The 461373-nt window shown below is 67.8% G+C and carries 392 protein-coding genes, 6 tRNA genes, 1 other RNA gene and 1 pseudogene (1 of these 400 only partly in view); 189 read left to right on the top strand and 211 right to left on the bottom strand.

Features of this window, described 5'->3' with window-relative positions; genetic code table 11:
• The 4 genes from carB to EPA99_RS05270 all read right to left on the bottom strand — a co-directional run.
• Positions 1–205 carry the beginning of a carbamoyl-phosphate synthase large subunit gene (gene carB, locus EPA99_RS05285; protein WP_129470146.1) on the bottom strand. 3038 nt of this gene lie to the left of the window's left edge, so only the first 205 of its 3243 coding nucleotides appear in the window; the start codon lies at positions 203–205; its stop codon lies off the left edge, out of view.
• Between the two features lies 1 nt (position 206).
• Positions 207–1355 carry a glutamine-hydrolyzing carbamoyl-phosphate synthase small subunit gene (gene carA, locus EPA99_RS05280; RefSeq protein WP_129470145.1) on the bottom strand — a complete coding sequence of 383 codons (1149 nt, stop codon included), beginning with the start codon at positions 1353–1355 and terminating at the stop codon, positions 207–209.
• A 221-nt stretch (positions 1356–1576) separates the two neighbouring features.
• A complete protein-coding gene (dapB, locus tag EPA99_RS05275; RefSeq protein WP_129470144.1) occupies positions 1577–2302 on the bottom strand; it encodes a 4-hydroxy-tetrahydrodipicolinate reductase in 726 nt (241 codons plus the stop codon).
• On the bottom strand, positions 2299–3498 hold the full coding sequence (locus EPA99_RS05270) for an aminotransferase-like domain-containing protein (protein WP_129470143.1): 1200 nt from the start codon (positions 3496–3498) through the stop codon (positions 2299–2301). The genes dapB and EPA99_RS05270 overlap by 4 nt, the downstream gene beginning before the upstream one ends.
• 89 nt (positions 3499–3587) lie before the next feature.
• On the opposite strand from EPA99_RS05270, the gene EPA99_RS05265 reads away from it, so the two are divergent.
• Both EPA99_RS05265 and EPA99_RS05260 read left to right on the top strand, forming a co-directional pair.
• Positions 3588–3914 (top strand): DUF485 domain-containing protein, encoded by a 327-nt coding sequence (locus tag EPA99_RS05265; protein WP_425479164.1) that lies wholly within the window; start codon positions 3588–3590, stop codon positions 3912–3914.
• Positions 3911–5569: a cation acetate symporter gene (locus tag EPA99_RS05260; RefSeq protein WP_129470142.1), complete on the top strand. Its 1659-nt coding sequence runs from the start codon at positions 3911–3913 to the stop codon at positions 5567–5569. Before EPA99_RS05265 ends, EPA99_RS05260 begins: the two co-directional genes overlap by 4 nt.
• A gap of 72 nt (positions 5570–5641) precedes the next feature.
• Here EPA99_RS05260 and EPA99_RS05255 read toward each other — a convergent pair whose 3' ends face one another.
• The 6 genes from EPA99_RS05255 to hrcA form a co-directional block, all read right to left on the bottom strand.
• A complete protein-coding gene (locus EPA99_RS05255) occupies positions 5642–6001 on the bottom strand; it encodes a DUF1428 domain-containing protein (protein WP_129470141.1) in 360 nt (119 codons plus the stop codon).
• Between the two features lie 436 nt (positions 6002–6437).
• Positions 6438–7553: a prephenate dehydrogenase gene (locus EPA99_RS05250; RefSeq protein ID WP_129470140.1), complete on the bottom strand. Its 1116-nt coding sequence runs from the start codon at positions 7551–7553 to the stop codon at positions 6438–6440.
• A 298-nt stretch (positions 7554–7851) separates the two neighbouring features.
• Positions 7852–8985: a molecular chaperone DnaJ gene (gene dnaJ / locus EPA99_RS05245; RefSeq protein WP_129470139.1), complete on the bottom strand. Its 1134-nt coding sequence runs from the start codon at positions 8983–8985 to the stop codon at positions 7852–7854.
• A gap of 159 nt (positions 8986–9144) precedes the next feature.
• Complete coding sequence (gene dnaK / locus EPA99_RS05240; RefSeq protein WP_129470138.1) at positions 9145–11067, bottom strand: molecular chaperone DnaK; 1923 nt, start codon at positions 11065–11067, stop codon at positions 9145–9147.
• Positions 11068–11206: 139 nt separating this feature from the next.
• The gene (gene grpE, locus EPA99_RS05235) at positions 11207–11743 is read right to left on the bottom strand and encodes a nucleotide exchange factor GrpE (RefSeq protein WP_129470137.1); all 537 of its coding nucleotides are present in this window, start codon (positions 11741–11743) and stop codon (positions 11207–11209) included.
• 85 nt (positions 11744–11828) lie between these two features.
• On the bottom strand, positions 11829–12872 hold the full coding sequence (gene hrcA / locus EPA99_RS05230) for a heat-inducible transcriptional repressor HrcA (protein ID WP_129470136.1): 1044 nt from the start codon (positions 12870–12872) through the stop codon (positions 11829–11831).
• 95 nt (positions 12873–12967) lie between these two features.
• Here hrcA and recN point away from each other — a divergent pair, with 95 nt between their 5' ends.
• Entirely contained in the window at positions 12968–14635 is a 1668-nt protein-coding gene (gene recN, locus EPA99_RS05225) for a DNA repair protein RecN (RefSeq protein ID WP_129470135.1), read from the top strand.
• A 76-nt stretch (positions 14636–14711) separates the two neighbouring features.
• Here recN and fur read toward each other — a convergent pair whose 3' ends face one another.
• A complete protein-coding gene (gene fur, locus EPA99_RS05220; RefSeq protein WP_164978567.1) occupies positions 14712–15116 on the bottom strand; it encodes a ferric iron uptake transcriptional regulator in 405 nt (134 codons plus the stop codon).
• A 105-nt stretch (positions 15117–15221) separates the two neighbouring features.
• Here fur and EPA99_RS05215 point away from each other — a divergent pair, with 105 nt between their 5' ends.
• Positions 15222–15614: an outer membrane protein assembly factor BamE gene (locus tag EPA99_RS05215; protein ID WP_129470133.1), complete on the top strand. Its 393-nt coding sequence runs from the start codon at positions 15222–15224 to the stop codon at positions 15612–15614.
• 163 nt (positions 15615–15777) lie between these two features.
• Here the strand turns inward: EPA99_RS05215 and EPA99_RS05210 are convergent, their stop codons facing one another.
• Complete coding sequence (locus tag EPA99_RS05210; protein WP_129470132.1) at positions 15778–16044, bottom strand: RnfH family protein; 267 nt, start codon at positions 16042–16044, stop codon at positions 15778–15780.
• A 2-nt stretch (positions 16045–16046) separates the two neighbouring features.
• Positions 16047–16475, bottom strand: coding sequence for a type II toxin-antitoxin system RatA family toxin (locus EPA99_RS05205; RefSeq protein WP_129470131.1), 429 nt, complete (start codon positions 16473–16475; stop codon positions 16047–16049).
• Between the two features lie 56 nt (positions 16476–16531).
• Here EPA99_RS05205 and smpB point away from each other — a divergent pair, with 56 nt between their 5' ends.
• Entirely contained in the window at positions 16532–17026 is a 495-nt protein-coding gene (gene smpB, locus EPA99_RS05200) for an SsrA-binding protein SmpB (protein WP_129470130.1), read from the top strand.
• Between the two features lie 413 nt (positions 17027–17439).
• On the opposite strand, the gene EPA99_RS05195 is transcribed toward smpB, so the two are convergent.
• Entirely contained in the window at positions 17440–19899 is a 2460-nt protein-coding gene (locus tag EPA99_RS05195) for a S8 family serine peptidase (protein ID WP_129470129.1), read from the bottom strand.
• A 156-nt stretch (positions 19900–20055) separates the two neighbouring features.
• Between EPA99_RS05195 and ssrA the strand changes: the two genes are divergently transcribed.
• Positions 20056–20456, top strand: a transfer-messenger RNA (tmRNA) gene (gene ssrA / locus EPA99_RS05190).
• Between the two features lie 60 nt (positions 20457–20516).
• Here the strand turns inward: ssrA and EPA99_RS05185 are convergent.
• The 13 genes from EPA99_RS05185 to EPA99_RS05125 all read right to left on the bottom strand — a co-directional run bounded on the left by EPA99_RS05185 (position 20517) and on the right by EPA99_RS05125 (position 37000).
• On the bottom strand, positions 20517–21209 hold the full coding sequence (locus tag EPA99_RS05185; RefSeq protein WP_129470128.1) for a YiaD family glycine zipper/OmpA-like lipoprotein: 693 nt from the start codon (positions 21207–21209) through the stop codon (positions 20517–20519).
• A 125-nt stretch (positions 21210–21334) separates the two neighbouring features.
• The gene (locus EPA99_RS05180) at positions 21335–22753 is read right to left on the bottom strand and encodes a cryptochrome/photolyase family protein (RefSeq protein ID WP_129470127.1); all 1419 of its coding nucleotides are present in this window, start codon (positions 22751–22753) and stop codon (positions 21335–21337) included.
• Positions 22754–23113: 360 nt separating this feature from the next.
• Entirely contained in the window at positions 23114–23326 is a 213-nt protein-coding gene (locus EPA99_RS05175) for a hypothetical protein (RefSeq protein WP_129470126.1), read from the bottom strand.
• A 143-nt stretch (positions 23327–23469) separates the two neighbouring features.
• The gene (locus EPA99_RS05170) at positions 23470–24876 is read right to left on the bottom strand and encodes a replicative DNA helicase (protein WP_129470125.1); all 1407 of its coding nucleotides are present in this window, start codon (positions 24874–24876) and stop codon (positions 23470–23472) included.
• Between the two features lie 339 nt (positions 24877–25215).
• On the bottom strand, positions 25216–25665 hold the full coding sequence (rplI, locus tag EPA99_RS05165; protein ID WP_129470124.1) for a 50S ribosomal protein L9: 450 nt from the start codon (positions 25663–25665) through the stop codon (positions 25216–25218).
• Between the two features lie 165 nt (positions 25666–25830).
• Positions 25831–26061, bottom strand: coding sequence for a 30S ribosomal protein S18 (gene rpsR / locus EPA99_RS05160; RefSeq protein WP_129470123.1), 231 nt, complete (start codon positions 26059–26061; stop codon positions 25831–25833).
• Positions 26062–26072: 11 nt separating this feature from the next.
• Positions 26073–26501, bottom strand: coding sequence for a 30S ribosomal protein S6 (rpsF, locus tag EPA99_RS05155; protein WP_129470122.1), 429 nt, complete (start codon positions 26499–26501; stop codon positions 26073–26075).
• A gap of 198 nt (positions 26502–26699) precedes the next feature.
• Entirely contained in the window at positions 26700–28493 is a 1794-nt protein-coding gene (locus tag EPA99_RS05150) for a DUF885 domain-containing protein (protein ID WP_129470121.1), read from the bottom strand.
• A 265-nt stretch (positions 28494–28758) separates the two neighbouring features.
• A complete protein-coding gene (locus EPA99_RS05145; RefSeq protein WP_129470120.1) occupies positions 28759–29202 on the bottom strand; it encodes a hypothetical protein in 444 nt (147 codons plus the stop codon).
• Positions 29203–29337: 135 nt separating this feature from the next.
• Positions 29338–29874, bottom strand: a complete 537-nt coding sequence (locus tag EPA99_RS05140) for an Imm57 family immunity protein (RefSeq protein ID WP_129470119.1) — start codon at positions 29872–29874, stop codon at positions 29338–29340.
• A gap of 33 nt (positions 29875–29907) precedes the next feature.
• Positions 29908–30924, bottom strand: coding sequence for an IS30 family transposase (locus EPA99_RS05135; protein ID WP_129470118.1), 1017 nt, complete (start codon positions 30922–30924; stop codon positions 29908–29910).
• Positions 30925–31663: 739 nt separating this feature from the next.
• On the bottom strand, positions 31664–36040 hold the full coding sequence (locus EPA99_RS05130) for an RHS repeat-associated core domain-containing protein (RefSeq protein ID WP_164978566.1): 4377 nt from the start codon (positions 36038–36040) through the stop codon (positions 31664–31666).
• A 606-nt stretch (positions 36041–36646) separates the two neighbouring features.
• Positions 36647–37000, bottom strand: a complete 354-nt coding sequence (locus EPA99_RS05125; RefSeq protein WP_129470116.1) for a HesB/IscA family protein — start codon at positions 36998–37000, stop codon at positions 36647–36649.
• Between the two features lie 115 nt (positions 37001–37115).
• Between EPA99_RS05125 and asnS the strand changes: the two genes are divergently transcribed.
• The 12 genes from asnS (at position 37116) to EPA99_RS05065 (ending at position 49730) form a co-directional block, all read left to right on the top strand.
• Positions 37116–38516 carry an asparagine--tRNA ligase gene (gene asnS / locus EPA99_RS05120; protein WP_129470115.1) on the top strand — a complete coding sequence of 467 codons (1401 nt, stop codon included), beginning with the start codon at positions 37116–37118 and terminating at the stop codon, positions 38514–38516.
• 111 nt (positions 38517–38627) lie between these two features.
• On the top strand, positions 38628–38930 hold the full coding sequence (locus EPA99_RS05115; protein ID WP_129470114.1) for a hypothetical protein: 303 nt from the start codon (positions 38628–38630) through the stop codon (positions 38928–38930).
• Positions 38930–39235 carry a hypothetical protein gene (locus tag EPA99_RS05110; RefSeq protein ID WP_129470113.1) on the top strand — a complete coding sequence of 102 codons (306 nt, stop codon included), beginning with the start codon at positions 38930–38932 and terminating at the stop codon, positions 39233–39235. The genes EPA99_RS05115 and EPA99_RS05110 overlap by 1 nt, the downstream gene beginning before the upstream one ends.
• A gap of 7 nt (positions 39236–39242) precedes the next feature.
• The gene (locus EPA99_RS05105) at positions 39243–39866 is read left to right on the top strand and encodes an FMN-binding negative transcriptional regulator (protein ID WP_129470112.1); all 624 of its coding nucleotides are present in this window, start codon (positions 39243–39245) and stop codon (positions 39864–39866) included.
• 107 nt (positions 39867–39973) lie between these two features.
• Positions 39974–40762 carry an SDR family oxidoreductase gene (locus tag EPA99_RS05100; RefSeq protein ID WP_129470111.1) on the top strand — a complete coding sequence of 263 codons (789 nt, stop codon included), beginning with the start codon at positions 39974–39976 and terminating at the stop codon, positions 40760–40762.
• A 24-nt stretch (positions 40763–40786) separates the two neighbouring features.
• A complete protein-coding gene (locus EPA99_RS05095) occupies positions 40787–42121 on the top strand; it encodes a hypothetical protein (RefSeq protein ID WP_129470110.1) in 1335 nt (444 codons plus the stop codon).
• Between the two features lie 12 nt (positions 42122–42133).
• Positions 42134–42946, top strand: a complete 813-nt coding sequence (gene nei, locus EPA99_RS05090) for an endonuclease VIII (RefSeq protein ID WP_129470109.1) — start codon at positions 42134–42136, stop codon at positions 42944–42946.
• 405 nt (positions 42947–43351) lie between these two features.
• Positions 43352–44011 (top strand): carbonate dehydratase, encoded by a 660-nt coding sequence (gene can, locus EPA99_RS05085; RefSeq protein WP_129470108.1) that lies wholly within the window; start codon positions 43352–43354, stop codon positions 44009–44011.
• A 14-nt stretch (positions 44012–44025) separates the two neighbouring features.
• A complete protein-coding gene (locus EPA99_RS05080) occupies positions 44026–44556 on the top strand; it encodes a 3-hydroxyanthranilate 3,4-dioxygenase (RefSeq protein WP_129470107.1) in 531 nt (176 codons plus the stop codon).
• A 303-nt stretch (positions 44557–44859) separates the two neighbouring features.
• Complete coding sequence (locus tag EPA99_RS05075; protein WP_129470106.1) at positions 44860–46986, top strand: FUSC family protein; 2127 nt, start codon at positions 44860–44862, stop codon at positions 46984–46986.
• A gap of 52 nt (positions 46987–47038) precedes the next feature.
• Entirely contained in the window at positions 47039–48313 is a 1275-nt protein-coding gene (gene kynU / locus EPA99_RS05070) for a kynureninase (protein ID WP_129470105.1), read from the top strand.
• A gap of 43 nt (positions 48314–48356) precedes the next feature.
• Positions 48357–49730 (top strand): FAD-dependent oxidoreductase, encoded by a 1374-nt coding sequence (locus EPA99_RS05065; RefSeq protein WP_241688267.1) that lies wholly within the window; start codon positions 48357–48359, stop codon positions 49728–49730.
• 16 nt (positions 49731–49746) lie between these two features.
• Here the strand turns inward: EPA99_RS05065 and EPA99_RS05060 are convergent, their stop codons facing one another.
• The gene (locus EPA99_RS05060) at positions 49747–50733 is read right to left on the bottom strand and encodes a LacI family DNA-binding transcriptional regulator (protein ID WP_129470104.1); all 987 of its coding nucleotides are present in this window, start codon (positions 50731–50733) and stop codon (positions 49747–49749) included.
• A gap of 154 nt (positions 50734–50887) precedes the next feature.
• On the opposite strand from EPA99_RS05060, the gene ptsP reads away from it, so the two are divergent.
• The 7 genes from ptsP (at position 50888) to EPA99_RS05025 (ending at position 60222) form a co-directional block, all read left to right on the top strand.
• Positions 50888–53395 carry a phosphoenolpyruvate--protein phosphotransferase gene (ptsP, locus tag EPA99_RS05055; protein WP_129470103.1) on the top strand — a complete coding sequence of 836 codons (2508 nt, stop codon included), beginning with the start codon at positions 50888–50890 and terminating at the stop codon, positions 53393–53395.
• On the top strand, positions 53392–54339 hold the full coding sequence (pfkB, locus tag EPA99_RS05050; protein ID WP_129470102.1) for a 1-phosphofructokinase: 948 nt from the start codon (positions 53392–53394) through the stop codon (positions 54337–54339). Before ptsP ends, pfkB begins: the two co-directional genes overlap by 4 nt.
• Before the next feature lie 42 nt (positions 54340–54381).
• Positions 54382–56085: a PTS fructose transporter subunit IIC gene (locus EPA99_RS05045; RefSeq protein WP_129470101.1), complete on the top strand. Its 1704-nt coding sequence runs from the start codon at positions 54382–54384 to the stop codon at positions 56083–56085.
• A gap of 93 nt (positions 56086–56178) precedes the next feature.
• Positions 56179–57423: a carbohydrate porin gene (locus tag EPA99_RS05040; protein ID WP_129470100.1), complete on the top strand. Its 1245-nt coding sequence runs from the start codon at positions 56179–56181 to the stop codon at positions 57421–57423.
• 69 nt (positions 57424–57492) lie between these two features.
• Complete coding sequence (gene sbcB / locus EPA99_RS05035) at positions 57493–58935, top strand: exodeoxyribonuclease I (protein ID WP_129470099.1); 1443 nt, start codon at positions 57493–57495, stop codon at positions 58933–58935.
• Positions 58936–58967: 32 nt separating this feature from the next.
• Positions 58968–59654, top strand: a complete 687-nt coding sequence (locus EPA99_RS05030) for a DUF2461 domain-containing protein (protein ID WP_129470098.1) — start codon at positions 58968–58970, stop codon at positions 59652–59654.
• 7 nt (positions 59655–59661) lie between these two features.
• A complete protein-coding gene (locus EPA99_RS05025; RefSeq protein WP_129470097.1) occupies positions 59662–60222 on the top strand; it encodes a DUF2939 domain-containing protein in 561 nt (186 codons plus the stop codon).
• Between the two features lie 176 nt (positions 60223–60398).
• On the opposite strand, the gene EPA99_RS05020 is transcribed toward EPA99_RS05025, so the two are convergent.
• From EPA99_RS05020 to EPA99_RS05010, 3 genes are all read right to left on the bottom strand, one after another.
• Positions 60399–61370 (bottom strand): 5'-nucleotidase, encoded by a 972-nt coding sequence (locus tag EPA99_RS05020; RefSeq protein ID WP_129470096.1) that lies wholly within the window; start codon positions 61368–61370, stop codon positions 60399–60401.
• Positions 61371–61487: 117 nt separating this feature from the next.
• Complete coding sequence (locus EPA99_RS05015; protein WP_129470095.1) at positions 61488–62255, bottom strand: NAD kinase; 768 nt, start codon at positions 62253–62255, stop codon at positions 61488–61490.
• A 90-nt stretch (positions 62256–62345) separates the two neighbouring features.
• The gene (locus EPA99_RS05010; protein WP_129470094.1) at positions 62346–67406 is read right to left on the bottom strand and encodes an NAD-glutamate dehydrogenase; all 5061 of its coding nucleotides are present in this window, start codon (positions 67404–67406) and stop codon (positions 62346–62348) included.
• 300 nt (positions 67407–67706) lie between these two features.
• On the opposite strand from EPA99_RS05010, the gene EPA99_RS05005 reads away from it, so the two are divergent.
• The 3 genes from EPA99_RS05005 to EPA99_RS04995 all read left to right on the top strand — a co-directional run bounded on the left by EPA99_RS05005 (position 67707) and on the right by EPA99_RS04995 (position 72852).
• Positions 67707–68312 carry a TetR/AcrR family transcriptional regulator gene (locus EPA99_RS05005; RefSeq protein ID WP_129470093.1) on the top strand — a complete coding sequence of 202 codons (606 nt, stop codon included), beginning with the start codon at positions 67707–67709 and terminating at the stop codon, positions 68310–68312.
• Positions 68313–68373: 61 nt separating this feature from the next.
• Positions 68374–69654, top strand: coding sequence for an efflux RND transporter periplasmic adaptor subunit (locus EPA99_RS05000; protein WP_129470092.1), 1281 nt, complete (start codon positions 68374–68376; stop codon positions 69652–69654).
• 12 nt (positions 69655–69666) lie between these two features.
• Complete coding sequence (locus EPA99_RS04995; protein WP_129470091.1) at positions 69667–72852, top strand: multidrug efflux RND transporter permease subunit; 3186 nt, start codon at positions 69667–69669, stop codon at positions 72850–72852.
• 602 nt (positions 72853–73454) lie between these two features.
• On the opposite strand, the gene EPA99_RS04990 is transcribed toward EPA99_RS04995, so the two are convergent.
• Positions 73455–75233, bottom strand: a complete 1779-nt coding sequence (locus EPA99_RS04990; protein ID WP_129470090.1) for an endonuclease — start codon at positions 75231–75233, stop codon at positions 73455–73457.
• A gap of 274 nt (positions 75234–75507) precedes the next feature.
• Complete coding sequence (locus tag EPA99_RS04985) at positions 75508–76656, bottom strand: acyl-CoA dehydrogenase family protein (RefSeq protein ID WP_129470089.1); 1149 nt, start codon at positions 76654–76656, stop codon at positions 75508–75510.
• A gap of 123 nt (positions 76657–76779) precedes the next feature.
• Here EPA99_RS04985 and EPA99_RS04980 point away from each other — a divergent pair, with 123 nt between their 5' ends.
• The 3 genes from EPA99_RS04980 (at position 76780) to metH (ending at position 81847) form a co-directional block, all read left to right on the top strand.
• Positions 76780–77784 carry an ArsR/SmtB family transcription factor gene (locus EPA99_RS04980; RefSeq protein WP_129470088.1) on the top strand — a complete coding sequence of 335 codons (1005 nt, stop codon included), beginning with the start codon at positions 76780–76782 and terminating at the stop codon, positions 77782–77784.
• Entirely contained in the window at positions 77781–78938 is a 1158-nt protein-coding gene (locus EPA99_RS04975; protein ID WP_129470087.1) for a homocysteine S-methyltransferase family protein, read from the top strand. Before EPA99_RS04980 ends, EPA99_RS04975 begins: the two co-directional genes overlap by 4 nt.
• Positions 78939–79060: 122 nt before the next feature.
• The gene (gene metH / locus EPA99_RS04970) at positions 79061–81847 is read left to right on the top strand and encodes a methionine synthase (protein ID WP_164978565.1); all 2787 of its coding nucleotides are present in this window, start codon (positions 79061–79063) and stop codon (positions 81845–81847) included.
• Positions 81848–82354: 507 nt separating this feature from the next.
• Here the strand turns inward: metH and EPA99_RS04965 are convergent.
• The 5 genes from EPA99_RS04965 to EPA99_RS04945 all read right to left on the bottom strand — a co-directional run bounded on the left by EPA99_RS04965 (position 82355) and on the right by EPA99_RS04945 (position 85742).
• The gene (locus EPA99_RS04965) at positions 82355–83119 is read right to left on the bottom strand and encodes a transporter (RefSeq protein ID WP_206733691.1); all 765 of its coding nucleotides are present in this window, start codon (positions 83117–83119) and stop codon (positions 82355–82357) included.
• A 4-nt stretch (positions 83120–83123) separates the two neighbouring features.
• Positions 83124–83783 carry a DUF2058 domain-containing protein gene (locus EPA99_RS04960; protein ID WP_129470085.1) on the bottom strand — a complete coding sequence of 220 codons (660 nt, stop codon included), beginning with the start codon at positions 83781–83783 and terminating at the stop codon, positions 83124–83126.
• A 9-nt stretch (positions 83784–83792) separates the two neighbouring features.
• Positions 83793–84044 carry a SlyX family protein gene (locus EPA99_RS04955; RefSeq protein WP_129470084.1) on the bottom strand — a complete coding sequence of 84 codons (252 nt, stop codon included), beginning with the start codon at positions 84042–84044 and terminating at the stop codon, positions 83793–83795.
• Between the two features lie 138 nt (positions 84045–84182).
• On the bottom strand, positions 84183–85115 hold the full coding sequence (gene bamJ, locus EPA99_RS04950; RefSeq protein WP_425479161.1) for a BamJ family beta-barrel-assembly machinery protein: 933 nt from the start codon (positions 85113–85115) through the stop codon (positions 84183–84185).
• A 69-nt stretch (positions 85116–85184) separates the two neighbouring features.
• Positions 85185–85742 (bottom strand): glutathione peroxidase, encoded by a 558-nt coding sequence (locus EPA99_RS04945; protein WP_129470082.1) that lies wholly within the window; start codon positions 85740–85742, stop codon positions 85185–85187.
• A 137-nt stretch (positions 85743–85879) separates the two neighbouring features.
• Here EPA99_RS04945 and EPA99_RS04940 point away from each other — a divergent pair, with 137 nt between their 5' ends.
• From EPA99_RS04940 to EPA99_RS04905, 8 genes are all read left to right on the top strand, one after another.
• Positions 85880–86125, top strand: a complete 246-nt coding sequence (locus EPA99_RS04940; protein WP_129470081.1) for a hypothetical protein — start codon at positions 85880–85882, stop codon at positions 86123–86125.
• Positions 86126–86130: 5 nt separating this feature from the next.
• Positions 86131–86496 carry a GntR family transcriptional regulator gene (locus tag EPA99_RS04935; RefSeq protein ID WP_129470397.1) on the top strand — a complete coding sequence of 122 codons (366 nt, stop codon included), beginning with the start codon at positions 86131–86133 and terminating at the stop codon, positions 86494–86496.
• Entirely contained in the window at positions 86493–87353 is an 861-nt protein-coding gene (locus tag EPA99_RS04930) for an ABC transporter ATP-binding protein (RefSeq protein ID WP_129470080.1), read from the top strand. The genes EPA99_RS04935 and EPA99_RS04930 overlap by 4 nt, the downstream gene beginning before the upstream one ends.
• A complete protein-coding gene (locus EPA99_RS04925; RefSeq protein ID WP_129470079.1) occupies positions 87350–88342 on the top strand; it encodes an ABC transporter permease in 993 nt (330 codons plus the stop codon). The genes EPA99_RS04930 and EPA99_RS04925 overlap by 4 nt, the downstream gene beginning before the upstream one ends.
• A gap of 76 nt (positions 88343–88418) precedes the next feature.
• Positions 88419–89252, top strand: a complete 834-nt coding sequence (locus tag EPA99_RS04920) for a DUF4097 family beta strand repeat-containing protein (protein ID WP_129470078.1) — start codon at positions 88419–88421, stop codon at positions 89250–89252.
• Positions 89253–89292: 40 nt separating this feature from the next.
• The gene (locus EPA99_RS04915; RefSeq protein ID WP_129470077.1) at positions 89293–89934 is read left to right on the top strand and encodes a YggN family protein; all 642 of its coding nucleotides are present in this window, start codon (positions 89293–89295) and stop codon (positions 89932–89934) included.
• Between the two features lie 162 nt (positions 89935–90096).
• A complete protein-coding gene (locus tag EPA99_RS04910; RefSeq protein WP_129470076.1) occupies positions 90097–91395 on the top strand; it encodes a metallophosphoesterase in 1299 nt (432 codons plus the stop codon).
• Positions 91396–91470: 75 nt separating this feature from the next.
• Positions 91471–91896: a hypothetical protein gene (locus EPA99_RS04905; protein WP_129470075.1), complete on the top strand. Its 426-nt coding sequence runs from the start codon at positions 91471–91473 to the stop codon at positions 91894–91896.
• A 273-nt stretch (positions 91897–92169) separates the two neighbouring features.
• On the opposite strand, the gene EPA99_RS04900 is transcribed toward EPA99_RS04905, so the two are convergent.
• Entirely contained in the window at positions 92170–93618 is a 1449-nt protein-coding gene (locus EPA99_RS04900; RefSeq protein ID WP_129470074.1) for a class II fumarate hydratase, read from the bottom strand.
• A 211-nt stretch (positions 93619–93829) separates the two neighbouring features.
• Here EPA99_RS04900 and purB point away from each other — a divergent pair, with 211 nt between their 5' ends.
• From purB to pilH, 11 genes are all read left to right on the top strand, one after another.
• Positions 93830–95197, top strand: a complete 1368-nt coding sequence (gene purB, locus EPA99_RS04895; RefSeq protein ID WP_129470073.1) for an adenylosuccinate lyase — start codon at positions 93830–93832, stop codon at positions 95195–95197.
• 61 nt (positions 95198–95258) lie between these two features.
• Positions 95259–95657 carry a VOC family protein gene (locus EPA99_RS04890; protein ID WP_129470072.1) on the top strand — a complete coding sequence of 133 codons (399 nt, stop codon included), beginning with the start codon at positions 95259–95261 and terminating at the stop codon, positions 95655–95657.
• Positions 95658–95734: 77 nt separating this feature from the next.
• On the top strand, positions 95735–96085 hold the full coding sequence (locus tag EPA99_RS04885; protein WP_129470071.1) for a DUF2834 domain-containing protein: 351 nt from the start codon (positions 95735–95737) through the stop codon (positions 96083–96085).
• Between the two features lie 15 nt (positions 96086–96100).
• Positions 96101–97357: a cupin domain-containing protein gene (locus EPA99_RS04880; protein ID WP_129470070.1), complete on the top strand. Its 1257-nt coding sequence runs from the start codon at positions 96101–96103 to the stop codon at positions 97355–97357.
• Positions 97344–98252, top strand: a complete 909-nt coding sequence (locus EPA99_RS19055) for a GNAT family N-acetyltransferase (RefSeq protein ID WP_164978564.1) — start codon at positions 97344–97346, stop codon at positions 98250–98252. Before EPA99_RS04880 ends, EPA99_RS19055 begins: the two co-directional genes overlap by 14 nt.
• A 186-nt stretch (positions 98253–98438) precedes the next feature.
• Positions 98439–101273, top strand: coding sequence for a 2-oxoglutarate dehydrogenase E1 component (locus EPA99_RS04870; RefSeq protein ID WP_129470068.1), 2835 nt, complete (start codon positions 98439–98441; stop codon positions 101271–101273).
• Positions 101274–101330: 57 nt separating this feature from the next.
• A complete protein-coding gene (gene sucB / locus EPA99_RS04865; RefSeq protein WP_129470067.1) occupies positions 101331–102545 on the top strand; it encodes a dihydrolipoyllysine-residue succinyltransferase in 1215 nt (404 codons plus the stop codon).
• A 120-nt stretch (positions 102546–102665) separates the two neighbouring features.
• On the top strand, positions 102666–104102 hold the full coding sequence (gene lpdA, locus EPA99_RS04860) for a dihydrolipoyl dehydrogenase (protein WP_129470066.1): 1437 nt from the start codon (positions 102666–102668) through the stop codon (positions 104100–104102).
• A 169-nt stretch (positions 104103–104271) separates the two neighbouring features.
• Positions 104272–104865, top strand: coding sequence for an LOG family protein (locus EPA99_RS04855; protein ID WP_129470065.1), 594 nt, complete (start codon positions 104272–104274; stop codon positions 104863–104865).
• A gap of 238 nt (positions 104866–105103) precedes the next feature.
• Entirely contained in the window at positions 105104–106105 is a 1002-nt protein-coding gene (locus tag EPA99_RS04850) for a YhdH/YhfP family quinone oxidoreductase (protein WP_129470064.1), read from the top strand.
• A 93-nt stretch (positions 106106–106198) separates the two neighbouring features.
• Complete coding sequence (gene pilH, locus EPA99_RS04845; protein WP_129470063.1) at positions 106199–106588, top strand: twitching motility response regulator PilH; 390 nt, start codon at positions 106199–106201, stop codon at positions 106586–106588.
• A gap of 212 nt (positions 106589–106800) precedes the next feature.
• Here pilH and EPA99_RS04840 read toward each other — a convergent pair whose 3' ends face one another.
• Both EPA99_RS04840 and EPA99_RS04835 read right to left on the bottom strand, forming a co-directional pair.
• Positions 106801–107706, bottom strand: coding sequence for a DnaJ C-terminal domain-containing protein (locus EPA99_RS04840; protein WP_129470396.1), 906 nt, complete (start codon positions 107704–107706; stop codon positions 106801–106803).
• Between the two features lie 104 nt (positions 107707–107810).
• A complete protein-coding gene (locus EPA99_RS04835; protein ID WP_129470062.1) occupies positions 107811–108251 on the bottom strand; it encodes an Hsp20/alpha crystallin family protein in 441 nt (146 codons plus the stop codon).
• Between the two features lie 134 nt (positions 108252–108385).
• On the opposite strand from EPA99_RS04835, the gene EPA99_RS04830 reads away from it, so the two are divergent.
• Positions 108386–108868 carry a peroxiredoxin gene (locus tag EPA99_RS04830; RefSeq protein ID WP_129470061.1) on the top strand — a complete coding sequence of 161 codons (483 nt, stop codon included), beginning with the start codon at positions 108386–108388 and terminating at the stop codon, positions 108866–108868.
• A 127-nt stretch (positions 108869–108995) separates the two neighbouring features.
• Positions 108996–109559 (top strand): ferritin-like domain-containing protein, encoded by a 564-nt coding sequence (locus tag EPA99_RS04825; protein ID WP_129470060.1) that lies wholly within the window; start codon positions 108996–108998, stop codon positions 109557–109559.
• Positions 109560–109730: 171 nt separating this feature from the next.
• On the opposite strand, the gene pbpC is transcribed toward EPA99_RS04825, so the two are convergent.
• From pbpC to EPA99_RS04740, 17 genes are all read right to left on the bottom strand, one after another.
• Positions 109731–112100, bottom strand: a complete 2370-nt coding sequence (pbpC, locus tag EPA99_RS04820) for a penicillin-binding protein 1C (RefSeq protein WP_129470059.1) — start codon at positions 112098–112100, stop codon at positions 109731–109733.
• Between the two features lie 30 nt (positions 112101–112130).
• Positions 112131–112685 (bottom strand): sensor histidine kinase, encoded by a 555-nt coding sequence (locus EPA99_RS18805; RefSeq protein ID WP_206733707.1) that lies wholly within the window; start codon positions 112683–112685, stop codon positions 112131–112133.
• Positions 112686–113476: 791 nt separating this feature from the next.
• Complete coding sequence (locus EPA99_RS04810) at positions 113477–114865, bottom strand: sigma-54-dependent transcriptional regulator (protein ID WP_129470057.1); 1389 nt, start codon at positions 114863–114865, stop codon at positions 113477–113479.
• A complete protein-coding gene (gene vapC / locus EPA99_RS04805; RefSeq protein WP_241688266.1) occupies positions 114862–115272 on the bottom strand; it encodes a type II toxin-antitoxin system tRNA(fMet)-specific endonuclease VapC in 411 nt (136 codons plus the stop codon). Before vapC ends, EPA99_RS04810 begins: the two co-directional genes overlap by 4 nt.
• A complete protein-coding gene (locus tag EPA99_RS04800) occupies positions 115269–115505 on the bottom strand; it encodes an antitoxin (protein WP_129470056.1) in 237 nt (78 codons plus the stop codon). The genes vapC and EPA99_RS04800 overlap by 4 nt, the downstream gene beginning before the upstream one ends.
• Before the next feature lie 79 nt (positions 115506–115584).
• Entirely contained in the window at positions 115585–118023 is a 2439-nt protein-coding gene (locus EPA99_RS04795; RefSeq protein WP_129470055.1) for an ADOP family duplicated permease, read from the bottom strand.
• Complete coding sequence (locus EPA99_RS04790; RefSeq protein WP_129470054.1) at positions 118020–118787, bottom strand: ABC transporter ATP-binding protein; 768 nt, start codon at positions 118785–118787, stop codon at positions 118020–118022. The genes EPA99_RS04795 and EPA99_RS04790 overlap by 4 nt, the downstream gene beginning before the upstream one ends.
• Positions 118788–118837: 50 nt before the next feature.
• Positions 118838–120091 carry an efflux RND transporter periplasmic adaptor subunit gene (locus tag EPA99_RS04785; RefSeq protein ID WP_129470053.1) on the bottom strand — a complete coding sequence of 418 codons (1254 nt, stop codon included), beginning with the start codon at positions 120089–120091 and terminating at the stop codon, positions 118838–118840.
• A 141-nt stretch (positions 120092–120232) separates the two neighbouring features.
• Positions 120233–125110, bottom strand: a complete 4878-nt coding sequence (locus EPA99_RS04780; RefSeq protein ID WP_241688287.1) for an alpha-2-macroglobulin family protein — start codon at positions 125108–125110, stop codon at positions 120233–120235.
• 708 nt (positions 125111–125818) lie between these two features.
• Entirely contained in the window at positions 125819–128530 is a 2712-nt protein-coding gene (gene gyrA / locus EPA99_RS04775; protein WP_129470051.1) for a DNA gyrase subunit A, read from the bottom strand.
• A gap of 406 nt (positions 128531–128936) precedes the next feature.
• On the bottom strand, positions 128937–129992 hold the full coding sequence (gene mtnA / locus EPA99_RS04770) for an S-methyl-5-thioribose-1-phosphate isomerase (protein ID WP_129470050.1): 1056 nt from the start codon (positions 129990–129992) through the stop codon (positions 128937–128939).
• Positions 129993–130159: 167 nt separating this feature from the next.
• Positions 130160–130681 (bottom strand): DUF3011 domain-containing protein, encoded by a 522-nt coding sequence (locus tag EPA99_RS04765; RefSeq protein ID WP_129470049.1) that lies wholly within the window; start codon positions 130679–130681, stop codon positions 130160–130162.
• 191 nt (positions 130682–130872) lie between these two features.
• Entirely contained in the window at positions 130873–131859 is a 987-nt protein-coding gene (gene epmA / locus EPA99_RS04760) for an EF-P lysine aminoacylase EpmA (RefSeq protein WP_129470048.1), read from the bottom strand.
• Entirely contained in the window at positions 131856–134207 is a 2352-nt protein-coding gene (ligA, locus tag EPA99_RS04755) for an NAD-dependent DNA ligase LigA (RefSeq protein WP_129470047.1), read from the bottom strand. The genes epmA and ligA overlap by 4 nt, the downstream gene beginning before the upstream one ends.
• A 537-nt stretch (positions 134208–134744) precedes the next feature.
• Positions 134745–135464, bottom strand: coding sequence for a cell division protein ZipA (gene zipA, locus EPA99_RS04750; RefSeq protein WP_129470046.1), 720 nt, complete (start codon positions 135462–135464; stop codon positions 134745–134747).
• A 41-nt stretch (positions 135465–135505) separates the two neighbouring features.
• A complete protein-coding gene (smc, locus tag EPA99_RS04745; RefSeq protein WP_129470045.1) occupies positions 135506–139024 on the bottom strand; it encodes a chromosome segregation protein SMC in 3519 nt (1172 codons plus the stop codon).
• Between the two features lie 194 nt (positions 139025–139218).
• A complete protein-coding gene (locus EPA99_RS04740; protein WP_129470044.1) occupies positions 139219–140328 on the bottom strand; it encodes an ABC transporter ATP-binding protein in 1110 nt (369 codons plus the stop codon).
• 336 nt (positions 140329–140664) lie between these two features.
• Between EPA99_RS04740 and glk the strand changes: the two genes are divergently transcribed.
• From glk to eda, 3 genes are all read left to right on the top strand, one after another.
• Positions 140665–141705: a glucokinase gene (glk, locus tag EPA99_RS04735; protein WP_425479159.1), complete on the top strand. Its 1041-nt coding sequence runs from the start codon at positions 140665–140667 to the stop codon at positions 141703–141705.
• A gap of 166 nt (positions 141706–141871) precedes the next feature.
• Positions 141872–143782 carry a phosphogluconate dehydratase gene (edd, locus tag EPA99_RS04730; protein ID WP_129470043.1) on the top strand — a complete coding sequence of 637 codons (1911 nt, stop codon included), beginning with the start codon at positions 141872–141874 and terminating at the stop codon, positions 143780–143782.
• 185 nt (positions 143783–143967) lie between these two features.
• A complete protein-coding gene (gene eda, locus EPA99_RS04725; protein WP_129470042.1) occupies positions 143968–144627 on the top strand; it encodes a bifunctional 4-hydroxy-2-oxoglutarate aldolase/2-dehydro-3-deoxy-phosphogluconate aldolase in 660 nt (219 codons plus the stop codon).
• Between the two features lie 217 nt (positions 144628–144844).
• Here eda and EPA99_RS04720 read toward each other — a convergent pair whose 3' ends face one another.
• From EPA99_RS04720 to EPA99_RS04645, 16 genes are all read right to left on the bottom strand, one after another.
• Complete coding sequence (locus EPA99_RS04720) at positions 144845–146890, bottom strand: TonB-dependent receptor (protein ID WP_129470041.1); 2046 nt, start codon at positions 146888–146890, stop codon at positions 144845–144847.
• 86 nt (positions 146891–146976) lie between these two features.
• Complete coding sequence (locus tag EPA99_RS04715) at positions 146977–148254, bottom strand: DUF3526 domain-containing protein (RefSeq protein WP_129470040.1); 1278 nt, start codon at positions 148252–148254, stop codon at positions 146977–146979.
• The gene (locus tag EPA99_RS04710) at positions 148254–149690 is read right to left on the bottom strand and encodes an ABC transporter permease (RefSeq protein ID WP_129470039.1); all 1437 of its coding nucleotides are present in this window, start codon (positions 149688–149690) and stop codon (positions 148254–148256) included. The genes EPA99_RS04715 and EPA99_RS04710 overlap by 1 nt, the downstream gene beginning before the upstream one ends.
• Positions 149687–150421, bottom strand: a complete 735-nt coding sequence (locus EPA99_RS04705; protein WP_129470038.1) for an ABC transporter ATP-binding protein — start codon at positions 150419–150421, stop codon at positions 149687–149689. Before EPA99_RS04705 ends, EPA99_RS04710 begins: the two co-directional genes overlap by 4 nt.
• A gap of 283 nt (positions 150422–150704) precedes the next feature.
• Entirely contained in the window at positions 150705–153908 is a 3204-nt protein-coding gene (locus EPA99_RS04700; RefSeq protein ID WP_129470037.1) for a discoidin domain-containing protein, read from the bottom strand.
• A 90-nt stretch (positions 153909–153998) separates the two neighbouring features.
• Complete coding sequence (locus EPA99_RS04695; RefSeq protein ID WP_241688285.1) at positions 153999–156965, bottom strand: TonB-dependent receptor; 2967 nt, start codon at positions 156963–156965, stop codon at positions 153999–154001.
• Between the two features lie 426 nt (positions 156966–157391).
• Positions 157392–158228: a carbohydrate ABC transporter permease gene (locus EPA99_RS04690; protein WP_129470036.1), complete on the bottom strand. Its 837-nt coding sequence runs from the start codon at positions 158226–158228 to the stop codon at positions 157392–157394.
• Positions 158229–158322: 94 nt separating this feature from the next.
• A complete protein-coding gene (locus EPA99_RS04685) occupies positions 158323–159207 on the bottom strand; it encodes a carbohydrate ABC transporter permease (RefSeq protein ID WP_129470035.1) in 885 nt (294 codons plus the stop codon).
• Complete coding sequence (locus EPA99_RS04680; RefSeq protein WP_129470034.1) at positions 159204–160526, bottom strand: sugar ABC transporter substrate-binding protein; 1323 nt, start codon at positions 160524–160526, stop codon at positions 159204–159206. Before EPA99_RS04680 ends, EPA99_RS04685 begins: the two co-directional genes overlap by 4 nt.
• Before the next feature lie 7 nt (positions 160527–160533).
• Positions 160534–162153, bottom strand: coding sequence for a glucoamylase family protein (locus EPA99_RS04675; RefSeq protein ID WP_241688284.1), 1620 nt, complete (start codon positions 162151–162153; stop codon positions 160534–160536).
• 184 nt (positions 162154–162337) lie between these two features.
• Positions 162338–165349 (bottom strand): TonB-dependent receptor, encoded by a 3012-nt coding sequence (locus EPA99_RS04670; RefSeq protein WP_129470032.1) that lies wholly within the window; start codon positions 165347–165349, stop codon positions 162338–162340.
• 423 nt (positions 165350–165772) lie between these two features.
• Complete coding sequence (locus EPA99_RS04665) at positions 165773–167293, bottom strand: tryptophan halogenase family protein (protein WP_277751640.1); 1521 nt, start codon at positions 167291–167293, stop codon at positions 165773–165775.
• A gap of 96 nt (positions 167294–167389) precedes the next feature.
• Positions 167390–170446, bottom strand: a complete 3057-nt coding sequence (locus tag EPA99_RS04660) for a TonB-dependent receptor domain-containing protein (protein WP_129470031.1) — start codon at positions 170444–170446, stop codon at positions 167390–167392.
• A gap of 114 nt (positions 170447–170560) precedes the next feature.
• Positions 170561–171598: a LacI family DNA-binding transcriptional regulator gene (locus tag EPA99_RS04655; RefSeq protein WP_129470030.1), complete on the bottom strand. Its 1038-nt coding sequence runs from the start codon at positions 171596–171598 to the stop codon at positions 170561–170563.
• A 179-nt stretch (positions 171599–171777) separates the two neighbouring features.
• Positions 171778–172044, bottom strand: coding sequence for a BolA family protein (locus tag EPA99_RS04650; protein ID WP_129470029.1), 267 nt, complete (start codon positions 172042–172044; stop codon positions 171778–171780).
• Complete coding sequence (locus EPA99_RS04645) at positions 172041–172340, bottom strand: YciI family protein (RefSeq protein WP_129470028.1); 300 nt, start codon at positions 172338–172340, stop codon at positions 172041–172043. Before EPA99_RS04645 ends, EPA99_RS04650 begins: the two co-directional genes overlap by 4 nt.
• Positions 172341–172675: 335 nt before the next feature.
• Here EPA99_RS04645 and EPA99_RS04640 point away from each other — a divergent pair, with 335 nt between their 5' ends.
• From EPA99_RS04640 to EPA99_RS04625, 4 genes and pseudogenes are all read left to right on the top strand, one after another.
• On the top strand, positions 172676–173587 hold the full coding sequence (locus EPA99_RS04640; RefSeq protein ID WP_129470027.1) for a segregation and condensation protein A: 912 nt from the start codon (positions 172676–172678) through the stop codon (positions 173585–173587).
• A gap of 60 nt (positions 173588–173647) precedes the next feature.
• Positions 173648–174233 (top strand): annotated as a pseudogene (scpB, locus tag EPA99_RS04635) (SMC-Scp complex subunit ScpB); the annotation flags it as partial.
• 283 nt (positions 174234–174516) lie between these two features.
• Entirely contained in the window at positions 174517–176070 is a 1554-nt protein-coding gene (locus EPA99_RS04630; RefSeq protein ID WP_129470025.1) for a pseudouridine synthase, read from the top strand.
• A 131-nt stretch (positions 176071–176201) separates the two neighbouring features.
• Positions 176202–176981: a ferredoxin--NADP reductase gene (locus tag EPA99_RS04625; RefSeq protein WP_129470024.1), complete on the top strand. Its 780-nt coding sequence runs from the start codon at positions 176202–176204 to the stop codon at positions 176979–176981.
• Between the two features lie 75 nt (positions 176982–177056).
• Here the strand turns inward: EPA99_RS04625 and EPA99_RS04620 are convergent, their stop codons facing one another.
• A complete protein-coding gene (locus EPA99_RS04620; RefSeq protein WP_129470023.1) occupies positions 177057–177539 on the bottom strand; it encodes a glutathione peroxidase in 483 nt (160 codons plus the stop codon).
• A gap of 152 nt (positions 177540–177691) precedes the next feature.
• Between EPA99_RS04620 and EPA99_RS04615 the strand changes: the two genes are divergently transcribed.
• Positions 177692–179869 carry a M3 family metallopeptidase gene (locus EPA99_RS04615; RefSeq protein WP_164978563.1) on the top strand — a complete coding sequence of 726 codons (2178 nt, stop codon included), beginning with the start codon at positions 177692–177694 and terminating at the stop codon, positions 179867–179869.
• Positions 179870–179950: 81 nt separating this feature from the next.
• On the opposite strand, the gene EPA99_RS04610 is transcribed toward EPA99_RS04615, so the two are convergent.
• From EPA99_RS04610 to EPA99_RS04600, 3 genes are all read right to left on the bottom strand, one after another.
• On the bottom strand, positions 179951–180352 hold the full coding sequence (locus EPA99_RS04610; protein ID WP_129470022.1) for a hypothetical protein: 402 nt from the start codon (positions 180350–180352) through the stop codon (positions 179951–179953).
• An 88-nt stretch (positions 180353–180440) separates the two neighbouring features.
• Positions 180441–181334 (bottom strand): RsiV family protein, encoded by an 894-nt coding sequence (locus EPA99_RS04605; RefSeq protein ID WP_129470021.1) that lies wholly within the window; start codon positions 181332–181334, stop codon positions 180441–180443.
• The gene (locus EPA99_RS04600; RefSeq protein ID WP_129470020.1) at positions 181334–181633 is read right to left on the bottom strand and encodes a GNAT family N-acetyltransferase; all 300 of its coding nucleotides are present in this window, start codon (positions 181631–181633) and stop codon (positions 181334–181336) included. Before EPA99_RS04600 ends, EPA99_RS04605 begins: the two co-directional genes overlap by 1 nt.
• A 202-nt stretch (positions 181634–181835) precedes the next feature.
• Between EPA99_RS04600 and EPA99_RS04595 the strand changes: the two genes are divergently transcribed.
• Positions 181836–182027 (top strand): hypothetical protein, encoded by a 192-nt coding sequence (locus EPA99_RS04595; RefSeq protein WP_129470019.1) that lies wholly within the window; start codon positions 181836–181838, stop codon positions 182025–182027.
• Positions 182028–182113: 86 nt separating this feature from the next.
• On the opposite strand, the gene EPA99_RS04590 is transcribed toward EPA99_RS04595, so the two are convergent.
• Both EPA99_RS04590 and EPA99_RS04585 read right to left on the bottom strand, forming a co-directional pair.
• Complete coding sequence (locus tag EPA99_RS04590) at positions 182114–182824, bottom strand: hypothetical protein (RefSeq protein ID WP_206733690.1); 711 nt, start codon at positions 182822–182824, stop codon at positions 182114–182116.
• Between the two features lie 76 nt (positions 182825–182900).
• A complete protein-coding gene (locus EPA99_RS04585) occupies positions 182901–183509 on the bottom strand; it encodes a rhomboid family intramembrane serine protease (RefSeq protein WP_206733705.1) in 609 nt (202 codons plus the stop codon).
• Positions 183510–184153: 644 nt separating this feature from the next.
• On the opposite strand from EPA99_RS04585, the gene EPA99_RS04580 reads away from it, so the two are divergent.
• Together EPA99_RS04580 and dbpA are read left to right on the top strand one after the other, a co-directional pair.
• A complete protein-coding gene (locus EPA99_RS04580; protein WP_129470017.1) occupies positions 184154–184597 on the top strand; it encodes a barstar family protein in 444 nt (147 codons plus the stop codon).
• A 38-nt stretch (positions 184598–184635) separates the two neighbouring features.
• Positions 184636–186006, top strand: a complete 1371-nt coding sequence (gene dbpA / locus EPA99_RS04575; RefSeq protein ID WP_129470016.1) for an ATP-dependent RNA helicase DbpA — start codon at positions 184636–184638, stop codon at positions 186004–186006.
• A 190-nt stretch (positions 186007–186196) separates the two neighbouring features.
• Here dbpA and EPA99_RS04570 read toward each other — a convergent pair whose 3' ends face one another.
• From EPA99_RS04570 to EPA99_RS04560, 3 genes are all read right to left on the bottom strand, one after another.
• The gene (locus tag EPA99_RS04570) at positions 186197–186733 is read right to left on the bottom strand and encodes an adenine phosphoribosyltransferase (protein ID WP_129470015.1); all 537 of its coding nucleotides are present in this window, start codon (positions 186731–186733) and stop codon (positions 186197–186199) included.
• Between the two features lie 90 nt (positions 186734–186823).
• Positions 186824–188392, bottom strand: coding sequence for a protein adenylyltransferase SelO (locus tag EPA99_RS04565; protein ID WP_129470014.1), 1569 nt, complete (start codon positions 188390–188392; stop codon positions 186824–186826).
• A 142-nt stretch (positions 188393–188534) separates the two neighbouring features.
• Entirely contained in the window at positions 188535–188744 is a 210-nt protein-coding gene (locus EPA99_RS04560; RefSeq protein ID WP_129470013.1) for a cold-shock protein, read from the bottom strand.
• A 276-nt stretch (positions 188745–189020) separates the two neighbouring features.
• Here EPA99_RS04560 and EPA99_RS04555 point away from each other — a divergent pair, with 276 nt between their 5' ends.
• Positions 189021–189512, top strand: a complete 492-nt coding sequence (locus EPA99_RS04555) for a YaiI/YqxD family protein (RefSeq protein ID WP_129470012.1) — start codon at positions 189021–189023, stop codon at positions 189510–189512.
• Complete coding sequence (locus EPA99_RS04550) at positions 189509–190696, top strand: BaiN/RdsA family NAD(P)/FAD-dependent oxidoreductase (protein ID WP_129470011.1); 1188 nt, start codon at positions 189509–189511, stop codon at positions 190694–190696. Before EPA99_RS04555 ends, EPA99_RS04550 begins: the two co-directional genes overlap by 4 nt.
• A 226-nt stretch (positions 190697–190922) precedes the next feature.
• Here the strand turns inward: EPA99_RS04550 and EPA99_RS04545 are convergent, their stop codons facing one another.
• From EPA99_RS04545 to EPA99_RS04535, 3 genes are all read right to left on the bottom strand, one after another.
• Positions 190923–191915: an LLM class flavin-dependent oxidoreductase gene (locus EPA99_RS04545; RefSeq protein WP_129470010.1), complete on the bottom strand. Its 993-nt coding sequence runs from the start codon at positions 191913–191915 to the stop codon at positions 190923–190925.
• Between the two features lie 137 nt (positions 191916–192052).
• Complete coding sequence (locus EPA99_RS04540) at positions 192053–192724, bottom strand: glutathione S-transferase family protein (RefSeq protein ID WP_129470009.1); 672 nt, start codon at positions 192722–192724, stop codon at positions 192053–192055.
• A complete protein-coding gene (locus tag EPA99_RS04535; protein WP_129470008.1) occupies positions 192721–193476 on the bottom strand; it encodes a sulfurtransferase in 756 nt (251 codons plus the stop codon). Before EPA99_RS04535 ends, EPA99_RS04540 begins: the two co-directional genes overlap by 4 nt.
• Before the next feature lie 282 nt (positions 193477–193758).
• On the opposite strand from EPA99_RS04535, the gene EPA99_RS04530 reads away from it, so the two are divergent.
• The gene (locus tag EPA99_RS04530) at positions 193759–194208 is read left to right on the top strand and encodes an SRPBCC family protein (protein WP_129470007.1); all 450 of its coding nucleotides are present in this window, start codon (positions 193759–193761) and stop codon (positions 194206–194208) included.
• A gap of 91 nt (positions 194209–194299) precedes the next feature.
• Here the strand turns inward: EPA99_RS04530 and EPA99_RS04525 are convergent, their stop codons facing one another.
• Complete coding sequence (locus tag EPA99_RS04525; RefSeq protein WP_129470006.1) at positions 194300–194665, bottom strand: DUF6164 family protein; 366 nt, start codon at positions 194663–194665, stop codon at positions 194300–194302.
• A 61-nt stretch (positions 194666–194726) separates the two neighbouring features.
• Between EPA99_RS04525 and EPA99_RS04520 the strand changes: the two genes are divergently transcribed.
• The gene (locus tag EPA99_RS04520; RefSeq protein ID WP_129470005.1) at positions 194727–195161 is read left to right on the top strand and encodes an FKBP-type peptidyl-prolyl cis-trans isomerase; all 435 of its coding nucleotides are present in this window, start codon (positions 194727–194729) and stop codon (positions 195159–195161) included.
• A 124-nt stretch (positions 195162–195285) separates the two neighbouring features.
• Here EPA99_RS04520 and EPA99_RS04515 read toward each other — a convergent pair whose 3' ends face one another.
• Complete coding sequence (locus tag EPA99_RS04515) at positions 195286–195627, bottom strand: hypothetical protein (RefSeq protein ID WP_129470004.1); 342 nt, start codon at positions 195625–195627, stop codon at positions 195286–195288.
• Between the two features lie 14 nt (positions 195628–195641).
• A complete protein-coding gene (locus tag EPA99_RS04510) occupies positions 195642–197249 on the bottom strand; it encodes a serine hydrolase (protein WP_129470003.1) in 1608 nt (535 codons plus the stop codon).
• A gap of 105 nt (positions 197250–197354) precedes the next feature.
• Here EPA99_RS04510 and EPA99_RS04505 point away from each other — a divergent pair, with 105 nt between their 5' ends.
• Positions 197355–198611 (top strand): TIGR03862 family flavoprotein, encoded by a 1257-nt coding sequence (locus tag EPA99_RS04505; protein WP_129470002.1) that lies wholly within the window; start codon positions 197355–197357, stop codon positions 198609–198611.
• A 320-nt stretch (positions 198612–198931) separates the two neighbouring features.
• Here EPA99_RS04505 and EPA99_RS18645 read toward each other — a convergent pair whose 3' ends face one another.
• From EPA99_RS18645 to EPA99_RS04475, 7 genes are all read right to left on the bottom strand, one after another.
• Positions 198932–199084 (bottom strand): hypothetical protein, encoded by a 153-nt coding sequence (locus EPA99_RS18645; RefSeq protein ID WP_164978562.1) that lies wholly within the window; start codon positions 199082–199084, stop codon positions 198932–198934.
• Positions 199081–199293 (bottom strand): hypothetical protein, encoded by a 213-nt coding sequence (locus EPA99_RS04500; protein ID WP_129470001.1) that lies wholly within the window; start codon positions 199291–199293, stop codon positions 199081–199083. Before EPA99_RS04500 ends, EPA99_RS18645 begins: the two co-directional genes overlap by 4 nt.
• A 244-nt stretch (positions 199294–199537) precedes the next feature.
• On the bottom strand, positions 199538–201403 hold the full coding sequence (locus tag EPA99_RS04495) for a GGDEF domain-containing protein (RefSeq protein ID WP_164978561.1): 1866 nt from the start codon (positions 201401–201403) through the stop codon (positions 199538–199540).
• Entirely contained in the window at positions 201360–201629 is a 270-nt protein-coding gene (locus tag EPA99_RS04490; protein WP_129469999.1) for a hypothetical protein, read from the bottom strand. Before EPA99_RS04490 ends, EPA99_RS04495 begins: the two co-directional genes overlap by 44 nt.
• A 22-nt stretch (positions 201630–201651) precedes the next feature.
• Positions 201652–202437, bottom strand: coding sequence for an SAM-dependent methyltransferase (locus EPA99_RS04485; protein ID WP_129469998.1), 786 nt, complete (start codon positions 202435–202437; stop codon positions 201652–201654).
• Between the two features lie 41 nt (positions 202438–202478).
• On the bottom strand, positions 202479–203012 hold the full coding sequence (locus tag EPA99_RS04480; protein WP_129469997.1) for a GNAT family N-acetyltransferase: 534 nt from the start codon (positions 203010–203012) through the stop codon (positions 202479–202481).
• Between the two features lie 73 nt (positions 203013–203085).
• Complete coding sequence (locus EPA99_RS04475) at positions 203086–203688, bottom strand: HD domain-containing protein (protein WP_129469996.1); 603 nt, start codon at positions 203686–203688, stop codon at positions 203086–203088.
• Between the two features lie 91 nt (positions 203689–203779).
• Between EPA99_RS04475 and EPA99_RS04470 the strand changes: the two genes are divergently transcribed.
• From EPA99_RS04470 to EPA99_RS04455, 4 genes are all read left to right on the top strand, one after another.
• Positions 203780–204583, top strand: coding sequence for an NRDE family protein (locus EPA99_RS04470; RefSeq protein ID WP_129469995.1), 804 nt, complete (start codon positions 203780–203782; stop codon positions 204581–204583).
• Positions 204584–205077: 494 nt separating this feature from the next.
• Positions 205078–206298: an acyltransferase family protein gene (locus EPA99_RS04465; RefSeq protein WP_129469994.1), complete on the top strand. Its 1221-nt coding sequence runs from the start codon at positions 205078–205080 to the stop codon at positions 206296–206298.
• Between the two features lie 21 nt (positions 206299–206319).
• On the top strand, positions 206320–206970 hold the full coding sequence (locus tag EPA99_RS04460; RefSeq protein ID WP_129469993.1) for a hypothetical protein: 651 nt from the start codon (positions 206320–206322) through the stop codon (positions 206968–206970).
• Positions 206971–206974: 4 nt separating this feature from the next.
• On the top strand, positions 206975–207277 hold the full coding sequence (locus EPA99_RS04455; RefSeq protein ID WP_129469992.1) for a winged helix-turn-helix domain-containing protein: 303 nt from the start codon (positions 206975–206977) through the stop codon (positions 207275–207277).
• A 486-nt stretch (positions 207278–207763) separates the two neighbouring features.
• Here the strand turns inward: EPA99_RS04455 and EPA99_RS04450 are convergent, their stop codons facing one another.
• From EPA99_RS04450 to EPA99_RS04435, 4 genes are all read right to left on the bottom strand, one after another.
• Positions 207764–209902: a phosphocholine-specific phospholipase C gene (locus EPA99_RS04450; protein ID WP_129469991.1), complete on the bottom strand. Its 2139-nt coding sequence runs from the start codon at positions 209900–209902 to the stop codon at positions 207764–207766.
• A 37-nt stretch (positions 209903–209939) separates the two neighbouring features.
• Positions 209940–212333 (bottom strand): TonB-dependent receptor domain-containing protein, encoded by a 2394-nt coding sequence (locus tag EPA99_RS04445; protein WP_129469990.1) that lies wholly within the window; start codon positions 212331–212333, stop codon positions 209940–209942.
• A 137-nt stretch (positions 212334–212470) separates the two neighbouring features.
• The gene (locus tag EPA99_RS04440; protein ID WP_129469989.1) at positions 212471–213031 is read right to left on the bottom strand and encodes a 2'-5' RNA ligase family protein; all 561 of its coding nucleotides are present in this window, start codon (positions 213029–213031) and stop codon (positions 212471–212473) included.
• Between the two features lie 9 nt (positions 213032–213040).
• A complete protein-coding gene (locus EPA99_RS04435; protein ID WP_129469988.1) occupies positions 213041–213382 on the bottom strand; it encodes a RidA family protein in 342 nt (113 codons plus the stop codon).
• Between the two features lie 192 nt (positions 213383–213574).
• Between EPA99_RS04435 and EPA99_RS04430 the strand changes: the two genes are divergently transcribed.
• Positions 213575–214669, top strand: coding sequence for an alkene reductase (locus tag EPA99_RS04430; protein ID WP_129469987.1), 1095 nt, complete (start codon positions 213575–213577; stop codon positions 214667–214669).
• 147 nt (positions 214670–214816) lie between these two features.
• Here the strand turns inward: EPA99_RS04430 and EPA99_RS04425 are convergent, their stop codons facing one another.
• The gene (locus tag EPA99_RS04425; protein WP_129469986.1) at positions 214817–215578 is read right to left on the bottom strand and encodes an SDR family NAD(P)-dependent oxidoreductase; all 762 of its coding nucleotides are present in this window, start codon (positions 215576–215578) and stop codon (positions 214817–214819) included.
• Between the two features lie 111 nt (positions 215579–215689).
• Between EPA99_RS04425 and EPA99_RS04420 the strand changes: the two genes are divergently transcribed.
• Complete coding sequence (locus tag EPA99_RS04420) at positions 215690–216604, top strand: LysR family transcriptional regulator (protein WP_129469985.1); 915 nt, start codon at positions 215690–215692, stop codon at positions 216602–216604.
• 10 nt (positions 216605–216614) lie between these two features.
• Here the strand turns inward: EPA99_RS04420 and EPA99_RS04415 are convergent, their stop codons facing one another.
• Complete coding sequence (locus EPA99_RS04415; protein ID WP_129469984.1) at positions 216615–216953, bottom strand: zinc ribbon domain-containing protein YjdM; 339 nt, start codon at positions 216951–216953, stop codon at positions 216615–216617.
• Between the two features lie 117 nt (positions 216954–217070).
• Here EPA99_RS04415 and EPA99_RS04410 point away from each other — a divergent pair, with 117 nt between their 5' ends.
• The 4 genes from EPA99_RS04410 (at position 217071) to EPA99_RS04395 (ending at position 219810) form a co-directional block, all read left to right on the top strand.
• Positions 217071–217622 carry a YaeQ family protein gene (locus tag EPA99_RS04410; protein ID WP_129469983.1) on the top strand — a complete coding sequence of 184 codons (552 nt, stop codon included), beginning with the start codon at positions 217071–217073 and terminating at the stop codon, positions 217620–217622.
• A gap of 182 nt (positions 217623–217804) precedes the next feature.
• Positions 217805–218275 (top strand): FKBP-type peptidyl-prolyl cis-trans isomerase, encoded by a 471-nt coding sequence (locus EPA99_RS04405; protein WP_129469982.1) that lies wholly within the window; start codon positions 217805–217807, stop codon positions 218273–218275.
• A gap of 145 nt (positions 218276–218420) precedes the next feature.
• Positions 218421–218939 (top strand): DUF1993 domain-containing protein, encoded by a 519-nt coding sequence (locus tag EPA99_RS04400; RefSeq protein ID WP_129469981.1) that lies wholly within the window; start codon positions 218421–218423, stop codon positions 218937–218939.
• Positions 218940–219222: 283 nt separating this feature from the next.
• Positions 219223–219810, top strand: coding sequence for a mechanosensitive ion channel family protein (locus EPA99_RS04395; RefSeq protein WP_241688265.1), 588 nt, complete (start codon positions 219223–219225; stop codon positions 219808–219810).
• A gap of 26 nt (positions 219811–219836) precedes the next feature.
• On the opposite strand, the gene EPA99_RS04390 is transcribed toward EPA99_RS04395, so the two are convergent.
• Complete coding sequence (locus tag EPA99_RS04390; RefSeq protein WP_129469980.1) at positions 219837–220106, bottom strand: DksA/TraR family C4-type zinc finger protein; 270 nt, start codon at positions 220104–220106, stop codon at positions 219837–219839.
• 146 nt (positions 220107–220252) lie between these two features.
• Between EPA99_RS04390 and EPA99_RS04385 the strand changes: the two genes are divergently transcribed.
• The 4 genes from EPA99_RS04385 to EPA99_RS04370 all read left to right on the top strand — a co-directional run bounded on the left by EPA99_RS04385 (position 220253) and on the right by EPA99_RS04370 (position 221678).
• Complete coding sequence (locus EPA99_RS04385) at positions 220253–220600, top strand: DUF6152 family protein (RefSeq protein WP_129469979.1); 348 nt, start codon at positions 220253–220255, stop codon at positions 220598–220600.
• A gap of 17 nt (positions 220601–220617) precedes the next feature.
• The gene (locus tag EPA99_RS04380; protein ID WP_164978560.1) at positions 220618–221097 is read left to right on the top strand and encodes a hypothetical protein; all 480 of its coding nucleotides are present in this window, start codon (positions 220618–220620) and stop codon (positions 221095–221097) included.
• 79 nt (positions 221098–221176) lie between these two features.
• Entirely contained in the window at positions 221177–221374 is a 198-nt protein-coding gene (locus tag EPA99_RS04375; protein WP_129469978.1) for a hypothetical protein, read from the top strand.
• 58 nt (positions 221375–221432) lie between these two features.
• Entirely contained in the window at positions 221433–221678 is a 246-nt protein-coding gene (locus tag EPA99_RS04370) for a DUF2789 domain-containing protein (RefSeq protein ID WP_129469976.1), read from the top strand.
• A gap of 193 nt (positions 221679–221871) precedes the next feature.
• On the opposite strand, the gene EPA99_RS04365 is transcribed toward EPA99_RS04370, so the two are convergent.
• Positions 221872–223605, bottom strand: a complete 1734-nt coding sequence (locus EPA99_RS04365; protein ID WP_129469974.1) for a M1 family metallopeptidase — start codon at positions 223603–223605, stop codon at positions 221872–221874.
• Positions 223606–223803: 198 nt separating this feature from the next.
• On the opposite strand from EPA99_RS04365, the gene EPA99_RS04360 reads away from it, so the two are divergent.
• On the top strand, positions 223804–225180 hold the full coding sequence (locus EPA99_RS04360) for a M28 family metallopeptidase (RefSeq protein ID WP_129469973.1): 1377 nt from the start codon (positions 223804–223806) through the stop codon (positions 225178–225180).
• On the opposite strand, the gene EPA99_RS04355 is transcribed toward EPA99_RS04360, so the two are convergent.
• On the bottom strand, positions 225174–226298 hold the full coding sequence (locus EPA99_RS04355; RefSeq protein ID WP_129469972.1) for an HDOD domain-containing protein: 1125 nt from the start codon (positions 226296–226298) through the stop codon (positions 225174–225176). The two genes, EPA99_RS04360 and EPA99_RS04355, sit on opposite strands and share 7 nt — an antisense overlap.
• 136 nt (positions 226299–226434) lie before the next feature.
• Here EPA99_RS04355 and EPA99_RS04350 point away from each other — a divergent pair, with 136 nt between their 5' ends.
• The 3 genes from EPA99_RS04350 to EPA99_RS04340 all read left to right on the top strand — a co-directional run bounded on the left by EPA99_RS04350 (position 226435) and on the right by EPA99_RS04340 (position 229471).
• Complete coding sequence (locus EPA99_RS04350) at positions 226435–227379, top strand: DMT family transporter (RefSeq protein WP_129470388.1); 945 nt, start codon at positions 226435–226437, stop codon at positions 227377–227379.
• The gene (locus tag EPA99_RS04345; RefSeq protein WP_129469971.1) at positions 227372–227887 is read left to right on the top strand and encodes a YgjP-like metallopeptidase domain-containing protein; all 516 of its coding nucleotides are present in this window, start codon (positions 227372–227374) and stop codon (positions 227885–227887) included. Before EPA99_RS04350 ends, EPA99_RS04345 begins: the two co-directional genes overlap by 8 nt.
• 225 nt (positions 227888–228112) lie before the next feature.
• Positions 228113–229471: a glycoside hydrolase family 16 protein gene (locus EPA99_RS04340; protein WP_129469970.1), complete on the top strand. Its 1359-nt coding sequence runs from the start codon at positions 228113–228115 to the stop codon at positions 229469–229471.
• Between the two features lie 190 nt (positions 229472–229661).
• On the opposite strand, the gene EPA99_RS04335 is transcribed toward EPA99_RS04340, so the two are convergent.
• Both EPA99_RS04335 and EPA99_RS04330 read right to left on the bottom strand, forming a co-directional pair.
• Positions 229662–232736: an efflux RND transporter permease subunit gene (locus EPA99_RS04335; protein ID WP_129469969.1), complete on the bottom strand. Its 3075-nt coding sequence runs from the start codon at positions 232734–232736 to the stop codon at positions 229662–229664.
• Positions 232733–233803, bottom strand: a complete 1071-nt coding sequence (locus EPA99_RS04330; protein ID WP_241688264.1) for an efflux RND transporter periplasmic adaptor subunit — start codon at positions 233801–233803, stop codon at positions 232733–232735. Before EPA99_RS04330 ends, EPA99_RS04335 begins: the two co-directional genes overlap by 4 nt.
• Positions 233804–234573: 770 nt before the next feature.
• Here EPA99_RS04330 and EPA99_RS04325 point away from each other — a divergent pair.
• Positions 234574–235674, top strand: a complete 1101-nt coding sequence (locus EPA99_RS04325; RefSeq protein ID WP_129469967.1) for a Glu/Leu/Phe/Val family dehydrogenase — start codon at positions 234574–234576, stop codon at positions 235672–235674.
• Between the two features lie 66 nt (positions 235675–235740).
• Positions 235741–236898, top strand: coding sequence for an isovaleryl-CoA dehydrogenase (locus tag EPA99_RS04320; RefSeq protein ID WP_129469965.1), 1158 nt, complete (start codon positions 235741–235743; stop codon positions 236896–236898).
• Between the two features lie 67 nt (positions 236899–236965).
• On the opposite strand, the gene EPA99_RS04315 is transcribed toward EPA99_RS04320, so the two are convergent.
• Entirely contained in the window at positions 236966–239857 is a 2892-nt protein-coding gene (locus EPA99_RS04315; RefSeq protein WP_241688263.1) for a S8 family serine peptidase, read from the bottom strand.
• A gap of 161 nt (positions 239858–240018) precedes the next feature.
• Here EPA99_RS04315 and EPA99_RS04310 point away from each other — a divergent pair, with 161 nt between their 5' ends.
• The 7 genes from EPA99_RS04310 (at position 240019) to EPA99_RS04280 (ending at position 246839) form a co-directional block, all read left to right on the top strand.
• Entirely contained in the window at positions 240019–241194 is a 1176-nt protein-coding gene (locus tag EPA99_RS04310) for a thiolase family protein (RefSeq protein ID WP_129469964.1), read from the top strand.
• 121 nt (positions 241195–241315) lie between these two features.
• Positions 241316–241654, top strand: coding sequence for a hypothetical protein (locus EPA99_RS04305; protein WP_129469963.1), 339 nt, complete (start codon positions 241316–241318; stop codon positions 241652–241654).
• Between the two features lie 194 nt (positions 241655–241848).
• Entirely contained in the window at positions 241849–242190 is a 342-nt protein-coding gene (locus tag EPA99_RS04300; protein ID WP_129469962.1) for a hypothetical protein, read from the top strand.
• A 435-nt stretch (positions 242191–242625) separates the two neighbouring features.
• Positions 242626–243168 carry a bactofilin family protein gene (locus EPA99_RS04295; RefSeq protein ID WP_129469961.1) on the top strand — a complete coding sequence of 181 codons (543 nt, stop codon included), beginning with the start codon at positions 242626–242628 and terminating at the stop codon, positions 243166–243168.
• Positions 243165–243542, top strand: a complete 378-nt coding sequence (locus EPA99_RS04290) for a hypothetical protein (RefSeq protein ID WP_129469960.1) — start codon at positions 243165–243167, stop codon at positions 243540–243542. The genes EPA99_RS04295 and EPA99_RS04290 overlap by 4 nt, the downstream gene beginning before the upstream one ends.
• Positions 243543–243699: 157 nt before the next feature.
• Positions 243700–245394, top strand: coding sequence for a molecular chaperone HscC (locus EPA99_RS04285; protein WP_129469958.1), 1695 nt, complete (start codon positions 243700–243702; stop codon positions 245392–245394).
• Positions 245388–246839: a J domain-containing protein gene (locus tag EPA99_RS04280; RefSeq protein WP_129469957.1), complete on the top strand. Its 1452-nt coding sequence runs from the start codon at positions 245388–245390 to the stop codon at positions 246837–246839. Before EPA99_RS04285 ends, EPA99_RS04280 begins: the two co-directional genes overlap by 7 nt.
• Before the next feature lie 12 nt (positions 246840–246851).
• On the opposite strand, the gene EPA99_RS04275 is transcribed toward EPA99_RS04280, so the two are convergent.
• Genes EPA99_RS04275 through EPA99_RS04265 form a run of 3 tightly spaced genes read right to left on the bottom strand, consistent with a single transcriptional unit; the run spans position 246852 to position 249190 of the window.
• The gene (locus tag EPA99_RS04275; protein WP_129469956.1) at positions 246852–247088 is read right to left on the bottom strand and encodes a DUF6587 family protein; all 237 of its coding nucleotides are present in this window, start codon (positions 247086–247088) and stop codon (positions 246852–246854) included.
• A 3-nt stretch (positions 247089–247091) separates the two neighbouring features.
• Positions 247092–248948, bottom strand: coding sequence for a ferrous iron transporter B (feoB, locus tag EPA99_RS04270; protein ID WP_129469955.1), 1857 nt, complete (start codon positions 248946–248948; stop codon positions 247092–247094).
• A complete protein-coding gene (locus EPA99_RS04265) occupies positions 248945–249190 on the bottom strand; it encodes a FeoA family protein (protein WP_206733686.1) in 246 nt (81 codons plus the stop codon). The genes feoB and EPA99_RS04265 overlap by 4 nt, the downstream gene beginning before the upstream one ends.
• Before the next feature lie 108 nt (positions 249191–249298).
• Here EPA99_RS04265 and EPA99_RS19140 point away from each other — a divergent pair, with 108 nt between their 5' ends.
• The 4 genes from EPA99_RS19140 (at position 249299) to yeiP (ending at position 253918) form a co-directional block, all read left to right on the top strand.
• Positions 249299–249847, top strand: a complete 549-nt coding sequence (locus EPA99_RS19140; RefSeq protein WP_129469954.1) for a beta/alpha barrel domain-containing protein — start codon at positions 249299–249301, stop codon at positions 249845–249847.
• Complete coding sequence (locus EPA99_RS04255; RefSeq protein ID WP_129469953.1) at positions 249844–252402, top strand: sensor domain-containing protein; 2559 nt, start codon at positions 249844–249846, stop codon at positions 252400–252402. Before EPA99_RS19140 ends, EPA99_RS04255 begins: the two co-directional genes overlap by 4 nt.
• 55 nt (positions 252403–252457) lie before the next feature.
• Positions 252458–253228 (top strand): SDR family NAD(P)-dependent oxidoreductase, encoded by a 771-nt coding sequence (locus EPA99_RS04250; RefSeq protein ID WP_129469952.1) that lies wholly within the window; start codon positions 252458–252460, stop codon positions 253226–253228.
• A gap of 123 nt (positions 253229–253351) precedes the next feature.
• On the top strand, positions 253352–253918 hold the full coding sequence (gene yeiP, locus EPA99_RS04245) for an elongation factor P-like protein YeiP (protein WP_129469951.1): 567 nt from the start codon (positions 253352–253354) through the stop codon (positions 253916–253918).
• A 90-nt stretch (positions 253919–254008) separates the two neighbouring features.
• On the opposite strand, the gene EPA99_RS04240 is transcribed toward yeiP, so the two are convergent.
• The 3 genes from EPA99_RS04240 to EPA99_RS04230 all read right to left on the bottom strand — a co-directional run bounded on the left by EPA99_RS04240 (position 254009) and on the right by EPA99_RS04230 (position 257675).
• A complete protein-coding gene (locus EPA99_RS04240; RefSeq protein ID WP_129469950.1) occupies positions 254009–255883 on the bottom strand; it encodes a DUF7844 domain-containing protein in 1875 nt (624 codons plus the stop codon).
• On the bottom strand, positions 255883–256203 hold the full coding sequence (locus EPA99_RS04235) for a DUF2388 domain-containing protein (protein ID WP_129469949.1): 321 nt from the start codon (positions 256201–256203) through the stop codon (positions 255883–255885). Before EPA99_RS04235 ends, EPA99_RS04240 begins: the two co-directional genes overlap by 1 nt.
• Positions 256204–256286: 83 nt before the next feature.
• Positions 256287–257675 (bottom strand): FAD-binding oxidoreductase, encoded by a 1389-nt coding sequence (locus EPA99_RS04230; protein ID WP_129469948.1) that lies wholly within the window; start codon positions 257673–257675, stop codon positions 256287–256289.
• Between the two features lie 145 nt (positions 257676–257820).
• Between EPA99_RS04230 and serA the strand changes: the two genes are divergently transcribed.
• Positions 257821–259059, top strand: a complete 1239-nt coding sequence (serA, locus tag EPA99_RS04225; RefSeq protein ID WP_129469947.1) for a phosphoglycerate dehydrogenase — start codon at positions 257821–257823, stop codon at positions 259057–259059.
• Between the two features lie 322 nt (positions 259060–259381).
• Here the strand turns inward: serA and EPA99_RS04220 are convergent, their stop codons facing one another.
• Positions 259382–259972 (bottom strand): NUDIX hydrolase, encoded by a 591-nt coding sequence (locus EPA99_RS04220; protein WP_129469946.1) that lies wholly within the window; start codon positions 259970–259972, stop codon positions 259382–259384.
• Between the two features lie 146 nt (positions 259973–260118).
• Here EPA99_RS04220 and EPA99_RS04215 point away from each other — a divergent pair, with 146 nt between their 5' ends.
• The 5 genes from EPA99_RS04215 to mtnC all read left to right on the top strand — a co-directional run bounded on the left by EPA99_RS04215 (position 260119) and on the right by mtnC (position 265139).
• Positions 260119–261594 carry an amino acid permease gene (locus EPA99_RS04215; RefSeq protein WP_129469945.1) on the top strand — a complete coding sequence of 492 codons (1476 nt, stop codon included), beginning with the start codon at positions 260119–260121 and terminating at the stop codon, positions 261592–261594.
• Between the two features lie 79 nt (positions 261595–261673).
• Positions 261674–263104 carry an amino acid permease gene (locus EPA99_RS04210; protein ID WP_129469944.1) on the top strand — a complete coding sequence of 477 codons (1431 nt, stop codon included), beginning with the start codon at positions 261674–261676 and terminating at the stop codon, positions 263102–263104.
• A 34-nt stretch (positions 263105–263138) separates the two neighbouring features.
• Positions 263139–263780 (top strand): methylthioribulose 1-phosphate dehydratase, encoded by a 642-nt coding sequence (locus EPA99_RS04205; protein WP_129469943.1) that lies wholly within the window; start codon positions 263139–263141, stop codon positions 263778–263780.
• A gap of 97 nt (positions 263781–263877) precedes the next feature.
• On the top strand, positions 263878–264435 hold the full coding sequence (locus tag EPA99_RS04200; protein WP_129469942.1) for a 1,2-dihydroxy-3-keto-5-methylthiopentene dioxygenase: 558 nt from the start codon (positions 263878–263880) through the stop codon (positions 264433–264435).
• On the top strand, positions 264435–265139 hold the full coding sequence (mtnC, locus tag EPA99_RS04195; protein ID WP_129469941.1) for an acireductone synthase: 705 nt from the start codon (positions 264435–264437) through the stop codon (positions 265137–265139). Before EPA99_RS04200 ends, mtnC begins: the two co-directional genes overlap by 1 nt.
• 471 nt (positions 265140–265610) lie before the next feature.
• On the opposite strand, the gene EPA99_RS04190 is transcribed toward mtnC, so the two are convergent.
• The 10 genes from EPA99_RS04190 to EPA99_RS04145 all read right to left on the bottom strand — a co-directional run bounded on the left by EPA99_RS04190 (position 265611) and on the right by EPA99_RS04145 (position 274433).
• Entirely contained in the window at positions 265611–266495 is an 885-nt protein-coding gene (locus EPA99_RS04190; RefSeq protein WP_129469940.1) for a cupin-like domain-containing protein, read from the bottom strand.
• A gap of 405 nt (positions 266496–266900) precedes the next feature.
• The gene (gene hisIE / locus EPA99_RS04185; RefSeq protein WP_129469939.1) at positions 266901–267539 is read right to left on the bottom strand and encodes a bifunctional phosphoribosyl-AMP cyclohydrolase/phosphoribosyl-ATP diphosphatase HisIE; all 639 of its coding nucleotides are present in this window, start codon (positions 267537–267539) and stop codon (positions 266901–266903) included.
• A complete protein-coding gene (gene hisF, locus EPA99_RS04180; RefSeq protein ID WP_129469938.1) occupies positions 267529–268305 on the bottom strand; it encodes an imidazole glycerol phosphate synthase subunit HisF in 777 nt (258 codons plus the stop codon). The genes hisIE and hisF overlap by 11 nt, the downstream gene beginning before the upstream one ends.
• Positions 268299–269057: a 1-(5-phosphoribosyl)-5-[(5-phosphoribosylamino)methylideneamino]imidazole-4-carboxamide isomerase gene (hisA, locus tag EPA99_RS04175; protein WP_129469937.1), complete on the bottom strand. Its 759-nt coding sequence runs from the start codon at positions 269055–269057 to the stop codon at positions 268299–268301. Before hisA ends, hisF begins: the two co-directional genes overlap by 7 nt.
• A gap of 23 nt (positions 269058–269080) precedes the next feature.
• Positions 269081–269683, bottom strand: coding sequence for an imidazole glycerol phosphate synthase subunit HisH (gene hisH, locus EPA99_RS04170; RefSeq protein WP_164978559.1), 603 nt, complete (start codon positions 269681–269683; stop codon positions 269081–269083).
• A complete protein-coding gene (gene hisB / locus EPA99_RS04165; protein WP_129469936.1) occupies positions 269680–270759 on the bottom strand; it encodes a bifunctional histidinol-phosphatase/imidazoleglycerol-phosphate dehydratase HisB in 1080 nt (359 codons plus the stop codon). The genes hisH and hisB overlap by 4 nt, the downstream gene beginning before the upstream one ends.
• Entirely contained in the window at positions 270756–271859 is a 1104-nt protein-coding gene (gene hisC / locus EPA99_RS04160; RefSeq protein ID WP_129469935.1) for a histidinol-phosphate transaminase, read from the bottom strand. Before hisC ends, hisB begins: the two co-directional genes overlap by 4 nt.
• Positions 271856–273187 (bottom strand): histidinol dehydrogenase, encoded by a 1332-nt coding sequence (gene hisD, locus EPA99_RS04155; protein ID WP_129469934.1) that lies wholly within the window; start codon positions 273185–273187, stop codon positions 271856–271858. Before hisD ends, hisC begins: the two co-directional genes overlap by 4 nt.
• Positions 273184–274098: an ATP phosphoribosyltransferase gene (gene hisG, locus EPA99_RS04150; RefSeq protein WP_129469933.1), complete on the bottom strand. Its 915-nt coding sequence runs from the start codon at positions 274096–274098 to the stop codon at positions 273184–273186. Before hisG ends, hisD begins: the two co-directional genes overlap by 4 nt.
• A gap of 11 nt (positions 274099–274109) precedes the next feature.
• Entirely contained in the window at positions 274110–274433 is a 324-nt protein-coding gene (locus EPA99_RS04145) for a YerC/YecD family TrpR-related protein (RefSeq protein ID WP_129469932.1), read from the bottom strand.
• 148 nt (positions 274434–274581) lie between these two features.
• Between EPA99_RS04145 and EPA99_RS04140 the strand changes: the two genes are divergently transcribed.
• Entirely contained in the window at positions 274582–275847 is a 1266-nt protein-coding gene (locus tag EPA99_RS04140) for a hypothetical protein (RefSeq protein WP_129469931.1), read from the top strand.
• Between the two features lie 783 nt (positions 275848–276630).
• Here the strand turns inward: EPA99_RS04140 and hisS are convergent.
• Positions 276631–278013 carry a histidine--tRNA ligase gene (gene hisS, locus EPA99_RS04135; protein WP_129469930.1) on the bottom strand — a complete coding sequence of 461 codons (1383 nt, stop codon included), beginning with the start codon at positions 278011–278013 and terminating at the stop codon, positions 276631–276633.
• Between the two features lie 152 nt (positions 278014–278165).
• Between hisS and EPA99_RS04130 the strand changes: the two genes are divergently transcribed.
• Positions 278166–278242, top strand: a tRNA-Pro gene (locus EPA99_RS04130).
• A gap of 102 nt (positions 278243–278344) precedes the next feature.
• Positions 278345–279610: an MFS transporter gene (locus EPA99_RS04125; RefSeq protein ID WP_129469929.1), complete on the top strand. Its 1266-nt coding sequence runs from the start codon at positions 278345–278347 to the stop codon at positions 279608–279610.
• Between the two features lie 59 nt (positions 279611–279669).
• Here EPA99_RS04125 and EPA99_RS04120 read toward each other — a convergent pair whose 3' ends face one another.
• The 13 genes from EPA99_RS04120 to EPA99_RS04060 form a co-directional block, all read right to left on the bottom strand.
• On the bottom strand, positions 279670–281541 hold the full coding sequence (locus tag EPA99_RS04120) for a CocE/NonD family hydrolase (RefSeq protein ID WP_129470384.1): 1872 nt from the start codon (positions 281539–281541) through the stop codon (positions 279670–279672).
• A 164-nt stretch (positions 281542–281705) separates the two neighbouring features.
• On the bottom strand, positions 281706–282971 hold the full coding sequence (locus EPA99_RS04115) for a glutamate-5-semialdehyde dehydrogenase (RefSeq protein WP_129469928.1): 1266 nt from the start codon (positions 282969–282971) through the stop codon (positions 281706–281708).
• Positions 282972–283104: 133 nt separating this feature from the next.
• On the bottom strand, positions 283105–284262 hold the full coding sequence (gene proB, locus EPA99_RS04110; RefSeq protein ID WP_129469927.1) for a glutamate 5-kinase: 1158 nt from the start codon (positions 284260–284262) through the stop codon (positions 283105–283107).
• A gap of 25 nt (positions 284263–284287) precedes the next feature.
• On the bottom strand, positions 284288–284545 hold the full coding sequence (locus EPA99_RS04105; RefSeq protein WP_129469926.1) for a YciI family protein: 258 nt from the start codon (positions 284543–284545) through the stop codon (positions 284288–284290).
• A gap of 185 nt (positions 284546–284730) precedes the next feature.
• The gene (gene argH, locus EPA99_RS04100; protein WP_129469925.1) at positions 284731–286029 is read right to left on the bottom strand and encodes an argininosuccinate lyase; all 1299 of its coding nucleotides are present in this window, start codon (positions 286027–286029) and stop codon (positions 284731–284733) included.
• Between the two features lie 112 nt (positions 286030–286141).
• A complete protein-coding gene (gene argC, locus EPA99_RS04095; protein ID WP_129469924.1) occupies positions 286142–287095 on the bottom strand; it encodes an N-acetyl-gamma-glutamyl-phosphate reductase in 954 nt (317 codons plus the stop codon).
• On the bottom strand, positions 287092–287700 hold the full coding sequence (locus EPA99_RS04090) for a GNAT family N-acetyltransferase (protein WP_129469923.1): 609 nt from the start codon (positions 287698–287700) through the stop codon (positions 287092–287094). The genes argC and EPA99_RS04090 overlap by 4 nt, the downstream gene beginning before the upstream one ends.
• 1 nt (position 287701) lies before the next feature.
• Complete coding sequence (locus EPA99_RS04085; RefSeq protein WP_241688282.1) at positions 287702–288967, bottom strand: acetylglutamate kinase; 1266 nt, start codon at positions 288965–288967, stop codon at positions 287702–287704.
• 117 nt (positions 288968–289084) lie between these two features.
• The gene (locus EPA99_RS04080) at positions 289085–290179 is read right to left on the bottom strand and encodes an acetylornithine deacetylase (protein ID WP_129469921.1); all 1095 of its coding nucleotides are present in this window, start codon (positions 290177–290179) and stop codon (positions 289085–289087) included.
• A 78-nt stretch (positions 290180–290257) separates the two neighbouring features.
• Positions 290258–290713, bottom strand: coding sequence for a GNAT family N-acetyltransferase (locus EPA99_RS04075; RefSeq protein WP_129469920.1), 456 nt, complete (start codon positions 290711–290713; stop codon positions 290258–290260).
• 316 nt (positions 290714–291029) lie between these two features.
• Positions 291030–292235 carry an argininosuccinate synthase gene (locus EPA99_RS04070; protein WP_129469919.1) on the bottom strand — a complete coding sequence of 402 codons (1206 nt, stop codon included), beginning with the start codon at positions 292233–292235 and terminating at the stop codon, positions 291030–291032.
• Positions 292236–292351: 116 nt separating this feature from the next.
• The gene (locus EPA99_RS04065) at positions 292352–293356 is read right to left on the bottom strand and encodes an N-acetylornithine carbamoyltransferase (protein WP_129469918.1); all 1005 of its coding nucleotides are present in this window, start codon (positions 293354–293356) and stop codon (positions 292352–292354) included.
• Between the two features lie 304 nt (positions 293357–293660).
• Complete coding sequence (locus tag EPA99_RS04060) at positions 293661–294170, bottom strand: hypothetical protein (protein WP_241688281.1); 510 nt, start codon at positions 294168–294170, stop codon at positions 293661–293663.
• A gap of 166 nt (positions 294171–294336) precedes the next feature.
• Here EPA99_RS04060 and cysS point away from each other — a divergent pair, with 166 nt between their 5' ends.
• From cysS to EPA99_RS04045, 3 genes are all read left to right on the top strand, one after another.
• Complete coding sequence (gene cysS / locus EPA99_RS04055) at positions 294337–295704, top strand: cysteine--tRNA ligase (RefSeq protein ID WP_129469916.1); 1368 nt, start codon at positions 294337–294339, stop codon at positions 295702–295704.
• Between the two features lie 152 nt (positions 295705–295856).
• Positions 295857–296297: a SufE family protein gene (locus tag EPA99_RS04050; RefSeq protein WP_129469915.1), complete on the top strand. Its 441-nt coding sequence runs from the start codon at positions 295857–295859 to the stop codon at positions 296295–296297.
• Positions 296294–297547, top strand: a complete 1254-nt coding sequence (locus tag EPA99_RS04045; RefSeq protein WP_129469914.1) for an MFS transporter — start codon at positions 296294–296296, stop codon at positions 297545–297547. The genes EPA99_RS04050 and EPA99_RS04045 overlap by 4 nt, the downstream gene beginning before the upstream one ends.
• 129 nt (positions 297548–297676) lie before the next feature.
• Here EPA99_RS04045 and dksA read toward each other — a convergent pair whose 3' ends face one another.
• Entirely contained in the window at positions 297677–298702 is a 1026-nt protein-coding gene (gene dksA / locus EPA99_RS04040) for an RNA polymerase-binding protein DksA (protein WP_129469913.1), read from the bottom strand.
• 109 nt (positions 298703–298811) lie between these two features.
• On the opposite strand from dksA, the gene yidD reads away from it, so the two are divergent.
• The 6 genes from yidD to eutC all read left to right on the top strand — a co-directional run bounded on the left by yidD (position 298812) and on the right by eutC (position 305433).
• Complete coding sequence (yidD, locus tag EPA99_RS04035; RefSeq protein ID WP_129469912.1) at positions 298812–299069, top strand: membrane protein insertion efficiency factor YidD; 258 nt, start codon at positions 298812–298814, stop codon at positions 299067–299069.
• Positions 299069–300421 carry a dihydroorotase gene (locus EPA99_RS04030; protein WP_129469911.1) on the top strand — a complete coding sequence of 451 codons (1353 nt, stop codon included), beginning with the start codon at positions 299069–299071 and terminating at the stop codon, positions 300419–300421. Before yidD ends, EPA99_RS04030 begins: the two co-directional genes overlap by 1 nt.
• The gene (locus EPA99_RS04025) at positions 300418–301293 is read left to right on the top strand and encodes a M23 family metallopeptidase (protein WP_164978557.1); all 876 of its coding nucleotides are present in this window, start codon (positions 300418–300420) and stop codon (positions 301291–301293) included. The genes EPA99_RS04030 and EPA99_RS04025 overlap by 4 nt, the downstream gene beginning before the upstream one ends.
• Before the next feature lie 561 nt (positions 301294–301854).
• Positions 301855–303219 (top strand): ethanolamine permease, encoded by a 1365-nt coding sequence (eat, locus tag EPA99_RS04020; protein ID WP_129469910.1) that lies wholly within the window; start codon positions 301855–301857, stop codon positions 303217–303219.
• A gap of 1 nt (position 303220) precedes the next feature.
• Entirely contained in the window at positions 303221–304615 is a 1395-nt protein-coding gene (locus EPA99_RS04015; protein ID WP_129469909.1) for an ethanolamine ammonia-lyase subunit EutB, read from the top strand.
• The gene (gene eutC, locus EPA99_RS04010; RefSeq protein WP_129469908.1) at positions 304612–305433 is read left to right on the top strand and encodes an ethanolamine ammonia-lyase subunit EutC; all 822 of its coding nucleotides are present in this window, start codon (positions 304612–304614) and stop codon (positions 305431–305433) included. The genes EPA99_RS04015 and eutC overlap by 4 nt, the downstream gene beginning before the upstream one ends.
• A gap of 2 nt (positions 305434–305435) precedes the next feature.
• Here eutC and EPA99_RS04005 read toward each other — a convergent pair whose 3' ends face one another.
• The 7 genes from EPA99_RS04005 to efp form a co-directional block, all read right to left on the bottom strand.
• Positions 305436–306398, bottom strand: a complete 963-nt coding sequence (locus EPA99_RS04005) for a hypothetical protein (RefSeq protein ID WP_241688262.1) — start codon at positions 306396–306398, stop codon at positions 305436–305438.
• Positions 306395–307993 (bottom strand): GGDEF domain-containing protein, encoded by a 1599-nt coding sequence (locus EPA99_RS04000; protein WP_164978556.1) that lies wholly within the window; start codon positions 307991–307993, stop codon positions 306395–306397. Before EPA99_RS04000 ends, EPA99_RS04005 begins: the two co-directional genes overlap by 4 nt.
• A gap of 182 nt (positions 307994–308175) precedes the next feature.
• Positions 308176–308871: a squalene/phytoene synthase family protein gene (locus EPA99_RS03995; protein WP_129469906.1), complete on the bottom strand. Its 696-nt coding sequence runs from the start codon at positions 308869–308871 to the stop codon at positions 308176–308178.
• Entirely contained in the window at positions 308868–309572 is a 705-nt protein-coding gene (locus tag EPA99_RS03990; protein ID WP_129469905.1) for a phosphoglycolate phosphatase, read from the bottom strand. Before EPA99_RS03990 ends, EPA99_RS03995 begins: the two co-directional genes overlap by 4 nt.
• Positions 309565–310290, bottom strand: coding sequence for a bifunctional 2-polyprenyl-6-hydroxyphenol methylase/3-demethylubiquinol 3-O-methyltransferase UbiG (gene ubiG, locus EPA99_RS03985; RefSeq protein ID WP_129469904.1), 726 nt, complete (start codon positions 310288–310290; stop codon positions 309565–309567). The genes EPA99_RS03990 and ubiG overlap by 8 nt, the downstream gene beginning before the upstream one ends.
• 42 nt (positions 310291–310332) lie before the next feature.
• Positions 310333–311676 carry a TRZ/ATZ family hydrolase gene (locus EPA99_RS03980; RefSeq protein WP_129469903.1) on the bottom strand — a complete coding sequence of 448 codons (1344 nt, stop codon included), beginning with the start codon at positions 311674–311676 and terminating at the stop codon, positions 310333–310335.
• A gap of 223 nt (positions 311677–311899) precedes the next feature.
• Entirely contained in the window at positions 311900–312466 is a 567-nt protein-coding gene (efp, locus tag EPA99_RS03975; protein WP_129469902.1) for an elongation factor P, read from the bottom strand.
• A gap of 103 nt (positions 312467–312569) precedes the next feature.
• Between efp and epmB the strand changes: the two genes are divergently transcribed.
• Together epmB and EPA99_RS03965 are read left to right on the top strand one after the other, a co-directional pair.
• Positions 312570–313592 carry an EF-P beta-lysylation protein EpmB gene (epmB, locus tag EPA99_RS03970; protein ID WP_129469901.1) on the top strand — a complete coding sequence of 341 codons (1023 nt, stop codon included), beginning with the start codon at positions 312570–312572 and terminating at the stop codon, positions 313590–313592.
• A 118-nt stretch (positions 313593–313710) separates the two neighbouring features.
• A complete protein-coding gene (locus tag EPA99_RS03965) occupies positions 313711–315783 on the top strand; it encodes an EAL domain-containing response regulator (protein ID WP_129469900.1) in 2073 nt (690 codons plus the stop codon).
• A gap of 437 nt (positions 315784–316220) precedes the next feature.
• Here the strand turns inward: EPA99_RS03965 and htpX are convergent, their stop codons facing one another.
• On the bottom strand, positions 316221–317093 hold the full coding sequence (htpX, locus tag EPA99_RS03960) for a protease HtpX (protein ID WP_129469899.1): 873 nt from the start codon (positions 317091–317093) through the stop codon (positions 316221–316223).
• A gap of 116 nt (positions 317094–317209) precedes the next feature.
• On the opposite strand from htpX, the gene gluQRS reads away from it, so the two are divergent.
• From gluQRS to EPA99_RS03940, 4 genes are all read left to right on the top strand, one after another.
• Positions 317210–318112 (top strand): tRNA glutamyl-Q(34) synthetase GluQRS, encoded by a 903-nt coding sequence (gene gluQRS, locus EPA99_RS03955; RefSeq protein ID WP_129470381.1) that lies wholly within the window; start codon positions 317210–317212, stop codon positions 318110–318112.
• 35 nt (positions 318113–318147) lie between these two features.
• The gene (phbB, locus tag EPA99_RS03950; protein WP_129469898.1) at positions 318148–318888 is read left to right on the top strand and encodes an acetoacetyl-CoA reductase; all 741 of its coding nucleotides are present in this window, start codon (positions 318148–318150) and stop codon (positions 318886–318888) included.
• 141 nt (positions 318889–319029) lie between these two features.
• Entirely contained in the window at positions 319030–319551 is a 522-nt protein-coding gene (phaR, locus tag EPA99_RS03945; RefSeq protein WP_129469897.1) for a polyhydroxyalkanoate synthesis repressor PhaR, read from the top strand.
• Positions 319552–319629: 78 nt separating this feature from the next.
• A complete protein-coding gene (locus tag EPA99_RS03940; protein WP_129469896.1) occupies positions 319630–320349 on the top strand; it encodes a 3-oxoacyl-ACP reductase in 720 nt (239 codons plus the stop codon).
• 8 nt (positions 320350–320357) lie between these two features.
• Here the strand turns inward: EPA99_RS03940 and EPA99_RS03935 are convergent, their stop codons facing one another.
• Together EPA99_RS03935 and EPA99_RS03930 are read right to left on the bottom strand one after the other, a co-directional pair.
• On the bottom strand, positions 320358–321287 hold the full coding sequence (locus tag EPA99_RS03935; RefSeq protein WP_129469895.1) for a M48 family metallopeptidase: 930 nt from the start codon (positions 321285–321287) through the stop codon (positions 320358–320360).
• A 21-nt stretch (positions 321288–321308) separates the two neighbouring features.
• Positions 321309–323183: a formylglycine-generating enzyme family protein gene (locus EPA99_RS03930; protein ID WP_206733685.1), complete on the bottom strand. Its 1875-nt coding sequence runs from the start codon at positions 323181–323183 to the stop codon at positions 321309–321311.
• Positions 323184–323256: 73 nt separating this feature from the next.
• On the opposite strand from EPA99_RS03930, the gene rnd reads away from it, so the two are divergent.
• Both rnd and EPA99_RS03920 read left to right on the top strand, forming a co-directional pair.
• Positions 323257–324333, top strand: a complete 1077-nt coding sequence (rnd, locus tag EPA99_RS03925) for a ribonuclease D (RefSeq protein WP_129469894.1) — start codon at positions 323257–323259, stop codon at positions 324331–324333.
• A 42-nt stretch (positions 324334–324375) separates the two neighbouring features.
• Positions 324376–324451, top strand: a tRNA-Ala gene (locus EPA99_RS03920).
• A gap of 377 nt (positions 324452–324828) precedes the next feature.
• On the opposite strand, the gene EPA99_RS03915 is transcribed toward EPA99_RS03920, so the two are convergent.
• Positions 324829–325446 carry a BLUF domain-containing protein gene (locus EPA99_RS03915; protein WP_129469893.1) on the bottom strand — a complete coding sequence of 206 codons (618 nt, stop codon included), beginning with the start codon at positions 325444–325446 and terminating at the stop codon, positions 324829–324831.
• Between the two features lie 41 nt (positions 325447–325487).
• Here EPA99_RS03915 and EPA99_RS03910 point away from each other — a divergent pair, with 41 nt between their 5' ends.
• Positions 325488–326075: a cysteine dioxygenase family protein gene (locus EPA99_RS03910; protein ID WP_129469892.1), complete on the top strand. Its 588-nt coding sequence runs from the start codon at positions 325488–325490 to the stop codon at positions 326073–326075.
• A 40-nt stretch (positions 326076–326115) separates the two neighbouring features.
• Positions 326116–327177 (top strand): LysR substrate-binding domain-containing protein, encoded by a 1062-nt coding sequence (locus tag EPA99_RS03905; RefSeq protein WP_129469891.1) that lies wholly within the window; start codon positions 326116–326118, stop codon positions 327175–327177.
• Here the strand turns inward: EPA99_RS03905 and EPA99_RS03900 are convergent.
• The 3 genes from EPA99_RS03900 to EPA99_RS03890 are packed head-to-tail and all read right to left on the bottom strand — an operon-like array spanning position 327116 to position 330277.
• Positions 327116–328180: an ABC transporter substrate-binding protein gene (locus EPA99_RS03900; protein WP_129470379.1), complete on the bottom strand. Its 1065-nt coding sequence runs from the start codon at positions 328178–328180 to the stop codon at positions 327116–327118. The genes EPA99_RS03905 and EPA99_RS03900 overlap by 62 nt on opposite strands.
• 29 nt (positions 328181–328209) lie before the next feature.
• Positions 328210–329598 carry a sensor histidine kinase gene (locus EPA99_RS03895; protein ID WP_129469890.1) on the bottom strand — a complete coding sequence of 463 codons (1389 nt, stop codon included), beginning with the start codon at positions 329596–329598 and terminating at the stop codon, positions 328210–328212.
• Positions 329591–330277 (bottom strand): response regulator transcription factor, encoded by a 687-nt coding sequence (locus EPA99_RS03890; RefSeq protein WP_129469889.1) that lies wholly within the window; start codon positions 330275–330277, stop codon positions 329591–329593. Before EPA99_RS03890 ends, EPA99_RS03895 begins: the two co-directional genes overlap by 8 nt.
• A 244-nt stretch (positions 330278–330521) precedes the next feature.
• Between EPA99_RS03890 and EPA99_RS03885 the strand changes: the two genes are divergently transcribed.
• Both EPA99_RS03885 and EPA99_RS03880 read left to right on the top strand, forming a co-directional pair.
• Positions 330522–331853: a CitMHS family transporter gene (locus EPA99_RS03885; RefSeq protein ID WP_129469888.1), complete on the top strand. Its 1332-nt coding sequence runs from the start codon at positions 330522–330524 to the stop codon at positions 331851–331853.
• Between the two features lie 169 nt (positions 331854–332022).
• Positions 332023–333495, top strand: a complete 1473-nt coding sequence (locus tag EPA99_RS03880; protein ID WP_164978555.1) for an OprO/OprP family phosphate-selective porin — start codon at positions 332023–332025, stop codon at positions 333493–333495.
• Between the two features lie 643 nt (positions 333496–334138).
• Here EPA99_RS03880 and EPA99_RS03875 read toward each other — a convergent pair.
• Positions 334139–336838 (bottom strand): TonB-dependent receptor, encoded by a 2700-nt coding sequence (locus EPA99_RS03875; protein WP_129469886.1) that lies wholly within the window; start codon positions 336836–336838, stop codon positions 334139–334141.
• Between the two features lie 227 nt (positions 336839–337065).
• Between EPA99_RS03875 and EPA99_RS03870 the strand changes: the two genes are divergently transcribed.
• Positions 337066–338793 carry an alpha-amylase family glycosyl hydrolase gene (locus EPA99_RS03870; RefSeq protein WP_164978554.1) on the top strand — a complete coding sequence of 576 codons (1728 nt, stop codon included), beginning with the start codon at positions 337066–337068 and terminating at the stop codon, positions 338791–338793.
• A gap of 273 nt (positions 338794–339066) precedes the next feature.
• Here the strand turns inward: EPA99_RS03870 and EPA99_RS03865 are convergent, their stop codons facing one another.
• The gene (locus EPA99_RS03865; protein ID WP_129469884.1) at positions 339067–340677 is read right to left on the bottom strand and encodes an alpha-glucosidase family protein; all 1611 of its coding nucleotides are present in this window, start codon (positions 340675–340677) and stop codon (positions 339067–339069) included.
• Between the two features lie 368 nt (positions 340678–341045).
• Here EPA99_RS03865 and EPA99_RS03860 point away from each other — a divergent pair, with 368 nt between their 5' ends.
• Both EPA99_RS03860 and EPA99_RS03855 read left to right on the top strand, forming a co-directional pair.
• Positions 341046–342530 (top strand): MFS transporter, encoded by a 1485-nt coding sequence (locus EPA99_RS03860; protein ID WP_129469883.1) that lies wholly within the window; start codon positions 341046–341048, stop codon positions 342528–342530.
• A gap of 47 nt (positions 342531–342577) precedes the next feature.
• A complete protein-coding gene (locus tag EPA99_RS03855) occupies positions 342578–344227 on the top strand; it encodes an alpha-amylase family glycosyl hydrolase (protein WP_425479170.1) in 1650 nt (549 codons plus the stop codon).
• A gap of 178 nt (positions 344228–344405) precedes the next feature.
• On the opposite strand, the gene EPA99_RS03850 is transcribed toward EPA99_RS03855, so the two are convergent.
• The 5 genes from EPA99_RS03850 to EPA99_RS03830 all read right to left on the bottom strand — a co-directional run bounded on the left by EPA99_RS03850 (position 344406) and on the right by EPA99_RS03830 (position 350941).
• The gene (locus EPA99_RS03850) at positions 344406–345455 is read right to left on the bottom strand and encodes a LacI family DNA-binding transcriptional regulator (RefSeq protein WP_129470377.1); all 1050 of its coding nucleotides are present in this window, start codon (positions 345453–345455) and stop codon (positions 344406–344408) included.
• A 91-nt stretch (positions 345456–345546) separates the two neighbouring features.
• A complete protein-coding gene (gene thrC, locus EPA99_RS03845; RefSeq protein WP_129469882.1) occupies positions 345547–346839 on the bottom strand; it encodes a threonine synthase in 1293 nt (430 codons plus the stop codon).
• Positions 346840–346883: 44 nt separating this feature from the next.
• A complete protein-coding gene (locus tag EPA99_RS03840; protein ID WP_129469881.1) occupies positions 346884–347849 on the bottom strand; it encodes a homoserine kinase in 966 nt (321 codons plus the stop codon).
• Positions 347850–347958: 109 nt separating this feature from the next.
• On the bottom strand, positions 347959–350472 hold the full coding sequence (gene thrA, locus EPA99_RS03835) for a bifunctional aspartate kinase/homoserine dehydrogenase I (protein ID WP_129469880.1): 2514 nt from the start codon (positions 350470–350472) through the stop codon (positions 347959–347961).
• Between the two features lie 392 nt (positions 350473–350864).
• Positions 350865–350941: transfer RNA gene (locus EPA99_RS03830), tRNA-Arg, on the bottom strand.
• Positions 350942–351420: 479 nt separating this feature from the next.
• Between EPA99_RS03830 and EPA99_RS03825 the strand changes: the two genes are divergently transcribed.
• The 18 genes from EPA99_RS03825 to EPA99_RS03745 all read left to right on the top strand — a co-directional run bounded on the left by EPA99_RS03825 (position 351421) and on the right by EPA99_RS03745 (position 370120).
• Positions 351421–352731, top strand: coding sequence for a GTP-binding protein (locus EPA99_RS03825; RefSeq protein ID WP_129469879.1), 1311 nt, complete (start codon positions 351421–351423; stop codon positions 352729–352731).
• 8 nt (positions 352732–352739) lie between these two features.
• A complete protein-coding gene (gene folE2 / locus EPA99_RS03820; RefSeq protein ID WP_164978553.1) occupies positions 352740–353654 on the top strand; it encodes a GTP cyclohydrolase FolE2 in 915 nt (304 codons plus the stop codon).
• Positions 353651–354724 (top strand): CobW family GTP-binding protein, encoded by a 1074-nt coding sequence (locus EPA99_RS03815; protein ID WP_129469877.1) that lies wholly within the window; start codon positions 353651–353653, stop codon positions 354722–354724. Before folE2 ends, EPA99_RS03815 begins: the two co-directional genes overlap by 4 nt.
• A gap of 97 nt (positions 354725–354821) precedes the next feature.
• Entirely contained in the window at positions 354822–355529 is a 708-nt protein-coding gene (locus tag EPA99_RS03810; RefSeq protein ID WP_129469876.1) for a superoxide dismutase, read from the top strand.
• A 518-nt stretch (positions 355530–356047) separates the two neighbouring features.
• Positions 356048–357580, top strand: a complete 1533-nt coding sequence (amaB, locus tag EPA99_RS03805) for an L-piperidine-6-carboxylate dehydrogenase (RefSeq protein WP_129469875.1) — start codon at positions 356048–356050, stop codon at positions 357578–357580.
• A 19-nt stretch (positions 357581–357599) separates the two neighbouring features.
• On the top strand, positions 357600–358376 hold the full coding sequence (locus EPA99_RS03800) for a class I SAM-dependent methyltransferase (protein WP_129469874.1): 777 nt from the start codon (positions 357600–357602) through the stop codon (positions 358374–358376).
• Between the two features lie 9 nt (positions 358377–358385).
• Positions 358386–358667, top strand: coding sequence for a DUF4190 domain-containing protein (locus tag EPA99_RS03795; RefSeq protein WP_129469873.1), 282 nt, complete (start codon positions 358386–358388; stop codon positions 358665–358667).
• A gap of 2 nt (positions 358668–358669) precedes the next feature.
• Complete coding sequence (locus tag EPA99_RS03790; protein WP_129470375.1) at positions 358670–359728, top strand: quinone-dependent dihydroorotate dehydrogenase; 1059 nt, start codon at positions 358670–358672, stop codon at positions 359726–359728.
• On the top strand, positions 359725–360765 hold the full coding sequence (gene murB / locus EPA99_RS03785) for a UDP-N-acetylmuramate dehydrogenase (protein WP_129469872.1): 1041 nt from the start codon (positions 359725–359727) through the stop codon (positions 360763–360765). Before EPA99_RS03790 ends, murB begins: the two co-directional genes overlap by 4 nt.
• A 32-nt stretch (positions 360766–360797) precedes the next feature.
• Positions 360798–361667 (top strand): DMT family transporter, encoded by an 870-nt coding sequence (locus EPA99_RS03780; RefSeq protein ID WP_129470376.1) that lies wholly within the window; start codon positions 360798–360800, stop codon positions 361665–361667.
• A gap of 202 nt (positions 361668–361869) precedes the next feature.
• Positions 361870–362931 carry a TPM domain-containing protein gene (locus EPA99_RS03775; RefSeq protein WP_129469871.1) on the top strand — a complete coding sequence of 354 codons (1062 nt, stop codon included), beginning with the start codon at positions 361870–361872 and terminating at the stop codon, positions 362929–362931.
• Positions 362932–363016: 85 nt separating this feature from the next.
• On the top strand, positions 363017–363706 hold the full coding sequence (locus EPA99_RS03770) for an aspartate/glutamate racemase family protein (RefSeq protein ID WP_129469870.1): 690 nt from the start codon (positions 363017–363019) through the stop codon (positions 363704–363706).
• Between the two features lie 355 nt (positions 363707–364061).
• Entirely contained in the window at positions 364062–365366 is a 1305-nt protein-coding gene (locus EPA99_RS03765) for a serine hydrolase domain-containing protein (protein WP_164978552.1), read from the top strand.
• Between the two features lie 251 nt (positions 365367–365617).
• Complete coding sequence (locus EPA99_RS03760) at positions 365618–366604, top strand: Gfo/Idh/MocA family protein (protein WP_129469868.1); 987 nt, start codon at positions 365618–365620, stop codon at positions 366602–366604.
• 209 nt (positions 366605–366813) lie between these two features.
• A complete protein-coding gene (locus EPA99_RS03755; protein ID WP_129469867.1) occupies positions 366814–367443 on the top strand; it encodes a GntR family transcriptional regulator in 630 nt (209 codons plus the stop codon).
• 111 nt (positions 367444–367554) lie between these two features.
• A complete protein-coding gene (locus EPA99_RS18640) occupies positions 367555–367725 on the top strand; it encodes a hypothetical protein (protein ID WP_164978551.1) in 171 nt (56 codons plus the stop codon).
• A gap of 47 nt (positions 367726–367772) precedes the next feature.
• The gene (locus EPA99_RS03750) at positions 367773–368378 is read left to right on the top strand and encodes a lasso peptide biosynthesis B2 protein (RefSeq protein ID WP_129469866.1); all 606 of its coding nucleotides are present in this window, start codon (positions 367773–367775) and stop codon (positions 368376–368378) included.
• Positions 368378–370120, top strand: a complete 1743-nt coding sequence (locus EPA99_RS03745) for an asparagine synthase-related protein (protein ID WP_129469865.1) — start codon at positions 368378–368380, stop codon at positions 370118–370120. Before EPA99_RS03750 ends, EPA99_RS03745 begins: the two co-directional genes overlap by 1 nt.
• On the opposite strand, the gene EPA99_RS03740 is transcribed toward EPA99_RS03745, so the two are convergent.
• Together EPA99_RS03740 and EPA99_RS03735 are read right to left on the bottom strand one after the other, a co-directional pair.
• Positions 370117–372192: an Atxe2 family lasso peptide isopeptidase gene (locus EPA99_RS03740; protein WP_129469864.1), complete on the bottom strand. Its 2076-nt coding sequence runs from the start codon at positions 372190–372192 to the stop codon at positions 370117–370119. The two genes, EPA99_RS03745 and EPA99_RS03740, sit on opposite strands and share 4 nt — an antisense overlap.
• Positions 372193–372303: 111 nt before the next feature.
• Entirely contained in the window at positions 372304–374691 is a 2388-nt protein-coding gene (locus tag EPA99_RS03735) for a TonB-dependent receptor plug domain-containing protein (protein WP_241688260.1), read from the bottom strand.
• A gap of 358 nt (positions 374692–375049) precedes the next feature.
• Between EPA99_RS03735 and EPA99_RS03730 the strand changes: the two genes are divergently transcribed.
• Positions 375050–375349 (top strand): helix-turn-helix domain-containing protein, encoded by a 300-nt coding sequence (locus EPA99_RS03730; RefSeq protein WP_129469862.1) that lies wholly within the window; start codon positions 375050–375052, stop codon positions 375347–375349.
• 309 nt (positions 375350–375658) lie between these two features.
• Positions 375659–376606 (top strand): class I SAM-dependent methyltransferase, encoded by a 948-nt coding sequence (locus EPA99_RS03725; protein ID WP_129469861.1) that lies wholly within the window; start codon positions 375659–375661, stop codon positions 376604–376606.
• Between the two features lie 283 nt (positions 376607–376889).
• Here the strand turns inward: EPA99_RS03725 and EPA99_RS03720 are convergent, their stop codons facing one another.
• From EPA99_RS03720 to EPA99_RS03660, 13 genes are all read right to left on the bottom strand, one after another.
• Positions 376890–377567, bottom strand: coding sequence for an SGNH/GDSL hydrolase family protein (locus EPA99_RS03720; protein WP_129469860.1), 678 nt, complete (start codon positions 377565–377567; stop codon positions 376890–376892).
• Positions 377568–377806: 239 nt separating this feature from the next.
• A tRNA-Cys gene (locus tag EPA99_RS03715) sits at positions 377807–377880 on the bottom strand.
• Between the two features lie 101 nt (positions 377881–377981).
• Positions 377982–378057: transfer RNA gene (locus EPA99_RS03710), tRNA-Gly, on the bottom strand.
• Positions 378048–378692: a CDP-diacylglycerol--glycerol-3-phosphate 3-phosphatidyltransferase gene (gene pgsA, locus EPA99_RS03705; protein ID WP_129469859.1), complete on the bottom strand. Its 645-nt coding sequence runs from the start codon at positions 378690–378692 to the stop codon at positions 378048–378050. Before pgsA ends, EPA99_RS03710 begins: the two co-directional genes overlap by 10 nt.
• 9 nt (positions 378693–378701) lie before the next feature.
• Positions 378702–380561: an excinuclease ABC subunit UvrC gene (uvrC, locus tag EPA99_RS03700; protein ID WP_129469858.1), complete on the bottom strand. Its 1860-nt coding sequence runs from the start codon at positions 380559–380561 to the stop codon at positions 378702–378704.
• Positions 380558–381973 (bottom strand): hypothetical protein, encoded by a 1416-nt coding sequence (locus EPA99_RS03695; RefSeq protein ID WP_129469857.1) that lies wholly within the window; start codon positions 381971–381973, stop codon positions 380558–380560. Before EPA99_RS03695 ends, uvrC begins: the two co-directional genes overlap by 4 nt.
• 20 nt (positions 381974–381993) lie before the next feature.
• The gene (locus EPA99_RS03690; protein ID WP_129469856.1) at positions 381994–382464 is read right to left on the bottom strand and encodes a low molecular weight protein-tyrosine-phosphatase; all 471 of its coding nucleotides are present in this window, start codon (positions 382462–382464) and stop codon (positions 381994–381996) included.
• Complete coding sequence (gene kdsB / locus EPA99_RS03685; RefSeq protein ID WP_425479158.1) at positions 382461–383264, bottom strand: 3-deoxy-manno-octulosonate cytidylyltransferase; 804 nt, start codon at positions 383262–383264, stop codon at positions 382461–382463. The genes EPA99_RS03690 and kdsB overlap by 4 nt, the downstream gene beginning before the upstream one ends.
• 115 nt (positions 383265–383379) lie before the next feature.
• Entirely contained in the window at positions 383380–384369 is a 990-nt protein-coding gene (lpxK, locus tag EPA99_RS03680) for a tetraacyldisaccharide 4'-kinase (protein WP_129469855.1), read from the bottom strand.
• Positions 384369–386126: a lipid A export permease/ATP-binding protein MsbA gene (gene msbA / locus EPA99_RS03675; RefSeq protein WP_241688259.1), complete on the bottom strand. Its 1758-nt coding sequence runs from the start codon at positions 386124–386126 to the stop codon at positions 384369–384371. The genes lpxK and msbA overlap by 1 nt, the downstream gene beginning before the upstream one ends.
• Positions 386123–386560, bottom strand: coding sequence for an ExbD/TolR family protein (locus EPA99_RS03670; protein ID WP_129469854.1), 438 nt, complete (start codon positions 386558–386560; stop codon positions 386123–386125). The genes msbA and EPA99_RS03670 overlap by 4 nt, the downstream gene beginning before the upstream one ends.
• Positions 386561–386570: 10 nt before the next feature.
• The gene (locus EPA99_RS03665; protein WP_129469853.1) at positions 386571–387239 is read right to left on the bottom strand and encodes a MotA/TolQ/ExbB proton channel family protein; all 669 of its coding nucleotides are present in this window, start codon (positions 387237–387239) and stop codon (positions 386571–386573) included.
• A gap of 2 nt (positions 387240–387241) precedes the next feature.
• Complete coding sequence (locus EPA99_RS03660) at positions 387242–389551, bottom strand: DNA internalization-related competence protein ComEC/Rec2 (protein WP_241688258.1); 2310 nt, start codon at positions 389549–389551, stop codon at positions 387242–387244.
• Between the two features lie 260 nt (positions 389552–389811).
• Between EPA99_RS03660 and EPA99_RS03655 the strand changes: the two genes are divergently transcribed.
• Positions 389812–390258, top strand: a complete 447-nt coding sequence (locus EPA99_RS03655) for a GNAT family N-acetyltransferase (RefSeq protein WP_129469851.1) — start codon at positions 389812–389814, stop codon at positions 390256–390258.
• 9 nt (positions 390259–390267) lie between these two features.
• Here the strand turns inward: EPA99_RS03655 and lolD are convergent, their stop codons facing one another.
• The 8 genes from lolD to EPA99_RS03610 form a co-directional block, all read right to left on the bottom strand.
• Positions 390268–390987, bottom strand: coding sequence for a lipoprotein-releasing ABC transporter ATP-binding protein LolD (gene lolD, locus EPA99_RS03650; protein ID WP_425479157.1), 720 nt, complete (start codon positions 390985–390987; stop codon positions 390268–390270).
• On the bottom strand, positions 390980–392227 hold the full coding sequence (locus tag EPA99_RS03645; RefSeq protein WP_129469849.1) for a lipoprotein-releasing ABC transporter permease subunit: 1248 nt from the start codon (positions 392225–392227) through the stop codon (positions 390980–390982). The genes lolD and EPA99_RS03645 overlap by 8 nt, the downstream gene beginning before the upstream one ends.
• A 409-nt stretch (positions 392228–392636) precedes the next feature.
• Positions 392637–392897, bottom strand: a complete 261-nt coding sequence (locus EPA99_RS03635; RefSeq protein ID WP_129470372.1) for an FAD assembly factor SdhE — start codon at positions 392895–392897, stop codon at positions 392637–392639.
• Positions 392898–393079: 182 nt separating this feature from the next.
• Positions 393080–393862: a succinate dehydrogenase iron-sulfur subunit gene (locus EPA99_RS03630; RefSeq protein ID WP_129469847.1), complete on the bottom strand. Its 783-nt coding sequence runs from the start codon at positions 393860–393862 to the stop codon at positions 393080–393082.
• A 106-nt stretch (positions 393863–393968) separates the two neighbouring features.
• The gene (gene sdhA / locus EPA99_RS03625; protein WP_129469846.1) at positions 393969–395759 is read right to left on the bottom strand and encodes a succinate dehydrogenase flavoprotein subunit; all 1791 of its coding nucleotides are present in this window, start codon (positions 395757–395759) and stop codon (positions 393969–393971) included.
• Positions 395760–395796: 37 nt separating this feature from the next.
• Positions 395797–396183 (bottom strand): succinate dehydrogenase, hydrophobic membrane anchor protein, encoded by a 387-nt coding sequence (gene sdhD / locus EPA99_RS03620; RefSeq protein ID WP_129469845.1) that lies wholly within the window; start codon positions 396181–396183, stop codon positions 395797–395799.
• The gene (gene sdhC, locus EPA99_RS03615; RefSeq protein ID WP_129469844.1) at positions 396180–396575 is read right to left on the bottom strand and encodes a succinate dehydrogenase, cytochrome b556 subunit; all 396 of its coding nucleotides are present in this window, start codon (positions 396573–396575) and stop codon (positions 396180–396182) included. Before sdhC ends, sdhD begins: the two co-directional genes overlap by 4 nt.
• A gap of 60 nt (positions 396576–396635) precedes the next feature.
• Positions 396636–396788 (bottom strand): DUF1674 domain-containing protein, encoded by a 153-nt coding sequence (locus EPA99_RS03610; protein ID WP_129469843.1) that lies wholly within the window; start codon positions 396786–396788, stop codon positions 396636–396638.
• 107 nt (positions 396789–396895) lie between these two features.
• On the opposite strand from EPA99_RS03610, the gene ygfZ reads away from it, so the two are divergent.
• Positions 396896–397705 (top strand): CAF17-like 4Fe-4S cluster assembly/insertion protein YgfZ, encoded by an 810-nt coding sequence (ygfZ, locus tag EPA99_RS03605; protein ID WP_164978550.1) that lies wholly within the window; start codon positions 396896–396898, stop codon positions 397703–397705.
• Between the two features lie 40 nt (positions 397706–397745).
• Here ygfZ and EPA99_RS03600 read toward each other — a convergent pair whose 3' ends face one another.
• Together EPA99_RS03600 and EPA99_RS03595 are read right to left on the bottom strand one after the other, a co-directional pair.
• Positions 397746–398291 (bottom strand): GNAT family N-acetyltransferase, encoded by a 546-nt coding sequence (locus EPA99_RS03600; RefSeq protein WP_129469841.1) that lies wholly within the window; start codon positions 398289–398291, stop codon positions 397746–397748.
• A gap of 164 nt (positions 398292–398455) precedes the next feature.
• Positions 398456–399250, bottom strand: coding sequence for a glycine zipper 2TM domain-containing protein (locus tag EPA99_RS03595; RefSeq protein ID WP_129469840.1), 795 nt, complete (start codon positions 399248–399250; stop codon positions 398456–398458).
• 191 nt (positions 399251–399441) lie between these two features.
• Here EPA99_RS03595 and EPA99_RS03590 point away from each other — a divergent pair, with 191 nt between their 5' ends.
• Together EPA99_RS03590 and EPA99_RS03585 are read left to right on the top strand one after the other, a co-directional pair.
• Complete coding sequence (locus tag EPA99_RS03590) at positions 399442–399642, top strand: DUF6116 family protein (RefSeq protein WP_425479169.1); 201 nt, start codon at positions 399442–399444, stop codon at positions 399640–399642.
• Between the two features lie 2 nt (positions 399643–399644).
• Positions 399645–400412 (top strand): TatD family hydrolase, encoded by a 768-nt coding sequence (locus EPA99_RS03585; RefSeq protein ID WP_129469839.1) that lies wholly within the window; start codon positions 399645–399647, stop codon positions 400410–400412.
• 6 nt (positions 400413–400418) lie between these two features.
• On the opposite strand, the gene EPA99_RS03580 is transcribed toward EPA99_RS03585, so the two are convergent.
• A complete protein-coding gene (locus EPA99_RS03580; protein ID WP_129469838.1) occupies positions 400419–401252 on the bottom strand; it encodes a tRNA threonylcarbamoyladenosine dehydratase in 834 nt (277 codons plus the stop codon).
• 90 nt (positions 401253–401342) lie between these two features.
• Between EPA99_RS03580 and EPA99_RS03575 the strand changes: the two genes are divergently transcribed.
• Together EPA99_RS03575 and EPA99_RS03570 are read left to right on the top strand one after the other, a co-directional pair.
• Positions 401343–401759 carry a hypothetical protein gene (locus EPA99_RS03575; RefSeq protein ID WP_129469837.1) on the top strand — a complete coding sequence of 139 codons (417 nt, stop codon included), beginning with the start codon at positions 401343–401345 and terminating at the stop codon, positions 401757–401759.
• 145 nt (positions 401760–401904) lie between these two features.
• Positions 401905–402372 carry a glycine zipper 2TM domain-containing protein gene (locus tag EPA99_RS03570; protein WP_129469836.1) on the top strand — a complete coding sequence of 156 codons (468 nt, stop codon included), beginning with the start codon at positions 401905–401907 and terminating at the stop codon, positions 402370–402372.
• A 107-nt stretch (positions 402373–402479) separates the two neighbouring features.
• Here EPA99_RS03570 and EPA99_RS03565 read toward each other — a convergent pair whose 3' ends face one another.
• On the bottom strand, positions 402480–402689 hold the full coding sequence (locus EPA99_RS03565; protein WP_129469835.1) for a cold-shock protein: 210 nt from the start codon (positions 402687–402689) through the stop codon (positions 402480–402482).
• Positions 402690–402911: 222 nt separating this feature from the next.
• Here EPA99_RS03565 and EPA99_RS03560 point away from each other — a divergent pair, with 222 nt between their 5' ends.
• The 5 genes from EPA99_RS03560 to EPA99_RS03540 all read left to right on the top strand — a co-directional run bounded on the left by EPA99_RS03560 (position 402912) and on the right by EPA99_RS03540 (position 407451).
• Positions 402912–403397 carry a DUF456 domain-containing protein gene (locus tag EPA99_RS03560; RefSeq protein ID WP_129469834.1) on the top strand — a complete coding sequence of 162 codons (486 nt, stop codon included), beginning with the start codon at positions 402912–402914 and terminating at the stop codon, positions 403395–403397.
• A gap of 79 nt (positions 403398–403476) precedes the next feature.
• Positions 403477–404742 carry a phospholipase D-like domain-containing protein gene (locus EPA99_RS03555; protein ID WP_164978549.1) on the top strand — a complete coding sequence of 422 codons (1266 nt, stop codon included), beginning with the start codon at positions 403477–403479 and terminating at the stop codon, positions 404740–404742.
• Positions 404739–405881 (top strand): phospholipase A, encoded by a 1143-nt coding sequence (locus EPA99_RS03550; RefSeq protein ID WP_129469833.1) that lies wholly within the window; start codon positions 404739–404741, stop codon positions 405879–405881. Before EPA99_RS03555 ends, EPA99_RS03550 begins: the two co-directional genes overlap by 4 nt.
• Entirely contained in the window at positions 405881–406249 is a 369-nt protein-coding gene (gene arsC / locus EPA99_RS03545; RefSeq protein ID WP_129469832.1) for an arsenate reductase (glutaredoxin), read from the top strand. The genes EPA99_RS03550 and arsC overlap by 1 nt, the downstream gene beginning before the upstream one ends.
• Positions 406250–406323: 74 nt before the next feature.
• The gene (locus EPA99_RS03540; protein ID WP_129469831.1) at positions 406324–407451 is read left to right on the top strand and encodes a sterol desaturase family protein; all 1128 of its coding nucleotides are present in this window, start codon (positions 406324–406326) and stop codon (positions 407449–407451) included.
• Positions 407452–407606: 155 nt separating this feature from the next.
• Here EPA99_RS03540 and EPA99_RS03535 read toward each other — a convergent pair whose 3' ends face one another.
• Positions 407607–408242 (bottom strand): glutathione S-transferase family protein, encoded by a 636-nt coding sequence (locus tag EPA99_RS03535; RefSeq protein WP_129469830.1) that lies wholly within the window; start codon positions 408240–408242, stop codon positions 407607–407609.
• A 590-nt stretch (positions 408243–408832) separates the two neighbouring features.
• The gene (locus EPA99_RS03530) at positions 408833–410398 is read right to left on the bottom strand and encodes a fumarate hydratase (protein WP_129469829.1); all 1566 of its coding nucleotides are present in this window, start codon (positions 410396–410398) and stop codon (positions 408833–408835) included.
• 105 nt (positions 410399–410503) lie between these two features.
• Here EPA99_RS03530 and EPA99_RS03525 point away from each other — a divergent pair, with 105 nt between their 5' ends.
• The 5 genes from EPA99_RS03525 to EPA99_RS03505 all read left to right on the top strand — a co-directional run bounded on the left by EPA99_RS03525 (position 410504) and on the right by EPA99_RS03505 (position 414649).
• Complete coding sequence (locus EPA99_RS03525; RefSeq protein WP_129469828.1) at positions 410504–411391, top strand: RNA polymerase sigma-70 factor; 888 nt, start codon at positions 410504–410506, stop codon at positions 411389–411391.
• A gap of 47 nt (positions 411392–411438) precedes the next feature.
• Positions 411439–411879 carry a carboxymuconolactone decarboxylase family protein gene (locus EPA99_RS03520; protein WP_129470369.1) on the top strand — a complete coding sequence of 147 codons (441 nt, stop codon included), beginning with the start codon at positions 411439–411441 and terminating at the stop codon, positions 411877–411879.
• A gap of 64 nt (positions 411880–411943) precedes the next feature.
• Positions 411944–413806, top strand: coding sequence for an ABC transporter ATP-binding protein (locus EPA99_RS03515; RefSeq protein WP_129469827.1), 1863 nt, complete (start codon positions 411944–411946; stop codon positions 413804–413806).
• Positions 413803–414225: a hypothetical protein gene (locus EPA99_RS18880; RefSeq protein WP_241688257.1), complete on the top strand. Its 423-nt coding sequence runs from the start codon at positions 413803–413805 to the stop codon at positions 414223–414225. The genes EPA99_RS03515 and EPA99_RS18880 overlap by 4 nt, the downstream gene beginning before the upstream one ends.
• 46 nt (positions 414226–414271) lie before the next feature.
• The gene (locus tag EPA99_RS03505; protein ID WP_206733684.1) at positions 414272–414649 is read left to right on the top strand and encodes a ribosomal maturation YjgA family protein; all 378 of its coding nucleotides are present in this window, start codon (positions 414272–414274) and stop codon (positions 414647–414649) included.
• A 150-nt stretch (positions 414650–414799) separates the two neighbouring features.
• Here EPA99_RS03505 and EPA99_RS03500 read toward each other — a convergent pair whose 3' ends face one another.
• The 4 genes from EPA99_RS03500 to EPA99_RS03485 form a co-directional block, all read right to left on the bottom strand.
• Positions 414800–416284, bottom strand: coding sequence for a hypothetical protein (locus EPA99_RS03500; RefSeq protein ID WP_129469825.1), 1485 nt, complete (start codon positions 416282–416284; stop codon positions 414800–414802).
• A gap of 229 nt (positions 416285–416513) precedes the next feature.
• Positions 416514–417923, bottom strand: coding sequence for an oxygen-independent coproporphyrinogen III oxidase (hemN, locus tag EPA99_RS03495; RefSeq protein WP_129469824.1), 1410 nt, complete (start codon positions 417921–417923; stop codon positions 416514–416516).
• Between the two features lie 125 nt (positions 417924–418048).
• Entirely contained in the window at positions 418049–418846 is a 798-nt protein-coding gene (locus tag EPA99_RS03490) for an amidohydrolase (RefSeq protein ID WP_129469823.1), read from the bottom strand.
• Positions 418847–418880: 34 nt separating this feature from the next.
• Positions 418881–420032: a pyridoxal phosphate-dependent aminotransferase gene (locus EPA99_RS03485; protein WP_129469822.1), complete on the bottom strand. Its 1152-nt coding sequence runs from the start codon at positions 420030–420032 to the stop codon at positions 418881–418883.
• Positions 420033–420129: 97 nt separating this feature from the next.
• Here EPA99_RS03485 and ccmA point away from each other — a divergent pair, with 97 nt between their 5' ends.
• The 13 genes from ccmA (at position 420130) to EPA99_RS03415 (ending at position 430368) form a co-directional block, all read left to right on the top strand.
• Positions 420130–420795, top strand: a complete 666-nt coding sequence (gene ccmA, locus EPA99_RS03480) for a heme ABC exporter ATP-binding protein CcmA (protein WP_425479156.1) — start codon at positions 420130–420132, stop codon at positions 420793–420795.
• A complete protein-coding gene (ccmB, locus tag EPA99_RS03475) occupies positions 420792–421475 on the top strand; it encodes a heme exporter protein CcmB (protein ID WP_129469820.1) in 684 nt (227 codons plus the stop codon). The genes ccmA and ccmB overlap by 4 nt, the downstream gene beginning before the upstream one ends.
• Positions 421476–421610: 135 nt before the next feature.
• Positions 421611–422069 carry an azurin gene (azu, locus tag EPA99_RS03470; RefSeq protein WP_129469819.1) on the top strand — a complete coding sequence of 153 codons (459 nt, stop codon included), beginning with the start codon at positions 421611–421613 and terminating at the stop codon, positions 422067–422069.
• A gap of 176 nt (positions 422070–422245) precedes the next feature.
• Positions 422246–423004, top strand: a complete 759-nt coding sequence (gene ccmC, locus EPA99_RS03465) for a heme ABC transporter permease CcmC (protein ID WP_129469818.1) — start codon at positions 422246–422248, stop codon at positions 423002–423004.
• Positions 423001–423177, top strand: coding sequence for a heme exporter protein CcmD (gene ccmD / locus EPA99_RS03460; protein ID WP_129469817.1), 177 nt, complete (start codon positions 423001–423003; stop codon positions 423175–423177). Before ccmC ends, ccmD begins: the two co-directional genes overlap by 4 nt.
• On the top strand, positions 423174–423623 hold the full coding sequence (gene ccmE / locus EPA99_RS03455) for a cytochrome c maturation protein CcmE (RefSeq protein WP_129469816.1): 450 nt from the start codon (positions 423174–423176) through the stop codon (positions 423621–423623). The genes ccmD and ccmE overlap by 4 nt, the downstream gene beginning before the upstream one ends.
• A 324-nt stretch (positions 423624–423947) precedes the next feature.
• Complete coding sequence (locus EPA99_RS03445) at positions 423948–425867, top strand: heme lyase CcmF/NrfE family subunit (RefSeq protein ID WP_129469815.1); 1920 nt, start codon at positions 423948–423950, stop codon at positions 425865–425867.
• Complete coding sequence (locus EPA99_RS03440) at positions 425864–426436, top strand: DsbE family thiol:disulfide interchange protein (RefSeq protein WP_129469814.1); 573 nt, start codon at positions 425864–425866, stop codon at positions 426434–426436. Before EPA99_RS03445 ends, EPA99_RS03440 begins: the two co-directional genes overlap by 4 nt.
• Positions 426437–426441: 5 nt before the next feature.
• Positions 426442–426876 (top strand): cytochrome c-type biogenesis protein, encoded by a 435-nt coding sequence (locus EPA99_RS03435; protein ID WP_425479168.1) that lies wholly within the window; start codon positions 426442–426444, stop codon positions 426874–426876.
• The gene (locus EPA99_RS03430) at positions 426876–427886 is read left to right on the top strand and encodes a tetratricopeptide repeat protein (RefSeq protein ID WP_129469812.1); all 1011 of its coding nucleotides are present in this window, start codon (positions 426876–426878) and stop codon (positions 427884–427886) included. Before EPA99_RS03435 ends, EPA99_RS03430 begins: the two co-directional genes overlap by 1 nt.
• Before the next feature lie 237 nt (positions 427887–428123).
• On the top strand, positions 428124–429236 hold the full coding sequence (gene metX, locus EPA99_RS03425) for a homoserine O-acetyltransferase MetX (protein WP_129469811.1): 1113 nt from the start codon (positions 428124–428126) through the stop codon (positions 429234–429236).
• A 24-nt stretch (positions 429237–429260) separates the two neighbouring features.
• Positions 429261–429707, top strand: a complete 447-nt coding sequence (locus tag EPA99_RS03420; RefSeq protein WP_129469810.1) for a DUF4262 domain-containing protein — start codon at positions 429261–429263, stop codon at positions 429705–429707.
• A gap of 76 nt (positions 429708–429783) precedes the next feature.
• Positions 429784–430368: a cysteine dioxygenase family protein gene (locus EPA99_RS03415; protein WP_241688256.1), complete on the top strand. Its 585-nt coding sequence runs from the start codon at positions 429784–429786 to the stop codon at positions 430366–430368.
• A 49-nt stretch (positions 430369–430417) separates the two neighbouring features.
• Here EPA99_RS03415 and EPA99_RS03410 read toward each other — a convergent pair whose 3' ends face one another.
• Complete coding sequence (locus EPA99_RS03410; RefSeq protein ID WP_129469808.1) at positions 430418–430822, bottom strand: hypothetical protein; 405 nt, start codon at positions 430820–430822, stop codon at positions 430418–430420.
• Positions 430823–430842: 20 nt separating this feature from the next.
• Positions 430843–433398: a glycoside hydrolase family 3 protein gene (locus tag EPA99_RS03405; protein WP_425479155.1), complete on the bottom strand. Its 2556-nt coding sequence runs from the start codon at positions 433396–433398 to the stop codon at positions 430843–430845.
• A 164-nt stretch (positions 433399–433562) separates the two neighbouring features.
• On the opposite strand from EPA99_RS03405, the gene EPA99_RS03400 reads away from it, so the two are divergent.
• The 3 genes from EPA99_RS03400 to EPA99_RS03390 all read left to right on the top strand — a co-directional run bounded on the left by EPA99_RS03400 (position 433563) and on the right by EPA99_RS03390 (position 435817).
• Positions 433563–434573: a LacI family DNA-binding transcriptional regulator gene (locus EPA99_RS03400; protein ID WP_129469807.1), complete on the top strand. Its 1011-nt coding sequence runs from the start codon at positions 433563–433565 to the stop codon at positions 434571–434573.
• A 328-nt stretch (positions 434574–434901) separates the two neighbouring features.
• Positions 434902–434987: transfer RNA gene (locus EPA99_RS03395), tRNA-Leu, on the top strand.
• A gap of 197 nt (positions 434988–435184) precedes the next feature.
• On the top strand, positions 435185–435817 hold the full coding sequence (locus EPA99_RS03390) for a TetR/AcrR family transcriptional regulator (protein WP_129469806.1): 633 nt from the start codon (positions 435185–435187) through the stop codon (positions 435815–435817).
• Positions 435818–435877: 60 nt separating this feature from the next.
• On the opposite strand, the gene EPA99_RS03385 is transcribed toward EPA99_RS03390, so the two are convergent.
• The 6 genes from EPA99_RS03385 to EPA99_RS03360 all read right to left on the bottom strand — a co-directional run bounded on the left by EPA99_RS03385 (position 435878) and on the right by EPA99_RS03360 (position 441640).
• Positions 435878–436306 (bottom strand): hypothetical protein, encoded by a 429-nt coding sequence (locus EPA99_RS03385; RefSeq protein WP_129469805.1) that lies wholly within the window; start codon positions 436304–436306, stop codon positions 435878–435880.
• Positions 436307–436342: 36 nt separating this feature from the next.
• A complete protein-coding gene (locus EPA99_RS03380) occupies positions 436343–436543 on the bottom strand; it encodes a PspC domain-containing protein (RefSeq protein ID WP_129469804.1) in 201 nt (66 codons plus the stop codon).
• Positions 436544–436626: 83 nt separating this feature from the next.
• Positions 436627–437697 carry a class III poly(R)-hydroxyalkanoic acid synthase subunit PhaC gene (locus EPA99_RS03375; RefSeq protein WP_129469803.1) on the bottom strand — a complete coding sequence of 357 codons (1071 nt, stop codon included), beginning with the start codon at positions 437695–437697 and terminating at the stop codon, positions 436627–436629.
• On the bottom strand, positions 437697–439001 hold the full coding sequence (gene phaE / locus EPA99_RS03370) for a class III poly(R)-hydroxyalkanoic acid synthase subunit PhaE (protein ID WP_129469802.1): 1305 nt from the start codon (positions 438999–439001) through the stop codon (positions 437697–437699). Before phaE ends, EPA99_RS03375 begins: the two co-directional genes overlap by 1 nt.
• A gap of 115 nt (positions 439002–439116) precedes the next feature.
• Positions 439117–439731 (bottom strand): CDP-alcohol phosphatidyltransferase family protein, encoded by a 615-nt coding sequence (locus tag EPA99_RS03365; RefSeq protein WP_129469801.1) that lies wholly within the window; start codon positions 439729–439731, stop codon positions 439117–439119.
• Positions 439732–439816: 85 nt separating this feature from the next.
• On the bottom strand, positions 439817–441640 hold the full coding sequence (locus EPA99_RS03360) for a D-(-)-3-hydroxybutyrate oligomer hydrolase (protein ID WP_241688254.1): 1824 nt from the start codon (positions 441638–441640) through the stop codon (positions 439817–439819).
• Between the two features lie 133 nt (positions 441641–441773).
• Between EPA99_RS03360 and EPA99_RS03355 the strand changes: the two genes are divergently transcribed.
• Both EPA99_RS03355 and EPA99_RS03350 read left to right on the top strand, forming a co-directional pair.
• Complete coding sequence (locus tag EPA99_RS03355; RefSeq protein WP_129469800.1) at positions 441774–442532, top strand: 3-hydroxybutyrate dehydrogenase; 759 nt, start codon at positions 441774–441776, stop codon at positions 442530–442532.
• A gap of 21 nt (positions 442533–442553) precedes the next feature.
• Positions 442554–443225: a response regulator transcription factor gene (locus tag EPA99_RS03350; protein ID WP_129469799.1), complete on the top strand. Its 672-nt coding sequence runs from the start codon at positions 442554–442556 to the stop codon at positions 443223–443225.
• Between the two features lie 290 nt (positions 443226–443515).
• On the opposite strand, the gene EPA99_RS03345 is transcribed toward EPA99_RS03350, so the two are convergent.
• The 3 genes from EPA99_RS03345 to EPA99_RS03335 all read right to left on the bottom strand — a co-directional run bounded on the left by EPA99_RS03345 (position 443516) and on the right by EPA99_RS03335 (position 449699).
• Entirely contained in the window at positions 443516–444004 is a 489-nt protein-coding gene (locus tag EPA99_RS03345) for an NUDIX hydrolase (RefSeq protein WP_129469798.1), read from the bottom strand.
• 31 nt (positions 444005–444035) lie between these two features.
• On the bottom strand, positions 444036–447413 hold the full coding sequence (locus tag EPA99_RS03340) for a hybrid sensor histidine kinase/response regulator (protein WP_129469797.1): 3378 nt from the start codon (positions 447411–447413) through the stop codon (positions 444036–444038).
• A 78-nt stretch (positions 447414–447491) separates the two neighbouring features.
• The gene (locus EPA99_RS03335; RefSeq protein WP_129469796.1) at positions 447492–449699 is read right to left on the bottom strand and encodes a TonB-dependent receptor; all 2208 of its coding nucleotides are present in this window, start codon (positions 449697–449699) and stop codon (positions 447492–447494) included.
• Positions 449700–449865: 166 nt separating this feature from the next.
• On the opposite strand from EPA99_RS03335, the gene EPA99_RS03330 reads away from it, so the two are divergent.
• Complete coding sequence (locus tag EPA99_RS03330) at positions 449866–451269, top strand: GntP family permease (protein ID WP_129469795.1); 1404 nt, start codon at positions 449866–449868, stop codon at positions 451267–451269.
• On the opposite strand, the gene EPA99_RS03325 is transcribed toward EPA99_RS03330, so the two are convergent.
• Positions 451248–452582, bottom strand: a complete 1335-nt coding sequence (locus tag EPA99_RS03325) for a hypothetical protein (RefSeq protein ID WP_129469794.1) — start codon at positions 452580–452582, stop codon at positions 451248–451250. The genes EPA99_RS03330 and EPA99_RS03325 overlap by 22 nt on opposite strands.
• A 56-nt stretch (positions 452583–452638) precedes the next feature.
• Between EPA99_RS03325 and EPA99_RS03320 the strand changes: the two genes are divergently transcribed.
• Entirely contained in the window at positions 452639–453412 is a 774-nt protein-coding gene (locus tag EPA99_RS03320; protein WP_338325374.1) for a response regulator, read from the top strand.
• A 119-nt stretch (positions 453413–453531) separates the two neighbouring features.
• Positions 453532–454758 carry a sensor histidine kinase gene (locus EPA99_RS03315; protein ID WP_164978548.1) on the top strand — a complete coding sequence of 409 codons (1227 nt, stop codon included), beginning with the start codon at positions 453532–453534 and terminating at the stop codon, positions 454756–454758.
• A 249-nt stretch (positions 454759–455007) separates the two neighbouring features.
• On the opposite strand, the gene pnp is transcribed toward EPA99_RS03315, so the two are convergent.
• The 5 genes from pnp to infB form a co-directional block, all read right to left on the bottom strand.
• Positions 455008–457116, bottom strand: a complete 2109-nt coding sequence (pnp, locus tag EPA99_RS03310) for a polyribonucleotide nucleotidyltransferase (protein ID WP_129469792.1) — start codon at positions 457114–457116, stop codon at positions 455008–455010.
• Between the two features lie 158 nt (positions 457117–457274).
• A complete protein-coding gene (gene rpsO, locus EPA99_RS03305) occupies positions 457275–457535 on the bottom strand; it encodes a 30S ribosomal protein S15 (RefSeq protein ID WP_129469791.1) in 261 nt (86 codons plus the stop codon).
• Between the two features lie 179 nt (positions 457536–457714).
• Complete coding sequence (gene truB, locus EPA99_RS03300) at positions 457715–458656, bottom strand: tRNA pseudouridine(55) synthase TruB (protein WP_129469790.1); 942 nt, start codon at positions 458654–458656, stop codon at positions 457715–457717.
• 104 nt (positions 458657–458760) lie between these two features.
• Positions 458761–459159 carry a 30S ribosome-binding factor RbfA gene (gene rbfA, locus EPA99_RS03295; protein ID WP_129469789.1) on the bottom strand — a complete coding sequence of 133 codons (399 nt, stop codon included), beginning with the start codon at positions 459157–459159 and terminating at the stop codon, positions 458761–458763.
• 121 nt (positions 459160–459280) lie between these two features.
• Positions 459281–461373 (bottom strand): translation initiation factor IF-2 (infB, locus tag EPA99_RS03290; RefSeq protein ID WP_164978547.1); only part of this gene is annotated, 2093 nt, incomplete at its 5' end.

Genomic DNA, 461373 nt, shown 5'->3' with positions numbered 1-461373 from the left:
TCGGCTCGATGTAGACCGCATCGGCCATTTCCGGGTCGGTCATGATCGTGGCCGGGTTGCTGTTGACCAGCACCACGCGGTAACCCTCGTCGCGCAAGGCCTTGCACGCCTGCGCGCCGGAGTAGTCGAACTCGCAGGCCTGGCCGATGACGATCGGGCCGGCGCCGATGATGAGGATGGTCTTGAGGTCAGTGCGCTTTGGCATGTCAGTTCTTCTCGGCGTTCTGGGTCGACATCAGCGCAACGAAGCGGTCGAACAGGGGGGAGACATCGTGCGGGCCAGGCGAGGCTTCCGGGTGGCCCTGGAAGGAGAACGCCGGCGCATCGGTCAGGGCGATGCCCTGGTTGGTGCCGTCGAACAGCGAACGGTGGGTCACGCGCACGTTGGCCGGCAGCGAGGCTTCATCGACCGCGAAGCCGTGGTTCTGCGAGGTGATCATCACCCGGCCACCGTCCAGGTCCTGCACCGGGTGGTTGGCGCCGTGGTGGCCATGGCCCATCTTCACCGTCCGGGCGCCGCTGGCCAGGGCCAGCAGCTGGTGGCCCAGGCAGATGCCGAAGGTCGGGATCTGCCTGTCCAGGAACTGCTTGATCGCGGCGATGGCGTAGTCGCAAGGCTCCGGGTCGCCCGGGCCATTGGACAGGAACACGCCATCGGGATGCATCGCCAGCACCTCGGCGGCAGGCGTCTGCGCCGGCACCACAGTCACATCGCAGCCGCGCTCGGCCAGCATGCGCAGGATGTTGAGCTTCACGCCGTAGTCGTAGGCCACCACCTTGTACTTCGGCGCGGCTTCCACGAAAGCGTTGCGGTCCAGGTCCAGCTGGCCCTCGGTCCAGCGGTAGCTCGATTCGGTGCTCACCACCTTGGCCAGGTCCATGCCCTTCAGCCCAGGGAACTTGCGCGCCGCCTCCAGAGCCTGCTCGACATCGAGCTTTTCCCCGGGCGCGGCCGCCATCAGCGCACCGTTCTGCGCGCCTTTCTCGCGCAGGATGCGCGTCAGCTTGCGGGTGTCGATGCCGGCGATGGCCACCACACCGCGCTTGACCAGCCATTCCGGCAGCGACTCCTGGCTGCGCCAGTTGCTGGGACGACGCGGCACGTCGCGCACGATCAGCCCGGCGGACCAGATCTTGCGGGCTTCGTCATCGATCTCGGTGCACCCGGTGTTGCCGATGTGCGGATAGGTCAGCGTGACCATCTGGCGGGCGTAAGAGGGGTCGGTGAGGACCTCCTGGTAGCCGGTCATCGCGGTATTGAACACCACCTCGCCTACGGAAAGGCCTGCGGCGCCGATCGATTCGCCTTCGAATACGGTTCCGTCTTCGAGAACGAGGATGGCTGCTTGGGTCACGGAAGTCTCGCTTTAACTAGTTCGGAGGGACTCCGACCGCTGCGTTCTGGCTGAAACCAGGTTGCAGCAAAGCGCGGACGCGGTGCGGGACCGGTCCGACGATCAGGTTCGGGCAGGCGAGAATTGTAGCGATTCAGGCGCCTGGCTGCCAGCCTTGTCCTGTGGCGATTCAGGCAGATGACGCCGTACCGCGGCGCATGTGACGCCGATTCCGGCGCGCTTCAGTCCAGCAGATCCTTGACCCGGTACAGGCCCGGAGCGCGCGAGGCCAGGCGGCGCGCGGCATGCAGCGCGCCTCGGGCGAAGATGTCGCGGTTGGTGGCGCGATGGACCAGCTCCACGCGCTCGCCCATGCCGGTGAACTGCACCAGGTGTTCACCGACGATATCGCCGGCGCGCAGACTGGCATAGCGCGGCTGCGCCCCGCCATGCTCGGCCGCCTGCCCCAGCGTGAGCGCGGTGCCCGAGGGCGCATCTTTCTTGTGGATGTGGTGCGATTCGACGATGTCGCACTCCCATTGCGACAGCAGCGCCGAGGCGCGCTGCACCAGGTCTTCCAGCACCGCCACTCCCAGGCTGAAGTTGGAGGCCCACAGCACGGGGATGCGCTGTGCTGCCTGCTGCATGGCCTGGCGCTGGCTCTCGTGCAGGCCAGTGGTGCCCGACACCAGGGGTTTGCCGCGCGCCAGGCATACCTCCAGCATCGGCGAGAAGCCTTCGGGCAGGCTGAAGTCGATGGCCACGTCGAAGGCCGGCACCGCGGCCAGCTCCTTGGCCCCGAAGTACGGCACGTTGCCGACCACGCGCTGGGCAGGGGTGCGACCGGTGACCGCGCCGACGATCGCCAGGCCGGGGTGCTCCGAGGCGAGCCGGAGCAAGGCCTGGCCCATGCGACCGGAGGCCCCGTGGATCAGCACCCGGGTTGGCGCCCCATCTGCCGCGCTCATGCGGCCACCTGCAGGGCCGCGATCTCGGCCTTGACCAGGTTGCCCAGCACTTCCATGCCTGCATCGATCTTCTCGGCGGGCACGGTGACGAAGGACAGCCGCAGCGTGTTGCGCATCGGGTTGCCGGCGAAGAACGGCGCGCCGGGCACGAAGGCCACATTCTGCGCGATCGCCTTGAGCAGCAGTTCGCCCGTATCGATGCCTTCAGGCAGCGTGACCCAGATGAACATGCCGCCTTCGGGGCGGTCCCACTTGGCCTCCGCGGGGAAGTGCTTTTCCAGCGCCGCCATCATCAGCGCGCACTGGCGCGCGTAGAGATCGCGGATCACCGGGATGTGCTGGTCCAGGAAACCGTCCTGGATCACCGCGTGCACCATGCGCTGGCTGAAGGACGGCGTGTGCAGATCCGAGGCCTGCTTGGCCTGCACCAGCTTGGCGAACAAGGGCTCCGGCGCCACCACGTAGCCCAGCCGCAGGCCCGGCGCCAGCACCTTGGAGAACGAGCCCATGTAAACGCCGCCCTCGGGATTGAACGACAGCAGGCTCGGCAGCGGCGCGCCGCTGTAGTACAGCTCGCCGTACGGGTCGTCCTCCACCACCGGCACCCCTGCGCCAGCGGCCCGTTCAACCAGCGCCTTGCGACGTTCCAGCGGCAGCCGGCGCCCGGTGGGATTCTGGAAATTCGGCAGGCAGTACATGAAGCGCGCGCCATCGAGGGTGTCCGCATCCAGCGCATCGGTCTGGATGCCCTGCCCGTCAGAGGCCATCGGCACGAAGTTGGGCTGGAACAGCGAGAACGCCTGCAGCGCGCCGAGATAGCTGGGCGTTTCCACCAGCACCTTGCTGCCCTCGTCGATCAGGGCCTTGCCCAACAGGTCCAGGCCCTGCTGGGAACCGGTGGTGATCAGCACCCGGCCCGGGCTGACCTCGGCGCCATTGCGCGTCAGGTGCGCGGCGACCCACTCGCGCAGCGGCAGGAAGCCTTCGGTCGGGCCGTACTGCAGGGCCGCGTGCGGGGCATCGGTCAGCACCCTGTTGGAGGCCTCGCGCATGCGCTCCACCGGAAAGGTCGCTGGCGAGGGCAGGCCGCCGGCGAAGGAGACCACCTCCGGGCGCTCGGTGACCTTGAGGATCTCGCGAATGGCCGAACTGGTCAGGGCGAGGGCGCGCTTGGACAGGGTGATGTGGGTGGTCATTCGACCATTGTAGAACGCGGCCCAATTCGCGCCAAAGGTCGCATGGAGAGGCTTGCGGCAGTGCGTCATGCTGCCGCCACCACGTCGTGATGCAGGAACTGAAAGTGGACGACCTGACCTATCGCAAGATCCAGCAAAGCCCCCGTTTCCAGCAGCTCGTGCGCAAGCGCTCGCGCTTTGCCTGGGCGCTGTCGGTGCTGATGCTGGCGATCTACCTGGCCTTCATCCTGGCCATCGCCTTCGAGCCGCAATGGCTGGGAACGCCCATCGGCAGCGGCACCATCATCACCTGGGGCATCCCGGTGGGCGTGGGCATCATCGTGGCGGCCTTCGTGCTGACCGGTGTGTACGTCTGGCGGGCTAATGGCGAGTTCGACCGCATGACCGCCGAACTGTTGAAGGAGCTGGAGGCATGAAGCTGCGCCTGTTGCTGGTCCTGCTGGCCAGCCTGCTCCCCACCCTCGCCTACGCCGCCGACGCCATCACCGGCGAGGTGAAGCAACAGCCGTTGAACGTGGCGGCCATCGTCATGTTCGTGGCCTTCGTGCTGTTCACTTTGGGCATCACCTACTGGGCCGCGCGCCGCAGCAAGTCGGCCTCGGACTACTACGCGGCCGGCGGCAAGATCACCGGCTTCCAGAACGGCCTGGCCATCGCGGGCGACTTCATGTCGGCGGCCTCGTTCCTGGGTATCTCCGCACTGGTGTTCACCAGCGGCTATGACGGGCTGATCTATTCGATCGGCTTTCTGGTCGGTTGGCCGGTGATCCTGTTCCTGATCGCCGAACGCCTGCGCAACCTGGGCAAGTACACCTTCGCCGACGTGGCCTCCTATCGTCTGGGACAGCGGCAGATCCGCCTGCTCTCGGCCAGCGGCGCGCTGGTGGTGGTGGCGCTGTACCTGATCGCGCAGATGGTCGGTGCCGGCAAGCTGATCCAGCTGCTGTTCGGCCTAAACTACCACGTGGCCGTGGTGCTGGTCGGCATCCTGATGGTGCTGTATGTCCTGTTTGGCGGCATGCTGGCCACCACCTGGGTGCAGATCATCAAGGCGGTGCTGCTGCTGGGCGGCGCCAGCTTCATGGCCTTCATGGTGATGAAGCACGCGGGCTTCTCCTTCGAGACGTTGTTCACCGAGTCAGCCAAGGCCCACGCCAAGGGCCGGGCGATCATGGCCCCCGGCGCGCTGGTCTCCGACCCGGTCTCGGCGATCTCGCTGGGCCTGGCGCTGATGTTCGGCACCGCCGGCCTGCCCCACATCCTGATGCGCTTCTTCACCGTGGGCGATGCCAAGGAAGCGCGCAAGTCGGTCTTCTACGCCACCGGCTTCATCGGCTACTTCTACGTTCTGACCTTCATCATCGGCTTCGGGGCGATCCTGCTGGTCAGCACCAACCCGGCCTTCAAGGATGCCGACGGCCTGCTGCTGGGCGGCAACAACATGGCCGCCATCCACCTGGCCGATGCGGTCGGCGGCAGCATCTTCCTGGGCTTCATCTCGGCGGTGGCCTTCGCTACCATCCTGGCCGTGGTGGCCGGCCTGACTCTGGCCGGCGCTTCGGCGGTCTCGCACGACCTCTACGCCAGCGTGATCAAGCACGGCAAGGCCAACGAGAAGGACGAGATCCGCGTCTCCAAGATCACCACGGTGATTCTGGGCGTGGTCGCCATCGGGCTTGGCATCGTGTTCGAGAAGCAGAACATCGCCTTCATGGTGGGCCTGGCCTTCTCCATCGCGGCCAGCTGCAACTTTCCGGTGCTGTTCCTGTCGATGTTCTGGAGCAAGCTCACCACCCGCGGCGCCATGCTGGGCGGCTGGCTGGGGCTGGGAACGGCGGTGGTGCTGATGATCCTGGGCCCGACCATCTGGGTGCAGATCCTGGGACACGACAAGCCGATTTACCCCTATGAGTACCCGGCCCTGTTCTCGATGATCGCCGCCTTCGTCGGCATCTGGTTCTTCTCGATCACCGACACCTCCGCGCGCGGCGCCGCCGAGCGCGAACGCTTCGGCCCGCAGTTCGTACGCTCGCAGACCGGCATCGGCATCAGCGCCGCCGCCGAGCACTGAGGGTCGGCCTGCACGTTCGACCCGACAGCCCGGCACTTGCCGGGCTGTCGCGTTTCCAAAGCGCCCAGGCTGCTACTTCTCCAGCACCACCAGCGGTGCGAAGCCGCCGAAGATCATGCGCTTGCCGTCGAAGGGCATCGGGTTGACCTCAGGATCCAGGCGAGGGTCTTCCATCATCTTCTTCATGCCGGCATCGCGGGTGGCCTTGTCCGGCCACTCGATCCAGGAGAACACCACCGTCTCATCCTCGGTGGCCTGGACGGCACGCCGGAAATCGGTCTGCTGGCCCTCCGGGACGTCGTCGCCCCAGCACTCGTAGACCCGGATCGCCCCGTAATCCATGAAGACCGCATCGCCGGCGCGGGCGTGGTCGATGAACTTCTGCTTGTTGGCGGTGGGCACGGCAATGACGAATCCATCCACGTAGGACATGAGCGACTCCTCGACTCGGAAGATAGGAATGCAGTGGGGACGGTCATCGTCCCTGCCACATCCTTTGCGACGAGTGAGCATGGCCCGGATCGACACCGGCGCCGGCCCGGCGATCAAAAAAGTTGGGCCTGGCGAACGACCGGCGGTCCACATTCCCATGCACCCGGATCCAGCGAGCGCCCGGGCGCCTGGCGAAATTCTCACCAATCCCGGCCAAACCCTGACGGCGCCTGCCCGCGCGCGGGTTGTCCACAGGGGTATCCCAGCGGTCATCCACAGGCCGTGTGAATAGCCGCGAGTTCCCGCTGGCGCAGCTCACAACCGTGATGCCGGTGCCTGGACAAAAAATCGCCACCCAGCGGAAAGCCTTGCCAGCCAAGTCTCACGCCGGCTTGTCCACAGGCGTATCCCACTGATCATCCACACCCTGTGTGGACTAATCGCGCAGCACCCGACCCACGCCGGAAGCATCGACCGCCTCGGCCGCCGCGCGCAGCGCCTGCGCATCGGTCCGGCTGTCGAATCCGAAGCGGAAATGCACTTCGCCGGCAGGCGTGCGCAGCGAATGCAACGAGGCAATGCTGACGCCTTGCTGCTCGAACACATGCAGCAGCGCCCGCAGCGACCCGGGTTGGTCGTGCGGCAGGTGCACGCTCAAGGTCAGGGTCTCGGCCAGGTCGGCCAGCAGGTAACCGATGCGCTCGAACTTGTAGTTGCCGTCGGCCAGCGCCGCCTCCCCCACCGAGGCGCGATTGTCCAGCAGCACCGTATCGCGAAAACGCGCACGCGCTGCGTCGTCGCCCTGCTGGACCGTGTCGCGCATGGCCGACAGGCTGGACACCAGCGCATCCAGGACCGCCGGCACGTGCGGATTGCCGAACTGAATGTCCTCGTAGATCGCCGGATTCATCGACAGGATGCGCGAGAGGATCGCCCCATCCATCTCGAAGGACGCCGAGCGAAACGGCATCAGCGCCTGGAGCCCACCGACACGGTCGGCGTACTGGCGCAGCACGTCGGCCTGGGCCAGATGCGTGGCATGCACCATGGCCTGCACCAGCGCCATGATCTGGTCATGGTGTTCCGGCGTGGTGCGCACGCATTCGGCTTCCAGCGCGGCCAGCAGGCTGGCCACCCAATCGCGCCAGGTCTCCAACCGGGCTTCGCAGACCACGGCGACGCGGCCCTTGAGCGTGGGCGACTTGGGCGGCGCGGTCATCGGATGCAGGCCGACCACTTCCGCGCTGGACTCCAGCAGTGCCCGCACCGGTCCGGACTTGATCGAGGTCAGGTCCATCCACAGCTTGCCGGTCTCGGCACCGGCGGCCTGGGCCACGTAGCCCCGGATCAGGCCTTCGGTCAGGCGAATGGGCGCGCTGAAGATCAGCACGTCGCTGGCGGCGATCAGCTCGGCCTCGCTCGGCGATGTCGGATCGGCCGGATCGCGGCCGATGACCTCAAGACCCATCCGCTCGGTGAGGAAACGATGCAACCAGCGCCCGTAAGCGCCCTGGCTGCCGACGATGCCCACCACGGGCGAAGGCTTGTGCATGCACGTCACGTCAGTTGATCCAGGCGGCATTGTAGGCATCAGTGCTTGCCGCCAGCGACCCGAGCCCATCGGGCGATGCCCTTCGATGCCCGAAACTGCGCCCTGCCTACGCGGGCGCACCGCGCACTCGGCGCGCGTGAAACACCGCCGATCCAGCTCCAACGCGCTGCCGCAGCTGAAGGTCCTGGCCTGGTCTTGAAGGCCGCACCGACGCACCCGCTCCAAGCGCACGCCTGGGCGCGCATGAAAAAGGCGACCGGATCACCGGTCGCCTTATCCAATGCCCTGTGCGAGCGGCTCAGGAGGTCATGCGATCCCAGAACCCCTTGACCCCATCGAGGAAGGTCGCCGACTTGGGCGAATGCTTGCGAGCATCCTCGCCACTGAAGGTCGCCTCGAACTTCTCCAGCAGCTCGCGCTGCTCCTGGGTCAGGTTGACCGGAGTTTCCACCAGCACCTTGCAGAACAGATCGCCCTCGCTCCGGCTGCGCACCGACTTGACGCCCTTGCCGCGCAGGCGGAACAGCTTGCCGGTCTGGGTCTCCGAGGGAATGCGGATCTCCGCCTCGCCGTTCAGGGTCGGCACGCGGATGGTGTCGCCCAGCGCGGCCTGCGAGATGCGGATCGGGACCTCGCAATGCAGGTCGTCGCCATCGCGCTGGAAGATCTCGTGCTCGCGCACCCGCACTTCCACGTACAGGTCGCCCGGCGGGGTTCCGGCCGGGCCGGCCTCGCCTTCGCCGGACAGGCGGATACGGTCGCCGTTGTCCACGCCAGCGGGAATCTTGACCGACAGCACCTTCTCTTCCTCCACACGACCGGCGCCACGGCAAGTCCTGCAGGGATTGGTGATGATCTGACCGCGACCGCCGCAGTGCGGACAGGCCTGCTGCATGGTGAAGATGCCACGCTGCATGCGCACCTGGCCGCGGCCGCCGCAGGTCGAGCAGGTCTCGACCTTGCCGTCTTCCGAACCGCTGCCGCGACATGGCGAGCATTCGGCCAGGGTCGGGATCTCGATGCGCTTGTCGGCACCGGCCACGGCCTCTTCCAGGTCCAGCTCCATCACGTAGCCGATGTCCGCGCCACGTCGCGCCGCACGGCCACCGCCGGCGCCACCGCCGAAGATGTTGCCGAAGATGTCCCCGAAGATGTCGCTCATGTCCGGGCCGCCGGGGCCGCCCGGGCCGCCGCCGCCCATGCCGTGCTCGAACGCGGCATGGCCATGCTGGTCGTAGATGCGACGCTTGCCGCCGTCGGACAGGACCTCGTAGGCCTCCTTGCATTCCTTGAAGGCCGCCTCGGCCGCCGCATCGCCCGGATTGCGGTCGGGGTGATGCTTCATCGCACAGCGGCGATACGCCTTCTTCAGCTCTTCGTCGCTGGCATTGCGGGACACGCCCAGGACTTCGTAGTAATCGCGCTTGCTCATAGGGCGGGGACTGGGGATTCGATAGTCGGGATTCGTTCAACGCAAAAGCGGAGAGCCTGAGCCCTTCCGCTTTTGCACGGTGAATGGATTGGAAGCCGGAGCCGGGCGTCGTTGCGGCCAGGCCCAACGACTCCCCAATCCAAACTCCCAAATCCCGCCTTACTTCTTGTCGTCCTTGACCTCAGTGAACTCGGCATCGACCACGTCGTCGGCCGCGCCGCGCGCCTGCTGCGCACCGGCATCGCCGGCGCCGCCCTGCTCGCTGGCCGCCGCGGCGGCGTACAGCGACTGTCCGGCTTCTTCCAGCACCTTGGACTTGGCTTCGATCTGGGCTTTGTCGTCGCCCTTCATCGCCGTCTCCAGATCCGCCAGCGCCGACTCGACCTTGCCGATCACATCGCCGCCCACCTTGCTGCCGTGTTCGGTGATGGCCGTGCGGGTGGCGTGGATCAGGCCATCGGCCTGGTTGCGGGCCTGCACCAGCTCGTGGAACTTCTTGTCCTCCTCGCGGTTGGCCTCGGCGTCGGCGACCATCCGGGCGATCTCATCGTCCGACAGGCCCGAGCCGGCCTTGATCTCCACCTTCTGTTCCTTGTTGGTCTTCTTGTCCTTGGCCGACACGTGCAGGATGCCGTTGGCGTCGATGTCGAAGGACACCTCCACCTGCGGCATGCCGCGCGGGGCCGGCTCGATGCCGGACAGGTCGAACTTGGCCAGCGACTTGTTGAAGCGGGCCTGCTCGCGCTCACCCTGCAGCACGTGCACGGTCACGGCCGACTGGTTGTCCTCGGCGGTGGAGAACACCTGCGAGGCCTTGGTCGGGATGGTGGTGTTCTTCTCGATGATCTTGGTGAACACGCCGCCCATGGTCTCGATGCCCAGCGACAGGGGGGTCACGTCCAGCAGCAGCACATCCTTGACGTCGCCACCCAGCACGCCGCCCTGGATCGCCGCGCCCAGCGCCACGGCCTCGTCCGGATTGACGTCCTTGCGCGGCTCCTTGCCGAAGAACTCGGTCACCGCCTGCTGCACCTTGGGCATGCGGGTCTGGCCGCCGACCAGGATCACCTCGGTGATGTCGCTGGCGCGCACGCCGGCATCGTTCAGCGCAATGCGGCAGGGCTCGATCGACTTCTTGATCAGGTCCTCCACCAGCGCTTCCAGCTTGGCGCGGGTCAGCTTGATGTTCAGGTGCTTCGGGCCGGAGGCGTCGGCGGTGACGTACGGCAGGTTCACCTCGGTCTGCTGGCTGGAGGACAGCTCGATCTTGGCGCGCTCGGCCGCATCCTTCAGGCGCTGCAGCGCCAGCGGATCCTTGCGCAGGTCGATGCCCTGGTCCTTGTTGAACTCATCCACCAGGTAGTCGATGACGCGCTTGTCGAAGTCCTCGCCACCCAGGAAGGTGTCGCCGTTGGTGGCCAGCACCTCGAACTGCTTCTCGCCGTCGACTTCGGCGATCTCGATGATCGACACGTCGAAGGTACCGCCGCCCAGGTCGTACACGGCGATCTTGCGGTCGCCGGCGCCAGACTTGTCCAGGCCATAGGCCAGGGCCGCGGCGGTGGGCTCGTTGATGATGCGCTTGACGTCCAGGCCGGCGATGCGGCCGGCGTCCTTGGTGGCCTGGCGCTGGCTGTCGTTGAAGTAGGCCGGCACGGTGATGACCGCCTCGGTGACCTTCTCGCCCAGGAAGTCCTCGGCGGTCTTCTTCATCTTCTCCAGCACGCGCGCGGAGATTTCCTGCGGCGCCATCTTCTTGCCGTCGGCGGTGGACACCCAGGCGTCGCCGTTATCGTGCGCGGCGATGCTGTACGGGACCAGGTCCAGGTCCTTCTGCACTTCGGCGTCGGTGAACTTGCGACCGATCAAGCGCTTGACCGCGTAGAAGGTGTTCTTGGGGTTGGTCACGGCCTGGCGCTTGGCCGAGGCGCCCACCAGGACTTCGCCGTCCTTGGTGTAGGCGATGATCGAAGGCGTGGTGCGGTCGCCCTCGGAGTTCTCGATGACGCGGGCCTTGCCGCCGTCCATGATCGCCACGCACGAATTGGTCGTGCCCAGGTCGATGCCGATGATCTTGCCCATGGTGCTTGCTCCGTCTCTAAAGCGAATGTCTGTCGGGATGAACCGGCCGTCGGCCGGCTCGATGGTCCAGATATAGGGATGTGATGCCGGGCTTCAAGCGCCCGTGGAACACAAATTTCCAGCGGCCGCCCAGGGCGGCTCAGTCCTGCCGGGCGACCACGACCAGCGCCGGCCGCAGCAGGCGGTCGTTGAGCAGGTAGCCCTTCTGGAACACCGTCACCACGCTGCCCGGGGCCACGCCCTCGCCCTCGGCCTCGGCCTGGCTGATGGCCTGGTGGTGTTCGGGGTTGAACGGCTGGCCCACCGGGTCCAGCAGCTTCAGGCCGTTGTCGTCGGCGACCTTGAGCAGCTGCTTCTGGGTCAGCTCCAGGCCTTCGCGCAAGGGGCTGGGCTCGGCGCCGGCGGCGGTCAGGCCCGCATCCAGGCTGTCGAACACCGGCAGCAGCTGGCCCAGCAGCTTCTCGTTGGCGAACTTGCGGGCGTTTTCCACGTCCCGGGCCACGCGCTTGCGCTGGTTGTCCAGGTCGGCACGCTCCAACAGCGCGCTGGCCCGCAGCTGCTCCAGCTCGGCCTTCAGCGTCTCGATCTCCGCCTGCAGCAGGGCTTCGGTGTCCTGGTGCCCCTCGGCGGACGCCGGGGCCTGGTGGGTCTGTTCGTTATGGTCGTGCGAGGTCATGAATCGGTCCGTCGCGGCCAGGTGCGGCCGCCTGATGCCCACCTATGGGGGCATCGGCCGGCCTTTCAAGCGTCTGTGGCCACGCTTACTCCTGCGCCGGGTCGATCGCCGCACCGAGCACGTCCGCGGCGGCCTGCACGATCGGGATCACCCGGTCGTAGGCCATGCGGGTCGGTCCGATCACCCCCAGCACACCCACCACCTGGCCGCCGGCGCGGTAGGGCGCGGTCACCACCGACACGCCCGAGCGCGGGGCCAGACCGGTTTCCTCGCCGATGAAGATGCGCACGCCAGGGGCATCGATGGTGCGCTCCAGCAGCTGCAGGATCTCGCGCTTGCGGGCGAAGGTCTCGAACAGCTCGCGCAGGCGGTCCAGGTCGGACAGGTCCTGCACGCCCATCAGCCGGGTCTGGCCGGCCAGCACCATGTCATCGCCCGAGGGCACCAGCGCGTGTTCGGCCAGCTCCATGGTCTGGGCCAGCAGCGCCTCCATCTCGGTCTGCGCGCTGCGCAGCTCGCGCAGCAGCGCGTGGCGGATCTCGGCCACCGGGCGGCCGGCGAAATGCGCGTTGAGATAGTTCGCCGCCCGCTCCAGCTCGCCCGGGTCGAACACCCGGCGTGGCTCGAACACCCGGTTCTGCACCTCGTGATCGGCGAACACCAGGATCGCCATCACCCGGCGCCCGTCCAGCGGCACGAAGTCGATGTGGCGGAAGGCGAACTGCTCGCGCTTGGGCGCGCCGACCACCCCGACGAAATGGGTCATGGCCGAGAGCAGCTCGGAGGCATTGCCCAGCAGCGACTGGGTGCCCACGCCCGCGGGCAGCTCGGACCGCAGCCGCTTGACCTCGGCATCGCCCAGCGGCTTGAGCTGCAGCAGGCTGTCCACGAACATCCGGTAGCCCTGCTGGGTGGGCACGCGACCGGCCGAAGTGTGCGGCGAGGTCACCAGCCCGGCATCCTCCAGGTCCGCCAGGATGTTGCGGATGGTCGCGGCGCTGACTTCCAGCCCGGCGTGCCGGGCCAGGGTCTGCGACCCGACCGGCTCGCCGTCCTGGATGTAGCGCCCGATCAGCGTGCGCAGCAGCTGCCGGGATCGGGGCGGGAGATCGAGCGGGTCGGCGGCCATGGCCGATAGATAGTCGCCGCCGGCCGGCAATGCAAGCCGCTGTTCGCCCGTCTCCGGTCTCAGTCCTTGCGCCGCATCCCTCTACAATCCGCACCATGCTGACCCATCTCTCGCTCAAGGACTTCGCCGTCGCCCGTGCCACCGAACTGGAGTTCGGCCCCGGCATGACTGTCATTTCCGGCGAAACCGGCGCCGGCAAGTCGCTGCTGGTCGATGCCCTGGGTTTCCTGTCCGGGCTGCGCGCCGATTCGGGCGTGGTGCGCCATGGCAGCGACCGCGCCGAGCTATCGGCCGAGTTCGACCTGAGTGGCCAGGCCGCCGCGGCCGCCTGGCTGCGCGAGCGCGAGCTGGACGATGCCGGCCAGTGTCAGCTGCGTCGGGTGATCCGCGCCGATGGCGGCTCGCGCGCCTGGATCAACGGCCGCAGCGTCACCCTGGGACAGCTGGGCGAGCTGGCCGGGCACCTGGTGGAGATCCACGGCCAGCACGAGCACCAGGCGCTGATGTCGCGGGCCCGCCAGCTGGACCTGCTGGACGCCTACGCCGGCAACGAGGCCGAGCGCAAGGCCGTGCGCCAGGCCGCCGGCCGCTGGCAGGCCCTGCTGGCCGAGCGCGACCTGCTGAGCGCCCAGGGCGATGTCTCCGACCGCATCAACTATCTGCAGCACCAACTGGGCGAGCTGGAGCAGGAATCGCTGGCCCCGGAGGCCATCGCCGCCCTGGACACCCACCATCGTCGCCAGGCCCATGCCACCGCGCTGATCCAGGGCTGCGATGCGGCCCTGGGGACGCTGGCGGGCGAGGACGGCCCTTCGCTGACCAGCCAGCTGCAGCAGGCCCGCTCCACCCTGGCCCGCCTGGCCGAGCACGAGCCGCGGCTGCGCGAGGTCGACGGCCTGCTGGACAGTGCCCTGATTCAACTGGACGAGGCCGAAGCCCTGCTCGCCCAGGTCCGCGACGACCTGGAAGCCGATCCTGAGCAGTTCGAGCAGCTTGAGCGCAAGCTGGCGCGCATCCACGACCTGGCCCGCAAGCATCGGGTGGTCCCGGACGAGCTGGCCGGGCGTCGCGATGCCATCGCCGCGGAACTGGAAGGCCTCAAGGGCGCCGGTGAGCGCCTGCTCTCGCTCAACGCCGAGATCGAGCAGGCGCGCCAGGCCTGGCGGGTGGCCTCGGACAAGCTGGGCCGCAGCCGCGCCAAGGCCGCCAAGACCTTGTCCAAGGCGGTGACCGCGGTGATCGGCGAGCTGGGCATGTCCGGCGGCGTGTTCGAGATCGGCCTGGAGCCGCAGGAGGAAGAACGCCCGGACCCCAACGGCGGCGAGCGCACCGAATTCCTGGTCTCGGCCAATGCCGGCCAGCCGCCTCGGCCACTGCGCAAGGTGGCCTCGGGTGGCGAGCTTTCGCGCATTTCACTGGCCATCGAGGTCTCGGCGCTGGATTCGGACGCGGTGCCGACCATGGTGTTCGACGAGGTCGACTCGGGCATCGGGGGCGCCGTGGCCGATATCGTCGGCAAGAAGCTGCGTGCGCTCGGCGCGCGCCGACAGGTGCTGTGCGTGACCCACCAGCCGCAGGTCGCCGCCCAGGGCCACGCCCACTACCGCGTCAGCAAGGCGCCAGTGGAGGGCATGACCCAGTCCTCGGTCGAGTCGCTGGACGCGGGCGCACGCCAGGAAGAGCTGGCGCGCATGCTGGGCGGGGTGGAAGTCAGCGACGAGGCCCGGGCCGCCGCCCTCAAGCTGCTGCAGTCGGCTAGCTGAGCCGGCTGTCCAGCACCTGCGCAACGTCAACGGGCCGGCACAGGCCTACCCGTCCGTAAACGCTTGCAGGCTTGGCTTAGCGGCGCTTTTTGCGCACGTAGAGCACCAGCGAGTGCTCCTCGATCTCGTAGCCGTGCTCGGCCGCGATCTTGTGCTGCAACTGCTCGATCTCCTCGCTGGAGAACTCGATGACCTTGCCGGTGTCGATGTCGACCATATGGTCGTGATGCTCGCCGCGGTCCAGCTCGTAGACGGCCTGGCCGCCCTCGAAATTGTGCTTGAGCACGATGCCGGCCGCTTCGAACTGAGTCAGCACGCGGTAGACGGTGGCCAAGCCGATTTCATCGCCATGCTGGATCAGATGACGGTAGATGTCCTCTGCGGTCATGTGCCGCGCCTTGGCCTGCTCCAGCAGTTCAAGGATGCGCATCCGCGGGTGGGTGACCTTCAGCCCCACCTTGCGCAGATCGTGTGATTCCATGGCGTCTCCGTTTATTGGCGGTTTAGCGCCAGCTGCCTGAAAACGGGTGGCGGCGATAACGGGAGTGTATCATCGCCCGGTCTATTGCCCGACCCTTCCCGATCCATGCGCAATCTCCTGCTGCTCGCCGCCCTCTCCGTTTCCGTCAGTGGCTGCGGCATCATCTACAAGCAGCCGATCTACCAGGGCAACCTGATCGAGAAGAAGAACGTGGACCAGCTGGCCGTCGGCCAGAACCGCCAGCAGGTGATGGCGCTGCTGGGCACGCCCTCGGTCGCCGACCCGTTCCACGCCGATCGCTGGGACTACACCGCCACCCAGCGCACCGATCGCGTGGGCCACACCGAGATCAAGAACTTCACCGTGTTCTTCGAGAACGATGCGGTGGCGCGCTGGGAAGGCGACTACTTCCCCGAAAACAACTCGCAGCTGGCCAGGGACGTGCGCAAGTTCGGCCCGAACCTGGCCAAGGACAAGAAGAAGAAAGGCGGCCGCTGACAGCGGTCGAGCCGCACAGCGGCGAACAGCCCGCCTGCGCAGCCTCTCCGACGCTGTGCTTTTATAGCCAGTCGCGCTACGGTCCACACCAGCTTTCAATCTTCTAGCATTGCAGGCGTGCCTGGATGCGTTGTGCTGCAGGCAATCCAACCAGCGTGATGCCCTAGCCTGCCTTGGACCGGCGCTCGGCGCGGCGACGACGCGCGTCCTTCGGGTCGGCCTGCAGCGGCCGCAGCAGCTCCACGCGGTCGCCATCCTGCACGGGGGTGTCCAGGCTGGCCACGGTGCCGAACACCGCATAGGCGCACACACTTTCGACCTGCCGCATGCCGGCCGCATCCAACGCGTCGGCCACGCGGCTGTCGCCTGGGAGCTCGACCCGCACCGACTCAAAGCGCCCGGGCCAGGCCATGAGCACCTCCACGCGCATCGTCAGAGGCCGCGGTCGGCCACGCGGATGAAGTCATCGACCATGCGGTCGGCCAGGCCCTTGAAGCCCACGCGCATCGCCGGCGCCAGCAGGCGGTTGCTGGGCTCGAACTCCAGCGTCAGGGTGACCTTGCAGGCGCTCTCATCGAGCGATTGGAATTCCCAGCGGCCATGCAACTTGCGGAACGGCCCATCGCGCAGCTGCATGTCGATCCGCGAGGGACGCTCCAGCGCGTTCTCGGTGGTGAACCAGGTGCGCAGCGCGCCCAGGCCCAGGTCCAGGCGCGCCAGCATGCGGTCCTCACCCGATTCGATCACCTGGGCCTGGTCGCACCAGTCGAAGCGCCGCGGATAGGCGGACACGTCGTTGACCAGGTCGAACATATAGCTGGCGGGATGGGCGACCAGGGCGCTGCGGCGGATCGTGTGCATCGGGACTCGTGGTTGTCGGGCTCGCATGCATCCGGGCCATCGGCGACAATGTGCGGATGGCCAAGAAACCCTCCAAGGATAAAGCAAACAGCACCGGGACCATCGCGCTGAACAAACGCGCGCGTCACGAGTACCACCTGGAGGAGCGCATGGAGGCCGGGCTGGCGCTGCAGGGCTGGGAGCTGAAGTCCATCCGCGCCGGCCGCGCCAACATCGGCGAAAGCTATGCGGTGGTGCGCCAGGGCGAGCTGTACCTGTTCGGTGCCCAGTTCACGCCGCTGATCCAGGCCTCCACCCACGTGGTGGCCGACGATCGCCGCACCCGCAAGCTGCTGTTGCACCGTCGCGAGATCGACGTGCTGATCGGCAAGGTCGAGCGCGACGGCTACACCCTCATCCCCACCGCGATGTACTGGAAGGGCAACAAGGTCAAGCTGGAACTGGCCCTGGCCAAAGGCAAGCAGACCCACGACAAGCGCGATGCGGCCAAGGAGCGCGACTGGCAGCGCGACAAGCAGCGGGTGATGCGGCAGCATAATCGCGATGCTTGAGGGCCAGGAGTGAGTGGAGAGGAGTGAGGAGTGAGTGAAGGCGGTGGGCGCGCGCTTCGACGTCCGCTCGCAAAAGTAACCCGTGAAAGCTGATTGTGGGAAAACTCTCTCGAAATCCCGCTGTGGGAGCGGCTTCAGCCGCGAAGTGGCCTGCCCCTGAGACCCGGAAGCAGGAGGGGCAAGCCCTTCGCGGCTGAAGCCGCTCTCACAGGTTCAAGGCTGATCCTGGGACGGTTTCTGCAGGCGCTCAGACACCTGCTCTGCTGAGCTCGATGCCGACATCAGCACATCACTTGCACCGCGGCCCGCGCCAGCAAGCATGTGAACCGAATCGAGCCAGCGCTGCCAGAGCATGAGTTCCGCCCCGCTCCGGCCTTTGCTCACTCCTCACTCCTCTCCACTCACTCCTCACCCTAAGTCGCCGCCAGCATCTTCACCAGGTTCGGAATGCCGCAGCCCTGCATGTAGCGGTCGCGACCGATGTCCGTGCAGTGCTCCAGCAGCAGCTGCTTCATGCGGTCCGGGGAGCCGACGAACTCGCGCCGCACCGACAGGAACGCCGCCAGCAGTCCGGACACGTGCGGGGCGGCCATGCTGGTGCCGCTCATTTCCACCATCCAGGTCGCCGGGTCGCGCACGCGGTAGCCATGGTGGGCCGAGACGATCTTCTCGCCCGGGGCGACCACGTCCGGCTTGCGGCGGCCATCGACCGTCGGCCCACGCGAGGAGAAATACGACACGCCGTAGGTGTGCGGGTTGGACTTGTGCACCGAGCCCACGGCGATGGCCTCCTCCAGGTTGGCTGGGTCGCCGATGGTCAGATCCATGTTGGCCGGATAGGCCTGGCCATCGCCCTGCATCAGCCAGGCCACCCCTTCGTTGCCCGCGGCCAGCACCACCGCCACGCCCTGCCGCCACAGCCGGCGTAGTTCGTTGCACAGCGGGGTGAAGCCGCAGCCATAGCTTTCCGGATCGAACGCGCCGCCCAGGCTGAGGTTGAGGCCATGGATCACCAGCTGGCCCGAGCGCTCGTTGAGCTCGGAGACCTGCTGCAGCGCCTTGATGATCCACGCATCCTGGCCGTAGCCGGCATCGTCCAGCACCTTGAAGCCGTACAAGGTGGCATCGGGCGCGACCGCGGTGTATTGCAGGCGTTGGCCGCGCTCGCCGCCCGGCAGCGGCGCATTGCAGCGCCCGGCGATGATGCCCGCCACGTGCGTGCCATGGCCGTTGCGGTCCAGCCGCGCGAAGGCATCGCCGTCGGCGCGGGTCAGCTTCCTGGGCCGGCCGCGCACGGTGCAATCCCACTGCATCGCGACCTGGTCGCGCACGTTGCGCTCAAAGAAATGCGGATGCCCGGCAGCGATGCCCGTATCCAGCACCGCCCATCCGATCCGTTCGCCCAGGGCCCGGTAGGCGACCTGCGCCGCGTCGGCCTGGATCACGCTGCGCGACTGATGCAGCAGCGCCCGCTTGCCCGCATTGCGCCACATGCGCTTGAAATGCAGGCTGCGGTAGACATCGCGCAGCGACTCGATCTCAAATCGCGTCAGCCGTGCCGCCACGAAGCGCTGCAGGCCGTCTTCCAGGCCGATGGCGTCATCCAGCGCCTCCCCGCCCAGGCCGGTCTGGGCGGCGGCCAGCGTCCGGATGTGGGCGATCAGATCGGCCTTGGCCTCGCCGACGCTGGTCATGCCAGCGGGCAAGGTATCCAGCTCCACCAGCACCTGGTGGCGGAAATCGGCGTGCTGCGACTCCATCTGGTCGGACAGGTCCTTGATCAGCACCGGGCTGGACACCGGCTGGTCGAACCCCACCCCCACCGCCGCCCGCACCTCCGCGCGCACCACCGGCAAGGACAGGTAACCCGAGCCCGAATGGGGGTTGCGCGGCCCGTCCGGGTTGATGCCCGGCCCCTTGTGATTGACGAAGCGGCCGGCGGCGCCTTCGATGTCATCGCTCAGATCCGCATCCAGCGCGACCGGGTCGCGGGTGTCGGCCACGTTGACCCAGCGCTCCACGCAGGCCGGGAACGGCAGCTTCTTCCGCTTGGTCCACTGGTTGAACATGCTGCGCACGCTGGGCAGGCCCAGCGGGGAGCCGATGGTGACCAGCAGGCTGACCTTGCAGCGGGCCGGGTCGAGCTTGCGCAGCACCTCGTAGGCGATCATCGAGCCCTGGCTATGCGCCACCACGACGAACGGACCGCCGCCGGATTCCAGGCGCTCGCGCAGGCTGCGCTCCATCGCCTCGCGCCGCTCCGGCACGAAGAACAGGTCATGCACGTCCTGCAGGAGCGCCGCCGACACCAGTCGCAGCAGCAGCTCGTTGATGCCGGTAAACAGGCCTTGCGCGCTGGGGCCCACACCCGCCGGCGCCTGCGCCTGCAGCTCGCGCAGCATCTGCTCCAGCATGGCCTTTTCGCGGGCCGACTCGGCCAAGGCATCGACCAGCTCCCCCAGGTCACGCCGTTCCGGCATCACCCCCAGGGCGCTGAGGATGCGCTGCTCGGCCTGGTTCACGCTGGGGCCCTCGTCGCGATCGGCGCAGGTGGCTGGCTCCGGTGTCGGATAGCGCGTCCGGTTGACCCAGTAGGCCAGGCGCGTGCGCTCGCCCATCGAGCGCCCGAACAACGCCTTGTCCCACTGGCAGCGCAGCACGTCGGCGCTAGGCTTGTTGCCGATGCCATGGATGTACACCACGGTCTTGGCCTGCCCCTGCGCGGCGGCCAGGTAGCCGGTCCGGGCCAGGGCGTCGGGGTCGTCGTTGCTGGCGGCCGCCGCTGGCGCCTTCTTGCGCGTGACCGTCTTGCCGGCGGTGGGCGTCTTGCCCGTGGCCGCCCCTGCCTTGGGTGCGTTCTTCTTGCCTGCCATGCTCCAGCCTCTCCATGGGTGGATCTGCAAGGCCCAACGCAGTCCCCTGCTGTGGTGGGCCAATGAAGCCATGGTAACCAGCGCCAGTCGCAAAACTTGTGACCCGCCCTGCCCGCCCCTACACTTGCCCGGGTCGGACAATGTCCGACTCCTATCGGGGGTGCACTGGCTTCGACGGGGGTCGCGAAATTACCTGGCGCATGCCGAGGGGGTAGCTTTCCTCGTTAATCCAGCTGCAAACTTCTAGTTGCCAACGACGACAACTACGGTTCGGACTTCGCTCTCGCCGCCTAAACAGCAGTGTTGAGTTGTAGTTCTACAGCCGCCTAAGGCGAACCCCCGAAACCACTTGTGCCCGTGCTCGTGGATGTAGGGTCATTATCACGGAACCGGCGTTGATGGCTGCCTGTCAGTCAGCGCTTAACCAAAACAGGCTGGTCCTGGGGTGCGCTTTGCCCACCGTGCTGCCACAGGACGAGACTCAACGGTGAGATAAGCATGTAGTGCCGGGGATGGAGTGCCTTCGGACGGGGGTTCAATTCCCCCCACCTCCACCATCTCAAGCAAAAAAGCCGAAGCGATCGCTTCGGCTTTTTTGTGCCCGCCGTACGGCCGGCTCAGTATTGCGAGGCGGTCTGCTGCACCGGCGCCAGGCGGATCTCGACGCGGCGGTTGGCGGCGCGTCCCTGTTCGGTGTCGTTGCTGGCGATGGGATAGCGCTTGCCCATGCCGACGATCTCGAAGCGCTCGCGCATCAGGCCCTGGCCAATCAGGTAGCTGCCCACGGCGTTGGCGCGCTGTTCGGACAGGCGCTGGTTGACCGCATCGCTGCCGACGCTGTCGGTGTGGCCGGTCACTTCCACCACGGTCTGGTTGTATTCCTTGAGCGTGGCGGCCACGTTGTTCAGGGCCGGATAGAACTGCGGCTTCAGATCTGCCTTGCCGAAATCGAAGGTGACCCCGTCCGGCAGGTTGAGCTTGATGACGTCGCCATCACGGCTGACGTCGATGCCGGTGCCGGCGGTCTGGCGACGCAGCTGCGCTTCCTGGCGATCCTGGTAGGCACCGATGGCGCCACCGGCCAGGCCGCCCACGCCGGCACCGACCATGGCGCGCTGACGGCGCTCGGTCGCATTGCCGCCGCTGAGCAGACCGGCCACCACGCCAATGCCGGCGCCGATCAGGGCGCCATTGCGGGTCCTGTTGGGGTCGTCCGGTGCATTGGTCTGGCCGGTGTAGGTGGCGCACCCGGACAGGCCGAGGGTGACCGTGAGCAGGCTCAGGGTGGCGGTGGTGGCAAGTTTCTTCATGGCGTCTCCTCGTCGTGCGTGGCCATTGGGTGTGTGGCAAAAACGTTAACGTGCCGCGCCGCAACGCAGGCTAAGCAGGCGTGAACACGGCTGATGCGACGCAGCGCGGTTCAGCGAGCGGCAGCTCATCCCTTGCTTGCCGCATACGCGGCCAACGCGTCTTCGCGCCCCTGCGCCAGATCGACGATGGGCTGGCGTGGATAGTCGGGCGCCAGGCGCTGGAGCAGGTCCGGCTTCTCCCACGGCGCAAAGCGCGCCGGCAACGGCAGCTTGGCCAGTTCCGTGACCCATTGCGCGATGTAGCGACCCTCGGGGTCGAACTTCTGTGCCTGGGTCACCGGGTTGAACACACGGAAGTACGGCGAGGCATCGGCACCGGTGCCGGCCACCCATTGCCAGCCCAGGGTGTTGTTGGCCAGGTCGGCATCGACCAGCGTGTCCCAGAACCATTGGGCGCCCTGCAGCCAGTGCACGCGCAGGTGCTTGGTCAGGTAACTGGCCACGATCATGCGCACGCGGTTGTGCATCACCCCGGTGGTCCAGAGCTCGCGCATGCCGGCATCGACGATCGGCACCCCGGTCAGGCCGCGCTGCCAGGCGTGAAGCTTCGAGGGCGAGGCCTTGGCCCAGTTGAAGTGCTCGAAGCGCGGGTTGAGGTTGTGTTCCACCGTATGCGGAAAGTGATGCAGCAGGTGGTAGGCGAAGTCGCGCCAGACCAGCTGGCGGATGTAGGCGTCGATCTGCGCGGCCAGCTTGGCGCTGCGTCGCGCCTCCAGCGCCTGGACCACGCGCCAGGGCGCGATCTCGCCGAAATGCAGGTGCGGGGACAGGCGAGAAGTGCCGACCCGGTCCGGGCGATCGCGCTGCTCGACATAGCCGTGTAGCGCGCCGTCGAGAAAGACCTCCAGCGCTTCCATGGCACCGGCCTCTCCGGGTTGCCGGGCCTCCCAGAAGCCGGCGTCCCAGCCCAGTGCCGGGGCGAGCCCCAGCTGCGCCAGCGTCTGGCTCTCCAGCGAATCGGGCACGCTCGGGAGCGAGGCTGGCGCATCGCCGGTCGCAGGGAGCTTGAGCTGCGCCATTGCCGCGCGATAGAACGGGGTGAACACCTTGTAGGGCCCGCCGCTCTTGGTCCGCAGGTCCCAGGGCTCGCTCAACAGGGCGCCATTGCAGCTCTGCACGTGCAGGCCCTGTTCCTTGAGCGACTGCTTGATCGCCGCATCGCGTGGCTGCGTGGCCGGCTCGTACTTGCGGTTCCAGTACACGGCTTGCGCCCCGCTCTGCGCGATCAACGCCTGCAGGACCTTGTCGCTGTCGCCCTGCCGCAGGATCAGGCGCGACCCGCGCTGGGCCAGGTCCTCACCCAGGGCCTGGAGCGAGCGGTGCAGCCAGGCGTTGCTGGCCGCTCCCCTGCGCCAGCGGCCTTCTTCGTGCGGAGCATGGATGTAGACCGGCAAGGGGTCGTAGCCGGCTTCCACCGCCGCCAGCAGTGCCGGGTTGTCGGCCAGGCGGAAGTCGTTGCGGAACCACACAAGGGCGAGCGGCATGCGGCATCAGGTCGGGGAATCGGACGGCGCATGATGCCCAAGCTCCGTGCGATGGGCAGTGAACTTCGCTAGCGGCCCGCCGCTGCCCGCGCCAGGCGGGGGTGGTCCGTACCTCCTGCAGTCCCGTCATGCACCGCGGGTCTGGCGCACTGCGCCTGGTCGGCAGGCGGGGACGAAGCGGATGGCTGGATTTGACCGGCGCACCACTGCGACGCGGTCTCGGTGAACCCGACGGGCGCTTCGACCGCGCTGCCTGCGTCCGGGTGACCGGAGGCTGCGGCACCGGCCAACACCCCCGAGACCGTCACGACCATCAATGGCACGTAGATCACCGCCAGGCTGGCCCTGGGCAGCAACATCTCAGGCCACCGCCGGGCGGGCGCCCAGCAAGCGCGCGGGCAGCATCAGCAGCGCCCGCACGAAGGCGAACAGCGCCGAGCAGGCAACGCCCACCAGCCGCAGTGGCAGGCTGAGCACCCACAGCAATGGCCAGGCCAGTAGGGCGAGCACGGCCAGCGGCCAGCACAGCACGAACAGCAGGCACCACACCCCGAGCGCAAGCAAGGTCTTCATGTCCCACTCCGCAGGCGGCCAGTCGCCGCCGGGCGAGCGTGGGCCTGAGGCGCCGCGCCCTGCAACGGCCAGGCGACGGAGCGCCGGCCGCTGCGACGAAACCGAGGATTCCGGGGCTGGAGCCGGGGCGCCCCGCCCTGCCGTTACTCGAAGGACCCGACCGAATCGTGGGCCAGATTGTCGAAACGGGTGTACTCGCCGAAGAACTTGAGCTTGCACGAGCCGGTCGGGCCGCCACGGTGCTTGCCGATGATGATCTCGGCCAGGCCCTTGTCCGGGGAGTTTTCCTTGTTGTAGTAGTCGTCGCGATAGATGAACACGATCATGTCCGCGTCCTGCTCGATCGCGCCCGATTCGCGCAGGTCGGCCATCACCGGGCGCTTGTCGGTGCGCGTTTCCAGCGAGCGGTTGAGCTGGGACAGCGCGATCACCGGCACGCTCAGCTCCTTGGCCAGGCCCTTGAGCGAGCGCGAGATCTCCGAGATTTCCGTGGCGCGGTTCTCGCTGTTGCCGGGCACGCTCATCAGCTGCAGGTAGTCGATCACCACCAGGCCCAGGTCGTGCTCGCGCTTGAGACGGCGACATTTGGCGCGCAGCACGTCAGGCGACAGGCCGGGCGTGTCGTCGATGAAGATCTTGGTTTCCTTCAGCATCGAGATGGCGCTGGTGACGCGGCTCCAGTCCTCGTCCTCAAGCTGGCCGTTGCGCAGGCGCTGGGCATTGATGCGGCCGTTGGAGGAGATCAGGCGCATGGCCAGCTGCGCGGCGGACATTTCCATCGAGAACACCGCGCAGGCCTTCTTCGACTTGATCGCCGCGTACTCGGCGATGTTCAGCGCGAAGGTGGTCTTGCCCATGGCAGGACGCGCCGCCAGGATGATCAGATCGGTCGGCTGCAGGCCGGCGGTCATGTTGTCGAATTCGGTATAGCCGGTGGGCAGGCCGGTGATGTTGCCGCCGTTGTTGTAGCGGTCCTGCAGCGCGGAGAACGCGTCCTTCAGGGCGTTGGGCATGGCCACGAAGTCGGTGCGGCCGCGCGCGCCTTCCTCGGCGATCGCGAAGACCTTCTGTTCGGCCTCGGCCAGCAGCTCGGCGCTGCCACGGCCCTCAGGCACGAAGCCGCGGTTGACGATGCCGGTGCCGACATCGATCAGCTGCCGCATGACCGCCTTCTCGCGCACGATCTCGGCGTAGGCGTTGATGTTGGCGGCCGAGGGCGTGGAGGTGGCCAGCTCGATCAGGTAGGCGCCATTGGCGACCTGTTCGGACTGACCCTGCGAATCGAACCACTCGCCCAGGGTCACCGCGTCGTAGGGGCGGCTCTTTTCGGCCAGCTCGCAGATGGCACGATAAATCAGCTGGTGGTCGCGACGGTAGAAATCGCGGTCGGTCAGCTTGTCGGCAACCCGGTCGTAGGCTTCCGGCGCCAGCATCAGGCCGCCCAGCACCGCCTGTTCGGCCTCGGTCGAATGCGGCGGCACGCGCAGCTGTTCGATGCGGGCGTCGCTGGGGTCGTTGCGGATGCTGTTACTGCTGCTGCGCGCGGCCATGGGAGCGTGTGGAGTTCCTGAAGGGACTTCGGAAGACGAAGCGGAGCCGGGGCGATGCCGGTCGGCCATGGTAGTGGCCCGCGGACCGAAAGGGCTGCAGACAACTCTGTGGATAAGCCGGGATAACCGGTGGGCATCTCAGGGAGCGAGACGGCGGGAACGAGCGCAGGAACGAGTGGAGAGGAACGAGGAACGAGTGCGAGGAGCCAGTCAGGCGCGAGCTCCGGCTTTCACTCGTTCCTCGTTCCTCGTTCCTCGTTCCTCGTTTCTAGCTCCATGCTTCCAAAACAGAACGGGCGCCTTGCGGCGCCCGTCCCCTTCGCTGCCTGGGCAGGAAGATCAGCCTTCGGCCTGGACCACGACCTTGATCGTGGTTTCGACGTCGGCGTGCAGCTTGGCGACCACTTCGTACTCGCCGATGTTGCGCAGCGCGCCTTCCGGCATGACCACTTCGCTCTTCTCAAGCGGCAGGCCGGCGGCGGTGAAGGCATCGGCGATGTCGCGCGGGCCGACCGAACCGAACAGCTTGCCTTCGGTGGAAGCGTTGGCGGTGACGGTCACGCTGGCGCCTTCCAGCTTGGCGCGGCGGGCTTCGGCTTCGTCATGGATCGACTTGGCCTTGGCTTCGTACTCGGCGCGCTTGGCTTCGAACTCGGCGACGTTGGCGGCGGTGGCCGGCACGGCCTTGCCCTGCGGCACCAGGAAATTGCGGCCGTAGCCCGGCTTGACGTTGACCTGGTCGCCCAGGACACCGAGGTTGGTCACTTTCTGCAGGAGAATCAGCTTCATTTGCTTGGTTCCGTATTCGTTAGCGGCACATGGCGTGACGCAACTGTTGCTGTCCGAATGGACGGGATGGAGCGAGAAACGAGTGGAGAGGAACGAGAAACGAGTGAAGATCCCCCCTCCTCGTTCCTCGTTCCTAGCGGCAAAGCCGCTACTCGTTCCTGCTACTTAGACGTCGTGGTTGTCCGTGTACGGGATCAGGGCCAGGAAGCGGGCGCGCTTGACGGCGGTCTGCAGCTGGCGCTGGTAACGGGACTTGGTACCGGTCACGCGGCTCGGCACGATCTTGCCGGTCTCGGTCAGGTACTGGCGCAGGGTGTTGAGATCCTTGTAGTCGATCTCCTTGACACCTTCAGCGGTGAACTTGCAGAACTTGCGACGGCGGAAGAACTTGGACATGAGGAGGTTCCTTAGGCGGCTTCGGCGTTGTCGGAGGCGTCGCTGTTGTCAGCGCCGGTGTCCGAGGAATCGTCGTCGCGACGGCGACGCTCGCCGCGCTCGGGCTTGTCGTTCTTCTCGTCCTTGCTCTTCATGATGATCGACATCTCGGTGTCGGCCTCATCGCGCTTCATGATCAGGTGACGCAGGATGGCGTCGTTGAAGCGGAAGGTCTCGGTCAGCTCGCTCAGGCCGGCCTGGTCCACTTCCACGTTCATCAGGATGTAGTGGGCCTTGACCAGGTTCTGGATCGGATAGGCCAGCTGGCGGCGGCCCCAGTCTTCCAGACGGTGCACCGTGCCGTTGTGGCTCTCGACGATGCCCTTGTAGCGCTCGACCATCGCCGGCACCTGCTCGCTCTGGTCCGGATGGACCAGGAACACGATTTCGTAGTGACGCATAGTGTTTCCCTTTCGGATGAAGGCCAGCGCAGGCGCGCTGGCCGGACAGCCCCCCGACTTCCGACACGGATGCGGTGGGGCAAGGTTCCCGCCACGGACAGGCGCAGGAAGCCGCAAATTATGTCAGCTCAGGGGCTTGCGCGCAATGCGGGCAGATCCAGCCGCATCCGCGCCCTGTTCAGCCGCCCGGATGCGCCCTCATGAGGGGCGCGGGGCGGCCTTCTGGCGGGCGATCCAGGCATCGATGTGCTTTTCCAGCGCCTGAAGCGGCACCGACCCGGTTTCCAGCACCGCATCGTTGTAGTCGCGCAGGTCGAAGCGCTCGCCCAGCGCCTGCCGGGCCTTGTCGCGCAGGGCCGAGATCCTCAGCTGGCCGATCTTGTAGGCCAGCGCCTGTCCCGGCCAGGCGATGTAGCGGTCGATCTCGTTGACGATGTCCTGGTCGGTCTTGGCGGCATTGTCCTTGAAGTAGGCAATGGCCCGATCGCGGCTCCAGCCCTTGGCGTGCATGCCGGTGTCCACCACCAGACGCACGGCGCGCCACATCTCGTAAGTCAGCTGGCCGAAGCGGTCGTAGGGGTCCTCGTACAGGCCCATCGGGTAGCCCAATTGTTCGGCGTACAGGCCCCAGCCCTCGCCGTAGGCCACGAAGTAGGCGGTGCGGCGGAACATCGGCGCATCCGGCATCTCCAGCCCGCGGGCGAACTGGAAGTGATGGCCCGGCACGGCCTCATGCAGGCTCAGGGCCATCATTTCCCAGGTCGGGCGCACCTGCGGCTTGTAGAGGTTGACGTAATAGAAGCCGGCGCGGCTGCCGTCGCTGGCCCCGGGCATGTAGTAGGCGGTGGTGGTGTCGGGGGCCACGTTGTCGGGAATGGCGCGCACGCCATAGGGCTGGCGCGGGATGGTGCGGAAGACCTTCACCAGCTCCGGGTCGATGCGCTTGGCCACGGCCTGGTAGCGCTCCAGCAGATCGGCCGGGGTCTTCTCGAAGAACTTCGGGTCGCTGCGCAGATACGCGAAGAATTCAGGCAGGCTGCCGCTGAAACCGGCCTGGGTCTTGACCTTCTCCATCTCCGCGCGGATGCGCGCGACTTCCTTCAGGCCGATCTGGTGGATCTGCTCGGCCGACAGGTCGGTGGTGGTGTAGTAGCCCGCCAGGAAGTCGTAGAACGCCTTGCCGTCCGGCAGACTGGTGACGGCGATGTTCGCGCGGGTCTTGGGCAGGTATTCGGCTTCGAAGTAGGTCTTGAAGCTGCGGAAGGCCGGCACCACGGCCTCGCTGATGGCCGCCTTTGCCTGTTCACGCAGACGCGCCTGCTCAGCCACCGGGATGCTCTCCGGGAATCGCTGGAACGGCCGGTAGAACGGGCTCTTGGTGGCATCGTCCACGACCTGCGCTGCAAGCTGCGCCGGCACGCGTTCCATCAGGACCTTGGGCGGCAGGTTGCCGGCCTTGATCCCCTCGCCCATCAGCGCGGTGGTCTGCGCCAGCACGGTGGGCACCGCGCGCAGGCGCTTGATCCAGTCCTGGTAGTCCTTGACCGTGGCGAAAGGCAACACCTCGGCGATGCCATCCATGGTCTGCGGGCCGCCCTGGTGGCCGATCGGTTGCAGGTGCTCGTTGAAGCGCTGACGCTCCACCGAACGCTCCAGCTGCCACAGCGCGGTGTCGTAATCGAGCTGATCCATCGGCGACAGCGCGGCGCGATCGAAGCCCTTGAGCTCGGCCAGGGCCTTGCGATCCCCTGACTGCCGCGTGGCGATGGCCTGAAGGCTGATGTCGGTCCAGCGGTCGTTGAAGCGCGCATCGCCCTGATAGCTGGCGTTCTCAGGATTCTCCTGCAGCCCGCGCTCCCATTCACGCGCGAAGAAGGCCTGCAGGTCGGCATTGCGCGCGGGCGCCGCTGAAATACCCGACTGTGCTTGCGCCTGCTGCGCCGCAGGGGCGCACAGCGCCGCCAGAAGTCCCGCCAGGATCCATCGCCGCATCGCCCTACCCCATCGTTCAGAGCCGGGCAGATTAACGCGTTTGCCGGGCACGCAGCCGGCGGGCGTTGGCTCAGGCCACGTCGCGATCCGTGGTGTACCTGTCTACCGCAGGGCTGATATTCAATTTCCAGCTAACAAAAATGCCCGGAAGTTAACAGATGGACTCGGCTTACGATGAGCACAGAAATGCTCCGATTCAACTGCCCCGCAGGATCAAAGGGAATCTGTCGCCAATAATTTTCGCAAGTCAGATGACGTAGTCATTTCACTCCCTCAATGATGTAATAGCTCTTTTCAGCCGAGAACAGAGTTTCTTGCCCGACTTCGGGCATCGCGACAAGTTTTCTTGGATCTTCCTGGCATCGTTCTGAGGTAACGTCTCATCAATATGAGAGACAACGAAATCCTCAAATCGCGGCGATCCACGGGTCAGCAGAACGAGCTCGTCAAACTCTTCCCACTGGTTTGCGAGCAGCGATCCAACGGAGTAGCTGTACCCCTCTCTGATAGCGCCATCGTCACAATGGAAGAATCTTTCATACGACTGATAGACGGCCTCCCAGTGGCGCACACTACTTGCTTCTTGCTCCGCAGCAAAAGCTTCTTGGATGGAGCAAGGGCGCACGTCCACATGAGCGTTGCCAAATGTTAAAGCTACTGTAGCTGCAACCCACTCCCACCTCTTAGTTCGCGAACAGAAAATCCTCATGCGTGCACTCCTTGTCCGACATGGCTTGCGCGATGCGACTCTTTATCTTCGCCGCAAGTGTTGACCCCCCCAGATCGGCGGAAGTGCGCTCCGCCCCAAAACACCACCTCCTTCATCACAGGAAGAGGCTTTTGTTCAGTCACAGCCTGCCCCCGACTTCGCTATGGCCTTGATATCCCGTAAAACATTGGCAATTTCGCTTGGTGTCCTGCAAATCTCCTCAACAGAAACATCGTATCTTGCTTGCGCCCTCTTCTTGAAAGCCGACAGCTCTTCGCGACACTGTGCCGCCAACTTGTTGGCATCAACCGATGCAACCTGATTGATGACCGCATTTCCGCGAAAACTCACGTAGCATTTGAAGTCGCTCGATAGGCCGGCATCCATTTTGAATCGAGCAAGTTCTAGAAGCTTCCTAGGAGCAGCCATGCTTCTGCTACCGCCGATCAGAGAAAGACCTAGCTCCGCCTTGTCCACACCGGTACACGCGTACAAGTTCTGAGCGCAGAGATATTCATTCCCAGAGCTTCTATGGGAAACCAATGACGCCAAGATCGACTGCTCAGCGCCTTCCATGTCCCTGGCTAGTCTATTATTCAGCTCACCACCATGCGCGGGAATTAAAAAGAACATAAGAGAAAAGAATAAGATTATTAGAATAAAATTTTTCATGACTTCAACTAAAACAAGAAGGGCTCGGCGGTCTCAACTTGCAAGCGCAACACTTGCATTGAACTTTGCGAATTCCTCTTCCAACGCTTGATTCGGGGTCTTCCAGCCAAGCGTTTGTCGTGGGCGTGCGTTCATCAAGTCAGCCACGTTGTTGAGGTTTTCCTGGCTGGCCTTGGTCAGGTCCGCACCTTTGGGCATGAACTGGCGCAGCAGGCCATTGGTGTTTTCGTTACTGCCGCGTTGCCAAGGTGCATGTGGATCGGCGAACCATAGATCAATGTTCAGCCGACGCATGAGCTCTTTGTAGCAGGTCATCTCTGTGCCGCGGTCGTAGGTCAGGCTGCCAAGCAGAAAGTGAGGCAGCTTCTTCATTTGCCGGGTAAAGCCTTCCAGTGCATCTTCGGCAGTGCAGCCATCCATCTTGCACAGCAGGACAAAGCGCGTCCTGCGCTCCACCAGCGTACCCACGCAGGAGCGGTTGAATGCGCCTTTTATCAGGTCGCCTTCCCAATACCCTGGAATCAAGCGTTCGGCCACCTCCTCGGGCCGGTGGATGATGCGAAGCTCCTCGGGCACCCAGCTGCGTTTGGCGGCAGTGGTGCGGCGCAGACCACGCGTCGGCTTGTGCCGGCGCAACGCGTCCACGAGTTCCTTCTTCAAGCCACCGCATGGATGTGCGTAGATGGCGGCGTAGATCGTCTCGTGACTCACGCGTTGGCTCGGGTCGTCCGGGTGCAGGCCTCGAAGCTTGGCAGCAATCTGCTGAGGCGACCAGCGATAGAAGACCAGGTCGTCACGAATACTCTGGAAAAGAGCACTTCCTTCCACGATCTTGCGCCTGCGAACGCTCCGCTTTCGATGCAACTGATAACGCTGTCCTGCCAGCTTGGCAATGTATCTCGGCTCCTTCTGCCGGCCCAGCTCGCGCGACACAGTGCAAGCGCTGCGGCTAAGGCGCCTCGCAATGGAGCGGATGCTTGCACCGTTGCTGATCTCGATCTGCAGCACGGCACGTTCCTCGGAACTCAAATGACTGTAGTACTTTCCCATGCGAGCACCCTACGTGGTTGTGGGGTGTTGCACTTGGAAGTTGAGTCTAAGAAGTGACCAGCGCAGATTGCAACCAAGGGAACGACGCTGGTTTCTGAAATCAATGCGCGCGAAGTTTTTCTCTGCGAGCCCTTTTCAGGCCGCAATCGCCCGGATGAGCGGATTCCTTCCGCACCGTGGACGCAACTTTCCTGCCGTAGGCTGCAGTCGCTTGCGCACCATCCACAGGTTGGACAGCGCGAACAGCAGTTTAAATGGCCGGTGTTCTTGGAGCGCTTCGTCGTGTACATATTCGATACCGTCGCGCGCGCATCAATAATCAGGCCGCTAGATAAGACGTCCCGTCAGTGAGGGGGACGCTTCCCTTCATCGCTGGGTTTCGGAACACTCTCGACGAGTGTCCCAAGATCGAACCTCCTGCTGTACGAACTGCCGCTACTGACGGTGACCTCATTCGAGCGGAACTTAAGGCCGTCGTCGCATTCGGCCACAAAGTAGTAGGGCTTCGGCTCCGGACCAGCAACAACCATCATGGTCGTTGAAAAGTCAGGGGCAACGTCCCGTGTACTCCCCTGCTCGCCGGTCCTGGCGGAGACCATGTCAAGCCGACACTGCTTCTCCGACTTCTCCGTCGCACGAGATACCGGTACTGATCCGGACACACGAATGATCATGTCACCACCGAAGGCAGTACAACCCGCGACTATCGACGCACTCAGGAAGATTGGAAGTAAATTCTTCACTTGCTGCACTCCTCCTTCTTCTGCTGTAGGCAATCTTGAAGCGCCTGGGCTTGGTTTTTGGCAAACGAATTCGCCGCATCTTCAAAGCGGTTACCGTCCGCCCAGGAGCCAGAGCGTGAAACCTCGGCCAAGTAACCCCGCCGTGTCAGGTCACCCGTGTTCCACTGTCGAAGCACATGGTAGTATTCATGCAAAACCAGCTCATGATCGGCAAAGAACTCATCCGTAGACAAATTAGGCGGCAGCCTGATCGAGTTCCTACGCGTGGTAACGAAGTCGTTCTTGACGAAGGTCTTATTTCTGACGTTCACGCCTGCGACCGACTGGCCAAAGATCAGCTCCAAGCAGTCCGCCACCCCGCCCGACGCGCGCGCTAACCCAAGAGGATCGGTGTGGCTGATCGGATTACCGCCAACATAGGCGTACGTATTCAACCCGCCATCCAATCCTATTAGGTCGCTCTGGGCGTAAGACCCCATTCTCGCATCATAGTAGCGATTTACGTTGTACCAAAGATTCGTCTCCTGATCGTAATACTGCCCAGGAAATCCAACGTTCAATCCACCAATACTGTCCTGGGTAACGCCACGCCCGAACGCCAAATTGGTCGCGCGCCAAACAACGGCTTTTCCTGTGTTGGTCGCCACTTCGGGCCGGCCCAGATGATCGCCATGCACGTAGTACATTGCACCGCTGCGTACCAGCCCCACCAGCTCGCCGTTGAACCATAGATAGTTGGTCCACACGTCCCCATTATCCTTGTGCTCGGCCAGCAGCTTGCTGTCGGGCCCATAGACGTAACGGTAGTAGCCATGGCTCGGCGCCGATTTCCACACGCGCTCGTTGAAGGCGTTGTAGGAGTAAGCGTTGGTTCCTGCTGGTAACGTTACCGCGGTGTTCTCTGGCTCCAAGAAGCTCGTCGCCGCGTTGCGGCTGACTGTCGCCAACCTGTTGAAGCCGTCATAGCTGAAACTTCCAGTGGAGCCATTGAAGCTTTGGGTAGCGCGATTACCCAGACTGTCATAGCTATAGAAGTGCGGCCCCATCGACAGGACGCGATTACTGTTGGCATCTATGGACAGCGCCTCATCGAAGCTCCACGTGTGATGGAATTTGTTCCCGTTGGCATCCCAGTAGAATGCCTGATATCCCAGTGGTCCATTCTGCTGGGTCAGGCGGTCCAATGCATCGTAGGCGTAGTCCTGGGTTCCATTGGCGTTGACGTTGTTGGTGATCTGCGTAATGCGATCGCTGGTGTCGTAGCCGTACTGCATTCTTTGGAGATACGTCCCAGCATTGGCTGTGCTCAATTCGGTTAGACGCAGATCACCGGCGGTGTAGCCTTGGTCGTAGTTGTAGACGCGACTGAGTCCGTTGCCGTACATCATGGACATCGCCGGACCGAAGGGTCGATAGTTGATACTTGAGATCACGCTAATGACCGTGCCATTGATGTTGACTGTCATGGTCGTCGGCTGCCCCCTGGTGTAGCCGTATCCCACCGCCACGCCATTAGGATATGTGATCCCCGTCAGCTGTCCGAATGCGTCGTAAGAGTAGGAAGTGCTATAGCTGGATTGCGCACCGTTACCCGTAGCGACTTCCGTCCGCTGCTTCAGTCTGCCGTCCTTTTCATAGGCGAAGCTGGTAGTACTCCCTCCTGGAGACGACGTCGCGCAAAGGCGACCCAGTCCATTGGTGCAGCTGTCGTAGCCATATCCCAGCGTTTGACCGCCAGCCGTCATGGCGGACAGGCGCCCCATGCCATCGTAAGAATATGTCGTCATTGCGCCATCATTGCGTATCATTGCGGTCCGCAGGCCCGACGCATCGTAACCATACGAAGTCGACCCCGTGTCCGGGCTGATCACCGCACGCAGCAAGCCCAGGCCGTCATAGGTGTAGGTTGTCGTCTTACCTCGCGGATCGGTCACGCTGATCAATTGGTTGAGCGCGTCGTAGCCGTAGCGGGTTATGCCCCCGAGCGGATCGGTGGACTGCACTAGATTGCCGTTTCGATCGTAGGTGTATGCGGTGACTGCATTGGCGGACGATGTGATGCTGTCGACCCTGCCATCAGCGTTGTAGTGGTAACGAACATTCTGACCATTGTTCCCCCGTCGAGCGGCGAGGAATCCACCCGCGTCATAATCCATGAACGTTTTAGCGATGTAGCTGGTCGAGTTAGTAACGGTTGTACTCGACCCTGCCTGGAGCGTTGTTGTGAGGGCCAGATGCTGCTGCTGGCTAACTGCATTGCTCAAGAGGTCGTAGTTGAAGGCCAGCTCACTCGCGTAATCCTCTGTTTTCTCGTTGTAACCACCGTGCCCATTCGACACTTGGGAGAAAACACTTTTCTCAAACCTGCTTATCCGAACGATTCGGTCAAACGCATCATAGGCATAATAGTTTGAATCCCCATTTGGCAGAGAAACCTGACTCAGGTTGCCGCGGGCATTGTAAACCCTGGAAATGTTAACTGAACTACCGTTGTAGTTACGAACCTCGATCAGTGGATCGCCCAATGCGTTGTAGGTGTAGCTGGCGGTTTCGCCGTTGGCACCCGTCACTGTTCCGGGACGCCCCAAGTTGGTATATCCGCTCATGCTGACGGTGTGGCCGAAACCGTTGGTGATCGAGGTCTGGTTACCGCTGGCATCGTATTGATAGGTGGTCCGATCGCCAGTGCCGGCGATGGGTCCATCGACTTGCATGGTCTGAATCAGACCCGAAGAGTAAATGGAATAGCTGTAACTTGTCGTCAGCGCCTGGTTGGCTGTGCCGAACGCGCTGCGGTTGTACATCGTGACGGACTTTAAGAGGCGTGCCGCTGGGTCTCCATCCGCAAAGTAGTCGTAGGCGATCTCGCGGAGTGGCTGGTTGAACGCGGTTCCGTAACTCTTGACGGATAGGAGCCGGCTCTTGTGGCTGGAGTCCCATGTCAGCACCGTGATCTGCTGCTGATCTGTTTCGCCGTTTGCACCTATACCGGAGACCTTCTGAGTGAGGCGACCGTCTGCATCGAAGACGTATGATGTCTTTGACCCGCTGGCATTTTGTTCGAGGGTCACATTGCCACTGGTATCGAAGGCAAGATACCTGATGCCTGACGAGCATGTATTGGTCTGCGGACGTTCGACCGCAGCAACCCGCTTGATCCCATTAACCGTGACCAGATCGTAGCGCGAGGTTTGCCCCAGAGCATTGGTGACGTCGGTGTAGTCAGCGCCATAGGAGAACGTGCTGCGCTCCACACCGCCTTCCAGCCCCGACCATGCCACGCGCCCGTCAGGCTGATAGGCGAAGCGGCTATAGCGCGTGCCGTTGATTGCCACACCCGTCAAGCCGCCGGACTGTGCGCTGTCTTCGTAAAAGTAAGTTCGCGTCCCAAGGCTGTCCGGACGCGCCGCGCTGCTGAGATAGCCGCTGCTATTGTAGGCATACGTGTACACCTTGCCATTGGGCGCGGTGATCTTGGAAATCTTGCCGTTCGACCACGTCAGAGAGATCGCGCGTCCGGAAGTATGACTCACCGTCGCCAACTGATTGCTGGCGTTGTACGAGTAGGTCAATCCAACGTTGCGCTCATCACGGATCGTCAGTGGACGTCCGTTGGCGTTGTAGGTTTCTTGGTCCCCATCCTTCGTGATCAATACCCAGCTCGCCCCGCTCTGACTAAGTACGGCGCCGCCAGCGTTGCGCCAGACCCCCGCGCCGTCCTTCGTGAAAACAGTGGCGAACCCGCTGGTCCGGTTTGCGTAGATCTTGGTGAGCGCTTGCCCGCCAGTATTGCAGGTGGCGATTGAGTACAGGTTGCCGTGGCATTGGTTGCCGTTGTAATCGAAGCTCAACGTGTACTCGATACTGGAGGCCCATCTGTTTCCGAATATCCCGGCCCTGTTGAGGGATTTGTTGTAGTACCGGCCAATCATCAGTGGCGTTCCACTGTACGGCGGCAACATGAAGTCGAGCTCGGAAAGCACCTTGTTTCCCGTTGCTATCTCCACCGGATGATCAGTGGCTTCCTTTTTCTCAACGCCATCGCAGGGATCAACCTGCGCCTTGGTGGTTTTGTTGGAGATCTCCGAGTCAGTCTTGCCTCGGCTGCCTGTGACTTGTACCGAATCCAAGTCTCTCACCGCGCTGTCGGAACGACGTGGCGCATAATCTCCCGGCTCTGCAACCCATTCGCAGCGCTCTCTCGGCGCTGTCACGGTGCATCCACCGGTGGTGCATTGGGCATCGGATGAGCCAACGCTCGTACAGGCCATGATCATGGCCTGTCCATTGAAGGAGGTTAGAAGAAGAAGCAGCCCCGGAAACAGCATGCGCCAACGAGACCCGACGCGAAGCGCCGGGACAAGACGTCCCATATTCCACATTGTTCTTCCCCGGTGATCGGGCGACGACACTGGTCTGTCGCTCGCGATAAATGACAATTACGTCAGGTTCCACGCACTGTCAAGAAGGGACTTAACAATCAGACGAACGGTCAATGGCGCACATTCCCTTTTGCGATTGCACCACACTTTGACGCTCTTGAGGTCGGAAAGGTCTTGCTGGGTTTGCTGGTGGACGACGTCATTTGCCTTACACGCCCTGCAACCTGAAGTTGGATTTCGGAGGTACAAGGATGCGCTTTGATACCGCCGCGTTATCCGGCCTCACAGCGCTGGCTGGCCCAGGCTACGTTGTATGCCCACAATCCTCATGCGCGGACAGTCAGGAGTCGCGAGTTCTGCCAGCGATCTGGCCGCGCAGCCAAAGTCGCGGCTAACCAGTCGCTTGTGATAGATCGGGCTTCAGCGGCGCGGCTCGGTGCCACTACTGCCACTCAGTAGCCCGGTGTGGCGACCAGTCGGAGCGGATCAGCTGACGCGGCAAGCTACCTGTCTATGGCCCACGGCTGGGTGAGACGTCGCTCCACACCTGCGAGCGTCGTCGGTCGACACTCTTTCGCAGTTCAAATAAGCAAGGAGTCACTCGACAGCCGTAGACCGGTGCGAATCGTCAGTGGTGAAGCTCTCGCCGCAACCGCATTCGGCCGCGGCGTTGGGGTTGGCGAAGACGAAGACCTCGCTCAGGCCCTGCTTGGCGAAGTCGATGCGGGTGCCATCGACCAGCGGCAGGCTGTCGGCATCGACGTAGATGCGCACGCCGTCCTGCTCGAACACGGTGTCGCCCTCGCGCTGTTCGCGCGCCAGGTCGGTGACATGGCCCCAGCCCGAGCAACCGGTGCGGGTCACGCCGAAGCGCAGCCCCAGCACGCCGGGCGACTGGCTGACGAAGCGCTGGACGCGCGCGAAGGCGGCGGGGGCAAGGGTGACAGCCATGGGGTGGTTCCTCGAGTAGCCAGCGAATTATACCGGCCAGGGCGCCCGCGGCCCTGTCGCTTCGGTAAACTCTGCGTTCCCCTTCGATAGTGTCAGCAGGCCGAGGATTCAAGAGATGACGGTGGTAAGCGTCGAGCATGCGCTGGCGGGCAGGATCCCGGTCGGCGGCGAGGTGACCGTGCAGGGCTGGGTGCGCACGCGGCGCGATTCCAAGGCGGGGCTGTCCTTCGTCAATGTCAGCGATGGCTCGTGCTTCGCTCCGATCCAGGTGGTGGTGCCCAGCAGCCTGTCCAACTACGAGGCCGAGGTGAAGCGGCTGACGGCCGGCTGCGCGGTGATCGCCCGCGGCACCCTGGCCGAATCGCAGGGCCAGGGCCAGAGCTTCGAGATCCAGGCCGCCTCGGTGGAGGTCGTGGGCTGGGTCGAGGATCCGGAAACCTATCCGATCCAGCCCAAGGCGCATTCGCTGGAGTTCCTGCGTGAAGTGGCGCACCTGCGCCCGCGCACCAACCTGTTCGGCGCGGTGACCCGCATCCGCAACTGCCTGGCCCAGGCGGTGCACCGGTTCTTCCACCAGAACGGTTTCAACTGGATCTCCACGCCCATCGTGACCACTTCCGATGCGGAGGGCGCCGGCCAGATGTTCCGGGTCTCCACGCTGGACATGGCCAACCTGCCACGCGATGCCAAGGGCAATGTCGACTTCTCCCGCGACTTCTTCGGCAAGGAGACCTTCCTGACCGTGTCCGGCCAGCTCAACGTGGAGGCCTACTGCCTGGCGCTGAGCAAGGTCTACACCTTCGGCCCGACCTTCCGCGCCGAGAACTCCAACACCACCCGGCACCTGGCCGAGTTCTGGATGATCGAGCCGGAGATCGCCTTCGCCGACCTGGCCGAGGACGCGCGCCTGGCCGAGGAATTCCTGAAGTACCTGTTCAAGGCGGTGCTGGACGAGCGCATGGACGACCTGGCCTTCATCGCCGAGCGCGTGGACAAACAGGCCATCACCAAGCTGGAAGCCTTCATCAACTCGCCGTTCGAGCGCATCGACTACAGCGATGCCATCGGCCTGCTGCAGAAGTCCGGCAAGAAGTTCGACTTCCCGGTCGAGTGGGGCCTGGACCTGCAGACCGAGCACGAGCGCTGGCTGACCGAGGAGCACGTCGGCCGCCCGGTGGTGGTGACCAACTACCCCGAGCACATCAAGGCCTTCTACATGCGCCTGAACGATGACGGCAAGACCGTGGCGGCCATGGACGTGCTGGCGCCGGGTATTGGCGAGATCATCGGCGGCAGCCAGCGCGAGGAGCGCCTGGACGTGCTGGACGCGCGCATGGCGCAGTTCGGCCTGGATGCCTCGCACTATGGCTGGTACCGCGATTTCCGCCGCTACGGCACGGTGCCGCATGCCGGCTTCGGCTTGGGGTTCGAGCGCCTGGTGGTCTACGTGTGCGGGCTGAGCAACATCCGCGACGCGATCCCCTACCCGCGCGCGCCGGGCCACGCAGAGTTCTAAGAGCGAGCAACGAGTGAATAGGAACGAGCAACGAGTGCAGAACCAACGGCTCCCTACACATATCCGAAGGTCACTCTCGTTCCTCGTTCCTCTGCGCTCGTTCCTCGTCGCATGATTCTGTTCTTCGCCCTGCTGTTCGTGGCCACGGCGATCGCCGGCTTCTGCGCCTTCGTGATCTTCTGGCCGCTGACCCTGGTGCACGTGCGCGACCGGCATCCGGCCATCACCGCGCAGCTCGGCGCCGGTGCCTTCCTCAAACCGGCTGCCCTGGGATGGTTGTTGCGCGGCGGCTACCGCAGCGTGCGCGATACCTCGCTGAGCGGCCTGGCCACGCCGGCGCGCATCTCGCTGCTGGTGATCTTTGGCGGACTGGCCATGGCCGGCCTGCTGTGGCTGTTTTCGGAGTTGATGTGATGCCTGATTTCCAAGACCAATGGTGGGTGGCCAGCCTGGGCCGCATGCTGATCTGGGCGCGCCTGCGCATCAAGGCGGCGGGCACCGCCGAGGTGCTGGACAGCGATGGCAACACGCTGGCCTACGACAGCGAGGACAGCGCGCGCGCGGCGTTGTTCGATGCCGACTTCGTCGCCTTCGACGGGCTGGACGAGGAAGATGCGCTGGTCCGTGGCTTTTCGCTGCACGAGATCGCCCCGCCCAAGGCGGCGCACGATGAGGACCTCAAGCCGCTGATGACCCAGTCGATGGGCGGCAGGGCCTAGGCGCACCATGTATCGACCGGCGGCGTTCAAGCTGGACGATCTGTCGGCGCTGGACGAGCTGATCGCGCGCGACGCCTTCATCACGCTGGTCACCACTGCCGAAGATGGCACGCCCGAGGTCGGTCACCTGCCGGTGCGCTACACCCGGCACGATCATGACATCGTGCTGGAAGGCCACTGGGCACGCCCCAATCCGCAGGCGCGGCATGTTGGCGCCGCGCTGGCCATCGTGCATGGCCCGCATGCCTACGTGACGCCGTCGGCGTATCCAGACAAGGAAGCGGCCGCGCGCGTGCCGACCTGGAACTACGCGGTGGCGCACCTGCATGGCCGACTCGAATCCTTCAGCGATTCCAAGGCCTTGGCTGGGCTCGTCGATCGGCTCAGCCAGCACTTCGAAGCGCAGGTTGGCAGCGACTGGCGCTTCGAGCACGGCGATCCCAGGCTGGTGCGCCAGTTGGCCGGCATCGTCGGCTTCCGGCTGCGGGTGGAACGCGTGGAGCTGAAGTTCAAGCTCAGCCAGAACCACCCTGCGGCCAATGTCGCCGCTGTCGCCGACGAGCTGGATGCCCGTGGAGAGCCGATGGCCGGCGAGATCGCGCGGATGATGCGCGGGCATCTGCCGCGTTGAGCCCGGTGCAGCCGTGCACCTTGCGTGGGGCATCACGCGAGATGGTGTCCAATCCCCGGCAAGCGCCGTGCAAGGCGCTCCCTTCTTGAGACGCTGAGCGAACGCCCATGGATCTGAATCTTTCCGGCCGACATGCGCTGGTCTTCGGCGCCTCCGAAGGCATCGGCCAGGCCAGCGCGTTGGAACTGGCCCTGCTGGGCGCGGATGTCACCGTGGTGGCGCGGCGCCGCGCCACCCTGGAATCGGTGGTTGCCGACCTGCCGCAGGTCGCCGCGGGCCAGCGCCACGGGTACCGCGTGGCCGACGACGCGCAGCCGCAGGCGCTGGAGGCGATGCTGACCGAGCTCGTGGCCGAGCGCCCGGTCCAGGTGCTGGTCAACAACAGTGGCGGCCCGCCCGGCGGGCGCGCCATCGAGGCCGATGCGAACGCATTTCTGGCGGCGTTCCAGCAGCACCTGCTGGCCAACCACGCGCGCCTGCAAGCGGTGCTGCCGGGGATGCGCGCCGGTGGCTGGGGCCGCGTCGTCAACATCGTCAGCACCTCGGTGTACGAGCCCATCCCCAATCTGGGCGTGTCCAACACCACGCGCGGGGCGGTGGCCAGCTGGGCCAAGACGCTTTCGCGCGAGCTGGGGCCCGAGGGCATCACCGTCAACAACGTCCTGCCTGGCTACACCCGCACCGCGCGCCTGGATCACATCATCAAGGACCGCATGGCCGCCAACGGCGGCAGCGAGGACGAGGCGCTGGCCGCCATCGCCTCCGGGGTGCCGGTCCGCCGCGTGGCCCAGGCCAGCGAGGTCGCCGCCGCCGTGGCGTTCCTGGCCAGCCCCGCTGCCGGTTACATCACCGGCGTCAGCCTGGCCGTGGATGGCGGGCGCATGCAGTCCATCTAGTTTGTCCTCAAGCGAAGGAACCGCATGACGTCTCAAACCGTTTGGCTAACGACAGACCTGAGAACAGTTTTTCTGGGTCTTGCACTGCTTACAAACCTCTGGGTGCTGCTGCCATCGGCACAGGCGCAAGAGCGCCCTGATGCCGTACAACAAGCGATGATGGCAATGACCGCATCGCATGGTCAACGAACTGCGCTCCCCTTAGTGACCGTGCTTGAGCGATTGCGGGCGACCAATGGCATTGACGAATCAAGCGTCGCTTTCATTTCGCAGCTTGAAGCGACCGGTCTAGCCGAGCTGGGCGAGTACGAACCAGCGCTCGAACGATTCCCCGAAAAACTGCTGCCGCTCTTGCGGACGCAGAACGCGCCTGGTCCCGGCTACACGCCACGCAGCGCGGCAGAAACCATCGCGAGACTCGCCGAAGGTCGGCGGATCGTCGTCATCAACGAAGCGCATCATGCCCCGCAGACCCGCACCCTGCTCGTTGAGCTACTGCCACTGCTGCGAGGCGAGGGCTTTACCGACTATGCCGCGGAGGCGCTCTCAGAGCATGCGGAAAAAATCGGACCACGCGGCTACGCGGAGCACGATGATGGTCTCTACTCGAGAGAGGCAGTATTCGGCCAAGTCTTGAGCACTGCCGCTCAACTTGGATTCCGCATTCAGAACTATGAGTACCAGGGCAAGCAGCGCACACAGCAGGATCGAGAGACTGGCCAGGCCAGAAATCTCGCGCGACTGCTACGTGAGCGGCCCGATGCTAGGTTCATCGTACATGCGGGCTACTCGCACGCCATTGAGCGCGCGCTACCCAATTACACGCCGATGGCCGCAGAGCTGAAAAGGTTGACGGGTCTGGACCCACTGACGGTAGATCAAACCTTCCTGCGGCCGCTGCGACCTGCCACTGACGAAGAAGCCATCTACCGCCAATTGCTTGAAAGACTCCCCGGGGATACCGCGACCGCATCGGTCTTCGTGTCTGAGGACGGGGCAGTCTGGAGCTATCAGCCGGATGGCTTCGACGTCACCGTGGTTCTGCCCGACCCACCGGCGCTCCATGGACGACCCGGCTGGCTGTGGCAACCGGCCTTGAAACGCCACCATGCACCTGTGGATCGCAAGCTCTGTGCGAACACTTGGCCCTGTGCCGTCATTTCGCGGCGCGCAAACCGGCCTGAGAATGCCGTGGCTGCCGATGGTGTCGTGCTACGTGAGCCCGACGCCTGTATCGTGCTTGCGCTTCCTGCCGGCCGCTTCACGCTGGTTGCGACTGACGCACAGGATCGCGTGCTGGGAATGCAAGAAATAACCGTCCCAGCATCCCCCAATGATGGCCCGCAACCCGTTCGATAATGAGACCCACCCATGCCGGAAGGTCCTGAAATCCGTCGCGCCGCCGACAAGCTGTTCGCGGCGGTCGGCAGTGCGCCGCTGGCGTCGGTCTGGTTCGGCCTGCCCGCGCTCAAGGGCAAGGAGAAGCTGCTCAGGGGTCACTGCATCACGGCCATCGACACGCATGGCAAGGCGATGCTGACGCGGTTCGACCACGGCTGGACGCTGTACTCGCACAACCAGCTCTATGGGGTGTGGATGGTGGCCGCGGCTGGCACGCGCCCCGAGACCACCCGCAGCCTGCGGGTGGCGCTGGAGACGCAGGACCAGGCGATCCTGCTGTATTCGGCCTCGGATATCGCCTTGTGGAAGACCGAGGAGCTGGTCCGGCACCCGTTCCTGTCCAAGCTCGGGCCGGATGTGCTGGACAAGCGCCTGACCGCCGCGGCAGTGGCCAGGCGGCTGCAGGAGCCGCGCTTTGGCCGAATGTCGCTGGCGGCGCTGCTGCTGGACCAGGGCTTCCTGGCGGGCATGGGCAACTATCTGCGCTCGGAGGTGCTGTTCGAGGCCGGCATTGCGCCCTTGCGCGGCGCGGCCAGCCTGACGCCGGACGAGCGCAAGCTGCTGGCCAAGGCGCTGCTGGACGTGCCCCGCCGCAGCTATCGCAGCCGCGGCATCCGCAAGGCCGAGGGCATGCGCGCCGAGTACATCACCGATACGCCGGAGGGCTTTGCCTTCAAGGTGTTCGACCGCCAGGGCCTGCCGTGTCCGGATTGCGGGACGCCCATTCGTCGGCGGGAGTTGGCGGGGCGGCGCCTGTACGACTGCCCGGCTTGCCAGAAGTGACGTCGGCAGTTGCGGTCTAGAGTGTCTGGACAGCACGTCGACGGCCCCTTCGCCGATGAATCGGCTCCCACGACGGCACTCGCCGTTCGATCGTCCGGATTGCTCCACCGTGGCGTAGGGCGGATCGCGATCCGCCATCGTGGAGCCCAGCATGCCCATGACGTCACCTCACGCGACAGGCGCGTCCCTAGTGTCCCATCTGTTCAGCGCGTTCCAGCATGGCGTTGGCGGATCACGATCCGCCCTACGGATGAGCGCGCTGCCTCGGGAAGGCGTCTTCGCCGATGAATCGGCTTTCACATTGGCCTCTGAGGCAAAGGCGCCTTGCTGGCTGGCAAGGTGACGGCGCTCACACGCATCGCGGGTATCCTTGCAGACCCACCTCCGGCCCCTGAAGACCCTGCCATGTCAGACCTGGACACCCTGCTCCGCAACAACCGCGAATGGTCCGAGCGGATCAGCCGCGAAGACCCGGACTTCTTCGAGCGCCTCTCACGCCAGCAATCGCCGCGCTATCTGTGGATCGGCTGCTCGGATTCGCGGGTGCCGGCCAACCAGATCCTGGGCCTGGATCCGGGTGAGGTCTTTGTCCACCGCAACGTGGCCAACCTGGTCCAGCACACCGACCTGAATTGCCTGTCGGCCGTGCAGTTCTCGGTGGACGTGCTCAAGGTGGAGCACATCCTCATCGTGGGCCACTACGGCTGCGGCGGTTTGCACGCCGGGCTGACCGGCAAGCGCGTGGGGCTGACCGACAACTGGCTGGGCCAGGTCGGCGACATCGTGCAGAAGCATGCCGACTTGCTGGATGCGCTACCGGACGAAGCGGCCCGCCACGCGCGCCTGTGCGAGATCAATGCGATCGAGCAGGTGGTCAACCTGTGCCAGAGCACGGTGATCCGCGATGCCTGGGCGCGTGGGCAGTCCCTGAGCGTGCATGGCTGGTGCTACAGCCTGTTCGATGGCCGCGTGCGCCAGCTGGGCATGGATGTGGACAGCTTCGAGTCACTGAGGCCGACCTACCAGCGCGCCCTGCAGACCACGCCGTACATGGCCGACGTTTGAGCGCGGACCTGGCGATGCTGCCCTCCCCCCTCAACCTGCAGGCCTGGATCGAGGAACACCGGCACCTGCTCAAGCCGCCGGTCGGCAACAAGGTCGTCTACGCGGACGACTTCATCGTGATGGTGGTCGGTGGGCCGAATGCGCGCACCGACTACCACCACGACGAGGGCGCCGAATGGTTCTATCAGCTGGAAGGCGAGATGGTCCTGCGCATCCAGGAAGACGGCAAGGTGCGCGACATCCCCATCCGTGCCGGCGAGATCTTCCTGCTGCCGCCGCGGGTGCCGCATTCCCCGCAGCGCATGCCCGACTCGGTGGGGTTGGTGATCGAACGCCGCCGCCTGCCGCACGAGCAGGACGGCCTGATGTGGTTCTGCGAGCGCTGCAACCACAAGCTCTACGAAGAGTACTTCCCGCTGCGCAACATCGAGACCGACTTCCCGCCGGTGTTCGACCGCTTCTACGCCTCGCGCGAGCACCGCACCTGCGACGCCTGCGGCCATTTCAATCCGGCGCCTGCGCGTTACGTCATGCCTGACACATGAGGAGTGAGTGGTGGGGCGAGGAGTGAGGAGTGAGCGAAACAGCTGAGGCGGCGGGCGTTTTGCTTTCGCTTTTGCTCTTACTCACTCCTCACTCCTCGCTTCACCACTCACTCCTCGCTCAACCATGTCCCCGCTCCTGCGCAGCCTGATCCACATACCTGAGGAGTGAGTGGGGGAGCGAGGTGAGGAGTGAGCGAAACAGCTGACGCGGCGGGCGCTTTGCTTTCGCCTCGGCGCTTACTCACTCCTCACTCCTCGCTTCACCACTCACTCCTCGCTTCACCACTCACTCCTCGCCCCACCATGTCCCCGCTCCTGCGCAGCCTGATCCACCTCAAGCCCCGCGATATCCCGGTGCGGGTGGCGCTGCGCAACTCCTTCGCGGTGTTCGCCGCGCTTGCCGGCGGGGTGTGGGCCGATGCGCCGGTCATCGGCCTGGGTCTGGCGATCGGCGCGCTGCAGACCATGTTCGCCGACCAGCCCGGCGCCTATGCCCTGCGCATGCGGCGTATGCTGCTGGCGGCGGCCATTGCCGGTCTGTCGGCGATGATCGGCGTGCTGGTCGGGCCGCATTCGGTGCTGGTCGTGCTGGCCGTGTTCGTGTTCGGCTTCGCCGGAGGGCTGGTGGTGGCGCTGGGGCCGCTGGCGGCCCGCAATGGCCTGGCCAGCATGCTGCTCGTGCTGGTCTCGGCCAATCTGGGCCTACCTCAGGACCAGGCCCTGGGCGTGGGCCTGTTGATCTTCGGCGGCGGCCTGCTGCAGATGCTGATGGCCCTGGCCGCCTGGCCGCTGCAGCGCTATCGCCCCGAGCGCTTCGCCGTAGCCACCATCCTGCAGCAGCTGGCCATCACCGCACGCACCCGGCCTGACCCCAGCCAGCCCTCGCCCACCCTGCAGGCTGCGCAGGACACCCTGGTGCTGCTGCATGGCCAGCACCACACGCGCGGCCAGGCGCTGCAGTCCTTCCGCATCATGGCCGAGGTCTGCGAGCGCGTGCGCGTGGACGTGCTGGCGCTGGCCGACATCCACGCCCGCCTGGAAGACGCACAGGCACGCACGCTGATCGAAACGCTGCTCAAGCAGGCGGCGCTGGTGCTGGACCATCTGGCCTCGGCCATGCGCGAGGCCAGCGCGCCGGTGGCCGCGCAGGTCGACGTCACCGCGCTGCAGGCCTTGGCCGACCAGCTCGATGGCGTGAAAAGCGAGGTCAGCGGCACGCGCGAACAGCGCCTGCTGCGGCTGGGGGCCGGCCGCGCCGCCGGGCTGGCCGGCCAGCTGCGCGCCCTGGTCCGCAATGGCTACTGGGCCAGCAGCCAGGGGCAGATCCAGGCCCAGCAGGCCGAGGCGCGGCTGCCGCCGGCCCTGCGCCCCAGCTCGCCCTGGCTGACGCTGCAGGCCAATCTCACGCTGTCCTCGGTGGCCTTTCGCCATGCCCTGCGCTGCGGCACCGCGCTGGTGGCGGCGCTGCTGCTGGAGCGCGGCCTTGCCTTGCCGCATGGGGCGTGGATCCCGATGACCACCGCCATCGTGCTCAAGCCCGACTTCGGCGGCACGCTCAGTTTCGGCGCTGGGCGCGTGCTGGGCACCCTGGCCGGGCTGCTGGTGGGCACCGCGCTGATCCACTACGCGATGGACGGCACCGTGGTGCGCTTGCTGCTGCTGTGGCTGTTCTGCTTCGGCTTCCGCCTGACCGCGCAGATGAACTACGGGCTGGGCGTGGCGCTGCTGACCGGCATGCTGGTGATGCTGCTGTCCTTCGAGGGCCAGGACCCGGGCCAGGCCCTGAGCGCGCGGGTGACCGCCACCCTGATCGGCAGCGCGCTAGCCATGACCGTCTACGCGCTGTGGCCGACCTGGGAAGGCCGCCGCGGCCGCGCCGCCTTCGCCAAGCTGCTGGAGGCCGACCAGCGCCACCTGAGCGCGCTGCTGGATGGCCGCGTGGACGTGCTGGACGAGACCCGCAGCGCCGCGCGTGCGGCCCGGACCAACGTGCAGGCCTCCATCGACCGCATGCGCGCCGAGCCGCGTCGCGGCGGCAACCGTGACGAGGCCCAGCTGGCGCAATCGCTGCTGGCCAACGCCACCCGGCTCATGCGCGCGCCGCTGACGCTGGAGGCGCAGCTGCGCGAGGGTGCGCAACTGGCCGCCTCCCCCGAGCTGTCGGCCTTCGCCCAGGCCGTGGACGACACCCTGTCTGCGCAGGTGCGCTACCTGCGCCAGGGCGGCAAGGCCTCGGCCATCCCCGCGGCGCGCCCCTTCGAGCGCAAGCTGGCCGAGGCCCTGGCTCACGAGCACGCGCTTTCTTTCGCGCTGCTCGATGCCTGCGATCGCATCGCCGACAGCCTGGATACGCTGACCCACCTGCTGCGCCGCGATGCCGGCGATGCCAAGCGCGCGCCGGTCCGGGCCGGCGAGTCGCCCGCCAGTTAGACTCGCCAACATCGCCCGCTACCGGCGCTAGCCGTTCCTGATCAGGTCGCTCATGTCCAATCCGTTGTCCCGCACCCATGTCATCGCCCTGGACGCCGCCGACCCGCTGCGCGCGTTCCGCAACGAGTTCCTGATCCCGCGCTGGCGCAATGGCGAGCAGATCTACTTCTGCGGCAACTCACTGGGCCTGCAGCCGCGGGGCGCGCGCGCGGCGGTGGAACAGGTGCTGGACAAGTGGGCGCACGAGGCGGTGGAAGGCCACTTCACCGGGCAGGGCCAGTGGATGACCTACCATGAGCAGCTGCGCGAGCCGCTGGCGCGCATCGTCGGCGCCCTGCCCTCCGAGGTGGTGGCGATGAACACCCTCACCGCCAACCTGCACTTCATGATGGTGAGCTTCTACCGCCCCACCGCGCAGCGCCCGGCGATCCTGATGGAGGCCGGCGCATTCCCCTCGGACCGCCATGCGGTGGAATCGCAGATCCGCTTCCACGGCCTGGACCCGGCCACCGACCTGATCGAGCTGGAACCGGACGAGGCCGAGGGCACGCTGTCGATGGAGGCCATCGCGCGGGCCATCGCCACCCATGGCCCGCGCCTGGCGCTGGTGCTGTGGCCGGGCGTGCAGTACCGCACCGGACAGGCCTTCGACCTGAAGGAAATCGCGCGCCTGGCGCATGCGGCCGGTGCGCAGGTGGGCTTCGACCTGGCCCATGCGGTGGGCAACCTGCCGCTGCAGCTGCACGACAGCGACGCCGATTTTGCGGTGTGGTGCCACTACAAGTACCTCAACGCCGGTCCCGGCGCGGTGGCCGGTGCTTTCGTGCACGCGCGCCACGCCCACAGCGACCGCCCGCGCTTCGCCGGCTGGTGGGGGCACGAGAAGCAGAGCCGGTTCCTGATGGCGCCCGAGTTCGTGCCCACCCCCGGGGCCGAGGGCTGGCAGTTGAGCAACCCGCCGGTGCTGGCGATGGCGCCGCTGGTTGCCTCGCTGGAACTGTTCGACCGCGCTGGCGGCATGGCCGCGCTGCGGGCCAAGTCCGAGAAGCTCACCGCGCTGCTGGAAGAGCTGATCGAGTCGCGCCTGCTGGACACGCTGGAGATCATCACCCCGGCCGAACCGGAACGTCGCGGCTGCCAGCTCTCGCTGCGCGTGGCCGGTGGCCGCGAGCGCGGCCGGGCGTTGTTCGACTACCTGGTCTCGGTGGGTATCACCGGCGACTGGCGCGAGCCTGACGTGATCCGCATCTCGCCCATCCCGCTCTACAACCGCTACATGGACGTGTACCGCTTCGTCGAGGAAGTCGAGGCCTGGGCCGGCGTCTGAGCCGCCCGTAGCCTGCGCACCGCCGCACCCCACTGGATCGTCATTGAACGCAGACACCTTTTCTCCCCGCACCATCACCCTGATCGGCGCGGGCCTGGCCGGCTCGCTGCTGGCCATCCTGCTGTCCCAGCGCGGCTGGCAGGTCACCGTGCACGAACGCCGCGGCGATCCGCGCATCAAGGGCTACGAGTCCGGGCGCTCGATCAACCTGGCCCTGGCCGAGCGCGGCCGCCACGCGCTGCGCCAGGCCGGCGCCGAAGAGGCGGTGATGGCGCGCGCGGTGATGATGCGCGGGCGCATGGTCCACCCCATCCAGGGGCAGCCGCAGCTGCAGCGCTACGGGCGCGACGACAGCGAGGTGATCTGGTCCATCCACCGGGCCGATCTCAATATCGCCCTGCTCGACCTGGCCGAGCAGGCCGGTGCCCGGATTCATTTCTACCGGCGCCTGCACACGGTCGATTTCCCGGCCGGCTATGCGCGCTTCATCGACGACCGCGACGACTCGCCGCACGACATCCGCTTCGACACGCTGATCGGCGCCGACGGTGCCGGTTCGGCGCTGCGCGCGGCGATGGACCGCGCCAGCCCGCTCGGCGCGCGCACCGAGTTCCTGGACCACTCCTACAAGGAGCTGGAAATCCCGCCGACCCAGGCGGGCGGCTTCCGCATCGAGGCCAATGCGCTGCATATCTGGCCGCGCGGCGACTACATGTGCATCGCCCTGCCCAATGCCGAGGGCACCTTCACCGTGACCCTGTTCCTGCCCAACCAGGGCCCGACCAGCTTTGCCACGGTGGCCAGCGGCGCGCAGGCACGGGCGCTGTTCGAGCGCGACTTCCCCGACGCCTTGCCGCTGATCCCGGACCTGGTGCAGGACTGGGAGGCCCATCCGCCCGGGCTGCTGGGCACGCTGTACCTGGACCGCTGGCACCTGGGCGGGCGCGCGGTACTGCTGGGGGATGCGGCGCACGCCATGGTGCCCTTCCACGGCCAGGGCATGAACTGCGCGTTCGAGGACTGCGTGGCGCTGGCCGAGCAGCTGGACCAGGCCGAGTCGCTGGCGCAGGCCTACGCGGCCTTCGAGGCGCAGCGCAAGCCCAACGCCTCGGCCATCCAGGCCATGGCGCTGGAGAACTACATCGAGATGCGCGACCGCGTGGACGATGCGGACTTCCTGCTGCAGCGCCAGCTCGAACAGGCGCTGCAGCAGCGCCATCCGGAGCGCTTCGTCCCGCACTACACCATGGTCACCTTCATGCGCATCCCTTACGCGGTGGCGCTGGAACGCAGCGAGCTGCAGCGGCAGCTGCTGATCGAGGCCACGGCCGGGCGCAGCGCGCTGGACCAGCTGGACTGGGACTGGCTGGACGCGCAGGTGCAGGCGCGCCTGGATGTCCTGAGCGAAGTCGCCTGAAGATCCGCCGCCCGGCTCATCGCGCCGGGCGGGTCGAGCCGCGCAGCACGCAGCGGGCGGACATCACCAGCCTGCGCACTGGCAGCTCCGGCGACTTCATCCGCTCCAGCAGCAGCGACATGGCGGCCCGTCCCATCTCTTCCACGGGTTGTTCCACCACGCTGATGCCGGGCTCGACCAGCTCGGTCCAACGCTCGTTGTCGAAGCCGGCCAGGGCCAGCTGGTCTGGGATGGACAGCCCCGCGGCGCGTGCGGCCTTCAGCGCGCCCATCAGCAGCAGATTATTGCTGGTCACCAGGGCCTGCGGCCGGTCCGCCCTGGCCAGCCAGGGGCCGGTGGCGGCGATGGCGGCCTCGGCGGTGGGCTCGACTTCCCGATAGTCCGGCGCCAGGCCGTGCGCCTGCATCGCCGCCAGGTAACCGTCGCGGCGTTCGGTCGCGGTGGTGCTGGTGCTGCCGAACAGTCCGCCGATGCGGCGATAGCCCTGCGCCAGCAGATGCGTTACCAGCTCGGTCATGGCGGCGCGGTTGTCGATCACCACGCTGTCGTGCCGTCCCGCGGCCGGGGCGCGATCGACCAGCACGGTCGGTGCATCCCACTGCATGCGTTCCAGCCGGCCCACCGTGGTGCGGGTCGGCGCGAAGATCAGGCCGCTGATGCGCTCCTCCTGCATCATCTGCAGATACAGCGCCTCGCGCGCCGGATCCTCGTCGGTGTTGCACAGCATGACCCGCAGCTCCTGCTGGTAGGCCACCGCCTCCACCGCGCCGATCAGGGCGGTGAAGAAGGGGTTGCGGATGTCGGCCACGATCACCGCGATGATGCCGCTGCGCTGGGAGCGCAGGCGCCGCGCCTGCAGGTTGGGTCGGTAGCCGGTCTGGGAGATGGCCGCCTCGACCCGCGCGCGCACCTCGGCGCTGACCGCGCCGCCGGCAACCACGCGCGAGACCGTGGACTTGGAGACGCCGGCCACCCGGGCCACGTCGTTGATGCTGATGCTCACTGGGATCGATTTCCTTTTTCCGTTGCCCTGACTTGCCTGCGTGGCGAAGCCTGAGGGTACCGCGCAGCAGGGTTGGGGCTTTTGTGCACTGCACATTGCGTTTTTGTGTGGGAACGTTCCCAATTGCGCTCCAGCTGATTCGCTTGGAGTTCCTGTGTCGCAACAACTCTCCCCCGCGGCGGTCGCGCCGGAACTCATACGGCTGGATGCCAAGGCGCGCGACAAGGCCGATGCCATCGCCCAGGTGGCGCAGTTGCTCACCGCCGGCGGCTGCGTCGCCCCCGGCTATCAGGCCAGCATGTCCCGCCGCGAGGAGCTGGCCAACACCTTCCTGGGACATGGCGTGGCCATCCCCCACGGCCTGGGCGAGGACCGCCACCTGGTCCGTCGCGATGGCATTGCCGTGCTGCAGCTGCCCCAGGGCGTGGAGTGGAACCCGGGCCAGGTCACCCACCTGGTGGTGGGCATCGCCGCCCAGTCCGACACCCATATCACCCTGCTGCGGCGCCTGACCCGCCTGATCCAGGACCAGGCAACGCTGCAGCGTCTGTTCACCACCGGCCAGGCGGAGCAGATCGTCGCTGCGTTGTCCGGCGACACCGCCAGCCAGCCCGCCGCGCCGGCCAGCGATCTGGCCCACGGCTTCAGCTGGACCATCGCCTACCCCAGCGGGCTGCACGCGCGTCCGGCCACCCGCTGGGCCGAAGCCGCGCGTCGTTTCGTCGCGCGCCTGCAGGTCCGTGCCGGGGATCAGGCCGCCGATGCCAAGAGCCTGGTGGCGTTGCTGCAGCTGGGCCTGCGGCAAGGCGATGAGATCGTGGTCTCGGCCGAAGGCCAGGACGCCGAGGCCGCCCTGGCCGCCCTGCGCAAGGCCATGGACGGACTGATCCTTCAGGAAAAGGCCGACGCCGAACGCGCGGCCCAGCGCCGCGCCGCGCCGGTCAACGGCTGGACCCCGCCCGAGGCGCAGGCGGCCATCGTCGGCATCGGCGCCAGCCCGGGCCTGGCCATCGCTAAGGTGCACGTGCTGGCCGGCGCTCAGACCGAGGTGGCCGACCGGCCCACACCGCTGGGGGAAGGCGGCGCGCAACTGCACCAGGCCCTCAGCCGCACCCGCCAGCAGCTGCGGGCGCTGGAGGACGACACCCAGCGCCGGCTCGGCGCGGCGGACGCGGCGATCTTCAAGGCCCAGGGCGCACTGCTGGACGATACCGACCTGATCACCCGCGCCTGCCAGCTGATGGTCGAAGGCCACGGCGTGGCCTGGTCCTGGCATCAGGCCATCGAACAGACCGCTTCGGGCCTGGCGGCACTGGGCAACCCGGTGCTGGCCGGACGCGCGGCGGATCTGCGCGATGTCGGCCGGCGCGTGCTGGCCCAGCTCGACCCCAGCGCCGCCGGCGGCGGCCTGGCCGAGCTGCCCGACTATCCCTGCATCCTGCTGGCCGCCGACCTCTCGCCCTCGGACACGGCCAACCTGGATCCGCAACGCGTGCTGGGCCTGGCCACGGCGCAAGGCGGACCCACCTCGCATACGGCCATCCTCTCGCGCACGCTCGGGCTACCGGCGCTGGTGGCCGGCGGCGCCGACCTGCTGGCGGTGGCCCCGGGCACCGAGGCCATCCTGGATGGCAACAGCGGGCGCCTGTACCTGTCGCCGTCGGCCAACGACCTGGCCGCCGCGCGCGCCTGGATCGACGAACAGCGCCAGGTGCGTGAGCGCGAAGCCCAGCAACGGGCGCAGCCGGCCCAGACCACCGACGGCCATCGCATCGACATCGGCGCCAACGTCAACCTGCCCGACCAGGTGCCGCTGGCGCTGGAGCAAGGCGCCGAGGGCGTGGGCCTGATGCGCACCGAGTTCCTGTTCCTGGAGCGCAGCAGCACGCCGGACGAGGAGGAGCAGTTCCAGACCTATGTGGCCATGGCCGCCGCGCTGGACGGCCGCGCGCTGATCGTGCGGGCGCTGGACATCGGCGGCGACAAGCAGGTGGCGCACCTGGAGCTGCCGCACGAGGAGAATCCGTTCCTGGGCGTGCGCGGCGCGCGCCTGCTGCTGCGCCGTCCGGACCTGCTGGAACCGCAGCTGCGCGCGCTGTATCGCGCCGCCAGGCAGGGGGCGCGCCTGTCGATCATGTTCCCCATGATCACCTCGGTGCCCGAGTTGATCGCCCTGCGCGGCATCTGCGAGCGCCTGCGCGAGGAACTGGACGCCCCGCAGGTGCCGATCGGCATCATGATCGAGGTGCCCGCCGCCGCCGCCCAGGCCGACCTGCTGGCCCAGCACGCCGACTTTTTCTCCATCGGCACCAACGACCTGACCCAGTACGTGCTGGCGATCGACCGCCAGAACCCCGAGCTGGCCGCCGAGGCCGACAGCCTGCATCCGGCGGTGCTGCGCGCCATCCACAGCACGGTCCAGGGCGCCCGCGCCCATGGACGCTGGGTCGGCGTCTGCGGCGGCCTGGCCGGCGATCCATTCGGCGCCTGCCTGCTGGCCGGCCTGGGCGTGGACGAGCTCTCGATGACGCCCAACGACATTCCGGCGGTCAAGGCGCGCCTGCGGGCGGCCGCGCTGGTCGAGCTGCAGGCGCTGGCGCAACAGGCGCTGGCCTGCGCCGATGCCGGCCAGGTGCGTGGCCTGGACGGAGCCGGCGCATGAGTGCGCGCGTGCTGACCGTCACGCTCAATCCGGCGATCGACCAGACCGTGCGCCTGGACACGCTGGAACCGGGCCAGGTGCACCGCGCCGGGCGCAGCCGCGAGGATGCCGGCGGCAAGGGCATCAACGTGGCCGCCTGCCTGGCCGACTGGGGCGTGGCGACCACGGCCCTGGGGGTCATCGGGGCGGACAACGCCGCGGTCTTCCGCAGCCTGTTCGAGCAGCGCGGCATTGCCGACAGCTGCCTGCGCGTGCCCGGTTCGACCCGCACCAACGTCAAGCTGGTCGAACGCGATGGGCGGACCACCGACATCAACCTGCCCGGCCTGTGCCTGGACCCCGGCATTCTGGGCGCCGTCGCCGCGCGGCTGGAGGCGCTGCTGACCCCGCAGATGCCGGTGGTCCTGTCCGGCAGCCTGCCCGCTGGCCTGCCGCATGCGGCCTGGGCACGACTGCAGGCCCAGGCACAGAGCGCGGGCGCCCGCGTGGTGCTGGACAGCAGCGGCCCGGCGCTGGCGGCGGCGCTGGAAAGCCAAACCCCGCCGTTCGCGGTCAAGCCCAACCGCCACGAGCTGGAGGCCTGGACTGGCCATGCCCTGGACGACCGCGACGCATTGCTGGCCGCAGGCCGCGCGCTGCTGGCGCGCGGGGTGTCGCTGGTGGTGGTGTCCATGGGCAGCGACGGCGCGCTGTTCCTGGACCACAGCGGCGCCCTGCTCGCCCGGCCACCACGGCTGGAAGGCGGCAGCTCGGTCGGCGCGGGCGACGCCATGGTGGCCGGCATCGCCGCGGCGCTGCTGGAGCCGGCCTTCGACCTGGGCGGCTGCGCGCGCCTGGCCACCGCCTTTTCCATGAGCCGTCTGCACAGCGGCGATGCGCGTCGGCTGGATCCGGCCCAGGTCCGCGATTGGGCCGGGCAGGTCCACATCGACCCCCTCGGCTGAGCGCATCCCCGCCGGCACCCCAGATTCCCAGGAGTTTTCCGCATGCAAGCTTCCATCGTGGTCATCGCTGCCGGCCCGCGCAGCACCGAAGCGGTCCTGGCCGCCGAGGCGCTGCGCCGCGCCGCGCGCCAGGGCGGCGTTGAACTGGCCATCGAGATCCGCAGCGATCAGGGCATCACCGGCGCCCTGGATGCGGCGCACTGCGCGCAGGCCAGCAGCGTGCTGCTGGTGGGCGATGGCGATGGCGAGCGCGGCCGCTTCGGCCAGGCGGCACTCACCGCGGTGCAACTGGACGCGGTGCTACGCGATCCAGAGGGCGTGCTGGCCGACTGGATCGGCGCGGGCAAGGGCGAAGCGGTGGCTGCGGGCGGCAAGCGCATCGTGGCCATCACCTCCTGCCCGACCGGCATCGCCCATACCTTCATGGCCGCCGAGGGCCTGCAACAGGCCGCCGCGGCGCTGGGCCACCACCTGCGCGTGGAGACCCAGGGCTCGGTCGGCGCACAGGACACCCTCAGCGCGGAAGAAATCGCCCAGGCCGACGTGGTCCTGGTGGCTGCCGACCGCGAGGTGGAGCTGTCGCGCTTCGGCGGCAAGCGCGTGTACAAGAGCGGCACCAAGCCTGCGATCAACGATGGCCAGGCGCTGATTCGCAAGGCCCTGGCCGAGGCCAGCGTGCAGGCCGGCGGCGACCAACCGGCCACGCCCAGCGAGAAGCCCAAGGCCGCCGGGCCCTACAAGCACCTGATGACCGGCGTGTCGTTCATGCTGCCCTTCGTCACCGCCGGCGGCCTGCTGATCGCCCTGGCCTTCGCCATCGGCGGCATCTACGCCGGCGACGATGCCAGCAGCGGCACGCTGGCCTGGAGCCTGCTGCAGATCGGGGCCAAGGGCGGCTTCCTGCTGATGGTGCCGGCGCTGGCCGGCTACATCGCCTACTCCATCGCCGACCGCCCCGGCATCGCCCCGGGCATGATCGGCGGCGTGGTCGCGGCCAACATGGGCGCCGGCTTCATCGGCGGCATCCTGGCCGGCTTCGTCGCTGGCTACGGCGTGGCCTGGATCAACCGCTTCCTGCGCCTGCCGCGCAGCCTGCAGGGGCTCAAGCCGGTGCTCATCCTGCCGGTGCTGGGCACGCTGCTGGTCGGCCTGCTGATGATGTACGTGATCGGCACGCCGGTGGCGCAGCTGCTGGCCTGGCTCACCGAGTGGCTGCGCGGCATGCAGGGCACCAGCGCGATCGTGCTGGGCCTGCTGCTGGGCGGGATGATGGCGGTGGACATGGGCGGGCCGGTCAACAAGGCCTCCTATGCGTTCTCCACCGCGCTGATTTCCAGCCAGGTCTACACGCCCATGGCGGCGACCATGATCGGCGGCATGACCCCGCCGCTGGGCATCGCCCTGGCGACCTGGCTGTTCCGCAGCCGCTTCACCGCCGAGGAGCGCGGCACCGCCGGCGCGGCCGGGGTGCTGGGCCTGGCCTTCGTCACCGAAGGCGCCATTCCCTATGCCGCGCGCGACCCGCTGCGCACCATCCCGGCACTGGTGCTGGGCTCGGCCGTGGCCGGGGCGATCTCGATGGCGGCCGGCGCCGAACTGAAGGTGCCTCATGGCGGCGTGTTCGTCCTGCCGATCCCCAACGCGGTGACCCACCTGGGGACCTACCTGCTGGCCCTGGTGGTGGGCGTGGCGGTCACCGCCGTGGCGCTGGGACTGTTCAAGAAGCCGGTCGCGGCCAAGGGCTGAGCCCCACGCCAAACCGCTGTGTATCGACTGCCTCGCGCGGCGTTGCACCGCCGCGCGCCTCCTTCCCTCGCTTTGATGCCAGGAACCCGACGCATGTCCCGCTCACGCCTTCGCCCCCTGTCCGCAGCGCTCGCCCTGCTCCTGGCACCGCTGGCCCATGCCCAGCAGGTCATCACGCCCAAGCTGTCCTACACCGGTGAGGCCGCCGCAATGCTGGGCGGCGGGCAGGATTCCGGCAGCGCCTACGCAGGCCAGGCCCTGATCGGGATGGACCTGCACCTGGACCAGGCGGTCGGCTGGCCAGGGGCCACGCTCAAGGCCTACGTCATCAACCGGCATGGCACCAATCTGGTCAACAGCAGCCTGGGCAACAGCACCTCGGTGCAGGAGATCTACGGCGGCCAGGGCACGCGCCTGGCCAACCTGACCCTGGAGCAGTCCCTGCTCGATGGGCGCCTGGTGCTGGAGGCCGGCCGCAGCATCGCCAACATCCACTTCCTGGGTTCGGACCTGTGCCAGTTCTTCCAGGGCAACTCCGCCTGCGGCAACCCGACCTATGTGTTCCGCACCAGCAGCTTCACCTGGTGGCCGGTGTCCAGCTGGATGGCCGACGCCAAGGCCTGGGTGACGCCGCAGCTCTACGTGCACGTGGGCGCCTACCAGGTCGATCCCAGCCAGGCGATGGACGGCGAGCATGGCCTGCGCTGGAGCACCAGCCAGGCCACCGGCTGGATCGTGCCCTACGCCATCGGCTGGCAGAGCGCGGCCGGTGCGCGGCACAAGGCCATGTACGAGCTGGGCGGCTGGCAGGACAACGCGCCCTACCGCGATCCGTTGGTGGATGCCGACGGGACCCCGGCCGCGCTGAGCGGGCTGGACTACGCCGGCCGGCATGGTCGCTCTGGCGCGTATGCGCGCTTCGAGCAACAGGTCAGCGGGCCTGACGCCTCGCACGGCCTGACCCTGTTCGGCGCGGTGCTCAAGGGCACCTCCGGCCAGTTGATCGAGCACTGGTTCGCCCAGGCCGGGCTGGTGCAGAAGGGCACCTTCGCCAGCCGCCCGCAGGACGACCTGGCGCTGGTGGTCACCCGCCAGCAGTACAGCGACGATGCCCTGGAGAACCTGCGCCTGACCCGCGCCGTGGCCGGTGGCACGGGCACGCCACCCAGCGGCCAGACCATGATGGAGTTGAGCTACGGCTTTGCGGTCAATTCGCACCTGCGCATCGCCCCCAGCCTGCACTACGTGATGCATCCGGATCAGTTCAACGCGCCGGCCCGTGCGGTGGACCTGCCCAATGCCTGGGTCGCCGGCCTGAGGTTCGATCTCAACCTCTGAGCGCGCCGCGGCCTGCCGCCAGCGCGCACTGGCGGCATACTGTGTGGCCAATCGCCACGTCATGTTTCGATGGCTGAGAGCTTTTTCTTCTACGACCTGGAAACCTTCGGCCAGGATCCGCGCCGCACGCGCATCGCCCAGTTCGCCGGCCAGCGCACCGATGCGGCGCTCAATCCCATCGAGGAACCGGTCACCTTCTACGTGCGCCCGGCCGATGACCTGCTGCCTTCGCCCGTGGCCACGCTGATCACCGGCATCACCCCGCAGCAGGCCCTGGCCGAGGGCGTGCGCGAGTGCGAGGCGATGGCCCGCATCTGCGAGGAGATGGCGCGGCCGCAGACCTGCACGCTGGGCTGGAACACCCTGCGCTTCGACGACGAGTTCGTGCGCCACGGCCTGTTCCGCAACTTCTTCGACCCTTACGAGCGCGAATGGCGCAGCGGCAACTGCCGCTGGGACCTGCTGGACGTGGCGCGGCTGTTCCACGCCCTGCGCCCGCAAGGCGTGCAGTGGCCGCAGCGCGAGGACGGCAAGGGCACCTCGTTCAAGCTCGAACACCTGGCGCTGGCCAACGAGGTGCGTGTCGGTGAGGCGCACGAGGCCATGTCCGACGTACGCGCCACCCTGGGCATCGCCCAGGCCATGCGCAGGGCGCAGCCGCGGCTGTGGGACTACGCGCTGCAGCTGCGCAACAAGCGCTTTGCCGCCTCGCTGCTGGACTGCGTGGCGATGACGCCGGTGCTGCACGTCTCCCAGCGCTACCCCGCCACCCGCCTGTGCGCCGCGCCGGTGCTGCCGCTGGCGCGTCATCCGCGCATCGACAGCCGCGTGATCGTGATGGACCTGGATGGCGACGTGGACGCCTTGCTGGAGCTGGATGCGCAGGACATCGCCGACCGCCTCTACACGCCATCAGCCGACCTGCCCGAGGGCGTGCGCCGCGTGGCGCTGAAAGAAGTCCACACCAATCGATGCCCGGCGATCGTGCCGTGGCACTACCTGCGCGAGGACGACCTGCAGCGCCTGCAGATCGACCCGCAGGCCGTCGCGCACCAGGCCGAGCGCCTCCGACCGCACGCGGCGCAGATCGCCGAGAAGGTGCGTCAGGTCTATGCCAGCGAGCGCGCCAGGGAGCACCCGGATGCGGACGCCTCACTCTACGACGGCTTCATCGGCGATGGCGACAAGCGCCGCCTGGCCGAGGTGCGGGCCACGCCGCCGCAGGCCCTGGGCGCCCGCGCCTTTGGCTTCAGCGATCCGCGCCTGGACGAGCTGCTGTTCCGCTATCGCGCGCGCAACTGGCCGCAGACCCTGTCCCAGCCCGAGCAGGAGCGCTGGGACGGCTACCGCCGCCGTCGCCTGGGGGGCGACCCTGCGCTGTCCGAATACGGCTTTGAAAGCTATGCGGCCGAGCTTGCCGCTTTACGGGCCGCCAACGCCGGCGATGGTAACAAGCAGGCCCTGCTGGACCGTCTGCAGGACTGGGGCCGGCAGCTGCAGGCCTCCCTGTAGACGGCCCTGGCGCACCTTCGTTCCGGACCCCGATGACCCGCTATTTCACTGACGCCAGCCTCAAGTTCCTGCGCGGCCTGGCCAAGCACAACGACAAGGCCTGGTTTGCCGCGCACCGGGCCGACTACGAGGCGCACGTGCGCCAGCCCTTCAACCAGCTGCTGACCGACCTGCAACCGGACCTGGCCAAGGTCAGCCCGCACTTCCGCTCCGACCCCAAGCCGGTCGGCGGCTCGCTGTTCCGCATCTATCGCGATGCGCGCTTCTCCAACGACAAGTCGCCGTACAAGTCCTGGCAGGGCGCAAGGCTTTATCACGAGCGCCGCCGCGAGGTGCCCGCCCCATCGTTCTACCTGCACCTGCAGCCGGGGCAGAGCTTCGTCGGCGCCGGCGTCTGGCACCCGGAGCCCGACACGCTGCGCCGCATCCGGCAGTTCATCTTCGACAACCCCGCCAGCTGGAAGAAAGCCGCCCATGGCGCCGCCTTTCGCCGGCGTTTCGATTTCGAGGAAGACGAGATGCTGACCCGCCCGCCGCGCGGTTTCCCGCCGGAGTTCGAGTTCATCGACGACCTCAAGCATCGCAACTTCGTGTTCTGGCGCGGCCTGGACGACATGACCGTCACCGGCCCGGGGCTGCGCAAGACCCTGGCTTCGGACCTGCAGGCGCTGGGGCCATTCGTGGACTATCTGTGCGCGAGTCTGGAGCTGGAGTTCTAGCGGCGTCATGAGGAAGTGGATTGCCCTCGCGCTGATCCTGCTGCTCGCCTTGGGCAGCTATGTCGCAGCCGGGCCGTACCTGGCCATCCGCGGCATCCATCGCGCGCTCCAGGCGCAGGACGTGTCCGCCCTTTCGGACCATGTCGATTTCGCGGCACTGCGCCTGAGTTTTCGCGCGCAGCTGGAAGACGCACTGGCACGCCGGGCCGGCGCGGACATGCAGTCCAGCCTGCTGGGTCAGTTCGGACTCTCGCTCGGCAACCGTGTGCTCGGCCTGGGCGTGGATGCGATGGTGACCCCGGTCGGCGTGGCCGCGATGCTGCAAGGGCGTTCGGTGTGGAAGCGCGCACTGGGGGACACCGCGAATGGCGACACCTATGGTCCCCCTGCCCCGGCCGAGCCGCTCAGGCAGGCCGAGCATCGCTATGAATCGTTATCGCGTTTCACCGCGACGACCCGCACCGATGCCGGCGAGCCGATCACCTTCGTGTTCGAGCGGCGCGGGCTGGTTTGGAAGTTGACGGATATCCGGCTGCCTTTGGGGCGAGGAGTGAGCGCAGAGGAGTGAGGAGTGAGCAAAGGCGGAGTGTCGGCGATGCGATGCTTTCCTAAGATCGGCTAGTACAGCATCCCTCGGGTCATGACGGAGAAATCCACGCGTGCGCTTACCGCATGTTCAAAGCCCCGAGGCGGCCCCACTCACTTCTCACTCCTCTTCACTAACTCCTCGCCTCCCCCCCCCACTCACTCCTCATTCGCCACGCCATGCGGCACATGCCCGGCCAGGCTCTGATGCGCATGGGCGCTGTCGATGTTGTGCTGGGAGTCGTCGAAGAAGATGTCCGCGCCGAAGGCGGCCAGGAACGGGCCCTTGTGGCGACCGCCCAGGAACAGGGCCTCGTCCAGGCGTACGCCCCACTCGCGCAGGGTACGGATCACGCGCTCATGGGCCGGGGCCGAGCGGGCGGTGACCAGCGCGGTGCGGATGGGGGCGCTTTCGCCTGGCGGGAACGCGGCCTGTAGCTGGTGCAGGGCCGAGAGGAAGTTGCGGAACGGGCCACCGGAGAGCGGCGCGCGCGCGTTCTCCTGCTCGTGCCGCCCGAAGGCTTCCACGCCCTGCTCGCGCGAGATGCGCTCGCTCTCATCGCCGAAGATCACCGCGTCGCCATCGAAGGCGATGCGCAGCTGCGAGCGACCCGACGCGCCAGCGCCATCGCCGCTGGCCGCCTCCTCGCGCATGGCGATGGCCGCCTCGGCCTGCTCGCCCGCCGGCTTAGGCAGGATGGTCGCCGCGGCGATGCCGTGCAGCAGCGCGCTGCGCACCGAATCGGGATTGGCCGACAGGAACAGGTCGGTGCCGAAGGGCTTCACGTAGGGCCAGGTGGCCTCGCCCGCGGTGAAGGTGGCCCGCACGATGCCCAGCCCGTAGTGCTGGATCGAATTGAAGATGCGCAGGCCGGTATCGGCCGAGTTGCGCGACAGCAGGATCACCTCCACCCGCGGCGTGTCCTCGGGGGCGCCGGCATTGAGCGCCAGCAGCTTGCGCACCACCGGGAAGGCCACGCCCGGGGCCAGCACATCGTCCTCGTGCTCGCGCTGGTAGCGGGCGTAGGCCTCCAGCCCCTCGCGTTGCCACAAGGCGTGGCTCTCTTCCAGGTCGAACAGGGCGCGCGAGGTGACGGCGACGGTCAGCAGGCGTGGGGTGTTGTCGGGCATGTCGGGGGAGGGAGAGCGAGGGAGAGCGAGGAACGAGTGGAGGGGAACGAGGAACGAGAGGTTGCCGGGCGGGCCTGCGGGACGACGCGAACCGGGCGTGGCGCGCGCGCTGCGGGTTCAGACCGTGAACTGCTCGCTGAGGATGCGCTCTTCCAGGTTGTGCTCCGGGTCGAACAACAGGCTGACGGTGCGGTCGCGCGATTCGTGAATGGTCACTTCCAGCACGTTGCGGGTCTCGTGCGAATCGGCGGTCACGCTGACCGGGCGCTTGTACGGATCGAGCACCTTGAAGCACACCTCGGTGTCGGCCTTGAGGATGGCTCCGCGCCAACGGCGCGGACGGAACGGCGCGATCGGCGTCAGCGCGATGGTGTGCGAGCCCAGCGGCAGGATCGGCCCATGCGCGGAGAAGTTGTAGGCGGTGCTGCCGGCCGGGGTGGCGACCAGCACGCCGTCGCCGATCAGCTCCTCCACGCGGGTGCGGCCGTTGAGATCGATGCTCAGGTGCGCGGCCTGGCGCGTCTGGCGCAGCAGCGAAACCTCGTTGTAGGCCAGCGAGCCAGTGGTCGCACCGGACTCGGTCAGCACCCGCATTTCCAATGGACGCAAGGTGGCAGGCTCGGCTGTCGCCAGGCGTTCAAGCAGGCCCTCGCCGCGATGGTGATTCATCAGGAATCCCACCGTGCCCAGCTTCATGCCGTACACGGGGCGGCCCAGGGCGCCATGGCGATGCAGGGTCTGCAGCATGAAGCCATCGCCGCCCAGCGGGCAGATGACGTCGGCGTCTTCGGGCAGGTGGTTGCCATGTTCGGCGACCAGCTCGGACAACGCCTGCTGTGCGGCGGGTGCGGGACTGGCAAGGAAGGCGATGCGCGGCTGGCTCATGGCGTGAGGATACTCTGCCCGGGCGATCGCGACGGCGGAAAAGAGAACGGCCGCTTGCGCGGCCGTTCCTGCGTCATCCCCGAGGCCGGATCAGCCCTGCGCTGCCAGCTGGGACAGGCGCTGGACCGCGACCGAAGCGGTCGGATAGTCCAGGGTCTTCTGCGCGGCCAGCTCGTTGAGCATGGCCAGGGTGAAGCGCAGCGCCACGCTGTCGCGCGCCAGCCAGTGCGCCACCTTGGCCTCGGCGGTGATGCCGGGCATGGCCAATGCTTGCGCCGTCAGCGTGCGGTGCTGGGTGGAGAGCTCATCGCGCAACACGCCACGGGCCACCGCATGCCAACGGCCGTCGACCTTGAGCCCATCGACCTGCTGGAACAGCCACGGCAGGTGCAAGGCCTCGCCCAGGCGGTAGTGCACCTTGGCCACGTCCACGGTCTTGAGCTTGTGCGACAGCGCCACTTCCACGATGTCCGTGGAAGGCTCCAGGTACGGCAGCGCGGCCAGCTGCACGGCCAGCGGACCGGTCACGCCCTTGGCGTTCCAGTCGCGCAGGCTGGCCTCGTAGGCCGGGCGCAGCGAATCGGGCAGCACGCCATCGGCGGCACGGATATCGTCGAACCCGGCCTTGTAGCGCTCCACCGCTGTGGCGATGCCCGGGATCGCGCCCTGGCGGTTAAGCAGCCAGCGCGTGAAGGAACGCTGCAGCTGCCAGATCACCTGCAGCGCATCGATCTGCGTGGCTTCCTCGACCTTGCCGTCCAGCGCGTCGATCTGCGTCCACAGCGCCCGCGCATCCAGCGTTTCGCGGGTGATGGTGTAGGCCTTGGCCACCTCGGCCGGGCTACGGCCGGTGTCTTCCTGCATGCGCAGCAGGAAGGTCGCGCCCATGCGGTTGATGGTGGAGTTGGTCACCGCCGTGGCGATGATCTCGCGCTTGAGGCGGTGCTTTTCCATGTCCGCGGCGTACTTCTTCTGCAGCGGCGCGGGGAAGTAGCGCTGCAGTTCCTTAGACAGGTACGGGTCTTCGGGGATATCCGATTCCAGCAACTGGCCGAAGGCCACCAGCTTGGCGTAGGACAGCAGCACCGACAGCTCCGGACGGGTCAGGCCCTGGCCGCGCGCCTTGCGTTCGGCGAACTCGGCGTCGCTGGGCAGGAACTCGATCTGACGGTCCAGCAGGCCCTGGCTCTCCAGCACCTGGATGAAGTGCTGCTTGGAGCCGATGCGGCTGACGCTCATCCGCTCCATCAGGCTCAGCGCCTGGTTCTGGCGGTAGTTGTCGTTGAGCACCAGCTGGCCGACCTCGTCGGTCATCGAGGCCAGCAGCTTATTGCGCGCGTCCATGCCCAGCTTCTTGGCCTGCACCGCGGCGTTGAGCAGGATCTTGATGTTGACCTCGTGGTCGGAGGTATCCACGCCAGCGGAGTTGTCGATGAAGTCGGTGTTGAGCAGCACGCCGTGCTGGGAGGCTTCGATGCGGCCCAGCTGGGTCAGGCCCAGGTTGCCGCCCTCGCCCACCACCTTGCAGCGCAGCTCACGGCCGTTGACGCGCAGCGCGTTGTTGGCGCGGTCACCGACATCGGCGTGGGTCTCGGCCGAGGACTTGACGTAGGTACCGATGCCGCCGTTCCACAGCAGGTCCACCGGCGCCTTGAGGATGGCGCTCATCAGCTCGGTGGGCGAAAGCGTCTTGACCGTGGCCGGCAGGTCCAGCACCTCGCGCACCTGCGGGGTGATCTCGATGGATTTCAGGCTGCGCGCATGCACGCCGCCGCCCTTGGAGATCAGGCTGGCGTCGTAGTCGGCCCAACTCGAACGCGGCAGCTTGAACATGCGCTCGCGCTCGGCGAAGGAGCGGGCCGCATCCGGCGCCGGATCCAGGAAGATGTGCCGGTGGTCGAAGGCCGCGACCAGGCGGATGTGCGGCGAGAGCAGCATGCCGTTGCCGAACACGTCGCCGGACATGTCACCCACGCCGACCACGGTGAAGTCCTCGGACTGGGTATCGCGGCCCAATGCGCGGAAGTGGCGCTTGACCGACTCCCACGCGCCCTTGGCGGTGATGCCCATGCCCTTGTGGTCGTAACCGACCGACCCGCCCGAGGCGAAGGCATCGCCCAGCCAGAAGCCATGGTCGATGGCCAGGCCGTTGGCGATGTCGGAGAACGTCGCCGTGCCCTTGTCCGCGGCCACCACCAGGTAGGGGTCGTCGTTGTCGTGGCGCACCACGTTGGCCGGCGGCACGATCTTGCCGTCGACGATGTTGTCGGTGATGTCCAGCAGGCCCTGGATGAACATCTTGTAGCAGGCGATGCCCTCGGCCATCACCGCATCGCGCTCGGCGCTGGCCGGGGGCTGCTTGACGTAGAAGCCGCCCTTGGCGCCGACCGGCACGATGACGGTGTTCTTCACCATCTGCGCCTTGACCAGCCCCAGCACCTCGGTGCGGAAATCCTCGCGGCGGTCGGACCAGCGCAGGCCGCCGCGGGCCACCGGCCCGAAGCGCAGGTGCACGCCTTCCACGCGCGGGCCGTAGACGAAGATCTCGCGGTACGGGCGCGGCTTGGGCAGGTCTGGGACCTGGGTGGGATCGAACTTGAAGGACACCGTGTGCGCCGGGAGACCGGCGGCATTGCGCTGGTAATAGCTGGTGCGCAGGGTGGCCTCGATCACCGCGGTGTAGCTGCGCAGGATGCGGTCGTCGTCCAGGCTGGACACGCCATCGAGCAGGCGCGTCAGCGCGCCATGGGTGGCTTCCATGCGCTCGTCGCGGGTGCCCGCACGGGCGGTCAGCAGCTTGCCCACCGCCTTGGTCGCGACCTCATCGGCACCGGCAAGCGTCTCCAGCTGCTGTTGCAGCTGTTCCTGGGAGGCCTTGAACTGCGCGTCGGTCTTGCGGCCGTTGGCCGGATTGAAGCGCGATTCGAACAGCTCCACCAGCAGGCGCGCCAGCAACGGGTAGCGGTTGAGCGTGTCTTCCACGTAGGTCTGTGAGAACGGCACGCCGGTCTGCATCAGGTACTTGCAGTAGCCACGCAACAGCGCGACCTGGCGCCAGTCCAAATGACCGCTCAGCACCAGGCGGTTGAAGCGGTCGTTTTCGGCATCGCCACGCCACACCCGCGCGAAGGCTTCCTCGAAAGCCGCATGCCGGTCCTCGACGTCGATCTGGCCGGCAATGGCCTCGACCTCGAACTCCTGCAGGTACACGGTGCTGCCGTCCACTTCCAGGCGGAAGGGGTGCTCGGAGATGACGCGCAGGCCCATGTTCTCCATGACCGGCAGCACGTCGGACAGGGGAATATCGCGCTGCCAGGTGTAGAGATTCAGGCGCAGCATGCCCTCGCCGGCCCGGCTGTGCTGGGCACGGTAGAGGGTAACGCGCACGTCCTGCTCACCGGTCAGCGAGGCCAGCTTCTCCACGTCGTTGGCCGCATTGTCCGGCGTGACGTGTTCCAGGTAGCTCACCGGCAGGGCGCGGCCCAAACCGTTGGCCAGGGTCAGGCCCCGGGCCTCGCCATGGCGGGCGACCAGGCGCTCGCGCAGGTCGTCATGCCAGTTGCGCAGCAGGTGCCCCAGCCGCGCCTCCAGCTCGGCGCTGTCCACGCTGATCTGCTCGCCGGCCTTGGGACGCACGGTCAGGTGCACCTGCGCCAGCGGCGATTCGCCCAGCTGCACGCTGGCATCGACGAACTCGCCGTGCAGCGCCTCGCGCATCAGCGCCTCGATGCGCAGGCGCAAGTCGGTGTTGAAGCGATCGCGCGGGACGTAAACCAGCGCCGAGAAGAACCGGCCATAGCGGTCGCGGCGCAGGAACAGCTTGCTGCGTACGCGCTCCTGCAGGCCCAGGATGCCCATCGCGGTGCGGTACAGCTCGTCGTTGCTGGACTGGAACAGCTCCTCACGCGGCAACGTCTCCAGGATATGGCGCAGGGCCTTGCCGCTGTGGCTGTTGGGCGACAGGCCCGACTGGCGCATCACGTACTCGTGGCGCTCGCGCACGATCGGGATTTCCCACGGCCGGCGGTTGTAGGCGCTGGAGGTGTACAGGCCCAGGAAGCGCTGCTCGGCCACGATCTCGCCCGCGGCGTTGAACTCGGGCACGCCGATGTAGTCCATGTAGCCCTTGCGGTGCACCGAGGAGCGCGCATTGGTCTTGGTCAGGATCAGCGCTTCCGACCCGCCCTCCCAGCGCAGGCCATTGGCCGCCAGTGAACTCACCGGGCGCGCACCCGGCAGGTCGCGTGTGCGCATCAGGCCCAGGCTGGAACCTTCCACCGGCACCAGCACCTTCTCGCTGCCCTGCTTGACCACCTTGTACTCGCGGTAGCCGAAGAAGGTGAAGTGGTCGTTGGCGGCCCAGCGCAGGAACTCCTGCGCCTCGCGGCGCCCGGCATCGGTGACCGGCATGCGGCGGGTGGCCAGGTCGTCGGACACGGCCAGCATCTTCTCGCGCATGCTGCTCCAGTCGCGCACCATGCCGCGGACCTCGTCCAGGGTGTCGCGGATGCGCTGGGCGATGCGTGGCATCTCATCCGGCGGCTGGCGGTCCACTTCCAGCACCATCAGCGACTCGGCCTTGCCCTCGCCCACGGCGGTCAGCTTGCCGGCCTTGTCGCGGCTGAAACGGATCACCGGATGGCCCAGCACGTGCACGCCCACGCCCAGCGACGCCAGGGTCATGCTCACCGAGTCCACCAGGAACGGCATGTCGTCGTTGACGATCTGGATCACCGAGTGCGGCGACTCCCAGCCATTGGCCTTCTCGGTGGCGTTGAACACGCGCACGCTGGCCTTGTCCGGCTTGCGCACGCGCGCGAACTCCAGCATGTCCGCCGACATCGCCGCCCAGCCCTCGGGGCTGTGGTTGGGGAACTCGTCGTCCTCCATCCGCTTGTAGAACGCTTCGGCAAAGGCCAGTGCCTCATCGCGCTTGCCGGCAGCGGTTCGGGCGCGGATGGCCTGGAAGATCGGCTCCAGCGAGAACGGCGAACCGCCTCCCTGGCCGGCATTGCCCGCACTGGCGCCGGCCGGTGTACCGGCGGCCTTGCTGCTGCGGGAAGACGTGGATCTGGTGACGGCGGACTTGGCTTTTTCAACCAGGGTGGCGGTTTTTGAAGCTGCGGATTTCGTTTTCCGTACCGAGTTCATTGCAGGCCGTTGCTCGAAGAGAAGTACAAAGTGCGCAAATTGTAACGAGCGTAAGTTTTCTGCCTGTGTTGCACAGCCGCAATTCCACGATGCCGCTTCATCCGGGGTTGCAGGCGCCTGTGGTGTGGCACACGTTGCTCTACAGCGAAGCCACCACGTCACCCCTCTTCCAGCACGAAGCGAATGTAAGGACCGCGTGAACAAGTCGCCACCCTTCACGCTTTGTGCACGAAATTTCCGCAAATTCAAGCCCTTACCCCGCTGTTCAAATTCTAAACTGGACGGTATAGTCCACCGCCCATGGATCCCTCCTCCGCCACGATCGGCAGCGGCGACGTCCGCCGTCAGCGCGTCTATCAGGCCGTGCGCGATCTGCTTGCCGAGCAGGGATTGCGCATCAGCATGGACGCGGTGGCGCAGCGTGCCGGCTGCTCCAAGCAGACGCTGTATGCGCACTTCGGCAGCAAGCAGGAGCTGCTCAAGGGCGTGGTGCACGACAACCTGGCGCAGGCCTCGGCCGAGCTGCGCGAAGCCGATTCACTGCCGCAGACGCTGCAGCGTTTTGCGCAGCACCACCTGGAGCGCCTGGCCGATCCCCTGATCGTGGCCAGCAGCCAGCTGGTGGTGGCCGAAGCAAGGCACTTCCCCGACGAGGCGCGCGCGCTGTTTCGTGAAGGCGCCGAGTCGCTGCTGGACCAGCTGGCGCAGCGCCTGGGCACGGCCATGGAGCGCGGCGAGCTCAGGCATGACGATCCGCACTTCGCCGCCGAGCTGCTGCTCAGCATGATTGCCGGCCTGGATTTCGAGCGACAGCGTTTTGCCGTGCCGGCCCGCGATGCCGACGCGCGACGCCACTGGGCCGATCGCGTGGTCCAGGCCTTTCTCCGCATGTACACCCCTTCGTGACGACGCCCAGCGCGTTTCGCCCCGCCTCCCATCCAAACCAGATTTCTCCCGGAGTTTCTCCATGACCACCCACCTCCGCTCCCTGACCCTCGCGTCCGCCGTGCTGGTCGCCCTGGCCGCCTGCGGCAAGCAGGAACAGCAACCGCAGATGCCGCCGCCGGAAGTGGGCGTGATCACCGCCCAGCCGCAGACCGTGCCGCTGGTGCGCGACCTGGTGGGCCGTCTGACCCCGTATCGCAGCGCCGACGTGCGCGCGCGCGTGCCGGGCTGGGTGCTCAAGCGCACCTACAAAGAAGGCACCCAGGTCAAGCAGGGCGACGTGCTGTTCCAGCTGGACCCGGCGCCGATGCAGGCCGAGCTGCGCCAGGCCCAGGGCCAGCTGGCCTCGGCCGAAGCCACCGCCAAGAACGCCAAGGTGGTGGCCGAGCGCGCCCGCAGCCTGGCTCCGCAGCAGTACGTCTCGCGCGCCGACATCGACCAGGCCGAAGCCAACGAGCGTAGCGCCGCGGCCGCGGTGCAGCAGGCCCGTGGCGCGGTGGAAAACGCCCGCATCAACCTGAGCTTCACCTCGGTCATCGCCCCCATCAGCGGCCGCGCCGGCCAGCAGCGGGTGACCGAAGGTGCGCTGGTCGGCCAGGGCGAGACCACCCTGCTCACCACCGTGGACCAGACCGATCCGCTGTACGTGAACTTCCAGATGAGCGCCGAGGAACTGCAGTCGCTGCGCGCCGCGCAAGGCGCTGGCGGGGTGAGCCTGTCCGATACGCAGGACGCCTCGGTCAAGGTGATCATGCAGAACGGCAAGGCTTACCCGCAGGCCGGCACGCTGGACTTCTCCGACGTGGTCGTGGACCAGGCCACCGGCGCGATCTCGCTGCGCGCCACCGTGCCCAACCCCGAGACCGTGCTGCTGCCCGGCACCTTCGTCACCGTCGAGGCCAACCTGGGCACGCGCAGCAATGTGTTCCTGATCCCGCAGGCGGCCATCCAGCGCGACACCAATGGCGCCTATGCGCTGGTGGTGGGCGCGGACAACAAGGTGGTGCGCAAGGAAGTGCAGATCGAGAACCGCGCCCTGGACGGCAAGTGGATCGTCACCGGCGGACTGGCCGCGGGCGACAAGGTGATCGGCGCGGGCTTGCAGAAGACCAAGGAGGGCGGCGAGGTCAAGCCGATCCCCTACGAGCAGGCGCTGGCGCAGCAGCAACAGCAACAGCAGGGCAAGGCCCCGGCGGGCGCCGCGCCCGGTGGCGCGGCCAAGCCGGCGCAGGGCCAGGCCGCACCGCAGGGCGAGCGCAAGGACGAGCCCTCGCAGGCGCCGGCCTCGGGCCAGGCCCAATAAGGAATCACCGCCATGCCAAAGTTTTTCATCAACCACCCGGTCTTCGCCTGGGTCACGGCGATCCTGATCTCGCTTGCCGGCGTGATCGCGCTGCTGAACCTGGGCGTGGAGTCCTATCCCAACATCGCCCCGCCCCAGGTCACCGTGCAGGCGACCTTCCCGGGCGCCGATGCCACCACCACCGAGCAATCGGTGACCCAGGTCATCGAGCAGAACCTGACCGGCATCGACAACCTGCTGTATTTCAGCTCCAGCTCCAGCTCCTCCGGCCGGGCCACCATCACCCTGACCTTCCAGACCGGCACCGACCCTGACATCGCCCAGGTGCAGGTGCAGAACAAGGTCTCCCTGGCGCAGCCGCGCCTGCCCAGTGAGGTGACCGCGCAGGGCGTGGTGGTGGCCAAGGCCAACGCCGGCTTCCTGATGGTCGTGGGCGTGACCTCCGAAAACCCGCGCATCGATCGCAACCAGATCAACAACCTGATTGCCTCGCAGGTGCTGGACCAGATCTCGCGCGTGTCCGGCGTGGGCAGCACCCAGCACTTCGGTTCCGAGTACGCCATGAACATCTGGCTGGACCCGGCCAAGCTGCAGGGCTACAACATGTCCGCCAGCCAGGTCATGTCGGCCATCCGCGCGCAGAACGTGCAGTTCGCCGCCGGTGCGCTGGGCTCGGACCCGGCGCCCGAGGGCCAGTCCTTCACCGCCACGGTCTCGGCCGAAGGCCGCTTCACCCAGCCTGAGCAGTTCGAGGAGATCATCCTGCGCGGCAACGCCAACGGCGGCACCGTGCGCCTGAAGGACGTGGCGCGCGTGTCCTTCGGCGCGCAGAACTGGGGCTTTGACACCAAGTACAACGGCACCCCGATGGGCGCCTTCGCCATCCAGCTGCTGCCCGGCGCCAACGCGCTGAGCGTGTACGAGGCGGTCAACGCCAAGATGGACGAGCTGGCGCGCACCTTCCCGCCGGGGGTGAAGTGGTTCGCCCCGTACGAGACCACCACGTTTGTGAAGATCTCCATCGAGGAAGTGGTGCACACGCTGGTGGAGGCCATCGTCCTGGTCTTCCTGGTGATGCTGATCTTCCTGCAGAACTTCCGCGCCACCATCATCCCCACCCTGGTCATCCCGGTGGCGCTGCTGGGCACCTTCCTGGGCCTGAGCTTCATCGGCTTCACCGTCAACCAGCTGACCATGTTCGCCCTGGTGCTGGCCATCGGCATCGTGGTGGACGATGCCATCGTGGTGATCGAGAACGTCGAGCGCATCATGGCGGAAGAGAAACTGCCGCCACGCGAGGCCACGCTCAAGGCCATGGAGCAGATCACCGGCGCGGTGGTGGCCATCACCGTGGTCCTGGCGGCAGTGTTCATCCCCTCGGCCCTGCAGGGCGGCGCCTCGGGTGAGATCTACAAGCAGTTCGCCCTGACCATCGCCATCTCCATGGGCTTCTCGGCGTTCCTGGCGCTGGGCTTCACCCCTTCCCTGTGCGCCAGCTTCCTCAAGCAGCACGAGCACGACAGCCACGAGAAGCCGAAGAACATCGTCTTCCGCACCTTCGAGAAGTACTACGGCAAGGTCGAGCGCTCCTACGTGGGTGTAATAGGCAAGCAGGTGCGCCACGCGCCGCGCTGGATGCTGCTGTTCGTGATCATGGTGGTGCTGACGGGCTTCCTGTTCAGCCGCATGCCCACCAGCTTCATCCCGGAAGAGGACCAGGGCTATGCGCTGGCCATCGTGCAGGCCCCGCCGGGGACGCCGATGCAGCAGACCAACAAGGTCATGGACCAGATCCGCAGCCAGCTGAGCCAGATCCCCGCCTTCCAGGGCATGCTGCAGATCACCGGCTTCAGCTTCCTGGGCCAGGGCGAAAACGTGGGCATGGCCTTCATCAAGCTCAAGCCCTGGGCCGACCGCGACATGGGCGTGGAGGACTTCATCAAGAATGCCAATGGCGCCCTGTTCGGCATCAAGGGCGCGCAGATCTTCGTGGTGAACCTGCCGACCATCCAGGGCCTGGGCCAGTTCGGCGGCTTCGACATGTGGCTGCAGGACCGCACCGGCGCCGGCCAGGATGCCTTGATGGCCGCGCGCAACCAGTTGCTGGGGATCGCGTCGCAGAACAAGCAGCTGACCCAGGTGCGGCCGAACATGCTGGAGAACGCGCCGCAGCTGCAGCTGAAGGTCGACCGCGTGCAGGCCGAGTCCATGGGTCTGTCGGTCACCGACGTCTACACCTCGATCCAGCTGATGCTGGCGCCGGTGTACGTCAACGACTTCTTCTACGGCGGCCGCATCAAGCGCGTGAACATGCGCGCCGATGCGCCCTTCCGCACCGGGCCTGAGTCCCTGGACCAGTTCTTCGTGCCCAGCAGCCTGCAGCAGGACGCCAACGGCAACCCGGCGATGATCCCGCTCTCGGCCGTGGTATCCACCAAGTGGAACTCGTTGCCGCCCTCGCTGGCCCGTTACAACGGCTATTCGGCGGTCAACATCAACGGTGCGCCCGCGCCGGGCACGTCCTCGGGCCAGGCCATGACCATCATGGAAGACATCGTCAACGACCAGCTGCCGGATAACTTCGGCTTCGACTGGTCGGGCATGAGCTACCAGGAAATCCTGGCCGGCAACAGCGCCACGATGCTGCTGGTGTTGTCGCTGGTGGTGGTGTTCCTGTGCCTGGCCGCGCTGTACGAAAGCTGGTCGATCCCGGTCGCCGTGCTGCTGGTGGTGCCCCTGGGCATGCTGGGCGCGCTGGCGTTCTCGATGCTGCGCGGGTTGTCCAACGACATCTTCTTCAAGATCGGCCTGATCACGGTGATCGGCCTGGCGGCCAAGAACGCGATCCTGATCGTGGAGTTCGCGGTGATGGAACGCGCGCAAGGCAAGACCCTGCACGATGCCATCGTCAGCGCCGCGCACCTGCGCATGCGGCCAATCCTGATGACCTCCTTTGCCTTCATCATGGGCGTGGTGCCGATGGCCATCTCCAGCGGTGCCGGCGCCAACGCCCGCCATGCGATCTCCACCGGCGTCATCGGCGGCATGCTGTTCGCCACGATCTTCGGCCTGCTGCTGATCCCGATCTTCTTCGTCGTGGTCCGCCGCCTGCTGGGCGACAAGATGGACGAGCAATCCAAGGAGTACCTGGAGCAGCACAAGCGCGACGGCGATCAGGGCACGACGCCTGCGCACTGAGTCTTCGAGTCGTTGAAAGCGAGAAGCCCCGGCAGCGATGCCGGGGCTTTTTCGTTGGTTTTCGCGGGAATGAAGGGACGTGAACCGTCTGTGCCGCACCCGCGACGCCCACCCAGGCCAAGAGCCGCGGCGGTTGAACTTGGACTTCCTCAACCGAAGTCCTCCCACAACAAAGCCGTAGGGTGGATGACGATGTTTCATCCACCATCGCCAGGCGACGCATGAAGCGAAGATGGCGCCCTGCCATCCACCGCCGCAGGTCTGCCTGCGCGCGGGTACGCCTGCTCAAATAGAGCGCATGAGCCTCACACGGCGCTTCGTGGTCCAGCCGCTGCGGGCGACTTGGTGGACAAGCTTCGCGTTGTCCACCCTACCCGGTCGGACGGGCGGCGCTCCTCCATCCACCGTCGCCACGACGGATGATCCGGACGTCGTGACGTGCCAGCCTCAGCCACAGCCCACCAGGCGCCTCCAGGCCGGGCAAGATTCCCTGGCCGAGGGAAACTCGGCGACCGGCCTGGCCTCGCCGCTGCTCCCAACCGAAGCAAAAACGCCCACACGCCGACCCTCGATCGAAATCGATCGAGGGTCGGGCGATGCCCTCACTGCGCCAGCTGGCAGCTCGCCGGCTTGCTCGAATTGAACAGCGCCGCACTCGCCCATTCCGGGTGGTCGATGAAGGGATTGCGGTTGCCCTGGAAGCTGTAGATGACCTCGTTGCGGGCCTGCTCGGCCGCATCGGGCGGATCGGCCTGGTGCCAGGCCAGCAGGGTCGACAGCAGGCCCATGTAGGCCGGCGAACTGCTGGTCTTCTGGATCAGGTTGCGGTTGTCGGTCAGCTCCAGGTCTGGCTCGGACTGCCCGTTGTTGGGGTCCACGCCGCCTTCGTAGCGGATTGCCATGTACATCACCGCGCGCGCAAGGTCGCCCTTGCGGCGGCTCCAGACCTCGAACGAGCCCTGGTTGCCGTCCGGCCCCTTCACCCAGTTGGAATTGCCCGGATAGCTCCCGCTGCCACCGCCGCCGTTGCCGGCCTCGGTCGCCCGCTCGCTGCAACCGCTGCTGGCCGAGCACGCCGCGTAAGGCTTGTTGCCGCGGTCGCTGTTGTAGGCCGCATCGGTCAGATACAGCATGTGGGTGTCGGTGTAGGGCGCATAGGGATAGCCGCGATCGCCTGAGGCGCTGGGGAAGCCCAGCGAGTTGGGCCAGCTGTGCTCGCGGTTGTAGGTCAGGCCGCTGCCCGTGCCGGCCCGATCCGAGCCCTTGGCATAGCTGCGGTTGCGGTAGGCATCGAGCACGCGTCCGGCGTTGTTGGGATCCTCGTCGGCGATCTCCAGGATGGTCCAGGTGCTGGTGCCACTGCCGCTGTAGGGGTAGGCGGTATGGCCACGGATGGTCTGGTGCAGCGAGCAGCGCAGCTGCGGCGCACTGCTGGTATTGACCTTGGCGTAGTAGCCGCTGGTGCCACCGCCGCTGCCGCTGGCCACCTGGAAAGAGATGCTGCGGTCGGCAGCCGGATGCAGGCCCTGCTGGTCGGTGATGGCATCGGCATCGATGCTGAGGGTGCAGGCCTCGCCTGCCTGCAGCGCACTGGCGGTCTCCAGGGTGAAGGCCGTGCCGCTGCCCGCATGGGTCAGGGCGATGCTGCCGCTGGCCTGGCATTGCAGCGCGAAAGCGCCGCTGCCGGCGGTGACCTGCTCGCTGAAGGACACCGCCAGGTCGCCCGCGGCCGGGAAGTCGTTGGCGCCATCGGTGGGCGTGGTCGAGACGATCGTCGGCGCCGTGCCGCCATCGCCACCTCCACCGCCGGTGAAGCTCTGCCCTGCATTGCAGCTGCCGAAGCTGCTCGAGGAGGAGCCTGCCCAGGTGAAGGCCGACGCGCTGGCCCCGCTGCCCTTGCGCTGCAGCGAGGTGCCCGGCGCGGTGCTGTTGGTCTCCGAGACCTGCAGATTGCGGCTGGTGCGACCGGCGGCCGGGCCGTCGGAGGCCGTGATCTGGCCTTCGTAGCTGATGAACTCCACCACCTGGCCGGCGCCATCGACCAGGGCGATGCCGTCGCTGGGCCCGTTCTGGATGCCGTTGCTGGGATAGCTCACCACCGCCATCCGCACGCTGCTTCCGCAGCTCACCAGGGAACCGGCGGGCACCGACGTCGTGGAATAAGCCTTGGCGGCCGATGGCGCGCTGCTGCCGTTGTAGAGCACCAGCTTGTAGCCGGACAGGCTTTCGCCAGCGGTGGCCACGATCTCCACGCGCTCGCCGGTGTCGCCGGCGGCGGTGGAATCGTCGTAGTGCAGCTCGTTGATGAAGACCTCGGCGTGGACCACGCCGGGGCACGCCAGGGCCAGGGCAACGCCCAGGGAAAGACCACGATGGGCCATGACAACTCCTTCTGCTCGGGGGAGTGCCGAATCTAGCCGCCGCATGTGGTCATTCGTACGACACTCCCGCACCCCAGCGCTTACAACTGTGAAAGGGGTCACGCAGATGGCCGCGCCGAGCGCCGCGGGCGTCGCCCCATCCGCGGATCGAGTCGCTGCCATCGGGCCGCAGGCGTCCGCAGGCCCGTGGTTGGTGCAATGCGGCCGGCCCGTCGATCACCATGCGAGGTCCCAGCACATCGCTCGACGGCGACGTGCTGGCGCGCGGGGTCGGTTAGCGCAGCCCGGTCTCGGCGCGGGCGATCACCAGTCGCTGGATCTCGGAGGTGCCCTCGTAGATCTCGGTGATCTTGGCGTCGCGGAAGTACCGCTCCAGCGGCATCTCCTTGGAGTAACCCATGCCGCCGTGGATCTGCACAGCCTGGTGGGTGATCCACATCGCCGCCTCCGAGGCGGTGAGCTTGGCGATGGCCGCCTCGCTGCTGAAGGGCTTGCTCTGCTGCTTGAGCCAGGCCGCGCGCAAGGTCAGCAACAGCGAAGCCTCCAGCTTGCATTTCATGTCGGCGATCTTGGCCTGGGTCATCTGGAAGGTGCCGATGGGCGCACCGAAGGCCTTGCGCTCCCTGACGTACTCCAGCGTCCTCTCGTAGGCCGCGCGCGCGATGCCAATGGCCTGCGAGGCGATGCCGATGCGCCCGGCGTCCAGCACGCCCATGGCGATCTTGAAGCCCTCGCCTTCCTTGCCCAGCACCTCATCCGGCTGGGCCACGTAGTCGTTGAACTCGATCTCGCAGGTGGCCGAGGCGCGGATGCCCAGCTTGGGCTCGGTCTTGCCACGGCCGAAGCCCGGCTTGTCGGTGTCGACCATGAAGGCGGTGATGCCCTTGGCGCCCTTGCCCGGCTCGGTCATGGCGAACAGCACCACGTACTTGGCCACCGGGCCGGAGGTGATCCAGCTCTTCTTGCCGTTGATCACGAAGCTGCCATCGGCCTGCTTGACCGCGCGGCAGCGCATGGCCGTGGCATCGGATCCGGACTGCGGCTCGGTCAGCGCGAAGGCGCCGATGGCCTGGCCCTCGGCGATGGGCCGCACGTACTTCTGCTTCTGCGCCTCGGTGCCGAACTTGAGCAAGCCATTGGTGTACAGCGAATTGTTGACCGACATGATGGTCGAATGCGCCGCGTCGCCGGCCGCCACCTCGATCATCGCCAGCACGTAGGCCTGCGCGTCCATCCCGGCGCCGCCGTACTCTTCGGGGGTCTCGATGCCCATCAGGCCGTTCTCACCCAGCAGGCGGATGTTCTCCACCGGAAATTCGCCGACCTTGTCGAAATGCTCGGCGCTGGGCGCGATCTTTTCCTGGGCGATACGGCGGGCGACGTCCTGGATCATCAGCTGTTCTTCGGTGTAAGCAAACTCCACGTCCTTCCCTCCACAGGTTGCGATGCGGCCAATTCTAGCGAAGCCACCATTCGCTGGCGTATGCAGTTGACCAAAGACGGAGCGGGGACGAAAATATCTCCATATCGCGATATAGAGATATTTATGGATCTGGAAGCCTGGTCGGCGCGCCTGAAAGTCTTCGCCGACGCCACCCGGGTGCGCCTGCTGGCCCTGCTGGCCAGCGAGGAGCTCACCGTGGCCGAGCTGTCGGCCATCACCCGCCTGGCGCAGCCGCGCGTGTCCACCCATCTGGCCAAGCTCAAGGACGCCGGCCTGGTGCGCGACCGCCGTGCCGGCGTGTCGGCCTACTACCGCTTCGACGAGGACAACCTGGACCTGGCCCAGCGCGAGCTCTGGCGCAGCCTGCGCGACGGCAGCGACGACCCGCTGCTGCGCCAGGACGCCGAGCGTACCGCCGAAGTCCTGGCCGCGCGCGCGGCTACCCAGAACTGGGCCGACAGCGTGGCCGGCGACATGGAGCGGCATTATTCGCCTGGCCGCACCTGGGAGGCGCTGGCGCGCACCGCGCTGCCCCTGCTGCACACCGGCGACGTGCTGGACATCGCTTCGGGCGATGGCGTGCTGGCCGAACTGCTCTCCCCGCACTCGCACCGCTATGTCTGCGTGGACACCAGTGCGCGCGTGGTCGCGGCGGCCGGCGAGCGCCTGCGCCGCTTCCCCAACGTCGAAGTGCGCGAAGGCGACATGCACGCCCTGCCCTTCGAGGACGGCACCTTCGACCTGGTCGTGCTGATGCACGCCCTGACCTATTCCGACCAACCCGCCAAGGCCGTGGCCGAGGCCGCACGCGTGCTGCGCCCCGGCGGCAAGCTGCTGCTGTCCAGCCTGAACAAGCATGAGCACCAGTCGGTGGTGAACGCCTACGGCCACGTCAACCTGGGTTTCAGCGAGCAGGAACTGCTGCGCTTTGCCGAGGAGGCCGGCCTGCAGATCGCCAATACGCAGGTGGTCACGCGCGAGCGCCGGCCGCCGCATTTCGAGGTGATCTCGCTCACCTGCACCAAGCCTGGGGAGCCGGGACTGGGGACCGGGGACCCGGGACCCGGGAAAGCAAAAGCAAACGCGACACCTGGAGCACGCCCATGAACGCTTCCGCCGTTTCCCCGGCCCCCGGTCCCGGCGCATTGCCCTGGCACAACCCCCACCGCACCCAGCTGCTGCTGGACGCGCTGGCCAGCCGCATCCTGATCATCGATGGCGCCATGGGCACCATGATCCAGCGGCACAGGCTGGAAGAGACCGACTACCGCGGCGAGCGCTTCGCTGGTGGCTTCGATGCCCAGCATGTGGTCGAGGGCCATGTGCATGGTCCTGGCTGCGACCACGGTCATGACCTGAAGGGCAACAACGACCTGCTGCTGCTCAGCAATCCGCAGGTGATCGCCGGCGTGCACACGGCCTACCTGGAGGCCGGCGCGGACCTGGTGGAAACCAACACCTTCAACGCGACCTCGGTCAGCCAGGCCGACTATCACCTGGAGCACCTGGTCTACGAGTTGAACCGCGAAGGCGCCCGCATCGCCCGCGCCTGCTGCGATGCCATCGAGGCCACCACGCCGGACAAGCCGCGCTTCGTCATCGGCGTGCTCGGCCCCACCAGCCGCACCGCCTCCATCAGCCCGGACGTCAACGACCCCGGCTTTCGCAACACCAGTTTCGATGCGCTGCGCGAGACCTATCGCGAGGCGGTGGAAGGCCTGATCGACGGCGGCGCCGACACGCTCATGGTCGAGACCATCTTCGACACGCTCAACGCCAAGGCCGCGCTGTTCGCCATCGAAGAAGTCTTCGACGCGCGTGGCGCGCGGCTGCCGGTGATGATCTCCGGCACCATCACCGATGCCTCAGGGCGCACGCTGTCCGGGCAGACCGCCGAGGCGTTCTATACCTCGCTGATGCATGCGCGCCCGCTGTCGATCGGCCTGAACTGCGCGCTGGGCGCGCGCGACCTGCGCCCGCACATCGAGACGCTGTCCAACGTGGCCGACTGCTACATCAGCGCCCACCCCAACGCCGGCCTGCCCAACGCCTTCGGCGAGTACGACGAGACGCCGGAGGAAATGGCCGAGACCTTGCACGAGTTCGCCACCGCCGGCTTGCTCAACCTGGTGGGCGGCTGCTGCGGCAGCTCGCCGGAACACATCCGCGCCATCGCCCAGGCCGTGGCCGGACTGGCGCCGCGTGCGCTGCGAGAGGAACGAGTGGAGAGGAACGAGGAACGAGAGACCACCGAAGCCTAGTCCGCTCTTCGCCCGCCTTCACTCGTTTCTCGTTTCTCGTTTCTCGTTCCTCGTTCCTCGTTTCTCGTTCCTCGTTCCTCGTTTCTCGTTACTCGCTCCTCGCCTTCCCAATCCCCGAGCCCATGCCCATCCCGCCCTCGCCCCGCTACACCCGCCTGTCCGGCCTGGAGCCGCTGGTCATCACGCCGCAGCTGCTGTTCGTCAACGTGGGTGAGCGCACCAACGTCACCGGCAGCGCGCAGTTCCGCAAGATGATCAAGGAAGAGCGCTACGAGGAGGCCGTGGAGGTCGCCCGCCAGCAGGTCGAGAACGGCGCGCAGATCCTGGACGTCAACATGGACGAGGGCCTGATCGACTCGGAGAAGGCGATGGTGCGCTTTCTCAACCTGATCGCGTCCGAGCCGGACATCGCCCGCATCCCGGTGATGGTGGACAGCTCCAAGTGGAGCGTGATCGAGGCCGGCCTGCAGTGCCTGCAGGGCAAGGGCGTGGTCAACTCGATCTCGCTCAAGGAAGGCGAGGCGCAGTTCATCGAGCACGCCCGCAAGGTGCTGCGCTACGGCGCGGCCGCGGTGGTGATGGCCTTCGACGAGACCGGCCAGGCCGACACCTGCGCGCGCAAGGTGGAGATCTGCACCCGCGCCTACCGCATCCTCACCGAGCAGGTCGGCTTCCCGCCCGAAGACATCATCTTCGACCCCAACATCTTCGCCGTGGCCACCGGCATCGAGGAGCACGACAACTACGCGGTGGACTTCATCCAGGCCACGCGCATCATCAAGGACACCCTGCCGCACTGCCATGTCTCCGGCGGCGTGTCCAACGTGTCCTTCTCCTTCCGCGGCAACGAGACCGTGCGCGCGGCGATCCATTCGGTGTTCCTGTACCACGCCATCAAGGCCGGCATGGACATGGGCATCGTCAACGCCGGCGCGCTGCCGATCTACGACGACCTGGACCCGGAGCTGCGCGAGCGCGTGGAGGACGTGATCCTCAACCGCCGCAAGGACGGCACCGAGCGCCTGCTGGACATCGCGGAGCGGTACAAGGGCAAGAAGGGCGAGAAGAAGGTCGAGGACCTTGCCTGGCGCGAGAAGTCGGTGCGCGAGCGCCTGGCCCACGCCCTGGTCAACGGCATCGATGCCTACGTGGAGACCGATACCGAGGAGGCCCGCACCCAGGCCACCCGCCCCCTGGACGTGATCGAGGGTCCGCTGATGGACGGCATGAACGTGGTCGGCGACCTGTTCGGCGCCGGCAAGATGTTCCTGCCGCAGGTGGTCAAGTCCGCACGGGTGATGAAGAAGGCCGTGGCCTACCTGCTGCCCTACATCGAAGAGGAAAAGCTGCGCACCGGCGATGTCGGCAAGTCCAACGGCAAGATCATCATGGCCACGGTCAAGGGCGACGTGCACGACATCGGCAAGAACATCGTCGGCGTGGTCCTGGCCTGCAACAACTTCGAGGTGGTCGACCTGGGGGTCATGGTGCCCACGCAGACCATCCTGGACCGCGCCCGCGCCGAGCAGGCCGACATCATCGGCCTGTCCGGGCTGATCACCCCCTCGCTGGAGGAGATGACCCACGTCGCCCGCGAGATGCAGCGCCAGGGCTTCCAGATGCCACTGATGATCGGCGGGGCCACCACCTCGCGCGCGCATACCGCGCTGAAGATCGACCCGCACTACAGCGCGCCGACGATCTGGGTCAAGGACGCCTCGCGCGCGGTCGGCGTGGCCCAGTCGCTGATCTCGCGCGACATGCGCAGCGCCTTCGTCGCCGCCAACGACGCCGACTACGCCGAGATCCGCGCTCGCCACAAGAACCGCGGCGACGCCAAGCGCCTGGTGACCCTGGGCAAGGCACGCGGGCAGAAGTTCGACGGCGGCTGGGAGCACTACACCCCGCCCGCGCCGAACACCCCCGGCCTCACCGTCCTGGACGACTATCCGCTGGCCGAGCTGGTGGACTACGTCGACTGGACGCCGTTCTTCAACGCCTGGGAGCTGTTCGGCAAGTACCCGGCCATCCTGACCGACGCGGTGGTCGGCGCGCAGGCCAGCGAGCTGTTCCGCGATGCGCAGGCGATGCTCAGGCAGATCGTCGAGGAGAAATGGCTGACCGCCAAGGCCGTGTTCGGGCTGTGGCCGGCCAATAGCGTGGGGGATGATGTGGAGATCATGTGGAGCCGGGACCGGGGACCGGGGACCGGGGACCCGGGAACAGCAAGCCCAAGTGCAGCGCCTGCTTCCGCCCCTGATTCTCCCGGGTCCCCGGTCCCCGGTCCCCGGTCCCGGCTCCACTTCCTGCGCCAGCAGGTCGACAAGCCGGCCGATCGGCCGAACTTCTGTCTGGCCGATTTCATCGCGCCGAAGGACAGCGGCAAGCAGGACTGGATCGGCGCGTTCGCGGTCACCGCCGGCATCGGCATCGATGCGCACGTGGCGCGTTTCGAGGCCGCGCACGACGACTACAACGCGATCCTGCTCAAGGCGTTGGCCGATCGCCTGGCCGAGGCCCTGGCCGAGCGCCTGCACCAGCGCGTGCGCACCGAGTTCTGGGGCTACGAGGCGGCCGAGGCGTTGGACAACGAGGCGCTGATCGCCGAGAAGTACCGCGGCATCCGTCCGGCGCCCGGCTATCCGGCCTGTCCCGAGCATAGCGAGAAAGGCCTGCTGTTCGACCTGCTCGACGCGCCCGGCAACGCCGGCATGACCCTGACCGAGAGCTTCGCCATGCTGCCGACCGCGGCAGTGTCCGGCTACTACTTCAGCCACCCCAAGTCGCAGTACTTCGTGATCGGCCGCGTGTCCAAGGAACAGGCACTGGACTACGCCAGGCGCAAGGGCGTGGAGCTGGCGCAGGTCGAGCGCTGGCTGGCCTCGAATCTGGATTACGACCCCGAGTAGCGGGCGCCCGCGCGTCCGCGTGCGCGTGCGCGTGCGGCACGGTGCATGTCGGCCTGATGGGCACCACGAACCACCTTGGCTTCATGCTGTCGGAGGCCGCCCTAGCTGGCCTTTGGCCTTGCGGCGAAGCGACATCTCCGGCAAGCCCCCCGGCTGGAGCGGCCCCCCGACTTCGCCACGATCGATCCGTGTGCGCATTCGCCCCGTGGGAACAGCTCGCTGTGGAAGCGGCTCGCTGTGAGAGCGGCTCGCTGTGAGAGCGGCTTCAGCCGCGAAGGGGCGTTCCCCGGGGCAAGCCTCTTCGCGGCTGCAGCCGCTCCCACAAGGTCCCTTGGGTCTGGAGACTCCCCGATGCCATGGGTGAGATGACGAGCGAGGCGAGGATCGCCCGTCACACGCGGCGCCAACCGATCCCCGCCTCAGGACCGGATGCGCGTACGCCGGTCCACCGACAGCGGCGGCTGGATCACGCCCGCCCGCGGCAAGCGCGTCGGCTAGCCAAGCCGATCAGAGAAAGCCGAACGCGATGCCGACCCCGCCCTGCCAGTCGGACGCGTCATGACCGATGCCACGCAGCAGCGAGCAATCCAGCTGCACGTGTTCGCCCAACATCCAGGCAACGCCCGCGCCGACGCCTTGCGTGCTCTCCTCACCGTGGCCCACGCCGGCTTCCACATAGGCCTGCCAGGCCTGATGCGACACGAAGGTGTAGTTGGCCGCCAGGGTCCAGCTGTCGCCGGCATCGGCGTGGCTGACATCGGCATACACGGCCAGCGCGCGGTCCTGCGGCAGTTCCCAGGACAAGGTGGTCGCCAGGGTCTGCAGGTGATCGCCACTGCCGTAAGGTTCGCGCCCGGTCGGCACCGAAGCGGTGGCCAGCACTGCCCAGGCGAAGTCGTCGCTGCGCGAGGGCAGCGCCACCTTCACCCCAATGGCGGCATCGCCGGCGCCGTGCCCGCGCTGCGGCTCAGCGCCGCTGTCGCGCAGCCAGACCTGGCTGTCGTTGGACAGCTGCAGTTCCACGCGCTCGGCCAGGCCAAAACGCAGCACGGTGTCGGCCACGTACTCGCGGCTGATCGTGCCCTGGCTGCGGTCGAAACTGACGCTCGGCAGGCCCTGTTCCCAGGCAAAACCGCCTGCGGGCAGGGTCGAGGCGGCAAAGGGAATGCCCGGGCGATCGAAGGAGAGCTCATCGTCGGCCCACGCGCTCGATGCCAGGCCAAGCAACAGCATGCCGGCCGGCAAGCGCCTGATAATCGAAGCGGTCCTCATCGCCTCACCACACCAGATCGTCCGGCACCTGGTACTGCGGGTCGGCATACGGGTCCGCCTCGGCAGGCGCGTTGGGATCGACCTTGAGCGCCACGCAGGGGGCGAACACCGCTTCGGCCTGCGCCAGCAGCGCCGCGGTCACCAGCAGGTAGCGCCCGTTCTGCTGCACCACGCCCAGCTCGCCGGCGTTGAGCGCCTTGAGCTGTTCGGCGGTGACATAGATGCGCTTGATCTTGCCGCCGTAAGGGAAATGGCGCGCGATGTCGGCGGCCGGGTCGTTCAGGCCCTTGTCCTTGAGCAGTTCTTCGAGCTTGGCGCGGGCCTCGCGACGCAGGCGCGCCTCTTCCTGCTTGACCCGCTCGGCCTCGATCCGCTCTTCCTTCTCGCGCTGGGCGCGGATGGCGTAGGCCTTGGCCAGGTCGATGTCCTCGCGGCTGCGCGGCTTCTGCTGCCCTTGTGCTTGCGCCGGCCTGCCACCCTGCCCGCCGCCGGGCTTGCCGCGGCGCTGCTGCGGATGGCTGGTGTTGCCGGGATTGGGCTTGCCCGCATGGGGCTTGCCGGCGTGCGGGGCACCCGCGCGCGGCTTGTGTTCGGGTTTGCGCTCTGGCTTGGGCGCCGGCTTGAAGCCCAGGCCCAGCAGCTGGTCGCGGAGCGAATCAGTCATGACGGTCTATCAGTAGTGCGGCGGCGGGGGTTCGTCCGCCGGGTCGGAATCCAGGCTGGAGCGCACCTTGCGCAGGTCTTCCAGCAGATGCTGCAGCAGGATGGCATTGCGCTGGCTCTCGGCACGCGATTCGGCCAGCGCATCGCTCAGCTCGCCCAGCGCATGCTCCTGGAACGCCAGGCGGGTCTCCAGTTCGACCAGCCGCTGCTCCAGCGGCTCGTCCGGCACCGGGGTGGTCAACCCGAACAGATCAGATGCCATGCACGGTGCGGCCTCTTCCGCTTGCGTTGCGCATCGCCGTCGATGGCGAGGCGGGGAAATCGATCAGGGCCGGCACGGGGCCGGCCCTGGGGCGCGACAGCTGCGATCGATGCATCGGCAGCGGCACACGCCTGCTGCTTACTGCACGATGCCCATCAGCTCGACATCGAAGGTCAGCATCGCGTCCGGGCCGATGGTGCCGCCCGGGGCGCCCTCGGCGCCGTAGCCCAGCTGCGAGGGAATCCAGAAGCGGTACTTGGAGCCGACCGGCATCAGCGACAGCCCTTCGGTCCAGCCGGCGATCACTTGGTTCAGACCGAACTCGGCCGGCTGGCCACGCTTGTAGGAGCTATCGAAGACGGTGCCGTCCAGCAGCTTGCCCTCGTAGTTCACGCGCACGCGGCTGGTGGCCGTCGGACGCTCGCCGCTGCCCTGGCGCAGCACGCTGTACTGCAGGCCCGACGGCGTGGTCACCACGCCCTTCTCGGTCTTGTTCTTGGACAGGAACGCGGCGCCCTCGGTGCGGTTCTTCTCGCCCATGCGCTGCTGGCGGCTGGCGATGAAGGCCTGCATGGTCGCCTGTGCCTCGGCGTCGCTCAGCAGTGCCGTGCCCTTGGAGAACTGGGTCTGCATCGCCTGCACCAGCACGTCCAGATCCACCTCGTCCTTCAGCGGCGCCAGCGACGGGCCGACCGCGCGCTCACCCAGCATCAGTCCGACCTGTTCCTTGTCCACCGCCGGCGGCGACATGCCTGGCGGCATGCCCTGCTGGCGCTGGCCCTGGCCTGCGGCGATGTTCTGGCGCAGCGCCGCGTCGGCGGCCTTGGCCTGCTCTTCGGTCTGCGTGGGCTGGCCGCCCTTGAAGATGGTCTGCACGCCGCGCTTGAACGCCGCCACGTCGAGGAAGGGGGCCACCGGCTCGAACGAACGACCCACGTCCAGGCCGATCGCGTAGCTGACCTTGTCCTTCTCGCTGGTCAACGATGTCTTGTCCTGCGCCAACGCACTTCCTCCCATCAACGAAACTGAAACGGCCGCGGCCGCGACCCACTTACCGACTGACGCCATCATGCGATTTCCTGTGATTGAACAAGCGCCGCCGGCGCGACGCACCGGCGCATTGTCGCACGCGCGTGAGGATCAGCGCGGCTTGGGCTGGGCCAGCGCCTTCTCGATCGCCGCGACCAGCGCCGGATCGTCGGGCGTGACCTTGCTGGGGAACTGGCCGATGACCTTGCCATCTCGCCCGATCAGGTACTTGTGGAAGTTCCAGCCCGGCGCAACGCCAGTAGCGCGGGTCAGCTCCTTGTACAGCGGCGTGGCGTTGTCCCCAAGCACGCTGACCTTCTGGAACATGGGGAACTTCACGCCGTAGGTCAGCGTGCAGAACTCCTGGATCTGCGCTTCTTCGCCCGGCTCCTGGCCCTTGAAGTCGTTGGACGGAAAGCCCAGCACATTGAAGCCCTTGGCGGCGTACTTCTTGTTGAGCGCCTCCAGGCCTTCGTACTGCGGGGTGTAGCCGCACTTGCTGGCGGTGTTGACCACCAGCAGCACTTCGCCGCCGTACTTCTGCTTCAGGTTCACCTCGCCCTTGCCGGCCAGCGGGCGGTAGTCATGGTCCAGCAACCCCTCTGCAGCGGCTCCTCCAGCCAGGCCCATGAGCAGGGTGAAGGCCAGTGTTTTCAATACCTTGCGCATCGTGCGGAGACCTGTGAGGAACGGGAACGCGAGTATGCCTCCAGCGGCTTGCCACTGACCACCAAAAAGGTGTTGACACCCTCCGTTCTGGTGTTATAGTTCAATACAACACCACTTACCCAACGCGGGAGTGCCTCATGCAAAACACCACGCTGAACAGTTCGACGGTCGCCCTGGCCGCCGCAACGCTGCTCACACTGGGGCTGCTGGTTCAGGGAAAGCCTGAGCGTGGAGACGGCGCCAGCCCGATCCGCGCGAGCGAGGCGGACATTCTGGAAAAGGCCGAGGATCTGGTCGACCCCGCGCGAACCCCGACACGCAAGCGAGGATCCCTCTCCATGCCTTACTTCTCATTCGCCCAAATGCTGCGCTCACGGAGCTGACCATGATGACTTCCGTGCAGTGGAGCGACGGCGCTCCCATCTACCGACAGCTTAAGGAAAAGGTGATTGCCATGATGCTCGACGGCGTGCTCAAGCCCGGCGATGCCCTCGATTCGGTGCGCCATGTGGCCTCCGAGTACCAGCTCAACCCCATCACCGTCTCACGCGCCTACCAGGAACTGGCCGACGAGGGCCTGGTGGAGAAGCGCCGCGGGCTGGGCATGTTCGTGACCGAAGAAGCGGCCAAGAAGCTGCTCGGCAACGAGCGCGAGCGTTTCCTGACCGAAGAGTGGCCCGGCGTGGCCGAACGCATCCAGCGCCTGGGGCTGTCGACCCAGGAGCTGCTCGATTCACTGGGAGACACGAAATGACCGCAGTAGTGAGCGCCCAGGGCCTGCGCAAGGTCTACAAGAACAAGGTCGCGCTGAACGACGCCGCCTTCGAGATCCAGCCCGGCCGCATCGTCGGCCTGATCGGCCCCAACGGCGCCGGCAAGACCACGGCGCTGAAGGCGCTGCTGGGCCTGACCTCCTTCGACGGCGAAATGAAGGTGCTGGGCAAGGACCCGCGCACGCAGCGCGATGCGCTGATGCGCGAGGTCTGCTTCATCGCCGACGTCGCCGTGCTGCCGCGCTGGATCCGGGTCAGGGAGGCGATCGACTTCGTGGCCGGCGTGCATCCGCGCTTCGACCGCGCCAAGTGCGAGCGCTTTTTGGCCAACACCCAGCTCAGCCCCAAGCTGCGGGTGCGCGAGATGTCCAAGGGCATGATCGTGCAGCTGCACCTGGCGCTGGTGATGGCCATCGATGCCCGCATCCTGGTGCTGGACGAACCCACCCTGGGCCTGGACATCCTGTATCGCAAGGAGTTCTACCAGCGCCTGCTGGAGGACTACTTCGACGAGCAGAAGACGATCATCGTCACCACCCACCAGGTGGAGGAGATCGAGCACATCCTCACCGATGTCATGTTCATCCGCGATGGCCGGGTCGTGCTGACCGCGGAGATGGACGAGGTCGCCGAGCGCTACACCGAGGTGCTGGTCTCGGCCGAGCAGGCCGCGGCCGCCCGCGTCATGAAGCCCATCGACGAGCGCGCCCTGCCCTTCGGCAAGACCGTGATGCTGTTCGACGGCGTCCCGCGCTCGCAGCTGACCAGCTTCGGCGAAACCCGCAACCCCGGCCTGGCCGACCTGTTCGTCGCCGTCATGAAAGGAACCTACGCATGAATGCCATCGCCACCAAGGCCGGGAGCCCGGCCAACACCTTCCTGTGGTTGTTGAAGCGCGAATACTGGGAAAACCGCGGCGGATTCGTCTGGGCGCAGGTGATCACCGGCACGATCGTCGTGGTGCTCTCGGCGCTGATGGCGGTGGTCGGGGTGATCCAGCTGCGCTCGCAGGACCTGGAGATGCACCGCGGCGACACGGAAATCACCGGCTCCTTCGCCGCTGTGGGCGATGTGATGTTGATGCTGGGCAACGGCATCACCGGCTCGGTGCTGGCCTTCGTGGTGTTCTTCTACGCCTTGGGCAGCCTGTACGACGACCGCCGCGACCGCAGCGCGCTATTCTGGAAGTCGCTGCCGATCTCCGACACCGCCACGGTGCTGTCCAAGGCCGCCTGGGCGCTGCTGCTGGCGCCCCTGATCTCGGTGATCATCGGCATGCTGCTGGGCGTGGCGCTGTGGATGGTGAGCGCGGCGACCATCGCGGCCACCGGCCTGGAAGGCGCTTCCAGCCTGTTCTCCGAGTCGCACCCGTTCCGCATCCTGGGCGCAATGCTGGCCACCCTGCCGATCGGACTGCTGTGGTCGCTGCCCGCGGTGGGCTGGCTGATGCTGTGCTCGGCCGTGGCCCGGAGCAAGCCGTTCCTGTGGGCCGTGCTGCTGCCGCTGCTGGCCTGCCTGATCATCAGCGTGATGGCTGCCCTGCCCGGCATCCACCTGCCGCTGGGTTCGGTCTGGTACGTGGTGGGCTACCGCGGCCTGCTGAGCGTGCTTCCCGGGTTCTGGGTGTTCTCCCGCCTGGCCCAGAACGAGACCGCTGAGACCGCGCTCAACGCGGCCAGGACCCCCGAGGACAGCCTGCAGATGGTGCTGCACAGCCTGACCGATCCGCGGATCTACACCAGCCTGGACCTGTGGATCGGCGTGGCCGTCGGCGTGGCCTTCATCGCCCTGGCCATCTACGCCCGCCGCTGGCGCGACGAGGCCTGATCCAGGCGCAGCCTCAGGTCAGGCACCGGGGCACCCATCGCGGTGCCCCTTCCCAACATTCATGAGGAACCGAACGATGCGTCCGATCCCCTTCTCACTGATCGCCATCGCTGCCCTGGCCCTGCCCGGACTGGCCTCGGCCAAGGACGCGCACTGCGAGTTCAGTGCGCCGCGCAACCTCACCCTGGACCTGGCCGGCGTGCGCAGCGTGGTGTTCGAGACCAACGAGCACGACCTGCGGCTGACCGGCACCGACGGCGCCGGCGGCACGCTTAGCGGCCGTGCTTGTGCCAGCAAGGAGTCGATGCTGGCCAACCTCACCATCGAGCAGAAGAGGCAGGGCGACGTGCTGGTGGTGACGCTCAAGCAGCAGGGCATGCGCGGCTGGAGCTTCGGCAAGACCTACGCCTACCTGTCGCTGTCCGGCACCCTGCCGGCCAGCACACAGGTCCGCCTGGATGCCGGTTCGGGCGACCTGGACATCAGCAACGTCGCCTCGCTGGGGCTGAACGTGGGCTCGGGCGATGTCAAGGTCAGCAAGGTGCGCGCAGGCGTCAGCGGCTCGCTGGGATCCGGCGACCTGGACCTGCGCGAGATCGGCAGCCTGACGCTGGACTCGGTGGGCTCGGGCGATATCGATGCCAACGACGTGCGCGGCGATGCCAGCGTCGATGCCATCGGCTCGGGCGACCTGACCCTGGGCAAGGTCCAGGGCAATGTGAAGATCGGCAATGTCGGTTCGGGCGATGTCACCCTGGAGGACGTCCGCGGCAGCGTCAGCGTCGGGGCGATCGGTTCGGGCGATGTGGAAGCGCGCCGTGTCGGCGGCGATGTCACCGTGCGCAGCAAGGGCAGCGGCGATATCACCACCGAGGCGGTCGCCGGCAAGGTCAGCAAGCCGCGCGAGTGACCACTCGCGCTCAATCCCCTCTCGTGCCCGGAGCGACCTCATGAAATCCCATTGCACCGCACTGCTGCTGGCCACCGTCCTGATCCTGTCCGCCTGCCAGGGCGGCTCCGGCAACGCCGACAATCCTGTCACCGCTGCGGTCAAGGCCGCCAGCGACGGCATCGACGAAGCCCAGAAGGGCATGGACCAGGCCAAGGAGGAGCTGGAAAAGGAGCGCACCAAGCTCAACACCCAGAACCTCTCGCTCAACCGCGACGACGCCCACAAGGACTTGCCCAAGGCCGAGATCACCCCGCAAGGCGAGCTGCTGATCGACGGCAAGGCGGTGGCCGCCACGCCGGAGCAGAAGCAGCTGGTGCTGGCCTACCGGGGCCAGATGCTGGGCGTGATCTCCGCCGGCATCGCCGTCGGCATCGAAGGCGCCAAGATCGGCATGGACGCGGCCGGCGCGGCGCTGAAGGGCCTGATCAGCAACAAGTCCGAGGATGAGATCGGCAAGGAGGTCGAGGCCAAGGCCAAGGCCCGCCTGCAGCCTGAGGTGGAGAAACTGTGCGCGCGCCTGCCCGGCCTGTACGCCGCCCAGCAATCGCTGGCCGACAAGATGCCCGAGTTTCGCCCCTATGCCACGATGGACAAGGACGACATCGACGACTGCAAGGACGGCGGCGACTGGGAGCCCTGAAGCATCGAAGACCTGATTTCAGGCCTGCCGAGAACAGGAATCACTGGACGCTCTCATGGAAGGGATCACCATGCCAAGGTACGAGGATGCGCATAAAACGTTTTGCGGTCGTGGTTTGACAGCAGCAGAGTCGCTGACCGGCAGCACCAGAGTGCTCAGGAAATGAGACGGCTCTTCAAGCTTGCCCTGATCAGCACGTTGTTCATTCCGCTGACGGTCATCGTTTTGTTGTCCTTGGCCAAGGTCGGAGCTACCGACTCTGGCGCGCATGCGCGCCTGCGCATTCCTGTGGGTAAGCAGTCAGCAAGCTTCCAGATCTATTCGGGTACTGGCGAGCACGTCATCATGCCTGGATTCCTGGACGGCCCAGTCGTTCGTTCACGCAATGCCGGCGGGTGGTCGGCGACCTGGTACTGCGAGAACCAGCGGAACGCATCAGTCGGTCAAGGCCGGGTCCTCTCCATCAATTGTGCAGGAAGGTCTCACCGCTTCAATCTGCAGCAGCCGCCTGTCTTCGATGCAGACGCGCCTATGCCCGCGACCGTAGCGGTAATCAGCGATCTCGAAGGAAACCTTCGCTTTCTCAATGCGGCGCTCAGCAAGCTCGGCGTGACGGATGCCGGTGGTGATTGGCAGTTCGCAAACAACCATCTCGTCGTCCTGGGAGACAGCGTCGACAGGGGACGCGAGGCTTTCGCGGTGCTGTGGCGCCTGCATGGGCTCGCGCTGCAGGCACACGCGGCCGGTGGCGCAGTCCACGTCGTCCTAGGGAACCATGAGCAGTACGTACTTCGTGGCAACTACTCCAGAACGCACCCAGATCACCGATATGCGGTACGCCAGATGGGGGGATTCGAGCGGGCTTTCTCGGAGGAAACCATCATTGGAGCGTGGCTTCGCGCCCAGCCGGTCGCCCTCAGGTTGGGCCGCACACTGTTCGTGCATGGCGGGGTTTCGCCGGAAGTCGCCGCAAACGTACCCGACGTCGACTCACTCAATGGCGCGATGCGGAACTTCTGGGGATCGCACGCTGGAAGCGCAGCTCGCTCGAAGGCCTTCGATGCCGTCCTGAGCCATCAGGGTGTGACCCAGTACAGGGGCTATTTCGAAGCGATGGATGGAATGTATCCTCAAGCCACGCAGGCCGACCTCGAAGCCGTGGTACGCCATTTCGATGTCGACCGGATCGTCGTAGGACATACGCTGGTGGAGCGGATCCAGCGAAGCTACAACGGTCGGGTGATCGCGGTCGATGTCAACGACGACGAAGCACGTCGAGAAGTCCTCGTGTTTCATAATGGAACTCCGAAGATTGTCGACCTCGGCATCCCGCGCGCGCTTGAGACGAAAGCGTTGGCCCGCGAGCGTCCTTTCAATCCACTGAGCATGGATGATCTGCGCCTACTTGGTGAGATGGTGCAGGCGTATCGAGACCTTGACCGGGTCCCCAAGCCGTACTGACGGCCAACGATACGATGCGCAGCCCCGGTTCGCGTTGGTGCATCCTGGCAATCGCCAAGCGTCTACAATCGCGCCATGCGTATCCTGATCCCCTTGCTGCTTTCCCTGATCGCGCTTGTCGGCTGCGGCCGCGGCGACAACGCCGGCCCCTCGCGCGAGGAGCGCATGAAGCCGCGCATCGCCGTCACCAATGATGCGGTGACCATGCGCCGCGCTCCGGCGGCCAGTGCCTTCATCGACCCGCAGGGCGTCCTGAAGATCGATGACATCCAGGTGCCGCAGTCGCCGGATAACACCGCCCTGCTGCGTCTGTATTTCGGCCGCATGCAGATGCTGCGCCTGCAGACCCTGGGGCCCGAGGCCAATAGCGGCAAGCCGGGCAGCGTCAAGGCGCAGCCCGATGCGGAAACTCTGGCCCTGCAGACGCAGATCCTGCAACAGGTCTCCCCGTTGAAGCCCTACAAGGAAAGCTTCGACAACGTGCAGATGGAATACCGCTGACATCAGCGCACCACGCCCTGCGTTGCGATCCTTCGCGAGGCAGCGTCAACGGACGAAGGACCGACAGACGCGGCTCCGCACCCGCCTCGTCCTCCGGGGGCCGCACTACGCCTACTTCCAGCACCTGAAGCCGGAACCGGACAGCCGCCGCTGCCGCGGCGGATGTCGATGTTCTTGTTCCCCCTTTCCCGTCTTACGTGAGCGAGGCGGACCGCGGGGGCACGGGCGGCGACGCCGCTTGCACGGCGCGGCCGCCAGCACCCCCAGCGCAGCTCAGCCGCCCCCGCCTGCGCCGCCGTGGATCCCGCCCGCGGTCAATGCCGCCGGGTCCAGCAGCTGCTTCAACTCCGGCAGGGACAGCCCGCTGTCCTCCGCCGCCACGTCCAGCACCGGGCGGCCTTCCTTGTAGGCGCGCTTGGCAATGGCCGCGGCCTTTTCGTAGCCGATGATGGGGTTCAGCGCGGTCACCAGGATCGGATTGCGCGCCAGCGCCTGCTGCACGTTGTCCTCGCGCACCTTCAGCCCGGCGATGGCCGAGTCGGCCAGCAGCCGGGCGACATTGGCCAGCAGCTGGATCGACTCCAGCAGGTTGGCCGCGATCAGCGGCAGGGTCACGTTGAGCTGGAAGTTGCCGGTCTGCCCGGCCACCGTAATCGCGGTGTGGTGTCCCATCACCTGCGCACAGACCATCACCGTCGCCTCGGGGATCACCGGGTTGACCTTGCCCGGCATGATCGAGCTGCCCGGCTGCAGCGCCGGCAGTTCGATCTCGCCCAGGCCAGCCAGGGGGCCGGCATTCATCCAGCGGAGGTCGTTGGCGATCTTGATCAGCGCCACGGCCAGCGCATTGAGCTGGCCTGACAGCTCTACCGCATCGTCCTGGGCGGCCAGGCCCTCGAACTTGTTCTCGGCGCTCTCGAAGCGCTGCCCGGTCAGCTTGCCCAGCGCCTTGGCGACCTGCTTGCCCAGCTTGGGGTCGGCATTGATGCCGGTGCCGATGGCGGTGCCGCCCAGCGGCAGGCGGCGCAGGCGCTTGAGGCTGTCGTCGATGCGCGCCTGCGCCGAGGCCAGCTGTGCCGACCAGGCCGAGAACTCCTGGCCGAAGCTCAGCGGCATGGCATCCATCAGGTGGGTGCGGCCGGTCTTGACGACCTTGGCCAAGGCCTTGCCCCGCTTGTCGATGGTCTTGCGCAGGTGCTTCAACGCGGGCTGCAGGTCTTCCACTGCCGCCAGCTGGGCCGAGACGCGAATCGCGGTGGGCACCACGTCGTTGGAGCTCTGCCCCAGGTTGACGTGATCGTTGGGGTGCACCGTGGCGCTTTTGTCGGACTGCAGCAGCCGGGTCGCCAGGGTGGCGATGACCTCGTTGGCATTCATGTTGGACGAGGTGCCCGAGCCGGTCTGGTAGATGTCGATCGGGAACTGGCCGTCGTGGCGGCCATCGGCCACTTCAAGCGCGGCCTTGCGCACCGCCTCGGCGATGTCCTGGGGCAGGTGTCCCAGCTCGGCGTTGACGCCGGCGGCGGCGGCCTTGATCAGGCCCAGGGCACGGATGAACCCGCGCGGCATCGGGCGGCCGGAGACGGGGAAGTTCTGCACGGCACGCTGGGTCTGCGCGCCCCACAGGGCGTCGGCGGGGACCTGCAGTTCGCCCATGCTGTCGTGCTCGACACGGGTCTTGGCGATGCGGGCTTTCGGGGGGGTGGGGTCTTTCGGGCTCATCCGGTTCTCCATCGATGGAAAGTCACGGCTGGCGCGCGGGTCAAGCCGCTGAAGCTGGCAGTTGCAGTGGCCGCCGATGATACGCGCAAGCCCGTGAGGCCGATGACAGGTAAAATGCCCGCCCCGGCTCGCCCGGCCCTTCCCGCTCGCCTGCAGCGCCTTGCGCCGGCCGCGGCCGCCTTCCCCATCTTCCCTCACCCAAGCCATCCCCATGACCGAAGCCACCCTGCTCGCCCTGTCCCCGCTCGACGGCCGCTACGCCTCCAAGGTCGATGCCCTGCGCCCGATCTTCTCCGAGTACGGCCTGATCCGCGCCCGCATCAAGGTCGAGGTGGAATGGCTGCTGGCCCTGGCCGCCGAGCCCGGCATCACCGAGCTGGCCGCGTTCTCCCCGGGCGCCGTGCAGCAGCTGCGCGCGCTGGCCGAGAATTTCTCCCCGGCGCAGGCCGCGCGCGTGAAGGAGATCGAGCGCACCACCAACCACGACGTCAAGGCGGTGGAGTACTTCATCAAGGAGCAGCTGGCCGGCGATGCCGAGCTCGGCCCGGCCCTGGAGTTCGTGCATTTCGCCTGCACCAGCGAGGACATCAACAACCTCTCCTACGGCCTGATGCTGGAACAGGCGCGGCGCGAGGTGCTGCTGCCGGGCCTGGAGGGCATCGCCAACAGCCTGCGGGCCCTGGCCCACGCCCATGCCGGCCAGCCGATGCTCTCGCGCACGCACGGCCAGACCGCCTCGCCGACCACCCTGGGCAAGGAAATGGCCAATGTCGTGGCGCGCCTGGAGCGCCAGCTCAAGCAGATCGCCGCGGTGGAGCTGACCGGCAAGATCAACGGCGCGGTGGGCAACTACAACGCCCATGTGGTGTCCTACCCGGACGTGGACTGGCCGCGCTTCGCCCAGCGCTTCGTCGAGGGCCTGGGCCTGGTGTTCAACCCGTACACGACGCAGATCGAGCCGCACGACAACATCGCCGAGATCGGCGATGCCACCCGCCGCGCCAACACCATCCTGATCGACCTGGCGCGCGATGTCTGGGGCTATATCTCGTTGGGCTACTTCAAGCAGAAGCTCAAGGAAGGGGAAGTGGGCTCCTCGACCATGCCGCACAAGGTCAACCCGATCGATTTCGAGAATGCGGAAGGCAACTTCGGCGTGGCCAACGCGCTGTTCGAGCATTTCTCGGCCAAGTTGCCGATCAGCCGCTGGCAGCGCGACCTGACCGACTCCACCGTGCTGCGCGGCCTGGGCACCGCCTTCGGCCACACCCAGGTCGCCGTGGACTCGCTGGCCAAGGGCCTGGGCAAGCTGGAGCTGAACCCGCAGCGCCTGGATGCCGACCTGGATGCAGCCTGGGAAGTGCTGGCCGAAGCCGTGCAGACGGTGATGCGTCGCCATGGCCTGCCCAATCCCTACGAGCAGCTCAAGGCGCTGACCCGCGGCCAGGGCATCACCGCCGAGTCGATGCAGGCCTTCGTCGAATCGCTGGAGCTGCCGGCCGAGGCCAAGCAGCGCCTGCGCGCGCTGACCCCGGGCGGCTACGTGGGCCTGGCCCAATCGCTGGCCAAGGCGGTCTGAAGATGCGCGCGCGGCCGGACATGCGCAGGCGGTCCGGCTACGCCATCGCGCGGCGCTGCGCATGAAGCTGCTGGTCAACCTCGATGTGCCTGACCTGGAGCAGGCGGCGCGCACCTACACCCAGGCGTTCGGGCTGCACCGCGGACGCCGGATCGGCGAAGGCGGCCTGGAACTGCTCGGGGCTGCCGTGCCGCTCTATCTGCTGCAGCAACCGGAAGGCAGTATCGGCGCTGGCGGGCAGCCACGCGACTACCGCCGGCATTGGACGCCCGTGCACCTGGACGTGGCCGTGGAAGATCTGGAGCTGGCCCTGGCACGTGCGCAAGCGGCCGGCTTGACCCGCGAAACCGAAGTGCGTCATGCGGCCTGGGGCAGCATCGCCACGCTGCGCGATCCCTTCGGTCATGGCTGGTGCCTGATCCAGTTTACCGACGCCGGGTACGACGCCATCGTGCAGTGAGCCCGCCCCATCGCGCGCCTAGGACCCAATCCCTCACCCTTCAAGCAAGCTCCACCTCCCACCCAAGGCATGCCGCCATGTCGCCTTTGAGCTTCTCCGTCGCACGTCAGCTCTACCTGCTGTTGTTCTTCGTGGGCAGCCTGATCCCGCTGCTGTGGTTCTGGCCCTGGCTGGCGCTGCATGGCCTGGATGTGCAGGGCCTGATCCGCGAGCTGTTCGCCACCCGGGTGGCCGGCTTCTTCGGGCTGGACGTGTTGTGCTCGGCCCTGGCGCTGCTGGCCTTCGTGGTGTCCGAGAACCGCCGCCAGCGCATCGCCGGGTCTTCGCTGGCGCTGCTGGCCACCTGCTGCATCGGTGTCTCGGCCGGGCTTCCATTGTTTCTTTACCTGCGCCAGCGCACGCTGGACGCCAATCGACCCACGTTCTGACCGATCACCTTCTTCATGTCCAAGAGCAAGCGCGCCACCTCCCCGTCATCCAAAACCCTGGCCATCGAGGTCGATGCCAGCGGCCACGCCCCGTTGGGCATGTCGCCGCAGGCGTTCCTGCGCCACTACTGGCAAAAGCGCCCGCTGTTGATCCGCAATGCCTTTCCCGGCTTCGTCTCACCGATCGAGCCGGGCGACCTGGCCGGGTTGGCCTGCGAGGAGGCCGCACTCTCGCGCCTGATCAGCTACGACCGCGCCCGCGATGCCTGGTCGGTGCGCAGTGGTCCGTTCCAGGAGGACGAGTTCCCCGGCATGCCCGACCACGACTGGACCCTGCTGGTGCAGGACGTGGACAAGTGGGACGCGGACGTGCGCGAACTGCTGGAGGCGTTCCAGTTCCTGCCGCGCTGGCGCATCGACGACATCATGGTCAGCTTCGCCGCCACTGGCGGCTCGGTGGGCGCGCACGTGGACCAGTACGACGTGTTCCTGCTGCAGGCCCACGGTCATCGCCGCTGGCAGATCGACGCCTCGCCCAACCCGCCGCTGGGCTTCCGCGACGACGTGGAGCTGAAGCTGCTGCGCGAGTTCACCCCCAGCCATGACTGGGTGCTGGGCCCTGGCGACATGCTGTACCTGCCGCCCGGCGTGCCGCATCATGGCGTGGCCGAAGATCCGTGCCTGACGTTCTCCGTCGGCATGCGCGCGCCCTCGGCGGCTGAGCTGATCGGCGATTACCTGGACACGCTGGTGGCCGAGGCGGACGACGCCCTGCGCTACCAGGACCCGGACCTGAAGCTGCCGGTCGATCCGAACGAAATCGATGCCGATGCCATGACCCGCGCGGTGTCCGCATTGAACGCCTTGCGCATGAACGACCCGGAGCGCCTGGCCAACTGGTTCGGCCGCTTCATCACCACCTATCGCAGCGCCGGTGAAGTGGCTGCCCCGGCTGAAGCCGACGCCTTGAACGAGGCTGCCGTCGAGCAGGCCCTGACCGGGGATGGCACGCTGCTGCACCGCCACCCGATGGCGCGCATGGCCTGGCGCCGGCGCGGCAAGCGCGAGGCGACCCTGTTCGTCAGCGGACAGGACCACCCGATGCCGATCGTGGAGGCGTCCTGGCTGGCCTCGACCGACGCGGTCAGCGGTGAGGATTTCGCGCGCCTGTCCGCCGCCGGTCGGCGCGCGGTGACCGAGCTGGTCGCCAGCGGTCATTACGTGATCGGCAACGCCGACGAGGATGCCGAGGACGAGGATGAGGGCGGCTGAGCCCCGCATCGAACTGGCGTCCCATGCCGCGCTGCAGTCCACCCTGCAGCGCCTGTGGCAGGACGCGGTCATGCGCGAGCCGGCCCTGGCTGGCCTGCGCGGCGCGCCTGCGCTGGACACCCTCGCCCTGCACGCGGTGGCCTTCGACCAGGACGACAGGCCGCTGGGCACCGCGCGACTGAGCCCGGACCACCGGCTTGGTCCGCTGCTGGTCCTGCCCGAGGCGCGCAGCCGCGGCATCGGCCAGGCCCTGCTGGCGGCCCTGGCGGGCGCGGCGCGCCTGCGGCACTGCCGCCAGCTGACCCTGGAGGCGCCGCTGGCCTTGCACGCCTTCTTCGCCGCGCAGGGGTTCATCCCCGAGGGCGAGCCCCATTCGCGCGAGGGCATCCCCCACCAGTCCATGCGCCGCGCCTTCGACGGCGCCGTGGTGATCGAGGACCCGGCCCAGGCCGCCGCCGCCTGCATCGGCATCACCGCCGGCACCCGCCGCACGCTGCGCATCTACTCGCGTGAACTCGATCCCGGTTTGCTCGACCAGCCCGCGCTGGTCCAGCGCATCCGCCGGCTGTGCACCGGGACCCGCGATGCCATGGTGCAGATCCTGCTGCACGACGCGCAGGCGCCGCAGCGGGCTTCGGCCCCGCTGCTCGCCCTGTCCCAGCGCCTGCCCAGCCGCTTCGCCCTGCGCCAGGTCAGCGACCCGGTGGACCAGGCCTATCCGTCGGCCTACCTGGTCAACGACCGCGGCGGCTACTACTTCCGCACGCTGGGTCATCGCCTGGAAGGTGAGGCAGACATGGACGGTGCCGGGCGCGCACGACAGTTGCGGGACAGCTTCGCGTCGGTGTGGGAACGGGCCCGTCCCTGTGCCGAACTGCGCGCCCTGGGTTTGTGAACAGCGCGACAAAGGTCGCTGATCCCGTTTCCCGTCGAATGGAATTTCCCTGCCAGTTGCCGCCCGACACCCCCGGGGCGCCAGAAAGGCCGGGCGTATACTTTTGATGCTTTCTCGTCCGCTTGGCATCGGCAACGCCGGTCGCGGGGACGAAGCTCCCTCCAAAGACGCCATTGGCAAGCCATCGTGGACAATCTACTGAAGCAGTTTGCGCAGTCCTCCCCTCTCAACGGCGGCAGCGCCGCTTACGTCGAAGACCTCTACGAGCAGTACCTGGTCGCACCCGACAGCGTGGACCCGAAGTGGAAGAACTACTTCGACGGGTTCAAGGGGCGTGAGGCGGGCGATGTCCCGCACTCGGCCGCCATCGAGCACATCACCCAGGCCTCCAAGCTGGCCGCCAACGCCGCCAACGGCGCGGCGCCTTCGGACGAGCGCGAGCGCCACGTCGGCCGCCTGATCACCGCCTACCGCGCCCGTGGCCACCTCAGCGCCAGGCTGGACCCGCTGAAGCTGACCGAGCCGGCCAATGCCCCGGACCTGGGCCTGGACTTCCACAGCCTGTCCGAGCGCGACCTGGACAGCGAGTTCAGCACCGGCGGCGTCGGCGGCCATGACCGCCTGACCCTGCGCGACCTGTTGGCCCGCCTGAAGTCGACCTACACCGGTTCCATCGGTGCCGAGTTCATGCATATCCAGGAAGTCGAACAGCGGCACTGGTTCTACAAGAAGCTGGAACAGGCCGGCGGCAGCTACGGCCTGGACGCGGACACCAAGAAGCGCACCCTGGAGCGTCTGACCGCGGCCGAGGGCCTGGAGCGCTACCTGCACACCAAGTACGTCGGCCAGAAGCGCTTCTCGCTGGAAGGCGGCGACTCGCTGATCCCGATGATGGATACCCTGATCCGCGATGCCGGCAAGGATGGCGTCAAGGACGTGGTGATCGGCATGGCCCATCGCGGCCGCCTCAACGTCCTGGTCAACACCCTGGGCAAGAATCCGCGCAAGCTGTTCGACGAGTTCGAAGGCAAGTTCGAGCACGACCACCACGCCTCGGCCGGCGATGTGAAGTACCACATGGGCTTCTCGGCCGACGTGGCCACCGATGGCGGCCCGGTGCACCTGGCGCTGGCCTTCAACCCCTCGCACCTGGAGATCGCCGACCCGGTGGTCGCAGGTTCCGTGCGCTCGCGCCAGGAGCGTCGCCAGGATGCCGCCCGCAAGCAGGTGCTGCCGGTGCTGATCCACGGCGATGCGGCCTTCTCGGGTCAGGGCGTGGTGATGGAGCTGTTCCAGATGTCGCAGACCCGCGGCTTTGCCGTGGGCGGCACCGTGCACATCGTGGTCAACAACCAGGTCGGCTTCACCACCTCCAACCCGCAGGACGCGCGTTCGACCCGCTATGCCACCGACGTGGCCAAGATGATCGCCGCGCCCGTGCTGCACGTGAACGGCGACGACCCCGAAGCGGTGGTGTTCGCCACCAAGCTGGCCTTCGAGTTCCGCCAGCAGTTCGCCAAGGACGTGGTCATCGACCTGATGTGCTATCGCCGCTGGGGCCATAACGAGGCCGACGAGCCGGCGATCACCCAGCCGCTGATGTACCAGGTGATCCGCAAGCACCAGACCACCCGCGAGATGTACGCCGAGCAGCTGGAGAAGGCGGGCGTGATCGAGGCCGGCGCCGGCAAGGCCATGGTCGATGCCTACCGCGCCAAGCTCGACGGCGGTGAAGTCACCACCGAGCTTGCCGACGTGGAGAAGACCCCGCCGAGCAGCCCGCTGTTCGTGGACTGGAGCAAGCTGCTGGAAGGCAAGCTGTCAGATGCGGTGAGCACCGCGGTGGACATGGACAAGCTCAAGTCCCTGGCCACGCTGATCAACGCCGTGCCCGAGGGCGTGGAGCTGCATTCGCGCGTGGCCAAGGTCTACGACGACCGCCGCAAGATGTCCGCCGGCGAGCTGCCGGGCGACTGGGGTTTCGCCGAGAACCTGGCCTACGCCACCCTGCTCAACGAAGGCTTCGGCCTGCGCCTGGTCGGCCAGGACGTTGGCCGCGGCACGTTCAGCCATCGCCACGCCATCCTGCACGACCAGAAGACCGACGCCTATCACCTGCCGCTGCGCCAGCTGGCGCAGTCGCCCGAGCGCGTGGCGATCATCGACTCGCTGCTCAGCGAGGAAGCGGTGATGGCCTTCGAGTACGGCTTTTCCACCACCGATCCCAACACCCTGTGCATCTGGGAAGGCCAGTTCGGCGACTTCGCCAATGGCGCCCAGGTGGTGATCGACCAGTTCATCGCCGCCGGCGAATCCAAGTGGGGCCGCATCTCGGGCCTGACCCTGCTGCTGCCGCACGGCTACGAAGGCCAGGGCCCGGAGCACAGCTCCGCGCGCCTGGAGCGTTTCCTGCAGCTGTGCGCACTGGAGAACATGCTGGTGGTGGTGCCCTCCACCCCGGCGCAGGCCTTCCACATGCTGCGTCGCCAGCTGAAGATGACCACGCGCAAGCCGCTGATCGTCATGTCGCCCAAGTCGCTGCTGCGCCACAAGCTGGCGGTGTCCTCGCTGGAGGAACTGGCCAACGGCGAGTTCCAGCGCCTGATCGGCGATGCCAAGGCCGACGCGGCCAAGGTCAAGCGCGTGGTGCTGTGCTCGGGCAAGGTCTACTACGACCTGGTCGAGGACGCCGCCAAGCGCGAACAGGACGATGTGGCCATCGTGCGCGTGGAGCAGCTCTATCCGTTCCCGCGCGATCTGCTCAGCGCCGAGCTGAAGAAGTACGGCGGCGCCAAGGAAGTCATCTGGTGCCAGGAAGAGCCGCAGAACCAGGGCGCGTGGTATCAGATCCGCCATCATCTGCAGGCCTGCCTGGACGAGGGTCAGCAGCTGGCCTATGCCGGCCGCGCCCGCTCGGCCTCCCCGGCCGCAGGCCACATGGCCGAACACGTCGCCGAGCAGCAGCAGCTGGTCGCCGACGCGCTGGTCAATCCGTTCTCCGACAAGATCGTCGCCGAGTAATCCCGGCGCGGTCCCCCCACCTCTACCAACGACCCCTCATTCCAGGACGTTCAAAGCATGGCTACAGAAGTCAAAGTCCCCGTACTGCCCGAATCCGTGTCCGATGCCACCATCGCCAGCTGGCACAAGAAGGCCGGTGACGCGGTCAAGCGCGACGAGAACCTGGTGGACCTGGAGACGGACAAGGTCGTGCTGGAAGTGCCGGCCCCGGTCGACGGCGTGCTGAAGGAAATCAAGTTCCAGGAAGGCGACACCGTCACCTCCGCGCAGGTGCTGGCCATCATCGAGGAAGGCGCCACCGCCGAGGCCGCGCCGGCCAAGGAAGAGGCCAAGCCGGAAGTCAAGGCCGAGGCGCCCAAGGCCGCCGCTGCCGAAGCCCCCAAGGCCGCCAAGGTCGAGGCGCCCAAGGCCGCCGGCGACACCGGCTCGCTGCCGCCGGGCGCGCGCTTCACCGCCATCACCGAAGGCGTCAACCCGGCCGAGGTGGAAGGCACCGGCCGTCGTGGCGCGGTGACCAAGGAAGACATCGTCAAGTTCGCCGCCGGTGGTGGCGTGGGCAAGGCCGCCGGCGCCCGCCCGGAAGAGCGCGTGCCGATGACCCGCGTGCGCAAGACCATCGCCAAGCGCCTGATGGAGTCCAAGAACTCCACCGCGATGCTGACCACCTTCAACGAGGTCAACCTGGCCAAGGTCTCGGCCGCGCGCAAGGAGTTGCAGGACGAGTTCCAGAAGGCCCACGGCATCAAGCTCGGCTTCATGAGCTTCTTCGTCAAGGCCGCCGCCAACGCTCTGCAACGCTTCCCGCTGGTCAACGCCTCCATCGACGGCGATGACATCATCTATCACGGCTACAGCGATATCTCCATCGCCGTGTCCACCGACAAGGGCCTGGTGACGCCGGTGCTGCGCAATGTCGAGCGCCAGTCCTTCGCCGACGTCGAGCAGGGCATCGCCGATTTCGCGGCCAAGGCGCGCGCGGGCAAGCTGGGCCTGGACGACCTGCAGGGCGGCACCTTCACCATCACCAACGGCGGCACCTTCGGTTCGCTGCTGTCCACCCCGATCATCAACCCGCCGCAGAGCGCGATCCTGGGCATGCACGCCATCAAGGAGCGTCCGATCGCCGAGAACGGCCAGGTCGTGATCGCCCCGATGATGTACCTGGCGCTGTCCTACGACCACCGCATCATCGACGGCAAGGACTCGGTGCAGTTCCTGGTGGACATCAAGAACCAGCTGGAGAACCCGGGCCGGATGCTGTTCGGTCTGTAAGGGCGAGGAACGAGTGCGGAGGAACGAGTAACGAGTGGAGCGCGCGATCGCTTTCTCTCGTTTCTCGTTTCTCGTTCCTCGTTCCTAGCCCTTCAATCCTCATTCCAAGGAATTACCCGCATGTCTGAAAACTACGACGTCGTCGTCATCGGCGCCGGCCCGGCCGGTTACCACGCGGCCATCCGCGCCGCGCAGCTGGGCATGAAGGTCGCCTGCATCGACGCGGCCCTGGGCAAGGACGGCAAGCCGGCCCTGGGCGGCACCTGCCTGCGCGTGGGCTGCATCCCGTCCAAGGCGATGCTCGACTCCTCGCGCCAGTTCTGGAACATGGGCCACCTGTTCGGCGACCACGGCATCAGCTTCAAGGACGCCAAGATCGACGTGGAGACCATGGTCGGTCGCAAGGACAAGATCGTGAAGCAGTTCACCGGCGGCATCGCGATGCTGTTCAAGGCGAACAAGGTCACCGCCTACTACGGCTTCGCCCAGCTGCAGCCGGGCAACGTGGTCAAGGTCAAGCAGCACGACGACACCGAGGTCGAACTGAAGGGCACCAACGTGATCCTGGCCGCCGGCTCGGATTCGATCGAGCTGCCGTTCGCCAAGTTCGATGGCCAGACCATCGTCGACAACGTCGGCGCGCTGGACTTCACCGAAGTGCCCAAGCGCCTGGCGGTGATCGGCGCCGGTGTGATCGGCCTGGAACTGGGCAGCGTGTGGAAGCGCCTGGGCGCCGAGGTCACCATTCTCGAGGCCCTGCCCGACTTCCTGGCCGTGGCCGATGCCGAAGTGGCCAAGGCCGCCGCCAAGGAATTCAAGAAGCAGGGCCTGGAGATCAAGCTGGGCGCCAAGGTCAGCGCCACCGAGGTCACCGGCAAGGGCAAGAAGCAGGAAGTGGTGGTCACCTACACCGACGCCTCTGGCGAGCAGACCCTGACCGTGGACAAGCTGCTGGTAGCCGTGGGCCGCCGCGCCGCGACCAAGGGCGTGCTGGCCGAGGGCACCGGCGTGCAGCTCAACGAGCGCGGCCAGATCGTGGTCGACGAGCATTGCCACACCGGCGTGGACGGCGTGTGGGCCATCGGCGACTGCGTGCGCGGCCCGATGCTGGCGCACAAGGGGTTCGAGGAAGGCATCGCCGTGGCCGAGCTGATCGCGGGCCTGCCCGGCCACGTCAACTTCGACACCATCCCGTGGGTCATCTACACCGAGCCGGAAATCGCCTGGGTCGGCAAGACCGAGCAGCAGCTCAAGGCCGAAGGCGTGCCGTACAAGGCAGGCAGCTTCCCGTTCGCCGCCAACGGCCGCGCCGTGGCGATGAGCGAGCCGGCCGGCTTCGTCAAGGTCCTGGCCCACGCCGAGACCGACCGCGTGCTGGGCATGCACCTGGTGGGCGTGAACGTCTCCGAGCTGGTGCACGAAGGCGTGCTGACCATGGAGTTCAGCGGTTCGGCCGACGACCTGGCCCGCATCTGCCACGCGCACCCCTCGCTGTCGGAGGTGGTGCACGACGCGGCCATGGCCGTGAGCAAGCGCGCCATTCACAAGGCGAACTGAAGCCGGGACTCGGGACCCGGGACCGGGGACCGGGGAAAGCCAAAGCGTCCGTACCACTGCATAACGCCGGGCCCCGCCCGGCGTTGTGCGTTCTAAGCTTCTCCCTCCGGTCCCGGGTCCCCGGTCCCCGGTCCCGAAGACGACACGACCTCGCAAACTCACACACATCATGAAAAGCATCTGCGTCTACTGCGGCTCCAACGCCGGCAACAAACCCATCTACGCCGAACGTGCCACTGAGCTGGGCACGCGCATCGCCCAGGAAGGCCTGCGCCTGGTCTACGGCGGCGGCAACGTCGGCCTGATGGGTGCTGTGGCCAATGCCGTGCTGGCCGCTGGCGGTGAGGTCACCGGCGTGATCCCGCAGCAGCTGGCCGATTGGGAAGTGGCCCATCGCGGCCTGACCACGCTGGAGATCGTCGGCTCCATGCATGAGCGCAAGGCGCGCATGTTCGAGCTGGCCGATGGCTTCGTCACCCTGCCCGGCGGCTTCGGCACCATGGAAGAGATCTTCGAGATGCTGACCTGGCGCCAGCTCGGCATCGGCAACAAGCCCTGCGCCTTCCTGGACGTGCAGGGCTTCTACGCGCCGCTGATCGGCATGATCGATCGCATGGTCGAGGAGCGCTTCCTGCACGCCGACCAGCGCGCCGACCTGTGGTACGGCGCGGACATCGAGACCATGCTGGGCTGGATGCGCAACTACACGCCGGCCCAGGCGAGCAAGTGGATCGATGAGAAGCGGGCCAGCGTCGTGCCGTGAGGGCTTGGTAGGAACGAGTGGAGAGGAAAGAGGAACGAGTGTGGGAATCTCAAGGATCCTCGAAGGCTTCTGTGGGAGCGGTTTTAGCCGCGAACAGGCATTCCCCGGAAAGCCCCTTCGCGGCTGATGGCCCTAGGCCACCTTGAGCCGCTCCTACGGGATGTGGTCAGGGTTAGTCGACTCGTTCCTCGTTCCTCTCCACTCGTTTCTCCCCCAAGTTCCCCCAGCCCAGGAACCCATGCCCCCGACCCCGCCCACCCGCTTCCCCGCCTTCCGTATCCACAGCGACGCTGCCGGATACCGCAGCGGCATCGAATCCATCGGCCTGGACGATCTCAACCCGGGCGAGGTGGTGATCAAGTCGGCCTGGTCCTCGGTCAACTACAAGGACGCGCTGGCGGGGACAGGCCAGGGCAGGATCCTGCGTCGCTTTCCACTGGTCGGGGGCATCGACACGGCCGGGCACGTGGTGGCTTCCACCGACCCGGCCTTCCGCGAGGGCGATGCGGTCCTGCTGACCGGCTGCGGGCTCAGCGAGACACGCGATGGCGGCTACGCCCACTACACGCGTATGCCGGCGCAGTGGGTTGTGCCACTGCCGCAAGGATTGACGCTGCGCGAGAGCATGGTGCTGGGCACGGCAGGCTTCACCGCTGCGCTGGCGCTGTACCGGATGCTGGAGAACCGGCAGAGCCCGGCGCACGGCCCGTTGGCGGTGACCGGCGCCACCGGCGGCGTCGGCTCGCTGGCCGTGGACATCTTCAGCAAGGCCGGCTTCGAGGTGCACGCCATCAGCGGCAAGGCCGAGCGCCACGGATTCCTCAAGGAGCTCGGCGCGGCGCAGGTGCTGGACCGCCAGGCCCTGGCGACGTCGCGGCCGATGGAGTCCACGCGCTTCGGCGGTGGCCTGGACAATGCCGGCGGGGCGATGCTGGCCAGCCTGCTGGCGCAGACCGCGCCTTACGGCAACGTGGTCACCGCCGGACTGGCCGCCAGCGACACCCTGCACGCCAGCCTCATGCCCTTCATCCTGCGCGGGGTATCGCTGCTCGGCGTGGCCTCGGCCGGCACCGCGCGCGAGTTGCGCCGCACGCTCTGGCAGCGCCTGGCCGAGGACTGGAAGCCCCGTCACCTGGACCGCATCTGCACCCGGGAAGCCACCCTCCAGGAGCTGCCGGAGATCTTCGATGCCATGCTGGCCGGGGGCTCGGTGGGGCGGACCGTGATCCGCATCGGATAATCGGAGCGATCCCGCTGCCGACCGGTTGCCAGGCGGATGAACAGCCCTCCAAACTCGGCCTACAATGGGGACGGGGAACTCAGGGGTTTTCGAATGGCAAGGATTCTGATCGTCGACGATTCGCCGTCTCAGCTGCTGGGCATCCAACGGATCGTCGAGAAGCTGGGCCACGAATCGATCACCGCCGAGGACGGCGCTGCCGGTGTGGAGGTCGCCAAGCGCGAGCTGCCGGACATGGTGCTGATGGATGTGGTCATGCCCAACCTCAACGGGTTCCAGGCCACACGGACCCTGAGCCGCGAGTCCACCACCCGGCATATCCCGGTGGTGCTGGTCACCACCAAGGACCAGGACACCGACCGCATGTGGGGCCTGCGCCAGGGCGCCAAGGCCTATCTGACCAAGCCGTTCTCGGAAGACGAGTTGAGCGAGGTCATCGAGCGCATCCTGCAGACCATCGACCGGCCGCCGGCCACCGCCTGAGGGCGCGCAGACTTTTTTGCGAGAGCGGCTCTGGGTGGCCCAGGGCCATCAGCCGCGAAGGGGCTTTCCCGGGAAAGCCTCTTCGCACCTGGAGCCGCTCCCATAAAACCCTAAAGCTCCCACACGACCCGAAAGCTCCCGCAAGATCCGAAGGCTTCCACCAGACCTGAAGACCCTGCAAGCGCCAAAGGCTCCCGCGGAAATCTGAAGGCTCAGGCCGCGCTCGCGCTTCCCTCGAAGGCCTTGGCCAGCGCCTCGTAGGCCTGGCGTTGCTTGTCGCTGGTGGCGCGCGGGGCGGTGATTTCCAGCTCGACGATCTGATCGCCCGCCGTCGCACCGGGCAGGCCGCGACCTCGCAATCGCAGCTTGCGGCCGGCCTCGGAGTCCGCTGGAATCTTCAGGTCCACCTCGCCGCCCAGCGTCGGCACGCTCAGCGTGGCGCCCAGCGCGGCCTGCCAGGGCGTGACCTGCAACACGTGGATGATGTTGCGACCGTCCACCTCGAACTGCGGGTGCGCGGCGTACTCCACCTCAAGCAGCAGGTTGGCGCCGTTGCCGCCCTGCCCGGCCAGACGGATCACCTGCCCGGGCTTGACGCCCTTGGGCACGCGCACGTCCAGCTGCTTGCCGTCGACCTGGATGCGGACACTGCCGCCTTCGTAGACCGCCTTGAGCGGGACGGAGAACTTAGCGCGGGTATCGCCGCGCGGAGGCGCCGCGCCGACACCGGGGCCACCCGGGCCGCGCGAGCGGCGTCCGAACAGGTTCTCGAAGAAATCGCTGAATCCCGAGTCGGCGCCGCCGGCATTGCCGAACACCTCCTCGAAGTTGAACGGCTGGCCCCCGCCGGCGCCCCCGCCGCGGAAATCCGGTGGCGGGCGGAACTCCTCGCCTGGGCGATAGCCGCGCGCCTTGAGCTGGTCATAAGCGGCACGCTTTTCCGGATCGCGCAGGGCCTCGTAGGCCTCGTTGACCGCCTTGAACTTGTCCTCGGCGCCGGCCTCCTTGCTGACATCGGGATGGTACTTGCGGGCCAGGCGGCGATACGCCGTCTTGATCTCGGCTTCGCCGGCGCTGGGCTCCACGCCCAGGATCGCGTAATAGTCTTTGAATTCCATCGTCACCTCACCGGAAAAGCCCGCGACCTTGCGATCGCGGGCTTGCATGTTACCCACCGGCGCATCATCGCGTCGCCACGCGTGAGCGCCCCCCCCCACTCGGCTTATTGCGCGGACGGCTCGGCCTTGGCCGCGACCTGGATGCGGCGCGCGCCGGCCTGGGCCTTCTTGGGGATGGTGATCTCCAGCACGCCGTTGCGGCCTTCGGCCACGATGCCGTCGGCGTCTGCGGTCTCGGGCAGCACGAAACGACGCTCGAACGGCCCGTAGCGGCGTTCGCTGCGGCTGGCCTTGTCGCCTTCTTCCAGCGTCGGCGCGGCCCGCTCGCCGCGCAGGCTGAGCACGTTGCGCTCCATCTGGATCTCGATGGCCTGCAGGTCCACCCCGGGCAGGTCCGCCTGGATGAGGAAGCGCTCGGCGTTCTCGCGGATGTCCACCCGCGGCGACCACTGGCCGGCGTCACTGCCGCTGCGATCGAAAATCTGGTTGAGCTGCTGATGGATGGCCGAAGCGGCCGGCCAGCTGCGATAGATCACGGAATTCATGGGGATGCCCTTCAAGTCGATGCGGCCCGTTGCCGCCTGGTCCAGACATAGGTTTGGGCATGGGGTTTTCAAGACCATTGACGCGCTCTTACCCGCCCCGCGCCTAGCCTTCGGGCTTCCATTCAGGAGGCGCGATGAGCATCCAGGTCGGCGAACCCATCCCCGAGGTCGTCCTCAAGTATTTCCATGACGGCATCCAGTCCGTAGACACCTCCAAGCTGTTCGAGGTCGGCAAGGTGGTGTTGTTCGCCGTGCCCGGCGCGTTTACGCCCACGTGCTCGGCACGCCACCTGCCGGGTTTCGTCGAGCGCTTCGAGGACTTTCGTAAGCGTGGCGTCGAGGTCTACTGCGTGTCGGTCAACGACCCGTTCGTGATGAACGCCTGGGCCAAGTCCGCCGAGGTGCCCGAGGGCCTGCGCATGCTGGCCGACGGCAATGGCGAGTTCACCAAGGCCATGGGGCTGGAGATGGATGCCAGCAGCAACGGCATGGGGCTGCGCTCCAAGCGCTATGCGCTGTATGCCGAGGAAGGCGTGGTACGTGCGCTGTGGGTGGAGGCACCCGGCGAGTTCAAGGTGTCCTCGGCCGAGGCTGTGCTGGAACAGCTTCCGGACTGAACGCGCCGCTGCATTCGCAACCGGCGCTGACTGCGTTTTCGGTGGGGGTAAACGCAGCACCGACACATTCACCGCTCCACGACGCATCCCAGCGCAGCATGCCGCTGCCGCAACCGGAGACAAGCCAATGTCCAAGACATCAGCCACCCAGCAAAATCCCCTCCCCCTGACCGATACCGCCACGCTGCGGGCCAATGCACGTCAGAGCATCGAAGACGGGGCCATCACCAAGAGCTATTCCGCAGATCGCGAAGCCGTCATCAAGATGCTCAACGAGGCCCTGGCCACCGAGTACGTCTGCGTCCTTCGCTACTACCGGCACTACTTCATGGCCAAGGGCATGCTGGCCGACGCGGTCAAGGGCGAGTTCCTCGAGCACGCGCAGCAGGAACAGGACCATGCGCACAAGCTGGCCGAGCGCATCGTGCAGCTGGGCGGCGAGCCGGACCTCAACCCGGACACGCTGACCGCGCGCTCGCATGCCGAGTACAAGGAAGGCAGCGACCTGCGCGACATGGTGAAGGAGAACCTGGTCGCCGAGCGCATCGCCATCGATAGCTATCGCCAGATGATCAACTTCATCGGCGACCGCGACACCACCACCAAGCGTGTGCTGGAGTCGATCCTGGCGCAGGAAGAAGAGCATGCCGACGAGTTCGCCGACATGCTGGAAGGCTGGATCGGCAAGTAAATTCTCGCCGAGGTGTATCGAACGACGGGCGCCATTGGCGCCCGTTTTCGTTTGAACCCAGATAACACTTGGGAAGTCGCACGGAGGTCGCCTCTACGGCGACGGTCGATATCGCAGATTTCGGCCCAATCAGCGCGCTTGTGATCGCAAGGATCGGCCGGTCCACGGCCCTCACTCCAGCACGCTGAAGCGCACCTGGGTCCATGCGCCGCTCTCGGCCAGGGCGGTCAAGGTGTGCCGGCCCGGTTCGGCGTAGTCGCGCACGAAGGGCGCCGCGCCGCTGCTGGTGCCGACCCACCTGCCATCGAGCAGCCATTGCACCTGGGTGGTGGCGCCGATGGCGCGGACCTGCACGCGCGCCGGGTGCGGACTGCCGGGCGCGCGGGCGATGGCGCCGCCTTCGTTCAGGCCCTCGATGCGCAGCGTCTGGTACTGCCCGCGGCCATCGTCCTGGCAATCGGCCGCCAGCGGCGGCAGTTGCGAGACCTGCCGCGTCTGCTGTGACAGCCAGGGTGAGAGCAGCGCCGGCCAGCGGGCGATCTCTACCGACTCCTGGCGATGCGGCAGCCGGCAGTCGGCGGACAGGCGCTGGCCGGTGGCGGCATCGCGCAGGAAGCGCTCGCGGCCGGCGCTCCAGCGCCGCGCATCGCGCTCGGCGAAGGTCGGCGGCACGTTGTGGTCCAGGGTCCAGGCCTGCATGCGACGCTGGCACAGGTCCGGCGCCTGCGGGTCCGGCGCAGTGCCCAGCGGCCAGCAGATCTCCGTCTCAGCCACGTTCGGCGGAGGCGGCCTGGGCGCGTGGTCGCCGACCGTGCGCGGCAGGCTGTCGACGACCTCGAACAGCAGCGGCAAGGCCGTCACCGCGCCGTACTGGCCCGGCAGCGGCGTGCCGTCGGGACGGCCGACCCAGACCCCGACAGTATGGCGGCGCGTCCCGCCCACGGCCCAGGCATCGCGAAAGCCGTAGCTGGTCCCGGTCTTCCACGCCACCTTGGGCCGGGCGCCGGTATCGAAGGCGGCCGCGCCATAGCCGGGCCTGGGGTTGGCCTGAAGGACCTCGCGGATGATCCAGGCCGCGCCGGGCGACATCAGGCGCCGGTCCAGCTGCGGCGCATCGGCGCGATAGCGCACGCGGCCAGCTACGCCGTCCCGGTTCAGGGCCGCATAGGCGCCTACCAGATCCTCCAGCCGCGCACCGGTGCCGCCCAGGATGATCGACAGGTTCGGCGCCGCCCCGCGCGGATAGCGCAGCTGGATGCCGGCATGCGCCAGGCGCGCGGAAAAGCGCGCCGGCCCGACGCGATCCAGCAGGTCCACCGCCGGGATGTTCAGCGACAGCCTCAGCGCCTGCGCCGCACCGACCGGGCCGTTGAAGGCGGTATCGAAGTTGCCGGGCCGGTAGCCACCGAAGGATTGCGGCGCATCCACCAGCAGGCTTTCGCTGTGGATCAGCCCGTCGTCCAGCGCCATCGCATACAGGAAGGGCTTGAGTGTGGACCCGGGCGAACGCCAGGCCTGCACCATGTCCACGTGCCCCAGCCGGGCCTTGTCGCCGAAGGCCACCGAGCCGACATAGGCGCGCGCCTCCAGGGTGGCGTTGTCCACCACCAGTAGTGCCGCGGAAGTACGTGGCGGCAGCTGCGAGAAGTAGGCGCCGACACGCTCCTCCAAGGTGCGCTGCAGCCCGGCATCCAGCGTGGTGACGATGCGCGCCTGGCGCGGGTCGGCCGCATGCAGGCGCTGGGCCAGCAAGGCCGCCGACAGCGGCGGCTGCAGCGAACGCGCCACCACCGGCTCGATGCGGGCGTCCTCCACCTCCGCCTGGCTCCAGATGCGGGCGCTGGCCATGCGCGCCAGCACCTTGTCGCGCGCACGCTGGGCGCGTTGCGGATGGCGGTCCGGGCGCAGGCGGCTGGGCGACTGCGGCAGCACCGCCAGCAGGGCCGCCTCGGCATGGGAGAGCTGTGCGGCGGGCTTGCCCAGGTAGGCCCAGCTGGCGGCCTCCACGCCTTCCAGGGTGCCGCCGAAGGGCGCGCGCTCCAGGTACAGCTGCAGGATCTGGCGCTTGTCCAGATGCGCTTCCAGCTGCAGCGCGCGCAGCACCTGGCGCAGCTTGGCCCAGGGCGTGCGCGTGCGGCCCTGGTGCGCGTCCCGGTCGAGGATGCGGGCCACCTGCATGGTCAGGGTGGAGCCGCCGGACACGATCTGCCCACTGCCGGCCCACTGCCCGGCCGCGCGCAGCATGGCCCAGGGGTTCACGCCTGGATGGCGCCAGAACCAGCGGTCCTCGTAGGTCACCAGCGCCTGCAGGTACAGCGGCGAGATGCGTGCCGGGTCGGTGGGATAACGCCAGACGCCCTCGCGGTCGGCGAAGGCGCGCAGCGGCGTGCCATCGCGCGCCACCACCAGGGTCGAGGTGTCGCGCGCCTTGGGCAGCGGCAAGGGGAATGCCAGGTCGGCGATCAGCATCGCCGTCAGCACCAGCGCCAGGCTCCAGCGCAGCCAGGTCACCATGCGCGAGCTGCGAGCAACGGCCTTCATGCGGGCAAACGGCGACCTGTGAACGATGTGTCAGTGCGAATGATAGCCGTCGGCCGCCTTTGGCCCGGCATCCGGCGCCAGTGGCAGGAAGACGCTGGCCACGCTGCCGGGCGCGTCCGCTCGCGCCTGCAAACGCAGGCTGCCCTGCTGGGACTGGATGATCTGCCGCGACAGCACCAGCCCGATGCCCGAGCCGCCGGGCTTGGTGGTGAAGAACGGCACGAACAGGTTGTCGCTGAGCGGCAGGCCCGGCCCACGGTCGGCGATGTCGATGCGCACCTCCTCCCCGTCCAGGGCCCAGCCCACCTCCACCGGCGAGCCCTCGGGGCCGGCCTCCAGCGCGTTGCGCAGCAGGTTGATCAGCACCTGGTCGAGCTGGTCGGCATCGGCCAGCACCTGCAGCGTCGGCGAAGGCATCAGGCGCACGCGCTCACTGGCGATCAGCTGGCGCACGCGCTGCAAGCGTTCTTCCAGCGCTACCGGCGCGATCACCGGGGGCGGCAGGCGGGCCAGCCGCGCGTATCCCCCCAGGAAGCGCTGCAGGGCGTCGCTGCGCTGCTCGATCAGGCGCAGGCCCTCGACCATGTCCTGCCGGGCCTCGCCATCCAGGGCGGCCTGCGACGCTGGCAGCAGACGCTGCAAGGTGTCGGCCATGGAGGCGATGGGCGCCAGCGAGTTGTTGATCTCATGGCTGAGCACGCGCAGCAGGCGCCGGAAGGCCTGGGCTTCCTCCTCGCGCAGTGCGCGCTCCATCGGCTGCATCACCAGCAGGCGCCCGGACTGGCTGCGACTGCGCAGCGCGGCATGGCTGACCTGCCAGCGACCGGCCTGGCCGGGAAACCGCTGCCCATGCAGCGCCCCGCTGGGCAGCGCGAACAGGGGCGCCAGCCCCAATGCCTGCGCAGCCTGCCCCACCAGCTCGGCCGCCGGCCGGCCCAGCAGGCGCTCGCCGGCCGGGTTGAGCATGCGCAGGCGCTGGTCCTGTTCGAACACGAACACCGCCCCGTCCAGCATCGCCAGGGTCTTGCTCAGCAGCTGCAGGGTTTCGTGGACGCCGCGCCGCTCGTCCTGCAGGTGCAGCGCCAGCCGGTTGAAGGTCTCGGCCAGCCCGGCATCCACCCGTGGTCGCGCGGCCGCCGCGCGCACGCTGAAGTCGCCTTCGCGCAACGCATCGACCAGGCTGGCCAGGGTGATCAGGGCGTGGCGCGCGCGGCGCACCTGCCAGGCGCCCAGCGCCAACGTCAGGCCCAGCACCAGGGCCAGCAGCAGCCAGCGCGCCGCGCCCTGCGGCACGCCCGCGACCAGCACGATGGCCAGGGCCAGCAGCGCCGGGGTGGCCACCAGCAGCGCGCGCCACAGCGGAAGCGCGGCGGCCCTCAAGACTCGGACGCCGCCTCGCCCAGGCCGTGCTTTTCCATGCGCCGGTACAGGCTCTGCCGGGTGATGCCCAATTGGTCCGCGCTGCGCTGCAGGTTGCCGGGATGCTCGCGCAGCGCCTTGCGCAGCAGCCAGGCCTCGGCTTGCTCCAGCGTCATCCCGGCCAGCGACGCCTCCAGCGATGGCGCCGGCTGCAGGCGCAGGTCTTCGGCGCCCAGGCGCGCACCCGTGGACAGCAGCGCGGCCCGCTCCATGGCGTGCGACAGCTCGCGCACGTTGCCCGGCCAGGCGTAGCCCAGCAGCGCACGTTCGGCTGATGGCGCCAGGCCGGGCACGGCGCGCCCATAGCGCTGGCAGGCGGCAGCCAGGTAGTGGCGAGCCAACGGCGGGATATCCTCACGCCGCTCGCGCAGCGGCGGCACCCGCACCTGGAAGGTGTTGATGCGGTAGAGCAGGTCCTGGCGGAAACGCCCCGCCGCCACTTCCGCCGCCAGGTCGGCATTGGTGGCCGCCACGATCCGCGTATCCACGCGCAGGGTGCGCGAGGAGCCCAGGCGCTCGAACTCGCCATCCTCGATGGCCCGCAGCAGCTTGGGCTGCTGCTCCAGCGGCAGGTTGCCGATCTCGTCCAGGAACAGCGTGCCGCCATCGGCCAGCTCGAAGCGCCCCACCCGCTCCTGGCGTGCATCGGTGTAGGCACCCTTGACGTTGCCGAACAGTTCGGCCTCGAACAGGGTCGGCGCCAGGCCACCCAGGTTGACCTTGACCAGCGCCTGCTCCCGCCGCGGCGACCACTGATGGATGAGCTGGCCGATCATGCTCTTGCCGGTGCCGTTCTCGCCCAGCAGCAGCACCGTGGCATCGCTGTGGGCCACCCGCAGCAGGTCCTCCATCAGCCGCTGCATCACCGGCGAGGCGGCGATGAATCCCTCGCTGCCCTCGCTGGCCAGCAGCGCGTTGGCCGCGCTGAGCCGCTGCCGCTCGCGCTGGCTGCGGTCCAGGGCGATGCGGCTCTCCAGCACCGACAGCACGCGCGCGTTGTTCCAGGGCTTTTCGATGAAATCCACCGCGCCCACGCGCATGGCCTGCACGGCCAACTCGACGCTGGCCCAGGCGGTCATCGCCACCACCGGCAGCCCTGGCCACTGCGTGGCGATCTGCGCGATCAACTCCAGCCCCTCGGCGCCGGAGGTGGTGTCGCGGCTGTAGTTCATGTCCACCAGCACCGCGGCGAAATCATCGCCGCGCAGCAGCGCCAGCGCCTCGTCCGGGGCCGCCGCGCCGACCATCCCATAGCCTGCGGTCTTGAGCAGCAGGCGCAGGGCCTGGCGGACATCGTCCTGGTCATCGACCACCAGGACGCGTTGCGGCGGCCTGGTCACCGTCACGCCGCCACCCAATTTTCCAAGGCAAGTCCCGGCACGCGTTCGAACTCACGGATGTCGTTGCTCACCAGCACCACCTCCAGCGCCAACGCATGCGCGGCGATGAGCTGGTCCAGCGCACCGATGGGGCGCCCCGTACGCTCCAGCCCGCTGCGCAAGGCACCGTAGCGGCGCGCGGCCACCTCATCGAATGGCAACACATCCAGCGGCGCCAGGAACTTTTCCAGCGCCTGCGCGTTGCGCTGCGATCCGCTCTTTTCCACGCCGTAACGCAGCTCGGCCGCCGTGATGCTGGAAATACCGACCTCGCCGGCATGCAGGTGCTCGAAATGCATGAACACTTCCGCAGGGCGACGGTTGATGATGTAGATGCAGATGTTGGTGTCCAACAGGTAGCGCAGCCGGCTCATTCCGGCCAGGCCTCGCGCGCCTGCTGCTCCGGCTGGTCGCGCGCCATCGCAAACCCGGGCTCGAACTCCTCCAATGCCTCGCGCATCACCTGCCAGGGCGCATCGACCGGCAGCAGCAACACACCATTGCCGAAGCGCCGCGCAATGACCTCGTCTCCCTCGAATCGCAGTGCCTTGGGCAGACGTACCGCTTGGCTGCGCCCGGACTGAAATAATTTGGCTGTCGTTGTCATCTGCTGGGCCCCAGGGAAGGCAATTGATAGATATCGATGATAACCACCAAAGGGGCGACGTCAATCAGCCCGCGCTTGCTCAACTTCTCAACGCCTGCATCGGCGGCACCCGTGCAGCACGCAGCGCCGGCACCAGTGCGGCCAGGGCACCGGTCGATGCCAATACGCCGAGCACCAGGGCGATGGCCGTCGGATCGGCCGCCCCCACGCCGAACAGGAAGCCCTGCAGCACCCGCGAACCGGCCAGCGCGATCGCCAGGCCGATCGCCAGGCCCAGGCCGATCTGCCTGCTGCTCTCGACCAGCACCAAGCGGAGCAAGCGCAGGGGTGGCGCCCCCAGCGCTGCGCGGACACCGAACTCATGTCGGCGCGCCGCCACCGAGGTCGCCATCACTGCGTACAGGCCGATGGATGCCAGCAATAGCGCGAGCGCGGCGAACAGGCCCACCAGCAGCAGGTTGAGCTTCTGCTGATCGGTCGTGGAGGCGACCAGTGCGTCCATCGATCGAAGCTCGGAGATCGGCTGACCCGGCGCGACCTCGGCGATGGCGCGTTGCACTTCGCGTTGACCGATCGGCATCCCCGGCTGCATCCGGATCGAATAGGTCAGGCCGCCGAAGCCGCTGACGATCTTCCAGAAGCCCTCGGGCAACTGCGCCATCGGGGTGTAGACGATGGGACTGGGCGGCGCCGATGGCCCCTTGTGCCGGACGTCTCCCACGACGCCCACCACCCGCATGACCACGCGCTTGTTGTCGGCGCCGATGGTGATGCGCTTGCCCAGCGCGTGGCCGTCCAGATGGGTCTTGGCGAAGGCCTGGCTGACCAGGCAGACCGGCTCCGCGCCCGCGGTATCCGACGCTTGGATGCCGCGGCCGGACAGCACGGGAATTCCGTAAACCTGCAGGCCCTGCGGCGTGGTGAAGCGATACTGCGCGCTGACCTCCTGTCCATTGGGCAGCTCCAGTCCCCAGTTGAGCTGGGTGGTCACCGGCGGGTTGCTCCCGGCAGCGGCGTAGCGCACGCCGGGGATGCGCTGCAGACGCGCGATGATGCGCTCGGTGTCCCGCACGGCGTCTTGGATCGTCGCAGTCCTGGACTTGATGGGCGACAGCCCGAACACGCTGACCGCCTGGCTCTGGATGCCCAAGGGCACCTTGGACAGTTCGTTGAGTGTGCGGATGAACAAGGCGGCGCCGGTCAGCAGCACGACCGCAAGCGCAACCTGTGCCACCACCAAGGCCCGTCCGAGCCGGCCGGAACTGCGGCTCCAGCCTGCGCGGCCGCCTCCGACCAGTTCGGCAGGAAGGTTGAGGGAGCGCGCCCGCCAGGCACCCAGCAGCACCGCCAGGGACGAGCACCCCACGCCGCAGGCCAGCGCGAACCAAACGCTGCCTGCCGCCAGCGCGGGCGGGTCGCCGCGCAGCCACTCGGGCGGAACGAAGCCCGAAAACCCCTTGAGCATCAACCAGGCAAGCAACAGGCCCGCCATGCCGCCCAGGGCGCCGACCAGCACGCCTTCGGCCAGCATGGGGCCGCTCAGCCGGAGCGCCGACGCGCCCAGGGACAGCCGCACGGCTTGGTCGTGGCTCCGGCCCAGCACGCGCAGCAGCATCAGGCCCGCCAGGTTGATCACCGCGATCAGCAGGACGCACCCAGCGGCGGCCAGGAACATCCACAGGACGTTCCCGCTCTGGGAGGCAAAGAGGCTGGACTTGATCGGAAGCGCATTGGGCGGGTACCTGCGCAGGGCCTGCTTGAGCTCGTCCAGGTTCCTGGCGAACACCGGGCTGCCCAGGAGCAGATTGCCGATGGCCACCTCGGCCTCGGCCGACGCCGCCTGCACCGACACGCCCGGCTTCAGGCGCGCCACGATGGTCTCGTTCTGCTCGAGGTTGGGGCTGAGCGGGTCGAGCTTCATCGGCTGGATGATGTCGAACCCCTCCCACCACTGGAAGTCGGCCGACAGCACCCCGACCACTTGCGCCGGGCGCCCTTCCACCTGCAGGGTCGACCCCACCACGGAAGCATCGCCATGTCCGATCTGTTGCCAGTACGCGTGGCTGAGGATGACCGCCTCGGGACCCCCTGGGCGATCCTCCTCGGGACTGAAGTTGCGCCCCATCGCGAACGGCAGGCCGAGGGTGCTCAGGAAACCTCGGTCTGCATGCAGGGCGCGCACCACCTGGCCTTCATCGCCGTGGGCCACGTTCGCGCTCATCGCCCAGCCGCGCAGGATCCCGGACGACTCAAAGGCGCGCATCTGCCGCACGCGCGCCAGGTAGGCAGGCCCGGCGTGGTTGGTGCCGCCGTCGTAGGCCTGTCCCACCGTCACCAGCCGGTCCGCCTGGGGAAACGGCAGCGCCCGCAGCAGGGCCTGGTCGATCAGCGCGAACACCGCGGTGCTGGTGGCCACGCCCAGGGCCAGCGTGGCCACGGCCAGCAGCAGGTAGCCCGGCCGTCGCAGCAGGCCCCGCCAGGATTGCCGGGCCTCGCGCAACAGGATGGCCGCGCTCACCGGCTGGCCTCGGCCAGCAGCGGCAGCGCCACGTCCTGCTCGTAACGCAGGCGCTCGAAGGTGTCCTCATCGACGATGCGCCCATCCAGCATGTGCACGATGCGCTGGGCGCGGCGGGCGAAGGCGGCATCGTGGGTGACCATGCACAGCGTGGCGCCGTTGGCGTGCAGTTGCTCCAGCAGTTGCATCACCGCCTCACCGTTGTGCGTGTCCAGGTTGCCGGTGGGCTCGTCGGCCAGCAGGATCGCCGGCTCGCCCACCAGGGCGCGGGCCACCGCCACGCGCTGCTGCTGTCCTCCGGAGAGCTGGCCGGGGTAGTGGCCGGTCCGGTGGCTCATGCCCACCACTTCCAGCACCTCGCGCACGCGCCGGCGCATCTCTTCCCGGCCGACGCCATCGCGGTAGGTCAGCGGCAGGGCAACGTTCTCCGCCACGGTCAGGTCGGCGATCAGGTTGAAGGCCTGGAAGATGAAACCGATCTGCCCGTTGCGGATGCGCGCCCGCCCGCGCGCATCCAGCTGCGCCACGTCCTGCCCCGCCAGTTGGTACTGGCCGGTGCTGGGCGGATCCAGCAGGCCCAGGATCGACAGCAAGGTCGACTTGCCGCAGCCGGAGGGGCCGGTGATGGCGAGAAAATCGCCCTTGTGGATGTCCAGCGCGATCTCGGACAGCGCATGGGTCTCCACCTCGTCGGTATGGAAGACCTTGCCCAGTCCGCGCAGCTGCAGCAGAGGCGAGGCGGGGTCGTGAGGTGCGGCGTTCATGGGTGGGTCTCCTGGAAGTGGGTGCAAGAAAAACGTGGTGAGAGCGCGGATCAGCGGATGCGCAGGCGATCCTGATCGGTCCAGCGACTGGTGTCGGACAGCACCACCGCATCGCCCGGCGCAAGGCCGCTGCGGATCTCGATGCGATCGCTGGACACCGCGCCGTACTCGACCGGGCGGCGCTGCGCCTGCGCGCCGCCGGGGGCAAGCACGAACAGCGTGCCGCGACTGTTGGGCGCAGCCGAGGCCGGGCGACCGATGCTCAGGGTGTTGCGCACGGTGCCCAGCAGCACCTGGCCATCCACCGACAGGTCCGGGCGAACGCCGCTGGGCAAGGCGGCATCGAAGGCGACATCGACGGTGACGCTGCCCTCGCGCACCGCCGGGTCGATGCGGCTCAGATGGCCCTGGACGAGGCCGTTGCGGGTATCCACCGACACCGGCAGGTCCAGCACCAGGTCCTTGGCCAGCACCTCGGGCACCTGCAGGCGCGCGATCAGCTCGTCCGGGCGCGCAACGCGCGCCAGCTTGGCGCCGCTGTCCACCTGCTGGCCCGGCTCGACCTCCACCTGCTGCAGGATGCCGTCGATGCCGGCGCGCACCTCCATGCTGTCCACCTGCTGGCGGGCGATGGACACCGCGCTGGCGGCCTCGTCGCGGCGCGCGCTCGCGGCCTGCAGCTGCGCGGCCATGTTCTGGCGGAAGGCGGCAACGCGCGCGGTCTCGATCCGTGCCCGGCCCTGGTCCTGTTCCTCGCTGATCTGCGCTTCCTTCAGCTCGATGGCCGACATGACGCCGGCCTGGTGCGCACGCTCGTAGGCCTGCCGCTTGACCTCGGCGATGCGCCAGGCCGAGGACGCGCCGGCCTCCTGCGCCTGCTGGTCCAGCAGCTGCGAGGCCAGGCTGGTGCGCATCGCGGCGACTTCGGCCTGGGCCCCGGCCAGCGCGGCCTGAGCCTTTTCCAGGTTGGCCAGCAGCTCGGGGTTGGCCAGCCGCAGGATTACCGTGCCGGCCTGCACGCGCGCACCGGCCAGCACCACCACCTCCTGCACGGTGGCCGTGGCCCCGGCGGTGATCCAGCGGGTCTGGCGCGGCACCAGCGTGCCGGTGGCGCGGATCTGGCGATGCATGTCGCCGGCCTGCACCGTTTCGATCCACAGCTCCGAGCGGGCCACGCTCGGCGCGGCCTTGCCGATGCCAAGCCCAAGTCCGACCAAGGCTCCCAGCGCGGCGATGCCCACGCCCAGCCACTGCACCCTGCGCCGGCGCCAGAGCGGAAGTCCCGCGGTTTTGACGATATCCATGCCTTGATCAGCGCAGACATCGTGCCAATTCGTTTCGACCCGTAACCTACTGATCGGCCTTGTTTTCTCCAGCCGTTACGGCCCGGCGCGCCGTCCGATTCCGTACATGACGACCGGAATCGAACGCCGCACCGGCGATGCCTAGGGCTGCACCACCGTGATCTTGGCCGGCGTCGAGCGGCCCACGCCGCGCAGCTGCGGGCGGTACATGTCCTCCACCAGCGGCGGTGGCACGGTGTAGGTGCCCGGGGTCACCGCCCGCACCAGGTAGAACAGCTTGGCCTCCTGACCGCGTTCCAGCTTCAGCGCGGCCACGTAGCGGTCATCGCGAAACTCCTCATGCTTGACGTCGGCGGCCTGGCCCCGGTCGCTGATGTCGATGCCATCGACCACCACATCGGCCCACTGCTTGGCATCGCCGAGGTTGAAGTTCTCGATCTCCAGGCCCGCCGGCAGCAGGTCGGTCAGCAGCGCGTCGGGCATGCTGTCGTTGGCGGTGATGGACACCCGCACGATCAGCGCCTCGCCCTCCTTCAGCTCACCGCCCTTCCAGGGCTGGCCGTCGGGGGCGTAGTAAGCACGCTCAATGCCGATCACGCTGCTGTCGGCCGCAGGCGGCGTGCGCGGGATGCCGGCGACCTCGAAGCTGGCGTACATCGGCGGCGTGCCCTGCGGGGCGAACCTGACCCCGCGTGCCAGCGCCGCGGCATCCACGCTGCGACCGAACATGCGCGCTTCCGGCACCGCCTCGCTGTCCTCGCCGACCGAGAAGGTGCCCGCCACGCGCTTGTCCTGGGCGACCATCAAGGCCTTGCCCAGGCGCGCCAACGCCACCTGTTCCTGCGTGCTGAGGTAGAGGTAGCCGCCCTGGCGCCGGGCCTCCAGCTCACGCCCCAGGTCCACCGCGCGCGCGTCGTACTCGGGCTTGGCCAGCTTGCGCTCGTGGACCAGCGCGATCATCAGCGCGTCATCGCGCAGCGGCGTGCCGTAATCGCCCAGGTAACGCGGTCGCTCGCCGCGCATCTCGAAGCCGGCCTTGATCGCCGCCTCGCCGCGCTTGCCATCGCCCTGCATGGCCATGGCCAGCCCCAGGTGCACCAGCGGCAGGCCGGTCAGGCTCTTCTTGCGCTCGTTGTCCCACAGCGTGCGCAGGGTGCCCAGCGGCGCGCGGTTGACCCGCGCCAGCACATAACCGGCATAGGCCTGGTGGGCGAACTTGAGGTGCTCGCGGTTGTCCTGGCCATAGAAGCCGTTGCCGCCGGACAGCAGGTCCTCGCTGAGGCGATTGAGCGCCTTCTGCAGCACCGCATCGGGCACGGCGAAGCCGCCGTCCCTGGCATCGAGCAGGAACTCGGCGATGTAGGGCGTCAGCCCCGGATTGACGTCGCCATCGTCGCCCCACATCGAGAAGTTGCCGTTGGCCACCTGCATCGAGGCGAGCCGGCCGAAGGCCCCTTCCATGCGCTCGCGGCGCTGGGCCGCGTCCAGGCCGTCGATGCCCAGTGCGGTGGCCGTGGCGGTATCCAGCTGCAGCGCCGCGTAGCCCTTGCTGGTGGTCTGCTCGGCGCAGCCGTAGGGATAGCGCAGCGCGCCATCGATCGCCGCGGCGAAGGGAATGGCCGGGACCGCGCTGACCACCATGCGGGCATTGACCGAGGAGGCCATCAGCCCATCGGCCATCGAGGCCGGCAACTCGATGGGCGCCAGCGGATCGATCACCCGCGTCTGCGTGCGCAGCACCGCCGGCCAGGCCGCGCGCACCGGCACGTCGTAGCGGCGATCGACCTTGAAGCCGTTGCCCTCAACCCGCACGCGCACCTGCGCGGTGGTATAGCCCTCGCCGCCGGTGATGGGGAAGCTCAGCGTGCGCTTGGCTTCCGGCGCCAGCGTCACGGTGCGCTTGCCCTCGCCCAGCTGCAGCGGGCCGATGCCCTCGACCTGCACCTGGAAATCCCCGGCCTTGCCGGTGTAGTTCTGCACGTCCAGGGTGGCCGTGCTGGTATCGCCCGGCGTCAGCACGCGCGGCAGGCTGGCCTCGGCCAGGATCGGCGCGCGCACCAGCGTCTCCACGTCGCGGTTGCCGTACTGGTCATCCGCGTACACCAGCGCCGATACCCGCAGGGTGCCGTTGAAGTCCGGCACCTTCAGCACGATGCGGGCATTACCCTTGGCATCCAGCGCCACCGGGCCGGAGTACAGGTCCACGGTCTGCACGCGCGCGGTCGGGCGCCGCGCCTGCGGCAGGGCGTCCAGCGCCATGTCGCCGCCGAAGCGCAGCTTGGCGTTGCCGCCCTCGAAGCTCTCGATCACCCGCCCGTAGATGTCGTAGGCATCCACGCCCAGGCGACGCTGGGCGAAGAAGTGCGCGTTGGCATCGGGCACCGGGAAGCGGGTGATGTTGAGGATGCCCACGTCCACCGCCGAGACCGTCACGTGCGCGGCCTTGCCCGCCAGCTGCGGCACGCTGACCGTCACCGGCATGTCCTGCTGCGGGCGCATCTGCGCGGGCGATTTCAGCCCGACCGCCACGCGCCGCGCCTTGCGGTCCATCGGCACATGCGCCACGCCCACCGCCCGCGCCGGGGTGACCTTGCTGGTCGCCGTGCCGCCGCGGAACACCAGCGCGGTCACATAGACGTCATGACGTTCCCAATCCTCAGTCACCGGGATCTCGAAGCGGCTGCCTGGCTTCACGTCGATGTTCTGCACGTAGAGCATGTGGTCGCTTTCGACCATCAGCACGCCCTTGCCCGGATGCGGCGGGGTCACCGTGACCTTGAGCGTGTCGCCGGCGCGATAGCCGGTCTTGTCCAGCGCCAGCTTGACCTTGTCCGGGCGCGCATCCAGCCCGCGGTTGTCATCGCCCCAGCTCCAGCCGGCACGGAACGGATAGCGCGTGGTCAGCCCTGTGGCCGGGTCGAACACATCCAGCCGGTACTCGCCCCACTCCACCGGGAAATCGATCCGCGCCGCGCCGCCGCTGATCTCGACCGTGCGCGTTTCCACGTTCTCGAAGCGGCGGGTGAAGTCGTAGTCCCAGCCGCCGTCGTCGTTCACGCGCCAGTGATAGTCGCGGCGCTCGCGCACCAGGGTGACCTTCAGGCCCTTGCCGCCTTGCGGTTTGCCGGCGGCGTCGAAGCGCTGCAGCTCGAAGCCGGCATTGGCGTCGGCATCGGCGCCCTCGCCGTCATCGAACAGCGGGCGCACGCCGGTCAGCACCGGCGCCGGCCACAGCACGCGCTTGAGCGTACGGGTGACCGTGCGCCCACCGCTTTCGTAGACACTGCCGGAGACGATCGCCGCGATCGGGCTGACCGGCTTGGCCTCGGCCGGCAGCGCCAGGTCCTCAGCGTAGTGGCCCTTGGCGTCGAAGCTGGCGTCGATCACATCGCGCGCCTCCTTCGGCAGGTCCAGGGTCGGGTCGCCGAAGAACCAGCCCGGCAGCTTGTCCAGCGGATGCTGCTCCACCGCCACCGCCAGGCGCGCGGTGAAGCGATTGCCATCGGCCGGCGCGCCGTAGAGGTAATCGGCCTGCGCCTGCAGGCGCAGCGGCTGGTTGGGCTTGATCACCGCATCGGCGCTGTCCAGGGTCAGCTTCATGCGCTCGGGCAGGAACTCCTCGATGCGCAGGGTCATGCCCTGCACCGCCTCGGCGCTGTTGGGATCGGTGCGGAACTCCACCTGCCAGCGCCCGGTCGGCGCCTCGGCCGGGATGGCCTGCTCGAAGGTGAAGAAGCCCTGCTCGCCCGGCTGCAGCCTGGTTTCGCGATAGACCTTGCCATCGGGCTGCTTGAGGCGCAGGAACACCGGCTGCTTGCCGGCCTTGCCCACCGGCACTGGCTTGCCGTCGAAATCGCGCAGCAGCGCCTGCACGCGCACGGTCTCCCCGGGTCGGTACAGGTCGCGGCCGGACCAGGCGAACACGTCGAACCAGGCCTGCGGGCGACCGGCCACGGCGAACTCTGACAGGTCCAGCGCCGGCTGGTTGAACGGCAGCAGGCTGACATCGCCCTCGCGTCGGGCCACCAGCACCTGGCTGGCATCCAGCTTGTACTTGAGGACCGCATTGCCGTTGCCGTCGGTCTGCCCCTTCAGCACGGTCTGTCCGTCGGCGCCCAGCACGCGCAGCTCCACGTTCTTCATCGCACTGCCGTCGGCCAGCGAGGCGGTGTGCACGAACAGGGTGTCCTTGTAGGCGCGCGTATGCAGGCCGATGTCGCTGACAGTGAAGAACGCGGTCTCCATGTCATCGCGGAAGCGCCCGGTGCGCTTCATCACCGCGAAGTACAGGCCCGGGGCCTGCAGTTCCTTGATGTCCTGGGTGGGCAGGTAGGTCAGGGCGCGCGTGTTGGGCTTGCCACCCAGCACGAAGCGGTTGAGATAGACCGGCTCGGCCAGCTCGCCCAGCGGCACGTCCTCACCGTAGTCGCGGTCCAGGTCCCAGGTGCCGCGGCGACCGCCGCGCTGGTACTGGGCGAAGAACCGCGGCAGCTGCTTCTCGCTCACGCGCAGGAACTCCACGTCCACTTCCGGCACGTTGACCGACACCACCGGCAGGCCGCGGCTCTCCTTGGCCGGCAGCACGCTGCCCTGCGAGGCGAAACCCACGGCAGGTTCCAGCTCGCCGGTGTGCACGGTCTGGTCGATGGCCTTGGCCAGCTTGCTGCCATCGGCGGCCAGCAGGCCCGGCTTGACGGTGACGCGGTAGTCGCGCGCGGCCTCTACCGAGGGAAAGCGCAGGATCCGGGCTTCGTCGTCCAGCACCCAGCTGCCGCTGACGGGCGCGCCCTTGTCGTCGATCACCGCGGCCAGCGCATCGAAATCCTGCGCCCCCACCAGCGGCCGGGAGAACTCCAGGGCGATGGCGAGCGAGCCGCTCTTCTGGTCGGGATAGGCGCCCACCAGTGCGAAGCCCTTGACCTCGTCCTTGCGCGCGGCGATCGCTTCGCCGCTGGCTTCCGGCAGCTGCCCGCCGGGATTGCGCTTGCACGCCGGCAGTGCCAGCGTCATCGCGATCATCAACAAGACACCGATCCGATGCGCGACCTGTGCGCGCCTGTCCCCACCGTGTCCGACCTTCCCCGACTTGCCCATCGTCGCTGCGTCCCATGCCCCGAATGCGGCGCAGTATAAGCGCCGTCCATGGCGATCCAGCGGGTGCGCATGGCACGCGGGCGTGGCACTCGGCGGACAAGCTGGCGGCGGCTCCCGTTGACCGTGGTCAGGTCCCCATGGTTCGTTTCGCGGCGATGGTGGATGGGGGAAGGTTCTCCAGCCACGTAGGGTGGACAACGCCAAGCTTGTCCACCACGACGCCCGCGTAACCTCTCTCTTGGCGATGGTGGATGAAAGAGCGTCATCCACCCTACGGGCTCGCCTGCCTGGCTCATGTCGCGGTGGTGGCAGGCGAAGAATGTCCTCGACCCACGTAGGGTGGACAACGCGAAGCTTATCCACCACGACGCCCGCCTTGCCGTTTCGTGGCGATGGTGGATGGAAGAGCGTCATCCACCCTACGGCATACCCGCGTGAGCTCGTCTCGCGGTGATGGTGGTTGGGTGAGGTTCTTCACCCTCGTAGGGTGGACAACGCGAAGCTTGTCCACCGCGACGCCCGCATTGCCGGGTCCACGGCGATGATGGATGGAGAAGCGTCATCCACCCAGGGGATCGCATGCGACAAGGCCGCCTTGCGGCGGCCCTGTCGTGGTTCGCCCGCGGCCCGGGATTAGCCCTCGGGCGCTGCGTCCTGTGCCGGGGCGGCGCCTTCGCCGGCCACCGCCTCGGCCACGCCTTCCTCGTCCTGCAGCGAAGCGTCCAGGCGTTCGACCGCCTGCAGCTTCTCGCCCTTGGACAGGCGGATCAGGGTCACGCCCTGGGTGTTGCGGCCGACCAGCGAGATCTCCGCGCCCCGCGTGCGCACCAGGGTGCCGCCATCGGAGATCAGCAGCACCTCGTCGCTGGCGCTCAGCATCACCGCGCTGACCAGCCTGCCGTTGCGCTCGTTGGTCTGGATGCCGATCACGCCCTGGGTGCCGCGGCCCTTGCGCGGATACGCAGCCAGCGGGGTGCGCTTGCCGTAGCCGTTCTCGGTGGCGGTCAGGATGTAGCAGCCGTTGGTGTCCTGGATGGTGTCCAGCACGCCGTCTTCGGCCACTTCCACCGCGGCCTCCTCGACCGTCTCGGCGCCCTCGTCCTCGCTGTCGTCGGCCCCTGCCGCGCGCTCGGCCACGATCAGGCTGACCACGTCCTCGCCCTTGGCCAGCTTGATGCCGCGCACGCCGGTGGCGGTGCGACCCATCGAGCGGACCTTCTCCTCGCCGAAGCGCACGGTCTTGCCGTTGGAGGCGAACAGCAGCACGTCGCGCTCGCCATCGGTCAGGCCCACGCCAACCAGCGCATCGCCCTCGTCCAGGTTGATGGCGATCTTGCCGCGCGCCAGCCTGAAGGCGAACTCGGTCAGCGGCGTCTTCTTGACCGTGCCGTTGCGGGTGGCGAAGAACACGTAGCGGCCCTCGGCGTACTCGCGCACCGGAAGCACCGCCTGCACGCGCTCGCCGGCTTCCAGCGGGATCCAGTTGATGATGGGACGGCCGCGCGCGTTCGGGCCGGCCTCGGGCAGCTGGTACACCGGCAGCCAGAACACCCGCCCGCTGCTGGTGAAGGTCAACAGCGTGTCGTGGGTGTTCACCAGCCACAGCTGGTCGATGTAATCCTCGTCCTTGGTCGCCGCCGCGCTGCGCCCACGGCCACCGCGCTTCTGCGCGCGATAGCTGCTGGCCGGTTGGCGCTTGACGTAACCGGAATGCGACAGGGTGACCACCATGTCCTCCGGCGCGATCAGGTCCAGGATGTCCAGGTCCTCTTCGCTCTGGCGGATCTCGCTGCGGCGCGCATCGCCGAACTCTTCCTTGACGTTCAGCAGCTCGGCGCGGATCACTTCCTTCAGCACATCCGGATTCTCCAGGATGCGGATCAGGCCGGCGATGGTGTCCAGCAGCTGGCGGTACTCCTCGGTCAGCTTTTCCTGCTCCAGCCCGGTCAGGCGGTGCAGGCGCATTTCCAGGATCTGCTGGGCCTGGACCTCGGTCAGCTGGTAGCGGCCGTCCAGGTAGCCCACGCCGTTGGGCAGGTCTTCCGGACGCGAGGCCTCGCTACCCGAGGCGGCCAGCAGCGAGCCCACCAGGCCCGGCTCCCAGGTCTTGGCCAGCATGCGCTCGCGCGCCTCGTTGGGGTTGGCCGAGGTCTTGATCAGCTCGATCATCTCGTCGATGTTGGCCAACGCGACGGTCAGGCCTTCGAGGATGTGCGCGCGGGCACGGGCCTTGCGCAGCTCGAAGATGGTCCGCCGCGTCACCACCTCGCGGCGGTGGCGCAGGAAGGCCTCCAGCATCTGCTTGAGGTTCAGCAGCTGCGGGCGGCCATCGACCAGGGCGACCATGTTGATGCCGAACACCGACTCCATCGGCGTCTGCGAGTAAAGGTTGTTGAGCACCACCTCGGCCGACTCGCCGCGCTTGACCTCGATGTAGATGCGCATGCCGTCCTTGTCGGACTCATCGCGCAGCTCGCTGATGCCTTCGAGCTTCTTTTCCTTGACCAGCTCGGCGATCTTCTCGATCAACCGCGCCTTGTTCACCTGGTAGGGGATCTCGGTGACGATGATCGCCTCGCGCCCGGTGCGGTCGTCGACCTCCACGTCGGCCTTGGCGCGCATGCGCACCCGTCCACGCCCGGTGCGGTAGCCGGCGATGATGCCGGCCGTGCCGTTGATGATGCCAGCGGTGGGGAAATCCGGGCCGGGGATGTACTCCATCAGCTGGTCGATATCGATCAGCGGGTTGTCGATCATGGCGATCAGGCCATCGACGACTTCGGACAGGTTGTGCGGCGGGATGTTGGTCGCCATGCCCACGGCGATGCCGGCCGAGCCGTTGACCAGCAGGTTGGGGAAGCGCGTCGGCATCACCGACGGTTCCAGCTCCTTCTCGTCGTAGTTGGGCACGAAATCGACGGTTTCCTTGTCGATGTCGGCCATCAGCTCGTGGGTCAGGCGCGACATGCGCGCCTCGGTGTAACGCATCGCCGCGGCCGAGTCGCCGTCGACCGAGCCGAAGTTGCCCTGGCCATCGACCAGCAGGTAGCGCAGCGAGAACGGCTGGGCCATGCGCACCAGCGTGTCGTAGACCGACTGGTCGCCGTGCGGGTGGTACTTACCGATCACGTCACCGACGATACGGGCGGACTTGTAGTACGGCTTGTTGCTGTGCGCGCCGAGCTCGTTCATGGCGAACAGCACGCGGCGATGGACCGGCTTAAGGCCGTCGCGCACATCCGGGAGCGCGCGGCCCACGATCACGCTCATCGCGTAATCGAGATAGCTTTTCCGCATCTCGTCTTCGAGATTGACGGGAATGATTTCCTTGGCGAGATCAGCCATTCGGTATCCGTTCTGGTGAGCACTGCAAGCGCCTGGAGGACCGCGCCGCGAACGGGTCGCGAGGCGGGCGAATCAGGCGGGAATTGAACCGCCGGAGTGTATCACAGAACCACCCCTCGCTGGCACAGCAAGCACCGGAGAAACAAGCACTTACTACGCGTGCGGAGCCGCGATGGCGCAGGTCTCAATCGTGGCCGCGCAGGGCCTTCGTCCCTGAGAAGGCCACTGCCTGGCGCAACGAATGCGAGAGGGTTCTGTGGGAGCGGCTTCAGCCGCGAAGGAGCTTTCCCGGGAACGCCCCTTCGCGGCTGAAGTCGCTCACACAGAGGTGTGGCGCGACCGCGGCAGCGCCCGACAAGCGCCTCGCCCCGAGCGCACTATCCGCTGACAGGTCGCAACCGGTTCCTCAGCCGAACAACGACCGCATGCGCTCCGCATCCGGCCGCTCGACCACACCCTTCTCGGTCACGATGGCATCGATCAGGCTGCCCGGGGTGACGTCGAACACGGGGTTCCAGGCCTTGATGCCCTCGGCCACGGTGCGCACGCCGCCGATGCCGTACAGCTCGCCGGGGTCGCGTTCCTCGATCTCGATGGCCTCCCCGTCGGCCGTGTCCATGTCCACCGTGGAGGACGGCGCCACCACCATGAACTTCAGGCCGTGGTGGCGCGCGGCGATGGCCAGCTGGTAGGTGCCGATCTTGTTGGCGGTATCGCCGTTGGCGCAGATGCGGTCGGCACCGACGATCACCCATTGCACCGCGCCGGTCTTCATCAGGTGCGAGGCGGCCGCGTCGGCGATCAGCGTGGCATCGATGCCATCCTGCTGCAGTTCCCACACCGTCAGGCGCGCGCCCTGCTGCCAGGGGCGGGTTTCGTCGGCGAACACCTTCAGGATCCTGCCCTGGGCTACACCGGCACGGATCACGCCCAGCGCGGTACCGAAACCGGCCGTGGCCAGCGAGCCGGTATTGCAATGGGTCAACACCCCGCTGCCCTCCCCGATCAGCGCCGCGCCCAGCTCGCCCATGTGGCGATTGGCCGCCAAGTCCTCATCGGCGATGGCCTGGGCTTCGCGCGCGAGCAACTCACGCCAGTCGGCACCGGCCGCAGGCAGCGCCCGGCGCATGCGCGCCAGCGCCCAGGCCAGGTTCACCGCGGTCGGGCGTGCGGCATTGAGGCGTTGCAGGGCCGGCTCCAGCTTCAGCGCGGCCTGCGCGCCGTCCTCGGCCTCCACCTCGCGCGCGGCCAGCACCGTGCCCCACGCGGCCGCGATGCCGATGGCCGGCGCCCCACGCACCGCCAGCGAATGGATAGCGGCGGCCACCTCGTCGCTGGTGCCGCAGGTCAGGTGCTCGACGATGAAAGGCAGCTTGCGCTGGTCCAGCAGTTCCAGGGCATCGCCGGTCCACAGGATGGGACGGATGCGGTCGTAGCGGGCGTAGTCGAAGGCGTCGTTCATGGGGCAAATTCTAGAGGAACGAGTGAAGAGGAACGAGGAACGAGTGGGTGGTGAGGCGAGGAGTGAGTGGAAAGGAGTGAACAGTGAATGGCTCGGCGCCGGCCTCAGGTGCTGCGCGCGGTCTTCCTCTCTCTCGTACCTCGTTCCTCTCCACTCGTTCCTGCTTCTCAGCGGACACGAAACTCCGCCCCGCACCCCTTGTCCACCCACAGCCCCTGCGGGTTCCAGCCCCAGCTCTGCCCCTCTTCGCAGGGCGAGTCGGACAGTTGTTTGAGCAGGCTGGCGCCCTGCTCGATACGCACCGGGCACTCCTTGCGCTGGAAATCCTCGGATTCGCAGCGCGCCACGCCCAGGCTTTCGCGCAGCAGGCCGACCTTGTCCACGTCGGCCTTGCCGGTGCGGAATTCGGCGCGGCAGCCATAGGTCACCCACACCCCGAAACGGTCGTAGCCCCAGTTGCGCCCCTGCAGGCAGGGGGTGCGCGAGAGCTGCTTGACCAGGGTCACGCCTGCGCGCGTATCCACGCTGCAATAGCGCTGGTCGCCACCGGTGGATTCGCAGCGGAAACGCATCGGTTTGACTGGCCGGTCCAGTTCGTCGTCCTTGTACTGCGCATAGCCCTTGCCCCAATCCATGGCGCACCCGGCAAGCGCCAGTGATGCCAGCGCGATGCCCACGATCCTCACCATGTCACTCGCCCCCTTGGACAGGCCCCCTGCAGCATGTTGCGGGACCGAGATTACACAGCGCGCGTTCAAATGGAGTTACGACGCCCCGGCGGCCTGGCGAAGGACCATCCGACCCCCGAGCGCCGGCTGCCGCCCCTTCCTGAAGGCATCAACCGCGACGACTTCAAGGGCGCGCAGGCCCGCACCGCGGTTCAGGCGCGCGCGAAATCGAAGGCCAGCACATCGCCGATCCGCGGGGTCTCTAGCAGCGCCATCAGCAGCCGATCCACGCCCATGGCCACGCCGGCGCAGGCCGGCATCGCCGGCAGAGCCGCCAGCAGCGCGGTGTCCAGCGGCGGCTGCGGCAGCCCACGCTCGGCGCGAAGGCGATTGTCGCGGGCAAAACGCGCGGCCTGCTCGGTCGCATCGGTCAGTTCGTGATAGCCGTTGGCCAGTTCGACACTGCCCAGGTACAGCTCGAAGCGCTCGGCCACCGGCGGGGTGCCCGGCCGGATCCTGGCCAGCGCCGCCTGCGATGCGGGCCAGTCGTGCACGACGGTGATCGCATCGGCCACGAACCCGGGCTGGATGCGGTGCGTCATCAGCAGGTCCAGCCAGTCGTCGCGCCCCAGCCCCTGGCCATCGATGGCGACCTCGCCCAACGCGGCTTGCAGCGCCTCTGCGGAGGCTTCGAACGGGTCCACCCCCACCGCCTCCCGGTACAGGCTGCGGTAGTCCAGGGTGCGCACGCTGGCCGTGCGGCCCACCAGCGCCAGGGCCTGCTGCACCAGCGCGACGGTCTCATCGGCCAGTCGCCTGTGATCCCAACCCACGCGATACCACTCCAGCATGGTGAACTCGGGGTTGTGGCGCCCCCCGGCCTCGCCGTTGCGGAACACCCGACCCAGCTCGTAGCAGTCGCCGATGCCTGCCGCCAGCAGCCGTTTGAGGGGGTACTCGGGCGAGGTCCGCAACCAGCGCAGCGGCTCACCGGCGCCGCGGTGGCCAGTGAAGTGCGTGGTGAAGCTTTCGATGTTCGGTTCGGTGTTGCCCGCCGCCGACAGCACCGGCGTCTCGACCTCCAACACCGCATGCTGGGCGAAGTAGCCGCGCAGCATCGCGTTGACGCGCGCGCGCAGTACCAGCGCCTCGCGCGTGGCACTTGGCGCCAGCGCGGCATCGGGCAAGGCCGCGCTCATGCGCCGTGCTGTTCCAGGAAAGCCAGCAGGCGCGCCTCGTCCCAGACTTCCACCCCCAACTGCTGCGCCTTGGCCAGCTTGGAGCCGGCTTCCGCGCCGGCCACCACGAAGCTGGTCTTCTTCGACACGCTGCCCGAGACCTTGGCGCCCAGCGCTTCCAGGCGCTCCCCGGCCTGGTCGCGGGTCATGGCCTCCAGCGACCCGGTCAGCACCACGGTCTTGTCCTGCAGCGGGCCTGCCGCCGGCGCTGCATCGCCTTCGGGAAGCTGCGCCATCAGCGCCTCGAGCGCCTCGCCGCTGCGCAGCAGCAGCGCCCGCTGCGCGGGTTCCTCCAGCCAGCCCGCCAGCGCGCGCGCCGAGTCGGCGGGCAGCCCAGCGGTGACGAAGTTGTGCTGCGCTTCCTTGGCGATGGCCTTGGCCGAGCCGAAGGCCGAGGCGAGCTGGTCGGCGCGGATGCGCGTGACCTTGGGAATCTCCAGATCCACCAGCAGCGTGGCCAGGTCCAGCGCCTGGCGCAGGGCGGCCGCGGGCGGATGCGCATCGCCGATGCGTACCCCGCCTTCGAGCAAGGCGTCGATGGCCTGCTGGTTGCCTGGCTGTTCGAAGAAATGCCCCAGCGCGCGGGCCACCTCGCCGCCGATGTCCGGCACCCGCTTGAACAGCGGCCACGGCAGGTGGCGGATCAGCGCCAGCTCGCCGAACCACTGCGCCAGCGCCTTGGCTGTGCTCTCGCCCACGTGCTGGATGCCCAGCGCGAACAGGAAGCGCTCCAGCGTGGTCTGGCGGCTCCGGTCGATGGCCTGGATCAGGTTCTCGGCCCACTTGGTGGCGACCTTGCCGGATTTGACGGTCTCGGGCGTGGTGCCATCGCGCGCGTCCGTGCGCCGCTTCATTTCCAGCAGGTCCTCCAGCGTCAGCCGGTACAGATCGGCCACGGACTGCACGTACCCAAGGTCCGAGAGATCCTCGATGTAGCGATCGCCCAGGCCCTCGATATCCATCGCCCGGCGCGAGGCGAAGTGCCGCACTGCCTCCTTGCGCTGCGCCGGGCAGCTGAGCTCGCCGGAACAGCGCCACACCGCCTGCCCCTCCTCGCGCACGATCTCCGCACCACACACAGGGCATTGCGTCGGCATCTGCCAGGGCTGGGCGCCAGGCGGGCGACGGTCGAGGATGACCCCGGCCACTTCCGGGATTACGTCGCCGGCGCGCCGCACGATCACAGCATCGCCCACGCGCACGTCAAGGCGCGCGATCTGGTCGGCGTTGTGCAAGGTGGCGTTGGTGACGATCACGCCCGCCACCTGCACCGGCGCAAGCCGCGCCACCGGGGTGGCCGCACCGGTGCGGCCGATCTGGATCTCGATGGCTTCCAGCGTGGTGGTCTGTTCCTGGGCCGGGAACTTGTGGGCGATGGCCCATCGCGGCGCGCGGGAGACAAAACCCATCTCGCGCTGGCCAGCGGCATCGTCCAGCTTGTAGACCACGCCATCGATATCGAAGGCCAGCCCATCGCGGGCCTGGCCGATGCTGCGGTAGTACTCGAGCAGTCCGTCGCTGCCCTGCACCGTGCGCGTCAGGTCGCTGACCGGGAAGCCCCAGTCGCGCAGCTGCGCCAGCACGCCCGAATGCGAATCGGCCAGCGTGCCGCCTTCCACCACGCCGGTGCCGTAGGCGAAGAAGCTCAGCGGACGCTGGGCGGTGATCGCCGGATCCAGCTGTCGCAGCGAACCGGCCGCGCCATTGCGTGGATTGGCCAGCACCTTGCCGCCCTGCTCGCGCACGCGCGCGTTGTAGGCCTCGAACTCGGCGCGCGGCATGTAGACCTCCCCGCGCACTTCCAGCACCTTCGGCCAGCCACGGCCCTGCAAGGTCTGCGGGATCGCCTTGACTGTGCGCAGGTTGGCGGTGACGTCCTCGCCGGTGGCGCCGTCCCCGCGCGTGGCGCCGCGCACGAAGCGCCCGTCCTCGTAGCGCAGGCTGATCGCCAGGCCGTCCAGCTTGGGCTCGGCCGAGAATGTCGGGTCCTGGCGGCCCAGCTTCTCGGTGATGCGGCGGACAAAGTCGGCCACCTCCTCCTCGCTAAAGGCATTGCCCAGGGACAGCATCGGCACGGCGTGTCGTACCGGGGCGAACTTGCCGGCCGGCGCGGCGCCGACCTGGCTGGAGGGCGAACTTTCGCTGGCCAGCTCCGGATGCTCGGCCTCCAGCGCCTGCAGCTCGCGCATCAGCGCGTCGTACTCGGCGTCGGGGATCTCCGGAGCGTCCAGCTGGTGGTACTGCACGTTGGCGCGCTCGATCTGGGCACGCAGCTCGGCGACGCGGCGGGTCGGGTCGGTATCGGTCATCTGGCCATTCTAAGGGGCAGGCGCAAGCAGACCGTCGACTGCAGGAAGCGGCGCGGTCTTGCCGCGGCGGGCGTCTTGGTGGACAAGCTGCGCGTTGTCCACCCTACGCGAACCGTAGGGTGGACAACGCTCTTTCATCCACCATCGCCGCGGAACGAACCACGCAGGCATGGCCGATTGGCAGCCTCAGCCGCGTATGGCCCGCCTGAATGTGGGGCGCTGCTGCTCAGGTGACAGCAGGGCGGCTCACGCTCTTGCCGCGACGGGCGGCTTGGTGGACAAGCTGCGCGTTGTCCACCCTACGCGAGCCGTAGGGTGGATGACGCTCTTCCATCCACCATCGAACGACACGGACCACGTGGAAACAAGCCCGTAGGGTGGATGTCGCTTTTCCATCCACCATCAAACGACACGGACCACGTGGAAACAAGTCCGTAGGGTGGATGTCGCTTTTCCATCCACCATCGCCGCAACACGGAAGATGTGGAGTTGGCGACCGCCGGCTTCAGCCGCCAGCGGCTGGCCTGCGCGGCGCCTTTACCAGCGCGGCGCCTTGGTCAGCGGCGGCGCCTCGTGCTGGCGGTCGTAGGCGCGCAGCTCTTCGCGGATGTGCTGGATGCGCTGGCGGCCCAGGGCGTTGCGGCTGTCGTCCAGCACCACCGCATCAAGCAGCTCGGCCATGCGCTGCACGTTGGGCAGCAGCATTTCCCAGGCGTCCAGCGCGCTCATCGGCGCCGGCAGGGTGAGGAAATAGGCAATGGCCGGCGTCTGCAGCTCGCGGATGGCCGACATGTCGAAGCTGCCTGGCTGCAGGATGTTGGCCATGCTGAAGACCGGGCCGCGCTCGGGGTGGTTCTCCACCAGGCGGTGGAACACGTTCATGTGGCCGAAGGTCAGCCCGGTCTTCTCGGCCGCCACCACGATGTCCTCACCGCGCAGCATCTGCCCGGCGCGCGCGGCGACATACAGCGAGACGATCTTGTCGAAGTCCCCGTTCGGGCGCTTGCCCAGCTCGGTATCCGACGCCCCCAGGCCCAGCTCGGGCTGGGTCACGGCCTCGCTGCTGTAGTCCACCGTGGCGCCCTTGTCGGCGCTTTCCGCGCCCAGACTGGGCTCGACCCGCGCCAGGTCACGCTCGCCGCTTTCGACCCGGCGGCCCTGGCTCGGCTTCTTGGGCCGGCCGAAGATGAAAATGGCTGCCAGCAGGATGACGCCAGCGATCAGGATGCCGACCCGCAACATCGCCACATCGGACATGGATCACGTTCTCCGCGAAAACTGGCGCAAGGATGTCATGTTCAGGCAGCGCCCGCCAAACGCGCGGCCTCTTCCAGGTCGACCGAGACCAGGCGGCTGACGCCAGGCTCGCGCATGGTGACGCCCGAAAGCTGGTTGGCCGCTTCCATCGTCGCCTTGTTGTGGCTGACGAACAGGAACTGCACCTTCTCGCTCATTTCCTTGACCATGTTGGCCAGGCGGCCGACGTTGGCCTCGTCCAGCGGCGCGTCCACCTCGTCCAGCAGGCAGAACGGCGCCGGATTGAGCTGGAAGATCGCGAACACCAGCGACACGGCGGTCATGGCCTTCTCGCCACCGGAGAGCAACGAGATGTTGGACACGCGCTTGCCGGGCGGGCGGGCCATGATGGACACGCCGGTGTCCAGCAGGTCCTCGCCAGTCAGCTCCAGGTAGGCGTGGCCGCCGCCGAACAGGCGCGGATACAGCGCCTGCATGCCCGAGTTGACGCGGTCGAAGGTGTCCTTGAAGCGGCCGCGGGTCTCGCGGTCGATCTTGCGGATGGCTTCCTCCAGCGTTTCCAACGCGGAGTTGAGGTCCGCGCTCTGCGATTCCAGGTACTCGCTGCGCTGGCTGGCCTCGCCGTACTCGTGGATCGCCGCCAGGTTGACCGGCTCCAGGCGCCGCATACGCGCCTCGATCTGGCCCACGGTCTGCTCCCACTGCGCCGGGTCGGCGACCTCGGGCAACGTGTTGATGACCTCTTCCAGGGTGAAACCGCCCTCCACCACGGCCGCCGACAGCTGCTCGGCCTTGAGCGTGAGCGCCTGCTGGTCCAGCCGGCGCTGGGCGATGCGCTCGCGCTGGGCCAGCGACTGCTCGTCACGCTGCTGGCGGGTCTGCTCGTACTTGCGCAGGTCCGCATCGATGCCGTCCAGCAGCGATCTCGCCTCGCCCAGGGCGCGGTCGGCCAGCACCCGCTGTTCCAGCGCCACCTGGCGTTCGGTTTCCAAGCTCTCCACCGGGTCGTCGTCATGGCTGAGCTGGGCGGTCAGCTCGCCCAGGCGCGAATCCAGCGCGCCGCGCTGGCCGGTCATGCGGTCCAGCGCCTGGCTCAGGGCGGTCATCTGCGTGCGCTGGGACTCCAGGGTCAGGGCCAGGGCATGGGCGGCATCGCGCGACTGCCGCGCCGCGTCGCGGGCGGCGTCGCGGGCTTCGGTCAGGCGGCGGCGCTCGACTTCCAGCGCCTGGCGGGCGCTTTCCTGGTCGCCCATGCTGACCACGGCGTCTTCCAGGCGTCCGCGGGCCAGGCGGGCCTGTTCGCGGCTGGTGTCCAGGGCCTCGATCAGCTGTTCGAGTTCGGCATCGATGCGCGCGGTGCGGTTGCGTGCGGTTTCCAGGCGGCCCTGCTGGCTCTGCAGCTGGCCGGCCAGCTCGGACAGGCTGCGGTGCGCGGCGTACAGGCTGCGCTGGGCGTCCTCGCGCTGCTGCTCGGCGGCCAGGGCCTGGTCGCGCAGCTGGCTCAGGCGCGTTTCCAGCTCGGCTTCGCGTTCCTGCAGGGACTCGATCTGCTCGCGCAGCGCCTGGATCTCGCGCTCGCGCAGCAGCGCGCCCTGCTTGGCCGCGCCCGAGTGCGCCACCCGCACCCAGCCCTGGCCCAGGCGCTCGCCCTGGCGGGTGATGATGGAATCGCCCTCGCCCAGCTGGGCCTGCAGCGCCTGCGCCTGGGCCAGGCTCTCGGCCGCGTGCAGGCGCGAGAGCAAGCGGCACAGGGCCAGCGGTCCGCGCACCTTGGCCGCCAGCGAGGTCGCCGGAAAGGCCGCCTCGCCCTGCGCCGAGGACACCAGGGCCAGGCGCCCGTCACCGAGTTCGGCCAGAGCCTGCAGCAGCTCGGCCTGGATCTGCCCGCCCGGGGCCTCCACCAGCACGCCTTCGATCAGCTGGCCCAGCGCGCTTTCCACCGCGTGCTCCCAGCCGGCATCGACCTCCAGCACCTCGCCCACGCGCGTGGCCGAGTCCAGGCCGTGCGCCTTGAGCCAGGCCATGGCCGCGCCCTGCTCCTGCCCCAGCGCGGCGGCCTGCAGGGTTTCCAGCGACGACAGCCGGCCGCGCGCGGCCTGCGCCTGCTTGCGCAGCTCGGCCAGCTCGCCCTGGGTGGCGCGCTGTTGCTCCTGGTGCGCGGTGACGGCCTGCTTGCGTGCCTCCAGCTGCTCGCTCAGGCCCTCGATGGCTTCCTTCTGGGTCTCGTGGCGCAGCTGCACGTCCTCCAGCGCCTCGGTCAGCGCGTCCACGTCCAGGCTGGCGCGCTCGGAGGCCAGGGCTTCACGGCGTCGGTCGCCTTCCAGCAGCTGGCGGTCCAGGTAATCCACGCGGGTGCGCTCGACCTCGCCGGCCCGCGAGGACTCGGCCGTGGCGCGGCTGTGCGCTTCCCAGCGCGCCTGCCAGTCGGCCAGGGCGGCCTCGGCATCGCGCAGGGCTTCCTGGCGCAGGACATCGTGCTCGCGCAGTTCCTCCAGCTGCGGCTCGGCCTCGGCCACGGTCTCGCGCAGCAGCGACAGGCGTTCCTCATCGCCGGAGATATGCGTGCCCAGCTCGCTCAGTTGCTGCACGGCCTCATCGCGGGCCCGGCGCAACCGCTCGGACAGGTCGCGCTGGTGCTGGATCTGTTGTTCGATGCGCGCCAGGGTGCTGGCGATCTGGTAGACCTCGGCCTGGGCCTTGTTGAGCGCCTCGCTGGCGGTGTCGCGGCCGGCGCGGCCTTCCTCCAGCAGGCGCTCGGCCTCGCGCTGTTCGGCGATGAACTGCTGCAGGCGGGTCTCGTCCTGGTCCAGGCGCGTGCGCGCGGCCTGCAGGTCGGCGTCCAGGTTGCGGTACAGCAGCGCCTTCCACTCGGCGTCCTTGACCCGGCGCTCTTCCTGCAACGCCTGGTACTGCTCGGCCTGCCGCGCCTGGCGCTTGAGGTGCTCCAGCTGCTTGTCCACTTCCTCGCGCAGGTCCGACAGGCGTTCCAGGTTCTCGCGCGTGTGGCGGATGCGGGTCTCGGTCTCCTTGCGGCGCTCCTTGTACTTGGAGATGCCGGCGGCCTCCTCCAGGTACACCCGCAGGTCCTCGGGCCGGGCCTCCACGATCTGGCTGATCATGCCCTGCTCGATGATGGAATAGCTGCGCGGCCCCAGGCCGGTGCCGAGGAACAGGTCGGTGATGTCGCGGCGGCGGCACTTGGTGCCGTTGAGGTAGTAGTTGCTCTGGCCGTCGCGGCTGACCGTGCGCTTGACCGAGATCTCGTTGAAGGCGGCGAACTCGCCGGAGACGGTGTGGTCGGTGTTGTCGAAGATCAGCTCGACGGTGGCCTGCGAGACCGGCTTGCGCGCGGCGGACCCTGAGAAGATCACATCGGTGAGCGAGTCGCCGCGCAGGCGGCTGGCCGAGCTCTCGCCCATCACCCAGCGCACCGCGTCGATGATGTTGGACTTGCCGCAGCCGTTGGGCCCGACCACGCCGGTCATGTTGGTGGGCAGGTGCAGCGTGGTGGGATCGACGAAGGACTTGAAGCCGGACAGCTTGATGGTGGACAGGCGCATGCGTGCAGGTTCCGGGCAGCGGCGCGCTCTGAGGCGGCGCGGCTGCCACTGGTGGCAATCTCGTGTGTTTCCGACGCGCCGCGCCCCCGTCGATGCACGGGTCGCAGGCCCGCCGGCGCGGGACAGCCGAGTATAGCGGCGCCCGCGACGGGCGTTCGAACCTGCGCTGGCCGGCTCGAGCGGCCGCCGAGAGGTCAGGCCGTCGCCGGGCCCGGGACGATGGCCGGTTCGATCCGCGCCTCGGTGGCCGGGTCGAAGTAATGCAGGCGCGCGCTGTCCAGGCGCAGCCACACCGCCGCGCCTGGCGCGGGCAGGCTGCGTGGTGGAATGCGCGCGATGAGGTCCAGGCCGTGGGCCTGCAGGTGCAGGAAGATCTCGTTGCCCACCGGCTCGACGTTGTCCAGCGTGGCCTGGAAGGCGCCAGGTTCATCGGCCTGGGCCAGGTGCAGGTCCTCCGGGCGCACGCCCACCACCAGCGGCTGTCCCAGCACGCCCGCGGGCAGGGACGGCGGGCCGGCCCAGGGCAGCAGCGCCCCGCGCTCAAGCAGCAGCCCTTCCGGCTGCGCGATCCCGCGCAGGACGTTCATCGCCGGGCTGCCCAGGAAGCCGGCCACGAACAGGTTGGCCGGGCGGTCGTAGAGCGCCATGGGGGTATCGATCTGCTGGATCTGGCCGTCCTTGAGCACCACGATGCGCTGGCCCAAAGTCATGGCCTCGACCTGGTCGTGGGTGACATAGATCATCGTGGTGCCCAACTGGCGATGCAGCCGGGCGATCTCGGTGCGCACCGAGTGACGCAGCTTGGCATCAAGGTTGGACAACGGCTCGTCCAGCAGGAACACCGACGGCTCGCGCACCAGCGCCCGGCCCAGCGCCACGCGCTGGCGCTGGCCACCGGACATGGCCTTGGGCAGCTTGTCCAGCATCGCGGTCAGGCCCAGGGTCTCGGCGGCGGCCTTGATGCGCGCATCGATGGTGGCCTTGTCGTGCTTGCGCAGCTTCAACCCGAAGGCCAGGTTCTCGGCCACGGTCATGTGCGGATAGAGCGCATAGGACTGGAACACCATGGCGATGTCGCGGTCCTTGGGGGCGACATCGTTGACCACCCGCTCGCCGATCTTCAGCGTGCCGCCACTGATCTCCTCCAGCCCGGCAATCATGCGCAGCAGCGTGGACTTGCCACAGCCAGAAGGGCCCACCAGCACCATCAGCTCGCCATCGGCGATCTCGAAGCTGGCGCCATGCACGGCGACCTGGCCGTTGTCATACACCTTGCGCACACCATCCAACTGCACACTTGCCATCGCATCTCCGATTCAACGCTGCGCCTGCGCTGCCGCCGGCCCTCCCGATGACAGTCTGCGCCGCCGGTGGGCGATGTGCATGAAACTTTCAGCGCACATCGCTGACAGGCGGCTACGGCGTGGGCTATTCTGCCATGTAAGCGTTTTCACCACACGATCATCGTGTGCTGCAAATGGCCCTGGAGGCACTGGCATCGCATGGCCGCATCTACGACCTTGGTGCAATGGCGCAATCGCACGGCAGGCGCTCCCAACGGCATGTTTGCGTGCGCCCGCTATGATCCTGCGCGTTTTGTCCTTCCACCGATCCCTCATCCTGTCTGGTGATCCGCTCGCATGACGACCGAACTGTCCGCCCCACCCCGTGTCCTGCTGGCCGATATCGGCGGCACCAATGCCCGTTTCGCCCTGGCGGACGTGGAAGCGGTCCAGCCGTTTCTGGCCGACAGCCTGCGCGAGTTCGTCGTGGCCGATTTCCCGTCCCTGGCCGATGCGGCCAAGCACTATCTGGAGCAGACCGGCGCGGTGGCTCAGAACGGCGTGTTCGCCGTGGCCGGACGCGTGGACGGCGATGAAGCCCGCATCACCAACCACCCCTGGGTCATTTCCGTGGCGCGCACGCGCCAGGCGCTGGGCTTCGATGGCCTGCTGCTGGTCAACGACTTCGCCGCGCAGGCCATGGCGGTCTCGCTGCTGACGCCTTCGGATGTGGTGCAGGTGGGCAGCGCGCGCTGGAGTCCGGCCCCGCTGACGCAGAACCGCACCTACGCGGTGATCGGCCCCGGCACCGGCCTGGGCGCGGCCGGGCTGATCATCCGCAACGGCCGTCGCTATCCGCTGGAAACCGAAGGCGGCCACGTCAGCTTCCCGCCGGGCACGCCGGAGGAGATCGAGATCCTGCAGATCCTGTCCTCGCAGTTCGGCCGGGTCTCCAACGAGCGCCTGATCTGCGGCCCGGGGCTGGTGAACATCCACCGCGCGGTCAGCGAGCTGGCCGGCGAGGACCCCGGCCCGCTGGCGCCCAAGGACATCACCGCCCGCGCCGCGGCCGGCGACCCGCGCTGCCTGCATGCGCTGGACGTGTTCTGCGCGGTGTTCGGCGCCATCGCCGGCGATCTGGTGCTGACCCTGGGCGCCTGGGACGGCGTGTTCCTGGCCGGCGGCCTGGTGCCCAAGCTGCTGCCGTCGCTGCAGCATTCCGGCTTCCGCCAGCGCTTCGAGCACAAGGGGCGCTTCTCCCCGACCATGGCGCGCATCCCGACCCTGGCCAACGTGCATCCGCAGCCGGGCCTGCTGGGCGCGGCCGCGTACGCGGTGGAACGCTTCGGCAAGGGCCAGCTGGATCTGAATGCAGCTGGTATCCCAGTGGTAGCGTAATTAGCGCAGCCGGCAAGCGTTTTTGCGCGCTAAAATAGTGCCCGTGTGATCGCAGGGCTGCCTGAAGCGCGCAAGTGGTATCTACGTGGTATGCGCTGAGGGGGCCCATCCGCCTTCCGCCGCGGCCGGCATTGTTCGCCGCGGCCCCGACTCAAGCCCTGCCGCCATGAGCCTGCATCCCCAGATCGAAGCCGTCACCGAACGCATCCGCAAGCGCAGCGCCGCCCTGCGCGGCGCCTACCTGGCCGGCATCGATGCCGCCCTCCAGCAAGGCCCGTACCGCGGCCGTCTGAGCTGCGCCAACCTGGCCCACGGCTTCGCCGCCTGCGGCCCGACCGACAAGTCGCGCCTGCGCGCGCCGGTCACGCCCAACCTGGGCGTGGTCACCGCCTACAACGACATGCTCTCGGCGCACCAGCCGTTCGAGCACTACCCCGAGATCGTCCGCCAGGTCGCGCGCGAGCTGGGCGCCACCGCGCAGGTCGCCGGCGGCGTGCCAGCCATGTGCGATGGCGTCACCCAGGGCCGTCCGGGCATGGAGCTGTCGCTGTTCTCGCGCGACATCATCGCCCAGTCCACCGCCATCTCCCTGAGCCACGACATGTTCGACGCCGTGCTCTACCTGGGCGTGTGCGACAAGATCGTGCCGGGCCTGCTGATCGGCGCGCTGGCCTTCGGGCACCTGCCGGCGATCTTCGTGCCGGCCGGGCCGATGACGCCGGGCATCCCGAACAAGGAAAAGGCCGCCGTGCGCGAGCGCTACGCGGCCGGCGAGGCCAGCCGCGAGGAGCTGCTGGAGGCCGAGTCGAATAGCTACCACGGCGCTGGCACCTGCACCTTCTACGGCACCGCCAACTCCAACCAGACGCTGCTGGAGGCCATGGGCGTGCAGCTGCCGGGCACGTCCTTCATCAACCCGGATACGCCGCTGCGCGATGCGCTGACCCGCGCGGCGGTGGAGCGTGCACTGCAGATCACCGCCCTGGGCAACGACTTCCGCCCCATCGGCCACCTGATCGACGAGCGCGCCATCGTCAACGCCATCGCCGCGCTGATGGCCACCGGCGGCTCCACCAACCACACCATCCACTGGGTGGCCATCGCCCGCGCCGCCGGCATCATCCTGACCTGGGACGATATCGACGCCATCTCGCAGGTGGTGCCGACCCTGGCCCACGTGTATCCCAACGGCGATGCCGACGTAAACCGCTTCGCCGCCTGCGGCGGTACCCAGTTCGTGTTCCGCGAACTGCTCGATGCCGGGTTGATGCACGACATCACCACGATCGTCCCGGGCGGCCTGCGCGCCTTCTGCGACGAGCCGCGCGTGCAGGACGGCAAGCTCGGCTACGCGCCGGGCATCGCCACCAGCGCCGATGAGACCGTGCTGCGTCCGGTGTCCAATCCGTTCGAGGCCCAGGGCGGCCTGCGCCTGCTGCGCGGCAACCTGGGGCGCGGCCTGATCAAGACTTCGGCGGTCAAGCCGCAGTACCGGCAGATCGAGGCGCCTGCGGTGGTCGTGGACGATCCCAAGGTCCTCAACAAGCTGCACGCCGCCGGCGCGCTGCCACACGACTTTGTCGCGGTGGTGCGCTTCCAGGGCCCGCGCTCGAACGGCATGCCGGAGCTGCACTCGCTGGCGCCGATCCTGGGCCTGCTGCAGAACCAGGGCCGGCGCGTGGCGCTGGTCACCGACGGCCGCCTGTCCGGCGCCTCGGGCAAGTTCCCGGCCGCCATCCACGTCACTCCCGAGGCCTCGGCCGGTGGGCCGCTGGCGCGCGTGGTCGAAGGCGACATGATCCGCCTGGACGCCGAGGCCGGCGTGCTGGAAGTGCTGGTGGACGCGCACACCTGGAACACCCGCGAGCCGGCAGTGGACACCCAGCCGCCCGCGCACGACATCGGCCGCAACCTGTTCGCCTTCAACCGCCGCCTGGTCTCGCCTGCCGACCAGGGCGCGCTGTCCATCTCCTGCGGCCCACCCACCGTGGACGGCGCCTGGGAGTACGACGCCGAGTACGAACTGGGGAGAGGCTCGGAAGCCGCGCTGGCGCCGCATGAAGCCAAGGACGCTTGACCCCGCGCGGTGATTTCGCCGCGCCCAACCGCCATCGCGTGCGCGGCCTGCGCCGTGCGCGCCTAGCGGCCGCCTTGCGCAGCATGCTCGCCCTGTAACGCCACCCGTCTGTCCACGCGCTTCCGTGCGTGAATCGGTACATCGCCTCCCACGCCATCGACCCACGCATCCCATCGAGGAATTCCATGAGCATCTCGCCCCGCCAGCAGAAGACCGAAGACCTGCTGTTCTCCGCCGGCATCCTGCCGGTGGTGGCCGTCGACACGCTGGACCAGGCCCGCCACGTGGCCGAGTCGCTGCTGGAAGGCGGCCTGCCTGCCATCGAGCTGACCCTGCGCACGCCGGTGGCGATGGATGCGCTGGAAGTGCTGAAGAAGGAATACCCCGGCGTGGCCGTGGGCATGGGCACGGTGCTGACCATCGACCAGATCGGCCGCTGCGTGGCCGCCGGTGCCGACTTCCTGGTGACCCCGGGCACGCCGGCGCACATGGCCGAGGCCTTGGCCACCGCGCCGATCCCGGTGATCCCCGGTGCGGGCACACCGACCGAGCTGATGACGCTGATGCATCACGGCTTCCGCGTGTGCAAGTTGTTCCCGGCCACCGCCGTGGGCGGGCTGGCGATGATCAAGGGCCTGTACGGGCCGATCCCGGACCTCAAGCTGTGCCCCACCGGCGGCATCACCGAGGCCACCGTGTCCGAGTACCTGGCCCAGCCGAACGTGGTCTGCGCCGGCGGCTCGTGGATGGTGCCCAAGGCCTGGCTGGACGCGGGCGAGTGGAACAGCGTGCGCGATGCCGCCGCCCGCGCCGCGGCCATCGTCCGGCAGGCGCGCGGCGGCTGAGGCCGACGCGCCCGCAGTGTTCGTCGCGCGCGGTGGTGGATGAAAGAGCGTCATCCACCCTACGGCTCGCCCGCGTTGCACGATTCGCTGCGGTGGTCGATGAAGATCGTTGCCCACCCGGCGTAGGGTGGACAACGCGAAGCTTGTCCACCAGGACCGCCGCTGCGGAAATCAAACGAAGAAGGCGCACACGGGCGGCTTCTCCTGGGGTCTCACGCTACAGCTTGAAGTTCAGCGACAGGTAGAACGCGCGGCCCGGCGCGGCGCTGAACATCGGCTGGTCCTGGCCGCCCCAGAAGAAGCTGTCGTACCAGACATAGGCGTAGTCGCGGTCGGCCAGGTTCCTGACCTGTAGGTCCAGGCTGAGGCGATCGCTCAGCGCGTAGCGGGCGTTCAGATCCATCACCGCAAAGCCGCCGTACTTGCCCTGCAGGTTGGGCGAGTCGATGTAGTAATCGCCCTGCATGCGCGCCTGCAAGCCCAAATCCAGCTGCGTGTTGAAGCGATAGTCCACACCGAGATTGCTGATGTAGCGCGGCGTGGAGAACACCTCCTTGCCCGCCAGCGAGCTGCCGTCGGCGGCGAAGGCGCTGACCACTTTCGCTTCCTGGATGGCGTGCGAGCCCCACAGCCTCCATGCATCGCCCAGCTGCAGGCTGGCCTGCAGGTCCACGCCGCGCCGCCGCGTCTGGCCCAGGCCGACGCTGGTGCCGGTGGCCGGCATGTTGGCCACCTCGTCGGTGGCGTCCTGCTGCCAGGCCGACACGCGCGCCTGCAACTGGGCGGTCTGCAGCTTCAGGCCGAACTCGGTGCCGGTGTTGATCGAAGGGCGAAACGCGGCCTGCCCCGGGGTCAGATACGCCGGCGCCGTCGAGCCGGTGAGCACCTGGAAGGTCCGGCCCCAGTTGGCATAGGCATTGAGCGAGGGATTGATGGCATACACCACGCTCAGCTTGGGCTGCTCGATGTTGCCGTAGCGCTGCAGCGGCGCATCCACGCCGTTGGGCAGCTGGGTATTGCCGGAGAAGCGATCCACCCGGTAGGCCGGCACGATCTTCAGCGCCGGCACCGGCTGGATCACGGCCTGCACGTAGGCGCCGGTGTTGTCCAGCGAATAGCGGTCGTCGTTCTGCGTCCGGCTCGGCGCGGCGGAAAAGTCGGTGGGCACGCCGAAGCGATAGCGATAACGGACATAGCCATTGTCCTGGTGCTCGGCATTGACGCCGCCTTCCAGGGTCAATGCCTCGTTGACGCCCCAGGTGACCGTGCCCAGCAGGCCTAGCTGACGCTCGTCCCAGATGCGCCGCTGCCGTGGCGCATCGCCCTGCGGATAGTCGCTGAAGGTCACCGTGCGATCGTCCTGGTAGCGGTTGTAGTAAAGCTTGCTGCCCAGGTGCAGCCGTTCGGCCAGCTGCATGTCCAGATGCACGCTGAGCTGGCGCATGTCGCGGTCATCGCCATCGTTGGCGTTCTTGGCCGGCGACTGGAAGCGGTCCTGGGCCATCTGCTCGGCGGTGAGGAAGCCTGGCTCGTCGGCCTGGTGGTGGTAGGCGCGCGCGATCAGCCCGATGCGGGTCCCACCGGCCTCGTCGCCGTAGAACCACTTGCCGCCGACGGAGTACTTCTCCGAGTGGTCGTTGTCATGGCGATAGCCATCGGAGGCCTGCACGCCCAGGAAGTAGTTCTGCGCGAACCCGTCCGCTTCGCGGCCCAGCGCCAGCTGCGCTTCGCTGGTATTGAAGCTGCCGTAGCTCAGGCGGCCGTCGGTGTAGTTGCCGCCCTGGCGCGTGCCGAAATTGATGTTGCCGCCGATGTTGTGCAGGCCATAGCGCGGATCGTTGGTGCCGCGCACGACCTCGATGTAGGCGATGTCCAGCGGGAACACCATGTCGATGAAGCGCTGGTTGCCGCTGTTGACGTTGCTGGGCACGCCATCGATCAACACCTTGATGCCGTTGATGTAGCCCTCGCCGTTGAAGGCGCGGAAGGTGGCCTTGCCCGACTCGGCGCCCTGGCGCGTCTCGGTGAGCTGGATGCCCGGCATCTGGCCCAGCAGCTCCCAGCTGTTCATGACGTTCTGGTCCTCGACCTGGTCCCCGCCCAGGACATCCACCGAGGTCAGCACCTGGCTGGCGGGCAGCGTGCCGCTGCTGCCCTGACGGGCCTTGACGCTGCCCAGGGTGATGGCGGCATCGGCGTTCTGGGCGAGCGCGTCGCCCGCCAGCAGGGCGGCCAGCGTGGCCGGAAGGAGGGCGAACTTCATCATGCGGGTCTTCGAAGATCCAAGGGTGGAAGGCGGGTGCACGCTGCCTGCGGCCCGGGCCGCGGCAGCGCATCGGGGGGGGCAAGTCAGGCCGGCGGAGGGGCGGCCGGCTCCGCTGGCGAGTAGCGCGGGGCGCGCTCGAAGTCAGCGCGCTGAAAGCGGCGTTCGCCGAACAGATAGCGGTAATAGAACTGGCGCAGCTGCGCGTGATAGCCGCGCACCCGGTCCTGGTAGGCCAGCTGCGCATGCAGATCGGTGCGCGCCAGCGAGGTCATCGCCACCTGCACGGCCGCCGGTGGCAGCAGCCAGGCCGCCCGACGCGCCAGCTGTTCGCGGCGCAGCAGTCCCTGCCGATAGGCTTGCACCTTGCCAGCCACGGCCTGGTCGCCGTTCTCGTGGAAGGCGAAGTACCACTTGTAGTGGAAGGCCGTCCCCAGCGGCGCCGAATCGGCCCACGCCGGATTGGCCGCATAGAAGCGCCGCATGGTGTCCTCGCGCGGGATGTCCCAGGCATGGTTGACCGCCTCGCGCTGCTCGCGGGCGATCTCCGCGCCCTGCTCCACCGGCACCGCCGCGTTGATCGCCACGTGCGCCAGCGTGGGTGCCACCAGGGCCAGCACCACCCAGCAGGCCGCCAGCGCGGTGGCATGCGCCGCCGGCCGCCAGGCCAGCCGCCCGATCACGACCGCCAGCACAATCCAGAACACCAGGTAGCCCAGCGAGACCGCCACCACGGCCAGCAACGTCGCCACCGATACGCCGCTGGCCGCCGCCCCTGCCAGGAATGGCAACACCAGGCAGAGCGACAGCGCCAACGCGCGCACGGTCACCCGCCGCCGGTACACCCCCTGCCCCGGCGCCGGCAGCGCGGCCAGCATGCGCGCACGCCCGGCTTCGCGCTCACCCGAGCGCAGGTCATAGAGCAATGCGATGACGAACAGCGGCGCCAGGAACACCAGCACGAAGCTGTAGTCGAAGCGTCCGGCCAGCGCCAGCTCGGGGTTGTAGGTGTCCGAGTCGTGGATCTGCGCTTCCAGGCCCAGCGCCCGCACGCGCAGGATGTAGGGCGACACGTCGCGCATGCCGATGGCCGCGAACGCCAGTGGCGTGGGCGGATCCCAGGTTGGATGGAAGCTGTAGTAGGCCGCGGTGCCGGCATCCTCACTGCGCAGCACGTAGTCGCGCACGGCCGCCATGTCCTCTTCCTGCAAGGCAGGCACCTGGGCGATGTTGGCGCGCTGGGCCGAGATGAAGTGCAGGCCAGACAGCACCCCGGCGCTGCTCAGCGTGGCCAGCAGGATCAGCCCGGCCACGGCCGCGCGCGCGCGCAGCAACAACCGCCATTCGTAAGTCCACAGCTGCATCAGCGCATCGCTCCCAGTCGCCTGGCCGACAGCGCCAGCAGGCCCAGGCTGGCCAGCCACCAGAGCATCAGCGTGGTCAGGCCCGGCAGGCCCGCCTCGAGACGTTCGCTGCTGTCCGCCGGCCGGAAGGCGAACGCCGGCATCTGCTGCCAGTGCGCCGAGGACACGCGCTTGCGCTGGTCGGCGCCTGGGTCCTGCGCGCTGTCGTCGGCCAGGCTGACGGCATCGGCCTGCAGTTGGTTGAGCTGCTGCACCAGCGCGTAGCGGTAGCGCTCGGCTTGCGCGAGAAAGCGCTGGTGCGCCGCCAAGTCGGTGCCGGACACGGCGGCCGAGAGCTGACGCAGGGCCACGGTCGGGCTGAGCAGCGAGAACGTCCGCACCAGCCGGTTCTGCCCCTGCTGGAGCGCGGCATCGCGCGCGGCGTAACGGTCGAACAGGCCCGAGGTCAGCCGCTCGCCTTCCACCGCGACCAGCCCCTTGTAGTTCACCGGCAAGTCCTCGATGCGCTGCACGCCGTAGCGCTGCAGCACCTGCTGCTTGAAGGCGGCGAAATGCGGGTCGTCCGGGTCATGGCTGTCGCCGATCTGGCGCAGATCGCGCTGAATGGCCACTTCGGTTTCCAGGCGCGTGGGCAGGCGGTAGGCCAGGCTGGCCGCATCCGGCGCCACGCGCGGCACCAGCAGCACCATCACCGCCCAGGCCGCCAGCAGCAGCACCAGCGCATCGCGCCCGCGACGGCTGAGCGCCGATACCAGCAGCACCAGCGCGCACCACGCCAGCAGGTAGGCCGCGTACGCCAGCACCAGCAGCGCCACCGAGGCGGCCTGATCCGGCAACAACGCCACAGGCACCAGCCCGACCACGGCCGGCAGCAGGCAGACCAGGGCGATGACCGCCAGGGCCAGGTACTTGCCGGCCAGCAGCTGCCCGCGCGTGGCGCCCTGCAGCAGCAGCGCGCGCAGGGTGCCGGTTTCCTGCTCGCGGGCGATGGCGCCGTAGCCCAGGAACACCAGCATCAGCGGCGCCAGCACCTGCAGCACGAAGGCCGGGGTCAGCTGCCCGAAGCGCACCAGCAGCGAGCTCTGCCGCACATCGCCGAAGTTGGCGGTGTTCTGGCGATGCCCTTCCAGGAACATGCTGTTGCCGGTGAAGGCATCCACGCCGGCATCGAAGGCGGCCAGCGCCGGCAGCGGCCTGTAGATGAACTGGCCGTAGTGCACGACGCGGTGCGGATGCCGGTCCGGCTGCGCCTCGAAGGCAGCCTGCGCCTGCGCCTGCTGGCGCTCGCGGAAGCTGGCCACCTCACGGCGATGCTGCGCCGAGGTCAGCGCGGCCACCAGCGTCAGCAACACCAGCAGCACCAGGCCGACCGTGGCCGAGCGCGTCCGGACGATGAAGCGCAGCTCCTCGCGCGCGACCCGCAATACCGCCCTCATGCAGCCTGATCCTGCCGCTGCGCGAAACGCGCATGCAGGGTGGCCACATCGAAGCCGCGCTGGCCGGGCCCGACCTCCTCGACGATGCGGCCATGCTCCAGGAAGCCGATGCGATCTGCCACGTCCACCGCGCCCAGCAGGTCGTGGGTGACCATGAGCACCGCGCCGCCGCGGCTGCGCACGCCATCGATCAGCCGGTTGAAGTCGCCGGTGGCACGCGGGTCCAGGCCGGAGGTCGGTTCATCCAGCAGCAGCACCGGCACCTGCCGCAAGGTGGCCACGGCGATGGCGACCTTCTGCCGCATGCCCTTGGAAAATCCCGACAGCCGTTGTGTCCAGGCCTGCTCCTGCAGCCCCGCTGCGGCGAAGGCCTGGCCGATCTCCTGCGGGCGGCGCGGCGTACCGGCCAGGGCCAGCAGATAGTCGGCGTTCTCCAGCGCGCTGAGGTGCTCGTACAGCGCCACGTTCTCCGGCAGGTAGGCCAGCTGCGCGCGGGCCGCATTCGCATCCTTCACCGGGTCCAGGCCTGCTACCCGCACCTGGCCCGAGCTGGGCTTCACGAAGCCCAGCAGCACCGACAGCGTCGAAGACTTGCCGGCGCCGTTGCCACCGAGCAGCGCATACACGCAGCCGGCGGGAACCTGCAGATTCAGCCCATCCAGGACACGGCGGCCGGCGTAGGCCAGGTGCAGGTCATCGATGGCGATGGCCGGCAGGTCGGATTGCGACATCGAGCTGGAACCTGTTCGAAATGCGGAAACGTTACGTTATCACATTATGATGCAGTCACTGCTCCTCAGCGGGCGCTCCGGCGTATTCCTGCGTGCAGGCTGGACCGGCAGAAGGACCGCAGGGCCGGCGCGTTTGATCGGACGTCGGCAACGGTGAAGCTGCCCAGGAGGGCAGCAAGTGCTGGGCGCGATCGCTCCTCGCCACTGGCCGCAGCCTCGTCCGGCTGCGGCATGAGGATGCGAACTGGCTGCCTGACAGGCAGCTGGCGCGTTTCCCTCTACCTCAGGGCACCACGACGCGCACCGTAGCCGGCAACTGCTGGATCCGAAGTTCGCCCTTGTCCCACTGGGCGGCCTTGCCGTTGATCGTGGCCCGACCCGGTGCGCCGGTGTAAGGCCATGGCAGCACCAGTCCGCCCTTGGGCAGCCTCAGGCCCTTGGGCACGTCCAGCTGCAGTTGGTTGCCCTCGCGGCGCAGTCGGTAGCCCAGCGCGCCATGCGGCGTACGCATGCCGTCGATGGCGATGCCGCCCTCGCCCAGCCAGGCGCTGGGAATGCCGGCGGCCAGCACGATGCTGTCGTCGATCTCGCGGGTGTAGGCGAACATGTCCAGCGCGGTGCGGACGAAATCCGATTCCACCCAGGCATGCGGCAGGTCGCCGACGAAGAACGGCTCCCGCGGGGTGCGCGAGACCACCTCGGCCCACTGGTGCCAGGGCTGCGGTGTGCGGTGGCCGAAGAAATAGCTCACCAGTTCGTTGGCGCGCTCGCGCCAGCCCAGGCGTACGAAGGCGGCAGCGTTGCGCCACTCGTAGGGCGTGTAGTCCTTCCAGGCGCTGGTGCCATCGCGCCGCGCGACCAGTTGCTTCCAGTAGCGCTCGAAGGTGTTGTCCAGCAGGGGCTGCGGCAGGCGGCCCTGCTCGCCGCCGGGCGCCAGGGCAATCGTGGTGGAGGTGGCATCGAAGTCGCCCAGCTCCACAGAACCGGGAAGGAAATCCAGGCCATGCTGCTGCGCGGCCAGCTTCAGCGAGGACGCCAGGTCGTCGCGGAACTGGTCGCGCGAGGCCGCATAGCGCCGGGCTTCCTCGTCATGGCCCAGGGCCTGGGCGATGTCCACCGCGTCCTTGTAGCCGCGCAGGGCCCAGAAGTTGTCCCAGTACGAATGCACGGGCTTGGCCGAGTAGCCCTCGTGGCTGATCGACACCGGCATCATCCCGTAGAAGGCGGCGTTGCGGGCGCGGTTCCCTTCAGTGCGCTCGGACAGGCGAAGGCGCTCCATGTAGGCGTAGGCGCCCTGCACATGCGGCCACATTTTCTCGAGGAAGGCCGTATCGCCGGTGTAGCGCCAGTACTCGGCGATGTTGAAGATCAGCTCGCCGTGACTGTCGTTCTCCGGCACCGGGTCGCTGCCGCGGTCGTCCACGCAGCACGGCACCATGCCGTCCTTGAACTGGTAAGGCGCGTACCACTGGACGTAGTCGCGCACGACCTCGCTGCGCCCCATGCGCAGCAGGCCTTCGGAGATCATCGCGCCATCGCGGATCCAGCTGCGGTTGTAGGAGCGCGTGCCCGGCTGCAGGCGTGGCCCGATGCGCGAGACCAGCATGTGCGCGGTGGCCGTGCGCAGCGTGTCCACCAGGTCCTGCCCGGCCTTGGGCACGGTGAACCTCACCTGGTCCAGCTTGCCGCGCCAGGTCTCGGCGACCTGCTGCTGCAGCGCGGCCAGATCGGTCTGGTCCTGCGGCAGCGCGCCGGTCATCGGCGTGATCCAGCCGAACTCCCTGGACGCGCCCGGGGCCAGGTCCACCTCGTAGATCCAGGCCGCCGAGGCCATGCCGACCGGGTCCGGATGCGCGGCATCCAGCACGCTGGACGGGCCCACGCGATCGGACAAGGCGGCGAAGCGACAGGTATCGCAGGGCTGCGGCCAGGCGATGCCGTCCAGACGCTCGACCACGTCCCCGGCGGCGAAGGAGGACGCCAGCGCGGCATCGGCAGGGCCCGCCGTTCGCACCACCCGTGCCTGGCCACCGGCTTGCTGGGCGATCGTCATTTCGCGCGCATCCACGGCCACCGTGGCGATCGGCGTGTATCCGCCCTGCGTGCTGAGGAACTGCTTGGGCGGATTGACCTGCATCGGCCGCGCCGCCAGCACCAGCGCATAACGCTGCGGCCTGTCGCTGGTGTTGGTCAGCAGGTAGCGGCCGGCCAGCTGCGACTGCCCGGCCGTACCGGCGGCAAAGGCCGTGGTCATGAGCGAGAAATCCGCGTGTTTCCAGTGCACTTCCGGAATCGGCAGGTCGCCATCCTGCAGCGACTGACTGACCTGCACGTCGGCCCAGCTGCGCAGCTTGCCGCCGGCCACCACGAAAGGCTCGATGGCGAACATGCCGCGGCCCACCTCAATCGCCCCGTCCTCGCCGATCAGGCCCTGCTGGAGGCCGCCATCGATGCCGACCAGCGTCCAGTACGGTTGCTGCCCGCTGAAGCCGCGCGGGTAGCGGCCCTTCGGCGCCTGCGTGGCGATGGCCGCCAGGGTGTCGTTGGGCGTCTCGGAGAACTTCAACGGCAGGAACTCGACGTGCTGCAGCGCGAAGGCCCTGGCCGCACCGCTGTCCAGCTGCAGGCGCACATAGCGTGCCTGCGCCTCGCGCAGCGCGATCCAGTCGATGCCGCCATTGCTGCCGCTCACTTGTGCAGCATCCCGCCAGCGCTTGCCGTCATCGGACAGCTGCACGCGGTAGTCCAGCGCCTGCTGCCCTTCGGCCCAGTCCAGCCGCAGGCCACCGAAATCGCGCGGCTTGCCCAGGTCCAGGGTCAGGACCGGCGCGGCGCCGCCGAAGCTTCCGCTCCATGCGGTGGCCGGGCGCGTATCGACGGCGCCGGCTGCAGTCGACGCGCCAACCGTCGCGCTGGCCTTGGCGCGCAGCGGCGAGGTGTCTTCTGCCGGCAGCGGCGTGAAGGTCAGCGCATTCAAGCACACCGACCCCTTGCCGCCGGCGTTGTTGTACAGGGTGAACTCCAGCTCTGCGGTCTTGCGCAAGGTCTTGTCCGGATCCGGGCCCCAGGCCTTGTCGATGTGGCGCTTGAGATAGCGCACCGGGGTCCAGTCCTTGGGAAACTCGTAACGCGGGCGATTGACCCACCACACGTTGTCGCCGCTGGCATCCAGCAGCTTGAACTGCAGATCGTTGCGCGGCGAATCGCCACGCAAGCGGAAATCGAAGCGGTAGTTGTCCGGGTAGTCGATCGCGACCTCGCGCCGGATCGCCGCATAGCCGGATACGCCGTTGTAGTCGTAGTCCAGGCACAGGCCGCCGCCCTCGCCCGCAGGCAGCTTGCGCAGCGAGGCGCTGACCTGGTTGGAGGTGACCACCCGCCAGCTGGCCGGGTCGCTGAAATCGTCCAGCACCCGCGGCTTGCCGGGCGCTTGCGCCGAGGCCAGCAGCGACACGCCACCCAACATCATCGAGACCAGCAGCTTCATCATCGTCACCTTGCCGTTGATGGGAATCCGGCCGCCAGGCGGCGGCCGGAAATCGTATCGCTTATGGCGCGCTGCGCCATGGCCCCGCTGTTACCAGTTCAACCCGAACTGCACGCGGAAGGTCCGCATCGGGCCGGCCAGCACGTAGTTGGTGTTGCCGAAGGACAGGTTGGGGTCCAGCGCCGTCCCGGTCTCGGTGATGTAACCACCGTAGTTGGTCCAGTTGAAGACGTTCAACACGTCGGCGCGGACATTGAGCTTCACATCGGACCCGGTATCCCAGTCCTTGCTCAGCGCCAGGTCGAACTGCTTGAAGCCGATGCTGCGGTCCGGCTTGTACTGAATGATCTGGCAGTCGTCGTTGCCCGCGGTGCAGTCGCGCCCGTAGAACGGCAGCTGCGAGGCCAGCGACAGCTTGCCCGACAGCGTCATGCCCCCCGGCAGGTCGTAGATGCCGGTCGCCACCAGGCGGTTCTTGGCGATACCCGCCGCCTCGCGCCAGCCGTAGCCGGCGATCGTCTCCTGGTCCAGCGAGTAGTGCTCGCCGAACTGGCGGTTCTCCTCGGCATCAGAGTAGGTGTAGGACACCGTCATGCCCCAGCCGCTCTGCTCGGTGTAGGGCTTCTCGATGCGCATGGCCAGCGAGTTGTTGCGCGTCTCCAGGCCATTGGTGCCCAGGATCACGCTGCCGTATCCGGGCGGGGTGTAGTCCACCGGCACGGTGGAGGTGGTGCCCGGGATGAAGAACGAACCGTCCTCGCGCCGGTTGCCACGCAGGAACGCGAAGCCGTCCTTGCTCTCCACCCGCGAGAGGGTGACGTCGGTGAACCAGTCCTGCCCCCAGAAGCTCACCAGGTTGCGCATGCCGATGCTGAACTGATCCGAGTAAGGCGTCTTGATGTTGTTGTCGATCAGGTAGATCTCGCGGCCGGAGTTCTCCGCCGTGCCCAGGCCCTGCAGGTTGGCCGGATCGAAGTACGCCGGGTCCCAGGCGGTGCAATTGGTGCCCTGGGTGCGGCAGGCGCCGTTCTCCGGCGAGGAGAAGTAGTAGTTGTAGGAGACGAAGCTGTTGTTGAGCTGCTCCAGCGCCAGGTAGTCGAAGATGTTGCGGTCGTAGGCGCGCCCGGCACCGCCGTAGACGACGTGTTCCTCGTTGCCCTGCAGGTCGTAGGAGAAGCCCAGGCGCGGCTGGATCGCATCCTTGAAGGCCTTGCGGTTGCGGCCGTTGCTGATGTAGTTCTCGATGTCGTAGTTGGCGTTGTCCAGATTGCCCCAGCTGCGCAGCGCGTTGGCCACGTCCGCAGGCGTCTGGAAGTTCAGGAACGAGGGCGTTTCCTCGTAGTCGTAGCGCACGCCCAGGTTCAGGGTCAGCTTGTCGTTGACCTCCCAGTCGTCCTGCAGGTAGATGCCGTACTGCTTGTTCTTGGAGATCACCGAGCCGCCGGCGCTGCCGATCGCCTCGCCGTAGCGCACGCGATACGGCACGGCCGTGCTGGTCTGGATGTTGTAGTAGAACTGCGGGTTGTAGGGGTTGTACTGGATCGAGTTGAGCTCGATGTCCTTGAACTTCACGCCCATCTTGAAGGTGTGGCTACCCGCCCATTCGATGCCGTCCAGGGTCAGGTCGTCCTGGATGGACCAGCCCTCCTGGCCCTTGCGCTGGTAGCTGCCGCCGGCGCCGGCGTTGAGCACGGTGGCCTCATCGCCGTTCTGCGGCCAGAAGGACAGCACGTAGCCGATGCCATCGTTCATCGGCGTCTGATTCCAGAACGCGCTCTCGTAGGTGATGTGCGCGTCGTTGAGGAAGCCGTTGCCGGTGTACTGCCAGCGCAGGTCCGCGCGCTTTTCCTCCTGGCCGTTGAGGCTGCCGGCCTCGTACAGGGTCTGGTCGCCGATGCCGCTGACCTCGTCCTCCTTGCGGTACTTGCCGGTCAGCTCGAACAGGTGGTTTTCGCCCACCGCCCAGTCGATCTTGCCGAAGTACAGGTCCTCCTTGAACGGCGTGGTCACCGAGCCCAGCCCGGCGCGCAAGTTTTCCGGCAGCTCGTCGGCACGGCCGGCATACACCGAGCCCGGCTGCACGATCAGCGGCGTGGCGTATTCCTTGGCCTCGTAGGCGATGAAGAAGTGCGCGCGGTCCTTGAGGATCGGGCCGCTGAAGGTGGCGCCGTACTGCTCCTCCTTGAAGTCGGCCTTCTGGCCGTCGCGACGCTCCTGCGGGGAGATCGCGCGCCAGTCGTCGTTGCTGTAGTCCCAGAAGAAGCTGCCGTGGAAATCATTGGTGCCCGACTTGGTCGCCGCCACGATGGCCGCGCTGCTGAGCTGGTCGAACTCGGCCTTGTAGTTGGAGCTGATGACCTTGTACTCGCCCACCGCCGACTGCGGGAACGGGTTGCCGCGGCTGTTGTCCTGGCCGCTGACGCCACCGGTGAGCACGTAGTTCTTCTGGCTGACGCCGTCGATGTAGACGTTGGTGCCGTTGGCGCTGGTGGCGCCTGAACGCAGCTGGGTGTTGCCGTTGCCGTCGCGCTGGAACTGCACGCCAGGCACGGTGTCGGCGATCTCCAGGAAGTTGCGGGTCGCCCGCGGCAGCGCATCGATCTGCTTGGTGGTGATGTAGACCGAGTTCTCCGAGGTGCGGGTCTCGATCAAAGCGGTCGGCGCGGCGGTGACCTGCACCGCATCCAGGTTCTGCGCATCGCCGGCGGGGGTGACCGCGCCGCCGCCGCCATCGACATTGAGCGTGGCGTTCTGGCCCACGGCCAGGGTGACGTTCTGGCTGCTGGCCGCGCCGTTGGCCACCACGTCCACCTTGTAGGTGCCCGGTGGCAGGCCGGCCACGGTGTAGTTGCCGTTGGCGTCGGCCTTGACGGTCCTGCTGAAGCCGGAGTTGGCGTTGGTCGCGGTGACCGTGGTGTCGGTACCGGCACCGGCGACCTGCCCACGCAGGGTGGCGCTGGTCGACTGCGCCGATGCCACGCCAGCGCCCAGCATCAGGCAACTGGCGAGTGCGCAGGTCAGCAGGCTGCGGCGGGGATGGCGAAATGGATGGGGCATGGTGGGACTGGACATTGCGTCCTTCTCTCCTGAGTTATGAGTACAGCAACGCGCACGCGGCCAGATCGGCCGTGCGCACGACGATGGGGCGCAAACGGGCGCCCCGCCCTACAACCTCATCGCCCAAGGGGCCGATGAGTCGGTGTGCGCCGGCAAGGGCCAGCCGCACGCCAGAGATGCTGCGCGAGCGCAGCGGCAGACATGCGCGTGGAGACATCCACGCATCCGCGCGATGAAATCGGTTCCAATGAATGGCAGCAGGACGACACGTTCCCCGGGCGCGTTTCCGGCGCCCGGGTCCATGTCCTCCCAACATGACTCAGGCGCCTGGTCCGCTCGGAATCGCGGGTGGCCCATCGGCCGCGGTGCGCAGCGGCGCGCTGCCGCTTGCGGGCCGACCGCAGTCCTGCATGGCGCCCGGCATGCTCATCCCTTGACGCTGCCCAACAGCAGGCCCTGGATGTAGTAGCGCTGCAAGGCCAGGAACAGCAGCAGCACCGGCACCACCGTGACCACGGCGCCGGCCATCATCATTTCCACGTCCATGACGTGCTCGCGCGAGAGCGTGGCCAGCGCGACCGGCAAGGTGTAGTGCGCCTGGTCGGTCAGCACGATCAGCGGCCACATGAAGTCGTTCCAGGCGGCCATGAAGGTGAAGATGGTCAGGGTCACCAGCACCGGCTTGAGCATGGGCAGCACGATCTGGAAGAAGATCCGCAGCTCGCCTGCGCCATCGATGCGCGCCGCTTCCAGCAGTTCGTCGGGGATGCTGCGCGCGTACTGCCGCACCAGGAAGATGCCGAACACCGTGGCCAGCGTGGGAATGACCACGCCGGCGAAGCTGTTGACCAGGCCGAGCTGCTTCATCAGCAGGAACAGCGGCAGCATCGCCACCTGCGCCGGGATCACCAGCGCCGCCAGCAGGATCTGGAAGATGCGTTCGCGCCCGGCGAAGCGCAGCTTGGCGAAGGCGTAGCCGGCCATGGTGTTGATCAGCAGCGAGCCCAGGGTGATGGACACCGATACGATCAGGCTGTTGACGAAGTTGCCGCCCATGCCGGTGCGCCCGAACAGCGTGTGGTAGTTCTCCAGCGTGATGCGCGAGGGCGTCAGCGGCGGCGGGTAATGGCTGGCCTCGCCGCTGGGCATGAAGGACACCGACACCATCCACAGCAGCGGCCCCAGGGCGAGGATGGCCAGCACCAGCAGGCCGCCATTGACCAGCACCGCATTCCAGCGCGTGCCTCCGACTTCGCGACTCAAGACATCCTCTCCTCTGCAAAGGCTCGGCCGTAGGCCCGCTCCATAAAGCTGGCCCGCGCCGACGTGTGGCCACGCCGGGCCATCGGGTGAACGCTCATACCAGGTCCCGCTTGCGCCCGAAGCGCAGCATCAGCGAGGTCACCGCCAGGATGATGAGGAACAGCAGGAACGCCACGGCCGAGGCCCGGCCCAGGTTCCACCACTTGAAGCCTTCCTCGAACATGAAGTACAGCACGCTGACCGTGCTTTGCAGCGGATCGCCACGCGTCATCACGTAGGGCTCGGCGAACAGCTGGAAGTAGCCGGACACGGTGATCACGCCGACCACCAGCAACACCGGCCCCAGCATCGGCAGGGTGATGTGCAGGAACTGCTTCCAGCGGTTGGCGCCATCGATGCGCGCCGCCTCGTACAGATCCTGCGGGATCGCCTGCAGGCCCGCCAGGAAGATCACCATGTTGTAGCCGAAGTTCTTCCACACCGCGAACAGCATGATGGTGGGCATCGCCCAGTGCGGGTCGCCCAGCCAGTCCACCGGGTCGATGCCCAGATGCCCCAGGCCCCAGTTCACCAGCCCGTAGCGGGTGTTGAACAGGTAGCGCCAGATCACCGCCACGGCCACCACCGTGGTCACCACCGGGGCGAACAGCGCGGTGCGGAACAAGCCCTTGAAACGGGCCACCGGCGCGTTGAGCAGCATCGCCGCGCCCAGCGACAGCGCCAGCGACATCGGCACGCCGAGGATCACGAAGTAGGTCGTGTTCCATAGCGACTTCCAGAACATCGGCGTCTGTAACAGCTCGATGTAGTTGTCCAGCGCCACAAAGCGCAGGTTGGAGACATCGGATAGCGCGTACAGGTCGAAGTCGGTCACGCTCAGCAGCAGGGCCGAGGCCACCGGCAGGCCGAAGAACACGCCCAGCACCAGCAGCGAGGGCGCGGCGAAGATCCAGCCGGCCAGCGAAGTCCTGGAACTCATGGCGATGCCCCCTGACCTGCCGCTTGCCCTGCGTGGTCGCGGGCATAGATCCATCGGCGCTTTTCCAGCAGCTCATCCACGCGCGCATCCAGGTCGCGGGTGGCCGCCTCCTGCGGCTTGCCGCCACGCACCACGCGCTCGGTCTCCAGGCGCATCTCCTGCATGATCCGCTCCCACTCCAGTACCTTCGGCGTCGGCTTGACCCGCTCGAGCTGGTCGCGGAAGGCCAGGGCCAGTGGGTCGTTGGCCAGCGAGGCGGCCTGCCAGGTGCTGCGCCGCGGCGGCAAGTCGCCGATGATGCTGTAGAAGCGCTCCTGGATCCTGGGCTGGGACATGAACTCGATGAACTTCCACGCCGCCTCCTTGTGCTCGGAGTCGCGGAAGATCACCAGGCTGGTGCCGCCGGCGATCCCGGCGCCCGGGCCGTTGGGACCGGGCAGCGGCATGGTGCCCCAGGCGTCCTTGAGGTTGGCAGGCGCCACCTTGCGGAACTCGCGGATGTTCCAGGGACCGGAGACATAGAACACGTAGTAGCCGTTGAAGAATTCGTCCCAGACATTGGAGATCTGGGTCTCAGACACCGCCGGTGCCCAGCCCTGCTGGAACATGTTGGCGTAGAAGCCCAGCGCCTTGCGAAAGCCCGGCGCGGAGAAGTTGCCGCGGGTGTCGTGGTCCTTCAGAAGCGGATCGTCGGTCTGCAGGCCAAAGGAGAGCTGCTGCTCGAACTCGTTGATCGGCATCAGCGTGGCGAAACGGTCCTTGCCCACCATGGCCTTGATCTTGGCCATGGCCGCCTCCCACTCGGCCCAGCTCTGGATGGGCAGCTTCACCCCGGCCTGCTCTACCAGGTCCTTGCGGTAGAACAGCAGCCGCGTGTCCACGTACCACGGCACGCCCACCACCTGACCGTCCACCACGTTGGTGTCCCAGATGCCCGGGAAGTAATCGGCCTGGTCGATGACGCTGGAAGCCTCGATGCGCGAGCGCAGCGGCTCCAGCGACTTGAGCGCGGCGAACTCGGCCAGCCAGGTATTGCCCAGCTGGCAGACATCGGGAAGATCGTCCGCGGCAAAGGCGGTCAGCAGCTTCTCGTGGGCGGCCGTCCAGGGAATCTGCTGCACGCGGATCTCGATGTCCGGGTGCGCCTGTTCGAACTCCGGCAGCAGCTCGCCCACCACCTCGGCCTCGCGCCCCATGGCCCAGAACGACACCACCTGCTTGCGCTTGTCGCCGCCCCCGCAGCCTGCGATCAGGACCAGCAGCACCGCCACCAGTCCAAGCCGCAGGGCGCGCCTGGACCTTTTTTCGAACTCATGCATCAGTCGATCAATCCGGCTGCTGCGGGCGCGAGGGCGACTCGGCGGCGTCGGCCGGCGGGTCGCTGGGGATGCGCGACTCGGCCGTGCCCAGCGCACGCGCCGTGGCCGCGTCCGGGTCGCCCATGGTGCTGGCCGGATCGGGCTTCTCGCCCTCCGGCGCCAGCCAGCCACCGCGGAAACCGGCACGCTCCAGGCCCTGGCGGATGTGCGGGTTCTTCTTCATCACGTTCCACACGAACTCGTTGCGGTAGTTGGCGATCATCGTGAGGATCGGCCCCTGGTCGATGCCGATGTAGTCGCTGGCGACCCACCCATGGCCGGGCACGATGCGGCCGGTCTTGATCGGGATCTCGTAGGTGAAGCTGGGGTTGAACGCATCCAGGAAGCCGTAGCTGGAGTACAGGTAGTCGCCGTAGCGCTTGTGCATCTCCTCGGTGGCCGGGATCACGATCTCCGGCGCGAATGGCAGCGAGGCCACGGCCGCGGTCGGGGCGATGGTGCCGTCGTCGAAGACATCGCGCAGGCCCACGCCGCGCGCCGAGTAATGGCGGAACTGCCGCTGCTCGCCGCGATACTCCTGGGTGGTGTTCTGCGGGCCGTCCGAGGCGGTCAGGCCCCACACGTTCTCGCCGTAGTCCTTCCACTTCATCGGGTTGTTGATGGCGTACTGGCGATGGGCATAGGCGGCGCGGCGCGAATTCTCGAAGTAATCCATGCCGTGCTCGCGCATGTAGTCGTCCTGGATGCCGCGGAAATCCACCCAGACATGCGTGTACTGGTGCCAGAACATCGGCCCACCGGCCAGGTACTCCTGGTCCTGGAACACGCCCCACACATCGTTGTAGGTGCGGGTCCAGACCTGCCAGGCATCGGGGTCCACCGGGTGGGTGGGCGAACCCAGCGCCAGCAGATAGACCAGCATGCCCTCGTTGTAGCCCTTCCAGTCGTGCTTGATGACCCCGCTCTCCGGGAACCAACCCATCGAGATCAGCGGCTTGTTCTCCTGCAGGAAGCTCCAGTCCACGCGGCGGTAGATCTTCTCGGCCAGGTCACGGATCTCTTTCTCGCGCGGCTCGTCGGCATCGTAGTAGGACTGCGCGAACAGCACGCCCATCAGCAGCAGCGAGGTATCCACGCTGGACAGCTCCACCCACGAGTTGTAGCGCTCGCCGGTCTGCATATCCAGGAAGTGGTAATAGAAGCCCTTGTAGCCGGCCGTCCCCTTGTCCTGCTTGCCCTGCTTGAGCCCATACAGGAATTTCAGGGTCGCCAGGGTGCGGTCCACCGCCTGCGTGCGGCTGACCCAGCCGTTCTCGATGCCGATCGGATAGGCGGTCAAGGCAAAGCCCACCGACGCCACGCTGGCGAAGGGCCGCGAGGGATAGCGGTCCGGTGTCATGCCGTTGAGTTCGTTGCTGGTGTCCCAGAAGAACTGGAACGTGCGCCGCTCGATATCGCGGAACAAAGGCGACAGCTCTGGCTTCTTGTCTTCCACGGGCAATTCCACGGGCGGCCTGCCGGTCACGCGCACCGGTTGCAGCGGTGCGGGCGGGGGTTTCTTGTCACAGGCGGCCAATCCCGCAAGCAGCACCAAGCCGCTGGCCATGAGCAGAGACGACAGACGCAGTGACTTCATCGGACCGACCTTCTGAAACCGGTTACATCTTAACGCATAACCTCCATTCAAAGCCTGACTACCCTCTTCATATTTGGTAGGGGTCGCACGTCGCCACACGGCTGCGGAGAGGGGAGATTCCGCTGCACCGCAGCGCAAGCTCCCTCCCCTGTATCGGGGAGGGAGCGACCGGTAATTACCAATCCAGTCCCAGCGAAAGCTTGAACAACCGCGGCGGCCACTCGGTGTTGACGCCGTTGCGCTGGCCCAGCAGTGCGCTGTTGTAGTCGGTGTTGTAGTCGGTGAAGTTTTTCCAGTTGAAGACGTTGAAGATGTCGCCACGGACCCGGAACTTGATGTCGCTGCCGGTATCGAAGGTCTTCTCGATGGCCAAGTCGAAGGTCTTGTAACCGATCGTGGTGTCGGGTGTGTACGAGGCGAAGCGGCAGTTGCCATCGCCCGCACGGCAATCCACCGCCGACAGCGGCTCGGGCGTGGCCAGGGTCAGCTTGCTGGAGACGATGAAGCCGGCAAAACCCACGGTGCCGGTGGCCACCAGGCGATGGCGCGGGACACCGACCGAGCGCAGGAACGGCTGCCCGTCCAGGTTCGGCAGGTCGAACAGGTAACGCTCGCCCGTGTTGGCGCTGCTCAGGCGATTTTCCTTGGCATCGCTGAAGGTATAGGCCAGGGTCACGCCCCAGGGCGACTCATCGCTGTAGGGCTTGTCCGCCGACAGCAGCAGCTGGTTGAGCTTGGTGTCGATCCCGTTGTCGATGAGGATCAGGTTGCCGTAACCGGGGATCGGCTCATCGAACGCCGCGCAGCCCCACTGCGCGCCGGTATCGCAACCGTGGAAGGACCCGTCCGGATAGCGGTTGCCCAGGGTGAACAACAGCCCGTCGTAGCTGCGGATATGGGCGATGGCCGCCGAGGTGTTCCATTCCACGCCGGCCAACTCGACGATGTTGCGCATGCCGATGCTGAACTGGTCCGAGTAAGGCGTCTTGAGGTTGTTGTTGATCAGCTGCACTTCCGAGCCCAGGTTCGGGTTGGCCGCCGCCAGCCCGTCGAGCGTGGCCTGATCAAGGTAGGCCGGGTCCCAAGCCAGGCACGTACCCGTCCCCACCGCGCAAGGATGCGCCTCGGTGTTGAAGTTGTAGGTGTAGCGCGCAAAGGAGGTCGTCAGCTGCTCCAGGGCCAGGTAGTCGAACAGGTTGCGGTCGAACGAGCGCCCGGCACCGCCGAAGATCACGTGCCGCTGGTCGCCGGTCAGGTCGTAGGAGAAGCCCAGGCGCGGGGCCCAGTTGTTGTCGTCGGCCTTGCGGTTGGAGCCAGTGGAGATGTAGTCGTTGACGTCGTAGTCCGTGTTCTGGACATTGGGCCAGCTGCGCATGGCAGCGGCGATTCCCGGCGGGGTCACGAAGTCCTGGTAGGCGGGCGACTCCTCATAGTCATAGCGCACGCCCAGGTTGAGCTCGAAGCGGTCGGTGACCTGCCAGTCGTCCTGCAGATAGATGCCGTACTGCTTGTTCTTGGAGGTCACCGCGCCCGCCTGCATCCCCGGCAACGCGGAACGGAACTGCACCCGGTACGGAATGAAGCTGTCCAGGGTGTCGCGGCCTGCGTCCCGGTTTTCGTAGTAATCCACGCGGTACTGCGGACTGGCGGGATTGCGCTGCAGTGAGCTGACTTCCACGTCCTTGTACTTGACGCCGGCCTTGATGGTGTGGCCCTCCAGACCATAGAAGGTCAGGTCGTTCTGCAGACCATTGCCCTTCTGTCCCTTGTCCTGGAAGTCCGGACCGCCACCGATGTTGAGGATGGCGGTGCCGTCAGCCTGATTGATCAGGTTATTGGTGATCTGGTAGCCCGGACCGAAGGTCACCGGGCGCGGGCTCCAACTGTCGTCCTCGCGGGTCAGGTGCAGGTCGTTGAGCCAGTTCTCGTTGCTGAACTGCCAGCGCAGGTCGAAGCGCTTGGAGTCGTTGCTCTTGTCGCTGCCGTAGCTGGGCACGTTGGGACCATCGCCGACGTTGGTCACTTCCGTCTCGTCGCGGATCTTGGCGGACAACTCGAACAGGTTGTTGTCGTTGGCCTGGAAGGTCAGCTTGCCGAACCAGTTGTCCTGCTCGAACGGCGCGCTGGCCGGGCCCAGGTACTGCGCCAGCTCGGGCGTCAGATCGGCCTGGTTGAACGCGTTGTCGCCCACGCGCACCGTGCGCGGGCGCTCGATGCGCTTGGCCTCGTAGGTGGCGAAGAAGAACAGCTTGTCCTTGATGATCGGGCCGCCGAAGGAGGCGCCGAACTGCTCCTCGCTGGACGGCACCTTGGTCCCACCGTTCTGGTCTTCGGCATAGGTCGCTTCGCGCCAATCGGTGGTGGTGTAGTCGCGGAAGAACTGGCCCTGGAACTCGTTGGTGCCCGACTTGGTCAGCGCGGTCACCGCGGCGCTGGAGACCTGGTCGTATTCGGCCTTGTAGTTGGAGGTGATGACCTTGTACTCGCCGATCGCCAGCTGCGGGAAGGGATTGCCGCTGGAGGAGTCCTGGCCGCTCACGCCGCCGGGCAGCACGTAGTTCTTCTGGCCGACGCCATCGATGAACACATTGGTGCCGTTGGCGCTCTGCGCGCCGCTGCGCAGGCGCGTGGAGCCATCGGCGCCCTGCTCGAAGATCATGCCCGGCACGGTGTCGGCGAAGGCCAGGAAGTTACGCGAGGCCTGCGGCAGGGCGCGGATCTGCGCCTGGCTGACATAGGTGGCCACTTCCGAGGTCTTGGTCTCGGCGATCACCGGCGGCGCGGTCACCTTGACCGCGTCCAGGTTCTGCGCATCGCCCTGCGGGGTGACCGCCGCGGTGGCGGCCGCTTCGAGGTTCAGGGTCGCGGTCTGACCCACCTGCAGCGTCAGTTCCTTGCTGCTGGCCTGTCCGTCGGCGACCACGTCGACCTTGTAGGGGCCCGGCGGCAGGCCGCCTACGATGTAGTTGCCGTCCGCGCCCACGCGTGCCGTGCGCGCCAGGCCGGTGGCCGTATTGGTCACCGTGACCGTCGTGCCCTCGCCCGCACCGCCGACCTGGCCGCGCAAGGTTGCGGCGGTGGATTGCGCATAGGCCAGTTGCGACGTGCCCAGTGCCAGGCAGCTCACAAGTGCACCGCTCAACAGCGAGCGCACGGGGGTGCGCTTGCGAATCAGATCCTGCTTCATGACATCCCTCCAGTTGATTCCTGACCGAGCGTCCTGCGGCGGGATACCTGAAACGCGCTGGGCGCGGTATGCCACGGTGAATCCTCACGCAGGAATGCTCAGACGACGAGCGCCGATGGTCAGCGCGTAACGAACGCCGATTTCCGCTCGTCTCGTAGCGGCTCAGGCGGCGTTACGTTCATGCGATGCCATCAAGCTGGCGCAGAGTTGAACCGCTGCGCTGTGAGCATGAGGTGTACAAAGCACGTCAAGACAACGCACCTGCTTCCTTCGCCGCTTCCAAACGGACCAAAGGCAAGTGCACGACTCGCCACGGAAGCGCCAACCCAACGAGCGCGGATTGAAGACGACAGGCAACGAAGCGCTGCTTCCAAGCAGCGCCTTCTACGCCAAGCTTCACCGAGGTTGCCCAGGCGGTGGACTTCAACTCCGCATCGCAGGCGTCATTGCTGCAGCGCAAAATCGATCGATGAAAGCCTGGTGGCCAGGCATGGCATCGACACAACGCGCGATGGTCTGCTCCACCCCGCTGAGGAAGCCGCGCAACTCCTGTTCGGGTATCTGGTCGACCAGCGGATGATAGGACCGCGGCATCACGCCCTGCCCCACCATCACCTGCACCCAGCTGATCTCTCCGAACATCTCTTCGCCATTGCGGTAGAAGCGGCCGCTATCGCGGAACAGGTCCAGGTTGCCCTGCAGCTCGGGGGTGATCGTCATGTTGCGACACTCGCGCCAGAAGGCGGTGTCGTCGCGCTCGGTCGCGTGGTAGTGCAGCACCAGGAAATCGCGGATACGATCGAACTCGAATGCGAGCCTGTCGTTGTAGCGCTGCACCAGCACCGGGCTGAAGCCATCCCGTGGGAACAATTCCAGCAGCTTGGCGATGCCGGACTGGATCAAGTGGATGCTGGTGGATTCCAACGGCTCCATGAAGCCACTGGACAACCCCAGCGCGACGACATTGCGGTTCCAGCACAGCTTGCGCCTGCCGGTGGTGAAGCGCAGCGGCCGCGGATCGCCCAGCGGCTTGCCGTCGAGATTGGCCAACAGCGTCGCGGCGGCCTCGTCATCGCTGAGGTGGGCACTGGAATACACATAGCCATTGCCGGTGCGATGCTGCAGGGGGATGCGCCACTGCCATCCCGCGGCACGCGCGGTAGCGCGCGTGTAAGGCGTCGGTGGCCCCACCTTCTCGCAGGGCACGGCCAGCGCGCGGTCGCATGGCAACCAATGGGTGAAGTCGTGGTAGCCGGTCTTGAGCGCCTGCTCGATCAGCAGCCCGCGAAACCCCGAGCAGTCGATGAACAGGTCGCCGCCCACCTCGCGCCCATCCTGCAGCCTGATCGTGGTGACATTTCCCGACTCCGGATGCAGCTCGACGGCATCGACAATGCCCTCCAGGCGGGTCACGCCCCGTTGTTCGGAGTAATGCCGCAGGAAGCGCGCGTACAGTCCCGCATCGAAATGGTAGGCATAGGCGATGTTGGCCAGCGGCGATTCGGGCGGCACATCCGTAGCCGATGTCATGAACTTGCCAGCCAGGGCCGCCGCGGTATTGATCGTGTAGGCATCCAGCGGCTTGGCCCAGCCCTGCTGCCGTGCCTTGAACCAGTAGTTCTGGAAAGCGAGCAACCCGGCGGACTGGCCGATCTTGCTGCCGAACCCGTGCACGTAGGACTTGCCGAGGCGCTCCCAGTCCACGAACTGGATGCCGAGCTTGAAGGTTCCCTGGGTCTTGCGGACGAACTCCGCCTCGTTGATCCGCAGGAGATTGTTGAACGCGCGGATATGCGGGACGGTCGCTTCGCCGACGCCCACGGTGCCGATCTGCTCGGACTCGATCAGGGTCACGGCCACCGAGGGGCCGAGGACCTGCGCGAAGGCGGCCGCCGCCATCCAGCCGGCGGTCCCTCCTCCAACGATCACAAGACGCTTGATCACGATAGAACCTCGACTGGGACGAATCGCTTGAACATGAACCGAAGACGGGGCCTTTCGGCCCCGTCGTTCGAAACGCAGTGACGCAACGCAGGTCGGTCAGAACTTGTAGCCAACCTCAAGCGTTACCGTACGCGGGAAGTAGAAGATACTGGCGTCGCGATTGACCGTCACGTAGCTCGTATCCAGCTGCCCGTTGGCACCAAAGTAATTGCCGCCCGGTCCACCGAAGCGATAGCTGTCGAAGTTCTTGAAGTTGAAGGCGTTCAAGAGGTTGATACGCGCAGTCAGCTTGTTGTCACGCCAGACATTGAATTCCTTCGTGGCCTGGAAATCGACCGTGCGGTAGCCCCAGATATCGCCGCCCACCAGGAACTTGCCGTTGCCCGGCGGCACGAAGCCGATCAGCTGACAGGTCGAACCGTCGAAGTCCCGACGGCCGTAGCAGGCGACCGTGTTGATCGGCGTGGGCGTTTCCAGCACCAGCTTGGCACCGAAGGTGATGCCCCACGGACCATCCATCGAGGCCGAGGCGGTGAAGCGATGCGACGGCTGGTTGCTCGACTTGACGAAGGGGAAGTACTGCAGCCTGGACTTGTCGAAATAATCGAACTGGCTGTCGTTGTTGCGGCTGTTCTGACGGGCGCTGGTATGGGTGTAGGCGAAGTTGGCGCCCCAGCCGGACTCCTTGGTATAGGGCTTGTCCGCCGAGATCAGCACCTGGGTGCTGCGCTGCTCGACGCCGTTGTCGCCCAGGATCGTGCCGCCGTAGCCGGGGACGTTGTCGCCGCCCCACTGACTGCCGCTGTCGTCGAAGAACCTGCCGTCGTCCTGGCGGATGGCGGTGGTGTAGCCAAAGCCGTCCTTGGCCAGGATGCGCTGCACCGTCACGTCGGTCAGCCAGTCGCCAACCTGGTTGGTGATACCCAGGCTGAACTGGTCGCTGTACGGCGTGCGCAGCTTGTTGTTGAGCATGAACGACTCGGCAGCGCCGCGCGAGGCCGGGACAGCCGTCAGGTTGTCATTACCGTTCAGGTAAGCCGGGTCCCAGGCAACGCAGGCAGGCCCGGTGATGGCCACGCAGCTCCCGCTCGGGTCTTGGAACTCCAGGCGCACCAGGGAGATCGAACCCTTGTGCCTTTCGAATGCCAGATCGCGGAAGAGGTTGCGATCATAGGAACGACCGGCACCGCCGTGGATCACGCTGGTCTCATCGCCGAACATGTCGTAGGAGAAGCCGAAGCGCGGAGCCCAGGCGTCCTTGAAGTTCTTGCGGTTATGACCGGTGCTGATGTAGTCGGCAGGATTGATCGCGTCGATGCCGCCATTGAGCCAGCGGTTGACGAACGGCTGCCCCGGGTTGTCCGGGTCCGGACCATAGAGCGCATCCACGTAGGCCTGCGGGGTGACGTGGTCGGTGTAGGCGGGAACGTCTTCGTAGTCCCAGCGGATACCGACATTCAGCATCAGGCGGTCGGTGGCCTGCCAGTCGTCCTGGATGTAGAAGCCGTACTGCTTGGCGGTGGTCTCCACCAGCGGCGTCAGGCCCGGCGTATTGAACGGGGCGATGAACTCCACGCGGTAGGGATTGGCGGCCAGGGTCCGCGTCGCCGGATCGAACTCCCAGGAGAACTGCGGGTTGACCGGCTGTCCATCGCTGGACTCGAGCTCGATATCGCGGTAGTTGAAGCCGACCTTGACGGTGTGCTCACCGCCCCAGTTGAAGCTGTTGAAGGTCAGGTCGTTCTGCACCGACCAGCCCTTCTGGCGCTGGGCCTGCAGGCTGAACCCGCTTGCCGGGCCGACCTGGAGCAGCGAGGCTTCCTGCACCGGCGGACCACGGTTGATCACCGTATAGGTAATGCCGTTGCCGTAGGTGGCCGGAACCTTGCTGTTCTCCGAGTCCTGCGTGCTCAGGATCATCTCGTTGTAGAACAAGCCGCCGTAGTGCTGCCATTTCAGGTTACCGCGCGAGTCCTTGTTGACACGCAGGTCGCCGTGCTCAGGGGTGCTGAGGCCGCCGACGTTGCCCAGCATGTCCTCGTCGCGATACTGCCCGCTCAACTCGATGCGGTCGTTCTCGCCGATATCCCAGCTCAGCTTGCCGAAGTACAGGTCTTCCTGGAACGGAAGCGTGGTGGAGCCGTAGTAGCTCCTCAGGTTGTCGGGCAACAGGTCAGAGGCGTTGCCCGAAGCGGCATCGGCCTGGATCGAGCGTGCGTAGATGTTCTCCTTGCCTTCATAGGCCACGAAGAAATGCATCTTGTCCTTGATGATGGGTCCGCCCAGCGCGAAGCCGTACTCCTTGACCTGGGAATCGTCCTTGTCGTCCTCATCCGGGCGCTTGGCGCGGAGGTTCTCGTTGGTGAAGCGATAGAACAGCTCGCCTTCGAACTCGTTGGTACCCGAACGCGTTGCCGCGGTGATGGCGGCGCCGCTGATCTGGCCGTACTCGGCCTTGTAGTTGGACGTGATGACCTTGTACTCACCGACCGCCAGCTGCGGGAACGGATTGCCCGCGCTTTCGTACTGGCCCGCCACGCCGCCCTGCTGCACGTAGCTCTTCTGGCTGACACCATCGATGTACAGGTTCGACGAGCTGGTGTTGGTCACGCCGCCGCGCAGCGTGGCACGCCCCTGGTTGTCGATCTTGAACTGCATGCCCGGGACCGTATCGGCGAACTCGAGGAAGTTGCGCGTGGCCTGAGGCAGCTGCTGGATCTGGCGGAGGGAAATCGTGTTGCCGACCTCGGAGGTCTTGACCTCGCGCGTCAGCGGCGCGGTGACGGACACGGTTTCGAGGTTGGTCGCATTCCCCGCCGGAGCGGCGGTGGGGGCTTCGATGTTGAGCGTCGAAGCCGACGCCACGGTCAGCGTCACCTCGCGCACCACGCCACCTGCCTCAACGGTGTACTCGCCCGGCTGCAGGCCGACGATGGTGTAGTTGCCGTTGGCGCCGATGACGCCGCGGCGGACGGTGCCGGTGGCCTTGTTGGTCGCGGTCACTTCCTGGCCGGCATCGGCCGTGGTGACGGTGCCGCGCAGGGTCGAGGTCGCGGTCTGCGCGAACGTCGGGGCCGATGCCAGCATGGCGGTGGTGAGCGCGCATGCCAACAGGCTACGCGCCGGACGACGCGCGAACTTCATGGTCTTCATATGTTTCCTCCCCAAGGACCGCCCCCGTGGGCGGCTGGTGTACGTGGTTGATTCGAAAAACAGGATTGACGCAATTTCACAACTTGGTCTTACGCAGCCCCTGGCTGCCGTGCATCAGCGCGGCGAGTTCCTCCCGGCGAGTCGCGGATCGCTGGATTCACGGACAACCAGCTCGGGCGTCAGCGTGCGCACCGAGACCGTGGATCGCTCGTCGGTCGCAACCGATTCGAGTAGTTTTTCCATGGCCAGCCCGCCCAGTTCGGCGATGCTCACGCGCATCGTGGTCAGCTTGGGATGGACGAAACGGGCCAGGGGAATGTCGTCGAAGCCGGCCAACGCGATGTCGTTGGGCACCGAGATGCCGGCTTCGTTGAAGGCGTACAGGCAGCCCAGGGCCATCATGTCGTTGGCCGCGAACACCGCGTCGGGGCGCTCGGCGGCCGCCAGCAGGCGGCGACCGGCCTCGTAGCCGGAGGCTTCGTCGAAATCGCCGGCCTCTTCCCAGGGCGCCACGTCCGGGCACAGGCGCGCCAGGGCTTCGCGATAGCCGCGCAGGCGCTCGTGCGCGTCGAAGTTGTCGGCCGGCCCGCCGATGAAGGCGATGCGGCGGTGCCCGGCACCGACCAGGTGCTGCAGCATGGCGTTGGCGCCGCCGTAGTTGTCGATGTTCAGCACCGGGTACGGCAGGCCCGACAGCGAGGAGTTCACAAGCACCACCGGCAGCGACCCTGGCAGGTTGTCGGCGAGGAAATCGCCGCCTTCGCTGTAGGGGGACAGCAGCAGCAGGCCGTCCACGCGGCCGCGCATGGCGCGCAGCGCCTCGCCCTGCTGCTCCTGGTTGCCGTGGTAGCTGGACAGCAGCAGGTGCTGGCGGCGGGCGCGGGCCACGCCGTCGATGCCGCGGATCAACTCGGAGAAGAACTCACCGTACAGGTCCGGCAACACCACACCGATGGTGTGGGTGCGCCGGCTGCTGAGCATGCGCGCCGCCGCGTGCGGCTGGTAGCGCAGGCGCTGGGCGGTCTCCAGGACATGCTTGCGCACGGCCTCGGCGACGTTCTCATGTCCATTGAGCGCGCGGGACACGGTCGCCACCGAGACCTCCGCCTCACGCGCGACATCCTTGATCGTGACTGTGCCGCTCTTTGCCACTGACCGCCTCACACCAGGTTCGATGGGCGCGGACTGTAAGCGGTTCCATTCCAGAATGTAAAGTGTTTGATAAACCGCTGGAATAACGGTTACTTATCAATCACTTGCAAGGGCGCCAGACTCTAAAATTACTGTTGCGGCGCACCAATATGATGCCAATTTGTGTGCGCCGCACCCCGCTATGGCTCGCCGGGGGCTCGCGCATGGACCGAAAGGGCGTGGATATCGGTCTGCATCATGTCGCCGAGCGCGGCATAAACGGCACGATGACGGGCAAGCGATGGCTTGCCCTGGAACACCGCGCTGACCACCTCGACCCGGAAATGTCCCCGCCCGTCTCGCGCGCCTGCATGCCCGGCATGCAGGTGGCTTTCGTCCTCGACCTCCAGCCGCTGCGGCCGCAGGTGCTCGGTCAGCAGCTGCCTGATCCGCTCCAGCCGGCTCACGGCAGGACCTTGCGGAACGGGCGAACGTCGACCCGGGCATAGACGCCCGCGGCGACATACGGGTCGGCCTCGGCCCAGCTGCGCGCGGCCTCCAGCGACTCGAACTCGGCGATCACGATGCTGCCCGAATAGCCCGCCGGGCCCGGATCCTCGGCGTCCACCGCCGGGCAGGGCCCGGCCAGCAGCAGGCGGCCGGCCTCGGCCAGGGCCTGCAGGCGTTGCAGGTGCGCCGGGCGCGCGGCCGCGCGCAGGGCCAGGACATCGGCACCGTCGTGCCCTTCGATCGCATACCACATCGCTTGCGTACTCCGGTCATGGTCAGGACCGGATTGTAAGCGTGGCGGTGCTGGACACTGCCGTTGCCAGCCCGTACTCTTGGCGACGTTGCATGGCCTGATACCCCGGCCCGTCGAGAACACGGCACAGACCGCTCCGACGGCCCGTCCTCCCGGTTCTCGCCAGCGTGCACCAGCCTTTCACCCGGACACCGCCATACCAGGCGCTCCCCGCTTGCTTGGCTGCAGGGCGAAGCCCTCGCCATGACCGCGTCACCGCCCGACCCGAAGCCTCCGCCGTCCGCGCCGGGGCCGCGCCCGCAGTTCCCGCAGTATCGAGATCCGGTTTCGACCTGATGAGTTCCGACCTCGCGCAAGACGCGAACCCGCAAACCCGGCCCGACGCCCCGCAGCAGCAGGAAATGCCGCTGGCGACGGTGCATGGACAGCCGGTGCTGGAAGTCCCGCGCGACCTGTACATCCCGCCGGACGCGCTGGAAGTCATCCTGGAGGCCTTCGAAGGCCCGCTGGACCTGCTGCTGTACCTGATCCGCCGGCAGAACCTGGACATCCTGGACATCCCGGTGGCCGAGATCACCCGGCAGTACGTGGACTACATCGGGGTCATGCAGGAGCTGCGCTTCGAGCTGGCCGCCGAGTACCTGGTGATGGCCGCGATCCTGGCCGAGATCAAATCGCGCATGCTGCTGCCGCGCCCGCCGGTGGAAGAAGGCGAGGAAGGCGATCCGCGCGCGGACCTGGTACGCCGCCTGCAGGAGTACGAGCGCTTCAAGCAGGCGGCCGAGGACATCGACGCCCTGCCCCGCCAGGACCGCGACACCGCCGTGGCCGCCGCGCACGTGCCCGAGCGCGTGGCGGTCAAGGTCCCGCCGCCGGTGGAGCTGAAGGAAATGCTGCTGGCGTTGCGCGACGTGCTCAAGCGCGCCGAGCTGTTCAGCGGCCACGCCATCAAGCGCGAGGCCCTGAGCGTGCGCCAGCGCATGGGCGAGGTACTGGGCCGGCTGGATGATGGCCTGTTCCACCGCTTCGAGTCGATGTTCAGCGCCGAGGAAGGCAAGCTCGGCGTGCTGGTGACCTTCCTGGCGATGCTGGAACTGGCCAAGGAACAGCTGTTGGACATCGTGCAGGAAGCCCCGCTGGCGCCGATCTACGTCAAGTCGCTGGCGCTCAACAACACCAACGAGCCGCTGCAGTTCAACAGCGAGTTCGACGACAGCGACGCGGCCAATGACGACGCCGCGGTCTGAAGCACGTGCCCAGGCACGACATTCCAACGCGCCTGCGCGCGCAGTGAACCGAAGCGATTCATGGATCAAAGCCTGATCAACCGCATTGTCGAGGCCGCCCTGCTGGCGACCGCCCACCCGATGCCCGCCACCCAGCTGTACGGCCTGTTTCCCGAGGAGGCGCCGGCGCCGGAGGGCAGCATCGAAACGGCCCTGGAGATCCTGCGCGAAGGCTGCGCCGAGCGGGGCGTGGAGCTGGTGGAGGTCGCCTCCGGCTACCGCTTCCAGGTCAAGCAGGAAGTCCACGGCTGGGTCTCGCGCATGTGGACCGAGCGCAAGACCAAGTACACCCGCGCCACCCTGGAGACCCTGGCGCTGATCGCCTACCGCCAGCCCATCACCCGCGGCGAGATCGAGCAGGTGCGCGGCGTGGCGGTCAGCAGCAACATCATCCAGGCGCTGGAAGAGCGCGAGTGGATCCGGGTGGTGGGGCACCGCGACGTCCCCGGGCGCCCGGCCCTGTTCGGCACCACCAAGGTTTTCCTGGACTACTTCGGGCTCAAGAGCCTGGACGCGCTGCCGCCATTGTCGGAACTGCGCGATATCGGAGAGCTGGAGCCGCAGCTGGCGCTGGGCAACGCCCCGATGCCGGCCGCGGGCGCCAGGCCCGAGGACGCGCCCTCTCCGGCGGTGCCCGAGGGGAGCGAAGACGGCGCGCCGCAGGACCAGGGCGATGACGCCTTGCCGCCGGCGCAGACCCCGGACGGGGCCATCGTGGCCGAGCGCGAGACCGACCAGGACCTAACAGACATCGCAACACCGCAAGCCCCGCCGGAAGACCCGGCGGTCACGCAAGACACTCCGGAAGACGGCACGGTCCATACCCCTGCCGATTCCGATCCTGAAACCCAAGAAGACGACGCCAATGTGGTCTCGTCGGAGCAGAAGTCATGAACAACGCACCCCGCAACAAACTCTCGCTCAAGCGCGCCACCGACACCGACGAGGCCCCCGTGGCCAAGCTCGAGGAGCGCCTGCACAAGGTCCTGGCGCAGGCCGGGCTGGGCTCGCGCCGCGCGCTGGAGCAGCGCATCGCCGAGGGCCTGGTCAAGGTCAATGGCGAGACCGCGCAAACCGGCATGTCGGTCAAGACCGGCGACAAGATCGAACTGGACGGCCGCACCTTCGTGGCCAGCGCGCTGACCGAGGCGCCGCGCGTGCTGATCTACAACAAGCCCGAAGGCGAAGTCACCACCCGAGACGATCCCGAAGGCCGCCCGACGGTGTTCGAAGCGCTGCCGGCCCTCAAGGGCGCGCGCTGGATCGCCATCGGACGCCTGGACATCAACACCACCGGCCTGCTGCTGCTGACCACCGATGGCGAGCTGGCCAACGCGATGATGCACCCGTCCTACGAGGTCGAGCGCGAATACGTGGTGCGCGTGCGCGCCCCGGAAGGCGAGCAGACCGTGCCGGACAACATCGTCGACCGCCTGCGTCGCGGCGTGGCGCTGGAAGACGGCCCGGGCAAGTTCGACGAGGTCGAGAGGATCGGCGGCACCGATTCGCACGACTGGTTCCGGGTCGTGGTCAAGGAAGGCCGCAACCGCGAAGTGCGCCGCCTGTGGGAATCCCAGGGCTGCCAGGTCAGCCGCCTCAAGCGCGTGCGCTACGGCCAGGTGTCGCTGCCGCAGCCGCTGCTGCGCGGCCAGTCGCAGGATCTGCCCGAGGCGCAGGTGCAGGCCATGCGCCAGCAGCTGGGCCTGGAGGAAGGCGCGCCGGCCGCGCTGACCCTGCAGCCGGTGATCGGCCAGCGCAAGGCCGCCAAGGCCACCGTGCAGGTCAGCCGCGACGGCCGCAGCCAGGCCTACGTCAACGGCCACAACACCGCCGACGAAGGCCGCGAGCTGCGCCGCTTCGACCACGTGCGCGAAGATCGCGGCCGCGGTCGCGGCAAGGGCGGCGGCTTCAAGGGCGGGCTGACGGTCAGCGGCGAAGCGGCGGCCAAGCAGTCGCAGAAGCCGTTCAAGCAGCGCAATCCCAAGGGTCCCAAGCCGCTGCCCGACGGCAATCCGGCTGCGTTCCGCACCTGGTACGTGCCCGATGGCGTGGAGACCGGTCCGTCCGGTCACCGCAACGCCGGCCCGAAGAAGCCCTTCGGCGGCAACCGCGGTACCAAGGCCGCCGGCCAGGGTGGCCCGGGCGCCGCTCGCGGCGCCGCGGGCGGCAAGAGCTTCGGTGGTGGCCAGGGCCAGGGCCAGAAGCGCGGCAACGCCTCGCCCAAGCCTTATGGCCACCCCGGCAATGCGCCGGCTTTCCCGTCCGATTACGCCACCCCGGGCTACAGCCCTTACGGCCAGCCGCAGCAGAACCGCGGCCCGCGTCCGGCTGGTCGTGGCAACCGCCCCGGTGGCGGCGGTCCGCGCCCCGGCGGTAATGGTCCGCGCGGCCAGGGCCGCCCGGGTGGCGGCAACCGCGGTCCGCGCGGTGGCGGTCACGGCTGAGCCTGCGACGGGCAGCACCGCGCCCGTCCCGTTTTCCGCTCATCCCGCTCTTCTTGGTGCCTCAAATGAGATCAACTCTCATCTAGGTTAGACTCTCGGGCGCCTTCCCCCATCGAAATCCACGTCATTCCATGTCTGCAGCGTTCGGTACAGAAACCGTGCTTGAGGTCCGTCACTGGACCGATGCCTATTTCAGCTTCACCACCACCCGCAACGAAGGCTTTCGTTTCGAGAACGGCCAGTTCGTGATGATCGGGCTGCAGACCGAGGCCAAGCCCCTGCTGCGCGCCTACTCCATCGCCAGTGCCAACTGGGAGGAGCAGCTGGAGTTCTTCAGCATCAAGGTGCAGGACGGCCCGCTGACCTCGCGCCTGCAGCACATCAAGCCCGGCGACCAGATCCTGGTGGGCAAGAAGCCCACCGGCACGCTGCTGATCAGCGACCTGCATCCGGGCAGGAACCTGTACCTGCTGGGCACCGGCACCGGCGTGGCACCGTGGCTGAGCGTGATCAAGGACCCGGAAACCTACGAGCGCTTCGACCGGGTGATCCTGACCCACGGCGTGCGCTACGAGAAGGACCTGGCCTATCGCGACTATTTCGAGCACGGCCTGCCCAACCACGAGCTGCTCGGCGAGATCCTGCGCGACAAGCTGATGTACTACCCGGCCGTGACCCGCGAGCCCTTCGCCAACCGCGGGCGCCTGACCGAGCTGATGGCCAGCGGCGAGATGCAGCGCACGCTGGGCCTGCCGCCGCTGGACCCGGCCAACGACCGCTTCATGATCTGCGGCAGCCCACAGATGCTCTCGGACCTGCGCACCTTGCTCGACGCGCGCGGTTTCGAGGCCTCCCATCGCATCGGCAGCCCGGGCCACTACGTGTTCGAGCGCGCCTTCGTCGAGAAGTAAGACCGCCGCAACCTGTCCGGGTCAGTGACCAGACGCCGGGCAGCGGCGGCCGTGGCTGCCGATCCTGGCTGCCACTCAGCCCAGCGCCTGGAGGATGTCGCGCTCCAGCGCCTCAGGCTTGGTCGTCGGTGCATAGCGCGCGCGGACCTGACCCTCGCGGCCGACCAGGAACTTGGTGAAGTTCCACTTGATGGCCCGGGTCCCCATCACCCCGCGCTTCTGCGCGCACAGCCACTGCCACAGCGGGTGCGCCGCCGCGCCATTGACCTCGACCTTCTCGAACATGGGAAAGCTGACCTCGTAGTGCAGCGCGCAGAACTGCGCGATCTCCGCCGCGTTGCCCGGCTCCTGGTGACCGAACTGGTCGCAGGGAAATCCCAGCACCACCAGGCCGGCCTGGCGATGCCGACGCCAGAGCGCTTCCAGGCCTTCGTATTGAGGCGTAAAGCCGCACTTGCTGGCCACGTTGACGATCAGCAGCGCCTGGCCGGCAAAGTCGGACAAGGGCTGGCTCTGGCCCTCGAGTCGGCGCGCGCTGAAGTCGAAGGCCGTGGTCATCGTGTCCCTGTCCTGTGTGTCATGCAGTTCGGCCATCATGCCTGCTCTGTGGGAATTGGGCACCCGGTCCAGCCCACCCCTGTCCTTTGTCACGGGCTCGTCGCCGGCGCGCTGGGCTAGGCTTGGCGGACACGTTCTCCGGAGTCGCCCGCTTGACCACCCGCCTCGCCCTGGCGCTTGCCGCCACCCTGGGATTTGCAATGCCCGCCTACGCCGCTGCCGCCACGCCCGCCGCCAATGCGGCCTCTGCGAACCTGTTCTTCAGCCAAAGCCCGCTGCCGCTGCACTATCCGCAGTTCGACAAGGTCAAGGACAGCGATTTCGCGCCGGCCTTCGACGCCGGCATGGCCCAGCAGCTGAAGGAAATCGAGGCCATCGCCAACCAGAAGGCCAAGCCGACCTTCGACAACACCATCATCGCCATGGAGAAGAGCGGCCAGATCCTGGACCGCGCCACCACGGTGTTCTTCAACCTGGTCGGCACCGATACCAACGATGCGCGCAAGAAGCTGCAGGCCGAGTACGCGGGCAAGTTCGCCGCCCACCGCGATGCCATCAATCTCAATGGCAAGCTGTTCGCGCGCATCCAGGCGCTGTACGACACCCGCACCTCGCTGGGCCTGGACGCGCAGGGCGTGCGCCTGATCGAACAGGTCCACACCGACTTCGTGCGCGCCGGCGCCAAGCTGGCCGACGCCGACAAGGCCAAGCTGAAGGAGATGAACGGCGAGCTGGCCAAGCTGGCCACGCAGTTCAGCCAGAACGTGCTGGCCGAGGTGAACGATTCGGCCATCGTGCTGGACGATGCCAAGCAGCTGGCCGGCCTGAGCGAGGGCGAGATCTCCGCCGCGGCCGACGAGGCCAAAGCCCGCAAGCTGCCGGGCAAGTACGTGCTGACCCTGCTCAACACCACCGGCCAGCCGCCGCTGACCAACCTCACCGACCGCAGCACGCGCGAGAAGCTGCACAAGGCCTCCATGGCCCGCGGCAGCCGCGGCAACGCCTACGACAACACCGCGATCGTTTCGCGCATCATGACCCTGCGCGCGCAGAAGGCGAAGATGCTGGGGTACCCCACCTACGCGGCGTACTCGCTGGAAGACCAGACCGCCAAGACACCCGAGGCGGTCAACGCCATGCTGGGCAAGCTGGCCCCGGCCGCGGTGGCCAACGCCAAGCGCGAGGCCGCCGACCTGCAGGCGATGATCGACAAGGAGCAGAAGGCCGCCGGCAAGCCCAGCTTCAAGCTGGAAGCCTGGGACTGGGCCTTCTACAGCGAGAAGGTGCGCCAGGCCAAGTACGACTTCGACGAGTCCCAGCTCAAGCCCTACTTCGAAATGAAGAACGTGCTGGAAAACGGCGTGTTCTATGCGGCCAACCAGGAGTACGGCCTGAGCTTCAAGGAGCGCACCGACCTGCCGAAGTATCGCGAGGACACCTACGTCTACGACGTGTTCGACGCCGATGGCTCGCAGCTGGCGATCTTCATCTTCGACCCCTACGCACGCGCGTCCAAGCGCGGTGGCGCGTGGATGAACTCCTATGTGTCGCAGTCGGAGCTGACCGGCTTCAAGCCGGTGGTCGCCAACCACCTCAACATTCCCAAGCCGCCGACCGGCCAGCCCACGCTGCTGACCTGGGACGAGGTGACCACCGCGTTCCACGAGTTCGGCCATGCGCTGCACGGCATGTTCTCCAACGTGAAGTACCCCTACTTCTCCGGCACCAGCGTGCCGCGCGACTTCGTCGAGTTCCCCTCGCAGGTCAACGAGATGTGGGCGGACTATCCGTCCATCCTCAAGCACTATGCCAAGCACCACCAGACCGGCGCGGCCATGCCGCAGGCATTGCTGGACAAGGTGGTGGCGGCGGCCAAGTTCAACCAGGGCTTCACCACCACCGAGTACCTGGGCGCGGCGATGCTGGACCAGCGCTGGCACCAGATCAGCGTGGACCAGGTGCCGGCCGCGGCCGGGGTGATGGATTTCGAAGCCAAGGCGCTGGCCGCCGATGGCATCGCCTACGCCCCGGTGCCGCCGCGTTACCGCACGCCCTACTTCAGCCACATCATGGGCGGGTATTCGGCTGGCTACTACGCCTACATCTGGTCGGAGGTGCTGGATGCCAACACGCAGAAGTGGTTCGAGGACCATGGCGGCCTGAGCCGCGCCAACGGCGATCGCTTCCGCCAGACCCTGCTGTCCCGCGGCGGCAGCATGGACGCGCTGGAACTGTTCCAGAACTTCGCCGGCCACGCGCCGCAGATCGAGCCCCTGCTCGAAAAGCGCGGACTGACCAGCGAGGGCGGCGCGGCCGGATCCAGCAAGTAAGCTCGTCCCCTGCCTCGCATGCGAAGAAGCCGCGGATCTTTGCGGCTTCGTCGTTTCAGGCGGTGCTTCAGGCCCTGCGCGTCAGTCGATGACCTGCGCGCCACTGGCGGTGGGGACGGTGCTGTGGATCTGCCCGGTGCGCGGGTCCAGGACGCGGTTGGTCCCCACTTCCACGGCGCCGGAGATGGGCTGACCGGCTCTGTCGGTGACCACGCCCGGTGTCGCTGGCTTGACAGCCTCGGGCTTGCGCGGTGCCTGGTCCTTCAACGTCGCCGGACCGCTACGGGGGATGGCCGGGGGCACCGCACGCTTTGCGGCGTCATCGGCCAGGCGCGGCGTGGCCGGGCGCTGAGGGGCCGGCACGCTCAGCCGCGGCGCGTTGGGATCCTGCGGCCTGGCCGTTTGCGCATGCGCCATCGGCGAGGTCGCAGCGATCGCCAGCACGGTGGCCAGCGTGATCGGCCTGCGGGAAGGCTTGTGCATGGAAAGCTCCTGCTTACTGCGATGCCCTCACCCTAGTCCCTGGCCGATTCACATCCCCTGAAGCCCGCATTGCGCGCTGCAGCGCCGTTCAGTTGGCGACGGCAGGTGCGCCGCCGGTAAACAGGCCGCGGTAGTCGGGGGCCACGTGCGGCAACAGTACCGCCGCGGGGACCTCGACCTGCTGCGTGCCTTCGGCGTAGGGCCCGACCTGGTAGGGCGGAAACACGAACCGCAGCGCGGTGACCTTGCCATTAGCATCGAGCACCGGCACGAAGCGCGTGAAGTTGGCTGGATCGGGTTCGGTGCCCTCGTCGATCATCTTGCCGGCCTGTCGCACCATCTGCTCGCGTTGTTCCGGAGGCAGCGACTCGGCGTCGGCGCGCAGCGAGACCGCAGTGCGCAGCGATTCACGCGCCGCCGCGCTCACCGCCTGCCAACCCGCCGCGTCGGGGATCAGGCTCGCCGCGTCGAGCAGCCGGTCCTGTTTCGGCAGCCAGACGTAGCGTTCGACCAGGGGCTCGCCGTGGGCGCCGCCGGTGTAGCGGTTGCCATCGGCGGCGATCACCACCAGGTCCGGCGTCTTGATCACCTGGCTGAAGGTCAGGGACAGCTCGTGCGGCGCGTTGCCCGCGCCAGCCTGCGGACCGTCTCCGGCGGCGACCTCGGTGTCTTTGCGCGCGGCCTGGACATAATTCCAGACATGCCGGGCCAACCCTGGGTACTGGTTGATACCCGGCGCGTAGCTCACCCCGAAAATGTAGGACGCGGAAGACTCGAAGGTGTCCTTCAACTCGGGCACCGCAGGCTGGTCCACGGTGGCCGGCGCGCCCTCCTCCATCGGTTGCGGTGAGGCTTGCTGCGCCGCTGCGGAGGGCTGGGACGGCGCCTCGGCTTCCTTCCGACAAGCGCCCAATCCAAGCGCCAGCGCCACCAACAGCGTGGCGTTCAAGGGCTTGTGCCCTGCCCAGACTGCCCTGCCCATCAGCTCACCCGCTCCGCCAGCTCCGGGTGCCTGTCCAGGAACACCGCGGCGTAGGAGCACCGCGGCACGACTTTCAGCCCCTGGGCGATGGCATGGTCCACGCAGGCCCCCATCAACAGCGCCGCGATGCCCTGGCCGCGCCAGGCATCGGGGACGAACGTATGGTCCACCACCAGCGCGCCGGCTGGGTCCAGGTGATAGGTCAGCTCGGCTTCCCCATCCTCGCGAACGAACACGAAGCGATGCCGCCCCGGCTGGTGCTGCGGGGTGGCGGACGGGGACGATGGATCGGTAACCATGGCGTGCCTCGGCAGGTGATGGCGCCCATTGTCAGCGCCCGCAGGTGACGAAAGCGACAGGGCTGACCCATTGCGTCACATTCCTGCGGCGCAGCCTTGCCTGAATGCGAACCAGTGAACATTTCTCCTAACCGAACGGGTTGGCACGCTCCATGCGTCGATGTCCCGCAAAGGAAGCATAGCCACAGGGGGATGTAGATCGATGAGTCTCAACGACGCCAGCACACCTCACCTTCCCAGCGATTTCACGCTGCTGGAAGGCCTGTACCAACTCGTGGTCACCGGCAACACCGAAGAATGGGAATTCGAAAGGCTCAATAAAGCTGTCTACGACGGCCTGCTCTCCACCTATGGCGAGGGCGAATCGGCCGACCAGACCGCAAGCATCGGCTGACAGCTTAGTTCTTTAGATTCGGCGACATCGAATCCCTCAACGCCGCGGACAGGCAACCCTTGTCCGCGGCGCTTTTTTGCGCCCACTCAGCGGTGATCGCGCCTGCCCTGGTTGCGACGGTCCTGGGTCCCGGCGCTGCCCTGGATGGCCTTGGCCCGAGTCTCGGCCAAGTGCAGCTCGTTGGCGGCCGCGGCCGCTTCGTGCGGCTGGAAGCCTGGCTCGGTGGGCGGATGCTCATCCAGCAACTGCCAAGGCTGGACCTGGCGGTCCTGTTCCTGCTTGGCGGCCAGCAACTCCTTGGTTTTCCTCAAGGCCTGGTCTGGGGTCACCTTGCGCTTGGCGCGAGGCTTGGAAGCCGAAAGCGAGGGCTTCGCACCGGCCTGCTTAGCTACCGGGACCGTGCTGCTGGCCCTGCCCTTCGACGCCTTGCCGGCAGCGGCCGCCCTGCCCGCACGCGTGGCATCGTTTGCCGCGACAGCGCGCTCGGTGCTCCGCTTGCCTGGCGTTGCCTTGCCCGCCGCGGCCCCGGAGGCGGTCTTTTTGACGGTCTTGGCCGCGGTCTTGACGACTGCCTTGGCCGCGGTCTTCTTGCCAACTGCTTCGGGCGTGGTGGCTTTGCGAGCAGTCGCTTTCTTGATCGCCGATTTCTTGGCCTGCGGCACATCGGCGACGTGCTTGGCTGTCTTCTTCGTGGCGCTCTTCTCAGTCTTCTTGGACGCCTGCTGTGACGCAGCGGCCTTCTTGACCGCCTTGCTTGCCGTCTTACCAACGGGGGCCTTGCGTGCGCGTGTTGCCATAGATCGGGCTCCTGGTTGCTCACACGCGGCCCGAGTTACCACGGAAAACATTCACCAGCCGTGATTCCGGCCAGGGTCAACGCCCGAAGCTGGGGTGCATTAAGGCATCGAGGAAGTGCCCCAACACCTGCGGCCGCATGATCAGCATGAACATCACGCCGTAGGCCGCGCCCGCCAGGTGCGCGCTGTGATTGATGCGGTCGCCGCCGCGCCGGTCCATCCAGATGCTGTAGCCCACGTAGACCACCGCGAACACGAAGGCCGGCATCGGGATGAAGAACACGAAGATCAACTGCCAGGGCGCCAGCAGGATGAAGGAGAACAGCACCGCCGAGACTGCCCCGGAGGCGCCCAGGCTGAGGTAGTTCGGGTTGTTCTGGTTCTTCAGGTAGCTGGGCAGGATCGAGACCACCAGCGCCGACAGGTAGAACAGCGGATACGTCCATGGGCCGGACCATTGCCCCATCACCGCCTCGATCTGCCCGCCGAAGAAATACAGTGTGATCATGTTGAAGAACAGGTGCAGGAAATCAGCGTGGATGAAGCCATAGGTCAGCAGCCGGTCGTACTGCTTGTGCCGGTGCACGGCCGGCGGCCACAGGATCAGCCGGTCGGCCAGCTTGCGCTGGTTAAAAGCGACCCAGGACACCACGGCGGTGAGGGCGATCAGGGCGTACGTGGCGATGGGCATCGGTTCTCTCGGTCGAAGCTGGGCGATGTGGCATCGCCGCGGGAGTGGGGGCGCATGCCTGGAAGGCCATGCCGATGTGTATTGTCGCCGATGCATCGATGTCCACGACGGCCATGGTGAAGGTGCTTCGCAACACGGCGCGAGGATAGGCCAAAAGTCATGCCTGACAAGGCGTTGTTCACGTTCCGGTGTTTGCGGCACGGCACCAATGCATGATGGCGATTGCTTCGAGCGCGCGGGCGCGCTGCAATCTGCCAACGAGGTGCGTGGCTTTTTGACGTCCGGCTGTGCCAGCATCCTGCGTTCGCCGAGGACATGCCCTCGACACATGCAGGCTTCGGCCTTTCCGGGACGATGCGCTTCACGCGCTGGACCGGGTGGGAGGGCATGACCCTGGCGAAGGGGAATCACATCGACAGCATGTCGAGCAGGACGGGCGCGTGCGTGCCGGTCCTGTCCGCATGGATGTGGCGCCCCCGCCGGTGCCCTGCAGGGATGGCCCCGGCGAAGCGAGGACGCGGACATGATGTTGCGTTCTGTGATCGTGGCATGGTCGGGGATGGAGTCTCCGCGTCGTGCCTCCCGCAGCGAGCGTATATGCAAGACCTGTTGTCCCGGCCGCATGGTGGGGTGTCCTGATGCAAGGCTTCGATCCCGAGCTGGCCAATCCCGCGCATGCGGGGGTTTTCTATGTCGCGCTGGACGAGCTGGACCTGATGTCGCGCCATGCCCATGCCGCGCAACTGGAGGTCCGACGCGTGGACCTGTCCGGCATCGGCGACCGCGCGACCCTGCTGCTGCGCATCGCCGTCTCGGTGGATGCGCCGGTGGCTGCCGGGCGCAGCTGGGATGCCCTGTCCGAGGCCCTGCGCGATCTGCACTGGCTGGGTGCCCGCGGGTATGTGCTGCTGTTCGATGGCGCCGGCGAGATGCACGACACCGATGAGCAGGATTTCGACGCGCTGATCGGCATGCTCGACCAGGTCCAGGCGGCCTGGCTGGCGCGTGGGGTGCCGTTCTGGGCCTTCCTGGCGCTGCGCGACGCCGATTTCGAGGCCATGCGGCGCGCACCGGCGTTGTGATCCGTGCGATCGCGGCGCCAGACTGCGATCATGCGCGCATGGATTCCTTCGATACCTTCGGCCTGTCCCCGCAGCTGCTCCCCGGCCTGCAGGCACTGGGCTACACCACGCCTACGCCCATTCAATCCCAGGCCCTACCGGTCATCCTGCAAGGTCAGGACCTGATCGCCCAGGCCCCGACCGGCAGCGGCAAGACCGCCGCCTTCGGACTCGGACTGCTGCAGCAGATCGATCTGGCGCAGGTGTCCACCCAGGCGCTGGTGATCTGCCCGACTCGGGAGCTGGCCGATCAGGTCGCCCGCCAGCTGCGTACGCTCGGCACCGGGCTGAGCAACCTGAAGATCTCGCTGCTGTGCGGCGGCATGGCGCTGGAGCCGCAGCTGGCCTCGCTGGAGCACGACCCGCACGTCGTGGTGGGCACGCCCGGCCGCCTGCAGGAGCTGCTGGTCAAGCGTGCCCTGCATCTTGCGCGCCTGCGCGTGCTGGTGCTGGACGAGGCCGACCGCATGCTGGACATGGGCTTCGAGGAGGCCATCCGCGACATCGTCAAGCGCACGCCGGCCACCCGCCAGGGCCTGCTGTTCTCGGCCACCTTCCCCGAGCCCATCCGCGTGCTGGCGCAGGCCTTTCTCAAGACCCCGCTGGAGCTGTCCGCCGACGCCGCCCAGGCCGCTCCGGTGATCGAGCAGCATCTGGTGGAGATCGATCCGGCGCAGCGGCAGACCGTGCTGGCCGGGCTGTTGGCGCGCCATGCCCCGACCGCTGCCATCGTGTTCTGCAACCAGCGCAAGGACGCCGACGAGGTGGCCCAGTCCCTGCGCCACTTCGGCTTCTCGGCGCTGGCCCTGCATGGCGATCTGGAGCAGCGCGACCGCGAGGAGGTGCTGGTGCGCTTCGCCAACGGCAGCGCCAACGTACTGGTCGCCAGCGACGTGGCCGCGCGCGGGCTGGACGTGGACATCGTGGACCTGGTGATCAATTACGACCTGCCCAGCGATGCGGAGACCTACACCCATCGCATCGGCCGCACCGGACGCGCCGGGCGTTCGGGCACGGCGATCAGCCTGTGCGCCCCGCGCGACCTGCCACGCCTGGAACGCATCGAGGAGCTGCACGGCGCACCGCTGCCGCGCCTGCGCCCGGCCAGCGCGCCCAGGCCCGGCAGCGCCCCGCCCGCGCCGATGGCCACCTTGCGCATCGACGGCGGCAAGACCGACAAGCTGCGCCCGGGCGACATCCTCGGCGCGTTGACCGGCGATGCCGGCTTGCAGGCCGCGGCGATCGGCAAGATCGCCATCTTCCCGACCCGCTCCTACGTGGCCATCGCGCGCACGCAGGCCGGCAAGGCGTTGACGCGCCTGTCCGAAGGCCGCATCAAGAACCGGCGCTTCCGCGTACGCCAGCTGTGACCGGCTGATCGCCACGGCGGCCGGTCGCCAGCAGCGGGCTTCGCACTGGCATCGCGGCACTTAGAAGTGGGACCTGCAACCTGTGGGAGCCGATTCATCGGCGATGGGCTTTCCCGGTCATGCCCCTTCGCCGATGAATCGGCTCCCACGAAAGCGCCGCGTCTGAAGCGCACAGCGCGCCCGAAGGCACTCACACCCGCAGCGCGGTCTCGATGCGCACCTGTGCCGGCAGGCGCGCACGGCCGGCCAGCGCTTCCAGCTCGATCAGCACGCCGATGCCCTGCACGTCCAGCCGCAGGCGCGCGCACAGGGCCAGCGCCGCGCCGAGCGTGCCGCCGGTGGCCAGCACATCGTCTACGATCACCACGCGCGTGCCTGCCGGCAGGGCGTCCTCGTGGACCTCCAGGCAGTCCTTGCCGTACTCCAGGCCATAGGACTGCGAGAGCGTGCGCGCCGGCAGCTTGCCGGGCTTGCGCATGGCCACGAAGCCCGCTCCCAGCGCCTGCGCCATGGCCGCGCCCAGGATGAAGCCCCGCGCCTCGATACCGACCACGGCCTGCACGCCAGCGCCGTGCCAGGGCGCGATGAGCGCCTCGACGACCTGCGCCAAGCCTTGCGGATCGGCCAAGGCGGGCGTGATGTCCTTGAAGCGGATCCCCGGCTTGGGGAAATCCGGCACGTCGCGGACCAGGTCGGTCCAGGCACGGCGGGGGGCGGTATTACACATGGCGATCCTGATGCAGAAAGAACGGGGCGACAGCGGCACATGCTAGCGCCCTGCAGGACCCGCAACAGACGCACCCTGCATGCGCGCCTCTCAGGAGCTGCATGACAGCATCGAGCAGCCGGCCTTCTCGCGCGCCCAGTCCGGGCGCAGCGCATCGAATGCCTCCGCCCCGGGCTGGTCCTCGTACGGACGTTGCAGCACTTCCATCAGGCGATGCACGCCGCCCAGGTCGCCCGCCTCGGCGCGGTCGATCGCCTGTTGCGCCAGATAGTTGCGCAGCACGTAGCGCGGATTGTGCGCGCGCATGCGCGCCTGCCGTGCTTCAGGCGAGAGCGCATCGGCCTGGCAGCGCTGGCGATAGCGCGCCAGCCAATCGTTCCACTGCTGGCGTGCGGCCTCATCCAGCGGCGCGTAGAAGGCGTCCACTGTCGGCTGGCCTTCCAGCGCACTGGCATCCAGCGTCTGCAGGGGTAGATCGCCCAAGCGACGGAACAGCCGGGTCATGTCGGCCTGGCTGGACTGCATCAACACCTGCAACTCGGTCATCAGCTCCATATCGCGCGCATCGCACTGGGACAGCCCAAGCTTGCCGGCGCTGAGCGACTGCTCGGCCTGTGCGTAAGCCAGCTGGTAACGCTCCAGCCCTGCCTGCAGCGGCTCGGCCGACTCGAACAAGGGCGACAGCGCCATCGCCAGCCGCGACAGGTTCCAATAGGCGATGCGCGGCTGCCAGCCGTAGCGGTAGCGCCGTCCCTGCGCATCGGTGGTGTTCGGCGTCCAGTCCGGGTCGTAGTCGTCGATCCAGCCATAGGGCCCGTAGTCGATGGTTAGCCCCAGCACGGACATGTTGTCGGTGTTCATCACCCCATGCACGAATCCCACGCGCATCCAGTGCGCCACCATCAGCGCCGTGCGTTCGCAGACCCGCCCGAACCATTCGGCATCGCCCTGCGCGCCCTGCCCGGCCAGGTCCGGCGCCTGCGTGCGCAGGGTGAAGTCCAGCAGGCTGCGCAGCAGTGGGATGTCATCGCGCGAGGCGGGCAGCTCGAAGTGCCCGAAACGCAGGAACGAGGGCGCGACCCGGCAGACGATGGCGCCCTGCTCGGCCTTGGGATGGCCGTCGTAGAACATGTCGCGCACCACCGCATCGCCGGTGGCCACCAGGCTCAGCGCGCGCGTGGTCGGCACGCCGAGGTGGTGCATCGCCTCGCTGCACAGGAACTCGCGGATGGACGAGCGCAGCACGGCGCGCCCGTCGGCATGGCGCGAGTAAGGCGTGGGCCCGGCGCCCTTGAGCTGCAGCTCCTGGTGCTGCCCGTGGACATCCACCACCTCACCCAGGCTGATCGCGCGGCCATCGCCCAGCTGCCCGGCCCAGTGGCCGAACTGGTGCCCGCCGTAGTTGCTCGCCCAGGGCTGCATGCCCTGCAACAGCGCATTGCCGCCGAAGACTTCGGCGAAGGCCGGCGACTGCAGGAAGTCTTCCTCCAGCCCCAGCTGCAAGGCCAGAGGCACGTTGACCGCCAGCGTGCGCGGTGCGGCCACGGCGGTGGGCAGCACCTGCGACCACAGCGCGCCGCGCACCTGGCGGATGCCCACGGCCTGGGAGGGGTCGCCCGGCAAGGCGGCGAGAAAGCGGTTATCGAACTGCAGCGTCATGGACGACTCGAAGGCCAAGCATCCTGTCGATGTTGGGGCCGCGCCGTCGCATGCAAGCGGCGCCGGCCAGGCGCGCCCGATGACGCAAAAGAAAAACGCCGGGCAAGCCCGGCGTTTTTTTGTGGCACCTGTGCGGCGCTGATTACAGCGGCTGCACCTGGTCAGCCTGCATGCCCTTCTGGCCCTGCACGGCGACGAAGCTCACCTGCTGGCCTTCCTGCAGCGACTTGAAGCCGTTGCCCTGGATCGAGCGGAAGTGCACGAACAGGTCCGGGCCGCTCTGCGGGGTGATGAAGCCGAAGCCCTTGGCGTCGTTGAACCACTTGACGGTACCGGTCTGACGATCAGACATCTTTAAACTCCTGAAAACATAGTCATATAGGGATCGCAACCACGGAAACCTCCGTGGCCGAGACTGGGTTTGCAGGCGCAGGTAAAGCGGATGATGTAGCTGATCGTTGGATCTACCGCATCAGGTTCACGATTCACGGTGACCCTGGCAAAGCTCAGTGCCGCGCACACTACCCCATCTTCTTGACAAAAAGCGAGTAATTTTTTGGCACCCATTCATTTTGGGAATGCGGCGCACCTCGCCTACACTCGCCGCCCCCCGCCCGAGCCGCCCGTCTTGACTGATTTTCAGGCCGATTCGCCTCCCTGCATCTGGGTCGATGCGGATGCCTGCCCAGGGCCGATCAAGGAGATCCTGTTCCGCGCCGCAGCACGGACCGGGGTCGCCGTGACGCTGGTGGCCAACCAGTGGCTGTCCACGCCGGCGACCGCCCACGTGCGCGCCCTGCAGGTTCCTGGCGGGCCGGATGTCGCCGACGACGCCATCGCCGCGCGTGCACGTCGCGGCGATCTGGTGGTCACCCAGGACATCCCGCTGGCCGCACGCGTAATCGCCCAGGGCGCGCTGGCGGTGAACCCCCGCGGTGAGCTGTACACGCGCGAGAGTATCGGCGCGCAGCTCTCGGTCCGCGACTTCATGGACGCGCTGCGTGGCGCCGGCGTCCAGACCGGGGGGCCACCGCCGTTCCACGCGCGCGACAAGCAGGCCTTCGCCGGCCAGCTGGACCGCTGGCTGGCGCACCGCCCCACACCGGACGATGGCGCATGAAGGCCTACGACGTGGTGGTGATCGGCGCGGGCGCGGCCGGACTGATGTGCGCGCTGACTGCGGGCCAGCGCGGTGCGCGGGTGCTGGTGATCGAGCATGCCAACAAGCCCGGCAAGAAGATCCTCATGTCCGGCGGCGGGCGCTGCAACTTCACCAACACCGGCACCACGCCGGCTAATTACCTGTCCAACAACCCGCACTTCTGCAAATCCGCGCTGGCGCGCTATACGCCATCGCACTTCATCGAGCTGGTGGATCGCCACGGCATCGCCTGGCACGAAAAGGAGCTGGGCCAGCTGTTCTGCGACGACTCGTCCAAGCAGATCGTCAAGCTGCTGCTGGATGAATGCGGCGATGGCAACGTGCAACTGGAAATCGGCTGCGCGGTGCAGGCGATCGCCGCGCCGGAGGCGGGCTTGTTCCGCATCGCCACCGCGCGCGGGCCGGTGCGCGCGGCGCGCCTGGTGATCGCCACCGGTGGGCTGTCCATTCCCGCCATGGGCGCCAGCGGATTCGGCTACGCGGTCGGCAGGCAGTTCGGCCACCAGCTGGTGCCCACGCGGGCCGGGCTGGTGCCGTTGACGCTCAGCGGCAAGCCGCAGGAACAGCTACAGGACCTGTCCGGTGTCTCGCTGCCGGTGCGGGCCAGCGCCAGCAAGGGCGCGTTCGAGAACGCCATGCTGCTGACCCATCGCGGTCTCAGTGGCCCATCGATCCTGCAGGTGTCCTCGTACTGGCAGCCCGGTCAACCGCTGCGCCTGGATCTGCTGCCCGGCCTGGATGCGCTGCCGTGGCTGGAGGCCCAGCAGCGCACGCGCGCCTCGGCAGAGCTGAAGACCGTGCTGGGCGAGGTGTTGCCGCGCCGCTTCGCCCAGCGCCTGTGCGAGGTCTGGCTGCCGAACAGGCCGATGAAGCAGTTCAACGCCCCTGAGCTGAAGCAGATCGCGCAGGTGCTCTCGCACTGGCCGGTCGTGCCCAGCGGCACCGAAGGCTATCGCACGGCCGAGGTGACCCTGGGCGGCATCGATACCAGCGAGGTGTCCTCCAGCACCTTCGAGTCGCGCCTGCAGCCTGGCCTGCATTTCGTCGGCGAAGTGCTCGATGTCACTGGGTGGCTGGGCGGCTATAACTTCCAGTGGGCCTGGGCGTCCGGCCATGCAGCGGGCGTGGCGGCCACGTCGTGAGGCGCTGGCGCGGGATTTGGCGGTGTCGAATCGGCGCTTTCGCACAACGGCGCCCCTGATCGCCCTGCGGGCGCCTTCCCACGCAGCGAGAAGCCCGGAAGCAGCTTTGCCCGTGACGCCGAAGCCCTGCGGGCGCGGAACGCTTTCCAAGCCAAAGCACCCGCCCTACCCCCCTCCATCGGGAAGATCGGGCGGCGCCGGCTGAGGGCGGCCGGCTCGGCGGCGCTCAGCCGCGCAAGGCCTCGGCGGCCAGCGTGTAGGAGTGCTTGCGCGCGGCGTGGTCGTAGATGTTGGCGGCGATGATCAGCTCATCCGGGCGATGGCGCTGGATGAACTCAGCCAGCCCACGTTTGACGGTGTCCGGCCCGCCCACCACGCTGCAGGCCAGCGCACGCTCCACGCCGGCCTTCTCGTGCGGCTCCCAGAACGCCTCGATGTCCTCGATCGGCGCGGGGATCAGCCCCGGCCTGCCACGGCGCAGGTTGACGAAGCTCTGCTGCGCGGTGGTGAACAGGCGCCGGGCCTCTTCATCGGTATCGGCGGCGATGACATTCACGCCCAGGATCGCGTAGGGCTGCTGCAGGCGCGCCGAGCGGCGGAAATCGCGGTGGTACAGGGCCAGCGCCTGGTCCATGGCGTCGGGCGCGAAATGCGAGGCGAAGGCGAACGGCAGGCCCATGCTGGCCGCCAGTTGCGCGCTGAACAGGCTGGAGCCCAGCAGCCACACCGGCACTTCCAGGCCACCGCCCGGCACCGCCTGCACCAGCTGTCCCGGCTGCACCGGGTTGAAGTAGCGCAGCAGCTCGTTCACATCCGCCGGGAACTGGTCGGCGCTGTCGAAGTAGCGGCGCAGCGCACGCGCGGTGGGCTGGTCGGTGCCGGGCGCCCGGCCCAGGCCCAGGTCGATGCGGCCTGGATACAGCGAGGCCAGCGTGCCGAACTGCTCGGCGACCTGCAGCGGCGCGTGATTGGGCAGCATGATGCCGCCGGAGCCGACGCGGATGGTCGAGGTGCCGCCGGCGATGTGCCCGATCAGCACCGAGGTCGCCGCGCTGGCGATGCCCGGCATGTTGTGGTGTTCGGCCAGCCAGTAGCGCGTATAGCCCTGCGCTTCGGCATGGCGCGCCAGGTCGAGGGAGTTGGCGAAGGCCTGGGCGGGCGTGCTGCCCTCGCAGACGGGCGAAAGGTCCAGGACCGAGTACGGGATCGAAAGGCTCATGCCTTCCAGATGGGGTCAGCCCTGCCATTTCCCACGGCCGGCGTGGAATACAGCATTCCCCACGGATGGTTGCGAGGGTTCTGCCTCGCGATGACACCGCGCGCCGCCGCCACGGTGGCTGACGCCTGATCAGGCACTCAGCCGGGCAGGTCGAAAGGCCCACCCTTGGCCAGAGCGCGCTGATACGCCGGGCGCGCATGGATGCGCTCGAGGAAGGCCTGCAGGTGCGCGCGGCCGTCGAAGCCCACCCGCGAGGCCGCCGCTTCCATCGGGAAGCTCATCTGGATATCGGCCGCGCTGAAGTCGGGACCGGCGAACCAAGGCCGCTGCGCCAGCTCCGCTTCCAGGTAGTCCAGATGATTGCGCACCGCCGGGCCGGCGAAGGTGGACATGGCCTTGTCGGCGATGCCGCGGGCGATGGGGCGGGCGAAGAACGGCATCGGTGCGGACTTGAGCCGGCGGAAGATCAGCGACACCAGCAGCGGCGGCATCAGCGAACCTTCGGCGTAGTGCAGCCAGTAGCGGTAGCGCAGGTGCTCGGCCGTGCCGGGCGATGGCGCCAGGCGGCGCTCGGTATCGTAGCGCTCGACCAGGTACTCGATGATGGCCCCCGATTCGGCGACCACCTGCCCGCCATCCTCGATCACCGGCGACTTGCCCAGCGGGTGTACCTTGCGCAGCTCCGGCGGGGCCAGCAGCGTCTTCGGGTCGCGCGCGTAGCGCACCACGGTGTAATCCAGGCCAAGCTCCTCCAGCAGCCACAGCACGCGCTGGGAACGGGAGTTCTCGAGATGGTGGACGGTGATCATGCGTGGGCCTCGGTCGGTGTCGCATCGTGCAGGGGTTGCAGCTGCGGATCCAGCGCCAGGCGACTGTCGAACACGAAGCAACGGCCCTGGTAATGCCGTCCACCGACGCGCTCGAAGTAGCCCAGGATGCCGCCGTCGAGCTGCAGCACGTTGTCCATGCCGGTGTCGGCCATCCACAGCGCGGCCTTCTCGCAGCGCACGCCGCCGGTGCAGAAGCTGACGACGGTGGCGTCGGCCAGCGCCGGACGATGCGGGGCCAGCGCCTGTGGCAACTCGGTGAAGTCGGTGATCGGCAGGGTCAGGGCGCCGGCAAAGCTGCCATAGCCGAACTCTTCCTCGTTACGCGTATCCAGCAGCACCACCGGCTTGCCGGCATCGTCGTGGCCCTGGTCCAGCCACCGCGCCAGGGTTTCCGGCGCGACCGCAGGTGCGCGCCGGGCCAGCGGCGAGGCCTGCGGATGACGGAATGTGATGATCTCCGGCTTGACCTTGGCCTTGAGCCGGCCGAAGGGCATGGCCCGGCTGAAGCTCTCCTTGGCCAGCAGCCCGGCAAAGCGCGTATCGCTCCGCACGGTGGCAAGATAGGCACGCAAGGGCTCCACCTCGCCTGCCAGGAACAGGTTCAGACCCTCCGGTGCGACCAGGATGGTGCCGCGCAGGCCGATATCCGCGGCACCTTCCAGCAGTCGGTCGGCGAGCGCCTGCGGGTCGTCGATGGGGGTGAAGTGGTAGGCGGCGATATTGAGGATCATGGCCGCCATTGTATCGGTCGGCCCTGGCTGCCGTTGGTCGGGCCGGGTCGAACGGGCGCGCTGTACGGCTTGGGCCACTGGAATAATCAGGCGCAGGGACGGAAACGTCTTGTGGCTGGGCGCCGCCAGGCGCCTCCTCCACCGCGCACGGCGCGATGGCCGGCAGCTGGCATCGGTTCGGTGCAAGTGTGCGCTGCGCGGGCAGCCGCCGGTGCCCGACGTTACAGCAGGACCGAGGCGGCCACTCCTCTCTCCCCCCTGATCGCGAGGCTGGATATCCCGATGAGCACCAACGATGTCGTGAAAGTCCACCTTGTTCGTCGTTTCGACGCCGCTCCCGAAAGCGTCTTCGATGCCTGGCTGACGCCGCGCACGCTGGGCAGGTGGATGTTCGGCCACCGCCCGGACGAGACCGTGCTGGGCCTGGACGTGGATGCGCGCGTCGGCGGGCGGTTCTCGCTGCGCGTGGACCGCGGCGATGGGCCGGTCAACCACGTCGGGCGCTATCAGGTCCTGGACCGTCCGCGCCTGCTGGAGTTCACCTGGGGCATCGAGGACGAGTCCGACGACGACGCTGTGACAAGCGTGGTGCGACTGAGCCTGGTCCCGTCGGGCGATGGCTGCGAGCTGACGCTGACCCACCAGATGGATGCGCGCTGGGCCGAGTACCGCGACCGCACCGAACAGGGCTGGAACCGGATGTTGGCGGCGCTTGCGCGCCTGTTCGACTGAAGCCAAACGGCGTCGGACGCTGGCGCGGCTTGTAGGGGTGGAGCGGCCGTGGCAACGCTCGATGTCGCCGGGAGTCAGGCAGGTCGAAGCATCAGCGCAGCAGCCACCACGGCAGCGCCAGCGTCAGCGCGATGATGACCACCATCGCCAGCAGCATCAGCAGCGTGTATCCCGGACGTTCCCGCAGCTGTCGGGCAAAGGTCTCCTGCCGACCTTCTTCCACCGCACGGGCCCGCTCGGCCTGCGCCCCGCTGCGCCGCGCCTGCTGATACTGGGCCATCAAGGCGCCGGCGCGTTCGATCTGCGCCGGGTCTTCCAGCCAGATGCCGCCGTGGGAAATCCCCCAGGGGCTCGGCCTGGTCTCGTAGAAGGCGATGCCTTCGCGCGACAGCAGGTCGCGGACCTCGGCGGCCTCGTCGTCCGGCACGAGCTTCAGGTTGAGCAGCAGATGGGGCATGGGCACGCATGATAGCGGCCTGCTACTGTGGCGCCCGCTTCCCGCCCGACCTGGACCGAACATGCTGCGACGCCTTGCCCTGCCCGTGACCGCCCTGCTCCTGCTGCTGGCCGCCTGCACGCCCCCGGGCCCGCCGCCGGGCGGTGTGGTCGAGGGCGGACTGCAGAAGCGCGACCTGAGCATCGGCACCGGCGCGGAGGCCACCAAGGGCCGTGAAGTCACCGTCCACTACACCGGCTGGATCTACGACAAGCGCAAGGCCGACCTGCACGAGGACAAGTTCGACAGCTCGCTCGACCGCGGCCAGCCCTTCAGCTTCGCCCTGGGCAACGGTCACGTGATTCGCGGCTGGGATGAAGGCGTGGCCGGCATGAAGGTCGGCGGCAAGCGCGAACTGCTGATCCCGGCCGAGTACGGCTACGGCGCGGATGGCGCCGGCCCGATCCCACCCAACGCCTCGCTGGTGTTCGAAGTCGAGCTGCTGGACGTCAAGTAGGCGGGGATGAAGATCGAAGGCCAGCTTCCGGCCCAGCCGCTTTCTTTCATCTGAGCGATTCGATGTAGGCGGCCAGGCCCAGACCGAGAGACGGTCTCAGCCCAGCGCTTTCGTTGACTCGCCTCTACCGTCGCGCTGCACAGGCGGCCACCGGCAACGGACCGTAGACCGTCTGCCGGCCGGCGAATCCGCCGGTCTGCACGACGTACGCGCTCGCTCTGGCCGTATCCAGCACCAGGCGGTGCTCGTAGCCATCGGCGATATTGCCCTGGTCGGAGATCAGCACGCCCGGTTGCTGCGCCAGCGCCGCCGGCAGGGTCGTGGTCGGCCAGGCCTGGTGTACACCTGTCGGGCCGACGAAGCGCGCCAGGCGCTGCGCCGTGCACTGTGCGGCATCCTGCGCCACCACCGGCGCGCAGACGCCGGCGGCCAGGACGGCAAGCAACGTGCGGGTCATTCCTTTCATGCAGTGCGCTTTGGTCATTGCACCCGCTTCAGATCCAGGTCCTGGAAATCGAAGCTGAAATCGGTCAACGGCGAGATCGGCTTCATGGTGGCGTTGACGATCCTGCCATCGGCGTCCAGCGCGAAGTTGATGAAGGCATCGGCGTTGAGCCAGCGTTCGCGCCAGCGGATGACGAAGGTGTCGTGCTGCCAGTGCGAAAGCTCACCGACCAGGTCGGCGGTCTTGGAAAAGCGCACCACCAGCTTGCCGTTCTCGCGGGTGATGCCGACATCGCCATACCAGGCGTCGCGGTAGGTGCCCACGTAGTCGGCCAGCGGCAGCGAAGGCTTGGACTTGGCGTCGCGTTCGGCCTGGTGCTTCTTCCAGCTGTCGTCGGCCTCGGCCTGCGACTTGGCCACGGCCTTGCCGTAGGCGGCGACCCAGTCGGTGGCCTCGCCCGGCGACAGCCAGGCATCCAGCGCCCGCATCGTCACCGCATTGAAGGCCGCGCCGACCTCCTGGTTGGTTAGCACGATCACCCCCAGCTTCTGCTCCGGCACCAGGGTGATGCGCGAGACCATGCCCGGCCAGCCGCCGGTGTGCCACACCAGCTTGTTGCCGCGGTAATCCGAAAGCATCCAGCCTTCGCCGTAGCCGGCGAAGTTGGGCTTGGCCCTGGCCAGCTCCGGCACCGAAGGCTCGGCCACCGGAATCGGAGTGAGCATGGTCCACATGTCCTTCTGCGCCTTGGCGCTGAACAGCCGCTGCGCGCCCTCGCCTTCACCGGAGATCACCCCGCCATCGAGCTGGACGCGGACCCAGCGGCTGAGGTCGTTGACGCTGGAGTAGATGCCGCCCGCCCCGCCCACGTTCGACCAGGTCATGCGCGGCGCCGGCTGCAGCCGGGTGGAGTCGGCCTTGGCATGGCCAGTGGCGACGTTGTCGTCGGGCGTGAGGAAATCGGCGTTGTAGCGCGTGTGGGCCATGCCCAGCGGGCCAAAGAAGCGCTGCTGCAGGAACTCCGGGTAACCCTGCCCGCTGACTTCCTCGATCACCAGCTGGGCCACGCCGAACAGGATGTTGTCGTAGGCGTACTGATAGCGGAATCCGCCCTTGATCGGCACGTCCTTCAGGCGCTGGGCGACCTCCTTGTTGCTGTAGCCGGTGGTGGGCCAGTACAGCAGGTCGCCGGCGCCCAGCGACAGGCCGCTGCGGTGCGAAAGCAGGTCGCGGATGCGCATGTCGTGGGTGACGTACGGGTCGGACATGCGGAACCACGGCAGGTGGTCGATCACCCGGTCGTCCATGGACAGCTTGCCCTCGTCGGCCAGCATCCACAGCGAGGCAGCGGTGAAGGCCTTGGTGTTGGAGGCGATGGCGAACAGGGTGTCGGCATCGACCTTGTCCGGCTTGCCCAGCTCGCGCACGCCATAGCCGCGCGCCAGCACCACCTTGCCATCCTTGACCACCGCCACGGCCACGCCCGGCACGTCGAACTGCGCCAGCACCCGCGCCATGTAGGCATCGAAATCCTGCAGCTGCGCCGGGACCGGCGCCTCCTGCGCCTGCGCGGGCTGCACCAGCCCCGCGCACATCAGCCCCACGCCCAGCAGCGGCCCCAGCAGGCCCGACATTCCACGCATCGCCAATCCCCGGTGTGATCGATCATCCAGCCGCTACGGTAGCGCAGCACGCCGTCGCTGCGGGCCTGCCATCGGTCACGGCGAGCGGCCCGGCATAATGGCCGGATGCCTGACGTTTCGTACTCCCCACTCCCCGCCCGCGCATCGGGTCTGGTCATCATCGGCGGTGGCCCGGCCGGGCTGATGGCCGCCGAGACCGCCCGCGCCGCTGGCATCGAGGTCGATCTGTTCGAGGCCAAGGGCTCGGTCGGGCGCAAGTTCCTGATCGCCGGCAAGGGCGGGATGAACCTGACCCATTCCGAACCGCTGCCCCAGTTCATCGCCCGCTATCGCGAACGCGCGCCGCAGGTCGCCGCCTGGTTGCAGGACTTCGGGCCCGAGGACTTGCGCGCCTGGGCGCGCGGCCTGGGCGTTGAGACCTTCGTCGGCAGTTCAGGACGGGTGTTCCCCAGTGACCTGAAGGCCGCGCCCTTGCTGCGCGGATGGGTGCGGCGCCTGCGCGAGGCCGGGGTACGCTTCCATGTCGGTCACCGCTGGACCGGCTGGAACGAGCAAGGCGCCCTCACCTTCGAGCATGCCGGCAACCGCCTTGCCCTGCACAGCCGGGCCACGGTGCTGGCGCTGGGCGGGGCCAGCTGGCCGCAACTGGGCTCCGACGGCGCCTGGCAGGCGCTGCTGGCGGCGCGTGGGGTCGGCGTCGAGCCCTTGCAACCAGCCAATTGTGGCTTCGACATCGGCTGGAGCCCGCACATGGCCCAGCGCCACGCCGGGGCCCCGCTCAAGCCGGTGGTCGCGCACTGGACCGACCTGCACGGCCAGGCCAAGTGGCAGCAAGGCGAATGCGTCGTGACCGCCACCGGCATCGAAGGCAGCCTGGTCTACGCGCTGGCCGCGGACCTGCGCGAGACCATTGCCCGCGACGGACAGGCAGTCCTGCACCTGGATCTGGCACCGGGCCAGTCGCTGGAGCAGTTGCGACAGGCACTGTCCCGCCCCCGCAAGGGACGCAGCCTGAGCGAATTCCTGCGTCGGCAGGTGCACCTGCAAGGGGCCAAGACCGCATTGATCCATGAAGTCCTCACCAAGGACGCCCTGCAGGACGGCGAGCAGCTCGCGCAGGCCATCCACCGCCTGCCACTGACCCTGCTGCGCCCGCGCCCGGTTGCCGAGGCCATCAGCAGCGCCGGTGGTGTGCGCAGCGATGCGGCCGACGCCTCGCTGATGCTGCACGCCCTGCCCGGCGTGTTCTGTGCCGGAGAAATGCTGGACTGGGAAGCGCCGACCGGCGGATATCTGTTCACGGCCAGCTTTGCCAGTGGCAGGCGCGCCGGGCAGGCCGCCGTGCGTTGGCTGGCGCGGTGACGCGACATCCAACCCACGGGCGCTCGCGCGGTAAGTGCTGCATCGCCGCAGCCCTCGCGCCGCGACCCCACTCAACAGAAACGCCGCTGGGCACTGGCCCAGCGGCGCGCTGTGTGTCGATACGTATTACGCGTCGATCGATTGGTCGTCCGCACGGGCCATCCCGAGGCTTGTACACCAGCGGCTCGGCGGATGCGGACGTGCGCGCACTGTAGCGGGCATGTCGTTGAATTCCGGTGACGCCCGCACTGCAGCGGCATTACACCATGGGTGTACGGCTTGTTCCGGAATCCTTCATGCACTGCGTAGACCGCGCGCCCTCAGAGGATCCAAGGCAGTCCCAGCAGCGGCGCCAGCAGCCAGTACACCCCGAACAACACCAGCGCCCACAGCAGCAGCTTGAGCAGCACGCCAGCTGCTTTCAGCGCCAGCCATACGCACACGATGATGATCAACAGGCCGATCCAGCTCATGGCTCATCGCTCCTTTGCTGGCCCGCCACGCGTGCCGTGCCGTCCGCCTTGGCCTTGCGGGTGACGTACATGTTGTCGATCAGATTGGGGTAGCGGCGGCCGTTGGCTTCGGCGCGCTCGCGCGCCTCCTCCTTCTGCGCCTCGGTCAGGATGACCTTGGCCCTCGTGCGCGGCGGCGCCTTCCTCCACGGTGGCGGCGAAGTGGCCATCGGCCGTCTCCTGTTGAAAACCGCATCGTGGGGCCAGGGGCGGTCAAGGCGACGCGAAAGCAGGCGCACTCGGGATTGGGTCACAGGAGATCATGAGGTGACACGGGGCGCTGTCTGACCATACACGTCTGTGCGCATGACTCACACGCGAGCAATCATCTCCGAGGCAGGTCTCCATCCCGTTAAAGCATCGGCCCGCACGAGGCGGGCCGACGCGAAAAGCAGGTTCGGGCCCGTATCGCCCTCAGGCCCAGGCCGCGGGCTCGGCCTTGAGCGGCACCACGTTGTCCGCCATGACCTCTCCGAACTGCGACTCCACCGAAACCGCGGCCGGTTCATAGAGATAGACGCGGTTGCGCCCTTCCCGCTTGGCGCGATAAAGCGCGTTGTCGGCGTGCGAGAGCAGGCGCGTGAGGTCGTAGCCGGATAGGGCTGTCGTGGTGACGCCGAAGCTGCCGGTGACCACGAAGCTGTGCCCACTGGGCGCGGTGTCGATCGACGCCAGCCGCGCGCGACAGTCGTCGGACAGCCGCACCGCCGAGCGCGCATCGTAACCGCGCAGCAGGAAAGCGAACTCCTCCCCGCCCAGCCGACCGATCTGGTCCACCCGGCGGCAGAAGCTGCGGCAAACCTCTGCGACCTCCTTCAACACCCAATCGCCGGTGCCATGGCCGAAGCGATCGTTGATGGCCTTGAAGTGGTCCAGGTCGAACATGACCATCGCCACCTCCTCGCCATCGCGGGCCGCATCGGTGAGCGCATTCCGACTGGTCTGGGAGAAGCTGTGGCGGTTGCTGACCTGCGTCAGCGCATCGGTCTCGGCCCAGCGCTTGAGCGAGATCTGCACGCGCTTGACCTTGTAGGCCCAGTAGCCCACGAAACCGCAAACCAGCAGCATCAGCAACACCATCAGCCGGGAGTTCTGCGCGGACTGCTTGTCGACCTGCTGCTGGAGCCGCAACACCTCATTCTGCTTACTGAGCAGCGAGATCTGCTGCGCCTTCTGCTGTGTCTCATGCCTCACGATCTGATAAGCCAGTTCCTTGGCTTTGACCTGATCGATGTTCTGCTTATCTGCCTGCATGTAGAGCTTGTAGGCAGCCAAGGCGCGTATCGTATCCCCTCGGGTCTCCGCAACCTGGTACTGGGTCTTGTAGGCCGAAACAAGAGAAACAGCGGAAGTCGGCGTCTTTTCGCCGGCCGCCACGGCCGAGGCTGATGCCCGCAACGCGCCTTCGAGATCGTGCCGGAGAAGGCGAACTTCAGCGAGCAGCGAGTCGACTTGGGAAATCTGTGCCGGATAGCCAATGTCATGAGCCTCACGACTCAAACGTTCCAGTAGCCTGCTGGCTTCGTCGATCTTTCCTTGTGCCTTCAGCGAACGAGCGATGAAAGAGCGAATGAAAACAGCGACCAGCTTCTCTCCATTCCCCTCGCACTTGGATGCGTAACGGTCCGCCGTCCCATCCTCCGGAAAACGTCCCAAGCCCTGCAGAGCCTCGAGTTCCGCGTAATTGGTAAAACACGATGTTCTGGGACTCAGCCCGCCGCCTTGCCGGATTTTCTCGAGAAGCGGAATTGCCAGCTCGTACTGGCCGACCTGGTTGTAAAGCGTGGCGCCAGCCCCGAGGCCCTGCCGACGGACTTCGATGTTCTTGACTTGGTCGACCAGCGGCAAAATGGACTCGAGCTGCCGGAGGCCCCCTGTGTAATCCGCCTGTACCGCCATTCCGTTGAGCGCCAAGGCGGCCGCGCGGAAACGCATGTCTGCGTTCTTCGAACGCTGAAAGAGGTCAACTGCCTCGGCGATGGCTTGTTTGTAACTGCCGGCGAGTGCGGTTCGATACGCATTGAGATAGGAGATCTGTTCGCTCTGCTCCTCCGATGCCTCTGCAACTCGATGATTCAACTCTTCGAGAAGCTCCGCAAATCTCGACCTGTTGGCATCGCTGCGCATGGCGTCGGCCTCATCCAGCACCATGCCGATCGGCCTGGGCTGCGAAGCCGACGCAGCGGTAGCGAATAAGACGCAGACCCCAAGGGCGACCGACAGATAAACCCGCCGATTACTCCGGAAGATCGCGATCGTCTTCTTGGTGGTCGTCCCCATCCTTCCTTTCCCCGTCCTCATGATCGCCGTCCCCTTCCTTAACCGGCCAGATCGCACACATCATGAACTGACTGACGCCCAGCATGTCACGCAGCGCTGAGACATCACCATTGCGGATCGCGCTTGCCCCCTGTGCCGGCAGATCATCCCCCAAAACCTGATCCAATGTACCGAACAAAAGCGCCGAAGCGCCAATCTCTTCTACTTTTGAAACAATTGCACGCATATATCCCCCATAGTCAAAAAAATCAGTTCAACCGATCCAAAGCCTCGAGACGCTGCATCATCGCCATATCCGCCCGCATCCCCTGCGACGGAGGGACCACCAGCGTCTCCGCCATTCCAATCTCCTGGCTCGCCAGGTCTGCAAGCGCGACTCTTCTAATTCTTGGCTCCGCAATTGCCGTGGTAGCAGCCTCGTATAGTGTGACCACATGTTGCAGCGGGTAAAGATGCTCGAGCTTCCCAACCAGTAAGGCGAGATGTTCCGCTCGCACTGACCGCCTCGCCAACGTTCTGTCGCCAGCCAGTCCAATTTGCCATAGAACGAGGTAAGCCGTCGGATCTATCAAACGCTGATAGATCATGAACTGCGTCGCCTCGTAATGCTGGCAACCCTGATCCGCCGGATCAATTCCCAAGTCAGCATATAGGCAATCCTCGGACGAAACACCTGCCTCCATGAGTGCGCTGAACCCCTCATCCCGGGCGCGGCGGATTGCCTCGTGAGCAATGACGGCAAACACGCCCGGATGACCGTAGAGCGCCATGCAGACCTTCCGGCCCAGCCTCACCTCGAAGAGAACGGCCTCGACCATCTCATCGTAACTCCTGCGCCGGGATGCACCCTCTCTGTAATAACCCTGAAGGCTGCGCACATCCTTGTTCATGCTCGAGACCCAGGCCTCCACCAGGGAATCGGAGAGCGCGCAAAACACGACGTCCGCTCTTTCGATGTAAGCGCGGGAACGTGCGCCAATGTGGGCGCCCAGGGTGATGCCGACACCTACACAGACGAGCGCGCCCGGGGTCACGGCGAGATTCCAGTATCAGCCCACTGAGTCAAAAACCTCTCCTAACTTGTAAGGCCATGCGTCGGCACGTGGCTCGCCGCCTGCTTATTAAGCAACCAGTACTGCAAGCCGTCCCCTCTCGGCTCCGCTTCTTTGATGAAGTCCAACTTCGCCATCAAACCTTCAGCGGCGGTATTTCCAACGCGATGGCGGGTCATGACCACCTGCACGTCCGGCCTCTGCAAAGCATATCCGGCGATGGCTGCTGTCGCTTCAGCCCCAAGACCTTTGGAATGCCAGCCATCGGAGATGATAGTACCGACTTCGCCAACGCCCCCCTCAAGCATCAACGCCGACATGCCGATCGCTGCCCCTGTGCCCTTTTCAACACACACCCAGGCGACATATGCCCCCTTCCCCCCCGCATTAGCCTTACACACCCTGGCGAATGCCGTTCTAGCCTGCCCCTCCGACATCGGCTCGACGATGTGTCTCATGACCTCAGCGCTAGTGTAGTACCCCGAATAGAGCGCCCAGTCATCTCCTGTCATCAGGCGCAAGCGCATGCGCGAACTTTCCAGAACCAGCTCAGGCATGTCTCCGACCTTCAATCCCTTCGTCTGACAGGGATATCGGCCGTCATCAGTCTCTCTTCAATTCAAGCTCAGCTCAACGTTTTTCGGTCACCGCCCGCCGCAGGTTGCCGCGGGCGGCCGCGTCCAGGCGGGCGTGGAAGTGGGAGCTGAGGTAGATGCGCTCGGCGCCCAGCAGGGCCTTGAGGAACTGCTTGCGCTTGAGCTTGAACAGCCAGCTGGGCACGTGCGGGCGGTACTCGGCGGCGATGCCGCGGTGGTAGGCATCGAACGCCTCCGGGGCGGCGCCGAGGATGGCCATGTCGCAGTCCAGGAACAGTTCGGCCTCCGGATCCAGCTCGCCGGGCTTGAACTGGCCGTGGCGCGCGGTGAGCACGATCAGCTCGGCGACCCGCTCAGCGTCGACGCGCGCGGGCATCCAGCGCGCGAGATGCGCGCGGGCCAGGTCGGCCGAGCGCGCCTCGTTGTCCTTGCGCGCCGGGTCGTAGATGGCGTCGTGGTAGAGCGCCGCCATGCGTACCTCGTCCGGATGGCGCCAGCCGAGCTCGCGCTGGACCTGCTCAACCTGTTCCAGCACATCCTGCGCGTGACCGAAATGGTGGTAGGCGCGCGGGGGCGTGGCGTAGGCCGCTTCCAGCGCGGCCTGTTGTTCGGGTGCCAGAGGCAGAAGGTCGCTCATACAGGCAAGGCTAACGCCGTGCCGGCGCCAGCGCACGCGTCGCCACCAGGGTTCGCTGCCTGCAAACGCGACCTGCGCTAGCCTGCGCGGCATGTGCCTGATTGCCCTCAGCTGGCGGACCCACCCGCGCTACCGACTGGCCCTGATCGCCAATCGCGACGAGTTCCATGGCCGCCCTGCCTTGGCGGCGGCGGCCGACCCCGACGTTCCTGATGTTTATGGTGGCCGCGATCTGCAGCAGGGCGGCAGCTGGTTGCTGGCCTCCACGCGCGGGCGCTTGGCGGCGGTCACCAACGTGCGGGCCGGGCCGGACCCGGAACAGCGGCCGCTGTCGCGTGGTGCGCTGGTGCGTGGCTACGTCACCGGGAGCACCTCACCCCAGCAATACCTGCAGTCGCTGGAGCCAGACGCGCCGCGCTACGGCCGCTTCAACCTGCTGGCCTGGCAGGCTGGGACGTTGCAGTTCTGCAGCAATCACCCACAGTTCCAGCACCTCGAGGTGACGCCTGGCCTGCACGCCATGTCCAATGGACCCTTCGACGCGCCTTGGCCGAAGAGCACGCGGGCCATCGATGCGCTCGACCGCTGGCTGGAAGAGCAGCGCCCCGGGCGCAGCCTGGACGAGCAGGATCTGCCGACGCTGGAGCCCTTGTTCGACGCGCTGGCAGACACCAGCACGGCACCCGATGAGGCCCTGCCCGACACTGGCGTGGGCGTGGTCCTGGAGCGGGCGCTATCGCCGCCGTTCATTGCCGGCGAGCGCTACGGCACGCGGTGCAGCACGGTCGTGCTGGTGGACGATCAGGCCATCGTGTTCGCCGAGCGTCGCTTCGGCCCCAATGCCCGGCCGGCCGGCACCAGCCTGCGGCGCCTGGTGCTGCGGGACGCGATCTAGACGCGGTACGCGAGCGTGGCAGCGTTGACTGGCCCGCTCGGTTCCCGATTCGCTGTCCTGTTCTCCTACCTCGACTGAGCTGTCGAGCAAAACGGTCGCGTCGCCACGGTCTTGCCTGGTTCGGCTCTTTGACCTGTTCCGCCGGCGCAAGCGAGGCGGACCGCAGCACCTCCGCCGGCCAAGATCGGCGTATGCGGGGCAAGGTCCAGCGCCGGTCCACACGGTGGGGTCATTGGCCTGCCAGCCGGCGATCGGCAACCTACGTGCTCTCCCGTTAACCATCACGCGCCAGCCGAACGCCCGCGCCGCGAACGGACTCGGCTTATCCAAAAGCTACATTTAATGTAGCTATGTCACGATCCTCCCAGACTCTCTTGCTCACAAGAGGCCAGGCGCGGGCCACCGCGGGCCCGCGCCGTTCGTCGGCATACACTTGATGACGCACAAACTAGTTTGTAATTTAAACCTAACTATCCACGAGGGAGTGCAGTGCCATGTCGGACCCCATCGCTTCACCATCCGAACGCCTGCATGGCTTGGATGCGCTACGCGCTTTCGCGTTGCTGCTGGGCATCGTGCTGCATGCCTGCCTGGCGTTTTTTCCAAGCCAGGTCTGGCTGGTGGCCGACGCCCAGCGCTCGACCTGGGCCAGCGGCCTGTTCTTCTGTATCCACCTGTTCCGGATGGCGAGCTTGTTCCTGATCGCCGGCCTGTTCGCCGAACTGATGCTGGGGCGGAAAGGCGCCAGGGCTTTTGTGAAGGATCGCGCAGCGCGCATTGCGGCCCCGCTGCTGGTGTTCTGGTGGCTTGCCATGGCCGGGCTGATCGCCGCCATGGTGCTGAGCGCGCAACTGCAAGGCCTGCTCAAGCCTGGCGCCGCGCCGCCGCCCTCCCCGCCGCTGACCCTGGCGACCTTTCCGCTGACCCACCTGTGGTTCCTGTACGTGCTAATGATCCTCTACGCCGGCCGGCTGCTCATTGGCGCGCTGTGGCGGCGGCTGGGCACGCGGGGCACACGCCTGGGCGATCGCATGGCCGCACTGCTGGCCGGGCCGGCCGGGCCGCTGCTGATGGGAACGGTGCTGGGCGCGAGCCTGTTGGCGCAGCCGATGTGGCTGGCCTTCTTCGGGATCCCGACGCCGGACCGCGGCTTCGTCCCCAGTGCTCCGGCGTTGATCGGCTTCGGCCTGGCCTATGCCTGCGGTGCGCTGCTGGCGGGCCGGCGAAACTTGCTGGACCGCATTGCGCGCCAGCTGCCGCTGCATCTGGGCACTGCCGTGCTGGCCGGCAGCACCGCCTTCGTGCTGGCCGGGGGCAGCACGCCGCTGCTGACGCCCATTGCCGATGGCGGGCTGCGGGCATTGGCTGCACTGAGCTATGGCGTGGGGACCTTCGCGGCGACGTTTGCCGCGCTCGGCATCGCTTTGCGCTGGTGCTCCGGCTTCAGCGCCGCGCGCCGGTATCTGGCAGATGCCTCGTACTGGATCTACATCGTGCACCTGCCGCTGGTGCTGCTGGCGCAGGCGCTGATGCAGTCCCTGGCCTGGCCCTGGTGGTGCAAGCTGGCGGTCGTGGTGGCCGGCGTGAGCGCGGCCGGGCTGGGCAGTTACGCGCTGCTGGTGCGCCACACCTTTATCGGCCGCTGGCTCAACGGACGGCGCTTGCCCTGGCGTGCGTCGCCCCTTCCCGCCCGTGACGCCGTCGCGGCACACTGACACACCCTCGGAAAGCCACCCATGCCTGACACCCCGCTCGACCGTACCGCACAGACCGACCTGGCGTTCCTGCGCTCCATCGTCGAAGGACGCGGCCGCCCGCCCATCACGCTGGCGATCTGCTACCTGGCCGGTGGCGTGCTGTACGGGCTGCAGTGCCTGTTCCACATCGGCCAGATGCTGGGTTGGGTGAACTGGCCGGGCCTGGCCAGCCTGATCTTCGTCATCGCCATCACCGTTAGTTTCCTGGCGATCCTGGTGTGGGCGATCCGCCGCGACAGGCGCGAGGAAGCGACCAGCGGCCGCGGCACCCTGGCCAGCCGGGCCATGTCCGCCGGCCTGAGTGGGGCCGGCATGGCCAACGCGGCGATGGTGGTGATCTTCGCCGTCGGCGCGATGCGCGACCACGACTTCGCGCAATGGTTGTATTACCCGGCCGTGGCGTTCGGGTTGCAGAGCGCGGCTTGGTATGCGGCCTGGAACCTGCGCCGCAAGCGCTGGATGCTGGTGACCTGCATCGGCCACTGGATCACCGCGGCCATGTTGGGACTGACCGTGCGCGAGCCTGCGATCTATCTGGGCATCTGCACGTTCGCTTTGTTCGCGCTGTTCGGTTATCCGGGCTGGATCATGTACCGCGAGGCGCGCGCGCCACAGCCGGAGGAGCGCTGAGCCTGTGGGACTCGGCGATCTGCAGAACATCGATGAGGTGATCCACGGGCGCATCCGCCTGGGGATCATGGTGTACTTGGCCGATGCGGACGCGGCCGACTTCACCGAGCTCAAGGCCGCGCTGGAAACCACCCAGGGCAACCTGTCGGTGCACCTGAAGAAGCTGGAAGAAGCCGGCTACGTGGCCATCGACAAGCGCTTCGTCAACAACAAGCCGCTGACGCGCGCCTCGATCACGGCCGAGGGCCGGCGCGCGTTTGGGCGCTACCTGGATGCACTGGGAGGGCTGATCGGGCGCAAGGTGTGAGGTGGGTCGCGCGAGAGCGGCTGCTGGTTTGCGGAGTCAGGAAGACGGAGGACCTGTGGGAGCGGCTTCCACAGAGGTTCCACGACCATCGGAAGGCTCGTGTGGACCGCGTTGCTGGCCACCACAGCGCTCGCTACGGCGAAACCACGAAACAGCCGCCTGTCGGCGGCTTGTTTTGTAGGGTCGGGACACGCCAACGCGGTTCGATTTCGGTGATGGTGGATGGAAGGGCGCCATCCACCCTACGGGTCGCGTAGGGCGGACAACGCGAAGCTTGTCCACCAAGCCGTTGGCTGCGGCAAGACCATGGGACAGCTGCGAGATGTGGGTCTCGGCGGTCAAGCTAGCGCGCCGCCATACCGACGCAGGCCACTCATGGCGATGGTGAATGGAAGAGTGCCATCCACCCTACGGGTTGCGTAGGGTGGACAATGCCAAGCTTGTCCACCAGTCCGTTGCGAACCTTCGCAGTGCGCGCTGACGCCGCTAGGCGGCGTCTGTCTCCTCATCCACCCACAGGCGCGCCGGGCCGCCCAGCTCTGGGTCGGACCAGCCGTGGTGTCCGGTTTCCCAGCGGCCTGCCAGGCGCTGGCGGGCGCCATCCTGTTCCAGCCACAGGTCATACCAGCCGGCGCTTTCCTGCAGCGACCATGACACGACCGTCTGGGCATCGGGGGCCAATTGCAGCGACTTGTCAGGCATCACGCCCGCGTAAGCGCCTGGGCGCAGACGAACGGTGACCTGTTGCGTGCCTGGGTTACGCAGCGCCAGCATGAGCGCGTCGCCACGCGCCCGCAGCGTGGCCTGGACGGGCCGGACGTCCACGCGCCCCTGCTGGCGGCGATGGAATCCGTTGGGACCGAGTAGCCACAGGTCGTAGCGGCCTGCGTCATGGACGCCCCACTCGGCCGCAAGCGGCTGGCCGTCGGCGACGGTGTAGCGCCGCGGGATCGCCTGCAGCGCGTGCAGGTCGTACACATGCAGCACCGCGGCCGCGCCACGTGCCTGCAGGCGCAGGCGCACCGTGCGCTGGCGGGCATCGGTCTCGATGGCCGTGGCCAGCTGGTAGGGCAAGGCGCGCGAACGCCGGCGCCCGCGCGCCTGCGCCGGCACCGGCTGGGTGGCCTGATCCGGCAACACCGGCAGGCGCTTGCCTGGCAGCGCGGCGGCACGCGCAGCCAGGGCCGCGGTGTCTGGCAGGCGCTCGGGCAAGCCGGCCGCAGCACCGGTGAAATCGAAGCACGACAGCAGATCGCCGCAGACGGCGCGACGCCACGGACTGATGTTGGGCTCGGCCACGCCGAAGCGCGCCTCCAGGAAACGGATGACCGATGTGTGGTCGAACACCTGCGAGTTCACCCAGCCACCGCGGCTCCAGGGCGAGACCACATACATCGGCACGCGCGGGCCCAGCCCGTACGGACGCCCGCGATACTGCGGCAGGTCGACCTTCTCGTTGCCCACGCTCGGCAGGTGGTGGTACTCGCCCCGCGTGTCCACCATCGACGCCCCGGCGAATCCGCCTTCGCTTTCGGCATCGGCCGACGGGGGCGCTGGCGGCGGCACGTGGTCGAAGAAGCCATCGTTCTCGTCGAACATCACCAACAGCACCGTCCGCGCCCAGACATCGGGGTTGGCCGTGAGAATGTCGAGCACGCGCGCGGTGTAGTCCGCGCCCTGCGCGGGGCTGGATGGATCGGGGTGCTCGCTGTGCGCCGCATCGGCGATCAGGTAACTGACCTGCGGCAAGGTGCCGGCTGCCACGTCGGCACGCATGTCCTGCAGCGTGCGCGTGCTCATGCCGCGGGCCAGCAGCTGCGGGTCGTGCCCGGGCGCCTTGCGCCAGGCCTGCCGGAACGGCGCGAACCCGGCCAGGGGGTTGTCGGTGAAGTTGTCGTCCATGTCCTGGTAGACCTGCCAGCTCACCCCGGCGCGCTGCAGGCGCTCGACGTAGGTGGTCCAGGTGTAGGACGCCGGGTGCCCGCCCAGCTCGGGGAGGTTGTCGTGCGAGTTGGCCACCGCCGGCCCGTGTCCCTGCCCCATCCCGTCGATGGTGCCGGTCCACAGCATGATGCGGTTGGGATTGGTGCCGGTCTGCAGCGAGGCGTGGTAGGCATCGCACACGGTGAAGGCCTCGGCCAGCGCGTACTGGAACGGCAGGTCCGCGCGCGCGTAGTGGCCCATGGCGTGGTCGTGCTTGGCCCTGGGCCAGGCGGACATGCGGCCATGATCCCAGGCTTGCTGGGCGTCGGACCACACGTGCGGCGTGCCCTGGATGCGCATCAGCCCGAACTGCGCGGCCGTGTCCAGCGCGATCGGAAGCAAGCTGCGCGTGCCGTCCTGGCTGGGCTGGCGCCAGACCGTGGCCGGGCGCTGTGGGTCGGTGCCCGGCACCGGCAGCGGGAAGCGATCGCCGAACCCGCGCACGCCGGACAGTCCGCCGAAATAATGGTCGAAGCTGCGGTTCTCCTGCATCAGGATCACCACATGCGCCACGTCCTGCAGCGAGCCGCTGCGCACGTCCGGGGCGATGGACAAGGCACGCGCGATGGCCGGCGGCAGCAGCGCGCCGCCGGCCATGGCCGCGCCCGCCTGCAGGAAACGGCGGCGGGTGGTGCCGCTCATGCGTGTGGCGTCCAGTTTGACAACATCAAGCGCGGCATCACAGATCCACGGTCACCGAAATGCCCACGGTACGCGGCGCCGCCGGAAAGGCATAGCCTGCCCCGTCCACACCCGCTAAATAGCGGCGATTGGTGAGGTTGCTGACGGTGAAGTCGACGGAAACGCCTTTCAGCCAGGACGCCGCATCGGACAGGCTGGCGCCCAGATGCGCGTCGGTCACCACCACCGCGCTGATCTTTTCCGAATTGGCCGCATTGGTGTAACGCTCGCCGATGTAGCGGCCGCTGACGCCGGCCTTCCAGAGCGTGTTGGACCAGTCCAGCGAGACCACACCGCTGTGCTTGGGCTGCCCCTGCACCTGCGAGCCTTCCACGATGCCCAGCGCCGCATCGCGCCCGGCATTGCCGCTACCCAGGTACTCGGCCCGGTTGAAGGTGTACGAGCCGGTCAGGCGCAGGCCGTTGTCCCAGCCATAGCCCAGCTGCGCTTCCACGCCGCGGGCATGCACGCCGCCGAAATTCTCGTACACGCCATCGACCTGGCCGATGTAGTCGATGCCATCGACGAAGTTGGCCGGCACGTAGACGATGCGGTTGTCGAAGCGGATGTCGTACAGAGTGATCGAGCCCATCAGCGGCCAGCGGTTCACGCGCAGGCCCAGCTCGATGTTGTCGGCCGTTTCCGGCTTGACCCGGCTCAGCACCAGTGGGTCGGTCTGACCCAGCACGCCGGAAGGAATGGCCGCGAAGTTCTGCGAGTAGCCGCCGAACACTTCCATGCCCTCTACCGGCGTGGTCCAGGCCACGCCCGCGGAGAACAGCGGGTCCGAATGCGAGTCGGACTCGCTGTGCTCGGCGCCAGTGATGACCTCATCGCGGGTCTGGTCGACGAAGAACTGCTTGACGCCGGCGCGGAAGGCCAACGCACCATACCGCACCACGTCCTCGATGTAGTACATCTGCTCGTCGGTCTGGTATTCCTCCTTGAACTGCACCCAGTAAGGCTGCGCGTCGAAGGCCGGGCCCACGCGAGCATCGGTCAGCTTGTGCCAGTCGCGCAGCACGCTGCGGCGCACGCGCTCCAGCCAGACGCCGGCGCGCATGGTGTTCTGCGCCGCGCCGACCTCGGTGGTCCAGGCGATGTCGCCGGTCACGCCGACGCGGCGGTTGTCGTAATGGCTGTGGCGATAGGACTGCACCGGGAGGGAGCCGGCCGGATAGCAGGCGGGGTCGGCCTCGGCCGGGATCTGCCCACCGCCGGTGCAGCCGGCGATCATCTGTGCGGCGCGGCCGCTGGCATCGACGTAGTAGAAGGTGTTGCCCTCACGCGGGCCGTAGGCGGTGCTGCCGCCGGTGTACTCGGACTGCGGGTTGCCCGCGCCATCGTCGGTGGCGTCCACCAGGTAGGGCGGGATCCAGTCGCCGCGCCCTTCCAGGCGATGCGCGTAGCCGGTGGCCGAGGCGGTGATGGCATCGCCCTTGAACTCGGCCTTGAGGTAGCCGAAGGTGTTCTCGCGCAGCGCACGCGAGCCGCTGCGGTAGTTCTGGTCGATGTAGGGAATGCCGGACCAGGTGCCGATCAGCGCATCGGCCTCGGGGTTGGCGCGGAATTGCTCCAGCGAGACGCTGGCGTACTCGCTTTCGTCGGCGTCGTCGTAGGACAGGTAGCCGGTCAGCGTCCAGCGGTCCAGGTCGCTGACCAGCTTGGCCGAAAGATGGTCGCGCTTGGTCAGCCCGGCGCCGTCGACCCAGTCGCGATTGGCCGCCGAGGAGGCGCTGATCCAGGCGGCCGTGGTGCCGCTGGCGAAGGTCGGCGTGTCCCAACGCACGTAGTACTTGCGCGACTGCTGGTCGCCGCCGCCGGCCACCAGGCGCACGCGCTGCGCGCCCAGCGGGTCGCTGGTGAGGAAATTCAAGGTGCCGCCCAGGGCCTCGTTCGAACGCGAGGCGATATCGGCCGTGCCCTGGCTGACTTCCACCGTCTCCAGGTCCAGCACGTCGATGTAGCGGTTGCCTCGCGCACCGCCGCCATAGCCCGACCCGCCGTTGGGCACGCCGTCGATGGTGGTGCCGATCTGCTGCGAGTCGCGGTTGCTGACGAAGCCGCGCATGCTGATCTGCGTGCCCCAGTCCGAGGAGCCGAAGGCATCGGCTTCGGTCACCAGCACGCCCGGGGTCTCGTTGAGGACGCCGTTGACGCTGGTCAGGATGGACTTGCGCTCGATCGCCTCACGCGTCACCGGCGCCTTGGCGTAGGTGGTGGCCTGGCCGATCACCGAGACCTCATCCAGCGTCTGCGCCTCGCGCTTGCCGTCGGCGGCCTGGGCATCGGTGCCAGCGTTGGGCATGTCCTGCGCCAGCGCGCCAAGCGCGTGCAGCAGGGTCAGGGACAGCAGGGAAACGCGCAGGGCACGACGGGAAACAAACGACATCGACGGCAGATCCAGGTGGGGGAGCCCGTCAGTGTTGGTCGTTCCGATGAAACCTCTATGACGCTGCGGTCAACAGCTACACGGCCCCGCATGGTTCGAACCGGCCGGGGCCCCGCGCGCGCGGCGACGCACCGGCGTCAGTGCGACAGCGGCCAGCGGCCGAGCACGTCGTAGCAATCGCCGCCGCCGCCGCGCAGCAGCAGCACCTCGTTGAAGCTCAGGCGCACCGGGGCGATGGCCTCGGCCGCGGTGCGCTTGCCATCGTGGGTATGAGCCAGGGTGAGATGCGGGTGGAACTTGGGCGGCTTGGCCAGCTGCAGGCGGTGCAAGGCCGCCTGCCGTCGCAGCTGCGCTTCCAGGTCGGCGGCGGCCGGCGGGGTCTGCGCGGCAGCCAGCACCAGCGAGTTGCGTCCGAACACCGCCAGCTGGTCCAGGGTCAGCACGAAGGACTGGGCGCGCAGCGCCTGCCCTGCCCGTTGCGCCCCTTCCAGCAGCGCCGGCAGCTGTTCCTCCAGCGGCTGGCCCAGATACAGCATGGTGACGTGGCGCTTGGCCGCCGGCAGCGGCGTGGGCTGGCCGAAGCGCGGCGCGTAGGTGCGCAGGGCCTCGTCGAGCACGGTCTGGTCGCCCTGCGCCGGCTGCAGCGCGAAGAACACGCTGGGCGCCTGCGCCGGCATGGCGAACAGATCGTGCTGCACGGCGATCGCTCAGACCGCGGCGGTGATGACGATCTCGACCTTCCAGCTCGGGTCGGCGAGCCTGGCCTGCACCGTAGCCCGCGCCGGGGTGTGGCCGGGCACCACCCACTGCTCCCACTCGGCATTCATGCCGGAAAACTCGGCCAGATCGGTCATGAAGATCTCGGCACGCAGCACCTTGGACTTGTCCGTGCCGGCGCGCGCCAGCAGCGCGTCGATATGCCCCAGCACCTCGCGCGTCTGCGCGCCGATGTCGCCACCGGCCTCGGCGATCTGCCCGGCCAGGTAGGCCACGCCGTTGTGCACGGTCATCTCGGACATGCGCGGGCCGGTGTCGAAGCGCTGGATCATGGGGGGTCTCGCTGCGGGGATGGAGCGCCACGCTAATGCAGCCGAACGCACTTGCCAACCGTCGCGGCCCCGTCTCCACTTGGGCAGAACCCCTCCGGCGGTCACGAGGCCTGGACGCTGGTTCGACGCCAGCCGAACATCGCCGCTGCCAGCATGGCCGCCCTTCTCCCCGTTTCCGAGACCGCGCCCGCCATGACCGCAGCCCCCCAGCCCGACCTGTTGTTCTCTCCCGTGCGTCTTGGCGCACTGTCGCTTGCCAATCGCGTGGTGATGGCGCCGCTGACCCGCAACCGCGCCGAACGCGGCCAGCTGCCGAGCGCGTTGGCGGCCGAATACTATGGCCAGCGCGCCAGCGCCGGGCTGATCATCACCGAGGCCAGCCAGATCAGCCCCCTGGGCCAGGGCTACCTGGATACCCCGGGCATCTACACACCCGGCCAGATCGCGGCCTGGAAGCCGGTGGTCGATGAAGTCCATGCCCGCGGCGGCCGCATCGTCATCCAGCTCTGGCACGTCGGCCGCATCTCGCATACCAGCCTGCTGCCCGAAGGCGAGGTGCCAGTGGCGCCCAGCGCGATCCGGGCCGAGGCCAAGACCTTCACCGAGGATGGCTTCGTCGATGTATCCGAGCCGCGTGCGCTGGGGCTGGAGGAGATCGACGGCCTGGTCGAGGACTTCCGCCACGCCACGCGCTGCGCCATGGAAGCCGGTTTCGACGGCGTGGAAGTGCATGCGGCCAATGGCTACCTGATCGACCAGTTCCTGCGCGATGGCGCCAACCAGCGCAGCGATGCCTATGGCGGCAGCATCGAGAACCGCACGCGTCTGCTGTTCGAGGTAGTCCAGGCGGTGGCGGAGGTGATCGGGGCCGAGCGCACTGGCGTGCGGCTGTCGCCGGTCACGCCCGCCAATGGCTTGCACGACTCGGATCCGCAGCCGCTGTTCGAGCGCGCCGTGGAGCGCCTGGACAGCATCGGCGGGCTGGCCTATCTGCACGTGATCGAAGGCGCCACGGGCGGCGACCGCGACATCGCGCCGTTCGACTACGCCGCGCTGCGCGCAAAGTTCGGCGGCGGCTGGATCGTCAACAACGGCTACGACCGTGACATGGCCGAGGCCGCGCTGGAGCGTGGTGCCGCCGACGCGGTGGCGTTCGGCACCGCTTTTATTTCCAACCCAGACCTGGTGCGCCGGCTGCGCGAGAACGCCCCGCTCAATCCGCTGGACAAGGACACCCTCTACGGCGGCGGCGCGCAGGGTTACACCGACTACCCAACGCTGGACTGATCTGGCGTCCGCGCTGCGGCACCAAGCTCAACTCCGCCGGCTCAAGGGCGTGCTGCACCCAGCATGCCCGCCAACGGACAGCGCGCGCCCTGCGCGCGTGCTGTTCGCAGTGGGCGCAAGCTGCCGTGCAGCGCGGCGTGGTTTTCTTCAGATGAACATCCCGCCGGAAGCCTCGATGCGCTGCCCGGTGATCCATGCGGTCTCCGGCGCCAGCAGCGCGGCAACCACCGGGCCGATATCGTCCGGTTGGCCGGCACGTCCCAGCGCAGTAAAGGAGGCCACCATCGCATTGACCTGCGGGTTGTCGCGGACCATGCCGCCGGAGAAGTCGGTCTCGATCGCGCCCGGTGCCAGGGTGTTGGCGCTGATGCCGCGCTCGCCCAGCTCGCGGGCCAGGTACCGCGTGAAGACCTCGATGCCGCCCTTCATCATCGCGTAGGCCGAGCTGCCCGGCAGCGCGAATCGGGCGAGCCCGCTGGAAATATTGAGGATGCGCCCGCCGTCGGCGATCAGTGGCAATAGCGCCTGGGTCAGGAAGAACGGCGCCTTCAGGTGGACGGCCATGACCTCGTCGAACTGGTCCTGGGTGGTCTCTGCGATGGAAGCATGCAAGGCGCCGCCGGCATTGTTGACCAGGGCCTGCAGGTGCGTGCGCTGCCAGCCGGCAAGCGCCTGCTTCACCTGCTCGGCAAAACCCGCAAACGAAGCGGCATCGGCCGCGTCCAGCTGCAAGGCGGTCGCGCGGCGACCCCGCGCCTGGATCTGCTCCACGACCTCCTGCGCAGCGTCGGCGCGGTGCTGGTAGGTCAGGATCACATCGCCCCCGGCCGCAGCCAGTGCGAGGGCGGCGTTGCGGCCCAGGCCGCGGCTGCCGCCAGTGATCAGGGTCGTGGTGGGTGCGGTGGTCATATGCGTTGGCTCCTGGCTGGGCGAACTGCCCGGTGCGAGCAGGCTATTGCGCTTGCAGGCGCGCATAAATCAGGCAATTCTGATCTCACCGTTCGCCATCCACGAACAATCATGGATTCGCTCGAGACCCTGCGCATTTTCCAGCGCGTCGCCGAACTCGGCGGTTTCACCCGTGCGGCCGATCGCCTGGGCCTGCCCAAGGCCAGCGTCTCCACCGCCGTGGCGCGGCTGGAGGCCAGCCTGGGCACGCAGCTGCTGCACCGGACCACGCGCCGGGTCCAGCTGACCGCCGACGGCGAGATCTTCTATCAGCGCAGCCTGGATCTTGTGGAGGACATGGACGAGCTGCACGGCATGTTCCGTCGCGCCCACCAGCTGCGCGGACGCCTGCGCGTGGACATGTCCAGCGGTCTGGCCCGCGGCTATGTGATCCCGCAGCTGCCCCAGTTCCTGGCCGCGCATCCGTTGCTGCAGGTGGAGATCAGCAGCACCGACCGCATCGTCGATGTGGTGGGTGAAGGTTTCGACTGCGTGATCCGCGCCGGCACCGTGGCCGACAGCTCGCTCGTCGCGCGCCCACTGGGGCTGATGTCCGTGGCCACCTGCGCCAGCCCGGCTTACCTGGCGCGCCATGGCATGCCGCAGACGGCACAGGAACTGGAAGGCCACCAGCTGGTGCACTGGGTCGGTACGCTGGGCCAGCGTGGGTCTGGCCTTGAGTACTTCGATGGCCGCCAGTACGCCACGGTCGCCCTGCCCGGGCCGATCACCGTCAACAGCGGCGATGCCTACGTGGCCGCCGCGCTGGCGGGCTTCGGCATCATCCAGGTGCCGCGTATCGGCGTGGCCAGCCTGCTGGCCAGCGGGGCCTTGATCGAACTGCTGCCCGATGCGCCGGCCGAGCCCATGCCGCTGACGCTGCTGTACCCGCAACGCCGCCATCTGCCTCAGCGCGTGGCCGCATGCCTGGACTGGCTGGCCAGCGTGCTGCGCCCGCACCTGGATCCGATGCCGACGCCGCGCTGACCCCCTCGCTTCAGGCCCTGCGCAGGAAGCAGGTCTTCAGCACCAGCCCCTTGATCTTGTCCGAGTGCCCTTCGATGTGCTCGGCATCGCCTTCCACCAGGCGGATGTTGCGGATGACCGTGCCTTGCTTCAGGGGAATCGAGGAGCCCTTGACCTTCAGGTCCTTGATGACGGTGACCGTATCGCCGGCACTGAGCACGTTGCCGTTGCTGTCGCGCACCACCAGGTCCACGGCGGCATCGGCCGTCTCACCGGACCACTCGTAGCCGCAGTCGGCGCAGATCCACTGCGCGCCGTCCTGATAGGTGTTTTCCAGCGAGCATTGCGGACAGGCGGGGGCGTCGGACATGCAGGCATTTTTTCTGACGTGGGGGCGCAAATTGTAGCGGCGATCGCGCGCGCGCATGGCACCTACCCGCCGCAGGCCTAGAATGTGCGCCCTTCGACCACTTCCCTGGACCTGCCCATGGCGCTCAAGGCCACCATCATCAAGGCCGAGTTGCAGATCAGCGACATGGACCGCCACTACTACGCGGCGCATGCCCTGACGCTGGCGCAACACCCTTCCGAGACCGACGAGCGCCTGATGGTGCGGCTGCTGGCCTTTGCGCTGTTTGCCGAGGAGCGGCTGGAATTCGGTCGCGGCCTCAGCACCGAGGACGAGCCGGACCTGTGGCTGCGTGAGTACACCGGGGAGATCGCGCTGTGGATCGACCTGGGCCAGCCGGATGAATCCCGCATCCGCAAGGCCGCCGGCCGCGCGCGCCACGTGGTGGTCATCAACTACGCCGGCCGCGCATCGGACCTGTGGTGGGACAAGCAGGCCGCCGCGCTGGCGCGGGTGAAGAACCTGACCGTGCTTTCGCTCGATGCGGCCGAAGTCGAAGCGCTCACCGCGTTGATGCAACGCGGGATGCGCCTGAACGTGATGATCCAGGATCAGGAAGTGCAGGTCATGCTGGACACCGACGCCCCGGTGCACCTGCACCCGCAGCGTCGCCAGATCGCGACGGAATGACGCGCGCATTTCACGCGCGATAAACACTCGCGCTCATGGTTTTTCGAGGGAATTCAGCGCGATAGCACTTCGCGCTTGCGTGGTGGCGGACTGGCTCCTAGGGTGGGGGTGCGTCATCCCGCTCTTGCATCGTGTGTTGTCCGATGCGTTCCCCTCGACTCATCCAAGAAGGAGATTTCCCCATGGAGATCGCGCCTGGCGTCGTCGCCACCATCCACTACACCCTGACCGATGACGATGGCACCGTCATCGACCAATCCTCGCCGCAGCGGCCGCTGAGCTACCTGCATGGCGCCGGCAATATTGTCCCGGGCCTGGAACAGGCGCTGGAAGGCAAGCGCAGCGGCGACCACCTCACCGCCCAGGTTGGGCCGGAGCTGGGTTACGGACCGCGGATCGAGCAGCTGGTGCAGCAGGTCCCGCGCCAGTCGTTTCCCGATGCCGACACGGTGTCGGTGGGCATGCAGTTCGAGGCCCGCACGCAACAAGGCCCGCTCATTGTCACCGTCACCCACATTGGCGATGACAGCGTGACGGTCGATGGCAATCATCCGCTGGCCGGCCAGACGCTGAACTTCGAAGTGAACGTGGCCGATGTGCGGGCCGCCACGTTGCAGGAGGCCAACGACGGCCAGGTGGACGGCACGCGCTGACCGGCCGTTGGCGTTGGGACGACGTGTTCGCCGCGCAAGCCTGCGCGGCGGGCACGCACGTCCCGCTGTGTCCTGCCGATGGCGATGGGCGGGTCCGTTGCGACTGGCTAGGCTTGCACTTCCCTCCGGTCCAGCAGGCATCGCCATGGCGCTCTCCCTTCATGAGGCTTCGATTCAACCGCTGATCCGCGGCCTTGGCCGCCTGTCCCATCTGCTGACGCGCGCCAGCCAGCACCTGGCTGAAACCGGCACCCTGGAGTCCACCCTGTTGCAGGCGCGGCTGGCCGAGGACATGTTGCCGCTGGTGGCACAGGTGCAGCGCGCCAGCGATACCGCCAAGTTCTCTGGCCAGCGCCTGTCCGGGTTATCGGCTCCGCCCATGCCCGATACCGAGCAGAGCCTGCCGGAGCTGATCGCGCGCCTGGATAAGACCGTGGAGTATCTGCGGACGCTGCAGCCCTCCACACTGGATGCCAACGAAGCGGCGGGCATCACGCTCAAGGCCGGTGGTCAGCAGGTCGCGATGGACACGCATGAGTACCTCACCGCGTTCGCGCTGCCGAATTTCTACTTCCACCTCGCCATTGCGCACGGCATCCTGCGGCAGCAGGGGGTCCCGGTGGGCAAGCTGGATTACCTGGGGCCGATGGGCACTCCGGTCTGAGGGAGACTTTCTCCCAGCGCGGCGCCTGGTTGAAGTGGCGCTGCGTGAGGCGCTAACAGCGTGGCGTCACGCTGTTGCACGCGCCGTGGCGTCATTTCTCCAGTGTCGCGGAACATTGCGCTTGCGATGTCGATATGCGCTGGCTCGCGTCGCAATCCCATGAGCCATGAGATGGCGTTCCAGATGCCAAGGAACAGCACGCTGCAACCGCAGCACTGAATCGAGCCAGCGTCCGATCGGCTTGGCTCGCTGCATGGGTGCGTTGCATCATGTCGCCCCCCGCATGATCCGAGGTTCCGACGTGAAGGAAAGACTGCCCAGCTGGATGCAGGAATGGGTCGATGTGATCGTTCCTGGCAGCCAGGTGCTGCTGATCCTGGTGGTCACACGGCTGGCGCAGATCCTGGCCAAGCGTCTGTTCGACCGCATCGCCCAGCGCTACGACCTGCCGCCGGAACTGGCCGTCGGCGTGCGTCGGGTCATCACTTTCGTGTTGTCCGTCGCGGCCCTGCTGCTGGTGCTGGAGCGGCTTGGCGTGTCCGGCACCGTGCTGTGGACGGCGTTCACCGGCTTTGCCACGGTCGGCGCGGTGGCGTTCTTTGCCGCCTGGAGCGTGCTGTCCAACATCTTCTGCACAGTGCTGATCTTCATCACCCGCCCGTTCCGCCTGTACGAGACCATCGAGCTGCTGGAAAGCGGCGACAAGCCTGGGCTGAAGGGCAAGGTCATGGACATCAACCTGCTGTACACGACGCTGCAGGAAAGCGAAGGCGCCGAAGGCCCCAGCGTGGTGCAGATTCCCAACAGCCTGTTCTTTCAGCGTGGTATCCGGCGCTGGCGTGGCGGCCACCGGACGATCACCGCGGGCTGACCCGCAGCTGGGCGATCCAAACTCCGTCAGCGCAGCTGACTGTCCTTGCTGCCCCTCCGGTTGTAGCCGGCCGCATCGCTGCGCTGCTGTTCGTCATGCTGTTCCTGGCAACGCACGCACAGGCGGACGCCCGGCACCGCCTTGCGCCGCGCGGCCGGAATGGGCGCGTCGCACTCCTCGCAGCGTTCCAGCCCTGGCCCGCTCGGCAGCTGCCGGCGGGCGCGCTGGATGGCATCGCTGACCGTCGCATCGATCTGGTCCTGCACCGCGCCATCGCCTGCCCAACCCGTTGCCATCTCCGCGCCCTCATCCAACCACCAAGGGCTGCAGCATAGTCCGCGCGGCCGTGAAGACGGCGGACCTGGCGCGTCGGTGAATTTCGCAGGGTGCTAAGGACCAGGTGTGGTAAAGCAGCCGCACGTCCAAGCCGAGGTCGACCGCCATGCGTCCTGCCCGCCTGCTGCTTTCCCTGCTGCTCCTGATCGCCCTGCCCGTGCTGGCCCATCACGGCTGGAGCAGCTACGACGCCAACAAGGCCATGCGATTCGATGCGGCCTTGGCCGAGGTCAAGTACCGCAACCCCCATGCCGAGGTCGGCGTCGACCACGGCGGCAAGCGCTGGAACGTGGTCCTGGCGCCCCTGAGCCGCCTGGCCTCGCGTGGCCTGCCGGAAGCGGCGCTGACCGAGGGCAAGACCATCACCATCGAGGGTTACCCGCGCCTGGACGGCACGCCGGAGCTGCGCGCCGAGCGCGTGGTCGTGGACGGCAAGACCATCGAGCTGCGCTGACCGGCCAAGAGCCTGCCATGTCGGCGTTGATGCCCCTGGCCCAGACGCTGGAGGATGCCTGGCTCGGACAGTGGATGCGCGCCGGCTGGGGCTATCCGGCCGCCAACGTGCTGCACCTGGTCGGCCTTGCGATGCTGCTGGGCGCGATCGCCCTGCTCGACCTGCGGCTGCTGGGGTATGGGCGGAGGCTGCCGGTGCCCGAGGTTTCCCGCCTGCTCACGCCGCTGGGCGTGGCAGGCCTGTTGCTCGTGTGCGTCACCGGAGTGTGCCTGTTCGCGGCCGACGCCAGCGCGCTGATCGGCAGTCGCATCATGCAGCTCAAGCTCGGGGTGGTGGCCGTCGCTGTGATCAACGCCCTGGCCTTCGGCGTGTGTTTTCGGGATCGCCTGGCCGACTGGGATACACGGCCACCAAGGCTCGGCCGTGCCAGCGCCGCGCTCTCGCTGCTGTGCTGGCCGCTTGCGCTGGTGCTGGGGCGACTGATCGCCTACACCTGATCCGTACGCGCGCCTCGTCGCCGTGCCTACACATCCGCTGCGGCAGGCTGAGGCGCATTCGAGTGAGGAGGTGCGCGCCATGCGTCTGTTGACCCTGCTGACCCCATTGGCCCTTGGCCTGGTCCTGTCCGCCTGCAACGAGAGCAGCGCGCCATCCCACGCCGAGCCGCCACCGGAGCACCTGCCGCCGCCGGCCGAGAAGGCGCCGCCGTCGGATGCGCCGGCACCTGACGCGTCACCGGCCAACCCACCCAAGGAAGAGGGCGCCAAGGGCTGAGACCTTGCCTTCGCGCCTTTCCATCACCCCAAAGCCTTCCCCTATCCGGAGTTTTGCCATGGAACAGACCGTCCATCCCTTCTCCGAGCTGTTCGACCAGCTCGGCCTGCCCTCGGATGAGGCCAGCATTCGCGCCTTCATCGCCCAACACGCGCCGCTGCCCGACGATGTGCGCCTGGAAGAGGCGGATTTCTGGACGCCCGCCCAAGCGCAGCTGCTGCGCGAGGAGCGCCTGGACGATGCGGACTGGATCGTGGTGATCGACCAGCTCAACGTGGCCCTGCACCGCCACCCGGAGCCCTGACGGCAGCACGCAAGCGAGTCAAGCTCGGTGCCAGCCGAGGTCGAGGCAGTACGAAAGACTGGCGGAGTGCCGCAATCCAGATGGATCGCGGCATTTCGATGTCCGCAACACGCAACGCAGTTCACCCCGCGGCCGGCTCTGGCAGCAGGACGTTCCTAGCTAATCGCCACCCTCGCTTGGATCCCGCGCCACCCTACTTCGCTTTCTTCTCCGCCGCCTGCTTGCGCGCGGCGGCATCCTTCTGCGCCGCCGCGAAGCGCGGCTCTTCCCGCAGCAGGCGCGAGTCCGGATCCAGCGTGTACGGCGTCCCCGCGGGCAGGTCGACGTGCCCCTGTCCGCCGCGCATCGGCACATCCACCACCTTGCCGTCGTTGCCGCCAAGACGCACCTGGACAGGCATCGGGAACGGCAGGTCGTCCGGCGCCTTCCAGCGCAGCGCCAGGCCGGTGGCATCGCGCTCGGCGATCAGCTCCGGCAATGCGGCCTTGTACAGGTAGACATCGAAAAACCACCCATAGTCCTTGCCGGTGAGGCGGTTGACGATGTCGATGTACTCGCGCGTGGTGCCGTAGCGCGGCTCGAAATTGCCTGGCCGGGGCGTGGAAGTGCCATAGACCAGCTGGCGGATGCTGTCGAAGAAGGCCGCATCGCCGATCAGGCCGCGCAGCGTGTGCAGCATCAACGAGCCCTTGTAGTAGATGTCCAGGCCCGAGCCCTGCTCGCGGTTGTAAACCGCCTCCTCGGTGCGGGTCCGGCCCAGCACGATCGGCACCTTGTTGGTCAGCGCGGCGCGCTGGTCCAGCAGTGCGGCGTGGTAGTCCATCTGCCCGCGCAGGAACTGCAGGTACAAGGGCTGCATGTAGCTGCCGAAGCCCTCGTGCAGCCACATGTCGTCCCAGTCGGCGTTGGTCAGCTGGTTGCCGAACCACTCATGCGAGAACTCGTGCTGCAGCAGCCAGTCGTAGCCGTACTTGTCTTTCTTGTAGTCGTTGCCGTAGGCATTAATGGTCTGGTGCTCCATGCCCAGGTGCGGTGTCTCCACCACGCCCATCTTCTCATCGCCAAAGGGGTACGGACCGATCACCGCCTCGAAGAACTCCAGCATCCGCGAGAACTCATCGAACAGCCCCTTTGCCTTGTCCTCGTTGCCCTTCAGATGCCAGAACGCGAGCGGCACCGTGTTGCCGTAGCGGCTGCGGTACTGACCGGTGATGGCCTGGTAAGGCCCCACGTTGAGGGTGATGGCGTAGGTATCCGGGTCGCGTGCGCGCCAGTGGTAGGTGCGCCAGCCATCGCGCTCGTCCATGCCCACCGCCACGCCGTTGCCGGGCGCCACCAGCGGCGCGGGCACGGTGATGTGCTCGTCCACCAGCGCCGGCTCGCCTTGCGGATGATCGATGCAGGGCCACAGCAGGTCGCAGCCCTCGCCCTGGACGGCCGAGGCCACCCACGGCTCGCCGGTGGGCGCCTTGGCCCAGACGAAGCCGCCATCCCAAGGCGCGCGCGTGGCCACATGCGGCTTGCCGCTGTACACCACCCGCACGATGACCCGGCCATCGGCCGCGACCGGCTGCGGCAGCGCGATGCGCATGCGTCCTTCCGGATTGCTCCAGGCGCTGGCGGGCACGGCCTGGCCATCGACCTCGACGCGCGCGACGCTGTAGTTGCGGTCCAGATCCAGCACCACCGCCGTCAATGGCGCCTTGGCCTTGAAGGTCAGGCGGGCGTCGCCCTCCAGGCTGCGCGTGGCGGGAATCACCTTGAAGGACAGGTCGGCATGCTCGAAGGCCACGGCCTCCTGCTCGGGGGCGCGTGGAAGGCCGCTGTCGCGGTTGAGCGGGCTCAGCTCGGCAGCCTGCGCGGAGGCGGCAAGGGCGATGGAAAGGGCCAACGAAGACACGGAAATCAGCCAGGGCGAAGGCGACATGGGACCGGCATGGACAGGGAAGACCTTGCAAGGGTGACAGCTGGCGCCGTCGCCTGCATCCCTCCTTGGTCATGCGCTACCCGTGACCTGGGCAAGGCACGCGGGCCGCGCAGCGGCAAACTGCGCGCTCGTTCGGTCATGTGCTTCAGCCGCGTCGCATAATCGGTAGCTGTTCCCAACTTCCGGATGCCCCGCACGATGCGCCTGCGCCTAGCCGCCCTCGCCTGCCTGCCCGCCATGTCCGCCCTGGCCCAGACCGCGCCGGTCCCGCCGGCGGCCAGCGCCGAGGCGCGGCTGGCGGCCATCGGCACCGCGCCCTCGGCGGCCCGCATCGAGGCGGACATCCGCAAGCTGGTGTCCTTCGGCACCCGGCACACGTTGTCGGACACCCGCTCGGATACCCGTGGCATCGGCGCGGCCCGGCGTTGGGTGTTCGAGGAGTTCCAACGCATCTCCAAGGACTGCGGCGGCTGCCTGGAGGTGCGCTATGTCAGCGGCACCATCGCCGGCGAGAAGCGCATCCCCGACCCGGTGGAGGTGGTCAACGTCATCGCCATCCAGCGCGGCAGCAGCGACCCGAACCGCTTTGTGCTGATGAGCGGGGATATCGACTCGCGGGTGAGCGATGTGATGAATGCCACGGCCGATGCGCCCGGCGCCAACGACGACGCCTCCGGCGTGGCCGGCACCCTGGAAGCCGCGCGCATCCTCAGCAAGCAGAAGTTCGCAGGGTCCATCGTCTACGCCGCGCTGTCGGGCGAGGAACAGGGCCTGTTCGGCGGCAAGATCCTGGCCGAACACGCGCTCAAGCAGGGCTGGCGGGTGGAGGCGGTGCTCAACAACGACATGATCGGCAACAGCCGCGGCCTCAATGGCGTCAACGACAATCACAGCGTGCGCGTGTTCTCCGATGGCACCCGAGTGACCGAGACCGCCGAAGAAGCCCGCCAGCGCCGCTTCACCGGCGGCGAGATCGATTCGCCCTCGCGCAACCTGGCCCGCTACATCGCGCGCATGTCCGCCTATGTGCCGAACCTGGAGGTGATGATGGTCTACCGCCTGGATCGCTTCGGGCGTGGTGGCCACCATCGTCCGTTCAACGATGTCGGCTTCCCCGCGGTGCGCGTGATGGAAACCAACGAACACTACGATCGCCAGCACCAGGACCTGCGCACCGAGCACGGCCGCGTTTACGGCGACACCCTGGACGGGGTGGATTTCGACTACGCCGCCAGGATCACCGCGCTCAACGCGGTCAGCCTGGCGGGCATGGCCCTGGCGCCGCCGCCACCAGCCCAGGTCGGCATCGAGGGCGCGGTGACCGCCGACACCACGCTGACATGGGCGCGGCCGCCCGCCGGCCAGGCCGGTAACCTGGCCGGCTACAAGCTGTATTGGCGTCTGACCACCGAGCCGCAGTGGAGCCGCAGCCGCTACGTCGGCGATGTGACCCAGGCCACGCTGCAGAACGTGGTGATCGACAATTACTTTTTCGGGGTGGCCGCGGTGGCCAAGGACGGCAGCGAGAGCCCGGTGGTGTTCCCGGGCGCGGCCGGCAGCTTCGGCGCCTACTGAGTCACCGACTGTCCGGCCTTGGGCTCGCGCTGCGACAGCCGGGTCCACAGGCCCTGGGCCAGGGCCGCATCGGCGCCGGCCGACGCCAGCAGCCCGTGCACGTCCTGCTCGCACTCCTGCAACTGGTCGTGATGCGACAAGGTGGCCAACGTGCCGGCCAGCGTGCCGAACTGCAGCGAACGGCCCAGGCTGTTGAACTGGCGCGTGCTGGCCGGCCCCAGGTCGTCCAGCGCGTAGAGCATGCGCTCTGAGAGCTCCCAGCTGCTGGCCAGGCGGTAGGCGGTCGGCCCGGCCCAGGTGTCGAGCAGCGATGCAGCCACCGCCGGGTCTGGCGTCAGCTGCGGGCGCCTGGCATAGGCATCGCGCAGGACCTGGACCACGATGATCGCGCCCAGTCCTTGCAGCAGTCCCAGCAGCTGCGCGGCAAAGCCGTCGCCATGCTCGATCTTGCCGGCATGCTCGGCTGCCGCGTTGGCGGCCAGCAGGGTGTGCTCCCAGATGATCGTGGGGAACTGCCCGAAGGCGCCCTTGTCGCTCATCACCGGCTGCATCAGCGCCGCGGCGATGATCTGCCGCAGGCCCTCGGTGCCCAGCATGGCCACGGCCCGCTGGATGTTCTCCACCGGCAGCGACTGCAGGCGATACAGCGGGCTGTTGGCGATGCGCAGCAGGTTGCCGGCCAGGGCCGGGTCCTGCGCGATCAGCGCGGCGATGCCCTGGGCAGAGGAGCCGCTGTCGTTGATCTTCTGCATCAGCTGCGGCAGCAGCTGGGGGCGCCGCGGCATGTAGCGCGGGTGCGAGGCGATGTCGGAGAGGGTCACCGCCACATCGCCGGCGACCTCAAGATGCGCGCCCTGGATCTGGAACTGCCCCTCGCCCAGGCTGGGTGCCTGCAAGGCCAGCGCATGCAGGCGGATGCGGTAGGCCTGCAGGTCCACGCGCGCCGGCGCCTGGCGCGTCTCGCGCTGCGCTGCGGGCTGCGGGGCGGACACGGGCTCGCCCCAGATCGCCGCGGTCGGCAGGGGCGCGGAGACCTGGCGTCGGCGCGCCAGGAACCAGCCTGCGGCCAGCAGGAAGGCACCGACCGCTGCAACCACCGCTACCACCGACATCGACATGAGGACACACTCAAGGGATCACACCGTGCTATCGGCGCCCTGTCACGGTTCTTTAGCCGCCAGTCGGGCCCGGCGATAGACTCGTCTGCCCCACCTGGCCCGTTGTCCCATGCAGGAACTTGCAGCCCCCGCCCCCATGACCGCCCGGCAACGGACGCTGCTCGGCGTGGGCAATGGCGCCGCTGCCGGCGCGCTGTGGGGACTGGTGTTCCTGGCCCCGCAGCTGCTGGCCGACTTCAGCGCCATGCAGCTGGCGGCCTCGCGTTACCTGGTCTACGGACTCATCGCCGCGCTGTGGCTGGCGCCGACCTGGCGCAGGCTTCGCGGGCGCGTGCATGGGCGGGAATGGCGTGCGCTGGCCTGGCTGAGTTTGCTCGGCAACATCGTGTACTACCTGTTGCTGGCCAGCGCGGTGCAATGGGCCGGCGGGGCGGCCACCTCGCTCATCGTCGGGTTGTTGCCGGTGGTGGTGACCCTGGTGGGCGCACGACGCGCAGGGGCGGTGCCGCTGGCCAGGCTGCTGCTGCCGCTGGGCCTGTGCCTGGCCGGCGTGGTGCTGGTGGGCGCGCAGGCCGTGGGCCAGGACGCGCCCGGCGAGCGCGCCACCACGATCGCCGGTTTGCTGTGCGCCTTCGGCGCGCTGGCGTCCTGGACCGCTTACTCGCTGTACAACACCCTGTGGCTGGAGCGCCGTGCGGATCTGTCCGGTCACGACTGGTCGTTGCTGACCGGCGTGGCCACCGGCGCGCTGTCGCTGCTGATGGTGGTGCCGGCCTTCCTGCTGGCCGGCCAGGCGCATGCACCCGCGGACTGGCTGCGCTTCTGGGGCGTGGCCACGGCCGTGGCGCTGCTGGCCTCGGTGGTCGGCAACGGCTTCTGGAACCGCGCCAGCCGCCTGCTGCCGCTGACCCTTGCCGGGCAGATGATCGTGTTCGAGACGGTATTCGCCCTGCTCTACGGCTTCGCCTGGGAGAGGCGCCTGCCCACGGGCCTGGAGCTGGCCGCGATTGGCTGCCTCATCACCGGCGTGCTGTGGTGCGTGCGCGCGCACCGTGGCCATGGCGTGGCGCCGCATGAGTGAGCGCAGCGCAGATTCCAAGGCCGGTCTGAAGTTCCTGGCCGGCTACCCGCCCCACCTGCTGCAGCAGGTCCAGGCCATGCGCGAGGCCGGCACGCTCGGCCAGTGGCTGGAGCGCCGTCACGGCACGCCGCACCAGGTCCGCACCGACCGCCAGCTTTACGATTACGTCCAGGAAATGAAGGACCGCTACCTGCGCAAGTCCGCGCCCCTGCATGCAGCGCGCTACGACGCCAAGCTGCAGGTGCTCAAGCACGCGCTCGGGACCCACACCACCCACAGCCGCGTGCAGGGCGGCAGGCTCAAGGCCAGCCGCGAGATCCGCATCGCCACGCTGTTCCGCGACGCCCCGGCCGCCTTCCTGCAGATGATCGCGGTGCACGAGCTGGCGCACATGCGCGAGGCCGAGCACAACAAGGCCTTCTCCCAGCTGTGCTGCCACATGGCGCCGGACTACCACCAGCTGGAGTTCGACCTGCGCGTGTACCTGACGCATCTGGAGCAGGCCTGACGACCACGGCCGCGGTGCTGGAATCGGTTCCGGCGGATGTTGTCTTGCAACAGCCGGGTAATCGCAAGCGACTTCATTTCATGCGCGCTGAACGATTTTTCGTGACCCGCCGCCCGGATACGAAAGCTTACGAAAAAGCCCTTTGACAGCGCTGTCATGCGCTGGCCACGGTGCCTCGCGCCGCCCGCCCCTGGGCGTCGAATCGACCACCGGAAGGAGATCCACATGCGCATTCAACGCACCCTGGCCGCCACGCTCGCGCTGCTGGCAGGCACGGCCTCCGCTGCATTCTCGCCAGCGGGACAGGCACAAACCCTGGTCTGGGAAGACAACTTCGACGGACCCAGCATCGACAGTGGCAAGTGGACCTACGATGTCGGCAACGGCTGTCAGATCGGCCTGTGCGGCTGGGGCAACAACGAGCTGCAGTACTACACCAGCCGTCCGCAGAATGCCCGCATCGAGAACGGCAACCTGGTGATCGAGGCGCACCGCGAAGCCTTCGAGGGCAGTGCCTTCACCTCGGCGCGGCTGAAGACCGAGGGCCGCATGCACTTCAAGTACGGCACGCTGGAAGCGCGCATGAAGATCCCGCAAGTGGGCAACGGGCTGTGGCCGGCCTACTGGATGCTGGGCACCATCGGCGTGTGGCCGGGCCGTGGCGAGATCGACATCATGGAGGCGGGCAACGCCGGGGCCATCGCCGATGGCGTGGCCAACCGTCGGTTGGGCGCGGCCGTGCACTGGGACTACAACGGCTCGCAGGCCGACTACGGGCACGACTACAACAGCACCACCGACCTGCAGAACGATTTCCACACCTACCGGATGACCTGGGATGCGCAGTTCATCCGCATCACCATCGACAACCAGCCCTACTTCGAGTTCGCCATCTCCGATATCGAGGGCGCCTCGCTGCACGAGTTCCATCAGCAGTACTACCTGCTCCTCAACCTGGCCGTGGGCGGGCTGTATACCGGCGTCAACTCGCCACAGGGCGTGACCGCGCCGCTGCCGGGCAAGCTGGAAGTGGACTACATCCGCCTCTACCAGAACCCCGGCGATGAGCTCTACGTCGGCAGCAGCTCGGCCACCCCGGCCGGCAAGTTCGGCGTGTTCACCGAGCGCAGTGATGTGGTCGGCCGCCTGAACTACGGCCAGGATTCGGAGCTGTACCTGTGGAACAACCTCACACCCACCAGCGCCGCGCCAGTGGAAGGCAGCGAGGTCATGTCCTTCCGCGCGGCCGCCGGCAACTGGTACGGCCTGGGCGTGATCACCGACTACCGCAACATGGGCAACTACGCCGGCGGCTCGCTCAAGTTCCAGATGCAGACCACTACGCAGTCGACCTTCAAGATCGGCATCAACACCTCCTTCGGCGACAGCTGGGTGGACTTCGTGGCCGGCGGCAACAACTACGGACTGGTCCGCGATGGCGCCTGGCATCAGGTCACCATCCCGTTCAGCGCCTTCTACGACCTGGACCTGGGCGCGGTGAAGCAGATGTTCATGGTGGTGTCCGACCCGCCGGCCGCCGACGTCAACTTCGCCATCGACGACGTCTACTACCAGAGCCCTTGAGGGTTCATCGAACCGCTGAACAACGTGCGAGCCCTGTGGGAGCGGCTTCAGCCGCGAAGGCGCTGTCCCGAGAACCCCTTCTGCGGTTCGGACCGCTCCCACAGGACAACTCCACACGGTTCGGCCGTAACGAAGCACGGTTGCTTGAGGCTCCCTGCAGTCGCGCTGTGGCAGCGACTGCAGGGACCATTTAACCCGCCGGAGCCTGCGTGGCTGCCGGCTTGCGGCGCAGGCGCCGGGCCATCCATTCGCCCAGGTCGTCCAGCACGGTGAAGGCGGCCGGAATCACCAGCAGGCTGAGCAGGGTCGAGGTGATCAATCCGCCGATCACGGCGATGGCCATGGGTGCACGGAAGCTGGAATCTCCCGAGAATCCCAAGGCGATCGGCAACATGCCCGCGCCCATCGCCAGGGTGGTCATGATCACCGGCTGGGCGCGCTTGCGACAGGCATCGACCAGGGCATCGTGCTGACTCAGGCCGTGCTCGTCCTCGGCGATGACCGCGTAGTCGACCAGCAGGATCGAGTTCTTGGTGGCGATGCCGATCAGCATCAACAACCCGATCAGCGCCGGCAGGGAGAGCATGTTCTGGGTGATCAGCAAGGCGCCGAAGGCCCCGCCCGCGCACAGCGGGACCGCCGTGAGGATGGTCAACGGCATCAGCGGGTGGTTCAACAGCAACAGCAACACCATGTAAATGCACACCAGGCCGGCGACCATGGCCAGGGCGAAGCCGACGAACAGCTCGACGAAGACTTCCGCATCGCCGGTGTTGAGGAAGCTCACCCCGTCCGGCAGCTTGCGCACGCTAGGCAACGCCTGCACCTCGTTCATCACCTCGCCAAGCGCGCGACCGTTGAGTTCGGCGGTGAGGGTGACGTTGCGCTGGCGCTGGTAGCGCGAAATCTGCGAAGGCCCACTACCCTGGCGGATGTCGGCCACCGCCGCCAGCGGCACCGGACCGTAGCGCCCGTTCACCCGCAACTGGCCGATCAGCGCCGGGTTGGCCAGGGTGGCTTCGGCAAAGCCCACGCGGATCGGCACCTGCCGGTCGGGGAGGTTCAGCTTGGCAAGGCGCTGCTCGTAATCGCCCGAGGTGGCGATGCGCGCGGCGTCGGCGATGTCAGCGGTGGCAACGCCCAGGTCGGCCGCACGCACCGGATCGGGCACGATCTGGATCTCCGGGCGCAGCAGCGAGGCCGAGGAGGTCACGCTGCCCAGGCCATCGAGTTCACGCAGGTCGCGCTCCATGGCGATGGCCGCATCCTGCAGGCGCTGCGGGTCGTCCCCGGAGAGCACCAGCTGCATCAGCTCGCCCGGCTCGGAGCTGACATAACTCACGCGCACCCCGGGCAGTTCCTGCAGGCGCCGGCGCACTTCGCGTTCCAGCGTCTTCTGGTCGCGCTCGCGATCGCCGGCCGGGCCCCAGTCCAGCACCAGGGTGGCCTTGCGCGCCTCGCCCACGCCGGTGCGCGCCGGGTCGCCCAGGTCCAGCACGCTGCCGACCGTGGTGTAGACCTGCTTGAGCTCGGGCATGTCCTTGAGCAGGGCGCGTGCACGCTCGGCCACCGCCACGGTTTCCTGCAGGCGCGTGCCGGGGGCCAGTTCCAGGCTGAGGTTGCTGCGGCCCAGGTCGGTGAAGGGGATGAAGGTTGCCGGGATCAGCGGCACCAGCGCCAGCGAAGCCACGAACAGGCCGAAGGCGATCCACAGCGTGCGCGCGCGATGGCGCAGCGCCGCGTCCACCCAGCCCAGGTACCAGGTCATCAGGCGCGACTCGGGCTTTTCCTCGCCGTGCGGCTTGAGCAGGTACGCCGCCATCATCGGCGTCAGCAGGCGCGCCACCAGCAGCGAGAACAGCACCGCCGTTGCCGCGGTCCAGCCGAACTCGCGGAAGAACTTGCCGGCGATGCCCGGCATGAAGGCCACCGGCACGAACACTGCCGCCAGGGTCAGCGAGGTGGCGATGACGGCCGTGCCGATCTCGCCAGCCGCTTCGCGCGCGGCCTCGATCGGCGGCTTGCCCATGCGCAGGTGACGCACGATGTTCTCGATCTCCACGATGGCATCGTCCACCAGGATGCCGACCACCACCGACAGGGCCAGCAGCGTGATCAGGTTCAGGCTGAAGCCGAACCAGTGCATCACCGCGAAAGTCGGGATGATCGACAGCGGCAGGGCCACGGCCGAGACCCAGGTCGCGCGCCAGTCGCGCAGGAAGGCCCACACCACCAGCAGCGCCAGCAGCGCGCCCTCCCACAGCATGGTCATGGACGAATCGTAGGAGCGATGGGTCTCATCGATCATGGTCGTGACCAGGCGGAAATCGATGCCCGGGTGCGCGGCCTTGAGCTGGGCCAGCGCCTCCTGCACGCCCTTTTCGACCTTGACCTCGCTGGACCCGCGCGTGCGCGACATCGAGAACGCCACGATGTCCTTGCCGTCCAGCAGCGCCGCCTCGATCGGGTCGGCGGCCGCATCGCTGACCTGGGCGATGGCCGACAGCCGCACGGCGCGGCCATCGGGCAGGCTGATCGAGTAATCGCGCAAGGCCTGCGCATCGGTCACCGTGCCCAGGGTGCGGATCATCTGCTGCTGGGTCTGCAATTCGGCCTTGCCGCCGGCGCGTTCGACCTGGGTCAGCGCCAGCTGCCGGGACACATCGCCGGCGGTCACGCCGAAGGCCTGCAGCGCGTTGGGGTCCAGGTCCACACGGATCTGGCGGTCCACGCCGCCCACCCGCTTGACCTGGGCCACGCCTGGCACGCCATACACCGCCTTGGTGACCTCGCGGTCGACGAACCAACTGGCCTCGTCGGGCGTCATCTTCGGGGCGACCAGTGCATAGCTCATCAGCGAGCCGCCGATATCCACCTTGGAGATCACCGGCTCCTGGATGTCCTGCGGCAGGTCGGTGCGGATGCGGGTGATGGCATCGCGGGTGTCGTCCAGTGCGGTGGCCAGGTCCGCTTCCAGCTGGAACTCGATGTTGGTGGTGCTGACGCCTTCGCTGACCGTGGACATCACCCGCTTGACGTTGGGGATGGTGGCCACCGAGTCCTCGACCCAGCGCGTGACCTCCGCTTCCAGCTGGCTCGGCGAGGCGCCCGGCTGGGTCACGGTGACCGTGGTCATCGGGAAGGCGATGTCGGGAAAGCGCGCCACCGGCAGCTGGTAGAAGCCCCAAAGCCCGGCCACGCACAGCGCGAAGAACACCATCACCGCCGGCAGCGGCCGGCGGATCGCCCAGGCGGAGATGTTCATGGACGACCTGCCTTGGCCGCCTGCGGCTTGCTTCCGGCTTCGACCACGCGCACGCGGTCGCCATCGCCCAGGAAGCCCGCGCCCTGCTCCACCACCTGCTCGCCCTGGCGCAGGCCCTCGACGATCTCGGTATGGCCACGCTCGGTCGCGCCGGTCTGCACCCGCTGGCGGTGCGCGATGCGCTTGTCGTCCACGGTGAACACATAACTGTGGCCATCGCGCTGGACCACCGCAGCACTGGGCACCATCAAGGCATTGTCGGCCTGACCGAGGATGCGGCCTTCCAGATAGGTGCCGGGCTTGAGTGGACCAGGGTCTGGCAGATCGGCGAACACGGTGCCGGTGCGGGTCTGGCTGTCCACCCCGGGACTGACCGCACGGATGCGTCCGCTCACCACCTGCCCTTGGTAGGGCAGCTGCACCGTGGCGCCGGGCTCGACCCGTGCCAGTTGGTGTTCGGGCAGTTCGGCGCGCCATTCCAGGCGGCCGTCGCGGATCAGCCGCAGCAATTCGGTCCCGGCGGCCACCACCTGCCCGGGCTGCACGATCCGGCGGCTGATGATGCCGTCGGCCGGCGCGCGCAGCTCGGCGAAATCGCGGCGCAACTGGGCGGCATCGCGCGCGGCACGCGCGGTGTTGCGCTGGGCCTCGCGCTGCGCCTGCTGCGCGCGCAATTCGTCCAGCTGCGCGGCACTGATGTACTTGGCCTGCGCCAATTGCTCCGAGCGCGTCAGGTTGGCCCGGGCCAGCGCGACGCTGGCGTCGGCTTCGGCCAGGCTGGCTTTGGCCTGCTGCAGCTCGCTGTCCAGCGTGCGGTGGTCCAGCTCCATCAGCACCTGGCCGCGGTGGACGCGCTGGCCCACATCGACGTTGAGCGCGGTCACCCGCACGCCGCTGACTTCAACGCCCAGCTGCATCTCCTCGAACGCCGACACCGGCCCGGCCACTACCACGCTGCGCTGCAGGGGGCGTTGCTGCGCCGGCGCCAGGGTCACCGCCAGGGTGGACGGGGCCGCTTCGGGCGCCTCGCCCGGCGCCGGTCCGCCACAGGCCGAAAGCGCAAGCACCCATCCTGCCCACAGCCATCCCCCACGCCTTCCGATGCGCATACACTTTCCCACTCGAGACGAGCCACAACCGGCCCGGAATAATTGTACTAACAAGTACAGTATTTCGCGCAAGCCGGTGTGCGCGATTCCGATCTCCGAGTCGACAGCCCGTGGCGACATGCGCCTCATGGTGTCCATTGGACGCAGAACGTGGTGACCCGCAGACCAGGCGCCAGAGCACGCAACCCGCCCCGCGCATGGCGATCGCAGCGGTGCGATTCCACACATGGAACCTGGGCCTGCCGAGGTGCCTGCCGATGCACGCATGCCCGGTGCGGCCCTATCGCCGCGGCCTTGCCTGGCTTCGAAGGTCATGTCAGGTCGCGCGAAGGGCGCGCGCGCCAATACGCAAGAGGCGCTCGTCATCCGGTAAGCCAGGGCGATGTGCTGGCTGACTGCGGGCGCAGCGGCTGTTCACACGATTATATCAGGCCGCGATGCGCCGACCTCGGCCGACCGTCGAGTCCCTTTCAATCCTGCTCGACTGCAGCGTGCAGCGATCATCGTGTCGGCACGCCTCACCTGTTCCACTCGCTCATCGCACCTCCATCGCAGCGCCCTACCACCCCACCGGCGGGCATTGACGGGTGCGCTGGCGGGATTGCTTTAGACTATGCAGCCGCGACGCCCGCCCTCCCCGGCTGAACGTCGCTTTTCTTTTTGTGTCAACCCGTCAGGCAGTGTTCCCGGTACGTCTTCGCGACGGCCTACATCGGAGCCCACCCCACATGATCTTCGAGACGCTCGATTCCTCCGGCCATGAGCAGGTCGTGCTCTGCCACAACGCCGATGCCGGGCTGAAGGCCATCATCGCCATCCACAGCACCGTGCTCGGCCCGGCCCTGGGCGGCGTGCGCATGCGGCCCTACGCCAGCAGCGACGATGCCTTGAAGGACGCCCTGCGCCTGTCGCGCACCATGACCTACAAGAACGCGCTGGCCGGGCTGAACGTCGGTGGCGGCAAGGCCGTGCTGATCGGCGATTCCACGCAGGACAAGACCGAAGTGCTGTTTCGCGCCTTCGGCCGCTATGTCGACTCCCTGGGCGGTCGCTACATCACTGCCGAGGACGTGGGCACCAATGTCAACGACATGGAAAACGTCTACCGCGAGACCGAGTACGTGGTCGGCGTGCACCAGGTGCATGGCGGCTCCGGCGATCCGGCGCCCTTCACCGCCTATGGCGCCCTGCAGGGGCTGATGGCCACCTTGAACCGCAAGTTCGGCAGCGAGGAGATCGGCAAGTTCAGCTATGCCGTGCAGGGCCTGGGCCATATCGGCATGGAGTTCGTCAAGCTGCTGAAGGAGCGCGGCGCCAAGCTGTACGTCAGCGACCTCAACCCCGACCTGGTCGAGCGCGCGGTGTCCGAGTACGGCGCCGAGGCGGTCAAGCCCGAGGAAATCTACGAGGTCAACGCCGATGTGTTCTCCCCGTGCGCGCTGGAGGGCTCGATCGATGCACAGACCCTGCCGCGACTGAAGGCCAAGGTCATCTGCGGCACCGCCAACAACCAGATGTCGCACGTGGTCGGCGTCGAAGCGCACAAGCGCGGCATCCTCTACGCGCCGGACTATGCGGTCAATGCCGGCGGCGTGATGAACGTGTCCCTGGAGATCGACGGCTATAACCGCGAGCGCGCCATGCGCATGATGCGCAACATCTACCACAACCTCGGCAAGATCTACGAGCTGGCCGACAAGGAAGGCTTGACCCCGCACTACGCGGCCGATCGCATCGCCGAGGCCCGCATCGCCGCCATCGGCAGGCTCAAGCTGCCCATGGGTCGCTCGTCGCCGCGCTTCATGGGCCACCTGCGCGGGGCGCACTGACCGCCGCACGCGCGAACGCAGCGCAACATCAGGCACACTGGTCCAAGCAAACGTTTGGGAGGACCGATGCGACCGTTTCCGCTGGGTGAGGACATCGATGCACTGCGTGATGCCGTGCGTCGTTTTGCAGAATCCGAAATTGCGCCCTACGCGGCGCAGATCGATCACGACAACGCGTTTCCGCAGGCGCTGTGGCCCAAGCTGGGCGAGCTCGGCCTGCTGGGGATGACCGTGCCGCCCGACTGGGGCGGCAGCGGCATGAGCTATCTGGCGCACCTGGTGGCCATGGAGGAAATTTCCCGGGCATCGGGGTCGGTCGGCCTCAGCTATGGCGCCCATTCCAACCTGTGCGTGTCCAATCTCTATCTCAACGGCACCCAGGCGCAGCGCGAGAAGTACCTGCCCAGGCTGTGCAGCGGCGAGTGGAAAGGCGCCCTGGCCATGAGCGAACCGGGCGCCGGCTCGGACGTGGTCGGCTCCATGGCCTGCCGCGCCGAACTGCAAGGCGACACCTGGGTCGCCAACGGCAACAAGATGTGGATCACCAACGGCCCGGAGGCCGATGTGCTGCTGGTCTACATGCGCACGGCGGGCAAGGAGGCCGGCAGCCGCTGCATGACCGCCTTCATCGTCGAGCGCGACATGCCGGGCTTCCGCACCGCGCAGAAGCTGGACAAGCTAGGCATGCGCGGCTCCAACACTTGCGAACTGGTGTTCGAGGACTGCCGGATCCCGCAGGCCAATGTGCTGGGCCAGGTCAATGAAGGGGTCCGCGTACTGATGCGCGGCCTGGATACCGAGCGCGTGGTGCTCAGCGGCGGCCCCATCGGCCTGATGCAGGCGGCGATGGACCTGACCTTGCCGTATGTGCGCGAGCGCAAGCAGTTCGACGCGGCCATCGGCACGTTCGGCCTGATGCAGGGCAAGCTGGCGGACATGTACACCAGCCTGCAGTCCGCGCGCGCCTTTTCCTACCAGGTCGCGCGCGATTTCGATGCGGGCCAGGGCTCGCGCGCGGCGGCCGCCAGCTGCCTGCTGCACGCTTCCGAGGCGGCCGTGCAGGTGACCCTGGAAGGCATCCAGTCGCTGGGCGGTAACGGCTACATCAACGAGTATCCGGCCGGGCGCCTGCTGCGCGATGCCAAGCTTTACTGCATCGGCGCGGGCACCAATGAGATCCGCCGCATGCTGATCGGGCGCGAACTGTTCGACGGCCGGGGCTGAGCCACGGGCCCCGGCGCGGGATGCGCGTCGGGGCTTTCCTCTGCAAGACGGGCGCGGTTGCGCCTGCTCAGAACCCCATGCCGTAGCGCAGGGACAGCATGTGGGTGTCGCCACGCTGCCCGAAACGCTGGTCGTAGCCGAAGGACAGCGTGGAGCTCGGCGAGAGCCAGGCATCGAGCGAGAGCCCCAGCAAGCCGCCGGAACGCGCCGGCTGCAGCCCCGACATCGGCGCCCAGGCATCGATGCCGACGAAGCTGGCCTGCATCGACAGGCCATCGGCCGACAGCGCCTGCTGCCATTCGGCGTAGCCACGCAGGCTCAGCCCGCGCCAGGCATGTTCGGCGCGCAGGCCGGCCACGGCCCGGCTGCGCGTGGACAGGCCATCGCCCGCGCGCAGGCCGAAGCCGAACCCACCCTGTTCGCTGAAGCCATCGCTGCGCACGCGTGCGTGCTCGGCGCCCAGGTACGACGTCAGGTTCACCGACCCCATGCCGAGCCGGTAGCCCAGCTCCAGGTTGGCCGTGGTGAACGAACCGGCGTAGTCGGTGTGCACGCCGTACTGCGCGGCGCCCAGCAGCAGCTGCCGGTCGATGGCGCGGTCGTAGCGCCCGAAGCCCAGCTGCGCCAGCGCATAGGCATGGCCGCGCTGCCATCCGCCGTAGACCTGCCCCTGCGACTGGCGGTCGCGGGTGCGGTCCAGGCCGGCGCTGGCGCCATCGCTGGCACGGGTCTGGCCGAAGGCGAAGCCCGCCAGCCCGTGCTCGCCCAGGCGATAGTCATTGCCCAGCATCCAGCCATTGACCTCGAACCCGCTGCCGACATAGCTGCCCTGCCCGCTTCCGCCCAGGCCGGCCGACCAGGCGCCCGCGCTCCAGGGCTGGGCCAGGCGCTCATCGAAATGCGAGGACAGCGCGCGGCGCTGCATGTCGATGTTGTCGAAGGTCAGCGCCTGCGCCAGCGAATGGGCGCGCCCGGACAGGCTGTCCAGGCTGGCGGCCAGCGCCTGGTTGCCCTGCACCCGCTGCAGCTCGCCCGCGGCACCGGCAAAGCCCGGCAGCGCCGTGCCCGGCGTATCCAGGACGCCGAAGGCCGTATCCACGCGCGAGGCCGAGGCCACGGCCGCGGCATCCAGACCAGCCGCGCTGGCCGCCGCGGCGACGGTGACCTGGTCGACGCGAAAGCTGGCGCTGTTGGCGTCATAGACCGGCGCACCGTTGAGCAGCACGAAGTTGGACGAGAAGCTGTACGAGTCGAAGGTACCCGACAGCCCTCCGTCGGCCTGGATCAGCGGCTGGACCACACCCGCAGCCGGTACGTAGCCGCTGGCCACTCGGCTGAAGTTGAGGCGGCCACCCTGCAGCGTTGCCGTTCCCGTGACCTTCAAGGCGCTGGCGCCCAGCGCGGTGTCGTAGGTGCCCTGCGCGGTCTGGAGGTAGTTGCCCTCGATGCGCGCGCCGTCGGCAAGCTCGTACTGGGCGAGCACCCCGCCGTTGCTCACGTTGCCGCGCACCGTGGCGCCGCCCTGATGGAACCGCAGAGTGGCCGCCTCCGCAGGAGTGGCGACCGTGGCGATGCTCACCTCCGAGGTCAGCCGCGCCCCGTCGCGCAAGGTCAGTGCGCCCTGTTCGATGCGGGTGGCGCCGGTGTAGCTGTTCTGCCCGCTGAGGAAGAGCTCACCACGCCCGCGCTTGATCAGCCCACCGTCACCGGCGATGTCGTTGCTCCAGGTCGTACCGGTGCTACTCGCCGCCACCGTGACGTCCACATCGCCCCAGTCGAACCGGCCAGGCCCACGCAGCGCCCTCTCCACGTTGAGCAGCCCATACCCGAACACGTCGTCCGGACCGGGCTGACCCAGGTCGGTGGCGGTCCCCAGCAGCGTCTGCCGCACCAGGTCGTTGTTGAAATAGGGGTACTTCTGCCATACCAGCGCCGCGGCGCCGGACACCAGCGGCGCGGCGTAGGAGGTGCCGCTGCCGTAGTAGTAGGTGATGCTGCTGGCGGTATCGTCGTGCCCGGTGAACACCGACGTTCCAGGTGCTACCAGGCAGTAGCGGCGCGCCAGTCCGCAGGCATTGGAATAACTGGCCAGCTGAGTCGGAGTGGCCGTATCCAGCGCCGCCACGGCCAGCCAGCCCTGCTCCAGATCGGCGGCCGGGCGGCTGTCGCCGGGGCCTGCCTTGCTGGGCAGCGCAGCCATGTCGGTGGGGTTGGCGCGGCCTTCGTTGCCGGTGGCGAAGACCACCAGCCCATCGTTGTCGCGGATGAAGAAGCGGTACTCGTCGGCGATGGGCGCCGTGGCGCTCAACTGGGTCCAGTACAGGCCGCCCCAGGAGTTGTTCATGATGCGCATGCCGCGAGCGGCCAGGTCCTGGTGAATCGACTTCAGCCCCAGCGCACCGGTTACCTCGTTGCCCTGCCCGCTGCCATCGTCCTTGGGCGACTCGTCCTGGATGATGCGCGCCGACAGGATCGTCGCCCCCGGTGCCACGCCGCCCGGCCAACGGCCCACGGCGCGGCCGGCTGCCAGCTGCGCCACGGTGGTGCCATGTCCGACCTTGTCGTCCACGCGCAGGTCATTGGCGCTGCTGACGTAAACCAGGTTGGCGGCCACCCGCCCGGCCAGCGCCGGATGATTGCGGTTGACGCCGGTATCGACCACGCCAATGGCATAGCCAGCGCCGGTGATCCCGCCGCGCTGGGCATCGGTGGCGTTGGTCAACGCCAGGTGCGCATCGATAGCCGGCTCGGGCGTGGTGGAAGGAGGCGGGGTGGTGGGTGGCGGGGTCGGTGGCGGCGTGGGAGTGCCCGGATTGCCACCGGAGTTCAGCGGCGGGACATCGCTGCGTGCGCCACCCCCGCTGCCGCAGGCCGCGATGACCGCACAGGCCAGAACGCCCAGTGCCAGCTTCCCCATGCCGTGCGCCATCGCGGCGCCCCCGTGATTGCGTGCGGTCATTGCCGTGTCTCCCCAAGACGAATGTGGCCCCACCTGCCATGGCGGGGCGGACGTGCAATCTAGCGCAAAATTTCCGTTAATCCACGCACGGACCTTGGTCGGATTGGCAGACGGGGATCTGCGTCGGGATAATCGGGCCACCACACAACGGGATGCGAGACATGACCGGCATTGTCATCACCGGCGCCAAGCGCACGGCCATCGGCGCCTTCATGGGTCAGTTCACCGGCGTGCCGACCCCGACCCTGGGCGCCTCAGCCATCAGCGCCGCCCTGGCACAGTCCGGGCTGGCGGCAAACGAGGTGTCCGAGGTCATCATGGGCTGCGTACTGCCCGCCAACCTTGGCCAGGCCCCGGCGCGCCAGGCCGCGCTGGCCGCGGGTCTACCGACGTCCACGGGCGCTACGACCATCAACAAGGTCTGCGGGTCGGGCATGAAGGCGGTGATGCTGGCCCACGACCTGATCAAGGCCGGCTCGGCCGGCATCGTGGTCGCCGGCGGCATGGAGTCCATGACCAACGCCCCGCATATGATCCCCAACTCGCGCGTCGGCAACCGCTACGGCAATTTCCAGGCCGTGGACCACATGGCCTGGGACGGCCTGACCAACCCTTACGACGGCCAGGCCATGGGCGTGTTCGCCGAGAAGACCGTCGAGAAGTACGGCTTCACCCGACAGCAGCAGGACGACTACGCCATCGCCTCGGTCCAGCGGGCACAGCAGGCCCAGGGCAACGGCGCGTTCGATGATGAGATCGTGGCGGTCAAGGTGGCCACCCGGAAAGGTGAGGTGGAATACGCCGCCGATGAGCAGCCCTCGCGCTCGGACGTGTCGAAGATCCCGACCCTCAAGCCGGCCTTCAAGAAGGACGGCAGCGTGACTGCGGCCAGTTCCTCCAGCATCTCCGATGGTGCGGCCGCGCTGATCCTGATGTCCGAGGAAGATGCCGCCCGGCGCAACATCGCCCCGCTCGCCCGCATCGTCGGGCACCATACTTTTTCGCAGGAGCCGGAATGGTTCACCACCTCGCCGGTCAAGGCGGTCCAGGAACTGCTGGGCAAGGTCGGCTGGACGGTGGACCAAGTGGACCTGTTCGAGATCAACGAAGCCTTCGCGGTGGTCTCCATGGCCGTCATCCACGACCTCTCCGTGCCCCATGAGAAGGTCAACGTCAACGGCGGCGCCTGCGCGCTGGGCCATCCCATCGGCGCCTCGGGTGCACGATTGATTGTCACGCTGATCAATGCCTTACGTGTGCGTGGGCTCAAGCGAGGCGTGGCATCGCTGTGCATCGGCGGCGGCGAAGCCACTGCCATCGCCGTCGAACTGCCCTGAATCATTCACACCGGTTTGACGGGCTGAGGATTCAATTCCCTTGACAGCCGTAGATGGCTTGTCATCATTGTTAAGGCGCGCATTAGCGCGTTGCCAAACCAATCGACGAGGAAATACCGAAATGACCATCAACAAGACGCTGATCGCGCTGGCCATGGGCCTGGCCCTGGCTGCTTGCTCCAAGCAGGAGCAGGCTGCCGACTCCGCCGCCGACGCCTCGGCCGCCGCGACCGAAGCCCAGGCTGCTGCCCAGGCCCCGGCTGCCGACGCTGCCTCGCAGACCGCCGCTGACGCCGCTGCCACCGCCGCCGACGAAGCCGCCAACGCTGCTGCCGACGCCGCTGCTGCTCCGACCGACGCTGCTGCCGAAGCCGCTGCCGACAAGGCTGACGCCGCTGCCGACAGCGCCGAGCAGTCGAAGGACGCTGCCAAGGACGCCGCTGAAGGCGAGAAGAAGTAATCTTCTTCCTGCTTTGATGCCCCCATCGGGGCGTCGACGTCGAAAAGGCTGCCGGGAAACCGGCAGCCTTTTTTGTTTGGGTCGGCCGCTTGATAACGCGTCTGACATTCAGCGGCGATTGTCCTGATGGCAACGCCATTTTCGCGGCCGCGCCGCTATGCTCCGCCCACCACCCACCCAAGCAGGAAACTTGCATGAAAGTTTTGACCTCTGCCGTGATCGTGACCGCTGCGCTGGCGCTGGGCGCCTGCTCCCAGAAGACCCAGGACCACGCCGCAGCCACCGCCGACAGCGCCGCTGCAGACGCCTCGGTTGCCGCCGACAAGGCCTCGGCCGAGGCCAGCGCCGCCGCCGATTCGGCCGCTGCCGCCGCAGCCAATGCCTCCCAGGAAGCGAGCGTTGCGGCCGAGAAGACCGAGAACGCCGTGCAGGCGGGTGCCGCCGACGCCGCAGCCGCTGCTTCGGACGCCGCCCAGGCCACGGCCGACAAGGCCGCCGAGGCTTCGGCCAAGGCCGAGGAAGCTTCCAAGAAGTAAGTTAGTTGCCGGTCCGGCGTTTCGACGCCGACCATGCAAAGGCCCGCGCAAGCGGGCCTTTGTGTTTTTACTCATTAGAAAATCGAGAGGCATTTCGTGGCAACGCCTCCCGCCAGTCGGGAGACACGCTTGCACGGTGTGTGTTCGACGCATCGTTCGGGATGCAGGGCGGTGTGCTCGCAAGGACATCCGCTCTGCAACCTCACCAGCGGGGGCAGCCTGTTCGCCGAAGGCGTATACAGGGCCCCCGCCCGGCCGTGCGTTGATATGGCTCGCATGGAGGTGCCGTGCGTGCGCACCGGCGCCCTGGGCGGTGGTCATGGCGCCTGGCCTGTTCCGCACGGGCAATCAGCTTATCGGTGATTGTTGTCACAAAAGGTTCGAGGACGAGCCGCGATAGTCGGCCTTCCCCCGAGTCCCTGGAGAACCGTGCCCATGTCGATCTGGAAGGATCAGGCCCCCAGCAAGACCGCCCCGCCCCCGGTTGCCGACCCGCTGCCATTCCAGCCGGCCGCGGCGGCCGCACCCGTCGAAAGCGCCCCTGCCACGCCGGCCACGACGCCCACCCCGACGCCGGTGGCCAGGCCTTCCCAACCGCAGGGGAAGGAATCGCTGATCGCCTCGGACCTGACCATCGAGGGCAAGATCGAAGGCACCGGCCATGTCCGCATCGCCGGCAAGTTCAAGGGCGACGTCAACGTCCAGGGCGATCTGACCATCGAAGTCGGCGCCAAGCTCGCCGGCAGCGTCCGCGCCAGCAAGGTCGTGGTCGCCGGCGAGCTGGAGGGCAACATCGAAGCGGCCACGCAGGTCGAACTGCTGGCCTCGGGCATGCTGGTCGGCGACGTCAAGGCCGGCTCGCTCACGGTGGCCGCGGGCGCACGCATGCGTGGCCAGGTCGACTTCGGCTGGAGCGACAAGGACGGCCGGCACGCCAAGGCCGATCAAGCACCCAAGGCCGACAAGAGCGAGGCGTGAGCAACCCCCGTCCGGGCAGCGCGGGCGCCACCCGCGCCTGCCCGCACTGCAAGGCGATGATCCTGGAGAGCGCCAGCGTCTGTCCTGCCTGCCGGCATCACCTGCGCTTCGATGACGCCGTCACCAGCGAACGCGCCCGCCAGACCATCGTGCCGCTGCGGGTGGAAGGCACCGTCAACCACCCTGCCGATGCCACGCCGTGGGAGTACTCGGCGGTGGTGGTGGTGCGCAACGCGCGCGGCGAGGAAATCGACCGCCATGTGGTCGGCGTCGGCGCGGTCAGGCCGGGCGAGCAGCTGACCTTCTCCCTGGCCGTGGAGATGTTCCCGCACACGGGCGGCCTGGCGCCGCGTGGACGTCGCCGACTGTCGTAACGACGCACAGGGTCGCCTTCCCTCTACCTGCGTCAGCGTAGTACTCATGGCAATGGCCACCATCTCCGGGCCGTTGCTGAAGTTGTTAAGCCCGCGTGTATGAAACGTGAAACAGCGCTAAGCTCTGGTTCTCACAAGGAATACAAGGGACGCTGGCGTGATCGTTGGAATCGATCTTGGAACCACCCACTCGCTGATCGGCACATTCGACAGCGGACAAGCCCGTCTCATCCCCAATGCTATCGGAAGAGTGCTCACGCCATCGGTCGTTTCGGTCGATCCGCAGCTGGGCATCCTGGTCGGGCAAAGTGCCGAGGATCGACGGGCCACGGCACCCCGGGATACGGTCGCTAACTTCAAGCGCTGGATGGGAACGCAGCGCGAGACGCGGCTCGGCGAACGCAGCTTCCGCCCTGAAGAGCTCTCCGCGTTGGTCCTGCGGGGCCTGCTGGACGATGCGAGGGCAGCGCTGGGTCAGGAAGTCACAGAGGCGGTGATCAGTGTCCCCGCGTATTTCGGCGATGCGCAGCGCAAGGCCACCCGCATCGCTGGCGAACTGGCGGGAATCAAGGTCGAGCGTCTGATCAACGAGCCAACAGCGGCCGCGATCGCCTACGGCCTGCAGGAGCGCGTGGAGAGTTCGACGTTCATGGTGCTCGATCTGGGTGGCGGCACCTTCGACGTCTCGGTGCTGGAAATGTTCGATGGCGTGATTCAAGTCCATGCCACCGCGGGTGACAACCATCTTGGCGGTGAAGACTTCCTGTCGCTGCTCGTGGACGCCGCTCTGGAGGATCGCAGGATCCGCAAGTCAACCCTTGCCCAGACCGATCTAGCTCTGCTGCGCAAGCAGTTGCAGATCGCCAAGCACCAGCTCAGCAGCCAGGGACAGGCGAGCGTTTCCCTGGAACTGGCAGGCCGCCCATTCGATTGGTCTATCGACGAGGAACGATTCACCTCGCTGGCCGATCCCCTCATTCAACGCCTCCGACAACCGATCGAACGCGCCCTGCGGGACGCTGGCATACCGGCGCAGCGGCTGGACGAAGTGATCGTCGTCGGAGGCGCCTCTCGGATGCCGCTGGTCGTCAAGACCGCCGCGCGCATGCTCGGCCGCCTGCCGCTGCGTCACGTGCATCCCGACGAGGCGGTGGCACTTGGGGCCGCGACCGTCGCCGGAATGAAGGCGCGCGACCAGGCGCTGGAGGAGATCGTACTAACCGACGTCTGCCCCTACACGCTGGGCGTGGATACCTCGCGCGTGGACGGCTACGGCAAGCTGACATCGGGACACTTCAGTCCCATCATCGAGCGCAACTGCACGGTGCCGGTAAGCCGGATGCATACCTATTACCCCGTGCATGACAACGTGGCGCAGGTGGAGATCGAGGTGCTCCAGGGTGAAAGTCCGCGGTCAGAGCATAACGTGCGGCTAGGGCATCTCAAGATTCCGGTGCGTGCAGGCGTTTCGCGCGAGCTCAACGCGGTGGACGTGCGGTTCACCTACGACATCAACGGCGTCCTGCAGGTGGAGGCTTTTGCCCACGGCACCGGCATGCGACATGAGTTGATTGTGCAGAACGGGGGGGAAACACTGAGCGAGCACGAGATCCGCGAACGCCTGGCACAGTTGGAGGGTCTCAAGATCCATCCGCGAGAGGACCAGGCCAACCTGGCGGTGATCGCCCGGCTGGAACGCTTGTATGCCGAGCACCTGGAGCATCGCTCGATGCTGCAGGAATGGCTGGCCACCTTTACCGGAATCGTGGAGCGTCAAGATCTCCAACAGATCTTGCAGAGCCGTTCTGAACTCGTGCGTGCCTTGGATGAGTTCGAGGCACGCACATGTTGAATCCTGGCGAGCACTACCGCCTGCTCAACATCGGCAGGAATGCTGACCGGTCCGAGATCAAGCGTTCCTACGCCCGAGTCCTCAAGACCACCCGGCCCGATGATGACCCTCTGGCGTTCCAGCGTCTGCAGGAAGCATATGCCTTCTGCCTCGCGCAGCTGGGCCGCGAGACCGATCCGCGCGATCATCCAGCCGCGGACTCACACGTGCCGCTTACCGCAGGCCGGTCGGCCGAACAGTCCGGTGCGCGCTTACCCGAGGAGCCACTGGCAACAACGCATGAGTTGTCCTGGACCGCGCTCCAACTCGCGCCGCGGGCGGCGTTGGATGTCCCAGGCTTCCAGGAGGAACTGCGTCAGCGGATGGACGGCGGCAAGGTCAGCCACCTGAGTAGGTGGCTGTACGAGCATGAAGCGCTGTACTCAATCGACCTGAAAATGGCCCTGCGACCTGCGGTGGCGGAGGTGATCGCGCGTTCGCCAAGGGCACCAACCGAAGATCACTGCCTGCCCCATGTCATGGCCTTCTTCGGGCTGGACAAGGTGGATCACGATGGGTTGTCCGAGCAGCTTCAGCACATACTGGCCGATAAACAGCGACAGCATGCGTTCGACCGCGCTTTAAGTCGCCTGCGCTCGTCGAACAAAACCTGGAGGGAACGTCAGATCGGCCTCGAACTGACGGGACCGGACAGCCCGCAGCACCGCCTACTTGTGACGCTAGTCCCTGGCCTTCCCGCTCAAATCGGTGCGGCGATCCACCAGTTGGCCCAGGTTGCCCCTAACCTGCAGCACCCGGATCTCAACTTGGGCAACATCGCTTTCTGGCGGCAGGTACTGGATGCAAACAGGCTGACACGCCCACGCGTAGTGTGCGTTCTTCTCCGCACGACGGTATGGCCGGCCCTCTTCTTCGGCGTGGTCGCCGCCATGGCCGCTCCGGAAGACAGGCGCAACGTCTTGCTGGGAGGATCGATCTGCATCGCGGGAGCCGCCGCAGCTTGGCTCGCCTATGCCTTGCTGCGCATCGGTTTGCGGGACATCAACGAGAAGCTGGCAAAACACTGGAGAATTTCCAGCGGCACATTCTCCAGCTTGTTCTGTACCTTCATCTGCGTCGGCGTGTCCTGGCTGCCGGGCCTGGCATTTGCAGGCATGGCCGGCATGACATTCGGCTATCTGCGGCCCTTGCGCGGCAAAACCGAGCGCATGGCCGCGCTGACTGTGGCATCGGTCGTCGTGCTGTCCATTTGCATGTGCATCTGCACTACGACCTTGGCGCTTGAGTTGGAAGCGGGACAACGTTTCGCCCTGGCTTTCACCCTCGCGTCCCTGCCGTTGCCAGTGTGGTTGTGGATGGAGCATTCACCACGGCTTGCACGGTGGAGTCCGCTGCTTCTTCCGGTGTGCGCAGTGGTCTCGCTGGTTGCTGCGGTGCTGGTCTGAGCCGCGGAGCGGTCAGCCGCAACCGTCACAGCCACCGCATTTGCCGCCGGCGTTGCCATAGCCTTGCGGTGCCAGCCGGCGACCGGCCCGTTTGATCCACCCCGCCCTGCCCTCGCGCAGCAGCGCCAGGGCGAGCGCCACGCGCAGGCGCCGGGTGGTGCCGGGGAACTGCTTGTTCATCACCACCCAGGCGCTGGCCAGCACCGCTGCGGCGATGACCAGGTATTGCAGGGTCAGTGACAGGTCCATGGCTCAGCCCGCGCCCAGGCGCACCGCGACCTGGTAGGTGATGAAGGAGGCCACGTAGGCCAGGGCGAACAGATACAGCGTGGCCATGCCCATCTTGCGCCAGGAGTTGGTCTCGCGCTTGATGGTGGCCAGGGTGGAGATGCACATCGGCGCGTAGATGTACCAGACCAGCAGCGACAGGCCGGTGGCCAGCGACCAGCCGTCGTGGATCAAGGGCAGCAGCGCCTGCGAAGCTGCATCGTCGTCGGCCGCCGACAGCGCATAGACCGTGGCCAGCGAGGACACGGCCACCTCGCGCGCGGCCAGGCCGGGGATCAGGGCGATGCAGATTTGCCAGTTGAAGCCCAGCGGCGAGAAGACCGCGGTCAGGGCATGGCCGATGCGGCCGGCGAAGCTGTAGTCGATGGCCGGCAGCGTGGCATCGGCCGGCGCGCCCGGATAGGACAGCAGGAACCACAGCAGCACCGTCAGCGCCAGGATGATGCCTCCCACGCGCTTGAGGAAGATGGTCGCGCGCTCCCACAGGCCGATGGCCAGGTCGCGCGGATGCGGGATCCGGTAGGACGGCAGTTCCAGCATCAGCGCGTGCTCGGACTTGTCGCGACGGACGCGCTTCATGATCCAGGACACCACCAGCGCGCTGGCCACGGCCGCCGCATACAGGCCGAACAGCACCAGGCCCTGAAGGTTGAACCATCCCCAGACCGTGCGCTGTGGAACGAAGGCGCCGATCAGCAGCGCATACACCGGCAGGCGCGCCGAACAGGTCATCAGCGGCGCGACCAGGATCGTGGCCATGCGGTCGCGCGGGTCCTGGATGGAGCGCGTGGCCATGATGCCGGGAATCGCGCAGGCAAAGCTGGACAGCAGCGGGATGAACGAGCGCCCGGACAGGCCCGCCGCCGACATGCTGCGGTCCAGCAGGAAGGCCGCGCGCGGCAGGTAGCCCGATTCCTCCAGGGCCAGGATGAAGGCGAACAGGATCAGGATCTGCGGCAGGAATACGATCACCCCACCCAGGCCGGCGATGATGCCGTCCACCAGCAGGCTGCTGAGCGGGCCTTCCGGCAGCACGCCGCCGACCCAGCTGCCCAGGGCGGCGGTGCCGGCATCGATCCCGTCCATGATCGGCGTGGCCCAGGCGTAGACCGCCTGGAAGATCAGGAACATCACCACCGCCAGGGTCAGCAGGCCGAACAGCGGATGCAGCAGCCAGCGGTCCAGCGCATCGTCGATCCTGGCCGTGCGCGAAGGCATGCCCACGGCCACCGACAGCAGGCGCCGGGTCTCGGCGTGCAGGTCCGCGCCCTCGGCCAGCTGCGGCGGCAGATGCGCAGACACCGCGGTGCGGTCGATCTGGTCCAGCAGCGCCTGCGCGCCGTGGCGCCGGACCGCCACCGTCTCCACCACCGGGATGCCCAGCTCGCGCTCGAGCGCGTTGAGATCGATGGTGATGCCGCGCTTGCGCGCCACATCGGCTAGGTTGACCGCCAGGATCATCGGAATGCCCAGGTTGCGGACTTCCAGGGCGAAGCGCAGGTGCAGGCGCAGATTGGTCGCATCGACCACGCAGACCAGCACGTCGGGCTTGGGCTCGCCGGGCAGGAAGCCGCGGCACAGGTCGCGCGTCACCGCCTCGTCCAGGCTGGCCGCATTGAAGCTGTACGCGCCAGGCAGATCCAGCACGGCGTACTCGCGTCCCTGGCGGTTGGTGTAGCGGCCTTCCTTGCGCTCGACGGTCACGCCTGCGTAGTTGGCGACCTTCTGGCGGCTGCCGGTGATCTGGTTGAACAGCGCGGTCTTGCCGCAGTTCGGGTTGCCGACCAGGGCCAGGCGCAGCGGAATCCGGCTGACGCTCATGCGGCGACCTCCGGCTTGAGCACGATGCGGGCGGCCTCGCTGCGGCGCAGGGCGAAGCGGGTGAAGCCCACCTGCACCAGCAACGGCTCGGCGCCCAGTGGCCCGCCGGCCACGACGCTGACCTGTTCGCCCTCGACGAAGCCCAGCTCACGCAGACGCCGCGCGATCGGGTCGTTCGGCTGTTTTTCGACCACGGTGTCCACGATGGCAGGCTTGCGACGGGGCAACTCGGTGAGGATCACGCACGGGACTCAATTGGTAACTATTCTCAATTGTAGCACCGCCGCATCGCACCACCGCCCAAGCTGGACGCTCGATAACATGCGTGTAAACGGACAGACAGGTGGCGCATGCAGACGGAACCGATCGAGCCATGCCAGGCCACCGTGCGACGGTTGAGCCGGCCGGCCATGCACGATTCCCGCCCGATCGCGGGACCGACCCAGGATCCGCGTCGGGCCAGATGCGAGGATGCGCCGCGTGCGGCGGCGCCGGCGGCGTGGAACGAGGCGTTTACCGCGGAGGCCGATCGGGCCTGGAGGCCGGCGCAGGCCGATGCGGGCCACCGACGGATGCAGCCGGCTCCAGCAGGCGACATGGCGGTGTCCGCTTGGGTGGTCCGCGCCCACGACGTCGTTGGGCAGGCCGTGGTCCAGGCGCTGGCCTGTCTGGAGTCTGGAGTGCGTGTAGTGGATGCAGCCATCGCCGGTTCCGGCGGCTGTCCCTACGCGCCCGGGGCCAGTGGCCATGCTGCCACCGAGGACGTCGTGTACATGCTGCAGGGATCGGGAATGGAGACCGACACGGATCTGGTGGCGCGCGGCAGGGCCGGCTTTCGACCGAGCCAGCGCCGGGGGCGCCCGGGCGGCAAGGCCGAGCGCGCGCGAGGCACGGCATGAACCTGCCATCGCAGCCACCCCTGGAGCCGCAGGCCGTGCTCGATGCGCTTGAGCGCGCCAGATCGGCGCAGCTGCCCGAGCCCGCCCTGCGCGAATTGCTCGATCAGGCCGCGCAGGCCCTGGCGGCCTGCCTGCGGGACCAGGAGGAGTCCGGGCTGCGCTGGCGGGCGCTGTTCGATGCGATGCCCGACCCGGTCAGCATCCTGTCCGAGGATGGCACCGTGCTGGCGCTCAACAAGGCCGGCGTGGAGGCCTACCAACGCGTCCACGGTGACATCGTCGGCAAGAACATCCGCGTGCTCAACCCGGACCTGCCGCGCGATCACATGGTGCCGGTGTGGGAGACGCTCAACCGGGGCGAGAGCTACGTCATCGAAGTCACCAACATGCGCGGCGACGGCACGCGCTTCCCGGTGGAGGTGCATTCGGCCAATTACCGCTTCGATGGCCACAAGAGCCTGGTGGCGGTGGCGCGCGACCTAAGCCGGCGGCGCGAGGCCGAAACCCGCTACCGGGAGCTGATGGAAGCGCTGGACTGCGGCGTGATCGTGCACAACCGAGAGCGCCAGATCCTCTACGCCAACGGCGCGGCCCTGCGCATCTTCGGCGTCAGTGCGCGCATGAGCCTGTCCGAGGAGCTGGTGCACGAGCGCTGGCGCGTGGTGGACGAGGACGGGCGCGAGCTGGAGGAGCACGACATGCCGCCGCAGCGTGCACTGGCCGAGGGCCGTATCCAGGAAAGCCGGCTGATCGGCCTGTATCACCGCCAGCGCAAGGAGCTGATCTGGCTCAGCATTACCTCGGTGCCGCAGTTCGCGCCGGGCCAGGACCGTCCCTCCCAGGTCACCTCGATCTTCAGCGACGTCACCCATCTCAAGCGCGAGAGCGCGCTGTTCGACCGCACCCAGGCGCTGGCGCAGATCGGCGGCTGGGAATGGGACACCGGGCGCGACCTGGTCTATGTCACCGCCGAGGCCCAGCGCATCCTCGGTGCGGCGCGCGCGCCCGAGCGCATCGCCGACATGCTGGCGTGCCTGGAGGAGCCCGACCGGCGCCGGTTCCGCGATGTCACCGCGCGCCTGATGCGCGAGGGCGGCGGCTTCGATACCGAACTGCAGGGCCGGCGCCATGACGGCCAGCCGTTCTGGGTGCGGGTGATCGGCGAGCTGGAAGCCAGCGACCCTGCGTCGGCGCGGGTCATCGGCACCCTGCAGGACATCTCGCTGGACAAGCGCTCGGAGGAGGCCCTGCGCGTGCAGGCGCGCACCGACCCGCTGACCGGGCTGATGAACCGCGATGCGGTCCTGACCGAGCTGGGCCGGCGCCTGAGCGATGCGGCGCACGGCCAGCTGGCGCTGCTGTACATCGACCTGGACCGCTTCAAGGCGGTCAACGACGTGCTGGGCCACAACACCGGCGACCAGCTGCTGATGGAAGCAGCCCACCGCATCCTGGATGCGGTGGGCCCCAGCGGCCAGGTCGCGCGTTTCGGCGGGGACGAGTTCCTGGTGCTGTGCGAGGACGGCGGCGACCCGCGCGTGGCCGAGTGCATGGCCGATGCCATCCTGCACGCCTTCGAGCCGGCGTTCCGCTTCGGCCAGGAGGAATTCAACATCGGCGCCAGCATCGGCATCGCGCGCGCACCGCAGGATGGGGCGCGGCCGCAGCAGCTGATCCAGAACGCCGACGTAGCCATGTACGACGTCAAGCACCGCACCCGCAACGCCTGGCAGGACTTCACCCCCGAGCTGGCGCAGAAGCAGCAGGACCGCGTGCTGATGGAGACCCAGCTGCGCCGGGCCGTGGACAACGAGGAGTTCCACCTGGTCTACCAGCCGCAGGTGGACCTGCGCCGCGGCCAGATCATCGCCGCCGAGGCCTTGATCCGCTGGAGCAATCACCAGCTGGGCGAGCAGCGCCCGGACCTGTTCATCGGCCATGCCGAAACCACCGGCGACATCGTCCGCATCGGCCGCTGGGTGCTGCGCGAGGCCTGCCGGCAGGTGCGGCAGTGGCGCGACGAGGGCCTGGGCGTGATCCGGGTGGCGGTCAACGTCTCCTATCGCCAGTTCGCCGACGACCTGGCCCGCCACGTGCGCGAGCTGCTGGAAGAGTTCGACCTGCCCGGCTCGGCGCTGGAGCTGGAGTTCACCGAGCGGGTGTTGATCGAGGACGCCCCGGCGACCTTGCGCACCTTCGCCGAACTGCGCGCCCTGGGCGTGCTGCTGAGCATCGACGACTTCGGCGAGGGCTACAGCGCGCTCAACTACCTGCGCCGCCTGCCCATCCATGGGCTGAAGATCAGCCAGCTGTTCACCGAAGGCGTGCCCGGCAACCGCTCGGACGTGGCCGTGTGCCAGGCGGTGTCGGCCATCGCCCGCAGCCTGGGCCTGGGCCTGGTGGCCGAGGGCATCGAGTCCGAGTCCCAGCGCCAGTTCCTGCTGCAGCTGGGGGTGCCGGTGGGCCAGGGCTTCCTGTTCGCCCCGGGCCTGCCGCCGGACGAGTTCGCCAGCCGCCTGCGCGGCGCCCAGCGGCCACAGGCCGTCCAGGCCTGACTGGAACGCCTGCTGTCGTAGAATCGCCGGCTTCCCTGGAACGGGCGCAGGACAGATGGAGCTTGAGAACACCAAGGCGTTGATCACCGGCGGCGTGTCCGGCCTGGGCCTGGCCGTGGCGCAACACCTGGTCGCGGGCGGGGCGCGCGTGGCGCTGCTGGACGTCAACGACGACAAGGGCGCGGCGGCCGTGGCGGCGCTGGGCGAGGACAAGGCCCGCTACTTCCGTACCGATGTGACCGACGAGGCGGCCGTGGCCGCCACGGTCGATGCCGCCAAGGCGTTTCTGGGCGGCCTGAATGTCGCGGTCAACTGCGCCGGCATCCTCGGCGCCGGGCGCGTGCTCGGCAAGGAGGCGCCCATGCCCCTGGCGACCTTCCGCACCACGGTGCTGGTCAACCTGGTCGGCAGCTTCAACGTGGCCAAGGCCGCGGCCGATGCCATGCAGCACAACGCCGCAGGCGCCGATGGCGAGCGCGGGGTGATCATCAACACCGCCAGCGTGGCCGCCTTCGAGGGCCAGATCGGCCAGGCGGCGTATTCGGCCAGCAAGGGCGGCGTGGTCGGCATGACCCTGCCGATGGCGCGCGAGCTGGCGCGTTTCGGCATTCGCGTGATGACCATCGCCCCGGGCATCTTCTGGACGCCGATGGTCGACGGCATGCCCGAGGCCGTGCAGCAGTCGCTGGCCGCCTCCATCCCCTTCCCCTCCCGCCTGGGACAACCGCAGGAGTTCGCCGAAACCGTCGGCTTCATCCTGCGCGCCCGCTACCTCAACGGCGAGACCATCCGTTTGGATGGCGCCACGCGGCTGGCGGCGAAGTAGCAGGAACGAGTGGAGAGGAACGAGGAACGAGTGACGGGGATCCGCCCGCTCTTCCACTCGTTCCTCGTTCCTCGTTTCTCGTTCCTAATCCCCAATCCACTTCTCCAATCGGACCATCGATCCATGAAAGCTGGTGACATCAAGAAGGGCAACGTCGTCGAGTACAACAACGGCGTCTACCAGATCCGCGACATCGAGCGCTCCTCGCCGCAGGGCCGCGGCGGCAACGTGCGCTTCCGTTTCATCATGTATTCCGTGCCCGGCGGGGCCAAGCTCGATGCCAGCTTCGATGCCGACGACAACCTGACCGAAGTGGAGCTGCTGCGCCGCCAGGCCACCTTCTCCTACATGGATGGCGATGCCTTCGTGTTCCTGGACGATGAGGACTACACGCCCTACACCCTGGATGCGCAGGCGCTGGGCGACAACGCCGGCTACATCACCGACGGCCTGACCGGCCTATACGTGCAGGTGATCGACGAACAGCCGGTGGCCGTGCAGCTGCCGCAGCACGTGACCCTGGAAGTGGTCGAGACCCCGCCGGAACTCAAGGGCGGCACCGCGACCAAGCGACCCAAGCCGGCCAAGCTCAGCACCGGCATCGAGATCATGGTCCCGGAATACATCACCAACGGCGAGCGCATCTTGGTCAACACCACGACCGGCGAGTTCGGCGGCCGCGCGGATTGATCGCCACGGCGTGAAAGACCTCGGCATCGGCCGCCGCGATCCGGCGGCCGATGGGGTCAGCCCGCCTGTTGCCGACAAACCAGGCCGGTTCTAGAGATCGGGCTGCGACCCTGGCGCCTGTTCGCGCGCCTGTTCCCGCATCCGCGCCGAGAGCGATTCGACATTGCGCTGCGCGCCTTCCAGCATCGCGCGCTGCGCCGGTGGAAGTTCTCCAAGCGCCAGGGCGCGCACGCGCTGCCAGCCATCGGCCAGGATCAAGGCCTGGGCTGCGCCGCGCGCCTGCAGGGCGGTCAGCTCCGCCCCGATCGGCAGGCCATAACCTGACGTCGTCTCTCCTACAAGCAAGGCCGATGGTCGCGCCAGCCGGCTCTCGGCCTCGAACAAGGCCTGCAGCTCCCCGTCCAGCGCCTGGCCCTTGCGCCTGCGCCCCAGGTAGCGTCGCTTGAGTTCATCGCGCACCTCATGCTCGGCACGATTGGCCGCGGCCTGCTCCAGCAGCAGCGCGGCGGCGGTCACCCGCAGGTTGCCATCCTCCACCCAGCCTGCACGCTGTGCCGGCGCCAGCGCGAACCAGGCGTCCACGCTGTCCACCGGCACCTGTGCCTGCGTGCGCAGCACCTCCAGCAAGGCCTGGTAGTGCGCGCTGGCGGCCTGGAAGTAGTAGCCCTGGCGTCGCGCCGTCTCCATATCGTCGAACACCGATACCTCCGCTATGCCGGCGCGCCTCAGGCGCTGAAGCACCCCGGCCGGGGTGATCGCCAGCACGCCGGCATCGGCCAGCGCGGGCACGCCCTCCTCCAGCAGCCGCGCGCTCTCCACCGCGCAGTTGTTGCTGATGAAGTAGTAGCGGCCGTCGTAGTTCCAGTGCAGCTGGGCGGCGCGCTGCACGATGCCGGCGATCTGTTGCGGCGCCAGCTTCAGCGGCACCGAGCGCAGGCTGCGCAGCTCGATGCGGGTGTACTCGTCGATCACCTGCTCCAGCGGCAGGGCGTACAGGCGCGTGGGGTAGGAACCGGTCAGCCCGCGCCAGTGCGAGACCTGCACGTCGCCGACGAAGGCGCGGAAAGACAGCACCAGGTGGTGCTGCAGGTCCAGCCGGCAATCCGGACCGGGCGTGCGGCCCGGCGCGCAGACCACCAGCCGCAGCATGGTGTGGCCCCAGCGGCTCATCGCCTGCGCATTGCCCTCGGCCAGCAGGTAATCCACCGCGTACACGCGCGCCGGGTCCAGCGCGCGCAGCTGCGCCTGGCCGGCGGCTGCGGATGCCTCAACGAAAGGCAGGGCCGGCGCGCAGCGGCCATCGTCGAGGGACATGCCCAGGCGCTGCGCCAGCCAGGCGCGCAGCTGCGGACGACGGCAGGCGTAGTCCGCATCCAGCAGCAGATACTCGATATTGACCGCCACGAACTCGCGCGGACTGGTCAGTTCATACGCGTCCGGACTGCGGTCGCGCATGGCGCTGGGCGCACGCGAGAACGGTCGCAGCGGCCGCCGCTGCCAACCGGCCAGATCCAGCAGGCGCGGATCGCGCGACACCCCGCCGCGCGCGTGGCGATCGTACAGATGGGCAAGCTCATGGATCAGCGCGGCGCGGGCCTGGTGCGCGGCAAGGGCCGCCTGTGCCGGCGTGCGCGCAGCGGCGGGCAGCAGCGCATCGAGCAGCGGCCGCGCCAGCAGGATCCGCCCGCCCTGGGCGCGGCCGTGCACCTGCGCTGGCAGATCGGCGCGCCATTGCAGCGCGATGGGCTCATCCAGCGCCTGGCCGAAGGCGGGCGGCAAGCGCGCCTGCACGTCCTGGATCAGTTGCGCGCTGGCGGCGCGCTCGGCCGCATCCAGCCCGGCCTCATCCAGCAGCAGCCGCACACCGGCCTGCGCGGCCGGCAGCCAGGCCAGGCCTGCAAGCAGCAGCGCAAGCCACAGCCGCCGCGCCCAAGCGCGCCGGCGCCATGGCCGGCGCACCGGCATCAGCGTGCCAGGATGGCCTGGGCCAGCTGCATGTCGCTGCGTGCGTGCAGCGAGGGGTCGTGCGCGCGCAGCGTACGCAGGGCCGCTTCCAGCTGCGCGCCGCGGATGCGACCTTCGCTGGCGACGAAGCCCGCCGCGTCCTGGCGTGCCTGCAGGACGATCTTGTCATCGCCACCTGAGGAGCTGTCCGAAGACGCCGACGAGCCGGCAGACGAACCAGCCGAGGAGGCACCGGCGGAGCTGCCGGCGAAACTACCGGCCAGGGCCGGTGCGGTCAGTGCCAGCAGGCACAGGGGGAGCAGCGCTTTCATGCGGTTCATTCCGTGAGTCGAGGGCAAGACAGGCCAAGGCCAGGGCCGAAGACTACACGGCCTTCACACGCAGGTTCCATTGGTCGGCCGGATCAGGCGTCGAACAGCTTGCCCGGGTTCAGCAGGGCCTGCGGGTCCATCGCCCGGCGCACGCCGCGCATCAGCGCGATCTCCGCCGGGCTGCGGGTGCTGTCCAGGTAAGGCTTCTTGACCAGGCCGATGCCGTGCTCGGCCGAGATGCTGCCCTCGTGGGCCTTGAGCGCCTGCGCCAACAGCTTGGTGACCTGCTCGCACTCGCGCACGAACTGGTCCTGCGCCATCTCCGCCGGCTTGAGCACGTTGATGTGCAGGTTGCCATCGCCAATGTGGCCGAACCACACCACCTCGAACTGCGGATAGGCCTGGCCGAGGAGCGCCTGGGTTTCCTTGAGGAACGCCGGCATCCGCGAGATCCGCACCGACACGTCGTTCTTGTAGGGCACGTGCGGTGCCAGCGACTCGGTGATGCCCTCGCGCAGCCGCCACAGTTGCTGGGCCTGGGCATCGGACTGGCTGATCACGCCGTCGGCCACCCAGCCGGCCTCCATGCACGCCTCGAACGCCGCCATTGCCGCGGCTTCCTTGGCCTCATCGCCGATGGCGAACTCGGTGACCACGTAGTAAGGGTGGACTTCCTCGAACGGTTTGACCGCCCCATGCGCCAGCACATGCTTGAGGGCGATGTCGGTGAAGAACTCGAAGGCCTCCAGCTGCAGCCGCTCGCGGAAGGCGGCGAACACCTCCATCAGCCCCTCGAAACTGGTCAGCGCCAGCAGCATCACGTTGGTCGGCGGCGGCGGATCGGTCAGGCGCAGGGTGGCTTCCACGATCACCCCCAGCGTGCCTTCCGAGCCGATCATCAGCTGGCGCAGGTCGTAGCCGCTGGAGTTCTTGACCAGGGCGCGGTTGAGATCCAGCACCTCGCCATCGGCGGTGACCACCTTGAGCCCTGCGATCCATTCGCGCGTGTTGCCATAGCGGATCACGCGGATGCCGCCGGCGTTGGTGGCGATGTTGCCGCCGATCGAGCACGACCCGCGCGCGGCGAAATCCACCGGATACTCCAGTCCGTTCTCCCGCGCGGCGTTGTGCACCGCCTCCAGCGGCATGCCGGCCTGCACGGTCAGCGTGCGGTCGACGCGGTCGAAGGCCAGCGGCTTGTTCATGCGCTCCAGGCTGAGCACCAGCTCGCCATGGGCGGCCACCGCGCCGCCGGACAGGCCGGTGCGGCCGCCGGAGGGCACGACCTTGATGGCATGCGCGCTGGCCCAGCGCATCACCGCCTGCACCTCGGCCACGCTGCCCGGCAAGGCGATGGCCAGCGGATCGGGGGTCCAGCGACGGGTCCAGTCCCGGCCGTAGTGCTCCAGATCGCCCGGCTCGGTCTTCAGGCGAAGGTCCGGTGCGGCGGCTTGCAGCGCGGCAAGGCGGGAGTCGGTCATGGCGGCGCGAAAGCCTGCGATAAGGGGGGCGCCAGCGTGCCAGCGATGCAACGCCACGTCCACTTGGCGCGGCCCACGTTGCGCTGCAACGGTAACCAATGCGCTCTGGCATAGTGGGCGGCCCGCTTCGACCCCCTCCAGACCGATGACCAAGAAGACCTCCTTCCCCAAGCAGGACATCCGCGTACTGCTGCTGGAAGGCGTCAGCCAGACCGCGGTGGACGTGTTCCAGGCCGCCGGCTACACGCAAATCGATTTCCACACCAAGTCGCTGCCGGAAGACCAGCTGAAGGCGGCTATCGCCGATGCCCACATCATCGGCATCCGCTCGCGCACCCAGCTCACCGCCGAGGTGCTGTCGCATGCGCGCCGGCTGATGTCCATCGGCTGCTTCTGCATTGGCACCAACCAGGTCGATGTCGACGCGGCCGAGCTGGCCGGCATCCCGGTGTTCAACGCGCCCTACTCCAACACGCGCAGCGTGGCCGAGCTGGTCATCGCCCAGGCCATCATGCTGATGCGCGGCATTCCGCAGAAGAGCGCCGAGTGCCACCGCGGCGGCTGGTCCAAGTCGGCCGCCGGCAGCCACGAGGTCCGCGGCAAGACCCTGGGCATCATCGGCTATGGCCACATCGGCACCCAGGTCGGCGTGCTGGCCGAGGCGCTGGGCATGCGCGTGGTCTTCCACGACATCGAGACCAAGCTCTCGCTGGGCAACGCCACCCCGGCGCTGAGCCTTGCGGACCTGCTGGCGCAGTCGGACGTGGTGACCCTGCACGTGCCGGAGACGCCCGCCACCAAGGACATGTTCGGCCCGGCGCAGATCGCCGGGATGAAGCGTGGCGCGCACCTGATCAATGCCTCGCGCGGCACGGTGGTGGACATCGAGGCCCTCGCCGAGGCGCTCAGGTCCGGCCAGGTGGGCGGCGCGGCGGTGGACGTGTTCCCCGTCGAACCCAAGGGCAATGGCGATGCCTTCGTCACCCCGCTGGCGGGCCTGGATCAGGTGATCCTGACCCCGCACGTAGGCGGCAGCACGCTGGAGGCGCAGGACAACATCGGCATCGAGGTGGCCGCCAAGCTGGTGCGCTACAGCGACAACGGCAGCACGCTGTCGGCGGTGAACTTCCCCGAGGTCACCCTGCCCGGCCACGAAGGCAGCCGCCGCCTACTGCATATCCACCGCAACGTGCCGGGCGTGCTTTCGGCCATCAACGACGTGTTCCGCGCCCAGGGCATCAATATCGATGGCCAGTACCTGCGTACCGACCCGCAGGTCGGCTACGTGGTGATCGATGTGACCGCCAACGAAGAGCAGGCGAGTATCCTGCGCGATGCGCTGGGCGCCATCGAAGGCACCCTGCGCACCCGCGTGCTGTACTAGCCCCGCAACGCCCGGCGCTGGAGCGCGGGCGCTCCGAGTGAAGAGATTTCGGGGCCAGTGCCCTTAGTTGAAGTGACTGCCGGCGCAGTCGCCTCGCTGAGAGCGAACCCGCGCAGGCGGCCTCTGCGCGAGCGACCTCTGTGGGAGCGGCTCTGCGTGGCCTAGGGCCATCAGCCGCGAAGAGGCTTTCCCGGGAAAGCCCCTTCGCGGCTGAAGCCGCTCCCACAAACATCGCTTTCGAAAAGAAAGCTCTCATAAACGGCCGCTCCCAAAGCAGGCCGCTCGCCCCTGCGCGCTCTGCTCACTCCTCACTCCTCTCCGCTCACTCCTCAGCCGTCAGCCCCAACCGCACCAACCACTTCCGCGCCATGCGGCTGAGCGAGGGGTCCGGATCCCGGGCCACCTCCGCCACCGGGCGCCAGGCCAGGGCCAGCGATTCCTCGTTGGCCAGGAAGTCTTCACTGCCGGTGGCCCGCACCACATAGCGCACGTCGTGATGCCAGTGCCCGGGCACGTCCTTGCGTTCGGGGATCCAGTGCCGGTCCAGGTCGAAGATGGCCGTATCGTCCACCGCCAGCGCGGCCAGCCCGGTTTCTTCCTGCGCCTCCTTCAGGGCCACCCGCGGCAGGTCGCGATCGCCATCGGCATGGCCGCCGGGCTGCAGCCACCGCAGCAGCTTGGCGTGGTGCATGAGCAGGGTGCGCCGGCCATCGGCACTGACCAGCCAGGCCGAGGCGGTGAAGTGCCCCTGCAGCCGCTCGCGCCCGTACGGGTCGAGTCGGTCGCCCAGCAGGTCAATGAAATCGGCCGCCAACTCGGCCTCGCCCGGCCAGCGCCGGGCGTAGGCGGCAAAGGCCTGCTCCAGGCCGCGATGCGGGTCGGCCGGCGCCGCAGAGGGGGTGATCGCATTCATCCGCGCATTATCGCGGTCATCTGGCAGTGCGTCTTGTGCGGAACAGCGGCGTTTGGCAAGGTACCGCGCTGTGCTGTCATCTGACGGCAACCTATCACCCAACTACTGGCGTCGGCACGGCTGAACGCTCCAGAGGAACGCGCAGCATGTCCAACAAGGGGTTGTTTATCGTCAAGCCGGTCGAGCCGGCAGGACACGTCGACGCCGGCGAGCCGGTCGAAGGTAGCCTGAAAGGCGAAGCCACCCTCAAACGGACCCTGACCGCCCGTCACCTGGTGCTGCTGGGCGTGGGCGCGGTGATCGGCGCGGGCATCTTCGTGTTGACCGGCCAGGCCGCGGCCAATCACGCCGGTCCGGCGGTGACCCTGAGCTTCATCATGGCCGGCTTCGCCTGCGCTCTGGCCGGGCTGTGCTATGCCGAGTTCTCCGCGCTGTTGCCGGTCTCGGGCAGTGCCTACTCCTTTTCCTACGCCACCCTGGGCGAGTTCGTCGCCTGGTTCATCGGCTGGTGCCTGATCCTGGAGTACCTGTTCGCTTCCTCCACCGTGGCGGTCGGGTGGTCCAGTTACCTGATCAGCTTCATCACCGGCACCCTGGGCTTACCCTTCCCCGCCGAACTGACACAGGCACCGATCGACTGGAAGGACGGGCATTTCGTCAGCACCGGCTCGCTGCTCAATCTGCCGGCGATCGGCATCGTCGCCGCCGTCAGCGGCCTGTGCTACGTGGGCATCACCCAGTCGGCCACGGCCAATGCCATCGTGGTGGCGATCAAGGTCGCGGTCATCGCCTGCTTCCTGGGCTTCGGCGCCCAGTACGTGGACCCGGCCAACTGGACCCCGTTCATTCCCGAGGCGCAGGGCCCGGGCAAGTTCGGCTTCGACGGGGTCACCCGCGCGGCGGCCATCGTGTTCTTCGCCTACATCGGCTTCGATGCGGTCTCCACCGCCGCCGGCGAGGCCAAGAATCCGCAGCGCGACATGCCGCTGGGGATCCTCGGATCGCTGGCCATCTGCACCATCATCTACATCGCGGTGTGCCTGGTCCTGACCGGCATGACCAACTACACGCTGCTGGGCACGGCCAAGCCGGTGGTCACCGCGATCGAGCCCTACCCGGCCCTGGCCTGGCTGAAGACCGCCACCGAGATCGGCGCCATCGCCGGCCTGTCCTCGGTGATCCTGGTGATGCTGATGGCCCAGCCGCGCATCTTCTATTCCATGTCGCGCGACGGCCTGCTGCCTGGCCTGTTCGGCAAGATCCACCCCAAGTACCAGACCCCTTACGTCGGCACCGTCATCGTCGGCGTACTGGCCTGTACCCTGGCCGGCCTGATGCCGCTGAACGTGCTGGGCGAGCTGGTGTCGATGGGCACACTGCTGGCCTTCGCCACGGTCTGCGCCGGCGTACTGGTGCTGCGCTACACCCGCCCCGAGCTGGCCCGTCCGTTCCGCGTGCCCGTGGCCATCGTGATCTGCCCGCTGGGCGTGGCCGCCTGCCTGTACCTGTTCTGGCAGCCGTTCACCGAGCACTGGCTGATCTTCGTCGGCTGGACGGTGCTGGGCCTGGCGGTCTATTTCGGCTACGGCTACCGACACAGCAAGCTGCGCCGGGGCCACTGACGCCCAGCATCGAAGGCCGACGGCACTCTAGCGTCGGCCTTCGTCGTTTACCCCTCCCCCCAAGATCGACACCGCGTCCATGTTCAAACGACTCCTGGCCACCAAGCATCCCCTCGCCAGCCACGGCGCCGCCGAGGCGCTGGGCCTGCATCGCACCCTGGGGCCCTGGGGGCTGACGGCGCTCGGGATCGGCGCGGTGATCGGCGGTGGCATCTTCGTCATCACCGGCCAGGCCGCGGCCGAGCACGCCGGCCCGGCCATCATCCTGAGCTTCATCCTGGCCGCGCTGTGCTGCGCCTTCTGCGCCATGGCCTACGCCGAGTTCGCCGCGATGGTGCCGGTGTCCGGCTCGGCCTACACCTACACCTACGCCACCCTGGGCGAGGCGGCGGCCTGGTTCATCGGGTGGATGCTGGTGCTGGAGTACGGCGTGTCGGCCTCGGCCGTGGCGGTCAGCTGGACCGGCTATTTCCTGAGCCTGCTGGACCAGTTCGGCATCCACCTGCCGGCGGCGCTGGTCAGCGCGCCACTGGACGGCAAGCTGCAGCCGACCGGCGCCATCGCCAACCTGCCGGCGGCGGCCATCGTGCTGTTGTTGACCTGGCTGTGCTACGTGGGCATCCGCAAGTCCTCGGCCATGAACATGGCCATGGTGATCCTCAAGACCTGCCTGATCCTGCTGATCATCATCGCCGGCTGGAAGTACGTGGACCCGGCCAACTGGCAGCCCTTCATTCCCGCCAACGAAGCCCCGGGCAAATTCGGCTGGGACGGCATCGTGCGCGGCGCGGCCATCGTGTTCTTCGCCTACATCGGCTTCGAGGCGGTTTCGGTGGCGGCCCAGGAATCCACCCGCCCGCAGCGTGACCTGCCCATCGGCATGCTGCTCTCGCTGGTGATCTGCACCGTGCTGTACATCGCCATGGCCGCGGTGATGACCGGCCTGGTGCCCTACACCGCCCTAGGCACGGCCGAGCCGGTGGTGACCGCGGTAGCCGCGCATCCGCAGCTGGGCTGGCTGCGCATCATCGTGGAAGTCGGCGCGCTGATCGGCCTGTCCTCGGTGGTGCTGGTGATGATCATCGGCCAGCCGCGGATCTTCATGATCATGGCCCACGACGGCCTGCTGCCGCCGGTGTTCACCAAGATCCACCCCAAGTACCGCACCCCGCACGTCAACACCGTCATCACCGGCATCGGCATCGCCATCCTGGCCGCGCTGTTCCCGCTGGACGTGCTGGGCGAGCTGACCTCGATGGGCACGCTGATCGCCTTCGCCGCGGTCTGCGCCGGCGTGCTGATCCTGCGCCACACGCAACCGGACATCCCGCGTCCGTTCCGAATCCCCTTCGCCTGGTTGATCTGCCTGGCCGGCGTCGGCAGCTGCCTGATGCTGCTGTCCACCATGACCATGCACAACTGGATGCTGATGATCGGCTGGACCGTGATCGGCTTCATCATCTATGCCGCCTACGGCTACCGGCACAGCCGGCTGCACACCAAGGGTTGAGTCAGCGCCGGTGCGCGCGCGGTAGAATCAGCCCATGAGCACCCTGCCTTACGACGACCAGCGCCTGGCGCTGCTGGCCGACCGCATCACCGCCAACGTGGCCGAGCTGGCCGCGCGCGGCTGGACGCCTGCGACCAGCAGCAATTTCTCCGAACGCCTGGACGATCGCCATGCGGCGATCACCGTGTCCGGCGCGGACAAGGGCCGCATGGGGCGCGAGCACATCATGGTGGTGGACTTCGACGGCCAGCCGGTGGCCACCGACAAGCGCCCCTCTGCCGAAACCCTGCTGCACACCCATCTGTATCGGCGTTTCCCTGAGATCGGCTGCGTGTTGCATACGCATTCGACCGTGCAGACCGTGGCCTCTCGCCTGTTCGCCGGGGCAGGACACATCCGCCTGGAAGGCTACGAACTGCTCAAGGCCTTCCACGGCAACAGCACTCATGAGATGGCCGTGGATGTGCCGGTGTTCGCCAATACCCAGGACATGAAGGTCCTGGCCGCCCAGGTCGACGCCCTGCTGGACACCCAGCCGTTGTGGGGCTACCTGATCGACGGCCATGGCCTGTACGCCTGGGGACGCACCATGGCCGAGGCGCGACGCCATCTGGAAGCCTTCGAATTCCTGTTCAACTGTGAACTGGAGTTACGCAAGTTGGGTTGTCGCGGCTAGACGCCGACAGCGTTCCACCGCCGCCCCAGTCTCACAACGCGATCGCTGATACCCTCGGCGGTCGTTCTTCCCCCTGTCAGTCACACGGGAGCCAGCCATGAGCCGACTTCGCATCTTCGACGAGAACAACCCGGACACCCCGGAGTTCGCCAGCTACGACCCGGACTTCATCGCCACCGAGCTTAAAAAGATCGGCGTGACCTTCGAGCGCTGGAAGGCCAGCCAGCCGGTGGAAGCCGGCGCCACGCCCGAGCAGGTGATGGAGGCCTATCGCGCCGACATCGACCGTCTGGTGGCCGAGCGCGGCTTCAAGTCCGTGGACGTGGTCAGCATCGCCCCGGACAATCCCAAGCGCGAGGAAATGCGCGCCAAGTTCCTCGATGAGCACTTCCACAAGGAAGACGAAGTGCGCTTCTTCGTGGACGGCTCGGGGCTGTTCACCCTGCACGTGGATGGCAAGGTCTACGAGATCGAATGCGTGAAGGACGACCTGATCGCGGTGCCCGACAGCACCCTGCACTGGTTCGACATGGGCGAGTCGCCGCGGTTCGTGGCCATCCGCTTCTTCACCGAGCCGGATGGCTGGGTCGGGCATTTCACCGGCGAGACCATCGCCCAGCGTTTTCCACGCTACGTGCCGGAGCAGGCCAGCTGATGGCGACCGCGCAGGTCATCCTCACCGACATCGAGGGCACCACCAGCAGCATCTCCTTCGTCAAGGACGTGCTGTTCCCCTATGCGCACCGCGCCCTGCCTGCCTTCGTGGCCGAGCACGGCGATGAGCTGGAGGTGCGGCAGTGGCTGGACCAGGTCGCCCAGGAAGTGGGCGATGCCGCCAGCGACGAGACCATCGTCCAGACCCTGCAGGCCTGGATCGAGGAGGACCGTAAACACACCGCGCTCAAGGCGCTGCAGGGCATGATCTGGGAGGCCGGTTTCCACGATGCCGACTTCACCGCGCACATGTATCCGGACGCGGCCGCGGCACTGCAGGCCTGGTACGGCGAGGGCTTCAAGCTCTACGTGTACTCCTCCGGCTCGGTGCCGGCGCAGAAGCTGTTCTTCGGTCACAGCGATGCCGGCGATCTGACGCCCTTGATCTCCGGCTGGTTCGACACCGAGATCGGAGGCAAGCGCGAGGTGGACAGCTACAAGGCCATCGTCGAGCGCGTGGCCGTGCCGGCCGAGGAGATCCTGTTCCTGTCCGATGTGGTGGAAGAGCTCGATGCGGCCAGGTCCGCCGGGCTGCAGACGGTGCTGCTGGACCGTCGTGAGGACTATGCGGCGCCGCGCACCGGCCAGGCCACTGGTGGCCACAAGCGGGTGGAGAGCTTCGAGCAGATCCAGCTCGCGAGCTGAGGCGGCGACGCCCTAAGCGTTTGGGGGATTACCGGCGGGCGCTGTTTCGCGCGCCGCCCGCGGTTGGACCGACCCAAACGCACACTGCTCCGTGGGAGCGGCTCTGGGTGGCCTCGGGCCATCAGCCGCGAAGAGCTATACCGTGAGAGCCTCTTCGCGCCTGAAGGCGCTCCCATAGGCCGATCTGGACTCCCCATGGCGATCTGGACTCGTCTCGAGGGCGGCAAAGAGGGTCGCTGAAGCTCCACTCGAGCCGCTTTCACAAGGCGTCTTTGGAACCGTCGGCGTTCACTGACGGCGACCGAATAGGACTGATTCGCGTTTCTTCACGGCCCTGGCGCGATCCGTAGACTTGCCGCGGTGCGGCCAGCCAGCGCAAGCCCGCCAGCCCGCACGGCCTCCTCGCAAGCCAGCCTTCGCAAGCCAGCCAGGACCGCCCATCGCCGCCCGCCAGGCCCGTGGACCGGGTCCTCAGCCAGCCGGCGCCTGCCCCGCTCCCCGCCGCAACACACGTCCGGCGCCACGCGCCAGCTGCATGGCGGTGGATTTGAGCGTGTCGCGCGCGGCCGACGCACCGACCGCCCCGGGCTTCAAGCCCAGCTTGCGCAGGCGATGGTTGAACTGCATGGCCCGCGACCAGCGCAGGGTCTCGTCGGTCTGGAAGAAGAACGCCATCGAGATCGACACGTCCTCGGGCCCGTTCTTGACGTAGTGCCCGGAGATGTAGGGGATGTGGATGGCCTCGCCGGCCTTGAAGTCGAACTTGATCGCGTGCCGGTCCAGCTCATCGCGCCACAGCGGGATCGAATCGTTGCGGGCCATGTAGGACTCGCAGATTTCCTGCGGCACGATGTCCTCGCGGAAGTTCGGAAACACCGCGACCTGCTTGCTGCCGCGCAGCTGCATCAGGAAGTTGGAATAGCGATCGAAGTGGAACGGGGTCTGCGCATTGGGCGAGGCGATGAACAGCCACATGCGCGGCTCGTGGATGGCGCGCGAGCGGCCGGCCTGGCGCTGCAAGGCCGTCACTTCCGCGCACAGGTCCGCGTACAGGCCCTGGAAGGCCGGATCGTCCTGTGGGTCGCGCACGGCGATGTAGGAGCTGGAGGTGCGGATGGTCTCAATGGTCTGGACCAGGCTCATCCCGTTGTGGTGATCGATATGGGCGCGGTCGAAGTTGATCGCCAGGTCCGACAGACCCTTGGAGTACATCACCCGATGGGACGGCAGGCGCGGCAGCGATTCGGCCAGGCCTTCGATCGTCAGCGCCGGATGGCCCAGCAACTGGTGCTGGAATTTGAATGGCGCGCGATCCAGCTGCGCCGACGGCAGGTCGGCGCCAAAGCAATGTCCCATTTTCCCTCCCTCGATTCCCGCCCCTGCCCGTTCAGGCAGTGACGCTGTTCGTGTCTAAAACGCGGGCTGGCCGGAAATCGGCCAGCCGGCGATGACCGTAGCAGATGAGCGGTAGAGCGCCGATGCGGGGGCTTGCCGCACTAAACACCCCAGCGTTGGCTCGCACGGGCGCGAGCTCGCTGATCGCTCGAAAGCCGGATTTCATACTAGAAACCCCGAATCCACCTGTGGGAGCGGCTTTAGCCGCGAAGGGGCTTTGTCGGGAAAGCCCTTTCGCGGCTGAAGCCGCTCCCACAGGGTCACCTGCGCTTAGCAGGATCGTGGCGAGGATGGGTTCTACGAGACACCCAGCGCTGTTTGGGGAGCTGTCCGCCCGAGGAGATGCTAGGCCACCGCCACTGCGATTCAAGAAGCAGCCTGGTGGCGCTGGCGCAGCACGTGCACCGCATCGGCCAGCGACAGGCCGCGCGCGCGCAGCAGCACGGTCAGATGGAACAGCAGGTCGGCGCTTTCGCCGAGCAGCGCGGCATCGTCCTGGGCCACGCCGGCCAGGGCGACCTCCACGCCCTCCTCGCCCACTTTCTGGGAGATCCGGCGCACGCCGTCGTTGAACAGTTTGGTCGTATAGCTGCCTTCCGGGCGCGCGCGGTGGCGCGACTGCACCAGCGCGTCCAACTCGGAGAGGAAATCCGAAGGCGCCTGGGCAAAGCAACTGGGGCGCTGCAGATGGCAGGTGGGCCCGTGCGGAATGGCCTGCACCAGCAACGCATCCTGGTCGCAGTCCATGTCGATGGACACCACCTGCAGCACGTGGCCGGTGGTCTCGCCCTTGGTCCACAGCCGCTGCTTGCTGCGACTGAAGAAGGTCACTTTGCCCAGCTGCAGGGTGGCCCGCAACGCGTCCAGGTTCATGTAGCCCAGCATCAGCACGCGCAGGTTGCGGGCATCCTGGACGATCACCGGCAGCAGGCCGCCGCCCTTGCTCCAGTCCAGGGCCGCCGGGTCCACGCTGCTGCGGATGGCGGGGGTGGCTTCAGTGGGCATTACGGACCTCGATGGCTTGGGCGCGCAGGTAACGCTTGAGTTCGGGAATGGCGATGGCGCCGCTGTGGAAGACGCTCGCGGCCAGGGCCGCGTCCACGTCGGCCTGCTGGAAGGCGGCGGCGAAATGCTCCGGCAACCCGGCCCCGCCCGAGGCGACCAACGGCACGTGGCACAGCGCGCGCGCGGCCGTGAGCTGCTCGACGTCGTAGCCGCGGCGCACGCCGTCGCTGTCCATGCAGTTGAGCACGATCTCGCCGGCACCCAGCGCCTGCGCTTGCACGATCCAGTCCAGGGTGCGCAGGCCTTCGGCGCGGGTCTTGCTGGGGTCGCCGGTGTAGCTGCGCACGCGCCACTGGCCATCGGCCTCGCGCACCGAATCGATGCCCACCACCACGCACTGCACGCCGAAGGCCGTGGCCAGCTCGCCGATCAGCGCCGGGCGCTCCAGCGCCGGGGTGTTGATCGAGACCTTGTCTGCACCGGCGTGCAGCACCGCGCGGGCGGTTTCCACGCTGCGAATGCCGCCGGCCACGCAGAACGGGATGTCGAGCAGGCGCGAGACTTTTTCCACCCAGCCGTAGTCGACCGAGCGACCTTCCGGGCTGGCGCCGATGTCGTAGAACACCAGTTCGTCCGCGCCGGCGTCGCGGTAGCGCAGCGCCAGCTCGGCGATATCGCCCATGTCGACGTGGTCGCGGAACTTGACGCCCTTGACCACGCGCCCGCCGCGCACGTCCAGGCAGGGCACGATGCGCCGGCTCAGCATGCCTCGGCCTCCGCGAAGGCCTGCGGCAGGGTGAAGCGCCCTTCCAGCAGGGCACGGCCCAGGACGATGCCACCGCAGCCTGCGGCCTTGGCCTGGCGCACGTCGCCCACGGCGTGCACGCCGCCGGAGGCCTGGACCTGGACCCCGGGCAGCAGCGCCACCAGGTGGCGATAAAGCGCGAAATTGGGGCCGTTCAACATGCCATCGCGGGCGATATCGGTGCACAGCAGGTGCCGCAGGCCGGCGGCGGCGTAGCGCTTGGCCAGTTCGTCCAGGACCAGGCCGGAGCCTTCGGTCCAGCCATGGATCGGCAGCTGCCAGATGCCGGCCGCGTCCTGGCGCGCGTCCAGGGCCACGGTGATGCGCTCCGGGCCGAACTCGGCCAGCCATGCCAGCACCTCGTCCGGCGCACGTACCGACAGCGACCCGATCACCACCCGCGCCGCGCCGGCCTCCAGCAGCGCCAGCACGTCCTCGCGCCCGCGCACGCCGCCGCCGGTCTGCACCTGCAGGCCGGTGGTGGCGCGCAGTTGCTGCAACAGCGGCGCCAGGGTGTAGCCGCCGGCACGGGCGGCATCCAGATCGACCAGGTGCAGCCAGCGCGCGCCCTGGGCGGCGTAGGCCTGCGCGGCGGCCAGCGGATCCTCGCCGTAAGTGGTCTGGCGGTCGTAGTCGCCCTGGGCCAGGCGCACCACGCGCCCGCCGCGCACATCGATGGCGGGATAAAGCTGGAAGGAAGTTTCGGAAGTCATGACAGGGTTCGCAGGCGCAGGCATCAGGCCAGGCCGAATTCGATGAAGTTCTGCAGCAGCCGCGCGCCGACGGCCGCCGAGCGTTCGGGGTGGAACTGCGCGCCGGCCACACGCCCGCGCTGCACCACCGCGGCGAAGGCCTGCCCGTGGGTGGCGCTGCTCAGGCAGTCCTCACTCACGGGCGCGGCGTAGCTGTGGACGAAGTAGGCCTGGTCGTGCGGCCCGATCCCGCGCGTCAGCGAGGCCTCGCGCCGGGCCGCCAGCGTGTTCCAGCCCATGTGCGGCACGCGGATGCCCGGCGACACCGGCAGCTTGGCCACACGCCCGGCCAGCAGCCCCAGGCAGGCGGTGTCGTCCTCCTCGGAATGCTCGAACAGCACCTGCATGCCCACGCATACGCCCAGCAGCGGCGCCTGCAATGATCGAATGGTGTCGATCAGGTCCAGTTCGCGCAGCCGCGCCATCACCTGCGCTGCCGCGCCCACGCCGGGCAGGATCACTCGATCGGCGCGGCCGATCACTTGCGCATCGGTGGTCAGCTCGGCTTCCACCCCCAGCCGGCCCAGCGCATAGCGCACCGAACCGATATTGGCGCCGCCGGCATCGATCAAGGCCAGCCGGATCACAGCGCCCCCTTGGTCGAGGGCAGCTCGGAGCCTTCGCGCCGGATCGCCTGCCGCAGCGCGCGTGCCAGGGCCTTGAAGCAGCCCTCGACCTGGTGATGGTCGTTGTCGCCGCGTACCTGCAGGTTGAGGTTGAGCCCAGCCGCATCGCACAGCGAGCGGAAGAAATGCGGCACCAGTTCGGTGGGCATGTCGCCTACGCGTTCGCGTTTGAAGCTGCCGTCGAACACCAGGTAGGGCCGGCCGGAGAAATCCAGCGCCGCGCTCACCAGGCATTCGTCCATCGGCAGGGTGAAGCCATAGCGGCCGATGCCGCGCTTGTCGCCCAGCGCCTGCTTCAGCGCCTCGCCCAGCGCCAGGGCGGTGTCCTCGATGGTGTGGTGCTCGTCGATGTGCAGATCGCCGGTGGTCTGGATCTGCAGCGAGAAGCCGCCGTGCTTGCCGATCTGTTCCAGCATGTGGTCGAAGAACGGCAGGCCGGTGTGGATCTTCGGCTCGGCCACCTTGTCCAGGTCCAGCTCGACCAGGATGTCGGTCTCCTTGGTCTTGCGCCGCACGCGCGCCGTGCGCGGCGCATCGGCCAGGGCATGGGCGATGCCGGCCCAGTCCCACTCGCCACCGAACTGCTCGGTCCTGAGCTGGAAGCCGCGGATGCCCAGGTTCTGCGCGAAGCGGATGTCGGTCTCGCGGTCGCCGACCATGGCCGAGCCGTCCAGGTCGATGCCGCGATCGCGCAGGTAGTGCAGGACCAGTCCGAGCTCGGGCTTGCGGGTCGGGGCCTTGTCGGCCGGCCAGCTGCAGTCCACCAGCACTTCGCGGAAGATGATGCCCTGGCTTTCGAAGATCTGCAGCATCAGATTGTTGGGGCCGTCGAAGCGCTCGCGTGGATAGCCCTCGGTGCCCAACCCGTCCTGGTTGGTGACGATGACGAACTGGAAGCCGGCATCGCGCAGCTTCAGCATCGCCGGGATCACGCCCTTCACCAAGCGCAGCTTCTCGTAGGCGTCGATCTGGAAGTCGGCCGGCTCCTCAATCAGGGTGCCGTCGCGGTCGACGAAGAGGATCTTGGTGCCGCTCATGCCGCCACCGCCTGCGCACTCAGCGCGTCCAGCACGCGGGCGTTCTGCTCTGGAGAGCCAATCGTGATGCGCAAGGCATCGCCCAGCTGCGGCGCGGCGCGCTGGTCGCGCACCACGATGCCGGCGCCCAGCAGCGCGTCGAACGCGCCTTGAGCATCCTCGAAGCGCACCAGCAGGAAGTTGGCATCGGAGGCGTAGACGCGTCGCACGCCGGGCAGGACCGCCAGCGCCGCAGCCAGGCGAGCGCGCTCGGCGATCACCGTGGCGATGCGTGCGCGCGTGGCCGCCAGCGCGTCGGGCGAAAGCCCGGCCGCCGCCAGTTCCGCGCACGGCGTGGGCACCGGATATGGCGCCTGGCAGGCACGCAGCACCGACACCAGGCGCCTATCGGCGATCACCACACCCACGCGGGCCGCGGCCAGGGCGTGGGCCTTGGACAAGGTGCGCAGCACCGCCACTTCCGGGTACCGCGCGCGCAGCGTCAGCGCTGAGGGCACTTGGGAAAATTCGCCGTAGGCCTCATCCACCACCACCAGCGCGCGCCCCTGCAGGCGCTGCAGCAGTGCCTCGATGTCGGCCAGCGGGATCGACGCGCCGGTCGGATTGGCCGGCGAGCACAGGAACACCACCTTGGCGCCCTGCGCCAGCACCGCCTGCGCGATCGCCTCCAAGTCCGGTGCGAAGCCGCCCGGTCCATCCACCAGTGGCACCTCGATCAACCGCGCGTCCTGCAGGCGGGCACTGACCGCATACATGCCGAACACCGGCGGGGCGATGACCACCGCATCGCGCCCTGCCACGCACAGCGTGCGCACCAGCAGGTCGATGGCCTCGTCGCTGCCGCGGCCGATCAGCAACTCCTCCGGCGCGCAGCCGTACAGGCCGCACAGCGCGGCCTTGAGCGCAGCCGGTTGCGGATCGGGATAGCGGCGCGAGGTGGCGCTGGCGTCGGCCGGATTGCTCCAGGCGCTCTCGTTGGCGTTGAGCCAGACATCACCGCGCAGGGCTTCGGTACGGGCGGACTTGTAGCCGCTAAAAGCCCGCAGATCCGGGCGGACCAGGTCGAGCAGATCGGGCTGCTTTTGATCGGGGGTGCTCATCGGGCGGCCTCCTGCAGGCGCAGGCGCACGGCATTGGCGTGGGCCTCCAGGCGCTCGGCCTCGGCCAGGGTCACCGCCGAAGGGCCGATGGCCAGGAGGCCGGCCGCGCTGGCCGACTGCACGCTGACGAAATTCTGGAAACTGGCCACCGACACGCCGCTGTAGGCACGCGCCGCGCCACTGGTCGGCAGCACGTGGTTGGTGCCGCTGCAGTAGTCGCCCAGCGCCTCGGGCGTGTAGTCGCCCAGGAACACCGAGCCGGCGGCCTCGACCTTGGGGAGCCACACGCGCGGCTCGCGCAGGGCCAGGATCAGGTGCTCGGGCGCGTAGCGATTGCTGATGGCAAAGGCCTGCTCCAGCGACTCCACCTGCACCAGGCGCGAGGCCGACAGCGCGCGCCGGGCGATGTCGGCACGCGGCAGCGCGGCCAGTTGGGTGGCCAGGGCGGCTTCCACGCGATCCAGCAGACCGGCATCGTCGGACAGCAGCAGCACCTGCGAATCCGGCCCGTGCTCGGCCTGCGAGAGCAGGTCGGCGGCCACGAAGTCCGCATTGGCCCCGGCATCGGCGATCACCAGCACTTCCGACGGCCCGGCGGGCATGTCGATGGCCGCCGCCCCGCTCTGCGCCACCTGCTGCTTGGCCTCGGTGACGTAGCTGTTGCCGGGCCCAAAGAGCTTGTCGCAGGCCGGCACCGGCCCGGCGCCATAGGCCATCGCCGCGATGGCCTGGGCGCCGCCCAGCACGAAGACCCGGCCCACGCCGGTCAGGCGCGCGGCCACCAGCACGGCCGGATCGGCGCTGCCGTCCTTGCGCGGCGGCGTGCACAGCACCACCTCGCGGCACCCGGCCAGCTGCGCCGGCACGCCCAGCATCAGCGCGGTCGAAGGCAGCGGCGCGCTGCCGGCCGGCACGTACAGTCCGACCCGCCCGATCGGGCGAATCATGCGCTCGCACACCACGCCAGGTGCGGTCTCCACGGCATAGGGCTTGGCCATGCCGGCCTTGTGGAAGGCGGTGATGCGCGCGGCAGCCTCGACCATGGCCTGCTTCAGCGCCGGGTCGATGGCGGCCTCCGCGGCGGCGAACGCATCCTCGCCCACCTCGAAGGACACGGGCGCGGCGCCATCCAGGCGCTGGGTGATCGCGCGCAGGGCTTCCAGTCCGCCGCTGCGCACCTCCTCGATGAGGGCGGCTACGGTGCGACGGGTCTGCTCGGCCACGGTCTGCGCGGGGCGCTCCAGCGTCTGCGCCTGGGCCTGGTCGTCCAGCGCGCTCCAGAAGATGCGCTGGGCGCTGGAAGTATCGGTGCGTAGGTTCGCGTTCATGCCAGCGAGCGCTCCACCGACAGCACCATCAGCCCGCGCGCGCCGGCGCGTTCGAGCTCTTCCAGCTGCTGCCAGCTGATGGCGGTATGGCACATGGTCTGCAGCGAAATGCCCTCGGCGTGCTCGCCCGGCAGCTGCACTAGCGGCTCGGCATCGGCCAGCAACCGGGTCAGCGCCGGCACCGTGTCGGGGGCAGCGCGGAACATCAGCAGCTTGCTGTCCTTGAGCTTGAGCACGCCGTCCATGCGCCGCAGCAGCATGGCCGACAGGTCCGCGCGCGCGTCGTTGAAGCCGCGCACCGGCCCGGCCAGCACGGCTTCGCTGTCCAGCAGCGTCTCCACCGGCTTGAGCTGGTTGGCCTTGAGCGTGGCCCCGCTGGAGACCAGGTCGCAGATCAGGTCGGCGGTATCCAGCTTGGGCGCGATCTCCACCGAGCCGGAGAGTTCAACCACCGAGGCCTCCACCCCGCGCGCGGACAGCCACTGCCGCAGGATCGCCGGATAGCTGGTGGCGATGCGCAGGCCCTGCAGCTGCTGGGCGCCCTCCCACTCCCAGGTCTCGGGAATGGCCAGCATCAGCCGGCAGCCGCCGAAGCCCAGCGGGCGGACTTCGCGATACGCAGGAGACAGGCCGATCTCCAGGCGTGCATTGGCCTGCTCGTCCAGCTCGTTGCGGCCGACGATGCCGTAGTCGCACACGCCATCGGCGATCAGCCCTGGGATGTCGTCATCGCGCACCAGCAGCAGGTCCACCGGCAGCGATTCGCCGTAGCAGAACAGCTTGTCGCGGCTCTCGCGCCAGCTCAGGCCACAAGCGGCCAGCAGGCTGCGCGCCGGGTCGGCCAGGCGGCCGGATTTCTGGATGGCGATGCGCAGACGGTCGCGCGTCGCATTGGCAACGATGGGAGGCATGGCAGGAGACTTCAGTGAGAGGCGGCGCCGCGCGACTGCTGGCGGCGCAGGGCGGTGGCATAGCCGCCGGTGCCGGTTTCCAGCGTGCGCGCCACGCGCCCGATGGTGGTGACGCTGACCTCGGTCAGCTCATGGATTTCGCGGTACGGCACGCCCTTGAGAATCAGCGGCACCACGCGCCAGCGATCGGCCATGGCTTCCAGCTCGGCGGGCGTACACAGGTCGACCAGGAACGCGCGCACCTCCTCCGGCTCGGTCAGACCCGCCAACGCAAGCGCCAGCGACTGCTGGGCCAGGCTGGTGGTCTTCTCGTCGGTGTCGGCGCGGCGCTTCATGGATGTCTCAATGTAATAACGCGCTATCACATTAGCACGAGCGTGCGGGTCGCGACAACCCGCTGGCCCACCGTGCGCCTGTGGGGCGATCGACCGCGCTAGCATCGCTCAGTGCCCAGCCCCGCACATCCGCGACAAGGAGTCGCCCGTGTCCCGATTCAGATCCACGGTGCTTGCCGCCATGCTCACCACAGGCCTGCTGTGCAGCGCAGGACTGACGACTGGCCCACTCGCGGAACAGGACGGCAGACCCGCGACACCGGCAACCGTGCAACCCCCATTGGACAGCCGCGCAAGGCTCGACGCCTGGCTCGAGGCCAGCCGGGGCATGCGCGACCCTCTTGACGCCTTTTCCGCCGGCGGCAGGCAACGCTTTCTGTCAGGGCTGCAGTTCGGCGAGCGCGGCGTGGTGTCGCTTCCCTTCGAAGACATGCGCTGGGAGCTGGATCAAGAACAGGCGCAGGCGGTACTCACCTTGCTCGGCCTGGATGCCGACCCGATCGCCAAGACGCTCCAGACATCGCCTGTTCCATCCTCATGGCGCGCAGATCCGCATAGGCCGAGCGGCATCGATCAGCGCTACTCCGAGTACATCGCCCTGACCCGCGCCGCGACACGACTGGATGACTTGGCCAGGGCACGACACGCGGGCGCGGGATTTCGACAGGTGTTCCCTCGGCACCTGGTCGAAGGCGCCGCCAAGCTCGGCAATCCCGACCTCTTGCTACTGACCCGCGCCACGTCCATCGCGGCCAACGACAGCGGCGACCCTGGATTGGCCGAGGAATTGCTGACCTTGATCGATCTGCTGGGCAAGCGCGGCATGCAAAGCCACGCCCTGATCGAAAGCGCGCAACGTGCCCTGCTGGCCTCGGCCAAGCTCGATGACGCACGAGCGCTGGTCACGCATTTCCCCGCGCTGAAACTTGCCTCCGTGCCCGCTGTCGTCACGCCTGCTGATGCTCTGCCAACCGGTCCGCGCTGGTGGCGCCTGTCAGCGGATGGGACGCGAATGGATGCTGCAACCGTCGACCTGAGCGATCTCCAGATCCTTGTCCTTGCAGGTTGCCACTTCTCGGTGGACGCGGCGCGCGATATCGCGTCCGACCCGGAACTCGCACCGGTCTTCGCCGCCCATGCCCACTGGATCGGCCAGCCACCGGGGATCGAGGACCTGAATGCCTGGAAGGACTGGAATGCCCAGTTCCCCAATTCGCCCATGTATTTGGTCACGCGGCGCAGCGACTGGGCGCTCTTCCGGAATTGGCCAATGCCCACCTATGCCGTCATCCGCAGCGGTAAGGTCTTGGAGCAGATGAGCGGCGCATTCGGGAACGCACCGGAGCTGCGTCTTGCATTGATCGCGATGCTGGGACGGCATGGGTTGATGTCGCCTGCGAACGGCACGGAGTGATTAAGGGCAAAGCTTGTGGATCACTGCCAGCGGGCTCCGGGTTCCGCTTCCAGGGCAGGCAAGCGCAGGCCACAAAGACTGAATTCGGTTCATTTGCGCGGCCCTGCCTGAGCAGGCAGGCGGGCGACCGAGGCCGGCACGCCAGCCATGGCCACCATGTCCGTCTGGAGCAAATGGTGGATGGAAAAGCGCCATCCACCCTACGGCGGGTGGACAACGCGAGGCTTGTCCACCACGGCGCCTGCGCGGATGAGCGCGAGACGCTTTCAAGACCGCGGTGCTCGTTCCGCGGCGGCGGTGGATGGAGGAGCGCCATCCACCCTACGTAGGGTGGACAAGGCGGAGCTTGTCCACCAGGGCCTGCGGCGGCGGAGCATGAGGTGCCGACATGAGCGCGTTGGCCGTTCCGTGGTGGTGGATGGAGAAGCGTCATCCACCCTACGTAGGGTGGACAACGCGAAGCTTGTCCACCAGGGCCTGCGGCGGCGGAGCGTGGGGTTCCGACATGAGCGCGTCGCCCGACTCCGCGACGGTGGATGGAGGAGCGTCATCCACCCTACGAAATTGCCGCCTGGTTCCCTGCCTCTCCCAGGTGCGGGAGCGGCGTTGGTCACTTCGATAGTCGCTCGCGTAGGGCGCTGCTTCGAGCAGAGAACAGTGCGCCACGGCACCGTTCCCTCGATCTCCGCCGCCAAAGCTTGCGGGCTTGTCGCCGCTAATTGCCATATGCCAGCTGGGGCTGCGGCGTTCAACAGCGCCCGCTGCCACGCATCCTCTGCGCGGTCAGCGCCCTGCCAGGGCGCTGACCTGGGCCAGCTCCACGCGCAGGGTGCTGGCCAGTTCCTCGCGCGGGACCTCGAACTGCAGTTCGCGCACCAGATCCTTCACCGTGACCACGCCGCGGGCCAGCTCGTCCTCGCCGGCCAGGGCCACGAAGCGGATGCCGGCGCGCGAGGCGTACTGGAACTGCTTGCCGATCTTCTTCGGCTCCATCTGCACTTCGGTATTGATGCCACCGGCGCGCAGGCGCTGGGCGATGTCCAGCGATTCGGGCAACTGTGCCTCGTCCATCAGCGCCACCAGCGCCTGCACGCTGCTGACGTCGGCCTCCACGATCAGCCCAGCCTCGCGCAGCTGCCAGAACAGGCGCGTCAGCCCGATCGAAATGCCAACGCCGGGCAGCTTGGACTTGCTGTAGTGGCTGGCTAGGTTCTCGTAGCGCCCGCCCGAGCAGATCGAGCCGATCTGCGGATACGCATCCAGCTGGGTCTCGTAGACCGTGCCGGTGTAGTAGTCCAGGCCGCGGGCGATGGAGAAGTTCAGGCAGTACGCACCCTGCGGCACGCCCAGGGCCTTGACCAGGGTCAGCACCTCGCGCAGCTCGGCGATGCCTTCGTTGAACACCTCGCTGCCCTGCCCCAGCTTGTCCAGCTGCGCCAGCGCGTCGTCGTGGCCGTTGGAGCGCACGGCGACAAAGGCCAGGATCTGCTCCACCACCGCCTCGGACAGGCCAAAGGCCTCGCCCGTGAGCGTCTCGCGAACGTAGTCCGGGCCGCGCTTGTCCAGCTTGTCGACCTCCCGCAGCACCAGCATCTGCTGCTCGCCATCGGCCACGCCCAGGTTCTCGAAGAACCCGCGCATCAGCTTGCGGTTGTTGAGCTGCACGGTGAAATCGCCGATCTGCAGCTCGGAGAACACCGCGTGGATCACCGCCAGGATCTCGGCATCGAAACGGATGCTCAGCGCATCCTTGCCGATCACATCGATGTCGCACTGGTAGAACTCGCGGAAACGGCCGCGCTGGGCGCGCTCGCCGCGATACACGCGCTGCATCTGGTAGCGGCGGAACGGAAAGGCCAGCTCGTGCTCGTGCTCGGCCACGTAACGCGCCAGCGGCACGGTCAGGTCGAAGCGCAGCGCCAGCTCGGGCAGGCCCTCGTTGGCCTGGGCCAGGGCGCCGGTGGACTGGGCGAAATACACCTGGCGCTCGGTCTCGCCGCCGGACTTGGTCAGCAGCACCTCGGACAGCTCGAACACCGGCGTCTCCACCGGCAGGAAGCCGAAACGCTCGTAATTGCGGCGGATCGTGTCCAGCATGCGCTGGAAGGCGATCTGGTCACGGGGCAGCAGCTCCATGACACCAGGCGGCGTGCGCGGCTTGATCAAGCGGGTGACTCCGAACGTGCGGTGGGGCCGCTCATTCTAGCCGAGCCCGCCCCGTGGGCACCCCGCAAAGCCTGCTGTCATCGCGTTTTTCGCCGCGCTGAAAAATTCCGCTTGCCCAAGCGCCGATGCATGCCTAGAATACGCGGCTCCTTCGGGGTGTAGCTCAGTCTGGTAGAGCGCTACGTTCGGGACGTAGAGGTCGCAGGTTCGAATCCTGTCTCCCCGACCAAAAGGTCAAGCAACACATGAAGAAGCCGGCCCCGTGCCGGCTTTTTTGTTTTCCTTCTTCCCGCGTCGCTCCCGGCCGGCGCTTGCCTGACATGGTGTGCCGATGCCCCCCACCGCCCCCTTGCCCGTGACCCGCGCGCCTTGGCGCGGACGCCTGCTGGTCCTGGGCAGCATCCTGGCCTCGGCCTTCAACCTGCGCACCGCGGTGACCTCGCTGACGCCATTGCTGGACGTGCTGGGCAAGGTGTTCGATTTCGGTGCGAGCTTCGCCGGCGTGCTGGGCATGGTGCCTACCGCGGCTTTCGCCGCCTTCGGCGTGGCCACGCCGCGCATCGTCCATCGCCTGGGCCTGGAACGCACCGCCCACCTGGCCATGCTGCTGGCCATGGTGGGGTTGCTGCTGCGCTCCTTCGCCCTGGGACCGGTCAGCCTGCTGGTGGCCTCGGCGATCTCCCTGGCCGGCATGGGCATGGGCAACGTGGTGTTGCCGCCGCTGGTCAAGCGCTACTTTCCCGACCGTGTCGGCACGGTCAGCAGTGCCTACATCACCATCCTGCAGATCGGCACCTTGCTGCCGGCGCTGCTGGCCGTACCGGTGGCGCAAGCCGCGGGTTGGCGCGTCTCGCTGGGCACCTGGACACTGACGGCTGCCGCGGCCGCGGCCCTGTGGTGGTCGGTGCGACGCGTGGAAAAACGTGCGACCTCCACCCTGGCCAACCTGCACGACAAGGCCGTGCAGCAGGGCGATCCGGCCCCGGAAATGCCCGAGGTCATCGACGCGCCAGGCAAGGTGTGGCGCACCAGGCTGGGCTGGGGCATGGCCTTGATGTTCGGCATGACCTCGCTCAACACCTATGCGATGTTCACCTGGCTGCCGCGGCTGTTGACCGAGGCCGGCGCCACCCCGACCTTCGCCGGCACCATGGTGGCGCTGTTCTCGGCGCTGGGCCTGGTGGGCGCGCTGTGCATGCCGCTGATCGCCGTGCGCGTGCGCAACCCCTACCCCATCGTGCTGCTCTGCGCGCTGTTCTATGCCGCGTCCTTCATCGGCCTGCTGTGGGCGCCGATGCGCGCGCCGGTGCTGTGGGTCGCCTTGCTCGGCATGGGGCCGAGCACCTTCCCGCTGACGCTGACGCTGATCAACCTGCGCACGCGCACGCAGGCTGCTTCGGCGGCGCTGTCCGGCTTCATGCAGGGCGTGGGCTATACCGTCAGCTGCCTGGGGCCGCTGCTGTTCGGCGTGCTGCATGAGGCCAGTGGCGGCTGGGAACTGCCGTTCGCCTTCCTGACCGCCTGCATCGGCGTGTTGCTGGCCGGGGCATGGTTCGCCTGCAAGCCGCAGGTGCTGGAAGACCACTGGTTGCGGTGAGTACCCCCCAACACGCATGAAGAGAAACGGCCGCTGATGCGGCCGTTTTTCCCTTCCACCTACTTCACTGGCAGGCTGATGTAGCTGGCCGCCTGCGGGCTGTGCCAGATGCGCTGGGTCGCCTTCTGGTAGTCGCCAGGCTTGGCCAGATAGATGTTGGGCACGAAGGTCTGCGGGTTGCGGTCGTACAGCGGGAACAGGCTGGACTGCACCTGCACCATCACCCGATGGCCGGGCAGGAAGGTGTGGTTGGCCGTGGGCAGGCCGAACCGGTACTCCAGCGGCGTGTTGGGGGCGATGGCCTTGGGCTCGGCGAAGCTTTCGCGATAGCGGCCGCGGAAGATCGCCAGCGACACCGGCAACTCGTAGCCGCCCATCTGCGGGGATGAGGCCACGGTCTCGGGGTAGACATCGATCAGCTTGACCACCCAGTCGCTGTCGCTACCGGTGGTGGAGGCCTGCAGGTGCACTTCGGGGGCGCCGGCAATGGACAGCGGTTCGGTCAGCGGCTCGGTCACGAAGGTCAGCACGTCGGGGCGACCATCGACGAAACGCTGGTCCTTCACCAGCCAGGTGGTCCACATGTCGCGGTCGCCGAAATGCACCGGACGCGGCACGAACGGCACCGGCTTGGCCGGGTCGGAGACGTACTCGTCATACCCCGCGCCGCCCTCGGCCGGCGCCTGGAAGCCGAGCTTGCCGCCGGCCTGCAGGTAGAGCGGCCTGGGCTTGGCCGCGCAACCCTCGCCGCAGCTCTGCGGCCAGGATGCCAGGCGGTCCCACCGGGTCTTGCCGGTGTCGTAGATGAACACCGGCGGCGTATCGGCCTTGGGTGCGCCATCGAGCAGGTACTGGTTGAAGAACGGCAGCAGCACGTCGCGCCGGAACTGCAAGGCGGTATCGCCGTCGAACTTCAACGCGCCCAGCTCGCTGCCGTTGTAGTTGACCTGGCTGTGGCGCCACGGCCCCATCACCAGGTAGTTGAGCGTGTTGCCGGTGTCGCGCGGCTCCATCGCCTCGTAACTGTGGATCGCGCCCCACATGTCCTCCTGGTCCCACAGCCCCTGCAGCCACATGGTCGGCACCTTCAGCGGCGTCTTGGCCATCACCTTGTCCAGCGCCTGCTCCTGCCAGAAGCTGTCGTAGGCCGGATGCTCGGTGAGCTTGCGCCACCATGGCAGCTGGTCCACGCCGCTGGCCTTGGCGTAGTCGCCGGCCGAGCCGCGCAGGAAGGTGGTGTAGTCGTCGTAGCCGACGCTGGGGATTTCCGCGCCCTTGCCGCGCTTGGTCAGCTGGCCGGTGAAGTAGCCGAAGTTGATCTGGCGGAAGGCGCCATAGTTGAGCCAGTCATCGCCCATCCAGCCATCGATCATCGGGCTTTCCGGGGCGGCGACCTTCAAGGCCGGGTGCGGGTTGGTCAGCGCCATCACCACGGTGAAGCCTTCGTAGGACGAGCCGATCATGCCGACCTTGCCGTTGGACTGCTTGAGGTTCTTCACCAGCCAGTCGATGGTGTCCCAGGCGTCGGTGGCGTGGTCGACCTTGGTGTCGTTCAGGGGGCCGCGCAGCGGCCGGGTCATCACGTAGTCGCCCTGCGAGCCGTACTTGCCGCGCACGTCCTGGAACACGCGGATGTAGCCGGCCTGCACGAACTGCTCGTCGCCCTGCGGCAGGATGTCCAGCATGCGCGGCGATTCCATCCGCGAAGCGCGGCCATCGGCGTTGTACGGGGTGCGCGTGAGCAGGATCGGCGCGGCGGTCGCGGCCTTGGGAATGACGATGACGGTGTGCAGCTTGACGCCATCGCGCATGGGGATCTCCACCTCGCGCTTGATGTAGTCGTTGGCCGCATCCGGCGCCACGAAGGGCTTGCCGGTGACGTCCGGCGTCATCGGCGAGGTCTGCGCCAACCCGGGCAGCGCGGCGGCCATGAGCAGGGACAGCAGGGTCGGACGCAGCGCGGCGATACGCATGGTGTGGCTCCAGGCAAGATGACTGAACGGACAGTTTAGGGTCGCCCCGTCCCACAAGGCACCGTGACTGATGGCATAGAGCACCTGCCCCAAGCGCCCATCCCAAGCGCCACTAGGCCGACTCAATCGATCGCGATCGGCACGCGCGTCTGCCCTGCCCCTTCCACTACGAAGCGCTCCACTGTCAGCGCTTCCAGGCCCATCGGGCCATAGGAATGCAGGCGCGTGGTGGAGATGCCGATCTCCGCGCCCAGGCCCAGCTCGCCACCGTCGGAAAAGCGCGAGGACGCATTGACCATCACCACCGCCGCGCGCAGTGACTGGATGAAGGTAGCGGCATGGGCGTCGTTGCGGGTGGCGATGACCTCGGTGTGGTCCGAGCCGTAGTGGCGGATGTGATCGATGGCCGAGGCCATGTCCGGCACCACGCGCACGGCCAGCACCAGGTCCAGGAATTCGGCGGCGTAGTCCTCGTCGGTGGCCGGCTTGGCTTCGGCCACCAGCACGCGGCAGGCCTCATCGCCACGTAGCTCCACGCCGCGCGCCAGCAAGGCCTTGGCCGCCAGCGGCAGAAAGGCGCCGGCGATGTCCTGATGCACCAGCAGCGTTTCCAGCGCATTGCAGGCGCTGGGGCGGGAGACCTTGCCGTCCACGACCAGCTTGACCGCCAGGTCCAGGTCGGCGTCGGCATCGACATACAGATGGCACACGCCCTTGTAGTGCTTGATCACCGGCACGCGGGCGTGCTCGGCCACGAAGCGGATCAGGCCTTCGCCGCCGCGCGGGATGGCCAGGTCGACGATGTCGTTGAGCTGCAGCAGTTCCAGCATGGTCTCGCGGCGCAGGTCGGTGACCAGGGTCATGGCGGCCTCGGGCAGGCCGGCCTGGCGCAGGGCGCGCCGCAGCGAGGCGGCGATGGCGGTGTTGGAATGAATCGCCTCCTTGCCCCCGCGCAGGATCACGCCGTTGCCGGCCTTGATGCACAGCGCCGCCGCGTCGGCGGTCACGTTCGGCCGCGCCTCGTAGATCATCGCGATCACCCCCAGCGGCACCCGCACCTTGCGCACGCGGATGCCGTTGGGACGGACCTCCTCGCGGGTCACCTGCCCCACCGGATCGGGCAGCGAGGCGACCTCGCGCAGAGCGGCGGCCATGCCGGCCAGGCGCTTGTCGTCCAGCAGCAGCCGGTCGAGCATGGCGCTGCCGAGGCCGCCCTCGCGCGCGGCCTGCAGGTCCTGGGCATTGGCGGCCAGGATGGCGGCACCGTCGGCTTCCAGCGCCGCGGCCATGGCCTGAAGCAAATCGGCCTTGGCCTGCGAGGACAGCTGGGACAGGGGCTGGGCCGCCTCTTTGCAGGCCAGGGCCAGGCGCTTGATGTCGTCGGTCATGACAGGGACTCTTTGAACACAGAAGAGAAAGATGCGGAGCCGTTGTGGGAGCGGCTTTAGCCGCGAAGAGGCTTTCCGGGTAAAGCCCCTTCGCGGCTAAAGCCCCTCCCACATGTGGTTCCTGCAACAGGCTTCACAGCAGCACCAGATCATCGCGATGCACCACGTTCTCGCCGTAGTTGTAGCCCAGGACGGACTCGATGTCGCGCGAATGCCGGCGCGCGATGCGGCGGATGTCCAGCGCCGAGTACTGGCTGATGCCGCGCGCCAGGCGCCGCTGTCCGCTGTCCTCGCGCAGCCAGATCTCCACCGTGTCGCCGCGGCGGAAATCGCCTTCGGCCGCGACGACCCCGCCGGGCAGCAGCGAGGCGCCCTTGTCGGCCAGCGCCCGCGCCGCGCCGGCATCGACCACGATCGCCCCGGGCTCCACTGGGGCGTGGCGCAGCCAGGACTTGCGCGCGGCGATCCGGGTCTGGGCGGCATGGATGCGGGTGCCGCGCAGGCGGTCCTGCGCCAGGCCGCGCACGACCTCGGCACTGCGGCCGTTGAACAGATAGGTCTCCACGCCGGCCGCGCCAGCCTTGGAAGCGGCCTCCAGCTTGGTGCGCATGCCGCCGGTGCCGACGCTGCTGCCGCTGCCACCGGCCATGGCGAAGACTTCCGGCGTCAGCTCGGTCACCTCATCCAACGCACGCGCGTGCGGGTTGCTGCGCGGGTCGGCGGTGTACAGGCCATCGATATCGGTGGCGATGAACAAGGCATCGGCATCCACCAGTGCCGCCACGATGGCCGCCAGGTTGTCGTTGTCGCCCAGCTTGAGCTCGTCCACCGACACGGTGTCGTTCTCGTTGACCACCGGCAGCGCACCCAGGCGCAGCAGTTCCAGCAAGGTGGCGCGCGCGTTGAGGTAGCGGCGGCGGTTGCGCAGGTCGTCGTGGGTCAGCAACACCTGCGCCACCGGTCGCTCGAAGAAGCGTTGCCACAGGGCGATCAGCTGCGCCTGCCCCAGCGCCGCCAGCGCCTGTCGCGCCGCCATGGCCGCACCGGCTTCGGCCGCTCTCGGCACGATGGCGCGCCCAGCCGCGACGGCGCCGGACGAGACGATCACCACCTCGCGCCCGGCCTGCACGTGGGCCGACACGAACTGCGCCAGGCCCAGCGCGAAGCGCGGGCTCAGCCCGCCGCCATCGGCCGCCAGCAGGCTGCTGCCGACCTTGAGCACGGCGCGCCGCCAGGACGGCATGGCCTGTTCGGTGAAGGGAGACGGCGCGGTGGGGGTGGGAGCGCTCATGGAACCTTCGGGCAATGGGAGAAAACTAGGGCGTGACCCACTCGTGGACGGTCAACTCGGAAGCATCGCGCAGCGCCAGCGGGTCGGTGGCCACCAGCGCGCGGGCCTGCTTGAGACTATCCAGATTCTTCAGCACATAGGCACCGCCGCTGCCGTCGCTGAAACCGCCGGCCATGTGAAGCTGCCCCTCGATCTTGAGGTTGATCAGCCAGTCCTTGTGCGGCCCGATCACATCGGCCGGGAAATCGGGCTTGCGCAGGGCCATCACCAGATAAAGCTTCATGCCAGTTCCTCCTGTTACGTGCGGCCCACGCGATGGACCTCATCGCGTGGCGCACTGGATTCCGCCGAGGCGGGAAGACATTCAACCAACGACGGCCCGGACTCGATTGCTGCCGCGCCTGGGCCTGCGCCGTTGCCGTTGCCGTTGCCGTTGCCGTCACGATGACAGCAAGTGCAACGAACGACTCAACCCGCCAACGCCTCCCACCGCGCCCGCAACACCTCCAACTGCAGGTCTGCCGCCGCACCAGGCGAGACACGCGCGGCCAGGCTGCCTTCCGGCGTGCGTCCCTGCCCGGCAGTGTCCGCGCTGGCGGCAGCCGCCTTGTAGGCCTCACGGAACGGCACACCCGCCACGGACGCCTCCACGGCCACGTCGGTGGCGTACATGCCCGAGTCGATGGCGGCGCGGATGCGCTCCTCGCGCCACTCCAGGTTGGCCAGCAGCGCCGGCAGCAGTTCCAGCGCCGGCAGGCCGCGGCCGAAGCCGTGGAAGATCGCGCCCTTGGAGCCCTGCAGGTCGCGGTGATAGCCCGAGGGCAGCGACAGCAGCTGCTCGATCTCGGTCTTGGCCGCGGCCACGCTGGCGTGGGTGGCGCGCATCAGCTCGATCACGTCCGGGTTGCGCTTGTTGGGCATGATCGAGCTGCCGGTGGTGTACTGCGCCGGCAGCGCGACGAAACCGAATTCGCCGCTGGTGAACAGCGACAGGTCCCAGGCGATGCGACGCAGGTCCAGGGTGGCCCCGCCGAGGGCTTCCAGCGCGGCAAGCTCGAACTTGCCGCGCGAGAGCTGCGCGTAGATCGGCGAAACCTGCAGGCGGGCGAAGCCGAGCTCGGCGGTGGTGTGCTCGCGGTCCAGCTTGAGGTTGACGCCATAGCCGGCCGCCGTGCCCAGTGGATTGGTATCCACCAGCCGGAAGGTGTCCATGGCGCGGGTGGCGTTGTCGATGAAGGCCTCGGCCCAGCCGGCCCACCACATGCCTGCCGAGGAGACCACGGCGCGCTGGATGTGGGTATAGCCCGGGATCGGCAGGTCCTTTTCGGCTTCGGCGCGGTCCAGCGCGACCTTGGCCACCTCCCGGCTCAGCGCGGCCACGCGCAGCAGCTTGTCCTTCAGCCACAGCCGCGTGGCCACCAGGATCTGGTCGTTGCGGCTGCGGCCGGTGTGGATCTTGCGGCCGGCATCGCCCAGGCGCTCGGTCAGGCGCGCCTCGATAGCCGAATGGCAATCCTCGTACTGTTCGTCCAGCACGAAGGCGCCACTGCGGAAATCCTCGGCCAGCTGATCCAGCTGCTCGCTCAGGTTGCCCAGCTCGGACAGCGAGAGGATGCCGATGTGCTGCAGCCCCTGCGCGTGGGCCTTGCTGGCGGCGATGTCGTACAGGAAGAACTCGCGGTCCAGGATGACGTCATCGCCAGCCAGGAAGGTCTGGATCTTGGCGTCGACTTGGACACCGGGTTTTTGCCACAACAGGTTGGTCATTGCGGGTCCTTGTTGCGGGACCGGGGACCAGGGACCCGGGACCCGGGAAGAGCAAGAGCTGACGCTCCGGCTTTTCCCGGGTCCCCGGTCCCCGGTCCCCGGTCCCGCTGATTCAAACAGGAATCGAAGTCAGCTCGGGCAGCCCGAGCGCCAGGTTGAGGTTCTGCATGGCCTGGGTGGCCGCGCCCTTGAGCAGGTTGTCCAGGGTCGCCACCACCACCACGCGCTTGCCGCCCGGGGCCACGGTGAAGGCGCCGATCTGCACGCCGTGCCGGCCGGCGATCCGGCTGACCCAGGGTGCATCGTCGACCACCTCGATCAGCGGCTCGTCGGCATAGCGTGCCTGGTACAGGTCCTTGATCGCCTCGCGGCTCATCGGCTGCTGCAGCCACAGGTTCACCGTCATGGTGATGCCGCGGAAATGCGGTGCCACGTGCGGCATGAACTCCACCGGCACGCCCAGCTGCGCGGAGACCTCGCGCTCGTGCATGTGGTTGGTCAGCGAGTACGGCATCAGGTTGTCGGCCAGCAGCGCCGGGTCGTTCTTGTCCGAGGGCGTGGTGCCGGCACCGGAATAACCCGACACGCCAAAGCACTGCGGCGGCCCGGCCAGCTGGTCCAGCAGCGGCGCGATCGCCAGCTGCATCGCCGTGGCGTAGCAGCCCGGATTGCTGATGTGCTTCTGGCCGGCGTACCGGCCACGGGTCAGCTCCGGCAGTCCGTAGTACCAGCTCGATTCGAAGCGGTAATCGGCCGAGAGGTCCACCAGCACCGTATCGGCGCGCGCGGCGCTCACCGCTTCGGCATAGGCCTGCGCCTTGCCATTGGGCAGCGCCAGGATCACCGCATCGGCGCCCTTGGCGGCCACCGCATCGGCGTCCAGGTTCTCGAAGCGCAGCTCGCCGGCATAGGCGGCGTTGTGCGCGCTGACCGGCTGCCCGTCCAGCTCGCGCGAGGAGACGAATGCCAGCGTCAGTTGCGGGTGGGTCGAAATCAGCTTGATCAGCTCGCTGCCGGTATGGCCGCGGGCGCCGACGATGCCGACGGTGAAGGTCTTTGAGGTCATGCGTGCTTGTCCAGCCGATGCTGCAGGTGGGTCCTGACAGCCGGCCATTCGTGGGAAAGGATGGAGAACACGACGGTGTCGCGCAGCGAGCCATCGGCATGGCGCCGGTGCGCGCGCAGCACGCCGTCCTGGCGCGCGCCCAGCCGCGCGATGGCGGCGCGCGAGGCGTGGTTGAACCAGCTGGTTTCGAACACCACCGCCTCGCAGCCCAGCGTGTCGAAGGCGTGGCCCAGCAGCAGCCGCTTGGCCTGGGTGTTCAAGCCGGTGCGCTGCACCCGCGGCGCATACCAGGTGTAGCCGATGCTCAGGCGCGGCACGGCCCGGTCGATGTCGTAGAAACGCGTGGAGCCGGCGACCACCCCCTGTGCGTCCAGCGCGACGAAGCACAGCGCGCGTCCCTGGGCCTGGTCCTCCAGGGCCGCGGCAATGAAATCATCGATGGCCTCGGCCTTGGGCACGCCGGTGTACCACAGCGCGGGCAGCACGCCGTCGGCCACGACCTCGCGCAGGCCCTGCGCGTGCGCGGGCGAGAGCGGCACCAGGGTGACGTGCTCGCCGCGCAGGGTCGGCACACTGGTCCAGGCGTTGGCGATCGCCGCGTCCATGTCAGCCTTCCAGGGTCGGCCGGCGCGTGGCGCAGTGGGACACGCAGTGCTGGATCTGCGCAAAATCGTCCATGCCGTACCAGAACACCTTCCACTTCTCCTGCTTGAAGCAGCCGTCGGATTCGGCGTAGTAGAAGATGTTGATCTGGTTGTGATGGCGCGAGCGCCAGAACAGCTGCGGGGTTTCCTCGCGCATCACGTTCCATACCGCGCGGCCCAGGCCTTCGCCCTGCGCATCGTCGGACACGGCGAACTTGTCCAGGTACACCATGCCATCGCCATCGGTCAGGATGATGGCGGTGCGGTAGTTCTCGCTGACGTAGGCGCGCAGCAGCTGGGTCTGCTGGTAGTAGTCGGGCACCAGCTTGCGGCCGAAGCTGGACTCGATCAGCGAGGTCAGCTTCGTCAGGTCCAGCTGCTCCCACGAGGTCGCCTTCAGCACCCGCTCGCCACGACGCACCAGCGTGCCCGAGCCCTTGTGGGTGAACAGCTCCTTGGCCAGGTCGGCGGGCCGGGTGATGGACACCGAGGACTCCAGCGGCAGCTTGTCCAGCAGGTCCTTGATCTGCTCGATCTTGACCTTCATGCCGCCGTGGATCCAGGGCTGCTGGATCAGGTGGTCGTACTCGGTGGACAGGTTGATCGAGTCGATCACCTTGCCCTGCGCGTCCAGCAGGCCACCGGTGCCGGTGAGGAAGATGATCTTGTACGGCTGCAGCTCGCGCACCAGCTCGTTGGCGGCGAAGTCGGCATTGATGTTGAGGATCTGGCCCGAGGGCGTTTCGCCCAGGCTGGTGATCACCGGGATCGAACCGGCCTGCAGGCTGGCCTCGATCGGCGCCAGGTTCACCGCCCTGACCTCACCCACCAGGCCGTAGGTGTCCTGGTCCAGGTACTCGGCCTCGAACACGCCACCGGTGATCGAGGTGGCGCGCGCGCCACCGGCCTGCAGGGCCTCCACCAGCTTCAGGTTGGAGGCCTGGAACACCTTGCGCACGATCGCCAGGCCTTCTGGCGAGGTCACGCGCAGCCCATTGACCGTCTGCTTGACGATGCCGGCGGCCGAAAGCTCGGCATCCAGCTGCGGGCCGGCGCCATGCAGCACGATCGGCGTCAGCCCCACTTCCTGCAGGAAGGTCAGCGAGGAGGTCAGGTCTTCCAGCTCATCGCGCAGCACCGCGCCGCCGACCTTCACCACCGCAAAGCGCTTGGCATCCAGCTGCGAGAAGCGCTTGAGGTACTGGCTGATCTCCTTGGCGCTGGCCATGCTGGACAGCAGGCGCACGATGGTTTGGCGGGTCTGGACGTTGGTGACGGGGATGTTCACGGTGTGCGGGAAAGCTCTTGAGAGTGACGGGCGGAAATCGAATCGTGGACGACGGACTCAACGCCCGTTGATGATGCGGTGGACCGATTCGGCGTAGCGCTGCAGCTGTTCCAGCGTCACGAACTCATCGGCCGTATGCGCCTGGGCGATGTCGCCCGGGCCGTAGACCAGGGCGGTGTAGCCGCCGGCGGAGAACAGCGAGGCCTCGGTCCAGAAGTCCACGGCGTTGCCGATGGGCAGATGCAGTTCGTCGGCCACGTCGCGCGCGGCCAGGCGCCGCTCCTCGGCGCGGGCGATGTCGCCCGACGGCAGGCTCGGGCCGCGGAAGGTCTCCTCGAAGTACGCCGCGGCCGGTTCGGCGAAGCCGGCGAAGGTGGCCAGCAGCGCGTCGATGTCCATCGACGGCAGCGGCCGGAAGCCGAAGCGCAGCTCGGCGGCCGGGGCGATCATATTGGCCTTGATGCCGCCCTCGACCCGGCCGATGTTGAAGCGCAGCCCGGTCAGCCCGCCAAAGCGCGCATGGCTGAGCGATTCGACATGATCCAAGGCCTTGCCGCCCCAGCGCATGGCCTGGTGCAGCGCGCTGGCCGAGGGGTCCTGCTTGCCCGAGGCGTGGCCGGCGCGGCCGGCGAACTTCATCAGCACCGAGCTGATGCCACGATGCGCCAGCACCGCCTCGCCCATGGTCGGCTCGGCCACCAGGATCGCCTCGTAGGGCAAACCGCGGGCCAGGAACGCGGCGATGCAGCGCGGGTCGTTGGCCTCCTCGTCGGAGGAGAACAGGAAGGCGGCATCGCCATCGCCGGCATTGGCCGCGGCGATGAGCGCGGCCGCCGCGCCCTTGATGTCGCACACGCCCAGGCCCACCACCCGGTCGGCTGCACGGCGCATCACATGCGGATCGGCGCTCCAGTGCGGCGAGTCCGGCACCGTGTCCAGGTGGACATTGAACAGGTACTTCGGCTTGCCGCGCACCGCGTAGAAGCTGATCGCCCCGGCGCCGTGATCGATCACCTCGACCTGGAAGCCCGGCAGCTGCTGGCGCAGGTAATCGAAGATGCCGCCGGTGGTCAGCGCACGCGGGGGATTGCGGGTGTCGAAGGACACCAGCTTCTCCAGATGCGTCAGCGTGGTTTCGAGCAAAGGCGTCATGGGATAAGGAGTGAGTGGTGGGGCGGGGAGTGAGGAGTGAGGAGTGAGCGACAGCAGAGCCGGAACTCGGGCTTGGGCTCAGGGTGTCGATGCGCTGGGGGGTGCGGCGTTGCGGGTGTAAACGTCCATGTCCAGCTTTTCCATCAGTCGGTCAGGGCGCGCGGCCGGCTGGAAACCGAACTGGGCGTACAGGCCGTGCGCGTCCCAGGTCGCCAGCATGAAGCGGCGCAGGCCCTGCAGCTGCGGATGGGCCATGACGGCCTGCATCAGCTGCTTGCTGTAGCCCTTGCCGCGCTGGTCTTCCAGCACGAATACATCGGCCAGGTAGGCGAAGGTGGCGCCATCGGTGATGACCCGCGCGAACGCCACCTGCCCCGCCCCGTCCACATAACCCCCGAAGCACAGCGAGCCGGCGATGGCCCGCTGCACCGTCTCGCGCGGAATCTCCCGCGACCAATAGGCCTGGCGCAGGAAGTCATGGATCACGTCCAGGTCCAGGTGGGTTGGGTCGGTGGAGATGTGGAGAGGGTTCATGGGGGCGGATGGCGTTGCAGCGAGGAACGAGTGGAGAGGAACGAGGAACGAGGAACGAGAGCCGCGAGAGCAGGCCGTGCTGGCAATGGCACTCGTTCCTCGCTTCTACTCACTACGTTTCTACTTTCGGGCGAGGAACGAGTGGAGAGGAACGAGGAACGAGAGCCGCGAGAGCAGGCCGTGCTGGCAATGCCACTCGTTCCTCGTTTCTACTCACTCGTTTCTACTTTCGGGCGAGGAACGCGTGGAGAAGACGAGAAACGAGCGTCGCGGGGAACAGACAATGCCAGCAGCCCCACTCGTTCCTCGTTCCTAATCACTCGTTCCTACCATTCACTTGCGCATACAGCGTCGAGCTCATCCCGAACAGCTTGATGAACCCTTCCGCCTCCTCCACGCCCCAGTCGGCCGACTGCGCGTAGGTGGCGCCCTTGGCGTTGAGGATGTGCGGCGAGCTCACTGCCACGGCCTCGACGCGGCCACCGTCGGTACGCAGCACCACCTCGCCGTTGACCTTGGCCTGGGAGGACTTGAGGAAGGCCTCGATGTCGGTCTTGAGCGGGTCGTGGTAGAAGCCTTCGTAGACCAGCTCTACCCACTTGCGCGCCACTTCCGGCTTGAAGCGGTTCTGCTGCTTGGTCAGCACCGCATCCTCCAGCGCGCGGTGCGCAGCCAGCAGCGAGATCAGGCCCGGGGCTTCGTAGACGATGCGGCCCTTCAGGCCGATTACGGTATCGCCGGTGTAGACGCCGCGGCCCACGCCGTAGGGGGCGAACAGCTTGTTGAGCCTGGCCAGGATCTTCTCGCCGGCCAGCGTTTCGCCATCCAGCGCCACCGCCTCGCCCTCGACGAAGCGCAAGGTCACCGACAGCGGCGCTTGCGGCCACTCGGCGCGCGGCGCGCACCAGCCGCGGGCGCCCTCGCCCGGCGCTTCCCACTTGTCGATCTCGCCGCCGGACATGGTCAGGCCCAGCAGGTTCTCGTTGATGGTGTAGGCCTGCTGCTTGGCGCGCACGCCGAAGCCGCGCTCTTCCAGATACTTCTGCTCGTAAGCGCGGGTCTGGGTGTGCTCCTTCTGGATCTCGCGGATCGGCGCGACGATCTCGTAGTCGCCCAGCGCCTTGACCGCCAGGTCGAAGCGCACCTGGTCGTTGCCCATGCCGGTGCAGCCGTGGGCAATGGCCTTGGTGCCCAGCTCGGCGGCGCGCTTGAGCGCGGCATCGACGATCAGATAGCGGTCCGAGACCAGCAGCGGGTACTGGCCCTGGTAGGCCTCGCCGGCCCACACGAACGGCTTGACGAAGCCGGCCCAGATGGCAGGGCCGCCATCGACGGTGACGTGGCTGGCCACGCCCAGCTCGGCGGCGCGCTGCTCGATGAAGGCCCGCTCCTCGTCGTCCACCCCGCCCGTATCGGCGAACACGGTGTGCACGGCGTAGCCCCGCTCCTGCAGGTAGGGCACGCAGAAGCTGGTGTCCAGGCCGCCGGAGAAGGCGAGGACGATGTCTTTGGTCTGACTCATTTGGGGACCTTATGGAGAGAAACGAGTGATGAGGAACGAGAAACGAGTGTGGGTCGCAGGAACTGCGCGGTGGAGCGAGGAAACGGCACTCGTTCCTCGTTCCTATTCACTCGTTCCTAGATCAGGGCGGCCATGATCGCCTTCTGCACATGCAGGCGGTTCTCGGCCTCGTCGATGGCGATGCACTGGGGCGAATCCATGACCGCGTCGGTCGCTTTGACATTCCGACGCAGCGGCAGGCAGTGGCTGAAGACGCCGTTGTTGGTCAGGGCCATCTTGGCTTCGTCGACGATGAAGTGCTTGTACTGGTCGCGGATCGGCTTTTCCGGGCCCCAGTTGCCGAAGTACGGCAACGCGCCCCAGCTCTTGGCATAGACCACGTCGGCGCCGCGGTAGGCGCTCTCGATATCGTGGCTGACCTGCAGCGAGCCGCCGCTCTCGGCCACGTTGTCCTGCGCCCAGCCCATGTAGCGCTCATCGAGGATGTACTCGGGCGTCGGGCACAGCAGGGTCACGTCCATGCCCATGCGGGTGGCGATGGTCAGGGCCGAGTTGGCCACGGCGGTGTTGAGCGGCTTGGGGTGGTAGGTCCAGGTCAGCACGTACTTCTTGCCGCGCAGGTCCTGGGTGCCGAAATGCTCCTGCAGGGCCATCACATGCGCCAGTTCCTGGCAGGGATGGGTGATGGTCTCCATGTTGATGACCGGCACCGGGCAGTACTTGGCGAAGCTCTGCAGCACGCGATCCTGGCGATCGATCTGCCAGTCCACGAACTTCGGGAACGCCCGCACCGCCACCAGGTCGGCATAGCGCCCCAGCACCTTGGCCACCTCGGCGATGTGCTCCTCGGTGTCGCCGTCCATCACCGTGCCCAGGTCGAACTCGATCGGCCAGGCGTCCTTGCCCGGCTGCAGCACCACCGCGTGGCCGCCCAACTGGAAGGTGCCCAGCTCGAAGCTGGTGCGGGTGCGCATGGACGGGTTGAAGAACACCAGCGCCACCGACTTGCCCTTGAGCTGATCTCCCAGCTTGTTGCGCTTGAACAGTGCGGCCTGGGTCAGCAGCGCGTCCAGCTCGTTGCGGCTCCAGTCCTGGGTGTTCAGGAAGTGCTTGAGAGACATCGATGGGTCCTTTGCAGCGTGGGTGCGCGAGGAGCGCGAAATGGGAGGATGCGGCGGAACTTTTACAGCTGAAACTTTTCTTCAGTGCGGAAACGAAAAAACCCAGCCGGGGGGCTGGGTTTTCAGATCAGACAGCACGCAGCTTCCGGTCACCCAGCGAGGATGTGGGATTCCGGTCGGCGAGCACGCGAGGTCATGCCCGAGGCCATCCGGGCGGCGCTTGCGTGAAGGAGCGTGGTCATGTTCATCGGGCGCGCATGGTCGCACGCGAATCCCGACGGCGCAAGGCGCAGGCGGCGATCGCTCACGGCACCGCCGCCTGCGCGCCATCGCCCGGCTGCGGCGGCGTGGGCTGGCCAGGCACGTACGGAGTCACCGCCACGCGGATGCGCAGGCGGTTGCCCGGATCCTCGGCCAGGCGCGAGCGGTACTTGGTGCCCTTCCACACATAGTCCACGTCGTAGGCGATCGGGCGGCGGAACTCGCGGTCCACCTGCACCATGCGGCAGCTCCGGCTTGCCGGCGCCGGGCCGGCCGCCTGCGCGGGGACCGCCTTGTCCTCCCCGGCGCTGCCGAAGAACTCCTTTACCGAGTCGACCATGCGCGAGAGCTTGCCCTCGGGCTTGCCGTCCTCGCCGACCGGCTTGGGCTTCTTGGCGTCCTTGTCCGGCTCCTCGCACTGCTGCTCCATGCGCGAGGCACGCAGGGTCTGGTAGACCGGATCGACCGACAGCACCTGGGCATACTCCAGCCGCACGTTGTCCTTGACCACCACGCTTTGCGCGCGCACGGTGCCGGCGACCAGCGCGAGCATGCAGGTCAGGAGGATCGAAGACACGAGGGACGGCATGCGGGAGCTGAAGGCAGAGACGAGCGGCGGATGGCCGAGTGTAGGCAGCAAGGCGTGCTCGGGGCTGAATCTGGCCTGTCGCGGCATCGCGCTGGGCTAAAATGACCCGATTGCCGCCACGTTCGCCCCCATGCCCCTGCGCCTGTTCAATACGCTGACGCGTCAGACCGAAGACTTCGCCCCGCTCGATCCGGCCAGCCCGACCATGTATGTCTGCGGCCCGACGGTCTACAACTACGTCCATATCGGCAATGCGCGCGGGCCGGTGGTGTTCGGCGTGCTGGCCCAGCTACTGCGCAGGCGCTACGGCGGCTTGCGCTATGCGCGCAACATCACCGACGTGGACGACAAGATCAACGCCGCCGCCGCCGAGCAAGGCGTGCCGATCTCCACCATCACCGACACCTTCGCCGCGGCCTACCGTGCCGACATGGCCGCCCTGGGCGTGGTGCCGCCGGACATCGAGCCGGAGGCCACCGCGCATATCCCGCACATCATCGCCATGATCCAGCGCCTGATCGAAAGCGGCCACGCCTACGCTGCCGATGGCCATGTGCTGTTCTCGGTGAGCTCATTCGACCGGTACGGCCAGCTTTCGCGCCGCGACCCGGAGGAGCTGCTGGCCGGCGCGCGCGTGGACGTGGCGCCCTACAAGCGCGAGGCCGGCGACTTCGTGCTGTGGAAGCCCTCCACCGACGACCTGCCCGGCTGGGACTCGCCCTGGGGTCGTGGGCGCCCGGGCTGGCACATCGAGTGCTCGGCGATGGCCGCCGCGCACCTGGGCCAGACCATCGACATCCATGCCGGCGGCGTGGACCTGCAGTTCCCGCACCACGAGAACGAGGTGGCGCAGAGCGAGTGCGCGCACGGTGGCAAGACCTTCGCCCGCTTCTGGCTGCACAACGGCATGCTCAACTTCGGCGGCGCCAAGATGAGCAAGTCCGTGGGCAACATCGAACGCGTGCACGACCTGCTGCAGCGCCATCCGCCCGAAGCCCTGCGCTACGCCCTGCTCTCGGCGCATTACCGGCAGCCGCTGGAGTGGTCCGACGCCCTGATCGAGCAGTCAGTGCGCACGCTGGACCGCCTGTACGGCACCTTGCGCGACTTGGAGCAGGTCCAGGCCCCGGCACTGATCCCGGCCAGCGTCGAGGCCGCGCTGGAGGACGACCTCAACACGCCGCAGGCGCTGGCCGAGCTGGCGCGCATTGCCGCCGAGGCGCGCAAGGCCACGCACGAGGACGACAGGCTGCGCCTGAAATCCGAGCTGCTCGGCGCCGGCCTGGCACTGGGCGTGCTGCAGCAGGGACCGGCCGACTGGTTCGGCCGCGGCACCACCTCCGAGGACGATGCCCGCATCCAGGCCCTGGTCGACGAGCGCGCCGCGGCCAAGGCCGCACGCGATTTCGCCCGCGCCGATGCCATCCGCAACCAGCTGGCCGAGCAAGGCATCGTGCTGGAGGACACCGCGCAGGGCGTGCGCTGGAAGCGCGGCTGAACCGCGGGCTCGGCCGTCTCGCTCGAGCGCACACTCGGAGTCGGTCACGACACCCTCGCCAGGCGCGCACGGCACCCAGCCCCTGGCACGCCGCCCTCACCCCACCCCACAGCGCAAGCGCGCAAGGTGGACCCTCGCAATCTGGAATCCGCATGAACGACACCGTTTTCCCGCTGGAACCGACCGCGGCCCAGGCCCAGGCGGCCATCAAGGACGAGTTCTCCTTCTTCTCCGACTGGTCCGAGCGCTACCAGTACCTGATCGACCTGGGCCGCAAGCTGCCGCCGTTTCCCGAGGCCTTCAAGACCGAGGAACACCGCCTGCTGGGCTGCCAGTCGATGGTGTGGATCGTGCCGCAGGGCCACGCCGGCAAGCTGGACTTCCAGGCCGTCAGCGACTCGGCCATCGTTTCGGGCCTGATCTACCTGGCCTTGCGTGTGTACTCGGGCCGGCCGGCGGATGAGATCCTGGCCACCGAGCCTGATTACATCGCCGATATCGGCCTGGCCAAGCACCTCTCGCCGACCCGCAGCAACGGCCTGGCCGCCTTGCTCGCCTTCATTCGCCAGACCGCCAAGGCCCAACAGGCGTGAACCTTCCGCCGTCCCCACCGGCGCAGGTCAGCGCACGCGAGGTCCTGCGCCAGCCCGGCTTCATCCGCACCCTCACCTACCGCATCGGCGCCATCCTTTCCTACCAGGTGGTCTCGGTGGCGGTGGGCTGGCATATCTACCAGCTCACCGGCAATCCGCTGGCGCTGGGCCTGATCGGCCTGGCCGAGGTACTTCCCTTCGTCTGTACCGCGCCGTTCGCCGGCTACCTGGTCGACCACCTGCCGCGGCGCAAGCTTGGCATGGCCGCATGCCTGGGCCTGCTGCTGACCGCGGCGGTCCTGCTTGCCGTCACCCGCGGCTGGCTGCCCGCCCAGGGCGTGTGGCCCATGTACGCGGCCGTGAGCGTGACCGGCGTGGCCCGCTGCTTCCTTACCCCGGTCTACAACGCCTTGTTCGCGCGCGTGCTGGCCCGGCATCAGTACGCACGCGGCACCAGCATCGCCAGCGTGTTCTTCCAGTCCGGCATGGTGCTGGGACCGGCCCTGGGCGGGATCCTGGTGGCCTGGGGCGGCACCACGCTGGCGTACGCGGTCGCCGTGGCGCTGGCGGCGCTGGCCATCGCGGTGCTGTTCCCGCTGAAGGTGGCCGAACCGATCGCCACCGGACCGCGCGCGCCGGTGTTCAAGAGCATTGGCGAAGGCCTGCGCTTCGTGTTCTCCAACCAGATCATGCTCGGCGCGATGGCCCTGGACATGTTCTCGGTGCTGCTCGGCGGTGCGGTGTCGATGCTGCCGGCCTTCATCCACGACATTCTGCACGCCGGCCCGGAAGGCCTGGGCATCCTGCGCGCCTGCCCTTCGCTGGGCGCGGTCGCCGCCGGGCTGTGGATCGCCCGCCACCCGATCAATCGCAACGCCGGCCGGATCCTGATGATCGCCGTGGCGTCGTTCGGCCTGTGCACCATTGCCTTCGGCCTGTCGCGCAACTTCTGGCTCTCGGCCGGCATCCTGGTCGTCTACGGCCTGTGCGACGGGGTGTCGATGGTGCTGCGCTCGACCATCATGCAGCTGGCCACCCCGGACGACATGCGCGGCCGCGTCTCCTCCATCAACAGCATCTTCATCAGCTCGTCCAACGAACTGGGCGCGTTCTACGACGGAGTGATGGCCCGCCTGCTGACCCTGGTGCCGGCCATCGTCCTGGGCGGCTGCGTGACCCTGTGCGTGGTGGGCATCACCGCGGTCAAGGCGCCACGGCTGCGGCGGCTGAACATCTCGGACCTGGCCTAGTCGGAACTCGGCCGATGCCATGCCAGGCGGCATGACGTGTGCGGTTCATTGCCGCGCGGCCGCCGACAACGAAAAATCCCGCCGAAGCGGGATTTCTCGTGACTCTCAACTGCAGATGCGGCGGCGCGATCAGTCGCCCTGCTGCTTCTGCAGATGCTCCCAGCGTTCCTGGGCGTCGATGGTGCGCTCGGCGGTGAGGCGGGCTTCCATGCGCTCCAGGCCGATTTCCTCGCCGGTGTCCACGCAGAAGCCGTAGTCCCCGCCGTCCAGGCGCTTGAGCGTGCTGTCGATCTTGCCGATCAGCTTGCGGTAGCGGTCGCGGGTGCGCAGTTCCAGCGAGTTCTCGGTCTCGCGGGTCGCGCGCTCGGCCTCATCGCCGATGTCGCGGACTTCTTCCTTGAGGTTCTCGATGGTCTGCTTGGATTCCTCCACCAGGTCGCTGCGCCACTTGATCAGCCGCTGGCGGAAGTACTCCAGCTGCAGCGGGCTCATGTACTCCTCTTCCGGGCTGGGCTTGTAGCCCTTGGGAAGGATCGGACGGCCGGTGGCCTCATCGACCTTGTAGTCGACGACCTTGTACTGGTTCTTGGGCGTCGGTGCGGCGGGTTTGGCCGCCACGGCCACGGCCACCTTGCCCGTGGTACGGGCCGGGGTCGCCTTGGGCGCGGATGCGGTGGAAGCCTGGCTGGTGGCGGGCTTGTCGGTCTTCTTGACGTTCTTCGGTGCGGGCACGGTGCTCTTTGGGGCGTTAGCCTCGGCAGCGGGCGTCGACGGTTTCGCAGGCGACGTTGTCACGGGCGCAACCGCTGGGGCCGCTGCCTTGGGGGCAGACTTGGCCGGAGCGGGCTTTGCAGCTGGCTTCGGTGCGGGGGGAGCGGCCTTCTTGGCCGGCGCCTTGGCGACCGGGGCGGGCGCGGGCTTCTTGGCCGCCACCGGCTTGCTGGCCGCGGGGGCCTTGGCAGCAGGTGTCTTGGCCGCGGGCGCCTTCTTGGCGACCGCCTTCTTGGAAGCGCTGGTGGGCGCCGCCTTCTTCGCGGCGGGCGCCGCGGGCTTCTTGGCTACTGCTTTCTTCACCACGGCGACAGACTTCTTCGCCGGCTTGGCGGGGGTCTTTACGGCCTTGACGGCCTTCTTGGCGGGTTTCTTGGCAGCCACGAAAAACGCTTCCTTGAAATCTCCCGGGGCTCGGGAAAAGCGGGCCTTTATAGCCTACACCCGGGGGGGCGGCAACCGCGTGTTCACCGTGTGCACGTATGATCGCCCCATGCTGTCGCGTATCCTCATCGGCCTGTTGCGGCTCTACAAGCTGTTCGTGAGCCCCCTGCTGGGGCCGCGCTGCAGGTTCGCGCCGAGCTGCTCGGAGTACGCCATGGAGGCCATCGGCCGGTTCGGTCCGCTGCGCGGCAGCTGGCTGGCGCTCAGGCGCATCGGCCGCTGCCACCCCTTCCATCCTGGCGGGCACGACCCCGTCCCGCCTGTTCCCCATCGAGTTCCACGCCGAGAACCCAAAGGTCAGTCCTGATGCCCTCAACCGTCATCGTCAACGCCCGCCTGGTCAACGAAGGTCGCGAGTTCGAATCGGACTTGAAGATCGAAAACGGCCGCATCGCCAAGATTGCGGCGCAGATCCGGCCCGGGGCCGACGACAAGGTGATCGATGCCGGCGGCCGCTGGCTGATGCCGGGCATGATCGACGACCAGGTGCATTTCCGCGAACCGGGCCTGACCCACAAGGGCGATATCGCCACCGAGTCGGCCGCGGCGGTGGCTGGCGGGCTGACCAGCTTCATGGAGATGCCCAACACCAAGCCGCCGACCCTCAACGCCGAGGCGCTGGAAGCCAAGTACGCCATCGCCAGGGGCCGCGCCTGGGGCAACCATGGCTTCTACATGGGCGCCAGCAACGACAACCTGGCCGACATCCAGCGCACCGACCCCAAGGCCACGCCGGGGGTGAAGGTGTTCATGGGCGCCTCCACCGGCAACATGCTGGTGGACAACCCGGAAACCCTGGATGCGATCTTCCGCGACACCCCGGTGCCGATCATCACGCACTGCGAGGACACGCCGATGATCAACGCCAACCAGGAGCGCTACCGCGCCCAGTACGGCGACGAGATCCCGGTGAAGTTCCATCCGGACATCCGCTCGCGCGAGGCCTGCATCAAGTCCACCCGCCTGGCGCTGGAGCTGGCCACCCGCCATGGCACGCGCCTGCACGTGCTGCACATCTCCACCGCCGACGAGCTGGCGCTGTTCAAGGCCGGCCCGCTGGCGGACAAGGACGGCAAGCGCCTCAAGCGAATCACCGCAGAAACCTGCGTGCATTTCCTGCGCTTCCAGCGCGAGGATTACGAGCGCCTGGGCAACTTCATCAAGTGCAACCCGGCGATCAAGGACGGCAGCGACCGCCAGGCGCTGATCAAGGCGCTGGCCGATGACGTGATCGACGTGCTGGCCACCGACCACGCCCCGCATACCCTGGAAGAAAAATCCCAGACCGACTACGCCAAGGCGCCCGGCGGCCTGCCGCTGGTGCAGTTCGCCCTGGTGGCGGCACTGGAGCTGGTGCACGAGAAGAAATCCAGCCGCGCGCGCATCGTGCAGAAGTTCGCCCATGCCCCTGCGCAGCTGTTCGACGTGGCCGAGCGCGGCTTCCTGCGCGAGGGCTACTGGGCCGACCTGGTGCTGGTGGAAGACGAGCCCTTCACCGTCAGGCGCGAAGACGTGCTGTCCAAGTGCGGCTACTCGCCCTTCGAGGGCACGACCTTCCAGTCGCGCGTGGCCGCCACCTGGGTCAACGGCCGCATGGCCTGGAATGGCGAACAGCTGGTCGGCACCCCGCGCGGCGAGCGCCTCACCTTCGACCGATGAGCGACACGCTGTTGCGTGGCGCGCGGCGCTGCGCCCGCTCCGCGTTGGTCGCGCTGGCGCTGACGGCAAGCCTGTGCGGGGTCGGCGCTGGCCCGGCCAGCGCTCAGCAGGCGTCGGCGCGCGTGGTGTTTCCCGACAGCGTTTCCCAGGGCGCGATGGTCATCGGCAAGGTGCCGCCCGGCTCGACCGTCCGCTTTGACGGCCGCACCCTGCGGGCCACCGGCTACGGCACGGTGGTGTTCGGGGTCGGACGCGACGCCCAGGGCCCGCTGGTGCTCAGCGTCGCGCCGCCAGGCCAGGCCGGCGCGACGGTGAACATCGCGGTGACCCCGCGCGACTGGCCGACCGAACGCGTCAACGGCGTGCCGCCCAAGACCGTCAACCCGCCGCCGGCGATCGCCGAGCGCATCAAGCGCGAGCAGGCCCAGGTCACCGCTGCGCGCGCGCAGGACCGGGATCTCACCGACTTCACCCAGGCCTTCATCTGGCCGGTGCAGGGACGCATCAGCGGGCGCTTCGGCAACGCCCGGGTGTACAACGGCCAGCCCGGCAGCGGCCATTCGGGCATGGATATCGCCGTGCCCACCGGCACGCCGGTCAAGGCGCCGGCCGGCGGCGTGGTGACCTTCGTCGGACCGGACCTGTACCTGACCGGCGGCACGCTGCTGCTGGATCACGGTTTCGGCATCAGTTCCAACTTCCTGCACCTGTCGCGCATCGACGTGAAAGTCGGCGACCGCGTGCAACAGGGCCAGGTGATCGCGGCGGTCGGGGCCACCGGCCGGGCGACCGGGCCCCACCTGCATTGGGGGATGAACTGGTTCGACACCCGCATCGATCCGCTGCTGGTACTGGAGCGCACCAAGCCATAGCGCGAGGCCAACGGGACGCGAGAGCTCCTGCCGGAGTTTCTGTGGAAGAGGCTTCAGCCGCGAAGAGGCTTTTCCAGTGAAGCCTCTTCGCGGCTGAAGCCGCTCCCACAAGGGTGCAAGATGCATTCGGCTCGTTTTGACGCTCTCTCCATCGTCGATCCTGCTGAGCCTGGCCCGCGCCACGCGGCAGGGACCAGCCCTGGCAGCACCAAGATCGAGCCGCGCTCATTCTCATTGCGACTCTGCACATCTAACGTGCCGCCAGGCGCCCCCGGTGGCCTCGCCTGGCTCCAGCTGCGGCAGGGACCGGCGGCGATACCGCACTCCGACGGGCTGGCCTCTCCAAAGGCGAGTTCGTGCCTCCAGGACAAGACGTGACAGCGCGCGTTGGACCGCCCTGCCCGTGCTTGCGCACCTGCCCAGTTTAGACCCTCGGGCGCCGCCGTCGTGCCGGACTCGCCAAACAGGCGCGACATTGCTTATAAGGGAAGCGTGCCGCGCCCGCTGGTTCGCAGCGGCCGACACCCTCCTCCATGACCCCACCGTGCAGGAAACATCGGCATGTCCGACACCCAGCTCAAGCCCACGCTCGGCACCCTGCACCTGTGGGGCATCGCCGTCGGGCTGGTGATCTCGGGCGAATACTTCGGCTGGAGCTATGGCTGGGGGGTGGCCGGCACCCTGGGGTTCCTGGTCACCACCGTGCTGGTGGCGGCGATGTACACCTGCTTCATCTTCAGCTTCACCGAGTTGACCACGGCCATCCCGCATGCCGGCGGCCCCTTCGCCTACAGCTGGCGGGCGTTCGGGCCCCTGGGCGGCATGATCGCCGGCATCGCCACGCTGATCGAGTTCACCTTCGCCCCGCCCTCGATCTCGATGGCCATCGGCGCCTATCTCAACGTGCAGTTCCCGGGCCTGGACCCGCGCGTGGCCGCGGTGGGCGCCTACCTGATCTTCATGGGCTTGAACATCGTCGGGGTCAGTATCGCGGCGACCTTCGAGCTGGTGGTCACGGTGCTGGCGGTGATCGAACTGCTGGTGTTCATGGGCGTGGTGGCGCCGGGCTTTTCCCTGTCCCGCTTCATGCTCGAGGGCTGGGCCGGCAACGACAGGTTCGATGGCAAGGCCATCGCCGGCATCTTCGCCGCCATTCCCTTCGCCATCTGGTTCTTCCTGGCCATCGAGGGCGCGGCCATGGCCGCCGAGGAAGCCAAGGAGCCCAGGCGCACGATTCCCCGGGCCTACATCGCCGGCATCCTGACCCTGGTGACACTGGCGTTCGGGGTGATGATCCTGGCCGGCGGTGTGGGCGACTGGCGGTCACTGAGCAACATCAACGACCCGCTGCCGCAGGCGATGAAGGCGGTGGTCGGCAACGACTCGACCTGGCTGCACATGCTGGTGTGGATCGGCCTGTTCGGGCTGGTGGCCAGCTTCCACGGCATCATCCTGGGCTACTCGCGCCAGTTCTTCGCCCTGGCCCGCGCCGGCTTCCTGCCGCACGGACTGGCCAGGCTGTCGCGCTTCCGCACGCCGCACCGGGCGATCCTGGCCGGCGGCGTGATCGGCATCGCCGCGATCTTCAGCGATGGCCTGGTCCAGCTGCAGGGCATGAGCCTGACCGCGGCGATGATCACCCTGTCGGTGTTCGGCGCGGTGGTGATGTATCTGATGAGCATGCTCAGCCTGTTCAAGCTGCGCCGGGCCGAGCCGGACCTGCCCCGCAGTTTTCGTGCGCCCGGCTATCCGCTGGTGCCCGCGGTCGCGCTGGTGCTGGCGCTGCTGTGCCTGGTGACGATGGTGTGGTTCAACCCGCTGCTGGCCGCGATCTTCGTGGGCCTGATGGCCACGGGCATGGCGCTGTGCCAGCTGAGCTTGCGCCGCGGTGGCATCCGCGCGGACGCGGCGCTGGAGCCGCACTGACATGGCCGGTTTCTCCACGCTCGCCGGCGGACAGAGGTGGCACTTCGGCGACCTCAAGACGCTGCTGGCCAAGGCCACGCCCAGGCGCGCGGGCGACCAGTTGGCGGGCATCGCCGCCGACAGCGACCGCGAGCGCGTGGCCGCGCAGATGGCCCTGGCCGAGGTGCCGTTGCGCCATTTCATCGAGGAGGCGGTGATTCCTTACGAGCAGGACGAGGTCACCCGCCTGATCATCGACCGCCACGACCGCCAGGCCTTCGCCCCGGTGGCGCACCTGACCGTGGGCGACTTCCGCGACTGGCTGCTGGGCGATGCGGCCACGGAAGCCTCGCTGGCCGCCCTGGCCCCCGGCCTGACTCCGGAAATGGTGGCGGCCGTGTCCAAGCTGATGCGCGTGCAGGACCTGGTGCTGGTGGCCTCGCGGGTGCGCGTACGCACGGCCTTCCGCAATTCGCTGGGCGGGCGCGGCCGCCTGTCCACGCGCCTGCAGCCCAACCACCCCACCGACGATGCGGCGGGTATCGCCGCCAGCGTGCTCGACGGCCTGCTGCACGGCAATGGCGATGCGGTGATCGGGATCAACCCGGCCAGCGACAGCACCGGCGACATCATCGAGCTGCTGAAAATGCTCGATGGCGTGATTGGCGGCTACCAGATCCCGACGCAGTCCTGCGTGCTGGCCCATGTCACCACCACCATCGAGGCGATCCGGCGCGGCGCGCCGGTGGACCTGGTGTTCCAGTCCATCGCTGGCACCGAGCGCGCCAACACCAGCTTCGGCGTCAACCTGGCGCTGCTGCAGGAAGGCTACGAGGCCGGGCTGTCGCTGGGCCGCGGCAGCGTGGGCCGCAACGTCATGTATTTCGAGACCGGGCAAGGCAGCGCGCTGTCGGCCGATGCCCACCACGGCGTGGACCAGCAGACCTGCGAGGCGCGCGCCTACGCGGTGGCGCGCGCGTTCGAGCCGCTGCTGGTCAACACCGTGGTCGGCTTCATCGGCCCGGAATACCTGTACGACGGCAAGCAGATCATCCGCGCCGGGCTGGAAGACCACTTTTGCGGCAAGCTGCTGGGCGTGCCGATGGGCTGCGACATCTGTTACACCAACCATGCCGAGGCCGACCAGGACGACATGGACGTGCTGCTGACGCTGCTGGGCGCGGCCGGGATCAACTTCATCATGGGTATTCCCGGCGGCGACGATGTGATGCTGCACTACCAGACCACCTCGTTCCACGACGCCTTGTACGCCCGCCAGGTGCTGGGCCTGCGGCCTGCGCCGGAGTTCGAGGCCTGGCTGGAACGGATGGACATCCTCAAGCGCCACGAAGGTCGTTTCCGGCTGGGCGCGCAGGTGCCGGACGCTTTTCGCCAGGCCTTGGCGCGCCTGCCATGAGCCAGTGGCCGACGGGCGAGTCCGCCGACCAGGCCGATCCGTGGCGCCCGCTACGTGCGCTGACCCCCGCGCGCATCGCCCTGGGCCAGGCCGGCACCAGCCTGCCGACGGCGGCGCAGCTTGAGTTTCAGTTCGCCCATGCGCAGGCGCGCGATGCGGTGCATCTGCCGCTGGATCCGGCGCCCGTCGAGGCGATGCTGGCGCAGGCCGGTCACCCTGCCCTGACTCTGCACAGCGCCGCGACCGACCGCCAGACCTACCTGCAGCGGCCGGACCTGGGCCGACGCTTGGATCCGTCCTCTTGCGAGGCCCTGCGCGCCCAGGCCGCCCTGTCCGGCGGCGCACCGGACCTGGTGATCGTCATCGCCGATGGGCTGTCCGCGCTGGCGGTGCATCGGCACGCGCCGGCGATGCTTGAGCGCTTGCTTGCCCACACCCGCACGCAGGGCTGGGCGCTGGCCCCGGTGTGCGTGGTGGTCCAGGGACGCGTAGCCATCGGCGATGAGATCGGCGAGCTGCTGGGCGCGAGCCTGTGCCTGACCCTGATCGGCGAGCGCCCCGGCCTGAGCTCGCCCGACAGTCTGGGCGCCTACCTGACCTGGTCGCCGCAGGTCGGGCTGACCGATGCGGCCCGCAATTGCCTCTCCAACATCCGCCAGCCTGGCCTGGACTACGAGACGGCCATGCACAAGCTGGCCTGGTTGATGGAGCAGGCGCGGCAACGCCAGCTCACCGGCGTCCAGCTCAAGGACGAAGTCCGCCGCGAGCTGTCCGCGGACGCACCGGCCTCCCCGGGCAATTTCCTGCTGCCCGGCTAGCGTCAGCTCGCGGCCTGCATCAGTCGGCCCAGCGCCACGTGGTCCGGCGTGGCCGCCAGGTCCTGGGGCGTGACCAGCTTGGGATTGGGACGCGGATCATCGGCAGGGCCCGCGGCCGCCATCTTCGCGCCCACCGCGTCGGTGGCCAGGCTCGGCGGTGCCGGCTGCAGGCCCAGGACCGCACGGGCCTGCGCCACGTGCTGCATCAGCGCCTCGTCGGCGAGGTCTTCGCCAGGGGCCACCGCTGCCTCATCGACCACCCCGGCCGCCGCGTCGACGGGGGTGGCGGCCGCCAATGCCAACTTGAGCTTGGACTTGGGCCACAACAGCGGGCCGACCTCCTCCAGCAGCGCGACCCAGTCGATCTCCGGAAACGGCAGGTGCGTGGGCGGGGTGATGACGATGGTCGGCGCCAGGCGGCCCAATGGCTGCACGTCGCACTCGGCCAGCGCCCGGAACACCAGCTCGCTGCAGACCATGTGCGAGGGATTGTTCCTCACCAGATGATCCAGCGCCTCGCGCACCAGCAGGCGGGCCAGGCGATGCTGGGGCAGCTTGCCGCGGATGGCGACGATGACGCCGAGCGTGGCCAGCGAGTCCAGCGGATACGGCGTGCCGATCAGCGACTGGGCGTGGGCGACGATGGCGGCGCGGTCGGCCGCATCGAGCGCCTGGCCATCGTGGGCCAGCGTGTGGAAGCCATCGATGAAGCCGAAGTTCTTGTCGTCCTGCAGGCGCTGGGCGATGGGATAGCGGCGCACGCCGCTGGCGGCCGCCTCGATCAGCTCGCCGTTGTCGGCCACCAGGGCGGCGTGGCTGTAGACGCTGTCGCCGCACCAGGCGATCAGTGCCGACAATGGGCCATCGCCCAGCATCAGCAGCACATCGCCCGGCAGCAGCGAGGCTTGCGGCGTCAGCGCGTGGGCCTGGTTCGACGCCAACGTTGATTGATCCTTCAGGCTCATACGTACAGTTCCTCTGCGGTTGGGGTGTCTCCAGGGGCCAGGTGCACGCAGTTGCGGCCCGCGGCCTTGCTGCGATACAGCGCCGCGTCGGCGCGCGCCAGCAGCTCCTCCACGCGCTCGCCCGGCCGCCACTGCGCCGCGCCCAGGCTCAGCGTGCACGGCAGCTGCAGCCCATCGATCATCAGTGGGCGCACGGCGACGGCGCGGTGGACCTTGGCGGCGACCTCGCGCGCGCGGGTGCCGTCGGCGCCGGGCAGGATGGCCAGCAGCTCGTCGCCGCCATAGCGGCCCAGCACGTCGCTGGCGCGCAGGTGGTTGCGCGCGCGCATGGCGATGAAGCGCAGGCAGGCATCGCCCACGGCGTGGCCGTGTACGTCATTGACCTGCTTGAAATGGTCCACGTCGATGAACACCACCGAGAAGATCGTGCCGCTGTGCTGCGCTTGCGCCAGCGTCTCGGCCAGGGCGCGGTCGAGGGCGCCACGCGACAGGGTCCCGGTGACCGTGTCCACGCGCGCGATGTGGCTGACGCGGTCGTGCTCGCGGCGCAGGTGCAGCATCTGCTCGGTCGTGCCGAGCATCAGCAGCAGGCCGGCCATGGCGAAGCCGAAACTCTGCAGGTGGTCGGCCCATTCCGGCCCGGACCACCATCCCACGATCTGCAGCACCCGCAGCGAGCTGAAGATCGCCAGCGGGATCCAGGACACCATCACCACCAGGCCCGGCCGCGAGCCCCGCAGCGCAAGCATGACCGAGCAGACCACGATGCTGGAGGCCACCACCAGGATGGTGAGGTTGGCCACCATCGTCAGCGCAGCGCCCGCACCCAACACGCTGCCGAAGGTGGCCACGCCCATCACCACGCTGAGCGCCTGCAGCAGCCGGTAGGCCCAGGGCATCTGCCGGCGCAGGTCCATGTAGGTCCACAGGAACACGTTGGAGGCGATCACCCCGACCCCGCCGACCAGCCGCTGCGGCAACGACGAGCTGCCGAACACCTGGGCCAGGCCGGGAATGAAGCGCATCTCCCCGCCAACGGCGGCCAGGTACAGCATGATGCTGACCATGGCCACGGCGAACATGGCGTAGTTCGCATCGCGCACGCGCAGCCACATGGCCAGGGCCAGCACCAGCAGGATGGCGGTACTGCCAAGCAAGGCCATGCGCCCGCCGACGAAGATCAGATCCTTGCGATGGACCTCATCGCGCGGCTCGATGGACACCCGCATGGGCACGGCGCCACGCGAGGTCACCCGCACCCAGAACGCCTCACCGGCCCGCACATCGCCCGGCAAGGGAAAGACCAGGGCGCGGGTGGAGTAGCGCGAGTCGTAGTCGCGGCCATAGAGCATTCGAGTCTGCGGCACGCCGCGACCGGGCAGCCAGAGCTCCACGCGGCTCAGGTAGGGCGTGGTCAGCACCAGTTGCGGTTCGGCCTGGGCGCCGATGGCACGACGGCTGGTGATGCGCCACCAGCTCGCTTCGGAGGAATCCGCACGCAGCACGTCGGCGCGGCTCTTGGCGGGCTGAAGTTCGGCCACGCGCGCGCCGGAGAGGATCGCTTCGGGGCTTGCATCGCCGGACAGCCGCTGCACGGTGACATCCGGCGACGATGGTTCCGCGCGCGCAGTCGATGCCACTGCGCCTGCGATCAGGCACAGCATCCAGAGCAAGATGCGTCCGTACATCCCCATCGGCCAGCGGGCCCTACCCCCCAAAGGCGGACGCCAAGCATAGCCCAGTCCGTCCCGGCCGCCCGGCCCTCCACTGCGGCCGCTCAGCGCCCGCCGGAAGCGCCGCGCCAGCTGTGCCAGAGCAGCGCCAGGGGCTTGGCGACCGGCCGCTCGCCGGCCAGTTCGCGCTTCAGGCGCAGGCGCGCCAGGCGCAGCCACAGGCGTCGCGGGCGGCTCAATCCGGGCGCGGGCGGCCAGGCCTTGAGCAGCAGCGCGCGCCAGGCGGGCAGCTCCATCCCCACGGGCGCCGCCGCCGCACCTGCGGCCTCGGCACGCGAGGCCAGCCATTGCGCGGCCAATGCCTGATGGCCGTGGGCGTCGGGCGCGGCGGCATCGAACAGCGCCGCCTCCACCTTGGCCACCACGCGCGCGAACGGCGCGAACTGCGCCATCGCATCGTCCAGCGAGCCCGGCTGGCGCCGGATCAGCTGCACCACCGGCAGCGCCTCGGCCAGCTCGGCCCAGGGCGCCTTCAGCGGCTCGAGCACGCGCCCCAGCGGATGGCGCGAACGCTGCTGGCTCCAGTCGCGCAGCTCCTGCGCCCACCAGCCCAGCTTGGCGTCGGCCGGCAGCGGGTCGCCGTCCACGTTCATGATGTCCTCGAACTCCTGCAGCAGCGCGAACCAGGCCACCACCGCCTGCCGCTGCGTCGCGGGGATGAAGGTCTCGGCCACCTGCCACTCCGGCCAGCGCGTGCGCCACTTGCCAATGAAGTTGTCCAGCCCGGCCGAATCGCTCACGGCGCCACGGGCCAGTTCGCCGGGGTGAGCAGCGCATGCACGTCCTCGACCATGCGGTCGGCGCGCCAGGCCACCGGGTCGTCCTCGGCCATGCGGTAGCCCCACAGCGCGGCGATGCTGGGCATGGGCGCCTGGCGCGCGGCGATGATGTCGCGCTCGTCATCGCCCACATAGACGCAATCTGCCACCGATACGCCCATGCGCTCGCAGCCGATCCGCAGCGGCATGGGGTGCGGCTTGCGCTCGGGCAGCGTGTCGCCGCCCAGCAGCACCGCGCAGCGGCCCTGCCAGCCCAGCCTGGGCAGGATCAGCTGGGCCAGGTACTCGGGCTTGTTGGTGACGATGCCCCACACCGTGCCGGCGGGCTCCAGCGCCTCCAGCAGCTCGGCCACCCCGTCGAACAGCTGGCTGTGGCGGCCCAGCTCGTCCTGGTAGATCGACAGGAACTCCGGCACCCAGCCCTCGCGCTCGGCCTGGTCGATCTCCGGAAAGGCCGCCTGCAGCATCGCGCGGCTGCCGCGCGAGACGCTGGGGCGGACCACCTCGGCCGGCACCGAGGGCAGCCCGCGCACGTGGCGCATGCGGTTGAGGGTGGCGACGAAATCCGGTGCGCTGTCCAGCAGCGTGCCGTCCAGGTCGAACAGCACCGCACGCGGGAACCGCGCCGGCAGCAAGGCCTCGCTGGCGACCACCTCAGTCATGCCCGGGCTTGAGCGCGCAGGCCAGGTAGTTGACCTCGGTGCGACGGGTCAGGCGCGCGCGATTGCGCCAAGGCTCGTAGGCCAGCCCGCTCACATCCTGCAGCTGCAGTCCGCACTGGCGCAGCCAGGTGCCCAGCTCGGAGGGGCGGATGAAATCCTGGTAGTGATGGGTGCCGCGCGGCAGCAGCCGTGCCACGTATTCGGCGCCCACCACCGCCAGCGCGAAGGCGGCGGGCGTGCGGTTGAGCGTGGACACGAACAGCTGCCCGCCGGGGCGCAGCAGGCGCGCGCAGGCGGCAATCACCGCGCCCGGATCCGGCACGTGCTCCAGCATCTCCATGCAGGTCACCACGTCGAAGCTGCCGGCAGCCTCCTCGGCCAGGGCCTCGACCGACTGCACGCGGTAGTCGATCTGCAAGCCCGACTCCAGCCGGTGCAGGTTGGCCATCTTGATCAGCTCGGGCGACAGGTCCAGCGCGGTCACCTCGGCACCCTCGCGCGCCAGCGCCTCGCTCAGCAGGCCGCCACCGCAGCCCACGTCCAGCGCGCGCGCGCCGGACAGGCGCACCCGCTGGCGCACGTAGTCCAGGCGCGGCGGGTTCAGCGCATGCAGGGCCTTCTGCGGGCCATCCGGGTCCCACCAGCGGTTGGCCAGGGCGCCGAACTTGTCCAGTTCGGCCTGGCGGAAGTTGGACGATTCGCTCGCGGATGCGTGCATGGGGGATTCCTCGAAAAGGGATGAACGCGCGGCGCGGCCGGGTCAGCGGCTGATGCCGGCGATGCGCTCGCGCCACTGCCTGGCGTTGGCGATCAACCGGTCGATGTCCATGTCCACTAGCACGCGCTCGGCCAGCTTGCGATGGCCGGCGATCCATACGTCGGTGACCTGGTGACGACCGGTGGCGTAGACGATCTGCGAAAGCACGTGATGCAGCGGTTGCGATTCCAGGCCGGACAGGTCGATGCAGGCCAGGTCCGCCTGCTTGCCGACCTCGATCGAGCCGATCTTTTCTTCCAGCCCCAGCGCGCGCGCCCCGCCCAGGGTGGCCGCGCGCAAGGCGCTGGGCGCATCCAGCGCGGTGGCGTCGTTGGCCACGGCCTTGGCCAGGATGGCGGCAGTGCGGGTTTCCCCGAACATGTCCAGGTCGTTGTTGCTGGCACAGCCATCGGTGCCGATGGCCAGGTTCACGCCGGCACGGACCAGGGCGCAGGCCGGGCAGAAGCCAGAGGCCAGCTTGAGGTTGGATTCCGGGCAATGCACCACGCTGACGCCGCGCTCGGCGCACAGGTGGATCTCGCTGTCGGTCAGCTGGGTCATGTGCACCGCGATCAGGCGGTCGTTGACCAAGCCCAGGCGGTCCAGCCGCGCCAGCGGGCGCTGGCCGTATTCCTTGAGCGAATCGGCCACCTCCTGCGCGGTCTCGTGCGTATGCAGGTGCACGGACATGTCCAGCTGGTCGGCCAGCATGCGTACGCGCTCGAAGTTGGCGTCGCTGACCGTGTACGGCGCATGCGGCGCGAAGGCGGTGGACACCAGGGCGTCGTCGCGCCATGCATCGTGCACCTGGCCGGCCTTGTCGAAGTACTCGTCGTCCGACTTGGCCCAGGCGGTCGGGAAGTTGATCACCGGCAGGCCGACCAGCGCGCGGAAGCCAAGCTGCTTGTAGACCGCGGCCTGCACGTCGGGGAAGAAGTAGTTCTCATTGGCGCAGGTGGTGCCGCCGCGCAGCATCTCGGCCACGGCGAAGGCGGTGCCGTCGCCGACGAACTCCGGCCCGATCACCGCCGCTTCCACCGGCCAGATGTGCTGCTGCAGCCACACCATCAGCGGCAGGTCGTCCGCCACCCCGCGCAGCAGCGTCATCGGGTTGTGGGTGTGGGCGTTGACCAGCCCCGGGATCAGCACGCTGTGCGGCCGCGAGACCACCTGCTTGGGCGCAAAGCGCGCACGCGCCTGCTCGCGCGGTGCGATGGCGACGATGCGCTCGCCGGTGATGGCCACGGCGTGGTCGCTGAGGACCACCGCATGCGGCTCGACCGGCACGATAAAGCCGGCTTCGATCAACAGGTCGCAGGGTTCCGGGGGGGTGCTGGATTCGCTCATGCTGGCTCGCTTGGGGTCAGAGTGCAGCCTGCGCGGGATGGTCACCGTCCACGATCGGCTTTCAGGTCGTCATCTCCGCGCTGACGGGGGCCCATTGGCTTTGACTGCGATTCTGGCGCGGCCGTCAATGCAAGCCAGGCGAGGTCGAAGGCAAACGCTGGATCTCCGCCGGCGCGGGATGACCCGATGGCGAAGGCGTGCGCCGCAGCGCACGCGCCATGGGTCACTTGACGCGGGAGACGTACTCGCCAGTGCGGGTGTCCACCTTGATGATTTCGTCGGTGCCCACGAACAGCGGCACGCGCACGACCGCACCGGTTTCCAGGGTGGCCGGCTTGCCACCGGTGCCGGCGGTGTCGCCCTTCACGCCCGGATCGGTCTCGGTGATCTTCAGCTCGACGAAGTTCGGCGGCGTGACCTGGATCGGATTGCCGTTGAACAGCGTCACCACGCAGGCTTCCTCGCCCTTGAGCCACTTCTTGGCATCGCCCACGCCGGTTTCGTCGGCCTGCACCTGCTCGAAGGTCTCCTGCTGCATGAAGTGCCAGTACTCGCCATCGTTGTACAGGTACTGCATGTCGGTATCGACCACGTCGGCCGCCTCGATGGCGTCGGTGCTCTTGAGCGTCAGTTCCTGCACGCGGCCCGAGCGGATCAGGCGGAAGCGCATGCGAGTGAAGGCCTGGCCCTTGCCCGGCTTGACGTAGTCGGTCTCGGTGATGATGGCGGGCTCGTTGTTGACCAGGATCTTCATCCCGTTCTTGACGTCGTTCATGCCATAGCTGGCCATGCGTACAAACTCCTCGGATCAGGCGGGCCCGCCGCGGCATGCGACGGGCCGGATAGAATGGAGCGCCCGCCGTTCCTGGCGGGCGCTAGTGTTCAGACCGCCCATGATACCCGCAGCCTCCCTGCCCTTGCAGCCCGAGCCCGCCCACAGCGCCCCGCGCTGGCAGCAGGCCTGGCGCGATGCCGTCCGCGACCCGATGGCCCTGCTGGCGCAGCTGCGCCTGCCCGAACTGGCCGCTCGGCTCTCGCCTCAGGCCGCCGCGCAGTTCCAGATGCGGGTGCCGCAGGGCTTCGTGGCGCGCATGCGCGTGGGCGATGCGGCCGACCCGCTGCTGCGCCAGGTGCTGCCGCTGGACGATGAGATGCGCCCTGCGCACGGGTTCAGCCTGGACGCGGTGGGCGATGCGGCGGCCCGCTCCGGTGCCGGGGTGCTGCAGAAATACAACGGCCGGGCCCTGCTGGTGGCCACCGGCAGCTGCGCCATCAACTGCCGCTACTGCTTCCGCCGGCACTTCCCCTACGCCGAGGAGACCGCCGCGCGCGATGGCTGGCGCGAGGCGGTGGACCTGATCGCGGCCGACACCTCGGTGGAGGAAGTGCTGCTTTCCGGGGGCGACCCGCTGTCGCTGGCCACCCACAAGCTGGCCGAGCTGACCGCCGCGCTGATCCGTGTGCCCCATCTCAAGCGCCTGCGCATCCACAGCCGCCTGCCCATCGTCCTGCCCGAGCGCGTGGACCAGGCGCTGCTGGACTGGCTGGCGCCCCTGCCCTGGCCGGTCACCCTGGTGGTGCACGCCAACCATGCCAACGAGTTCGACGCCCAGGTCGACCGGGCCCTGGCCCGGCTGCGCGGCGTCGGCGTGACCCTGCTCAACCAGGCCGTGCTGCTGCGCGGGGTCAACGACAGCGTCCAGGCCCTGACCGACCTGTCCGAGCGCGGCTTTGCCGCCGGCGTGCTGCCGTATTACCTGCACCAGCTGGACCGGGTGCAGGGGGTGGCGCATTTCGAGGTCGACGACGACACCGCCCGCGCCCTGCATCGTGCGCTTGCAGCACGCCTGTCCGGCTACCTGGTGCCGCGGCTGGTGCGCGAGATCCAGGGCGACACCGGCAAACGCCCACTCTGACCGCGATCGCCCCGGTCGTGGGCGCCAAGGCGGTCGCAGGCTCGCCTGGCGTGGGCGCGCCCTCATGGACGTGTCGCGGGGGCTCATGTATTAAGCCACTTCGTTCAGAGGAAGCCCGATGGCCGCCGCGAAAGATTCCACCCTGCGTCTGATGATCGTCGACGACAGCGGCGAGCAGGCCGAGGCCGTCGTCAGCACCCTGCGCAATGGCGGCATCGCCGTACGCCCGCTGCGGCCGTCGGGGATCGACGAGCTGCAGCAGCAGCTGTCCTCGCACCCGCTGGACCTGATCCTGGCCACTCGCAGCGCGCGCCTGGTGCCGATCAGCGAGGTCCTGACCAAGGTCGCCGCCAGCGGCAAGGACATCCCGGTGATCGTGCTGCACGACAGCCTGGACGAGGCGGCCATCGTCGAGGACGCCAACCGCGGCGCCCGCGGCTTCGTCCTGCGCGGGCGCGGCGCGCACCTGCTGGCGCGGCTGCAGAGCGAATGGGACGACCTGGAGACCCGCCGTTCGCTGCGCAGACTGGAAGCGCAGCTGCGCGAGACCGAGCGCCGTTGCGATGCGCTGATCGCCTCCTCCCGCGACCCCATCGCCTACATCCACGAAGGCATGCACATCCGCGCCAACGAGGCCTACCTGGAGATGTTCGGCTTCGAGTCCTTCGAGGACGTGGAAGGCATCTCCCTGCTGGACCTGGTGGCACCGCAGCACGTGGCCGACTTCAAGGCCCTGCTCAAGCAGCTCAGCAAGGGCGAGCCGCCGCCGCCGCTGTACCAGCTGCAGGCGCGGGCCATGGACGGGGACGTGTTCCCGGCGACGATGGAGTTCGCCACCGCCAGCTACGAGGGCGAGCAGTGCGTGCAGGTGGTGTTCCGCCGGCGCGATTTCGATGCCGACCTGGCGCGCGAGGTCGAGGACCTGCGCCAGCGCGACGTGGTCACCGGCCTGCTCAACCGCCCGACCTTCCTGCAGGAACTGGAGGACGCGGTGGCGCGCGTGGGCCGTGGCGAGGCGCCCTGCGGCCTGCTGCTGATCGAGCCGGACCATGTGGCCCGGCTGCTGCCGGACCTGGGCCTGCATGCGGCCGACACGCTGATGGCCGCCCTGGCCACGCGGCTGTCGCAGACCCTGGACCCGGACATGCGCGCGGCACGCTTTGGCGAGTACAGCTTCGCCGTGCTCAGCCCCGGCGACCATGCGCGCACCGGCGCGCTGGCGCAGTCGCTGCGCGAGGCCTTCGCCCGCCACGTGCTGGAAGTGGGCGAGCGCGCGCTTTCGCTGACCGTGAGCATCGGCGGCGTGCAGATCGGGGAGAAGATCGCCAGCGTCAGCCAGGTGCTGGCGCGTGCAGCGGAGAACGTGCAGGCCGTGGCCGGCCTGGGCGGCAACGCGGTGCAGCTGTTCGACCCCGGCTCGGCCGACCGCGCCGAGGAGGAACGCGTGCAGCGGCTGCTGGACATGATCCAGGCCGGGATCGCCGGCGAGGGCTTTGCGCTGCATTTCCAGCCGATCATTCCGCTGATGGGCGAGCCGGGCGATTTCTACGAGGCCCTGCTGCGCCTGGAGGCCGGCGGCGAGACCTATCTGCCCACCGCCTTCCTGGACCTGGCCGAGCAGCACGAGCTGCTGGGGCCGATCGATCGCTGGGTGATCCAGCGCGCCATCGCCCTGCTGGGCGAACGCGAACGCGCCGGCAGGCCCGTCCGGCTGCTGGTCAAGATCAGCCCGCCCTCGTTCTCCGACCCCAGCATGGTCGACCTGATCCGCGAGGCGCTGGCCTACCACGGCGTGCCGGGCGAGCGCCTGTGGCTGGAGAGCACCGAGGCCAAGGTCTTCACCCACCTGCGCGCGGCCCAGGCCTTCCTGCAGGCCGCCGCGGGCCTGGGCTGCAAGGTCGGCCTGGAGCAGTTCGGCACCGGATTGGACTCGTTCCAGCTGCTGTCGCACTTCAAGCCCGACTTCCTCAAGCTGGACCGCAGCTTCACCCAGGACCATGCCGTGGCGATGGAGCAGCAGAACCAGATCGGCGAGATGACCGCCCGCGCGCAGCAGGACGGCATTACCACCATCGCTGAGCACATCCAGGATGCGGCGACCATGACCCTGCTGTTCAACTCGGGCATCGACTACGTGCAGGGGCACTTCGTCGGCCCGGCGGCCCCGGCGATGAGCTTCGAGTTCGGCTGAGGCGGCAGTCCCGCGTTCGCGCGGGTCACGGTCTGCTCCGGAAGATGCGCGGTGGTGGATGGAAGAGCGTCATCCACCCTACGTAGGGTGGACAACGCGCAGCTTGTCCACCAAGGCGCCCGAGGCGGCAAGACCCTCTGGGAACGGCTTCAGTGGGCGCGGCTTCAGTGGGAGTTCCGCGTTCGCGCGGATCACGGTTTCATCGGCGAGTGCGCGGCGGTGGATGGAAGAGCGCCATCCACCCTACGTAGGGTGGACAACGCGCAACTTGTCCACCAAGGCGCCCGAGGCGGCAAGACCTGTGGGAACGGCTTCAGTGGGTGCGGCTTCTGTGGGAGCGGCTTTATGGGAGCCTCTTCGCGGCTGCGCGGGCTGTCGCATGCGAGAAGGGCCGCTCATTGAGCGGCCCATCTGTTTCAGCGCCGATCCAGCGCGGATCAGGCGGCGGTGCTCTGGCGCAGCGCGGCGATGCGCTCTTCCAGCGGCGGGTGGCTCAGGAACAGCTTGCGCAGGCCCTGGCTCACGCCACCGGTGATCCCGAAAGCGGCCACCTGCGTCGGCAGCGTGCTTTCGCTGTGGTTGCGGGCCAGGCGCTCCAGCGCGGCGATCATCTTCTGACGGCCAGCCAGGCTGGCGCCGCCATGGTCGGCGCGGAATTCACGACGGCGCGAGAACCACATCGCGATCATCGTGGCGAACAGGCCGAACACCATCTCCAGCACGAACACGATGATGTAGTAGGCAAAGCCGCGGCCGCCCTCGCGGTTGCCCGACAGGTAGCTGTCGATCACCCCGCCGACCACGCGGGCCAGGACGATGACGAAGGTGTTCAACACGCCCTGCAGCAGCGCCATGGTGATCATGTCGCCGTTGGCCACGTGGGCGACCTCGTGGCCCAGCACGGCCTCGGCCTCGTCCTGGGTCATCTGGTTGAGCAGCCCGGTGGACACGGCCACCAGCGCGTTGTTGCGGTTGGCGCCGGTGGCGAAGGCGTTGATTTCCGGCGCCTCGTACACGGCGACTTCCGGCATGCCGATGCCCGCGGCCTGGGCCTGGCGGCGTACGGTGTCCACCAGCCAGCGCTCGGCATCGTTGCGCGGGGTCTCGATGACCATGGCGCCGGTGGCGCGCTTGGCCATCCACTTGGACATCAACAGGGAAATGAGCGAGCCGCCGAAGCCAAAGATCGCGGCCATGACCAGCAAGCCGGCCATGCTGGCCGAGTTCACCCCCAACAGCGACATCACGATGCCGGCCAAGGCCAGCACGGCCAGGTTGGTGAGCAGGAACAAACCGATGCGGGTCAACACGGGAAACTCCGAAGCAGAGAGGGAATGACTGAAGCAAGCTTGTAGACGCGGACACGCGAATTCAAGCTGTAGGCTCGCTCCTCATTCAGCGATCTTCCCGAGCTGTCATGGTTGTAATGTCCGACTATCGCGGGCGCTTCGCGCCATCACCGACCGGCCCCCTGCATTTCGGCTCGCTGGTGACGGCCCTGGGCAGCTGGTTGCTGGCGCGCCAGGCGGGTGGGCAATGGTGGGTCAGGGTCGAGGACATCGACCCCCCGCGCGAGGTGGCCGGTGCCGCGCAGGACCAGCTGCGGACTCTACAGGCCTTCGGCCTGCACCCCGACGCCCCGCCGGTCTTCCAGAGCGCGCGGCACGCGCTGTACGAGGCGGCGCTGCAGGATCTGCTGGCGCGCGACCTGGCCTTCGAGTGTCATTGCAGCCGTAGCGACCTGGCCGAACATGCCGGCATCCACCATGGCTGCGTGCCGGGCCGCCGCCGGCCGGACCCGTCCGTGCGACTGCGCGTGGCCTCCGATGCGGTCGTCGAATTCGAGGACGGCCTGCAGGGGCCGCAGCATCAGGACGTGCACCTGGGCGTGGGCGATTTCGTGCTGCGCCGGACCGACGGCTTGTGGGCCTATCAGCTGGCCGTGGTGGTGGACGATGCGCAGCAGGGGATCAGCCACGTGGTACGCGGCGCGGATTTGCTCGATTCCACCCCGCGGCAGATCCTGCTGCAACGCGCACTCGGCCTGCCCACGCCCAACTACCTGCATCTGGCACTGGTGACCGACGTCCACGGCCACAAGCTCTCCAAGTCCCACGCGGCCTTGCCGGTGGACGCCGAGGAGCCCATGCCCGCGCTGCACCTGGCGTGGAAGGCCCTGGGGCAGGCGCCTTTGATGCCGCAGCACATGACCGAACGGCAATCATTTCTCGCCCAGGCAGCGGTGACCTTCGATCCGACCCGGTTGCCGGTGCAACTGCAGCACGATTTCGCTGCGACGCACAACGGCCCGCTGCGGACCGCTGTCTAGAATCGTCCGCGATTCCATCAACGACGGACATCTCCATGACTTCACGCGTCGCCCTTGTCACTGGTGGCACCGGCGGGATCGGCACTGCCATCTGTGCGCGCCTGGCCCAGCTCGGCCATCGTGTCGCCACCAACTACCGCAACGAGGAAAAGGCCCGCGCCTGGCAGTCGCAGATGCAGCAGAGCGGCGTGGACGTGCTGCTGGTGCCCGGCGACGTGGGCGATGCCGCACAGGCCGAGGCGCTGGTGCGCGAGGTCGAAGGCAAGCTGGGCCCGGTGGAGATCCTGGTCAACAACGCCGGCATCACCCGCGACACCACCTTCCATCGCATGCGCGCCGAGCAGTGGAACGAGGTCATCAACACCAACCTCAACTCGGTGTTCAACATGACCCGGCCGGTGATCGAAGGCATGCGCGAGCGCAAATGGGGGCGCATCGTGCAGATCAGCTCGATCAATGGCCAGAAGGGCCAGTACGGCCAGGCCAACTACGCCGCGGCCAAGGCCGGCATGCATGGCTTCACCATCTCGCTGGCGCAGGAAAACGCCAAATTCGGCATCACCGTCAATACGGTCTCGCCCGGCTATATCGGCACGGAGATGGTGATGGCCGTGCCCGAGGACGTGCGCAACAAGATCGTCGCGCAGATTCCCACAGGGCGCCTGGGCACGCCGGAGGAGATCGCCTACGCGGTAACGTTCTTCATGCCGGACGAAGCCGGCTGGATCACCGGTACCAACCTCTCGGCCAACGGCGGCCAGTACATGGGCTGGTGATCGCACCACCTTTTCCAGAGCGGAAATCAAGAGGTTTCGTCACACATTCATCACGCCCGCGCGGCAATGGGACCCCTTCCTTAGGTCTCATTGCCGGCGACATTGCACTGCGTCATCCTGCCGAAAACACCGGATCCAGCTATGGCCAAGTCAGGCGCTATCCGCATCATCAAGAAGTACCCGAACCGTCGTCTGTACGACACGGAAATTTCCAGCTACATCACCATCGAGGACGTGCGCCAGCTGATCGTCGACGGCGAGACCTTCGAAGTGCGCGATGCCAAGAGCGGCGAGGACCTGACCCGGTCGGTGCTGCTGCAGATCATCGCCGAGCAGGAATCGGCCGGCGAACCGGTGCTGTCCACGCAGATGCTCAGCCAGATCATCCGGTTCTACGGCGACTCGCTGCAGGGCTTCATGGGCAACTATCTGGAGCGCAGCATGCAGTTGTTCATGGAGCAGCAGCAGCAGTTCCGCAGCCAGATGGGCAACCTGCTGGGCCAGACGCCGTGGGCCATGATGAACCAGCTCACCGAGCGCAACCTGGAGCTGTGGCAGGAGTTCCAGCGCGGCCTGGGCGCCGGCAGCATGGGACGTCCGGCCTCGGCGCGCCCCGGCACCGAACCGCCGCCGCGCGACCCGAACTTCAACAAGCGTCGCTGAGCTGCGCACCGCAAGACCCGGGCCCGTGCGCCGCAAGGCGCACGGGCTTCGTTTTTTCCATCGATCCAGGATGAAGACATGCAAGCACGCATCGCGCTGGTGACCGGCGCTTCCGGCGGCCTGGGCACGGCGATCTGCCAGGCCCTGCGCGCGCAGGGCCATACCGTCATCGGCGTGGACCGCGCCCCGCCCCCGCCCGCCACCGCCGACCCGCAGCTGCACACGCGGATGCTGGACATCACCGACGACACCGCCTGCCAGGCCCTGGTGCAGGAGCTGGAAGGCAGCTTCGGCAGCGTGGACATCCTGGTCAACAATGCCGGCATCACCCGCGACGCCACGCTGCGCAAGATGCAGATCGAGGACTGGGACGCGGTGCTCGGGGTCAACCTGCGCGCGGCGTTCTCGCTGTGCCACGCCGCCGTGCCGGGCATGCTGGCGCGCGGCTACGGCCGCATCGTCAACATCAGCTCGGTCAGTGGCCAGACCGGCAACTTCGGCCAGACCAACTACGCCGCGGCCAAGGCCGGCCTGCATGCCCTGACCATGTCGCTGGCGCGCGAGACCGCGGCCAAGGGCATCACCGTCAACAGCGTCTCGCCCGGCTACGTGCGCACGCCCATGACCGCGGCCATGCCGGCCGAAGCCCTGGCGCGCACCAGCGCCGCCATCCCGGTCGGCCGCCTGGGCGAACCGCAGGACATCGCGCGCGCCGTGGCGTTCCTGGCCGACGAGGCCTCCAGCTACATCACCGGCGTCAACCTGCCGGTCAACGGCGGATTGTTCATGAGCTTCTGAGCGCGGCTTTAGCGCATCGCGGCGGCGGCCCCGCTGCCGCAGTACTTCTGCCGGAACTGCTCGGCCTGCGGCAACAGCGACTGCAGGTGGCTGATGCGGTTGTCCGGGTCCGGATGGGTGGAGGCGAACTCCGGCGGGCGCTGCCCGCCGCCCAGCTGGGACATGCGCTCCCACAGCGGGATGGCCGCCTTCGGGTCGTAGCAGGCCGCGGCGGCCAGCATCAACCCCACCTCGTCGGCCTGGGTCTCGTGACCGCGCCCATACGGCAGCACCCAACCGTATTGCACGCCGGCGCCGATGGCCGCCATCGTCTGCTGGTCGATGCCGGACATTCCCGCCGCCACCTGTCCCAGCTGCACCAGCTTCTGCTGCGCCATGCGCTGGGCGCCGTGGCGCATCAGCGCGTGGGCGATCTCATGGCCCATCACCACCGCCATCGCATCGGCGTTCTCCGCCACCGGCACCAGGCCGGTGTAGACGGCGATCTTGCCCCCGGGCAGGCAGAAGGCATTGGCCTCGTCCGACTGGATCACGCTGACTGCCCAGTCGTAGTGGCTCAGGTCCGGCACCGGCTGCTGGTGCAGCGCGGCCAGGTCGGCCGCCACCTGCGGCACGCGCGCCACCAGCCGCTGGGCGATGGTGCGTACCTGCTGGCTGACCGGCGCGTCTTCCGGCACCAGCGCGCCCTGCGCCCTGGCATCGCCCAGGACCTGCTGGTAGGCCTGCACGCCGAGCTCGGATTCTTCTGCCGGCGTGGCTCCGTAATGCGCGTCCTGGCCGGTGTAGGGGTCGGTCTGGCGGCCGCCGAACCAGCTGATCGCCGCGTAGATCGCAAAGCCGATCAGCACCAGCCAGCGCACGCTGCCGAACAACCCGCCGCCACGGCCGCGAGGCTGCGAGGGACCCATGGCCCGACCACCGAATGGCGACTGCCTCATCGTGACGCTCCGATCATGTGGCTACAGCGTGCGTGCGACCCGGAACCCGACCCGCGCACTGGTCATGTCCGAATCGTTGGAGGAGCGCCAGGCGGCGCGGGTCTGGATGGGCGAGGTCGCCCAGGAACCGCCACGCACCACCCGCGCCCTGCAGCCGGGGTTGTACCACGCGGCACCGTCGGCCGGCGCGCGGCGATAGTTGGAGTGCCAGCAGTCGGCCACCCACTCGCTGACGTTGCTACCCATGTCGCGCAGCCCCCAGGGGTTGGGGGGGAAACGCCCGGTCGGCGCCGGCCCCCAGTACCCGTCGCCGTAGCCGACGAAGGCGTTGTTCCAGGTGCGCCCGCTGGGCGAGACATCGTTGCCACCGGTCAGGTTGCCGGCGGCCTCGGGCGGCCTGCCGCTGTCGCCCCAGGGATAACGGCCGCGACGGCCTGCGCGTACCGCGTATTCGAACTCGGCCTCGCTGAGCAGCCGATAGCCACGCCCGGTCTGCGCGCCCAGCCATTTGGCGTACTCGTCGGCGTCGCGCACGCTGACGTGGATCACCGGCATGTCATCGCCCGCGGGGGCGCCGCTGTAGGTACTCTGCCAGTCCGCGCCGTTCCTGCGCACGAAGTTGCCGCTGCGCTCGTCGTAGACGATGGAGTGCCCGCGCCGCGTCGCCCGCGCCAGGTAGCCGGTGGCCTGGATGAAGCGGCGGAACTGGCCGACGGTGACCTGGGTGCGCGAGACCGCAAAGCCCCGCTCGAAGCGCACGTAGTGCGCAGGCTTTTCCGCCTCGGTCGCGCCCAGCTCGTCCTCGCCCGCGCCCATGCGGTAGGCGCCGTGCGGCACCACCACCATCGCCGGGCCGCGTCCGCCGCTTTCCAGTGCGTCGGTGAAGACCTGCCCGGGACGGAACAGGCCGTAATGGGTGACCAGGTCCACGCGCCGGCGGAAATCGGCCGCCACCGCATCGCCAGGGGCGGCGATGCGCAGTACCTCGGCGAGCTTGTCGCGTGCCTCGCGCAGGCCTTGCGGGGTCTGCAGGTCGCGGATGCCCGCATCGCGCAGGGCCGCGACCTGGGCGTCGCGGATGCGCGCCACACGGTCCCGGGCATCGTCCAGCGTCCCGACCGGTTCGCGCACGCCGGCGGCCAGCCGCAACCAGCGGTCGGCCGAGGGGTAATCGGTCTCGCGCGCGGCCTGCTCGGCACGGCGGATGAGCGCGCTTTCCACCGCGGCCAGGCCCTGCATCGCGCGCGGCTGATCCGGCTGCAGCTGCAGCGCCTGGCGAAAGCTGGACAGCGCCCCGGTGCCGCCCTCGCCCAGCTGGCCCTGCCGCAGCTGGTCCTCGCCCACCGCATTGAGCTGCCACAGCTGCTCGGCCAGATCCACCGAGGCCAGGTAGTCGCTTGCCGGCTGCGCCAGGTCCTGCACGCGCGGGGCCATGGTGCGGATCACTGCGGCGATGGCCACGGCGCGCCGCAAGGCCGCGGCCTGGTCGCCAGCCTCGGCCACCGCCTGGCGGCCCTGCGCCAGCACCGCGCGCACCGCACGCTCAAGGCTGCGCCCTGCGCGCGCATCGTCCGGCGCGATCGCCAGCATGGACAGGTACAGCGGAATGGCCGAATCGGCTTCTTCGAACAGACGCCCCTGCTTCATGGCCTGCTCGGCATCGCGCCGGGCCTGCGGCAGGTCCGCCTTGGCCAGCTGGGTCAACGGCGGACGCCAGTTGAGCGACAGGTCCGATTCGGCATCGGCGCTGACGGTGACCTGCGCCGCATTCTCACGCTGTGCGCCCGCGGCCGGGTCCTGCCGCGCGGCAACGCGCTGCTGCGCGGGCTCGCAACCCGAGACCAGCAGCAGCGCTGCAAGCATCAGGACCGGGGCGCGCAAGGGAAGCTCCAGCATGCAGACATCAGGACCGGGACGGTAGGCTATTGTCGCCCGACCGGGCAACCTTGGAACATCTTGCGGAGATTGCGTGCCTCTTTGGATCGACAGCCCCGGCGCCCTGCGCCACCACCTGCAGCAGCCCCCCGCCTGGGTCGGCCTGGATACCGAATTCATCCGCGAGCGCACGTACTGGCCGCAACTGGCGCTGGTCCAGCTGGCCATCGGCGATGAGATCCTGCTGATCGATCCGCTGGTGCCGGGCATGACCGAGGCACTACGGGAACTGCTGGTCGATCCGCAGGTGCTCAAGGTGATGCACAGCGCCAGCGAGGACCTGGTGGCCTTCAAGGCCGCCTGCGATGCGGTGCCGACGCCGATGTTCGACACCCAGGTGGCCGCCGCGCTGGCCGGCTTGGCCTCGGGCATGGGCTATCAGAAGCTGGTCGATGCCATCACCGGGATTCACGTGGACAAGGGCGAGACCCGCTCGGACTGGATGCGGCGGCCGCTTAGCGACAGCCAGCTGCACTACGCCGCCGAGGATGTCGCGCATCTGGGCACCCTGTATCACGATCTGGACGCGCGCCTGCAGGCGCTAGGCCGCCGCCGCTGGCTGGACGCCGATTGCCAGCGCCTGGCCACCGCCATCGACCAGGACCTGCCAGAGCGCTGGCCGCACCTGTCCATGCGCAGCGCCCAGTTCCTCGATGCGGCCGCGCAGCTGCGCCTTCTGCGCCTGCTGCGCTGGCGCGACCTGCAGGCCCGCCGCAGCGACAAGCCGCGCAGCTGGATCCTGGACAACGAACTGGCCGCCACCCTGGCTAAGCAGCCGCCGGCGGACCTGCCCGCCCTGCAGGCCTGGCTGGAAAAGCAGCCCAAGGCCCCGCGCAAGCTGGCCGAGGCGATCTGGCAGGCGCTCACCACCCCGTCGGAGGATGAAGCCGACCTGCCGCTGGCGCATGCGGCCACCGATGCCGACAAGAAACGGCTGAAGAAGCTGCAGGACGCGGTGACAGCGCAGTCGGCGGCCCTGGCCCTGCCCGACGGCGTCCTGGCCTCGCGTCGCTGGCTGGAGCAGCTGCTTGAAACGGGCCAGTGGCCCGAGGCCCTGGCCGGCTGGCGCCGCCAGCAGCTTGAGCCGGTCCTGGGGCCCCTGCTCGCCTGACTGGCATCGCCGCGAACATGCCGGTAGACTTCAACTCCCCTTGGGGCCATAGCTCAGCTGGGAGAGCGCGTCGTTCGCAATGACGAGGTCGGGAGTTCGATCCTCCCTGGCTCCACCAAGATTTGAAAGCCCCGCTTCGGCGGGGCTTTTTGTTTTAAGGGCGCGCAGCCTGCACTTGGGTATCGCCCCTTTCCGGGTGTACGACGCGCACGTCTCCTCCGGTTCTGACGCCAGGGCAATCCTACGGGCTGATCGGTTACTTGCGTTTCGTCGAAAGCGGGCGCATTGCCGAATGAAGATCGGCATGTCGTCTGGATCGCACCCAGGTATCGCCTGCGGATAACACAGACTGGATTGAGCGAATGGGGCCCGATCGATCCGCGTCGAGGATGCGCCCGCTAGAGGTCCGCGACACGATTCCGATCGCGCTGGCCTCAGTCGGCAAAGCAGCAGCTCATCACGAGCCACAACGGCGGAGCTTGCCTACCGCGCTCTCTAGTGAGTTTGGGACCGCCGCCAGAACGCAAGAAGCTCCTCCAGGCCTTCCGAGCGCCCCTCGGCCAATGGCAATGACGCCATCGCCCTGCGCCACTGCGGTGTGCTCAATCGGCCCATCGAGGTCGGATCGATCCTGCTGGCCACCATGTGCCACCTGGGGAAATAACGCTCGGGCGCGACACCCTGGTAGACGACCTGGGTGATGTCGTGGCGGCTTGAGGTCTTGATGCGCTCGTAGGTCCGCTCGATCCCCGATCGTGGTCCTTCGATGTATTGGAAGAAGTCCCGACCGTCGAACAGGAGAATGCCGGTGACCGACTCGAGCAGGTTACGCGCGCTTGACTCGGCGACCAGCACATCCAGCTGCGGCGTATTAAACGAGGCGAGCGCGGTGCTTCTGTAGGCCAGGGCCTGGACTTCTGGATTTTTCACGTCGGTAGAGTGCGGGGCGGCCGCGGCCAATGCAACCGTTCCCGCCCTCCAGTACGACCAGGCACGCACGCCACGGTTCAGCGCCGCGTCGTGCCTGCCCGCCCCCTGCAAACCGACCCGACGCGCGCATAACCGGACCGTCACCGGGCGGCCACTGACGGCATAACCGCGCTTCCACATCATGCCCTCATCGTGTCAAGGCACCGGCGTGGAAGGAGTTCGCCATGCACCGTCCCGACGTTTCCCGCGCGCTCGCCAGCTTCCCGCTGCTGGACGACGTGGTTGCCCTCACCACCATCTCGCTGGCCACGCGCGACCTGTCGCGCCGCGTGCAGCTGCTGACCGAGGGCATGTCCGGGCTGCTCGGTACACGGCATGAGATCCCGGATGGCTTCTTCGTGCCGGATCCCGGTCGCTATCGCCGGCACCTGCTGGTCGATGGCGGAAGCGCTGGCTATCAAGTGCTGCTCATGACGTGGGGACCGGGGCAAGGGACCGACATCCACGACCACGGCGGCAGCTGGGGGGTGGAGTCGGTGCTGCATGGCGCCCTGGACATCACCGAGTACGAACTTCAGGACGAGGACGGCAGCTGCGCCGAGCTGAGCGTCGCGCGCCGGCGCCGGCTGGAGGCCGGCCAGTCGCTGGGACTGCTGCCGCCTGGCGACCTGCATGCCTGTCGCAATGCCAGCAAGCGCGATGTCGCGCTCTCGCTGCATGTCTACGGCGAGGCCGTGGACCAGGTGCGCACCTTCCAATCCGCCTCCCACGCACGGTATCGCGTGGTCCAGCACAATCCCGTGGTGGCGTGAGGATGCACGCCTGCCGCGCACACGGCTCTTTCGCCATCGCATGACTTTCCTGCAGCTCCGTTACTTCGTGGCCATCGTCGATGCCGGCCTCAACATCACCCTGGCCGCGCCGCGCGTCCACGCCACCCAATCCACGCTGTCCAAGCAGCTGAAGCTGATGGAGGACGAGCTGGGCTTTTTGCTGTTCACCCGCCGTGGGCGCACGCTGACGGCGGTGACGCCTGCCGGGCTGAAGGTGCTGGAGCACGCACGCAGTGCGCTGCTGGCCCTGGCCAACATCCGCTCCCTGGCCGCCGACACGCGCAGCGACGCGCGCGGCGAGCTGCACATCGCCACCACGCATACGCAGGCCCGCTACGCCCTGCCCGATGCCCTGCGCCGCACCAGTGCGCGCTATCCGCAGGTCACGGTGCACCTGGCCCCGGGTGGCGACCGCGAATCGCTGGATCGCCTGCGCCGCAACGAAGCGGAGATGGCCATCGTCAGCACCGCCGGCGACACGCCCGATGCCGAGATCGCCCTGCCCCTGTATCGCTGGGACCGCGTGGCGCTGGTGCCGCGCGACCACCCTCTGGCGACACGGCAAGACCCGTTGCGCCTGGAGGACCTGGCGGCGCACCGGCTGGTCAGCTACGAGTCCAGCCGCGAGGCTGGCTCCTCGCTGCGCCGCACCTTCGGCGATGCCGGCCTGTTGCCGGAACTGGCGATGACCGCGCGCGACGGCGACCTGATCAAGACCTACGTGCGCGCCGGCATGGGCGTGGGCATCGTCGCCGAGATGGCGCTGGACCCGGCGGACAGCGATCTACACGCCGTCCCGATCACCCACCTTCTTCCGCCTTGCATCACCTGGCTGCTGATGCGGCGCGACCATTTGCTGCGCGAACATGCGCAGTTCTTCATCCTGCAGCTGCTGCGCGAGGTTTCGGCCAACGAGCTGCGGCGGCACCTGTCCGGTGAGCGGCCCATCCTCGCCGGCCCTGCCACGCCGCACTGGCGGCAGTGGAGTACGCCGCAGCCGTCTGCAGCCCTTCCTGGCGTCACGGCGCCGCCGACTGGGACACGCTCCCGCGCCAGCCTTCCAGAAATTGGCGCCGCTTGAGCGCATCAAGGTAAACCAGCAGGCCAGGCCCCAGCGGAATCGGCCTGAAGCTGGGGTCGCGCAGGACCGCGCCGCCGCTGCCGGCGCCGGGCATCACCGGAATCAGGTGGGCCTCGCGCTCCAGCACGTGCTGCCCACGTGGCGACAGCAGGTATTCGAGGAACGCGTGCGCCAGCGCCGGCTGCGCGGCCGTGCGCGGAATCAGCGCCGTGCGCAGCGCCACCAGGGTGTAATCCTCCGGATAGACCAACCCCAGCGGTTGACCTGCCTCGGCACGCGCCTTGGCATAGGACCCCAACCCGTTGTAGACCATCAGCAGGCGGCCGTTGGCCACATCGTCCAGCAGCGTGGCGGTGTGTTCCTCCAGCACCACCTGGTTGTCCCCCAGCGCCGCCAGCAGCGCACCGGAGATGCTGCCGCGCTGGGCGTCCTGGGTGGCGGCCAGATAGCCCACACTGCTGCGCAGGGCGTCATAGGTGCCGATGCGACCGCGTAGCAGGCCATCGGGCGCGCGGAGCAGATCCAGCAGCTGGCGCCGGGTGCGCGGCACGCGTGCGGCGGGCAGCAGCCGGGTGTTGTAAACGATGGCCAGCGGCTCGTAGCTGATGGCGAAGGCCTCGTGCCGCCACTGCGCCCAGTCCGGCAGCTGCTCGGTGCGTTCGGAACGATGGGCCAGCGCATAGCCGTCGTTGACCAGTTTGGCTTGCAGATCCATGCCGCTGCTGATCATCAGGTCGGGGCCATCGGCCCGGCGCGGATTCTGCAGGTAGCGCGTCTGCATCTCCTGGGCGGCGACATCGTGGTAGATCACCTCCACATGGGGGTGCAGCCTCTGGTAGTCGGCGATCACCGAGGCGAACACCTCCAGGTCGGTGGAGCCCTGAATGCGCAGTGGCGCCGATGTCGTCCCTGCCGGCGCGGGGAAACGCTGGGTCGCGCCGGGTGCTGCGTGGGCGACCACGGCGCAGCACAGCAGCCAGAGCGCAAGGCAGCAGCGGCGCATACGCGGCCAGGTCGTGGGCGTGCGCATCGTCAAGGCATCCTCGGCAGCACGACCGTCACCCGCAGGCCGCCACCTTCGCGGTTGTCCAGGGCGATGTGGCCCCGGTGAGCCTGGATCACCCGGCGCACGATGGCCAGGCCCAGGCCTGCCCCGCCCGGCCCGGCGTGGGCCCCGCGCGCGAAGCGCTCGAACAGGCGCCCGGCATCGCCCGGGGCGATCCCGGGGCCGCGGTCGCTCAGGGTGACCTGGCAATCTGCCTGGAACACGCGCATCTCCAGCTCCAGCGGGTTGTCGGCACCGCCGTGCCGCACCGCGTTATCGATGAGGTTCTTGAAGGCCTCGCGCAGCAGCAGGGCGTCGCCGCGGATGTGAACCGGCGTATCGGGCAAGGACAGCTGCAGTGGCGGCGACTGGCCGCCCGGGGGGAGCGCATCGGCGACGGCCTGGCGAAGCACCTGGCCAAGCTCGACCGGCTCGAAGCTTTGCAGACTGGCCCGATGCAACACGCTGGCATCGCTGAGCAGTTGGTTGAGCAGGCGGCTCATGTGGCTGGCGTTGCGCTCGATGGCCTCCAGGCTGCGCCGCATTTCTTCCGGCTGGTCTTCCTCCACGCCCAGCTGCGCCTGCGCGCGGATCGCCGCCAGCGGCGTGCGCATCTGGTGCGCGGCCTCGGCCATGAAGGCGCGCAGGCCGTCGTTGCTGTCCTGCAGCCTCGACATGAAGCGATTGAGCGCGCCCACCATCTGTTCCAGCTCCTTGGGCGCTGTGTCCTGCAGCGGGGCCAGGTCGGAGGGCTCGCGCTGGGACAGGTCGTCTTCCAGCTGCTTCAAGGGCCGAAGGGCGCGCCGCACGCCCAGCCAGACCAGCAGCAGGCTCAGCACCGACAGCAGAGCCGCCGCCGCGGTGGCACGCAGCACCAGGTCGTTGGCCAGGGCTTGCCGCGCGCGCCGCGTCTGCCCGACCTGCACCACAACCTGGTCCTGCGATGCGGGCGATGAGAAGCGCCGCGTCACCACGGCAAAACGCACCGGCTCGCCGCTGTAGACCGCATCGAACAGCAGCGGCCGACCTTCTGCCGGCAGGCGCGGCGGCGCGGGCAGATCGGCGTAGCCGGTGATGGCTGGGCCCTTGGCATCGGATACGCGGTAGAACACCCGATCCTCCGGCGCCATCGCCAGCAGGTCCAGCGCAGCGTAGGGAAGATCGACCTGCCACTGGCCATCGGCCAGGGCCACGCTGTCGACGATGGACAGCGTAGAAGACACCAGCAGGTGATCGTAGGAGCGATCCGCCGCACGGTGGCCGTAGTCGCGGGCCAGGTAGAACAGCACGCCGGTGGCCAGCAGCGACAGCAGGCCCAGGTACATCAGCAGCGTGCGGCGCAGCGATGGCCTGCGCGGGGCGGGTTCTTCAAGCATCCGCTGCACCATCGGCGGCGGCCTCGGCCCGGTAGCCGGCGCCGCGCACAGTCACGATGCGCAGCGGGCGCTCGCCCAGGCGCTTGCGCAGGCGGCCGACGTAGAGCTCGATGGCGTTGGGCCCCGAGGTATCGTCGAAGCCATACAGCCCGTTGCCGATCTCTTCCTTGCTGACCACCTGCCCCAGTTTGCCGAGCAGGATCTCCAGCAGGCGGAACTCGCGGTTGGGCAGCTCCAGCGCCTGGCCGTCCAAGGTGACTCGATGCGCGGCACTGTCGAAGGTCAGCGTGCCGATCTGCAAGGCCGCCGAAGCCTGCCCGCGACTGCGGCGCAGCAGCACGCGACAGCGCGCCTCGAACTCGCGGAAGTCGAAGGGCTTGGCCAGGTAATCGTCGGCGCCGACATCCAGCGCCGCCACCCGGTCCTCGATGCCATCGCGCGCGGTCAGCATCAGCACGGGGGTGTCATCGCCGCGCCCGCGCAGCCCGCTCAGGACGCGCATGCCGTCCTGGCCAGGTAGTCCGATGTCCAGCACCACCAGGTCGTAGGACGCGTAGCGCAGCACGCCGGCCGCGCGGGTGCCATCGGCCTGCCAGTCCACCGCGTGGCCGCTGCGGCGCATACGCCGGACGATGGCGTCGGCCAGGTCGGCGTTGTCTTCCACCAACAGGATGCGCATTGGTCTTTGGTCTAACTCGAAGGAAACGACAGGCCGATGACAGGTTCCGACTTCTAGGCTCGCAGCCACTGTCGCAACGCACGACCAGCCCTCGGGCCGATCACTATAGCGCGCGCCTGGCGCGCCACCTGGGAGGGTGAATGCAGTACCGCAAGTCCACCGCGCTGCCGCGGCCGCGCCCATCCGCCGCGCACCTCGATGGCCTCGCACCGCACGTCGCGCCGGCACGGGCGAAGGGGGACGCATGCTGACCCTGCTCGGCTTCGGCATGGTGCTTACCTTCATGGCGCTGATCATGACCAAGCGCCTGTCGCCGCTGGTGGCGCTGATCACCATCCCCATCGTCTTCGCGCTGCTGGGCGGTTTCGGCCGCGAGATCAACACGATGATGCTCGATGGCATCAAGGCCATCGCGCCCACCGGCGTGATGCTGATGTTCGCCATCCTGTACTTCGGCGTGATGATCGATGCCGGGCTGTTCGACCCGCTGGTGCGGCGCATCCTGTGCCTGGTCAAGGGCGACCCGCTGAAGATCGTGATGGGCACGGCGATCCTGGCGATGCTGATCTCGCTGGACGGCGACGGCTCCACCACCTACATGATCACCATCTCGGCCATGTTGCCGCTGTACCGGCGCCTGGGCATGAACGCCTTGAACATGACCTGCGTGACCATCGTCTCCAGCGGGGTGATGAACCTCACGCCCTGGGGTGGCCCGACCGCGCGTGCGGCCGCCGCCTTGCATGTGGATCCAGCCAAGGTGTTCATTCCGATGGTGCCGACCATGGCGCTGTCGCTGGCCGGCATCCTTGCGCTGGCCTGGTGGCTGGGCCTGAAGGAGCGGCGCCGGCTGGGTGTGGTCAAGCTGCCCGGCGACGGCACGTGGCGCGAGGAAACGCACGCGCAGGACACGCTGAGCGAGGCCGAGCGCGCCGAGGCGCAGGCCCTGAAGCGCCCGCGCCTGCTGTGGGTCAACCTGGCCATGACCCTGGCCCTGATGGCCGCGCTGGTGATCGGCGTGCTGCCCATGCCGGTGCTTTTCATGATCGGCTTCGCCATCTCGCTGGTCGTCAACTACCCCGATCTGGCCGACCAGCGCGCGCGCCTGGTCAACCATGCCGGCAACGTGCTGTCGGTGGTGTCGCTGATCTTCGCCGCGGGCATCTTCACCGGCATCCTGTCCAACACCGGCATGGTCGAGGCGATGTCGCGCAGCTTCCTGGCGGTGATCCCCGATGCCTGGGGCCCGCATCTGGCGGTGATCACCGGCGTGGCCAGTATGCCGTTCACCTTCTTCATGTCCAACGACGCCTTCTACTTTGGCGTGTTGCCGATCCTGTCCGAAGCCGCTGGCCAGTACGGCATCGCGCCGGTGGAAATGGCGCGCGCCTCGCTGGCCGGCCAGCCGGTGCACCTGCTCAGCCCGCTGGTGCCTTCGACCTATCTGCTGGTGGGCATGGCCAAGGTGGATTTCGCCGACCACCAGCGCTTCACGTTGAAGTGGGCGGTGATGATCTGCCTGATCCTGCTGCTCACCGGCCTGCTGTTCGGGCTGTTTCCACTGGCCGCTGGCTGAGCCGTGCCGCCGTGATGCGCGCGAAGGATCGCGCACGCCGCGGCCCCACTCGCGCCGAAGGCGGCCGCACGCACGGCTGAGAGGTTCGCCCGCTTTGCCCCCTGCTCTGCCACGACGCGGCGGATCGACCGCGCTCGGCATGGCGTTGCTCATCCCTTGGGAGATCACCATGATCCGCACCCCGCAACTGCTTCCGCTGGCCATCGCCGCCGCCCTCGCAGGCATCGCCCTGCCGGCATCGGCCCAGCAGGCCAGCGCCTCCGAACTGGAACAGCTCATCCGCGCGCAAGCCGCGCAGATCCAGGCGCTGGAAGCACGCCTGGCCACGCTGGAGGCGCAGTCGCCGCCGCGTGCTTCGCAGGCACCGTCCATCGCCGCCCAGGCTGCCGCGCCTGCAGCGGCGCCTGCACCCACGGTGGACACGGCGACGCAAACGTCCGCGCCATCAGCGCCGGTGGCACGCCGCAGCAATGACGATGGCCTCTCGCCGGTGCTGGCCGACTTCCACAGCGGCGCGCCGATCTTCACCAGCGACGATGGCGAATTCACCTTCAAGCCGCGCGGCCGCTTCCTGCTGGATGCCACCAGCACCAGCGGCTCGCGCTTCGGCCAGCGCAACCTGTCGGCCACCGGCATCCGCCGGCTGCGGTTGGGCGCGGAAGGCACCTATGGCCGCTTCGGCTACCAATTGGAAGCCGACTTCGCCAGCAACATCATGGAGGTCAAATCCGCCTTCGCCACCGTGGCTCATCACGTGGGTGGGCTGGAGGCAGAACTCACGGTCGGACAGCGCCTGAGCGACCGTGGCATGGACGGGGCCACCGGCAGCCCGGTGGTGCACTTCATGGAACGCAACGCCGTGGCGGGCCTGATCCAGCCGGTGCGCGGCTACTTCGGCGTGGGCGTCACCGAGCGCATCACCGGCAGCGACTGGCATGTCACTGGCAGCGTCACCGGCGATCTGATCAACGACACCCGCGGCCAGGACAACGACAGCCTGACGTGGGCCACGCGCGCGCACTGGACGCCGTACAACACCGCCACCACCAAGTGGCATCTCGGTGGCTGGATCTTCTACGAGGATCTGGCCGGCGATGCCAGCCCCTTGATTCGCAGCTATGCCGCGGCGGGCGATATCAACGAGTACGCGCGCGTGCGACCGGGCGCGCTGCCCGGCGCCGAATCCAGCCTGGGCTATGGCGCCGAGCTGGGCGTGGTGCAGGGGCGCGGCTGGACCTTCGCCGAATGGGGCCAGCGCGAGATCCGCGGTCACGATGCCGGCACGCGCTACGACCTCAGCCACGACGCCTATGCGGTCTCCGCCGGCTGGTTCCTGGCCGGCGGCATGCCCGTCTACAACGCCCGGCGCGGCACCTGGAACAAGCCATCGATCGAACAGGACGTCACGGCGGGCGGCATCGGCGCCTGGGAGATCAAGGCCCGCTATGAGCGAGCGGATTTCTCCCGGCTCCCCACCGGCGGCGAGGGCGAGACCACCACCGTCGGCGTGAACTGGTACCTCAACGCACTGGCGCGGATCATGCTGGAGGTCTCGCACTGGGAAAGCACCAACCGCAGTGGCGACTTCCTTGGCCCCGACAACGGCAACACCTTCAATACGCGACTGGAGTTCATCTTCTGAGGCTGCGCGTCGATGCGCCACCGCACGCGTCGCCCAACCGGGCACGCTGCGCGCGGAGTGCCGGGTGAAGACTTGAGGTAGTGAGGGCCGGGTTCGAAACTGCGCGGAGACAGGCTCTCCGGAACGTGCTGCAAAACGACGCTTCCGCCAGGCGATGTCATTGGAGGGAAACCTGGTTGGTCGTGAAAAGCCGACTTCGCCAACCAGCCTGCCCCTGAGCCGGGCATGGCTCCTCGGCTCGGTCAGCCATCCATGGCTGACTCGCCGCCGCGGGCCATCCATGGCCCGCTTTTCGCCATACCCGGCGCAGGGCCAGGCCCGACGCCTGTGGGTTCTGACTTCTTCGAAAGAAGCTTTGCACCGCGTGTACAGCAGCGGGCCCTCGGGTGGTCGCCGCGGCAAGCCGGGCACTTGGCCAATCGCTTCGATTCAGGTCAGCACCACATGACCGTAGCAAGCGCGGCTGCCGCCCAACCGCCTGCTGGTTTCCCGAAGCGGCGATGCGCGCACGCCTCACGTCTGCCCCCCCCTATCGATCGGAAGGACCAAAAGAAAGGCCCCGTTTCCGGGGCCTTTCGATCATACGGTGACGTCCGGAACCTGCCGTGCCAGCTTCCCGCCGTGGCGGGTCTGGAAGCCGGCCTTAAAACTTGTAGTTCACGCCCAGCAGCACCTGCCGACCATATTCCTCGTAACGCTGGGTCAGGCCGCTGTCCCTGAAGTACTGCTCGTAGGGCTCGTTGGTGAGGTTGTTGATCTGCAACAGGAAGGACAGGCCTTGCAGGCTGCCTTCCTGGAAGGCGTAGCCGGTCTGGAAGTCCACCACGGTCTCGCCCTTGATGTAGACCTGGGCACGGTCGGCACCGAAGCCCTGGATCTCGCCGAGGAAGTCCGAACGCTTGCGCGCGCCGACACGAGCCGAGAAGCCGGCCTTCTCGAAGTACAGGGTGACGTTGGTGACGCGACGCGACAGGCCGGCGATCGGCTCGTCCGGGCCATCCGGGCCCAGCCGCTTGATCGAGCTCTTGGTATCGGAGTAGTTGGCCTGCAGGCCGAAGCCCTCCAGGGCCGGCAGGAAGGTGTCGAACGGCACCGAGGCGGCCAGCTCGTAGCCTTCCAGGCTGCCGCCCTCGCCGTTGGCCGGACGCGTGTAGCGGCCGATGTTGGGCGGCGTGGGGCCGGCATAGCCTTCCGGCGGGACGAAGCCGGTGAAGTCGTACTCGGTGGTCTGGTCGTAGATGTAGGTGCGCAGGTCCTTGTAGAAGTACGCGGCGCTGACGTAACCGCCGCCATTGCCGAAGTACTTCTCGTAGGACACGTCGGCGGCATTGGCCGTCCACGGCTTCAGTGCGGGGTTGCCGCCAGTGCGGGTCCACTCGCCGATGCAGTCGCCGGCCGTGCACAGCGAGGAGTTGGCACTGGCGCGCATCTGGTCGATGCGCGGGCGTGCCATCTGCCGCCCCAGGCCCAGGCGCAGGGTCTGGTCGGCCACGAAGCCGAAGGCCAGGTTCAGGCTGGGCAGCACGTCGGTGTACCGCGCCCCGCCGGTGATGGGCGTGGCATTGGCGGCATCGCCCTGGGTCAGCGAGAAGCCGCTGGAATCCTGGTCGGTACGCACCACCTGCACGCCCACGTTGCCCTTGACCGAGACCCCGCCCATGTCGGTGTTGATGTTGAGCTGGGTGTAGTAGGTATCGACCTTCTCGTTGATGGTCCACTGCTTGTTGAGAATGTCGGCGTTGACGTTCTCGCGCAGCACGTAGTACTGGTTGAACACGCGGTCGATGTCATAGGCGAAGCTGCCGGGGATGCCGGTGAAGCCCAGCTTGACCGGACTGAGGATGTAGGACGGGTCGACCACCGTCTCGTCCTGGATCAGGTCGACGAAGGACTCCGGCACCGAGCGGCGCTTTTCGCGGTCGGAGAAGTTGGCGCCGAATTCCAGGCTGCTGAAGATGCCGCTCTCGAAGCTACGCTCGGCGCTGGCGCGGAAGGACTTCAGCGTGTCCTCCACTTCCGGCAGCTTGATGTAGCCGTCCTGGCCGTAGTTGTTCGGGTCGGTCAGCACGATCTGCGACGGGTCGGTGTAATCCATGCCGTAGCTGAAAGTCGGCTTGTGACGACCCAGCAGGAAATCCACCGAGTCGGTGACCCCGGCGCGCATACCCGAGTAGGTTTCCAGGATGCTTTCCTGGCGGTCCGCGCGCGAGTAGCTGACATCGCCGACCAGGGTCCAGTAGTCGCCGGCCTTGAACTCGTTGTTCCAGCCGATGGCGAAGAGCTTGTCATCGCCGGTATTGCGGTCGTTGCGCAGCACCGGGCGCACGCCATTGAAGGTGCCGGCGGTGACCACGCCGTCCTGGACCACCACCGAGGTCGGGTCCAGCGAAGTGCCGGCGCCCCAGGCCAGTCCGGTCTCCATGAAGCGCGTGGTCTCGTCCTTCTCGAACTTGGAGTAGTACGCATCCAGCACCGAGTGGAAACTGTCGTTGGGCTGGAACTCCAGCACGCCCATCAGGCCCTGGCGCACGTTGCTGGTGGAGGACGCCATCGACTTGGTGCCACCGAGCACGTAGGTGCCAGCGGCGTCGGTGGGATAGCCCCAGGCTTCCCAGCGGTTGGCCTGGCCGGGCGAATCCAGCCGCGCGTAGCCCACCGCAAGACCGACCGTGCGGTCGGCGAACTGGTCGATGTAGGCGCCGCTGACGCGGCTGCCACGGTCGTCGCTGCCGCTGTTGAGCTTGCCGAGCGAGTTGTCTTCCAGCCGGCCGTTGACCGAGAAGGTGCGCTCGGCGAACTGCAGGGGGCGCACCGTCTGCAGGTTGACCGTGCCCGACAGGCCCTGGCCGATCAGCGAAGCGTCGGGGGTCTTGTAGACGGTGACCGCGTTGATCAGCTCGGCCGGATACTGGTCGAACTCCACGGTGCGGTTGTCGCCGACGCTGACCTGCTCGCGGCCGTTGAGCAGCGTGGTGCCGTAGTCGCCGGACAGGCCGCGGATGCTGATGGTGGACGAGCGGCCGGCCACGCGCTGGGCGGTCAGGCCCGGCAGGCGCGAGATCGACTCGGCGATGGAGACGTCGGGCAGCTTGCCGATGTCCTCGGCCGAAATGCTTTCCACGATCGAAGTCGATTCGCGCTTGGTCTCGATCGCGTTCTCGATGCCGCGGCGGATGCCGGTGACGGTCACCGTGTCCAGGTTGGTGGCCTGGTTGGCGTTGCCCGCGGTGGCGTCGTTGGACGACGTCGCCTCGGACGCGGTGGTCTGTGCCTGCGCATGGGCGCTCAGCGTCATGACCGACGCCAATGCCACGCACAGCAGGTTGCGCTTGAGATGCAACATTTTCCCCTCCAGTCAATGTTGTCTTGGTTGCCGAGTTGTTCTGGGTGCCAGGTGGCAACCACGCGTTGCGAGAGGCGGATGTGTCTGCCCTGTAACGTGGCGGCAATGGTATGTCCGGGCATCGTCCGCGCCATCTGGATGCATACGTATTCATGCCTTGCACCTTCGGCTTAGGCGCATGCGCATTGGTAGCGTGCCCACGCCAATCATGGGAGGAGTGCGCGGTCATGTCGATGCGAAAGCGGTTTCAGGGTCCAAGGCGCGCAAAATGCTGCGCCGCACGAGGCGCGCTGCGCGCCGCACTGCTGTTTCCGCTGGCCGCCGGTGCGCAGACGCCGGGCGCGCTGCACGTGCCCTCGCCGGACTGGCGCGATGCGGTGATCTACTTCGTCATGATCGACCGCTTCGCCGATGGCGACCCGGGCAACAACGACCAGGGCAAGGGCGAATACGATCCACGCGACCACCGTCGCTACAGCGGTGGCGACCTGCGCGGCGTGCAGCAGCGCCTGGACTACATTCAGGGCCTGGGTGCCACCGCGGTGTGGATCACCCCGCCGGTGGCCAACCAGTGGTGGAACCCGGACACGCGCTACGGCGGCTACCACGGCTACTGGGCCACCGACTTCAGCGCTGTCGATGCGCACTACGGCACCCTGGCCGACTACCAGGCGTTGTCGCGGGCGCTGCACGGGCGCGGCATGTACCTGGTGCAGGACATCGTGGTGAACCACACCGCCAACTTCATCCGCTACGACCGGCGCTGGAAGGCCGGTGAGCCGGCGCGCGGCTTTTCGCTGATCACCGACTCGCAGGGGCAACACGCTCCAACCCAGGCGCCGTTCGACCGCAACGACGCCCGCGACCCGGTGCAGCGCAGCGAGGCGATCTATCACTGGACGCCGGACATCACCGACTACGAGGTCCGCGACCAATACGTGAACTGGCAGCTGGCCGGGCTGGATGATCTCAACACGGAGAACCCGGTGGTACGCAGGGCGATGCGCCAGACCTACGGCGACTGGATCCGTAAGGTGGGCGTGGACGCGTTCCGCGTGGACACCGCCCTGCACGTTCCGGAAGACTTCTTCGAGGATTTCATGCATGCGGGCGATGCCCAGGCGCCGGGCATCGCCACTGTGGCCAGGCAGACCGGCCGCGAACGGTTCATCGCCTTCGGCGAGGCGTTCAAGGTGGACAAGGCGTTCCAGGACACGCAAGCCCGGCGCATCGAGGTCTACGCCACGCCCGCCGCGGATGGCACCCGTCGCCTGGACAGCGTGCTCAACTTCTCGCTGTACGGCGCCACCCTGGATGTCTTCGCCAAGCGCCAGCCCACCGCGGAACTGGCCTGGCGCATCGACAACATGATGCAGGTGCATGCGCGGCCGCACCTGATGCCCAGCTTCGTGGACAACCATGACGTGGACCGCTTCCTGGCCAGCGGCAGCCAGGCCGCGTTGAAGCAGGCCTTGCTGGCGATCATGACCCTGCCCGGCATCCCGGTGATCTACTACGGCACCGAGCAGGGCTTCGACAAGCGCCGCCCGGCCATGTTCGCCACCGGGGTAGATGCCGGTGGGCGCGACCACTACGACACCCAGGCGCCGCTGTATCGCTACCTGCATGAGGCCATCGCGCTGCGCCGCAGCCACCCGGTGCTCAGTCGCGGCACGCCGCGTGTCCTGGCCTCAGATGCCAAGGCTGCCGGCGTGCTGGCCTATACGATGCAGCACGAAGGCCACCAGCTGCTGGTGGCGTTCAACACGGCCGACAAGGCCCAGGTCCTGACGCTGCCGGCCGGCAGTTTCAGCGCCAGCGCGCGGATGCACAGCGTGTTCGCCATCCACGGCGCAACGCCGGACCAGGCGGCAGATGCCCAAGGCGGGCTGCAGACCTTGCTGCCGCCTGGTGCGGGACAGGTCTGGGAGGTCGAGGGCCCCGCCGCGCGCTAAGGCGCTCATCCCCGCGAGGCGGGAGGCGCTTCGAAACAGACGAATGTCTGGTCATCCGGCCGAGAGCCTTCCGGATGGCCAGGCCCTGTCTACGTGATGGTTCCAATGCACGGATGACCAGACATTCGTCTGTTCTGAAGCGTCTCCCGCCTGCGCGGGGATGACGAGCAGAAGCACGAACCTCTAGCGCTGCCCGATGAATCGCTGCCGTCGTTTGATCGTCGGCGATCGGCGATCGGCGATCGGCGATCCATGCTTGACCGACTGCCTACCTCAGCGCAACACGCCGAAGAAGCTGCCGCGCGCCGGCAGCTGCAGCGCCTGCGCCTGCAACGTGCCTGCGCACAGGCCGTGGCCGTCGAGCGCCTCGGCCTGCAGCTGCTCCGGCAAGCTCCAGCTGATGTCCTGCGCGGACAGGTTGAAGACCACCAGCACGGCCCTGCCATCGACCGCTTCACGGACGAAGGCCAGCACGGGCTCGGGCGTGGGCAGGAAGCGCAGCTCGCCCGTCACCAGCGCCGGCTGCTGCTTGCGCCAGCCCAGGAAGCGCCGCACCTGGTTCAACACGGAGCCCGGATCGGTCTCCTGCGCCGCCACGCTGATCGCGCGATGCGCCTGCGGCACCGGCAGCCAGGGCGTGGCCGAGGTGAAGCCACCGGCAGGACCGTCGGTCCACGGCATCGGCGTGCGGCAACCATCGCGGCCCTTGAAGTTGGGCCAGAAGGTCTTGCCGTAGGGGTCCTGCAGGAGCTCGTAGGGCACCTCGGCCTCCGGCAAGCCCAGCTCCTCGCCCTGGTAGAGGCATACCGAGCCGCGCAGCGAGCACACCATCGCCACCAGCTGCGCGGCAAAGGCGGTATCGCCCTCCCCGCCCCAGCGCGTGACCGCGCGCATGACGTCGTGGTTGGAGATCGCCCAGCACGGCCAGCCGCCGGTCATGGCCGCTTCCAGCCGCGAGACCGTCTGGCGGATATAAGCCGCGCTGAAGTCCTCCACCAGCAGCTCGAAGCTGTAGCCCATGTGCAGGCGCGAAGGCCCGGTGTATTCGGCCGTGGTCGCCAGCGAATCTTCCGAGGAGATCTCTCCGAGCGCGGCCACATCCGGGTACCGGTCCATCAGCGCGCGCAGGCGCTCCAGGAACGGCAGGTTCTCCGGCCGCGTGTTGTTGTAGTAGTGGTACTGGTAGGCGTAGGGGTTGTCGGGGCTGAAGCCACGTCCCACGCGCTTGTCCTTGGGCTTGGGCGGGTTGTCGCGCAGCTGCGGATCGTGGAAGCAGAAGTTGATCGCATCCAGCCGCATGCCATCCACGCCGCGGTCCAGCCAGAACTGCACGTTGTCCAGCGTGGCCTGCTGCACCTGGGGGTTGTGGAAGTTCAGGTCGGGCTGCGCGGACAGGAAGTTGTGCAGGAAGTACTGCTCACGCCGCGGCTCCCAGCGCCAGGCCACGCCGCCGAACAGGGACATCCAGTTGTTGGGCGGGGTGCCGTCATCCTTCGGATCGGCCCAGACGTACCAGTCGGCCTTGGGGTTGTCGCGGCTGGTGCGGCTCTCCAGGAACCAGGGGTGCTGGTCAGAGCAGTGGCTTAGCACCTGGTCGATCATCACCTTGATCCCCAGTCGATGCGCCTTGGCCAGCAACGCGTCGAAGTCTTCCAACTGACCGAACAGCGGATCCACATCCCGGTAGTCGGCGATGTCGTAGCCGAAATCGGCCATCGGCGACTTGAAGAACGGCGAGATCCAGATCGCATCCACGCCCAGGCTGGCGATGTAGTCCAGCTTCTCGACAATGCCCGGCAGGTCGCCCACGCCATCGCCGTTGCTGTCCAGGAAGCTACGCGGGTAGACCTGGTAGATCACCGCGCCACGCCACCAGTTGTCCATGTCCCCTCCCCTCCAGCGAATGACACCGGCACGGCACGGCCGGAAAACGGGCGCCACTATTCCATGCGTCCGCCGAGGCGTTGCGTGTCTTTGGTGGGGGTCGGGCATGAATACGTATGCGCAAACATGGGCGTGCGACGACGGCAAATGCCGGCGATCACACATGCGGCTCATGGGTCGGGCGCAGCGCGGCGCTGTTTTCAAGGCATTTTCCGCAACCAACGGCCCACCTAGGCGATCGCCGCGCGCAGGGCGCGAGCGAGATCGTTTGTTTGCACTGCAGCATGGCAAGCCCAGGCGCAACGTTCACCATGCGCCACACGTTCGCAGCGTCCGCGACGAACGACTCGTCACGGAAACACACAGGCATGACACGAAAGCCCACCCTGTCGTTCTGGCAGATCTGGAACATGTGCTTCGGCTTCCTGGGCATCCAGTTCGGCTTCGCGCTGCAGAACGCCAACGTCAGCCGCATCTTCCAGACCCTCGGTGCGCCGGTGGACGACATCCCGATGCTGTGGGTGGCCGCGCCGCTGACCGGGCTGCTGGTCCAGCCCATCGTCGGCTACTTCTCCGACCGCACCTGGAATGGCCTGGGCCGCCGCCGTCCCTACTTCCTCGCCGGTGCGGTGCTGGCCACCCTGGCGCTGCTGGCCATGCCTAACTCGCCGAGCCTGTGGATCGCCGCCGGGCTGCTGTGGGTGCTGGACGCATCGATCAACATCTCCATGGAGCCCTTCCGCGCCTTCGTCGGCGACCAGCTGCCACCGGCGCAACGGCCCACCGGGTACGCCATGCAGAGTTTCTTCATCGGCATCGGCTCGGTGATCGCCAGCCTGCTGCCCTGGCTGCTGGCGCAGGCCGGCGTCGGTAACACCGCAGGGCCCGGCCAGGTCCCGGACACGGTGCGTTACGCGTTCTACTTCGGCGGGGCGGTGCTGCTGTTGTCGATCCTGTGGACGGTGCTGAGCACGCGCGAGTATCCGCCCGAGGCGCTGGACGCCTTCGACGATGCGCACGCTGGCCTGGCACCGTCGTCGGAAGGCCCCGCGCCGCAAACGCTCGGCCTGGGCATGGCCGCGCTGTTGATCGGCGCGGCCGGGACCGCGCTGGTGGCCTGGCGCGCCCTGGACCGCCAGCTGTACGTGCTGAGCCTGGGCATCGTCGTGTTCGGCGCGCTGTTGCTGCTGCGCCCGCTGGTGCGGGGGGGTGGCATGTACGCCAGCATCGTCGACGACCTGCTGCGCATGCCGCAGGCCATGCGACGGCTGGCCGTGGTGCAGTTCTTCTCGTGGTTCGCGCTGTTTTCCATGTGGATCTACACCACCGGCGCGGTCACCGCCGTGCATTACGGCACCAGCGATGCGTCCTCGGCTGCCTACAACGAAGGCGCCAACTGGGTCGGCGTGCTGTTCGCCGCCTACAATGGCTTTGCGGCGCTGGCCGCCGTGCTCATCCCTCCGATGGTGCGGCGCCTGGGCCTGCGTCGCAGCCACCTGATCAACACCTGCGCCGGCGGTGCCGGGCTGCTGTCCTTCCTGCTGATCCGCGACCCGCAGTGGCTGCTGCTGTCCATGGCCGGCGTGGGCATCGCCTGGGCCTCGATCCTGTCCCTGCCCTACGCCCTGCTATCCGACAGCCTGCCGGCGCACAAGATGGGCCTGTACATGGGCATCTTCAATTTCTTCATCGTCATTCCGCAGCTGGTGGCCGCCAGCATCCTCGGCTTCCTGCTCAAGACCTTCATGGGCAATGCGCCGCTCCATGCCCTGGCCGTGGGCGGGGTGAGCCTGGTGCTGGCCGGGCTGTTCACCCTGCGCGTACCGGAACCGCATCGGGAGACCCACGCTTGATCACCTTCTCGAACCATGACCTGCCGCGTGCAGTGCTGGGCATCGCCCTGTTCGGCGCGCTCGGCCTGGCCGCGCCGTCCAAAGCGCAGGCAACCGACGACGAGTACTACGGCACATTGGAGCCCTTCGCCAGCAACGCGATCTATTTCGTCGTCACCGATCGCTTCGTCAACGGCGACCCGTCCAACGACCAGCGCGACCAGGGGGGCGCGCACCCCACCTTCGACGTGCGCACACCAGGCACACCCGAGGGCGAAGACGACAACATCGGCTATCTCGGCGGCGACTTCAAAGGCGTGGTCGACAATGCCGGCTACATCCGCGGCATGGGCTTCACCTCGGTGTGGGTCACGCCCATCGTCGACAACCCGGACGAGGCTTTTACCGGCGGCAAGCCAGTGTCCTGGAACAGCACGCTGACCGATCGAGGCAAAACCGGGTATCACGGCTACTGGGGCGTGAACTTTTACAAGCTGGACGAGCACCTGCCAAGTCCAGGGCTGGACTTCTCCGGGTTCACCAAGGCGATGAAGGACCAGCAGCTGGACGTGGTGCTGGACATCGTCGGCAACCATGGCTCGCCGGCCTATTCCATGCCCAAGGCCCAGCCCAAGTTCGGGCAGATCTTCGATCGCGACGGCAAGCTGCTGGCCGACCACCAGAACCTGGCACCGGGCAAGCTCGACCCTGAGCACAATCCCTTGCACGCCTTCTACAACACCGGTGGCGGCCTGGCCGAGCTGTCCGACCTGGCCGAGGACAATCCGGCGGTGCTGGACTATCTGGTCGGCGCCTACACGCAGTGGCTGGACCAGGGTGCGGCGGCGTTTCGCGTGGACACCATCGCCTGGATGCCGCACCGGTTCTGGAAGGCCTTCGCCGACCGCATCCGCGCCAGGCACCCGGGCCTTTTCATGTTCGGCGAGGCCTTCGACTACGACGCGGCGACCATCGCCGGGCACACGCTGGCGCGCAATGGACGCTACAGCGTGCTGGACTTTCCTCAGCGCGGAAAGCTCGCCAAGGTCTTCGGCAAGGAAGGCGGCAGCTACGAGGAGATCGGCAAGGCGCTGTACCTGGAGGATGGCCCCTACGCCAATCCCTACGATCTGGTGACCTTCTACGACAACCACGACATGGCGCGCATCGACGCGACCGATGCCGGCTTCATCGATGCCCACCACTGGTTGTTCACCGCGCGTGGCATTCCGGCCGTCTACTACGGCTCGGAGACCGGCTTCATGCGCGGCCGCGCTGAGCACTCGGGCAACCGCAACTACTACGGCCAGGCCCGTGTCGATGCCGGCCGCAATAACCCCATCCTGCGCAAGCTCACCCGCATCGCCACCTTGCGGCGCGACACTCCTGCCCTGCAGCGCGGCCTGATGCTGCCGTTGCAGCTGGGCCAGAATCAGGCGGCGTTCTATCGCGTGTACGAGCACGACGGGCAGGCGCAGACCGCGCTGGTGCTGCTCAACAAGGCCGACACGGCCGCCAGGATCGAGCTGGACAAGCTGCTGCAACCGGGGCGCTGGAAGGATGCGTTCGACGGCAAATCTCTCAAGCTCGGCACGACGGCCCGTCTCGAGGTTCCGGCCCACGAGGTGCGCGTGCTGCTCTACGACCAGCCGCTGACCGACCCGGCCCTGCGGGCGCGACTGAGCGATCTGATGGAGCGCACCCGGCGCGAGGATTGACCCGACCGGTTACGCATGGCCCAAGAATGAACTTGTGGGAGCGGCTCCAGCCGCGACGGGGCCTTACCGGGAAAGCCTCTTCGCGGCTGGAGCCGCTCCCACAAGGACCCTCGCCGTCTTAGCAGGGGATCGGGATCCGCCCGAGGCGAGCGACTACCAGCAAATCATCGGGGCCGCCTCAGGCCTCGGGCGAGGCCGTCACCCGCCGCGACGACCCGCGCAGCGCCAACTTCACCGGAATGGTCAGGTTATCGACCGCCTCGCCCGCGATCAGCTGCAGCAGGCGCTCCACCAGCAAGGCACCGGCCTGCTTGGTGTCCTGCTGCACCGTGGACAGGCCAGGATTGACGAAGCTGGCCAGCGGGATATCGTCGAAGCCGACCACCAGGCAGTCCTCGGGCACGCGCACGCCGCGCTCGTGCAGCGCCTTCATCGCACCGATGGCGATCAAATCGCTGGCGCCGAAGATCGCATCGAAGGCCACGCCGCGCGCCAGCAGCGCGTCGGCAGCTTCCTGGCCGGATTGCTCGCTGGTCACCGCGTCGATCTGCAATTGCGCATCGGGCGCCAGTCCGGCTGCTTCCAGCGCCTGCGCATAGCCGCGGTAGCGCTCTTCGAACTCCGGATAATGGTTGGAGGCATGGCCCAGGAAGGCGATGCGCCTGCATCCCTGCGCCAGCAGGTGCGCAGTGATGTCGTGGCCGCCCTGGAAGTTGTCGCAGCCGATGGACACGCCGGGCTGTCCCGGCTGCGCCGCGCCCCAGCGCACGAAATGCGTGCCCTGCTGCACCAGCCGCTCCAGCCGCGAGCGCGCTTCCAGGTAGTCGCCGTAGCCCAGCAGGATCAGCCCATCGGCCTTCTTGCTGTCCTCGTAGTCGGCCTGCCAGTCGTTGGACAGCTGCTGGAAGGAGATCAGCAGGTCGAAGCCGCGCTGCGCGCAGGCGCGCGTGATCGAGCCCAGCATCGACAGGAAGAAGGGATTGATCGCCGACTCGTCCGGCGTGGGGTCCTCGAAGAACAGCAGCGCCAGCGTGCCGGTGTGCTGCGTGCGCAGGTTGGAGGCGTTCTTGTCGACCTTGTAGTTCAGCTGCTCGGCGATGGCCAGCACGCGCCGGCGGGTCTCCTCGCTGACCATCGGGCTGCCGCGCAGCGCGCGCGACACGGTCGGCTGCGAGACGCCGGCCAGGTGCGCGATATCCAGCGATGTGGCCTTCCCACGGATCGGCACGCTCACGTCAACGGGTCTTCTCGGAACGACGCGCCGATGATGCCATGCCGCCCACGCTGCATCGCAGCATGGGCGGCAGTGCTGGCCACGCTCAAGCGGCGAGAATGTGCGCGCGCAGCGCCTCGTAGCTGGCTGGCAGCGGTTCGGCCGCAGCCGGGCGCTCGAGCAGCGCCTGCAGCGCCGGTGGCACCGGCAGGCTGTCGCCCACCAAGGGCTCGACAATGCTTTCGAACTTGGCCGGATGCGCGGTGGCCGCCACCGCCCAGTCGCCGCGCACGCCGTCGTTGCGCAGGTCCTCCAGCACCTTCACCGCCACGGCGGTGTGCGGGCAGAACACCTCGCCGAAATGCCGGAACCGGCGCGCGATCACCAGCTTGATGTCCGCATCACCGACGCTGGCCGAGCTGAAGGCCTGGCGCAGCGCGGCGTCGTCGCCCTTGTACAGCCAGCGCAGGCGCTCGAAGTTGCTCGGCGCGCCCACGTCCATGGCGTTGGCCACGGTCGGCACGCTGCCCTGCGGCGTGTAGTCCTGGCCGTCGAAGTAATCGGGCAGCACCCGGTTGGCATTGGTGGCCAGCACGATGCGCCCCAGCGGCACGCCCAGCTCGCGGGCCAGGATCGCCGCCATCGCATTGCCCAGGTTGCCGGTGGGAATCACGAAGTTCAGTGGGTTGCCCGTGGCCGCGTGATGCGACAGCGCCGCGTGCGCGTAATAGCCCATCTGCGGCAGCAGGCGCCCCAGGCTGATGCTGTTGGCCGAACTCAACGGCGCCTGCGCCTGCAGCACGCCATCGCCCAGGGCCTGCTTCACCAGCGCCTGGCAGTCGTCGAAGGTGCCCTGGACGCGCAGCGCGGTGACGTTGTCGCCAAAACACCCCAGCTGGTGCGCCTGGCGCGGGGAGACCCGGCCATCCGGATACAGCACCACCACGCGCAGGCCCGGCTGCTGGTGGAACGCGGCGGCCACCGCCGCGCCGGTATCGCCGGAGGTCGCCACCACGATGGTCAACGGCGTGGACGCACCGCGACGCAGGCGGGTCATGCACTGGGCGAGAAAGCGCGCGCCGAAGTCCTTGAAGGCCGCGGTCGGCCCGTGGAACAGCTCCAGCACGTGATCGCCCGGCGTGGCCAGCGGCGCCAGCGGCGCGGGAAAGTCGAAGGCCTGCGCGCAAATGCCCGGCAGCTCCGATTCCAGTCCATCGCCTTCAAAGAACGGCTGCAGCAGCTCGGCGCTGGTCTGCGCCAGATCGGCACCGACCTTCAGCTGGCGCGCCTGCGGCAGCGCTTGCGGCACGTACAGGCCGCCATCGGGCGCCAGGCCGGCGGCGATGGCCTGGCTCAGGCTGACGGCCGGGGCACCGTCACGGGTGGAAATGAAATGCATGGGAGTCTCTTGGGGGAAGATCGGAAACGGGAAGTGCGCAGGCGTCACAGCAGGCGCGCGCCGGGCGCGGCCAGCGTGGACACCCAGGCCTGGCTGGTGAAGCCTTGCGCGGCGAAGGCGGCCTGTACCTTGGGCGCGGCGGCATCGGCAGCGGCGCGCTCCTCGAACCAGCCGAAGATGCTGGGGCCGGCACCGGAGATGCTCGCGCCCATGGCGCCACCATCCAGCATCGCTGCCTTGGCTTGGGCAAAGCCCACGATCAGCGGGGCGCGGCGCGGCTCGACCAGCACGTCCTTCAAGCCTGCGCGGACCAGGGCCGCATCGCCGGTCTGGCAGCCGGCCAGCACCAGCGCCAGGTTGGCGCTCTGGTGGACGAAGTCCTCCAGCGCGTAGGCCCCCTGCAGCGCCGCGCGGGCACGGCGGGTTTCCAGCACCGCATCCGGATGCACCAGCAGGCTGTGCCAGTGCGCCGGCACCGACACCGGCACCAGGTGTTCGGCCGTGGCCAGCACCAGCCCGCCCAGCAGCATCGGGCCAAGGTTATCGCCATGCTGTCCGCCGCTGGCCACCGCCTCGCCCACCAGCGCGAAGGGATACAGCGCCTGCGGGGGCAGTGGCGCGTCCAGCAGCGCGTTGGCCGCCACCAGGGCGGCCACGCAGGACGCGGCCGACCCGCCCATGCCCGAGCCCAGCGCGATGCCCTTGTCGATCTCCACCTCCAAGCCGAACGGCAGCGCCAGCGCCTGGCGCATGGCGATCAGCGCCGCGCCGGCGGTGTTGGAGGGCGCATCCAGCGGCAGCTCCACCGTGGTGCCGGTGATCGCGGCGATGCGCACCTCAGGCGTTTCGATGCGACGGACGGTGACGGTATCGCCCACGCCCTCGATGACGTGGCCGAGGATGTCGAAGCCGACCCCGACATTGCCGACCGAGGCCGGCGAGAACGCGGTCGCGACGCGGGGGGGGGAACTGCGGGCAGTCGAACTGCCGATGCTGGCACTGCTGGGCATTGCGATTCCTTGGTGCCCCTCACGCGCGGGATGCGCGATGCGGGGCGGTGTCGATGCGTGGCGGCCATCATCGGCCCGCCACGGCGCTGTGTTCATTGACCCAGGTCGGTTACAGCCGGGCGCCCTGCCCGGCCGCCACCCGCAGCAGGTCGGCGAACACGCCGGCGGCGGTCACCTCCGGACCGGCCCCCGGGCCCTGCACGATGAGCGGATTGCTGCAGTAGCGGCGGGTGGTGAACTGCACGATGTTATCGGTCAGGCGCAGATTGGCGAAGGCGTGGGTGTCCGGCAATTCCACCAGGCCCACGCTGGCCTTGCCGCCCTCGTCCAGGCGGGCGACATAGCGCAGCACGTGGCCGGCCTGGCGCGCCTGGGCCAGGCGCTGGGCGAACTCGGCGTCCACCTCGTCCAGGCGCGTCATGAAATCCTCCACGCTGGCCTGGCGCAAGGATTCGGGCACCAGGCTTTCCACCTGCACGTCCTCCAGCGAGAGCCCCAGCCCGGCCTCGCGGCCCAGGATCACCAGCTTGCGCGCCACATCGGTGCCGGACAGGTCATCGCGCGGGTCCGGCTCGGTGTAGCCCATGCCGCGGGCCTGGGCGACCAGCTGCGAGAACGGCACGCTGCCGTCGAACTTGTTGAACAACCACGCCAGAGTGCCGGAGAAGATGCCCTCGATGCTGGTCACCGTGTCGCCGGTGTCCACCAGGTCGCGCAGCGTGGTGATGACCGGCAGCCCCGCGCCGACCGTGGCCTCGTAGCGGAAGCGTGCCCCGCTGCCGGCCGCCGCCTCGGCGATGGCCTGGTAGCGCGCCAGCGGGCCGGCGCCGGCCTGCTTGTTCGGCGTCACCACGTGGATGCCGGCGGCCAGCCACTGCGCGTAGCGCTCGGCTACCTCGGGACTGGCGCTGCAGTCCACGATCACCGCATGCGGCAGGTGCGAGGACAGCAGATGATCGGTGAAGCGGTCCAGGTCCAGCGGTTCGCGCGCGGACTGGAAACGTTCGCGCCAGCTGCCGCTGATGTCGCGCCCTTCCAGCAGCATGCGGCTGCGCGAGGCGATCGCGCGCAGGCGCAGGTCCAGGTTGGCCTTGCCCAGCAGCTGCGGCTGCGCGGCCTGCAGCTGGTCCAGCAGCGCGGCGCCCACATTGCCCGGGCCGATCACGCCCACCGAAAAGGTCTGCGGCGAGAGCCAGAAGCCCGCGTGCGCGGCGCGCAGCGCCTTGGTCGCATCGGCGCCGGCAATGGCCACGGAGATGTTGCGCTCGGACGAACCCTGGGCAATGGCCAGAATGTTGACCTGCGCCCGGCCCAGCGATTCGAACAGGCGCGCGGCCACGCCCGGCGAGCCGGCCATGCCATCGCCCACCGCCGCCAGCACGCAGACATCGTCGGTGAGCTGCACGCGCTGGATCTGCCCCACCGACAGCTCGTGGGCGAAGGCGCTCATCAGCGTGGCGCGCGCGCGCACCGCATCGGCGGCCTTGACCACGCAGCAGATCGAGTGCTCCGAGGAGCCCTGCGAGATCATCACCACCGACACCCGCGCCTGGCGCAGGGCCGAGAACACGCGCTCGGCCGTGCCCGGTACGCCGATCAGGCCGGTGCCTTCCAGGTTGACCACCGCCAGGTCCGGCGACAGCGTCAGACCCTTGACCGGGCCGACCGCTTCGCTGTTGCTGGTGATGCGCGTGCCCGGGTGCTCGGGCTGGAAGGTGTTGCGGATGATGATCGGCAGCTTGCGCTCGATCGCGGGCGACATGGTCTGCGGGTGCACGACCTTGGCGCCGAAATACGCCAGCTCGCAGGCCTCGTCGTAACTCAGCGATTCCAGCTGCACCGCCTCGGGCACCACGCGCGGGTCGGCCGACAGCACGCCGTCCACGTCGGTCCAGATGTGCAATTCGCTGGCATCGAACAGCGCGGCGAAGATGGCGCCGGAGTAATCGCTGCCGTTGCGGCCCAGGGTGGTGATGTGGCCGGCGCGGTCGCGCGCGACGAAGCCGGTCACCACCACGCGTCGGCTCGGGTTGGCCGCGCGCCACTCGGCCAGCCGCGCCGCGCTCAATTCCCAGTCCACGTCCACGCCCAGGTCGGTGCGGTCCACCACCAGCACCTCGCGCGCGTCCAGCACCGCGCAGTCCTCGCCCAGGCTGGACAGGTAATCGCCCAGCAGTCGCGCCGAATAGACCTCGCCCAGGCCCTGAACGCGGTCCAGCACCTCGCGCGGCAGCTCGCCGATCACCGACAGCGCCGAGAGGATCTCGGCCAGATGATCGAAGCGGCCTTCCAGCCACTCGATGGTCTGGCCCACCGATTCGCCCAGCAGGGCCACGGCAGCGCCGCGGTGGCGCGCGCGCAGCTCGTGCCAGCGATCGCGCCAGTCCAGCTCGGTACCGGCCAGGGTGGCCAGGTCGATCAGCGCATCGGTCACGCCCTTCATCGCCGAGACCACGGTGATCTGCACGTCCTCGTCGCGCGCCAGCAGCAGCTTGGCCACGTGCCGATAGCGCTCGGCATCGGCCACGGAGGTGCCGCCGAACTTGTGCGCGACCGTCCTGCGTTTGGACGGTTCGGGGAGTGCCGCTTCAGCGACGGATTGGACGACGGCGACGGACGACATGGCACTGACCTCGGTGGAAGGCCCTGCGCCGGCGTGGGATGTGGGGGCTGCCCGCATCCTGATCCGGTGCGGGGCCGTGGTTGCTTGGACTTAAGCGAGCACGACCGACCGCACCGACATAGTGGTGATGGTGGTCGTGATCATGATGCCGATGCCCGGATTCGGGCACGCCATGCCACATCCGTCAGGACGCGGTGCGGAGTACGGCGAAGGGCGGTTGGCAACAGGCATGAACGCTAGGGTCATGATGCCCGCGCAGGCTGTCAAGTGTTGCGTTTGCAACGAAGAAACAAGCACTTGCAACCACATTGGCGCTGCGTCTTGAGGGACTGGATGCGCATCGGCTGCAAGGGCCCGCGCGGTACGTCCACCAACGCCTCGGTTGCGACCTCTGGTGACCCCGGCCCGATTCGAACGGGCGACCTTCCCCTTAGGAGGGGGACGCTCTATCCAGCTGAGCTACGGGGCCTGAATGCGCAAGGATACAGGCGCGGGCAAGGCGAGCAAAGCAGAAGCCGCCTCGCCAGGCCCGACCCTTGAGGAGATCTCAAGACGCGTGCTGCCTCGATTCGGTCATCGATGCAGCGTGGGTCGCGGAAGGTCCGGTCCACAAAAAGGCGGGCATCACTGGCCTGCCTTATGCGGCAGCAGTCTTCGGTTCCGAGCCCAGTCCTCCCGTCGTCCTCCCGCGGATCTGCCAACGCTTCATCGCGCACTGATGGCGTCTGCCTTCTCCATAGCCGTTCCATCGCGCTTGCGCTCACGATGGCAAGGCCGTTGGCACGCAGGGCTGCGGTGTACGCCGCGTCCAGGCGCGGCTGTGTTTTGCGGGCACATCAGGGTCGATGCCCAGTTCGGCTCGATGCCATCGCTCGCCGTCAAAGAGCCTGAGACGCGACCCAGAAATGATATGTTATAACTATAACGACAACATCCCAAAGCCATGCAATGCCTTCCATCTCACAAGACTCTCGCCTGCCAGTGACCGTCTTCTCCGGCTTCCTCGGCGCCGGCAAGACCACTCTCCTCAACGCCGTCCTCAACAATCGCCGCGGCCTGCGCGTGGCGGTGATCGTCAACGACATGAGCGAGATCAACATCGATGCGCAGCTGCTGCGCGAGGGCGGCTCGGCGCTCAGTCGAACCGATGAGACCCTGGTGGAGTTCAGCAACGGCTGCATCTGCTGCACCCTGCGCGAGGACCTGCTCCAGGAAGTCCGCCGACTGGCGCAGGAGCGGCGCTTCGATTACCTGCTGATCGAATCGACCGGCATCGGCGAGCCGATGCCGGTGGCGGCGACCTTCTCGGTCCGCGATGAAGCGGGCTTTTCGCTTTCGGACCTGGCGCGACTGGACACCATGGTCACCGTGGTCGATGGGGAGAACTTCCTCAAGGATTTCGGCTCGGCCGAGCGCCTGGCCGACCGCGGCATGCAGGCCGGCGAAGGCGATGACCGTGGCCTGGTCAACCTGCTCAGCGAGCAGGTGGAATTCGCCGATGTGGTGGTCATCAGCAAACGCGACCTGATGAGCGAGGAACAGGTGCACACCGTCAAGTCGCTGATCCGCACCCTCAACCAGGATGCCGAGCTGGTGGAGGCCAGCAGGGGCCAGGTGCCGTTGGAGCGCATCCTCAACACCGGACGCTTCGACTACACCAGGGCGCAGCTGGCGCCGGGGTGGATGAAGGAACTGCGCGGCGAGCACGTGCCGGAAACCGAAGCCTATGGGATCGCGAGCTTCGTCTACCGCCGGTCCAGCCCGTTCCATCCCGAACGCTTTGCCCGCCTGCTGGTCGAGGGCATCCCGGGCGTGATCCGGGCCAAGGGCTTCTTCTGGCTCGCCAGCCGCATGGACTGGGTAGGTGAGGTGTCCATCGTCGGCGGCTCCACCCAGACACAGGCGGCGGGCTTCTGGTTCGGCGCGCGTCACCGGGTGGATGCCGGTGTCGTCGGCATTCCGCCCGAGGCGGTGGTCATGATCCACGACGTCGATGACGGCGACCTGGTCTCGCAGTGGACCGCACCGCTGCCGCCGGTGGAGATGGTCGACGACCCGCGCGAGTTCGCGGCGATGCAGAAGCAATGGCACCCGCAATGGGGCGACCGCCGTCAGGAGCTTGCCTTGATCGGCATCGGCCTGGATGAGCCGGCCGCACGCGCCGCGCTCGACGCCTGCCTGCTGACCGACGCCGAACTGATACGCGGGCCTTCGGCGTGGGTGCGCCTGCCCGACCCCTTCCCGCAGTGGCGCCGATGAAGCCGCCGATGGCCTCGACATCCCCCCCACGCGCCCTGCCGGATCTCTCGCGCAGCGCAAGCCCAGGCATGGCTCAGGCGCTGGACTGGGTCGGGATGCGCAACATCCGCCTGCCGCTGCAGCTGGATGATCCGCTATGCCCCAGCGCCGTGCCCTCGGGCGTGGACATGCTGATCAACCTCCCCTGCGCGGGCATCAGGGGGATCCACATGTCCCGGCTCTACACGCTGTTGATGCGCGTGGCCAAGGCACCGCAGTCGCCTGCGGGCTTGATCGCCCTGCTGCAGCAAGCCATCGCAGGCCATGCCGAAAGCCGGAGTGACGCCGCCAGGTTCGTCTGGCACGGCGAGATCGTTTGTCCGACCGGCGCGCTGGTCACGCCCGACCTGGAAGGCTGGATGAGCCACGCGGTGAAGCTGGAGGCCGAGCTGTCGACCGCGGGCGCGGCCATCTGGCTCACGGTGGAGGCCACCTACGCCTCGACCTGCCCGTGCTCGGCCTCGCTCGCACGGCAGCTGATCCAGGAACAGTTCGAGCGCGAACATGCCGGCCAGGGGACCATCGACCTGCAGCGCGCGAGCGACTGGATCGGCCGCAACGCCAGCTTCGCCACCCCGCATAGCCAGCGCAGCCTGGCGCAGCTGCGGGTGCGGGTAGACCCGTCTGCTCGCTGGGACCTCGGCGGCCTGATCGGCGCTGCCGATGACGCCCTGGGCACCTTCTCGCAGGGGCCGGTCAAGCGCGCCGACGAGCAAGCCTTCGCCCAACGCAATGGACACAACCTGATGTTCGTCGAAGACGCCGCCAGGCGGCTTTTGAGCGCCCTCTCCGCCCGCTACGCCGATGGCGTCATCGAGGTCACCCATCTGGAAAGCCTGCATCCCCACGATGCGCATGCCGCCGTGCGGTGGGGTGCGGCATGAGTGCGGACACCCTGCCCGTGACCGTGCTCACCGGCTTTCTGGGTGCCGGAAAAACCACCTTGCTCAATCATCTGGGAAAGACCGGCGCGCTGACCGACACGCTCATCGTGATCAACGAGTTCGGCCAGGTCGGGCTGGACCACCTGCTGATGATCGAAGCCAAGGATGAGCTGGTGGTCGAGCTGAGCGACGGCTGCGTGTGCTGCACGCTTCATGGCGCGCTGACCGACGCCATCCTCGATGCCTTCCAGGCCCGCGCGGCGGCGGGCCAGGCGCCGTTCCGGCGCGTGGTCATCGAGACCTCGGGCGTGTCCGACCCGACCTCCATCGCCAAGGCCCTGACCATGGATCCGGCGCTGTCCGACCGCTTCCACCTCGAGGCGATCGTGACCCTCATCGATGCCGGGCAAGGCCGGGACAATCTGCAACGCTTCGAAGAAGCCGCCGCCCAGATCGCACTGGCCGATCTGATCCTGATCACCAAAACCGACGCGGTGGCTACCGACGCGCAGGCCGGACTGACCACCGCGCTGGCCTCGCGCAACCCCTTCGCCAAGATCCGCGCCATCGCGCATGGCCGAGTGGACGGCCGCGAGATCTTCGACCCGGACCTGCGCCTGAGCCGTCCACTGCTGTTACTGGACGAAGCGCCGCACGTGGGCGCGGGAACGCTCATGGGCGCAGGCGGCATGCTCGCCGGCCTGACCGCGCCGCAGGCCCGCGCGCACGGTGGCCGCTATCGCGTGACCAGCTTCGAGGCCAGCTCACCGCTGCCGCCAAGCGCCGTCAACGGCTGGTGCATGACCATGCTGCCCCTGCTCGGCCAGGACGTGTTGCGCTTCAAGGCCGTCCTGGATGTGCAAGGGGCCGAGCAGCCGTTCGTGCTGCACGGGGTGCAGGGGGTGAGCGGGCCCGGCATCTGGCTCGAGGCCTGGCCGCAGGCGCGCCGTGTCAGCCGCATGGTCTTCATTTCCGAGACACATGTGCAGCCGCTGGTGGACAAGGGCCTGGAGGCGTTCTTCGAGGGGGCCTTCGTTCGCGCCAGCGCTGCAGCGCGGCCGCCCACGTGATCGCCGGGGCCAACCCGCCACCATCGCCTCGCATGGAGCTCGCCGGCGGTTCCTGTCGGCCCTGGCTCCACCTCCCCTCCACACCCCAGGAGATCGCATGATGTTGCTTCGCCACCTGTGCTTGACCGGACTGCTTGCCACCGCCGCCCTGGCCCAGGCCAAGGGCGTGGACGCCGTGCTGCAGCAGCATGCTCCCTACGCCGTGCCGGCCCTGCCCTACGCAGCCGATGCGTTGGAGCCTGCGATCGACGCGGCCACCATGGGCATCCATCACGATCGCCATCACCAGGCCTATGTCGACAATCTGAACAAGGCCATCGCGCAGGATCCGGCGCTGCAGTCGCAGACGCTCCGGGCGCTCCTGGCCAAGGCGGACGCGCTGAGCCCGGCACTCCGGAACAACGCGGGCGGGCATTACAACCACAGCCTGTTCTGGTCCGTCCTGGCCGCTCCGGGACAGGGCGGGCAACCCAGCGTGGAACTGGCCGCGGCCATCGAGAAGCAGTTCGGGTCGATGGAGACGTTCAAGGAAGCCTTCACCAAGGCGGCAACCGGCGTGTTCGGTTCGGGCTGGGCCTGGCTCATCGTCGGTGCGGACGGGTCCTTGCAGATCGCCACCACGCCAAACCAGGACAACCCGCTCATGCCGACCGCGTCCACCCGCGGGCAGCCGATCCTGGCATTGGACGTCTGGGAGCATGCGTACTACCTGCGCTACCAGAACCGGCGCCCGGACTATCTGGCCGCCTGGTGGTCCGTGGTGAACTGGAAAGAGGTCAGCCGGCGCTTCGATCAGGCCAGTTGACGCCGGTCAGGGCGGCGCTGGACGCCCGTAGAGGCGCAACGCGCCTGTAGTGGGCGTCCGCCGCGGTGGGTAGATGGAAGAGCGGCAGCGCTCCGCCGGCCGGTGGCCGCCCTGCCCCCGGCCGGGGCATCCTGCCCTGACAGCAGGCGCGTGCTCCTGCCTCGCTTGCCGCGCCATCGCCCGCCGAACCGCCGCCGCGCGCGTCGGTTTGGAGGCTTCGGCTCCAAGCACCACGGGTCCCAGGCCGGCGGCCCTGAGCCTGCGCAACGCCCGTAGCACCCGACACGCCAAGCACTTGCAAAACAAGGGCTTGGCATGTCCGCCCTTCGATTCCGCCGGCCCCGGCAACAGGCGACGCGCCGCCAGCCTGGCGCGGCGCCAGATGCGCGCTTTCGCCATTCCGGCAGCGCGCGCAGCCGACGGGTCAGAGACCGACGGCCCCGGCGCCTCTGTTAGAATTTGCGCCCCTTTTTGGGCCGCGTCCCCCATTGCGGCTCGTCCCAAACACAGGAGTTTTCATGTCATCCGAGCTGCTGCAGGCCCTGGGCCTGGGTTCCACCAATGCCGGCACCTACCTGGGCCAGGGCCAGTGGTCCACCACCACCGATGCCGGCGTGCTGGAATCGGTCAACCCGACCACCAATGCCGTCATCGCCACGGTCCACGCCAGCAGCCAGTCCGACTACGACACGGTGATCGAGCGCGCCCAGGCCGCCTACAAGATCTGGCGCACCACCCCGGCCCCGCGCCGTGGCGAAGCCGTGCGCCTGTGCGGTGAGGCGCTGCGCGCCAACAAGGATCTGCTCGGCTCGCTGGTGGCCCTGGAAATGGGCAAGTCCAAGCCCGAGGGCGATGGCGAGGTGCAGGAGATGATCGACATCGCCGATTTCGCCGTGGGCCAGAGCCGCATGCTCTATGGCTATACCATGCACTCCGAGCGCCCGGGCCACCGGATGTACGAGCAGTACCACCCCATCGGCCTGGTCGGCATCATCAGCGCCTTCAATTTCCCGGTCGCGGTGTGGTCGTGGAATGCCTTCCTGGCCGCCATCTGCGGCGACATCTGCATCTGGAAGCCGTCCAACAAGACCCCGCTAACCGCGCTGGCCACGCAGAAGATCTGCAACGAGGCGCTGAAGGACGCCGGCTTCCCGGACCTGTTCTTCCTGATCAACGATGCCGGCATCGAACTGTCCCAGCAGCTGGTGGACGACACCCGCGTGCCGCTGATCAGCTTCACCGGCTCGACCCAGGTCGGCCGCATCGTCGGTGAGCGCGTGGCCCGCCGCATGGGCCGCAGCCTGCTGGAGCTGGGCGGCAACAACGCCATCATCCTGGACGAGACCGCCGACCTGAAGCTGGCCGTGCCGGGCATCGTGTTCGGCGCGGTGGGCACCGCCGGCCAGCGCTGCACCACCACCCGCCGCCTGATCGTGCATGCCTCGATCTACGACACCGTGCTGTCCACCCTGGTCAAGGCCTACAAGCAGGTCGAGGGCAAGATCGGCGACCCGCTGGATGCAGCCAACCTGATGGGCCCGCTTAACAGCAAGGCGGCCGTGGACGCCTTCCTCAAGTCGGTCGAACAGGCCAAGGCCGCCGGCGGCACCGTGGAAACCGGCGGCATGGCGCTGCCGCGCGAAGGTAACTTCGTGCTGCCCACCATCATCTCGGGCCTGAAGAACAGCGATGCCATCGTCCAGCACGAGACCTTCGCGCCGATCCTGTACGTGATGAAGTACGACACGCTGGAAGAAGCCATCGACATGCAGAACGGCGTGCCGCAGGGCCTGTCCTCCTCGATCTTCACCAACAACCTCAAGACCGCCGAGCGCTTCCTGTCGGCGGCCGGCAGCGACTGCGGCATCGCCAACGTCAACATCGGCACCTCCGGTGCGGAGATCGGCGGCGCCTTCGGCGGCGAGAAGGACACCGGCGGCGGACGCGAGTCCGGGTCCGATGCCTGGAAGGCCTACATGCGCCGCCAGACCAACACCATCAACTATTCCGACTCGCTGCCGCTGGCCCAGGGCATCAAGTTCGATCTGTAAACGCGGAGGGTTCGGGACCATGTCACTCAACTCGACCGAGCGCTTCACCAGCCGCGTGGCCGACTACGTGCGCTACCGGCCGGACTATCCGGTGGCGCTGGTGGAGTGGCTGCATCGAGAACTGGGCGTGGACCGGGACACGCCGGTGGCCGACATCGGCGCCGGCACCGGCATTTCCTGCAAGCTGTTCCTCGACGGCGGCCACCCGGTGACCGCGGTCGAACCCAATGCGTCCATGCGCGCAGCTTCGATTGACTGGCTAGGCGGCAACCCTGGCTTCTCGGCCGTGGCCGGCACCGCCGAGGCCACCACGCTGGCAGATGCCAGCGTCGGCCTGGTCGCCGCCGCGCAGGCCTTCCACTGGTTCGACCAGCAGGCGGTGCGGACCGAATGGGCGCGCATCCTCAAGCCCGGCGGGCTGGCGGTGGTGTTCTGGAATTCGCGCCGACTGAGCGGCACGCCTTTCCTGGAAGGCTACGAGCAGATGCTGCTCGACTACGGCCTGGACTACACCAGCGTGGCCGAGCGCTACAACGACGACGCCTCGATGGAAGCCTGGTTCGGCGGCGGCCTGCGCGGGACGGCCCGTTTCGACCACGGCCAGCAGCTGGATTTGGAGGCCCTGCGCGGGCGGCTGTTGTCGTCCTCCTACGCCCCGCAGGCCGGTCACCCGCAGCATGCGCCGATGCTGGAGGCGCTGCGCAAGCTGTTCGATGCCACCGCCCGCGATGGCACCGTCTCCTTCGACTACGACACCCGCGTGTTTGCCGGTACGCTTCCCGCCACCGCCTCCTGAAGACCTGCCATGAACGTCGCCATCCGTCCCAACAGCAGCATGGCCGTGGTCTCGCTGGTGTTCGGCATCCTGGGCTGGACCCTGCTGCCCTTCCTCGGCAGCGCCGTGGCGGTCATCACCGGGCACATGGCGCGCGCCGAGATCCGCCGCGCCGCCGGCCAGCTGGAGGGCGATGGCCTGGCGGTGACCGGTCTGGTGCTGGGCTGGTTGTCGCTGTCGCTGTGGATCCTGGGCATCGCCGGCTTCATCCTGTTCTTCGGCGGCATCGCCGCATTGGCCGCATGGCATTGAACATGTACTCACTGGCGCGGCCCTTCCTGTTCGCCCTGGACGCCGAGCGCGCCCACGGGCTGAGCCTGCAGGCGCTGGACCGCGCCCACCGCGCCGACCTGCTCGGGCACCTGGCCAAACCCATCGCGCCGATGCCGGTGCGCACCCTGGGCCTGCAATTTCCCAACCCGGTCGGCCTGGCCGCCGGCCTGGACAAGAACGGCGACCACCTGGAAGCGCTGATGGCGCTGGGCTTCGGCTTCGTGGAGATCGGCACCATCACCCCGCGCCCGCAGGAAGGAAACCCCAAGCCGCGCATGTTCCGGCTGCCGCGGCAGCAGGCGGTGATCAACCGCATGGGGTTCAACAATGCCGGCGTGGACGTGCTGGTCCAGAACGTGGCCCGCGCCCGCCGCCGCGGCGATGGCCTGCTGGGCATCAACATCGGCAAGAACAAGGACACGCCCAACGCCTCCGCCGCCGAGGACTACCTGCACTGCCTGGAGAAGGTCTACCCGTTGGCCGACTACGTGACGGTCAACATCTCCTCGCCCAACACCGCCGGCCTGCGCGAGCTGCAGGAAGAGCAGGCGCTGCGCCAGCTGATCGGCATCCTGCGCGAAGCGCAGGAGCGCCTGGCCGCCCGACATGGCAAGCGCGTGCCGATGCTGGTCAAGGTCGCGCCGGACCTGAGCGATAGCGATATCGATTCGGCCGCGCGGGTGCTGGGCGAGCTGCAGGTCGATGGCGTGATCGCCACCAACACCACCGTGGCCCGGCCCATGGTCGATACGCACAAACTCGCCCGCGAGACCGGCGGCCTGTCCGGCGCGCCGCTGCTGGGCCAGTCCACCCTGGTCCTGCGCCGGCTGCGCACGCGCCTGCCGGATCACATCCCGCTGATCGGCGTGGGCGGCATCACCTCCGGTGCCGATGCGGTGGCCAAGATGTCCGCCGGGGCCAGCCTGGTGCAGCTCTACAGCGGGCTGGTGTTCCGCGGCCCGGCATTGATCGGCGAATGCGTCGAGGCGATCCGGCGTCGGCGCGACCACCCCAGCGGCGGGCCCATCGCACCGCCATGACCGATGCCTGGCGCCTGACCCCCGACGCGTCCCTGCAGTCCCTCAACACCTTCGGCGTCGCGGCGCGCACGCCGTGCCTGCTGGAGCTGTACGACACCGCCGCCCTGCCCGCCGTGCTGGGCATGCCGCAGATGACCGGCGCCCCGTGGATGGTGCTGGGCAGCGGCAGCAACGTGCTGCTGGCCGACGATGCGCCCGGGGCAGTGCTGGTGTTCCGTACCGAGGCCATCAGCCGCGCGGCCGACCGTCAGGGCCATGCCATCGTGCTGGCGCAGGCTGGCGTGTCCTGGCACCGGCTGGTCATGTGGTCGCTGCAGCAGGGGCTGTGCGGGCTGGAGAATCTGGCGCTGATTCCCGGCACCGTGGGCGCCAGTCCGATCCAGAACATCGGCGCCTACGGCAGCGAGGTCGGCGAGTTCATCGCCCGCGTGCAGGTCTGGGACCTGCAGGCCGGGCGCCAGGATTGGCTGGACCGCGCGGCCTGCCACTTCGCCTACCGCGACAGCGTGTTCAAGCAGCAGCCCGGGCGCTGGCTGGTGACGGCCGTGGAGTTCGCCCTGCCGCTGCAGCGCGCGCCGCGGGTGGATTACGCCGGCGTGGCCGAGGAGCTGCAGGCCATGAGCATTGAAAGCCCTGGCTGTGCCGACGTGGCCGAGGCGGTCATCCGCATCCGGCGCCGCAAGCTGCCCGACCCGGCCGTGCTGGGCAACGCCGGCAGCTTCTTCAAGAACCCCATCGTGCCGGCCGGCCAGGCCGCCGCGCTGCTGGCCCAGTGGCCGGCCCTGCCGGTATTCGGCGGCGATGGCGATGCCACGCGCAAGCTCTCGGCGGCGTGGATGATCGAGGCCTGCGGCTTCAAGGGATACCGCGAGGGCGATGCCGGCGTGGCGCCCAGCCATGCCCTGGTGCTGGTCAACCATGGCCATGCCAGCGGCGCGCAGCTGCTGGCGCTGGCCCGGCGCATTGCCGGGGCCGTGCAGGCGCGCTTCGGCGTGGCGATCGAGCCCGAGCCACGGCTGGTCGGAGCGCAGTGGTGAGCACCGCGCACCCGCTGCGCGCGGCCATGTTCATGCTCGCCAGCACCATGGCCTTCGGCCTGATGGCCGTGTGCATCCGCCTGTCCTCGGCCACGGTGGAGACCACCGAGGTCGCCTTCTTCCGCAACGCCTTCGGCATGCTGGCGCTGCTGCCGATGGTGCTGGGCAGGGGCAAGCCGCTGCCGCGCACCCGCCACGTCGGGCGCTACTTCCTGCGCACGGCGATCGGCCTGGCCTCGATGCTGTGCGGCTTCTGGGCCATCGGCCACCTGCCGCTGTCGCAAGCGGTGTCGCTGTCCTATTCCACGCCGCTGTTCGTGACCATCGCCGCGGTGCTGTGGCTGCACGAGCCGGTGCGCCTGCGCCGGTGGCTGGCGGTGGCCGCCGGCTTCATCGGCGTGCTGGTGATCCTGCGGCCAGGGTCCAGCTCGTTCTCTCCCGGCCTGCTGGTGGCCGTGGCCGCGGCGGTGATCAGCGCCGTGGTCGCCATCCAGATCAAGCAGCTGTCCAGGCTGGACCCGCCGGACACGGTGGTGTTCTACACCTATGCCTTCTGGGTGCCGATGTCGCTGGTGCCCGCGCTGTTCCAGTGGACCTGGCCGCAGGGCCTGGCCTGGGTGTGGCTGGCCTGCACGGGCGTGTTCGGCACGCTGGGCCAGCTGTTCTGGACCCGCGCCCTGAAGCTTGGGGAAGTCTCGGCGCTGCAGCCGATCAGCTTCATGCAGCTGCCGGTGGTGATCTTCTTCGGCTGGCTGCTGTTCGGCGAGCGCCTGGATCGGTGGACCGCGGTGGGTGCGGCCATCATCCTGGGCTCCACCGCCTACATCGCCCATCGCGAGGCGACCCTGGCAAGGCGCGCGGCCACCAATGCCCCGGTGGAAGGCGCCAAGCCGGGCGAGTGAGCCGGGCCGTACGCCCGCACGCCCACCGCGCCGTTCCACAAGACCCGGAAGCCATCGCCTACGCCGGTGCGCCGCGCCGCCGCCTGGCTGGATGGCGCGCGTGATGGCTGGCGCGCCCCGTTCCCGCCAGGTCGCGTTCTTGCGATGATCGGCGGGTCACAGGACCCTGGCGGCCGACGTCGCCGACGCCCTAAGGAGCGCGATGAAACTGCACCGCCTGCTGTGCATCACGACCGTGTTCCTGCTGCTGATGCCGCTGGCGGCCCATGCACTGCAGATTCCCGCCTACACACCCAACGTGGTCGACCCGGCCGGGTTGCTCAGCGCGCAGGACACCGAGCGGGTCAACCAGACCCTGCTGAAGATCCGCAACGAACAGCAGATCTGGGGCGCGGTGTACCTGGTGCCTTCGCTGCAGGGTGAGCGCATCGAGCAGGTGGCGGCCGGCGCCTTCGAGCAATGGCAGCTGGGCAAGCGCGGCGCCGACAATGGCCTGCTGCTGGTGCTGGCCATCGAGGACCGCCGCTCGCGCTTCGAGGTCGGCTATGGCCTGGAGGGCACCTTGCCCGACGTGATCGCCAAGCGCGCGCTGGACGATGTGCTGGCCCCGAAGATGCGCCAGGGCGATACCGCCGGTGCGGTCATCGATGCCTTTCAGTTCATGGCAGGCGTCGCGGCGAAGGATCCAGCCACCCTGGCGCTGCTGCAGCAGGCCGAAGCGGGGAAACGCGGCAAGGTGATTCGTGGCCTGGTGGCCTGGCTGGGGTTCGTGGCCCTGGTCTGGGTGTTCCAGCCGCTGGTGCGCCATCTGGCAGGACGTCGGCGCGCCAAGCTGATCGCGCAACACCCGGAGCTAGCCGGGGAGGACGAGCACGTGGCCGGCAGCAAGGCGCGGCCGCGGCGTTTCCTCGGCCTGTTCGTCAAGGGATTCATGACACTCAATCCTGGCTGCTTCGTGCTGATCCTCTCGGCGGTGTTCGCCCCGGCCTTCGCGATCATCATCGCCTTGGAGCTGCTGTTCCTGGTGCTCACCCTGCGCTATGCCGGCGTCCGCTACCGCAGCGCGGGCCAGTTCCGCGCCTTCCTCGAGCGCGTGGCCAACGAACGGGCAAGCCTGATCCGCAAGGGCCATGTCGCACAGAGCGACTCAGGCGCCTACACCTACACGTCCGCCTACTACGCCAGCCAAAGCTCCTCCTCCTCGAGCAGCTCCTCATCTGGCGGCGGCAGCTCCGGCGGCGGCGGCGCCAGCTCAAGTTGGTGAAACACAGCCCCGCACGAGGGCGACTTGTGGCGGCGCCCATGGCCGCGCACAGTGCAGGTCCACTGGAAGCGAGCGCGATGCACAGATGAAGACCATCGGCCTGATCGGCGGCATGAGCTGGGAGTCCACGCTGCCGTACTACCGCCTGATCAACCAGACCATCCGCGCCGAGCTGGGCGGCCTGCATTCGGCGCGGGTGTTGCTGCACAGCGTGGATTTCCACGAGATCGAACAGCTGCAGCACGCAGGCGACTGGGACGGCTGCGGCCTGGCCATGGCCCGAGCGGCGCGCTCGCTGCAGGCCGGTGGGGCGGACTTCATCGTCCTGTGTACCAACACCATGCACAAAGTCGCCGAGGCCATCACCCAGGCCACGCCGCTGCCGCTGCTGCATATCGCCGATGCCACCGCCGATGCCCTGGCCGAGGCCGGCATCGACCGCGTCGGCCTGCTGGGCACGCGCTTCACCATGGAACAGGATTTCTATCGCGCGCGGCTGCAGGCGCGCGGGTTCGAGGTCCTGACCCCCGAGCCTGAAGCCCGCGGCACCGTGCATCGGATCATCTACGACGAACTGTGCCAGGGCGTAGTGCGCGAGGATTCCCGCGCCGCGTATCGGTCCATCATGGCCGAGCTGGTCGCCGCAGGTGCGCAGGCGGTGATCCTGGGCTGCACCGAGATCTCGCTGCTGGTCGGCGAGGAAGACGCGAGCGTACCGTTGTTCGACACCACCGCCATCCATGCACGCGCCGCGGCCCTGGAAGCGCTGCGCTGAGGCCGGCACGCGGCTGCGCTCGTCGTCTGCGTTCACCGCCGCAGGCCAACGCGCATGTAACCATCAGGCGGGTCAGCAGGCACTGGATGCCAGGCGTCTTCAATGACGATCTCGCCCTGGAACGACCCCCAAACACGGAGACACCATGGCGATGATGCGCTGCACCGGCTTGAAGATCCTTGCGCTTGCAGGGCTTGCGCTCGTGCACCTGCAGGCGCACGCCCAACAACCGCCATGCCCTGCTCCTGCCGAAGCAGATGGTGGGCCAAGCAATGCGCACACGCGTTATCTGGAGCGTCATCTGCAGCCGGCGGTCATCGCCGCTGGGGACGCGCCCTTCCGACTTGCCGATCGCATGCAGGCCTATGGCGTCCCTGGCGTAAGCGTGGCGGTGATTCACCGGGGCAGGCTGGAGTGGGCACGGGGCTGGGGTTATCGGGACCGCGCGCGTTGCGCGCCGGTCACGCCGGACACGGCGTTCCAGGCCGCGTCCATCAGCAAGCTGGCCACGGCGACGCTGGCACTGCGCCTGGCCGAACAGGGAAAGATCGGGTTGGACCAGGACATCAACCAGGCGCTTGGCTCCTGGCAGCTGCCCACGGACCCCACGCTGGCACCCAAGGGCGTCACCCTGGCCCAGTTGCTCAGCCACACGGCCGGCCTGGGCGTCCATGGCTTCGACCGCGGATTTCGTCCCGGCCAACTCCTGCCCACCCTCGTCCAGATCCTGGACGGCCAGCCGCCCAGCCAGAACCCGCCGGTGAGGAGCGTGCTGCCGGCCGGTGGCCAGTTCGAGTACTCCGGTGGCGGCTACGTGCTCGCCCAGCTCGCGCTGTCCGATGTCAGCGGCCTTACGTTCGGCGAACTGGCCCAGCGCGAGCTGCTGGCGCCGCTGGGCATGGCGCACAGCGCCTTCGCCATGCCGCCTCCCGCATCGCTGCGCGCCAACCTGGCCTTTGCCCACGCCAACGGCGAGCCGATCGAAGGGGATTTCGCCATCTATCCCCAGCTCGCGCCCGCTGGTCTGTGGGCCAGCGCCAGCGACCTGGCGCGCCTGCTGATGGATCTGCAAGCCTCGGCGAAGGGAAAGCGAGGTCACCGGCTGTCGCCTGCGATGACCCATCGCATGTTGCGCCCGGTCAAGGACAACTGGGGCCTGGGGCCCTTCCTGTACACCGACGGCCCGTTGCGCTTCGGGCACGACGGCACCAACCAGGGGTTTCAATCCCTGGCCGTGGCCTACGCAGATAGGGGCGAAGGCGTGGTCGTACTGACCAACGGCGGCCAGGGCCGGCGCCTGATCGATGAGATCGTGCGCGCCGTGGCCACCGATTATGGCTGGCCGGAGATCGCGGCGCCCGCTGCCCAAGCCAAGACGCTCCCGCTTGCGGTGCTGTACAGGGCGGCCGGGCGTTTCCACGGCGGTGGACTGGACGTGGTGCTCGAAGCCAAGCCCGATGGCCTCTACGCCAATGCCGGCGCGCCTGTGGCCGAGCGCCTGGTGACGCTCTCGCCGACCCGCTTCCGCGCCGAGTCCATCGGCGTCACCGTCGAGTTCGCGCCCGACTTCTCCAGCGCGACGATGATCGAAGGCGCACCGCCAATGAAGCTCTATCGCGTTGGGGATGCCCCTTCCACCACTCCGGGCGTCGAGCGCTAACCACGAAAGCATCGCTCAAGTGGAAGGCGCGCGGGAGCGTGGTACTGGTGTGCCGCCAGATCCGCGCAGGAAGTTGGATCCCGCCCTTCAGCTGCACGCATGACAGCGCCGCCTCGTCCGCATAGCTCGCTGAATGCGCAAGACCTGCACGCGTCGGGCGCAACCGCGGCCAGGATCGCAACGCATTGGACATCTTGCTCCTGGCCGGGCCCGTATCATCGCCCTCCTTCCAAACGACCTGGGCGGCGCGCTTGAGCGAGCATCTGAAGTGGGGAATCCTGACCACCGGCTGGATCGCCGAGCAGTTCGCCTCGGATATCCAACTGGCGGGGCTGCATGTCGCCGCGGTGGGTTCGCGGAGCCGCGAACGCGCACGCGCACTGGCCGCCAGGCTGAGCGTGGCCAAGGCCTATGGCTCGTACGCCGAGCTGTTGGCCGACCCCGAGGTGGATGTGGTCTACATCGCCCCGCCCCACCCCTTCCACGCGCCGGAGGCGCGCGCGGCGCTGATGGCCGGCAAGCATGTGCTGCTGGAAAGGCCCTTCACCGTCAACGCCGCCGAGGCCCGCAGCGTGGTGCGGCTGGCCACCGTCAACAAGCGCATGGTGATGGAGGCGATGTGGACGCGCTTCCTCCCGCACATGGCGCGCATCCGCGAGCTGATCGCCGATGGCGCCATCGGCCGTATCACCTCGGTACATGCCACCCACATGCAGCAGCTGCCCAGGGAGCCGACGCACCGCATCAATGCCCTGTCCCTGGCGGGCGGCGCCCTGCTGGACCTGGGCGTCTACCCGGTGTCCTTCGCCTTCGATCTGTTGGGCCCGCCCACGGCACTGACGGCGATGGCGCGCATGAACGCCACCGGCGTCGATGCCGAAATCAGCCTGACCATGAAGCACAGCGGCGGCGCGCTGTCGGTCAGCACCGCGGCGCTGGACCAGGGCGGCAGCAACCGCGCGGTGGTCCATGGCACGCAAGGGCGCATCGAAATCGACGACGTCTGGTACTGCCCGACCTGCTTCAGCGTCTACGACGACCAGAACGCATGCATTGAGCGCTACCAGACGCCCGTGCAAGGCCGCGGCATGCAGTACCAGGCGCTGGCGCTGGAAGCGGCGATCCGCAGCGGGACGCCCAGCGCGCTGATGAGCAACGAACAGAGCATCCAGATCATGGAAACCCTGGACCTGGCGCGCCAGCAGATCGGCCTGCGCTATCCCAGCGATAGCGCATGAGGTCTGCAGCCGCGGCAGACCCTGCGGCGTTCGCCACCGCCAGCGCACGATGCTATCGAAAGTCACGCAGCGCATTTTGCGCGATGCATATTCAAAGGAAATAGTTTCTACATAATTTCCTTCTGACAACGCCGCAGAGCGGTGTTGCTGCCAATTTCGCTGCTGTACCATCGCGCCGGGAGGTGGCAACGCACACACGGAGGTTGGCGATGGGCACTTCTCACTCCAAGAAGGCGCTGGTCTACGGCCAGGTCAGGCGCGACCTGCAGTCCGGACGCTATCCACCAGGCCAGCGCATCGACCCGGCCACGCTGGCCAGAGAGCTCAAGGTCAGCCAGACGCCGGTCCGCGCAGCCCTGCACCACCTGGTGGGGGAAGGCGTGATCATCGACCACGCGCGCAGCGGACTGCAGGTTCCACTGTTGAATGAGGTCGCCCTGCACGAGCTCTACGACCTCATGGAGCGGCTGCTGTTGATGGCCTGCGACATCGGCTTCAACGCGACGGTGCGCCGGCCGAGCGCGTTCGAGCTTCTCGCGCATGATATCGATGTGCCCAAGAGCACCTGGCAGCTGTTCAACGCCATCGCCCTCTCCAGCGGCCATCGGCTCCTGCACCAGACCATCAAGCGCCACAATGACCGCCTGGCACCCATCAGACGCGCCAAGTCCGGGCTGCTGGACCACGCACTGGAAGAGCTGACCGAGCTCAGCGCCTTGTGGCAGCGACAGGAATCGGAGGCGCTACGCGATGCCATCCGCGCCTACCACGCACGACGCAAGCAGCTGGTGCCGCGCATCGTCGCCTTGCTGATCGACCGCAGAGACGGCGTTCCATAGGCGGGTAAGCCGTGGTCCGCATCGGCAGCTCGGAATCAGTCAAAGATCACGCATTAACTATTTGAATATAGAAAATTCCGTCTCCTACGCTGTGGCTGCCATGGATTCGCCATGGCATCCACCAAGGAGAACGAAATGGACAAGCGCAACGAAAGCAAGACCCCGGCGCCGCAGCAGGACGTGATCGTGCTCGGTGTGGCGAGCGTGGAGACACTCGGAGGCGGTGCGGTTCCGGGTGAAATGATCGGCCGGCAAAGCCCTGCCGAAATCTCCGAGGAGTGATCAACGAGGCGCACCGCGAGGTGCGCCTCTCCCGTGTGGGAGCGCGTATGGCATTCAGCATCACCCCAGACCTCAGCTTCTGCCTGATCGATGGAAACCCCATCTTTCTCGACATCGAAGCCGATCGTTACTTCACGCTGCCCTCCGATCGCACTGATGCCCTCTTGGCAGAGCAATCCTTGGGCGCGACGATCGAAGAGCTGCCCATTCAATCATCGACGTGTAGCATCCTGGAACTGCCAACGCTCGAGTCGTCCGGGGGACTACCCGCCTTCTTGGAAGTGGCTGCAATCACTCTGTCCGTCAGACTCCAGCTCAAACGGAAAAGGTTGCGACTCGTTCTGGACGAGCTGCCCTCTAGAGCAAGTCAAGGCAACTTTGGTGCAACCGATGCCGTCGACGAAGAAGGCAGTTTGCTGCGCGCCTGCACCATCTTTCGACGAGCACGCCCGCATGTTCCGATACCGACACGCTGCCTGCTCGATTCGATCTCGCTCATCCATTTCCTGGCACGCCGAGGCTTCCACAGCGACTTGGTCTTTGGCGTTACAACCGATCCATTCACCGCGCATAGCTGGGTGCAGCGAGGGAACATGGTGTTAAACGACACGCTGGGCAACACGCGTACCTACACGCCGATCAAGGTGATCTGATGGATCTCGGTTATCTGATCATTCTGAAGAGGTCGGGTTTGCTCACCAAGGCCTTGGACCTCGGCCTTAAGCCTGTCCAACGCGCTTCAGGTCTACGCCTAGGTGCGTCCCTCACGAAACTCGACCTCTTCGTGGGCAGCTCCACGGATCTACTGGAACTCCCAAACGGCACGCTACTCGTCGGGCGGCTATTCGATCATTCAGGAAATCGCATCCGCGACGCCTCCTCGTTCCCTGCACTGACCCAGCTTTCAGAGATCCGAGACCACTTGGTGAGTAACTTCTGGGGGCAGTACGTTGCCATCCAAGGCGGAGGTGACCCGCAAGAGCCCATCACCGTCCTTCGCGACCCCTCGGGCGGAGTCCCGTGTGTTTACCTCACGGACTCGGATCCTGCCTTCATTACATCTGACATCGCGCTACCTGAGCGTCTCGGGATTTACCAGAGACGCGTCGATTGGACCACCATACCCTACTACCTCAACTACCCCCACTCGAAGAAGAGGCAGACAGCGCTGGCCGGAGTGAATGAGCTCTTGCCGGGTTGTGTGATCAAGCTTGGCCCGCAGTCCGCCCATACATCAATCGCTTGGTCCCCATGGACCTTCGTCCAACCTGAGCGACGTTTCAAGGACGCGACGCAGGCAGCTCTCGGGATCCGCCAGACCGTGGAGATGGCCGTCAGGGCGGTGACCACTGGAGAAGCCTCGATCTTGCTTGAGCTATCCGGAGGACTTGACTCATCCATCATCGCCTCGTGTCTTCGCGGTACAGATGCCAAGATCAACTGCTCCACCCTGGTGACACCTGTTCCAGGCGCGGACGAGCGATTTTACGCAAGCTTAGTCGCATCGGACCTCGACGCGCCGCTCCATGTTGAGCAGTTGGACTTCGGCGCTGCCGCCTTCAACTTCCCACTTGTCTCCAATCCGACCAGTCCTGCGGTCACGATGCTGCAACAGGCTACCGACAGCCTGATGGAAAGATCCGCCCGCCGGCACGCATCAACATGCCACCTCTCTGGCGGCGGGGGCGACACGGTCTTTGGCTATCTCGGCAACGCCTCGCCTGCGGCGGACGCATTCAGAGCGAGTGGGATCTTCTCTGGCTTCACGGCGATCAGAGACTTGGCTGAGCTTCACCGTTGCACAACCTGGAAGGCGGGCCGGCTGGCACTCAAGAAACTACTGCTGACGCCGCGCCCTGCCCGAGTCGCTGACACCGCTTTTCTCACACCCTTCGCCGTCACAAGCAAGCCACCCTCGCATCCATGGTTCAACGCACCTGCCGGCGCGCTGACGGGCGTGCAGGAGCGCGTATTCGACCTGGCCGGCACCCAATCCTTCATTGATGGCCTACCGCGCAGCAGATTGCGCGCGTTCCATATGCCTCTGCTCTCACAGCCGGTCATTGAGGCTTGCCTGCGAGTACCAAGCTGGATGTGGATCGCCGGTGGCATCAATCGCGCAGTTGCACGCGACGCGTTCTCCGATGCGCTCCCCCCGCAGGTCGTGGCCAGAAGAAGCAAAGGCACTTTCGCACACTTCACCGGCGCGCTCTTTCGTAGGAATCGGCTAGCGATGCTCGAGTTCCTCATGGAAGGAGAGCTGCAGCAACACGGCCTACTTGATACCGTCGCCCTGGAGTCCTTCTTCCGCCGCGAGCACCATGCGCGCAATGAGACATTCGCCCGGGTTTTCGATCTGTGCATGATCGAGAACTGGATTCGACATCAACACTAGTGCTGGGACCGGTCGTGGTCTTGCTGTGAGCGCATGATCCGCCAGCGAGCGTATTGCGCACGCTTGAGAGGGTCTGGGTCCTCCTCGTCCAACAACCAGAAGCGGAACCAGTCCAAGTTTCGCTCGTAGACGGCGAGCTTATGCTGGGGCTGGAACTTCTGATGAGGCTCGTTGGCGAAGACGTAAAGCTCGGCCCGGCGGTCTCTTACCAGCGGAACTGCGTAGTCCAGCGCGTACAGGTATTCTTGTTCCGACATCTGCATTAGCAGCGGCGCAGAGATCTTATCCAGGTTCTGGTCGTGGGACAGCCGCTTCCACTGCCCGAAAGTCTGGGGCTTTAGGCCGATCTGCCAGTACTCCTGCAGGCTTCTTTCGAAAGGGTCGCCTTTGATCCCTCCCATAAGCGCATAGGTCGGCGTCAACGTGGGCGTGCTGATTGAACCGGCGGTGACAAGATCTGAGTAGACCATGCTCCACAATGTCACTTCACTTCCGAAACTCAATCCACCCATGCCGATCCGATTCCGATCAATCTCTCCTTGGCTGGCTAGCAGCTCAATGGCACTGCCAAGCGCGGAGAGCCCTTGTCCGTAGCGCTTGACTGCATCCAGCTCAAATGGGTGTACGCGATTGATGCACAGCACAGCGATGCCGTGCTGAGCAAGAGGTGCGAGTGGCCACTCATCGCCCAGCCCGCCGCGCAAGAATCCGGGACACGAGTAGTAGGTCACAAATAGCGGCGGCGGCCCGGCCTGGCCCCGGGCGGGAAAGAATTGCCCGGAGAACTGCTGGCCATTGGCATCGCTCCAGCGCAACGGCCTCACCTGTATCTGCGCGTCCAGATCCACAGCCAGTCCGGCATTGGGGTTGAACAGGATGCGGCGTTCTCCTGTCATCACATCGACGCGCTCCAGGCGCGGCGGCTGGTTCGCCGCGGCGGTCACACAGACCAAGGCGCTGGCGGATACTCCGCAATCGCTCGAGAGTTCGCGTCCCCCATTGATCAGGCCCTGCGTCGAAACAACCTCCCTCACACCCCCCGTCGAGACGTCCCATGCATGGATCGCCTGCGCATGTGTCCGCAGCGGATCGGTCACGGTGAATAGCACCTCATCGCTGTCCGGCCGCCATAGCGCGCCGGTGATCATTCGATCCATGCAATGGTCCACGGCGCAGGGGGTATCTTGCCGATCGTCTGCGCCCCTGAGCACGGAGAGGGCGACGCTGGGCTTGTCAGCTAGTCCTGCCCCATCGCCGGCGGGAATCAAGAGAGCTAGTCTATCGCTCTTGGGATCCACGACGACGCGTGAAGCCGCAAGCCCGCTCCATTTAAGAGCGGAAGCCTCGGGTGAGCGCGCCGGCAGCTCGTCGCCCTTTAGATCGCGACTGGTACGGCTAGACAGATCGAGTGCTTTCCACTGATCCGGCCTATCGGCCAGCAAGGGTGTGCGGCCGAACCAATCGGCACTTAGCCGCTGCGTTCCAAGCCTGCCATCCACCAGGCCGGAACGAAAAAGACCCTGGCCTATCGCGGCCCGAGCATCGATTAAAAAGCCCTGTGCGTATTCGACCTCCTCCGCGTCGATGACCTCCTCGCGCGTGGCGCCGACTGCGTACTTCAGCGCATCGCCATCCTTGGCCAGCTGAAACCGGCGAACATCAGCGCCATCGCGCGTCACGACCTCGGCGCGTGAGCCATCGGCTGCGGCTCGCCACACGTCGATCCGACCATCGACCGAAGCGCGGTAATAGATCCAGCGGCAATCCTGGGACCAGACCGCAGGCTCAGGAAGGGGCGTACCGGCTGTGTCCCGCAGCGGAAAACCGCCTTGTCCGACGGGACGGGGCAGCGTACCACCCTCGATACCTTGCACATACCAAGTCGAGTCGTACCGATTGCCGTCCACGGAAGGCCGATCAACCCGGAACGCGACCAGTGAACCATCCGGTGACACGACCGGCCCCTGCATATCGGCCACTTCAACCAGCCGGCGTGGAGTTATCGATTGCGCGTTCGCGCACCCTATTGCACTCAGCAACACACACAAGGCAAGCCTAACCGGTGCGGTCATCGCAATCTCTCCAGATTCAGAACGGTGGGGACGACGTCGCGAGCAACCCCGTCTGACATGTAGTGCAGCCACCTCGAAGCCCCGCTGCTCCCCGGCGCCGGTCAGGTTCGGCTACCAGTGTCGAGACACCGACACGCCTACGAAGCGCCCGATTGCCGAATAGTTCGTCGAGTCGTAGGGCGGCACGTACTCGGGCGAGATCGTGGCGTAGCGCGGCGGCTCCCAGTCCAGCAAATTCGTCGCCGCCAACTGCAGGTCCAAGCCAGAGAGCACCCCCGCCCGCTCGCCAGTCCGGTAGCTCAGCGTTGCATCGAGCGTGGTGAACGAGCTGCCCTTAATGCCGTCACTGGGGTTGGTCACCCCGTCTATGAAAGTGACAAAAGTCGACGCGGTGAGCCCGCCATGAACCCACACAGCACCAGCGCGAGCGTTGAGTTTGGCCGGGTTGTGCAGCATGCCTGCCAGATCGCGGGACTGCGGCGTACCGCGCGTTCGCTGCTGACTATTTAACCAACTTGCCGCACCCCTCACCGTGAGCTCGCTCGATCCCACATCGAACTTGTATGAGGCTGACAGGTCAGCGCCACGGATCCTTTGCTTCATCGCATTGACATAGCGGCTATCCAGTAATGCGACCACATTGGACGGGTCATACGTCACACCGGTGAAGTTGAAGAAGTAGCTGGCGTCGGAAATGGCGGCGGCCTGCTGGTCAGCAGAAGGCGAACGAGTGACAAATTCAGCGTAGATCGGGCTGCTGAGCGCCTCGTAGAAGTTGCCGATGGGCTCCACCACCCGCTCTGCGTAGTCGATCTCGAACCAGCTCAGCTCTGCCTCGAAGCCCGGCAGCGTATCGGGATGTACCACCAGGGAGGTGGACCAGGTCCGTGCCCTTTCCGGAGACAGGTCCGGATTGCCACCGGCAAAGATCATCATCAACGCATCCGGCGCTGCCGCTGGACTCCCATAGATCTGCGCCAGCCCCATTTGCACGATCTGCGGCCGGTATTGCTGAAACAGCGTCGGTGCCTTGAACGATCGCCCCCACGAGGCCTTGAACGTCAAGTCTTTGCTAGGGCTGTAGGTCAGGCCCAGCTTGGGCGTACTGACCCCGCCGAAGCTGTCGTAATTCTCCCGGCGCACCGCGCCTGTCAGCTCCAACCGCTGCTGACCTCTGCCAGTCTCCGTCCCGAGCAGTGGCACGCTAAGCTCGGCATAAGCAAAGCGACTGGCCTCCTCGCCTCGCATGACTTCGCTGCCGGCGTAGAGGTTGGTCCAGGAGAATTCATTCGTGCGATGCCCTGCGCCCAGCGCCAGCCTAGCCTCTCCCGCCGCCAGATCCATCACAGGCCCCTCCGCACCGAGCTCGGCACTGCGACTGGCATTGCAGAAGCACTCGTATAGATAAGGCGTTGCGGCGCCGCTCGCAGCCGAGACTTCATCGTGTCTGTTGAGGTACTCGTCCTTGCCCCAGGCTCCTCCAAGGGTCAGGCCCCATGATCCGAACTGGTATTCCAGACTGGGAGCAACGAAGGTGGTCGTGGTCTGTGGTGACAGCAGGTTATAGATCGCCCGCGTTCCGTAGTAATACTCGTAGCGCTGGTCACGGCGCGTCCTCACTGCATCGATTTGCAGATCGAATCGATCGCCCAGTGTCTGATATGTACTCAATAGGACGCTACGCAGCTCGCTGGCGGGAAACAGTGAGTACGGATCCGGTAGTTGAGCGGTGTAACCGCGCTGGCGGGCATGGATCGGATCGACCGAGGCGTCCTTGAATGTAGCGAGCACTCCGCCCGTGGGCCAGACGGTCCCCGCGCTGGCCGTGTACTCACGGGTCGCCAATCCACCGCTCGTCGCTGCGCCGTAGCGCCCACCGACCGTGACCCCATCCATGTCGCGCTTGAGGATGACGTTGCCCACACCTCCCACCGCATCGGAACCATAGATAGCGGATGCTCCGTCGGCCATGATCTCTATACGTTCGACCGCCTCGACGGGTATCGCGCTGATGTCCACCGCTTGCACAAAGCCGCCATAGGACATGCGCCGCCCGTTGAGAAGCGTCAGCGAGGCATCTGGACCCAGGCCACGTAGGTTCAGTCCAGATCCCCCCGTCACGTTCTGATTAGCCAAACCACCGCCGGCCACATTGCCCATCAGCACCCCTGGGTTCTGCCCTCCAGAGAAGTTCTGCGGGATGCTGCGGATGACCTGTCCCAGGTCGGTAAAGCCTTCTTCCCGGATGCGCTCGCTGCCGATCACGACAACCGGGGACGGCGAGGCACCGCCTTTGATGCGGGTGCCTGTGACGGTGACGACATCCAATTGAGCTGCCTGGCCTTCCGGACTGTCGCGCTGCGCGGTGCCGGTGTCAGCCTGCCCCTCCTGCGCTGCGACGCTGTGGGTCAGCAGCAGCGGAACGAGCGTTAGGATAAAGACCTTGCTTTTGAGGGCGCATGCCGTGGCCTCTACCCTAGCGGTTACGAGGCGAAACAACCGGCTGATCGCCTCGCCTTTCCGCCGTTCTAAGACATGCGCACTTTGCGGAAATGAAGAGTCGATTCTCCACCTCGCGTTCGGCCGCCCCCGGCCTTCCAGCGCCCGACTCTCAAATGCCTCCTCGGCACGAACGCTACATTTAATGAAGCAACTCTGCGCACTGACATGCCTCCACTCCATTGGCTTTCATCCCCAGTCTGTTGTGTGAGTCCCCCCCCCCACAACGGCCCGCTCAAAGATGCAGTCGCCCGTTGCTACACATGTTGTAGCATACAGAAGCACGTCAGGGAAGCCATCCTGTCTCTACTCCAGGAAGGGTCCTCCTCGACAGATGTCGCCATCCAGTCCCAGCAGCATGTTCACCAAGCGCCTGAAGCAGGCCCGCTTGGCTTTGGGCATCTCGCAACGGGAACTCGGCAGGAGAATCGGACTCTCGGAGGACGTCGTGTCCAGCAGGGTGACAAGGTACGAGCGCGGAACTTCGGAGCCCGATTTCGAAACAGCCGCCAAGCTGGCCAAGGAACTGGGCGTTCCGCTGGCCTATCTCCTCGCAGACAGCGACGTGCTGGCCGACATCATCCTGGCAGCGGCGCGGCTGTCGCCCGCGGATCAACGCAAACTCGCCAGCGAGCTGAAGGCCAAGTCCAAGCTCTGATCAGGGCGTGACCTTACGAGCTTGTGGATCGTTGAGAAACCGACTTGTGAGCGATGCGCTCAGCACGTCGCGTACATCTGCCATCCAGTACGTGATAGCCCCGAGTTCTAAGCCCTCATGGGTTCAACATGGGCCCCTTGTGCGACGTCTCCGTTCTGTTTAATTTCACTTAGTTAGCGGGGTTGCAGCTCGATTTTTCTGAGAGACTGATGCCGACGGCCCGCTCTTTCATGCTGCATCCGCACAAAATTTGCAACACGCTTCTTCGCAGATATCTTCACTCTCCGCACGACGAGACGAGCAAAGCGAATGGACTTCCGTCAGCACATTAGAAACATTGCCCAGCACAGGCAGCGTGCATTAGAGATCGGCCCTTCCTACAACCCGATTCTGCCCAAGAAGGATGGTTTTCGGGTTTTCGTTGTTGACCATGCGACCCAGCAGGAGCTGATCGAAAAGTATCGGGCTTTTGGCGTCACTGACACGAGCAACATTGAGTCTGTTGACTTCGTCACGATTGATCTCTCCACCCTTCGCGGAGAAGAGAAGTTCGACCTGATCGTCGCCAGTCATCTGATCGAGCACACGCCCGACCTGATCAAGTTCATCAATGATTGTTCGGCTCTGCTGACGGACGCTGGCACATTGGCGCTGCTCGTCCCTGACAAGCGTTATTGCTTCGATGCATTCAGGCCGCTTAGCACGCCTGGTGCTGTACTTGACTCCCATCTGCATCGCCAGACGCGCCATGTTGGGGGCCTGTTGGATCACTACTCGTACTTCGTCCGGAACAATGGACAGATGGCGTGGGGAGACCAGCAACCGTTCGCACTGGAGGCCATTCATTCGACGGAAATCTGCAGAAGCGCGCTAGATCAGTGTCTGGCTAGCGACACTTACACAGACGCGCACAAATGGGTCTTCACGCCTTCCAGTTTTCGCTTCCTGATCCAGGAGCTGGCCGATTATCAACTGATCGACATGAGGCTGGATCAGTATCACGACACATTGGGGTTCGAGTTCTTTGCGACCTTGAGCCATCAATCCAGCCGCGACTCTGAGAACAAGCTGGCGCTTCTCCAGGAGATCCAGCGCGAAGAAGTGTGGGCGACGCCACTGGCGCGCATCATTCGGGAGGCAGCCGCGGAACTCGGAATCGAGGCCTCGAGCATCGAGGTAGTTGCAGAGGAACTGGTACAGCGCGCTCGGCAGCAGGAGCTGTCGCGAAGCGCATTGACCGACTCTGCGGCGCCTTGATCGCAGTTCATCCTGCCTTGATGCCGCGCGACTGAACGCGCTTGACGCGACCACTCGATTGCGTCCCGGAGCTAACCAACGATGCATCTGCGGCTGGCAATGGCGCAGCGGCAGCCATCTCTTCTCACGAAACCGGAAGCGACGGAACCGAGCACGGCGGTCTATGCAATTGGCGTCAGCTCGTGCACGGTCTGCGCTCACGGGACGAACCATGCAGTGCGCACCAGCTGGCAGGGCACAAGTCCGCGTAGAGTCGACCTGGTTTCGTTGATTTATGACCCACTCACTCCCGGAACAGCCGAATCAGCTGTTGGAAGATGAGACGGTGGCCCGCAGCATTGGGATGGCCGTGGACGGACATGAACGTTTTCGTCGGCGCCTTCTGGGCTGCGAAGGCCGCGGCGGAGTCGGCCAGGGAGACCCGCTCCTCCTTCGCAACGGCACGGATCAGCGCTGCCTCTTGTGCAAGCGTCGAGTTATAACTCGGCAAATCCCCGCCTAGATCCGGGTTTGGCGTGAGGAGAATGACGCAGGCCCCTGCGGCCTTCGCCTTGCGGGTCATCGCGATCAAGCTCGCCCTGGACGATTCCCTCGCAATGAGTCGGTCGTTGAGCCCGTAGTCGATCAGGACGACCCTGGGCATGTGCCCGAGCCCCTCTCGATCGAACCGAGCCAAACCTTTCAATGAATTCTCGCCGCCCACAGCCGAGGTGATGACGTTGATGACGGCATGCGGATACAAGTCTGCGAGGCCATCGGCCAGGAGCCTGGGGTATGCCTCGCGTGTGTGCACCTCGGGTGCGTCGAAGTACCCGGCCGGAACGCTGTGACCGTAGGCCACGATGTTGATGGTCTTGTTATCCGGCCAGGAGGTGCGCAGGTCAGCCTTCACTTGATCGAGGCAGGCTGCGTGGGCGGGCCCTGTCAGCAGCAGTAGGAACGCTAAAAGTCGCTTTTGCATCGCACGACTATAGTGGAACGATCAGCTCGAAGAGCGCGTCGAGCCCAACCAACTTTTTCGCCGTGTCTGAGCTCGCTCGGCGGTGGCAATGGCGGGCACTCGAGGACGCAGCGCAAGGCGCCGATACGGCCACATGGAAACTGCCTCGTATGCCAGCGGCGCGCAATGCGTTTCATTGAATCAGCCACACCACCCAAAACGAAAAAGCCCGCTTCCGCGGGCTTGATCGTTGTTCGAAATGGAGGCCTGGGTCGGAATCGAACCGGCGTTGACGGATTTGCAGTCCGCTACATGACCACTCTGCCACCAGGCCGGTGACCCGCGGTTGGTCTTTCGACCCCCCGATAAAACGAAACCCCTGGAAGGGGTCTCATCTCCGTGCTTGAAGCGCTTGTCTTCCAGCACGTTTGAAACTGGAGCGGGATAAGAGACTCGAACTCTCGACTTCGACCTTGGCAAGGTCGCGCTCTACCAACTGAGCTAATCCCGCGGGAGAGGCGAAATTGTAGCGTCCTTTTTTGCACTGTCAACGGCTGCGCGCTCGTCCTCGCGCAGGCTGGGCCAGGCCGCGCGCAGGTACTGCAGCCCGGACCACAGGGTCAGGATGGCGGCGATGGCCAGCAGCCAGTCGCCCAGGTGGAACACCGGCGAGCCCATCCAGATGTCGCTGCGCTCGCGGCCCGGCGGGGTCACCGAATACAGCAGGCAGCCCAGCGCCACCATCTGCACGATGGTCTTGATCTTGCCGATCGAGGCCACGCCCACCTTGGCGCGCTGGCCGATCTCGGCCATCCACTCGCGCAGCGCGGACACCGCGATCTCGCGCCCGATGATCACCGAGGCCCAGAACGCCATCCACGCGGTGTGCTGGCCCTGCACGATCAGCACCAGCGACACGGCCACCATCAGCTTGTCCGCCACCGGGTCCAGGAAGGCGCCGAATAGCGAGAACAGCCGGTACTTGCGCGCGATCCAGCCATCGAGCGCGTCGGTCACTGCGGCCACCACGAAGATCACCACCGAGGCCAGGTTGGCCCACCAGTACGGCAGGTAGAACACCACGACCAGCACCGGGATCAGCACGATCCGCAGCAGGGTCAACCAGGTGGGAATTGTCAGCTTCATGGCGACAGCTTACCCGCTGCCCCGCCCATCCGGCGTCGGCGCAGTCACAAGTCCATGCAGGCTGGCGTAGATGCGCGCGGCCAAGGCCTCGCTGACGCCCTCGACCCGGGCGATCTCTTCGGCACCGGCCTTCTTCAACCCGCCCAGTCCACCGAAGTGCTTGAGCAGGCTGGCGCGGCGGCGCGGGCCGATGCCGGGGATGTCCTCCAGCTTGCTGGTCATGCGCGCCTTCTGGCGCTTGCCGCGGTGGCCGGTGATGGCGAAGCGATGCGCCTCATCGCGCACCTGCTGGATCAGCTGCAGGCCCGGCGAGGCTGCGCCCGGGCGCAGCTCGCGGCCATCGGGCAGTACCAGCGTCTCGTGGCCGGCGCGGCGCTCCACGCCCTTGGCCACGCCGACCAGCAGCACGCCATCCACGCCCAGGTCGGCCAGCACCGCGGTGGCCTGCGCCAGCTGGCCGGCGCCGCCGTCGATCAGCAGCACATCGGGCAGCACGCCGCCCTCCTCCACCGCACGGCGGAAACGCCGTTCCACCGCCTGGTGCATGGCCGCGTAATCGTCGCCCGGCTCGATGCCGGTGATGTTGTAGCGGCGGTACTGCGAGCGCACCGCGCCTTCCTCGTTGAACACCACGCACGAGGCCACGGTGGCCTCGCCCATGGTGTGGCTGATGTCGAAGCACTCGATGCGCTTGGCCGGCTCGGCCAGTCCCAGCATGTCGCGCAGGTCCTCGCTGCGCGCCTGCTGGGCGCTGCGGCTGGACAGTTCGCTGGCCAGGGTGATCTGCGCGTTGCGACGGGCCAGGTCCAGGTAGCCGGCGCGCTCGCCACGCACGCTCCATTTCAGCTGCACGCGGCGCCCGCCGGCCGAGGACAGCGCCTCCTCCAGCAGCTCGGCATCGGGGATCTCGCGGTCGAGCACGATCTCGCGCGGGGGCGATTGCTCGGCGTAGTACTGGGACACGAACGCGCCCAGGACTTCCTCGGCGCTGTCCTCGCCGTTGGTACGCGGGTAAAAGGCGCGCGTGCCGAGGTTGCGGCCATCGCGGAAGGCCAGCAGCAGCACGCAGGCCTGGCTGCCCTGCATCGCGCAAGCCAGCACGTCCAGGTTGGCGGCATGGCCATCGACGTACTGGCGCGCCTGCAGGCTGCGCAGGGACGTCAGCAGGTCGCGCAGCCGCGCGGCCTGCTCGAACTGCAGCTGCTCGGCGGCTTTTTCCATTTCGCCGGTCAGCTCATGGGTCAGCTCGTCGCTGCGCCCGTCCAGGAACAGCCCGGCGCGGTGCACGGCCTGGTCGTAGTCCGCGCGCGCCACCAGCTCCACGCAGGGCGCGCTGCAGCGGCCGATCTGGTACTGCAGGCACGGCCGCGAGCGGTTCTTAAACACGCTGTCCTCGCAGTTGCGCAGCTTGAACAGCTTCTGCATCAGGTTGAGCGTGTCGCGCACCGCACCGGCACTGGCGTACGGCCCGAAGTAGCGCCCCTGCACCGCGCGCGGACCGCGATGCAGGGCGATGCGCGGCCAGTCCTCGCGCGTGACCAGCACGTAGGGGTAGCTCTTGTCGTCGCGCAGGGACACGTTGTAACGCGGTGTCAGCGACTTGATCAGCTGGTTTTCCAGCAGCAGCGCCTCGGCCTCGGTGCGGGTGACGGTGACGTCCATCCGCGCGATCTGCGCCACCATCGCCTGGATGCGCGGCGACTTGGGGGTGTTGTTGAAATAGCTGCCGACGCGGTTGCGCAGCGCGCGCGCCTTGCCCACGTACAGCAGCGCATCGTCCGCGCCGTACATGCGATAGACCCCGGGCGCCGTGCTCAGCGCGGCGGCAAAGACCTTGCCATCGAATTCCTGCACCGGCTTGCCGCTCATTCGTCGACCGGCACCTGGCTCAGCTCGCCGCTGGCCGGATCGAAGCACACCACGGCATGCGCGTCGGTTTCGGCGATCCACACCTTGCCCGCAGCCAGGGCCAGCCCAGCCGGCGCCTTGAGCCGGCGCGCCATGGACACGGTGGACAGCATGCCGCCGCCCAGCCGCAAGGTGCGCAGGCAGCCGTTGCCGGTGTCGGCGATCCACAGCAGCGGCGCATCCGGGCTGAGGGCCACGGCCTGCGGCGATTGCAGCGAGGCCTGCTCGCGCGGGCCGTCGGCATCGCCGAAGCTCCAGGCATCGCTGCCCACCAGGGTCTGGACCACGCCGTTGCGCAGCTGCATCGAGCGGATGGCCGAGCCGGCCGCATCGGCCACGTACAGGGTCTGCTGCACCAGCGCCACCGCCGCCGGCTGGGCGAAGGCGGCCATCATGCCGCTGCCGTCCCGCACTTCCAGCGGGCCGGCACCGGCCTCGCACTTCAGCTCGTGACGGCCCAGGTCGTAGCTCCACAGCCGGTTGTCGCCGGCCATGGCCAGGTACAGGGCATTGTCCGTTGCCACCAGGCCCATCGGCTGAGACAGCGACACGCGATGCGGATCGCGCACCGGCCCTTCCACCGGCGCGCCTTCGCGGCCGTTCCCGGCCAGCGTATCCACCTGACCGCTGCGCAGATGGATCCGGCGCAGTGCATGGTTGCCGGTGTCGGCGACGAACAGGAACTCGCGCAGCAGCGCCAAGCCATGCGGACGCAGGAAGGCGGCGTGGTCGGCCTGCCCATCCATCAGGCCGCCGGCGCCGGAGCCGAACTGGCGCAGGACGCGGCCGCCGTGGGTGCATTCCAGCACGCGGTGATGGCCGGTGTCGGCCACATACAGGCGGTCGGCGGTGGCCGCGATCCCGGTGGGGAAGGCCAGCGGCAGGCGCGGTTCCGGATCCAGTTCCGGCAGCGGCCGGGTCTCGGCATCTGGGGGGAGGATGACCTGCTCGCACAGCGCGTTCACGCGCTTGTCCAGGTCCGCGGTCAGGCCGCTGATGCGCCCCCGCAGCAGGCCGTCGGCATCGATCAGCGCCACCGTCGGCCAGGCCTCGATCTGGTACTCCTGCCAGGCCTGCCAGGCCGCGTCGTGCGCCAGTGGCAAGCTCAGACCGTGGCGCCGGAAGCGGCTGCGCACGAAGGCCGGATCGCGCTCGCAATCGAAGCGCGGCACGTGGATGGCCCACACCACCAGGCGGCCGCCCGAACGCTGCTGCAGCAGGGCCAGTTCCTGCAGCCGCTGCGCGCACCAGGCCGAGCCGACATTGACGAAGGCCAGCGCCACCACCCGGCCGCGCTGACGGCGCAGGGTGGTCGGCGCAGCGTTGAGCCAGGCCAGGCCTGACGGCAATTCGGTTGCGGGAATGGGCTCCATCGTGTCCATCGATTCTGCGCTCAGGGTCCTTCCCTCAGTAGCTTTTCCACGACCGCCTGCGCGGCCGAATCGACCATCCGCCAAACTTCCTCGAAATGGTCGTGGTCGCCGGTGTATGGGTCCGGGATGGCCATGCCCGCCCCGGCGCCGGCCCACTCCATCAGCAGCACCGACTTGGCCGTCGAATCGGCCGGGGCGCGGCGGCGCACGTCCTTCAGGTTCTGCAGGTCGGCGCACAGCAGCACGTCGAAGGCAGTGTAGTCCGAGGCCTGCAAGGGCCGCGCGCGCAGGCCGGAAATGTCCACACCATGCCCACGCGCGCAAGCGATGGCGCGGCGGTCGGGCGGCTCGCCTTCGTGCCAGTCACCGGTGCCGCAGGAATCGATCTGCACCCGCCCGGCCAGCGGCGAGGCCTCGATGCGGGCACGCAGGGCGCCTTCGGCCATCGGCGAGCGGCAGATGTTGCCCAGGCAGACCACCAGCAGCTTCATGCCGCGACACCGGCGCGGACGTGCGATTCGGCGCGCTCCAGATCCTCGGGGGTGTCCACGCCGGGCGGAAAGGCCTCAGGCGTCAGGCCCACCTGGATCCGGTAACCCGCCTCCAGCACGCGCAGCTGTTCCAGGGATTCGATCTGTTCCAGCACGCCCGGCGGCATGGCCGAGAACCGCTGCAGGAAGCCGGCCCGATAGGCATAGATGCCGATATGGCGCAGCCAATGCCCGCCTGCGGGCAGCGCCTGGCGCGCCTGGGCGAAGGCATCGCGCGGCCAGGGCAGCGGCGCGCGGCTGAAATACAGGGCATCGCCATCCAGGCGGCGCACCAGCTTGACCAGATTGGGGTCGAACAGCTGCTCGGCATCGGCCAGGGGGGTGGCCAGGGTGGCCATGTCGGCGCCGCTGGCGACCAGGGCCGAGGCGACCGCGCGGATTCCGGCCGGCGGCGCGAAGGGCTCATCGCCCTGCAGGTTCACCACCACCGTCTCCTCGGACCAGCCTGCGATGCGTGCGCACTCGGCGATGCGGTCGCTGCCGGAAACATGGTCATCGGAGGTCATCGCCACCTGCACGCCGCTGTCCTGCAGGGCCGTGGCAATGCGGGCATCGTCGGTGGCCACCCAGACCTCGCGGGCGCCGGCGGCCAGTGCTTGCCGCGCCACCCGCAGCACCATGGGCACCCCGCCGATCGGGCGCAAAGGCTTGCCTGGCAGCCGGCTGGAGGCATAACGGGCGGGAATGGCGACGACGAAGTCGTCCGCGGATGACGCCAGGGGCGGGTTGGTCACGGTCACCGGGCCAATCTGGGGCCAAAGGGCCCCACATTCAACGTGAAGCGGGGCCGGCGCGTCCAGCCTGGCGTTGCCACTTCCGCTGCGGCAGTCACGCTTCGGCAAGGCCGGGTGTGGCTCAGCGGCGCAGCCCCTGCACCCGCTCGGTCAGGGCGATCCAGAAGGCTTCGGGCAACTCGGCGCTGACCGGAATCGAGAACTGCCAGTCCGCGGCGAATGGCGCGCATTTGACCGCGTCCTTCTCCGTCATCAACACCGGCAGTTCGCTGCCGAAGGCCAGGTCCTCGGCCTTGTAGGCGTGATGGTCCGCGAAGGCATGCGGTACCACGCCGATGCCAAGGCCGCGCAGCATGTCGAAGAAGCGCGGCGGGTAACCGATGCCGGCCACCGCATGCACGCGATGCCCGGCAAACAGCGCCAGATCGCGGGGCTTGCCGCCCACCAGCGGTACCGCCTGGCGCGTGAGCAACCGCATCGGCCATTCGCCGAAGGCGGCTTGTCCGCCGTTGACCACATGGAAATCGCAGCGCTGGGCCCGCGCCACCGGCTCGCGCAGCGGGCCGGCCGGCAGCAGCTGCCCATTGCCGTAGCGGCGCTGGCCGTCGATCACCTCGATCTCCAGATCGCGGTGCAAGCGATAGTGCTGCAGGCCGTCGTCGCAGATCACGACGTCGCAGCCGGCCTGCGCCAGCGCCCTGGCCGCGGCGAGGCGGTCGCGGTCCACGCGCACCTTGGCGCCGGTGCGGCGGGCGATCAGCACCGGCTCGTCGCCGCCCTCGGCCGGCGCGGTGCCGGGCTCGACCCAGCGCGGCGTGCGCTCGTCCTGACGCCCATAGCCCCGGCTGGCCACGCCCGGGGTGAAGCCGGCCGCGCGCAAGCGCTCGACCAGGGCGATGGTCAGCGGCGTCTTGCCGGTGCCGCCCACGGTGATGTTGCCCACCACGATCACCGGCACCGGTGCGCGACGGCGCCGCAGCAGCCCAAGCCGGTACAGACCGCCACGCAGCCGCACGGCCGCCGCGTAGACCCGGGAAAGCATGCGCACCGGGGCCGGCACCGCGCTGCCGTCGTACCAGTACGCCGGGGTCTTGGACGTCGGTGCGGCCATCAGGCTTCGCTGAACTGCATGCGGTGCAGGTGCGCGTACAGGCCACCGCGCTCGAGCAGCTCGGCCGGGGTGCCCTGTTCGACCAGGCGCCCCTGGTCCAGCACCAGCACCTGGTCGGCGTGTTCGATGGTGGACAGGCGGTGGGCGATGACCAGCGTGGTCCGGTCCGGCAGCAGCTTCTGCAGCGCCTCCTGCACCAGCCGCTCCGATTCGTTGTCCAGCGCGGCAGTGGCCTCGTCCAGGATCAGGATCGGCGCGTCCTTGAGCATGGCGCGGGCAATGGCCAGGCGCTGGCGCTGGCCGCCGGACAGGCGCCCACCCTTGGTGCCGATCTGGGTCCGCATGCCTTCGGGCAGCTCGGCCACGAACTCCATCGCGTTGGCGCCCTGCACCGCCTGGCGCAGCGCATCCTCGCCCATCTTCTGCATCTCGCCGTAGGCCACGTTGTCGGCCACGGTGCCGTCGAACAGCATGACCTGCTGCCCCACCAGCGCAATCTGCCGGCGCAGGTCGCCCAGGGCGTACTCCTGGGCGGGATGGCCATCGATCAGGATCTGGCCGGACTCGGCCTCGTAGAAGCGCGGGATCAGCTTGATCAGGCTGGACTTGCCGCTGCCCGAGCGCCCAACGATCGCCGTGACCGTGCCGGGCCTGGCGATGAAGCTGATCCCGCTCAGCGCCGGCTTGGTCTGCCCCGGATAGCGTGCGGACACGTCGCGGAACTCGATCAACCCCTTGGCCCGCTGCAGCGGCCGTGTGCCGGCATCGTGCTCGTCCTCGCTGTCCAGCACCGAGAACAGGCGCTCGGCCGAGGCCACGCCGCGCTGGACCATGTTCTGCACGTTGGTCAGCTGTTTCAAGGCGGGGATGATGGCCATCATCGCAGTCATCAGCGAGACGAAATCTCCGGCCGTTAGCCGGCCAGCCATGGACTCACGCCCGGCAATGAGCAGAAGCGCCGCCAGCCCGACCGAACCGACCAACTGCACGGTGGCCGATGAGATTCCGCGGGTCGACTCCACCTTCATCGCCAACTGCAGGTTCCTGTTGGCCAGTTCCTCGTAACGCGCCAGCTCGGCGGACTGGGCGCCATAGATCTTCACTTCCTGCTGGTTGGACAGCGTCTGGTCCGCGGCCTGGAGTAGATGTCCGCTGCTTTCCTGGATGCGATGGCTGATCTTGCGATAACGCTTTGCGACCTTGTTCATCACCCAGGCCAGGGGCGGCGCGAGCACCAGAATCGAAAGCGTGACAGACCAGCTGTACCAGAGCATCACGCCCAAGGCCCCGAGGGCTTGCAGCGATTGCTGCACCATGACCTTGACCGCATCCACCGCAGCCTGTGCGACCTGATCCGAATCCGATCCCAACCGCACCAGCATCGATGGCACCGGCTCGGCATCGAAACGCGAGCCTGGCAGGCGCAGATACTTGCCCAGCACCTTGACCCGCAGGTCGCGAGCGATGCTGCGCGCGGACTTGCCCATGCACATGTCCGTGGCATAACCCGCCACGCCACGCACCAGAAACAACCCGATGATCGCAGCCGGCAGCCACGCCGCGACACCCGCGTTCTTGTTGATGAAAGTCTCGTTGGTGATCGGCTTCATCATGCCGAGGAACAGACTGCTCGCCCCCGCCTCGATCAGCGCGGAGATCAACGCGAGCAGCAGCAGCCCCGAGTACGGGCGCGAGAAGCGGATCAGCCGACGATAGATCTGCCAGGGCGTGGCCGTGGCGGTCTTGCCGGCACTCACCGCGCAGGCTCCCGGCCTGGCGCTTCCGGCGCGGTGGCGATGGACACGCGGCGGAAGCCCAGCTGGCCCAGCGCATCCAGCGCGGTGACCACGGCCTGGTGCGGCGTGCGCGCGTCGGCGCGCAGCAGCACGGCGCGCTGGCGGTCCTCACCGGCCGCCTGCCCTAAGGCCTGCTTCAAGGCATCGGTGTCGGTGCGCAGTACTTCGCGTTGATCGACGAAGTAACGGCCCTCGGCATTGACCAGCACGCTCAGCGGCTGGTTCGGCAGCTGCTCGGCCTTGGATTGCGCGCTGGGCAACTGCAGCTGCAGCGTGGAGCGGGCATCGAAGGTGGTGGTGATCACGAAGAAGATGATCAGCACCAGGATCACATCGATCAGCGGGACCAGGTTGATCTCCGGCTCGTCGTGGGCGCGGTCGTCTCGGATACGCATCGGTGCGGCCTCAGGCCCGCGCCGCGTCGGGCGCGGCATGGCCGGCAAGCCCGGCGGCCTTGGCCCGCGTGGTGATCGCCACGCGGTCCAGGGTATCGACCAGCGCGGTGGCCTGCTGCTCCATCTCGATCACATAGCCGGCGATACGGCCGCGGAAGTAGCGGTGGAAGATCAGGGCCGGGATCGCCACCAGCATGCCGGTGGCTGTGCACACCAGCGCCTTGCCGATGCCGCCTGCCAGCTGGTTCACATCGCCCAAGCCGCCATCGAGGATGCCCAGGAACATCTGGATCATGCCGACCACGGTGCCCAGCAGGCCCAGCAAGGGGCCAGCGGCGGCGATCGTGCCCAGGGTGTTCAGGAACTTCTCCATCCGATGCACCAGGTGCCGGCCGGTATCCTCGATGCGCTCGCGGATCACCTCGCGCGGGCGATGCCGCACGTCCAGCGCAGCGGCCAGCAGGGCGCCCAGCGGCGAGGTGCGGCGCAGCGATTCGATGTGCGCCGGATCCAGCTGGCCCGACGCGGCCCAGCGACGCACTTCCTCGCCCAGCCCTGGCGGCAGCAGTTCCTTGCGACGCAGGCTCCAGAACCGCTCCAGCACGATCGCCAGGGCCAGCACCCCCAGCAACAGCAGCGGAATCATGGGCCAACCGCCCGCCTTCACCAGTTCCAGCACATTCAATCCTTCGGCGTCGATGGCCGATCGATGGCAGGCCGATAGGATAGCCTAGCCGCCCGACGCAGCCAGACCGCATCCCAGGGACGCCGCTGGAACTGCCGGCGCTCGCGCACGGACAGCCCATCGGCATCCAGCCACACCGTCAGCGCTCCGCTCTCCGCTGTATTCAGCACCTCGGCACCATGGCGTTGCCAGCGGCGTACCGCCCCGGTGTGCGGATGTCCGAAGCGGTTGCCGAACCCGGCCGACACCAGCGCCAGCCTGGCCCCGGTGGCGCGAACGAAGCCAGGCTCGGACGATCCGCTGCTGCCATGGTGGGCAGCCAGGACGACATCGGCTTTCAACAGCGCGCGCTGCTGGCGCAGCAGCTTGCGTTCGATCACCTCGCCGATATCGCCAGTCAGCAGCAGCGCGCCGTGGCGGCCTTCGATGCGCAGCACGCAGCTGGCCTCGTTGCGCAGATAGGGAAAATGCGCGCCTGGGTGCAGCACCTGGAACCGCACGCCATCCCAGGTCCATGCCTGTCCTGTGCGGCAGGCCTGGTCGAACGGCACCGGGCTGCCCGCAGGCGCCTGGACCCGATGCGTCGGCATGCCGCGCCGCACCGCCTCCAGCCCGCCGGCATGGTCGGCATCGCCGTGGCTGAGCATCAACTTGTCCAGGTGACGCACGCCTAGCGCGTGCAAGGCGGGCAACACGACCCGCTCGCCGGCATCGAAGCCCTCGGGCACCGCAGGCCCCGCGTCGTAGAGCAAGGTGTGCCGATGCGTGCGCACCAGCACCGACAGCCCCTGCCCCACGTCCAGCACCGTCACGTCCACCGCGCCCTGCGGAGGTCTCTGCGTGGAGGGCCACAGCAGCGGCAACCACAACAGCAAGGCCCAGGGCTTGCCCGGCACCGCACGCGGCAACAGCAACCACAGGCCCCCAACCAGGGCCAGCGCGAACGCCAGGGCGGAAGCCTCGGGCAACCACAGCAGCGACAGGCGCCCGCTGGCCAGCCAGGTGAACAGGGGCCAGCTCAGGTCGAAGCACCACGCCGCCAAGCGCCAGGGCCCGCCGCCCCAGCCGGCATGCAAGGCTTCCAGGCCGGTTCCGATCAACGACAGCGGCACCACGACCAGGCTCCACCAGGGGATGGCCACCAGATTGGCCAGCGGCCCGGCCAAGGAGGCCTGGCCAAACAGCATCGCCGTCAACGGCAGCAGGCCCACGGTGGCCACCCCTTGCGCGGACAGGAACTCGCGCAAACGCGCACCCTCGCTGCGCGGCATGCACCACACCAGCCAGGCCACGCCGGCAAAGCTCAGCCAGAAGCCGGCCACCAGCACCGACAGTGGATCGACCAGCAGGACCGCGATAGCCGCCAGCGCCAGCGCGCGCGATGCCCCCAGCGGGCGTCGCCAGCCTCTGGCCAGCGCCACCACGCCGATCATCAGCACGGTGCGCACGGTGGGCAGGGCGAAGCCGGCGATGGCGGCGTACCCCGACGCGCCGGCCACGGCCGCCAGCGCGCAGGCCGTCGGTCGCGGCAGGCGCAGGCCCAGCGCCGGACAGCATCGCCACAGCGCCGACGCCAGCAAGGCGCACAAGCCCGAGACCAGGCCGACATGGAATCCGGAGATGGCGATCAGGTGGGTCAGCCCTGCCGCGCGCAGCAGTTCCCAGTCCCGATCTTGCAGGCCGCGGGTGTCGCCGATGGCCAGGGCGGTGACGAAGCGCGCCGAGGACGTGCCGACCGCGGCCTGGATGCGCCGCGCGGTGGCGTCGCGCCAGGCGCCCAGGCCCGCTGCGGGCGCCAGCAGCACAGCTTGCTCCGGGGCCCGCACATAGCCGGTCGCGGCGATGCGTTGGGCCAGCAGCTGGCGTTCGGCGTCCAGCCCGCCGGGATTTCGCAGACCGCGCGGTGCGCGCAGCTTGGCCTGGAAGCGCCAGCGCTGACCGGCACGCAGCGCGGTTCTCGGGCCTGGCGCCTGCGCGTCGAAATCGTCGTACCAGGACAGCACCAGCTGGCGGCCGCTGGGCAGGGACAGTGCGGCATCGGCATCCAGCTCGAACAGGAAGCGCGCGCGGCGCGCCTGTTGGTCCGGCAGCGATGCCACCACGCCCTGCACGATCATCTCGCGGCCCTCGTCCGCCGGCGCGAGCTGCTGCCCCAGCACGAGTGCGGCATGCAGCCCACAGCAGGCCACGCCGGTCAGTGCAGCGCCGATCAAGCGTGCAGTGCCGCCGTTCCACCACGCGAACAGTCCCAGCGGCAACAGCCCGCACAGCAGCCAGATCGGCGGCAATACGGGAAGCTGCAGCACGCCAACGCACCCGGCGACCAAAGCCGCGGCCACCGGTACGGCGAATGCGCCGACCTGCCAATCCCGCACCCATGCGCGCAGACCCGGTTGCACGGGTCCCAAGTGCCATCCGCGTCCCTGCGGTAGAAGTCTGGTCATGCCCCCATGCTCGCGCGCCGGGGCGCCTGGAGCCGTCGGCCTTAACGCCCAACCGATGTAGGAAAGTTCCGTTCCCGCAGGGCCCGTCGCATACTGCCGCGCCCACCACGTGATCGACTGCCATGCCCCTGCCCGACAGCCTACGGCTGCGCCCCGCGGTGGAAGCCGATATCCCCGCCCTGTTCGCCCTGCGCAAGCAGACCATGGAGGCGCACATGCGTGCCTCCGGCGCGCAGACCTCGGACGACTACCACATGGCCAAACTTCGCAAGGGCTACGAGCTGGCGCAGGTCCTGGAGGAGGAAGGACGCATCGTCGGGCTGTTCAAGGTGGATCGCGGACACGACCCGTGGAAAGTCATCCAGATTCACCTGGCGCCGGCGCTACAGGGCCGGGGCATTGGCAAGGCGCTGATCTCGGACTTCATCCAGGAAGCACGCCAGGCCGGATGCGATGTCACCCTCAACGTGCTCACCCAGAACCCGGCCCGGGCGCTCTACGAGCGCCTGGGCTTCGTGGTCACCGGTGAAGAGGGCAGCGAATACGTGATGCTGCTGCGGCAGCGCTGAGCGCGAGGATCAGCCTGCCAGTTCGGCGCGCTCCAGCGGATACAGGCGGCCGCTGCGCAGTTCCAGGGTGCGGTCCAGCTTGGCCGCCAGGCGTCGGTCGTGGGTCACCAGCACCAGGCTGGTACCCTGCGCGCGATTGAGCTCCAGCATCAGGTCGAACACCACCGCGGCGGTCTTTTCGTCCAGGTTGCCCGTGGGCTCATCGCCCAGCAGGCAGGCCGGTTTGTTGACCAGGGCGCGTGCCACCGCCGCACGTTGGCGCTCGCCGCCGGAGAGCTCGCCCGGCTTGTGCTCCAGGCGATGACCCAGGCCTACCGACTCCAGCAGTGCCTTGGCCTTGTGACTGGCGGCCTGTGCATCGGCCCCGCCCAGCATCACCGGCATCATCACGTTCTCCAGTGCGGTGAACTCCGGCAGCAGGTGATGGAACTGGTACACGAAGCCCAGCGACTGGTTGCGCAGGCGCCCACGCGCGGCATCGGACAGCGAGGACATGCGCTGGCCGCTGACGTAGACCTCCCCCGAGGTGGGCGTATCCAGCCCGCCGAGCAGATGCAGCAAGGTGCTCTTGCCGGCACCGGAGGCGCCAACGATGGCCACGGTCTGTCCCGGCATTACTGCCAGGTCCAGGCCGTCGAACACCGGCGTGCGCATCCGGCCTTCGGCATAAGTCTTGCCCAGGGCATCGGCGCGCAGCACCGCCACATCCTTCTGCATCGGCTTATTCATAGCGCAGCGCCTCCGCCGGCTGCGTGCGCGCCGCGCGCCAAGCCGGATACAGCGTGGCCAGGAAGGCCATGGTCAGGGCCACGCAGGCGATCACGACCACATCGCTCGCCTCCAGCTGATACGGCAGGCCGGTGATGTAGTACACATCCGGCGGCAGCAGCGTCACGTTGAACACCCGCTCGATCAGCCCGAGGATGCGCTCCAGGTTCATCGTCAGCACGATGCCGCCGATCACGCCGGCCACCGTGCCGATGATGCCGATCAGCGAACCCTGCACCATGAAGACCTGCATCACCCCACGCGGGGTCAGGCCCAGCGTGCGCAGGATGGCGATGTCGGCCTGCTTGTCGGTCACCAGCATCACCTGCGAGGACACCAGGTTGAAGGCGCCCATGGCGATGATCAGCGACAGCAGGATCCCCATCACCGTCTTTTCCATCTTCAAGGATTGGTAGAGGTTTGCGTTCTCGCGCGTCCAGTCGCTGATGCGGTACTGCCGCTGCAGTCCGATCACCAGGTCGCGCGCCACGTCCCAGGCCTGGTTCATGTCGTGCATCTTCAGACGCACGCCGGTGACGTCATCGCCCATGCGCAGCAGGCGCTGCATGTCCTGCATGTCGGCAAGGGCCAGGCCGCGATCGACCTCGTTGATGCCCGCGGAAAAGATACCGCTGACCACGAAGCGCTTGGCCCGCGGCAGCCCGCCCATCGGCGTCCCCTGCATGTTGGCCGTGGTGACATTGACCGTATCGCCCACCCGCACGCCCAGCCACAGCGCCAGCTCCTCGCCCAGCAGGATGTTGAACCTGCCCGGCTGCAGCGAATCGAAGCTGCCCTGCTTCATCTTGTCGCGGATCACCGAGACCTGCGGCTCCAGGGAAGGCAGCACGCCCTGCACCATTGCACCCTGCGGGTCGCGATTGCCGCTGATCAGACCCTGCACTTCCACGTAGGGGGCGGCGCCGGCCACCCGCGCATCCTTCTTGGCGGCGTCCACGACGATCTGCCAGTCCGAGAGCGTCTCGCCAGCCCCGGTCACGGTGGCGTGGGCGGTCATCTGCAGCAGGCGGTCGCGGATCTCACGCTGGAAGCCGCCCATCACCGCCAGGGTGGTGATCAACACGGTCACGCCCAGGGCGATGCCCAGAATGGAGGCCAGCGAGATGAAGGAGATGAAGCCGTTGCGCCGCTTGGCCCGGAGGTAACGCAGGCCAATGGCGACAGGAATGGGTCTGAACATAGGCCGCTATGGTGCCATCACGCCCGTGCGTGGCGATATCATCCCTTCGCCTGCGGCTAGTCGCAGTTCACGTCGTTGGGCCGGGGGCAGCGTATCGGGCCACCAGGCCAGCGCTTCGTCCCGGCGCGCGCCAGGCCGGCGCCAGCGCAGGAAGGCCAGCGGCCCACGCCAGTGCAGCCGCGCCCGCTCGACGACCACCCCATCGACCTGCAGCCCGAACGAGGGACCGAACACCAGGCTGCGCACCGGCCGGCGCCATTCCCTGCGCAGTTGCCACGACCCGCACCCGCACACCAGCCCCGCGGCCGGCCAGGCCAGGGCCGCAGGCAGCGCACAGTGCAGGACGGAGAAGGCCGCCAGGGCTACGATCAGCGCCAGCAGGCCAAGCTGCAGGCGCGAGGGCCGCCACTCAAGCCGGCAGCTTGAGGATGCGCTGGATCGTCGCGTCGAGCTCGGCATCGGGACAGGCCTCATAGCCCATGAACCAGCGCCAGAGCTTATCGTCTTCACATTCGAGCAAGCGTAGGAAAACCGCACGTTGCGCCTCGGAATCCTGCGCCCAGGCGCGGTCCAGATAGCGCTCGAACAGCTGGTCCAGCTCACGCATGCCGCGCCGGCAGCGCCAGCGCAAGCGCTTCATCTGTGGATCGAGCTCACTCACTACACTCATCTCCTGCACGCTGCCGGCCATGCCGCCGCGCCAGCGCATGCGGCGACACGGCCGTTCCTGCAATGCCCGCCAGCGCCACCACGATGACGCGACATGGCCGCTTACGAAAGCGGCGCCGCCCTTTCGGGAGCGCCGCCTGAAACCGCGACCGGACTGCCCCGGTCGTGCGGAGCACCAGCCAATCAGGCCCGGCGCGCCATCATCAACTTCTTGATCTCCGCGATCGCCAGCGCCGGGTTCAGACCCTTCGGGCAGGTGCGCGCGCAGTTCATGATGGTGTGGCAGCGGTACAGCTTGAACGGGTCTTCCAGGTCATCCAGGCGCGCACCGGTGTCCTCATCGCGCGAATCGATGATCCAGCGGTAGGCCTGCAGCAGGATCGCCGGGCCCAGGTAGCGCTCGCCGTTCCACCAGTAGCTCGGGCAGCTGGTCGAGCAGCAGGCGCACAGGATGCACTCGTAGAGGCCGTCGATCTTCTTGCGGTCCTCCGGCGACTGCAGGCGCTCGGTCGCGGCCGGTGCCGGAGTCTGGGTGCGGATCCACGGCTTGATCGAGGCGTACTGCGCATAGAAATGCGTCAGGTCCGGCACCAGATCCTTGATCACGTCCATGTGCGGCAGCGGATACACCGGCACTTCCTTGCCACGGCAGTCGTCGATGGCCTTGGTGCAGGCCAGCGTGTTGGTGCCGTCGATGTTCATCGCGCACGAGCCGCAGATGCCTTCGCGGCAGGAACGGCGGAAGGTCAGCGTCGAGTCGATCTCGTTCTTGATCTTGATCAGCGCGTCCAGGACCATCGGCCCGCACTTGTCCAGGTCGATGTCGTAGGTATCGGTGCGCGGGTTGGCCTCGTCGTCCGGGCTCCAGCGGTAGACCTTGAACGTCTTGACGTTCTTGGCGCCCGGGGCCGGGAAGTGCTTGCCCTTGCCGATCTTGGAATTCTTGGGGAGGGTGAACTCTGCCATGGCTTTTAAATCCGGGATTGGGGATTAGGGATTGGCGATTTGGGCGGGCGCGGGACACGAAGCATTTTTTTCGAATCCGGCGCCGCCACTCCAATCCCGGCTGTGGTCAGTAGACGCGCGGCTTGGGCGGGACCACGTCCACGTCCTTGCTCAGCGTGTACATGTGGACCGGACGGTAGTCGAAGCTGCACTTGCCCTGCTCGTCCACGGTGACCAGCGTGTGCTTCTGCCAGTTGACGTCATCGCGGTCCGGGAAATCCTCGTGCGCGTGCGCGCCACGGCTTTCCTTGCGCTGTTCGGCCGAGTTGATCGTCGCCACCGCGTTGAGCAGCAGGTTGTTCAGCTCGTAGGTCTCGATCAGGTCCGAGTTCCACACCAGCGAACGGTCGGCGACCTTCACGTCCTGGAAGCTGTCGAACACCTTGGCCATCTTCTCGCAGCCCTCGGAGAGGGTCTTGCTGGTGCGGAAGACGGCGGCGTCGGCCTGCATCGTGCGCTGCATGTTGTCGCGGATGACCGAGGTCGGGGTATCGCCGTTGCTATTGCGCAGCTTGTCCAGCAGGCCCAGCGCCTTGTCGCAGGCATCGGAAGGCAGCGTCTTGTGCGGCGCGTTCTTCTTGATGGTCTCGGCGCAGCGGTTGGCCACCGCACGGCCGAACACCACCAGGTCCAGCAGCGAGTTCGAACCCAGGCGGTTGGCGCCATGCACCGACACGCACGCGGCCTCGCCGATGGCGTACAGCCCCGGCACCACCGCATCGTTGTCATCGCCGACCTTGCGCACCACTTCGCCGTGGTAGTTGGTCGGGATGCCGCCCATGTTGTAGTGCACGGTCGGGATCACCGGGATCGGCTGCTTGGCCACGTCCACGCCGGCGAAGATGCGCGCGCTCTCGGCGATGCCCGGCAGCTTCTCGTGGATGACTTCCGGGCCCAGGTGGGTCAGGTCGAGCAGGATGTGATCCTTGTGCTCGCCCACGCCGCGGCCCTCGCGGATTTCGATGGTCATGGAACGGGCCACCACATCGCGCGAGGCCAGGTCCTTGTAGTGCGGTGCGTAGCGCTCCATGAAGCGCTCGCCGCTGTCGTTGCGCAGGATGCCGCCTTCGCCGCGCACGCCCTCGGTGATCAGGCAGCCCGCACCGTAGATGCCGGTCGGGTGGAACTGCACGAACTCCATATCCTGCATCGGCAGGCCGGCACGCATGGCCAGGCCGCCGCCGTCGCCGGTGCAGGTGTGGGCCGAAGTCGCGCTGAAGTAGGCGCGGCCGTAACCGCCGGTGGCCAGCACCACGCCATGGGCGCGGAACAGGTGCAGCGAGCCCTCGGCCATGTCCAGCGCCAGCACGCCGCGGCACACCCCTTCCTCGTCGAAGATCAGGTCCAGCGCGAAGTACTCGATCATGAAGCGCGCGTTGTGAGCCAGCGATTGCTGGTACAGCGTGTGCAGCATGGCGTGGCCGGTGCGGTCGGCCGCCGCGCAGGTGCGCTGGGCAGCCGGGCCCTCGCCGAACTTGGTGGTCATGCCACCGAAGGGGCGCTGGTAAATCTTGCCTTCCTCGGTCCGCGAGAACGGCACGCCGTAGTGCTCCAGCTCGATGATGGCCGGAATCGCCTCACGCACCATGTACTCGATGGCGTCCTGGTCGCCCAGCCAGTCAGAGCCCTTGATGGTGTCGTAGAAGTGGTAGCGCCAGTCGTCCTCGCCCATGTTGCCCAGCGCGGCGGAGATGCCGCCCTGCGCGGCCACGGTGTGCGAGCGCGTCGGGAAGACCTTGGTCAGGCAGACCGTCTGCAGGCCCTTCTGCGCCAGGCCGAAGGTGGCGCGCAGGCCAGCGCCACCGGCGCCGACCACGACCATGTCGTACTTGTGTTCGGTGATCTTGTAAGCGGACATCAGATTCTGGATTCCTGTTCGTGGCGCCCGAGCAAGCTCAGGCACCGCCCAGCGCGATACGGACGACCGCGAAGATGCTGGCGATCGCGCCGACGACGGCGATGAACTTCACCGTGGTCTGCAGCGCCAGGGCCAGCAGCGTGTTGTGGACGTAGTCTTCCAGCACGACCTGCAGGCCGATCTGGGCGTGCCAGAACATGGCCACCAGCATGCCGACCAGCAGGATGGCGTTCCACGGCTTGGCCACGGCCACGCGCGCGGTTTCGAAGTCGGCGCCGATCAGGCTGACCACGAACACCAGGAACCAGATCGCCAACACGACCAGCGCGGTCGCGGTCAGGCGCTGCATGACGAAGTGCTCGGTCCCGAGCTTGGCCGAACCCAGGCCGCGAACGTTCTTCAAAGGGGTACGGAAGCGGCTCATGCGACACCTCCGGTGCTCAGCACATAGCCCCAGATCAGCGCGGTGATCACCAGGCTGCCCACCACCGACATCCAGCTGCTGCGCACGAAGGCGGGGATGCTGAAGCCGTGGCCGAAGTCCTGCACGATGTGGCGGATGCCGTTGCACAGGTGGTAGGCGAAAGCCCAGGTCCATGCGAACAGGAACAGCTTGCCGTACCAGGCGCCGAGGATGTCGGTGAAGCAGGTCCAATGCTCGGCACCGGCCATCAGGGTGATCAGTCCGGCGGCGATGACCAGCGCGCCGAAGGTCAGGAGCACGCCGGTGGCGCGATGCAGGATGGACGTCGCCATCTGGATCTGCCAGCGGTAGACCTGCAGATGGGGGGATAACGGACGGGGTCTTGTCGCCATTCGCGGGCTCGTTGTCTCGGCTAAGCGGCCTTGCGGTCGCGTTGGCTGATAGGCGCTGCGTCAGAAATCCACGCAACGCCCGTTCTTTTCCCAGTCCCCGTAGCGCGTGGGTTCCGGGCCGTCGCGACCACCGATCTCCTTGGGCACCTCAGCCGGTTCGGGCTGCTGTGTTTCGGGATCGGCAGGTGTCGGTGTAGGGGATTGACCTATCATGACGAGATTCTCGCAACGCACCAATTTTAGACTTGCACCGTTCAGCTGACAACATGCCCCATCGCAGTGCATCCAACGCATCGCCGTTCGCCCTGCCCGACCACGCGGTGATCGAGCTGATCGGCCCTGACGCCGAAGCTTTCTGCCACGCGCAGTTCGCCAGCGACGTGAAGAGTCTGGCCCCTGGCCAGTGGCAGTGGAGCGCCTGGCTGACCCCCAAGGGGCGCGTGATTGCCCTGTTCGCCTTGTGCAGGATCAGCGCCGATCGCCTCGTGTTGGTGCTTCCCGACGCACCGGTGGGCGAAGTTGTGACGGGGCTGCAACGTTTCGTATTCAGGAAGAAAGTGCAGGTCCGGCTGTCGTCGCTGCAGGTCAGTGGCGTGTTCGCCCAGGCCGCTGCAGCGGCCGGAGATCGACTGGCCGGCGACGATGAAACCGGCTTCGAGCTGGACCGCAGCGATGCCGGGCAACCGCGTCACTGGCGCCTGCAAACGCTTCCAGCGGCGGCCGATGACAATGCGGCAAGCTGCTGGCGGGCCTGCGATTTGCGCTGCGGCCTTCCCCGCCTGGATCCCGCCCAGCGCGAGCAGTGGACGCCGCAGCAGCTGTCGCTGGAGCGATTTGCCGCCTACAGCGTCAAGAAGGGCTGCTACCCCGGCCAGGAAATCGTGGCGCGCACACATTTCCTCGGCAAGGCCAAGCGCCAGCTGGTGCTGATGGAGGCCACAGCGGGCGTCTCGCCTGGACAGCGCGTCGGCGATGGCGAGCGCGAGGTCGGCGACGTGGTGTCTGTCGCCAGCGAAGGCCCCACCCGGTTGTTGCTTGCGGTCATGCCGCTGGAGCGCAACGCATCGACATGGAAGATCGCCGATGCCAACGCCCAGGAGCTCGCCCTCCGGGATCCCCTGGCGCGATAGCGCGCCTTGCCCCTTCCTGCATCGGCGCGAGCCCGAAGGGTCAACCCTTGCTGTGTGCCTGCCACTGCGCGCGGGTCTGGCCCCAGATCTCCACTGGACGCTCGTGCGCCGGCTCGGGTAGTTGACCCATGCGCAGGAAGCCCGAGCCCAGTTTGGCGGCCACGGCCTTGGAGTTGTGGTTGTCCGGGGCAATGGTGTGGATGACCTCGCTCCAACCCAGCTGGGAAAACGCCCAGGCAATGGCCGCACGCGCCGCCTCCGGCGCATAGCCCTTGCCCCAATGCGTGCGATCGATGCTCCAGCCGACCTCCGGGCCCGGCCAGCCATAGGGCTGCCAGGGACCCACGCGGCCGACCCATTCGCCGGTGGCCTTCTCGATGACCATGAACATGGCAAAGCCCTGCAGCTGCCAGGCGCCGGTCATGGCCGCCAGGCTGCGCCAGGCCACCGGCGGGCTTTGCACGCCGCCCAGGTGCGCCATGGCCACCGCATCGCCGGTGAAGCTGGCCCAGGCCGCAAAATCCTCCGCCCGCGGCGGGCGCATCAGCAGGCGAGGCGTTTCCAGCTGCAGATCGAAGACACTCACGGCGGCGCTCCTGTTCGTCCAGCCTCGCAGTGTCGACGATCCGGGAATGAAAAGGCGCGGCGCCGGCCACCGGATATCACGACGCTTATCGGTCAGCGCGGGCAACGAAAAAAGGCCGGTACTTGCGCACCGGTCTTTCCGTCAGGCAATCGCGGAGACCACGATCAGCTGCGCATGGTGCCGTCCTGCGCCTGGACGACGACCTTGCCGTCCACCACCGGCAGGCGGTCGGACTGCGGCTTGTCGTCCATGCGAATCACCTTTTCCTGGCCGTCCAGGCGGTAGGTGACGTCATAACCCACCACCTCGTCGGTATTGCCCATGGCGATCCGGTTGCCCGGCTTGTCGGACATGCGCATGGTGCCGGTGGTGCCATCTTCGTTGCGATAGGTGACGTTGTAACCGGTCACTCGCGAGCTCTCCGAAGCAGTGTTCTCGGTATGGCACTGGCGCTCGGTGCGGTTCACCACGCGGCCACCGACGTGGTTGCGGTCCACGCGATTGCCCACGTAGCCACCTGCGGCGGCACCGGCCACCGTGGCGGCCTTGCGACCATTGCCGCTGCCGAACTGGTTGCCGACCAGGCCGCCGATCAGGGCGCCGGCCACCGTGCCGCCGACGTTGCCGTCGCGCTCGGGCAGGCGCTCCTGCACGACCACGTCGTTGCAGACCTCGCGCGGGGTCGAGGTGGTAGTGACTTCACGCACGGGCTCGGTGCCGATGACCGTGGCATATAACTTGGACTTCTCGGTGACCGGGTCGACCTTGACAATGTCGGCATAGGCGAACTGCGGCAGCGCGTCGCTGCGGCCATCCTGCAGGGCCGCCGAATCGGTCGGAATGCCACCCTCGATGCCAGCGCCGGGCGCGGAGCGGTGGCTCATGAAGGCTGCGGTCGCGGCGCCGCCGACCAGCAAGGCACCCGCGGCAATCAAGGCTGTCGTGGTTGTGGACTTCATCGTGATCCTCCGTGCGGACCGCCCGCGTTGATCGATGCCGAATTCCAGCATGACAAGCCTGAACAAAGACGGGCATGGACGTCCTGTTCCCTACACGGAAGCTAAACACGGGACGCCCTCCGCTCCGTGATAGCGTTGCGGTCATCTTCGAGCGGGACTGCGTCTTGTCCAAACTCCTGTTGCTGCCCTTGATGCGCTGGGCTGGAAAGCTGCGCTATCCGACGCTGTTCAAGGTGACGGCGGTGGCCTTCGCCGTCAGCGTGTTGTGGCCGTTGGATCCGATCCCCCTGCTCGATGAGATCGTGCTGGGACTGGGCACCTTGCTTTTGGCCAACTGGAAGCGGCGCGGGGGCCCGGCCCCGATCAAGACGGACGTCGCCCAGCGCCGTTGACCATGGAGTTGATCGAAAGCCACTGCCACCTGGATGCCGGCGAATTTGATTCCGATCGTCACGACGTCCTCGACCGCGCCCGTCGTGCCGGAGTCCGGCACCAGATCGTGCCCGCCGTGACCTGCGCCAGCTGGCCCAAGCTCAAGCAGGTCTGTGCCACCGATGCCGGGCTGCACCCAGCCTATGGCCTGCACCCGGTTTTCCTGCTGGCGCATCGGCCCGCGCATCTGGACGAACTGGCGCAGTGGCTGGAGCGCGAGCGCCCGGTGGCGGTCGGCGAATGCGGACTGGATTACTTCGTGGAAGGGCTGGACGCCCAGGACCAGCAGCATTATTTCGAGGGCCAGCTGCGGCTTGCCAAGGACTTCGACCTGCCCCTGGTAATCCACGCACGGCGCGCGGTGGACCAGGTGATCGCCGCGCTTCGCAAGGTCGGCGGTCTGCGCGGCGTCGTGCACAGTTTCTCAGGCAGCCCCGAGCAGGCCGCGCAACTGTGGAAACAGGGCTTTTACCTTGGCCTTGGCGGCCCGGTCACCTACGAACGTGCCCAGCGCCTGAGGCGCCTGGTCGCCAGCATGCCGCTGGAGCAGCTACTTTTGGAAACCGATGCGCCGGACCAGCCGGATGCGGCGATCCGCGGCCAGCGCAACGAACCGGCGCGGCTGGGTTACGTGTGCGAGGTCATTGCCGGGCTACGCGGGCAGTCGCCGCAGACGGTGGCAGAGCAGACCTCGCGCAATGCCCGGGACCTGTTCCGGCTGCCGAACTGAAGCGGCTCAACTCGCCTCGACTTCCAGTGGCGCCGACACGGCGGACGACGCAGCCCGGCGCTTGTTGCGCAGGATCTCCAGCGCCTTGCCGACGGCGGCGAAAGCGAAGGCGCCGGTGATGTGGGTGGCAGCGCCCAGCCCCGCCCCGCAATCCAGCTTGAGCGCGGCATCGGCGCCGAGCTGCGGGCGGATGCCGCAGACCGTGCCGTCGGCCTGGGGATACTGCACGTTCTCCAGCGAATAGATCGCCGAGACGCCGAAGTAGCGCTGCGGGTTCTTGGGAAAGTTGAACTCGGCGCGCAGCTTCTTGCGGATCAATGCCAGCATCGCATCATGCTCTGTGCGCGACAGGTCGCGCACGCGAACCTGGGTCGGGTCGGTGCGTCCGCCCGCCGCGCCCACGGTGATCACCGGCAGCTTGCGACGGCGGCACCAGACGATGGCCTCGACCTTGACCCGGAAACTGTCGCAGGCGTCGATGACCAGATCGAACTGCCGGTCCAGCAGTGCCTCCAGGTTGGAAGCGGACAGGAAGGCTTCGACCGCATCGACCTCAATGGCCGGGTTGATCGCCAGGCAGCGCTCGGCCATGGCCTTGGCCTTGTTGCGGCCGTATTGCCCAGCCAGGGCCGGCAACTGCCGGTTGGTGTTGGAGACGCAGATGTCGTCGGCGTCGATCAGCGTCAGGTGGCCGATGCCGGTGCGCGCCAGGGCCTCCACCACCCAGGAGCCCACCCCGCCCATGCCGACCACGGCGACCCGGGCGCGCGAGAAGCCATCGACCGTGCCCTGTCCGTACAGGCGGTCGATACCAGCGAAGCGTTCAAGATCGGCGGACATCTCAGGCAGTGCGCGGCAGGCGATGGCGAAGAATGCATAGTGTAGACGCCCCACCCTGCACCATCACCCACCCCGCCCGGAGCCAGGTCCATGCAGAGCAACGCCAGCCGCTATCTCTTTCTCTTCATCTTTGGCCTGGTGGTCGGCATCGTGCTGACCGTGGTGTCCATGCGCGCCTTGCAGGCGCGACGCGACCCGTTCCCCGACAGCGTGATGCAGGTGATGGCCAAGCAGACCGACCTGCTGAAGCAGCGCGTGACCCAGAACCGCTGCACCACCAGCGATGCGTTGCCGCGCCTGCAGTCCCTGCGTGCGATGGGCAACGACCTGGAAACCGCATTCCCCGACCTGGCCGAGGACAGCCGCTTCAGCGCGCACGCCAGCAAGCTGCGCGGCACGCTGGACACGGCCATCGCCGCCGCCCCGGGCACGTGCGGCGATATCGAGGCGGCCAACCGCAAGATCGGCGAGGCCTGCCAGGCATGCCACCAGGACTTTGCTGGCTGAATTGCCGGCAACACCGCGTCCTCGCATCCGGTGTCAGCCGCGGCCGGTTGACGCGTAGTTCATTGCACACGCAACACGATCCGGGACACGCAGCCCCGTCGGGCTGCATCCCATCGTAGCGGGCCACCAGCCCACGGAGATTGCAATGAACAAGCGCATCGCATTGGCCGCCCTGATCACCGTCGTCGGTGTCACCGGCTGCGCTACCGCACCCAGCGGCGGCTATGGATACTCCAACCCGGCCCCGGGTTACTCCTCACGGGGATGCGCCGACTGCGGCCTGGTCACGCGTATCGACACGGTGCCCTCCGGCCGCACCGCGCCGTCGGCCACCGGCGCCATCCTCGGCGGCATCGTCGGCGCGGTGGCGGGCCACGAGATCTCCGACAAGACCGGCGGCAGCAAGGGCAACCAGAACGTCTCGGCCGCGGCGGGAGCCGTGGGCGGCGCGGTGGCGGGCAACGCCATCCAGAAGCGCGTGACCGGCGACACCTACGATATCCATGTGCAGATGGACAATGGCCGCACCGTGGTGATCAACCAGCGTGACCTCGCCGGCATTCGCGAAAATACCTATGTGCGCGTGGTGAACGGCCGGGTGATTCTGCGCTGATGGCGTAAGGCGCATTATCTCGGCGTTCGTTTGCGACAAAAAAAGCCCGGCCAAGGCCGGGCTTTTCTACCGTTTGCAGTCAGGGGTCCGCGCCCGGTATGGATGGCTCAGACTGGCTGGACAGCGTCCGCCTGCAGGCCCTTCTGGCCCTGCACGACGGTGAAGCTCACCTTCTGGCCTTCCTTGAGGCTCTTGAAGCCCTGGGTCTGGATGGCGCGGAAGTGGACGAACACGTCCTCGCCATTCTCGCGGCTGATGAAACCAAAGCCTTTGGCGTCATTGAACCACTTGACGGTACCTTGCTCGCGATCGGACATCTGTACATCTCCTTGGAACGGGTGGTTGAACGCCTGGGGGACGGCGGCTGGTTGCAAGGAGCAAGCGAGGTACTGCGATGTAGCGGATCATCGATCTACCGCATCAGGCCACGATTCTCGGTGACCTTGGCAACGACAGCAGACCGAACACTAGCGCGCTGTCAGACAAATTGCAACGATTAACCGGGCGCGCACAAGCCACTGAATTTAAAGGAATTATTAATGGATTTGGAGGTGGTCGGTTACATATTCGCGGCCGTATTGATGGTGGTCGGAATCGCGGGAATCATCCTGCCGGTCCTGCCTGGCCTGCCGGTCACGTTTTTGGGCATGCTGCTGGCCGCCTGGCTGGACGGTTTCGCGCGTGTGGGCTGGGTCAGCCTGGTGGTGCTTGGGGTCATGACCGCGCTGTCGGTGGTGGTGGACATCCTGTCTTCCGTCATGGGCGCCCGACGCGTCGGCGCCAGCCGCAAGGCCCTGGTCGGCGCGGCCCTGGGCACGGTGGCAGGCCTGTTCTTCGGGCCGATCGGCATCGTCGCCGGGCCCTTCCTTGGCGCGCTGCTGGGTGAGCTTTGGCACGGAAAAAAGCTGAACCTGGCTGCGCGGGTCGGCCTGGCCACCTGGATCGGCATGGTGGTGGGCATGGTGCTCAAGCTGGGCCTGGGTTTTGCGATGCTGGGGTGGTTCCTGCTGGCCTGGTTCCTGTAGCGGCGCCTTCACCGCCCTTCACGCCCGCCTGTTCACACTTGTTCTCTTGACGGGGAAGCTCGAACGAAGGACGTAACGCATGGTCTGGATCGTGGTGGGCGCAGTCGCGGCGACCCTGCTGATCGTGCTGGTGGCGATGAACTTCACCACGCCGGAGAAGAAGCTCCAGCACATCCCCACCCACCGCCACGGGGTGGAGGACCCACAGTTCAAGCGCGAGATGTCGGTGCTGCTGGGTCCTGCGGTCCTGCCGGGCAATCGCGTGGAGCCGTTGCACAACGGCGAGCAGATTTTCCCGGCGATGCTGGCCGCCATCCGCGGCGCGCAGCACACCATCGCCTTCGAGACCTACATCTACTGGTCCGGCGACATCGGCCGCGAGTTCAGCGATGCGCTGTGCGAGCGGGCCAAGGCCGGGGTGATCGTCAACGTCACCATCGACTGGGGCGGCAGCCTGAAGATGGACACGACCCTCATGCGGGCCATGGAAAGCTCCGGCGTGCAGGTGCACCGCTATCGCCCGCTCCGGTGGTACAACATCGGCCGCGTCAACAACCGGACCCACCGCAAGCTACTGGTGGTGGACGGACGCATCGGCTTCACCGGTGGCGTGGGCGTGGCCGACCAGTGGATGGGCCATGCCCAGGACCCGGACCATTGGCGCGACAGCCACTACCGCATCGAGGGCCCGGTGGTGGCGCAGGTGCAGGCCGCCTTCAACGACAACTGGATCAAGACCACCGGCCGCGTGCTCAACGGCCACACTTACTTTCCGCGGCTGGAACCGGCCGGAGAGACCGACGCGCACCTGTTCCTGGCTTCACCGGCCGGCGGCAGCGAGAGCATGCACCTGATGTACCTGCTGGCCATCGCCGCGGCGTGCAGGCAGATCGACCTGGCCGCGGCCTACTTCGTGCCGGACGCGCTGATCACCGAGGCGCTGCTGCAGGCGCGCGACCGCGGCGTGCAGATCCGGGTGCTGCTGCCCGGCAAGCACATCGATTCGCTGTCGGTGCGGCTGGCCTCGCGCGCCAGCTGGGGGCCGCTGCTGGAGGCGGGCATCCAGATCCACGAATACCAGCCCACAATGCTGCACACCAAGCTGCTGATCATCGATGGTTACCTGGTCTCGGTGGGCTCGACCAACTTCGACATCCGCTCGTTCCGCCTCAACGACGAGGCCAGCCTGAACATGTACGACCGCGCCATGGCCCGGCAGATGACCGAGGTGTTCGAGGCGGACATGGCCCAGGCCCAGCCGTACACGTACGAGCGCTGGCGGCAGCGGCCGATGCGAGAGAAACTGGCCGAGACCTTCATCCTTCCCTTCAAGTCCCAGGTATGAACGCACACGCCCTCTTTCCGACCTTCAGCCTGTTGGCCACCGCGCTGGGCTTGGCCTGCGCGGCGCAGGCCCAGGACGCCATGCCCAAGCCGGCCACGCCCGAGGCCTGCCTGGCGATCCAGGCCGACGCCGCGCGCCTGACCTGCTACGACACCGCCTTCAATCGCGCGCCCAGCAGCACCGAGGCGGCCGACACCGCCGCGGCGCAGGCCGCCGAGCGCAAGCGCGCGCTCGATCAGAGCGCCGCGGAGGCAGCCTCGGCCGCCACGACCAGGCGCCAGGGCGCGCTGTACGCGCACGAGCTGGACGTGGAGGCCAACGCCGGCAAGGGCTCGCTGCTGGACAGCCGCTGGGAGCTGGCCAAGGACTCCAAGCTGGGCGTGTTCCAGATGCGCGCCTACAAGCCGACCTACCTGCTGCCGATGTTCTGGACCAGCGACATCAACAACACCCCGTCCTCGCCCAATCCGGACAATACCGTCACCACGCCGCAGGACCTGCAGCGCGAGGAGGCCAAGTTTCAGATCAGCTTCAAGACCAAGTTCGTGGAGAACCTCTTCGGCGACAACGGCGATATCTGGGGCGGGTATACCCAGAGCTCGCGCTGGCAGGTCTACAACGGCGAGGCCTCCCGGCCGTTCCGCGAGACAAACTACGAGCCGGAAGTGATGCTGGTGTTCCGCAACAACTATTCGCTCGGCGGCTGGCATGGCCGCATGACCGGCATCAGCCTCAATCACCAGTCCAACGGCCGCGGCGACCCGCTTTCGCGCAGCTGGAACCGGGTGATCCTGTCGGCCGGGCTGGACCGTGAGAACTGGGCCTTCGTGGTGCGCCCGTGGTGGCGCATCCCCGATGGCAACGACGACGACAATCCGGATATCGAGAACTACATGGGCCGCGGCGATGCCCTGCTGGTCTACAGCAAGGGTGGGCATGAGCTGTCGCTGCTGGGCCGGCATTCGCTGCGCGGCGGCGATGAGTCCCACGGTGCGGTGCAGCTGGCCTGGGGCTTTCCCATCGACCGCAACCTGCGCGGGCACCTGGAGGTCTTCCACGGCTATGGCGAGAGCATGATCGACTACAACCACAAGGCCACCTACATCGGCCTGGGCGTGTCGCTGCTGGAGTGGTTCTGATGGCGCAGGGGGCTGCGCACCCGTTCCCGGTGACGATCTGGCACAACCCGCGCTGCGGCAACTCGCGCGGGGCGCTGCAGCGCATCCGCGATGCCGGGATCGAGCCAACTGTGGTGGACTATCTGGCCGACCCGCCGGACGAGGCCACGCTGCGGAAGGTGCTGGCCGATGCGGGTCTGGACGCGCGCGAGCTGGTGCGCAGCAAGGAGGCGGTGTTCGCCGAGCTTGGGCTGCAGGATGCGGACCAGGCGCAGCTGATCCAGGCCATGCTGGCGCATCCGATCCTGATCAACCGCCCCCTGGTGTTCACGCCGCGCGGCGTGCGCCTGTGCCGGCCGCCTGAACGAGTGGACGCGCTGCTGCCCTGACCCCGCAGGCAGCGCAAGACATGCGCCTGGTGGCGTACCATCGCCGGCGCCCGCCCCACTACAAGGATCGTGTCATGGCCGCCTCCCTGCCTTCGGCGCGCGTTCGACGCTCGTTCTTCGCCTATGCGGCTGCGCTGCTGGGCGTGCTGAGCCTGCTGGCCGTCGCCTGCTTCCACTTCCCGGAACTGCTGACCAGCAAGGAGTTCCGCGCCGTCTACAGCGAACAGTTCGCGCGGCACCTGCTGCTGGCCGGGCTGAGCGCGGCCTTCATCCTCGGGACGCTGGCCATCCTGCGCGACCGCAACAAGCGCATCGCCCTGGTCGGGGTGGGCAGCGCCACCCTGGCCGTGCTGCTGGGCGGCACCAACGTGCAGTTCGATGCCATCGGCCAGACGCCCTACTCGCTCGGGCTGGACTGGTTCGTGATCTCGCTGTTCTTCTCGGCGCTGGTGTTCGTGCCGCTGGAACGCTACCTGGGCCAGCACCGGCTCTCGCCGCTGCGCCCCGGCTGGCGCACCGACGTGGGCTACTTCTTCATGAGCCACGTGCTGGTGCAGTTCATCCTGATCCTGGTGACGGCCTCGACCTCCACCATCGCCGGACTGGCAGCCTTTCCTGGCCTGAAGGCCTCGATTCAGTCGCTGCCGGTGTGGGCGCAGTTCCTGCTGGCGGTGTTCGTGGCCGACCTGGCCCAGGCCTTGCTGCACCGTGCGTATCACAACGTGCCCTGGCTCTGGCGCTTCCACGCGGTGCATCACTCCAGCCGGCAGATGGACTGGTTGGCTGGCTCGCGCATCCACGTGGTGGAGATCGTCCTGACGCGCAGCGTGGTGCTGCTGCCGCTGCTGGTGCTGGGGTTTTCGCCATCGGCGGTCAATGCCTACGTGATCCTGGTCGGCCTGCAGGCGGTGCTGGCCCATGCCAACCTGGGCGTACGCTTCGGCTGGCTGGAATACGTGCTGGTGCTGCCGCGCTACCACCACTGGCATCACGCCCGGCACAAGGACTACCTGGACGTGAACTACGCCATCCACCTGCCGCTGGTGGACATGCTGATGGGCACCTTCAAGCTGCCGCCCAAGCGCACCGACTGGCCGGAGGAGTACGGGGTGATGAATCTGGAGACGGTGCCGCGCGGGCTGCTGAAGCAGCACCTGATGCCGTTCCAGCGCGGTCGAAAATACGATGAGTACGTGGATTGAATGGCGCGGGCCGGGAGCTTCTTTCAATAGGCCCCGGGACATCAGCCGCGAAGGGGCGTTCCTAGTAACGCCCCTTCGCGGCTAAAGCCGCTCCCACAGAAGCGGCTCCCACAGAAGCCGCTGCCACAGGGCGGCCCGGGTTACGCGTCGGTGGCTCAGGTCCAGTCGGTCAGGCCTTCGCGGCGATAGACCTCGGCGAAGCTGGGCAGCGCCTTCATCAGCTTGGCGTGCCGATGCAGGGCCGGCCAGGTGTCGGTCGGGCGCGGCATGTTGCGCGACCAACGCATCAGCATGGTCAGCACGAAATCGGCCGCGCTGCGCTGCTCGCCCAACAGGTAGGGGCCATGGGTCGAGAGATGGGCATCCACTTCCTGCCAGGCCTTCTCCAGGAAGGCGCGCGCGCTGGTCCGCACCGCCTCGGCCTGGTCCGCACCGGCCGGCTCATGCGGGTAGAACCAGTCGCGGTAGGCCGGCATCAGCGTGTAGGCGCAGAAGAACATCCAGCGGTAGTAGGCCGCCCGTTCCGGCGTGCCCGGCGCCGGGGCCAGGTCGGCCTGAGGATGCAGATCGGCCAGGTGCAGGGCGATGGCGGCCGATTCGGTCAGCACCTGGCCGTCCAGGAGCAGCGTGGGCACGCGCCCTTGCGGGTTGAGCGCCAGGTACGCCGGGGTTTTGTGCTCCTGCCTTTCGAAATCCAGCTGGACCAACTCGTGCTCGATCTGCAACTCGATCAGCAGCCAGTGCACGACCAGCGCGGCGGTGCTGGGGGAACCGTACAAGGTGACGGACATGGGGGCTCCGGAAGGTCTAGGGGGTACAGGCGGCCAGGCAGCTTCGCAGGCGCGCCTCGCAGGTGTCCACATTGCCCCGCGTCTGGCAGCTGAGGGTCTCGGACAGGCAGTTGTTGCGTGCGGCCGGATCGCCCAGGGTCTGGCATGACTTCCCGCGCGGCGCCAGGCGACTCCTGCACGCCGAGTCGCTGATGGACGGCGCCACCACGCACTCACGCCTGCCACGCTGACACTGGGCGAAACAACGATCCGACGGAGGTGGCGAACTGGTGGTGCGCGCTAACTTGCGGGCCAGCGCCTGCGAGGCCTCATCCTGCACGGGAGGGCTTTCGCCCGCGGCGGGCTGAGGCGCCGAGCTCTGCGGTCCTGCCCAGATGGGCGAGGACAGCCCCAGCGCCAACAACAGCATCCAACGGCCCAGGGCGTGCATGACGTGCTCCCTTTCGTCTGTGCCGATCATCGCCCATCGCGCCGTGGCGCGCACGGGTGCGGCGCTGTTGGTGCCGTGCCGGGTGCCCACCGAAACGACCAGGGCCGGAGCATGGCCCCGGCCCTGGTCGAGCGATTGCGCCAGCCTTGGCCCGCTGCGCTTACGCCGGTTCGACCACCACCGGAATCTTGCCGATCCTGGCCTGCCACTGGCGCGGGCCGGTCTTGTGCACCGACTCGCCGGTCGAATCCACCGCCACGGTCACCGGCATGTCCTTGACCTCGAACTCGTAGATGGCCTCCATGCCCAGGTCCTCGAACGCCAACACCCTGGCCGCCTTGATCGCCTTGGAGACCAGGTAGGCCGAGCCGCCGACCGCCATCAGGTACACCGACTTGTGCTTCTGGATCGCTTCGATGGCGGCCGGGCCGCGCTCTGCCTTGCCGACCATGCCCAGCAGGCCGGTCTGCTCCAGGATCTGGTTGGTGAACTTGTCCATGCGCGTGGCCGTGGTCGGGCCGGCCGGGCCGACGACCTCATCGCGCACCGGATCGACCGGGCCCACGTAGTAGATGAAGCGGCCCTTGAGATCCACCGGCAGTGCCTCGCCGCGGTTGAGCATCTCCACCATGCGCTTGTGCGCGGCATCGCGGCCGGTCAGCAGCTTGCCGTTGAGCAGCAGCACTTCGCCGGGCTTGAAGCTCACCACCTCTTCCGGGGTGATGGTGTCCAGGTCCACGCGGCGCGCGCCCTGCGGGTTGTAGGTCAGCGTGGGCCAGTCCTCCAGCGAGGGCGGGTCCAGCATCACCGGGCCGCTGCCGTCCAGGGTGAAGTGCGCGTGGCGGGTCGCCGCGCAGTTGGGGATCAGCGCCACCGGCAGGTTGGCGGCGTGGGTGGGGTAATCCTTGACCTTGATGTCCAGTACCGTGGTCAGGCCGCCCAGGCCCTGGGCGCCAATGCCCAGCGCGTTGACCTTCTCGTACAGCTCCAGGCGCAGTTCCTCGGCGCGGTTGGAGGGCCCGCGGGCCTGCAGGTCGACGATATCGATGGGCTCCATCAGTGCTTCCTTGGCCAGCAGCATCGCCTTCTCGGCGGTGCCGCCGATGCCGATGCCGAGCATGCCCGGCGGGCACCAGCCGGCGCCCATGGTCGGCACGGTCTTGAGCACCCAGTCGACGATGGAGTCGGAGGGATTGAGCATGGCGAACTTGCTCTTGGCCTCCGAGCCACCGCCCTTGGCCGCCACGATCACCTCCACCGTGTTGCCCGGCACGACCTTGACATTGACCACGCCCGGCGTGTTGTCCTTGGTGTTGGTGCGCCTGCCGGCCGGATCGGCCAGCACCGAGGCACGCAGTTTGTTGTCCGGGTGGTTATAGGCACGGCGCACGCCTTCGTGGACCATGTCCTCCACGCCCATCGTGGCGTCGTCCCAGCGCACGTTCATGCCGATTTCCAGGAACACGGTAACGATGCCGGTGTCCTGGCAGATCGGGCGGTGGCCTTCGGCGCACATGCGCGAGTTGATCAGGATCTGAGCGATGGCGTCCTTGGCCGCCGGCGACTCCTCGCGCTCGTAGGCCGCGGCGAGGTTCTTGATGTAGTCCACGGGATGGTAGTAGCTGATGTACTGCAGGGCATCGGCGACGGACTGGATCAGGTCTTCCTGCCGGATCGACACGGGCGCGGTGGACGCGGGAACGGCGGCGTGGGTGTGGAGGTTCATGGCTGGCTCGACGCTAGCGAAGGGGAGATGGGATCGCGTCATTTTAGGCCAAACTGGCTGGCCGCCCGCTGTCACGGCACGGCGCCCTCCCGCGTCCTGGGAATCATGAACACACCATCGCGCTTCGAAATCCACCGTGCCCGCCTGTTTTCGCTGGCCTATCGCCTGTTGGGCAGCCGCGCCGAGGCCGAGGACGTGGTGCAGGACGCCTGGCTGCGCTGGCACGGCGCCGAGCCGGCCGGCATCCGCGACGACGAAGCCTGGCTGGTGACGGCCACCACCCGCCTGGCGCTGGACCGACTGCGCACGGCACGCAACGCGCGCACCGACTACATCGGGCCCTGGCTGCCCGAGCCCCTGCAGGTTGACCTGGCGCCGGATCCTGCCGAGCGCCACGAAGCCGCCCAGACCGTGTCCTGGGCCTTCCTGGCGCTGATGGAGCAGCTGGGGCCGGACGAACGCGCGGCCTTCCTGCTGAAGGAGGCCTTCGATTACGACTACGACCAGATCGCCAACCTGCTGGGCCACAGCCAGGCCAACTGCCGGCAGCTGGTACATCGCGCGCGGACGCGGCTGCAGGCCGGGCGGCCGCGCTTCCAGGTGCCGGCCGATCGCCACCGACAGCTGTTGCAGCGCTTCATGGAGGCCTCGCAGTCCGGCGACAAGGCGGCCATCATCGCCCTGCTCAGCGCCAATGCGCGGCTGGTCTCCGACGGTGGCGGCAAGGTCACCGCAGTGCTGCGTCCGCTGTTGGGCGCCGAGCGCATCGCGCAGCTGTACTGGGCCATCGCGCGGCGCGGCGGGGCGGTGCCTGCGGTGCTGGGCACGGTGGATGGACAACCGGCGATCCTACGCTTTGCCGCAGGCCGGCTGCATTCGCTGACGGTCATCGTGAGCGATGGCGAGACGGTCAGCGAGATCCTGACGCTGATGAATCCGGACAAGCTGGCGACGGTTGTCACAGGCATCGGAACTGGCCCGTCCTTGCAGTGAAGGTGGCCACCTGCGGCCGCCACATTGCCGAGGATTCACCGATGACCATGCAATTCGCCCGCGTCGATTACACCCAGCACCTGCCGGAAGCCTTCAAGGGCCTGTATGCCGCCAGCCAGCGCGTGCACACAGGGGTGTTGGAACACACCTTGGTGGAACTGGTCTTCCTGCGTGTGTCCCAGCTCAACGGCTGCGCCTACTGCCTGGACATGCATGCCAGCGCGCTGCGCAAGGCCGGCGTGGAACCGCGCAAGCTCGATACCGTCGCCGCCTGGCGCGACAGCCGCTTCTTCGACCCGCGCGAGCGCGCTGCGCTGGCCTGGGCCGAGGCGTTGACCACCCTGCCCTCGGGCGAGCCGGACGAAGCGCTTTACCAGGCGCTGCACGGGCACTTCGACGATGCCGGTATCGCCACCCTGACCATGGCCGTGGCCCTGATCAACGCCTGGAACCGCCTGGGCGTCGGCCTGCTGCCGCAGATGCCCTGAGGACGGCGGCACCGGTGGCGTGGACTTCATCGTCCACGCCACTGGCGGCGGGCACAATGGCGCCATGCCGCCGCACATCGAAGCCCCCGCCCCGCACCCGAGTCTGCGCCAGCGCTTCCACGCCCTGCGCAACGTACCGCCCTTCCTGAAGATGGTGTGGCAGACCAGTCGCTGGCTCACCGTGGGCAGCCTGGGCCTGCGCCTGATACGCGCCTTGCTGCCTGTGGCCTCGTTGTACGTGGGCAAGCTGATCATCGACGAGGCCGTGCGCCTGGTCGCCGATGGCCTGCCCGACGCGGGCGTGCTGGGCCTGCTGCGCAGCGGGCTGCTGGACCACCTGCTGTTGCTGCTGGGGATCGAGCTGGCCCTGGCCATCGTCTCGGACCTGCTTGCCCGCTTGGTCAGCTACGCCGACACGCTGCTGTCGGAATTGTTCACCAACTCCACCAGCATCCGCCTGATGGAGCATGCCGCGCAGCTGGACCTGGAGGATTTCGAGGACCCGGACCTGCAGGACCGGCTGGACCGCGCGCGTCGCCAGACCATGGGGCGCATGAACCTGCTCAGCCAGCTGTTCGGCCAGGTGCAGGATGCGATCACCGTGCTCACCTTCGGCATCGGCCTGCTGGCCTATGCGCCCTGGCTGATGGTGCTGCTGCTGGTGGCGCTGGTGCCGGCCTTCATCGGCGAATCGCATTTCAACGCGCAACGCTACGCGCTGGACTCGCGCTGGACGGCCGAACGGCGCCAGCTGGAATACATCCGCATGGCCGGCGCCAGCGTGGAAACGGCCAAGGAAGTGAAGATCTTCGGCCTCAACGCCTTCCTGATCGAACGCTACCGGGACCTGGCCGGCAGCTTCTTCCTCGCCAGCCGCAAGCTGGCGCGCCACCGGATGGTCTGGGGCACCACGCTGGCCGCGCTGGGCACGCTGGGCTACTACGCCGCCTATGCCTACATCTGCTGGCGCACCGTGCGCGGGGATTTCAGCATCGGCGATCTCACCTTCCTGGCCGGCAGCTTCCTGCGCCTGCGGCAGCTGCTGGAAGGCTTGCTGGTGGGGTTTTCACAGGTGGCCGGCCAGGCGCTGTACCTGGACGATCTCTTCTCCTTCTTCGCCATCGTCCCGGAGATCGTCTCGCCGGCCAACCCGCGCCCGTTTCCGCAACCGATCCGCCAGGGCTTCGTGTTCGAGAACGTCGGGTTCCGTTACCCCGATGCACAGGCCTGGGCCGTGCGCCACCTGTCCTTCTCGCTGCAGGCCGGCGAAGTGGTGGCGCTGGTGGGCGAGAACGGCGCGGGCAAGACCACGCTGGTCAAGCTGCTGGCGCGCCTGTACGACCCGGACGAAGGCCGCATCCTGCTCGATGGCCAGGACCTGCGCGAGTACGACATCGATGCGCTGCGCGCGAACATCGGGGTGATCTTCCAGGATTTCGTGCGCTACAGCCTGAGCGCGGGCGAGAACATCGGCGTGGGCCAGGTCGATGCGATGGACGATGCCGGGCGCATCCGCCGCGCCGCCCAGCGCGGCATGGCCGACGAGGTGATCCAGGGCCTGGCGCGCGGCTACGACCAGCCGGTGGGCCGGCGCTTCAAGTACGGCGTGGACCTGTCCGGCGGACAGTGGCAGAAGATCGCCATCTCGCGCGCCTACATGCGCGATGCGCAGGTGATGATCCTGGACGAGCCCACCGCCGCGCTGGATGCGCGCAGCGAGTTCGAGGTGTTCCAGCGCTTCAAGGAGCTTTCGGACAACCGCACCGCCGTGCTGATCTCCCACCGCTTCTCCAGCGTGCGCATGGCCGACCGCATCCTGGTGCTGCACCACGGTCAACTGGAAGCCAGTGGCACGCATGCCGAGCTTTTGGCGCAGGGCGGCCGCTATGCCGAGCTGTTCGAACTGCAGGCGGCGGGCTACCGATGAACAAGAAAAAGGACCTGCCGATGCGCTCATGCGCGATGCACCTGAGCCGCCTGATCGCCGTGGCCGCCCTGCTGGGCGTGGGGGTGGACCTGCGGGCGCAGTCCAGCGACTTCGACAGCGTCAAGATCCAGGCCGATGCCAACGAGCGCACCCTGTCGGAGGCGGAAAGGACCCGCCTGCAGAGCGCGCAGCGCGCATTGCTGGACCGGGCGGTGCCGGATTGCGCTACCCCGACGCCGCAGCTGGAACCGTTCGTGATCGTTGCCCAGCTGGACGCAGCCGGCACGATCAAGCGCACCTGGCGCCGCGGCAGCACCCCGCTGGCGGTCTGCGTGGAACGGCAGCTGCGAGGAAAGACCTTGCCGGCGCCGCAGGACGCCCCCTTCCTGATCTCCTTCGAGCTGAGCTTTGCGCCATGAGGCCGACCCAGGCCTGATGCGCAGGCGGCCGCTCCGCAGCAGGCCTGTGCAGTGCCTGGCGATCGTCATCGTCATCGTGCTGGGGCTGGCGTCCAGGAAGTATCCGCAGGCCTTGCCGGCGGTGCTGGGCAAATGGCCGGGCGATGCGCTGTGGGCGTGGATGATGTTCCTGATGGTCGGCTTCCTCAGGCCTGCGTGGTCCACCGCCGCCGTCGCCGCGTTGGCCGCGGCGATCTGCTTCGCAGTGGAGTTCAGCCAACTGATCCGCACCCCGTGGTTGGTCGCCCTGCGCGACACCACGCTCGGGCATCTGGTGCTGGGCTCTGGGTTTCATGCATCGGATCTGTTGGCCTATCTGGTGGGCATTGCGCTCGGTGTCGCCTTCGAGTCGATGTGGCGTGCGCGCCTGGGCAGGCGTCGCTGAGCCTCGGTGATGCGGGGCAAGGATGGCGATTGGATGTGGCGCGTCATGACCACGCAGGGCGTGCCCTGAGCCCGAGGCGAGGTCGTGGTCAACGCGAGAGGACCGCCCATCCGGCGGGCCTGTCGCGTCTGCGCACTCGCGAGCACTGCGTCATTTGCGCGCGCCGCCGCCGCGGTTGAGGTCCTTGTCGGCCACGCTGGCATCGGTCAGGGATTCCAGATAGAGCAACCCCAGGAAATCCAGCAGCCGCTGGTTGGTGAAATCATTGTGGTCCTTGACCACCGGGGCCTGCGTGGCGATGTTCCAGACCTCGGTATTGGCCGGACTATCGCGCCCCTGGCGCGTGGCGTCGTAGGGGCGCAGCAGCAGCCTGACCTGATGGGCCGAGCCGGCCTGCGTGCGCACCGGAAGGCAGCGCGGCAGCTCGCGCTGCGACGCGGTGGGCTCCCGCTGCAGGATGGCCTGCTGCACCGCGGGAGCGGCCCCATCGGGTGCCTCCTGGGCAATGGGCTCGCATTGCTGGGCTCCAGAGACCGGCGCGTCCGGCGTGTCCTCCAGGGAGGTCAAGGTGTGGGTCAGGTAGTTGGGGTCGTGCCCCAGGGTCTGACGCGCGGCTGCCCTGGATGCACCGTCTCCCTCGGGGTAGGCCTTGGTCATGCTGTTGAGGTAGCGCCCGATCGGAAAGCCGATCCGGGTCGCCTTGTCGTCATAGGAGGTGATCGCCACGAAGCGCGGCGCGCGCGCGGTGGCCGAGCGCTCGCGTTGGGCCATGTCGTACAGGGCGGCGAATCGCGCGGCCTCCACCGCCGGGTTGATCACGATGGCCAACTCATCCGGCGCCGGGGCAGAGGCGACCGCCGTCGTGCGCGCAGGCGCCAGGTTGCGTTCATGCGCCTCGGCCAGCTCCCGGATCAGGGCCGGCGCGGTGGCCAGGGTGACCACCAGGCCACCGAAACTGTGCCCGACGTAGGTGGTCTTCAGCCGCGACCTGCAATCCAGGCGGCGGATCAACCCCTCCTGGCCGCGTCGTGGCGTGGTGTCCTGGATCGCGCGCAAGGTGCCGAACACCTCGTGGATCTGGCCGGTCGCGACCTGCTCGGCGGCAAACTTCCTCGACCAGAAAGTGAGGTTCTCCAGCGCGTCGCCGGCGCGGCCGGCCTTGCCGCGCCAGGCGACGTACAACCCCTTCACCGCGCGTCCGCAGCTCCTGGCTTCCACCCCGGCCAGTTGCTGGAGGATCTGCCTGAACTGGACCAGGTGCGGGTCGTCGTAGTCCGCCGAGTGCTTCCAGCCATGGACGAAGACCACCACGCTCGCGCCGGTGGCGTGCTGCGCCGAAACCGCTTCGCGCAGGCCGTCGAAAAAGGCTTGCTCCTGTTTCCAGGCCTCGCCCGCGGACGGATTGCCGGGCGAATAGAGCCGCCCCTGGTCGTCGAACTCGACGACGTTCAAGCTGTAGTCCGCGGCCTTTTCGACGGCCAGGGACTTGCAGCGCGCGGGGATCGGGCCAGGTTCGGCTTCTTCGCCCCGTTCCTGGCACGCCGGATCGAGCTGCTCCGCAGGCACCGACACCCGTAATGGCCTCACCGGAACGCAACCGGGCTGCAGCGCCACGCCAACGACGGCGATCGACACGACGACCGCTCCTGCCAGCCTGGCTTTCCACCTCACCCCACGACCGACCTGCTGTTCGCGTTCCATGGCGCCGCCCCTTCGATGTCATGCCGCTCACAACGCGGACAGGACCGCGCATCGGTCCAGTCCGCCGGCCCGGTCTGGCAGGCCGCAGGTGAGTCCACACCTGTGCTTACGCCGCGAGCGCTGCGGGGCCGCCATGCGGACCCGCCGGCGTGGGCGCTGTGGCTCAGATCGCGCGCGAGTGGTGGGGCGCGCCGGCCGGCACCTGCAGGTAACGGTCGAAGCGCATGGCCACCACGCGCAGCAGGCCACGGCCGCGCGGCGTCACTTCCAGGCCATCGGGCTGCACCCGCACCAGGCCATCGCAGGCCAGCGGTGCCAGCGCGCGCAGGCAGGGCGCGAAGTAGTCGCGGAACTCGATGCCATGCGCGCGCCCCACGGCATCGAACTCGACCTTGCCGTGGCACATCAGGCGCTGGATCACGTCGGCGCGGATGACATCGTCCTGGTCCATGCGCCGCCCACGCCAGACCGGCAGTGCGCCGCCTGCCAGGCTCGCAGCCCACGCCTCCTGGTCGCGGTGGTTCTGGCTGAAGCAATCGCCGACGTGGCTGATGGCGCTGACGCCCAGCCCAAACAGATCGGTCTGCGCATGGGTGGTGTAGCCCATGAAGTTGCGGTGCAGGCCGCCGCGGCGCTGGGCGATGGCCAGGGCATCGTGCGGCAGGGCGAAATGGTCCATGCCGATGTAGACATAGCCGGCCGCTTCCAGTGTCCGCACCGCCAGCCCGAGCAGGGCCAGCCGGCCTTCGGCATCGGGCAGCTGGGCCGGATCGATCTGCCGCTGCGCGCGGAACAGCTGCGGCATGTGCGCGTAGCCATAGACGGCCAGCCGGTCCGGGCGCATGGCGATGACCTGTTCCAGCGTGCGGCCGAAGCCTTCCAGCGTCTGCAGCGGCAGGCCGTAGATCAGGTCGATGTTGACCGAGCGCAGGCCGTGCGCGCGACAGGCCCCGACCAGGGCCGCGGTTTCCTCCACGCTCTGCAGGCGGTTGATCGCCGCCTGCACCGCCGGGTCGAAATCCTGCACGCCCAGGCTGGCCCGGTTGAAGCCCATCGCGGCCAGCGCGGCGATATCGCCGGGGGTGGAATGGCGTGGATCGAGCTCGATGGAGAAATCGCGGCTGGCCGCATCGCCGAAGCGGAACTGCTGCCCCAGCGTGTCCAGCAGCTGGCCCAGCTGCGCGGCGCTCAGGAAGTTCGGTGTGCCACCGCCCAGGTGCAGCTGCACTACCGGCCGGCGCGGATCGACCAGTGCGGCCACCAGCGCGATTTCCTGCCGCAGCTGCGCCAAGTAGCTCGCCCCGGCAGCCGGATCGCGGGTGATGCGGCGGTTGCAGCCGCAGTAGAAGCACGGGCTGTGGCAGAACGGCACATGCACATACAGCGACAGCGGCCGCGAGGAAGCGCCGACGTTGCCCGCACGTGCCGCATCGGCCAGATCCGCCGCGCCGAAGCTGTCGGTGAACTGTGGAGCGGACGGATACGAGGTATAGCGCGGGCCGGGCCGGTCGTAGCGGCGCAGCAGGTCGGCATCGAAGGTCCAGCAGGCGGGCTCGGCGTGGCGTGTGTCCATGCACGCCATCGTCGCCTGTGCCAGGCGGCCTGCGCCTTGACTTGGATCAAGCCGGGGGCCGCGGCGCTGCCGCCGTCAGGCCGCTACCACGACAGAGCGCCGCGCCCCACCGCACCTGCCGGGCTTCACTCCAGCGTGAAGCGATCCGCATCCAGCATGGCCGGGAAACGCTCGCGATGGCCCTTGAGCACCTCGGCCGAGGCCACGGCATGCAGCGCGCCTTCCTCCGGCCCGCCAGTGACCAGCGGCTGGCCCAGCGGATCGATCAGCGCGCTGTGGCCGTCGTAGGTGAGCTGGTTGCCATCGGTGCCGACCCGGTTGACCGCGGCCACGTAGCACAGGTTCTCGATGGCGCGTGCGCGCAGCAGCGTGTCCCAGGCATAGGTGCGCGCCGAGGGCCAGTTGGCCACGAACAGCTGCAGGTCGAAATCCATCTGGCCCGGGCGCTCGACATCGAAGCGGTTGCGGCAGAACACCGGGAAACGCAGGTCGTAGCAGACCTGCGGATTGATGCGCCAGCCCTTCCATTCCACGCACAGGCGCTCACGCCCGGGTGCGTAGCGCTTGTGTTCGTTGGCGTAGCGGAACAGGTGGCGCTTGTCGTAGTAGGCCAGCGCGCCATCCGGCGTGGCCCACAACAGGCGGTTTAACACGCCCGTCTCGGTGCGCAGCTGCACGCTGCCGGTCACGGCCGCGTCCAGCGCCCGGGCCTGCTCGAGGATCCAGGCCACGGTCGGCCCGTCCATGCCTTCGGCCTTGTCGATGGCCTCGTTGGAGAACCCGCTGGTGAAGGTCTCCGGCAGGATCACCACGTCGGTCTTGCCGGCCAACGGCGCGATGAGGCTGGCGTAGTAGTCGCGATTGCCGGCCGGGTCGTGCCAGCGGGTGGCGCCCTGGACGAGGGAAATGCGCAGGTCCTGCATGGGGTTCTTTCCACCTATCGTCATGGCATGTGCCTCACAGCTTGGCCAGCCGCTCGATCGCCGCATCCAGTGTCGCGGTGTTCTTGGCGAAACACAGCCGCGCCAGGCGCTGACCGGCGGGCGGGGTCTCGTAGAACGGCGACAGCGGGATGGCGGTGACGCCGTGTTCGATGGTCAGCCACTTCACGAACTCCAGGTCCGGCAGGTCGCTGACGGTCGAATAGTCCACCAGCTGGAAATAGCCGCCGGGCACGTCGAGCGGCTTCAGGCGCGTGCCCAGCAATTGCTGGCGAAAGCGGTCGCGCTTGGCCTGGTAGAACGCGCCCAGCTGCTCGTCGTGTTCGGGCTCCTGGCTGAGCATCGCGGCGAAGGCGTGCTGGGCCGGGGCGAAGGTGCAGAAGACGTTGTACTGGTGCACCTTGCGGAACTCTGCGCTCAGCGCCGGCGGCGCAATGGCGTAGCCGATCTTCCAGCCGGTGCAGTGGTAGGTCTTGCCGAAGCTGGACACCACGAAGGCGCGCGCACGCAGCTCGGGCCAGCGCAGCACCGACTCGTGGCGGCGGCCGTCGAAGACGATGTGCTCGTAGACCTCGTCGGACAGCAGGAAGATGTCGGTCTCGCGCAACAGCTCGGCCAGGGCGCGCATGTCCTCGGCGCTGAACATCGCGCCGGAGGGGTTGTGCGGGCTGTTGATCATGATGAGGCGGGTCCTGGGCGTGATGGCCGCGCGCACGCGCTCCCAGTCCACCGCGAAGGTCTGCGGATCCAGCGGAATGTGAACCGCCCGGGCCCCGGCCAGGTCGATGGCCGGCTCGTAGCAGTCGTAGGCCGGGTCCAGCACGATCACCTCATCGCCCGGGCGCACCACCGCATGCACAGCGTTGAAGATCGCCTCGGTGGCGCCACTGGTCACGGTGATCTCGGACTCGGCATCGACCTGGGCGCCGTAGCAGCGCAGCGCCTTGGCGGCGATGGCCTGGCGCAACGCGGGGATCCCGGTCATCGGCGCGTACTGGTTGTGGCCGGCGCGCATGGCCGCCTCCAGCGACTGGACCAGCCGGTCCGGCACCGGAAAATCCGGAAAGCCCTGGCCCAGGTTGACCGCGCCGTGTTCGGCGGCGAGCTGGGACATGACGGTGAAGATCGTGGTGCCCACCTTGGGCAGCTTGGTCTGGAGCGTGGGCATCGAGGCCGAAGGTCTTGCGGGGAAGCGGCCGATTCTACCCATCCGCGGTCACATGCCGGTTTCGGGCCGGCCAGCGCCGGCGGCCGCGCGCCCTACAATGCCGGCGATGACCGCCACCCCCGCCCCTTCCGCCTTGCTCCTTGTCGATGGCCTGCGTTTCGCGCGCGATACCCAGCCGGTGTTCGGTCCGCTGGCGTTTGCCGTGGACACCGGCGAGGCCTTGCTGGTGCAGGGCGACAACGGCGCCGGCAAGACCACGCTGCTGCGCGTGCTGGCCGGCCTGCTGCCGGCCGAGGCCGGCACGGTGATGATCGAGGGCCGCCCGGCCGGCCGCGCCCTGCGCGCGCAGGCCATGGCCTACCTGGGTCACCTGCCGGGCCTGAAGGCCGACCTGAGCGCGCTGGAAAACCTGGAGTTCCTGTGCGGACTGCACGGCCGCCGCGCCGGGCAGCGCCCGGCCGATGCCATGGCCGTCACCGGCCTGGCCGGCTACGAGGATGCCCCGCTGCGCCAGCTCTCGGCCGGCCAGAAAAAACGCCTGTCGCTGGCCCGGCTGTGGCTCTCGCCGGCGCCGCTATGGCTGCTGGACGAGCCCTACGCCAATCTCGACCTGGATGGCATCACCCTGGTCAACCGCATGATCTCGGCGCACCTGCGCCAGGGCGGCGCCGCCCTGGTGACCACGCACGGCGCTTATGCCGCTCCGCCGGTGCGTACGCGCCTGCTGACCTTGACCGCGCCGCTGGCCGAGGCCCTGGCGTGAGCCCACCGACCCTGGCCTCTTCCGCCGCCGCCCTTCTCACCCGCGACCTGCGGCTGCTCTGGCGCCGCCGCGGCGACGCCTTCCAACCGGCCTTGTTCGCGGTGCTGGTGGTGGTGCTGTTCGCGCTGGGCCTGGGCGGGGAGAAGGATGCGCTGGCGCGCGCGGCCTCGGCGGTGGTGTGGGTCGCGGTGCTGCTGGCCGGCCTGTTGTCGCTGGACAGCCTGTTCCGCGGCGATGCCGAGGACGGCTCGCTGGAACAGTGGATGCTGGCCCCGGTGCCGCTGGCCTGGCTGGTGGCCGTGCGCGTGCTGACGCACTGGCTCAGCGCGGCGGTGCCGCTGATCCTGGCCACCCCGCTGCTGGCCGAGTTGCTGCACCTGCCGCGGGCGCAACTGCCGACCCTGCTGGTGTCCCTGGCGCTGGGCACGCCGCTGCTGAGCCTGCTGGGCGCGGTGGTGGCGGCGCTCACGGTGGGGATGCGGCGCTCGGGCATCCTGCTGGCGGTGCTGGCCCTGCCGCTGTACGTGCCGGTGCTGGTGTTCGGCGCCGGCAGCGTCACCGCCGCCGCGCAGGGGCTGGACCCGGTGGGCGCCTGGCTGCTGCTGGGCGCCGGGCTGGTGCTGGCCCTGGTGCTGGCGCCACTCGCCGCCGCCGCCGCGCTTCGCATCGCCCTGAGCTGACCCGGCCTGAACCCCAGCCGCCGCCGGCGTGAAGGATTTCGGCAGGATTTCCCCCCAAGGGCCGCCTCACTTCATAGAATCAGTCTTTCGCCCGCAATGTCCGGCGACATTCGCAAGCATCACTGGAGATCGTGCATGACCCGCAAGCCCCTGGTTGCCCCCTTCCTTCTGGCCCTGTTGGCGGCCGCGCCGTTGGCCGCGCAGGCGGCCGACAACTGCTCGGCCGAGCTGTCCGGCAATGACGCGATGAAGTTCGACAAGGCCAACATCGACGTCCCCAAGAGCTGCAAGACCTTCACCATCAACCTCAAGCACAGCGGCAAGCTGGCCAAGAACGTGATGGGTCATAACGTGGTGGTGACCAAGACCGCCGACATCGCCGCCGTGGCCGCCGACGGCATCAAGGCCGGCGCCGCCGGCGATTACGTCAAGGCCGACGATGCGCGCGTGGTGGCCCACAGCAGCCTGATCGGCGGCGGTGAGAGCACCTCGGTCAGCATCCCGGTGGCCAAGCTGGCCGGCGGCCCGTATTCCTACGTCTGCACCTTCCCCGGCCACTCGGCGCTGATGAAGGGCACCCTGACCCTGAAGTAAGGGTCCTGGCCCCGGCGTGCCGACGGCCGCCCCGCTCCGCCGCGCCGCGTTATTGGCGCGGCGGTTCGACATCTGAAAAAATGCCGGTGACGCCAGCGCGCGCCATCACGGCGTGGCAGGTCGTGCCGCTGAACGTCCGCGACCGGACGCGGCTCCTCACCTGAAGCGAGCAAGTGATGTCCGAGAAGAACGCGCTGGTGCTGTGGTTCCACCGGCTGGGATCGCCCCCCATCTTCGACCGCTTCGCGCGGCGCTGGGCGCCGTGGTGCTATCTGGCCGGCCTGCTGCTGATGGGCTGGGGGCTGTACCAGGGGCTGTTCGTGGTGCCCACCGACTACAAGCAGGGCGATAGTTTCCGCATCCTCTACATCCACGTGCCCAGCGCCTGGATGAGCCTGTTCGTGTTCGGCCTGATGGCGTTGTACGCGGCCATCGGCATGATCTGGCGGATCAAGCTGTGCGAGATCCTGGCCATGGCCTGCGCGCCGATTGGCGCGGCCTTCACCCTGATCACCCTGGCCACCGGTTCGATCTGGGGCAAGCCGATGTGGGGCGCGTGGTGGGACTGGGACCCGCGCCTGACCACCGAGCTGATCCTGTTGTTCCTCTACATCGGCGTGATCGGGCTGTACCAGGCCATCGAGGACCGCCGTGCCGCCGCCCGGGCCGCCGGGCTGCTGGCCATTGTCGGCATCGCGCTGTTGCCGGTGATCCGCTACTCGGTGGTGTGGTGGAACTCGCTGCACCAGGGCCAGACCATCCGCCTATTGGGCGAATCGAGCATGGATGCCAGCATGATCGCGCCCCTGTGGGTCATGGTGCTGGCGACCAAGTGCTGGTTTGCCGGTTCGCTGCTGACCCGCGCCCGCGTGGACAACCTGCGACGGGAGGCCGGCAAGGCCTGGGTCGGAACACTGGCCGGAGAAGTAAAGTGAGTTACCTGCCCTACGTGATCGGCGCCTACGCGGTGTTCGTGCTGGTGCTGGCCTGGGATTTCATCGCCCCACGCCTGCAGCTGCGACGGCAGCTTCGCGCCGCGCGTGCCCTGGCGCGGCGCCAGCAGGCCGCGCGCAGCCCGCGCGATGCCAACGCCGAGCTGGCGCGATGAACCCCACCCGTCGTCGCCGCCTGCTGTGGGTGCTCGCGCTGGCCGCAGCAGCCGGCATCGCCACCACCCTGGTGGCCATGGCCCTGCAACGCAACGTGGCTTATCTCTACACCCCGGCCGAGGTGCTGCAAGGGCAGCCCGGCAAGCAGGCGCGCTTCCGCCTGGGCGGCATGGTCGAGCGCGGCTCGTTCCAGCGCGCGCCTGGCTCGATGCAGGCGCATTTCCGCGTCACCGATGGCGATGCGCAGTTGCCGGTGGTCTATGAAGGCATCCTGCCGGACCTGTTCCGCGAGGACACCGCGGTGATCGCCACCGGCGCCATGCGCGGCGGCACCTTCGTGGCCACCGAAGTGCTGGCCAAGCACGATGAGAACTACATGCCCAAGGAAGTCGCCGAGAAGATGGGCAAGGCGCATGAGAAGCATCAGGTGGAGGAGACGCGGTGAGCCTTGGAAAGCCGGGACCGGGGACCGGGGACCGGGGACCCAACAACCGGGACCGGGGACCGGGGACCCGGGACCCGGGAAAACCAAAATCCTGTGCGCCCTCGCCTGCTGCGACCGATGACATCTGCTTTCTGTCAGGAGCGGACCGCCCCGAGATGGCCGCTTCCCCCGATTCGATGCAACTGGCGGCCCCGCTGGAGCATGAAGTGCCCGGGAACCTGCTTTCCCGGGTCCCCGGTCCCCGGTCCCCGGTCCCGGCCCTACAGTCCCCGGTCCCGGCCTTGCAGTCCCCGGTCCCCGGTCCCCGGTCCCGGCAGTTCCCCCATGCTTCCTGAGCTGGGCCAGATCGCCCTGTTGCTGGGCCTGATGGTGGCGCTGGTGCAGGCGGTGCTGCCGCTGGCGGGCGCCCAGCGCGGGCGCGCCAGCTGGATGGCGGTGGCGCGCCCGGCCGCGTTCGCGCAGCTGGCCTGCGTGCTGGCCGGCTTCGTGCTGCTGACCATCGCCTTCGTCACCCAGGATTTCTCGGTGCGCTACGTGGCGATGAACTCCAACTCGCTGCTGCCGATGATCTACCGCTACACGGCGGTGTGGGGCTCGCACGAGGGCTCGCTGCTGCTGTGGGCGCTGGTGCTGGCGCTGTGGACCGGGGCGGTGGCCGAGTGCTCGCGGGCGCTGCCCGAGCGGGTGGTGGCGCGCGTGCTTGGGGTGATGGGCGTGATCAGCATCGGCTTCCTGTCCTTCCTGATCTTCACCTCCAACCCGTTCGAGCGCGTGCTGCCGGCGGCCCTGGAAGGCCGCGACCTCAACCCGCTGCTGCAGGACCCGGGGATGATCATCCACCCGCCGATGCTGTACCTGGGCTATGTGGGCTTCTCGGTGCCGTTCGCCTTCGCCATCGCCGCCCTGCTCGATGGCGAGGTCGATGCGCGCTGGCTGCGCTGGACGCGGCCGTGGACCAACGTGGCCTGGGGCTTCCTGACCTGCGGCATCGCCCTGGGCAGCTGGTGGGCCTACTACGAACTGGGCTGGGGCGGCTGGTGGTTCTGGGACCCGGTGGAGAACGCCAGCTTCATGCCGTGGCTGGCCGGCGCGGCGCTGCTGCACTCGCAGGCGGTGACGGAAAAACGCGGCTCTTTCCGCGGCTGGACCCTGCTGCTGGCCATCGCCGCCTTCTCGCTGTCGCTGCTGGGTACCTTCCTGGTGCGCTCGGGCGTGCTGACCAGCGTGCACGCCTTCGCCGCCGACCCCACGCGCGGCCTGTTCGTGCTGGTGTTCCTGGGCCTGGTGATCGGCGGCTCACTGCTGCTGTACGCGCTGCGCGCGCCGGCCATGGCCGATGGCGCGCCATTTGCCGCCAGCTCGCGCGAGACCCTGCTGCTGGCCAACAACCTGCTGCTGGCCAGCGCCTGCGCCATGGTGCTGCTGGGCACGCTGTATCCGCTGCTGGCCGATGCGCTGGAGCTGGGCAAGATTTCGGTGGGGCCGCCCTACTTCGGCCTGCTGTTCGTGGTGCTGATGACGCCGCTGGTGCTGCTGGTGCCATTCGGCCCACTGACCCGCTGGCAGCGCGAGCAGGCCTCGCGGCCGCTGGCCATGCTGCTGCCCTGGGCGCTGGTGGCCCTGGCCGGCGCGGGCCTGGCCTTCTTCCTGGCCCCGGCCGGCAAGCTCAAGACCGCCGCCGGCATCGGCGGCGCGCTGTGGGTGGGCCTGGGCACGCTGCGCTTCGTGTGGACGCGGCTGCGCGCCCAGGGCCGCTTCACCCCGGAGATGCTGGGCATGGTGCTGGCGCACCTGGGCCTGGCGGTGTTCCTGGTCGGCGCGTTGCTGGTGCAGGCGCTGTCCACCCAGCGCGAGCTGGCGCTCAAGCCTGGCCAGGCCGCGGAGATCGGGGGCTATCGCTTCAAGTTCGAAGGCGTGCGCGAGACGCGCGGCCCCAACTTCATCGCCGGCCGCGGCCACATCCTGGTCGAGCGCGGCGACGAAGCTTTCGCCGACCTGCACCCTGAGAAGCGCGCCTACGCCAGCGGCGGCCAGGTGATGACCGAGGCGGCCATCCATCCCGGCCTGCGCGGCGATCTGTATGTCGCCCTGGGCGAGCCGCTGGGCGGTGGCAGCTGGGCGGTGCGCGTGCAGATCAAGCCCTTCGTGCGCTGGATCTGGCTGGGCGCGCTGTTGATGGCGCTGGGCGGCTTCGTCGCCGCAGCCGACAAGCGCTTCCGTCGCCATCGCGAGGCCAGGGCATGAGCGGCCCGCAACCCGCACGCGGCGTGTCGCGCGGCGTCCTGATCGGCGGTGCCATCGCCTTTGTCGCCTTGTTCGCCCTGTTGCTGGTGGGCGTGCTGCGTTCGGATCGCGCCGACCGCCAGGCCCTGCCGTCGGCGCTGATCGGCAAGCCGGCCCCGGCGATGGACCTGCCGCTGCTGCATGCGCCGCAGCAGCGCCTGACCCTGGCCGAGCTGCGCGGCAAGCCCTTCGTCCTGAATGTCTGGGGCAGCTGGTGTCCGGAGTGCCGGGTCGAGCATCCGGCCATCACCCGCCTGGCCCATAGCAAGCGCATCCGCGTGATCGGCTACGGCCTGAAGGACGAGCCGCAGGACGCGCTGCGCTGGCTGGCGCAGTACGGCAATCCCTACAGCGACGTGGTGACCGACGTGGAAGGCCGGCAGGCCCTTGACTGGGGCATCTACGGCGCACCGGAGACCTTCCTGGTCGATGCGGCCGGCATCGTACGCTGGAAGCACGTCGGCCCCTTGAGCGATGCGCTGATCCAGCAGGAACTGCTGCCGGCCATCGACCGCCTGGAGCGCCCATGACGCGTATCGCCCGCACCCTGCTGCTGATGCTGGGCCTGCTGCTGTCGGCCCCGGTGCTGGCGCAGGTCAGCGACCCCCGCCCGCTGCAGTTCCGCAACGCGGCCGAGGAAGCGCGCTTCCAGGCGCTGGCCCACGAGCTGCGCTGCGTGATGTGCCAGAACCAGTCGCTGGCCGATTCCAACGCCCAGGTCGCCCACGACCTGCGCCGCGAGGTGCTGGTGCTGATGCAGCAGGGTCGTAGCGACGCGCAGATCAAGCAGTTCCTGGTCGAGCGCTATGGCGAGTTCGTGCTGTATCGCCCGCAGGTGGAACCTGGCACCTGGCTGCTGTGGTTCGGACCGCTGGCGTTGCTGCTGCTGGGTGGGCTGGTGCTGTGGCGCGTGGTGCGCCGGCGCGGCGGCCGCGAGGTTCCGCCTGCCGATCCGTCGCAGGAGTGGTGATGGGGACCTTCATCGCCATTGCCGTGGTCGTTGGCCTGCTGGTGCTGGTCGGCGTGCTGTGGCCGCTGTGGCGCGGCGAACGCAAGCTGATGCTGGGCTGCCTGCTGCTGTTGGCGATCGGCGTCGGGCTGCTGTATCGCCTGGTCGGCACGCCGCAGGCGCTGGCGCCGCAGTCCGTTGTGGCCGAGGCGCCGCAGGACCTGGACCAGGCCATCGCGCAATTGCGCGCAGCCCTGCAGCGCAAGCCGAACGAGCCGGAAGGCTGGCGCCTGCTGGGCCGCGCGCTGGCTGCGCGCGAGGACCTGGACCAATCACGCCAGGCGTTCGCCAAGGCCGCTGAGCTCGCCCCCACCGACGCCAACATCCTCACCGAAGCAGCCCAGGCGCGGATGCTGGCCAGCCCCGATCGCCGCCTGGATGCGCAGGCCGTGGCGCTGCTGCAGCGCGCGCTGCAGGCCCAGCCCAACCACGAACGCGCGCGCTGGTTCCTGGGCGTGGCCCAGCGCCAGGCGGGCCAGCCGGCCGCCGCCGCCGACACCTGGGCGCCGCTGCTGGAGCAGGTGCAGGGCAACACCCGCGCCAGCCTGCTGGAACAGGTCAACCTGGCGCGCCAGGAGGCCCAGCTGCCGCCATTGCAGGATAGCGCCGCGCCCGCGGCCGACAGCGCGCACGCGGTGACCGTGCAGCTCGCACTGGCTCCGGGCATCGCCGAGTCGCTGCCTGCCGATGCCAGTGTGTTCGTGATCGCCCGCGTGCCCGGTGGCCCACCGATGCCGGTGGCGGTGGAGAAACACCCGCTGAGCGCGCTGCCCCTGACGGTGACGCTGGACGATGCGGACAGCCCCATGCCGACCCAGCGCCTGTCCGCCCTGGGCGAGGTGGAGGTGCTGGCGCGCGTGTCGGTCAGCGGCAATGCCATGGCCCAGCCCGGTGACCTGAGCACCGCCCCGCTGCGCGTGACCCTGCCCGCCCAGGCGCCAGTGAAGTTGGTGATCGGCCAGGCGCCGTGAGTCTTGCGCGCGCAGGCCGCGTTCGATGCTGAGCGGGCTCATCACATCGGGTCGCTGACACGCGTGGCGGGCGTCATGGTGGACAAGCTTCGCGTTGTCCACCCTACCTCGTGCGGGTCATCAGCCCCTCGTGGGGTGGATGACGCTCCTCCATCGACCAACGCTGCATCGGGTGGATGCCGCTGTTCCATCCACCACCGCCGCAAACCGCACAACGCGCCCCTACAATCCTGGCCCATGACCGAATTCATCCCGCCTGGCAGCCGCTTCCACGCCCTGCCCTCGCCCTTCCCGATGAAGCGCGGCGGCCAGCTGCATGGCGCGCGCATGGCCTTTGAAACCTGGGGCACGCTGGACGCCGACGGCGGCAACGCCATCCTCATCGTCACCGGCCTGTCGCCCAACGCGCACGCGGCCAGCAACGCGCAGGACCCCAGCCCCGGCTGGTGGGAGGCCATGCTGGGCCCGGGCAAGCCGATCGATACCGAGCGCTGGTTCGTGGTGTGCGTGAACTCACTGGGTAGCTGCAAGGGCTCCACCGGCCCGGCCTCGCCCGATCCGGCCACCGGCGAGCCGTATCGCCTGTCCTTTCCCGAGCTGTCGGTGGAAGACGGCGCCGATGCGGCGGTCAGCGTGGTGCGGGCGCTGGGCATCACCCAGCTGGCCTGCCTGATCGGCAACTCGATGGGGGGCATGACCGCCCTGGCGGTGCTGCTGCGGCACCCTGGTATCGCGCGCAGCCACATCAACATCAGCGGCAGCGCGCAGGCCCTGCCGTTCTCCATCGCCATCCGCTCGCTGCAGCGTGAGGCCATCCGCCTGGACCCGCTATGGAACGGCGGCCACTACACCGAGGAACGCTATCCGGAAAGCGGCATGCGCATGGCCCGCAAGATGGGCGTGATCACCTATCGCTCGGCGCTGGAATGGGACGGCCGCTTCGGCCGCGTGCGGCTGGATTCGGATGCCACCGACGAGGACCCCTTCGGCCTGGAGTTTCAGGTGGAAAGCTACCTGGAAGGCCACGCCCGCCGCTTCGTGCGCTTCTTCGATCCCAACTGCTATCTGTATCTGAGCCGCTCGATGGACTGGTTCGACCTGGCCGAGTACGGCCAGGGCGATGTCATGGCCGGCCTGGCCGGGCTGCGCGTGGCGAGCGCCCTGTCCATCGGTGCGGCCACCGACATCCTGTTCCCGCTGCAGCAGCAGGAACAGATCGCCGACGGCTTGCGCGCCGGCGGCGCGGAGGCCGAATTCCTCGCCCTGCCCTCCCCGCAAGGCCACGATGCCTTCCTCGTGGATATCGCCCGCTTCGGGCCCGCGGTGGCGGGGTTTCTCGCAGTCACCTGATCAAGCGCAAGCACAAGGAAGCGGATGAACGATCACGAGCGCAAGCTTCTTGAGCACATCGAGCAGTATGGTTTCAGCACAACCTCCGTATTCGATCCGGAGGGAATCGACCCGACGTTCAGCTACACCATCGGGATCACCCGCACCACGGGTGCCCCTGAGCTTATGGTGGTCGGCCTCTCTCCCCAACTGGGACACGCACTTGTAAGCGACTATTACGACCGCGTCGTGCAAGGCGAGAAGTTTGTCCCCAACACGCCCTACGCGGGTTTCCTGGAAGGCTTCCCCATCCAGTTCGCGTATGTCGCGCTTGACCATCGAAAGAGGCGAATGCTGTCGGCGATGTGGCTCTACGAAGGCGCCAATTTCGAGGCACTCCAGCTGATCTGGCCGAGTGTCTCGGGGATCTGGCCCTGGGAGGCCGAGGCAAGCGAGCAGTTCCGTCATCAGCAACCGGTACTCACGATGTAGCGTGGCGCTGCCATAACCGCGTGCTAACCGGCGCTGGTTAGCATGTGGCCCATCTTTCTTGATGTGGTTGGATGCAGTGAGCCTTGATTTCCCCGGGCGCGACCGGCTGATTCGTGCCTTGGATGCCGCCACCGGCCTGGGCGACGAACATGCCATCACCGAGGCCCTGCGCCAGGCGATGTGCGAGCTGATCCGCACCCCCGACGTGCGCCTGCCCAGGGAGGTGCTGGAGCCGATCGGCGCGCATTACGCGCGGCGCGAGCTGTACGTCAGCCCGGAGCACGGCTATAGCGTGGTCGCCATGACCTGGGGCCCGGGCCAGGGCACGCAGATCCACGATCACTCCGGCCTGTGGTGCGTGGAGGGCATCTGGCATGGCCGGCTGGAGATCAGCCAGTACCTGTTGAGCGAGCGCGCCCAGGGCCGCTTCCGCTTCCAGCCCATCACCACGGTGGATGCGGGCTTTGGATCGGCCGGCAGCCTGATCCCGCCGCACGAGTTCCACACCATCCGCAATCCCAGCCAGACCGACGTGGCCGTGTCCTTGCATATCTACGAGAAGCAGATGGTCCGCTGCGGCGTGTACGTACCTGAGGCCGAAGGCGGCGAATGGTGCTTGCGGGAAGAGCGGCTGCTTGGGACCGACCCGGTCCGGCATTGACGGGACGGGCCTTCAGACAATCCTTCAGCCTTCCAGATGGCGAAACAGGCTAGCCAGCGGGTGTTGAGCGTGTTCGATAGTCACTCTCAGCCGGAACCCAGAAAACGAAGCCCGCTTCCGCTACTTCCAAGGTCGCTGATAGCCCCTGTCGGGCAAGTTCTCGACGTAGTCCTTCGATGCCATCCGATGTCTCAATGACGTAGGTCTTCGACAACACATCACCGTAATGCTTTCTGGTGTTCTGCTTTGCGACCGCAACGATCTCTTGCGTGTTGGAGCCGATCGACCAGGGGTGAACGTCCTGGTCGATCGCGTAGGTTTTGATGCGCCAGCCCTTGCCTTCGACTGACACGAACTGGACTGTGTCGAAGACGCCCGCAGTGGCCTCTCGTTCGATGTTCTGAACGTAACTGCTTTGGATGTTGAGCAAGAAAAGAACCAGGGTGATCTTCATGCGGGCGGCGAAAGATTTCTTTACTTCACCGGACAAGGCAGCACATGCTGCGCATCGGTGCCAAAGGCGACCTCGCTGAGCGACACTTCCGTGCCGGCCGGCATGCGCAGGCCGAACGGTGCGCTGATGTTGCCCATTTGCGCGCCCAGCGAGGCCAGGCACTTCAGCGGCACGCCGACCCGGCCCCAGGTGCCGCGCGGCGCCGAGGCCAGTGCGGCATCCAGCGGGAAGCGCGCGCTGCAGCCTTCGCCGCATTCCACGAACAGCTCCGCGCCCTTGCCCTTGGGCGCGGTATCCACGCGCATGGTCATCAGCAGCAGCACATCGCCATTGGTCTCGCGCACCAGGTCCTGCGGGCGAGGGGCGATGAAGGCCACATCGGCGTCGCGCTTCCAGCTGAAACGCCAGGAATCCTCCTGCGCCTTGTTGTCCACCGGCACGATGGCCACATCGGTGGCGTACTTCTGGCCCGAGGGCTGGGACACCATGCGTGGCTGGCCGCCCTTGGGCTGCACGCGCACGGTCCAGCCCGTGGCCGGCGCACCACGGCTGAAGAAGGTCTGCGAGCCCAGCGTGGACAGGTCCATGCCGGCGTCTTCGGACAGTGCGGCCACGGTCTGCGGCTTGGCATAGGTCAGGCCATAGCCGTAGGCGAACTGCGGGTCGTAGCCGGCCTGGCCGACATTGAGCGGGCTCTGCATCACTGTGCGCGGCCAGGAGTAGGACAAGGTGCCGCGGAAGTCGTGCTGCACCTTGCCGGCGGCATCGCGCAACAGCACGTCGGCCACGCCACCGCCTTCCGAACCGGGCAGCCAGGCCGCCACGAAGGCATCGGCGGCGTTGATCTCGCGGTTCATCCACAGCGGACGGCCTGACAGGAACACCGCCACCACCGGGATGCCCTCGGCCTTGAGCTTCTTCAGCAGCTTGAGGTCGCGGTCATCGCCCGGGCGATAAGCCAGCACCTTCAGGTCGCCCTGGAACTCGGCATAAGGCGTCTCGCCGAAGATCACCACCGCCGCATCGGGCTTGGACGTGTACTTGCCCTCGGCCGACAGCTCGGCGCTGCCGCCAGCCTTGCCGACCTGTTCGCGCAGGGCCGCGCCGATGGTCTGTGCGTTGGGGAAGTCCTCGGGCTTCAGGCCCGTGCCCTGCCAGCTCAGCGTCCAGCCGCCGGACTGCAGCATCATGTCGTCGGCCGCATCGCCGGCGATCAGCAGCTTCTTGCGCGGGTCCAGCGGCAGCACGCCGCCGTTGTTCTTCATCAGCACCAGCGACTCGCGCACGGCACGGCGGGCGATGGCGCGGTGCGCGGGGCTGCCCAGCAGCTCGAACTTGCCGGCCACGCCACGCGTGGAAGGCTTGCCGGCCTCGAACATGCCGGCGCGCAACTTCACCCGCAGGATGCGGCGCACCGCCTCGTCCAGGCGCCCGGCCGGCAGCGTGTGGTTGTTCTCCGCCGCCAGGATGTGCTCGTAGCAGCCCTTCCAGGTGTCGGGCGCCATGATCATGTCCACGCCGGCAACGAAGGAAGGCACGCAGTTCTCGCGGCTGCCGCCGGGCACGCTGGCGTGGCCGTTCCAGTCGCTGACCACAAAACCGTCGAAGCCCATGCGCTTTTTCAGCACCGCTTCGAGCAAGGTGGCGTTGCTGCTCATCTTGGCGCCGTTCCAGCTGGAGAAGGACACCATCACCGCCTGCACGCCGGCCTTCAATGCCGGCGGATAGCCGGCGTCGTGGACATCGCGCAGCGTGGCTTCATCGATCCGCGCATCGCCCTGGTCGCGCCCTTCGTGGGTGCCGCCATCGGCCAGGAAGTGCTTGGCCGTGGCCACAACGTGCGCGCCTTTCAGGAAATCGGTGCTGCCCGGCCTGCCCTGCAGGCCCTGGATCAGCGGGCCGGCGTAGCTGCGCACGACCTCCGGATTCTCCGAGTAACCCTCGTAGGTGCGGCCCCAGCGATCGTCCTGCGGCACGGCCAGGGTGGGCGCGAAGGTCCAGTCGATGCCGGTGGCGCGCATTTCCGCGGCGGTGGCCTGCGCGATCTGCCCCATCAGCGCCGGGTCGTGGGTCGCGCCCAGGCCGATGTTGTGCGGGAACAGGGTGGCCCCGACGACGTTGTTGTGGCCATGCACCGCATCCACCCCGAAGATCACCGGGATCGCGTTGTACTTGCCGCCGCTGGTGTCCATCGAGGCGGCGTAGAAGTCATCGGCCAGGTCCAGCCAGGCCTTGGCCGGGGCGTTGTACTGGCCACCCGGGTCGGAGCTGCCGCCAGCCAGGATCGAGCCCAGGCGATAGGTCTTGAGGTCGGCCGGGGTGATGCTGGCGATATCGCCCTGCACCACCTGGGCGGCCTTTTCCTCCACGCTCATCTTGGCCAGCAGCGCATCGATGCGCGCTTCCAGCTTGGGGTCCGCCTTCAGCGGCGAGCGCATCGCCGGCCACTGTTCCGGATGCGCGGTGCCGGGCGCTTCCTGCGCGACCACGCAGGCCATGCCCAGGGGCAGGGAGATCGCCAGCGCCGCCACCAGCGGACGCAGACGCACGGAACGGGAAGACACGCTGGGTTTCATGGCAACTCCTGTCTGGAAGGCGCACCGTGCGCGCCAACGGTGCGCACGGTAATAGAAAATGGTGGCACCCTGGCATCGCACTGCGGCATGACCGGGGCGGGGGCTCTGGCAACATGCGCACACGCCTGCGGGCGCGGCACAGACACATTCAGGGGATCAACACGATGCGGGTCAGGATCGAGGACGTGGCCGCGGCCGCCGGGGTGTCGATGAAGACGGTCTCCCGCGTCCTCAATGAGGAGCCGCGCGTCAGCGAGAGCACGCGCCAGCGCGTGCGCGAGGCCGTGGAGCGCCTGCAGTACCGCCCCAGCCTGTCCGCGCGCAGCCTGGCCGGGCAGCGCTCCTACATGGTGGCGCTGGCCTACGACAACCCTTCGCGCAACTACCTGATGGAGATCCAGCGCGGCGTGCTCGATGCCTGCCGCGCCCAACACTACACGCTGGTGCTGGCGCCGGTGACCTATGGCGATGGCCGCACCATCGCCGAGCTGGACGAGCTGGCCCGGCACACCGCTGTTGACGGGTTCATCCTCACCCCGCCGCTGACCGACGACATGCAGTTGCTGGCCCACTTCGACGAGCAGGCCATGCCCTTCGCCAGCATCGCCCCGCGCATCCCGCGCGGCCGCATCGGCGTGACTCTGGACGAGCACAACGCCACCTGCGAGCTGATGGCGCACCTGGTGGCGCTGGGCCATCGCCGCATCGCCCACATCAAGGGACCGCCCTCGCATGGCGCGGCCGAATGGCGCCACGCCGGCTACCGCGAAGGCCTGCGCAATGCCGGCATCGCCTACGACCCGGTGCTGACGGTCAATGGCGAATTCACCTTCGAATCCGGCGTAACCGGCGCCAACCGGCTGCTGGACCTGGAGGAGCCGCCGACGGCGATCTTCGCCGGCAACGACGACACCGCGGCCGGCGTGCTGCGCGTGGCCGGCGAGCGCGGGCTCAAGGTGCCGCTGGACCTGTCGATCTGCGGCTTCGACGACACCCCGCTCTCGCGCCACACCTTCCCCGCACTGACCACCGTGCGCCAGCCGGGCCAGGACATGGGCCGCGTGGCCACGATGGAACTGCTGCGCGCCATCCGCGCGCCCGATGCCGGGGACATGGTGCAGATGGACTACACCCTGCAGCTGCGCGAGTCGACCGGCCCGGTCAGGGAACGCTGAGGCCAGCCGCCATCGCCTGGCCGCGCGCCTTGTTCTCGGGCACGTTGTACTGATCATCGCGCACGGATCTGAAGCTGGGAATCGCCAGCATTGCACTGGCGTGGGCGCAGGCAGACACGCGCCAGCGGCTTGCCGCAGCACCTTCGTGTTGGCCTGCATCCCCCCTCCCGTGAAGTCATCGCACGCCGCGCGCCGGCGCCTGCCGTGACAGCGCTGTCACCATACCGGCCACGCCCGCAAATGCATTCTGCGGCGCACCACGCCCACCCGCGCTGCGCAAAGTCTGGCTGTGCATCCCACAGGCCGAGTCGCTATACTGCGCGGCCGCGCCGAAGTGGCGGAATGGTAGACGCAGCGGACTCAAAATCCGCCGCCCTTAAAAGCGTGTGGGTTCGAGTCCCACCTTCGGCACCAAATCGAAAATGCCCGGTCTTGGCCGGGCATTTGCTTTTTGCGCCGCCATCTAGAGCGTAATCGGCAGATACCGCAACGCAGCATGCGTCTGTCCGACAATTTGATAGCGTGGCCGGTCAGTTCGGCATTCCGACAAGGTCGCCCGCGTGAAGAGTCCACAACCCGTTCGATTCACCACCCGGGTGCTGTCCGGGGACATGCATCCCCTGCCCCAGGTGGACCTGTGCCGGCGCGGCGAGCTGCGCGTGGAGAAGTTCCTGGATGCGGCCACCGAGGTGTTCCGGGAGAAGGGCTACCAGCACGCCAAGCTCAGCGAGATCGTGGCGCGGGCCGGCGGCTCGCTGGCCACGCTGTACCGCGTGTTCGGCGACAAGGAAGGACTGGCCTACGCCATCGTCGATCGCCGCCTGCAGGCCATGTCCGCGATCATGGACGGGCTGGACCTGGAGGGCCTGCCGCCGGAGGAAGGCCTGCGCGCAGCCGCCGAGCGCTACACCCGCAGCAACACCACCGACGATGCCCACCTGGTGCATCGCCTGGTGATCGGCGAGGGGCACTCCTTCCCCGCCCTGCGCGACTGGTTCTTCGCCAACGCACTGGAGTCCATCAGCACTCATCTGGCGAGCTACCTGGAGGCCCAGCAGGAAGCCGGTCACATCGTGCTGCGCAACTCGCCGATGCAGGCCGCGCTGCAGTTCTTCGACATGCTGTTCGGCGGGCTGATCCTGCGCACAGCCTGCGGCAACCTGCTTAACCCGAACCCCGAGGAAATCCGCGCGTATGCCATGAGCGGCGTGGAGACCTTCCTAAGCGGCGTACTGCCCCGCTGAGGCCGGCGTGCGGGCTGGGGCAGGCGGTGCAATCCCCGTCCCCGCGGAGCTTGGTCGCGATCAGAACGGCCACCAGCCGGCCCCGGTCGCCGCGTAGCGGTCGGCGGCGCGCTCGAACGGGTTGCGCACGCTGATGCCGCCGCTGAGCAGATAGACCGGCAGGAAGAAGGGGCCGAGCACCATGTACTGATAGACGTGCGCGCGCTCGTGGTCGCCCAGGCAGATCGCCTTTTCAGTGCGCAGTCCGGCGCGCTGGGCATAGGTGCTGCACATGGTGTCCAGCGACGACCCGGTGTTGAGAATGATGTTGCCGAAGGTGATGGCCCCACCCGGACCCCAGGGGTAGCGGTCGAAAACCAAGGCCAGCTCGCGCTGGCGCCATTGCGGCCGGGCGCCGCCGGCCAGGCCCAGAACGCCCAGAAGCAGGCCGATGAGGCTGTTCGGCAGTGTCCACGCGGCGCCTGCGATCAACAACGCACGCCTGCGCATTTGCCCTACCGCATCAAGCACCTGCGTGGCGGCGCATCAGTCCGCCTCCACCGGCATCAGTAGCCACAGCAGCAGGTAGACGATGGCGCCGGGAAAAGCGGCCGAGGCGAGCGAGACGATCACGTAGATCGCCCGCACCAGGGTCGGGTTCCAGCCGAAGCGATGGGCGATGCCGCCCATGACGCCGGCGATCATGCGATCGTCGAGCGAGCGTGCCAGTGGGCGATGAGCAGACATGTCGGCGTTCTCCATAGGCATGGGAGCCCCAGTCTCGGCCAGGGCGTGGCTGCGGCCTGTGAATCGCAGCGCGCGCCGCGCGCTCAGCGCGAACGCGCCATCAGCCACTGGTGCACGGTGGACGGCACCTCGCGCTGGGCGCGGCTGGAGACGTAGATGCCGATATGGCCGCCCTTGAAGCTCAGCTCGGTGTAGTCCTGCGTGCCGACCACCTTGGCCAGGGCGCGCGAAGCGTCCGGCGGCACCAGATGGTCCTGCTCGGCGTAGATGTTGAGCACCGGCATGTCCACGAAGCCCAGGTCCACGCGGTCGCCATCGATCACCACCTCGCCCTTGACCAGCCCATTGGCCTGGTAGAACTGCTTGATGAACTGGCGGAAGGCCTCGCCGGCCAGATCGGGCGAGTCGAAGATCCATTTCTCCATCCGCAGGAAATCCTCGATGGCGCCGCGATCGTCCAGGATGTCCACCAGACCCACGTACTTCTGCAGGTTCAGCCGGAACGGCTTGAGCATCAGGTAGCTGGCATTGAGCATGTCCGCCGGCACGTTGCCCATGGTGTCCACGAACAGGTCCACGTCGATCTCGCGCGCCCAGTTGGACAGCATGTTGTCCGGGGTGTGGAAATCCACCGGCGTCACCATCGTCACCAGATTGCGCACCTTGCGCGGATACAGCGCGGCGTAGCACAGCGAGAACGAACCGCCCTGGCAGATGCCGAGCACGTTGATCGCATCGTGGCCGCTGCGCTGGCGCAGCGCGTCCACCGCGCCGTCGATGTAGCGATGCAGGTAGTCGCCCAGTTCCAGGAAGCGGTCCGAACGGTCCGGATAGCCCCAGTCGATGATGTAGACGTCCTGCCCCTGCTCAAGCAGCTTGCGCACCAGCGAACGGTCGGACTGCAGGTCCACCATGTACGGGCGGTTGACCAGCGCATAGCTGATCAGCAGCGGCACGCTGGTGACCGGCGCGTGCTCGCCGACGAAGCGATACAGCACGACCTTGCCGTCGCGCCAGATCTCCTCGCGGCGGGTAACGCCGTACTGCACGTCTTCCACATCGGGCAGCAGCTGGAAGCCGGCGGCCAGCTTCTGCTGCATCGCCATCGCTTCCTCGGCCAGGGCTTCCAGGCTGATCTCCAGTGGACTGGTCATCAGGAGGTCCTCCCCGCGCGCTTGCCAGAGGCATGTTGGCTGACCCAGTCACGCATCGAGACCGGCGCCTCCACGGCCGGCATGACCGACTTGCGCGCCGCCTTGCTGGTCTTGCCGGCCGCCTTGAGCGGCTTGGCGGCCTTGGCGGTCTTGGCTGGTGCCGACTTCGCTGGCACAACCTTGGGCGATGTTGCGCGGCGCGCGGCGGCCGGCGCGGTCGTCTTGGCGGCCGGTGCCACGGCGCGCTCGGCCGCGGCGCGCTTGGCGGGTGCAGGCGCCTTGGCTGCGGCCTTGCGCGGCGCTCCGGCCGCGGCGGCCTGCTTGGCCACGCGCCTGCGCGCGCCGGGCGCGCGCGTCTTCGGCGCCGGCTTGGATTGCGTGGGGGCCTCACCTGTTGTCGATGCGGCCGGCGTGGCGCGCACCACGGTCTGCGGCCCAACCTGGCGGTTGAGGCGACGCATCGCGCGCTCGAGCTCCACGATCTTGCGGTAGGCCGAATCGACCTCGGTGCGTGTCGGCATGCCGAACAGCGCACTCACCTGCTCCACTTCCTTCTGCACGCCGGCGCGCACGCGCATCTGCGCGTTGGCCAGCTGGCCGTAGATATGGCGAAACTCGGGCGACAGCGCGATCTGCGCATAGGCCTCCTCGGCCGCATCGATCCACACATCGAACAGCGCACGTGCCGAGGCGATCTGGCGGCCGGGCTCGGCGTGCGCTTCCAGCTTGGTCTCGAACAGCGCCAGGGCGTGCTGGCCAGCCTTGGTCATCAGGGCGTGGTAGTCGTTGGCCCAGCGCTGGTACTCCTGCAGCGCCTGGCGCAGTTGCTGCCAACGCCCCTGGTGCTCGCGGGTCAGGCCGAAGGCCGGCATGTTGAACCAGCGACTGGCTTGCTCCTGCAGATCGTTGAGTCCAGGCAACACCTGCTGCAGCCAGTTCTCCAAGCCACTGAGCCCCTGCGCGCCCCACTGGGTGAACACGCTGGCGAAGGGATCGGCTGCATTGGCCCCCAGCGCCTCGCGCCAGGCCTGGCCGATGTCGGCCGCACTGGCCTCCCGGCCGGCGAAGCGGCTGGCCAGGTTCTGCATCAGCGAAAACCAGTCGTCGGCCTGGCGCTGGGCGCTGGCGCCCGCGGCGAAACCGGAGGTCGCGGCGCTCGCGGCCTGCATGCCCGGCCACATCTGCGGCGGCTGCGACAGCCCGCCGCCAAGACCGGCCTGGCGCAACGCCGCGCCCCACTGCTCCAGGGAGTCCCGCGCCATGCGCTCCAGGCTGGAGGTCTCGAATGGGCTGTTCTGGAACATCAGGCACTCCCGTGGACGCGTGGCCCGATCATAGCAACGGCCCGGTTGCGTTTGAGAGCAGGTCCGGGCGTGCGCGCCCGCGTGCGGACCGCGCGTATCCGAAGCGCGCGACGCTCTATGGCTTGGGGATGCGAATGGTCTTGCTGATCATCAACGAGCCGGACAGCGCGAACAGCAGCACCAGCGGGTGCAGCTGCCAAGGCCCAAGCTGCCAGACGCCGCCCCAGATCGCAGGCCCCACGCGTCCTTGCACGGCGGCAAGGCCCAGCACCACCACCAGCACCAGGCTGGTGGGAATGGGCGTGCCCTCGAAGAAACTCACCTTGCCCTCATCGCCGGACAGCGATTCGGCGGTCACGTTGTAGCGCGCCAGGCGGCTGACCCCGCAGCAGACGAAGTAGCTCAGCACCAGCCAGTCCCAACCGCCGCGCAGGCCGCAAGCGTAGGCCAGCGCCGCCGGCGCCACGCCGAAGGAGATCACATCCGCCAGCGAGTCCAGCTCGCGCCCCAGGGTGGAGGCCGAGTTGCGCCAGCGCGCCACGCGTCCATCCAGCGCATCGAAGATGAAGGCCAGCGGGATCAGCCCCATGCCGGCCAGCAGCACGCTGATCCGTCCGTCCTGCATGAAGTTGAGCGCGGCGAACACCGCGCCGGTGCCGCAGAAGGCGTTGCCCAGCGTGAACCAGTCGGCCAGCTGGAAGTCGCGCAACATCGAGAAGTGGCGTGCCATGCGGACAGGTCTCAACGGGACAGGCCGGCAGGATAGCCGGGCCCTCGTGCAGGCCAGGTATCGGCGCGGAGCCGCCCTGGACGCGTCAGTCGGGCATCGGCAACTGGGCGGCCTCCACCGCGCCCTGCCCGCGCCCACGCGCCGGGATCCGCGCGTCGGCCGGCATCGGTGCGGTTCGGTCCAAGACCTGGCTCACGCGGTCCAGCGCGGCGTAGACGTAGGGCAGCATCGGCGCGTAGCGAGCACCGTAGTCGGGAAAGGCCAGGAAAGCGTCGAAATGCTCGCCGTGTTCCACCTGCCAGCTGGCGATGCGCCGGCGGCCGGCGGCGCGCGCAGCCGCAACGTACGGCGCACTGGTGAACGCGGGCGGGATCAAGCCGTCATCGATGCCATGCACCACCAGCACCGGCAGCTCTGCACGCGGCAGGCCCGCAGCCGTGGCCGCGATGCCGGCCTGGACCCGCTTGGCGTCCTCACCCTCGCCGGTGAACAAGGCGCGCAGGCAGCGCAGGCCTTCCAGTGTCGGGTCGGCCCCTTGCGCACACGGATCGCGCAGGCCGATGCCGTTGCCGGGCGGAATGCCCGCGCCTTCGGCCCACCAGCCCGGGCGCAGGCCCGCCAGTTGTGTCGCATCCAGCGCCGCGTAGGACATGCCGCAGGGGTGCTCGCCCACGCCGTAGCGGCCATAGGCCGAGGCGTAGGTGGCGGCCACGGCGCGCCACAGGTCGAAGCCGACGCTGGGCGCGCCGGCCTGCAAGGCCGCATCGGTCCATCCGCTCGCGCGCAGGCGTTCGTGGGCATCGCGGGCCTGGGCCATCGCGTCGGCTCCATCGACCAACCCCAGGGCCGCCAGGCGCTCGCAGCGCGCGCGCCAGGCCGGTTCGACCTGGGCACGCAGCGGCGGCTGTGGCAGCGCCTGCGCCGGCAAGTCCAGCAGCGCACAGGGCATCAGCAAGGCCGCCTCGGTGGCGAAGTCGTACAAGGGCCGACTGCCAGGCGCCTGCGCTGCGTAGACATTGGGCTCGCCGGCGACCACCGCATCCAGCCAGTCGCCTTCCAGCTCGGCCGCGCGCAGGACCGCACCGCCGCCATTGGAAATGCCCACGGCGATGATGCGGGTGTTGTCGAAGGTGAAAGGCGCCTGCGCCGGGAAGGCCGCGTCCAGGGCCTGCAACGCGAAGGCCGCGGCCTGCTGCACGTGCCGCCCCCAGTCCGCCTCGGGGTTGTCGCGCGAATGCGCATGCTTGAAGGCCACCCCGGAGGCGCCGGGCGGCACCTGCGGTGCGAAGGCCAGCCCGGGCGTTCCCAGGGGCGCCAGCATGCCGTCCAGGCCCACGCCGAGCCCGGCGTCCAGATCCACGTAGTCGCTGCCGCCGCCCTTGTCGGTGTAGGCCACCGCGCAGCCCTTGGGCAGCGCCCAGGGGGCGGCCACCGCGATGCCGCCATAGATGCCCCGCGACCCCGACGAAGGCGCCACCACCACGCAGCGGCGCCGTGCATCGAAATGATCCGGCACCTGCGCCAGCACCCGATGCGGTTGCCTGGCCCCGGGGACCGTCGCCAGTGCGGTGTACTCGCGCCCGGGCACCGGGGCCAGGGTGCCGTACAGGCGCCCGTAGCCACCGGTGGGCGACAGGTCGGCGATCCCGCGCCAGTTGCTCCACAGCGCCCTGCGGCGCAGCTCGGCCGGCGTCGGATGCGCGGGGTCGGAGAAGGCGGGAGCGCTCGTCGATTGCAGGCCGCTCAGGCCCAGCCCCGCACTGAGCAGGTCGTCCTGCCCGCGGTGCTCGGTGACCCGCATCGGCGTGGACAGCTGCATCTGGGTCAAGGCTCCCTGGGGCGGGTCGGGACGGACGGCGCAGGCTGCCAGGCACAGGCTGATCAGCAGCGATGGCAACATGCGGGACATGGCAGCACCGGTCACGGACAGTGCCGGCACGCTAACGGTGGCCCGCGGCGGGCGTCATCGTACTTTGGTACCACGCGGCCGCGGCGGCGGCCTTGCTAAGCTCGCGCCACTTCCCCACGAAGGCCGTCAGTTCATGCGCAGCATCCTTGTCACCGGTGCCGCCAGCGGCATCGGCGCCGGCATCGCCCAGGCGCTGGCCAGCGCCGGGCACCATCTGATCATCAGCGACCTGGACCTGGACGCGGCCACCCGCGTGGCCCAGGCCATCGTGCAGGGCGGCGGCTCGGCCGAAGCCGTGGCGCTGGACGTGACCTCCGAGGACAGCGTGGAAGCCGCACTGAACGCCATCAGCCGTCCGGTGGACGTGCTGGTCAACAACGCCGGCCTGCAGCATGTCTCGCCGCTGGAGGAGTTCCCCATCGCCAAGTGGGATTTCCTGGTGCAGGTGATGCTGGTGGGCGTGGCGCGCCTGACCCGCGCGGTGCTGCCGGGCATGCGCGAGCGCGGCTTCGGGCGCGTGATCAACATCGGCAGCATCCACGCCCTGGTGGCCAGCCCGTACAAGAGCGCCTACGTGGCGGCCAAGCACGGCCTGGTCGGATTTTCCAAGGTGATCGCACTGGAGACGGCGGGCACCGACATCACCATCAACACCGTCTGCCCCAGCTACGTGAAGACCCCGCTGGTGGACAAGCAGATCGCCGACCAGGCCCGCACGCGCGGGATCAGCGAGCAACAGGTGGTGAGCGAGGTGATGCTCAAGCCCATGCCCAAGGGCGTGTTCATCGAGATGGACGAACTGGCCGGCACCACGGCCTTCCTGATGTCCGCCGCCGCCCGCAACATGACCGGACAGACCCTGGTGCTGGACGGCGGCTGGACCGTCCAGTAACCCGCACGCGCCCAACGCGCCATGCCGATCCTGCTGATCGCAGACGACCACCCGCTATTCCGCGCGGCCCTGCGCTCGGCGGCTACCGATGCGGTGGCGCAGCTGCAGGTGTTGGAAGCCGCCTCGCTGGATGAGGTGCTGGCCGCGCTGGAATCGCGCCCGGACGTGGACCTGGTGCTGCTGGACCTGCACATGCCCGGCAACCATGGTCTGGCCGGACTGGCCGCCATCCGCGCCGAGTTTCCCGCCGTGGCCGTGGTGGTGGTCTCGGCCAACGACGATCCGCGCGTGGTGCGGCGGGCGCTGGACCATGGCGCGGCCGGCTATCTGCCCAAGAGCGCCGGCCTGGACGAGCTGCGCGAGGCGATCCGTTGCGTGCTGGCCTGCGAGCAGTGGCTGCCGGCCTCGCTGCGGGCCTCGGTGGCACGGGCGCAGTCCTCGCGCAGCGATACCGAACTGGCCGCACGCCTGGCCAGCCTGTCGCCGCAGCAGTTCCGCGTTTTGAGCATGGTCGCCCAGGGCCTGCTCAACAAGCAGATCGCCGACCGCCTGGACGTGCAGGAGCGCACGGTGAAGGCGCACATGTCGGCGATCTTCGAGCGCCTGGGCGTGCGCAACCGCACCCAGGCCGGCGTGGTGCTGCGCGAGCTGGAACTGGCGGACCCTTGCCGCCAGATCGAGCCCGGCCCCTAGCGCTGCGCGGCGCGCTTTAGCACGTTCGGCCGGCGTTTTCACGCCAATTATTTGCGGTCATTTTTTCGCCATATCGCTTGACACGCCCACGGCGCAAAGCGCTCCGGCGGTTATCCACATGTTTGTGCGCGAATCATCCACACCCGGTGTGGAAAACCGCAGAACGCCACCGTCATCGCCTGGTCAAATTTTCGCCACATCGATCGGCAGCGTTGCCACGCAAGGGCTGGCGCGGGTTATCCACACCGTTGTCAGGCAATTGCCCACAACCGGTGTGGACAAGCCCTGTCTCACAGGCGCGACCAGCTCCAGGACTGCATGCGCCCATCCTGGTACGGCATGACCCCGTGGAAGCTGCGCGGATCGGCATCGAACACCAGCGGCAGGAAATGGCGATCGCCTTCCCACAGCGGCAGCTCCAGCAGCCTGTCCACCGCCACCCATTCCAGCGTGCCTTCCGGATTGCGCTCCAGCGGGGTGCCGCTGAACCGATCGATCACGAACACGAAGCCCAGCCAGTCCTCGCCATGCTTGCCGAAGCCCGGCCAGCTGATGGTGCCGCGCATGCGCATCGACTCGCAGCTGATGCCGGCCTCTTCCATGATCTCGCGGCGCATGCCGGACACCACGTCCTCGTCGCGCTCGACCTTGCCGCCCAGCCCGTTGTACTTGCCCAGGTGGTGATCCCCCGGACGAGCGTTGCGGTGGATCATCAGCACCTGGCTGTGGTCGGGCGAGAGGACGTAACCGAGGGTGGCGACGATCGGGGTGTAGGGCATGCGGCGGCGACCAGGCAGGCAAACGCCCATTCTAGCCAGCAGGCTGGGCCGCCTGGGCATGGGCCGGGCCTTGCGCGGCCAGCAGGCGGTCCAGCACCGACTTCAGCGCCAGGGGACGCACCGGCTTGCTCAGCAGCGGCAGGTCCGCCTCCTGCGCCGCGTGCCTGACCGCACCGCCCGCATCGGCCGACAGGATCAGACAGGCGGCCGCGCCGTAGCGGGCCCGCAGACGCGCGGCCAGCGCCACGCCGGTATCGCCGCCATCCAGGTGGTAATCCAGCAGCCACAACTGCGCCGGCGCCTGGGCCAGCGCCACCTCCGCCGCGCTGCCGTCGGCGGCCGCGGCAACATCGCAGCCCCAGCCGGCCAGCAGTGTGGTCAGGGCCGACAACGCGACCGCATCGTTGTCCACCGCCAGCACGCGGCATCCGGCCAGGCTGCGGCCCGCCGCAGCGCTCGCACTGCGCACGCTGGCCCGCTCACCCGGCGCCACGGCCGGCACCTCCACGCTGAAGACCGCACCGCGTCCCCACACGCCACCGACGGCAAGGCGCGCGGAGAGCAGGCGCGCGATGCGATCGGCGATGGACAGGCCCAGGCCCAGCCCCTGCCCGGGGGCGTCCTCGCCGCGCCGGAACTCCTCGAAGATCGCCGTCCGCGCCTGTGGCGGTACGCCTGGACCACTGTCGTGCACCTCCAGGCGCAGGCAATCACTGCCACGGCGCACCCCCAGCACGATGCGCCCCCGCGGCGTGTAGCGCACCGCGTTGGCCAGGAAGTTCTGCAGCACGCGCCGCAGCAGCTGCGGGTCGCTGTGGGTCCAGGCCCGGGTCGGCCGGTAACGCAAGGCCAGGCCGCGCTCGCGCGCCAGCGCGGCAAACTGCGCCGCCAGCGGAGCCAGCAGCTCGTCCAGCGGGAAGTCGCGCGGCGCCGGCACCAGCCCACCCGCCTCCAGCCGCGACATGTCCAGCAGCCCGGTCAGCAGATCGGTGGTGGCATCCAGCGCGCCCGCCAGCTGCCGCAGCGGCTCGCGCAGCTGCGGCTGGTCCTGCCCGCGCTGCACCAGCGCATCGGCGAACAGCTGCGCTGCGTGCACTGGCTGCAGCAGGTCGTGGCCGATCGCCGCCAGGAAGCGGCTCTTGGCATCGTTGGCGTGCTCGGCCTCCAGCTTGGCGCCCTGCAGCAGCGCGGTGCGCTCGGCCACGCGCTGCTCGAGCGTTTCGTTGGCACGCTTGAGCCCTTGTTCGGCATGCCGGAACGCGGTGACGTCGGTGAAGGTGGCGACGAAGCCGCCGCCCGGCATCGGATTGCCGCGGATCTCCACGATGCTGCCATCGGGCAGGACGCGCTCGGACAGATGCGCGGTGCCGGCGCGCATGAAGGCCAGCCGGCGATCCACCGCACGCGGCAGCTGGCGCGTATCGCCATCCGACGGCGAGAGCCGGGCCAGCGCCCAGCGAGTCAGGTCCGCCACCGGCCGCCCCACCTGCAGCAGCTCCTCGGGGAAACCGAACAGCTCGGCATAGCGCCGGTTCCAGGCCACCAGCCGCTGGTGGCGATCGATCACGCTGATGCCCTGGCTCATGTTCTGCAGCGCCGCCTGCAGTACCTGCTGGTTGAAGCGCAGGTCCTGGGAGGCCTCGCCGACGATGGCGGCCACCGTTTCCAGCTCGCTGCTCTGGCGCCGTGCCGCGTCCAGCAGCAGGCGCGCCGAGGCCGCGCCGAGCACGGCCGAGAGCTCGCGTTCGACCTGGGCCTCCAGCGCCGCCGGCGCCGGGCCGCTGCGCGGCGCATCGGCCAGCAGCGCAGCCACCGCGGTCTCGGGCAGGAAGCGGCGGCCGGCATCGCGCAGCGACTCGATGTCCAGGGCGCGGCTGGCCCGGCGCGGCGCATCCCGGCGCCAGGCCATGGCCAGGAAGGTGGACACCGTGCCCACGAACAGGCTGGCGCCCACCGCGCGTCCCAGCGGGCTCCAGCCAGTGAGGCCGAACAGTCCGGCCGGGGCCAGCCAGCCCTGCCCGAACGGCCCCTGCTGCACCCAGGCCGTGTCCAGGCCCGCGGCCAGCGCCACCGTCGGCACCAGCAGCACCCAGGCCCAGGTGGAAAAGGCCGCCAGCACGCCGACGATCGCCGCACGCGGCGGCGTCTGCGGCCGCCACACCGCAAAGCCGAGCACCGGCGCCAGCGTGGCCAGCGCCGAGAACGACAAGGCCCCCACGTCGGCCAGGGCCTCGTTGCCCGCCAGCAGGCGGCTGTAGGCCCAGGCCAGCAGCATGATCGCGGCGATGCCGATGCGGCGCAGGCGCAGCAGCGCGCGGCGGCGGTCGCCGGACCTGCCCGGCGCCCAGGCCCCGCGCAGCAATCCCGGCGCGAACCAGTGGTTGCCGATCATCAGGCTCAGGGTCAGCGTGCTGACCACCACCATGCCGGTCGCCGCGCTCAACCCACCCAGGAAGGCGAACAGCGCCAAGCCTTCGCGCCCCTGCGAGAAGGGCAAGGCCAGCACGTACATGTCCGAGGGCACGTCCGCGCCCAGCAGCGCCCGGCCGGCGTGGGCCAGCGGCAGGGTCGGCAAGGCGATCAGCAGCAGGTAGAGCGGAAACAGCCAGCGCGCGCTGCGGGCATCGCGCTCGTCGCGGCACTCCACCACGCCCACATGGAACTGGTGCGGCAGCACGAACATCGCCAGCCCACCCAGCAGCACCAGCGGCATGAAGCCGCCCGCGCCGGCGGCCGGGGCCGCGGGCGCGGGCAGCTGCGCCAGCGGCGACAGCCCGAACCAGACGAACACCCCCAGCGCCAGCATCGCCGCCAGCTTGAACAGCGACTCGAACGCCATCGCCAGCACCAGCCCGCGGTTGTGCTCGGTCGCGCTGGCGCGCCGGGTGCCGAACAGCATCGCGAACAAGGCCATGGCCAGGGCCACATACAGCGCGCCGTCGCGCCAGATCGGCCCCTGGCTGTCGGCGCTACGCGTGAGCATGGCAAAGCTCATCGCCACGGCCTTGAGCTGCAGGGCGATGTAAGGGATCAGGCCCAGCGCGGCCACCCCGGTCACCGTGGCCGCCAGCCAGGCATCGCGGCCCAGGCGCGTGGCGATCAGGTCGGCCAGCGAGGTCGCATTGCTCTCCCGCGCCAGCCGCACCAGCCGCACCATGAAACCCATGGCCAGCGCGTAGAACAGGATGGCGCCGACGAAGGTCGGCGGCAGCGGCCAGCCATAGCGCGCGGCCTGAGTGACCGTGCCGTAGAAGGTCCAGGACGTGCAGTGCACGGCCAGGGACAGCGCGTAGACATGCCGCCAGCGCCCGGCCAGCAGCGTCGGGTGCCGCTCGCCGTACAGCGCGGTGCCGAACATCAGCGCCAGCCACACCAGGCCCGCCAGCGCCACCAGCCACAGGCTCAGCACGCCGCGCTCCGCTGTGGCATCGCACCTCCCCCGATTCCCGCGCCCAGCATAGCGCGGGCCACCCGAGCCGCCATCAGGTCAGAAGTCGTAGCGCGCGCTCAGCGAGAACTCGCGCGGCGGCCCGTAGAACCCGGTCACCACGCCATAGGCGGCGATGTTGTAGCCGGTGGTCCGGTATTCCTCGTCGGTCAGGTTGGTGCCCTGCAGGGCCAGCGTCCAGGCCTGGTCGAGCTTCCAGGTCACACCGGCGTTGAGCAGGCCGTAGCCGCCCTGGCGGATCAGCGGGCTCAGGTCGGTGGTGGGCCATACCTCGCTCTGATAGGAGTAGCCCACGCGCGCGGAAAGGTTGCCGCCATTGGCCAGGTCGGTGCGCCACTCCACGTTCAAGGCGCCGGAGAACTCCGGTGCGTTGGTGAAGCGCTGGCTGTCGGCGATGTTCACCCCGGCGCTGATGAACTCATCGTACCTGGCATCCAGCCAGGCCAGGTTGCCGGTGATCAGCCAGTGCTCGGTCGGCAGCAGCTGGTACTCCACCTCCACGCCCTGCACCGTGCCCTTGCCCGCGTTGGTGAAGTCGCCGAAGAAACTCTGGCCGCCACCGGGCAAGGTGTAGGAGGTGAACACCGACAGCTGGATGTCCTTGTACTGGTTGTAGAAGTAGGCCAGGTTGAGGAAGGCGCGCTGGTCCATGAAGGCCATCTTGGTGCCGACCTCGTAGCTGTCCACGACCTCGTCGTCAAAGGGCTCGCCCGAGCGCGGCACCGCGGTGGTGTTGGCGCGGATATTGAAGCCGCCGGACTTGAAGCCGCGGCTGTAGGACAGATAGCCCATGATGTCCGGGGTGAACTGGTAGTCCAGCGAGGCCTTGGGCGAGACGTTCTTGAAGTTGACCGTCTTGTCGAAGTTGGCCGCCGTGCCCCATGAGGTGGTGTAGCTGCCATCGGTGTAGAACCGGTTCAAGGCCACCGCATGCTTGTCCTCATCGGTGTAGCGCGCACCGAGGTCCAGCTTGAAGCGCTCGCCCAGGTCGAAGGTCCAGTCGGCGTAGACGGCGATGCTGCTGGTGTTGACATAGCCCTGGGTATCGCCGAACAGCGGATTGGTGGCCGCGGTGGGCAGCAGCGGATTCCAGAAGTGGTTCAACACCTGCCCGCCGGCATCGCCGTCGAACCAGTACACGCCGGTCACGCCCCGCACGCGCCCGCCCGCGTCGTAGTTGAGCTGCAGCTCGTTGCTGACCTGGCTGTCGTCGTAGAAGGCGCGCACGTCCACCAGTGGCAGCGGCACCTCGTCGAAGTCGATGTTGGTCTCGGTGTCGGACTCGCGCTTGGCCAGCACGTACTTCAGCGCCCAGTCCTGGCTGGGGCGCCAGTTCACCGTGACCGAGCCGCCCTTCATCGTGGTGTCGTTGACGTTGGGCATGCCGCTGCGGATGTCGTAACGATCCTCCAGCGGCGGGTAGCCCGGCGCGAGCGGGTTGGCCGCCAGCATCTTGGCCGAACGCACGCCGGACTGGTCGTCCATCCAGTCCAGGGCGAACTGCACGTCGAAGTCCTCGCCCGAGTAGGCGCCCAGCTGCAGCCGCGCGGCATTGATCTCCTTGTCCGAGACCTGCTGCCGGCTGAAAAGATTGTCGCCGTAGCCGTCGCGGTTGAGGCTGGCCACCGCCACCCGTCCGCGCAGGCCGCTGCCTTCGCCGCCGATCGCGCCGCCGATGGCGGCCTTGGCATCGAGCCGGTTGTAGCTGCCCACGGTCACCGAGGCCGAGCCTTCGGTCTGCTCGCGCAAGCCGCGCGAGACGTACTTGATGGCGCCCCCGATCGTGTTCTTGCCGTACAGGGTGCCCTGCGGCCCGCGCAGCACCTCGATGCGCTCGACGTCGAACACATCCAGCAGCGCGCCCTGCGGCCGGGCGATGTAGACATCGTCCAGGTACAGGCCCACGCCCGGGTCCACGCCCCACAGCGGGTCGGCCTGGCCGACGCCGCGGATGTAGGCGGTCAGCGTGCTGCTGGAACCGCGCGCCGCGTACACGGTCAGGTTGGGCACCTGGGCATCCAGGTCGCCAATGTCTTCCACGCCCAGCTTGTCCAGCGACTCGGCGGTGAAGGCCGTCACCGCCACCGGCACCTCCTGCAGGGTCTCCTCGCGCTTGCGGGCGGTCACCGTCACCGCGTCCAGCTGCGTGGCGCGCGCCTCGGGCGCCGCCGCCTCCTGGGACCAGGCCTGGCCCGCCGACGCCAGCAACGCACAGCCGATCGTCACGCACAGATGCTTGCGCTTCATCTCGTACCCTCCCCGGGCAAGAACATGGCGACGGGCCCTCCCCGCCGATGCCGCATCCTCTGCGCTTCGTCGCGGCCGCGGCATCGTCCCTTGGTACAGTGGGCCGCACGTGCCGGCCCTGCCGATACTGCCGGCGACCGCCACCGACCGGCGGCTGGAGCGTGCAATGTCCTTCCTGATCGTGCTGGCGGCGCTGGCCTTCCTGATGCTGGTGGCCTACCGCGGCTACAGCGTCATCCTCTTCGCCCCGGTCGCGGCACTGGCGGCAGTGCTGCTGACCGATCCATCGCTGGTCGCGCCGATGTTCACCGGCTTGTTCATGGACAAGATGGTCGGCTTCCTCAAGCTCTACTTCCCGGTGTTCCTGCTGGGCGCGGTGTTCGGCAAGCTGATCGAGCTGTCCGGCTTCTCCAAGTCCATCGTGTCAGCCACCATCAAGGTGGTCGGTGCCCAGCGCGCCATGCTCTCCATCGTGCTGGTCTGCGCGCTGCTGACCTACGGCGGCGTGTCGCTGTTCGTGGTGGTCTTCGCGGTGTATCCGTTCGCGGCCGAACTGTTCCGCCAGGGCAACATCCCCAAGCGCCTGATCCCGGGCACCATCGCGCTGGGGGCCTTCACCTTCACCATGGATGCCCTGCCCGGCACGCCGCAGATCCAGAACATCATTCCCACCGCCTTCTTCGGTACCACCGGCTGGGCCGCGCCGGTGCTGGGCACCCTGGGCGGGGTGTTCATCCTGGCCATCGGCATGACATACCTGGAATGGCGCCGCCGCGTGGCCGCGCGCAACGGCGAGGGCTATGCCGATGGCGGCGAGCTGCGCAACGAACCGGAGCCCTTTCGCGGACAACGCCTGGCGCACCCGCTGGTGGCCCTGCTGCCGCTGCTGCTGGTGGGCGTCTCCAACTTCGTGTTCACTCGCTGGATCGGCGCGCTGTACGGCAGCTCGCACAGCTTCGTGCCGGCAGTGATCGGCAACCCCGCGCCGGTGGTGCAGGAAGTGTCCAAGGTCGCGGCGATCTGGGCCGTGCAGGGCGCGCTGCTGGTGGGCATCGCCTGCGTGCTGGCCTTTGCCTGGAAGCCGGTGGTGGCCAGCTTCGCCGAGGGCACCAAGTCGGCCATCGCCGGGGCGCTGCTGGCCTCGATGAACACCGCCTCCGAGTACGGCTTCGGCGCGGTGATCGCGGCGCTGCCCGGCTTTCTGGTGGTCGCCAACGCGCTCGGCGCCATTCCCAATCCGCTGGTCAACGAGGCGGTCTCGGTCACCGCACTGGCCGGCATCACCGGTTCGGCCTCCGGCGGCATGAGCATCGCCCTGGCCGCCATGGCCGAGAGCTTCATCGCCAACGCCCAGGCGGCCGGCATCCCCATGGAGGTCCTGCACCGGGTAGCCTCGATGGCCTCCGGCGGCATGGACACCCTGCCGCACAACGGCGCGGTCATCACCCTGCTGGCGGTCACCGGCATGACCCACCGCCAGTCCTACAAGGACATCTTCGCCATCACCCTGATCAAGACGATGGCGGTGTTCGTGGTGATCCTCGCGTACTACCTGACCGGCTGGGTGTAGCCGCCGCCGGCCGCCTCGACCCCGCGCCGAGGACGGACCGTATCGTGGTCCAGCATCCAATCCGCTGCCAGGTCCAGGGTCCATCCTGGTCCCTGGTAACGGCCATCGACCCGATGGACCGGCCCGGCGACCGTTGCTGTTTTCCAGTCGCCCGCGAGCAGCACCCCGCGCTCGATGGTCAGCATTCCCCAGTCGTCGCGGATGACCGCGCGCGGATAGACCGTGCCATCCGGTGGCAACGCGAACACGGTGCGCGGGTCGAACTCGATGCTCATGCGCACCAAGGGCAGCCGCAAGCGTGGGGCGTCCACCAGTTGTGCGCGCCACAGGGCCGCCTGCTGATCGTGCGACTGAGCGATGGCGGTCTCCTCACTGCGGATCTCCCGCTCGCCATAGCGCTCGCCGGCCAACGCGGCATCGGGCAACGGCCCTTCGATGGCACTCCGCAACAACGTCCCTAGGTCGCCGTCGGGCCGCAGGCCCAGTCGCCATCCCGGTGCCAACGCGTCCAGCAGCAGGCCGTAGGCCGGGCCGGATGCGTAGGCGAAGCTGCGCACGTAGCCACGTCTGCGATCGTAGTCTTCCAAGGTGGCGATGGCCGACACCGCCGGATCGCCCGCATCGCCCAGCCGCTTGCCCGTGTATTCGGCCAAGCCCTCGTTGAGCTCCAGCGCGTTCTCGCGCGCGGCGGCGCCCTCCACGCGTTGACGACGCCAGGTGCGAAACGCCAGGGCATCTGCAACCGCCGCCCGACGCTGGGCACCGGTGCTGCGCAGCGCTTGCGCGAGCGCCCGCCACTCCAGCCGCAGTCCGACACGCCCATCGAACTGGTCCAGGTGTTCGGGTAGGGGCGCCACCGGCGGTGGCAATCGCTCGGGCTGGATGCGGTGGAAGGCCTCGTGCATCAGTAGCTCGGCGCGGGCCTGCCGCTCCTGCGGGAGCGGCAGCTGCAGCATCGTCCATCGCAGCCCGGCCCAGTCGGTGGCGGTATTGGCGATGCCGATCTGCTCGGGCAAGCGCCCCACGAACACACCGTGCTGACGCTGCAGACCCTGCCCGGGCACATCGCGGTCAGCGAACAAGGTGCGCGTGTCGCGCTCGACCAGCATGACCGGGCCGCACAGATCGTGGTCCCACAGCCTTCCGTGGTCGCGCTCGCACAGCATCCGGTACTCGTCGATGGTCGCGGCGGCGGACACCACCAGCTCGGAGGAAGCTTCCGGGGCGACTGACTGCCCCTGTGCGGGGAAGACGGCGGCACCACCGCCGAGGAACAGCCAGCAGAGGAAACGCGACATCGCATGCTTGCTCATGGGTCAATCCGGGAAGCGTCTGGACAGCCATTGCAGCGCGGTGTGGTATCGCATCGATGCCCCACCTGTATCGCCGCGGCCGATCGCGACACAATCGCGATACGTCTGTGATCTATGAAACGCGCATGGCAGGCAAGGACAACCGGATCGTCGTGGTCGAGGACGACGAAAGCGTGCGCGAGGCCATCGTCGCTTACCTGCGCCGACATGGTTTCCACGTGCTGGGCACCGATGACGCCGCCGGCCTGGATGCCTTGCTGCGCAGCCAGCCCGCTGATCTGGTCATCCTGGACATCATGCTGCCTGGCGAGGACGGCCTGTCGATCTGCCGGCGCCTCAGCCAGGACGGTCCGCCCGTGCTGCTGCTCAGCGCCCTAGTCGAGGTGACCGATCGCGTGGTCGGCCTGGAGCTAGGCGCGTTCGACTATCTCGGCAAGCCGTTCGACCCCCGCGAACTGCTTGCGCGGGTGCGCGCCATCCTGCGCCGACAGGCACCGCGCCCACCCGCATCGACGCGCCCCTATCTGTTTTCCGGCTGGGTGTTCGAGGCCGACTCCCACCGCCTGACCGCACCTAACGGCGCCGAGCTGGCACTGACCGCAGGCGAAGCCCGGATGCTGCTGGCATTCGTGCGCCATCCCCACCGGGTGCTTAGTCGCGACCGTCTGCTGGACCTGACGCACGAGGCCGTGGAGGGTCCTTTCGACCGCGCGATCGATCTGGCCGTCAGCCGGCTGCGGCGGCGCCTGGCCGCAGCCGGCGGCGCCGCCCTGATCGAGACCGTACGCAGCCTGGGCTACCGCTTCCAAGCGCCGGTGACGCGGACGTGAGGCCGCTGCCGCTCCTGGCGCAGGTGGCGACGTTAGCGCTGGCCACCCTGGTGCTTGCTTTCGCCCTGTGCTTCGGCATCGTGCTGGCCACGCCCATGCCTGCGCCTATCCGCATGAGCGTGCGCGAGGCCGTGGCGGCATTCGACGGCCAGCACAGTGCCCGCTTCAGGGTCGCACCGGGCGATCCGCCGTCCTGTCCTCGCGTCGCACAGGTGGAGGCGGCGCTGGCGCAGGCGGCACACGTCCGTCCGCCGCGGGTGCGCGCCTGCTGGCTGGACACGCCCGGTGCCGGCAAGGCCAGCGGCAACGGACAGAGCGTGATTCTGATCGGCGAGCGCGCCCTGCTGGTGGACAGCGACGAACGCGGCTTCCAGATGCGCTATGGCGCCGATGCGCGGCCCGGCCCGGACACGTCCCTGCCTGCTTTCAGCGCGGCGCTCCGGGGCCAGGACGGGCGCTGGCGGACCCTGACACCTGTGGACCAACGGTTGGCGGGCTGGCGGCTGCGGATGATCGCGGCATTCGCCGTGGCGATGGCGTTGCTGGCGCTGCCGGTGTGGTTCGCCGCCAGGCAGCTTTCCAAGCCGATCCAGCGTTTGGCGCGCGCGGCGGCGGCGAGCGAGCTGGACAGCGGCGCCGGCTTTCCGCTCGATGGCCCGCCCGAACTGCGTGCAGTCGGCGAGGCCATGAATGCCATGCACGCCCGCCTGGCCAGTCATGCCCGCGAACGCGTGCAGGCGTTCGCGGCCATCGCGCACGACCTGCGCACACCACTGACCGCGCTGCGCATCCGCGCCGAGCTGGTCCCAGGAAACGAGCGCCTGCGCATGATCGGCGACCTCGACCGCATGGCCGCGATGATCGACCAGATGCTCGCCTATGCGCGCGCGCAGGCCCAGCCAGCACGGCTGCAAGCGGTCAACCTCGAGGCGCTGGTGGAGGCCATCGCTGCGGACCGGCAGTCGCTGGGCCAGGAGGTGGCCTTCGTGCCGGGAGGTGCAGATGCGCATGTGCAGGCCGACGCCGACGCGCTGCACAGGGCGGTCGATAATCTGCTCGACAACGCGCTGCGCTTCGCCGGCAACGCCCGCCTTGCCATCGAGCTGCGCGCGGACTGGGCCAACCTCCACATCGACGACGACGGCCCTGGCATCCCCGAAGCGCAGCTGCCCGGCATCACCACGCCGTTCAGGCGACTGGAGGACTCGCGCAGTCGTGCGACAGGCGGCGTCGGCCTTGGCCTGGCGATTGCCGAGCGCATCGCTGAAGCGCATGGCGGGATGCTGGTGTTGGCCAACCGTCGCCCGCGTGGCTTGCGGGTCACGCTCCGTCTGCCCCGGCATTGAAGCCTGGAGCCCCAGCATCAGGTTTGATCATCACCGGGCTCGGCCATCGGCAGCTGCGGCGGCCTGCGGCGGCCGATCCGAGACGAGGGCGGTTTACGCAGCAAGGCCGCATCTGTGCTCGGGCTTGGCGAAAAAATGGCTCTGCTTGCACCGGCCAGCGCCCTGGCCGGAGGCGTATGTTCCACACTCCACACAAAAAGAAAGCGGGCCAATGGCCCGCTTTCCTCATGCAGCATCGAACGTGTCGGCTTACTCGGCCGGCACGCCCTCGCCTTCTTCCACGGCCTTCATGGACAGGCGGATACGGCCCTGCTTGTCCACTTCCAGCACCTTGACCTTGACCACGTCGCCTTCCTTCAGCTTGTCGCCGACCTTCTCCACGCGCTCGTTGGAGATCTGCGAGACGTGTACCAGGCCGTCCTTGCCCGGCAGGATGGTGACGAACGCACCGAAGTCCATGATCTTGGCGACCTTGCCTTCGTAGATGCGGCCCGGCTCCACGTCCGAGGTGATCTGCTCGATGCGGGCCTTGGCGGCCTGCGCGGCGGCGTTGTTGACCGAGGCGATGACGATGGTGCCGTCGTCCTGGATGTCGATCTGGGTGCCGGTTTCCTTGGTGATGCCTTGGATGGTGGCGCCGCCCTTGCCGATCACTTCGCGGATCTTGTCCGGGTGGATCTTGATGGTCAGCAGACGCGGCGCGTACTCGGACAGCTCCGAACGCGGCGCGGTCAGGCCCTTGGACATCTCGCCGAGGATGTGCAGACGGCCGGCCTTGGCCTGCTCCAGCGCCTGCTTCATGATCTCTTCGGTGATGCCTTCGATCTTGATGTCCATCTGCAGGGCGGAGATGCCCTCGGAAGTACCGGCCACCTTGAAGTCCATGTCGCCCAGGTGGTCTTCATCGCCCAGGATGTCCGACAGCACCACGAAGCGGTCGTCTTCCTTCACCAGGCCCATCGCGATACCGGCCACCGGCGACTTCACCGGCACGCCGGCATCCATCAGCGCCAGCGAGGAGCCGCAGACCGAGGCCATCGACGAGGAGCCGTTGGACTCGGTGATTTCCGAGACCACGCGGATCGTGTACGGGAAGGCTTCCAGGGTCGGCATCACCGCCAGCACGCCGCGCTTGGCCAGGCGGCCGTGGCCGATCTCGCGACGCTTGGGCGCGCCGAAGCGGCCGCACTCACCCACCGAGTACGGCGGGAAGTTGTAATGGAACAGGAAGTTGTCCTTGTACTCGCCGGCCACCGCGTCGATGACCTGGCCATCGCGCGCGGTGCCCAGGGTGATCGCCACGATCGCCTGGGTCTCGCCACGGGTGAACAGGGCCGAGCCATGCACGCGCGGCAGCACGCTGGTCTGCACGGTGATCGGGCGGACGGTGTCCAGCGCACGGCCGTCGATGCGGACCTTGGTGTCCAGCACCGAGTTACGCATGGTGCTGTATTCCAGCTCGCCGAACTCCTTGGACAGCTCGGCCGAGGACCAGCCTTCGGACTCCACGCGGCCGGCCAGCGATTCGATCACGTCCTTCTTGATGGCCGAGATGGCATCGCGACGCTGCAGCTTGTCGCGCACCTGGAAGGCCTCGGACAGCCTGCCACCGACGGCTTCCTTCAGCGCCGAGATCAGCGCCTCGTTCTTGGCCGGGGCGACCCAGCTGGACGGCTTGGTGCCGGCTTCCACGGTCAGCTCGTTGATCGCGTTGATCACCTTCTGCATCTCGCGGTGACCGAAGGTCACGGCGCCCAGCATCACTTCCTCGGACAGCAGCGCCGCTTCGGACTCGACCATCAGCACGGCGTTGGCGGTACCGGCCACCACCAGCTCCAGCTGCGATTCCTTCAGCTCGGACACGGTCGGGTTGAGGATGTACTCACCGTTCTTGTAGCCGACCTTGGCCGCGCCGATCGGACCCTTGAAGGGGGTGCCGGCCAGCGACAGGGCGGCCGAGGCGCCGATCAGGGCGGCGATGTCGCCGTCGATCTCCGGGTTCAGCGACATCACCGTGGCGATGATCTGGACCTCGTTCTTGTAGTCCTCGGGGAACAGCGGGCGGATCGGGCGATCGATCAGGCGCGAGATCAGCGTTTCCTTCTCCGTCGGCCGGCCTTCGCGCTTGAAGAAGCCACCCGGGATACGGCCGCCGGCGTAGAACTTCTCCTGGTAATCCACCGTCAGCGGGAAGAAGTCCTGCCCTTCGCGCGCGCTCTTGGCGGCAACGGCACTGACCAGCAGCACGGTGTCGTCCATCTTGACGATGACGGCGCCGCTGGCCTGGCGGGCGATTTCGCCGGTCTCGAGGGTGACGGTGTGTTTGCCGTACTGGAAGGTCTTGGTGATTTTTGCCACGTGGGTTTCCTAAGGGTCTCGAATCTGGTTTGACACGGCTGCGGCCCCTGCCGCCTCCGGCTGGCTGCCGTATTGCAGCCGATGTTGCAGTGCGTTTTTCCTGAACAGCAGAAAAACGAACCGCGGCGCATCACTGCGCCGCGGTTGGTGTTCTTTTCTCAGCGACGCAGACCCAGCTTCTCGATCAGGGCCTTGTAGCGCGGCGCATCCTTGCGGTGCAGGTAGTCCAGCAGGCTGCGGCGGCGGTTGACCAGCTGCAGCAGGCCGCGGCGGCTGTGGTGATCCTTCTTGTGGGTCTTGAAGTGCTCGGTCAGCATGGTGATGCGCGCGGTCAGCAGGGCGACCTGGACTTCCGGCGAGCCGGTGTCGTTGGCGCCGCGCTTGTTGTCTTCAATGACTTTCTGGGTGTCGATGGACATGGTGTTCTCGATTAGATGCGGGGCCCGCAGAAGCGACGGTCATGTCCACCGTGCGCACCACTGGCTCGCCGACTGCTCAATGAAAAGGCCCGTGACTGTGGACGGGCCGACGTATGCCTGTAAAAAGGCCGCAACAGTGTAGGCCTTCGCCCCGCCCGGAACAAGCCTGAACTGGTCGTTCACGCCGGATTGGCGGCCCAGTTGAACAGGCGTTGCGGCGCCAGCTGGCCTTGCGCGCTCAGCTGCGCCAGGCCGATCGGCTGGCCGCTGGCGCTGAATACGGCCACCTCGCCGGGCTCACCGGGAACGCCGGACAGGCGCTGGCCCAGGCGCAGGCGTGCGGCGGCCTCCTCGGTCAAATCGATCCGCGGCCAGGCCGCCAGCCCGGCCTCCAGCGGCAGCACGCAGGCCTCCAGGCTGGCCGGGTCGCGTTCGGCCAGGGCGTGCAGCTCCTCCATGGTCCACATCCGCGGCTCCACGAAGGGCTCCACCCATAGGCGTCGCAACGCCGCGACATGGGCGCCACAGCCCAGCAGCTCGCCCAGGTCGCGCACCAGGCTGCGCACATAGGTGCCCGAGCCGCACTCCACGCGCAGGCGCAGCAGCGGCTGGCCTCCGTCCAGCAGATCGGCGGCCGACTGCAGCTCGAAGCGGAAAACCTGCACCGGCCGGGCCTCCACTTCCACCAGCTCGCCCCGCCGCGCCTTGGCGTACAGCGGCTCGCCGCCACGCTTGAGCGCCGAGTAGATCGGCGGGCGCTGCGTCAGCTCGCCAGTCAGTTGCCGCAACGCCGCATCGATTTGCGCAATCGTGTAGCCCTGGATCGGACGCTCGCGCAGTACCTGGCCCTCGGCATCGTCCGTATCGGTGACCTGCCCCAGGCGCGCCACCGCGTCGTAGGCCTTGCTGGCACCCAGCAGGCCGCCGGCGATCTTGGTCGCCTCGCCGAAGCACAGCGGCAGCAGGCCGGTGGCCAGCGGATCCAGGCTGCCGGTGTGGCCGCCCTTTTCCGCGCGCAGCAGCCGCCGCGCGTCCTGCAGCGCCTGGTTGGAGCTCACGCCGGTGGGCTTGTCGAGCAACAGGATGCCGTCGAGACGGCGGAATCGAATCTTGGGCCGCATCGTGCGAGTGTGCTCCAAGGTCGCCACGAAGGCGAAAAAACAAAGGGCCCGCCCATGGCGGACCCCGCGATGTCCAACAGGGGCGCGTGCGCCGCCCGTCCGCCTCAGCGTGAGGTCGCGTCCGGCGCCGGGTCGGCCTCGTCCTGGTCCTGCTCCGGCAGCGGCGGGTGTTCCTTCAGCAGATGCTCGATGCGCTCGCCCTTGTCGACCGAATCGTCGTACTGGAAGTGCAACTCCGGCACATGGCGCAGCTTCATCGCCCGCGCCAGGGCCATGCGGATGTCCTTGGACAGCTCGCGCAGCCCCTTGACCGCCTCGGCCGAACGCTCCGGCATCAGCGCGGTGACGAACACCTTGGCATGGGCCAGGTCGCGCGTGACCTCCACGTCGGACACGCTGACCGAAGGCAGCCGGTGCTCGCGCACCGCCTCGTGCACCAGGGTGCCCAGTTCGCGACGCAGCTGGGCGCCCACGCGGTCGGTGCGATGGAAAGACTTTTTCATAAGACCTGAAGACTGGCGGAGAGGAACGAGTGGAGAGAAACGAGGAACGAGTGAAAGCGGAGCGAGATCGACGGCTGACAAGCACTCGTTTCTCGTTTCTCCTCACTCGTTCCTGACCTCATCACAGCGTGCGCTGCACTTCGATGCGCTCGAAGCACTCGATCTGGTCGCCGGCCTTGACGTCGTTGTAGGCCTTCACGCCGATACCGCACTCGGTGCCGTTGCGCACTTCGTCCACGTTCTCCTTGAAGCGGCGCAGCGATTCCAGTTCGCCCTCGAAGACCACGGTGTTGTCGCGCAGCACGCGGATCGGCTTGGAGCGCTTGACCACGCCCTCGATGACCATGCAGCCGGCCACCGCGCCGAACTTGGAGCTGCGGAACACATCGCGCACCTGTGCGATACCGATGATCTCCTCGCGGATCTCCACGCCCAGCAGACCGGACGCCACCTGCTTCACCTGATCGATCACGTCATAGATGATCGAGAAGTAACGCATGTCCACGCCGTTGGCTTCGACCAGGCGGCGTGCCGACGCGTCGGCACGCACGTTGAAGCCGATGATCGTGGCCTTGGAGGCCGTGGCCGAGTTGGCATCGGACTCGGTGATGCCACCGACGCCGGCGCTGATGATGTTGATGCGGATGTCCTCGTTGGACAGCGCCACCAGCGAATGGCGCAGCGCTTCCACCGAGCCCTGCACGTCGGCCTTGATGATCAGGTTCAGGCTGAGCTGGCCATCGCCCTTGCCCAGCTGGGCCATGATGTCTTCCATGCGGCTGCCGGCCGAGGCCACCAGGCGCGACTCGCGGCGCTTGGCATCGCGCTGCTGGGCCACGTCCTTGGCCAGGCGCTCGTCGTCCACCACCACGAAATCATCGCCTGCATCGGGCACGCCGGACAGACCCAGCACCTGCACCGGGATCGACGGGCCAGCCGAGGCCGGCTGGCCGCCGGTCTCGTCGAACAGCGCGCGCACGCGGCCGTACTGCACGCCGCACACCAGGTAATCGCCCTTCTTCAGCTGACCCTGCTGCACCAGCACGGTGGCGACCGGGCCGCGGCCCTTGTCCAGCGAGGACTCGATGACCGTGCCGGTGGCACGCCCATCGGGCACCGCGGTCAGTTCCAGCACCTCGGCCTGCAGCGAGATGGCGTCCAGCAGGTTGTCGATGCCCTGGCCGGTCTTGGCCGACAGCTCGATGAACTGGGTGTCGCCACCGAACTCCTCGGCCACCACTTCGTGGGTCAGCAGTTCGTTCTTCACCCGCAGCGGATCGGCGGCGGACTTGTCGATCTTGTTGACCGCCACGATCAGCGGCACGCCGGCCGCCTTGGCCTGCTGCACCGACTCGATGGTCTGCGGCATGACGCCGTCATCGGCCGCCACCACCAGCACGACGATGTCGGTCAGCTTGGCGCCGCGGGCGCGCATGGCGGTGAACGCGGCATGGCCGGGGGTGTCCAGGAAGCTGATGACGCCCCTGTCGGTTTCCACGTGGTAGGCGCCGATGTGCTGGGTGATGCCGCCGGCTTCGCCGGTGGCCACCTTGGTGCGGCGGATGTAGTCCAGCAGCGAGGTCTTGCCGTGGTCGACGTGACCCATGATGGTCACCACCGGCGGACGCGGCGAGCGGTCGCCCTGCACGTCTTCCACATGCGCCAGCAGCGCGTCCTCGGCGTTGGCCTCGTTGGCACGGGAGACCTTGTGGCCCAGTTCCTCGGCCACCAGCTCGGCGGTGTCGTAGTCGATGGTCTGGGTGATGGTGGCCATCACGCCCATCTTGAACAACGCCTTGACCACCTCGCCGCCCTTGAGCGCGAGCTTCTGCGCCAGGTCGCCGACGGTGATCGCCTCACCGATGGTGATATCGCGCACCACCGGCGCGGTCGGGCGCGCGAACTGGTGGCTGCCCGAGGCGCTGCGGCTCTGCTCGCTGCGACGGTTGGGCTGGCCGGCGCGCGGCTTGCCGCGCGAGGCGCCGCGACGGGCACGGTCGGCCGCCGACAGGTGCAACTGGCCGGCGAAACGCTGGGTGCTGTCGTCATCCTCGACGCCGGCCACCATCGCATGCGAACCGCGGGTCTTGTGGCGCGGCGTGGCCGGGGCGGCACGCTCCGGCTCGCGGCGCGGCGCCGGGGCCGGTGCCGGCGGACGCACGGTGCGGGCCGGACGCGCGGCGTCGGTCCCGGCGGGGGCATCGGCGCCGGCTT

Source organism: Pseudoxanthomonas composti (genome assembly GCF_004122095.1).
GTDB classification, from domain to species: Bacteria; Pseudomonadota; Gammaproteobacteria; order Xanthomonadales; family Xanthomonadaceae; genus Pseudoxanthomonas_A; species Pseudoxanthomonas_A composti.
The sequence above is the reverse complement of the archived record's forward strand: the minus strand, read 5'-3'. Positions and strand labels throughout refer to the sequence as shown.

What these genes read in the sequence shown, in the direction of transcription:
- dapB (WP_129470144.1), bottom strand. Translation starts at nt 2,302, where the DNA reads ATGAGCGCGGCAGATGGGGCGCCAACCCGGGTGCTGATCCACGGGGCC.
- EPA99_RS05270 (WP_129470143.1), bottom strand. Translation starts at nt 3,498, where the DNA reads ATGACCACCCACATCACCCTGTCCAAGCGCGCCCTCGCCCTGACCAGT.
- EPA99_RS05265 (WP_425479164.1), top strand. Translation starts at nt 3,588, where the DNA reads ATGCAGGAACTGAAAGTGGACGACCTGACCTATCGCAAGATCCAGCAA.
- EPA99_RS05260 (WP_129470142.1), top strand. Translation starts at nt 3,911, where the DNA reads ATGAAGCTGCGCCTGTTGCTGGTCCTGCTGGCCAGCCTGCTCCCCACC.
- EPA99_RS05255 (WP_129470141.1), bottom strand. Translation starts at nt 6,001, where the DNA reads ATGTCCTACGTGGATGGATTCGTCATTGCCGTGCCCACCGCCAACAAG.
- EPA99_RS05250 (WP_129470140.1), bottom strand. Translation starts at nt 7,553, where the DNA reads ATGCACAAGCCTTCGCCCGTGGTGGGCATCGTCGGCAGCCAGGGCGCT.
- dnaJ (WP_129470139.1), bottom strand. Translation starts at nt 8,985, where the DNA reads ATGAGCAAGCGCGATTACTACGAAGTCCTGGGCGTGTCCCGCAATGCC.
- dnaK (WP_129470138.1), bottom strand. Translation starts at nt 11,067, where the DNA reads ATGGGCAAGATCATCGGCATCGACCTGGGCACGACCAATTCGTGCGTG.
- grpE (WP_129470137.1), bottom strand. Translation starts at nt 11,743, where the DNA reads ATGACCTCGCACGACCATAACGAACAGACCCACCAGGCCCCGGCGTCC.
- hrcA (WP_129470136.1), bottom strand. Translation starts at nt 12,872, where the DNA reads ATGGCCGCCGACCCGCTCGATCTCCCGCCCCGATCCCGGCAGCTGCTG.
- recN (WP_129470135.1), top strand. Translation starts at nt 12,968, where the DNA reads ATGCTGACCCATCTCTCGCTCAAGGACTTCGCCGTCGCCCGTGCCACC.
- fur (WP_164978567.1), bottom strand. Translation starts at nt 15,116, where the DNA reads ATGGAATCACACGATCTGCGCAAGGTGGGGCTGAAGGTCACCCACCCG.
- EPA99_RS05215 (WP_129470133.1), top strand. Translation starts at nt 15,222, where the DNA reads ATGCGCAATCTCCTGCTGCTCGCCGCCCTCTCCGTTTCCGTCAGTGGC.
- EPA99_RS05210 (WP_129470132.1), bottom strand. Translation starts at nt 16,044, where the DNA reads ATGCGCGTGGAGGTGCTCATGGCCTGGCCCGGGCGCTTTGAGTCGGTG.
- EPA99_RS05205 (WP_129470131.1), bottom strand. Translation starts at nt 16,475, where the DNA reads ATGCACACGATCCGCCGCAGCGCCCTGGTCGCCCATCCCGCCAGCTAT.
- smpB (WP_129470130.1), top strand. Translation starts at nt 16,532, where the DNA reads ATGGCCAAGAAACCCTCCAAGGATAAAGCAAACAGCACCGGGACCATC.
- EPA99_RS05195 (WP_129470129.1), bottom strand. Translation starts at nt 19,899, where the DNA reads ATGGCAGGCAAGAAGAACGCACCCAAGGCAGGGGCGGCCACGGGCAAG.
- EPA99_RS05185 (WP_129470128.1), bottom strand. Translation starts at nt 21,209, where the DNA reads ATGAAGAAACTTGCCACCACCGCCACCCTGAGCCTGCTCACGGTCACC.
- EPA99_RS05180 (WP_129470127.1), bottom strand. Translation starts at nt 22,753, where the DNA reads ATGCCGCTCGCCCTTGTGTGGTTCCGCAACGACTTCCGCCTGGCCGAC.
- EPA99_RS05175 (WP_129470126.1), bottom strand. Translation starts at nt 23,326, where the DNA reads ATGAAGACCTTGCTTGCGCTCGGGGTGTGGTGCCTGCTGTTCGTGCTG.
- EPA99_RS05170 (WP_129470125.1), bottom strand. Translation starts at nt 24,876, where the DNA reads ATGGCCGCGCGCAGCAGCAGTAACAGCATCCGCAACGACCCCAGCGAC.
- rplI (WP_129470124.1), bottom strand. Translation starts at nt 25,665, where the DNA reads ATGAAGCTGATTCTCCTGCAGAAAGTGACCAACCTCGGTGTCCTGGGC.
- rpsR (WP_129470123.1), bottom strand. Translation starts at nt 26,061, where the DNA reads ATGTCCAAGTTCTTCCGCCGTCGCAAGTTCTGCAAGTTCACCGCTGAA.
- rpsF (WP_129470122.1), bottom strand. Translation starts at nt 26,501, where the DNA reads ATGCGTCACTACGAAATCGTGTTCCTGGTCCATCCGGACCAGAGCGAG.
- EPA99_RS05150 (WP_129470121.1), bottom strand. Translation starts at nt 28,493, where the DNA reads ATGCGGCGATGGATCCTGGCGGGACTTCTGGCGGCGCTGTGCGCCCCT.
- EPA99_RS05145 (WP_129470120.1), bottom strand. Translation starts at nt 29,202, where the DNA reads ATGAGGATTTTCTGTTCGCGAACTAAGAGGTGGGAGTGGGTTGCAGCT.
- EPA99_RS05140 (WP_129470119.1), bottom strand. Translation starts at nt 29,874, where the DNA reads ATGAAAAATTTTATTCTAATAATCTTATTCTTTTCTCTTATGTTCTTT.
- EPA99_RS05135 (WP_129470118.1), bottom strand. Translation starts at nt 30,924, where the DNA reads ATGGGAAAGTACTACAGTCATTTGAGTTCCGAGGAACGTGCCGTGCTG.
- EPA99_RS05130 (WP_164978566.1), bottom strand. Translation starts at nt 36,040, where the DNA reads ATGGGACGTCTTGTCCCGGCGCTTCGCGTCGGGTCTCGTTGGCGCATG.
- EPA99_RS05125 (WP_129470116.1), bottom strand. Translation starts at nt 37,000, where the DNA reads ATGGCTGTCACCCTTGCCCCCGCCGCCTTCGCGCGCGTCCAGCGCTTC.
- asnS (WP_129470115.1), top strand. Translation starts at nt 37,116, where the DNA reads ATGACGGTGGTAAGCGTCGAGCATGCGCTGGCGGGCAGGATCCCGGTC.
- EPA99_RS05115 (WP_129470114.1), top strand. Translation starts at nt 38,628, where the DNA reads ATGATTCTGTTCTTCGCCCTGCTGTTCGTGGCCACGGCGATCGCCGGC.
- EPA99_RS05110 (WP_129470113.1), top strand. Translation starts at nt 38,930, where the DNA reads ATGCCTGATTTCCAAGACCAATGGTGGGTGGCCAGCCTGGGCCGCATG.
- EPA99_RS05105 (WP_129470112.1), top strand. Translation starts at nt 39,243, where the DNA reads ATGTATCGACCGGCGGCGTTCAAGCTGGACGATCTGTCGGCGCTGGAC.
- EPA99_RS05100 (WP_129470111.1), top strand. Translation starts at nt 39,974, where the DNA reads ATGGATCTGAATCTTTCCGGCCGACATGCGCTGGTCTTCGGCGCCTCC.
- EPA99_RS05095 (WP_129470110.1), top strand. Translation starts at nt 40,787, where the DNA reads ATGACGTCTCAAACCGTTTGGCTAACGACAGACCTGAGAACAGTTTTT.
- nei (WP_129470109.1), top strand. Translation starts at nt 42,134, where the DNA reads ATGCCGGAAGGTCCTGAAATCCGTCGCGCCGCCGACAAGCTGTTCGCG.
- can (WP_129470108.1), top strand. Translation starts at nt 43,352, where the DNA reads ATGTCAGACCTGGACACCCTGCTCCGCAACAACCGCGAATGGTCCGAG.
- EPA99_RS05080 (WP_129470107.1), top strand. Translation starts at nt 44,026, where the DNA reads ATGCTGCCCTCCCCCCTCAACCTGCAGGCCTGGATCGAGGAACACCGG.
- EPA99_RS05075 (WP_129470106.1), top strand. Translation starts at nt 44,860, where the DNA reads ATGTCCCCGCTCCTGCGCAGCCTGATCCACCTCAAGCCCCGCGATATC.
- kynU (WP_129470105.1), top strand. Translation starts at nt 47,039, where the DNA reads ATGTCCAATCCGTTGTCCCGCACCCATGTCATCGCCCTGGACGCCGCC.
- pfkB (WP_129470102.1), top strand. Translation starts at nt 53,392, where the DNA reads ATGAGTGCGCGCGTGCTGACCGTCACGCTCAATCCGGCGATCGACCAG.
- EPA99_RS05045 (WP_129470101.1), top strand. Translation starts at nt 54,382, where the DNA reads ATGCAAGCTTCCATCGTGGTCATCGCTGCCGGCCCGCGCAGCACCGAA.
- EPA99_RS05040 (WP_129470100.1), top strand. Translation starts at nt 56,179, where the DNA reads ATGTCCCGCTCACGCCTTCGCCCCCTGTCCGCAGCGCTCGCCCTGCTC.
- sbcB (WP_129470099.1), top strand. Translation starts at nt 57,493, where the DNA reads ATGGCTGAGAGCTTTTTCTTCTACGACCTGGAAACCTTCGGCCAGGAT.
- EPA99_RS05030 (WP_129470098.1), top strand. Translation starts at nt 58,968, where the DNA reads ATGACCCGCTATTTCACTGACGCCAGCCTCAAGTTCCTGCGCGGCCTG.
- EPA99_RS05025 (WP_129470097.1), top strand. Translation starts at nt 59,662, where the DNA reads ATGAGGAAGTGGATTGCCCTCGCGCTGATCCTGCTGCTCGCCTTGGGC.
- EPA99_RS05020 (WP_129470096.1), bottom strand. Translation starts at nt 61,370, where the DNA reads ATGCCCGACAACACCCCACGCCTGCTGACCGTCGCCGTCACCTCGCGC.
- EPA99_RS05015 (WP_129470095.1), bottom strand. Translation starts at nt 62,255, where the DNA reads ATGAGCCAGCCGCGCATCGCCTTCCTTGCCAGTCCCGCACCCGCCGCA.
- EPA99_RS05010 (WP_129470094.1), bottom strand. Translation starts at nt 67,406, where the DNA reads ATGAACTCGGTACGGAAAACGAAATCCGCAGCTTCAAAAACCGCCACC.
- EPA99_RS05005 (WP_129470093.1), top strand. Translation starts at nt 67,707, where the DNA reads ATGGATCCCTCCTCCGCCACGATCGGCAGCGGCGACGTCCGCCGTCAG.
- EPA99_RS05000 (WP_129470092.1), top strand. Translation starts at nt 68,374, where the DNA reads ATGACCACCCACCTCCGCTCCCTGACCCTCGCGTCCGCCGTGCTGGTC.
- EPA99_RS04995 (WP_129470091.1), top strand. Translation starts at nt 69,667, where the DNA reads ATGCCAAAGTTTTTCATCAACCACCCGGTCTTCGCCTGGGTCACGGCG.
- EPA99_RS04990 (WP_129470090.1), bottom strand. Translation starts at nt 75,233, where the DNA reads ATGGCCCATCGTGGTCTTTCCCTGGGCGTTGCCCTGGCCCTGGCGTGC.
- EPA99_RS04980 (WP_129470088.1), top strand. Translation starts at nt 76,780, where the DNA reads ATGGATCTGGAAGCCTGGTCGGCGCGCCTGAAAGTCTTCGCCGACGCC.
- EPA99_RS04975 (WP_129470087.1), top strand. Translation starts at nt 77,781, where the DNA reads ATGAACGCTTCCGCCGTTTCCCCGGCCCCCGGTCCCGGCGCATTGCCC.
- metH (WP_164978565.1), top strand. Translation starts at nt 79,061, where the DNA reads ATGCCCATCCCGCCCTCGCCCCGCTACACCCGCCTGTCCGGCCTGGAG.
- EPA99_RS04965 (WP_206733691.1), bottom strand. Translation starts at nt 83,119, where the DNA reads ATGAGGACCGCTTCGATTATCAGGCGCTTGCCGGCCGGCATGCTGTTG.
- EPA99_RS04960 (WP_129470085.1), bottom strand. Translation starts at nt 83,783, where the DNA reads ATGACTGATTCGCTCCGCGACCAGCTGCTGGGCCTGGGCTTCAAGCCG.
- EPA99_RS04955 (WP_129470084.1), bottom strand. Translation starts at nt 84,044, where the DNA reads ATGGCATCTGATCTGTTCGGGTTGACCACCCCGGTGCCGGACGAGCCG.
- bamJ (WP_425479161.1), bottom strand. Translation starts at nt 85,115, where the DNA reads ATGATGGCGTCAGTCGGTAAGTGGGTCGCGGCCGCGGCCGTTTCAGTT.
- EPA99_RS04945 (WP_129470082.1), bottom strand. Translation starts at nt 85,742, where the DNA reads ATGCGCAAGGTATTGAAAACACTGGCCTTCACCCTGCTCATGGGCCTG.
- EPA99_RS04940 (WP_129470081.1), top strand. Translation starts at nt 85,880, where the DNA reads ATGCAAAACACCACGCTGAACAGTTCGACGGTCGCCCTGGCCGCCGCA.
- EPA99_RS04935 (WP_129470397.1), top strand. Translation starts at nt 86,131, where the DNA reads ATGACTTCCGTGCAGTGGAGCGACGGCGCTCCCATCTACCGACAGCTT.
- EPA99_RS04930 (WP_129470080.1), top strand. Translation starts at nt 86,493, where the DNA reads ATGACCGCAGTAGTGAGCGCCCAGGGCCTGCGCAAGGTCTACAAGAAC.
- EPA99_RS04925 (WP_129470079.1), top strand. Translation starts at nt 87,350, where the DNA reads ATGAATGCCATCGCCACCAAGGCCGGGAGCCCGGCCAACACCTTCCTG.
- EPA99_RS04920 (WP_129470078.1), top strand. Translation starts at nt 88,419, where the DNA reads ATGCGTCCGATCCCCTTCTCACTGATCGCCATCGCTGCCCTGGCCCTG.
- EPA99_RS04915 (WP_129470077.1), top strand. Translation starts at nt 89,293, where the DNA reads ATGAAATCCCATTGCACCGCACTGCTGCTGGCCACCGTCCTGATCCTG.
- EPA99_RS04910 (WP_129470076.1), top strand. Translation starts at nt 90,097, where the DNA reads ATGAGACGGCTCTTCAAGCTTGCCCTGATCAGCACGTTGTTCATTCCG.
- EPA99_RS04905 (WP_129470075.1), top strand. Translation starts at nt 91,471, where the DNA reads ATGCGTATCCTGATCCCCTTGCTGCTTTCCCTGATCGCGCTTGTCGGC.
- EPA99_RS04900 (WP_129470074.1), bottom strand. Translation starts at nt 93,618, where the DNA reads ATGAGCCCGAAAGACCCCACCCCCCCGAAAGCCCGCATCGCCAAGACC.
- purB (WP_129470073.1), top strand. Translation starts at nt 93,830, where the DNA reads ATGACCGAAGCCACCCTGCTCGCCCTGTCCCCGCTCGACGGCCGCTAC.
- EPA99_RS04890 (WP_129470072.1), top strand. Translation starts at nt 95,259, where the DNA reads ATGAAGCTGCTGGTCAACCTCGATGTGCCTGACCTGGAGCAGGCGGCG.
- EPA99_RS04885 (WP_129470071.1), top strand. Translation starts at nt 95,735, where the DNA reads ATGTCGCCTTTGAGCTTCTCCGTCGCACGTCAGCTCTACCTGCTGTTG.
- EPA99_RS04880 (WP_129470070.1), top strand. Translation starts at nt 96,101, where the DNA reads ATGTCCAAGAGCAAGCGCGCCACCTCCCCGTCATCCAAAACCCTGGCC.
- EPA99_RS19055 (WP_164978564.1), top strand. Translation starts at nt 97,344, where the DNA reads ATGAGGGCGGCTGAGCCCCGCATCGAACTGGCGTCCCATGCCGCGCTG.
- sucB (WP_129470067.1), top strand. Translation starts at nt 101,331, where the DNA reads ATGGCTACAGAAGTCAAAGTCCCCGTACTGCCCGAATCCGTGTCCGAT.
- lpdA (WP_129470066.1), top strand. Translation starts at nt 102,666, where the DNA reads ATGTCTGAAAACTACGACGTCGTCGTCATCGGCGCCGGCCCGGCCGGT.
- EPA99_RS04855 (WP_129470065.1), top strand. Translation starts at nt 104,272, where the DNA reads ATGAAAAGCATCTGCGTCTACTGCGGCTCCAACGCCGGCAACAAACCC.
- EPA99_RS04850 (WP_129470064.1), top strand. Translation starts at nt 105,104, where the DNA reads ATGCCCCCGACCCCGCCCACCCGCTTCCCCGCCTTCCGTATCCACAGC.
- pilH (WP_129470063.1), top strand. Translation starts at nt 106,199, where the DNA reads ATGGCAAGGATTCTGATCGTCGACGATTCGCCGTCTCAGCTGCTGGGC.
- EPA99_RS04840 (WP_129470396.1), bottom strand. Translation starts at nt 107,706, where the DNA reads ATGGAATTCAAAGACTATTACGCGATCCTGGGCGTGGAGCCCAGCGCC.
- EPA99_RS04835 (WP_129470062.1), bottom strand. Translation starts at nt 108,251, where the DNA reads ATGAATTCCGTGATCTATCGCAGCTGGCCGGCCGCTTCGGCCATCCAT.
- EPA99_RS04830 (WP_129470061.1), top strand. Translation starts at nt 108,386, where the DNA reads ATGAGCATCCAGGTCGGCGAACCCATCCCCGAGGTCGTCCTCAAGTAT.
- EPA99_RS04825 (WP_129470060.1), top strand. Translation starts at nt 108,996, where the DNA reads ATGTCCAAGACATCAGCCACCCAGCAAAATCCCCTCCCCCTGACCGAT.
- pbpC (WP_129470059.1), bottom strand. Translation starts at nt 112,100, where the DNA reads ATGAAGGCCGTTGCTCGCAGCTCGCGCATGGTGACCTGGCTGCGCTGG.
- EPA99_RS18805 (WP_206733707.1), bottom strand. Translation starts at nt 112,685, where the DNA reads ATGGTCGAGGGCCTGCGCCTGATCGAGCAGCGCAGCGACGCCCTGCAG.
- vapC (WP_241688266.1), bottom strand. Translation starts at nt 115,272, where the DNA reads ATGAGCCGGCTGCGCTACCTGTTGGACACCAACATCTGCATCTACATC.
- EPA99_RS04800 (WP_129470056.1), bottom strand. Translation starts at nt 115,505, where the DNA reads ATGACAACGACAGCCAAATTATTTCAGTCCGGGCGCAGCCAAGCGGTA.
- EPA99_RS04790 (WP_129470054.1), bottom strand. Translation starts at nt 118,787, where the DNA reads ATGAACGCCGCACCTCACGACCCCGCCTCGCCTCTGCTGCAGCTGCGC.
- EPA99_RS04785 (WP_129470053.1), bottom strand. Translation starts at nt 120,091, where the DNA reads ATGGATATCGTCAAAACCGCGGGACTTCCGCTCTGGCGCCGGCGCAGG.
- EPA99_RS04780 (WP_241688287.1), bottom strand. Translation starts at nt 125,110, where the DNA reads ATGATCGCGATGACGCTGGCACTGCCGGCGTGCAAGCGCAATCCCGGC.
- gyrA (WP_129470051.1), bottom strand. Translation starts at nt 128,530, where the DNA reads ATGGCTGATCTCGCCAAGGAAATCATTCCCGTCAATCTCGAAGACGAG.
- mtnA (WP_129470050.1), bottom strand. Translation starts at nt 129,992, where the DNA reads ATGAACGACGCCTTCGACTACGCCCGCTACGACCGCATCCGTCCCATC.
- EPA99_RS04765 (WP_129470049.1), bottom strand. Translation starts at nt 130,681, where the DNA reads ATGGTGAGGATCGTGGGCATCGCGCTGGCATCACTGGCGCTTGCCGGG.
- epmA (WP_129470048.1), bottom strand. Translation starts at nt 131,859, where the DNA reads ATGAGCGCGGCCTTGCCCGATGCCGCGCTGGCGCCAAGTGCCACGCGC.
- ligA (WP_129470047.1), bottom strand. Translation starts at nt 134,207, where the DNA reads ATGACCGATACCGACCCGACCCGCCGCGTCGCCGAGCTGCGTGCCCAG.
- zipA (WP_129470046.1), bottom strand. Translation starts at nt 135,464, where the DNA reads ATGTCCGATGTGGCGATGTTGCGGGTCGGCATCCTGATCGCTGGCGTC.
- smc (WP_129470045.1), bottom strand. Translation starts at nt 139,024, where the DNA reads ATGCGCCTGTCCACCATCAAGCTGTCCGGCTTCAAGTCCTTCGTCGAT.
- EPA99_RS04740 (WP_129470044.1), bottom strand. Translation starts at nt 140,328, where the DNA reads ATGGCAAGTGTGCAGTTGGATGGTGTGCGCAAGGTGTATGACAACGGC.
- glk (WP_425479159.1), top strand. Translation starts at nt 140,665, where the DNA reads ATGACGACCGAACTGTCCGCCCCACCCCGTGTCCTGCTGGCCGATATC.
- edd (WP_129470043.1), top strand. Translation starts at nt 141,872, where the DNA reads ATGAGCCTGCATCCCCAGATCGAAGCCGTCACCGAACGCATCCGCAAG.
- eda (WP_129470042.1), top strand. Translation starts at nt 143,968, where the DNA reads ATGAGCATCTCGCCCCGCCAGCAGAAGACCGAAGACCTGCTGTTCTCC.
- EPA99_RS04720 (WP_129470041.1), bottom strand. Translation starts at nt 146,890, where the DNA reads ATGAAGTTCGCCCTCCTTCCGGCCACGCTGGCCGCCCTGCTGGCGGGC.
- EPA99_RS04715 (WP_129470040.1), bottom strand. Translation starts at nt 148,254, where the DNA reads ATGCAGCTGTGGACTTACGAATGGCGGTTGTTGCTGCGCGCGCGCGCG.
- EPA99_RS04710 (WP_129470039.1), bottom strand. Translation starts at nt 149,690, where the DNA reads ATGAGGGCGGTATTGCGGGTCGCGCGCGAGGAGCTGCGCTTCATCGTC.
- EPA99_RS04705 (WP_129470038.1), bottom strand. Translation starts at nt 150,421, where the DNA reads ATGTCGCAATCCGACCTGCCGGCCATCGCCATCGATGACCTGCACCTG.
- EPA99_RS04700 (WP_129470037.1), bottom strand. Translation starts at nt 153,908, where the DNA reads ATGAAGCTGCTGGTCTCGATGATGTTGGGTGGCGTGTCGCTGCTGGCC.
- EPA99_RS04695 (WP_241688285.1), bottom strand. Translation starts at nt 156,965, where the DNA reads ATGCCCCATCCATTTCGCCATCCCCGCCGCAGCCTGCTGACCTGCGCA.
- EPA99_RS04685 (WP_129470035.1), bottom strand. Translation starts at nt 159,207, where the DNA reads ATGAGTTCCAGGACTTCGCTGGCCGGCTGGATCTTCGCCGCGCCCTCG.
- EPA99_RS04680 (WP_129470034.1), bottom strand. Translation starts at nt 160,526, where the DNA reads ATGCATGAGTTCGAAAAAAGGTCCAGGCGCGCCCTGCGGCTTGGACTG.
- EPA99_RS04670 (WP_129470032.1), bottom strand. Translation starts at nt 165,349, where the DNA reads ATGAAGCAGGATCTGATTCGCAAGCGCACCCCCGTGCGCTCGCTGTTG.
- EPA99_RS04660 (WP_129470031.1), bottom strand. Translation starts at nt 170,446, where the DNA reads ATGAAGACCATGAAGTTCGCGCGTCGTCCGGCGCGTAGCCTGTTGGCA.
- EPA99_RS04645 (WP_129470028.1), bottom strand. Translation starts at nt 172,340, where the DNA reads ATGTGGTATGCGATCGAAGGGCACGACGGTGCCGATGTCCTGGCCCTG.
- EPA99_RS04640 (WP_129470027.1), top strand. Translation starts at nt 172,676, where the DNA reads ATGAGTTCCGACCTCGCGCAAGACGCGAACCCGCAAACCCGGCCCGAC.
- EPA99_RS04630 (WP_129470025.1), top strand. Translation starts at nt 174,517, where the DNA reads ATGAACAACGCACCCCGCAACAAACTCTCGCTCAAGCGCGCCACCGAC.
- EPA99_RS04625 (WP_129470024.1), top strand. Translation starts at nt 176,202, where the DNA reads ATGTCTGCAGCGTTCGGTACAGAAACCGTGCTTGAGGTCCGTCACTGG.
- EPA99_RS04620 (WP_129470023.1), bottom strand. Translation starts at nt 177,539, where the DNA reads ATGACCACGGCCTTCGACTTCAGCGCGCGCCGACTCGAGGGCCAGAGC.
- EPA99_RS04610 (WP_129470022.1), bottom strand. Translation starts at nt 180,352, where the DNA reads ATGCACAAGCCTTCCCGCAGGCCGATCACGCTGGCCACCGTGCTGGCG.
- EPA99_RS04605 (WP_129470021.1), bottom strand. Translation starts at nt 181,334, where the DNA reads ATGGGCAGGGCAGTCTGGGCAGGGCACAAGCCCTTGAACGCCACGCTG.
- EPA99_RS04600 (WP_129470020.1), bottom strand. Translation starts at nt 181,633, where the DNA reads ATGGTTACCGATCCATCGTCCCCGTCCGCCACCCCGCAGCACCAGCCG.
- EPA99_RS04595 (WP_129470019.1), top strand. Translation starts at nt 181,836, where the DNA reads ATGAGTCTCAACGACGCCAGCACACCTCACCTTCCCAGCGATTTCACG.
- EPA99_RS04590 (WP_206733690.1), bottom strand. Translation starts at nt 182,824, where the DNA reads ATGGCAACACGCGCACGCAAGGCCCCCGTTGGTAAGACGGCAAGCAAG.
- EPA99_RS04580 (WP_129470017.1), top strand. Translation starts at nt 184,154, where the DNA reads ATGCAAGGCTTCGATCCCGAGCTGGCCAATCCCGCGCATGCGGGGGTT.
- dbpA (WP_129470016.1), top strand. Translation starts at nt 184,636, where the DNA reads ATGGATTCCTTCGATACCTTCGGCCTGTCCCCGCAGCTGCTCCCCGGC.
- EPA99_RS04570 (WP_129470015.1), bottom strand. Translation starts at nt 186,733, where the DNA reads ATGTGTAATACCGCCCCCCGCCGTGCCTGGACCGACCTGGTCCGCGAC.
- EPA99_RS04565 (WP_129470014.1), bottom strand. Translation starts at nt 188,392, where the DNA reads ATGACGCTGCAGTTCGATAACCGCTTTCTCGCCGCCTTGCCGGGCGAC.
- EPA99_RS04560 (WP_129470013.1), bottom strand. Translation starts at nt 188,744, where the DNA reads ATGTCTGATCGTCAGACCGGTACCGTCAAGTGGTTCAACGACGCCAAG.
- EPA99_RS04550 (WP_129470011.1), top strand. Translation starts at nt 189,509, where the DNA reads ATGAAGGCCTACGACGTGGTGGTGATCGGCGCGGGCGCGGCCGGACTG.
- EPA99_RS04545 (WP_129470010.1), bottom strand. Translation starts at nt 191,915, where the DNA reads ATGAGCCTTTCGATCCCGTACTCGGTCCTGGACCTTTCGCCCGTCTGC.
- EPA99_RS04540 (WP_129470009.1), bottom strand. Translation starts at nt 192,724, where the DNA reads ATGATCACCGTCCACCATCTCGAGAACTCCCGTTCCCAGCGCGTGCTG.
- EPA99_RS04535 (WP_129470008.1), bottom strand. Translation starts at nt 193,476, where the DNA reads ATGATCCTCAATATCGCCGCCTACCACTTCACCCCCATCGACGACCCG.
- EPA99_RS04530 (WP_129470007.1), top strand. Translation starts at nt 193,759, where the DNA reads ATGAGCACCAACGATGTCGTGAAAGTCCACCTTGTTCGTCGTTTCGAC.
- EPA99_RS04525 (WP_129470006.1), bottom strand. Translation starts at nt 194,665, where the DNA reads ATGCCCCATCTGCTGCTCAACCTGAAGCTCGTGCCGGACGACGAGGCC.
- EPA99_RS04520 (WP_129470005.1), top strand. Translation starts at nt 194,727, where the DNA reads ATGCTGCGACGCCTTGCCCTGCCCGTGACCGCCCTGCTCCTGCTGCTG.
- EPA99_RS04515 (WP_129470004.1), bottom strand. Translation starts at nt 195,627, where the DNA reads ATGAAAGGAATGACCCGCACGTTGCTTGCCGTCCTGGCCGCCGGCGTC.
- EPA99_RS04510 (WP_129470003.1), bottom strand. Translation starts at nt 197,249, where the DNA reads ATGCGTGGAATGTCGGGCCTGCTGGGGCCGCTGCTGGGCGTGGGGCTG.
- EPA99_RS04505 (WP_129470002.1), top strand. Translation starts at nt 197,355, where the DNA reads ATGCCTGACGTTTCGTACTCCCCACTCCCCGCCCGCGCATCGGGTCTG.
- EPA99_RS18645 (WP_164978562.1), bottom strand. Translation starts at nt 199,084, where the DNA reads ATGAGCTGGATCGGCCTGTTGATCATCATCGTGTGCGTATGGCTGGCG.
- EPA99_RS04500 (WP_129470001.1), bottom strand. Translation starts at nt 199,293, where the DNA reads ATGGCCACTTCGCCGCCACCGTGGAGGAAGGCGCCGCCGCGCACGAGG.
- EPA99_RS04495 (WP_164978561.1), bottom strand. Translation starts at nt 201,403, where the DNA reads ATGGGGACGACCACCAAGAAGACGATCGCGATCTTCCGGAGTAATCGG.
- EPA99_RS04490 (WP_129469999.1), bottom strand. Translation starts at nt 201,629, where the DNA reads ATGCGTGCAATTGTTTCAAAAGTAGAAGAGATTGGCGCTTCGGCGCTT.
- EPA99_RS04480 (WP_129469997.1), bottom strand. Translation starts at nt 203,012, where the DNA reads ATGCCTGAGCTGGTTCTGGAAAGTTCGCGCATGCGCTTGCGCCTGATG.
- EPA99_RS04475 (WP_129469996.1), bottom strand. Translation starts at nt 203,688, where the DNA reads ATGAGCGACCTTCTGCCTCTGGCACCCGAACAACAGGCCGCGCTGGAA.
- EPA99_RS04470 (WP_129469995.1), top strand. Translation starts at nt 203,780, where the DNA reads ATGTGCCTGATTGCCCTCAGCTGGCGGACCCACCCGCGCTACCGACTG.
- EPA99_RS04465 (WP_129469994.1), top strand. Translation starts at nt 205,078, where the DNA reads ATGTCGGACCCCATCGCTTCACCATCCGAACGCCTGCATGGCTTGGAT.
- EPA99_RS04460 (WP_129469993.1), top strand. Translation starts at nt 206,320, where the DNA reads ATGCCTGACACCCCGCTCGACCGTACCGCACAGACCGACCTGGCGTTC.
- EPA99_RS04450 (WP_129469991.1), bottom strand. Translation starts at nt 209,902, where the DNA reads ATGAGCGGCACCACCCGCCGCCGTTTCCTGCAGGCGGGCGCGGCCATG.
- EPA99_RS04445 (WP_129469990.1), bottom strand. Translation starts at nt 212,333, where the DNA reads ATGTCGTTTGTTTCCCGTCGTGCCCTGCGCGTTTCCCTGCTGTCCCTG.
- EPA99_RS04435 (WP_129469988.1), bottom strand. Translation starts at nt 213,382, where the DNA reads ATGATCCAGCGCTTCGACACCGGCCCGCGCATGTCCGAGATGACCGTG.
- EPA99_RS04430 (WP_129469987.1), top strand. Translation starts at nt 213,575, where the DNA reads ATGACCGCAGCCCCCCAGCCCGACCTGTTGTTCTCTCCCGTGCGTCTT.
- EPA99_RS04425 (WP_129469986.1), bottom strand. Translation starts at nt 215,578, where the DNA reads ATGACCACCGCACCCACCACGACCCTGATCACTGGCGGCAGCCGCGGC.
- EPA99_RS04420 (WP_129469985.1), top strand. Translation starts at nt 215,690, where the DNA reads ATGGATTCGCTCGAGACCCTGCGCATTTTCCAGCGCGTCGCCGAACTC.
- EPA99_RS04415 (WP_129469984.1), bottom strand. Translation starts at nt 216,953, where the DNA reads ATGTCCGACGCCCCCGCCTGTCCGCAATGCTCGCTGGAAAACACCTAT.
- EPA99_RS04410 (WP_129469983.1), top strand. Translation starts at nt 217,071, where the DNA reads ATGGCGCTCAAGGCCACCATCATCAAGGCCGAGTTGCAGATCAGCGAC.
- EPA99_RS04405 (WP_129469982.1), top strand. Translation starts at nt 217,805, where the DNA reads ATGGAGATCGCGCCTGGCGTCGTCGCCACCATCCACTACACCCTGACC.
- EPA99_RS04400 (WP_129469981.1), top strand. Translation starts at nt 218,421, where the DNA reads ATGGCGCTCTCCCTTCATGAGGCTTCGATTCAACCGCTGATCCGCGGC.
- EPA99_RS04395 (WP_241688265.1), top strand. Translation starts at nt 219,223, where the DNA reads ATGATCCGAGGTTCCGACGTGAAGGAAAGACTGCCCAGCTGGATGCAG.
- EPA99_RS04390 (WP_129469980.1), bottom strand. Translation starts at nt 220,106, where the DNA reads ATGGCAACGGGTTGGGCAGGCGATGGCGCGGTGCAGGACCAGATCGAT.
- EPA99_RS04385 (WP_129469979.1), top strand. Translation starts at nt 220,253, where the DNA reads ATGCGTCCTGCCCGCCTGCTGCTTTCCCTGCTGCTCCTGATCGCCCTG.
- EPA99_RS04380 (WP_164978560.1), top strand. Translation starts at nt 220,618, where the DNA reads ATGTCGGCGTTGATGCCCCTGGCCCAGACGCTGGAGGATGCCTGGCTC.
- EPA99_RS04375 (WP_129469978.1), top strand. Translation starts at nt 221,177, where the DNA reads ATGCGTCTGTTGACCCTGCTGACCCCATTGGCCCTTGGCCTGGTCCTG.
- EPA99_RS04370 (WP_129469976.1), top strand. Translation starts at nt 221,433, where the DNA reads ATGGAACAGACCGTCCATCCCTTCTCCGAGCTGTTCGACCAGCTCGGC.
- EPA99_RS04365 (WP_129469974.1), bottom strand. Translation starts at nt 223,605, where the DNA reads ATGTCGCCTTCGCCCTGGCTGATTTCCGTGTCTTCGTTGGCCCTTTCC.
- EPA99_RS04360 (WP_129469973.1), top strand. Translation starts at nt 223,804, where the DNA reads ATGCGCCTGCGCCTAGCCGCCCTCGCCTGCCTGCCCGCCATGTCCGCC.
- EPA99_RS04355 (WP_129469972.1), bottom strand. Translation starts at nt 226,298, where the DNA reads ATGTCGATGTCGGTGGTAGCGGTGGTTGCAGCGGTCGGTGCCTTCCTG.
- EPA99_RS04350 (WP_129470388.1), top strand. Translation starts at nt 226,435, where the DNA reads ATGACCGCCCGGCAACGGACGCTGCTCGGCGTGGGCAATGGCGCCGCT.
- EPA99_RS04345 (WP_129469971.1), top strand. Translation starts at nt 227,372, where the DNA reads ATGAGTGAGCGCAGCGCAGATTCCAAGGCCGGTCTGAAGTTCCTGGCC.
- EPA99_RS04340 (WP_129469970.1), top strand. Translation starts at nt 228,113, where the DNA reads ATGCGCATTCAACGCACCCTGGCCGCCACGCTCGCGCTGCTGGCAGGC.
- EPA99_RS04335 (WP_129469969.1), bottom strand. Translation starts at nt 232,736, where the DNA reads ATGAACATCTCCGCCTGGGCGATCCGCCGGCCGCTGCCGGCGGTGATG.
- EPA99_RS04325 (WP_129469967.1), top strand. Translation starts at nt 234,574, where the DNA reads ATGATCTTCGAGACGCTCGATTCCTCCGGCCATGAGCAGGTCGTGCTC.
- EPA99_RS04320 (WP_129469965.1), top strand. Translation starts at nt 235,741, where the DNA reads ATGCGACCGTTTCCGCTGGGTGAGGACATCGATGCACTGCGTGATGCC.
- EPA99_RS04315 (WP_241688263.1), bottom strand. Translation starts at nt 239,857, where the DNA reads ATGACCGCACGCAATCACGGGGGCGCCGCGATGGCGCACGGCATGGGG.
- EPA99_RS04310 (WP_129469964.1), top strand. Translation starts at nt 240,019, where the DNA reads ATGACCGGCATTGTCATCACCGGCGCCAAGCGCACGGCCATCGGCGCC.
- EPA99_RS04305 (WP_129469963.1), top strand. Translation starts at nt 241,316, where the DNA reads ATGACCATCAACAAGACGCTGATCGCGCTGGCCATGGGCCTGGCCCTG.
- EPA99_RS04300 (WP_129469962.1), top strand. Translation starts at nt 241,849, where the DNA reads ATGAAAGTTTTGACCTCTGCCGTGATCGTGACCGCTGCGCTGGCGCTG.
- EPA99_RS04295 (WP_129469961.1), top strand. Translation starts at nt 242,626, where the DNA reads ATGTCGATCTGGAAGGATCAGGCCCCCAGCAAGACCGCCCCGCCCCCG.
- EPA99_RS04280 (WP_129469957.1), top strand. Translation starts at nt 245,388, where the DNA reads ATGTTGAATCCTGGCGAGCACTACCGCCTGCTCAACATCGGCAGGAAT.
- EPA99_RS04275 (WP_129469956.1), bottom strand. Translation starts at nt 247,088, where the DNA reads ATGGACCTGTCACTGACCCTGCAATACCTGGTCATCGCCGCAGCGGTG.
- feoB (WP_129469955.1), bottom strand. Translation starts at nt 248,948, where the DNA reads ATGAGCGTCAGCCGGATTCCGCTGCGCCTGGCCCTGGTCGGCAACCCG.
- EPA99_RS19140 (WP_129469954.1), top strand. Translation starts at nt 249,299, where the DNA reads ATGCAGACGGAACCGATCGAGCCATGCCAGGCCACCGTGCGACGGTTG.
- EPA99_RS04255 (WP_129469953.1), top strand. Translation starts at nt 249,844, where the DNA reads ATGAACCTGCCATCGCAGCCACCCCTGGAGCCGCAGGCCGTGCTCGAT.
- EPA99_RS04250 (WP_129469952.1), top strand. Translation starts at nt 252,458, where the DNA reads ATGGAGCTTGAGAACACCAAGGCGTTGATCACCGGCGGCGTGTCCGGC.
- yeiP (WP_129469951.1), top strand. Translation starts at nt 253,352, where the DNA reads ATGAAAGCTGGTGACATCAAGAAGGGCAACGTCGTCGAGTACAACAAC.
- EPA99_RS04240 (WP_129469950.1), bottom strand. Translation starts at nt 255,883, where the DNA reads ATGCCGGTGCGCCGGCCATGGCGCCGGCGCGCTTGGGCGCGGCGGCTG.
- EPA99_RS04235 (WP_129469949.1), bottom strand. Translation starts at nt 256,203, where the DNA reads ATGAACCGCATGAAAGCGCTGCTCCCCCTGTGCCTGCTGGCACTGACC.
- EPA99_RS04230 (WP_129469948.1), bottom strand. Translation starts at nt 257,675, where the DNA reads ATGACCGACTCCCGCCTTGCCGCGCTGCAAGCCGCCGCACCGGACCTT.
- serA (WP_129469947.1), top strand. Translation starts at nt 257,821, where the DNA reads ATGACCAAGAAGACCTCCTTCCCCAAGCAGGACATCCGCGTACTGCTG.
- EPA99_RS04220 (WP_129469946.1), bottom strand. Translation starts at nt 259,972, where the DNA reads ATGAATGCGATCACCCCCTCTGCGGCGCCGGCCGACCCGCATCGCGGC.
- EPA99_RS04215 (WP_129469945.1), top strand. Translation starts at nt 260,119, where the DNA reads ATGTCCAACAAGGGGTTGTTTATCGTCAAGCCGGTCGAGCCGGCAGGA.
- EPA99_RS04210 (WP_129469944.1), top strand. Translation starts at nt 261,674, where the DNA reads ATGTTCAAACGACTCCTGGCCACCAAGCATCCCCTCGCCAGCCACGGC.
- EPA99_RS04205 (WP_129469943.1), top strand. Translation starts at nt 263,139, where the DNA reads ATGAGCACCCTGCCTTACGACGACCAGCGCCTGGCGCTGCTGGCCGAC.
- EPA99_RS04200 (WP_129469942.1), top strand. Translation starts at nt 263,878, where the DNA reads ATGAGCCGACTTCGCATCTTCGACGAGAACAACCCGGACACCCCGGAG.
- mtnC (WP_129469941.1), top strand. Translation starts at nt 264,435, where the DNA reads ATGGCGACCGCGCAGGTCATCCTCACCGACATCGAGGGCACCACCAGC.
- EPA99_RS04190 (WP_129469940.1), bottom strand. Translation starts at nt 266,495, where the DNA reads ATGGGACATTGCTTTGGCGCCGACCTGCCGTCGGCGCAGCTGGATCGC.
- hisIE (WP_129469939.1), bottom strand. Translation starts at nt 267,539, where the DNA reads ATGCCCACTGAAGCCACCCCCGCCATCCGCAGCAGCGTGGACCCGGCG.
- hisF (WP_129469938.1), bottom strand. Translation starts at nt 268,305, where the DNA reads ATGCTGAGCCGGCGCATCGTGCCCTGCCTGGACGTGCGCGGCGGGCGC.
- hisA (WP_129469937.1), bottom strand. Translation starts at nt 269,057, where the DNA reads ATGACTTCCGAAACTTCCTTCCAGCTTTATCCCGCCATCGATGTGCGC.
- hisB (WP_129469936.1), bottom strand. Translation starts at nt 270,759, where the DNA reads ATGAGCGGCACCAAGATCCTCTTCGTCGACCGCGACGGCACCCTGATT.
- hisC (WP_129469935.1), bottom strand. Translation starts at nt 271,859, where the DNA reads ATGAGCACCCCCGATCAAAAGCAGCCCGATCTGCTCGACCTGGTCCGC.
- hisD (WP_129469934.1), bottom strand. Translation starts at nt 273,187, where the DNA reads ATGAACGCGAACCTACGCACCGATACTTCCAGCGCCCAGCGCATCTTC.
- hisG (WP_129469933.1), bottom strand. Translation starts at nt 274,098, where the DNA reads ATGCCTCCCATCGTTGCCAATGCGACGCGCGACCGTCTGCGCATCGCC.
- EPA99_RS04145 (WP_129469932.1), bottom strand. Translation starts at nt 274,433, where the DNA reads ATGAAGCGCCGCGCCGACACCGACGAGAAGACCACCAGCCTGGCCCAG.
- EPA99_RS04125 (WP_129469929.1), top strand. Translation starts at nt 278,345, where the DNA reads ATGCCCCCCACCGCCCCCTTGCCCGTGACCCGCGCGCCTTGGCGCGGA.
- EPA99_RS04120 (WP_129470384.1), bottom strand. Translation starts at nt 281,541, where the DNA reads ATGGCCGCCGCGCTGCCCGGGTTGGCGCAGACCTCGCCGATGACGCCG.
- EPA99_RS04115 (WP_129469928.1), bottom strand. Translation starts at nt 282,971, where the DNA reads ATGACCGACGACATCAAGCGCCTGGCCCTGGCCTGCAAAGAGGCGGCC.
- proB (WP_129469927.1), bottom strand. Translation starts at nt 284,262, where the DNA reads ATGAGCGCTCCCACCCCCACCGCGCCGTCTCCCTTCACCGAACAGGCC.
- EPA99_RS04105 (WP_129469926.1), bottom strand. Translation starts at nt 284,545, where the DNA reads ATGAAGCTTTATCTGGTGATGGCCCTGCGCAAGCCCGATTTCCCGGCC.
- argH (WP_129469925.1), bottom strand. Translation starts at nt 286,029, where the DNA reads ATGACCAACCTGTTGTGGCAAAAACCCGGTGTCCAAGTCGACGCCAAG.
- argC (WP_129469924.1), bottom strand. Translation starts at nt 287,095, where the DNA reads ATGACCTCAAAGACCTTCACCGTCGGCATCGTCGGCGCCCGCGGCCAT.
- EPA99_RS04090 (WP_129469923.1), bottom strand. Translation starts at nt 287,700, where the DNA reads ATGGACGCGGCGATCGCCAACGCCTGGACCAGTGTGCCGACCCTGCGC.
- EPA99_RS04085 (WP_241688282.1), bottom strand. Translation starts at nt 288,967, where the DNA reads ATGGCCAGCGCCAAGGAGATCAGCCAGTACCTCAAGCGCTTCTCGCAG.
- EPA99_RS04080 (WP_129469921.1), bottom strand. Translation starts at nt 290,179, where the DNA reads ATGACGCCTTTGCTCGAAACCACGCTGACGCATCTGGAGAAGCTGGTG.
- EPA99_RS04075 (WP_129469920.1), bottom strand. Translation starts at nt 290,713, where the DNA reads ATGAACCCTCTCCACATCTCCACCGACCCAACCCACCTGGACCTGGAC.
- EPA99_RS04070 (WP_129469919.1), bottom strand. Translation starts at nt 292,235, where the DNA reads ATGAGTCAGACCAAAGACATCGTCCTCGCCTTCTCCGGCGGCCTGGAC.
- EPA99_RS04065 (WP_129469918.1), bottom strand. Translation starts at nt 293,356, where the DNA reads ATGTCTCTCAAGCACTTCCTGAACACCCAGGACTGGAGCCGCAACGAG.
- EPA99_RS04060 (WP_241688281.1), bottom strand. Translation starts at nt 294,170, where the DNA reads ATGCTCGCGCTGGTCGCCGGCACCGTGCGCGCGCAAAGCGTGGTGGTC.
- cysS (WP_129469916.1), top strand. Translation starts at nt 294,337, where the DNA reads ATGCCCCTGCGCCTGTTCAATACGCTGACGCGTCAGACCGAAGACTTC.
- EPA99_RS04050 (WP_129469915.1), top strand. Translation starts at nt 295,857, where the DNA reads ATGAACGACACCGTTTTCCCGCTGGAACCGACCGCGGCCCAGGCCCAG.
- yidD (WP_129469912.1), top strand. Translation starts at nt 298,812, where the DNA reads ATGCTGTCGCGTATCCTCATCGGCCTGTTGCGGCTCTACAAGCTGTTC.
- EPA99_RS04030 (WP_129469911.1), top strand. Translation starts at nt 299,069, where the DNA reads ATGCCCTCAACCGTCATCGTCAACGCCCGCCTGGTCAACGAAGGTCGC.
- EPA99_RS04025 (WP_164978557.1), top strand. Translation starts at nt 300,418, where the DNA reads ATGAGCGACACGCTGTTGCGTGGCGCGCGGCGCTGCGCCCGCTCCGCG.
- eat (WP_129469910.1), top strand. Translation starts at nt 301,855, where the DNA reads ATGTCCGACACCCAGCTCAAGCCCACGCTCGGCACCCTGCACCTGTGG.
- EPA99_RS04015 (WP_129469909.1), top strand. Translation starts at nt 303,221, where the DNA reads ATGGCCGGTTTCTCCACGCTCGCCGGCGGACAGAGGTGGCACTTCGGC.
- eutC (WP_129469908.1), top strand. Translation starts at nt 304,612, where the DNA reads ATGAGCCAGTGGCCGACGGGCGAGTCCGCCGACCAGGCCGATCCGTGG.
- EPA99_RS04005 (WP_241688262.1), bottom strand. Translation starts at nt 306,398, where the DNA reads ATGAGCCTGAAGGATCAATCAACGTTGGCGTCGAACCAGGCCCACGCG.
- EPA99_RS03990 (WP_129469905.1), bottom strand. Translation starts at nt 309,572, where the DNA reads ATGACTGAGGTGGTCGCCAGCGAGGCCTTGCTGCCGGCGCGGTTCCCG.
- ubiG (WP_129469904.1), bottom strand. Translation starts at nt 310,290, where the DNA reads ATGCACGCATCCGCGAGCGAATCGTCCAACTTCCGCCAGGCCGAACTG.
- EPA99_RS03980 (WP_129469903.1), bottom strand. Translation starts at nt 311,676, where the DNA reads ATGAGCGAATCCAGCACCCCCCCGGAACCCTGCGACCTGTTGATCGAA.
- efp (WP_129469902.1), bottom strand. Translation starts at nt 312,466, where the DNA reads ATGGCCAGCTATGGCATGAACGACGTCAAGAACGGGATGAAGATCCTG.
- epmB (WP_129469901.1), top strand. Translation starts at nt 312,570, where the DNA reads ATGATACCCGCAGCCTCCCTGCCCTTGCAGCCCGAGCCCGCCCACAGC.
- EPA99_RS03965 (WP_129469900.1), top strand. Translation starts at nt 313,711, where the DNA reads ATGGCCGCCGCGAAAGATTCCACCCTGCGTCTGATGATCGTCGACGAC.
- gluQRS (WP_129470381.1), top strand. Translation starts at nt 317,210, where the DNA reads ATGTCCGACTATCGCGGGCGCTTCGCGCCATCACCGACCGGCCCCCTG.
- phbB (WP_129469898.1), top strand. Translation starts at nt 318,148, where the DNA reads ATGACTTCACGCGTCGCCCTTGTCACTGGTGGCACCGGCGGGATCGGC.
- phaR (WP_129469897.1), top strand. Translation starts at nt 319,030, where the DNA reads ATGGCCAAGTCAGGCGCTATCCGCATCATCAAGAAGTACCCGAACCGT.
- EPA99_RS03940 (WP_129469896.1), top strand. Translation starts at nt 319,630, where the DNA reads ATGCAAGCACGCATCGCGCTGGTGACCGGCGCTTCCGGCGGCCTGGGC.
- EPA99_RS03935 (WP_129469895.1), bottom strand. Translation starts at nt 321,287, where the DNA reads ATGAGGCAGTCGCCATTCGGTGGTCGGGCCATGGGTCCCTCGCAGCCT.
- EPA99_RS03930 (WP_206733685.1), bottom strand. Translation starts at nt 323,183, where the DNA reads ATGCTGGAGCTTCCCTTGCGCGCCCCGGTCCTGATGCTTGCAGCGCTG.
- EPA99_RS03915 (WP_129469893.1), bottom strand. Translation starts at nt 325,446, where the DNA reads ATGATGTGGAAGCGCGGTTATGCCGTCAGTGGCCGCCCGGTGACGGTC.
- EPA99_RS03910 (WP_129469892.1), top strand. Translation starts at nt 325,488, where the DNA reads ATGCACCGTCCCGACGTTTCCCGCGCGCTCGCCAGCTTCCCGCTGCTG.
- EPA99_RS03905 (WP_129469891.1), top strand. Translation starts at nt 326,116, where the DNA reads ATGACTTTCCTGCAGCTCCGTTACTTCGTGGCCATCGTCGATGCCGGC.
- EPA99_RS03900 (WP_129470379.1), bottom strand. Translation starts at nt 328,180, where the DNA reads ATGCGCCGCTGCTGCCTTGCGCTCTGGCTGCTGTGCTGCGCCGTGGTC.
- EPA99_RS03895 (WP_129469890.1), bottom strand. Translation starts at nt 329,598, where the DNA reads ATGCTTGAAGAACCCGCCCCGCGCAGGCCATCGCTGCGCCGCACGCTG.
- EPA99_RS03890 (WP_129469889.1), bottom strand. Translation starts at nt 330,277, where the DNA reads ATGCGCATCCTGTTGGTGGAAGACAACGCCGACCTGGCCGACGCCATC.
- EPA99_RS03885 (WP_129469888.1), top strand. Translation starts at nt 330,522, where the DNA reads ATGCTGACCCTGCTCGGCTTCGGCATGGTGCTTACCTTCATGGCGCTG.
- EPA99_RS03880 (WP_164978555.1), top strand. Translation starts at nt 332,023, where the DNA reads ATGATCCGCACCCCGCAACTGCTTCCGCTGGCCATCGCCGCCGCCCTC.
- EPA99_RS03875 (WP_129469886.1), bottom strand. Translation starts at nt 336,838, where the DNA reads ATGTTGCATCTCAAGCGCAACCTGCTGTGCGTGGCATTGGCGTCGGTC.
- EPA99_RS03870 (WP_164978554.1), top strand. Translation starts at nt 337,066, where the DNA reads ATGTCGATGCGAAAGCGGTTTCAGGGTCCAAGGCGCGCAAAATGCTGC.
- EPA99_RS03865 (WP_129469884.1), bottom strand. Translation starts at nt 340,677, where the DNA reads ATGGACAACTGGTGGCGTGGCGCGGTGATCTACCAGGTCTACCCGCGT.
- EPA99_RS03860 (WP_129469883.1), top strand. Translation starts at nt 341,046, where the DNA reads ATGACACGAAAGCCCACCCTGTCGTTCTGGCAGATCTGGAACATGTGC.
- thrC (WP_129469882.1), bottom strand. Translation starts at nt 346,839, where the DNA reads ATGCATTTCATTTCCACCCGTGACGGTGCCCCGGCCGTCAGCCTGAGC.
- EPA99_RS03840 (WP_129469881.1), bottom strand. Translation starts at nt 347,849, where the DNA reads ATGCCCAGCAGTGCCAGCATCGGCAGTTCGACTGCCCGCAGTTCCCCC.
- thrA (WP_129469880.1), bottom strand. Translation starts at nt 350,472, where the DNA reads ATGTCGTCCGTCGCCGTCGTCCAATCCGTCGCTGAAGCGGCACTCCCC.
- EPA99_RS03825 (WP_129469879.1), top strand. Translation starts at nt 351,421, where the DNA reads ATGCCTTCCATCTCACAAGACTCTCGCCTGCCAGTGACCGTCTTCTCC.
- folE2 (WP_164978553.1), top strand. Translation starts at nt 352,740, where the DNA reads ATGGCCTCGACATCCCCCCCACGCGCCCTGCCGGATCTCTCGCGCAGC.
- EPA99_RS03815 (WP_129469877.1), top strand. Translation starts at nt 353,651, where the DNA reads ATGAGTGCGGACACCCTGCCCGTGACCGTGCTCACCGGCTTTCTGGGT.
- EPA99_RS03810 (WP_129469876.1), top strand. Translation starts at nt 354,822, where the DNA reads ATGATGTTGCTTCGCCACCTGTGCTTGACCGGACTGCTTGCCACCGCC.
- amaB (WP_129469875.1), top strand. Translation starts at nt 356,048, where the DNA reads ATGTCATCCGAGCTGCTGCAGGCCCTGGGCCTGGGTTCCACCAATGCC.
- EPA99_RS03800 (WP_129469874.1), top strand. Translation starts at nt 357,600, where the DNA reads ATGTCACTCAACTCGACCGAGCGCTTCACCAGCCGCGTGGCCGACTAC.
- EPA99_RS03795 (WP_129469873.1), top strand. Translation starts at nt 358,386, where the DNA reads ATGAACGTCGCCATCCGTCCCAACAGCAGCATGGCCGTGGTCTCGCTG.
- EPA99_RS03790 (WP_129470375.1), top strand. Translation starts at nt 358,670, where the DNA reads ATGTACTCACTGGCGCGGCCCTTCCTGTTCGCCCTGGACGCCGAGCGC.
- murB (WP_129469872.1), top strand. Translation starts at nt 359,725, where the DNA reads ATGACCGATGCCTGGCGCCTGACCCCCGACGCGTCCCTGCAGTCCCTC.
- EPA99_RS03780 (WP_129470376.1), top strand. Translation starts at nt 360,798, where the DNA reads ATGCTCGCCAGCACCATGGCCTTCGGCCTGATGGCCGTGTGCATCCGC.
- EPA99_RS03775 (WP_129469871.1), top strand. Translation starts at nt 361,870, where the DNA reads ATGAAACTGCACCGCCTGCTGTGCATCACGACCGTGTTCCTGCTGCTG.
- EPA99_RS03770 (WP_129469870.1), top strand. Translation starts at nt 363,017, where the DNA reads ATGAAGACCATCGGCCTGATCGGCGGCATGAGCTGGGAGTCCACGCTG.
- EPA99_RS03765 (WP_164978552.1), top strand. Translation starts at nt 364,062, where the DNA reads ATGCAGGCCTATGGCGTCCCTGGCGTAAGCGTGGCGGTGATTCACCGG.
- EPA99_RS03755 (WP_129469867.1), top strand. Translation starts at nt 366,814, where the DNA reads ATGGGCACTTCTCACTCCAAGAAGGCGCTGGTCTACGGCCAGGTCAGG.
- EPA99_RS18640 (WP_164978551.1), top strand. Translation starts at nt 367,555, where the DNA reads ATGGCATCCACCAAGGAGAACGAAATGGACAAGCGCAACGAAAGCAAG.
- EPA99_RS03750 (WP_129469866.1), top strand. Translation starts at nt 367,773, where the DNA reads ATGGCATTCAGCATCACCCCAGACCTCAGCTTCTGCCTGATCGATGGA.
- EPA99_RS03745 (WP_129469865.1), top strand. Translation starts at nt 368,378, where the DNA reads ATGGATCTCGGTTATCTGATCATTCTGAAGAGGTCGGGTTTGCTCACC.
- EPA99_RS03740 (WP_129469864.1), bottom strand. Translation starts at nt 372,192, where the DNA reads ATGACCGCACCGGTTAGGCTTGCCTTGTGTGTGTTGCTGAGTGCAATA.
- EPA99_RS03730 (WP_129469862.1), top strand. Translation starts at nt 375,050, where the DNA reads ATGTTCACCAAGCGCCTGAAGCAGGCCCGCTTGGCTTTGGGCATCTCG.
- EPA99_RS03725 (WP_129469861.1), top strand. Translation starts at nt 375,659, where the DNA reads ATGGACTTCCGTCAGCACATTAGAAACATTGCCCAGCACAGGCAGCGT.
- EPA99_RS03720 (WP_129469860.1), bottom strand. Translation starts at nt 377,567, where the DNA reads ATGCAAAAGCGACTTTTAGCGTTCCTACTGCTGCTGACAGGGCCCGCC.
- pgsA (WP_129469859.1), bottom strand. Translation starts at nt 378,692, where the DNA reads ATGAAGCTGACAATTCCCACCTGGTTGACCCTGCTGCGGATCGTGCTG.
- uvrC (WP_129469858.1), bottom strand. Translation starts at nt 380,561, where the DNA reads ATGAGCGGCAAGCCGGTGCAGGAATTCGATGGCAAGGTCTTTGCCGCC.
- EPA99_RS03695 (WP_129469857.1), bottom strand. Translation starts at nt 381,973, where the DNA reads ATGGAGCCCATTCCCGCAACCGAATTGCCGTCAGGCCTGGCCTGGCTC.
- EPA99_RS03690 (WP_129469856.1), bottom strand. Translation starts at nt 382,464, where the DNA reads ATGAAGCTGCTGGTGGTCTGCCTGGGCAACATCTGCCGCTCGCCGATG.
- lpxK (WP_129469855.1), bottom strand. Translation starts at nt 384,369, where the DNA reads ATGGCCGCACCGACGTCCAAGACCCCGGCGTACTGGTACGACGGCAGC.
- EPA99_RS03670 (WP_129469854.1), bottom strand. Translation starts at nt 386,560, where the DNA reads ATGCGTATCCGAGACGACCGCGCCCACGACGAGCCGGAGATCAACCTG.
- EPA99_RS03655 (WP_129469851.1), top strand. Translation starts at nt 389,812, where the DNA reads ATGCCCCTGCCCGACAGCCTACGGCTGCGCCCCGCGGTGGAAGCCGAT.
- lolD (WP_425479157.1), bottom strand. Translation starts at nt 390,987, where the DNA reads ATGAATAAGCCGATGCAGAAGGATGTGGCGGTGCTGCGCGCCGATGCC.
- EPA99_RS03645 (WP_129469849.1), bottom strand. Translation starts at nt 392,227, where the DNA reads ATGTTCAGACCCATTCCTGTCGCCATTGGCCTGCGTTACCTCCGGGCC.
- EPA99_RS03635 (WP_129470372.1), bottom strand. Translation starts at nt 392,897, where the DNA reads ATGAGTGTAGTGAGTGAGCTCGATCCACAGATGAAGCGCTTGCGCTGG.
- EPA99_RS03630 (WP_129469847.1), bottom strand. Translation starts at nt 393,862, where the DNA reads ATGGCAGAGTTCACCCTCCCCAAGAATTCCAAGATCGGCAAGGGCAAG.
- sdhA (WP_129469846.1), bottom strand. Translation starts at nt 395,759, where the DNA reads ATGTCCGCTTACAAGATCACCGAACACAAGTACGACATGGTCGTGGTC.
- sdhD (WP_129469845.1), bottom strand. Translation starts at nt 396,183, where the DNA reads ATGAGCCGCTTCCGTACCCCTTTGAAGAACGTTCGCGGCCTGGGTTCG.
- sdhC (WP_129469844.1), bottom strand. Translation starts at nt 396,575, where the DNA reads ATGGCGACAAGACCCCGTCCGTTATCCCCCCATCTGCAGGTCTACCGC.
- EPA99_RS03610 (WP_129469843.1), bottom strand. Translation starts at nt 396,788, where the DNA reads ATGATAGGTCAATCCCCTACACCGACACCTGCCGATCCCGAAACACAG.
- EPA99_RS03595 (WP_129469840.1), bottom strand. Translation starts at nt 399,250, where the DNA reads ATGAAGTCCACAACCACGACAGCCTTGATTGCCGCGGGTGCCTTGCTG.
- EPA99_RS03590 (WP_425479169.1), top strand. Translation starts at nt 399,442, where the DNA reads ATGCGCTGGGCTGGAAAGCTGCGCTATCCGACGCTGTTCAAGGTGACG.
- EPA99_RS03585 (WP_129469839.1), top strand. Translation starts at nt 399,645, where the DNA reads ATGGAGTTGATCGAAAGCCACTGCCACCTGGATGCCGGCGAATTTGAT.
- EPA99_RS03580 (WP_129469838.1), bottom strand. Translation starts at nt 401,252, where the DNA reads ATGTCCGCCGATCTTGAACGCTTCGCTGGTATCGACCGCCTGTACGGA.
- EPA99_RS03575 (WP_129469837.1), top strand. Translation starts at nt 401,343, where the DNA reads ATGCAGAGCAACGCCAGCCGCTATCTCTTTCTCTTCATCTTTGGCCTG.
- EPA99_RS03570 (WP_129469836.1), top strand. Translation starts at nt 401,905, where the DNA reads ATGAACAAGCGCATCGCATTGGCCGCCCTGATCACCGTCGTCGGTGTC.
- EPA99_RS03565 (WP_129469835.1), bottom strand. Translation starts at nt 402,689, where the DNA reads ATGTCCGATCGCGAGCAAGGTACCGTCAAGTGGTTCAATGACGCCAAA.
- EPA99_RS03560 (WP_129469834.1), top strand. Translation starts at nt 402,912, where the DNA reads ATGGATTTGGAGGTGGTCGGTTACATATTCGCGGCCGTATTGATGGTG.
- EPA99_RS03555 (WP_164978549.1), top strand. Translation starts at nt 403,477, where the DNA reads ATGGTCTGGATCGTGGTGGGCGCAGTCGCGGCGACCCTGCTGATCGTG.
- EPA99_RS03550 (WP_129469833.1), top strand. Translation starts at nt 404,739, where the DNA reads ATGAACGCACACGCCCTCTTTCCGACCTTCAGCCTGTTGGCCACCGCG.
- arsC (WP_129469832.1), top strand. Translation starts at nt 405,881, where the DNA reads ATGGCGCAGGGGGCTGCGCACCCGTTCCCGGTGACGATCTGGCACAAC.
- EPA99_RS03540 (WP_129469831.1), top strand. Translation starts at nt 406,324, where the DNA reads ATGGCCGCCTCCCTGCCTTCGGCGCGCGTTCGACGCTCGTTCTTCGCC.
- EPA99_RS03535 (WP_129469830.1), bottom strand. Translation starts at nt 408,242, where the DNA reads ATGTCCGTCACCTTGTACGGTTCCCCCAGCACCGCCGCGCTGGTCGTG.
- EPA99_RS03530 (WP_129469829.1), bottom strand. Translation starts at nt 410,398, where the DNA reads ATGAACCTCCACACCCACGCCGCCGTTCCCGCGTCCACCGCGCCCGTG.
- EPA99_RS03525 (WP_129469828.1), top strand. Translation starts at nt 410,504, where the DNA reads ATGAACACACCATCGCGCTTCGAAATCCACCGTGCCCGCCTGTTTTCG.
- EPA99_RS03520 (WP_129470369.1), top strand. Translation starts at nt 411,439, where the DNA reads ATGCAATTCGCCCGCGTCGATTACACCCAGCACCTGCCGGAAGCCTTC.
- EPA99_RS03515 (WP_129469827.1), top strand. Translation starts at nt 411,944, where the DNA reads ATGCCGCCGCACATCGAAGCCCCCGCCCCGCACCCGAGTCTGCGCCAG.
- EPA99_RS18880 (WP_241688257.1), top strand. Translation starts at nt 413,803, where the DNA reads ATGAACAAGAAAAAGGACCTGCCGATGCGCTCATGCGCGATGCACCTG.
- hemN (WP_129469824.1), bottom strand. Translation starts at nt 417,923, where the DNA reads ATGGACACACGCCACGCCGAGCCCGCCTGCTGGACCTTCGATGCCGAC.
- EPA99_RS03490 (WP_129469823.1), bottom strand. Translation starts at nt 418,846, where the DNA reads ATGCAGGACCTGCGCATTTCCCTCGTCCAGGGCGCCACCCGCTGGCAC.
- EPA99_RS03485 (WP_129469822.1), bottom strand. Translation starts at nt 420,032, where the DNA reads ATGCCCACGCTCCAGACCAAGCTGCCCAAGGTGGGCACCACGATCTTC.
- ccmA (WP_425479156.1), top strand. Translation starts at nt 420,130, where the DNA reads ATGCCGGCGATGACCGCCACCCCCGCCCCTTCCGCCTTGCTCCTTGTC.
- azu (WP_129469819.1), top strand. Translation starts at nt 421,611, where the DNA reads ATGACCCGCAAGCCCCTGGTTGCCCCCTTCCTTCTGGCCCTGTTGGCG.
- ccmC (WP_129469818.1), top strand. Translation starts at nt 422,246, where the DNA reads ATGTCCGAGAAGAACGCGCTGGTGCTGTGGTTCCACCGGCTGGGATCG.
- ccmE (WP_129469816.1), top strand. Translation starts at nt 423,174, where the DNA reads ATGAACCCCACCCGTCGTCGCCGCCTGCTGTGGGTGCTCGCGCTGGCC.
- EPA99_RS03445 (WP_129469815.1), top strand. Translation starts at nt 423,948, where the DNA reads ATGCTTCCTGAGCTGGGCCAGATCGCCCTGTTGCTGGGCCTGATGGTG.
- EPA99_RS03440 (WP_129469814.1), top strand. Translation starts at nt 425,864, where the DNA reads ATGAGCGGCCCGCAACCCGCACGCGGCGTGTCGCGCGGCGTCCTGATC.
- EPA99_RS03430 (WP_129469812.1), top strand. Translation starts at nt 426,876, where the DNA reads ATGGGGACCTTCATCGCCATTGCCGTGGTCGTTGGCCTGCTGGTGCTG.
- metX (WP_129469811.1), top strand. Translation starts at nt 428,124, where the DNA reads ATGACCGAATTCATCCCGCCTGGCAGCCGCTTCCACGCCCTGCCCTCG.
- EPA99_RS03420 (WP_129469810.1), top strand. Translation starts at nt 429,261, where the DNA reads ATGAACGATCACGAGCGCAAGCTTCTTGAGCACATCGAGCAGTATGGT.
- EPA99_RS03410 (WP_129469808.1), bottom strand. Translation starts at nt 430,822, where the DNA reads ATGAAGATCACCCTGGTTCTTTTCTTGCTCAACATCCAAAGCAGTTAC.
- EPA99_RS03405 (WP_425479155.1), bottom strand. Translation starts at nt 433,398, where the DNA reads ATGAAACCCAGCGTGTCTTCCCGTTCCGTGCGTCTGCGTCCGCTGGTG.
- EPA99_RS03400 (WP_129469807.1), top strand. Translation starts at nt 433,563, where the DNA reads ATGCGGGTCAGGATCGAGGACGTGGCCGCGGCCGCCGGGGTGTCGATG.
- EPA99_RS03390 (WP_129469806.1), top strand. Translation starts at nt 435,185, where the DNA reads ATGCATCCCCTGCCCCAGGTGGACCTGTGCCGGCGCGGCGAGCTGCGC.
- EPA99_RS03385 (WP_129469805.1), bottom strand. Translation starts at nt 436,306, where the DNA reads ATGCGCAGGCGTGCGTTGTTGATCGCAGGCGCCGCGTGGACACTGCCG.
- EPA99_RS03380 (WP_129469804.1), bottom strand. Translation starts at nt 436,543, where the DNA reads ATGTCTGCTCATCGCCCACTGGCACGCTCGCTCGACGATCGCATGATC.
- EPA99_RS03375 (WP_129469803.1), bottom strand. Translation starts at nt 437,697, where the DNA reads ATGACCAGTCCACTGGAGATCAGCCTGGAAGCCCTGGCCGAGGAAGCG.
- phaE (WP_129469802.1), bottom strand. Translation starts at nt 439,001, where the DNA reads ATGTTCCAGAACAGCCCATTCGAGACCTCCAGCCTGGAGCGCATGGCG.
- EPA99_RS03365 (WP_129469801.1), bottom strand. Translation starts at nt 439,731, where the DNA reads ATGGCACGCCACTTCTCGATGTTGCGCGACTTCCAGCTGGCCGACTGG.
- EPA99_RS03360 (WP_241688254.1), bottom strand. Translation starts at nt 441,640, where the DNA reads ATGTCCCGCATGTTGCCATCGCTGCTGATCAGCCTGTGCCTGGCAGCC.
- EPA99_RS03355 (WP_129469800.1), top strand. Translation starts at nt 441,774, where the DNA reads ATGCGCAGCATCCTTGTCACCGGTGCCGCCAGCGGCATCGGCGCCGGC.
- EPA99_RS03350 (WP_129469799.1), top strand. Translation starts at nt 442,554, where the DNA reads ATGCCGATCCTGCTGATCGCAGACGACCACCCGCTATTCCGCGCGGCC.
- EPA99_RS03345 (WP_129469798.1), bottom strand. Translation starts at nt 444,004, where the DNA reads ATGCCCTACACCCCGATCGTCGCCACCCTCGGTTACGTCCTCTCGCCC.
- EPA99_RS03335 (WP_129469796.1), bottom strand. Translation starts at nt 449,699, where the DNA reads ATGAAGCGCAAGCATCTGTGCGTGACGATCGGCTGTGCGTTGCTGGCG.
- EPA99_RS03330 (WP_129469795.1), top strand. Translation starts at nt 449,866, where the DNA reads ATGTCCTTCCTGATCGTGCTGGCGGCGCTGGCCTTCCTGATGCTGGTG.
- EPA99_RS03325 (WP_129469794.1), bottom strand. Translation starts at nt 452,582, where the DNA reads ATGAGCAAGCATGCGATGTCGCGTTTCCTCTGCTGGCTGTTCCTCGGC.
- EPA99_RS03320 (WP_338325374.1), top strand. Translation starts at nt 452,639, where the DNA reads ATGCCCCACCTGTATCGCCGCGGCCGATCGCGACACAATCGCGATACG.
- rpsO (WP_129469791.1), bottom strand. Translation starts at nt 457,535, where the DNA reads ATGTCCATCGACACCCAGAAAGTCATTGAAGACAACAAGCGCGGCGCC.
- truB (WP_129469790.1), bottom strand. Translation starts at nt 458,656, where the DNA reads ATGCGGCCCAAGATTCGATTCCGCCGTCTCGACGGCATCCTGTTGCTC.
- rbfA (WP_129469789.1), bottom strand. Translation starts at nt 459,159, where the DNA reads ATGAAAAAGTCTTTCCATCGCACCGACCGCGTGGGCGCCCAGCTGCGT.